Source organism: Paenibacillus sp. FSL H8-0282 (genome assembly GCF_037963825.1).
GTDB classification, from domain to species: domain Bacteria; phylum Bacillota; class Bacilli; order Paenibacillales; family Paenibacillaceae; genus Paenibacillus_AQ; species Paenibacillus_AQ odorifer.
Genome location: NZ_CP150146.1, coordinates 4,498,369 through 4,959,741, shown reverse-complemented (window position 1 = coordinate 4,959,741; position 461,373 = coordinate 4,498,369). Strand labels below are relative to the sequence as shown.

The 461,373-nt window shown below is 44.4% G+C and carries 410 protein-coding genes, 1 tRNA gene, 1 pseudogene, 4 riboswitches and 2 other annotated features (2 of these 418 cut by a window edge); of the genes and pseudogenes, 341 read left to right on the top strand and 71 right to left on the bottom strand.

Translation table 11 applies throughout. From position 1 onward, the window contains the following. Window positions 1-114: the end of a carbohydrate ABC transporter permease gene (locus NST94_RS21555; protein WP_312150139.1), read on the top strand. The gene continues 741 nt to the left of window position 1, outside the view; only the last 114 of its 855 coding nucleotides appear in the window; the start codon falls outside the window, past its left edge; the stop codon is at window positions 112-114. Window positions 115-140: 26 nt separating this feature from the next. After that, window positions 141-2,300, top strand: a complete 2,160-nt coding sequence (gnpA, locus tag NST94_RS21550; protein ID WP_339281249.1) for a 1,3-beta-galactosyl-N-acetylhexosamine phosphorylase — start codon at window positions 141-143, stop codon at window positions 2,298-2,300. A 452-nt stretch (window positions 2,301-2,752) separates the two neighbouring features. On the opposite strand, the gene NST94_RS21545 is transcribed toward gnpA, so the two are convergent. After that, complete coding sequence (locus tag NST94_RS21545) at window positions 2,753-3,658, bottom strand: AraC family transcriptional regulator (RefSeq protein ID WP_339281248.1); 906 nt, start codon at window positions 3,656-3,658, stop codon at window positions 2,753-2,755. Window positions 3,659-3,840: 182 nt separating this feature from the next. Here NST94_RS21545 and NST94_RS21540 point away from each other — a divergent pair, with 182 nt between their 5' ends. Genes NST94_RS21540 through NST94_RS21530 form a run of 3 tightly spaced genes read left to right on the top strand, consistent with a single transcriptional unit; the run spans window position 3,841 to window position 6,768 of the window. Next, window positions 3,841-4,689, top strand: a complete 849-nt coding sequence (locus NST94_RS21540) for a sugar phosphate isomerase/epimerase family protein (protein ID WP_339281247.1) — start codon at window positions 3,841-3,843, stop codon at window positions 4,687-4,689. A gap of 20 nt (window positions 4,690-4,709) precedes the next feature. Next, window positions 4,710-5,723: a Gfo/Idh/MocA family oxidoreductase gene (locus tag NST94_RS21535; RefSeq protein ID WP_339281246.1), complete on the top strand. Its 1,014-nt coding sequence runs from the start codon at window positions 4,710-4,712 to the stop codon at window positions 5,721-5,723. A 31-nt stretch (window positions 5,724-5,754) separates the two neighbouring features. After that, complete coding sequence (locus NST94_RS21530; RefSeq protein ID WP_076308954.1) at window positions 5,755-6,768, top strand: Gfo/Idh/MocA family oxidoreductase; 1,014 nt, start codon at window positions 5,755-5,757, stop codon at window positions 6,766-6,768. Between the two features lie 77 nt (window positions 6,769-6,845). Here NST94_RS21530 and NST94_RS21525 read toward each other — a convergent pair whose 3' ends face one another. Then, a complete protein-coding gene (locus tag NST94_RS21525) occupies window positions 6,846-7,055 on the bottom strand; it encodes a hypothetical protein (protein WP_036683023.1) in 210 nt (69 codons plus the stop codon). Window positions 7,056-7,260: 205 nt separating this feature from the next. On the opposite strand from NST94_RS21525, the gene NST94_RS21520 reads away from it, so the two are divergent. The 4 genes from NST94_RS21520 (at window position 7,261) to NST94_RS21505 (ending at window position 10,011) form a co-directional block, all read left to right on the top strand. Beyond that, the gene (locus NST94_RS21520; RefSeq protein ID WP_076130239.1) at window positions 7,261-7,575 is read left to right on the top strand and encodes a hypothetical protein; all 315 of its coding nucleotides are present in this window, start codon (window positions 7,261-7,263) and stop codon (window positions 7,573-7,575) included. Between the two features lie 117 nt (window positions 7,576-7,692). Then, window positions 7,693-8,226: a hypothetical protein gene (locus tag NST94_RS21515; protein WP_339281245.1), complete on the top strand. Its 534-nt coding sequence runs from the start codon at window positions 7,693-7,695 to the stop codon at window positions 8,224-8,226. 97 nt (window positions 8,227-8,323) lie between these two features. Further along, the gene (locus NST94_RS21510) at window positions 8,324-9,442 is read left to right on the top strand and encodes a hypothetical protein (protein WP_339281244.1); all 1,119 of its coding nucleotides are present in this window, start codon (window positions 8,324-8,326) and stop codon (window positions 9,440-9,442) included. After that, window positions 9,439-10,011: a type 1 glutamine amidotransferase family protein gene (locus NST94_RS21505; protein ID WP_339281243.1), complete on the top strand. Its 573-nt coding sequence runs from the start codon at window positions 9,439-9,441 to the stop codon at window positions 10,009-10,011. Before NST94_RS21510 ends, NST94_RS21505 begins: the two co-directional genes overlap by 4 nt. A gap of 66 nt (window positions 10,012-10,077) precedes the next feature. On the opposite strand, the gene NST94_RS21500 is transcribed toward NST94_RS21505, so the two are convergent. After that, complete coding sequence (locus NST94_RS21500; RefSeq protein WP_076130242.1) at window positions 10,078-10,671, bottom strand: hypothetical protein; 594 nt, start codon at window positions 10,669-10,671, stop codon at window positions 10,078-10,080. A gap of 208 nt (window positions 10,672-10,879) precedes the next feature. On the opposite strand from NST94_RS21500, the gene NST94_RS21495 reads away from it, so the two are divergent. Genes NST94_RS21495 through NST94_RS21485 form a run of 3 tightly spaced genes read left to right on the top strand, consistent with a single transcriptional unit; the run spans window position 10,880 to window position 12,684 of the window. After that, the gene (locus NST94_RS21495) at window positions 10,880-11,536 is read left to right on the top strand and encodes a ribonuclease H family protein (protein ID WP_076184205.1); all 657 of its coding nucleotides are present in this window, start codon (window positions 10,880-10,882) and stop codon (window positions 11,534-11,536) included. Between the two features lie 44 nt (window positions 11,537-11,580). Beyond that, the gene (gene ung, locus NST94_RS21490; protein ID WP_339187992.1) at window positions 11,581-12,249 is read left to right on the top strand and encodes a uracil-DNA glycosylase; all 669 of its coding nucleotides are present in this window, start codon (window positions 11,581-11,583) and stop codon (window positions 12,247-12,249) included. A gap of 30 nt (window positions 12,250-12,279) precedes the next feature. Further along, entirely contained in the window at window positions 12,280-12,684 is a 405-nt protein-coding gene (locus NST94_RS21485) for a hypothetical protein (protein WP_036683006.1), read from the top strand. A 110-nt stretch (window positions 12,685-12,794) separates the two neighbouring features. On the opposite strand, the gene NST94_RS21480 is transcribed toward NST94_RS21485, so the two are convergent. Both NST94_RS21480 and NST94_RS21475 read right to left on the bottom strand, forming a co-directional pair. Further along, the gene (locus NST94_RS21480; RefSeq protein ID WP_339281242.1) at window positions 12,795-13,904 is read right to left on the bottom strand and encodes an AI-2E family transporter; all 1,110 of its coding nucleotides are present in this window, start codon (window positions 13,902-13,904) and stop codon (window positions 12,795-12,797) included. A 190-nt stretch (window positions 13,905-14,094) separates the two neighbouring features. Then, the gene (locus NST94_RS21475; protein ID WP_076130246.1) at window positions 14,095-14,367 is read right to left on the bottom strand and encodes a hypothetical protein; all 273 of its coding nucleotides are present in this window, start codon (window positions 14,365-14,367) and stop codon (window positions 14,095-14,097) included. Window positions 14,368-14,618: 251 nt separating this feature from the next. On the opposite strand from NST94_RS21475, the gene NST94_RS21470 reads away from it, so the two are divergent. The 5 genes from NST94_RS21470 to NST94_RS21450 all read left to right on the top strand — a co-directional run bounded on the left by NST94_RS21470 (window position 14,619) and on the right by NST94_RS21450 (window position 20,041). Continuing rightward, window positions 14,619-15,383: a DeoR/GlpR family DNA-binding transcription regulator gene (locus NST94_RS21470; protein WP_305953507.1), complete on the top strand. Its 765-nt coding sequence runs from the start codon at window positions 14,619-14,621 to the stop codon at window positions 15,381-15,383. 117 nt (window positions 15,384-15,500) lie between these two features. Next, on the top strand, window positions 15,501-16,412 hold the full coding sequence (pfkB, locus tag NST94_RS21465) for a 1-phosphofructokinase (protein ID WP_339281241.1): 912 nt from the start codon (window positions 15,501-15,503) through the stop codon (window positions 16,410-16,412). Window positions 16,413-16,450: 38 nt separating this feature from the next. Beyond that, window positions 16,451-18,379, top strand: coding sequence for a fructose-specific PTS transporter subunit EIIC (locus NST94_RS21460; RefSeq protein WP_076279190.1), 1,929 nt, complete (start codon window positions 16,451-16,453; stop codon window positions 18,377-18,379). Window positions 18,380-18,553: 174 nt separating this feature from the next. Further along, complete coding sequence (locus tag NST94_RS21455; protein WP_076134543.1) at window positions 18,554-19,054, top strand: Crp/Fnr family transcriptional regulator; 501 nt, start codon at window positions 18,554-18,556, stop codon at window positions 19,052-19,054. Between the two features lie 315 nt (window positions 19,055-19,369). Further along, window positions 19,370-20,041 carry a YitT family protein gene (locus tag NST94_RS21450; protein ID WP_076130250.1) on the top strand — a complete coding sequence of 224 codons (672 nt, stop codon included), beginning with the start codon at window positions 19,370-19,372 and terminating at the stop codon, window positions 20,039-20,041. 255 nt (window positions 20,042-20,296) lie between these two features. Here the strand turns inward: NST94_RS21450 and NST94_RS21445 are convergent, their stop codons facing one another. After that, complete coding sequence (locus NST94_RS21445; RefSeq protein WP_076302702.1) at window positions 20,297-21,193, bottom strand: rhodanese-related sulfurtransferase; 897 nt, start codon at window positions 21,191-21,193, stop codon at window positions 20,297-20,299. A gap of 300 nt (window positions 21,194-21,493) precedes the next feature. On the opposite strand from NST94_RS21445, the gene NST94_RS21440 reads away from it, so the two are divergent. Beyond that, on the top strand, window positions 21,494-22,288 hold the full coding sequence (locus tag NST94_RS21440; protein WP_038572584.1) for a TIGR00266 family protein: 795 nt from the start codon (window positions 21,494-21,496) through the stop codon (window positions 22,286-22,288). 418 nt (window positions 22,289-22,706) lie between these two features. Next, window positions 22,707-22,853, top strand: coding sequence for a hypothetical protein (locus NST94_RS21435; protein WP_179089437.1), 147 nt, complete (start codon window positions 22,707-22,709; stop codon window positions 22,851-22,853). Between the two features lie 103 nt (window positions 22,854-22,956). On the opposite strand, the gene NST94_RS21430 is transcribed toward NST94_RS21435, so the two are convergent. Further along, window positions 22,957-23,904 (bottom strand): hypothetical protein, encoded by a 948-nt coding sequence (locus NST94_RS21430; protein ID WP_339281240.1) that lies wholly within the window; start codon window positions 23,902-23,904, stop codon window positions 22,957-22,959. A 241-nt stretch (window positions 23,905-24,145) separates the two neighbouring features. Between NST94_RS21430 and NST94_RS21425 the strand changes: the two genes are divergently transcribed. The 8 genes from NST94_RS21425 (at window position 24,146) to metE (ending at window position 33,562) form a co-directional block, all read left to right on the top strand. Continuing rightward, the gene (locus NST94_RS21425; RefSeq protein ID WP_280753406.1) at window positions 24,146-24,598 is read left to right on the top strand and encodes a hypothetical protein; all 453 of its coding nucleotides are present in this window, start codon (window positions 24,146-24,148) and stop codon (window positions 24,596-24,598) included. A 162-nt stretch (window positions 24,599-24,760) separates the two neighbouring features. Continuing rightward, window positions 24,761-25,462 carry a response regulator transcription factor gene (locus tag NST94_RS21420; protein ID WP_038572574.1) on the top strand — a complete coding sequence of 234 codons (702 nt, stop codon included), beginning with the start codon at window positions 24,761-24,763 and terminating at the stop codon, window positions 25,460-25,462. After that, complete coding sequence (locus NST94_RS21415; protein WP_280753405.1) at window positions 25,459-26,466, top strand: sensor histidine kinase; 1,008 nt, start codon at window positions 25,459-25,461, stop codon at window positions 26,464-26,466. Before NST94_RS21420 ends, NST94_RS21415 begins: the two co-directional genes overlap by 4 nt. Window positions 26,467-26,551: 85 nt before the next feature. After that, window positions 26,552-27,322: an ABC transporter ATP-binding protein gene (locus tag NST94_RS21410; RefSeq protein WP_280753404.1), complete on the top strand. Its 771-nt coding sequence runs from the start codon at window positions 26,552-26,554 to the stop codon at window positions 27,320-27,322. Next, a complete protein-coding gene (locus NST94_RS21405) occupies window positions 27,297-29,246 on the top strand; it encodes an FtsX-like permease family protein (protein ID WP_339281239.1) in 1,950 nt (649 codons plus the stop codon). The genes NST94_RS21410 and NST94_RS21405 overlap by 26 nt, the downstream gene beginning before the upstream one ends. A gap of 17 nt (window positions 29,247-29,263) precedes the next feature. After that, the gene (locus NST94_RS21400) at window positions 29,264-29,887 is read left to right on the top strand and encodes a DedA family protein (RefSeq protein ID WP_036682974.1); all 624 of its coding nucleotides are present in this window, start codon (window positions 29,264-29,266) and stop codon (window positions 29,885-29,887) included. Between the two features lie 50 nt (window positions 29,888-29,937). Next, window positions 29,938-30,798, top strand: a complete 861-nt coding sequence (locus NST94_RS21395; RefSeq protein WP_339281238.1) for an undecaprenyl-diphosphate phosphatase — start codon at window positions 29,938-29,940, stop codon at window positions 30,796-30,798. A gap of 99 nt (window positions 30,799-30,897) precedes the next feature. Further along, window positions 30,898-31,104: riboswitch (cobalamin riboswitch) on the top strand. A 154-nt stretch (window positions 31,105-31,258) separates the two neighbouring features. Further along, entirely contained in the window at window positions 31,259-33,562 is a 2,304-nt protein-coding gene (gene metE / locus NST94_RS21390) for a 5-methyltetrahydropteroyltriglutamate--homocysteine S-methyltransferase (RefSeq protein ID WP_339281237.1), read from the top strand. A 146-nt stretch (window positions 33,563-33,708) separates the two neighbouring features. Here the strand turns inward: metE and NST94_RS21385 are convergent, their stop codons facing one another. After that, window positions 33,709-33,861, bottom strand: coding sequence for a DUF1540 domain-containing protein (locus tag NST94_RS21385; RefSeq protein ID WP_076098619.1), 153 nt, complete (start codon window positions 33,859-33,861; stop codon window positions 33,709-33,711). 428 nt (window positions 33,862-34,289) lie between these two features. On the opposite strand from NST94_RS21385, the gene NST94_RS21380 reads away from it, so the two are divergent. Further along, window positions 34,290-35,405, top strand: a complete 1,116-nt coding sequence (locus NST94_RS21380; RefSeq protein WP_179086311.1) for a DUF4349 domain-containing protein — start codon at window positions 34,290-34,292, stop codon at window positions 35,403-35,405. Window positions 35,406-35,496: 91 nt separating this feature from the next. Here the strand turns inward: NST94_RS21380 and msrA are convergent, their stop codons facing one another. Together msrA and NST94_RS21370 are read right to left on the bottom strand one after the other, a co-directional pair. Next, on the bottom strand, window positions 35,497-36,483 hold the full coding sequence (gene msrA / locus NST94_RS21375; protein ID WP_339281236.1) for a peptide-methionine (S)-S-oxide reductase MsrA: 987 nt from the start codon (window positions 36,481-36,483) through the stop codon (window positions 35,497-35,499). A 102-nt stretch (window positions 36,484-36,585) separates the two neighbouring features. Next, entirely contained in the window at window positions 36,586-37,203 is a 618-nt protein-coding gene (locus tag NST94_RS21370; protein ID WP_339281235.1) for a VTT domain-containing protein, read from the bottom strand. A gap of 163 nt (window positions 37,204-37,366) precedes the next feature. Between NST94_RS21370 and NST94_RS21365 the strand changes: the two genes are divergently transcribed. From NST94_RS21365 to NST94_RS21325, 9 genes are all read left to right on the top strand, one after another. Then, window positions 37,367-38,302: a Gfo/Idh/MocA family oxidoreductase gene (locus NST94_RS21365; protein ID WP_076130694.1), complete on the top strand. Its 936-nt coding sequence runs from the start codon at window positions 37,367-37,369 to the stop codon at window positions 38,300-38,302. 23 nt (window positions 38,303-38,325) lie between these two features. After that, entirely contained in the window at window positions 38,326-38,649 is a 324-nt protein-coding gene (locus tag NST94_RS21360) for a hypothetical protein (protein WP_076184188.1), read from the top strand. A gap of 124 nt (window positions 38,650-38,773) precedes the next feature. Next, window positions 38,774-39,091 carry a helix-turn-helix domain-containing protein gene (locus NST94_RS21355; RefSeq protein WP_036682958.1) on the top strand — a complete coding sequence of 106 codons (318 nt, stop codon included), beginning with the start codon at window positions 38,774-38,776 and terminating at the stop codon, window positions 39,089-39,091. A gap of 211 nt (window positions 39,092-39,302) precedes the next feature. Then, on the top strand, window positions 39,303-40,028 hold the full coding sequence (locus NST94_RS21350) for a hypothetical protein (protein WP_339281234.1): 726 nt from the start codon (window positions 39,303-39,305) through the stop codon (window positions 40,026-40,028). A gap of 297 nt (window positions 40,029-40,325) precedes the next feature. Beyond that, window positions 40,326-41,021 (top strand): iron-sulfur cluster repair di-iron protein, encoded by a 696-nt coding sequence (gene ric, locus NST94_RS21345; protein WP_339174572.1) that lies wholly within the window; start codon window positions 40,326-40,328, stop codon window positions 41,019-41,021. Between the two features lie 150 nt (window positions 41,022-41,171). Continuing rightward, entirely contained in the window at window positions 41,172-41,882 is a 711-nt protein-coding gene (locus tag NST94_RS21340) for a hypothetical protein (protein ID WP_339281233.1), read from the top strand. 231 nt (window positions 41,883-42,113) lie between these two features. Continuing rightward, window positions 42,114-44,537, top strand: coding sequence for a nitrite reductase large subunit NirB (gene nirB, locus NST94_RS21335; RefSeq protein WP_339281232.1), 2,424 nt, complete (start codon window positions 42,114-42,116; stop codon window positions 44,535-44,537). 32 nt (window positions 44,538-44,569) lie between these two features. Continuing rightward, complete coding sequence (gene nirD, locus NST94_RS21330) at window positions 44,570-44,890, top strand: nitrite reductase small subunit NirD (RefSeq protein WP_076193069.1); 321 nt, start codon at window positions 44,570-44,572, stop codon at window positions 44,888-44,890. A gap of 52 nt (window positions 44,891-44,942) precedes the next feature. After that, on the top strand, window positions 44,943-45,734 hold the full coding sequence (locus tag NST94_RS21325; protein ID WP_339281231.1) for a formate/nitrite transporter family protein: 792 nt from the start codon (window positions 44,943-44,945) through the stop codon (window positions 45,732-45,734). Window positions 45,735-45,913: 179 nt separating this feature from the next. On the opposite strand, the gene NST94_RS21320 is transcribed toward NST94_RS21325, so the two are convergent. Next, a complete protein-coding gene (locus NST94_RS21320) occupies window positions 45,914-46,639 on the bottom strand; it encodes a Crp/Fnr family transcriptional regulator (RefSeq protein ID WP_036682945.1) in 726 nt (241 codons plus the stop codon). A gap of 422 nt (window positions 46,640-47,061) precedes the next feature. On the opposite strand from NST94_RS21320, the gene NST94_RS21315 reads away from it, so the two are divergent. From NST94_RS21315 to NST94_RS21225, 19 genes are all read left to right on the top strand, one after another. Then, window positions 47,062-49,368, top strand: a complete 2,307-nt coding sequence (locus tag NST94_RS21315; protein ID WP_248548406.1) for a glycosyl hydrolase family 65 protein — start codon at window positions 47,062-47,064, stop codon at window positions 49,366-49,368. After that, on the top strand, window positions 49,365-51,647 hold the full coding sequence (locus NST94_RS21310; protein WP_339281230.1) for a glycosyl hydrolase family 65 protein: 2,283 nt from the start codon (window positions 49,365-49,367) through the stop codon (window positions 51,645-51,647). Before NST94_RS21315 ends, NST94_RS21310 begins: the two co-directional genes overlap by 4 nt. Before the next feature lie 32 nt (window positions 51,648-51,679). Next, on the top strand, window positions 51,680-52,318 hold the full coding sequence (gene pgmB, locus NST94_RS21305; protein ID WP_076193075.1) for a beta-phosphoglucomutase: 639 nt from the start codon (window positions 51,680-51,682) through the stop codon (window positions 52,316-52,318). 1,509 nt (window positions 52,319-53,827) lie between these two features. Beyond that, complete coding sequence (locus tag NST94_RS21300) at window positions 53,828-55,621, top strand: histidine kinase (protein ID WP_076193077.1); 1,794 nt, start codon at window positions 53,828-53,830, stop codon at window positions 55,619-55,621. Window positions 55,622-55,640: 19 nt separating this feature from the next. Beyond that, window positions 55,641-56,969 (top strand): response regulator, encoded by a 1,329-nt coding sequence (locus NST94_RS21295; protein WP_076134518.1) that lies wholly within the window; start codon window positions 55,641-55,643, stop codon window positions 56,967-56,969. A 117-nt stretch (window positions 56,970-57,086) separates the two neighbouring features. Then, on the top strand, window positions 57,087-58,007 hold the full coding sequence (locus NST94_RS21290; protein ID WP_076129625.1) for a sugar ABC transporter permease: 921 nt from the start codon (window positions 57,087-57,089) through the stop codon (window positions 58,005-58,007). A 1-nt stretch (window position 58,008) separates the two neighbouring features. Further along, window positions 58,009-58,881, top strand: coding sequence for a carbohydrate ABC transporter permease (locus NST94_RS21285; protein ID WP_036682930.1), 873 nt, complete (start codon window positions 58,009-58,011; stop codon window positions 58,879-58,881). Window positions 58,882-59,013: 132 nt separating this feature from the next. Then, entirely contained in the window at window positions 59,014-60,480 is a 1,467-nt protein-coding gene (locus NST94_RS21280) for an extracellular solute-binding protein (RefSeq protein ID WP_076129626.1), read from the top strand. A 408-nt stretch (window positions 60,481-60,888) separates the two neighbouring features. Then, window positions 60,889-63,510, top strand: a complete 2,622-nt coding sequence (gene adhE / locus NST94_RS21275; protein ID WP_038572553.1) for a bifunctional acetaldehyde-CoA/alcohol dehydrogenase — start codon at window positions 60,889-60,891, stop codon at window positions 63,508-63,510. 252 nt (window positions 63,511-63,762) lie between these two features. Then, window positions 63,763-66,024 carry a formate C-acetyltransferase gene (pflB, locus tag NST94_RS21270; RefSeq protein ID WP_076218917.1) on the top strand — a complete coding sequence of 754 codons (2,262 nt, stop codon included), beginning with the start codon at window positions 63,763-63,765 and terminating at the stop codon, window positions 66,022-66,024. 217 nt (window positions 66,025-66,241) lie between these two features. Beyond that, entirely contained in the window at window positions 66,242-66,979 is a 738-nt protein-coding gene (gene pflA / locus NST94_RS21265; protein WP_036682920.1) for a pyruvate formate-lyase-activating protein, read from the top strand. A gap of 436 nt (window positions 66,980-67,415) precedes the next feature. Next, on the top strand, window positions 67,416-68,822 hold the full coding sequence (locus NST94_RS21260; RefSeq protein WP_076129628.1) for an extracellular solute-binding protein: 1,407 nt from the start codon (window positions 67,416-67,418) through the stop codon (window positions 68,820-68,822). A 128-nt stretch (window positions 68,823-68,950) separates the two neighbouring features. After that, window positions 68,951-69,835 carry a sugar ABC transporter permease gene (locus tag NST94_RS21255; protein ID WP_036682917.1) on the top strand — a complete coding sequence of 295 codons (885 nt, stop codon included), beginning with the start codon at window positions 68,951-68,953 and terminating at the stop codon, window positions 69,833-69,835. Continuing rightward, window positions 69,835-70,665 (top strand): carbohydrate ABC transporter permease, encoded by an 831-nt coding sequence (locus NST94_RS21250; RefSeq protein WP_036682912.1) that lies wholly within the window; start codon window positions 69,835-69,837, stop codon window positions 70,663-70,665. The genes NST94_RS21255 and NST94_RS21250 overlap by 1 nt, the downstream gene beginning before the upstream one ends. A 28-nt stretch (window positions 70,666-70,693) precedes the next feature. After that, on the top strand, window positions 70,694-72,547 hold the full coding sequence (locus tag NST94_RS21245; RefSeq protein ID WP_076129629.1) for a sensor histidine kinase: 1,854 nt from the start codon (window positions 70,694-70,696) through the stop codon (window positions 72,545-72,547). Continuing rightward, the gene (locus tag NST94_RS21240; RefSeq protein ID WP_036682908.1) at window positions 72,525-73,316 is read left to right on the top strand and encodes a response regulator; all 792 of its coding nucleotides are present in this window, start codon (window positions 72,525-72,527) and stop codon (window positions 73,314-73,316) included. Before NST94_RS21245 ends, NST94_RS21240 begins: the two co-directional genes overlap by 23 nt. Before the next feature lie 801 nt (window positions 73,317-74,117). After that, on the top strand, window positions 74,118-75,095 hold the full coding sequence (locus NST94_RS21235; protein WP_235219484.1) for an ABC transporter permease subunit: 978 nt from the start codon (window positions 74,118-74,120) through the stop codon (window positions 75,093-75,095). 15 nt (window positions 75,096-75,110) lie between these two features. Then, window positions 75,111-76,073, top strand: a complete 963-nt coding sequence (locus tag NST94_RS21230) for a carbohydrate ABC transporter permease (RefSeq protein ID WP_235219483.1) — start codon at window positions 75,111-75,113, stop codon at window positions 76,071-76,073. A 94-nt stretch (window positions 76,074-76,167) separates the two neighbouring features. Next, complete coding sequence (locus tag NST94_RS21225) at window positions 76,168-77,766, top strand: ABC transporter substrate-binding protein (protein ID WP_076184178.1); 1,599 nt, start codon at window positions 76,168-76,170, stop codon at window positions 77,764-77,766. 73 nt (window positions 77,767-77,839) lie between these two features. Here NST94_RS21225 and NST94_RS21220 read toward each other — a convergent pair whose 3' ends face one another. From NST94_RS21220 to NST94_RS21210, 3 genes are read right to left on the bottom strand one after another with little or no spacing between them, the layout of a single operon-like run. Beyond that, window positions 77,840-79,123 carry an extracellular solute-binding protein gene (locus NST94_RS21220; protein ID WP_076193082.1) on the bottom strand — a complete coding sequence of 428 codons (1,284 nt, stop codon included), beginning with the start codon at window positions 79,121-79,123 and terminating at the stop codon, window positions 77,840-77,842. Window positions 79,124-79,141: 18 nt separating this feature from the next. Then, a complete protein-coding gene (locus NST94_RS21215) occupies window positions 79,142-80,386 on the bottom strand; it encodes a response regulator (protein WP_076193084.1) in 1,245 nt (414 codons plus the stop codon). Between the two features lie 12 nt (window positions 80,387-80,398). Then, window positions 80,399-82,168 (bottom strand): sensor histidine kinase, encoded by a 1,770-nt coding sequence (locus NST94_RS21210; protein WP_036682901.1) that lies wholly within the window; start codon window positions 82,166-82,168, stop codon window positions 80,399-80,401. Window positions 82,169-82,514: 346 nt separating this feature from the next. On the opposite strand from NST94_RS21210, the gene NST94_RS21205 reads away from it, so the two are divergent. From NST94_RS21205 to NST94_RS21170, 8 genes are all read left to right on the top strand, one after another. After that, complete coding sequence (locus NST94_RS21205) at window positions 82,515-84,749, top strand: copper amine oxidase N-terminal domain-containing protein (RefSeq protein ID WP_248548414.1); 2,235 nt, start codon at window positions 82,515-82,517, stop codon at window positions 84,747-84,749. A 219-nt stretch (window positions 84,750-84,968) separates the two neighbouring features. Next, window positions 84,969-85,430: a transcriptional repressor gene (locus tag NST94_RS21200; RefSeq protein WP_036682896.1), complete on the top strand. Its 462-nt coding sequence runs from the start codon at window positions 84,969-84,971 to the stop codon at window positions 85,428-85,430. Window positions 85,431-85,432: 2 nt separating this feature from the next. Next, complete coding sequence (gene yidD, locus NST94_RS21195; RefSeq protein WP_076129634.1) at window positions 85,433-85,696, top strand: membrane protein insertion efficiency factor YidD; 264 nt, start codon at window positions 85,433-85,435, stop codon at window positions 85,694-85,696. 40 nt (window positions 85,697-85,736) lie between these two features. Further along, window positions 85,737-85,997: a binding site (T-box leader), on the top strand. A 47-nt stretch (window positions 85,998-86,044) separates the two neighbouring features. Next, window positions 86,045-88,057: a methionine--tRNA ligase gene (gene metG / locus NST94_RS21190; protein ID WP_280753402.1), complete on the top strand. Its 2,013-nt coding sequence runs from the start codon at window positions 86,045-86,047 to the stop codon at window positions 88,055-88,057. Between the two features lie 203 nt (window positions 88,058-88,260). Then, complete coding sequence (locus NST94_RS21185; protein ID WP_076277679.1) at window positions 88,261-89,259, top strand: zinc ABC transporter substrate-binding protein; 999 nt, start codon at window positions 88,261-88,263, stop codon at window positions 89,257-89,259. Between the two features lie 34 nt (window positions 89,260-89,293). Beyond that, window positions 89,294-90,043: a metal ABC transporter ATP-binding protein gene (locus tag NST94_RS21180; RefSeq protein WP_036682888.1), complete on the top strand. Its 750-nt coding sequence runs from the start codon at window positions 89,294-89,296 to the stop codon at window positions 90,041-90,043. Between the two features lie 371 nt (window positions 90,044-90,414). Continuing rightward, window positions 90,415-91,218 carry a metal ABC transporter permease gene (locus NST94_RS21175; RefSeq protein ID WP_036682884.1) on the top strand — a complete coding sequence of 268 codons (804 nt, stop codon included), beginning with the start codon at window positions 90,415-90,417 and terminating at the stop codon, window positions 91,216-91,218. A gap of 136 nt (window positions 91,219-91,354) precedes the next feature. Further along, the gene (locus tag NST94_RS21170; protein WP_339281229.1) at window positions 91,355-92,068 is read left to right on the top strand and encodes a cytochrome c biogenesis protein CcdA; all 714 of its coding nucleotides are present in this window, start codon (window positions 91,355-91,357) and stop codon (window positions 92,066-92,068) included. Here NST94_RS21170 and splB read toward each other — a convergent pair. Then, the gene (gene splB, locus NST94_RS21165; RefSeq protein ID WP_339281228.1) at window positions 92,065-93,141 is read right to left on the bottom strand and encodes a spore photoproduct lyase; all 1,077 of its coding nucleotides are present in this window, start codon (window positions 93,139-93,141) and stop codon (window positions 92,065-92,067) included. The two genes, NST94_RS21170 and splB, sit on opposite strands and share 4 nt — an antisense overlap. Window positions 93,142-93,334: 193 nt before the next feature. Here splB and mntR point away from each other — a divergent pair, with 193 nt between their 5' ends. From mntR to NST94_RS21150, 3 genes are all read left to right on the top strand, one after another. Next, the gene (gene mntR, locus NST94_RS21160; RefSeq protein ID WP_036682880.1) at window positions 93,335-93,760 is read left to right on the top strand and encodes a transcriptional regulator MntR; all 426 of its coding nucleotides are present in this window, start codon (window positions 93,335-93,337) and stop codon (window positions 93,758-93,760) included. Window positions 93,761-94,024: 264 nt separating this feature from the next. Then, a complete protein-coding gene (locus tag NST94_RS21155; protein ID WP_076193095.1) occupies window positions 94,025-95,707 on the top strand; it encodes a family 10 glycosylhydrolase in 1,683 nt (560 codons plus the stop codon). A gap of 88 nt (window positions 95,708-95,795) precedes the next feature. Then, on the top strand, window positions 95,796-96,725 hold the full coding sequence (locus NST94_RS21150; protein WP_076193098.1) for a patatin-like phospholipase family protein: 930 nt from the start codon (window positions 95,796-95,798) through the stop codon (window positions 96,723-96,725). Between the two features lie 87 nt (window positions 96,726-96,812). Here NST94_RS21150 and NST94_RS21145 read toward each other — a convergent pair whose 3' ends face one another. Both NST94_RS21145 and NST94_RS21140 read right to left on the bottom strand, forming a co-directional pair. Next, a complete protein-coding gene (locus NST94_RS21145) occupies window positions 96,813-97,151 on the bottom strand; it encodes a hypothetical protein (protein WP_076193100.1) in 339 nt (112 codons plus the stop codon). A gap of 7 nt (window positions 97,152-97,158) precedes the next feature. Further along, window positions 97,159-98,157, bottom strand: coding sequence for a DUF1385 domain-containing protein (locus NST94_RS21140; RefSeq protein ID WP_036682868.1), 999 nt, complete (start codon window positions 98,155-98,157; stop codon window positions 97,159-97,161). Between the two features lie 156 nt (window positions 98,158-98,313). Between NST94_RS21140 and NST94_RS21135 the strand changes: the two genes are divergently transcribed. The 5 genes from NST94_RS21135 (at window position 98,314) to NST94_RS21115 (ending at window position 102,696) form a co-directional block, all read left to right on the top strand. Next, window positions 98,314-98,805, top strand: a complete 492-nt coding sequence (locus NST94_RS21135) for a YqhR family membrane protein (RefSeq protein WP_036682865.1) — start codon at window positions 98,314-98,316, stop codon at window positions 98,803-98,805. A gap of 74 nt (window positions 98,806-98,879) precedes the next feature. Beyond that, window positions 98,880-99,950 carry a Xaa-Pro peptidase family protein gene (locus tag NST94_RS21130; RefSeq protein WP_036682862.1) on the top strand — a complete coding sequence of 357 codons (1,071 nt, stop codon included), beginning with the start codon at window positions 98,880-98,882 and terminating at the stop codon, window positions 99,948-99,950. A gap of 46 nt (window positions 99,951-99,996) precedes the next feature. After that, complete coding sequence (gene efp, locus NST94_RS21125) at window positions 99,997-100,554, top strand: elongation factor P (RefSeq protein WP_038572538.1); 558 nt, start codon at window positions 99,997-99,999, stop codon at window positions 100,552-100,554. A 146-nt stretch (window positions 100,555-100,700) separates the two neighbouring features. Next, entirely contained in the window at window positions 100,701-101,249 is a 549-nt protein-coding gene (locus tag NST94_RS21120) for a dihydrofolate reductase family protein (protein ID WP_076193103.1), read from the top strand. 193 nt (window positions 101,250-101,442) lie between these two features. Then, window positions 101,443-102,696 (top strand): aspartate kinase, encoded by a 1,254-nt coding sequence (locus NST94_RS21115; RefSeq protein ID WP_036682855.1) that lies wholly within the window; start codon window positions 101,443-101,445, stop codon window positions 102,694-102,696. A gap of 134 nt (window positions 102,697-102,830) precedes the next feature. On the opposite strand, the gene NST94_RS21110 is transcribed toward NST94_RS21115, so the two are convergent. Continuing rightward, window positions 102,831-103,697: a YitT family protein gene (locus NST94_RS21110; protein WP_081382367.1), complete on the bottom strand. Its 867-nt coding sequence runs from the start codon at window positions 103,695-103,697 to the stop codon at window positions 102,831-102,833. A gap of 323 nt (window positions 103,698-104,020) precedes the next feature. Between NST94_RS21110 and NST94_RS21105 the strand changes: the two genes are divergently transcribed. The 27 genes from NST94_RS21105 to NST94_RS20975 all read left to right on the top strand — a co-directional run bounded on the left by NST94_RS21105 (window position 104,021) and on the right by NST94_RS20975 (window position 127,122). Continuing rightward, a complete protein-coding gene (locus tag NST94_RS21105) occupies window positions 104,021-104,263 on the top strand; it encodes a YqhV family protein (RefSeq protein ID WP_036683194.1) in 243 nt (80 codons plus the stop codon). An 82-nt stretch (window positions 104,264-104,345) separates the two neighbouring features. Beyond that, window positions 104,346-105,347 (top strand): stage III sporulation protein AA, encoded by a 1,002-nt coding sequence (spoIIIAA, locus tag NST94_RS21100; RefSeq protein WP_076129644.1) that lies wholly within the window; start codon window positions 104,346-104,348, stop codon window positions 105,345-105,347. Further along, the gene (gene spoIIIAB, locus NST94_RS21095) at window positions 105,340-105,858 is read left to right on the top strand and encodes a stage III sporulation protein SpoIIIAB (protein WP_076104383.1); all 519 of its coding nucleotides are present in this window, start codon (window positions 105,340-105,342) and stop codon (window positions 105,856-105,858) included. Before spoIIIAA ends, spoIIIAB begins: the two co-directional genes overlap by 8 nt. A 13-nt stretch (window positions 105,859-105,871) precedes the next feature. Next, window positions 105,872-106,075, top strand: coding sequence for a stage III sporulation protein AC (gene spoIIIAC / locus NST94_RS21090; protein ID WP_036682849.1), 204 nt, complete (start codon window positions 105,872-105,874; stop codon window positions 106,073-106,075). Between the two features lie 7 nt (window positions 106,076-106,082). Then, a complete protein-coding gene (gene spoIIIAD, locus NST94_RS21085) occupies window positions 106,083-106,472 on the top strand; it encodes a stage III sporulation protein AD (RefSeq protein WP_036682847.1) in 390 nt (129 codons plus the stop codon). Window positions 106,473-106,516: 44 nt separating this feature from the next. Continuing rightward, window positions 106,517-107,749 carry a stage III sporulation protein AE gene (gene spoIIIAE, locus NST94_RS21080; RefSeq protein ID WP_076218779.1) on the top strand — a complete coding sequence of 411 codons (1,233 nt, stop codon included), beginning with the start codon at window positions 106,517-106,519 and terminating at the stop codon, window positions 107,747-107,749. Between the two features lie 27 nt (window positions 107,750-107,776). Next, complete coding sequence (gene spoIIIAF, locus NST94_RS21075; protein WP_248548418.1) at window positions 107,777-108,553, top strand: stage III sporulation protein AF; 777 nt, start codon at window positions 107,777-107,779, stop codon at window positions 108,551-108,553. 43 nt (window positions 108,554-108,596) lie between these two features. Continuing rightward, on the top strand, window positions 108,597-109,241 hold the full coding sequence (spoIIIAG, locus tag NST94_RS21070; protein ID WP_076134498.1) for a stage III sporulation protein AG: 645 nt from the start codon (window positions 108,597-108,599) through the stop codon (window positions 109,239-109,241). A gap of 67 nt (window positions 109,242-109,308) precedes the next feature. Beyond that, the gene (locus NST94_RS21065) at window positions 109,309-110,226 is read left to right on the top strand and encodes a SpoIIIAH-like family protein (protein WP_339244300.1); all 918 of its coding nucleotides are present in this window, start codon (window positions 109,309-109,311) and stop codon (window positions 110,224-110,226) included. 147 nt (window positions 110,227-110,373) lie between these two features. Further along, the gene (gene accB / locus NST94_RS21060) at window positions 110,374-110,883 is read left to right on the top strand and encodes an acetyl-CoA carboxylase biotin carboxyl carrier protein (protein ID WP_076098642.1); all 510 of its coding nucleotides are present in this window, start codon (window positions 110,374-110,376) and stop codon (window positions 110,881-110,883) included. A 54-nt stretch (window positions 110,884-110,937) separates the two neighbouring features. Further along, on the top strand, window positions 110,938-112,281 hold the full coding sequence (gene accC / locus NST94_RS21055) for an acetyl-CoA carboxylase biotin carboxylase subunit (RefSeq protein WP_076129648.1): 1,344 nt from the start codon (window positions 110,938-110,940) through the stop codon (window positions 112,279-112,281). 115 nt (window positions 112,282-112,396) lie between these two features. Next, on the top strand, window positions 112,397-112,813 hold the full coding sequence (locus NST94_RS21050) for an Asp23/Gls24 family envelope stress response protein (RefSeq protein WP_076129649.1): 417 nt from the start codon (window positions 112,397-112,399) through the stop codon (window positions 112,811-112,813). Between the two features lie 74 nt (window positions 112,814-112,887). Continuing rightward, complete coding sequence (gene amaP, locus NST94_RS21045) at window positions 112,888-113,427, top strand: alkaline shock response membrane anchor protein AmaP (RefSeq protein WP_036682827.1); 540 nt, start codon at window positions 112,888-112,890, stop codon at window positions 113,425-113,427. Window positions 113,428-113,442: 15 nt separating this feature from the next. Further along, window positions 113,443-113,676 (top strand): DUF2273 domain-containing protein, encoded by a 234-nt coding sequence (locus tag NST94_RS21040; RefSeq protein ID WP_036682825.1) that lies wholly within the window; start codon window positions 113,443-113,445, stop codon window positions 113,674-113,676. A gap of 257 nt (window positions 113,677-113,933) precedes the next feature. Then, complete coding sequence (gene nusB, locus NST94_RS21035) at window positions 113,934-114,386, top strand: transcription antitermination factor NusB (protein ID WP_036682824.1); 453 nt, start codon at window positions 113,934-113,936, stop codon at window positions 114,384-114,386. Between the two features lie 42 nt (window positions 114,387-114,428). Further along, window positions 114,429-115,286, top strand: coding sequence for a bifunctional methylenetetrahydrofolate dehydrogenase/methenyltetrahydrofolate cyclohydrolase FolD (gene folD / locus NST94_RS21030; RefSeq protein ID WP_036682821.1), 858 nt, complete (start codon window positions 114,429-114,431; stop codon window positions 115,284-115,286). Between the two features lie 11 nt (window positions 115,287-115,297). Beyond that, complete coding sequence (gene xseA / locus NST94_RS21025) at window positions 115,298-116,677, top strand: exodeoxyribonuclease VII large subunit (protein WP_339281227.1); 1,380 nt, start codon at window positions 115,298-115,300, stop codon at window positions 116,675-116,677. Beyond that, window positions 116,655-116,912: an exodeoxyribonuclease VII small subunit gene (gene xseB / locus NST94_RS21020; RefSeq protein ID WP_036682818.1), complete on the top strand. Its 258-nt coding sequence runs from the start codon at window positions 116,655-116,657 to the stop codon at window positions 116,910-116,912. The genes xseA and xseB overlap by 23 nt, the downstream gene beginning before the upstream one ends. Next, a complete protein-coding gene (locus tag NST94_RS21015) occupies window positions 116,899-117,846 on the top strand; it encodes a polyprenyl synthetase family protein (RefSeq protein ID WP_076303986.1) in 948 nt (315 codons plus the stop codon). The genes xseB and NST94_RS21015 overlap by 14 nt, the downstream gene beginning before the upstream one ends. A gap of 99 nt (window positions 117,847-117,945) precedes the next feature. Then, window positions 117,946-119,850: a 1-deoxy-D-xylulose-5-phosphate synthase gene (gene dxs / locus NST94_RS21010; RefSeq protein WP_036682816.1), complete on the top strand. Its 1,905-nt coding sequence runs from the start codon at window positions 117,946-117,948 to the stop codon at window positions 119,848-119,850. A gap of 45 nt (window positions 119,851-119,895) precedes the next feature. Further along, window positions 119,896-120,798 (top strand): TlyA family RNA methyltransferase, encoded by a 903-nt coding sequence (locus NST94_RS21005; RefSeq protein ID WP_076129653.1) that lies wholly within the window; start codon window positions 119,896-119,898, stop codon window positions 120,796-120,798. Window positions 120,799-121,127: 329 nt separating this feature from the next. Continuing rightward, window positions 121,128-121,601: a hypothetical protein gene (locus NST94_RS21000; protein ID WP_232061423.1), complete on the top strand. Its 474-nt coding sequence runs from the start codon at window positions 121,128-121,130 to the stop codon at window positions 121,599-121,601. Between the two features lie 31 nt (window positions 121,602-121,632). Then, window positions 121,633-122,082 (top strand): transcriptional regulator ArgR, encoded by a 450-nt coding sequence (argR, locus tag NST94_RS20995; RefSeq protein WP_036682813.1) that lies wholly within the window; start codon window positions 121,633-121,635, stop codon window positions 122,080-122,082. A 46-nt stretch (window positions 122,083-122,128) separates the two neighbouring features. Beyond that, the gene (recN, locus tag NST94_RS20990; protein WP_076129654.1) at window positions 122,129-123,856 is read left to right on the top strand and encodes a DNA repair protein RecN; all 1,728 of its coding nucleotides are present in this window, start codon (window positions 122,129-122,131) and stop codon (window positions 123,854-123,856) included. A gap of 138 nt (window positions 123,857-123,994) precedes the next feature. Continuing rightward, a complete protein-coding gene (spoIVB, locus tag NST94_RS20985) occupies window positions 123,995-125,107 on the top strand; it encodes a SpoIVB peptidase (RefSeq protein ID WP_339281226.1) in 1,113 nt (370 codons plus the stop codon). Between the two features lie 197 nt (window positions 125,108-125,304). Further along, window positions 125,305-126,120: a sporulation transcription factor Spo0A gene (gene spo0A, locus NST94_RS20980; RefSeq protein ID WP_036682806.1), complete on the top strand. Its 816-nt coding sequence runs from the start codon at window positions 125,305-125,307 to the stop codon at window positions 126,118-126,120. Window positions 126,121-126,402: 282 nt separating this feature from the next. Continuing rightward, window positions 126,403-127,122 (top strand): hypothetical protein, encoded by a 720-nt coding sequence (locus NST94_RS20975; protein WP_076281391.1) that lies wholly within the window; start codon window positions 126,403-126,405, stop codon window positions 127,120-127,122. A gap of 228 nt (window positions 127,123-127,350) precedes the next feature. On the opposite strand, the gene NST94_RS20970 is transcribed toward NST94_RS20975, so the two are convergent. Continuing rightward, window positions 127,351-129,093: an ATP-binding cassette domain-containing protein gene (locus NST94_RS20970; RefSeq protein ID WP_076129468.1), complete on the bottom strand. Its 1,743-nt coding sequence runs from the start codon at window positions 129,091-129,093 to the stop codon at window positions 127,351-127,353. A 380-nt stretch (window positions 129,094-129,473) separates the two neighbouring features. On the opposite strand from NST94_RS20970, the gene NST94_RS20965 reads away from it, so the two are divergent. The 8 genes from NST94_RS20965 to NST94_RS20930 all read left to right on the top strand — a co-directional run bounded on the left by NST94_RS20965 (window position 129,474) and on the right by NST94_RS20930 (window position 136,696). Further along, complete coding sequence (locus NST94_RS20965) at window positions 129,474-129,722, top strand: hypothetical protein (RefSeq protein WP_143765051.1); 249 nt, start codon at window positions 129,474-129,476, stop codon at window positions 129,720-129,722. Between the two features lie 322 nt (window positions 129,723-130,044). Beyond that, complete coding sequence (locus NST94_RS20960; RefSeq protein WP_339281225.1) at window positions 130,045-130,821, top strand: RNA ligase family protein; 777 nt, start codon at window positions 130,045-130,047, stop codon at window positions 130,819-130,821. A 407-nt stretch (window positions 130,822-131,228) separates the two neighbouring features. After that, window positions 131,229-132,005: an ABC transporter ATP-binding protein gene (locus tag NST94_RS20955; RefSeq protein WP_339281224.1), complete on the top strand. Its 777-nt coding sequence runs from the start codon at window positions 131,229-131,231 to the stop codon at window positions 132,003-132,005. A gap of 43 nt (window positions 132,006-132,048) precedes the next feature. Then, window positions 132,049-133,059: an aliphatic sulfonate ABC transporter substrate-binding protein gene (locus NST94_RS20950; protein ID WP_076129472.1), complete on the top strand. Its 1,011-nt coding sequence runs from the start codon at window positions 132,049-132,051 to the stop codon at window positions 133,057-133,059. Between the two features lie 37 nt (window positions 133,060-133,096). Then, window positions 133,097-133,948 carry an ABC transporter permease gene (locus tag NST94_RS20945; protein WP_076129473.1) on the top strand — a complete coding sequence of 284 codons (852 nt, stop codon included), beginning with the start codon at window positions 133,097-133,099 and terminating at the stop codon, window positions 133,946-133,948. Then, window positions 133,945-134,757, top strand: coding sequence for an ABC transporter permease (locus NST94_RS20940; RefSeq protein WP_076129474.1), 813 nt, complete (start codon window positions 133,945-133,947; stop codon window positions 134,755-134,757). Before NST94_RS20945 ends, NST94_RS20940 begins: the two co-directional genes overlap by 4 nt. Before the next feature lie 31 nt (window positions 134,758-134,788). Beyond that, a complete protein-coding gene (locus NST94_RS20935) occupies window positions 134,789-136,147 on the top strand; it encodes an LLM class flavin-dependent oxidoreductase (protein ID WP_076302722.1) in 1,359 nt (452 codons plus the stop codon). 258 nt (window positions 136,148-136,405) lie between these two features. Next, window positions 136,406-136,696 (top strand): MazG nucleotide pyrophosphohydrolase domain-containing protein, encoded by a 291-nt coding sequence (locus NST94_RS20930; protein ID WP_036676004.1) that lies wholly within the window; start codon window positions 136,406-136,408, stop codon window positions 136,694-136,696. Window positions 136,697-136,773: 77 nt separating this feature from the next. Here the strand turns inward: NST94_RS20930 and NST94_RS20925 are convergent, their stop codons facing one another. Continuing rightward, a complete protein-coding gene (locus tag NST94_RS20925; protein ID WP_076129478.1) occupies window positions 136,774-137,523 on the bottom strand; it encodes an SDR family oxidoreductase in 750 nt (249 codons plus the stop codon). Window positions 137,524-137,687: 164 nt separating this feature from the next. Between NST94_RS20925 and NST94_RS20920 the strand changes: the two genes are divergently transcribed. The 4 genes from NST94_RS20920 (at window position 137,688) to NST94_RS20905 (ending at window position 147,133) form a co-directional block, all read left to right on the top strand. Continuing rightward, a complete protein-coding gene (locus NST94_RS20920) occupies window positions 137,688-138,605 on the top strand; it encodes a LysR family transcriptional regulator (RefSeq protein ID WP_076134485.1) in 918 nt (305 codons plus the stop codon). A 117-nt stretch (window positions 138,606-138,722) separates the two neighbouring features. Further along, window positions 138,723-145,172: a phosphodiester glycosidase family protein gene (locus NST94_RS20915; RefSeq protein WP_339281223.1), complete on the top strand. Its 6,450-nt coding sequence runs from the start codon at window positions 138,723-138,725 to the stop codon at window positions 145,170-145,172. Between the two features lie 870 nt (window positions 145,173-146,042). Then, complete coding sequence (locus NST94_RS20910; protein ID WP_036676012.1) at window positions 146,043-146,702, top strand: helix-turn-helix transcriptional regulator; 660 nt, start codon at window positions 146,043-146,045, stop codon at window positions 146,700-146,702. Window positions 146,703-146,824: 122 nt separating this feature from the next. Next, entirely contained in the window at window positions 146,825-147,133 is a 309-nt protein-coding gene (locus tag NST94_RS20905; RefSeq protein ID WP_036676014.1) for a hypothetical protein, read from the top strand. A gap of 575 nt (window positions 147,134-147,708) precedes the next feature. Here the strand turns inward: NST94_RS20905 and NST94_RS20900 are convergent. The 3 genes from NST94_RS20900 to NST94_RS20890 all read right to left on the bottom strand — a co-directional run bounded on the left by NST94_RS20900 (window position 147,709) and on the right by NST94_RS20890 (window position 149,145). Continuing rightward, complete coding sequence (locus NST94_RS20900) at window positions 147,709-148,044, bottom strand: LytTR family DNA-binding domain-containing protein (protein WP_036676016.1); 336 nt, start codon at window positions 148,042-148,044, stop codon at window positions 147,709-147,711. Between the two features lie 21 nt (window positions 148,045-148,065). Then, window positions 148,066-148,185 (bottom strand): cyclic lactone autoinducer peptide, encoded by a 120-nt coding sequence (locus NST94_RS20895; RefSeq protein ID WP_139330034.1) that lies wholly within the window; start codon window positions 148,183-148,185, stop codon window positions 148,066-148,068. 504 nt (window positions 148,186-148,689) lie between these two features. Then, window positions 148,690-149,145, bottom strand: a complete 456-nt coding sequence (locus NST94_RS20890) for a hypothetical protein (RefSeq protein WP_143765049.1) — start codon at window positions 149,143-149,145, stop codon at window positions 148,690-148,692. A gap of 347 nt (window positions 149,146-149,492) precedes the next feature. On the opposite strand from NST94_RS20890, the gene NST94_RS20885 reads away from it, so the two are divergent. Then, entirely contained in the window at window positions 149,493-150,011 is a 519-nt protein-coding gene (locus tag NST94_RS20885) for a DinB family protein (RefSeq protein WP_076302724.1), read from the top strand. A 64-nt stretch (window positions 150,012-150,075) separates the two neighbouring features. Here the strand turns inward: NST94_RS20885 and NST94_RS20880 are convergent, their stop codons facing one another. Further along, window positions 150,076-150,645: a thymidine kinase gene (locus NST94_RS20880; RefSeq protein ID WP_036676019.1), complete on the bottom strand. Its 570-nt coding sequence runs from the start codon at window positions 150,643-150,645 to the stop codon at window positions 150,076-150,078. 136 nt (window positions 150,646-150,781) lie between these two features. On the opposite strand from NST94_RS20880, the gene NST94_RS20875 reads away from it, so the two are divergent. Genes NST94_RS20875 through NST94_RS20865 form a run of 3 tightly spaced genes read left to right on the top strand, consistent with a single transcriptional unit; the run spans window position 150,782 to window position 154,603 of the window. After that, entirely contained in the window at window positions 150,782-151,012 is a 231-nt protein-coding gene (locus NST94_RS20875) for a hypothetical protein (RefSeq protein ID WP_036676022.1), read from the top strand. A 17-nt stretch (window positions 151,013-151,029) separates the two neighbouring features. Next, window positions 151,030-152,763 (top strand): ABC transporter ATP-binding protein, encoded by a 1,734-nt coding sequence (locus NST94_RS20870; protein ID WP_076184143.1) that lies wholly within the window; start codon window positions 151,030-151,032, stop codon window positions 152,761-152,763. Further along, entirely contained in the window at window positions 152,744-154,603 is a 1,860-nt protein-coding gene (locus NST94_RS20865; protein ID WP_076184140.1) for an ABC transporter ATP-binding protein, read from the top strand. Before NST94_RS20870 ends, NST94_RS20865 begins: the two co-directional genes overlap by 20 nt. Before the next feature lie 242 nt (window positions 154,604-154,845). Here the strand turns inward: NST94_RS20865 and NST94_RS20860 are convergent, their stop codons facing one another. After that, the gene (locus tag NST94_RS20860) at window positions 154,846-155,151 is read right to left on the bottom strand and encodes a DUF2627 domain-containing protein (RefSeq protein ID WP_076184138.1); all 306 of its coding nucleotides are present in this window, start codon (window positions 155,149-155,151) and stop codon (window positions 154,846-154,848) included. Between the two features lie 167 nt (window positions 155,152-155,318). Here NST94_RS20860 and lpdA point away from each other — a divergent pair, with 167 nt between their 5' ends. The 5 genes from lpdA (at window position 155,319) to lipB (ending at window position 161,194) form a co-directional block, all read left to right on the top strand. Beyond that, a complete protein-coding gene (gene lpdA / locus NST94_RS20855; RefSeq protein WP_076184136.1) occupies window positions 155,319-156,740 on the top strand; it encodes a dihydrolipoyl dehydrogenase in 1,422 nt (473 codons plus the stop codon). A gap of 141 nt (window positions 156,741-156,881) precedes the next feature. Continuing rightward, window positions 156,882-157,913, top strand: a complete 1,032-nt coding sequence (locus NST94_RS20850) for a thiamine pyrophosphate-dependent dehydrogenase E1 component subunit alpha (RefSeq protein WP_076184133.1) — start codon at window positions 156,882-156,884, stop codon at window positions 157,911-157,913. 3 nt (window positions 157,914-157,916) lie between these two features. Beyond that, window positions 157,917-158,903 carry an alpha-ketoacid dehydrogenase subunit beta gene (locus tag NST94_RS20845; RefSeq protein WP_036676034.1) on the top strand — a complete coding sequence of 329 codons (987 nt, stop codon included), beginning with the start codon at window positions 157,917-157,919 and terminating at the stop codon, window positions 158,901-158,903. A gap of 145 nt (window positions 158,904-159,048) precedes the next feature. Beyond that, the gene (locus tag NST94_RS20840) at window positions 159,049-160,419 is read left to right on the top strand and encodes a dihydrolipoamide acetyltransferase family protein (protein ID WP_076184130.1); all 1,371 of its coding nucleotides are present in this window, start codon (window positions 159,049-159,051) and stop codon (window positions 160,417-160,419) included. Window positions 160,420-160,474: 55 nt separating this feature from the next. Then, window positions 160,475-161,194, top strand: coding sequence for a lipoyl(octanoyl) transferase LipB (gene lipB, locus NST94_RS20835; RefSeq protein WP_339281222.1), 720 nt, complete (start codon window positions 160,475-160,477; stop codon window positions 161,192-161,194). A 70-nt stretch (window positions 161,195-161,264) separates the two neighbouring features. On the opposite strand, the gene prli42 is transcribed toward lipB, so the two are convergent. Continuing rightward, window positions 161,265-161,366 (bottom strand): stressosome-associated protein Prli42, encoded by a 102-nt coding sequence (gene prli42, locus NST94_RS20830; protein WP_094872112.1) that lies wholly within the window; start codon window positions 161,364-161,366, stop codon window positions 161,265-161,267. A gap of 94 nt (window positions 161,367-161,460) precedes the next feature. On the opposite strand from prli42, the gene NST94_RS20825 reads away from it, so the two are divergent. Further along, window positions 161,461-162,588, top strand: coding sequence for a tripeptidase T (locus tag NST94_RS20825; protein ID WP_339281221.1), 1,128 nt, complete (start codon window positions 161,461-161,463; stop codon window positions 162,586-162,588). 1,381 nt (window positions 162,589-163,969) lie between these two features. Here NST94_RS20825 and NST94_RS20820 read toward each other — a convergent pair. Further along, window positions 163,970-164,143 carry a hypothetical protein gene (locus NST94_RS20820; protein ID WP_162636775.1) on the bottom strand — a complete coding sequence of 58 codons (174 nt, stop codon included), beginning with the start codon at window positions 164,141-164,143 and terminating at the stop codon, window positions 163,970-163,972. A gap of 77 nt (window positions 164,144-164,220) precedes the next feature. On the opposite strand from NST94_RS20820, the gene NST94_RS20815 reads away from it, so the two are divergent. From NST94_RS20815 to NST94_RS20775, 9 genes are all read left to right on the top strand, one after another. Next, entirely contained in the window at window positions 164,221-164,793 is a 573-nt protein-coding gene (locus NST94_RS20815) for an NUDIX hydrolase (RefSeq protein WP_339281220.1), read from the top strand. After that, window positions 164,784-165,983: an endonuclease Q family protein gene (locus NST94_RS20810; protein WP_339281219.1), complete on the top strand. Its 1,200-nt coding sequence runs from the start codon at window positions 164,784-164,786 to the stop codon at window positions 165,981-165,983. Before NST94_RS20815 ends, NST94_RS20810 begins: the two co-directional genes overlap by 10 nt. 82 nt (window positions 165,984-166,065) lie before the next feature. Beyond that, window positions 166,066-166,716: a stage II sporulation protein M gene (gene spoIIM / locus NST94_RS20805; protein ID WP_036676050.1), complete on the top strand. Its 651-nt coding sequence runs from the start codon at window positions 166,066-166,068 to the stop codon at window positions 166,714-166,716. A gap of 90 nt (window positions 166,717-166,806) precedes the next feature. Beyond that, window positions 166,807-167,271: a Fur family transcriptional regulator gene (locus NST94_RS20800; RefSeq protein ID WP_036676051.1), complete on the top strand. Its 465-nt coding sequence runs from the start codon at window positions 166,807-166,809 to the stop codon at window positions 167,269-167,271. Between the two features lie 163 nt (window positions 167,272-167,434). After that, entirely contained in the window at window positions 167,435-167,668 is a 234-nt protein-coding gene (locus NST94_RS20795) for a DUF4227 family protein (protein ID WP_036676052.1), read from the top strand. A gap of 159 nt (window positions 167,669-167,827) precedes the next feature. Continuing rightward, window positions 167,828-168,721 carry a site-specific tyrosine recombinase XerD gene (gene xerD, locus NST94_RS20790; protein ID WP_076184121.1) on the top strand — a complete coding sequence of 298 codons (894 nt, stop codon included), beginning with the start codon at window positions 167,828-167,830 and terminating at the stop codon, window positions 168,719-168,721. Window positions 168,722-168,963: 242 nt separating this feature from the next. Continuing rightward, window positions 168,964-170,142: a phosphopentomutase gene (gene deoB, locus NST94_RS20785; protein ID WP_076129494.1), complete on the top strand. Its 1,179-nt coding sequence runs from the start codon at window positions 168,964-168,966 to the stop codon at window positions 170,140-170,142. 49 nt (window positions 170,143-170,191) lie between these two features. After that, a complete protein-coding gene (locus tag NST94_RS20780; protein ID WP_036676055.1) occupies window positions 170,192-171,010 on the top strand; it encodes a purine-nucleoside phosphorylase in 819 nt (272 codons plus the stop codon). A 161-nt stretch (window positions 171,011-171,171) separates the two neighbouring features. Then, a complete protein-coding gene (locus NST94_RS20775; protein ID WP_036676056.1) occupies window positions 171,172-172,503 on the top strand; it encodes a pyrimidine-nucleoside phosphorylase in 1,332 nt (443 codons plus the stop codon). Window positions 172,504-172,613: 110 nt separating this feature from the next. Here the strand turns inward: NST94_RS20775 and NST94_RS20770 are convergent, their stop codons facing one another. Continuing rightward, window positions 172,614-173,627, bottom strand: coding sequence for a serine hydrolase (locus NST94_RS20770; RefSeq protein ID WP_339281218.1), 1,014 nt, complete (start codon window positions 173,625-173,627; stop codon window positions 172,614-172,616). Window positions 173,628-174,001: 374 nt separating this feature from the next. On the opposite strand from NST94_RS20770, the gene NST94_RS20765 reads away from it, so the two are divergent. The 13 genes from NST94_RS20765 (at window position 174,002) to NST94_RS20705 (ending at window position 189,486) form a co-directional block, all read left to right on the top strand. Next, complete coding sequence (locus tag NST94_RS20765) at window positions 174,002-175,138, top strand: D-alanyl-D-alanine carboxypeptidase family protein (protein WP_235219379.1); 1,137 nt, start codon at window positions 174,002-174,004, stop codon at window positions 175,136-175,138. A gap of 175 nt (window positions 175,139-175,313) precedes the next feature. Continuing rightward, complete coding sequence (gene spoIIAA, locus NST94_RS20760; protein WP_036676057.1) at window positions 175,314-175,667, top strand: anti-sigma F factor antagonist; 354 nt, start codon at window positions 175,314-175,316, stop codon at window positions 175,665-175,667. Further along, on the top strand, window positions 175,664-176,119 hold the full coding sequence (gene spoIIAB, locus NST94_RS20755) for an anti-sigma F factor (protein ID WP_036676058.1): 456 nt from the start codon (window positions 175,664-175,666) through the stop codon (window positions 176,117-176,119). Before spoIIAA ends, spoIIAB begins: the two co-directional genes overlap by 4 nt. An 11-nt stretch (window positions 176,120-176,130) precedes the next feature. Next, window positions 176,131-176,886 carry an RNA polymerase sporulation sigma factor SigF gene (gene sigF, locus NST94_RS20750; RefSeq protein ID WP_036676059.1) on the top strand — a complete coding sequence of 252 codons (756 nt, stop codon included), beginning with the start codon at window positions 176,131-176,133 and terminating at the stop codon, window positions 176,884-176,886. Window positions 176,887-176,982: 96 nt separating this feature from the next. Continuing rightward, on the top strand, window positions 176,983-179,913 hold the full coding sequence (locus tag NST94_RS20745; protein ID WP_339281217.1) for a PAS domain S-box protein: 2,931 nt from the start codon (window positions 176,983-176,985) through the stop codon (window positions 179,911-179,913). Between the two features lie 37 nt (window positions 179,914-179,950). Continuing rightward, the gene (locus tag NST94_RS20740) at window positions 179,951-180,613 is read left to right on the top strand and encodes a response regulator transcription factor (RefSeq protein WP_076219667.1); all 663 of its coding nucleotides are present in this window, start codon (window positions 179,951-179,953) and stop codon (window positions 180,611-180,613) included. A 208-nt stretch (window positions 180,614-180,821) separates the two neighbouring features. Next, window positions 180,822-182,420: a methyl-accepting chemotaxis protein gene (locus NST94_RS20735; protein WP_076278373.1), complete on the top strand. Its 1,599-nt coding sequence runs from the start codon at window positions 180,822-180,824 to the stop codon at window positions 182,418-182,420. A gap of 41 nt (window positions 182,421-182,461) precedes the next feature. Further along, window positions 182,462-183,565, top strand: coding sequence for a chemotaxis-specific protein-glutamate methyltransferase CheB (gene cheB / locus NST94_RS20730; RefSeq protein WP_076184108.1), 1,104 nt, complete (start codon window positions 182,462-182,464; stop codon window positions 183,563-183,565). A 165-nt stretch (window positions 183,566-183,730) separates the two neighbouring features. Beyond that, window positions 183,731-184,735 (top strand): helix-turn-helix domain-containing protein, encoded by a 1,005-nt coding sequence (locus NST94_RS20725; protein ID WP_076129500.1) that lies wholly within the window; start codon window positions 183,731-183,733, stop codon window positions 184,733-184,735. 199 nt (window positions 184,736-184,934) lie between these two features. Further along, a complete protein-coding gene (locus tag NST94_RS20720; RefSeq protein WP_076184105.1) occupies window positions 184,935-186,350 on the top strand; it encodes an MFS transporter in 1,416 nt (471 codons plus the stop codon). A 134-nt stretch (window positions 186,351-186,484) separates the two neighbouring features. Next, entirely contained in the window at window positions 186,485-187,252 is a 768-nt protein-coding gene (locus NST94_RS20715) for an ABC transporter ATP-binding protein (RefSeq protein WP_076192290.1), read from the top strand. A 4-nt stretch (window positions 187,253-187,256) separates the two neighbouring features. Next, a complete protein-coding gene (locus tag NST94_RS20710) occupies window positions 187,257-189,218 on the top strand; it encodes an ABC transporter permease (RefSeq protein WP_339281216.1) in 1,962 nt (653 codons plus the stop codon). 46 nt (window positions 189,219-189,264) lie between these two features. Continuing rightward, entirely contained in the window at window positions 189,265-189,486 is a 222-nt protein-coding gene (locus NST94_RS20705) for a hypothetical protein (protein ID WP_042190339.1), read from the top strand. Between the two features lie 88 nt (window positions 189,487-189,574). On the opposite strand, the gene NST94_RS20700 is transcribed toward NST94_RS20705, so the two are convergent. Beyond that, on the bottom strand, window positions 189,575-190,582 hold the full coding sequence (locus NST94_RS20700) for an ABC transporter substrate-binding protein (protein ID WP_339281215.1): 1,008 nt from the start codon (window positions 190,580-190,582) through the stop codon (window positions 189,575-189,577). 213 nt (window positions 190,583-190,795) lie between these two features. Here NST94_RS20700 and NST94_RS20695 point away from each other — a divergent pair, with 213 nt between their 5' ends. The 9 genes from NST94_RS20695 (at window position 190,796) to NST94_RS20655 (ending at window position 202,671) form a co-directional block, all read left to right on the top strand. Next, window positions 190,796-191,854 (top strand): iron ABC transporter permease, encoded by a 1,059-nt coding sequence (locus NST94_RS20695; protein ID WP_076129506.1) that lies wholly within the window; start codon window positions 190,796-190,798, stop codon window positions 191,852-191,854. Further along, entirely contained in the window at window positions 191,854-192,891 is a 1,038-nt protein-coding gene (locus NST94_RS20690) for an iron ABC transporter permease (protein ID WP_076129507.1), read from the top strand. Before NST94_RS20695 ends, NST94_RS20690 begins: the two co-directional genes overlap by 1 nt. Before the next feature lie 42 nt (window positions 192,892-192,933). Beyond that, entirely contained in the window at window positions 192,934-194,649 is a 1,716-nt protein-coding gene (locus tag NST94_RS20685; RefSeq protein WP_076104415.1) for an ABC transporter ATP-binding protein, read from the top strand. Between the two features lie 42 nt (window positions 194,650-194,691). Further along, a complete protein-coding gene (locus tag NST94_RS20680) occupies window positions 194,692-195,732 on the top strand; it encodes an NAD(P)/FAD-dependent oxidoreductase (RefSeq protein ID WP_076129508.1) in 1,041 nt (346 codons plus the stop codon). 144 nt (window positions 195,733-195,876) lie between these two features. Beyond that, complete coding sequence (locus NST94_RS20675; protein WP_339281214.1) at window positions 195,877-197,502, top strand: helix-turn-helix domain-containing protein; 1,626 nt, start codon at window positions 195,877-195,879, stop codon at window positions 197,500-197,502. A gap of 132 nt (window positions 197,503-197,634) precedes the next feature. Then, window positions 197,635-198,663, top strand: coding sequence for an iron-hydroxamate ABC transporter substrate-binding protein (locus NST94_RS20670; RefSeq protein ID WP_248548462.1), 1,029 nt, complete (start codon window positions 197,635-197,637; stop codon window positions 198,661-198,663). Window positions 198,664-198,819: 156 nt separating this feature from the next. Then, a complete protein-coding gene (locus NST94_RS20665) occupies window positions 198,820-200,334 on the top strand; it encodes a spore germination protein (RefSeq protein ID WP_339281213.1) in 1,515 nt (504 codons plus the stop codon). Then, window positions 200,331-201,536: a Ger(x)C family spore germination protein gene (locus tag NST94_RS20660; protein WP_076184080.1), complete on the top strand. Its 1,206-nt coding sequence runs from the start codon at window positions 200,331-200,333 to the stop codon at window positions 201,534-201,536. The genes NST94_RS20665 and NST94_RS20660 overlap by 4 nt, the downstream gene beginning before the upstream one ends. Window positions 201,537-201,573: 37 nt before the next feature. Then, entirely contained in the window at window positions 201,574-202,671 is a 1,098-nt protein-coding gene (locus NST94_RS20655) for a GerAB/ArcD/ProY family transporter (RefSeq protein ID WP_076281415.1), read from the top strand. A gap of 6 nt (window positions 202,672-202,677) precedes the next feature. Here the strand turns inward: NST94_RS20655 and NST94_RS20650 are convergent, their stop codons facing one another. The 3 genes from NST94_RS20650 to NST94_RS20640 all read right to left on the bottom strand — a co-directional run bounded on the left by NST94_RS20650 (window position 202,678) and on the right by NST94_RS20640 (window position 205,757). Continuing rightward, window positions 202,678-202,908 carry a hypothetical protein gene (locus NST94_RS20650; RefSeq protein ID WP_076127617.1) on the bottom strand — a complete coding sequence of 77 codons (231 nt, stop codon included), beginning with the start codon at window positions 202,906-202,908 and terminating at the stop codon, window positions 202,678-202,680. Between the two features lie 142 nt (window positions 202,909-203,050). Beyond that, complete coding sequence (locus NST94_RS20645; protein ID WP_339281212.1) at window positions 203,051-204,010, bottom strand: ABC transporter substrate-binding protein; 960 nt, start codon at window positions 204,008-204,010, stop codon at window positions 203,051-203,053. 160 nt (window positions 204,011-204,170) lie between these two features. Then, window positions 204,171-205,757, bottom strand: coding sequence for an AraC family transcriptional regulator (locus NST94_RS20640; RefSeq protein ID WP_339281211.1), 1,587 nt, complete (start codon window positions 205,755-205,757; stop codon window positions 204,171-204,173). A 149-nt stretch (window positions 205,758-205,906) separates the two neighbouring features. Between NST94_RS20640 and NST94_RS20635 the strand changes: the two genes are divergently transcribed. The 4 genes from NST94_RS20635 to NST94_RS20620 all read left to right on the top strand — a co-directional run bounded on the left by NST94_RS20635 (window position 205,907) and on the right by NST94_RS20620 (window position 209,584). Next, window positions 205,907-206,266 carry a (2Fe-2S) ferredoxin domain-containing protein gene (locus NST94_RS20635; RefSeq protein ID WP_076184074.1) on the top strand — a complete coding sequence of 120 codons (360 nt, stop codon included), beginning with the start codon at window positions 205,907-205,909 and terminating at the stop codon, window positions 206,264-206,266. Window positions 206,267-206,509: 243 nt separating this feature from the next. Beyond that, window positions 206,510-207,664 (top strand): AI-2E family transporter, encoded by a 1,155-nt coding sequence (locus tag NST94_RS20630; protein ID WP_076127413.1) that lies wholly within the window; start codon window positions 206,510-206,512, stop codon window positions 207,662-207,664. 19 nt (window positions 207,665-207,683) lie between these two features. Then, a complete protein-coding gene (locus NST94_RS20625; protein WP_339281210.1) occupies window positions 207,684-209,156 on the top strand; it encodes a carboxylesterase/lipase family protein in 1,473 nt (490 codons plus the stop codon). 23 nt (window positions 209,157-209,179) lie between these two features. Next, the gene (locus tag NST94_RS20620) at window positions 209,180-209,584 is read left to right on the top strand and encodes a VOC family protein (RefSeq protein WP_076184069.1); all 405 of its coding nucleotides are present in this window, start codon (window positions 209,180-209,182) and stop codon (window positions 209,582-209,584) included. Between the two features lie 48 nt (window positions 209,585-209,632). On the opposite strand, the gene NST94_RS20615 is transcribed toward NST94_RS20620, so the two are convergent. Further along, entirely contained in the window at window positions 209,633-211,135 is a 1,503-nt protein-coding gene (locus NST94_RS20615; protein ID WP_339281209.1) for an N-acetylmuramoyl-L-alanine amidase family protein, read from the bottom strand. 207 nt (window positions 211,136-211,342) lie between these two features. Further along, window positions 211,343-212,515 carry a substrate-binding domain-containing protein gene (locus NST94_RS20610; RefSeq protein WP_076192262.1) on the bottom strand — a complete coding sequence of 391 codons (1,173 nt, stop codon included), beginning with the start codon at window positions 212,513-212,515 and terminating at the stop codon, window positions 211,343-211,345. A gap of 209 nt (window positions 212,516-212,724) precedes the next feature. Next, a riboswitch (FMN riboswitch) is annotated at window positions 212,725-212,873 on the top strand. Between the two features lie 126 nt (window positions 212,874-212,999). Between NST94_RS20610 and NST94_RS20605 the strand changes: the two genes are divergently transcribed. The 13 genes from NST94_RS20605 to NST94_RS20545 all read left to right on the top strand — a co-directional run bounded on the left by NST94_RS20605 (window position 213,000) and on the right by NST94_RS20545 (window position 231,722). After that, window positions 213,000-213,956 (top strand): DMT family transporter, encoded by a 957-nt coding sequence (locus tag NST94_RS20605; protein ID WP_076104422.1) that lies wholly within the window; start codon window positions 213,000-213,002, stop codon window positions 213,954-213,956. 244 nt (window positions 213,957-214,200) lie between these two features. After that, the gene (locus NST94_RS20600) at window positions 214,201-217,578 is read left to right on the top strand and encodes a glycosyl hydrolase 53 family protein (RefSeq protein WP_339281208.1); all 3,378 of its coding nucleotides are present in this window, start codon (window positions 214,201-214,203) and stop codon (window positions 217,576-217,578) included. 139 nt (window positions 217,579-217,717) lie between these two features. Further along, complete coding sequence (locus NST94_RS20595; RefSeq protein WP_339281207.1) at window positions 217,718-219,463, top strand: histidine kinase; 1,746 nt, start codon at window positions 217,718-217,720, stop codon at window positions 219,461-219,463. An 18-nt stretch (window positions 219,464-219,481) separates the two neighbouring features. Beyond that, a complete protein-coding gene (locus tag NST94_RS20590) occupies window positions 219,482-221,122 on the top strand; it encodes a response regulator (protein ID WP_076127424.1) in 1,641 nt (546 codons plus the stop codon). A 107-nt stretch (window positions 221,123-221,229) separates the two neighbouring features. Further along, window positions 221,230-222,948, top strand: coding sequence for an extracellular solute-binding protein (locus tag NST94_RS20585; protein ID WP_076127426.1), 1,719 nt, complete (start codon window positions 221,230-221,232; stop codon window positions 222,946-222,948). A gap of 234 nt (window positions 222,949-223,182) precedes the next feature. Next, a complete protein-coding gene (locus tag NST94_RS20580) occupies window positions 223,183-224,073 on the top strand; it encodes an ABC transporter permease subunit (protein ID WP_036676126.1) in 891 nt (296 codons plus the stop codon). Between the two features lie 27 nt (window positions 224,074-224,100). After that, window positions 224,101-224,979, top strand: a complete 879-nt coding sequence (locus tag NST94_RS20575) for a carbohydrate ABC transporter permease (RefSeq protein WP_036676128.1) — start codon at window positions 224,101-224,103, stop codon at window positions 224,977-224,979. Between the two features lie 2 nt (window positions 224,980-224,981). Continuing rightward, window positions 224,982-226,028 carry an arabinogalactan endo-1,4-beta-galactosidase gene (locus NST94_RS20570; RefSeq protein WP_305954155.1) on the top strand — a complete coding sequence of 349 codons (1,047 nt, stop codon included), beginning with the start codon at window positions 224,982-224,984 and terminating at the stop codon, window positions 226,026-226,028. A 225-nt stretch (window positions 226,029-226,253) separates the two neighbouring features. Further along, on the top strand, window positions 226,254-226,910 hold the full coding sequence (locus NST94_RS20565) for a stage V sporulation protein AA (protein ID WP_036676129.1): 657 nt from the start codon (window positions 226,254-226,256) through the stop codon (window positions 226,908-226,910). Window positions 226,911-226,912: 2 nt separating this feature from the next. Beyond that, the gene (locus NST94_RS20560; RefSeq protein WP_036676132.1) at window positions 226,913-227,338 is read left to right on the top strand and encodes a stage V sporulation protein AB; all 426 of its coding nucleotides are present in this window, start codon (window positions 226,913-226,915) and stop codon (window positions 227,336-227,338) included. Between the two features lie 645 nt (window positions 227,339-227,983). Then, entirely contained in the window at window positions 227,984-229,684 is a 1,701-nt protein-coding gene (locus NST94_RS20555) for a spore germination protein (protein WP_076302799.1), read from the top strand. A gap of 126 nt (window positions 229,685-229,810) precedes the next feature. Continuing rightward, the gene (lysA, locus tag NST94_RS20550; RefSeq protein ID WP_076127432.1) at window positions 229,811-231,145 is read left to right on the top strand and encodes a diaminopimelate decarboxylase; all 1,335 of its coding nucleotides are present in this window, start codon (window positions 229,811-229,813) and stop codon (window positions 231,143-231,145) included. 145 nt (window positions 231,146-231,290) lie between these two features. After that, complete coding sequence (locus tag NST94_RS20545) at window positions 231,291-231,722, top strand: peptidylprolyl isomerase (RefSeq protein ID WP_036676135.1); 432 nt, start codon at window positions 231,291-231,293, stop codon at window positions 231,720-231,722. A 54-nt stretch (window positions 231,723-231,776) separates the two neighbouring features. On the opposite strand, the gene NST94_RS20540 is transcribed toward NST94_RS20545, so the two are convergent. Beyond that, the gene (locus tag NST94_RS20540) at window positions 231,777-232,532 is read right to left on the bottom strand and encodes a TIGR02206 family membrane protein (protein ID WP_076127434.1); all 756 of its coding nucleotides are present in this window, start codon (window positions 232,530-232,532) and stop codon (window positions 231,777-231,779) included. A gap of 243 nt (window positions 232,533-232,775) precedes the next feature. Between NST94_RS20540 and NST94_RS20535 the strand changes: the two genes are divergently transcribed. Beyond that, a complete protein-coding gene (locus NST94_RS20535; protein ID WP_076302775.1) occupies window positions 232,776-236,243 on the top strand; it encodes a collagen binding domain-containing protein in 3,468 nt (1,155 codons plus the stop codon). Between the two features lie 86 nt (window positions 236,244-236,329). On the opposite strand, the gene NST94_RS20530 is transcribed toward NST94_RS20535, so the two are convergent. The 4 genes from NST94_RS20530 to NST94_RS20515 form a co-directional block, all read right to left on the bottom strand. Further along, window positions 236,330-237,838 (bottom strand): stalk domain-containing protein, encoded by a 1,509-nt coding sequence (locus NST94_RS20530; protein ID WP_081383405.1) that lies wholly within the window; start codon window positions 237,836-237,838, stop codon window positions 236,330-236,332. Window positions 237,839-237,852: 14 nt separating this feature from the next. After that, window positions 237,853-239,232 carry an MBOAT family O-acyltransferase gene (locus NST94_RS20525; protein ID WP_076302773.1) on the bottom strand — a complete coding sequence of 460 codons (1,380 nt, stop codon included), beginning with the start codon at window positions 239,230-239,232 and terminating at the stop codon, window positions 237,853-237,855. A 127-nt stretch (window positions 239,233-239,359) separates the two neighbouring features. Next, on the bottom strand, window positions 239,360-240,463 hold the full coding sequence (locus tag NST94_RS20520) for a HAMP domain-containing sensor histidine kinase (protein WP_076302772.1): 1,104 nt from the start codon (window positions 240,461-240,463) through the stop codon (window positions 239,360-239,362). Then, a complete protein-coding gene (locus tag NST94_RS20515; protein WP_076302771.1) occupies window positions 240,460-241,170 on the bottom strand; it encodes a response regulator transcription factor in 711 nt (236 codons plus the stop codon). Before NST94_RS20515 ends, NST94_RS20520 begins: the two co-directional genes overlap by 4 nt. Before the next feature lie 417 nt (window positions 241,171-241,587). On the opposite strand from NST94_RS20515, the gene mscL reads away from it, so the two are divergent. The 21 genes from mscL to NST94_RS20410 all read left to right on the top strand — a co-directional run bounded on the left by mscL (window position 241,588) and on the right by NST94_RS20410 (window position 260,707). Continuing rightward, the gene (gene mscL / locus NST94_RS20510) at window positions 241,588-241,983 is read left to right on the top strand and encodes a large-conductance mechanosensitive channel protein MscL (protein ID WP_076127447.1); all 396 of its coding nucleotides are present in this window, start codon (window positions 241,588-241,590) and stop codon (window positions 241,981-241,983) included. A gap of 188 nt (window positions 241,984-242,171) precedes the next feature. Next, a riboswitch (FMN riboswitch) is annotated at window positions 242,172-242,345 on the top strand. 219 nt (window positions 242,346-242,564) lie between these two features. Further along, complete coding sequence (ribD, locus tag NST94_RS20505; protein WP_076127449.1) at window positions 242,565-243,665, top strand: bifunctional diaminohydroxyphosphoribosylaminopyrimidine deaminase/5-amino-6-(5-phosphoribosylamino)uracil reductase RibD; 1,101 nt, start codon at window positions 242,565-242,567, stop codon at window positions 243,663-243,665. 55 nt (window positions 243,666-243,720) lie between these two features. Beyond that, the gene (ribE, locus tag NST94_RS20500; protein WP_076127451.1) at window positions 243,721-244,389 is read left to right on the top strand and encodes a riboflavin synthase; all 669 of its coding nucleotides are present in this window, start codon (window positions 243,721-243,723) and stop codon (window positions 244,387-244,389) included. Window positions 244,390-244,451: 62 nt separating this feature from the next. Then, the gene (locus NST94_RS20495) at window positions 244,452-245,705 is read left to right on the top strand and encodes a bifunctional 3,4-dihydroxy-2-butanone-4-phosphate synthase/GTP cyclohydrolase II (RefSeq protein ID WP_076127453.1); all 1,254 of its coding nucleotides are present in this window, start codon (window positions 244,452-244,454) and stop codon (window positions 245,703-245,705) included. A gap of 36 nt (window positions 245,706-245,741) precedes the next feature. After that, window positions 245,742-246,209, top strand: coding sequence for a 6,7-dimethyl-8-ribityllumazine synthase (gene ribE, locus NST94_RS20490; RefSeq protein WP_036676377.1), 468 nt, complete (start codon window positions 245,742-245,744; stop codon window positions 246,207-246,209). A 136-nt stretch (window positions 246,210-246,345) separates the two neighbouring features. After that, entirely contained in the window at window positions 246,346-247,137 is a 792-nt protein-coding gene (locus NST94_RS20485; RefSeq protein ID WP_036676147.1) for a segregation/condensation protein A, read from the top strand. Next, window positions 247,106-247,708, top strand: coding sequence for an SMC-Scp complex subunit ScpB (gene scpB, locus NST94_RS20480; protein ID WP_036676149.1), 603 nt, complete (start codon window positions 247,106-247,108; stop codon window positions 247,706-247,708). Before NST94_RS20485 ends, scpB begins: the two co-directional genes overlap by 32 nt. 181 nt (window positions 247,709-247,889) lie before the next feature. Beyond that, window positions 247,890-248,597, top strand: coding sequence for a DUF2953 domain-containing protein (locus tag NST94_RS20475; RefSeq protein WP_076127459.1), 708 nt, complete (start codon window positions 247,890-247,892; stop codon window positions 248,595-248,597). A gap of 89 nt (window positions 248,598-248,686) precedes the next feature. Then, window positions 248,687-249,175, top strand: a complete 489-nt coding sequence (gene ytfJ / locus NST94_RS20470) for a GerW family sporulation protein (RefSeq protein ID WP_076127461.1) — start codon at window positions 248,687-248,689, stop codon at window positions 249,173-249,175. 247 nt (window positions 249,176-249,422) lie between these two features. Then, window positions 249,423-250,622: a D-alanyl-D-alanine carboxypeptidase family protein gene (locus NST94_RS20465; RefSeq protein WP_179088156.1), complete on the top strand. Its 1,200-nt coding sequence runs from the start codon at window positions 249,423-249,425 to the stop codon at window positions 250,620-250,622. 36 nt (window positions 250,623-250,658) lie between these two features. After that, a complete protein-coding gene (locus NST94_RS20460) occupies window positions 250,659-251,324 on the top strand; it encodes a nucleoside recognition domain-containing protein (RefSeq protein WP_076127464.1) in 666 nt (221 codons plus the stop codon). Window positions 251,325-251,331: 7 nt separating this feature from the next. Further along, entirely contained in the window at window positions 251,332-251,865 is a 534-nt protein-coding gene (locus NST94_RS20455) for a spore maturation protein (protein WP_036676158.1), read from the top strand. A gap of 60 nt (window positions 251,866-251,925) precedes the next feature. After that, the gene (locus tag NST94_RS20450; RefSeq protein WP_076127466.1) at window positions 251,926-252,270 is read left to right on the top strand and encodes an N-acetylmuramoyl-L-alanine amidase; all 345 of its coding nucleotides are present in this window, start codon (window positions 251,926-251,928) and stop codon (window positions 252,268-252,270) included. A gap of 20 nt (window positions 252,271-252,290) precedes the next feature. After that, the gene (locus NST94_RS20445) at window positions 252,291-253,049 is read left to right on the top strand and encodes a pseudouridine synthase (protein ID WP_036676166.1); all 759 of its coding nucleotides are present in this window, start codon (window positions 252,291-252,293) and stop codon (window positions 253,047-253,049) included. A gap of 120 nt (window positions 253,050-253,169) precedes the next feature. Next, window positions 253,170-253,691: a redoxin domain-containing protein gene (locus tag NST94_RS20440; protein ID WP_038572444.1), complete on the top strand. Its 522-nt coding sequence runs from the start codon at window positions 253,170-253,172 to the stop codon at window positions 253,689-253,691. Then, window positions 253,691-255,376 carry a cytochrome c biogenesis protein ResB gene (locus tag NST94_RS20435; protein ID WP_076302769.1) on the top strand — a complete coding sequence of 562 codons (1,686 nt, stop codon included), beginning with the start codon at window positions 253,691-253,693 and terminating at the stop codon, window positions 255,374-255,376. The genes NST94_RS20440 and NST94_RS20435 overlap by 1 nt, the downstream gene beginning before the upstream one ends. Next, complete coding sequence (ccsA, locus tag NST94_RS20430; protein WP_036676173.1) at window positions 255,373-256,635, top strand: cytochrome c biogenesis protein CcsA; 1,263 nt, start codon at window positions 255,373-255,375, stop codon at window positions 256,633-256,635. The genes NST94_RS20435 and ccsA overlap by 4 nt, the downstream gene beginning before the upstream one ends. 76 nt (window positions 256,636-256,711) lie before the next feature. Next, window positions 256,712-257,428, top strand: coding sequence for a response regulator transcription factor (locus NST94_RS20425; RefSeq protein ID WP_036676174.1), 717 nt, complete (start codon window positions 256,712-256,714; stop codon window positions 257,426-257,428). Then, window positions 257,429-258,865: an ATP-binding protein gene (locus NST94_RS20420; protein ID WP_076302768.1), complete on the top strand. Its 1,437-nt coding sequence runs from the start codon at window positions 257,429-257,431 to the stop codon at window positions 258,863-258,865. Window positions 258,866-258,983: 118 nt separating this feature from the next. Then, complete coding sequence (glpK, locus tag NST94_RS20415; protein ID WP_076213562.1) at window positions 258,984-260,477, top strand: glycerol kinase GlpK; 1,494 nt, start codon at window positions 258,984-258,986, stop codon at window positions 260,475-260,477. 14 nt (window positions 260,478-260,491) lie between these two features. Further along, window positions 260,492-260,707, top strand: a complete 216-nt coding sequence (locus NST94_RS20410; protein WP_076184031.1) for a DNA-binding protein — start codon at window positions 260,492-260,494, stop codon at window positions 260,705-260,707. 76 nt (window positions 260,708-260,783) lie between these two features. Here the strand turns inward: NST94_RS20410 and NST94_RS20405 are convergent, their stop codons facing one another. The 6 genes from NST94_RS20405 to NST94_RS20380 all read right to left on the bottom strand — a co-directional run bounded on the left by NST94_RS20405 (window position 260,784) and on the right by NST94_RS20380 (window position 267,161). Next, a complete protein-coding gene (locus NST94_RS20405; protein WP_076302767.1) occupies window positions 260,784-261,776 on the bottom strand; it encodes a ketoacyl-ACP synthase III in 993 nt (330 codons plus the stop codon). A gap of 54 nt (window positions 261,777-261,830) precedes the next feature. Next, the gene (locus tag NST94_RS20400) at window positions 261,831-262,181 is read right to left on the bottom strand and encodes a hypothetical protein (protein ID WP_076127478.1); all 351 of its coding nucleotides are present in this window, start codon (window positions 262,179-262,181) and stop codon (window positions 261,831-261,833) included. A 205-nt stretch (window positions 262,182-262,386) separates the two neighbouring features. Continuing rightward, on the bottom strand, window positions 262,387-262,755 hold the full coding sequence (locus tag NST94_RS20395) for a carboxymuconolactone decarboxylase family protein (RefSeq protein WP_036676184.1): 369 nt from the start codon (window positions 262,753-262,755) through the stop codon (window positions 262,387-262,389). A gap of 10 nt (window positions 262,756-262,765) precedes the next feature. Next, window positions 262,766-264,406, bottom strand: a complete 1,641-nt coding sequence (locus NST94_RS20390) for a thiamine pyrophosphate-binding protein (RefSeq protein WP_143765018.1) — start codon at window positions 264,404-264,406, stop codon at window positions 262,766-262,768. Window positions 264,407-264,561: 155 nt separating this feature from the next. Continuing rightward, window positions 264,562-264,658: riboswitch (cyclic di-GMP riboswitch) on the bottom strand. A 174-nt stretch (window positions 264,659-264,832) separates the two neighbouring features. Further along, on the bottom strand, window positions 264,833-266,083 hold the full coding sequence (locus tag NST94_RS20385) for a HAMP domain-containing methyl-accepting chemotaxis protein (RefSeq protein ID WP_036676188.1): 1,251 nt from the start codon (window positions 266,081-266,083) through the stop codon (window positions 264,833-264,835). Between the two features lie 121 nt (window positions 266,084-266,204). Continuing rightward, the gene (locus NST94_RS20380; protein WP_076127480.1) at window positions 266,205-267,161 is read right to left on the bottom strand and encodes a YafY family protein; all 957 of its coding nucleotides are present in this window, start codon (window positions 267,159-267,161) and stop codon (window positions 266,205-266,207) included. A 156-nt stretch (window positions 267,162-267,317) separates the two neighbouring features. Here NST94_RS20380 and NST94_RS20375 point away from each other — a divergent pair, with 156 nt between their 5' ends. Then, window positions 267,318-268,151 carry an SDR family NAD(P)-dependent oxidoreductase gene (locus tag NST94_RS20375; RefSeq protein WP_076302765.1) on the top strand — a complete coding sequence of 278 codons (834 nt, stop codon included), beginning with the start codon at window positions 267,318-267,320 and terminating at the stop codon, window positions 268,149-268,151. A gap of 374 nt (window positions 268,152-268,525) precedes the next feature. Here the strand turns inward: NST94_RS20375 and serA are convergent, their stop codons facing one another. Together serA and NST94_RS20365 are read right to left on the bottom strand one after the other, a co-directional pair. Further along, the gene (serA, locus tag NST94_RS20370) at window positions 268,526-270,118 is read right to left on the bottom strand and encodes a phosphoglycerate dehydrogenase (protein WP_036676193.1); all 1,593 of its coding nucleotides are present in this window, start codon (window positions 270,116-270,118) and stop codon (window positions 268,526-268,528) included. A gap of 243 nt (window positions 270,119-270,361) precedes the next feature. Then, window positions 270,362-270,592: a binding site (T-box leader), on the bottom strand. Window positions 270,593-270,702: 110 nt separating this feature from the next. Further along, window positions 270,703-271,608 (bottom strand): hypothetical protein, encoded by a 906-nt coding sequence (locus NST94_RS20365; protein ID WP_076127483.1) that lies wholly within the window; start codon window positions 271,606-271,608, stop codon window positions 270,703-270,705. Window positions 271,609-271,723: 115 nt separating this feature from the next. Here NST94_RS20365 and NST94_RS20360 point away from each other — a divergent pair, with 115 nt between their 5' ends. From NST94_RS20360 to NST94_RS20350, 3 genes are read left to right on the top strand one after another with little or no spacing between them, the layout of a single operon-like run. After that, a complete protein-coding gene (locus NST94_RS20360) occupies window positions 271,724-272,317 on the top strand; it encodes a CPBP family intramembrane glutamic endopeptidase (RefSeq protein WP_036676197.1) in 594 nt (197 codons plus the stop codon). Then, window positions 272,314-272,718, top strand: coding sequence for a hypothetical protein (locus NST94_RS20355; protein ID WP_038572439.1), 405 nt, complete (start codon window positions 272,314-272,316; stop codon window positions 272,716-272,718). The genes NST94_RS20360 and NST94_RS20355 overlap by 4 nt, the downstream gene beginning before the upstream one ends. Then, on the top strand, window positions 272,712-273,554 hold the full coding sequence (locus NST94_RS20350) for a metallophosphoesterase (RefSeq protein WP_280753025.1): 843 nt from the start codon (window positions 272,712-272,714) through the stop codon (window positions 273,552-273,554). Before NST94_RS20355 ends, NST94_RS20350 begins: the two co-directional genes overlap by 7 nt. A gap of 149 nt (window positions 273,555-273,703) precedes the next feature. On the opposite strand, the gene NST94_RS20345 is transcribed toward NST94_RS20350, so the two are convergent. Continuing rightward, the gene (locus tag NST94_RS20345) at window positions 273,704-274,600 is read right to left on the bottom strand and encodes a polysaccharide deacetylase family protein (RefSeq protein ID WP_076184237.1); all 897 of its coding nucleotides are present in this window, start codon (window positions 274,598-274,600) and stop codon (window positions 273,704-273,706) included. Between the two features lie 94 nt (window positions 274,601-274,694). On the opposite strand from NST94_RS20345, the gene NST94_RS20340 reads away from it, so the two are divergent. The 39 genes from NST94_RS20340 (at window position 274,695) to NST94_RS20150 (ending at window position 309,263) form a co-directional block, all read left to right on the top strand. Then, window positions 274,695-275,066 carry a hypothetical protein gene (locus NST94_RS20340; RefSeq protein ID WP_280753027.1) on the top strand — a complete coding sequence of 124 codons (372 nt, stop codon included), beginning with the start codon at window positions 274,695-274,697 and terminating at the stop codon, window positions 275,064-275,066. A gap of 234 nt (window positions 275,067-275,300) precedes the next feature. After that, window positions 275,301-275,915 (top strand): genetic competence negative regulator, encoded by a 615-nt coding sequence (locus tag NST94_RS20335; protein WP_036676203.1) that lies wholly within the window; start codon window positions 275,301-275,303, stop codon window positions 275,913-275,915. Between the two features lie 152 nt (window positions 275,916-276,067). After that, window positions 276,068-276,763 (top strand): glutamic-type intramembrane protease PrsW, encoded by a 696-nt coding sequence (gene prsW, locus NST94_RS20330; RefSeq protein WP_076134692.1) that lies wholly within the window; start codon window positions 276,068-276,070, stop codon window positions 276,761-276,763. A gap of 322 nt (window positions 276,764-277,085) precedes the next feature. Then, entirely contained in the window at window positions 277,086-278,444 is a 1,359-nt protein-coding gene (ypeB, locus tag NST94_RS20325; RefSeq protein WP_076127490.1) for a germination protein YpeB, read from the top strand. A 133-nt stretch (window positions 278,445-278,577) separates the two neighbouring features. Beyond that, window positions 278,578-279,231 (top strand): flagellar brake domain-containing protein, encoded by a 654-nt coding sequence (locus NST94_RS20320; RefSeq protein ID WP_036676209.1) that lies wholly within the window; start codon window positions 278,578-278,580, stop codon window positions 279,229-279,231. A gap of 207 nt (window positions 279,232-279,438) precedes the next feature. After that, a complete protein-coding gene (gene cmk, locus NST94_RS20315) occupies window positions 279,439-280,149 on the top strand; it encodes a (d)CMP kinase (protein ID WP_254848699.1) in 711 nt (236 codons plus the stop codon). Beyond that, window positions 280,146-280,733, top strand: a complete 588-nt coding sequence (locus NST94_RS20310; RefSeq protein ID WP_036676211.1) for a lysophospholipid acyltransferase family protein — start codon at window positions 280,146-280,148, stop codon at window positions 280,731-280,733. The genes cmk and NST94_RS20310 overlap by 4 nt, the downstream gene beginning before the upstream one ends. A 174-nt stretch (window positions 280,734-280,907) precedes the next feature. Continuing rightward, window positions 280,908-282,230 (top strand): 30S ribosomal protein S1, encoded by a 1,323-nt coding sequence (gene rpsA, locus NST94_RS20305; RefSeq protein ID WP_280753028.1) that lies wholly within the window; start codon window positions 280,908-280,910, stop codon window positions 282,228-282,230. Window positions 282,231-282,406: 176 nt separating this feature from the next. Continuing rightward, window positions 282,407-283,732: a ribosome biogenesis GTPase Der gene (gene der, locus NST94_RS20300; RefSeq protein WP_036676212.1), complete on the top strand. Its 1,326-nt coding sequence runs from the start codon at window positions 282,407-282,409 to the stop codon at window positions 283,730-283,732. 12 nt (window positions 283,733-283,744) lie between these two features. Beyond that, window positions 283,745-284,362, top strand: a complete 618-nt coding sequence (plsY, locus tag NST94_RS20295; protein ID WP_036676213.1) for a glycerol-3-phosphate 1-O-acyltransferase PlsY — start codon at window positions 283,745-283,747, stop codon at window positions 284,360-284,362. Then, window positions 284,355-285,395 (top strand): NAD(P)H-dependent glycerol-3-phosphate dehydrogenase, encoded by a 1,041-nt coding sequence (locus NST94_RS20290; protein ID WP_076127494.1) that lies wholly within the window; start codon window positions 284,355-284,357, stop codon window positions 285,393-285,395. The genes plsY and NST94_RS20290 overlap by 8 nt, the downstream gene beginning before the upstream one ends. A gap of 66 nt (window positions 285,396-285,461) precedes the next feature. Further along, a complete protein-coding gene (locus tag NST94_RS20285; RefSeq protein ID WP_038572437.1) occupies window positions 285,462-285,737 on the top strand; it encodes a stage VI sporulation protein F in 276 nt (91 codons plus the stop codon). A gap of 199 nt (window positions 285,738-285,936) precedes the next feature. Next, window positions 285,937-286,116: a DUF2768 family protein gene (locus NST94_RS20280; protein WP_036676218.1), complete on the top strand. Its 180-nt coding sequence runs from the start codon at window positions 285,937-285,939 to the stop codon at window positions 286,114-286,116. A 34-nt stretch (window positions 286,117-286,150) separates the two neighbouring features. Then, window positions 286,151-286,519 (top strand): 2Fe-2S iron-sulfur cluster-binding protein, encoded by a 369-nt coding sequence (locus NST94_RS20275; protein ID WP_036676220.1) that lies wholly within the window; start codon window positions 286,151-286,153, stop codon window positions 286,517-286,519. 30 nt (window positions 286,520-286,549) lie between these two features. Next, window positions 286,550-287,296, top strand: coding sequence for a hypothetical protein (locus NST94_RS20270; RefSeq protein ID WP_280753029.1), 747 nt, complete (start codon window positions 286,550-286,552; stop codon window positions 287,294-287,296). Between the two features lie 437 nt (window positions 287,297-287,733). Continuing rightward, the gene (gene spoIVA, locus NST94_RS20265; RefSeq protein WP_036676222.1) at window positions 287,734-289,212 is read left to right on the top strand and encodes a stage IV sporulation protein A; all 1,479 of its coding nucleotides are present in this window, start codon (window positions 287,734-287,736) and stop codon (window positions 289,210-289,212) included. A gap of 377 nt (window positions 289,213-289,589) precedes the next feature. After that, window positions 289,590-289,862, top strand: a complete 273-nt coding sequence (locus NST94_RS20260; protein WP_036676223.1) for an HU family DNA-binding protein — start codon at window positions 289,590-289,592, stop codon at window positions 289,860-289,862. Window positions 289,863-289,978: 116 nt separating this feature from the next. After that, the gene (gene mtrB, locus NST94_RS20255; RefSeq protein ID WP_051490908.1) at window positions 289,979-290,227 is read left to right on the top strand and encodes a trp RNA-binding attenuation protein MtrB; all 249 of its coding nucleotides are present in this window, start codon (window positions 289,979-289,981) and stop codon (window positions 290,225-290,227) included. 94 nt (window positions 290,228-290,321) lie between these two features. Beyond that, window positions 290,322-290,864 carry a hypothetical protein gene (locus NST94_RS20250; RefSeq protein WP_280753030.1) on the top strand — a complete coding sequence of 181 codons (543 nt, stop codon included), beginning with the start codon at window positions 290,322-290,324 and terminating at the stop codon, window positions 290,862-290,864. Window positions 290,865-290,955: 91 nt separating this feature from the next. Beyond that, the gene (locus NST94_RS20245; protein WP_232061419.1) at window positions 290,956-291,849 is read left to right on the top strand and encodes a heptaprenyl diphosphate synthase component 1; all 894 of its coding nucleotides are present in this window, start codon (window positions 290,956-290,958) and stop codon (window positions 291,847-291,849) included. Between the two features lie 3 nt (window positions 291,850-291,852). Further along, the gene (locus NST94_RS20240) at window positions 291,853-292,605 is read left to right on the top strand and encodes a demethylmenaquinone methyltransferase (RefSeq protein WP_139329851.1); all 753 of its coding nucleotides are present in this window, start codon (window positions 291,853-291,855) and stop codon (window positions 292,603-292,605) included. Next, entirely contained in the window at window positions 292,598-293,470 is an 873-nt protein-coding gene (locus NST94_RS20235; protein WP_076127498.1) for a UbiA-like polyprenyltransferase, read from the top strand. Before NST94_RS20240 ends, NST94_RS20235 begins: the two co-directional genes overlap by 8 nt. After that, window positions 293,470-294,072, top strand: a complete 603-nt coding sequence (locus NST94_RS20230; protein WP_036676229.1) for a flavin prenyltransferase UbiX — start codon at window positions 293,470-293,472, stop codon at window positions 294,070-294,072. Before NST94_RS20235 ends, NST94_RS20230 begins: the two co-directional genes overlap by 1 nt. A 4-nt stretch (window positions 294,073-294,076) precedes the next feature. Further along, complete coding sequence (locus NST94_RS20225; protein ID WP_076127500.1) at window positions 294,077-294,937, top strand: menaquinone biosynthesis protein; 861 nt, start codon at window positions 294,077-294,079, stop codon at window positions 294,935-294,937. Then, window positions 294,934-295,902, top strand: a complete 969-nt coding sequence (locus NST94_RS20220; protein WP_076127501.1) for a polyprenyl synthetase family protein — start codon at window positions 294,934-294,936, stop codon at window positions 295,900-295,902. The genes NST94_RS20225 and NST94_RS20220 overlap by 4 nt, the downstream gene beginning before the upstream one ends. Window positions 295,903-296,001: 99 nt before the next feature. Continuing rightward, a complete protein-coding gene (gene ndk, locus NST94_RS20215; protein ID WP_076127503.1) occupies window positions 296,002-296,445 on the top strand; it encodes a nucleoside-diphosphate kinase in 444 nt (147 codons plus the stop codon). 27 nt (window positions 296,446-296,472) lie between these two features. After that, complete coding sequence (locus tag NST94_RS20210; RefSeq protein ID WP_036676236.1) at window positions 296,473-297,276, top strand: protein-glutamate O-methyltransferase CheR; 804 nt, start codon at window positions 296,473-296,475, stop codon at window positions 297,274-297,276. 105 nt (window positions 297,277-297,381) lie between these two features. Further along, on the top strand, window positions 297,382-297,543 hold the full coding sequence (locus tag NST94_RS20205; RefSeq protein WP_179088774.1) for a hypothetical protein: 162 nt from the start codon (window positions 297,382-297,384) through the stop codon (window positions 297,541-297,543). Window positions 297,544-297,735: 192 nt separating this feature from the next. Then, on the top strand, window positions 297,736-298,905 hold the full coding sequence (gene aroC / locus NST94_RS20200) for a chorismate synthase (RefSeq protein WP_076302762.1): 1,170 nt from the start codon (window positions 297,736-297,738) through the stop codon (window positions 298,903-298,905). Between the two features lie 2 nt (window positions 298,906-298,907). Beyond that, complete coding sequence (aroB, locus tag NST94_RS20195; protein WP_076302761.1) at window positions 298,908-300,011, top strand: 3-dehydroquinate synthase; 1,104 nt, start codon at window positions 298,908-298,910, stop codon at window positions 300,009-300,011. Then, on the top strand, window positions 300,005-300,379 hold the full coding sequence (gene aroH, locus NST94_RS20190) for a chorismate mutase (RefSeq protein ID WP_076127508.1): 375 nt from the start codon (window positions 300,005-300,007) through the stop codon (window positions 300,377-300,379). The genes aroB and aroH overlap by 7 nt, the downstream gene beginning before the upstream one ends. 431 nt (window positions 300,380-300,810) lie before the next feature. Continuing rightward, window positions 300,811-302,376 (top strand): anthranilate synthase component I, encoded by a 1,566-nt coding sequence (gene trpE, locus NST94_RS20185; protein ID WP_076302760.1) that lies wholly within the window; start codon window positions 300,811-300,813, stop codon window positions 302,374-302,376. Window positions 302,377-302,416: 40 nt separating this feature from the next. Then, window positions 302,417-303,457 (top strand): anthranilate phosphoribosyltransferase, encoded by a 1,041-nt coding sequence (gene trpD / locus NST94_RS20180; protein WP_175617300.1) that lies wholly within the window; start codon window positions 302,417-302,419, stop codon window positions 303,455-303,457. Next, window positions 303,447-304,277, top strand: coding sequence for an indole-3-glycerol phosphate synthase TrpC (trpC, locus tag NST94_RS20175; RefSeq protein WP_076302759.1), 831 nt, complete (start codon window positions 303,447-303,449; stop codon window positions 304,275-304,277). The genes trpD and trpC overlap by 11 nt, the downstream gene beginning before the upstream one ends. Next, window positions 304,270-304,947, top strand: coding sequence for a phosphoribosylanthranilate isomerase (locus tag NST94_RS20170; protein ID WP_076302758.1), 678 nt, complete (start codon window positions 304,270-304,272; stop codon window positions 304,945-304,947). The genes trpC and NST94_RS20170 overlap by 8 nt, the downstream gene beginning before the upstream one ends. Beyond that, window positions 304,944-306,143: a tryptophan synthase subunit beta gene (trpB, locus tag NST94_RS20165; protein WP_076127515.1), complete on the top strand. Its 1,200-nt coding sequence runs from the start codon at window positions 304,944-304,946 to the stop codon at window positions 306,141-306,143. Before NST94_RS20170 ends, trpB begins: the two co-directional genes overlap by 4 nt. Then, the gene (gene trpA, locus NST94_RS20160; protein WP_076127517.1) at window positions 306,140-306,964 is read left to right on the top strand and encodes a tryptophan synthase subunit alpha; all 825 of its coding nucleotides are present in this window, start codon (window positions 306,140-306,142) and stop codon (window positions 306,962-306,964) included. The genes trpB and trpA overlap by 4 nt, the downstream gene beginning before the upstream one ends. 60 nt (window positions 306,965-307,024) lie before the next feature. After that, window positions 307,025-308,122 (top strand): histidinol-phosphate transaminase, encoded by a 1,098-nt coding sequence (gene hisC / locus NST94_RS20155; RefSeq protein ID WP_339281206.1) that lies wholly within the window; start codon window positions 307,025-307,027, stop codon window positions 308,120-308,122. A gap of 46 nt (window positions 308,123-308,168) precedes the next feature. Beyond that, window positions 308,169-309,263: a prephenate dehydrogenase gene (locus NST94_RS20150; protein WP_076302757.1), complete on the top strand. Its 1,095-nt coding sequence runs from the start codon at window positions 308,169-308,171 to the stop codon at window positions 309,261-309,263. 476 nt (window positions 309,264-309,739) lie between these two features. Here the strand turns inward: NST94_RS20150 and NST94_RS20145 are convergent, their stop codons facing one another. Beyond that, complete coding sequence (locus NST94_RS20145; RefSeq protein ID WP_339281205.1) at window positions 309,740-311,044, bottom strand: MFS transporter; 1,305 nt, start codon at window positions 311,042-311,044, stop codon at window positions 309,740-309,742. Window positions 311,045-311,261: 217 nt separating this feature from the next. Beyond that, entirely contained in the window at window positions 311,262-311,828 is a 567-nt protein-coding gene (locus NST94_RS20140) for an XRE family transcriptional regulator (protein ID WP_038572428.1), read from the bottom strand. Window positions 311,829-312,750: 922 nt separating this feature from the next. Here NST94_RS20140 and NST94_RS20135 point away from each other — a divergent pair. The 11 genes from NST94_RS20135 (at window position 312,751) to NST94_RS20085 (ending at window position 321,074) form a co-directional block, all read left to right on the top strand. Continuing rightward, window positions 312,751-313,338 carry a sigma-70 family RNA polymerase sigma factor gene (locus NST94_RS20135; protein ID WP_036676255.1) on the top strand — a complete coding sequence of 196 codons (588 nt, stop codon included), beginning with the start codon at window positions 312,751-312,753 and terminating at the stop codon, window positions 313,336-313,338. Between the two features lie 152 nt (window positions 313,339-313,490). Then, window positions 313,491-313,937, top strand: a complete 447-nt coding sequence (locus tag NST94_RS20130) for a hypothetical protein (RefSeq protein ID WP_051490909.1) — start codon at window positions 313,491-313,493, stop codon at window positions 313,935-313,937. 178 nt (window positions 313,938-314,115) lie between these two features. Next, on the top strand, window positions 314,116-314,703 hold the full coding sequence (locus NST94_RS20125; RefSeq protein WP_076302756.1) for a histidine phosphatase family protein: 588 nt from the start codon (window positions 314,116-314,118) through the stop codon (window positions 314,701-314,703). Between the two features lie 89 nt (window positions 314,704-314,792). After that, window positions 314,793-315,878, top strand: a complete 1,086-nt coding sequence (locus NST94_RS20120; RefSeq protein WP_076302755.1) for a hypothetical protein — start codon at window positions 314,793-314,795, stop codon at window positions 315,876-315,878. A 245-nt stretch (window positions 315,879-316,123) separates the two neighbouring features. Further along, on the top strand, window positions 316,124-316,303 hold the full coding sequence (locus NST94_RS20115; protein ID WP_036676261.1) for an IDEAL domain-containing protein: 180 nt from the start codon (window positions 316,124-316,126) through the stop codon (window positions 316,301-316,303). 184 nt (window positions 316,304-316,487) lie between these two features. Beyond that, window positions 316,488-316,907 (top strand): DUF2487 family protein, encoded by a 420-nt coding sequence (locus NST94_RS20110; RefSeq protein ID WP_076127523.1) that lies wholly within the window; start codon window positions 316,488-316,490, stop codon window positions 316,905-316,907. 239 nt (window positions 316,908-317,146) lie between these two features. After that, window positions 317,147-317,701, top strand: a complete 555-nt coding sequence (locus NST94_RS20105) for a ubiquinol-cytochrome c reductase iron-sulfur subunit (protein ID WP_076127525.1) — start codon at window positions 317,147-317,149, stop codon at window positions 317,699-317,701. A gap of 5 nt (window positions 317,702-317,706) precedes the next feature. After that, on the top strand, window positions 317,707-318,378 hold the full coding sequence (locus NST94_RS20100; protein ID WP_036676266.1) for a cytochrome b6: 672 nt from the start codon (window positions 317,707-317,709) through the stop codon (window positions 318,376-318,378). A 26-nt stretch (window positions 318,379-318,404) separates the two neighbouring features. Then, a complete protein-coding gene (locus NST94_RS20095; RefSeq protein ID WP_076134674.1) occupies window positions 318,405-319,277 on the top strand; it encodes a menaquinol-cytochrome c reductase cytochrome b/c subunit in 873 nt (290 codons plus the stop codon). A 91-nt stretch (window positions 319,278-319,368) separates the two neighbouring features. Continuing rightward, complete coding sequence (locus NST94_RS20090) at window positions 319,369-320,016, top strand: DUF1405 domain-containing protein (protein ID WP_051490910.1); 648 nt, start codon at window positions 319,369-319,371, stop codon at window positions 320,014-320,016. Between the two features lie 155 nt (window positions 320,017-320,171). Then, window positions 320,172-321,074 (top strand): sporulation protein YpjB, encoded by a 903-nt coding sequence (locus tag NST94_RS20085; protein ID WP_076302754.1) that lies wholly within the window; start codon window positions 320,172-320,174, stop codon window positions 321,072-321,074. A 60-nt stretch (window positions 321,075-321,134) separates the two neighbouring features. Here the strand turns inward: NST94_RS20085 and NST94_RS20080 are convergent, their stop codons facing one another. Continuing rightward, a complete protein-coding gene (locus NST94_RS20080; protein ID WP_076127532.1) occupies window positions 321,135-322,004 on the bottom strand; it encodes a YitT family protein in 870 nt (289 codons plus the stop codon). 167 nt (window positions 322,005-322,171) lie between these two features. Here NST94_RS20080 and NST94_RS20075 point away from each other — a divergent pair, with 167 nt between their 5' ends. The 26 genes from NST94_RS20075 to NST94_RS19950 all read left to right on the top strand — a co-directional run bounded on the left by NST94_RS20075 (window position 322,172) and on the right by NST94_RS19950 (window position 347,354). Further along, on the top strand, window positions 322,172-322,501 hold the full coding sequence (locus tag NST94_RS20075) for a nucleotide pyrophosphohydrolase (RefSeq protein WP_036676271.1): 330 nt from the start codon (window positions 322,172-322,174) through the stop codon (window positions 322,499-322,501). Between the two features lie 59 nt (window positions 322,502-322,560). Next, the gene (locus tag NST94_RS20070) at window positions 322,561-323,082 is read left to right on the top strand and encodes a tetratricopeptide repeat protein (protein ID WP_036676272.1); all 522 of its coding nucleotides are present in this window, start codon (window positions 322,561-322,563) and stop codon (window positions 323,080-323,082) included. A gap of 34 nt (window positions 323,083-323,116) precedes the next feature. Beyond that, complete coding sequence (gene dapB / locus NST94_RS20065) at window positions 323,117-323,920, top strand: 4-hydroxy-tetrahydrodipicolinate reductase (RefSeq protein WP_036676273.1); 804 nt, start codon at window positions 323,117-323,119, stop codon at window positions 323,918-323,920. Window positions 323,921-323,935: 15 nt separating this feature from the next. Further along, complete coding sequence (gene mgsA / locus NST94_RS20060; RefSeq protein WP_036676275.1) at window positions 323,936-324,358, top strand: methylglyoxal synthase; 423 nt, start codon at window positions 323,936-323,938, stop codon at window positions 324,356-324,358. Continuing rightward, window positions 324,355-325,047 carry a bacillithiol biosynthesis deacetylase BshB1 gene (gene bshB1 / locus NST94_RS20055; protein WP_038572419.1) on the top strand — a complete coding sequence of 231 codons (693 nt, stop codon included), beginning with the start codon at window positions 324,355-324,357 and terminating at the stop codon, window positions 325,045-325,047. The genes mgsA and bshB1 overlap by 4 nt, the downstream gene beginning before the upstream one ends. A 236-nt stretch (window positions 325,048-325,283) precedes the next feature. Beyond that, a complete protein-coding gene (gene bshA, locus NST94_RS20050) occupies window positions 325,284-326,444 on the top strand; it encodes an N-acetyl-alpha-D-glucosaminyl L-malate synthase BshA (protein WP_339281204.1) in 1,161 nt (386 codons plus the stop codon). Between the two features lie 10 nt (window positions 326,445-326,454). Further along, window positions 326,455-327,816 (top strand): CCA tRNA nucleotidyltransferase, encoded by a 1,362-nt coding sequence (locus NST94_RS20045; RefSeq protein WP_339281203.1) that lies wholly within the window; start codon window positions 326,455-326,457, stop codon window positions 327,814-327,816. Then, a complete protein-coding gene (locus tag NST94_RS20040) occupies window positions 327,806-328,606 on the top strand; it encodes a biotin--[acetyl-CoA-carboxylase] ligase (RefSeq protein ID WP_076302752.1) in 801 nt (266 codons plus the stop codon). Before NST94_RS20045 ends, NST94_RS20040 begins: the two co-directional genes overlap by 11 nt. Before the next feature lie 335 nt (window positions 328,607-328,941). Next, window positions 328,942-329,808, top strand: a complete 867-nt coding sequence (gene panB, locus NST94_RS20035) for a 3-methyl-2-oxobutanoate hydroxymethyltransferase (RefSeq protein ID WP_076302751.1) — start codon at window positions 328,942-328,944, stop codon at window positions 329,806-329,808. Then, on the top strand, window positions 329,809-330,699 hold the full coding sequence (gene panC, locus NST94_RS20030) for a pantoate--beta-alanine ligase (RefSeq protein WP_339281202.1): 891 nt from the start codon (window positions 329,809-329,811) through the stop codon (window positions 330,697-330,699). It begins immediately after the preceding gene. Further along, the gene (gene panD / locus NST94_RS20025) at window positions 330,692-331,075 is read left to right on the top strand and encodes an aspartate 1-decarboxylase (protein ID WP_036676288.1); all 384 of its coding nucleotides are present in this window, start codon (window positions 330,692-330,694) and stop codon (window positions 331,073-331,075) included. The genes panC and panD overlap by 8 nt, the downstream gene beginning before the upstream one ends. A 111-nt stretch (window positions 331,076-331,186) precedes the next feature. After that, window positions 331,187-331,828 (top strand): hypothetical protein, encoded by a 642-nt coding sequence (locus NST94_RS20020; protein WP_076183993.1) that lies wholly within the window; start codon window positions 331,187-331,189, stop codon window positions 331,826-331,828. A gap of 126 nt (window positions 331,829-331,954) precedes the next feature. After that, window positions 331,955-334,816 (top strand): ATP-dependent DNA helicase DinG, encoded by a 2,862-nt coding sequence (dinG, locus tag NST94_RS20015; protein WP_339281201.1) that lies wholly within the window; start codon window positions 331,955-331,957, stop codon window positions 334,814-334,816. A 130-nt stretch (window positions 334,817-334,946) separates the two neighbouring features. Next, window positions 334,947-335,600 carry a redox-sensing transcriptional repressor Rex gene (locus NST94_RS20010; RefSeq protein WP_036676294.1) on the top strand — a complete coding sequence of 218 codons (654 nt, stop codon included), beginning with the start codon at window positions 334,947-334,949 and terminating at the stop codon, window positions 335,598-335,600. After that, entirely contained in the window at window positions 335,587-336,888 is a 1,302-nt protein-coding gene (locus NST94_RS20005; protein ID WP_248548500.1) for an amidohydrolase, read from the top strand. Before NST94_RS20010 ends, NST94_RS20005 begins: the two co-directional genes overlap by 14 nt. 172 nt (window positions 336,889-337,060) lie before the next feature. After that, window positions 337,061-337,579: a DUF5590 domain-containing protein gene (locus tag NST94_RS20000; protein WP_339281200.1), complete on the top strand. Its 519-nt coding sequence runs from the start codon at window positions 337,061-337,063 to the stop codon at window positions 337,577-337,579. Window positions 337,580-337,990: 411 nt separating this feature from the next. Then, on the top strand, window positions 337,991-338,533 hold the full coding sequence (locus NST94_RS19995) for a hypothetical protein (RefSeq protein ID WP_076127549.1): 543 nt from the start codon (window positions 337,991-337,993) through the stop codon (window positions 338,531-338,533). Continuing rightward, on the top strand, window positions 338,526-340,028 hold the full coding sequence (locus NST94_RS19990; RefSeq protein ID WP_339281199.1) for an AAA family ATPase: 1,503 nt from the start codon (window positions 338,526-338,528) through the stop codon (window positions 340,026-340,028). The genes NST94_RS19995 and NST94_RS19990 overlap by 8 nt, the downstream gene beginning before the upstream one ends. Window positions 340,029-340,161: 133 nt before the next feature. Then, window positions 340,162-341,034, top strand: a complete 873-nt coding sequence (locus tag NST94_RS19985; RefSeq protein WP_036676304.1) for a 3-hydroxyacyl-CoA dehydrogenase NAD-binding domain-containing protein — start codon at window positions 340,162-340,164, stop codon at window positions 341,032-341,034. Beyond that, window positions 341,031-342,239 carry an acetate kinase gene (locus NST94_RS19980; RefSeq protein ID WP_036676305.1) on the top strand — a complete coding sequence of 403 codons (1,209 nt, stop codon included), beginning with the start codon at window positions 341,031-341,033 and terminating at the stop codon, window positions 342,237-342,239. The genes NST94_RS19985 and NST94_RS19980 overlap by 4 nt, the downstream gene beginning before the upstream one ends. Before the next feature lie 21 nt (window positions 342,240-342,260). Beyond that, window positions 342,261-343,559, top strand: a complete 1,299-nt coding sequence (gene asnS / locus NST94_RS19975) for an asparagine--tRNA ligase (protein ID WP_036676308.1) — start codon at window positions 342,261-342,263, stop codon at window positions 343,557-343,559. 31 nt (window positions 343,560-343,590) lie between these two features. Then, a complete protein-coding gene (locus NST94_RS19970) occupies window positions 343,591-344,343 on the top strand; it encodes a DnaD domain-containing protein (RefSeq protein ID WP_038572407.1) in 753 nt (250 codons plus the stop codon). 70 nt (window positions 344,344-344,413) lie between these two features. Next, on the top strand, window positions 344,414-345,022 hold the full coding sequence (locus NST94_RS19965) for a sigma-70 family RNA polymerase sigma factor (RefSeq protein WP_172628900.1): 609 nt from the start codon (window positions 344,414-344,416) through the stop codon (window positions 345,020-345,022). Beyond that, window positions 345,013-345,510: a hypothetical protein gene (locus NST94_RS19960; RefSeq protein ID WP_339281198.1), complete on the top strand. Its 498-nt coding sequence runs from the start codon at window positions 345,013-345,015 to the stop codon at window positions 345,508-345,510. Before NST94_RS19965 ends, NST94_RS19960 begins: the two co-directional genes overlap by 10 nt. A gap of 15 nt (window positions 345,511-345,525) precedes the next feature. Continuing rightward, window positions 345,526-346,632, top strand: a complete 1,107-nt coding sequence (locus tag NST94_RS19955) for a hypothetical protein (protein ID WP_339281197.1) — start codon at window positions 345,526-345,528, stop codon at window positions 346,630-346,632. Beyond that, window positions 346,629-347,354, top strand: a complete 726-nt coding sequence (locus NST94_RS19950; protein WP_081387077.1) for a hypothetical protein — start codon at window positions 346,629-346,631, stop codon at window positions 347,352-347,354. The genes NST94_RS19955 and NST94_RS19950 overlap by 4 nt, the downstream gene beginning before the upstream one ends. A gap of 50 nt (window positions 347,355-347,404) precedes the next feature. Here the strand turns inward: NST94_RS19950 and proC are convergent, their stop codons facing one another. The 3 genes from proC to proB are packed head-to-tail and all read right to left on the bottom strand — an operon-like array spanning window position 347,405 to window position 350,711. Then, on the bottom strand, window positions 347,405-348,274 hold the full coding sequence (gene proC / locus NST94_RS19945) for a pyrroline-5-carboxylate reductase (protein ID WP_076192179.1): 870 nt from the start codon (window positions 348,272-348,274) through the stop codon (window positions 347,405-347,407). A gap of 49 nt (window positions 348,275-348,323) precedes the next feature. Further along, entirely contained in the window at window positions 348,324-349,571 is a 1,248-nt protein-coding gene (locus tag NST94_RS19940; RefSeq protein WP_076302742.1) for a glutamate-5-semialdehyde dehydrogenase, read from the bottom strand. A gap of 36 nt (window positions 349,572-349,607) precedes the next feature. After that, a complete protein-coding gene (gene proB / locus NST94_RS19935; protein ID WP_076101454.1) occupies window positions 349,608-350,711 on the bottom strand; it encodes a glutamate 5-kinase in 1,104 nt (367 codons plus the stop codon). 432 nt (window positions 350,712-351,143) lie between these two features. Here proB and NST94_RS19930 point away from each other — a divergent pair, with 432 nt between their 5' ends. After that, window positions 351,144-351,341 carry a hypothetical protein gene (locus NST94_RS19930; RefSeq protein WP_076183972.1) on the top strand — a complete coding sequence of 66 codons (198 nt, stop codon included), beginning with the start codon at window positions 351,144-351,146 and terminating at the stop codon, window positions 351,339-351,341. A gap of 89 nt (window positions 351,342-351,430) precedes the next feature. Here the strand turns inward: NST94_RS19930 and NST94_RS19925 are convergent, their stop codons facing one another. After that, the gene (locus NST94_RS19925) at window positions 351,431-352,342 is read right to left on the bottom strand and encodes a LysR family transcriptional regulator (protein WP_076127566.1); all 912 of its coding nucleotides are present in this window, start codon (window positions 352,340-352,342) and stop codon (window positions 351,431-351,433) included. Window positions 352,343-353,063: 721 nt separating this feature from the next. Between NST94_RS19925 and leuC the strand changes: the two genes are divergently transcribed. The 17 genes from leuC to mglC all read left to right on the top strand — a co-directional run bounded on the left by leuC (window position 353,064) and on the right by mglC (window position 377,926). Continuing rightward, window positions 353,064-354,488: a 3-isopropylmalate dehydratase large subunit gene (leuC, locus tag NST94_RS19920; RefSeq protein ID WP_036676324.1), complete on the top strand. Its 1,425-nt coding sequence runs from the start codon at window positions 353,064-353,066 to the stop codon at window positions 354,486-354,488. Window positions 354,489-354,517: 29 nt separating this feature from the next. Then, on the top strand, window positions 354,518-355,120 hold the full coding sequence (leuD, locus tag NST94_RS19915) for a 3-isopropylmalate dehydratase small subunit (RefSeq protein ID WP_076127570.1): 603 nt from the start codon (window positions 354,518-354,520) through the stop codon (window positions 355,118-355,120). A gap of 186 nt (window positions 355,121-355,306) precedes the next feature. Next, window positions 355,307-356,899, top strand: coding sequence for an N-acetylmuramoyl-L-alanine amidase family protein (locus NST94_RS19910; protein ID WP_081383401.1), 1,593 nt, complete (start codon window positions 355,307-355,309; stop codon window positions 356,897-356,899). Window positions 356,900-357,048: 149 nt separating this feature from the next. Further along, window positions 357,049-358,488: an N-acetylmuramoyl-L-alanine amidase gene (locus NST94_RS19905; protein WP_076302739.1), complete on the top strand. Its 1,440-nt coding sequence runs from the start codon at window positions 357,049-357,051 to the stop codon at window positions 358,486-358,488. 116 nt (window positions 358,489-358,604) lie between these two features. Next, window positions 358,605-359,264, top strand: coding sequence for a GerMN domain-containing protein (locus tag NST94_RS19900; RefSeq protein ID WP_076281440.1), 660 nt, complete (start codon window positions 358,605-358,607; stop codon window positions 359,262-359,264). A gap of 87 nt (window positions 359,265-359,351) precedes the next feature. Further along, window positions 359,352-362,084 (top strand): S-layer homology domain-containing protein, encoded by a 2,733-nt coding sequence (locus NST94_RS19895; protein ID WP_081383400.1) that lies wholly within the window; start codon window positions 359,352-359,354, stop codon window positions 362,082-362,084. Window positions 362,085-362,397: 313 nt separating this feature from the next. Then, complete coding sequence (nth, locus tag NST94_RS19890) at window positions 362,398-363,078, top strand: endonuclease III (protein WP_036676333.1); 681 nt, start codon at window positions 362,398-362,400, stop codon at window positions 363,076-363,078. A gap of 32 nt (window positions 363,079-363,110) precedes the next feature. Next, window positions 363,111-363,377, top strand: coding sequence for a hypothetical protein (locus NST94_RS19885; protein WP_036676334.1), 267 nt, complete (start codon window positions 363,111-363,113; stop codon window positions 363,375-363,377). 343 nt (window positions 363,378-363,720) lie between these two features. Then, window positions 363,721-367,407 (top strand): dynamin family protein, encoded by a 3,687-nt coding sequence (locus NST94_RS19880; protein ID WP_256721070.1) that lies wholly within the window; start codon window positions 363,721-363,723, stop codon window positions 367,405-367,407. Window positions 367,408-367,556: 149 nt separating this feature from the next. Further along, entirely contained in the window at window positions 367,557-368,747 is a 1,191-nt protein-coding gene (purT, locus tag NST94_RS19875; RefSeq protein ID WP_076302737.1) for a formate-dependent phosphoribosylglycinamide formyltransferase, read from the top strand. Then, window positions 368,737-369,201: a GNAT family N-acetyltransferase gene (locus NST94_RS19870; protein WP_232061416.1), complete on the top strand. Its 465-nt coding sequence runs from the start codon at window positions 368,737-368,739 to the stop codon at window positions 369,199-369,201. The genes purT and NST94_RS19870 overlap by 11 nt, the downstream gene beginning before the upstream one ends. Window positions 369,202-369,394: 193 nt before the next feature. Continuing rightward, window positions 369,395-371,047 carry a response regulator gene (locus tag NST94_RS19865; protein WP_076127582.1) on the top strand — a complete coding sequence of 551 codons (1,653 nt, stop codon included), beginning with the start codon at window positions 369,395-369,397 and terminating at the stop codon, window positions 371,045-371,047. 2 nt (window positions 371,048-371,049) lie between these two features. Continuing rightward, window positions 371,050-372,879, top strand: a complete 1,830-nt coding sequence (locus tag NST94_RS19860) for a sensor histidine kinase (protein WP_081383399.1) — start codon at window positions 371,050-371,052, stop codon at window positions 372,877-372,879. Further along, entirely contained in the window at window positions 372,876-373,898 is a 1,023-nt protein-coding gene (locus NST94_RS19855) for a substrate-binding domain-containing protein (RefSeq protein ID WP_036685687.1), read from the top strand. The genes NST94_RS19860 and NST94_RS19855 overlap by 4 nt, the downstream gene beginning before the upstream one ends. 198 nt (window positions 373,899-374,096) lie before the next feature. Then, complete coding sequence (locus NST94_RS19850) at window positions 374,097-375,167, top strand: galactose ABC transporter substrate-binding protein (protein WP_094903385.1); 1,071 nt, start codon at window positions 374,097-374,099, stop codon at window positions 375,165-375,167. 146 nt (window positions 375,168-375,313) lie between these two features. Continuing rightward, window positions 375,314-376,825, top strand: coding sequence for a sugar ABC transporter ATP-binding protein (locus NST94_RS19845; protein WP_076302735.1), 1,512 nt, complete (start codon window positions 375,314-375,316; stop codon window positions 376,823-376,825). A 93-nt stretch (window positions 376,826-376,918) separates the two neighbouring features. After that, the gene (gene mglC, locus NST94_RS19840; protein WP_076127586.1) at window positions 376,919-377,926 is read left to right on the top strand and encodes a galactose/methyl galactoside ABC transporter permease MglC; all 1,008 of its coding nucleotides are present in this window, start codon (window positions 376,919-376,921) and stop codon (window positions 377,924-377,926) included. A 445-nt stretch (window positions 377,927-378,371) separates the two neighbouring features. Here the strand turns inward: mglC and NST94_RS19835 are convergent, their stop codons facing one another. Continuing rightward, window positions 378,372-378,524 (bottom strand): hypothetical protein, encoded by a 153-nt coding sequence (locus NST94_RS19835; protein WP_175617299.1) that lies wholly within the window; start codon window positions 378,522-378,524, stop codon window positions 378,372-378,374. Window positions 378,525-379,297: 773 nt separating this feature from the next. Between NST94_RS19835 and NST94_RS19830 the strand changes: the two genes are divergently transcribed. Beyond that, window positions 379,298-381,262 (top strand): WG repeat-containing protein, encoded by a 1,965-nt coding sequence (locus NST94_RS19830; protein ID WP_339281196.1) that lies wholly within the window; start codon window positions 379,298-379,300, stop codon window positions 381,260-381,262. Window positions 381,263-381,575: 313 nt separating this feature from the next. After that, window positions 381,576-382,316, top strand: a complete 741-nt coding sequence (locus tag NST94_RS19825; protein WP_339281195.1) for a CAP domain-containing protein — start codon at window positions 381,576-381,578, stop codon at window positions 382,314-382,316. Between the two features lie 133 nt (window positions 382,317-382,449). Here the strand turns inward: NST94_RS19825 and NST94_RS19820 are convergent. Continuing rightward, window positions 382,450-382,522: transfer RNA gene (locus tag NST94_RS19820), tRNA-Lys, on the bottom strand. Between the two features lie 239 nt (window positions 382,523-382,761). Here NST94_RS19820 and NST94_RS19815 point away from each other — a divergent pair. The 7 genes from NST94_RS19815 to NST94_RS19785 all read left to right on the top strand — a co-directional run bounded on the left by NST94_RS19815 (window position 382,762) and on the right by NST94_RS19785 (window position 391,603). After that, on the top strand, window positions 382,762-383,601 hold the full coding sequence (locus NST94_RS19815) for a GDSL-type esterase/lipase family protein (RefSeq protein ID WP_076127595.1): 840 nt from the start codon (window positions 382,762-382,764) through the stop codon (window positions 383,599-383,601). Between the two features lie 102 nt (window positions 383,602-383,703). After that, the gene (locus NST94_RS19810) at window positions 383,704-384,684 is read left to right on the top strand and encodes an ABC transporter ATP-binding protein (RefSeq protein WP_036685707.1); all 981 of its coding nucleotides are present in this window, start codon (window positions 383,704-383,706) and stop codon (window positions 384,682-384,684) included. Beyond that, window positions 384,677-385,666 (top strand): ABC transporter permease, encoded by a 990-nt coding sequence (locus NST94_RS19805; protein ID WP_280753148.1) that lies wholly within the window; start codon window positions 384,677-384,679, stop codon window positions 385,664-385,666. Before NST94_RS19810 ends, NST94_RS19805 begins: the two co-directional genes overlap by 8 nt. A gap of 169 nt (window positions 385,667-385,835) precedes the next feature. Then, the gene (gene parE / locus NST94_RS19800) at window positions 385,836-387,818 is read left to right on the top strand and encodes a DNA topoisomerase IV subunit B (RefSeq protein ID WP_076127597.1); all 1,983 of its coding nucleotides are present in this window, start codon (window positions 385,836-385,838) and stop codon (window positions 387,816-387,818) included. 177 nt (window positions 387,819-387,995) lie between these two features. Continuing rightward, window positions 387,996-390,437, top strand: coding sequence for a DNA gyrase subunit A (gene gyrA / locus NST94_RS19795; RefSeq protein ID WP_076127599.1), 2,442 nt, complete (start codon window positions 387,996-387,998; stop codon window positions 390,435-390,437). A gap of 192 nt (window positions 390,438-390,629) precedes the next feature. After that, the gene (locus tag NST94_RS19790) at window positions 390,630-391,061 is read left to right on the top strand and encodes a MarR family transcriptional regulator (RefSeq protein WP_076127601.1); all 432 of its coding nucleotides are present in this window, start codon (window positions 390,630-390,632) and stop codon (window positions 391,059-391,061) included. Continuing rightward, the gene (locus NST94_RS19785) at window positions 391,058-391,603 is read left to right on the top strand and encodes a hypothetical protein (protein WP_339281194.1); all 546 of its coding nucleotides are present in this window, start codon (window positions 391,058-391,060) and stop codon (window positions 391,601-391,603) included. Before NST94_RS19790 ends, NST94_RS19785 begins: the two co-directional genes overlap by 4 nt. Window positions 391,604-392,387: 784 nt before the next feature. Here NST94_RS19785 and NST94_RS19780 read toward each other — a convergent pair. Continuing rightward, window positions 392,388-393,134 carry an RluA family pseudouridine synthase gene (locus NST94_RS19780; protein WP_076219226.1) on the bottom strand — a complete coding sequence of 249 codons (747 nt, stop codon included), beginning with the start codon at window positions 393,132-393,134 and terminating at the stop codon, window positions 392,388-392,390. A 3-nt stretch (window positions 393,135-393,137) separates the two neighbouring features. After that, window positions 393,138-394,001, bottom strand: coding sequence for a class I SAM-dependent methyltransferase (locus NST94_RS19775; protein ID WP_036685718.1), 864 nt, complete (start codon window positions 393,999-394,001; stop codon window positions 393,138-393,140). Window positions 394,002-394,232: 231 nt separating this feature from the next. Between NST94_RS19775 and NST94_RS19770 the strand changes: the two genes are divergently transcribed. The 4 genes from NST94_RS19770 to NST94_RS19755 all read left to right on the top strand — a co-directional run bounded on the left by NST94_RS19770 (window position 394,233) and on the right by NST94_RS19755 (window position 396,907). Continuing rightward, the gene (locus NST94_RS19770) at window positions 394,233-395,063 is read left to right on the top strand and encodes a helix-turn-helix domain-containing protein (protein ID WP_280753035.1); all 831 of its coding nucleotides are present in this window, start codon (window positions 394,233-394,235) and stop codon (window positions 395,061-395,063) included. An 85-nt stretch (window positions 395,064-395,148) separates the two neighbouring features. Next, on the top strand, window positions 395,149-395,514 hold the full coding sequence (locus NST94_RS19765; RefSeq protein ID WP_076127607.1) for a VOC family protein: 366 nt from the start codon (window positions 395,149-395,151) through the stop codon (window positions 395,512-395,514). A gap of 171 nt (window positions 395,515-395,685) precedes the next feature. Further along, entirely contained in the window at window positions 395,686-396,138 is a 453-nt protein-coding gene (locus NST94_RS19760; RefSeq protein ID WP_076134641.1) for a flavodoxin, read from the top strand. Window position 396,139: 1 nt separating this feature from the next. Beyond that, window positions 396,140-396,907, top strand: a complete 768-nt coding sequence (locus NST94_RS19755) for a hypothetical protein (RefSeq protein WP_280753036.1) — start codon at window positions 396,140-396,142, stop codon at window positions 396,905-396,907. A gap of 94 nt (window positions 396,908-397,001) precedes the next feature. On the opposite strand, the gene NST94_RS19750 is transcribed toward NST94_RS19755, so the two are convergent. Together NST94_RS19750 and NST94_RS19745 are read right to left on the bottom strand one after the other, a co-directional pair. Further along, on the bottom strand, window positions 397,002-397,847 hold the full coding sequence (locus NST94_RS19750; protein ID WP_076127613.1) for a GNAT family N-acetyltransferase: 846 nt from the start codon (window positions 397,845-397,847) through the stop codon (window positions 397,002-397,004). A gap of 81 nt (window positions 397,848-397,928) precedes the next feature. Continuing rightward, window positions 397,929-398,222 carry a GNAT family N-acetyltransferase gene (locus NST94_RS19745; protein ID WP_076308376.1) on the bottom strand — a complete coding sequence of 98 codons (294 nt, stop codon included), beginning with the start codon at window positions 398,220-398,222 and terminating at the stop codon, window positions 397,929-397,931. A 1,732-nt stretch (window positions 398,223-399,954) separates the two neighbouring features. Here NST94_RS19745 and NST94_RS19740 point away from each other — a divergent pair. From NST94_RS19740 to NST94_RS19655, 18 genes are all read left to right on the top strand, one after another. Beyond that, on the top strand, window positions 399,955-400,857 hold the full coding sequence (locus NST94_RS19740; RefSeq protein WP_280753037.1) for a winged helix-turn-helix domain-containing protein: 903 nt from the start codon (window positions 399,955-399,957) through the stop codon (window positions 400,855-400,857). Window positions 400,858-401,091: 234 nt separating this feature from the next. Then, the gene (locus NST94_RS19735) at window positions 401,092-402,840 is read left to right on the top strand and encodes an ABC transporter substrate-binding protein (protein ID WP_036685737.1); all 1,749 of its coding nucleotides are present in this window, start codon (window positions 401,092-401,094) and stop codon (window positions 402,838-402,840) included. A gap of 64 nt (window positions 402,841-402,904) precedes the next feature. Beyond that, entirely contained in the window at window positions 402,905-403,858 is a 954-nt protein-coding gene (locus NST94_RS19730; RefSeq protein ID WP_036685739.1) for an ABC transporter permease, read from the top strand. Between the two features lie 16 nt (window positions 403,859-403,874). Then, window positions 403,875-404,798: an oligopeptide ABC transporter permease gene (gene opp4C / locus NST94_RS19725; RefSeq protein ID WP_036685740.1), complete on the top strand. Its 924-nt coding sequence runs from the start codon at window positions 403,875-403,877 to the stop codon at window positions 404,796-404,798. 11 nt (window positions 404,799-404,809) lie between these two features. Next, window positions 404,810-405,793 carry an ABC transporter ATP-binding protein gene (locus NST94_RS19720; protein WP_076130798.1) on the top strand — a complete coding sequence of 328 codons (984 nt, stop codon included), beginning with the start codon at window positions 404,810-404,812 and terminating at the stop codon, window positions 405,791-405,793. Continuing rightward, window positions 405,786-406,751: an oligopeptide/dipeptide ABC transporter ATP-binding protein gene (locus NST94_RS19715; protein WP_036685744.1), complete on the top strand. Its 966-nt coding sequence runs from the start codon at window positions 405,786-405,788 to the stop codon at window positions 406,749-406,751. The genes NST94_RS19720 and NST94_RS19715 overlap by 8 nt, the downstream gene beginning before the upstream one ends. Before the next feature lie 210 nt (window positions 406,752-406,961). Further along, window positions 406,962-407,570, top strand: coding sequence for a 50S ribosomal protein L25 (locus tag NST94_RS19710; protein ID WP_076130800.1), 609 nt, complete (start codon window positions 406,962-406,964; stop codon window positions 407,568-407,570). Between the two features lie 324 nt (window positions 407,571-407,894). Beyond that, window positions 407,895-409,742 carry a fibronectin type III domain-containing protein gene (locus NST94_RS19705; protein WP_339281193.1) on the top strand — a complete coding sequence of 616 codons (1,848 nt, stop codon included), beginning with the start codon at window positions 407,895-407,897 and terminating at the stop codon, window positions 409,740-409,742. Between the two features lie 271 nt (window positions 409,743-410,013). Then, a complete protein-coding gene (locus tag NST94_RS19700) occupies window positions 410,014-410,658 on the top strand; it encodes a YhbD family protein (protein WP_339281192.1) in 645 nt (214 codons plus the stop codon). Window positions 410,659-410,670: 12 nt separating this feature from the next. Then, complete coding sequence (locus NST94_RS19695) at window positions 410,671-411,357, top strand: hypothetical protein (RefSeq protein ID WP_076305540.1); 687 nt, start codon at window positions 410,671-410,673, stop codon at window positions 411,355-411,357. Continuing rightward, complete coding sequence (locus tag NST94_RS19690) at window positions 411,350-412,021, top strand: hypothetical protein (RefSeq protein ID WP_076187581.1); 672 nt, start codon at window positions 411,350-411,352, stop codon at window positions 412,019-412,021. Before NST94_RS19695 ends, NST94_RS19690 begins: the two co-directional genes overlap by 8 nt. 40 nt (window positions 412,022-412,061) lie before the next feature. Then, the gene (locus NST94_RS19685) at window positions 412,062-413,609 is read left to right on the top strand and encodes an MDR family MFS transporter (protein WP_076301775.1); all 1,548 of its coding nucleotides are present in this window, start codon (window positions 412,062-412,064) and stop codon (window positions 413,607-413,609) included. Window positions 413,610-415,312: 1,703 nt separating this feature from the next. Beyond that, window positions 415,313-416,272, top strand: coding sequence for an ABC transporter permease subunit (locus NST94_RS19680; RefSeq protein ID WP_076130774.1), 960 nt, complete (start codon window positions 415,313-415,315; stop codon window positions 416,270-416,272). Window positions 416,273-416,289: 17 nt separating this feature from the next. After that, window positions 416,290-417,186 carry a carbohydrate ABC transporter permease gene (locus tag NST94_RS19675; protein WP_036685756.1) on the top strand — a complete coding sequence of 299 codons (897 nt, stop codon included), beginning with the start codon at window positions 416,290-416,292 and terminating at the stop codon, window positions 417,184-417,186. 91 nt (window positions 417,187-417,277) lie between these two features. After that, window positions 417,278-419,113 (top strand): ABC transporter substrate-binding protein, encoded by a 1,836-nt coding sequence (locus NST94_RS19670; protein ID WP_076190503.1) that lies wholly within the window; start codon window positions 417,278-417,280, stop codon window positions 419,111-419,113. 134 nt (window positions 419,114-419,247) lie between these two features. Continuing rightward, window positions 419,248-420,993 (top strand): histidine kinase, encoded by a 1,746-nt coding sequence (locus tag NST94_RS19665; protein WP_076215698.1) that lies wholly within the window; start codon window positions 419,248-419,250, stop codon window positions 420,991-420,993. Continuing rightward, entirely contained in the window at window positions 420,986-422,392 is a 1,407-nt protein-coding gene (locus tag NST94_RS19660; protein ID WP_339281191.1) for a response regulator, read from the top strand. Before NST94_RS19665 ends, NST94_RS19660 begins: the two co-directional genes overlap by 8 nt. Continuing rightward, window positions 422,389-424,056, top strand: coding sequence for an extracellular solute-binding protein (locus tag NST94_RS19655; RefSeq protein WP_339187776.1), 1,668 nt, complete (start codon window positions 422,389-422,391; stop codon window positions 424,054-424,056). The genes NST94_RS19660 and NST94_RS19655 overlap by 4 nt, the downstream gene beginning before the upstream one ends. A 53-nt stretch (window positions 424,057-424,109) precedes the next feature. Here the strand turns inward: NST94_RS19655 and NST94_RS19650 are convergent, their stop codons facing one another. Beyond that, the gene (locus NST94_RS19650) at window positions 424,110-424,529 is read right to left on the bottom strand and encodes a MarR family winged helix-turn-helix transcriptional regulator (RefSeq protein WP_076130769.1); all 420 of its coding nucleotides are present in this window, start codon (window positions 424,527-424,529) and stop codon (window positions 424,110-424,112) included. A 164-nt stretch (window positions 424,530-424,693) separates the two neighbouring features. Between NST94_RS19650 and NST94_RS19645 the strand changes: the two genes are divergently transcribed. After that, window positions 424,694-426,154 carry an MFS transporter gene (locus NST94_RS19645; RefSeq protein ID WP_076190510.1) on the top strand — a complete coding sequence of 487 codons (1,461 nt, stop codon included), beginning with the start codon at window positions 424,694-424,696 and terminating at the stop codon, window positions 426,152-426,154. Between the two features lie 33 nt (window positions 426,155-426,187). Here NST94_RS19645 and NST94_RS19640 read toward each other — a convergent pair whose 3' ends face one another. Both NST94_RS19640 and NST94_RS19635 read right to left on the bottom strand, forming a co-directional pair. Next, window positions 426,188-427,255 carry a glycoside hydrolase family 99-like domain-containing protein gene (locus tag NST94_RS19640; protein WP_076301772.1) on the bottom strand — a complete coding sequence of 356 codons (1,068 nt, stop codon included), beginning with the start codon at window positions 427,253-427,255 and terminating at the stop codon, window positions 426,188-426,190. Between the two features lie 13 nt (window positions 427,256-427,268). After that, the gene (locus tag NST94_RS19635; protein ID WP_076305547.1) at window positions 427,269-428,306 is read right to left on the bottom strand and encodes a glycosyltransferase; all 1,038 of its coding nucleotides are present in this window, start codon (window positions 428,304-428,306) and stop codon (window positions 427,269-427,271) included. 207 nt (window positions 428,307-428,513) lie between these two features. On the opposite strand from NST94_RS19635, the gene NST94_RS19630 reads away from it, so the two are divergent. Continuing rightward, window positions 428,514-428,924 (top strand): hypothetical protein, encoded by a 411-nt coding sequence (locus NST94_RS19630; protein ID WP_248548519.1) that lies wholly within the window; start codon window positions 428,514-428,516, stop codon window positions 428,922-428,924. Window positions 428,925-429,014: 90 nt separating this feature from the next. Here the strand turns inward: NST94_RS19630 and NST94_RS19625 are convergent, their stop codons facing one another. Both NST94_RS19625 and NST94_RS19620 read right to left on the bottom strand, forming a co-directional pair. Further along, entirely contained in the window at window positions 429,015-430,370 is a 1,356-nt protein-coding gene (locus tag NST94_RS19625; RefSeq protein ID WP_248548616.1) for a PFL family protein, read from the bottom strand. A 17-nt stretch (window positions 430,371-430,387) separates the two neighbouring features. Next, on the bottom strand, window positions 430,388-430,657 hold the full coding sequence (locus tag NST94_RS19620) for an ACT domain-containing protein (RefSeq protein ID WP_036685776.1): 270 nt from the start codon (window positions 430,655-430,657) through the stop codon (window positions 430,388-430,390). A 217-nt stretch (window positions 430,658-430,874) separates the two neighbouring features. On the opposite strand from NST94_RS19620, the gene NST94_RS19615 reads away from it, so the two are divergent. The 5 genes from NST94_RS19615 to cysI all read left to right on the top strand — a co-directional run bounded on the left by NST94_RS19615 (window position 430,875) and on the right by cysI (window position 440,048). Beyond that, a complete protein-coding gene (locus tag NST94_RS19615) occupies window positions 430,875-432,506 on the top strand; it encodes a diguanylate cyclase (protein ID WP_076130764.1) in 1,632 nt (543 codons plus the stop codon). Between the two features lie 61 nt (window positions 432,507-432,567). Further along, window positions 432,568-432,948 (top strand): response regulator, encoded by a 381-nt coding sequence (locus tag NST94_RS19610; RefSeq protein ID WP_248548520.1) that lies wholly within the window; start codon window positions 432,568-432,570, stop codon window positions 432,946-432,948. Beyond that, window positions 432,926-436,186: an ATP-binding protein gene (locus tag NST94_RS19605; RefSeq protein WP_339281190.1), complete on the top strand. Its 3,261-nt coding sequence runs from the start codon at window positions 432,926-432,928 to the stop codon at window positions 436,184-436,186. The genes NST94_RS19610 and NST94_RS19605 overlap by 23 nt, the downstream gene beginning before the upstream one ends. Before the next feature lie 234 nt (window positions 436,187-436,420). Beyond that, the gene (locus tag NST94_RS19600) at window positions 436,421-438,277 is read left to right on the top strand and encodes an assimilatory sulfite reductase (NADPH) flavoprotein subunit (RefSeq protein WP_076301802.1); all 1,857 of its coding nucleotides are present in this window, start codon (window positions 436,421-436,423) and stop codon (window positions 438,275-438,277) included. Between the two features lie 46 nt (window positions 438,278-438,323). Then, a complete protein-coding gene (cysI, locus tag NST94_RS19595; RefSeq protein WP_076130761.1) occupies window positions 438,324-440,048 on the top strand; it encodes an assimilatory sulfite reductase (NADPH) hemoprotein subunit in 1,725 nt (574 codons plus the stop codon). Window positions 440,049-441,413: 1,365 nt separating this feature from the next. Here the strand turns inward: cysI and NST94_RS19590 are convergent. Beyond that, window positions 441,414-443,111 (bottom strand): cellulase family glycosylhydrolase, encoded by a 1,698-nt coding sequence (locus NST94_RS19590; protein ID WP_339281189.1) that lies wholly within the window; start codon window positions 443,109-443,111, stop codon window positions 441,414-441,416. A gap of 398 nt (window positions 443,112-443,509) precedes the next feature. Here NST94_RS19590 and map point away from each other — a divergent pair, with 398 nt between their 5' ends. Next, entirely contained in the window at window positions 443,510-444,256 is a 747-nt protein-coding gene (gene map, locus NST94_RS19585) for a type I methionyl aminopeptidase (RefSeq protein WP_036685786.1), read from the top strand. Between the two features lie 54 nt (window positions 444,257-444,310). Here the strand turns inward: map and NST94_RS19580 are convergent, their stop codons facing one another. Continuing rightward, window positions 444,311-444,715, bottom strand: a complete 405-nt coding sequence (locus NST94_RS19580) for a CBS domain-containing protein (RefSeq protein ID WP_038572361.1) — start codon at window positions 444,713-444,715, stop codon at window positions 444,311-444,313. 178 nt (window positions 444,716-444,893) lie between these two features. Here NST94_RS19580 and NST94_RS19575 point away from each other — a divergent pair, with 178 nt between their 5' ends. From NST94_RS19575 to NST94_RS19550, 6 genes are all read left to right on the top strand, one after another. Continuing rightward, on the top strand, window positions 444,894-447,002 hold the full coding sequence (locus NST94_RS19575) for a methyl-accepting chemotaxis protein (RefSeq protein ID WP_076129908.1): 2,109 nt from the start codon (window positions 444,894-444,896) through the stop codon (window positions 447,000-447,002). Between the two features lie 683 nt (window positions 447,003-447,685). After that, on the top strand, window positions 447,686-447,886 hold the full coding sequence (locus NST94_RS19570; RefSeq protein WP_036685790.1) for a cold-shock protein: 201 nt from the start codon (window positions 447,686-447,688) through the stop codon (window positions 447,884-447,886). Between the two features lie 64 nt (window positions 447,887-447,950). Then, window positions 447,951-448,178 carry a hypothetical protein gene (locus NST94_RS19565; RefSeq protein WP_038572358.1) on the top strand — a complete coding sequence of 76 codons (228 nt, stop codon included), beginning with the start codon at window positions 447,951-447,953 and terminating at the stop codon, window positions 448,176-448,178. Window positions 448,179-448,385: 207 nt separating this feature from the next. Further along, a complete protein-coding gene (locus NST94_RS19560) occupies window positions 448,386-449,195 on the top strand; it encodes a GNAT family N-acetyltransferase (RefSeq protein ID WP_076301766.1) in 810 nt (269 codons plus the stop codon). 8 nt (window positions 449,196-449,203) lie between these two features. Then, entirely contained in the window at window positions 449,204-450,307 is a 1,104-nt protein-coding gene (locus tag NST94_RS19555; protein ID WP_081383220.1) for an LCP family protein, read from the top strand. A gap of 70 nt (window positions 450,308-450,377) precedes the next feature. Next, a complete protein-coding gene (locus NST94_RS19550) occupies window positions 450,378-450,827 on the top strand; it encodes a DinB family protein (protein ID WP_076301801.1) in 450 nt (149 codons plus the stop codon). Here NST94_RS19550 and NST94_RS19545 read toward each other — a convergent pair. Beyond that, complete coding sequence (locus tag NST94_RS19545; protein WP_076100132.1) at window positions 450,824-451,033, bottom strand: hypothetical protein; 210 nt, start codon at window positions 451,031-451,033, stop codon at window positions 450,824-450,826. The genes NST94_RS19550 and NST94_RS19545 overlap by 4 nt on opposite strands. Before the next feature lie 279 nt (window positions 451,034-451,312). Between NST94_RS19545 and NST94_RS19540 the strand changes: the two genes are divergently transcribed. Continuing rightward, window positions 451,313-451,672, top strand: a complete 360-nt coding sequence (locus NST94_RS19540) for a hypothetical protein (protein WP_076129905.1) — start codon at window positions 451,313-451,315, stop codon at window positions 451,670-451,672. A 46-nt stretch (window positions 451,673-451,718) separates the two neighbouring features. On the opposite strand, the gene NST94_RS19535 is transcribed toward NST94_RS19540, so the two are convergent. Next, window positions 451,719-452,984 (bottom strand): serine hydrolase domain-containing protein, encoded by a 1,266-nt coding sequence (locus NST94_RS19535; RefSeq protein WP_076301765.1) that lies wholly within the window; start codon window positions 452,982-452,984, stop codon window positions 451,719-451,721. Window positions 452,985-453,050: 66 nt separating this feature from the next. Here NST94_RS19535 and NST94_RS19530 point away from each other — a divergent pair, with 66 nt between their 5' ends. The 4 genes from NST94_RS19530 (at window position 453,051) to NST94_RS19515 (ending at window position 458,288) form a co-directional block, all read left to right on the top strand. After that, complete coding sequence (locus NST94_RS19530; protein WP_076301764.1) at window positions 453,051-453,734, top strand: response regulator transcription factor; 684 nt, start codon at window positions 453,051-453,053, stop codon at window positions 453,732-453,734. Between the two features lie 2 nt (window positions 453,735-453,736). After that, entirely contained in the window at window positions 453,737-455,011 is a 1,275-nt protein-coding gene (locus NST94_RS19525; protein ID WP_076301763.1) for a HAMP domain-containing sensor histidine kinase, read from the top strand. A gap of 158 nt (window positions 455,012-455,169) precedes the next feature. Further along, window positions 455,170-455,943, top strand: a complete 774-nt coding sequence (locus NST94_RS19520; RefSeq protein ID WP_076183127.1) for an ABC transporter ATP-binding protein — start codon at window positions 455,170-455,172, stop codon at window positions 455,941-455,943. 2 nt (window positions 455,944-455,945) lie between these two features. Next, complete coding sequence (locus NST94_RS19515; protein WP_076301762.1) at window positions 455,946-458,288, top strand: ABC transporter permease; 2,343 nt, start codon at window positions 455,946-455,948, stop codon at window positions 458,286-458,288. Window positions 458,289-458,352: 64 nt separating this feature from the next. Here NST94_RS19515 and NST94_RS19510 read toward each other — a convergent pair whose 3' ends face one another. Then, window positions 458,353-458,781 (bottom strand): VOC family protein, encoded by a 429-nt coding sequence (locus NST94_RS19510; protein ID WP_076183122.1) that lies wholly within the window; start codon window positions 458,779-458,781, stop codon window positions 458,353-458,355. A 453-nt stretch (window positions 458,782-459,234) separates the two neighbouring features. Between NST94_RS19510 and NST94_RS19505 the strand changes: the two are divergent. After that, window positions 459,235-460,839 (top strand): annotated as a pseudogene (locus NST94_RS19505) (glycoside hydrolase family 6 protein); the annotation flags it as partial. Further along, window positions 460,831-461,373, top strand: the 5' portion of a protein-coding gene (locus tag NST94_RS19500; protein ID WP_256720982.1) for a cellulose binding domain-containing protein. The gene runs 510 nt beyond the window's last position; the window shows 543 of its 1,053 coding nt (coding positions 1-543); it begins with the start codon at window positions 460,831-460,833; the stop codon falls past the right edge of the window. The pseudogene NST94_RS19505 and the gene NST94_RS19500, both read left to right, overlap by 9 nt.

Genomic DNA, 461,373 nt, shown 5'->3' with positions numbered 1-461,373 from the left:
TGGAGTGCACTTTTTGCCGCGCTGATCCTAGTGTTGATTCCAACGATTCTTTTATATGTGATAGGACAAAAGCAATTGCTCCAAGGAATAAGCGCAGGCGGAATTAAGGGCTGAACAACAAAGATATGGAGGGAAGTTACGTGGACAAAGGAAGATTTACACTGCCTGGTGAAACAGGGATGGAAGAGGTCATAGCCGATCTCGTCGAAAGATGGGGTGTAGATGCCGTACGTGACAGTGATGGCACGAATCTATCGCAGGACATTCTCGATATGGGTCTGCAAATTTATTCAACGCTTTGTCTTGTCCGTGAGGACAACGAGTGGGCGAAGCAGCATCCGCAATATAGACAGCAGATTTATCTGATGTCTGCTCCAGTAATAGTAACTTCAAAGGTGAAGGCCATCGATATTATGGCTGATTATTTTGCCGAGCAATTTATTCCTAACACAGATGTGGATATAAAAAAATATTGGCAGGTTGTAAACCGGACTACAGGAGAAGTATTACCTTCTGAATGTTGGAGTTACGCAGAGGGAATTGTCACACTTGAACAGGCGGTACAATTTCACAAGTATACGGTCAGTTTCTTGGCCTACCAGAAATGGGAGCCGGTCTCCATGTACAATCACATCACGAATGATTGGGATGAGGAGCATCGTTTACCGTTGGATGTTCGTTACCCCGAGGCTCAAGGGCATGTTTTGAAGGTGCTGGAGGATTGGCTAAAGAAACATCCCAAGACTGATATCGTACGTTTTACGACCTTCTTTTATAATTTTGATTTGATATTTAACAAGGAAGGTAAGGAGAAACAGGTGAATTGGTTTGGCTATCTGAGTTGTGTGAGTCCACTTGCGTTAGAGCAATTCGAGCAAGCTTATGGGTACCGATTGACTGCGGAAGATTTTGTGGATCAGGGGCGATATAACACACCATTTAAGAACCCGACCCAAAGATATCTGGACTGGATGGACTTCAATCAGAAATTCATCGCAGGTTATGCGAAACAATGTGTAGATATGGTGCATGATTTCGGGAAGAAAGCGATTATGTTCTTCGGGGATCACTGGGCTGGCACAGAGCCTTATGGCAAATATTTTCCGGAGATCGGGCTCGATGCAGTGGTAGGGGCAGCAGGAGATGGCGTTACAACGCGTATGATTGCGGATATACCTATTAAGGATACCGAGGCACGTTTCTATCCTTACTTCTTTCCAGATATCTTTTTTGAAGGGGGAGACCCTGTCGGAGAGTCCATGCCGATCTGGATCAAATGCCGGCGTGCGCTCATGCGTAAACCAGTTGGCAGGATGGGGTATGGCGGATATTTAAGTCTAGCGCATCAATTCCCGGATTTTATAGATCATGTGACAGAGATTGCGAAGCAGTTCAAAGGGATTCATGCCAATGCAGAAGGGACACAGCCTTTTAAAGCTCCTTTTAAAGTGGCGGTTCTGAATACTTGGGGCTCCCTTCGAAGCTGGCAGACACATCAAGTGGCTCATTCATTATGGAATCAAAGATGTTATTCCTACATAGGAGCATTAGAGTCATTGGCGGGCTTGCCGTTCGACATTGAGTTTATAAGCTTTGATGACATCAGGTTAAGTGGGATTGATCCTAGTATCGGTGTGATTATTAACGCGGGTGATGTACACACCTCTTGGAGCGGTGGAGATCAATGGAGCGATCCGCAAGTTGTGGCAACACTTCGTGAGTGGGTGGAGCAAGGGGGCGGTTTTATTGGGATTGGTGATCCATCAGCTTATGAACATCAAGGGGTTCTTTTTCAACTAGCGGATATTCTAGGTGTTCAGAAGGAAATTGGATTTACAGCAAGCATCAATAAGCCCAAGGTAACGCCTGTGCAGGGTCATTTCATAACGGAAGATCTGGAAGGTGAGATTAATTATGGTGAAGGGATGACCATGATTTATCAAGCGGAGGCCGGAGCAGAAATATTGGACGTGCATCAAGGCAGCTGCAATCTTGCCGTGAACTCATTTGGTCAGGGGCGGGGCGTTTATATCGCGGGGCTTCCCTATAGTATTCAGAATACCAGACTACTCAGCCGAGCGATCTTTTGGGCCGCACATCAAGAGGAGCAATTGTATTCATGGTTCTCAGTGAATCCGAATGTTGAATGTCACGCGTATCCTGAGACGGGTCGATATTGTGCCGTAAATAACACTTCCGAGATCCAAAAGACGACGATCCTGATGGATAACGCCGTGATCCAAGAAATAGAGTTGGGTGGGATGGAAAGTGTGTGGTTTCAATTTGAGATCATACATTAAGAGTCAGCCGTAACTACGGCGAATAATTAGACTTCCGGCTGCTGTTATCTCCAACTTTCCTGAATTGTACTGCTTCGATAGAGTGATTGGGGAATTTCTCCCTGAAATTCCGGGATATTTGGTCATCAGACTAATAATCAGGGAAAACCTCCCCAAAGTTTAGCTGATTCGTTAGTAATTATAGTTATTCCTCTTATTATTAGGGAGGAATTCCCTGATTTCGTTCATTTAGAGCGAATATTGGCTGTTTTCAGGGAGTTTTTCCCTAATTAGTTTTAGAGCCGTCCCCGCATACTGCATTAACGCAGAAAACACGAACGTTCGCCGCCTCCTTCTTCGATTTTTCAGGGAAGGGGGCATTTGCCTTTTTGAATCATAAGGAAGAATCCATCACCCTCAATGTTTTTGGGAGTTTTTCTTACTTGGACTGAGATATCTTGAGTTTTCCGTATCTAGAGTATCCGGGACATTTTGCGATAAGCCCGCGGAGAAATTCCCTCATTCGCAGTAAATACCCTGCTGAAATAATGGATATCAGGATAACCAACCTTATCCCCGACCTGTTCAATCGGCCAATCCGTTTCGCGCAGCAGCTTGCGTGCTTCTCGATGCCGGATGGAACGGAGATATTCACCAGGAGGCATGCCAGCCACCTCACGAAATAACTTGGAGAAATGGTCTTCATGCATATTCATGGCACCAGCCATGGATTTATTGCTCCAGCGGTCTGCTAGCTTTGAATCCATCTCATCGATTAAAGCTCTGATCCGCCCGGTATGAACGGAAGATTTGGCTGTATTCCGGGAGCTTTGTGTTCGGAGCAGCGAGGTTAGAACGCCGAGCAGTAACCCCCGACAGACCCATTCATAACCGGCAGGCCGCATCGTAAATTCATGCACGAGCTGTTCCATCGCATGGATACATTCGGGTGGCGGGGTATAAATGGGCTCCTGTGACAATGGCATAAAAGGAGCGGTCACAGCTTCCAAGGCAAACTTCTCGTCCATAACCTCCTCCTCATTGACCAGCATGTCTTCATCGCTTGTAATAATCGATTCCCCAAAAAAATCAAAATGGATCCCAATGAGTTTGGTTTCCGAATCTGAGACAATCGCATTTTGATGATGTACCCCGGAAGAAAGAAATATCAGTTGTCCTGAATTCAGGATATATTCCTCCGTATCCATCTTTGTTGATAATTTCCCCTGGCGAACGTATAGCAGCTCGAAATCATACAATCTTCTTCTTGGAAAGAGGCAAGGTGAGAGGGTTTGGAATTGTGCGTAGTGAATGCCAGGTGACCACTCCCGGGAGGGGACCTGTTTTCTCAGGGGATAACGGGGTTCTTTTTCAGCCACGAATAAACCTCCCATACAGTATAAAATGAATTTTTAAATAGACCGGAATCGTGCAACAAATCTCTTGTTCACCTAAATAAATTCAACTTACAATCTATTATAATATAAATAAATCAAGGATATAAGCGCACTTAGGGAAAAATCTTAAAAAACGGAAAATAACAAATTTGAGGAGGATTCAGATGAAAAAGGGAATAAACATTTGGTCGTTTCGCGAAGGTACTGAGATCGAAGAATGTGCACGTCTGGCTAAAGCGGCAGGTTTCGACGGAATTGAGTTATCTTTGAATGAATCGGGTGAACTTGGCCTGCAAACCACTGAGAAAGAAGCTGTTAAGATCAAAAATTCCATTCAGGAGATGGGGTTAGAAATTGCAGGACTGGCGACAGGACTATATTGGTCATATGCCATGACAAGTGAATCCGCGGCGAACCGGACGAAGGCTATCGATGTATGTAAAAAACAATTGGAGCTGGCAGCAACACTTGGCGTAGATACGATTCTTGTCATTCCTGGTGCGGTTGGTGTGGATTTTATTGAGGGCTGTGAAATAGTCGATTATGAAAAAGCTTATGATCGAGCCTTGAAGGCGATCAGTGATCTGGCTCAGGATGCAAAAATGGCGGGTGTTTCTATTGGGATTGAAAATGTGTGGAATAAATTCCTGCTGTCTCCGCTCGAATTACGTTCTTTTATAGATGCTGTAGGCTCCAATTATGTAGGTTCCTATCTGGATGTAGGGAATATCGTTCATTCTGGTTATCCAGAGCAGTGGATACGGATTCTAGGCCATAGAATCAAGAAGGTGCATTTCAAAGATTACCGCCGGGCAGCCGGAGGACTTCATGGATTTGTTGATCTACTTGCTGGGGATGTGGATTATCCTGCTGTTATGGAAGCACTGCAAGAGATCGGCTACAGCAATTATGTTACTGGAGAAATGATACCGCCATATACGCATTATTCGGAGCAAATCATTTTTAATACTTCTGCAGCGATGGATGCTATTTTAGGACGCACTAGTTACTAAGTTTAAGAGAGGTGAAGGCTGTGCTCAGAGTGGGGCTGGTGGGTTTTGGATTTATGGGCCGAATGAACTTTGATCAGTATGTTCAATTGCAGGAAGACGGCCATCCGATTTCTCTGGTTGCCATTTGTGACCCGCAGATTAAAGTCCTTAAATATACTAAATCCGCGGGGAATATGAACACGGCCCACGAGGTATATGATTTATCCCCTTACAGCCTTTATGAGAATTTGGAGCATATGCTCGAAAAAGAAGAACTAGATGCTATTAGCCTTGCAGTACCTACGTACTTGCATGCTGAAATGGCTTGTTCGCTGCTGGAACGAGGGTATCATGTGTTCTGTGAAAAGCCGATGGCGAGACATTCCGCAGAAGCTTGGAAGATGGTAGCGGCGGCGCAAAGCAGTGAAAAAAAATTACTGATTGGTCATTGTCTTCGCTTCTGGCCGGGATATGAATATTTGAAGGGGATTATAGCTAGCGGTGAGTTCGGTGAAGTGACAGAGGCTTATTTTTACCGGGGTTCCGGTGCTCCTAAAGGGTGGTTGGTCAATGATGAGCTAAGTGGCGGCTGTATGCTGGATATGCATGTACACGATACGGACATCATCCATCACTTGTTTGGGAAACCGGATAAAGTATCAACGCTTGGGCGGAAGGTTTTACCGGGAAGTGGCTATGATATCGTCTCCACTCATTATTTTTATCAGGATGGAAAAGTGGTCAATGCCCAAGCGGACTGGACACTGGAAGGCGACTTTGGTTTTTACATGGGCTATCGGATTAATTTTGAACGGGGAAATGTAGTCTTTGATGGCGCGGAAGTTAAGGTAAATCCTAATCGTCAACCGGGGTTCATTGCGAAGCTTTCTTCGCATACCGGATATTACAGAGAGTTGGTATATTTCTTGAAAATCATCCAGAACGATGAGCCAGTGACCCTATGTATGCCCGAAAGTGCTGCCCAGTCCATAGAAATCATTGAGGCTGAAATCCAATCGGCTGATCAGGAAGGGGCCTGGATACGGATACGTTAAGTACCATACTTTTAGTAAAGGAGACTTCACGATGTTGAAAATAGGCTTGATCGGCTTTGGATTTATGGGCCGGATGCATTTTGATAATTATGTGCGCTTAACGAAAGAGGGGCAGCCCATTGCCCTTAAAGCCATCTGTGATTTGCGAATTGAGGAATTAAAGGATGGAAAAGCAGCCGGGAATATGAGCACTGCCCAGGAAGTCTATGATTTGTCAGCTTACAATCTATACGATGATCTGGAGAAAATGATAGCCAGTGAGGAACTGGATATGATCGACATTGCGGTTCCTACTTATCTGCATGCGGAAATGACTTGTTCGCTGCTGGAGCGTGGATATCATGTTTTTTGTGAGAAACCGATGGCCAGAACTTCCGTACAAGCGCTGGAAATGGTGGAAACGGCAGCCCGCTGTGGGAAAAAACTGATGATCGGACATTGTCTCCGTTTTTGGCCGGGGTATGAATATTTAAAAGAAGTGATAGAGAGCGGGCAGTTCGGTCAGGTCACGGAAGGGTATTTTTACAGGGGATCTGGTGCTCCTAAGGATTGGTTTCTTGATGAGACACTAAGCGGTGGAGGCATTATGGATATGCATATTCACGATACGGATATGATTAACTATCTGTTCGGCAGACCGGATAAAGTATCATCCTTAGGACGTAATGTCCTTCCGGGTAGCGGATATGATATCGCATCGACTCACTATTTTTATAAGGATGCAAAAGTAATTAATGCTCAGGTGGATTGGACGCTGGAAGGTGATTTTGGTTTTTACATGGGGTACCGGGTTAATTTTGAACGTGGAAATATAGTGTTTGATGGCAGCGAGGTCAAGGTCAATCCGAATGACGGGACAGGCTATTTAGCGGAACTTTCACCGGATGTTGGCTACTATAGAGAGCTTGTATATTTTCTGGATGTTATTATCCAGGATAAGCCTATCATTATTTGTACGCCAGAGAGTACAGCGGAGTCTTTAAGAATCGTGGAAGCAGAAATGAAGTCAGCGGATGCTGAAGGCGAATGGATTGTGCTAGATTAGTTGTGTGTAGAGTGAATAAGGACGTGAGCTGGAAGAGGATCATTCACAATGACCTTTTTCCAGTTCACGTCCTTTTGTCATCGCTGAAATTTGGTGTTGTCTCTTGCATAATGGGATACTGATCCGTCATATCTTCTCAGCCGTACTTGTTCGTCAGAGAACAGTTCAACAATTCCTGAAGCAACCTCTGAATACATTCCATCAGGATCAAGCTGTAGCGCAGAAATATAGGTTTGGGATAAGGCAGCTATAAAAAAATCAATATTTTTCACTAATGTTTGTGGCATGTTATTCCCTCCGGTGACATCTTGTACATGATGATATATTAAACCATAGGAGTTATTTTACCATGATTTATCGTTGAGTTTTAGGAAGAATTCTTTGGTAAAAGTCGAAAATATGAGAAATTTGGTTGAAATTGTATTTAAGATCGTCTTTAATGAAACGAAGAGGGTAATTTTACCACTCTAAATAAATTAAGGGGATTACATAATGAAAGACTATGAAGTGCTGGAAATTAACAAAAAGAGTTTTTTTAAAACAACTATCTATTTTATGATCATTCCTACATTGCTATTGTTTATAGTAGGTCTAGGGATGGTGGTGGTCGGGCTTATCATTAAAGAGACGTTTATTGTTGTTATGGGTATCCCTTATTTGATTATGCCGGTTATTTTGATACTCATTTATGGATTGGTGGGTATGCTGGTAGCGCTGGTATATAACAAGCTGGCGAAGAGATTCGGAGGACTAGAACTGAAAATAGTGGAGAAAACCCCTCCGGTTGAAGCAAACTATTTACCATAACCCGAAGTTATTAAAGGGCAGGTATTGCGATGATTTCGCTACCTGTCCTTTTTTATTTTAATTTGAAAAGAAACCGGGGAATGGATATGATTTGGATAATGAAAGGATGATTGCCAGATGACAGAACCGACACAAAGAGCCAAGGAACTGTACATTCAGTTTTTGGGTCATTTTTTAAATATGCATAAAGCAGGAGTACTTAAGGAGTACAAAAGTTTTGAAATTCCAAGAGAAGTGGAGCTGGAATGGCTGCAGGAATGGGCTATGGAGCACGTCAAGCAGTTGTCGATACGGGACTGGGATGCGATTACGATACTGGAATCCATCTCGCGGAATTATCAGGATAGCTGGATTGTGGAAAAAGTGGTTTCTTTTGCTTCGCGGAATATTATGAGCGCTGATAGTTTGGTTAGACTGATTTATGCGGAAAAAATGCTTGAAATCATTCGTTCTCATAACCAGGTGATCACAAAAGAACTGTTATTTCAAGGCTGTAAGGTTGCTGTACAAATTCTCGAGGATGTAATCTCACAGCCGCTGGTCATTGATCCTGGACACGAACTTAAAGAACATAACCTTAAAGATAAACGCGCGTTAAACAGTCGAGCCCAACAAGGGATTGAAGAGGTAAAGGTACTTATTAATTCTTAGCTGCCAAAGTTGACATACTGTTGTCAAATTGGCTGTGCTACGATTTCCTGACAGAATCAAGTCTGCTGATCTAAAGAAGAAAATGAGGGATTATCGAATGGCTGAACCTTTAAAAGCAATGTACAATGAACAATTTCTGCGTGAGTTCGGCGAAAAGATTTGTGGCGTACATAATGTCTTCGAGACTGAGGCATTTGTAAGCTCAGCCATGACTGAACCGTGGGAAACGCTTGAGCTGAAGGCTAGAATGCGGCGGATCACCGAGACGTTGGGCAGCCACTTAAAGCTTCCTTATGAGGAAGCGCTGGCTATCCTATTCGCCATTGCTGAAGATTGTGTAGGATTTCCTTATTTGATTTTTCCGGATTTCGTTGAGGTATATGGCCAAGGAGACGAACATTGGGAGTTGTCTATGCAGGCGCTGGAAAGTTTCACAGCGAAATCATCGGCTGAATTTGCAGTTAGGCCGTTTCTCTTACGGGAACCAGAGCGGATGATGGCTCAAATGCAGATATGGGCGAAGCACCCTGATGAGCATGTACGTAGGCTGGCTAGTGAGGGCTGTCGGCCTCGTCTGCCTTGGGGACAGGCGCTCCCCATGTTCAAGCTTGACCCAGCGCCGGTATTACCTGTACTTGAGCAGCTTAAGGCGGATACATCCCTGTATGTGCGTAAAAGTGTCGCTAATCATTTGAATGATATTGCAAAGGATCATCCGGAAGTGGTGCTCGGTACCGCTCGGCGCTGGAAGGGAACACATCCCGATACAGACTGGATTGTGCGGCACGGCTGCCGTTCTTTGATTCGTAAAGCTGAGCCAGAGATTATGGCTTTATTCGGATACGCAGAGCAGACAGACGAAGCTGCTCCACTTATAACGAGTGCCTTCATTCTATTGGAACCTTCAATCCTGACCATTGGCGAAAGCTCTGAATTACAGTATAAGCTTCAAGTTCGTGAGGGAGCTCCGGCACGGATTCGGATTGAATACGGAATCTATTTCGTGAAAGCGGCAGGTCGAACCTCCCGTAAATCTTTTTTGTTATCGGATAAGACCGTACCTGGAGGTACAATTCTGTCAGGTAAACGGACACATCGTTGGGCTGATTTAACAACTCGGCGTCATTATCCAGGAGAGCACCGGATTGTGCTGCTGGTAAATGGGCGAGAAGTGGCGGAAGTGGCGTTAGAACTTAAAGGGAGTGCTAATATATGAAAAAAGAAGTTTTGATGTTTCTATCCAATGGCTACGCTGATTGGGAAAGCGGATATATTAGTGCCGAACTAAATAAGCAGGAAAGTGAATATAAAGTAAGAACAGTTGCTCTAACTAGCGACAATGTCAAATCTATGGGTGGATTTACTGTTGTACCTGACTATACTTTAGACAGTTTACCTGCTCAGTATGAAATGTTAATTTTAATCGGTGGCACAGGCTGGAATGATAATTCAGCTATTACTCCAATGATTGAAAAATGTCTGCAGGAGAGTGTACCTATAGCCGCTATATGTGATGCTACAACTTTTTTGGCTGAACATGGCTATTTAGACAACATACCGCATACCGGAAATTCATTGGATTATTTAAAACAAAATGCTCCTAATTATAAAGGAGAAGCAAATTATATAGAAAAACAGGCAGTTTCGAGTGAATATATTATTACAGCTAATGGCACAGCTTCTTTAGAATTTGCAAGGGAAGTTATGAAGAAGTTAGAGGGTTTCCCAATCGAAACCGTCGAGGGATGGTACAACTTTTTCAAAGATGGTTTTTATCAAGAATAAGGGTGTATATAAAAAAAGGTGGTCTCAAGTCTTAACGACTTGAGATCACCTTTTTGGGGTTGAAGTTTATTTTTTCACTTCTGTAACACCAGTTACTTTTCCTTGATCGGATGAATTAAAGGTGGATTTATATTGATCGTTTGCGAAGTAAACATTACCTTCAACGGTTGCGTTCACTAGGGTAAATCCATCCGCTTCTACGTATACATCTCCAATAAAAGTGCCGCCTTGGATGCGGGCATTTTTACTCTTGATGGTCAATTTTGGAGCAGTCAGTTTAAAGGAGTTGGTGATGTTGTGATCCGCATCTTGTGTGTATAGAGCAATTTTTCTGGCGGGTTCCTCTTTATTCATGAATTCTCCATCCACCACGAGATCTTCGGTGAAGGTTAAGTCTTTAAGTGTAGCAGCAATCCAGGTTCCTTCTGGACTGATGGCGCGTTTGAAGGCTTCTTCATTATCTACTACGGAAGCTGAGGTTACAGCATCTGTGGTGTTATTTTGATTATTAGCGGTGCCTGTATTATTAGTGGTTCCCGCATTATTCGTGTTCTCAGGAGTGCTTGTTGCAGTAGCATTATTGGCATTGTTTGTTGCATTTCCACATCCGACCATTAACACAAAAGCAAATACCGCAGCAACACTTGCTATCTTTCTCATCTGTATAACCTCCCTAAGTAATTGTACTGATATCCTTCGAGCTTACTATAGAGTGATTAGTTAGTAATTTACCAATCAATCTACAAATGGTAATATAGGCCTGGACATCTCTGGCGTATAGTATGACCTGAAAAATGTGATTTATCCGATGAATTCACGAGCAATATGGATTACAATAAGTACAGGCAGTAGAAAAGGAGCATTATCCATGGCCAAACAGAAATATTATGTAGTCTGGGAAGGTAAACAACCGGGAGTCTATAGCACTTGGGCAGAATGCCAGGCACAGACAGATCATTATACCGGTGCAAAATATAAATCCTATGAATCCAAAGCAGCAGCTGATGCGGCATATAAAGCGGGCTGGAAGGGGAATTGGGGAACAGGGGCAGCTGGTGCAGCAAAGTCTAAGGGGACTAGTTCTTTTAAACGCAGTGCTACAGTAGAGACCTCTGAGGAGATTGATTACAACAGTATTTCAGTAGATGTGGGGACTCGTGGTAATCCGGGGCCTGTTGAATATAAGGGTGTAGATACACAAACGGGAGATATCATTTTCTCCTGTGGTCCGATCAAAAAGGGCACTAATAATTTAGGCGAATTTTTAGCGATTGTTCATGCCTTGGCGTTGTTAAAGAAAGAGGGAAGCGATAAAACGGTCTACAGTGATTCAGTAAATGCAATGAAGTGGGTGAAGCAGAAGAAGGTGGCAACAACCTTGCCGCGCGATTCTTCAACAGAGGAAATTTGGGTGCTTATTGATCGGGCAGAGCGTTGGTTGCAAACCAATACATATGACAATAAGGTGCTCAAGTGGCAGACCAAAGAGTGGGGCGAGATCAAAGCGGATTATGGTCGGAAATAAAAAAGCTATATCGCTATGGTTTCGGTTAAAGGAGGAGTTTGGGGATGTTTGGCAACGATTGGGATGAGGTATTGCAGGATGAAATGCAAAAGCCCTATTTTCTAAAATTAATGGACGCACTAACACAAGAATATAAGGAACATACCGTTTATCCGCCAAAAGAATTATTGTTCACAGCATTGAAATTAACGCCTTATAAGGAGACCCGTGTAGTTATTTTAGGTCAAGATCCTTATCATGGTCCCGGACAAGCGCACGGACTAAGCTTCTCTGTCAATCCGGGGGTACGTATCCCTCCGTCACTGCGCAATATTTATGCAGAGCTGAAGGAGGACGTCGGTGTGCCTGTTCCGAACCACGGCTCTTTGCTGCACTTAGCAGAGCAGGGAGTGTTGTTGCTGAACACCGTGCTGACGGTACGTGAAGGTGAGGCTGGTTCGCATAAAGGTCTGGGCTGGGAGACATTCACAGACACTATTATGCAAAAGCTAAATGAAAGATCTACGCCTATGGTGTTTATATTATGGGGAAGTCATGCGCAGAAAAAAGGCGCCTTCATCGATAAAAGCCGGCATAAGGTGCTGCAATCGCCTCATCCAAGCCCACTTTCATCGCATCGTGGATTTTTTGGCAGTCGTCCGTTCTCAAAGGCCAACCAATTTTTAGAGTCGCAGGGGTTGGCAGGAATAGATTGGTTTATTCCGGACTTATAATTTATGGAGTGATGCGAAGGGGAGGTAGCTATGAAGCATTGGGTAGGTAAACCCGTTATAATGTACTGCGGGGAGAAACCTTATACCATTATGAAGGGAATCCTCCGCAAATGGGACCTTTCCGCATCGGTGGCGGTGATTGGCCATCAGGAAATTGCTGTGCCGTTTCGGGATATTGTTGTTATTAAGGCTCTGGCTCCAAAAGAAAGAGCGCTGCCTCCAGTTCTCCATTCCGTAGGTTATGTGATGAGGGATCGGCAGCAATTTGACAATGCAGTGTATTTTAAATCGGCGGTTAGCGTCTGGAAAGAAGATCAGCTTATTGCCTTTAATACGATTATTACCTCACATACGAAAGGTTCAGTTACTCTTCAGAACGGCCAAAACCTGATGAAGGGCAATCACATCTTTGTAGTTCGTTCTTTACGAGGATGATTTCAGGCACCTGTAAAGAATAAAAAAGGGTACGACTCCGAGTGATTGGAGACGTACCCTTTTTTATTTTATAGATAAGCTCCGCCCGTTCACGAAGTAGATTACAACCGTTATAGCTCCTCTTTTTTGATAGGCTCAGTTTCATCTATCCGGTCTGCAATAATAATCTCATACACGCGCAGGAAAACAATTTTTATAATCATATAAACAGGGAGCGCAATAAGAACTCCGATAATACCGTAGAAGTCTCCACCTATAAGGACAAGGATGACCGTAGTCAGTGGATGAACATCCAATGATTTTCCGTAAATAATCGGTGAGAGTACATTATCCTGGATCTGCTGGGCAATGAAGATTACAACCAGGGACCATATGGCCATCGTTGGTGATTCAATGAAACCCACTATAATTACCGGAATCGCTGCTAAGAATGATCCCACATATGGAATGAAGTTAAGGGGCACTGAAATTACGGCGAGCAACAGGGAGTAAGGCAGTCCGATGATAAGGAACCCTATATATAACATAATACCGAGTACGACATTTAGCACCACACGTGTGACGATGAAGCTGCTTAAGGCGCTGTCGATATCTCCAAACATCTCTTGCCCTTCCTTACGATATTTTCTCGGAATTAAGCCTTGAAGCTTAGGCGATAGCTTATAGTCATCTTTTAGCATGTAGTACAGAATGATGGGCAAAGTTGCGATTAACACTACAATGCTGGAAACAACGCCAATCAAATTGGACATGGAATTGGTAACCCAGGTAATAGTATCGCTAAGAAATTCTGATAAACGGGCCGCGACGTCAGAGTCCCCTTTGAAAAAACGTGACAGTGTCGGATTCTCCCTCAATGCATTGAACTGATCCTGCAAACCTTGCACGAGGTAAGGAGTGTTATCAATAAAGTTCTGAATTTGTTCTTGCAGTGTCGGCCAGACTAGAATCCAGAAGAGAACGAACAAGCCGGCAATCAGAAAATAAATGAGCAGGATGGAGAACGCCCGGTATAATTTTCTTTTCTCAAGGATTCTTACTAACGGACGCAGCAGGTAGTACATGAACCCTGATAACATCATAGGAACAAGTAATAATTTGAAAATGGCACCCAGTGGGGCGAAGAGAAACATTACTTTGGAGCCTAAGTACAAAATCAGTAAAAAGGCGATAATAGCAAGGCTTGTCCGAAAATACTTCTGTTGTGGCAATAAAAACATCCCCCAAAATTCAAATTTATGTCTATGTAGTTTAATAACCCTAATTTACAAGTATTGATTCAAAAGCGGGCAATTCCTTTTAGGTAGTTCTTGGCATACCCATATAGAGGTTCTAGTTACAAAGGTTACGCCAAGTAAAAAGTTCGCAATTTAACAAGGAGATATAACTATTTATCTGCTTTTTCACAGATTATCTTGACTTTCGTCTATGAGATTTTCTAGTGGATAAAGTAAAGATTTCAGGAACTACATCTTCGCCTCCGGTTTCTTTGGTAACTTGTCTTGCTTTAACAAGAGATAAAAAGGAAAAAATCTCACCTAACGCTACAAGTCCAGCTGCGATGATCTCATAATCCTCAGCGCTAAGTTCTGCGGATTCCACTGGGTTATTGTTATTGGTGGTCCCATTCTTATTAGCATTGCTGTTGCCTTTATTTCTCCCGCTGTTTCTTCCATTGGCCATTTCTGATCACCCGCTTTTCCCGGTATGTATTATTAATATGTTATAAATGCCGCATATGAGATAGGCAATTCGGATGTAATTTTGCACTGTCTCTTTTTAGCACTTTACACAGGATGAAAACGCTGTTAAAATCATAAACGAGCACAAACGATCAATAACGGTCACATGTAATCAATTAACGGTCAAGAAAATTCATAGATGAGCGCAAGGAATTGCACAGGTCGCGCTGTCACATAAAGGAGCGAGCCACGATGATGTTTGAGGAAGAGAGAAAACAAAAAATCGTGCTTTTTGTGGAAAAAAACTCAAGAGCTTCTGTACAGGAGCTAAGTCAGGAAATGGGCGTATCTGAGTCTACTGTGCGCCGTGATCTGAAGGAGCTGGAAGAAGCCAAGCTATTAAAGCGTACTCATGGCGGAGCGGTTTCCCTGCAGAGTGTTAATTTTGAGGCAGCTTATCCTGATAAGGAAGACCATTTGTTGGATGAGAAGCAAAGGATTGCCCGTAAGGCCGTGGAGATGATTCAGGAGGGTGACGCAATACTGCTTGATGCAGGAACAACAACACTGCAGATTGCCAGAGAGCTGAAGAACTTTTCGAATATCAAAGTCATTACGAACTCGATTATGGCGCTGAATGAACTGCGGGATTGCCGCAATATCGAAGTCTCAATTACAGGCGGTATGCTTCGCCCGGATACGATGGCTTTTGTTGGACCGATGACAGAGCGTTCCTTAGATATGGTGAGAGTGGATAAAACTTTTCTTGCCACTAATGGACTGGATTTGCGGGAAGGCATCACAACTCCGAACATGTTAGAGGCAGCTACAAAACGCAAAATGATCGCAGTCGCCAAGCAAGTTATTCTACTGGCAGATCACAGTAAACTGGGGCAGGTATCCTTTAGCAAGGTTGCAGATGTGACGGAAATGGATCATTGCATTATAGATTCAGGAGCGTCTGACAAATTCATCCGTGAGATCACGCAATTGGGTGTGGATTTCACGCTGGTATAAATTTTATATAGGATAAGCAATTATGAATTACCGTGTGATCGTTTGGAGAAATTACAGATGCCGTACTTGTGATCGGTAATCTATAGCTTAGAAAACCAACATAATTGAGGGATAATCATGATCTATACTGTAACGCTTAATCCTTCCATTGATTATATCGTGGAAGTGGAAGATTTGAGACTGGGTGACTTGAACCGGATGAAACGTGATTTGAAGCTTCCGGGAGGGAAGGGAATTAACGTATCCCGAGTGCTTAATCAGCTTGGGGTTCAGAATAAGGCTATGGGATTCCTTGGAGGCTTCACCGGCCGATATATTGAGGATTGGTTACACGAAGAGTCAATTTCAAGCGATTTCGTGTTTGTTTCTGATGATACGCGGATTAATATCAAGCTCAAGCATGGAGAGGAAACGGAGATTAACGGTGTTGGACCTGTCATTCATGATCCTGAAGCCAATGCACTATTGCAAAAGTTGGCTGCCCTGAACGCGGAGGATGTAGTGATTTTGTCGGGAAGCGTTTCCCCATCACTGGGTGCAGATTTCTATGACAAGCTTATATCTGTGTGCAAACAGAGCGGAGCGGAATTCGTCATTGACACTACTGGTGCTGCACTTCAAAAAGCACTGGCGTATCAGCCATTGCTGGTTAAACCGAACCATCATGAGCTCGCAGAGCTGTTCGGCGTAACCATAGATACGAGGGAAGAGATTATTACTTATGGACGCAAGCTGCTGGATGCAGGAGCGAAAAATGTACTGGTTTCCATGGCGGGTGAAGGGGCTTTGTTCATTACGGAGCAAGGGGTATACCACGCCAACGCACCATCAGGTAAAGTGAAAAATTCTGTAGGTGCAGGAGATTCCATGATCGCTGGTTTTGTAGGGACACTGTCTTTGACAGGAGACTTGTTGGAGGCGTTCCGTGCAGGCGTTGCCTCGGGCAGTGCAACCGCATTCTCTGATGACTTAGCGGACAGAGAATTCATTGAACAGCTGAGACCGCTGATCCAAATCTCAGAAGTGTAAGCCGACAGCATTCAAAGTACTTAAGGGAGTTGAGCATGATGAGAATAACGGATTTAATGATAAAAGAAACGATGATCATGGATCTAAAAGCTACAACTAAGGAAGCTGCAATTGATGAATTGATTGCGAGTCTTGCTGCAAGTGGCCGAATTAATGATCCGATCCTTTTTAAAGAGATGATTCTGAAGCGCGAAGAGCAGTCCAGCACTGGGATTGGCGGCGGCATTGCAATGCCGCACGCTAAGACTAAAGCGGTAAATGAAGCGACGGTTGTATTTGCTAAGAGCGCAAAGGGAGTGGAGTTTGAATCCCTTGATGATGAGCCAGCACGTATCTTCTTTATGATTGCCGCTCCAGAAGGAGCAGGCAATATGCATCTTCGTACACTGGCCTCATTGTCCAGACTACTGATCGATAGCGAGTTCATTGAACAGCTTATGAATACTCAGACTCCTGACGAGGTATCAGCTTTGTTTGATGCCAAGCAGGCGGAAGGTGAAGCTAAGGAGAAAGAGAACGAAGCTGCTGAAACTGCCGCGAAGTCAGAGCCTGAACGTGTAATCGTGGGCAACCCGGATTCCCAAGCTTTTGTCGTAGCTGTAACTGCTTGTCCTACAGGCATTGCACACACTTTTATGGCTGAAGATGCCCTTAAGAAAAAAGCTCTGGAAATGGGAGTTAATATCCGTGTAGAGACGAATGGTTCAGAAGGGGCCAAAAACGTACTTACCCCTGATGAGATTCGGCGTGCAAGCGGTGTAATTGTTGCAGCTGATAAAAAGGTGGAAATGGCCCGTTTTGACGGTAAACCTGTACTGCAAAGACCTGTAAGTGATGGCATCCGTAAGTCGGAAGAGCTTATTCGTAAAGCTATGAATGGGGAAGCGCCGATTTATCACAATGAAGGTCGCGGTGGCAATGACGAAGGGTCTAAAGAGAAATCTGGCAGTATCGGCAGTAAAATATATAAGGACTTAATGAATGGGATCTCCCACATGCTCCCGTTTGTAGTCGGTGGCGGTATTCTGCTAGCAATCTCCTTCCTGATTGAACAAGTAGGTGGAGCAGATCATCCGCTGTTCCAGTTACTGCAGACAATTGGTGGTGGAGATGGTGCCTTCCATTTCCTAATTCCAGTCCTTGCTGGATTTATAGCGCTTAGCATTGGTGATCGTCCGGCTCTGATGCCAGGTATGGTTGGGGGTTACATGGCCTTGAATTCCAACGCTGGGTTCCTCGGCGGGCTGGCTGCTGGTTTCTTGGCGGGTTATGTAATTATCGGACTACGTAAAGTATTTGCAGGTCTGCCTAAAACACTTGACGGACTGAAGCCGATCCTGTTATATCCGGTATTCGGGCTTCTAATTACCGGTGGATTGATGTATTACCTGTTCGATCCGGTCTTTAGCTGGATCAATGTAGGGCTGATTGATTGGCTTAATGATCTTGGAACTGTTAATGCTGTTATTTTGGGTCTGGTTCTCGGTGGCATGATGGCCATAGATATGGGTGGACCTTTCAATAAAGCTGCTTATACTTTTGCCATCGGTGTATTCACTACCAGTGGCAATACCAACGGCTTCATGATGGCTGCTGTAATGGCGGGGGGGATGGTGCCTCCACTTGCAATAGCACTGGCTTCTACTTTCTTTAAGAATAAATTCACAGAAGAAGAACGTAAATCAGGCTTAACGAACTATGTGCTGGGCTTATCGTTCATTACGGAAGGGGCCATTCCATTCGCCGCAGCCGATCCGCTTCGTGTCCTAACCTCTTGTATTCTTGGTTCGGCCGTTGCTGGAGGTCTTACACAGCTTTGGAATATCAACGTGCCGGCTCCGCATGGCGGGATCTTTGTAGCTGCCCTTTCAAGCCACGCGCTGTTGTTCCTCTTAGCTGTTCTGATCGGTTCGGTCATCTCCGGATTGATGCTCGGATTATGGAAGAAACCGCTTGAAGCAAAGTAACTTTATAAATAAATTGAACTGCTGGGTACCAGAATTTTTATTCTGGCACCCAGCAGTTTTTGTATGGACATTAATCACCCACCTCCTCGCCATAGGTAGATTTATCTCCATAAATGAGGTTTAATTTTATATAATTGAAAATATATATAATCAGAAGGAAAAGGAGCGAGCGAGATGATATTACATAAGGGGGAAGTCTTGTTCCGCCAAGGAGACAGCTGTGATTTTTTATTTAAGGTAAAAAGCGGGCTGTTCAAGGTCACAAGACTTCATGAGAATGGGAACATGGTGTTATTCAACATCCTGTATCCCGGTGAGATGGTTCCCCATCATTCACTCATTTCGCCAAAGGAGGCGCATGGAACGGCAGTTGCGATGATGAAGAGCGAGGTGGAGGCAGTTCCATCAGCAGAATGGTATCAACAACTGCGGGATGATTCTGGTCAAGCGATGGAAATCGCCAGACTGCTTCAGGAGAAGGTACGGTTTATGCAGACACGGCTGGATCATCTTACTGTAGGTACACCTGCAGAACGTATGGAATTGCTAACCCGCTGGTTTAATGACTACTCTCATGGCGCAGCGCTAACAGAGTTATTGACCCAGGAAGAAATAGGACAATTGATCGGTGTAAGACGTGAAACAATCAACCGTTTGCTGCGGAGTACAGAGTGATTCCTGCTTTTTTCTGGCAAACTGTTTAGAGTAGGGTGGCTCCGTGGTATAATGTAAACAGAACTTATCAAATTAGAGAAAGGATCAGGATACCATGTGTCCCCGAAGGACGATTCCCCAAAGGACGATTTGGAAACGTTATGATCTGTCTTATACTTAGCTTCCCTGTAGAAGGTGCGTAAACCGTTGTTACTTGACGAACCGCCTCTGCGAGGGGAAGGAGTATATATATGCGAAGGAGCAATACCTCCGGTTTTACCCGTCGTAGAGGTTGGTGGGACGTCTAGCCGCCATATACGATAAGGGGAGACCTGTATGAGGAACCACAATTACGGAGTGAATGTACTGCTCCGATTGACAGTCATTTTGTTTGGAACATTTTTGCTTGCATTTACTTATTATCACATCAATTTTCAGAATCATTTGTCAGAGGGCGGATTCGTAGGATTATCGCTGCTTGGCAAATACGTATTAGGAATTTCACCTTCGATTTCAACTCTGCTTCTAGACGTTCCAGTACTCTTGATAGCATGGATGTTCAAAGGGAAAGCGTTCGTGTGCAACACCTTTGTTTCTGTAGGAGCTTTTACAATCTTCTATGGTCTCATGGAACGTTATTCCGGTTTGGTCATCAACTTGCAGGACAATTTGGCATTAGCAGCTCTTTTGTCCGGCGTACTGACAGGTTTAGGAGCGGGAATTATCCTGCGGAGTGGCGGGGCTAGCGGTGGAGACGATATTTTGTCGCTGCTGGTTAGTGAATGGAAGGGAATCAAAGTAGGTACGGTATTCATCATGATGGATGTAATCGTTCTGGCACTATCACTCTTTTATATGCCTGTTAAAGAAACGATGTATACAGTGATGGCAGTAGTCGTAGCCGGCTATGTGATCACCTTTACAACCTCTTTAGGCAAACCAAAGCTAGTGAAGGCGCCAAAGATTCAATCTACACTACGTAAACCGCATGATGGTACGGTAATGTGAAGAAGGCTGGTATAAACAGCTTATTCGGGGATATACTACATTTAAGGTCAGCCAGAGTTTCTGGTTGACTTTTTTTTGCTGGATATATCGTAATTTAAAGGGTGCAGTCCTTAGGGGAGTTGCTCGGACGTTTCGCTCATAACAAAAGGTGACGTACAGTGAGAATCCTGTACGCCACCCTTTAGTTAACTTAAGACTCACTAGTGCTCGTCTTTGAATCGTGTAGAAACATTTGCGGCCAGCTTGTCCTTTTATTTAGCCCACGGCATTCGTGATTGCTTCGCATTCGTCCGAGCAATGACCACTGTGCTGTGTTTCACAGTCCTCACAGCAAATATGCTGAAGATGACAAGCATCGTTAGCACAATTGATAAATTGGTCAGCTGGCTGACCGCAGTGATGGCAACGTCCGACAACGATATCCTCGTCGGTATGATTAATCTGTACGGAAATCCGCTCATCGAAGACATAACATTTTCCATCAAACAGTTGGCCCTGTACCTCAGGGTCTTTACCGTAAGTCACAATGCCGCCATCCAGCTGGTACACCTGTCCAAAACCTTCCTTCATCATAAACCCGCTTAATTTCTCGCAGCGGATCCCGCCTGTACAGTAGGTCAGGATTGGTTTATCCTTAAGGTCGCTCATATTCTCGCGAATCCAGTCCGGGAATTCTTTGAAGCTGTCTACTTCGGGGCGGATGGAGCCGCGGAAATGACCAAGATCGAATTCGTAACCGGTACGACCATCCAGAATCACCACATCGTCGCGCTGCATCATTTCATAGAAATCTTTAGGCGCCAGATGCTTTCCGGTAATCACGTTAGGGTCCAGTTCATCCTCGACCCGGAACGTCACGAGTTCTTTTTTATAACGAACGAAGATCTTTTTGAAGGCATGACCCTCAGCCTCATCGATCTTGAAGACGATATCGCTAAACAGAGGGTTTGCGCGCAAATCCTTCATATATTGCTCGGTTTGGGCAACCGTACCTGATAGTGTTCCGTTAATGCCTTCATCTGAGATGAGAATTCGTCCCTTTACATCAAGCTCTTTGCAGTAAGCCAAATGCTCCTGGGCGAATTGTTCTGCATCCGGCACTTTTACAAATTTATAGTATAGCAGAATTGCATATTCCGATTGTGGATTCATTCATTTCACCTTTATCATTAGAATTAGACTACTAAATAAACATTTAAGTATAAAAAGTATTGTAACATATTATCAAGTATTGACAAGAGATGTGGTACAGTAACCTGAAGAAAGCTGGAATAAATAACTTTTTTCAGGGATACCGGATTAAGGTCAGCCAGAACCTCTGGTTGATTTTTTTGCTGAATATATGCGGTTTTCATGGATAGTTAGGATTTGCGAAACCGTGAATCGCAACGCACGTATATATTTTCATTCATAAGTCACATGTTGACTTTAATTATAAGGAGGAACTGCGGGATGAGTGCTCATGAGATTGATTATGCCATTATGGGTGAGGAAATACAGTGTGTAGAGGTGCAGCTTGACCCAGGAGAGAGTGTAATTGCCGAAGCCGGGAGCTTCATGATGATGGATCAGGAAATAACAATGGAGACGATATTTGGCGACGGCAGCGGAGGCTCGCGAGGAAGTGGCTTGATGGGGAAGCTGATGGGCGCGGGCAAACGTCTGTTGACAGGTGAAAGCTTGTTTATGACTGTCTTTACACACAGTGGTTCTTATGGACGTAAAAGTGTCACCTTTGCTGCTCCGTACCCAGGCAAAATCATCCCGCTCGACCTGCAGCAATACGGTGGAAAAATCATCTGTCAAAAGGATTCGTTCCTTTGTGCGGCAAAAGGCGTTTCAATCGGTATTGAATTTCAGCGTAAGCTGGGTACCGGCTTTTTTGGTGGTGAAGGTTTTATTATGCAAAAGCTGGAGGGTGACGGACTTTCATTTGTACACTCTGGTGGTTATGTTATGGAACGCACACTTCAACCGGGAGAGACGCTTAAGCTGGACACTGGCTGTCTAGTCGCTATGACGTCTTCGGTGGATTATAATATTGAGTTTGTAAAAGGGGTCAAAACCGCGCTGTTCGGCGGCGAAGGCCTGTTCTTCGCAACGTTGCGCGGACCCGGCAAGGTGTGGGTACAGTCGCTGCCATTCAGCCGAATGGCCGATCGCATCCTGTCCGCTGCTGGCAACAGCGGTCGGAAAGAAGAAGGAAGCGTACTTGGCGGACTCGGCAATCTGCTGGATGGTAGATAAGTCTGCGTGAGCGCATTGCACAGCGTGGAAGTAGAGGATATATAGAATGTGGAGTGAGCGTGTGAAGTGCTAAGTAGGTGAGGCAGAGAGCGTGCGTAATGTGGAGTGAGCGTGGAATTGCTGAGCATATGAGGCAAAGAGCGTGCGAGATGTGGAGTGAGCATGGAAATGCTGAGCATATGAGGCAAAGAGCATACGAAATGTGGAGTGAGCGTGGAAATGCTGAGCATATGAAGCAAAGAGCGTGCGAAATGTGGAACATACGAGGTATACAACATTACAAGAGGACGCGTCGTTTCAGCGGTGGCGCTATAGGGTGTGGTGAAACAAGGGCAGAAATGCCCTTGTTTTACTGTAAAGGTTTAGTATCGCGCGAAAGAAGGGCAAAAATGCCTTTGATTTACTCGAATGAGCTAGTGTGGCGCGAAAGAAGGGCAAAAGTGCCTTTGATTTGCACGTATTAGCTAGTGTGGTGCGAAAGAAGAGCAAAAGTGCCTTTGATTTGCACGGATTGGCTAGTGTGGCGCGAAAGAAGGGCAGAAGTGCCTTTGATTTTCTCGAATGAGCTAGTGTGGCGCGAAAGAAGGGCAATAATGCCTTTGATTTACTCAAATGAGCTAGCGTGGTGCGAAAGAAGAGCAAAAGTGCCTTTGATTTACTCGACACTGTCAAATGTACGGTATAAATCCCTTAGAATAGAGCCGATGGAGCACATATAGCCAAATGTACGGTATAAATCCCTTAGAATAGAGCCGATGGAGCACATATAGCCAAATGTACGGTATAAATCCCGCAGATAGAGCCGATGGAGCACATATAGCCAAATGTACGGTATAAATCCCGTAGAATAGAGCCGATGGAGCACATATAGCCAAATGTACGGTATAAATCCCGTAGAATGGAGCCGATCGAGCGTATACGGTCAGATGTACGGTATAAATCCCGTAGAATGGAGCCGATGGAGCATATATAGCCAAATGTACGGTATAAATCCCGTAGAATAGAGCCGATCGAGCGTATACGGTCAGATGTACGGTATAAATCCCGCAGAATGAAGCTGATGGAGCACCTACGGTCAGATGTACGGTATAAATCCCGTAGAATAGAGCCGATCGAGCGTATACGGTCAAATGTACGGTATAAATCCCGCAGATAGAGCCGATGGGGCACATATAGCCAAATGTACGGTATAAATCCCGTAGAATGGAGCCGATAGAGCGTATACGGTCAGATGTACGGTATAAATCCCGTAGAATGGAGCCGATCGAGCGTATACGGTCAGATGTACGGTATAAATCCCGTAGAATAGAGCCGATCGAGCGTATACGGTCAGATGTACGGTATAAATCCCGTAGAATGGAGCCGATGGAGCGTATACGGTCAGATGTACGGTATAAATCCCGTAGAATGGAGCCGATGGAGCATATATAGCCAAATGTACGGTATAAATCCCGTAGAATGAAGCCGATGGAGCGTATATGGCTAAATGAACGGTATAAATCCCGCAGATGAGCTACTCCAACAAGCAATAAGTTACTTATGTTCGATAGGATATCACCGTTCGGCGTCTGCAATATCAACTTTAAATTGTCCTCCACTACTGTTACTGCTACCACCACCACTACACTACACTATCACCACTCCTGTATCTTTAAACCAATTTATAGTTTGTTAGAGCCGTAATGAGCTATGCTCATTTACGGTTTTTTATGTTTTTTAAGTAATGGTTGGCCGAAGTAGATGACCACTCAGGTACAATTGGGATAGTTTAATTGATAACTATATAATACCAGCTCATGAGTAGCAGGTTCAGGTATGATGTGTTCAACACTATATCGTACTTTGGAGGAATGTATATTGGTAATGGACGTGGAATTTGGCAAGGAAATTGAGAGTGCTATTTGTTGGGCTAAGGAGCGGCTGGGGTCGCAGGAGTATCCGCTGCGTTGTCTTGCTTTTGTTGAAGATGCCTATGAAAGAAGCAATGGGATCGAAATGTGGGGAGGCAACGATGCACGCGAATCCGCAGAGCTGTACGATGCGCACAAGAATACCGGGGCTCCGCCAGCTGGCGCGTTTGTTTTTTATGCTTGCTCAGGGTTGGTGGACGGTGAGTTTAAGGATTGGGGGCATGTAGCTTTGGCCCTTGGGAATGGCGAGGCCATTCATGCCTGGGATATAGTTAGGATAGATCACTACATGGAAATTTGCCATCTGCAAGCTGCTCCGGGCTGGAGCCAACCAGAACTTATCGGCTGGGCACCTGTAGAGAGAGTTCTTGCCGGGATTCAGAAGAAACAATGGGACTAGTTGATATCCTTAAACCTAACTTATCCAAGAACCTAGAAGGTGCCGTAAACAGGTGCTTCATGGGTTCTTTTTTCTTCCTTCCGATTTGACTAACCCTATGCACGGTGTATATATTATTTGGCAGACCCCCTTATATTGTTAAGGCTGGACCGGAGGCATGATATGTTCAAAATATTTATTATAGAAGATGACCGTGGACTTGTGGCTTTGCTGCAGGATTATTTACATAAGTTTGGATATGAAACGCAGGCGGTGAGTGATTTTGAGCGGGTCCGCACTCAGTTTGAGGCGTTCACGCCACATCTGGTACTCCTTGATGTTAATTTGCCAAAATACGATGGTTATTACTGGTGCCGCCAGATTCGCGGAATTTCAACCTGCCCTATTCTTTTTATATCTGCCCGCGATGGCAAAATGGACCAAGTAATGGCGCTGGAAAATGGAGCCGACGATTATATCACTAAGCCTTTTGATTACGAAATCGCGATGGCCAAAATCAAAAGTCAGCTGCGGCGCGCCTACGGCACCTATGCCGGTGGGAATAATGAACGCACACTAAACGTTGCCGGAATGACGCTGGATGTAGAGCGGCTAATCCTTACCCGAGGCGAAGCTAAAGTGGACTTAAGCCACACGGAAGCCAAGATACTAGATGAGCTAATGCAAAAATCAGGCGTCATCGTTACCCGGGACAGGCTGCTCGAAAAAATCTGGGATGATCAAGCCTTCGTGGATGAAAATACCTTAAATGTATATGTTACACGTGTACGCAAAAAACTTGCCGCTCTCGCTATCACAGATGGACTACAAACCGTGCGCGGTCAAGGCTATCGTTTGATTCCGAATTGGGGGGATGAGGAATGAAGTTGTTATTACGGGAACAGTTCCCCCTGATCGTGGTCTATCTAGCCCAGCTAGTCCTGATCACATTAGTGTATCGGCTGGATGGAGGCAGCGGTCTGAATGTAAGTTTATATGCCGCGCTGCTCAGCACTTGTCTACTGATTGGCTACCTCGCTTACCGTTACGTCACCAATCGCACGTTCTATGAACGTTTGGAGACTACGCCCTCCTCTCTCAATGAGGCAGGTGGCCCTACACAGGATTCTCCGCTAGCCGTAAGCTTGCGAGGTTTACTGGGGTCGCAATTCCGCCTCTACAAAAATGATTTGCACAGCTACCGCCACAAATTAGAAGAGCATATTCACTTTATTAATCAATGGGTACATGGCATGAAGACGCCGTTGTCTGTCATTCATCTGATCATTCAGGATAAGGATGGTCCGCCTTTTACGGCAATTGGTGATGAACTGGATCGTCTGAAAAAAGGACTGGATACCGTGCTTTATACGGCCCGTCTGGATACTTTTGAGCACGATTTCTATGTGGAACGGCTGAATTTGGAGACCATCGTACGTGGTGTGACCTCTGAGCAGAAGCGGCTTTTTATTCGAAAAAGAGTATTTCCAGCTATACAAATAGATGAGCAGATTACCGTAACCACGGATGAAAAATGGCTCACTTTTGTCCTTACGCAGCTGATTACGAACGCTGTTCGTTATACGACTGAAGAGGGCAAACATGTTTTTTTCCAAGGGATGGTCACGGAAGATAAGCAGACTGTGCTTGAGATCCGGGATGAAGGAGTAGGCATACCAGCAGGAGATCTGCCGCGCGTGTTCGATGCATATTTTACCGGGGTGAATGGACGAACCTTCCAGGAATCTACGGGGATGGGATTATATCTCGTGAAGCAGATCTGCGGCAAGCTTGGACATGAGGTGAGTATCCGTTCCGAAGAAGGAAGCGGGACCACCGTGCGGATTGTATTTAGGGAGCAGGATATAACAAACCTTACAAATGTGTAAGGGCATTGTAAGTTTCAGAAATAGCAGCCCATGTGTACACTTTGTATAATGAAGGCAATCCAGTCGAAAGAAGGAGAGGTAACACTTGCCCATTCTAGATGTTCATAATTTATCAAAAATATATGAGGGTAAAGTGTCCACTCAGGCGCTGAATCATATCCGCTTTTCTGTAGAAAAGGGGGAGTTTGTTGGCATAATGGGTCCATCCGGGAGCGGGAAAACAACGCTGCTCAACACGCTTGCCACCATCGACCAACCGACCTCCGGTCAGATTCTGATCAACGGCCGAGATCCTAATCTGCTTAGCAGAAAAGAAAAGGCGCTTTTTCGCCGTCATGAGCTAGGCTTCGTCTTTCAGCATTTTAATCTGCTGGATACGCTCACTGTAGAGGAAAACATCGTATTACCTTTGACGCTTGCAGGTGCTCGTGTCCCAGAGATGGAGAGCAGGCTGAAAGAGGTCACTACCTTGCTTGGCATCGAACATTTGTTGAAGAAGCGCACGTATGAGGTCTCAGGCGGACAAATGCAGCGGGCGGCTATCGCCCGGGCGATGATTCATCGTCCAGCGTTAATTTTGGCGGATGAGCCCACAGGCAATCTGGATTCCAAAGCCTCAGGGGAAGTCATGAATATGTTGACAGAGGTGAATAAGGGAGAAGGAGCTACGGTGCTGATGGTTACGCATGACGCAGTGGCTGCGAGCTTTTGCAACCGGGTCATCTTTATTAAAGACGGACGTTTCTATAGTGAAATGTACAAGGGCAGTAATAGAGGCGCTTTCTTCCAAAGTATTATTGATATGCTGTCTCTGCTTGGGGGAACCAGCCATGACCTTTCGGCAATTCGCTTATAGGAATGTAACACGTAATAAACGCAAATATGCCGCTTATTTTGTCGTCAGTGCTTTTTCGGTGATGATCTTTTTCGTGTGCGCTTTGTTTATTTACCATCCGGATATTTCAAAGAGCTTAATTTATAGTACGGCGGCTCATACGATGATGGTGGCAGAGGCAATTATTTATGTCTTTTGTTCTTTGTTCGTACTCGTATCCGTTGGATCCTTCCTGCAGTCGCGCAAGATGGAGTTCGGAATTTTATTGATGCATGGAATGACGAAGAGACAGCTGAACACCATGGTTTTTCTGGAAAATATGATGATCGGCACCTCTGCCATCCTGACAGGTACCCTTCTCGGGTTACTTCTGGGCAAATTATTTTTGATGATCGGATCTACTTTTTTGGGAATTCCCCTGTTAACCTTTCATCTCCCATGGCAGGCACTTGTGCTTACGATCTGCAGCTTCGTGTTATTGTTTTTTCTGATATCGCTTTGCACCTTTGTTTTTATCGGCAATGAGTCACTGATGCGTCTGTTTCAGGGAGAGCGTAAGGCAGAAGAAGAACCCAAAGTATCCTTTGTATTATCTATTATTTCTGCTGTACTGCTGATCAGTGGTTATTATATGGCGGCTACTGCAAAAGCTGCTTCCGTAGAGAAAGTCATGTTTCCGGTCGTTGCGATTACGGTTATCGGGACGTATCTCTTTTATACCCAGCTAAGTATTTGTTTGGTTAAGCTGCTTAAGGACATTCGGCGCTTGTATTGGCATCGTACGAATATCATCACTTTATCCGGTTTGTCCTACCGCTGGAAAGAGAATGGCCGGATGTTTTTTATGGTGACGATTGTATCCGCAGTCTCCTTCACTTCCGTAGGGGTATTTGCATCGATACATACACTTTCCAGAGAGCTGAAATTGGATTATCCCGCAGCAGTGGGTTATGTAGCCAAAGGAAATCAGACGGGTGTACCCTTTGATCAGCATCTGAACGAAATTAAGGAAGAGCTCAAGACGCACGGACTCCCTTATGAAGCGCTTAGTATCCCGATTAAATATGCTGAGGTCGAAGCTCAGACTGGACCCGATCGCACTTTACGCCTTCCCTTGATTGCTTTCAGTGATTATAATCTCGCCCTGCAACGTGCAGGTTTCACAACGGCTGAGCGTGCTCTGGTGGGCAACGAAGGTCTGGTGATGATTGGTTCGCAGCGGGATCGCAGTTTAACAGAAGGCAGAGTAAAAGCGGTCTATTCCTTGCAGCAAGGACTTGCCATTAAAGAAATAGGTTATACCGAGCAAGTCCCCATTGCCGAATATTTATTGCCGGAGCTGGATGGTAGAGATGGCGGGGATTTTAGTGGTGTCGTGATCAGTGATGAGCTCTACAGCGCTATTGATCCCGTGCAGACGGATCTTTATACAGGTTTTTATGTAGAGGATTTTCCGCAGACGGTAGGTATCGCTGCTGATCTTGCCCATAAAGGCAAACAGTCCTATGAAAGTGATTCTCCGTATGCGATTGTGATCAGCGGCACGCTGTTTGAGCTTCAGAAAACATTGTATAACACAATGCTTTTTGCTTCCTTGCTGGTGGGTACTGTCTTTTTTATTGCGGCAGGCAGCTTTCTTTACTTCCGGTTATATACCGATCTTGATCATGATCGCAATCAATATTCCACTTTGTCCAAGATGGGGCTTACGGATAAAGAACTCAATCGAATAGTTACGATTCAGCTGTCTTTGTTGTTTTTTGTGCCGGTCGGAATAGCTATTTTACACAGTGTGTTTGCCTTTATTGCGCTTCAACGGTTGTTCTACTTATCTATCGCAACGGAGACAGGCGCGGTGTTACTCGGATATTTGGCTGCTCAAGGACTATACTTCTTTTTTATTCGCAGCCGCTATTTACGCAACCTGAAGAAGAACTTGATATGAGAAATGGGGGTAACAAGATGCAAGCATGGATTACAGATTTTATGGAGCAGTTTGGTTACTTCGGTATTTTTCTGATGCTGGCCTTTGAAAATATATTTCCACCAATTCCTTCAGAAGTGATCCTGCCCTTTGGAGGATTTATGACCACTACGACGAGCTTAACGATCCCTGGTGTAATCATTGCTGCCACGGCTGGATCACTACTGGGTGCAGTAATTCTCTATTATATTGGCCGATTATTGGATGTGAGCCGGTTAGAGAAGCTGGTTGAACGCTGGGGGGGCCTAATTCGCGTCACTAAAAAAGATATCCACAAGGCTGACGCCTGGTTTGATAAATATGGCTATTGGACTGTATTGTTTTGTCGGATGGTTCCGCTGGTCCGCAGTCTGATTTCGATTCCGGCGGGAATGTCGGGCATGAAATTTGGAGTATTTATGATCTTCACAACGATTGGCACATTGGGATGGAATTTGCTGCTTGTGCTTATTGGCGCGGCATTGGGCGAATCCTGGGAAGACATTGCCATGTACATGGATGTGTACTCCAATGTAGTCTATGTACTAATTGCTGGCGGATTAGTTATCCTTGGGTTTCTGTACTTCCGCAAACGCAGCCGGAGAATGAACACTGAGGGCTAAGCGGGTAGAGGACTGATAATAGAAATGACTATTAAAAAGGAGGGAAACACATGGAGCTATTAACGATTATTAAAGCCATTATTTTGGGGCTTGTTGAAGGTTTAACCGAATTTGCTCCAGTATCCTCCACGGGTCATATGATTATTGTTGATGATATGTGGCTGAAATCACAGGAGTTATTTGGACAATATACGGCAAATACCTTCAAAGTAGTTATTCAACTGGGTTCAATATTAGCGGTTGTTGTGATTTTTAGAAATCGGTTCATTGATTTGTTAGGCTTAAAGCGTTTCAGCCGTAAGCAGTTGGATCCTGTAACAGAGGAGCTACCGCAGTTGGAGCAGAGCGGGCACCTCAAGCTGACTCAGGTTCTGGTAGGGTTAGTGCCTGCAGGTGTGTTAGGTGTTCTGTTTAATGATTATATTGATGAGCATTTATTCTCTACCTCAACGGTGTTAATTGGTCTAGTGATAGGGGCTGTATTAATGATTATTGCCGATCTGTTTGGGCCGAAGAAGGTCAGAACTGAGAGTGTAGATCAGATTACATACAAACAGGCACTTGGTGTAGGTCTTGTACAGTGTTTTTCGTTATGGCCTGGATTTTCACGCTCGGGCTCGACGATTTCTGGTGGCGTACTCCTCGGGATGAGCCATCGTGCCGCTGCTGATTTTACGTTTATTATGGCAGTACCCATCATGGCAGGTGCCAGTCTGTTGTCACTGATGAAAAACTGGCAATATTTCACCATGGATGCATTGCCGTTTTTTATCGCAGGCTTTATTAGTGCCTTCCTATTTGCGCTGTTATCGATGCGATTCTTCTTAAAACTGATCAATCGTATCAAGCTCTTACCGTTTGCTATATACCGTATAATTCTTGCTGCTGTAGTATATTTCGTATTTTTCTAAGTCCGTTATAAGGAATCGATATAACAGAAGCCCCAGTAATCTATTGCAGATTGCTGGGGCTTTCACGTATGATGACATCAGATTAAGACACTCAAATGATGAATGATATCGGAGACAGGTGCTGACCGGAAAATAGTAATTCGGTAGGCTTAATAGGGAAATTCGGTTCGAAGCCGATGCGGTCCCGCCACTGTAACGGAAGAATCTCGAGCAACAGAGGTCACTGGCAATTTACTTCTGCTGGGAAGACTGCTCAAGATGTTGACGCCGCTAGCCAGGAGACCTGCCTGTTTCAACAGCACTGCTTCACCTACGGAAGATAGGGAGGTGTTAGACGTTAACCATGGGTATATCATGGGCGTCTTTCCCTTTGACTTTTTTAGGGAAGGGCGCTCTTTTTTATAGGAAAGCAAGTAGCTTTGGAGTTTGAAATAAGAGATGGAAGAGGGAGTGTATCGAGATGACGAATAAAGTAAAAGTAAGTAATCTTGGATATCCGAGAATCGGAAAGAACCGCGAGTGGAAAAAGACACTGGAAGCCTACTGGCAGGGGAAAATAAATGAAGAGCAATTCCGCTCCGAAATGGCAGCAATTCAGCTGCAGCATTTGAAGACCCAGCAAGAGGCAGGAATTGAGCTTATTCCGGTGAATGATTTTACTTTTTATGACCATGTGTTGGATACGGCTGTTATGTTTGGAATTGTACCTCCACGGTACACGTATGATGGCGGCGACATCGGGCTTGATCTTTATTTTGCAATGGCCCGTGGTAATACTGAGGCTACTGCCTGTGAGATGACCAAATGGTTCAATACGAACTATCACTATATCGTTCCAGAGATCGGCACACAAACACCACGCCTGACTGAAAATAAACCTCTAGCGGCTTATCGTTTTGCTAAATTGCAGGCAGGGATTGAAGGTAAACCGGTACTTTTAGGTCTGTATACCTTCCTTAAGCTGTCCAAAGGTTACGCAGCGGCAGATATCGCCAAGATTGCTGCACGTTTTGTTCCAGTCTATGTTCAACTGCTACAGGAACTGAAGCAAGAAGGGGTAAGCTGGGTACAAATCGATGAGCCAGCGATTGTTACAGGCATAAGTAAAGAAGAATTAACACTGCTTAACTCGATATACACAGAAATTGCCGGCTCCGTGCCGGGCTTGAATATTATTTTACAGACGTATTTTGAAGCTGCTGAACCGTTGGAGGCACTGCTAGAGTTGCCTGTTCAAGGCTTGGGTCTTGACTTTGTGCACGATGGTGGAGCGAATCTGGCTTCTATCGAACGTCTTGGTTGGCCGAAGGACAAATGGCTGGGTGCCGGAATTATTGATGGACGGAACATCTGGCGTTCCGATTTAGACGCTAAGCTGCAACTGGTAGAAAAGCTCAGTGTTCATGTGCCGCTTGATCGTCTTATTCTTCAGCCTTCTTGCAGTCTGCTGCATGTCCCAGTCACCGTTCAAGGTGAGGTGAAGCTGAAGGCGACAGTTAAGAATGCGTTAGCTTTTGCCGATGAGAAGCTTGCAGAGCTTAGTCTGCTCGGAGCAGCCCTCGCAGATAAAGGAGAAGCTTCTAAAGCAGCGCTGGCCGCTAGTCGTGAAGCTATTGCAGCATTCCGCGCACTACCTGAGCGTGGCCGTAAGGATGTGGCGGAGCAAGTGCTTGCACTTGCAGCTTTGCCGGACCAACGCAGTTTGCCTTTTGCTGAACGCTTAAAGGTGCAGCAAGAGAAATGGCAGCTTCCACTTCTGCCAACCACTACAATTGGTAGCTTCCCGCAGACAGTAGAAGTGCGTCAGGCGAGATTGAAATGGCGTAAAGGGGTCTGGAATCAGGAGCGTTATGATGGATTTGTTCGTGAGCAGATCGCGGATGCAATTACCTTCCAAGAAAAGCTAGGTCTGGATGTTCTGGTCCACGGTGAGTTCGAGCGTACAGATATGGTGGAGTTTTTCGGAGAAAAGCTGGACGGATACTTGTTTACTAGTAATGGCTGGGTTCAATCCTACGGCTCCCGTTGCGTTAAGCCACCGGTGATCTACGCGGATGTTGCATTTATACAGCCTATGACTGTTAAAGAAAGTGTCTATGCACAATCGTTGACGAAGCTTCCGGTTAAAGGAATGTTGACGGGTCCTGTAACTATCCTCAATTGGTCATTTGTACGTGATGATCTCAGCCGGGAAGAGGTAGCCAATCAAATTGCTCTTGCCCTTCGCCATGAAGTAAAAGCGCTAGAAGATGCAGGCATCGAAATGATTCAAGTGGATGAGCCGGCTATACGTGAAGGACTTCCGCTTAAGGCAGAAGACCGTGAGCATTACCTGAACTGGGCAGTGAAGTCGTTCCGCGTTGCTACGAACCATGTGAAGGCTACGACACAAATTCATACGCATATGTGCTATAGCGAATTCAATGACATGATCGATTCCATATCGGCTATGGATGCTGATGTAATCTCCATTGAGACTTCACGTAGCCATGGGGAGCTGATTATCAGCTTTGAGGAGCAGGCCTATGATAAAGGAATCGGTCTTGGAGTGTATGACATCCATAGCCCGCGGGTTCCGGCTGTAGAAGAAATGACGGCGAATATCGATCGTGCGCTGCGGGTGCTGGACCCTGAACAGTTCTGGATTAATCCGGATTGCGGTCTGAAAACACGTGGCTGGCAGGAGACAGAGGATGCACTACGTAACATGGTAAGCGCTGCTGCTATTGCGAGGGAAAAGTCAGGGGTTATTGCATCAAAATAGATATAAATAAATTAGAGCCAGGATAATTTACCCTGGCTTTTTAGTTCACTTATTTTTTTATAATCAGCTACTTGATAATAATTCTCAATCTTGTTAGAATGAAAAAGAAAAAGAAGGAACCGTGGAGGGTCCCTTCAGGCATTTACTTATTTACTTTCGAAAGTTTTGCAATCTGTTTCTTCTGCGCGTTTTGGTTCTTGGGAGCTGTGGAAAGCTACGAAGATCGATTCAGCGCTGCATTTGTTCTCTTCTGCCCAGTGGGTGCAGGAGTTAACTTCACAAACTACGTCTTTTGCCATGAGGGTTCACCTCCCCTTATAGTAATTGATAGTATCATTCAATGAACGGCTCTGTTTAGCAAGGTGGAGCTTGTCTCAACAAAGCCGTGTCACGCCCTCATTCATTATGAATAGAGGGTATTTGGCTTTTTTTACTAGGTTAGACGTGGTAATTGTACCAAATAATGAGTTTGTAAGCAAATGAGTTCTTTAACTTTCGGGTCACCTTCCCACATCAAAAATATGTCCAATAAGAGCCGCAGAAATGCGGCTTTTTGTGTATTCAACATGAAAGACCAAAAGAAATTTACCGAAATTCCATATTCCAGTGCAACCTTCCAAGTTTTGGGGCGTTATAGAAATGAGAGACGGAAGAGATCTGTACAGAACATGACATTCCGTAACGTTACAATGCTAGGGATAACCACTACACTTTTGGAGGAATGAGAATGCGCAAATGGGGTCTGCATTACTTATGTTTATTAATTCTTGCGGTGGTATTGGCAGGTTGTGGCTCGGGTGATAACAATTCGGCGGCAGACAAATTAGCTGGTGACGGCGGAAATACGAGTAATTCTGCTGCAGCAACCACTGAGCAATCTTCGAAAGCTACATTAGCGGATAAGAGCACCTCAGCAGAAGCTGAGACAGCAGCGGGAGGCAACGAAGCCCCAGTTGAAAAAGGTTTGACATCAGAGAACACGGATCAAGGGAACGCGGGATTCACGGGCAGTGATGTCGTGGAAGGGTTGAACAAGAAGCTAATCTATCATGCCAATCTGACTATGGAAGTAGAAGATTACGGTAAAGCTCAGACTGAAATCCGCAACATGGTAACGATGGCTAAAGGATATATTATAGAGTTTAACGAAAACATGTCGCAATATGAGCAAGGAGGGACGTTTATCCTTAAGGTGCCTGCCTCCGGGTTCTCTCCTTTTCTGAATAATTTGGAAAAAGTAAAACACGAATCGCTACAGCGCAGTATTCAAGGTCAGGATGTCTCGGAGGAGTATGTTGATCTGGAGTCGCGTCTAAAGGCAAAGCAGTTAATGGAAGCTCAATACACAGAGTTTATGAAAAAAGCAACGAAATCAAGTGATCTGGTCGCCTTTGCAAACGAGCTTGGTTCGATTCAAGAAACGATTGAGCAGATCAAAGGCAGAATGCGATATATAGATCAGAACGTATCTTTTTCAACGGTAGAGCTTAGAGTGTACCAGACGGATGAGAGCTTAGCCGTGAAGGAAAAGGCAGAGCAAGGTCCATTGCTGGAACGGGCATCGGATGCTTTAAAAGGAAGCCTGAACGCACTATCTGTTATGTTTCAGTGGATTTTTGTAATTCTTGCAGGCGCATTGCCGATTCTAATCGGTGCGGGCATTATTTTAGTCATCGTTTGGTTTGCCCGCAAAAATATCCGTGCACGACGGGAGCAGCAGACCCAGCGGATACGGCAGGAAAATCGGGAACTGAACAAGGAGATATTCCCTGCACCAGCAGAGCCAACGGTGACAACCTCAATAAAGGATAAGAAAGCTAACGAGGACGAGAATAAAGAATAAGCTCCTATGAATTAAAAAGCCTCCAATTCATGGTATACCGTGAATTGGAGGCTTTTCTATAAGACAGCACAGTATTTCGCCTTATCGAAGATTAGGCAGGCTGGAAGAGTACACGATACTCGCCATAGCCCTCTTTCTCCAGATCCTCTTTGGGTATAAACCGCAATGCCGCTGAATTAATGCAGTAGCGCAGGCCGTTTTCCCCTGGACCATCGTCGAAGACATGACCTAGATGGGAATCTGCTACTTTGCTGCGCACTTCTGTGCGAACCATCAAATGGCTGAGATCCGTCTTTTCCTTCACGGCGTAATCGCGAATCGGACGTGTAAAGCTGGGCCAGCCACAACCGGAATCGTATTTATCCTGCGAACTGAATAATGCTTCACCAGATACGATATCTACATAAATGCCTTCTCCGTGGTGATCCCAAAAATCATTTCGGAAAGGTGACTCTGTAGCGCTATTCTGAGTGACTTCATATTGAAGTGGCGTCAGACGTTCTTTCAAGCTTAGTTTGTCTTCTTTATGTGTCCAGTGGGTTTCGATAAAATCCTCTCGTCCGGAACCCTTACGGTAACGTTTGTAGTGGCCCGGGTTCTTACGATGGTAGCCCTGATGATATTCTTCGGCAGGATAGAAGGTTGCTGCCGGGAGGATCGGGGTAACAATCGGGCTAGCGAATCGGCCGCTTTCTTGCAAAGCTGCCTTGGAAGCCTCTGCTTGTTGCTTCTGCTCTTCAGAATGGGTGAAGATAGCCGTTCCGTAAGAGGTGCCGCGATCATGGAATTGTCCACCCGCATCGGTTGGGTCAATTTGCTGCCAGAATAACTCAAGCAGCTTGTTATAAGGGAAAATTTCTGGATTGAACGTAATTTGTACGGCTTCAACATGTCCTGTAGTTTCGGAGCATACCTCTTCATAGGTAGGATTCACTGTATGCCCGCCAGTATAGCCGGAGACGACACTAATAATGCCTGGCAATTCCTCGAACGGCGAGACCATGCACCAGAAGCATCCACCTGCAAAGGTTGCTTTTTCCGCCTTGGAATTTATATGGTTAGTCTGATGTTCACTCATTAATATCCCTCCATTCATGTAATGCAATTAAATAGATCACAATCTAATTATAAAGCAAATAACCACAGCCTGCCAGCTTACGCCAAATAAGCTCTCTGTTACCTAGTATTTTTTTACTTCCTGTGAACTGTAACGAAAGCTTAGTCCGGCTATAATAAGCACAATGGCATAAACAATGATGGCTATAATCGCATTACCTGGGTTCTGGAACAGTTGATCCCCAAGGAAGGCATACAAGGCGATGCCTGGGATTTTTCCAATAGCTGAGGCAGCAAGATAACTCCAGAAGGGCAGTCCGGCTGCTCCGGCATAGATGTTAACTGCTGTCTGCGGGATAATCGGCAAGAGACGTGCTAAGACAATAGAAGCAAAGGGCCGCCGTTCTATGCCTTTTGTGAATTTTTCGAGTAGGGGAATAGAAGTCAGATAAGCTCTCGCTTGATCTTGAAATAAGAACTTCACTACGCCGAAAAGGAATGCGGCAGCAAGGGTTGTAGCTACCCAGCAAATTAAAGCACCTGCCAAACTTCCGTATGCATAACCAAAAAATCCGATGACCGCTTTGTACGGTACAACTGGAAAGAGAGCCAGTAAAGTTGCGATCCCTATAGAGCCGAAAAGATTATGATCCTCTTTCATCCAGCTAAGGATGTCATATCTGTAGATAAACGCAAGGATTGTGCCCGAAACATAAAGAATAATCGAGAACCATTTTCTCATAGCTAATATACCCTTTCTTCCACTCATTCATCTCATCATACGGGATAAAAAGTAAATATTGAAGTGAAGATCATTGTCGGCGAACGCCAAGCAGGTATAATAGCATTTATAGAGAACAAAGAGAGAGATAAATTCTTGAATTATAAAGAGGGGAGTTAAATCAGTGATCGTTTCTGCACGCAAAAGAGTCGCCATCATCGGGATTGGCAATATCGCCCGCAAAGTATATTTGCCACTGCTCTCTCAGCATGGACAAGTTGAGGTAGTGGGGGTTCTCAGTCACTCATCCACAACAGTAGAGCAAGCTGTTAATGCCTACCGTTTTCCTAAAGGAACGACAAATTTGGACGAGCTGTTGTCTTGGGACCTGGATGCAGTATTTGTGCATAGCCCAACGACGACCCATTATGATATAGTAACAAAATGTCTCGAACATGGGATTTCGGTGTATGTAGATAAGCCGCTGTCCTATGATCTGGAAGAATCCAGAAGGATGGCAGAGCTGGCAGAAAATAAAGGGCTGCTGCTAGGCGTGGGCTTTAATCGGCGGTTTGCCCCAATGTATGTCACTGCCAAGAGTTGGCTCGAGGAAGCCGGAGGCATTAGCCATTGCCATGCGATTAAACATCGCACAAAGCTGCAGTTAGGCAGCAGCCGTGAGACTGTGCATGACGACTTGATTCATATGCTTGATCTGCTGTTATGGTTATGTGGAGATCAGTATGAGCTGCTTCGCAGTAATCTTCAATCCAATGGAGAGGGGCGACTTGTGCAGGCATCTGGAATGCTGGGTTGGGAGCAAGGCTCAGTGGGGATGTATAGCATGCTTCGTGAGGCGGGTGTTGATTTGGAGAAGCTGGAGCTGCACGGTAATGGACGTTCGGTGGAAGTGGCAGATCTGGACCAAGCCATCCTATATGAAAAAAATGCTTTGCCACGGACCCAGGGCTTTGGAAGCTGGGATACGGTGCTGGATAGAAGAGGTTTTGGTGGAGTGGTAGATCATTTCCTGAACAATATAAATACACCAGAGTTATGCAGTATTGCTGCTTCAGCAGTTCTGCCTAGTCATAGATTGGCAGCTCAGCTTGCTGAATGAGGTCTCTAAGAAAGGAGTAAAATATGGAAGACAACCGTAAATTAGTGGAGGAACAAATCATCGAAAGCTATAAGCGTGAGGAAGAGATGATGATCCTTGTATTCGCCCAGTGGTGCGTGAATCAAGGACTCGACCCGCACAGTTTATATTTACAGGCTTATCCACAGCAAGAAGGGAATGAAGCCTTGCGAAAAGCGCTTGCCCTAACGGTTTCTGCGGAGGAAGCAGGGGATATTTCTGATGACACAGTTCTGGGCGTACTCTCCTTATTCGGAAATGATGACTTGGCGCAAATCGTGACAGAAGCGATCTCTAAAAGGGAATCTAAAGCACATACAGGGGATTGACAACGAGGATATAATGATAATGTCAGATGAACTTTTTTTAGTAAACGATGTTCATCAGGGATGAAATGTGTTAATATTATATATACTAACTAATAGTAAGTTTCGCTAGTGAGAGGTGAGAACAATGGAAGAACATCAAATTTCGATGTGTCCCAGATTTGAGACAGCCTTCTCTTTCTTAGGCAAACGTTGGAATGGACTTATTATTCAGACATTGATGAGTGGACCGAAGCGGTTTAAAGATATTTCCGGCCTCATTCCTTCAATGAGCGATAAGATGCTGTCCGAGCGGATGAAGGATTTGGAAGGTGAGGGTATTCTGGTTAGACATGTATACCCGGAAACACCTGTGCGTATTGAATATGAACTAACAGACAAAGGCCGTGCGCTGGAGCCTGTTATGCAGCAGATTCAGTCTTGGGCTGAGAGCTGGGTAGAGTAGAAATCAAAGTCGTGTTGTGGCCCTTTTTCCTGAAGAACGGAGGAGGGCTTTTCAATTTTTAAATAAAAACCTTGCACAGATCGAAAAAATCTGTAATATAATAGAAAAAACGTTGTATGTTCCTTGCATGGAAACGCTTGCAATATTGGTTTTTGCTCAAATCTACTCAGCTGGAGTACAGGCATAGCAAAACTATTAGGAGGCGAGGGAGATGAAGACCACCCTGTTTTCCCGGGAAATAACGTATGGAAAAAAGGATGTTGCTGAGCTGGAGAACGCTTCGATCAAAGTACAGCTCATCTATGACAAGACGTTGTTCATGCTGCATAGCCATCTTCCAGATTCCTTATGGGATGCGTGGATTGGCGTGCCTTACAGCATTATCTCTTCACTCTACAAAGGCAACAATGATAGCGGGACTATTTTTCAAAAATGGATTCAAAGTCCTTCTGGCTGGAAATGTATCGGCTGCGAACGGCATTGTCTGGAGTCGACGGAACCTCTTCAAGAAGTGAATGTGGCGAGTAATCAACGACAATATAAGTTCCATAATGGCATTCGCCAAAGCATGGTGCTACAAGCCCTAATTTGGTCCATGTACGAGAATACCGTATTATTCAAACCCTTTTTAGGGGATGAGCCCTTTTTTGATGAAGATGATTTGCATACGATATCCTCTTATTTCGTGCCAACTTACCTTAATGATCTACGTCTTCTGGAGCAGTCTAAGCCTTGTAAAGAGTACAAAGATCAAAATGTAAATATATATCAGGAATGGATATCCGCCCCTGACCTTGTCCTCAAATGGAACGGAGGCCTAACAGAAGGCAGATGGATGACTGGTGTTTATATGGATCACTCCCGCTTTGCTGGTTTAGGACCTTATTTGAAGGACGCAAAGGGTAAGCGAACGTATATGCAGGCTTATGTTCAATAGAAGATACAGATTTGGTGTGACCAATTAGATAAATGTAAGACAAATAACATTATTGATGCCCGTGTGGTAAACAAAGGACAGGTCAATTGTGGGGATTTATCTCCATAATTGACCTTTTTCGTTCAACAAAGAGATACAATTTTCGTGAGTACAATCACAAGTCAAAACTCCTTTCAGGGTTAAGGTGAACAGGTAGAAAAGATTTTTTCAGAACCTGATCACATATCCCGAGGAGGAACTATTATGGAAACTAAACAACCTAATGATAGAATTTCGGATTTACAGCATAAGCAATCGGTGCAACCTGGATTTACTCCAGATGCCCTGGTAAAAGATATTGTGCTACAATTCCCAAAAGCTGCGGATTATTTCAAGTCCAAACGGATTGATTTCTGCTGTGGAGGCGCCAAACCTCTTGCTGAAGCAGCTGTAGAGCGTGGACTAGATCAAGAGATGATCATTAGTGATCTCAACAAGCTGTTCGAGGAATATCCGGTACCTCAAGAAGAACTCGCATGGAACACAGCACCTTCTGCAGAGTTAATCGAGCATATCGTGAGTAAACATCACCATTACCTGCGTGAAGAGCTGCCCCTGATTAGCCAAAATGTAACTAAGGTATACCGGGTTCATGGCGGAGATTCCCCTCATTTAGAAGAGTTATATAGTTTGTTTAATGCACTCAAGGAAGATCTGCTTCAGCATACAGCTAAAGAAGAGGAAGACGAGTTTCCAAAATTATTAGCGTATGATGCCAATCCAAGTGAAGAAGGGCTGACCATACTTCGTGAGGCATTAGTTAACCTTGAGAGTGAACATGACACAGCAGGCGATATATTGAGACAAATACGCAAAATAACAGCTGATTTCACCCCACCGGCTCATGCTTGTACAACCTATCGTTTGACTTATGCCCGGCTAGAGGAGCTGGAGAGCATGACTTTTGAACATGTTCATCTGGAGAATAATATATTGTTCCCTAGATTCCAGTAGAAAAAATGAGTTTTCATAGAGTCCCTTAGGGGACTTTTTTTATATTTGAGAACAAAGCTTATTTACGTTATTCTTAAATAGACAGTATGCATAACTTACTACAAGCCTGAGACGCTGTGTGGTCATTAGGCGGGACAAGGCGGTGTCACTATGCCCACGAAATATATGTGGAGGTTGTTACTAGGATTAGTCATCGTATTCATAATAGGTGGGTGTTCCACTCTTGCTGACATTAATAATGAAGGGAATAATGGCTTAGCAGGATCAGACGGGCCTACGCTTTCGCTTATCGTTGCGGGAAATGACTTGCTTACCAACCCTTTGGACAAGCAGCTTAGCGAGAGCTACAGAAAAGGGATAACGATCTTTGACCTACTGAAAGGTAGTGGGAAGGCCACCTTTTCTGAGGATAACACAAGCATTCTAACGGTAAATAATATTTCACTCGGTCCAGGAATGAATTGGGAGCTGCAAATGGATGGGGAGACCATTGGACCTGAGGATTGGAATCGAACAGTCGGGCATGAATCAAAATTAGTAATTACGGCGATGTCTAAGGAACAAGAGGAACCCCTTCAAATTGTGTTGTTGACCGTGAATGGTGGAAGTGAGCAAGTGAATTTGAATCATTCATATGTTATGGGATTTACTGAAGATTTAACAGTGAGAGGTTTGTTGAAGAACAGCAGTGTGGTGCAGTTGACCGAAGACAACAAAAAGGTGTTATCCATTGGTGATTATACTCCTCTTAGCAATGAAGTTTGGAAGATGAAGGTGAATGGGAAGCAGCTGCTTGAGAATGGAATGGACATGAAGCTTAGAGTGCAGGATGAATTGGAGATTTTATTGGCTATACGTTAAAAAAAAGTACATAAATGCCAGATCAACGGTTGCTCAGAACCCGTGATCTGGCTTTTTTTATTGGGAGTTATAACCTAATAAAGTTGCCTTACTTTTATGTGAAAACATTCACATTTAATGTGACTGTAATCACAATCTCTCTTAAATTTTGAAATGTATAATTCCATTATGTAGAAGAGAAGTTGAAGCAAAGTTCAACAAGAACGGATAAGAATGAGGAGGCACCTAACCATGGCAGCGAAGAGAGAAAAATTAGTATTAATAGGCAACGGTATGGCAGGCATAGGTACGCTAGAGCAGATATTGAAGCTAGGTGGAGCTTATGACATTACGGTCTTTGGAAGCGAACCTCATCCCAATTATAATCGGATCATGTTGTCCTATGTTCTCGAAGGTAGCAAAACCATCAACGATATCATCCTAAACGACTGGAATTGGTATGAAGATAACAACATTACCTTGCATACAGCAACAACAGTTACACGAATTGACGAGCATTCTAAGCAAGTAATTGCGGATAACGGTATGGCTGTTTCTTACGATAAAGTGATTATTGCAACGGGTTCGAATTCATTTATTTTACCTGTACCTGGTTGTGATAAGGAAGGCGTAGTGGGTTTCCGGGATATTGCAGATTGTGATGCGATGCTGGCTGCGGCTAAACAATACAACAAAGCAGCGGTAATCGGCGGGGGCTTACTTGGTTTGGAAGCGGCAAAGGGTCTTGTGAACCTTGGCATGGACGTTACTGTAGTGCATCTGATGGAAGATCTAATGGAGCGCCAGCTGGATCGTAATGCCTCTTCTATGTTGCAAGCTGAGCTAGAGCGTCAAGGCGTGAAATTTGCCATGGGCAAACAAACAGTAGAATTGACCGGGGAACAGAGAGTAAGTGGATTACAATTTAGTGATGGCACTTCACTTGCGGCTGATTTTGTAGTTATGGCTGTAGGCATCAAACCGAATATAACTGTGGCAAAAGAAAGCGGAATTGCCGTTAATCGTGGGATTGTAGTGGACGATTATTTGCAGACCTCTATGCAAAATGTATATTCCATTGGCGAATGTGCCGAACATCGCGGAGTTTGTTACGGATTAGTAGCGCCGCTCTTTGAGCAGGGGATGGTTCTAGCTAAACATCTCTGCGGAAGCGATACAAACCCATATGAAGGTTCTGTTGTCTCCACCAAATTAAAAATTTCCGGAGTGGATGTATTTTCTGCAGGTGAGTTTATGGATTCTCCTGAACATACTGTAATCTCAAGCAAAGATGAATGGAAGCGAACCTATAAGAAAATTCTGCTCAAAGACAATGTCATTGTTGGTGCAGTCCTGTTCGGGGATGTGACAGAGTCGGCTAACCTGCAAAAGTTAGTAAAACAAGGCGCTGTAATGACCGATGAAATTTATACAGAGGTTATGGGTACGGGCTGCTGCGGAAGTGGAGCCAAAAAGAGCACATCCGTAGAAGCGATGGCGGACGAAGAAATCGTTTGTGGCTGTAACGGGGTTACGAAAAAAGCGATTGTGGATGCGGTCATAGAAAATGGTTTTACTACTGTGGACGAAATAAAAGCATGTACAGGAGCGACGCGCTCTTGCGGAGGTTGTAAACCGGTTGTAGAACAAATTTTACAATTTGTCCTGGGTGATAGTTTTGAGCAGTCTGCCAAGCAAGGAATTTGTAGCTGCACAACGCTTAGCCGGGATGAGATTGTTGCTGAGATTACAGCTAAAGGTCTTAGTACTACTAAAGAGGTTATGCATGTACTGGGTTGGAAACAAGAGGAAGGCTGCTCTAAATGCCGTCCGGCGATTAACTATTATCTGGGGATGATAAATCCGGATACACATCAAGACGAGAAGGAATCACGCTTTGTTAATGAACGTATGGGAGCCAATATTCAGAAAGACGGAACCTATACCGTTATTCCACGCATGTACGGCGGGGTAACGACACCGGAGGATTTGAAGAAAATCGCTGATGTCTCCCTTAAATATGATGTAAAAGTTGTGAAGGTGACGGGTGGGCAACGCCTGGATCTAATCGGGGTGAAAAAAGAGGATCTGCCGAAAGTATGGGAAGAGCTCGATATGCCATCAGGTTATGGTTATGCCAAGTCGCTACGTACCGTTAAGACTTGTGTGGGTTCACAGTTCTGCCGTTTCGGCACACAGGATTCGCTGGGAATGGGCGCGCTCATAGAACGTAAGTATGAACGTCTTGATTTTCCTGCCAAGTTTAAAATAGCTGTCAACGGCTGCCCGCGTAACTGTGCGGAATCCTGTACGAAGGATATTGGCATCGTCGGTAATGATGGCGGTTGGGAAGTGTTTATCGGTGGTAACGGTGGGATCAAGCCACGAATCGCTGACTCCTTCTGCAAAATAAAGACCGATGAAGAGTTGATCGAAGTGTGCTCCTCTGTGATGCAATATTACCGTGAGACCGGCAATTATTTGGAGAGAACCTCCGAGTGGGTTGAGCGTATGGGACTTGAGCAGATTCAAATGGTCATTTTGAATAATGAAGATAACCGCAAGGAGCTGGCCGCACGGATTGACTTTGCTCTGACTCAGGTTACGGATCCTTGGAAAAAAATGCTCAATGACAGCAGCACTCGTACTGCGCTTTTTGAAGAAACAAGAGTCTAACGGATATAACACACACAGAAGGGGAGAGACCAATGAATAAGACCACACAAACGTATGCAATAGGATCAGTACAGGATTTCCTGCTGCAAATTGGCCGCGTAGTGATTGCTGGAAATATTGAACTGGCTGTGTTCCGTGCCTCTGACGGAGCCATCTATGCAGTAGAGAATCGCAGTCCTCATCCTAAGGGGGGCCCGCTTGCTGAAGGGATCGTGTCAGGTCACTATCTGTACGATCCACTCTACGATTGGAAAATCGATCTGCGCACGGGTGAGGTGCAGGCACCAGACCAAGGTAGTGTGGTGACTTATCCAGTCACACTGGACGGAGAGAAAGTTACAGTGAGCGTGTAGACACCGAAGAGTGTAGTAATAGATTTAATAGAAAACGGTGGGGTGGAGTATTATGTTTACGCAAAGTGTGGAGAGCATCGTAGAGACGGCAGTCAGTAAGCGGGACAAAATGAATGAAAGCTTGCCAAGATATTTTCTAGCAGCCCTATTGGCAGGTGCTTATGTAGGCATTGGAATTATCCTTATTTTCTCCCTAGGAGCACCACTGGCAGCTGCCAAATCTCCTTTCCAACCGCTTATTATGGGCACATCCTTCGGCATCGCCCTGACGCTTGTAGTATTTGCAGGCTCAGAGCTGTTTACCGGGAATAATATGTTTTTTACTGTAAGTACACTGGCAGGCAGAACCAGTATCTGGGATACCGTTAAGAACTGGATTCTTGTATTCATCGGGAATGTGGTAGGTGCAGTGATTTTAGCACTTTTAATTCGTGGGACTGGGTTGTTCAGTGCTGCGCCGCCGGAGCATTTGATTTTTACAGCCGCTGCTAAAAAAATGAGTCTCCCGTTCTCCGAGCTGTTTTTTCGTGGAATCCTGTGTAACTGGCTGGTCTGTTTATCGCTATGGATGTCCTCACGCGCTAAAAGTGAATCTGCTAAGCTAATTTTAATCTGGTGGTGTCTGTTTGCCTTTATCGCAAGTGGATATGAGCATAGTGTGGCTAATATGACTCTGCTTAGTGTTGCTGTGTTGCTTCCAAATCATCCGGAAACCATTACGATAGCTGGATGGCTGCATAATATGATCCCTGTAACTTTGGGGAATATCATTGGTGGAGGCGTATTCGTCGGTATGGCCTATTGGGTGATCTCACCAGTGCGTGGTGCTCGCAACAACCGTTAAGATCCATTTTTAATTAACTATATTAGAGCTGAACCGATCTTGGGTTTAGCTCTTTTTTTGTTGAATATAAAAAAAAGACACCTGCATTAGGCGCCTTGGACCACTCTATTTTATATTATGCAGAATAATTGGGTCATGTATGTTTCATTGAGGTGAATAGAGGGTATATTATAACGGAATTAGATCCGGCAGATTTCGTTCGGACACAATTCGCAGTGGCAAATTTCTTGCAGCATGCCAAGGTCCTTGATGACAATCATACCGTTCTCATACTCAACAGCATCTTTTTTACGCAGGTCGCTCAGCATCCGGTTAACACTTTCACGAGTGGCACCGATCATGTTGGACAAATCTGTATGCGTAATTTTTTTGTTGATAAGGATATTCTCACCGTCGCTGCTCTTCTCACCGTAGGTGTTGCCAAGACGAATGAGAGTGGAGCAGAGTGCACCTGGTTTGCCGTACATCATTAGATCACGGAATTTAGTTTGGGTGAGACGGTGATGAATACCCATCCATTTCATAAAGTCGATAGCAAAGTCACAATGTTGGCAGATGAGAATTTCTAGATCCTTTTGTTCGATGACGCCAACTTCACTTTCTTCAATCACTTCGGCTGTAAAGCTATGCTTAGTGCTGAAGAATGGATCTGCTTGACCTACCATATCACCAGCTTGATACATATAAAGAATGAGTTCTTTACCTTCATCAGTAGATTTAGTTAATTTCACACGTCCACGTTTGATATAAAACAATTTATCCGAGTAGTCGCCTTCCCAGAATAGATGTGAACCCTCTGGAACTATGCGCTCTTTCATTGTAACTAGAAGTCTGTTGAAATTCTGTTCGGAGAAACAGTTTGTATTTCCGTGGGCTTCGATAACATTGTAATGTTCTTTTAGCATAATCGACATCCCCTTTATTCCCTCAGTTTTTCAGTAAATTTTAAATTAATTATACCTTGAAAATCCCTCGAATTGGTTATAAAAAATCGTTTAAAAGTGTCGAATTTTCAACATTGTGATAAATTTCACTTCTAAAGTGTTCGATGTAATATTCTTTTTAACTAAAAAAGAGTAAGTGATCTCACGTTTATGATATATGAACAGCGGCTATCCATTATTCTCAAATACTGGGTTAATCGCTGTTTTTTTGCGTCCCCGTTAGATTGTAACATATAACACAGTTGAAATTCATGTTCAAGAAATTAGTTTTATCTCAACTCCGTATAAATGCACACATCTTCATTACGGTCGGACATTGGCTCTACTGCTATGCAGCGATATCCTGAAATTGGAGCAAAAATCAGGAGAAGGAGAAATCATATATGGCAAAAGTAGCAGACAAATATCTTAAGGTTGATCCGTGGGCAATTATTGAAGAGGGCTTTGATCCAGAGCGAAATCGGACTTCGGAATCTATTTTTTCATTGGGTAATGAATATATGGGTGTACGGGGATATGCAGAGGAAGGGTATTCAGGTGACACCCTGCAAGGAAGTTATTTTAATGGATTAAATGAACAATTGGATATTGGCAATCACTACAAAGGGATTATTCGCTCGCTGAGATATATGGTGAATGCAGTGGACTGGCTGTATACACGTCTATCTGTAGATGGTGAACAGCTTGATTTAGCAAAAAGTAACGTAACGGATTATGTGCGTAGGTTGGATCTTCGTAAGGGTACGTATCGGAGAGAGCTAGTCTGGCATCTAAACGATGGCAAGTCGCTAAAAGTAGTCTTTACACGTCTGGTCAGTATGACTATGTCTCATTTGGGGTTGCAGCGGGTGGAATTTGAACCCCTTAATTTCTCGGGGAGCGTGGACATTTGTGCAGGTCTTGATTTCGGCATTATTCATGAAGAACGCGGCGAATGTATGTGGAACAATCTCCGCAGCGGAGTAAGTGGAGCGTCCTCTGCTATTATGGCGAGTACAGTGAATACTGGGAATAAGCTGTTCTCAAGCTTTACCTTACAATCCTCGCAGCCGTTACAGCTCACTGCTACTGAGAGTGATAAGTTTATTGGACAAAATTTCACCCTCAACCTTACGAAAGGAGAAGTCTCCTATTTTACCAAACTGGTTATGAACTATTCGGATAGTGATTCTGCCCATACAGCTGAAGAGCTGTGGAGCAAAGGTCTGTCTCTTGCTGAAACCGCAAGCCAATTGACGGATACTCAAATAATCGCTGATCAGACAGCTTATTGGAAGGGCATCTGGGAGACAAGTGATATCCGAATTGAGGGCGATCCTGAGAATCAACAGGGTATTCGTTTCTGTATCTTTCAGCTTTATCAGACCTATCATGGCGACCATCCCGGTTTTAATATTGGCGCCAAAGGGCTGACGGGGGAAGTATATCGTGGGTTGGCTTTTTGGGATACAGAATCCTATTGCTTACCGTTCTATATGTTCAATAATCCAAAAGCTGCCCGGAGCTTATTGGAATTCAGATATAAAACATTGCCACAGGCTATGCAGCGCGCTAAAGAAGTGGATTGTGAGGGAGCCTGCTATCCTATTGCTACTATAGATGGAACAGAAAGCTGTGATCTCTGGCAGCACTCTAATCTTCAGCTTCATGTAGGGACTGCTGTTTCTTATGGCATTTGGCATTATGTCAAAAATACCGGTGATAAAAGCTTCCTGCTTAGTAAAGGGGCTGAGATGCTGATTCAGATCAGCAGATTCTATGCTACACGTGGTCAATGGGGGCAACGCAGCGGGGAATATGGTTATTTTGGCGTAATGGGTCCTGATGAGTTCCAATTGATGGTCAATAACAACTGTTACATTAATCTGATGGCTCAACAATCTTTTGAATACACCCTAGAGACTCTTCGGGAGATGAAAGAACAAGCTCCTGCTGCTTTTGCAGCTGTGGTAGAGAAAACAGAACTTCATGACGAGGAACTCACCGATTGGGAAAATAAGGCGCAGCATATGCGGATTCCGGTTGACGAAGTGACAGGAGTTTATGAAGAGCATGATGGGTTCTTCGATATGCCACATATTGATATTCATTCGATTCCGGTAACAGAATTCCCATTATATTCGAACTGGTCATATGATCGTTTGTATCGCTATGACATGATTAAGCAGCCGGATGTACTTATGTTTATGTTCTTGTACAGCGGACAATTCTCTAAAGAAGCGAAGCTGGCGAACTATGAATACTACGAGCCTAGATGTATTCATGAGTCTTCGCTGTCACCTTCGATCCACTCCATTTTGGCAAGTGAAATTGGCAAACCCGAGGAAGCATATTCGTTTTTTGAATTTGCTACTCGACTGGATTTAGACAACTATAACCGCAATACCCGTGAAGGGCTGCATACTACCTCAATTGCTGCTGCTTGGATGAATATTGTTTACGGCTTTGGCGGAATGCGTTCGGATGGAGCGCGTCTGTCCTTTCAGCCAACCCTGCCAGAACGCTGGGATGAATATAGCTTCCAAGTGTTGTATGAAGGAGTGCTTCTGAGAATTGTGGTCGACAAAAATTCAGTAACAATCACTGCGGTTAATGGTGGAAGTACCGAAATTATAGTGTACGGACAGTCGATTACAGTGGATGCTTCCGGGAAGACGCTTCCGCTAGGCGAAGGGATGCTGGCAGGATGAATTGGACCGTAAAGGATAGTTGTTTTGATAAACAGCTGGTGACGACAAACGGTAACAAATATATGCTAGGCAATGGCTACATGGGATATCGTGGCACACTGGAGGAATTCAGCAAAACCGAGCTAGTAGCTGTCACCCTCGCAGGTCTATATGACAGAGCAGGAGACAAATGGAGAGAACCCGTTAATGCCCCTAATGGATTGTTGACCAAAATTTTCTGTAATGATCAGCTCTTAAGTGTGCTTGACCGTGAACCGGTCGCTCATACTCAGGAGCTAAATATCCGAAATGCCATTCATCATCGGAGCACTGAATTTGCTGTATCTGACGGCGGGACGTTGACGTTTACCGCAGATCGTTTCGTAAGCCTGGATAATCTTCACTTGCTCGTTAGTAAATACTCTATTCGCAGCACACATGACTGCCGTGTAGCCATTGAGACGGGAATTGACGTAGATGTGTGGGATATCAATGGGCCTCATCTCTACGGACAAACGGTGCAATTGAAGGACGAGGTACTGATCTCTTCATCTGTTAGCGGAGAATTGAAGATCCCGGTGGTTGTGGTGGAGAGGGCGGTATTCAGTTTTGGTGAGGAGCTACTGGAAGATGGTGCTGCTGTTCGCCGGATTTCTTTTGATGCCCGTGCGGGTGAGACGTATGAATGGTTTAAGTATGTAGCAGTCTATACTGGACTTGATGCTGATCAGCCGGAGACGGAAGCTGTTAAATCTGTCCATGCTGCTGAGGCGCTGGGTTACGAGGCGTTATTTAAGTCTCACCGTCTGATATGGGATGAGAGATGGTCACACAGTGATGTAATCATCGAAGGTGATGAAGCTGCCCAATTTGCCTTGAGATATAGTATCTATCAGCTGTTAATCATTGCGCCTACAGTTTCGGAGAAGGTGTCTATTCCAGCCCGGGGATTATCGGGTCAGGTATATAAGGGAGCTGTATTTTGGGATACGGAAATGTTTATGTTGCCGTTTTTCCTGCACAGTGATCCTAAGGTAGCGCGGAACTTGATGATGTACCGGATTCATACATTGGATGGTGCTCGCCGTAAGGCAGCGGAATATGGATTTTTGGGCGCATTTTATGCTTGGGAAAGTCAGGATACGGGAGACGATGCCTGTACTTTGTTTAATGTGAATGATGTATTTACAGGCCGGCCGATGCGCACCTATTTCCGCGATAAGCAGGTCCATATCAGTGGTGACGTTGTGCATGGGATCTGGAAATATGTTCAATTCACAGGGGATGAAAGTCTGCTAACTAGTGGAGGAGCAGAGGTGATCTGGGAATGCGCTCGCTTTTTCTACTCTTACGCTTACTATAATTCGGTTAAACAGCGGTTTGAGATTCTGGATGTTACAGGTCCGGATGAATATCATGAGCGTGTGAACAATAATGCTTTTACGAATGCACTGGTTAAAGAGACGCTTGAGATTGCCTTGCGTACGGCAGCCTTGCTGCAAGAGAAGTATCCTGAGGACTACAGTCAATTGTCCGCTCAGTTTAGCTCAGGGCCATTCCTGAAGGAGTTCAAAACGATGCTGGATAGCTTTTATGTTCCACAGCCTGATCCTGCCAGTCTTGTTATTGAACAATTCGACCGGTACCTCACCTTGGAGGATGTAGAACTAACAGAACTGAAATCACGTGTGCTTAATAAAAATGAGTATTTTGGCGGCGGCAATGGCTTAGCTACCACCACAACCATACTTAAACAAGCAGACGTTGTGTTGATGCTGAATTTGTTCAAGCACTCCTTTAGCAAGGAAGTGAAACAAGCGAACTGGGAATTTTACGAACCGCGTACGGAACACGGATCAAGCTTAAGCCCTTGTATTTACGCTTTGGTAGCTGCTGATATTGGTTCACCGGATTGGGGCTATCCGTATTTTATGCGTACGGCTACCGTCGATCTCACCGGCGAATCTAAGCAATATGTAGGGGATCTCTACATCGGAGGGACTCATCCGGCTGCGAATGGTGGTGCTTGGATGGCTGCGGTTCTTGGCTTCGCTGGGTTGGACTACGATGGAGGGGTTGTGCACATCAATCCATCTCTGCCGCAACATTGGCAGTCCGTTCAGCTTCCGGTTACCCTGCGCGGCGATACCATCCAACTGCGGATCAGAAAGGATGAAGTCACTGTGATCACAGCTGCTGATTACAGTGGAGACTTAGTATTCTCGGTGCGAGGCGGAGAAGGCAAGTCTTGCTCCGCAGGTGAGACCCTTCGACTGGCCTTTGACGAAACGGGATTATAAATATTAATACACAACGGAGAGGAAGCAAATCAATGTTGGAAAATATGAAAGGCGCCATCTTTGATCTGGATGGCGTGATCGTAGATACAGCCAAATATCATTATTTGGCGTGGGCGAGTCTTGCAGATGAGCTTGGCTTTAAATTCACGGAGGAGGATAACGAACGACTTAAAGGTGTGAGCCGGATGAGATCACTTGATATCCTGCTGGAAGTGGGTGGCCTGGAATTTAAGGAAGCAGAGAAGCTGGCAATGGCGGAGAAGAAAAACCGCCTGTACGTAGAATACATTTCTCGACTCGAGGAATCGGAGCTGCTGCCTGGAGTGAAAGAATACCTAACAGGATTGAGATCACGTGGGATTGGGATTGCGTTAGGTTCAGCCAGTAAGAACGCTGAGTTTATTTTGAATAAGCTGAACATTACAGACTTATTTGATGCAGTTATTGACGGCAACAAAGTGTCACTAGCCAAACCGGACCCAGAGGTGTTCCTGATCGCGGCTCAGGAGATAGGCTTGCAGCCGGATGAATGTGTTGTGTTTGAAGATGCTGAGGCAGGCGTTCAAGCAGGTAAAGCTGCTGGGATGGAGGTTGTTGGTATCGGCAAACCTGAGGTGCTGAAGGAAGCTGATCTGGTCGTAAAAGGATTGTATGAGCTGCTGACAGACTAAGGCTCTAAATGAACATGGGACCGACTCCAAAGTAGCGGATGACTTTGGGGGCGGTCTTTTTTTGTGCAAAGTCTCTGTATTTAGCTAGCTCAGACTTTCTATCGGACCCCATAGTCGCTATTAGCCATAAATCGGCTCATTTGCGAGCCTATCGGACCCCATAGTCGCTATTGGCTCGAAAAGTCCTCGTATCGCGCATGTTTGGAACGAATAACGCTTCTGGAGTCCGAACCTCTCTGTAAAAGCAGGAATTCGTTCAAATAGCTGCATCTGAGTCCGATAGCTTATCGTGAAAAGAGTGTGTGTGGGAATGCAAAACGCCGAATAAGTAGTAAGTCGCACATTGAGTAATCCAAACGCACAACAAGCAGCAAGTCGCACAGTAAATAATTCAGAAGGCTACTCAAAAAGCTCAACAGTTTATCGGACCTCATAGTCGCTATAAGTAATAATACGGCTCATTTGTGAACCTATCGGACTCCATAGCCGCTATTGGCTCGAAAAGCCCGCGTATCGCGCATGTTTGGAACGAATAACGCCTCTGGAGTCCGAACCTCCCCGTAAAAGCAGGAATTTGTTCAAATAGCTGCATCTGAGTCCGATAACTCATCGTGAAGAGGGTGTGTGTGAATGTAAAATGCCGAATAAGTAGTAAGTCGCACATTGAGTAATCCAAACGCACAACAAGCAGCAAGTCGCACAGTAAATAATTCAGAAGGTTAGTCAAAAAGCTCAACAGTTTATCGGACCGCATAGTCGCTATAAGTAATAATCCGGCTCATTTGCGAACCTATCGGACTCCATAGCCGCTATTGGCTCGAAAAGCCCTCGTATCGCGCATGTTTGGAACGAATAACGCCTCTGGAGTCCGCACCTCCCCGTAAAAGCAGGAATTTGTTCAAATAGCTGCATCTGAGTCCGATAACTCATCGTGAAGAGGGTATGTGGGAATGTAAAACGCCGAATAAGTAGTAAGTCGCACATTAAGCAATCCAACGCCCTACAACGCCACCATCGCACATTAAGCAATCCAACGCCCTACAACGCCACCATCGCACATCAAGCAATCCAGACGCCCAACAGACAAAGTAAATTCATGTATTGAAGTACTTGAGTATTCAAGTGTTCAAGAACATACATCGCACTTCTTCCATTTAGAGTTCATTCCTCCTAGCCCCACGCAGTGTCCTTTACGTCGCCCACCCCTTTTTCTGTTTGCGTTTTTTTAGAGAGGGAGGAAGATCATGGAGAGGAAATTTGGAACTGGAGGAGCGGAAGCGTCCGCCTTTGTCTCCGGATTTTATCCGCCAGTAGCGGTATAAATCAAAAAATCTGGAGACAACAGCGGCCGGAAGTCCAAAGTTTCCTCGTAATGACCCCATGACTCCCTCTATCACAAATCCGCCCAACAGAAAAAACTACATACAAATGAACATAAAAAACTTTAAAATAAACATATGTAAGCGTTTATCACTTTGATATAGTTATTGAACCCGGAGGTGTATCTCGATGTTGTCTAGGCTGATTAGGCCGATTTTGAAGCTAAACGTCAAACAACAGCTTATCCTGCTGTTTCTGATTATGATCTCGCCCATTCTGTTTTTGAACATTTACGGGAATATGAAGGCTGAGCAAATTCTGAAGCGCCATGTGACGAATGCTTATGTAGAGCTGAACAAGCAAAACTTCACCATCATTAACCGAGATATCGATACCGTAAATAAAATTACTACCACTGTAATTCAAAACCCTCTGATTCAGCAGATTAATATGACGGGTTCGGATACCATCCTGGAGCGGGTTAAACGATATGAGACGATAGAGAAGCTGTTGGTCAGTTACTCGCAGGGAGCTGAGCGTGGGGACGGCATCTATTATTCCCTTTATATATACGATCCCGAGGATTATTATTTTTTTGCACCCAATTTCCCGCAGGTTAAGAAGGCGGGGGTATATTTCTTTTCTAAAGCGGAAGAGCCCTATTGGTTCGAGGAGGTTGTCCAGAAAAAGGGTCGCGGATCTCTAAAATTTACAGGGAAGCTAAGTGCACAAGCAGAAAACTTGAAGACTCTTACCTATATGAGAGCTGTCAATAACATCTCCAGAAAAGCTGAGACCATTGGGGTTTTAGTCATTACCAAAATGGACGCAAAAATCGGAGAATCCCTTAAATCCATATCGTTGCCTGATGGTGATATTTACTTAACAGATCTGGATAATCGTGTACTCGCTTCTACTACGAATAATACTGGTGAGATCATTACGCTGCCGGAGACGGTCGTTGCTGAGGATTTGGAAGGAACCGTGGATGTTATTACCTCGGATTTTATTTATGTGGTCAATAATAACCATGCCTTAGGACAGAAGCTAGTCTACAAAATCGCCGTAAAAGCGCTGCTGCAGCAACAAAACGAAATGAAAAGTGTGATTCAATACATAACTGTGGCCTATGCTGTTTTTGGATTAATCATGATTACTTATTTCTGGCGTTCATTAATGACGCCTTTGCAAAAGTTAGCTTTTTTCGTCCGGAAGTTTGAGCCAGGCAATCGTGTCCCTGAGACGCCAAAAAGAGGGAGTAACGATGAGGTCAGTGTGCTGATTGGATCTACCTATGACATGGCCCGCAGGCTAAATGGACTAATTACTTATAAATACCAGATGGAGCTAAAACAGAAGGAATCACAGCTTCAACTGCTCTATCAGCAGATCAATCCGCATTTGCTCTACAACACTTTGGAGAGTATTTACTGGAAAAGCTCGCTGGAAGGTAACGTTGAATCCGCCGAGATGATCAAGGAATTATCCAAGCTTATGAAGATTAGCCTCAGTCGGGGAAGGGAGCTGATTAGCCTTGAAGAAGAGCTGGAGCATGCAACGGCCTACATCAAGCTGCAGCAGCACCGGTATGATTATATATTTCGTGTAGTAATGGAGATTCATCCAGATACGAAAAGAAATCTAATTCCTAAAATTACCCTGCAGCCGTTAATTGAGAATGCTATTATTCATGGTGTCAAAAATATGGGCGAGGATGGGGAAATCATCATTAGTGCAGTTTGTGTGGACGATACCGTCGAGATCACTATTGAAGATAACGGCTATAAGACTGTTGATTATCAGGCCATCGAAGCTGTGCTGAATGACGACAGTCCAAATCCGGCCAGCGGTTACGGGATTCGCAACATTAACCAGCGTATTCATTTACACTTCGGCTCTGATTATGGCATCAGCTATACCCCTCGTAAAGAGGGCGGTACATTGGTGACGGTTAAGCTTCCGAAATCAGAGAATCAGGACTAAGGAAGGGGAGCATACAGATATGTTCAATATATTAGTTGTGGATGACGAACCCTTGATTTGTAAAGGGCTGAGCAATTTATTAGCTTCTTCGGGGTTAAACATAGACCATATTTATACAGCAAACAGTGGTTTTGAAGCGCTGGACTGCATTCGGATGGAGGAAATAGACCTGCTCGTTACTGATATTCAGATGGGCGCAATGAGCGGGATTGATCTAATGCAGCATGCAAAATTGGCCAAACCCTGGGTACAGACCATCGTGATTTCTGCACACGAGACGTTTCAATATGCGCAAATGGCGGTTAGGCTTGGAGCGAAGGATTATTTGATCAAACCTTTGAATAGTGAGCAATTTCTGGATTCGGTGCGAAATGTGCTGCTTAAGATGGGGAAACCATCACCAGAATTGGATATTTTCATGTCAGGAATTAACGAAAGCTTTCGGCTGGAAGAGCCGCTTCCGGAATACAGCAAGTTATTGAATGAGCTGCTCATTGAGCCTGAAGGTGTACTGTGTGATGCAGAACGCTTGCAAAAGCTAGATAACCTGAAGCTGCAAGGGCCGTATTTTTCCGTCTTAAAAATTAAGGTGCCTCTGGCTGGAATGAATCAGGAGAAGCACTACACCCTGCGGGACAGACGGCTTCTTTGTTATGCCGCGCTGAATATCGCCAAAGAGCTGATGGATCAGGAGTGGAACTCGACAGCCTTTTACGCAGAGGATGAAGAGATTACGATCATTATTCAGTGGGATGAAAAAAGCTATGAAGATTCGTCTGCCAGCCAAATTAATAGGCTAGATATCCTTGGCCGTAGTCTTCATTTTAATATTCAAAAATATCTGCACTTAAATGCAGTTATCGGCATCAGCCAGATTCTCAAGGGTCTTTCTTTTATGGCTGTATTGAACCGTCAAGCCTCCAAAGCCATTCTCTGGAATAATGAACACAATGACCATTATGTGTTTTACTACGGGGATTTTAATTGGAACAGCTACACAACCGATCCTTCAGTAGAAGAGCTTCATACACGCAGCAATCTGATTGTAGAGAAAGCGAGAGAGTATATTGACGAGAACTATGCGCAAAAAGGATTAACCATCCATGAAGTGGCTAAGAAAAACCATGTCAGCCCCAATTATTTGAGCTATCTGTTTAAGAAAAATACAGGTTACAACCTGTGGGAATATGTAATTAAGCTGCGGATGGAAGAAAGCCGGGAGATGATTTTGAACACAGATCTTCGCAGATACGAAATCGCCGAGCGTGTAGGTTATGAATCACCGGAGCATTTTAGTAAAATTTTCAAAAAATATTATGGGATTAGCCCCAGTGAATTGAAGAAGTAAAAACACATACTACTTCGGTAGATTTAGACATGTTCAGTACAACCCTCATTTTCTACAATTTAAGGTAGGAAGCATTTTGCGAAAAATGCTGAAAGAAAAATGGAATGAGGGAGCCTGATGAATCAAACCGCAGTTGTATCCGAAAATCCGCCGGCGCTGAAGGGTACACCTTACAAGCAAAACCGCTGGAAGAAAAACTTTTGGGGATATATGTTCCTCGTACCTGCTGTGATTATTTTTGTAATGTTCTTGTGGGTGCCAATTTTTAAAGGCTTGTTGTACAGCTTCTACCATGTTGATTTTGTAAAAGGGAATAGCTTTGTTGGTTTTGAGAACTATGCTAGAGCCCTTAGTGATCCGGATGTTTTGACCGCGTTAAAAAATACAGGGTATTACATGCTTCTATGTCTTATTATCGGGTTCTGGGTTCCGATTGCTTTTGCTATTATGATCTCGGAGCTGAGAAGGTTCGGGGGCTTTGTACGGGTAGCGGCTTACCTACCTTTTGTAATGCCTGGTGTGGTGCTATATGGACTCTGGAGATGGCTTTATGATCCTGTGGGCCCAATCAATGCAGTATTAAGCTCGCTTGGTGTGGACCAGGTTGCCTTCCTGACAGATACAAGGTGGTCGATGATTTCCCTTGTTTTTATGGAGACGTGGCAGCAGTTTGGATCAGGGATGTTAATATACTTGGCTGCTGTACTCAGCATTCCGCGGGATTGGTATGAAGCAGCTGAGATTGATGGGGCGGGTGTGTGGGCACGTATAAAGTACATCACATTGCCTTCGCTACGTAATTTGATCATTTTGATGTTTATATTACAGATTATCGGGACTTCACAAGGGTATCAGTCACAAATGGCGCTGCTTGATGGTGGACCGAATAATACTACGCTTACCTATGCGCTGCTGATCGTAAAATATGCTTTTACGCGACTCGATTATGGAACAGCGACTGCGCTTGGCATGCTAATGTTCATAGTCCTAGGTGGTTTGGGCATTTTACAGTTCAAGCTTAACAAGGAGGACAACTAAGATGAAGAGCGCAGATAGAGGGATTCTCTCAGAACATGATTTGAAAAAAACAAGCAATAAGATCGTTTATGGCTTGATGTGCGTGGTTATTTTGATTATGGTGTTTAGCATGCTGTATCCGATCTGTATGACGTTATTTAACGGACTGAAATCGAATCAAGAGGTGAACTCATTCCCACCGCATTTTTTCCCGCAGGAATGGCACTTCAGCAACCTTAAAGAAGCGATGAACTACATTGATCTGCTGATGTTCCTTAAGAACACTATTTATATTTTTGTGGGGAATATGGTCGTGACACTAGTCGTATTGGGAATGTCTGCTTTCAGCATTTCTCGTATGAATGTTCCTTACAGAAAGGCAATTTATTTCTTTTTCCTGATGACATTGTTTATTCCGGCGACCAGCTACATGATTCCCAACTTTGTCAATCTAAAAGAGCTCGGATTACTGAATCAGTACGCTGCCTTTTGGCTGCCGGCTGGTGCGAATACATTCTATTTTCTACTTCTAAAGAACTTTTTTGATGGGATACATCCTGAAATTTTTGAAGCCGCGCGGATCGACGGTTCCTCTGAGCCGAGAAGCTTTTTCTCCATTGCAGTGCCATTGTCGGTTCCGATATTTGCTACGCTGGCGATCTTTATCTTTTCTACTGCATGGAATGACTGGTTCTGGCCATCTCTGGTTATGCACAGTGAAGAGAAATATACGCTCGCGACAGCAATCTATAAATACGTTATTAATGTAAAGGCACTTAATACGAATATTAAATTCGCTATCCTATTTATCGTATCGTTGCCGCCGATCCTTGTCTTCCTGATCTTCCAAAAGTTCATTATGCGTGGCGTTGCATTATCAGCAGTTAAGGGATAAGCGCGGATCGACGAATTTAGTCACGGATCGTAAACATGCACATGAAAGGAATATAAATGCACCTCGTTTGTAAACGATTTCTCTTTTATGATCGATATGTAAGATAACTATGAATTGAAAAGGGGAGTTTCAATGCGTAAGTACTCTAGCGTGCTACTAAGCCTCCTTGTGGCCGGATCATTGTTAACCGCATGCGGCGGTAACAACAATAACGGAAACACAACAGGAAACAAGGAAGGGGAAGCGACTACTGCGCCAACGAATGCTGCAACAGATAATGCTGGCAGTGCTACAGCAGCGCCAACTGATGATATCACACAAAGAAAAGTGACCATCAAAATTCACTATCCAACCCCTGACCTAACCGAAGTTAGAGCACAGGAAGATGACAAGATCAAACGTTTCCAAGAGGAGTATCCGAATGTTGAAATCGTCAAAGACGATTGGCAGTACAATGTAAGTGAAATCGGCATCAAAATGGCAGCGAATGAAGCTCCAACCTTCTTTAACACTTACGCTACAGAAGCAAAATTCCTAGTTGAAAAAGGCTGGGTAGCTGACATTACGGATCTGTGGAATAAATACGAATTTAAGGATCAAATTAACCCGGTTCTCCAAAACCAATTTATCATTGACGGAAAAGTATTCGGCGTAACTCAAAAGGGTTATGTAACAACCACAATGATCAACAAAAAAATGCTGGATGAAAAAGGCGTTGCTGTTCCATCTATGGATTGGACTTGGGATGATATGCTGAATACCGCGAAAGGCGTAGCTGATACCAAAAAAGGGATTTCCGGTATTGCTCCAATGGGTAAAGGGAATGAAGCAGGCTGGAACTGGACCAACTTCCTGTTCGAAGCTGGCGGTGAAATTCAGAAGATTGAAGGCGGTAAGGTTGTAGCTACTTTTAATTCTGAGGCTGGGATTAAAGCGCTGGATTTCTACAAGAAACTTAGATGGGAAGCAAACGCGATTCCTCAGGACTGGGCACTGGGCTGGGGCGATGCTGTAGGCGCATTCCAACAAAGTCGTACAGCAATGGTAATGGCTGGTTCTGACGGTGTTATTGAGCAAGCGTTGAATCAAGGCGGTCTGAAACCAGAAGATGTACTTACGTATCCAATGCCTGCGATGGAAAAAGGCGGAAAACACACTGGGGTACTTGGTGGTGACTACCTTGTAATCAATCCAAATGCAACACCAGACGAGCAAGAAATGGCATTCCGTTATATTACATTTGATTACTTCTCCGATAAAGGTCTAGAAGCACTGGATGCAGTTCTGCAACAACGTACAACGGATGGCAAATACTTTATTCCGCCGCTCTTAGATTACTATTCTGCAGATTCTGACTTCGGCAAGAAAACAAAAGCTGTGTATGATAAATATACAAATGTATATCAATACAGCCCTGATATTTTAGGCTTGCTGGACGGTAAACCGGAAGCGCAATACAATACACAGGACTACTACGCAACCATGTCCAATGTAATACAAGAGCTGTTCTCCAAAAAAGGAACAGATTCCAAGACACAGCTTGAAGCTGCTGCCAAAACAGTGCAAGAGAAATTCTTCGATACAATTAAAGTAGAATAGGCAAGGAAGAACAGAACCGGCTCCTTTAGGAGTCGGTTTTTTTATGTTTATATTATTGATATTTTTATAAATCAACACGACAGATGGCTTCCGACTATTTTTTAGAGGGTCATGAGAAAAATAGAGTGTCAACAAAATTAGATTTGCATTTTTAAAATATTTTTGCGAGCGGAAAGGTAGAAAATGGGTAGCGGTTCTTGTCTTTTTAAACATAAAATTTAGATTTAAGGAATAACACAGCATAAATAATGGTAAAAAACCTATAATATGATCGAATGAAAGCGCTTTGAAAACAAATCAAAAAAACTTTATACTTTGTGAAAGATTTCACTATACAAGGTGGAAATGATGTGATAAGATAAATGTGTAGAGAAAAACAACCTAAAAATTGACAGGAGGACGAGGGAGATGGCAGTTAAGAACGAAGTCGCCGCCCAAGTTAAACAAACTACCGCTGAAGAGTATATTCAGACTTTGGTGGATAAAGCGAAAAAAGCACATGAGGCATTCATGGCGCTGGATCAAGAGCAAGTTGACACAATCGTTCATGCAATGGCGTTGGCTGGACTCGACAAACATATGTACCTCGCTAAATTGGCTGTAGAAGAAACTGGCCGCGGGGTTTACGAAGACAAAATTACTAAAAACATCTTCTCGACAGAATATATCTGGCACGGAATTAAATACGATAAAACAGTAGGCGTTATTGAAGACAATGCTTATGAGAGCTTCCAAAAAATTGCTGAGCCCGTCGGAATTGTAATGGGTATCACACCGGTAACCAACCCTACATCCACCACGATGTTTAAAGCGTTGATTTCGATTAAGACACGGAACCCTATTATATTCGGTTTCCACCCATCTGCGCAAGAGTGTAGTGCAGCAGCTGCTAGAATTCTTCATGATGCGGCTGTAAAAGCTGGCGCACCTGAGAATTGTATCCAATGGATTGAAATGCCAACGATGGACAAAACAAACGCTTTGATGAACAACCCTGACGTTGCACTTATTCTTGCAACAGGCGGTTCTGCAATGGTAAAAGCAGCTTATAGCTGTGGTAAACCAGCTCTTGGCGTAGGTCCTGGTAACGTACCTGCATTCATCGAAAAGAGCGCGGATATCGATCAAGCCGTAACGGACATCATTCTTTCCAAAACATTTGATAATGGTATGATCTGTGCTTCCGAGCAAGCTGTTATTATCGAAGAACCAATCTTCGATCAAGTGAAAAAGAAAATGATCGCTAATGGCTGCTACTTTGTTAACAAAGAAGAAGCTGCCAAACTGACTAGCGGCGCTATGAACGTTGATAAATGTGCAGTTAACCCAGCAATCGTTGGACAATCCGCAGTGAAAATTGCTGAAATGTGCGGCATTCAAGTTCCTGCCGGCACTAAGATTCTGGTAGCAGAACTTGAAGGTGTAGGCACTAAATATCCATTGTCCGCTGAAAAATTGAGTCCTGTGCTTGCTTGCTACAAAGTTAAAAACGCAGATCAAGGTATTGAACGCGCAGCACAAGTTGTTGAATTTGGTGGTATGGGCCATAGTTCGGCTATCCACTCCAACAACGAAGAAGTAATCATGAAGTTCTCCAACCGTCTGCAAACAGGACGTATTCTTGTTAACTCGCCTTCCACTCATGGTGCGATCGGCGATATCTATAACACTAACATCCCTTCGTTGACGCTGGGCTGCGGATCTTATGGTCGTAACTCCGTGTCGCAAAACGTTACAGCAATCAATTTGATCAACGTGAAAAGGGTGAATCGTCGTACCGTGAATATGCAATGGTTTAAAGTACCTGACAAGATCTATTTCGAAAAAGGCGCTACTCAGTACCTGACCAAAATGCCTGATATCACACGTGTCGCAATTATCACTGACCCAATGATGGTTAAGCTTGGATATGTTGAGAGAGTTGAACATTACCTGCGTCAACGCCAAACTCCTGTAGCGATCGAAGTGTTCTCGGAAGTTGAACCAGATCCATCGACAACTACAGTTGAAAAAGGTACAGCAATGATGAACAGATTCCAACCGGACTGCATCATCGCACTTGGCGGTGGTTCCCCAATGGATGCTGCAAAAGGAATGTGGTTATTCTATGAACATCCAGACGCTGACTTTAACGGTCTGAAACAAAAATTCATGGATATCCGTAAACGGGTTTACAAATTCCCTAAACTTGGAAACAAAGCTAAGTTTGTAGCGATTCCAACTACTTCGGGTACGGGTTCGGAAGTAACATCTTTCGCAGTTATTACCGATAAAACAACTGAACAACACACTAAATATCCTTTGGCTGACTACGAGCTAACTCCAGACGTAGCTATCATTGATCCAGAGTTCGTATATAGCTTGCCAAAAACTGCTGTAGCTGATACAGGTATGGACGTATTGACACATGCCATCGAAGCTTATGTATCTGTTATGGCGAGTGACTACACGGATGGTCTGGCAATTAAAGCAATCCAATTGGTATTCCAATACCTTGAAAAATCGGCTCTTGAAGGCGACAGAGTTGCCCGTGAAAAAATGCATAACGCATCAACACTTGCTGGTATGGCCTTTGCTAATGCTTTCCTGGGTATTAACCACAGCTTGGCGCATAAATGGGGCGGTCAATATCACACTGCTCACGGTCGTACTAATGCGATCCTTATGCCACACGTTATTCGTTACAATGCTAAGAAACCTACGAAGTTCGCTTCGTTCCCTAAATATTCACACTTCGTAGCTGACGAGCGTTATGCAGAAATCGCCCGTATTCTGGGATTGCCAGCTCGCACAACTGAAGAAGGTGTAACTAGCCTGATCAATGCTATTCGCGACATGAACAAAAAACTGGGTATCGAAGAATCCTTCCAACAATTGGGCTTTGATCCTAAGGATTTTGAATCCCGTGTAGATTACTTGGCTGACCGTGCATTTGAAGATCAATGTACAACTGCCAATCCTAAGCTGCCACTGGTATCTGAACTTGCAGATGTATACCGTAATGCTTTCTACGGAAGATTTGATAATTAATATTTGGTTAAGTAGATAATAGGATGGTTGTGGATTAGATATAAGTGACAAATATCACCCGAAAGGTGATATTTGTCACAGTCTATTTATAGAAAATAAACTAAAATGTTTATATAAACAACGGTCCCATACATGGAACAATGATTGTGAATTTTCGAACAACCATATCTTTCTTGGGATCACGAGACACGGGATCAACCTTCAAGCCCGCGATCTCTACAAATATTATAAATATAGATGGAGGGATTTAGCATGTCGGTGATTGAAAAAGATGTACAAGAAGTGAAATCCGGTTGGAGAAGTTTTACAAAAGGTAAATGGTCCAGAAAAGTTGACGTTAACAACTTTATCGCAAGTAACATTAAGCCTTATGAAGGAAACGAAGAATTCCTCGTAGGACCTACTAGTAACACAACTGAACTGTGGAAGATTATTTCCCAATTGAGCAAGGAAGAAAGAGAAAGAGGCGGCGTATGGGATGTTTCCCTAGATACTGTCTCCACAATCACTTCACATGCTCCAGGCTACATTGACAAGGACAAGGAACAAATTGTAGGCGTACAGACTGATGCTCCTTTCAAACGTTCCATCCAGCCATTCGGCGGGATCAAGATGATGGTTGATGCTACGAAGGCTTATGGCTTCGAGCTTCCACAAAACATCGTTGACATGTTTACGAACATTCGCAAAACGCATAACCAAGGCGTATTTGATGCATATACACCAGACATGAGAGCTGTGCGTAAATCCGGCGTAATTACAGGTCTTCCTGATGCTTACGGCCGCGGACGCATCATCGGCGACTACCGCCGCATTGCTCTGTACGGTATTGATTTCCTCATTAAAGACAAAAAACAACAACAAACTGAGCTTGAAGTTGATTCCATGACTGAAGATATCATTCGTTTGCGTGAAGAGCTGTCCGAGCAAATTCGTGCACTTGGCGAATTGAAAGAAATGGCAGCCGCTCATGGTATGGATATTTCCAGACCAGCGACCAACTTCAAAGAAGCTACTCAATGGGTATACTTCGGATATCTGGCAGCAGTTAAAGAACAAAATGGTGCGGCGATGTCCTTGGGCCGTGTGTCCTCTTTCCTGGACATCTATGCAGAACGCGATATTGCTGAAGGTACTTTGACTGAAGAACAAGTACAAGAAATCGTCGATCATTTCGTAATGAAACTGCGTATCGTGAAATTCTTGCGTACACCTGACTATAATGATCTGTTCTCCGGCGACCCAACATGGGTAACTGAATCCATCGGTGGTATGGCTGAAGACGGAACAACTCGTGTTACTAAGAACAGCTTCCGTTTCTTGAACACCCTGTACAACTTGGGTCCAGCTCCGGAACCAAACTTAACTGTACTGTGGTCCGAAAAATTGCCTGAAGCCTTCAAAAAATATTGTGCTAAGGTTTCCATCGAAACTAGTGCAATTCAGTATGAAAATGACGATGTAATGCGTCCATACTGGGGTGAAGATTATGCGATTGCTTGCTGCGTATCTCCAATGCGTATCGGTAAACAAATGCAGTTCTTCGGTGCTCGTGCCAACCTGGCAAAAGCATTACTGTATGCTATCAATGGTGGTGTAGATGAAAAATCCGGAGCACAAGTTGGACCGGAATTCCCAGCGATCACTTCTGAATATCTGGATTATGACGAAGTAATGAAACGTTTCAAACCGATGATGGAGTGGTTGGCTAAGACTTATGTTAACACTTTGAACATCATTCACTATATGCATGACAAATATTCTTACGAACGTATCGAAATGGCGCTGCATGACCGTGACATTCTGCGTACGATGGCTTGTGGTATTGCTGGGCTGTCCGTTGCAGCTGACTCACTAAGCGCAATTAAATACGCCAAAGTAAAACCTATTCGTAACGAACAAGGTATTGCGATCGACTTCGAAACCGAAGGCGAATTCCCTTGCTACGGTAACAATGACGATGCTGTAGACAGCATCGCAGTAGAATTGGTTGAAACCTTCATGACTATGATCCGTAAAAACAAAACATATCGTGATTCTGTACCGACTCAATCGGTACTGACCATTACTTCGAATGTAGTGTACGGTAAGAAGACAGGTACTACACCTGACGGACGTAAGAAAGGTGAACCTTTCGCACCAGGTGCTAACCCAATGCACGGACGTGACAAGAAAGGCGCCTTGGCTTCCCTGAACTCTGTAGCTAAACTGCCTTACTCCGATGCACAAGATGGTATCTCTAATACGTTCTCCATCGTACCTAAGGCACTTGGTAAAGACGAGGATTCCCGTAAGTCTAACCTGGTACACATGATGGATGGATACTTCCATAACAACGCTCAGCATTTGAATGTTAACGTATTTAACCGTGAACAGCTGATGGACGCTATGGAGCACCCAGAGAACTATCCACAATTGACTATCCGTGTATCCGGTTATGCAGTTAACTTCATCAAGCTGACTCGTGAACAACAAATGGATGTAATCAACCGTACATTCCACGGTTCGATGTAATTTGTTCCTGTCATGAAGATCTTTGAATTAGTACTACTATTGAAATAATTGCAAGGAAGATACCGCCCTTGTCTCAAGGGCGGTAATATCTTGTTTGAGAATTGTTAAAATTTTAAATTTTATTGCCGCGATATAGGGATATGACAGTCTCAAGGACAGGGATCTTCATCGTTGAAAAAGGGACTGTTAGTCTGTCGTGGCGAAAGGATGACATCCTATGATTAAAGGTCGCATACACTCTTTGGAAACCTTTGGAACCGTTGATGGACCTGGTATTCGATTTGTCTTATTTATGCAAGGCTGCTTGCTGAAATGTCAGTATTGCCATAACCCTGATACTTGGGCTTTAGATGAAGGTAAAGAAATGACTCTAGAAGAAGTACTTTCGGAGATCGAGCCATATATAAACTACTATCGTTCATCCGGTGGCGGGTTAACTGTATCCGGTGGAGAACCAACCTTGCAAGCGCAATTTGTAAAGCAGTTATTTACGGAAGTGAAGAAGCGTTGGAATTTGCACACCACATTAGACAGTAATGGTTACAACGAAGGTGACAAGATTAATGACTTATTGGATGTAACAGATTTGGTTATGCTTGATCTGAAGCATATTGATGAAGAAGCGCATATCAAATTAACCGGTAAATCCAATGATCGAACTTTGAAGCTTGCACGCTGGCTCTCAGACCATAATCGTAAGATGTGGATCCGACATGTATATGTTCCTGGTATTCATGATCGTGAAGAGGATCTCATTAACTTAGGTCGTTATATTGGAACCTTAAATGGCGTCGAGAAATTCGAAATCTTACCTTATCATCAGATGGGTATCTATAAATGGGAAATGCTCGGCAAAGCTTATGAACTGGATGGAGTACCTTCTCCAACAGAAGAAGAAGTGCAACGGGCATACCGCTTGGTCGAAGAAGGTCGTAAGCAAACGGCGTTGGTATAATAGATATTTATTTTTAAGAGAGACCGTACCCTCAGTGGTTGATCACTGAAGGTGCGGTTTTTTGTTATGAGGAAGTAAAAAGGGAGGGGTTAAAGCTCCTCTGAGGGGGAATTTTATATTATTCCTAATAAAGACATGCTATAGTTACACGTGGTTTATGGGGTAGATAATAAATAAATATGTCAGGTAATATGACTAATTTAATATTTTAATTAAATGTTTTTAAAGAAAAACAAACTTTTGTGATGAGAAAAACAAATGAATAAAGCGATTTAACATTTTAATGTTATAAAATATAACTTATCATGTAGTTGATTCCGCTTACATTAGAGATTTTTATCCCTATAGTGGATGAATCTTAACCTTACGATAATGAAATCTGTTTTCTATAATAAGAAGTGTAAAGCACATCAATATATAGGGAGGGTCACAAGAAATGAAAAAAAGTATGACTTTGCTATTGTCCCTGATTTTCGTATCATCAGCTTTACTGACTGGTTGCGGAGGCAACAACAATGCGTCTTCTAACAAAGGAGATGGAAACGCTACCGCGACTAACTCAGCCGCTACAAATGCTCCAGCAACAGAAGAACCGGTAAATAACGAGCCATTTGAAATGACGATTCGTCACACTCAAATCGGTGCAGACAAGCAGAAACGTCTGGCTATTCTCGAAGAAGTAGTTAACAAAGTACAAGAGGATGTACCGGGTCTGACCTTTAAACTCGATGGGGTAGATTCAGATGTAAACCGTAAAGAAAAATTGCGTGGTGAAATGGCTGCGGGTAATCCACCGGAAATCTTCGATCTGTTCGGTAGCCCTGACTCCAAGATCTATGCTAAAGAAGGTAAATTACTTGACCTGACTCCAATTCTTGAGGAACTTGGAATTAAGGATAAATTCTCAAATCTAGATCCTTTCACTTATGAAGGAAAAATCTATGGATTGCCTATCGGTGGTTCTGGTGAAGGTTTCTTCTATAACAAAGAATACTATACAAGCAAGGGCTGGAAGGCTCCAACAACATTTGCTGAATTGGAACAACAATTGGCTGATATCAAGGCTGATGGAAAAGTACCTTTGGCTGGTGCATCCAAAGCTGGTTGGGTACCACTTATGTTAGCTAACCACCTGTGGTCACGTTATGCAGGTCCGGATGTAACTGCTAAATTTGCAACAGGCGAAGCTAAATGGTCTGATCCAAATGTAGTAAAAGGATTTGCGAAATACAAAGAATGGGTTGATAAAGGCTACTTCAAAAAAGGCGAACTTGGCTTTGAATATGCTGAATACACAACACAATTCACTAGTGGTGAAGCGATCCTGCTGTATGATGGTACTTGGAAATCTTCCGTATTTAAAACGGGCCAATCTGGCGAAGGTTTGATCGGTAAAGTTGGATTCTTCAACATCCCAGCAGTTGAAGGCGGAGCGGGTGACCAAACTGCATTGATGCGCGATGTGAACAATGGTTATGGTTTCTCTGCATCTGCTGAGAAAGATCCACGTCAATTGGCTGCTGTGAAATCTTTTATTAAAAACTTATTTAATGAAGAAATGCAATTGCGCGGACTTGTTGAAGATGGTGTATTGCCAGCAATGAAGATTGACCAAAACGTATTGAATGAGAATATTACTGATGATCTGATGAGCGAAATCGTAGGTGTACTTAACAACTCACAATCTTCGTTCCCAGCATTTGACTCACTTGTTCAAGCTGATGTAACTACAGAAATCAGTAACATTCAAATTCAAAAACTGATTGGCGATCAGACGACTCCTGAGAAAATGGGCGAAGCTTTGCAAAAGGTACAAGAAGAAGCAAACGCAGCAGTTGAATAAATAGCTGCAAACTGAATGTACCCTGGTGCTAAATCCAGGGTACATTTTTAAAATCAAAGAAAATATGTGTTTGCACTTGATCTGAAGCATTCACTATTCGCCAGATGTCAAAGCAACCGGAGGTAGTCATGAATAAAGCATTAAGAAATCCAGTGGTATTTTTCCTTTTCGTTCTTCCAGCATTGATATTGTTCACGATGTTTTTCATTTACCCCATTTTTAGTTCTATTTATTACAGCTTTACTAGTTGGAACGGTGTATCGGAGACGGTTAAATCAGCCGGATTAAGTAATTATGAGAAAGCACTAGGAGATGAACGATTCTGGATATCCGTTAAAAACAACGGTTGGTTTATTCTTTTCTCCGTATGTATACAGGTACCGTTGATCGTATTCTTCTCGTTATTGATTTCTAATGTGAAGAAGTTAAAGGGCTTATATAAGACAGCAGTCTTTATGCCTTCCATTATGTCTACAGCGGTTATCGGTATTCTCTGGGGGTTTATCTATGAGCCCAACATTGGACTTTTTAATAAGCTCCTTAGTCTAGTAGGAATTAATCCTATTTACTGGCTGTCAGATGAAAGATTTGCAATGCTTTCTATTTTGTTGACGAATGCTTGGCAGTGGACTGGATTTTATATCGTTATGGTCCTAGCGGCGATTCTAGCTATTCCTGGTGAATTGGATGAAGCTGCAGCCATTGACGGCGCAACTGGATTTCAACGCGCTACTCGTATCACGCTTCCACTAATCGTACCAATCATCTCGGTTGTAATTATGCTATCGATTGCTGGAGCAATGAAGGCTGCGGATATCGTCATTGTTATGACTAAAGGTGGACCGGCAGGTTCAACCGATGTAATGGCAACATACATGATTAAATATGCGATCACGAACTTTAAGTATGGATACGGAAATGCCATCGCTGTCCTGATCTTTGCGTTTACACTGGTGGTTACAGTCCTTTATCAGCTGCTGATTGCACGTCGTACAGAAAGGATTGAATACTGATGCCACGCGCCCTGAAAAAGAGTCTGCCACATATTGCCCTTTTATTCTATTTGTTAGTGATCCTATTTCCTTTCCTATTCGTATTATTCTCATCTGTGAAAAAGGATAATAATGAGATTGCGCTTAATCCTTTTGGCATCCCAAAGGAATTCGTCTTCAATAACTACGTGGAGGCTTGGGTAAATGCCAAGATTAGTACTTACTTTTTCAACAGTTTGTACATTTCGATCCTTGCCTCTGTAGTGTCCATTCTGCTTGCGTCTATGTTTGCTTTTGCGGTTACGCGGATGCGTCAGGGGAAATGGAATACTATTTTGTTCTCACTGGTTTTAGTAGGAATGCTCATCCCGAATAATGCTTTAATGCTGCCGATTTATACGATTGTACGTAAGTTAGGAATACTGAACACCCACTGGGCGTTGATCATTCCTTATATCGCCAATGCGATTCCATTTACCATCATTATTTTAGCAGCATTTATGCGAAATTTACCTAGAGAAATAGAAGAAGCTGCGGTCATGGATGGCTTGAAGGCACCGGGTATCTTTGCTAGAATTATTGTACCTCTAACGGTTCCGGCTATGGTTACTGTATTCATTGTTAATTTCCTGGGAAATTGGAACGAGTTCTTGCTAGCTAACTACTTCCTGTCGAATGACGAGCTGCGAACGCTTCCAGTAGGTATGGTCCAATTCCGTGATCAATACCAGATGAACTATGCACAAATGTCAGCCGGTATCGTCTTCAGCGTACTGCCGGTAATTATCATTTATGCAATTCTTCAGGAGAAGATTATTGAAGGTGTAACAGCGGGCGGCGTAAAAGGATAACTTTATTCTCAGTCAGGAGCACTAGCCGATGAATTTGCGCTATAAATTATTTACGGCATTTTTGGGCCTGATTATCATTCCTTTATTTATTCTAGGCATGCTTATGTTTTTTGTGACTTATAATTCTATTGAAAAAAAGTACAGCCAGCAGTCGGAATACTCACTTAAAGCGATTAGTTACAGTATTTCTAATGTATTAAAAGATATGGATAACGTTACAGACAACGGAATTGCTACCTCGGTGTTTCATATGGCCCTTAGTGCAGATGATCCTAACAACCAGGATTTGACTGATGCTGAGCAACTGAATCTGAATGCGAGCCAGCGCAATTTCCGTAGTCTGTTGTTTAATCATCCATCGATCAGTTATGCATTTTTGTACAATTTTAACGGTAGAGGTAACTCTGAAATCGTGTCGCTTTTTAACAAGGAAAATTTCCGAACGCTACCCTATGATACATTCAAAAAAAGTGATCTGTACCAGGAAGTTATGGACTTAAATGGTGTGCCGAAATGGCTGGCTCCTCACGAGTATCCCGAGCTTACGGGTACTGAACCTGTGTTTACACAAATTCGGCTAGTGAAGGAATTGAGCTTCTTTCAGAACATAGGTATCCTAGTTGTGCAGATCAAGAATTGGGAGTTCGAATCCATATTTCGCAATTTAAAAATTGGGGATAGCAATCAGGATGTTTCCTTTATGCTTGTAAATGATGATGGAATGATTCTTTTTGACCCAGATCAAAAGCTGGATGGACAGGACTTCCAGTCTTTCGCGGATAAAGAGATTACCTTTAAAAAAGGGTTTCAGAGTTTCAAAACAGAGTACAACGGGGAGAAAAGCATTCTTTCCATGTATCATTTGAAGGACTATCCATGGAGTCTGGTATCTGTGACTTCTTGGGATACGTTGTCTCATGAAGTTACAGTATTTGCTCGCTGGTTCGTCGCTGTGATTTTCCTTTGCTTATTGGCAGCTGTGATCTTCAATTTATTTTTTATGAACCGGATTACCGGCGGCATCGCTGTCATTGTTCGTTTTATGCGCCGGGTTGAAGACGGAGATCTGACCACTAGGGTAGAAGTTAAAGGGAATGATGAGCTAACGCTGCTTGCTAAGGGTTTTAATGATCTTATGGATAAAATCAATGGATTGTTTAACAGAATTCATGTGGAGCAGCGTCGCAAGAATCAAGCTGAGATGCGTGTTCTGCAGGCACAGATTAAACCACATTTTTTATTCAATACATTAGAATCAATCAATGTTCTCGCTATACAGAATGAAGGCAAAAAAGTTAGTGAGATGGTCTACAGGCTGGCCAGTATTTTGCGAATCAGCATTCAGGATCGGGAAGAGATTACACTGGATGAAGAAGTTAAACATTTACGCAATTATTTGGATATACAAAAATTCCGCTTTGAAGATTTGTTCGAATACGAGATCGATATTCCGAATGAATTGATGAGTTGCGGTATCCTTAAACTCACGTTACAACCGCTTGTAGAGAACAGCATTCAACATGGATTTGAGGGCATTGATTACAAAGGTCATGTTTCTGTGAAAGTTTGGGAGAAGCAGGGGGATTTGATTTTACGTATTGAAGATAATGGTATTGGTATTACACCTTCTCAGTTGGCTATTTTTCAATATATTGTGAATGATCCTGTGGAGCAAGAAGTTAAGGCTGAACGGGATAACCGGATGAATCTTGAACGCAGAGGTCTTGGTATTCGCAGTGTAGCAGATCGCATCCGCATTGAATACGGTGACAGGTACGGAATATTTATCTGTTCTAGTCCAGGTCATGGTACTATTATCCAATGTGTCATACCTAAATACGAGCAGGGGGAAGATCATTATGCTAAAAGTATTATTGGTTGATGACGAAGCCCCAATTCTGAATAATCTGAACAGGGTGTTGCCTTGGCAGGAGATGGGGATGGAGGTTGTCGGTATGGCGCGAAGCGGAATGGATGCTTTGCGTATTGCCGAGGAGAAACAGCCTGATCTTGTGTTATGTGACATCCGTATGCCAGTGATGGACGGGTTAACTTTTATCGGTAAGTTGCGGGAGATGGGATTGGATAGCGAGGTGCTGCTTCTTACCGGATATCAGGAGTTTGATTATGCACGGGAAGCGATTCGGCTAGGTGTTAAAGAGTATATTTGTAAGCCGATACATTATGAAGAGCTTGGCAATAAGGTACGGGAGATTGGGGCTAAGATCCGTAGTAAGCAGTTTAAGAATAAACTGTATAATAGCATTCCAATTTTTCAGGAAATCCCTGAAGGTGAAGATGATTCTGGCAAAAAAACACCGGATCAGCTGATGAACCAAGCAGCTAAGTACATCACAGAACATCTCCATTCTGATATTGGGATTGAGGAAGTGGCGAATAAGATCGGGATTAGTGGCAGTTATTTCTGTCTCTTATTTAAGAATCGTTTTGCTATGACCTTCGTGGAATACGTGACCCTACAACGAATTGAAGCTGCTAAGTTTATGCTAACTAACAGCGATAAGAGTATTACGATGATTGGCTCGGGAGTTGGCTATCAGGAGCGGCGTTATTTTACCAAGGTATTTCAGAAGCAGACAGGAATGTCGCCTAAGGAGTATCGCGACCGATGCCGGACCGAAGTGCAGTGAGGTTAGCTGCTGAGTGGTGAGGTTAGCGTCGCTCCAAGGAATGTTTGTTGCTGAGTGGTGAGGTTAGCGTCGCTCCAAGGAATGTTTGGACTTCCGGTCGCTGTTATCCTCAGATTTCTTGATTAGAAACCGCTATTAGCGGTTGAAATCCGAGGATAAAGGCGAACGCTACGCTCCTACAGTTCCAAACTTCCTCTCCGTTCCTTCTCCCTCACCCCTCTTCGTAGTATAGGGGCCGTCCCACACCTACGGATGTGGGCCTCTCTGGGAACACAAGGACCGATCGCCTAGTTAATTTAAGGCAGGAATTATCGACCAGCCCTTGGCTGTGATAAAGTACGAAGATTATCAACCAGCCTTAGCTGTGATAAAGTACGAAGATTATCAACCAGCCTTAGCTGTGATGAAGAGAAAAAGATTATCGACCAGCCCTTGGCTGTGATGAAGAGAAAAAGATTATCGCCCAGCCCTTGGCTGTGATGAAGAGAAAAGATTATCGCCCAGCCTTTGGCTGTGATAAAGAGCAAAGATTATCAACCAGCCTTTGGCTGTGATAAATGCGATTAAGGTACATAAGCTATGATTAATTAAATTTTTTGCCTCTATTATAGGCTGAAGAGATGGTTTTCCTCGATTTTCGAGGATAATCGTCTCTTTTTTTATAGAAATATAATATGTTCCCTATACTCCCATAAATTATCATATGTTTTAATTAGAGTGTAAGGAGGATACACAAAACGTTAGGCAAGCAAGAGTAATTGGGGCTTAAGAATGGGATGATGGAGAATGGGGGAACCAAAAATGAGTGTGACGAATCCTTCCGTCAGCTTGTCAGAAGTAAAGAAACCAGGCAGGGGAAGAACGCCGAATTTTCTTAGAGTAATGAAGAAATATTGGGTGTTCTATTTGATGATGTTACCTGCGATAGTGATTCTAATCATCAATAACTACATACCGATGTTAGGAACGGTAATTGCATTTAAGGATATCAATTACCAAAAAGGGATTCTAGGTAGTGATTGGGTCGGGTTAGCGAACTTCAAATATTTAATCTCGACGGAGACGGCCTGGATCATTACGAGGAATACGTTATTGTATAATACAGCGTTTATTATACTAACGCTATTTTTTTCGCTGGCTTTCGCAATTATGTTTAACGAAATGCGCAGCAGATGGCTATCGAAATTCCATCAAAGCGCTATGTTTCTCCCTTATTTTCTCTCTTGGGTCGTCGTAAGTTACTTAGTATACGGCTTTCTGAGTGCAGAGCATGGGTTCATGAACAAGACATTACTCCCGTTCTTTGGGGTAGATCCTATCGAATGGTATTCACAGTCCAAATATTGGCCTGGGATTCTAGTAATCGTGAAGATATGGAAAGAGATTGGGTATACAACGGTTATTTATATGGCCGCTATTATTGGAATAGATAATGAATATTATGAGGCTGCACTTATTGATGGAGCTTCTAAATGGAAGCAGATTCGAAAAATCACACTGCCGCTAATCAGCCCAGTTATTATAGTAATGACGCTGCTGCAGATAGGTAGGATTTTTAACGCAGACTTCGGATTATTCTTTCAGGTTACGAGAAATGCAGGAGCGTTATACTCGACGACGCAGGTTATCGACACATATGTATATCAAACCTTCCTCGCAATCGGTGATATAGGAATGTCTTCAGCCGCGGGTCTCGTTCAATCTGTTGTAGGATTTCTATTGATTTTCTTAGCGAATCTAGCAGTGCGGCGAATCAGTAAAGATGATGCTTTATTCTAAAGGGAGGTGGGAGTGTTGAGCCAGACAGAAACAGCAATAGGGTCGTCACGGCGTACAGGGAAGCGCACAAAACGGCAAAGACAACCCAATGAAATATCTAATATATCTAATTTGCTAATTAATATATTCTTTTGGATATACACAGCGATTTGTGTGGTGCCGCTGATCCTCGTAGTTATTGTATCGTTTTCGGACGAGAATTCCGTTATCCAGAACGGCTACAGCTTTTTTCCTAACAAGTGGGATATTTCTTCTTATGAATTTCTGTTAAAAGATTATTGGCAAATTATCGATGCAGCTTCCGTTTCGTTATTTGTGACTGTGGTGGGCACGATTCTGAGTCTTATCATTATGGCTATGTACGCTTACCCTATCTCACGTGGAGATTTTCCACATCGTAATTTCTTCTCATTTTTTATGTTTTTTACAATGTTGTTTAATGGTGGCCTTGTGCCTTGGTATCTGGTCTACACGCGAATGATGCATATGAAGGATACGTTATGGATTCTAATTATGCCGCTGCTGGTTTCTGCTTTCTTTGTTATCATCTTACGGACCTTTTTTGCCAATACCATACCGCCAGCTTTAATCGAATCTGCTAAGATCGATGGGGCACCAGAATTCCGGATCTTCGTTCAAATTATTTTGCCTTTGTCTATGCCAGTGTTAGCTACAGTAGGTTTGTTTCAGACCCTGGCCTATTGGAATGATTGGTACCTTAGTTTGATCTTTATCTCACCCGAAGGTCATGTCAATTTACAATACCTAATGTATAAGACGATGCTGAATGTTCAATTCCTGACAGCAAGTCCTCAGGCGATGGCTGCCTTGGCTGCACAGGGTGTAGAAATCAATATTCCAACAGAAACGGTAAGAATGGCGATGGCTGTTATTGGTATTGGACCTATCGTGTTTGTATATTCCTTCTTCCAGAAGTATTTTATTAAAGGGCTTACCGTGGGTGCTGTCAAAGGTTAAGGACGATTGTAATGGCTTAATTCGGCCGCTTTATGCTAAGGTGTGAACGGCCGATTCAGCATATATAAATATTTTGAGGGAGGTTATGGTGTATATGAAAGCTGTTAGAAAAAGCGCACTAATGACACTATTGCTAACGATGGTACTGAGTCTTAGTTTAGCAGGCTGCGGTGGGAATAACGGGAATAATGAAGCAGCTTCACCTGCTCCAAGCGAAAATGCAACCGCTACCAATGCTGCTGCTACGGATGAGCCAGCCGCGGATCCTACTGCCGAACCGGCAAAAGAATTGGAGCCTTATACCGTCAAGTTAATTTATGTCGGTGCCGTGCAAAAGGATGAAAAAGCTGTAGAAGATGAAATCAATAAGTTATTGGAACCTAAAATCAACGCCAAATTGGATATCGCACCGATCGATTGGGGTCCATGGGACAATGATGTCAATCTGAAAATTGCGAGTCAGGAAAAATTCGATATCATCTTTACAGCTCAATGGAAGAACTACGTAACGAATGCAGCTAAAGGCGCTTATCTCCCGATTAATGACGATAGCGGCAAATATGGTAATCTCCTAAATGAATACGGCCAAGGAATTCTAAAAAATCTGGATCCACAATTCTTAAAAGGTTCAGCGATCAATGGTGTGAATTATGCTGTTCCTACAAACAAGGAGCTGGCTGCACAAGGTGGGGTTGTCTATCGCTCCGATATTGCGGATGAACTGGGCATCGATATGTCAAATGTGAAATCCATCCAAGATCTGGATGCAGTTCTCAAAGTAGTGAAGGAGAAAAGACCTGACCTGACTCCATTGTATTTCAAACAAGGTGAGACCTTTAACTCACAGTACATGGCACAATACGATACACTTGGTGATGCTGCCATTCCTGGTGTTCTGCTTAAAGATTCCTCAGATACTAAGATTCAATCGATGATTGAGATGGATCGTTATAAAGAAATCATTAAACTTACTCGTGAGTATATGAAAAAAGGTTACATTAACAAAGACGCAGCTGTTGCTACAAATTCGACTCAGGATGCAATGAAGGCTGGCAATGTCTTTATGACAGTGCAATCGCTTAAACCAGGTAAAGATAGTGAGCTGGCGAATGCTACCGGCTTGATTGGCAAGCTGAAACAAATTGCATTCAATGATCCAACGATTTCTACAAGTGATGCTGCTGGATCTATGCTTGCGATCTCCGCTTCCTCTGGTGATCCGGCCCGGGCCATGATGGTGCTAGATATTCTGCACACAGATAAAGATATCAACAATCTGCTTGTTTTCGGTATAAAAGGTGTGCACTATGAAGTCGTAAGTGGTGATACGATCAAAGCTACAGATAAAACAGCTGATTATAATACGGCTGCAGCTTGGATGCTTGGAAGTCAATTCCTGAACCCCGTGTGGGAAAGTGAAGCTCCAGACAAATGGGAACAATTCAAAGCCTTTAACTCTAAAGGTAAAGCCTCTGTAGCGCTTGGTTTCAACTTCGATGCCTCCTCAATGAAGACTGAAATGGCTGCTTGTAAAGCTGTAATGGATGAATACGACATCAGCTTGGATACGGGTTCTGTTGATCCTGATACCGTACTGACTAAGTATGCTGATAAGCTGAAAAAGGCAGGGCTCGATAAGATTATTGCAGAGAAACAAAAACAGCTGGATGCTTTCCTGGCTGCGCAAAAATAAAGCGAAAATGAATTCAAAAAAGGCTCTCCCCGGCAGGCTGATTTAGCCGGGGAGAGCCTTTTTATGATAGTACTTAGCGGAAGGAGCTGTCTATTCGCTTTGCGGCTTGAACAGCAAGGGTCCAAGCCAGTTCAGGAGTTAGCTCGCCTTTTTCAGCTTTGGTCAAGTATTCGAGCATGCTTGTCTCCACGTCAGCGTGATGAGGGCCGTAGTAGGTCGGAATTACTGCTTTTGCTGCTGACGAAAGGGTCAGACCAAGCTCTGAATTAGGAAAATAGGGATCGTGCAGATCGTGGATCTCTGGGTCATCATAGATTTCGGGGGTGGAAGGGAAAGCCCCTTGTACCTTGAAAGAAACCAATTGCTGCGTTGGTTCGGTTAGCCATTTAATAAGAGCAAAGGATTCATCAGGATGATTACCTGTCTTTGGTAAGGTCAGAACGGAGCCTCCGCGATTAGCGCTGTTTTCTGGGATTTGTGTTACATTCCATAAACCGCTGGCAGTTGGAGCACTGCTCTTGATATGACCAATCATCCAAGCCGGACAGAGCATGACTGCAAAATCTCCGTTGAGCAGGCCTGCACCCCAGCGTTGGGTATCCACTGCAATACTGGCGGACAGATTTAGCTTAAGGGCTTGAATTGAGAAGTCCCAGGCTCGTTTGACCGCTGGATTATTGTCGAGGATCAATTCTTGTGTTGTGGGACTGTAATATTGAAGCTTGGACTGACGTAGAAGGGTGAGATAGAGGTTCTCCAAGTCATTTACAAAAGCTTTTCCTGTTCTCTCCTGTACTTTGGTGCCCGCTTCAAGGAATTGATCCCAAGTTTGGATTTCTTTAGCCACTTCTTCTGGTTTAGTAGGGAGGCCTGATAATGCGAATATATCCGTTCGATATAACATGGCATAGGGACCAATTTCCGTTGGTAATCCAAAAATAAAATCATTACCCAGCACCTCCTGCCACTTCCAATTCAGAAATTGGTCCTTCAGATTGTCAGCATCAAAAGTGTTTAGATTATAAAAATAATCAGGAAACTGTTTGAAGCGATCCAAATAGCTAATATCAATGGCAGCCACATCCGGCGAACTGTATCCAGCTGCGAATGAGGTCTGTAGCTTGGCTGGAAGCTGCGTGGAGGTGGAGGTCTGAATATGAATCTCTAGCTCGGGATGCTGGGATTGATACTGGTCAATGAGCGACTCAAGACCTGATCCAGCAGTGAGCCAGATGTTCAGCTGTATCGGGTCTTGTAAAGCGGTATCTTCCTTGGAAGGGGAGAGCTGACAACCACTTGTATTAAGTAACAAGCCAAATGTTAATAGGACAGTAATCAACTTACCATTTACATTCAAGAGAAACACACCTCTGCTTTATTTGTTGTGCTTCTGAAATTCCTGAGGAGTCATCCCCATGTATTTCTTAAAAATGAGGCTGAAATACGCAGGATCCTTAAAGCCTACTAATTCGCTAACCTCATATACCTTGAGAGTAACATTCTCTAATAATTCAGTAGCTTTTTGAATACGAAGTTTGGTAAGAAAGCTAGAGAATGGTTCCCCTACATCATCTTTAAACAATCGGCCGAGATAGGTAGGATTCATATACAGTTCGTCTGCGATCATCTTGAGGGAGAGATTTTCTTGGAGCCGGGAATTCATAACCTCAATCATCATAGAGATTACCCTGCGCGTTGCCTTTACTTGTAGTTGTTCAGTGAGCTGTGGAGAAGCCGAATGCATGGAGAGGTCTCTGAAAAAGATAACGGATGGCGTACTCTCTTTTTTGACCTGCTGACAAGCTTCCAGACTCTCATGATAGGCGGTTGCGAGTGCCCCCAATTGATAGTGAGGGTTAGAGACCCCTGCACAGAATGGCGATTTCAGAATGCCCGATAGCTTATGCAGCAGCTCTTGTGTCAATACCTCATCAACGCGGTTAGGCTGCTCAAGAGGATAGAATAATAGCATGATGGCTTCCTGCTCCTCTTGAATGCCAACAACGTTGGCATACAGCGCAAAACATTCTTCTAATATATTTATAACCGCTGCATACATGGCTTGTTCCGACCAGTTCTGTGGCATGCCCACTCCAAGATGGTTTACGGTTACGACTACAAAGGAATGAAAAGGAGGAATAAGTTGTTCTTCAAAATAGGGTAACGGGATGCCGTAAAGAAGATCAGATAAGCGTTTCTCCCGAAGGTTTTTTTCTCTTAGCTGCGTTAATTGCCTCTGCTGTTTCTTCAATTGAAGACGTTCATATACGCCTGTTGCGACTTCAAGAATATGTTCTACTGAATTTGGTTTAACCAAATATTCCTTTACACCATAACGGATGGCTTGACTGGCATAGGTGAAGTCCTGATAACCTGTGAGCAGCACGGTTTCAGTGTCTGGATAACATTCATGGATATGCTTTGCGAGTTCCAGCCCATCCATGCCGGGCATTCGGATATCGGATATCACCAGATCAACCATATGCTCTTTTAACAATTGCACAGCCTCCAAACCGTTCTCTGCCGAGCCAATAATGCTAAAGTTGTGATTCGCACTTCCCAGCATTTCTGACAGAGAACGGCGAACAAAACTTTCGTCGTCCACGATTAACACATTCATCGTTGTGCCCCCTTAACTTTGATCATACTGTAATGGAACAGTGACCTTCACAAATAAGCCACCAAGCTCGCTTGTTGATAGCTGTAGACCAAATTCCTGTCCGTAGATTAGCTCTATGCGATGATTTAGATTGGATAGTCCAATTCCGGTATGAAGCAGCTTCTCCGGATTAACCTCACCGCCGACTAATGCGTCTGCCATACTTTCCTCGCTCATGCCGTCCCCGTTGTCTTCTACAGTTAACACCAGAGATGTTCCTTCACTATAGGCGCGTATGCGAATTAGCCATACTTCCCGAAGTGTGGGTTCAAGTCCATGAGTAATGGCATTTTCGACAAGTGGCTGAAGGGTTAATTTCATTAGCTGGCCATTCATAACCTCAGGATTTACAAAAAGATCAATCTGCAATTTGTCCTCGTAGCGTAGCTTCTGGAGAAAAATGAACCGTTCTAATTGCTTTAAATCCTCCTCAACAGTAACGAATTCGGATCCGCGGTCAATACTATAGCGGAGCAGGTCACTTAGAGCGAGTACCATTTGGGACTCTTCCTGCATGCGTTTGTTGGCGAGCGACCAATAGATTGTATTCAAAGTGTTATAAAGAAAATGCGGGCGGAATTGCGCTTTGAGTGCTACGATCTGAGCTTGCTTTTCACTGATTTGTTTGCTGGATAGGTCAGCGATAGTATGATCCAGGTTTTGGAGCATCGAATTATAGCTTGAATAAAGGATAGCCATTTCTTTGTTCATGGTTGTTTTTACAAAAGGTAAAGTAGTTCCCCGTTCGACATTGCTCAGCTTGGTTGCCAGATTACGAAGGGGCTTGGATAGGGTCCAAGAGAAAAAGAAAGTGAATAGTAGGGCAGCACCCATCCCCAGCAGGCCAATTAAAATTATATTCCGGCGGATCGTATTTAAATCTTTAACAGCGTCTTTAGAATCAATGTAAGCAAAAACGCTCCACTCGCTATAGTCGGAATAGGCATAGGATACGAACAGATTGCGTGAGTTTATTTTTTGTGGAATGATTCTGGCTTTATGATTGCTGAATTGTTTTAGAAGCCCGTCGTTCATATAGAGTCCAATTTCTTTTGGATCTGTGGAATAGACAATGGTATTAAATGAATCAACGACTTGGATTTTCTCATTTTTGCCGAGGTGAAATTGGCTGACAGCGTTATGGATAACCTCGACAGGGAGGACAAGAAACAGGGTTCCTAACCGGTTTAGATCATTCCAATCATTAATTTGTCTGGCTCCCATCACCACAGGGATATTACCGTTCTGCCATACATCTACACCGAACCAGACCATTCGGCCTTTATTCTGTGCTATAGCCGGAAACCAATAAGCATCGCGGATTTCCTTTTCGCTGTCCCATATGACCTTTAAGGAACTGCTGTTGGTATACACCTGATCATCGGACAGCCCGAGCAGCTTGAACTGGATGTCAGAGTTTATGGAACGTGTCTGTTGATCTATGTAACGAGTAATTTCCATGGCGTCTGTACGAGGTGAACGTGACAACGCTAAGTCTCCCAAGGTTTCTTGAATCAAGGGACTGAACATGATCGTAGAAGAAAGCTTATCGTTATCCTGAAGAATTGCGTCCATTTTACCTTGAAGTTGCTTGACGGATTCCAGGATATATTGGTTGGAGCGGTTTAGAACAGCTTGAGAGGAAGAGCGGTAGGACAAAAAAATGGTGAATCCTACGATGGTGAAGATGATTAGAGAGAAGCCCATGATTAATTGAACGAGGATGGAGATTTTTTTGGACATGTTATCCCTCGCATGTAAAAGATATTCTTCCATACATTGTAACAAAAGCAAATGAAAGCGAATATAGTCAGACGAAAAATAAACATATTTATAGAAAAAATCTCATTTTTTTCAGGGGAAACAGCGTGGTTGTCCAACAATATTTAATACAGCGTTAATCTTTCTTTACTTAATAATGAAACTTTTTATGGTGGCATGCGTCTAATACTATGTTTGTTATGACGATCGTGGCAAAAGCTTTTTGCCGCCCTACCGTGGGTGGCAGCATTTTGCGGGGAATATAAGAGGAGTATGAAAAAGACAGAGACCTACTTATATTTACAAATAGGAGCAGAGGAGTTATATCATGGATTTGAAAAAGTTAACGTTAGTTGCTGTTTTGGCCGTATCTCAGGCCGCCGCGGCAGTGCCGGCTTTTGCTGAAGCTGTCAATAATACCCCAAGTAATACTACTGTAGTTGGGACAGTTGTTTCAGCTGCGCCGGAGGTAATGCCAGAATCTACTGATCCATTGCCGCCGTTGCCGACGGAGACGCCAGGAGGAGTAGTGTCACCGACACCAACACCAACTCCAATTCCTGCAGAGACAGTTGATCCTACGGCTACTGTTGAACCTACAGCAACAATTGCACCTACTGCAACACCGCTTCCGACTGCAACTCCTGGAGTTACTACAGAACCTACAACAACAGATGGTGCTCGTGCTGTGGCTAACAGTCAGCTTATTCTTATGATGAACAGCAACAAAATGTATCAGAACGGCCAGGAATATTTAGCTAATCAGCCTATGGCAGTGAAAAACGGCGTATCCTACGTTTCGATCCGGGCTATGGTAGAACGTGTAGGCGTGAAATACGTTTATGATTATAAAACGAAAGAAACCATTGTTACCAAGGGAAGCGACGTTATGCGCTTTAAGACCGACAGCAAGGTCTATACAGTTAATGGTGAGAAGAAGACGATGAAAGGTCCAGCTTACCAATACAAGGGGACTTTCATGGTTCCATTGACATCCATAACTGGAGCACTGGGCATTCCATATACCGTTGATAATGTGCAAAAACGAGTAATCCTTACATTAAACAACAAACCTAAAGCTTCCTTCACAGTGCCAACTGAAATTTACGCCGGTGAACCAGTGACCTTCGTAACCTCCAGCTCGTCACCAAATGGTGTAGCTATTGTGGATGAAAGCTGGGGAGGTAACAAGCAGGATATCTATGATCAACCAGGATATTATGTAGTAACCTATTCCGTAATGGATGCGAATCAACAGTGGAGTGATCCTTACACCATGACCATCACAGTGCTTAAACCTAATACACCTCCAGTTGCTAATTTCACTACAGACAAGGATTCATACAAGATGGGTGAAATGATTACTTATACCGATCTAAGTAGCGATCCTGATGGTGATGAAATTACCGTAACTTGGACGAACAAGGCCGAGGCTTTCTTTACTCCGGGTCCAGCGACAATTGCTGTCCAAGTAAAAGATTCACATGGCGCGATCAGCACGTTTGAGAAAACCGTTAATATTTCGGATGAAATCTTGTACAGTAAAGAAGATTTCAACAGATTATTTGCATCTCCGGGCAGTGTGTTTAGCATCGATGGATCGATGGTCCCTACTTGGCAGCAAGTAGCTTATAATCTTTCTTCCGAGCCTTATAAACTAATTCGCAGCAACAGCCCAGAAACGGTGTATACAGAAGGTGTTACTTACCGTGAGACTTCTTTGGGTAAAACCCGCTTCTTGATTCACCACAAGAATAACCTGAATATTAAAGCTAAAGTGTATGTGATTGCTACGAATAACAATTTGTACCCAACGACGCTTACAACCGAATATGTGGGCTTTGCAGGCCCAAGCACATATCCTGAAGGTACTGGTAAAATGTCTGTAGAACGTTATTGGAAATCTATGCTTACAAATGAGCATTATAAAACGATTGTTCTGCAACCAGGGGAAAGTGTCTCAATTCTGACCGATCTAAACCAAATTGCTATGAAACCAAGTGAAATTGTTTCACTTCAAGCGGACTTATTTAGTGATTATCCAATCGATTATAATGTCATGTTGATTGATGCGAATAAAGATCCACTGACTACACTTCCAACACTTCCAGTTCTGGATCGAGACGGAGTGCATAATCGGGGAACTTACGAAGATTCTACTCGTATTATCACGGTTACCGATGAGGTAGGAAAAACTCCTGCAAAACTTCTGCTAGGCGATAATTCCAGTGATAAGAACCTGGCTGGCGTAGACCCCATGGCAGGTACGGAAGCATCCAATGCCGGTAATTTCGGGGTATTATACAAGATCAGATTCGAAAATGTTGCACCAAACTCATTGATTACGTTTAATCCACGTGGCGGTAACTATATGGGGCCGGTTATGGTTAATAACCAAATCGTGCATATGCCAAGCGTGGGAAGTCTCTCGAACGCTGACATGAACAGTGTGGTTTATCGTAGTGGTGAGTATGGAGGTTCTGTGGAGATTTTGTTCACAGCAGCTTCAGGCAGTAACTTGCCGGTCAATTTCCTCATCACTCCACTTCCAGCAAAGAAATAACAAATAGGAATATCCCTATAAGCTCTATTGGGGAATTATCTACAATAAAGGCCCGGCTGAATATTCCGTAAAGGAATACGCAGCCGGGCTTTTGTTTAAATATAATAATTCAGAGGTTGCGTAGGGGCGCTTCATGGTGCTTCATTGACGGGGCATTTATTTTGGGGCATTATTAAGAGAGTGAAATATAAATGAACTGATCTTATGGGAGATGAGCGTATGCTGTCGACAGAACAAATATTAGAAGTCATGTCGGGGCAAGGACTGCGAATCACCGACCAACGCAAAACGCTTGCCCAGTTATTCGGCGAGAATAAGGGATATTTGTCAGCGAAGGATGTATATGAGCATATGGGCCGTAAGTATAGCGGACTTAGCTTTGATACGGTGTACCGCAATCTTCGTGTAATGGAAGAGCTTGGTGTGCTTGAACAGATTGTCTTTGAAGACGGAGTGAAGTTCAAGGGAAGCTGCAATCATCAGGATCATCACCATCATATGATCTGCCTTCAATGCCAAAAGACCTACCCGATTAATTTCTGCCCGATGAATTTAACGGATACACCCGATCAATTCCGGGTAGTCAAGCATAAATTTGAGGTGTTCGGTTATTGCAAAGAATGTGAAGAGAACCGGGAAGAAGAATTAGTTGCAGCATCAGATAAACAAAAGGGACTTTAGAAATGGTGACCCTACGCAGAACGATTCAGGCGCCTATTCGGGTGTATCGCAGGTACATTTCCCCTATTAAACCTGCAACCTGCCGCTTCTATCCAACCTGCTCTGCCTATGCCCTGGAAGCCATTGAAGTCCATGGTCCACTGAAAGGCTCATGGCTTGCAGCTAAGCGGATTGCCAGATGTCATCCCTTTCATCCTGGAGGACTTGATCCTGTGCCGCCTCTTCTAGATGAATCTGCTGAGAAGGATTCTGCCCCTGCAACTTGACATGGGGCCTTACCATTGGGTATATTCACAAGTAATAGTATGAATTCCGAAGAACGGATAAGTAAATCGTTACGTCCATTACAGAGAGCCGGAATGTGCTGAAATCCGGTATGGAGCGTTAGATTGAATATGGTCCGGGAGGAACTGTGTTCGAGCGGGAACTGCAATTGTGGTTCACGTAAGATAACAGCGTGATCCAGCGTTAATGGACAGTTCCCAGGAGGGAACTGGCGAAGCCTGTGCTCTGTGAAGAGACAGGAAATTTGGGTGGTATCGCGTGAGTTATACTCTCGCCCCATTATGGGGGCGGGAGTTTTTTGTTTTTTAATAAGAAAGGATGATTACTGAATGAGTGAGAAAAAAACGTTTTACCTAACGACACCAATTTATTATCCGAGTGACAAGCTACATATCGGACATGCTTATTCAACCGTGGCAGGAGACGCAATGGCCCGTTACAAACGTCTGCGCGGCTACGAAGTGCGTTATCTAACCGGTACAGACGAACATGGACAAAAGATTGAGCGGAAGGCAGAGGAAGCAGGAAAGACCCCTCAGCAGTTCGTAGACGACATTGTTGTTGGTATTAAGGAGCTATGGCGCAAGCTGGACATTTCGAACGATGACTTCATTCGTACTACGGAAGAGCGTCATAAAAAAGTGGTACAGGATATTTTTGATCGGTTGCTGCAGCAAGGAGATATCTATAAAGGTGAATATGAGGGCTGGTATAGTATCCCAGATGAAACCTTTTACACAGAAACGCAATTAGTTGATATTGTGCGTGATGATAACGGCGTGATTACTGGTGCAAAAAGCCCAGATAGCGGTCACCCGGTTGAGCTGGTGAAGGAAGCAAGTTATTTCTTCCGGATGAGTAAATATGCGGATCGTTTGCTGCAATTTTACGAGGAGAATCCAGAGTTTATTTTGCCGGAATCCCGTAAGAACGAAATGATTAACAATTTCATCAAACCCGGACTGGAAGACCTTGCAGTTTCCCGTACAACCTTTGATTGGGGCGTAAAAGTTAAGGGCGACGAGAAGCATGTCGTGTACGTGTGGATTGATGCGTTGACTAACTATATTACAGCTCTGGGGTACGGTTCCGAGGATCGCAGCTTGTATGACAAGTTCTGGCCTGCGGATGTACACATCGTTGGTAAAGAAATCGTTCGTTTCCATACGATTTACTGGCCGATCATTCTGATGGCGCTTGGTGAACCCCTTCCGAAAAAGGTGTTTGCCCATGGCTGGTTGCTCATGAAAGATGGAAAAATGTCGAAATCTAAAGGTAACGTAGTTGATCCTGTGACACTGATTGATCGTTATGGCTTGGATGCATTGCGTTATTACCTGCTGCGCGAAGTACCGTTTGGTTCGGATGGCACGTTCACACCGGAAAGCTTTGTAGACCGGGTTAACTATGATCTTGCCAACGACCTTGGTAACCTGTTGAACCGTACAGGGGCTATGGTTGAAAAGTATTTTGCAGGCGAGATTCCGGCATATGAAGGAAATGTAACAGCATTTGATGGTGAGCTTCAAGCTGCGGCTGAGAATACTTATGCCAAAGTAGAAGAAGCTATGGAAAAAATGGAGTTCTCCGTGGCGTTGACAGCTATCGGAATATTCATTAGCCGCACCAACAAATATATCGATGAGACACAACCTTGGGTGCTTGCCAAAGATGAAAATAGAACCGCCGAGCTGGCTTCTGTGATGAGACATCTGGTGGAAGGTCTGCGTACCGCTTCAATCCTGCTGCAGCCGTTCTTGACACAAACACCAGCGAAGATCTGGGAACAGCTGGGTATTGAGCCTGGTGAGTTAACGACTTGGGATAGCGGTAAGACCTTTGGCCTGATTCCGGCAGGAACAAAGCTGGTGAAAGGCAATCCAATCTTTCCACGTCTAGATGTGGAGCAAGAGGTAGCTTATATTGCCGAGGCTATGGGCGCTGGTAAAGCTGCGGCTGAAGTGGCGGAAGCGGCTGCTCCTGCTGCTGCGGACTCCGAGCCAGTGGAAGAGCATAAAGAGGAAATCGGCATTGACGATTTCGCTAAAGCAGAGCTGCGGGTAGCTCAGGTTATTGCTGCAGAGCCAGTGAAAAAAGCTGACAAGCTGCTGAAGCTGCAACTGGATCTGGGTTATGAACAACGTCAAGTGGTTTCTGGTATCGCGAAATTCTATACACCGGAAGAGCTGGTGGGACGTAAAGTGATCTGTATCGTAAACCTTAAGCCGGTGAAGCTGCGTGGGGAGTTGTCCCAAGGGATGATTTTGGCGGCTTCTAAAGGTGACCAGCTAACGATCGCTACCGTGCCGGACAGCATGCCAAACGGAGCAGTAGTGAAATAAGACAATCCTGTTGTGGAAATTTTTTAATGAGGTTGCTTGAACAAGGGAATGCTCCTTCAGCCGGGTTGGTTGTGGGAGCATTCCTTTTTTATAAAGGACGATACTGTCTTTCTTCTGAGTGAGGTTTCTTTGTTGACTTATCGTAACGATTACTATTATACTACTAATAGTAAAATTTACGATTTGAGGGGTAGATCAATATAATGGCGGCAATGAAATCGCGTATAAGTTTGCTCGTCCTTGCACTGGTACTTGTATTTACACTAAGTGCATGCGGACCTAAGAGCAGTGGAAGTATAGTTGAAGGGAAAGTAAATGTAGTTACAACCTTTTATCCTATTTACGAGTTTGCTAAGGAGATTGGCGGGGAAGATATCAATGCTATTAACCTGCTTCCAGTGGGTGTGGAGCCACATGATTGGACACCGCGCAGTCAAGACATTATCAACACTTCTAAGGCACAGCTATTTCTATATAACGGTGCAGGCTTAGAAGGCTGGGTTCCTAACTTTTTAAAAGGCCTTGATAGCAGCAGTAAAGTTAAGGCGGTTGAAGTAAGTCAAGGTATTGATTATATCATGACCGATGAAGATGACGGGCATGATCATGGGGCAAGTGAGGAAGAGTCTCATCAAAATGAGGACACGGATCATAACAGTAATGCCTCAGGAGACAGCCTGCATACAGACCCGCATACTTGGGTAAGTCCAAAATCAGCCATTGTCATGGCTCAGAATATTAAAGAAAGCCTTCAGTCCGTGGATCCTGAGCATAAAGAAGGTTATGAAGAGCGTTACAATAAGCTTGCGGAACGTTTGCAGGCGTTAGACAGTAAATTCAAAGAGGAGCTTGCTAAGCTGCCCAACCATAAGATCGTAGTATCGCATCAGGCTTTTTCTTACCTTGCCCGTGATTATGGATTGGATCAGCATGCGATTATGGGACTTTCGCCAGACGCCGAGCCGCGCGGACAGGATTTAGTGAAGCTTGCGAAAATGGTAAAAGATGAAGGTATTAAGTATATCTTTTTTGAAGAGCTTGTCTCCGATAAACTGGCTAAGACTCTGGCAGCCGAAGCGGGCGTTTCCACTATGGTGCTTAATCCGGTAGAGGGACTTACTGCGGAGCAAGAGAAGAACGGCGATAATTACTTCACTCTGATGGAGAAAAATTTGCAAAATCTGATTATGGCCTTACAATAATAAGGAAAGTATAAGGGAAAGGCGGTACTTAAGCATGCAATCGGTATCCTTGGACTGCCATCAGCATATCATCGATATACAGGATCTTTCTTTTTCATATGGGGAACAGAAGGTGATATCGAATCTTAACTATAGTGTAAGAGAACGAGATTTCCTTGGTATCATTGGTTCTAATGGTGCTGGTAAAACAACATTGATGAAAATGATCGTAGGCTTGCTTCCAGCGAGCTCTGGTGAAATTAAATTATTCGGAACGCCTGTCCGCAAGTTTAAAGACTGGGAACGGATCGGGTATGTTCCGCAAAAGAATGCCTTCAACCCATTGTTTCCAGCAACGGTGCGTGAAGTAGTTCTGTCAGGTCTATATAATAACAAGAATCTGATCCGCAGAGTATCTAAGGCTCAGCATCGTCAATGTGAGGATGCACTTGAAGTCATGCGGATACAAGATATCGCGGAGAAAAGAGTAGGCCAGCTGTCAGGCGGTCAGCAGCAGCGTGTTTTTCTGGCTCGGGCGCTGATTAACCATCCTGACCTGCTGATTTTGGACGAACCTACTGTGGGTATTGATGCCGAATCGCAAGCGGGATTCTTTGAATTAATTACCCATATGCATGCTCATCATCATATGACCTTCCTGATGGTGTCGCATGATATCGACATGATCAAAAATTATTTAGGTCATGAGCCCGTGCAGACAAATGGTAAAATCAACTTTTACTCCCGCCACTCACATGATCTCCAGAATTGCACAGAAGAGAATCTGCAGCACACGCTCTCTTAAGTCATAATTAAACTCTGAGCAGAGGTTTGCCTCTGTTCTCAGTGCATACATAACTTGCGTGTGGAAGTTAGTCAGTAGACAGGGTTTTTACTAGGAGTATTTCGACCTTGTTCCTATTTCTTGTTTTCTCTTATCCTAAGCACCACCAAAGTACAAGCGTGTCCCTCTAGGGACGAAAGCGATCTTTCCCCAACCTAACTATGTTCAGTAACACTAACTCCTACGCTAGTTGCACTTAACGGGTGTCCAGAGGGCAGAGCCCTTGGGGCCCTCCCTTGGAAGGGAGGGTTTGGGAGGGATCGAAAAAGGTTTGAAAAAGGTTTTTAATGTTCGAATGGTTCGAAAAGGTTCCGAAAGAAGGAGAGTTTAAGTTGGAAATACTATTTAGCGATTTTTTTCAGCGGGCGCTTGCGGGCGGACTGCTGATTGGTATAACAGCGCCGCTTATAGGCGTTTTTCTTGTGCTTAGACGATTATCCATGATCGGAGATACGCTGGCTCATGTTACTATAGCGGGGGTGGCACTCGGTTTTCTAACAGGATTTTATCCGCTGGGCGCAGGCCTTATCTTTGCAGTGGTAGCGTCCTTCGCGATTGAAAAGCTTCGCAAGGCTTATAAGAGTTATGCGGAGCTGTCGATTGCCATTATAATGTCAGGCGGAGTGGCGTTGGCTTCACTCTTTTTCACCTTAGGAAAAGGGTATAATGCGGACGTAATGAGTTATTTGTTCGGCAGCATTTATACGCTCGATAATACCGATTTGATCGTTGTAGGCATAGTGACTATAGCTGTTGTAGTGGTAGTTTCGATGTTCTTTAAAGAGTTCTTTTTGCTTAGCTTTGAAGAGGATGCAGCAAGTGTAAGTGGGCTTCCGGTGAAACTGCTTAACATGCTGATCACCATTCTGACAGCACTTGTGATTAGCACAGCCATCAAGATCGTAGGCTCGCTGTTGGTATCTGCTTTGTTGACTATTCCGGTCGCAATCAGCTTATTGCTATCCCGTAGCTTTAAATCCTCGGTCATCCTGGCGGTTATTATTTCGGAGATTGCCGTTGTAGGCGGACTAGTGGTAGCTGGAGTCTGGAATTTGGCTCCCGGTGCAACTATTGTGCTTTTGCTCATATCATTATTGGTATTAACCTTGATCGGTAAAAAGGGATTGCCAGCATAAACAGCGAATTAAGTAATCGGTATCACATTAGGCAAGCATAAACGCCTTCGGTGTCCTTGTAAGGACGATAAGCGAAAAAAAGGAGCCATAAGCAGCTCCATGAAGTGACTCGAATGCCGGAAGGAGAGCCGCTATTTTGTCTAATATCAATGCAGGAATTGCTTTAGCCGCAGGGGTGGCATCGTTTATATCGCCATGCTGTTTACCGCTGTACCCCTCTTATTTATCGTACATTACTGGGTTATCCGTTCAACAATTAAAATCAGGCAGCAACTCTAAAGAGGTTCGTATACGCACCCTGACTCATACATTGGCATTTATATTAGGTTTTTCTGCAGTTTTTTACACACTTGGTTTTGGGGCTGGATTATTCGGGCAATTCTTTAATGGCCAGCGTGATCTGATCCGGCAATTGTCGGCGATTCTAATTATTGTAATGGGTTTGTTTTTGCTTGGGATTTTTCAGCCGCAGTTTTTACTTCGTGAACGTAAGCTTGATTTAAAATGGAAACCGGCGGGTTATGTGGGCTCCTTTATTTTCGGAATTGGTTTTTCTACGGGTTGGTCACCCTGTATCGGGCCGATTTTGACGGCAATTATTGCTCTTTCGGCAAGCGACCCAGGCACTTGGTTTACATTGATTACCGCGTATAGCATCGGATTTGCTTTGCCATTTTTTCTTTTAGCCTTTTTCCTAGGCGGAGTGAAGCGTATCCTCAAGTACTCGAATCTGCTGATGAAGATTGGCGGCGTCCTTATGGTATTTATGGGTATTTTGCTGTTCACGGATCAAATGTTTCGGATCACAGTGTGGCTACAAGGAATAACGCCGGATTGGCTGATTTTTTAGGTGAAGTAATCAATACCTGCTTCCGGAAAATGCTCGAAAATCCGCTCTGTGATAAATTCTCGCAGGGCGGTTTGCTGTTCATCCGGATAGACATATTTGTTCTGTCCCCAGCGGCCCCATTTCTTTTTGCGTTTCTCCATGTCCATTTCTAGTTTAGATTTCGGGTAACGTTTCTCAATTACAGTCTTGGCTGTTTTGGTGAATCGGTGCTGAATCATTTCAAAGGTTAGACCTTTTCCGATTTCCGGCGGAAGGGTCTTGGCTAATTTGGCCAGCAGCTCCGCATAGCCTTCCTGCCAGCCGTCATACCAAATAATTGGGGCAATGATGAAGCCCAGTGGATAGCCGGCGCGGGCAACCTTTCCAGCCGCTTCAATTCGCTCTTCAAACCGCGAGGTAGCAGGCTCGAAATTTTTGATCACATAGTCAGCATTCACGCTAAAACGAATTCTGGTATGTCCGTTATGCTGCAAATCGAGTAGGGGTTCAACATGTTGGTATTTGGTCACAAAGCGCAGGCGGCCAAGGGGCTCCGCTGCCATGAATGTGATGAGTTCTGACAGAGACCCGGTAATATGCTCCAGTCCTAACGGATCTGAGGTACAGGCTGCTTCAAAAGTCGTGATTTCAGGGCTGCGCTCCTCGATATATTTTTTTGCGGCGTCAATGATGTCTTCGGTGTTTACATATACACGAATGTAAGGCTTTGCCCCTAAAGTAGTCTGCAAATAACAATAATGGCAGTGGCCCATACAGCCAGTTGCGATCGGAATTGCATAATCTGCGGAGGGTTTGGATTGGTCAAACTTTAAGGTTTTGCGCAGGCCGACTACAAGTGTTCTTTTGGCAATTTTATATTGCTCGACCTCTGTGTCACCCGGGAAATTCATTATACGGTTATGCGATGTAGTCATGCGATAGGGAATATTGTTAGCCTTCACCCATTCCATGATTCGTTCACCTTTCGGGTAATTTAAAGCATCCGGCTCGAAGAAAACAAGCTCGGGGACAAAAAGGGCTGTAGCTTTTATGGTTCTCTTTACGGGAGGGGTCTCAGGTGTCACTATAGTCATGAATTCACGCTCCTTCTGAAAGATGAGTACGTTTATTATGCCTAACTGAGTCTCATTAGAAGCATGGCAATCATGGGTAACTCCTCAGCATGTTCTCTTGAAGGACTTGCCAAGGGGCGTTAGAAACATGTATCATTGTTAGAGCAAGGTTTGGCTCGGCGCCAGGTTCATTATAGAAAAGAGGTAAATTTTAATGCCAACACCCAGCATGGAGGATTATTTGGAGCGCATATATAAGCTCATTGATGAGAAAGGTTATGCGCGGGTCTCGGATATTGCCGAGGGACTGGAAGTACACCCCTCCTCTGTGACCAAGATGATCCAAAAACTGGATAAGGACGAATATCTCATCTATGAGAAATATCGTGGGCTTGTCCTAACCAACAAAGGGAAAAAAGTAGGGAAACGTCTTGTTGATCGTCATCAACTATTGGAAGAATTCCTCGGTTTGATCGGAGTACAGCAGGAATTTATCTATAATGATGTTGAAGGGATCGAGCACCACCTGAGTTGGGATTCGATTACACGTATCGAAACGTTGGTGGAATATTTCCGCCGCGATGAAGAACGTCTGCAGACTTTATATGCTATTCACAATGAACTGGCAAGCGATTCTTGAAATGTTTTTTCCCGAAACGGATATCGTCCTTAAAGTTATGCCCAGCAAGGCTTTGGTGAGCATAAACTACTAGATGGTATAGCCGTTTCTATTTTGTTTAGTGCAACCTTTCCCAGTTTTTAGCGTCAAAACGGATAAGTCCTTTTTCTGGCTGAGACTGATACCACTCTTTTGAAGGGTGGAATCGGTACATCAACTTGGAGGATTGATCCGTTTTTTCTTTTTTTTATAGGATACATATTATTTTAGATTTGGGGAGGAATTATGAATTATCGTAAATGGATGTTGGGATTGCTAGTATTAGTATTGTTTCTGCCTTTATGGTCTCCTGGGGCACGTGCGGCAGCTGTGCAGATTACCATTGAACTGGATGGCGAGGCGCTGGCAAGCGATGTGCCGCCGTATATCACAGCTTCGAATGTAACGATGGTGCCAATTAGCGTCATTAGTAAAGGGTTGAATGCTGGAGTAGTTTGGAATCAAAGCAGTAAGACAGTAACAATCACGCAAGGAGATACAGAGATCAAGCTGACCAGTGGCCAGAAAAGTGCATTAGTTAATAATGCTTCTGTAGCCCTCGACACCTCAGTACAGATTAAGCAGGGACGGGTTATGGTGCCGCTTCGTTTTGTAAGTGAGCAATTGGGGTTACAGGTTATCTGGGATCAGGCTACCAAACATATTTCTTTGTACTCTAATACAGAGCCGCCGCAGGCTGCTGATCCGGAAACACCAGCAGTACCTACAGCGACTCCAGTCGTTACGCCGACCCCAACCCCTACAGCGACTCCAAAACCGACCTCGCCAACAGTTCCAAGTATTCCTGGTGCGTCGGCTAACAAGGAGATGAAGGGAGCCTGGATCTCTACAGTATTTAATCTGGACTGGCCTTCAGTAGCTTCTGCAGGTAACGAAGCGAAACAAAAACAAGAATTTGATAATCTGCTGGACAAGCTAAAAGCTGTTGGTTTTAATGCTGTTTTTGTACAGGTTAGAACCTCAGCAGACAGCCTGTACCCTTCTGTTCTAGTTCCTTGGTCTAAGGTGCTGACCGGCACACAAGGAAAAAATCCGGGTTATGACCCGTTGAGCTATATGGTCAGCGCTGCACATTCACGCGGTATGCAGTTCCATGCATGGTTCAACCCATTCCGCGCGACAACGGATGCTTCTACATCCGCATTAGCAAGTAATCATGTGGCTAAGTCAAATCCGGAATGGATTGTAGACGCAGGAGGTAAAAAATACATCAATCCAGGGATCCCAGCAGCCCGCCAGCACATTATCGATACAGTGTTGGAGGTCGTCAAAGGCTATGATGTAGATGGTGTCCATTTGGATGATTATTTCTATCCTTCAGGTGTATCTTTTGCCGATGATACTGCTTATAAGACTTATAACACGAAGAACCTGTCTTCTAAGGCGGATTGGCGCCGCGATAATATTAATGAATTCGTCCGTCAATTGGGAGAACAGATTCATAAGGTGAAACCGAAGGTTTCTTATGGAATTAGTCCGTTTGGTGTATGGCGTAATATCAAAAAAGACAGCACAGGTTCGGATACCACAGCTGGAGTTACCGCTTATGACGATATGTACGCCGATGTTCGGACATGGATCAAGCAAGGCTGGATTGACTATGTCGCACCGCAAATTTATTGGAGTCTGTCCTTTAGTACTGCCCGTTACGATAAGCTAGTAGATTGGTGGGTTAAAGAGGTAGAGAATACGAATGTTAAGCTCTATATTGGACAAGCTGCTTATAAGGTTGGAGCAAGTGACCAGAAAGCAGAATGGCAAAGTGGCGACCAAATCATCAACCAGCTTAAGTATAATGAGAAATATAAAGAGGTTGCAGGCAGTATTATGTTCAGAGCAAATGACATTGTTGTCCGCAATCCGTTTGGATTATCAAATTTGCTGACCTTTTATTTTCAGTCCAAATAAGATAACTGTTCTAGATAAGGAGTCATGAATGCTCCCCCGTGCTCATAGATAAGCAATAGAATCTATGGGAAACGGGGGGTTTTTGTGTATGGAGATTAACGCTGTGTTTGAAGGAGGGGGAGTAAAAGGGATTTCTCTCGCTGGAGCAGTTGAAGCCACGGAAAGGGCGGGGCGAACCTTTAAAAAGGTCGCTGGCACCTCCTCAGGCGCAATTGTAGCGACTTTACTGGCTGCGGGTTATGAAGGTGAGGAAATGAGTCGGATGATCCAAGGAACTTCTTTTTCATCGTTTATGAAGCGAGCTCCCATCTATAATACGGCTTGGGTAGGTCCTGCACTGCGAGTGTTATTGAAGAAGGGATTGTATTCGGGTGAAGCCTTGGAATCGTGGATGAGATCGCTTTTGCTAAAAAAGGGAATTATCACTTTTCGTGATCTGCCTCCAGGCAAACTATCTATAATTGCTTCCGACATTACCAATGGCCGGATATTGGTCTTACCAGATGGGTTAGAACAGTATGGAATCTCTCCTGAACATTTTGAGGTGGCTAAGGCTGTGCGCATGAGCTGCAGTATTCCTTATTTTTTTGATCCAGTGATGCTCAGGTTAAATGGACAATCTGCTAGAGGGAAGTCTTTTATTGAGCAATTTGTATACGTTGTGGATGGAGGGTTATTAAGCAATTTTCCTTTATGGCTATTTGACGGGATGAATGAGAATAGTAAAGTGCCGGGGAGAAGAATCCCTACGGTAGGGTATCAAACAGTAGGTAAAACCGACCCGCAGCCCCACAGGATTAGGGGGCCGTTCAGTATGCTGCAAGCTATGGTAAGCACCATGCTGTCTGCTCATGATGAGAAATATATTGAAGATGATAAATATGTCCGCACGGTAACCATCCCAACGCTTGGTATAGGCACGACCCAATTTAATATTACGAAGATGCAAAGCGACGAATTGTATGCCGCCGGACTGAAGGCAGGGGAAGACTTCTTTAAGGAGTGGCGCCCCAGATAAAAAGCAAGCTTTATAATATCAGAAAAAAAGCATCCCACACGTTATTTTGAAACGTGGAGATGCTTTTTGGTGTTTGTTTTTATTTAGTTAATGGTACTTCGGAAGCTGATCATCGTTTTTCCCTTTATTTCCTTCGATGACTTGGAAGGGATAACTTTTACGTTTGCCCGGTGCTGCTTGTGTCTTGCGAATCCCAGCAACCTTGGTCATGGTTTTCTGCGAAGGTTTGACTTTGATTCTAGATCCATTACTGCTGCGAGCGTATTTCCCTGGTCCCATTTTGTAAGCATAATAGATAATCACTAACAGTACTAAGGGGAGAATCAGCTTCGACAGCGTATAGAAAGGCTCAGTCAAGACTCCAATCACAAAACCGAATATTGCAAGAATTACTGAAATCCAAAAAATTAAAGCATGCCTGATCATAGGACACTCATCCTTTCGCAGGATCCAATATGCCGCCTGACACACTTGCCTCCGTATATCCTCTGGCTTCAATCTCTGCATCAAGCTCACGCATACGATTGAAAGAGGCGATGGATACTTCTACCTGATCATCCTTTGGTTCTTTGGTAGTGAGCAGCTGCAGCCATAGTCCAGGGTATCCCAAGTATTTGAGACCTGGAATTTCTCTTACTGCGTTGGTACCCTTCAGAACCTCAAACGAAACACCGATTACGACAGGCAGCAGAATAATCCGTTGGATCACACGTTCCCAAAGATTATCCCAGGGTACTACGGAGTAAATAATAACGCCGAGGATAATCGTCAGCATCATAAAACTGCTTCCGCAGCGGTAATGCAGACGGCTGTATTTCTGAACGTTCTGGACAGTCAGCTCTTCACCTGCTTCAAAGGCGCTGATGACTTTGTGTTCCGCACCGTGATACTGGAATAGCCGCTTGATCACAGGTGTTTGCGAAATCGCCCATAAATAGACCAGCAAGAGAACCATTTTAATGCCGCCTTCTATGAGGTTGTGCAGTACATAGTTATCAAATGCATTCTTGAATAAAAAATCTTCGACAAATACTGGTACAAGCGTAAAAATGAGCTTTCCGAATAAGAAGGAGAGAATACCCATTACAGCAACGCCAAAAATCATTCCGAGGCTCCAGCCTTCGTCCTTTTTCTTCGGCTTAGCTTTCTCTTTCGCCAGTTCTTCGGGTTCCAATTCATCTTCGGCATAGGATTCAGCCGAATAGTTCAAGTGCTTAGAGCCTTTGGCGCTGGCATCTATAATACTGACAAGGCCGCGAAGCAGCGGAATCTTGCGCAGTTTAGTGACCCAGCTCTTATCGCTTCTTGGCACCTCCAAAAATGTAATCTCCTGATTCTTTCGTCGCACGGCTGTTACATTAATATGCTTGCCGCCGAACATGACGCCTTCAATGACGGCTTGGCCGCCATAGCTGGGAGTTTCCTGGGACAACCAATTCACCTTCCCGTAATTAATATGATTTATATAATACATTGTAACTAATTTTTGAAGACATTACTAGTTGGATCGCCTTTTGCTGCACATACTACCTTATATGGACAAGGAGAGACAAATCGTTATTAAAAATACGGAAAGAGAGGCAATTCTATGAGCAAATCACATCAACAACAATCAGATCATACTAATATTTGGTTTTTTGCGCTCGAATTAGGTTTTTTCGCAGGTTTGATTTGGGGAGGGCTGCACTGGTTAATCTACTGGTTCAGCTTTACCAAGGTTAGTCCCGGTTATTTAGCAGAGCCGTTTTTTAAACATACTTTTCTGACAACAATGTATGGACATCTCGTGGGTTATTTGTTTTTCATCTTATTTTCAGTGATAGCCTCACTGCTATATGTGCTTATTCTGCGCAAGCTGAAGGGACCTTGGCCAGGATTGGTTTATGGTGTTTTGTGGTGGGTAGTTATATTTATTCCCGGCTCGCAAATGTTTCTTATGCAGCCGCCTTTTAAGCTGCCGTGGAACACTGTGATTAGTGAGTTCTGCCTTTTTTTACTTTGGGGGATGTTCATTGGATACACAGCGGCGATTGAGTATACCGACGAACGAAAGCGTGAGCAAGCGACTGCACTTGCCTAACGGCTCGAAAAAACTTCTCAAGGGGATATCCCTATGTTAAAATACAATGTGGCTATTTCGAGAGGAGAATGAAAATGGGTAACGAGCGCGTCTCCAAGCTGCGTAAGGTTTTGCAGGATAAAGGATTGGAAGCAATGTTGATAACCAGCGGTTATAACCGCCGCTATTTAAGTGGATTTACCGGATCGTCCGGTTATGTATTGGTGACAAGCGATGATTGTTATCTGCTAACTGACTTCAGGTACATGACACAGGCTGCGGATCAAGCGGTAGGAGTTAAGGTTGTAGAGCATGGTCCTAAATTTATTGATACAGTACGCGAGTTGCTGCCAACAGGCAGTGAGGTACGTGTTGGTTTCGAACAGGATGATGTCTCATTCAGCGCTTATACCTCATATGCGGAAGCCCTTAAGCCGGCAGTGTTAGTTCCAGTTTCCAAAGCCGTGGAAGACCTCCGTATGTTCAAGGATGCTGAAGAGCTTGCTGTTATGCAACGTGCAGCTGATCTGGCTGATGCTACATTCAATCATATTCTGAATGTGATCAAACCAGGCATGACTGAAAGAGACGTCGATTTGGAAATGGAATTCTATATGCGTACCCACGGGGCAACTGCGTCATCGTTTGATACGATTGTTGCTTCAGGTGAACGTTCGTCCATGCCGCATGGCGTAGCAAGCAGCCGTGTAATTCAAGGTAATGAATTTATTACGCTTGATTTCGGTGCATTACTCGATGGATACTGCTCAGATGTGACTCGTACCATTGCACTCGGAGCTCCAGATCCGAAGCTGAAAGAAATCTATGATATTGTGCTGGAAGCTCAGCTACATACGTTGGCACATATCAAACCGGGTATGACTGGACGGGAATGTGATGCACTGGCACGTGATATCATCGCTAGCTACGGATATGGTGATCAATTTGGACATAGCACGGGTCATGGACTTGGAATGGAAGTTCATGAATGGCCGCGTTTGTCCAAGCTGAGTGACGATATCATGCAGCCGGGAATGGTCGTTACTGTAGAACCAGGTATCTATTTGCCGGGGATTGGCGGAGTACGTATTGAAGACGATATTGTGATCACCGAGAGCGGAATATCGCTGCTGACCCATTCGTCCAAAGAATATACAGTACTGTAAGTAAGAAAAGTAGTAGTTTAATTATCGAATTCAGGAGGGATTTTTAGTGATTTCAGTAAACGATTTTAAGACAGGCTTGACCGTAGAGGTGGACGGTGATATTTTTACCGTTCTTGATTTCCAGCACGTTAAACCAGGTAAAGGTGCAGCGTTCGTTCGCTCTAAGCTGAAAAACCTGCGCAATGGTAACACTGTTGAGCGTACTTTCCGTGCTGGTGAAACTATTGGCCGTGCTATTATTGAGAACCGTGGCGTGCAATATTTGTATGCAAGCGGATCGGAGCATGCTTTCATGGACAACGAAACTTATGACCAATTCGAATTGTCCAGCAAGCAGCTTGAATGGGAATTGAACTTCCTTAAAGAGAACATGACTGTAAACATCATCAGTTACCAAGGTGAAATCCTTGGGATTAACCTGCCTACCAGCGTAGAGCTGAAGGTTGTTGAAACTGAGCCAGGTGTGAAGGGTAATACTGCTCAAGGCGCTACTAAATCGGCCAAGCTTGAAACAGGTCATTCTGTACAAGTTCCTCTGTTCATCAATGAAGGAGATGTGCTGCTTATTGATACTCGCGAAGGTAAATATATCTCCCGCGCGTAGGAAGCATCATACTTGCCGAACTTATAACCAATCAGCCTCCCCCGTTATTACGGTGGGGGGTTTTTGGTATATAAACGAGGATGCATGAGGAACAGTATGGGTGAGAATGTTATACTTACGAATTAAAGGATCAGAAGGAGGCGCATATGAGAAAATTAATTATATCTGAGTTCATATCCCTTGATGGTGTTATGGAAAATCCACAATGGACCTTCTCATTCGGAAGTGAAGAACAGGAGCATTTCAAGTTTGCTGAACTGAAAGCTGCTGACGCTCTAATGTTAGGACGGACAACCTACGAAGGTTTTGCAGAGGCTTGGCCAAATATGGTTGAGCAGACAGGTGAGTACGGTGAAATGATGAATGGATACGCTAAGTACGTAGTCTCCACAACTCTCGAAGAAACAACATGGAGCAATTCAAGCTTGATCAAGGGCGATCTTGCTCAGGAGGTGTCCAAGCTGAAGGAGCAGCCGGGGAGAGATATTCTCGTTTTTGGCAGTCGTACGCTTGCGCAGAGCCTGATGCAGCTTGGCCTTGTCGATGAATATCAGCTTCTGGTCTTCCCGATTCTGCTGGGTAGCGGTCAGCGCCTGTTCGATAACGTTGGTGAAGAGAAGACGTTGGAGCTAGTGGACTCCAAAAGATTCAGTTCTGGAGTGATGGCCCTGACTTATCGACCAGCTTCTCAATAAAAAACTGGAAGACGAGTGAAATGAGGTCAGCTAGTGTCTTGAAGCTGACCTTATCTTTTTGTTAGCTTCTGGAAAATCAATAATTTTTTAATGAAATCATTAACGCATTACGCTATTTTCGTATTATACTGGTTTAAAGCGGGAAACCGATTAGAAGCAACTACATAGACCGATATGGGGAGTGAGTGGGACTTTGTCACTTTATGTTATGAAATTCGGAGGCAGCTCCGTCGGCGACACAGAACGCATGCAACGTGTTGCCAAGCGCATCGCAGACAAGCAGGATGAGGGACATCGCTGCGTTGTAGTTGTATCTGCTATGGGGGATACAACAGATGATTTGATCGATACGGCGAAGCAATTAAACGGGCAGCCGCCTGCACGTGAAATGGATATGCTGATGACAACAGGAGAGCAGATTTCCGTTGCTCTTTTGTCCATAGCTCTTCATGGGATCGGGCGGAATGCAGTATCTTATACAGGATGGCAGGCCGGGTTCCGTACAGACGAAACCCACGGTAGAGCTCGTATCAATGATATTGATCCACACCGTGTAGTAGCGTCTTTGGAACGCGAACAGATCGTTATCGTTGCCGGTTTCCAAGGGATGACTTTGGATGGTGAGATCACTACCCTGGGCCGCGGAGGATCGGACACGACAGCTGTAGCCCTTGCGGCTGCTATTCAAGCAGATGTATGTGAGATTTATACCGACGTTGATGGTATCTATTCTACAGATCCACGCATTGTGAAAACAGCCCGCAAGCTGAACGAAATCTCATACGATGAGATGCTAGAGCTTGCCAATCTGGGAGCGGCGGTACTACATCCGCGTGCAGTGGAGTATGCTAAGCGTCATCAAGTTAAGCTGGTCGTTAGATCGAGCTTTAATCATAATGAAGGTACTGTTGTGAAGGAGGAAGCAAGCATGGAGCAAGGAGTCGTAGTTAGTGGGATTGCTTATGATAAGAATGTAGCACGTGTCAGTATTCTAGGAGTACCTGATGTACCGGGTGTACTCGCTCAAGTCTTCGGCAAGCTGGCTGAAGAAGGCGTAAACGTAGATATCATTGTACAAAGTGGTGTGCAGAATGAGCAGGCTGACTTCTCATTTACAGTTTCACTTGATGAACTGGACCGTGCGAAGGAAGTAATTAAAGAAATCCATAAAACTTTACCTTACCGTGAAGTAACGTCCGAGGATAACCTCGTTAAGGTTTCTATTGTTGGCGCGGGTATGGTTAGCCATCCTGGTGTTGCGGCTCAAATGTTTGATGTGCTCTCCCAAGAGGGCGTAAGCATTAAGATGGTCAGCACGTCTGAGATTAAGGTTTCTTGTGTAATCGAATCCGGCAATTTGCCATCGATCATTCAGGCGCTTCACACCGCTTATAATCTGGATACAACTGAGCAGGCCTTTGTTGGTGGTCCTAAGGATCGTCGTTAAGAGCCGTTCAATCAATAAAAAGGGAGATCCTACAGCTATTTAGCTACGGGGTCTCCTTTTTGGGCATCAGCAATAAATGAAAAGGAACGCTGCAGGTTTGAATGCAGCGTTCCTTTTTACATCTATATGGGTATTTATCCTAAACGTCTAAACCGGCCTAGAATTTCAACAGTCTCAAGTACATTGACGAAAGAGCTTGGATCCGTCTCAAGGATAGTCTTACGCAGCTCTGACAGCTCATAGCGGGTCGTTACGGTCATCAGCATTGTATTGCCCTCGTGACTGTAACCGCCCTCTGCGTTGACTACTGTGATGCCATGAGGCAGCTCTCTAAGACGATTCAGCATTTTATCCCGTTCCTTGGTAACAATGAAGCAGGTTAGCTTAACATGACGAATATGAATCATATCAACCACTCTGCTTTTCACAAAAATACAGAGCATAGCGTATAAGGCTGAGTCCCAGCTTTTAAAGAAGCCTAAACTCAGAATAACGATCCCATCCATTACGAAGAGTACATTCCCAATAGGAATATCCCGCTTACGTGTAATAATCGAGCCTAATATATCAAATCCTCCAGATGAACCCCCGGCACGGAGAGAAAATCCAACCCCGCCAGCAATAATTACGCCGCCAAAAATACTAGCCAAAATCGGGTCTTTGGTCACTTTCACCGCAGGAATAATTGTCATGAACCAGGTGGTAGCTAAAACGGAAAGCATGCTTAGTAAGATGTACTTTTTCCCCACTGCAATAAATCCCCAGATCAGAACAGGAAGGTTTATCGCAAAATAAATGATTGAGATGTACTTCGGATTAGTTACATACCCGATGACTGAAGCCACCCCTGCTACCCCGCCGCTTAACAGTTGATGAGGAATTAGAAATAATCTCATCCCTGCGGCGACTAAAAAAGCTGAAAAAATAATGATTGCCGCTTCTCTTACTGGTCTGACTACGGACCGCATGCTGAGCGGTAGCCCGTAATTTCGTACGTGCATGACACAAATCCCCTCTTTTTCTTATGTCTTTTTAGTTTGCCTTTTTTTGAAAATATAAACTCACTATATTTCCAATTAAAAAGGATACCACAGATGAAGGCGTTCGTAAAAATTATTTTATCGTACTGATTATATTTATTTATGAACCCACTCACTATGAATTCTTTCACAGTCTGATCTGCAAATCTGTCATTTCTCATTGTCTAAAGTGAAAAAGCCACGCATATCCATGAATAATAGAAAGCTAAACAAGCCTCAGATCTCTTTTGGTATGAATGAATTAGTAAAAGGAGTGGAGTAGATTGGACAAGTATGTAAGCTGGATGGCGACTCTGCGGTTGTTCTCGGGCAGTGCAGAGATTATAGCTGCGCTGATAATGCTCAGATTAAATCAGGTCGATAAGGCGCTGGCTGTCAATTCTGGACTGGCTTTGGTAGGCCCGACCATATTGATATTGACGACAGCTATTGGTCTGACTGGGATGGCACAGCAGCTGTCATGGAGCAAATTAGGCTGGGTGGGCTGCGGTGTAGCCTTTCTCTTAATCGGGATTTTGAAAAAATGATAGATGATAGGCATATTGGGCGCGTACAAGCATAAATATGGAATAAAGCAATTAAGTAGAGGACAGCTTGGGGGTACTTTGTATGGCAGATGATTGGCTGCAATTGTTTCCTGAAAAAGTAAGAGCGCTGTTAAAGTGCCTTCCCCTTCCGCTGCTAGGAATGGTGGAGGAGATTCGTGTCCGTGAAGGTCGTCCGCTGGAAATTAACTACTCTGGTAAATATCACTTTCTAAGAGTGAATGGCAGTTTGACGCAGAGGCCTGAAGAAGCTTACAAGCCGGATCGGGAAGACACTCATCGACTGCTAGACCTGATCAGCAACCATTCGCTATATACGATGGAAGAAGAGCTGAGAAAAGGATTTATTACGATTCCCGGCGGTCATCGGATAGGACTTGCTGGCCGGACAGTACTGAGTGGCGGAGGTGTAGAGCATCTTCGTGATATCACTGGCTTTAATGTCCGTATTGCTCGAGAAGTACCTGGAATCGCAGATGGAGTGCTGCCTTATTTACTGGACAAGGGGCGGCAGCGAATGATGCACACCTTGATTCTCTCCCCTCCACAACATGGCAAGACTACCCTGCTCCGCGATCTTGCAAGACAAATCTCCTTAGGGGAATTGGGCAAGCGCGAAGGGATTAGACCGGGGCTGAAGGTGGGAATTGTTGACGAACGGTCTGAAATTGCTGGCAGCCGGCGTGGTGTTCCCGCTTTTGACGTGGGTCCGCGGACTGATGTTCTTGATGGCTGTCCCAAGGCAGAAGGCATGATGATGATGATCCGGTCGCTATCGCCAGATGTATTAATCGCGGATGAGATTGGGCGTCCTGAAGATGCCGAAGCAGTTACCGAGGCCCTGCATGCCGGAATATCTGTCATTGCTTCCGCTCACGGAAAAGATGTAACAGAGTTGGCTCGTAGGCCGGGTCTTGGAGGACTGCTGGAACAAAAGATGTTCGAGAGATATGTCATACTCCATCGTTCAGAAGCAGGCCTCACGTTTCGTATTCTGGATGGCCAGAAAAGAGGAATGCTGCTTATCTCTCCCGGGGATCGACTAGGTGGTGATTTGCATGCTTAAGCTGTTCGGTGCTGTGCTCATTGTGGTGGCTGGTACGCTTGCAGGTCTCCAGTTTGCTCGTCAATATGCAGACAGGCCCAGACATATCAGAGGTTTAATAGCAGCACTACAGCGGTTGGAAACAGAGATCATGTACGGCTTCACCCCACTGCCGGAAGCCATGCGGCGGATTGGGAATCAGTCGAAGGACCCGCTGAAATCGTTGTTTGTCAAAACAGCGGAGGAGATGAGCCCTCCCTATGACAGAAGCGCCCAGGATGCCATCCAGCGGGCGATGGAAGCATATTGGAAGTCTACCGCTATGAAGGGGACAGAAAGAGAGATTCTTCGCCAGCTCAGCTGTACTCTCGGCACAAGCGATAGGTCGAATCAGAGCACTCATATCGCGTTAGCATTGCAGCAATTGAAGCAGGAGGAGTCGGTGGCCAGAGAGGATCAAGGCAAATATGAAAAGTTAAGTAAAAGCCTGGGTCTGCTGCTTGGAGTACTGATCGTCATTTTGATCTTTTAGCGAGGTGCCAGGAATGAATATTGAAGTCAATGCGATTTTTCAAATTGCCGGCATTGGCATAATTATCGCCATGATACACACGGTGCTCAAACAGATGGGAAAAGAGGATTTCGCACATTGGGTCACCGTGATCGGGTTCGTAGTCGTGCTGTTCATGGTGATTCGTATGCTGGACGGGTTGCTGCAGGAAATAAAAACGATCTTTCTTTTTCAATAGGCGTGCCATGGAGATTATTCAAGTTGTTGGGATTGGGCTGATATCGACCATATTGATTCTCGTACTGAAGGAACAAAAACCGATGTTCGCCTTCCTTCTTGCTACTACAACAGGAATTCTAATTTTTATGTTTCTCATCGGCAAGATCGGAATGATCCTCTCTACACTGGAGCGGGTGGCTGAGTCATCGGGGATGGAAATGATTTATTTGAAGACTGTTTTCAAAATCATCGGCATTTCCTATATCGCGGAGTTCGGTGCACAGATTGTACGAGATGCCGGTCAGGAATCGATTGCTTCCAAAATAGAACTCGCCGGCAAAGTGCTAATTATGGTACTAGCCGTACCCATCATCAGCATCATTATCGAAACCGTCATGAAACTACTGCCTGCTTAAAGCAATCGTGAAGAGAGCTGAGCAACGGATCGGGAGGAGAAATTATGCAAGAGCACAGTGTTTTCCGTCCTCCAAAACTAAAAATAATACTGCTGCTGCTTCCATTCTTTTTCATTCTATGGTTTGCAGGTACAGCTCAGAGTGTGCAAGCTTCCTCAACACCAGAATCCGGCAGTTCCTCCCCGGTAGACCAGTGGGTCAAGAGCCAGGTGAATAATTTACCCAAAGATAAAGTCGAGTCGTACTGGGATCAGCTGATGAAGGATTATGGTGGTTTTTTCCCGGACGGGGCCACACCCACGCTAATGGACATGCTGCTTCCGGGAGATAAGGGGCTCAGCTTAAAGGGTGTGTTATCTGGGCTTCTAGGCTTTATGTGGCATGAGGTACTGTACAACGGAAAGCTGCTCGTGACGATTGTGATGATCAGTGTGCTCAGCATGATTCTGGAGACGCTGCAAACCGCTTTTGAGCGAAAAACGGTCAGTAAGGTCGCTTATACGCTCTGTTATATGGTGGTGCTGGTAATTGCCGTGAACAGCTTCAATATCGCTATTGGTTATGCAAAGGATGCTATCGATCGGATGATCGATTTCATGATGGCGATGATTCCACTGCTGTTCGCGCTGCTGGCTTCGATGGGGAATATCGTTACGGTCTCCGTCACCCATCCGTTAATTGTTTTTATGATTCATACGGTTGGCACCATGATCCACACCCTTGTTTTTCCGCTTCTGTTCTTCTCGGCTGTGCTGCATCTGGTCAGCGCATTGTCGGAGAAATATAAACTAACCCAGCTGGCTAATCTGCTGCGAAACATCGGTGCTGGATTGTTAGGTGTACTGCTAACTGTGTTCCTAGGTGTAATTTCCGTTCGAGGGATAACAAGCTCAGTAACGGATGGGGTCACCATTCGGGCCGCTAAATATATTACAGGGAATTTTGTTCCGGTCATCGGCAAAATGTTCGCGGATGCCACAGACACAGTAATCTCAGCTTCACTGCTGGTGAAGAATGCGATCGGGTTATCGGGTGTCATTATCATATTGTTCCTGTGTGCTTTTCCGGCAATCAAAATCCTGGTGCTTGCCCTTATCTACAATATAGCCGCCGCTGTGATGCAGCCGCTGGGAGAGACGCCGATTGTGGTCTGTCTCCAGACGATTGGAAAAAGCATGGTATACGTGTTCGCTGCTTTGGCTGCTGTTTCCTTAATGTTTTTTATGGCGGTTACGATCATGCTGACTGCGGGCAATTTGACCGTAATGATGAGGTGAAGCAACCAAACTTTTAGGAGGGAAACCATGAGCTGGTTAGGCGGTTGGCTGCGGGAGATCATCCTGGTTGTGCTGTTGGCGTCATTTGTTGAATTGCTGCTCCCAAGCAAATCCATGGAGCGTTATGCAAGATTGGTGCTAAGTCTCCTAATCCTGCTCACGATGCTCAGCCCTATCGTCTCTCTCCTGAAAGGTGATGCAATCTCCGAACTGAGTGTCGCTATGGGACAGCAAGAGAAAGAGGGCGGTTTGTTCACTGGCGGAGGGAAGGGAGACCCATCCTTGGAACAGATTCTGGCAGATGGGCAAAAGCTTGCACAAGGCCGTCAGGAACAGAGTCTGCAGCTCGCTGCCGAAGAGGTGGCGGGTCAGATGAAAGAGCAGATTATCAGTGAGACCGGCAAACGCGGGGTTAATGTCACCGTAACGCTGGGCATGGGGAAGTCTGGCGGCACTGGTAACGAAGACGTTCCTGTCATTTCCAATGTAAGGGTCTCTATGCCTCAGACAACGGCTAACTCCCCGGGTACTTCCGGAGCTTCCAGCACTGCGACTACAGCACCCATTACAATCTCTCCTGTAGCACCTGTAGAAGTTAAAATTGGCGCTAATCCGGCAGATAACGTAGAGAGTGAAGCAACATCATCAGCTGAACCTAATAAAGCAGTGAACGGAACTGCAGCTGAAGACAGCGCGTCCGCGAGTGAAATGGAGTCCATTGTAAAGCTGCTGGAACTGAAGTGGGATTTGGATCCCAAAGTCATTCAGGTGGATGGCAGCTTGGCTAGTGACGTCAAATCATGAGCTTGATATTTCTAAGAAACTATAATTTTTAGGAGGGATGGGAGTGGGCAATTGGCTGAAAAAGCTTGAGCAGTGGGCTGGGGGTGGGGCCGGCAGTCCGAAGAGAAGCCATACCTTTCGCTGGCTGATCATTCTGGGTCTGCTGGGCGCAGCGATCATGCTATTCAATTCCTTCGTCAATGTGAAGAGGATTGATAACGAGAATACAGGGCGCGAGCCGCCGGTGAATCAGTCCTCTCAAACGGCGCTGGTGCAGAGTGATCCAACCACAACGACCAATTCGTTCGACAGCATCGAACTAGCGATGGAGAACCGGATGAAGGAAATTTTGGAGAAAATCGTTGGCGTCGGTACAGTTGACATCATGGTTACAGTGGAGTCTACAGAAGAAATTGTCGTGGTGCGTAATATGAATGACTCCCAACAGCTTAGTGAAGAGACGGATGCCAGTGGGGGGAAACGTCATACGACACAATATACGAGGGATGGCGAAATCGTAACCTACTCGCAATCAGGGGACGAGACACCCATCGTGACGAAGCGGATCAAACCTCAGGTACGCGGCGTACTGGTAGTTGCCAAAGGGGCAGAGAACAAGGTTGTTCGTGGACTTGTCGAGCAGGCTATAGAAAAAGGCTTGAACGTCCCAATCCAGCGCATTTCAGTAGTACCACGCAAACAAGAGTAGCAGGAGAAAGTCAATAAGTGAGTGCTTCCGAAGCAGCCACTAGATTAAATTTTAGGAGGAATTAGGAATGAACGGCAAAAGACAAACGATATGGTTGGTTTCTATGCTCAGCTTGATGGTGGTCCTCTCTGCATATTATTTATTCACTGAAGACTCAGGTGCTTCGATTCCAAAAGACACGGCTGGCACAATGCAGGTTGATTCCCTGAAAGACACAGCAGGTGCAGCGTTGCCAACGGTTGGCGACAAAGGTGTTGTTGTGAACGAAGTTGTTAGTCAAGGCGATGTTGTTGCCGATGAAGGCGTTGTAGATAGCACTACTGGCGCCGCTACTACGGACGACAGCGCTACTGCCGCCAAAACGGATGACAGTGCTGCTACCGCTAAAACGGATGATAACACTACTACTGCTAAAACGGACGAAAGTACAACTACAGCTGCTAAGGACGATAGCAGTAAAGCTGCCGCAAATAGCAGTGACTCAGAGAAGGCAACAACCGACACTGCTGCTAAAGATGCCGCGAAAACAGATACATCTGCTAAAGATACAGCCGCAAATACAACAACCAAGACTCCAGCTAAAAATGACAAAGAAATTCTCGATGAAGTAGCTTCTCAAAGTGTATCGGCGAGCAGCATGTTCACTAACTACCTTTATGAACGTGAGCAAAAGAATCTTAAGAACCAACAAGACTTGCTTGCTTTGATTAATGACATGGATAAAACACCTGCTGATAACGCAGTCGCTCAAGAACAACTTCTTAATCTTGAAGAAAAAGAATCCAAAATTACCGGTATTGAAGAACAGCTTCAACAAAAATATGGAGAAGCGATTGTAAAGGAAGAAGCTGGAGACAGCTACAAAGTAGTCGTTCTCAGCGACAAACTGGATGTAAAGCAAGCGGTTAGCATCGTGGATCTCGTAATGAAGGAACTGAGTGTATCTCAAGATAAAATTAGTGTACAATACGTTTCTGAGCAATAATAAGCTGTAAAATTAAAAGAAAAATGACGAAAGAGCTCGGGTTGCCCCGGGCTCTTTCCATTTTTACCGATTGTGATATAATACATAAAGTTATCTTGTCCGCTTAAGAAGTGGCTTCGAGAGAAAGCTGAAGGAGTGAACTGATATATGTTCAAGTTGAGCGAAATTAAGGAATTGATTAAATTGCTGGACCAGACCTCCTCTGTACATGAGTTGGAGATCGAAAGCGAAGGAATGAAGCTTGCAATTCGCAAACCGGATCGCCCTGAAGCTGATGGAACAGCAGTACAGGCGACTCCTTATGCTGCCTATCCCTTTACGCCTGCCCCGCAGCCGCAGAGCGTACCGCAAGTATCCTATCCGGTAGTAGGTGAAGTTCCTCCAGCGCAGCAGCCACAAGCAGCTGCAGAAGGCAAACTACATAAAATTGTGTCTCCAATGGTGGGGACCTTTTATAGTGCCGCTTCTCCGGAAACGCCTTCGTTTGTTAATGTTGGAGACCGTGTAAGTGAAAAATCAACGGTTTGCATTATTGAGGCGATGAAACTGATGAATGAGCTGGAAGCGGAGATCAAAGGTGAAATCGTGTCTGTGCTTGCTGAGAACGGTCAGCTTGTAGAATACGGTCAACCACTATTCTTGGTTAAACCGGAATAAATACCGCAGACTACTTAAGGAGCGGAAGCTTCGCAAAACTTTGGGAGGAAACGCATGAACATTCAAAAAGTGTTGATTGCCAACCGCGGCGAAATCGCGGTCCGCATTATTAGGGCCTGCCGTGAACTGGGCATTTCCACCGTCGCGGTCTATTCGGAACCCGACCGGGATTCACTGCATGTCCGGTTGGCTGATGAAGCTTACTGCATCGGTCCGATGCCGGCCAAGGACAGCTATCTGAACTTTACAAATATTATGAGTGTAGCCACCTTAACGGAATGTGATGCCATCCATCCTGGCTATGGATTTTTAGCTGAAAATGCGGATTTTGCAGAGATTTGTGAATCTTGCAATATTATCTTCATAGGACCTTCTCCAGATGCCATAAACCGTATGGGTGACAAGGCTGTGGCGAAGGAAACCATGAAACTGGCTGGAGTTCCGATTATCCCGGGCTCAGATGGTCTTGTAGGCGATGTAGAGGAAGCTGTCATGCTGGGCCGCGATATTGGGTACCCAATCATCGTTAAGGCTACTGCAGGTGGCGGAGGTAAGGGAATACGGATTGCTGAGGACGAGGAATCTTTAGTGAAGCAGATTACTGCTGCACAACAGGAAGCACAAAAGGCGTTTGGTAACGCTGGTGTATATCTGGAGAAATTCCTAACAGGCATGAAGCATGTGGAGATTCAGATTATTGCAGATAAACATGGCAATGTAGTGCATTTAGGTGAACGGGACTGCTCCGTGCAGCGTCGTCGCCAAAAGCTGATTGAAGAGGCACCTTGTTCAGTGCTCACACCGGAAATTCGGGAAGCAATGGGTAATGCAGCAGTTCGAGCAGCACTTGCCGTGAATTATTCGGGAGCCGGAACACTTGAATTCCTGCTTGGACCGGACGGACAGTTTTACTTCATGGAGATGAATACTCGGATTCAGGTTGAACATCCAGTAACAGAAATGGTTACAGGTGTGGATTTGATTAAGGAAATGATCTCTGTAGCAGAAGGCAATCCGCTGTCATTCACTCAGGAAGATATCGTGATTAATGGCTGGTCCATTGAATGCCGTATAAATGCTGAAGATCCTGAGCGTAATTTCATGCCTTCACCAGGAAAAATCGGCTTTTATTTGCCACCAGGAGGCCTTGGCGTTCGTGTAGATAGTGCGGCGTACCCAGGATATACGATTTCCCCTTTCTATGATTCTATGATTGCAAAACTGATTGTCTGGGCTCCTACACGTCAGGAAGCGGTTGCGAAGATGAAGCGCGCCTTGGCTGAATTCGCCGTGGAAGGCATTCATACCACCATCCCTTTCCATCAGAAACTGTTGGAGCATCCTGTATTTTTGGATGGTAACTTTGACATTAAGTTTCTTGAAGAGTATGAAATTTAGGACGACTTCGGTTTGTTTGTCATAAAGTTCGTCAAATGATATAGTATGTTTAATAAGAGACGTGCTTTACGCTTGAAATCATGAACAATCTTTCTTGAAAGGTGTGAAGTCTAAAATGAGTACATTGCCGACAGAATACGAACGGACGGAAATCGGTGAAATCCAGATTGCTCCTGAAGTAATCGAGGTTATTGCAGGTCTGGCGACCGTTGAGGTTAAAGGTGTAGCAGGTATGAGCGGCGGATTCGCCGGTGGTATTGTTGAACTTCTTGGACGTAAGAATCTGTCCAAAGGAGTTAAAGTAGAGGTTGGACAACGTGAAGCTGCGGTGGATGTTTCTGTAATTATTGAATATGGCAATCGCCTTCCTGAAGTGGCTGCTGAAATTCAACGTAATGTTAAGCGCTCCATCGAGACTATGACTGGTCTGACTGTTGTGGAAGTGAATGTGCATATTCATGATGTGCAATTCAAGAACAACAACACTGTAGACAAGAACGAAGAAACTGAAACGATTCTTCGTGTGAAATAGCAGTCATCGTTCTTCCATAAACCCCCGACAGCAAAGTCGAGGGTTTACTCTAATTTAAGGAGGTTATGAGACTCGTGGCAAAAATTTTGGACAGACTTTTGCTGTTTGTCTACAGCTTAAGTATCGGAATACTATCTGTTATTGCCATCCTCCTCTTAAGCGGTGCGATTCCTAGAACTTTGGAGATTGAGAATGGACCAGCAGCTTATATTACAGCAATAATAGTAGCAGTTGTCTTGTTCCTTCTGAGCATCCGATTTTTCTACATCTCTCTGCGCCGTGATCGCGCTTCATTGCCTTCGGTCGATCAGCGTACAGAGTATGGGGATATCCAGATTTCAATGGAAACTATTGAGAATCTGAGTCTTAAGGCTGCCGGTAAAGTGAAGGGAATCAGAGATCTCAAGTCACGTATTCGTGTCTCGCAGGCTGGCCTTGAAATTACAATTCGTGCAGTAGTGGACGGTGAGCATTCATTACCGTTGCTTACGACAGAAGTACAACGTCAGGTGCATGATTTTGTGCAGGAGACAACCGGCATTCCGGTTGCTGATGTGTCTGTATATATTGCTAACCTCACGCAGTCTCCAAGCTTCAAAAGTCGAGTGGAATAGAGGTGAGTTTCCCTTATGTCTTGGAAAGAAGTATGGGAAAGTCACGGGGGTAGAATCGCCGGAGTGACTTTCGGCATTGGTCTGGGTTTGATTTATTTAATTTGCGGTTTTTGGGATATGCTGTTCTTTGCACTGGTAGTGTTCATCGGATATACGCTCGGCAAAAGAAAGGATACCGCGCAAGCGCCCCTGTTTCAATGGCAGGAGTTGGTTTCGCGATTATCCGGACGCTGGCGTCCCTTTAAGTGAACCGCGATAGTCTTTTTCCCGGAGCAGGAAACCGTAAGTTTGTGTTGTCCGTTGCCCCCGGAAGAAAGGCTTTGCGGTTTTTTTGCGACAAGGGATAGGTATATTTGCGAGCTTCCTCTGAAGGTATCTTCGCTTTGTGCAATAATCCTCACAGGAATAGGGAAAGAATGAATAAGTGTGAAGCGATATTTGGGTCGTAGACGTTGATGCAGTACAAGTGAATATTTTAATGCGATATAAGATTTTAGGAGGAACACATGAAAAGACGTATAGCTAGAGAGATTATTGTCCAAAGCCTGTATCAGATGGAAATGAACGATGTGGAAAGCGCGGAAGCCGTAGAAATGCTGCTCGAGGAAGCTTCAGAAGAGAATGAAACCGAACGTGTAATCACGGACGAGATTCAGCTTAAACACTATGTGGTAGAACATGTGAATGGGGTATGGGAACACAAGGTAGCGATCGACGATATACTTGAACATTACCTGAAGGGCTGGCAAATGAGCCGTCTGTCACGTGTGGATCGTCAGATTCTACGTTTAGCAGCGTATGAAATGGTGTTCGCCAATGATGTGCCTGCGAAGGTTGCGGTGAATGAAGCGATCGATTTGGCCAAGCATTTTGGAACGGATGATTCCGGGAAGTTTGTTAACGGAGTACTCGGCAAGATGATCCAAGAGATAGATACTATTAAAGCTGACCATTCTTAATTTATAAACCATAGTAAAGTATATAAAAGGGGAGAGACTAACATGACAGCAGCAATCATCAGTGGTAAACAAGTATCCGAGGAAATTCGTATTAGCATTGCCCAAGAGGTTGCTGAACTGGCGAAACGCGGCGTAAAGCCCGGTTTGGCTGTTATTCTAGTAGGTGAAGACCCGGGATCTCAGGTTTATGTTCGCAATAAGGAGAAATCTTGTATCAGCTTAGGATTCCATTCGGAAGTGCATAAATTGGATGAATCCACTTCTCAAGAAGAACTTCTGGCACTGGTAGCAGAGCTAAACGGACGCGATGATATCGACGGAATTCTGGTTCAACTCCCATTGCCTAAGCATATCGAGGAGAAGGCTGTTATTGATGCAATCTCCGTGGAAAAGGATGTAGACGGCTTTCACCCTGTCAATGTAGGCAACCTGGTCATCGGTGCCGACAGTCTTCTTCCATGTACTCCTGCAGGAGTAATCGAACTGATCAAACGTACAGGAACAGGTATGGCAGGTAAACATGCCGTTGTAATTGGTCGTAGCAATATTGTAGGAAAGCCAGTTTCCCTCTTGTTGCAACGCGAAAATGCTACCGTAACTATGTGCCATTCCCGTACAGCTAATATGCAAGAGATTAGCCGTCAAGCGGATATTTTGGTTGTAGCGATCGGACGAGCTAATTTCATTGATGCTTCCTATGTGAAGCCGGGTGCTGTTGTCATCGATGTGGGCATGAACCGTCTGGATAACGGTAAACTCGCAGGTGACGTTGATTATGAAAGTGCAAAAGAAGTTGCCGGATACATCACGCCTGTTCCAGGCGGGGTTGGTCCGATGACTATTACAATGCTGATGAGCAACACGCTGATTGCGGCTAAACGCCGTCACGGCCTGGAATAGGGGTAAGATTCATGGCGGCAGAGCGGCAGGTTTATTCGATCAAAGAACTCAACCGTTATATCCGCATGAAGCTAGACTCGGATAATTTACTTTCGGATGTGTGGATTCGCGGAGAGATATCCAACTTTACACATCATGGCAGCGGGCATATGTATTTTACACTTAAGGACGAGAGCAGCCGCATTAAAGCGATTATGTTTGCTTCTCATAACCAGCGGCTGCCTTTTATTCCGAAGGAAGGCGCTCGGGTAATTGCCAGAGGTAATGTGACCGTCTATGAACGGGATGGGCAATATCAGTTCTACGCCACACATATGCAGCCTGATGGGATTGGCAGTTTATATCTGGCCTATGAGCAGCTGAAGAGCAACCTTGAAAAAGAAGGCCTTTTTGCAGAAGCTCGCAAGCGTTCGTTGCCGCGGTTCCCGAAGTGTATTGGTGTGATTACTTCCCCAACAGGAGCAGCTGTACGAGATATTGTAATTACGCTTCAGCGGCGGTTTCCGCAGGTAGCTATTGTAATCTATCCCGTACTGGTGCAAGGCAAAGGCGCTGCGCCTTCGATAGTGAAGGCGATTGGTGCGCTGAACGCCATGGGTGAAGCCGACGTGCTTATCGTCGGCCGCGGCGGCGGTTCGCTGGAGGAGCTGTGGGCGTTCAACGAGGAGGAAGTCGCGCGAGCGATATCGGCATCAAGGATTCCGGTCATCTCGGCCGTCGGCCACGAGACCGATTTCACGATTGCCGATTTCGCCGCCGACCTCCGCGCGGCTACGCCCACAGCGGCCGCTGAGCTGGCCGTGCCTCATGCCGGCGAGCTAGCTGCGCAGCTTCGCCAGCTGCAGCAGCGGCTGCGCCAGGCGCTGCAACAACGCGCCCAGCGTGGACGCGAGCGCCACTCGGTGCTGCAGCGCTCGCTGGCGCTGGCAGGCCCGCGCCGCACGCTGATTCAGCACACGCAGCGGCTGGACATGCTGCGTGTGCGGCTCCAGCGCTCGGCGGATGCACGGCTCAGCCGTTCCCGCGAGCGCAAGGCGGTGCTGCATCACAGTCTGCAGCGGTTCCATCCGCGCGATAGTGTTGCCGCAGCACGTCAGCTTACAGACAGTCTGCGCCGTGAGTTAATGGGCGCTATGCAGGCTCGTTTGCAGGAGAAGCGATCTCGCTATGTGGCGGAGATCCGCCATTTGGATGCGCTTAGCCCGCTTAAAGTAATGTCACGAGGCTACAGCTTAGTGTATGACGAGGCGGAAGAACATTTAATCAAATCGCTGACTGAAGTACAGCTTGGCGATCTTGTGGTGATAAAGATGAATGACGGACAGCTGAACTGCCAAGTATGGGGGATGAAGGAGGATGGCAAAGACGATGACGAAGGAAGCGGAACTTGATTTTGAAGGCGCTATGGACCGACTGGAGGAAATCGTTCGTGAGCTTGAACACGGCGACGTTCCTCTGGAGAAGGCCATCGATTTATTTCAGCAGGGCATGAAGCTGTCGCAGCTTTGCGGCAGCAAGCTGGAACAAGTAGAGCGTAAGATCGAAATGATTACCCAAGAGGACGGAGAACTGCGCAAAAAGCCGTTTGGTGCACGTCTGGAAGGGGACGCCGATGAATCGCTTTGAGAATGATCTGGAGGGAAGCTCTGCAAGTGAAAGCATGCGGCAGCCGCTGGAGGATTACATCGCGTCGATAAGTGATTTGCTCTCACATGAGCTTGAGACTATTCTTCCCGCAGCTTGGACGGTTCCAGAAAATTTACAGCAAGCGATGAAGTATTCGCTAATGGCAGGAGGCAAACGCCTCCGGCCGCTGCTTGTGATCGCTGCTTGTGAATCACTGGGAGGCAGCCGAGAAGCGGCCTTGCCTGTTGCTGCTGCGATTGAGATGGTACATACCTACTCGTTGATTCATGATGATCTGCCTGCCATGGATAATGATGATTATCGGCGCGGCAAGCTGACGAATCATAAAGTCTTTGGTGAAGCATCGGCTATTCTTGCGGGTGATGCGCTTTTGACCCATGCTTTTTACAGTGTGGTACAAGCCTCGCGTAAATTTGGCATTCCTGCTGAAAATGTTTTATCCATAGTAGAGGATCTGGCGGAAATGGCAGGTCCACGCGGCATGGTCGGCGGTCAGATTGCAGATATGGAAGGCGAGCAAGGACTAACAGATCTAGCGCAGCTGAAATATATTCATCTGCATAAAACCGGAGATTTAATTATTTTTTCGCTGTTAGCCGGCGGACGTATTGCAGGGGCAACAGAGAAGCAGCTTGAAGCTCTGCGTGATTTTGGCACTAGCATCGGACTCGCTTTTCAAATTCAGGATGATATTCTTGATTTGGTTGGTGATGAAGGCAAGCTTGGTAAAAAAACAGGCAGCGATATCAAGCAGCAGAAGGTAACCTACCCTTATTTTATTGGGTTGGAGGAATCTCGTGCTGAGGTGAAGAAGCTTACAGAAGCAGCCCGAAATGCTGTGCTGAATGGCGGTTTTTACGACAACCAGCGCCTGCTGGAAATTGCAGATTATTTAATGGCACGTGATCACTAAGTATGAACTTTCGAAGCGGCTGTATTTCGACAGCCGTTTCGTTTGTGTTATAATGGTTTTTATATATTTTACAACATCTAGGAAAGCGGGGAACTATTCGTGCTGCTTCCACAAATAAATGATCCACAACAACTGAAATCACTGTCAGTCGAAGAATTAACTACTCTTGCAGAGGAGATTCGACGATTTCTGATTGAGAAGCTTACAGCAACCGGCGGGCACCTCGGTTCTAATCTGGGGGTGGTGGAGCTCACGCTGGCCTTACATTATTGCTACAACAGTCCTCGTGACAAAATGATCTACGACGTTGGCCACCAAGCCTATGTCCACAAAATACTGACCGGCCGTCAAGATCGCTTTGATACCCTGCGCAAATATCAGGGATTGTGCGGCTTTGTTAAGCGCTCTGAAAGCGAACATGATGTTTGGGAGGCTGGACATAGCAGCACCTCTTTGTCGGCAGCGATGGGGATGGCTATGGCTCGTGATCTAAAAGGCGAAGACAACAAGGTGATTGCCGTGATTGGTGACGGTGCGCTTACCGGCGGGATGGCTTTTGAAGCGCTTAACCACATTGGCCATGAGAAGCGTAAGCTGATGGTTATTTTGAACGATAATGAAATGTCGATTGCTCCGAATGTAGGGGCGATGCACAATTATTTAAGCAAAATTCGTTCGGACCGTCATTATTTGCGTGCCAAAGACGAGGTTGAAGGGCTGCTTAAGAAGATTCCTGCCATCGGTGGACGATTAGCGAAAACCGCTGAACAGTTAAAAAACAGTCTTAAATATATGATGGTTCCTGGAGTATTGTTTGAAGAGCTTGGCTTTACGTATCTTGGGCCAGTGGATGGACATGATCTGGAGAAAATGATCGACACCTTCCATCAAGCAGATAACGTGGCGGGTCCTGTGCTTGTGCATGTGCTGACGACCAAAGGCAAGGGCTACAAACCGGCGGAGACTGATTTTTATAAATCGCATGCCATTTCCCCTTACAAAATTGAGTCAGGTCAGGCACTTAAAGCTGTAGGTCCTCCAATGTACACCGAAGTATTTGGCAGTACGCTGATTGAGCTGGGACGTGAAGATTCGCGTCTGATTGCAGTTACCCCTGCGATGCCAGGCGGTTCAGGGTTGTTTCCTTTTGCGAAGGAATTCCCGGATCGCATGATTGACGTCGGGATTGCAGAGCAGCATGCGGCAACCTTGTGTGCAGCTTTGGCTATGGAAGGGATGAAGCCGGTATACGCCGTGTATTCTACCTTCATGCAGCGTGCCTATGATCAGATCGTCCATGATATTTGCCGCCATAACGCCAATGTTATGTTCGCCATTGACCGTGCTGGATTTGTGGGTGCGGATGGTGAGACTCATCAGGGTGTGTACGATGTTGCTTTTATGCGCCATATCCCTAATATGGTTATGATGATGCCAAAAGACGAAAATGAGCTGCGTCATATGATGAAGACGGCACTTGAATATAATGACGGTCCAATTGCTTACCGCTATCCTCGTATTAACGGAACAGGTGTGGCAATGGACGCTGAACTGCATACCCTTCCTATAGGATCATGGGAACGACTGCGTACAGGAGAAGGATATGCTGTAGTGGCATGTGGTCCTATGGTTCAAGTGGCAGAAGAAGCCGCTGATTTGCTGAAGCGGGAAGGGATTCAGGTGGGTGTTGTGAATGCGCGTTTCCTGAAGCCGCTTGATAACTCCATGCTTCTTGATTTGGCTCATGCTGGAACCAATATGGTTGTTATTGAAGAGGCTTGCCAAGCGGGAAGTCTCGGCAGTGCGGTATTGGAATTCTACGCGGAGCATGAAATTTATGACGCTCGTGTACATCTGATGGGTGTGCCCGACATCTTCGTGGAGCATGGCTCCATTAAAGAACAACGTCAGCAAACAGGTCTTACCGTAGAAGCGTTATGTGCACGTATCAAGTCCATGATGGCTCTAAGTGCTTATAATTACAAAACGACTTCGTCTTCCTAAGTGGAAGCCGGAAATTAGTAACCCTTGAACGATCGGGAGATGACCATGGAACACCGTAAAGAACGGATTGATGTACTGCTTGTGGAGCAAGGTTTTTATGAAAGCCGGGAGAAAGCTAAAGCTGCTATTATGGCAGGGTTGGTGCTCGCGGATGAGGAACGTATTGAAAAAGCTGGCATGAAGGTCTCGCGGGAGTCTACCCTTAAGGTTAAAGGCTCTGTGCATCCGTATGTCAGTCGTGGAGGCCTAAAGCTGGAGAAGGCTCTTCGCCAATTTAATATTGATCTTACCGGTCGGAACATGCTGGACATTGGTGCTTCCACTGGCGGCTTCACAGATTGTGCGCTTCAGAATGGTGTTAGCCATGTGTACGCCATTGATGTTGGCTATAACCAGCTGGATTGGTCACTGCGGAATGATGAGCGAGTGAGCGTTATGGAGCGTACGAACTTCCGGTATATGACACCTACAGATTTGCAGGGTCCTGTTCCGGACTTTGCCAGTATTGATGTATCTTTTATATCCTTAAAAATAATTCTCCCACCCCTCAAAGCCTTGCTGCAACGTCCAGCAGATATCGCTGCACTCATCAAGCCGCAATTTGAGGCTGGACGTGAGAAGGTTGGAAAATCAGGTGTGATTCGTGATTCCGCTGTCCATAAAGAGGTTTTGATTAATGTACTGACTATGGCTGCAGAGTTAGGATTCGGTCTCCATGGATTGACTTTTTCGCCAATTACAGGCGGGGAAGGCAATATTGAGTTTCTTGCTCATTGGAGACTGACGCCAGAAGTGGCGGAAGGCGAAGAATCATCCGTACAGCCGGCAGCTGCTGTTGCAGCAGTCATTCCAGTGGAGGACTTTCCATCCCTTGCTGATGAAGTGATTAAGCAGGCTACGGGTACATTTAATGTGAGTTCTACTCATGGAAACTCCGCGCGCCGTTAGAGCTTTATGAACACCCCGTCAACCTCAAATGGTCAGCGGGGTGTTTTTTTGAGCGGGAAGTCTGAAGAGTTCAACCTTGAAAATTCCTCTTCATCTGTTAAGATTGAGGGAGCAGATTTGCTCAAAGGGATTGAATTTATTAAAATAAAGACCCGGTATAAAATCCGGGTCTTTATATTTTGAATCTTTTTTAGATTTACTGTGCTTGTTGTAATTGTAAATTGCTGAATTAGCGAATAATATCAATTATGCGGAAAGCTCGTAAAAAGACAGCTTAGAAGCAGGATTTACCAGGGCTTCACGCGAATAAATCACCGAGGTGATTGATAGTGGCGGGTAGCTCTGACAAGGTCGTTATGGCGTTTATTGGGGTAGCATTATCGATTTTTATAATATATCGGATATATGTATGGCTGCAGAGTTCTCCGCGTTCTTTTATGAAGGATCAGATTCCGTTCAATAAAGTGATTATTCCACATCCCTCTATTGATATACTTGAGGATGAAGGATATGAGGTCGTTGGAGGGAAATTAAAAATCCCCTTGTCTTTCAACGTAAATGGGGCGCAGATGTATAGCCGGTTATTTATAGATTATGTGGCGACAAAAGAGGAAGGCTCGTTATATTTAGTTATCCTTTCCAGACCACGCAAGCCTTTGGATTTCACTGGCAGTGGCTTACGTGATACCTTGCTTCCCTACCTGCTGATCTATCCGGAATGCAGCGGCGTTCTATATGTTAATGTAGCAACAGCATCGATCCATGTCATTAAGCTTGGCAAAGACGACGGAGAATCAAACTGAGTCCATATTTTTTATATACCAGGAGGCAACAATGAAGGGACAACGACATATTAAGATTCGTGAAATTATTACACAAAAGGATATCGAGACACAGGACGAGCTTGTGGAAGCCTTGCGGGAATCAGGTTTTCAAGTTACTCAAGCCACAGTATCTCGAGATATAAAAGAGCTGTTGCTCATCAAGGTACCCATGGATGATGGAAGATATAAATATTCACTTCCAACGGATCAACGGTACAATCCCATTCAGAAGCTTAAGCGCGTTCTTGTGGATAATTTTGTGCAGATCGATTCCTCGGCTAATCTTGTGGTGATGAAATGTTTACCAGGTACGGCTAACTCTGTCGCTGCTTTAATTGATAATATTGACTGGCCGCAAATTATGGGAACCCTTTCTGGTGATGATACAATCCTTATCATTTGCCGTTTACCTGAGGACAGCAAGACCGTAATTTCACAAATCATGGGTTATATTTCTTAATTATAATTAATCAGATGCCTGTCATCTTCTCGGAGGTGCTCTATTAGTGTTAGAAACCTTGTCTATACGCAATCTTGCCGTCGTTGAGGCGGTAGATGTGCATTTTTATCCTGGCTTCCACGTGCTTACGGGGGAGACCGGGGCAGGTAAATCCATTATTATTGATGCGCTTGGATTGATTGTTGGAGGCCGCGGTTCTGCGGATTCCATTCGTTATGGTTGTGAAAAAGCGGAGATGGAGGCGCTCTTCAGTCTTCCCAGCGGTCATCCCGTTTGGGAGACTTTGGAGCGTCTTGGCATTGAGGCCCAGCGCGAGGAGCATCTTATTATACGACGCGAGCTTACCTCTCAAGGTAAAAGTACATCACGTGTAAATGGGCAGATGGTCAATCTTACCATGCTTCGCGAGATCGGCGAGCAGCTGGTTAATATACACGGCCAGCATGAGCACCAGAACTTGCTGAAGGCGGAACGGCATCTGGGACTGCTGGATACATACGGAGAACCGATTATTGGTCCGCTAAAGGCAGTTTTTCAGGAAAGGTATTCTGCCTTCGCGAAGGTGGAGAAAGAGCTGCGAGAGCTGCAGGAATCCAGCCAGAAGGCATACCAAATGCTTGACTTATATCGTTTTCAGCTTGAAGAAATTTCATCCGCCGGATTAAAACCGGGAGAAGATGAATTACTTACCGAAGAACGGGTCAAACTATCCCACAGTGAGAAAATGATGGATTCCGTATCGGGTGCATATGAGCTGCTTTACGACAGACAAGGCTTGGAATCGATCGGTAATGTTATTTCCAGACTTGAGGATGCAGTTCGTTACGATGAGAAGGGTCTGCGAACAGTGCTCGAACAGCTGCAGTCCTCATATTACCAGCTAGAGGATGCTGCTTTTCAGCTTCGTGATTACCGGGAAAATATCGAGTTCAATCCGATGCGACTTGAAGAAATAGAGAATCGTTTGGATTTGATCACTGGACTCCGACGTAAATATGGAGAAAGTGTAGAACAGATTTTGGCTTATTATGAACAAATTCACCGGGAAACTGATTTGCTTGAGAATAAAGATGAATATCTGGAGAAACTGACGGCGAAGCGCGATTCGTTGCTGTCTGTATTAATGGAAGCAGCTACGGAATTAAGTGAAGCACGAAAGCTTTGTGCTGCTGATCTGGCCACCCAAGTGGAGGGTGAGCTCAAAGACCTTCAAATGGAAAGAACCTCGTTGCAGGTCAAATTGGACAGGCTGGAGGACCCGCGTGGAGTCGAATACAATGGTCGGCGTATTCGCCTCACAAGACAAGGGATAGACAGCGCAGAATTTATGATATCCCCTAACCCGGGCGAACCCCTGAGACCTCTTGGCAAAATTGCCTCTGGGGGTGAGCTGTCGCGTATTATGCTGGCAATGAAAAGTATTTTTGCGCGCCATGATGCAATTCCAGTTCTAATTTTTGACGAAGTGGATACTGGTGTCAGCGGCAGAGCTGCTCAGTCCATCGCAGATAAGCTGTTTAAGCTGTCCTCTACCTGTCAGGTGTTCTCCATTACTCACTTGCCGCAGGTGGCTTGTATGGCTGACCATCAGTACTTAATCCGCAAAAAGGTTGAGGATGGAAGAACCATGACTGAAGTGGAATCCCTAACGAACGATGGACGTGTAATGGAGCTGGCCAGGATGCTGGGTGGCGTAGAAATTACCGAAAAAACATTGCACCACTCGCAGGAAATGCTTAATCTGGCCGAGGCAAGTAAGGCTGCAACAAGCTAAGCGGAGCAATGATTGACAGTAATAAAAGCCTGGGGGCAAGGTTATCTTATAGGTACGCAATTGGCGACCACCTTTTTCGTCAAGCGAAAGAAGCAAAAGGGAGCGTGACAGCCATTGAAGCCTAACCTCAGGAAGTTAATGCCAGGCCTTTTATTTGCCTTCTTTCTTAGTTTATCGGGCATAACGGGAACAAACCTAAGTTCTGCTGCACCACTGCAAGGTGAACCAGCCAAGGTGACTGCACAAGGAATTCATTCCGAGCTTAAGGTGATCCCGGGAGGTCAAACGATCGGTGTGAAAGTGAAATCAGCAGGTGTTTTGGTTGTTGGTCATCATCTGATTGAAGTATCCGAGAAAACTAAGCTTTCCCCAGGAGAGGTCAGCGGTTTAGCGCCGGGTGATCTGATGATCTCCATGAATGGTGAGAAATTGGACGAGTTGTCCAAGGTGGCCAAGCTGGTGGATCGTGCTGGTAAAGCGAATAACCCCTTGACCATTGTCTTCAAACGCGGAGGTAAAGAGCATACAGCTAAGTTAAAGCCCGCGTATGACATTCATGACAAAGTGTGGCGGTTAGGCCTGTACATTCGTGATTCAGCAGCGGGTGTTGGCACATTAACTTTTTATGCTCCAGAGCAAGGTGTATATGGAGCTTTGGGACATGTGATTACAGACATGAATACCGGTACTCCAATTGTTGTAGGCAGTGGTCATATCGTTCAGTCCAGTGTCACCTCCATATCCAAAAGCCAGGATGGCGATCCGGGCGAGAAACGAGCGCATTTTTTGAAAGAAAGCCAAGTGCTTGGAAATGTGGAGAGCAATACTGACTTCGGCATCTTCGGTAAAATGAGCTCCAATCCCGAGCACAGTCTTTACAAAGAACCTATCCCCGTGGCGATGAGCGATCAAGTCAAGGAAGGTCCTGCTGAGATCCTAACTGTAGTTGACGGACAGCAGGTGGAGCGGTTTAAGGTTGAGATCATTCATGTAGCACATCAGCAAACGCCAGCCACTAAAGGAATGGTGCTGCGGATCACCGATCCACGTCTTATCGATAAGACAGGCGGTATCGTTCAAGGCATGAGCGGAAGTCCTATCGTACAGGATGGCCGTCTCATCGGAGCCGTAACTCATGTATTTGTAAATGATCCTAAGTCCGGTTATGGATGCTTCATCGAATGGATGCTTCAAGATTCAGGTGTGACCAAACAGGAGAATAGGTATTCATTAAATCTTAAGGCGGTTTAGCCTTAAGATTTTTTGTCGAACGATTACGAAGAACCTCGAACATTGAGATAAAATATTTAATTATAATCCAACGCAGAAAAAAAATAAAGAAAAATAATTTTCGACAGAAGGGAATTCGATCTCCATGTCGAAAACGTAAGAGACAAGAAAAAAATGTTATTTTCGAATAGCAGATATAATTAAGGAGGAAGCAGCCAGTGCAGAATATTGAAGTGTTGTTGGCCGATGATAACAGGGAATTTACGAATTTGCTTTCCGAGTACATTTCTGAGCAAGAAGATATGACCGTAACGGGTATCGCCTACAATGGTGAAGAAGTGCTTCAAATGCTTAGCGAAGCGCGTAAAATTCCCGATGTTCTTATTCTTGATATCATTATGCCGCATTTAGACGGCCTAGGTGTATTGGAACGTCTACGTGATATGGATCTGAATCCTCAACCGAAGATCATCATGCTGACTGCTTTTGGTCAGGAGAACATCACTCAAAGAGCTGTACAGCTTGGTGCATCCTATTATATTTTGAAACCGTTCGATATGGAGGTCCTGGCAAATCGTGTACGTCAGCTTGTCGGCTCTCAAGGCAGCATGAGCTCCTCCTCCAACATGTACAATTATTCGTCGACGTCCAGATCGAATGTAGTGCCGCTCTCTAAGGGCAAGAACCTCGACGCTAACATTACCTCGATCATCCATGAAATCGGTGTCCCAGCGCATATCAAGGGCTATCAGTACCTGCGTGAAGCGATCACCATGGTATATAACAATATCGAGATCCTTGGTGCGATTACGAAGACGCTCTACCCAGCAATCGCTGAGAAGTTCAAAACCACGCCTTCACGCGTAGAACGCGCGATCCGCCATGCGATTGAAGTCGCTTGGACACGTGGCAACATCGACTCCATCAGCCATTTATTCGGCTACACGATTAATATCTCCAAATCTAAGCCTACTAACTCGGAATTTATTGCCATGGTAGCCGACAAGCTGCGGATTGAGCATAAGGTTAGTTGAAAGGGTTAGGGGCAGTGCGGGGTAAGGGATTGTGGGTTGCTGGAAGCGACTTTCAGTCAGTATATAAAAATCGATAAACTTGTTTTGAAGCCGATAAACTTTTTTAAATCTCGCCCGATAAACCTAAATGGTTTATTGGGTTTTGTTTTTATTTAAAGATTAGCCATCTTATAAATGGTGAAACTCAAGCAGACATGGAACAATCGGGCGAGCTGGTTAAATAAACCAATCTTCTATCAGATATAGGGAACTACATTTGTGAGTTAAGTCGGAGGAATCTTCATGAATTATTACGAATCAGGTGTTGAAAGAATTAAGAATATTGATGCGAATTTATACATTGGAATTTCAAAAAAAAGATACGAAGAAGTAAGATCTAGAGGTGAATATGAAGCAGATGCTAATTTGATTGCAGAGTATTACCGTAGAGTCGGCGTGTTTTTGCAGTTTATCTCTAAGGAAGCAGCAAGTATATACATAGGTATGGATATGTTATTAGGTTTTAAGATGGAGGAAAATGAGTGGGACATTTTCTTAGAAACGTGTCCGAATTTTAATAAAATTGATATTATGCTTATGAAATTAATAAGTATACATTATTTACGCTGGTGCTCTTTGCTTGATGCGCGCGACAATATCGCATTACAGTTTCCAGATATATATGAACCGATGATCAAATTATTTGAGAGAGGTGGGGGACGGATTAATACCCATCACCACGAACTGGTTGGTGGATTTGGAGCTTTTTCACGCTCTATTTATGCAAATAGAGGAGATATGACCCCTTTTGATATAAGCGATGTTGCTCTAGAAAATATAATTAAGGAAGTAGAACTAGCAGAAGGTTACTTAGCGGACTATAAGAACGGAAATTTATCAGAAAATAATTGTATCCGCTGTGGTAACAAATTATTGATCCTACCAAACTTATCGGATTATGGTTATCAATGGTATAAAATTAAATGCGAGACTAAAGACTGTTTTGATAAAAATTTCTCATGATGCTTCATTATAGTTATATCAATCGGAGAGATGAAGAGAAGTTTGGCAAAAAATGTGTTGAAAAAGATTTTTTTGATAAGTGACCACTGTCCGCGGCATGAGCTATCAATAAAATCAATGCAGTAAAAAGACACTGAGATCTATTCATCAGTGTCTTTAATGTGGATACTTTTCCACCAACATTTTATTTCATCGTTCTTGTAATCATTTCATTCAGAAGGTTGGAATTTAAAGTAACTTAATCAGCTCTTCTAGCTCGTCAACCATACCTTTCGCAAGTTCAAAATTATTGTCTTTTAAAGCTAATTCTATTTTCATTTCAACTGCTTTTTTATTTTGTTCATTTTCTAAATAATCTTTATCAAAATGACTTGCATAAATCATCTTTCTGAATTTTCGCATACTCATTTTTCTAATCGTCTTCTCGTCAATGATTAGTACATAATCCATACCATTTACTACAGAATAGAAATCATGAGAAATCATGAGAATTGCACCTTTATAATCTTCAATGGCTTTCTCCAGTGCGATTTGTGTATAGGTGTCTAAATGGCTTGTCGGTTCATCAAGAAGCAATAAGTTTGCTTTGCTAGCAGAAACTTTCGCCAATTGCAGTATATTTTTTTCGCCACCAGATAAAGATTCTATCTTTTGAGTAAGAATTTCTCCTTCAAAGCCATAGTTTGAAAGATGTGCTCTAATCTCGTCATAAGTTGCAAACCCAGCATCGATGAAGTCTTCTAGTATGGTATTAGAATCCTTTAGCACTTCGTCTTGAAGCTGAGAAAGATAAGCCACTTTAATATCAGCATTTATTTCAATTGAATCATGATTATTTTTAAAGATATCTCGGAGTAAAGTCGTTTTCCCGGTACCGTTTGGACCGATAAGGGCTACTTTATCTGTAGGTTTCATCTCAAAGTTAACATTTTCTAAAATCAACTCATCAAAGGAAACACTATAATTATTCACATTTAAAACAGTGATGTCTTCTTCAAATTCATTGTCCACACCAAAACTGATTTTTGGTTGCTTAATATCAACGAATGGCGCTTTAATTTTTCGCGCTTCCAATCTTTCTTGAAACTTAACCCTAGCTTTTAACGCTCTCCCTCTAGATGCTTCTGAATTATAGGTTGCGATCGCTCTAAGATTATCAATAATGTTATCGTATCTCTCTATTTCTTCTTGTTCAGCGACTGCGATTTCTTGTAACTCAATTTTCGTCTGAAGTAATGAGAAGTTATACTCAATATATCGCCCATCGAACTCTTGGATCTCCATGTTTTCAAGGTGTATAATTTTGTTAAAACAATGATTCAATAGATAACGGTTATGCGTAACAACTAGCAATATTCCTTTGTGAGCATTAATCAGATTTTTAAGTGCATTTAGGTTTTCAAAATCTAAAAATACATCGGGCTCATCCATAATCATTAAGTCTGGGCTAGTCAGCATTTCCTTCATCACTTGAATAAGCTTGAATTCCCCACCACTTAGGTCGGATACCCTAACATCTTTTAGCTTCAAGAGGTTGGCTAAATTTAGTTTCTTATTAATATTGCTTTCAAAATCATTTCCATCCATTAAATCAAAGGCATCTAGAGCTAATTGATACTTTTCGAGTAATGAATCAATATCTGATGATGTTTCCATTTCAGTGAGAATCGCTGTTATTTCATTTTGTATCTTAATAAATTCTTCTCCTATATATTCAAAAACGGTTGTTTCTTTAGATTTGTCTAGTTGCGAAAACTGACTTACATATCCAATTTTGCAGGTGGGGTCCATCTCTAGCTTGCCTTCGAACAAATATTTTTCTGGATCCATCAGTATATCGATCAGTGTACTTTTACCACTGCCGCTTGTTCCTATAAAAGCGCAATGTTGTGCTTCTTCAAGCGTAAATGAAATGTTTTTATATAGTTCTTTTTGCGGGAATGCGAAGGATAAGTTATCAACTTTTATCATAGTGTTACCTTTCTTAACTAAAAATAGTGACTATTATAAGATGTATTGAAGAGTACAGATTTTGAGTTTACCGTTGATAGAGTAACATTGTTTACAAGCAACTTCAATCATTTCGCATTAAAGGTATCAAAATCATCTGATAATACAATCTTACAGACTGATAAATCATGGTCATAAAACCTATAAATACCTAATGGCTACAACTCGGAATTGATTGCCTTGGTAGAAGATAAGCTGCGGAAAATATTCCATTTAATGTTATAGTGGAGTTAGTAGGGTAAATCCTTTGTTATTTTAGATACGTACATGCTTGAATTTATTAAGGCTTGCCCTATATTTATATTTATCGTAGTGCTTCTGACTATACTAAATCTACGGCTATGATACGAGATGAGATAGCTATTGGTGGTTTAGAGAAAGGTTCAATTGGCCTTGTAATTAATAATACGCAAGTTTTAAAAGATGCTAAAACATTTTCAGTGGTGATTGACAGTAAGACTCGTGAGTATGAATATACAGGTGGAAAATATCTAATTATAAAAGATAGTAGGATTTGGAATCCGACTGCTCAATTAAAAATTATTTTCTCAAATGATAAAAACGAAACAATATTTGAATCAGATTATTAAAGAAGATTTATTGGTGTTTACTACTATTTACATATTCTTATTTTGCTGATTTTCTATTACATGAGTATCACTTGAAAATACATATAAGAACCTTCTTTGCGTATAACCTTCATGCGTAATCAACAAAGTAATTACGTAGATTATGATGATACTTATCTTCAAAGTTAAATTGGTAAACAAATAAGGAGAACTCTTTATGACAATCCCATCAGGAATAACACGTGAACACGTAATCAGTGGTAAAATATTCCTTGGCTATCTTTGTTTATGTTTATAAGAACAAGAGTCATATAAAGTGAATTTGAAAGTGGGAGAATAGTTTATGGATTTAAAGAAAATTAATTCTTTAACAAAGTACCCAAGCATTCTTACATATCATCAATTAGGTGAACGAGGTCGGTTAAATGATGTTTTAACGGAGTCAAGAGGCTTCGCAGAATTAGACGATGTTTTTGTTTGCGAAAAAGTAGATGGTGAAAATTCAAGGATCATTTTATTAAAAAATGATAATAACGAAGTTGATTATCTAATTGGTTCCAGAGAAGAATTGTTATATGCAAAAGGAGATAGAATCGGTAATCCTTATGGGAACATTGCGGAATTTCTTAAGCCGTTAGCAGAAAAAGTAATTGCAGATATCCTTCTTGAGGGTGACTGGGCATTAACCGTAATTTATCAGGAATCTTATGGAGGGAAAACTAAAGCATCCAAGAACTATTCTGACAGAAAAACTCAAGGGTATCGTGTATTTGATGTGTTCTCCTTGAATAAGGATGAATTATATAGACTTCTTGAGTTATCGCAGGAGAAAATTGCGATGTGGCGTGATCACGGAAATCAACCATTTTATGATGAAATTGAGAAGAAGAGATTTATTGAAAGTATTGATTTGCAGTCTGCACCACTTCTTGAAACCATAAAGGGTTCCGAGTTTCCAACTTCTCTTGAGAGTACATATTCTTATTTAAAAAGATTCGAAAACACGCAAGTAGGCATCGACGCATCAGGCAAATCAGAAGGAATCATTGTTAGAACAACGGATCGTAAACAAATTAGAAAAATACGGTTTGAAGATTATGAAAGAACGTTTAGAAAGTAATAGCTGGAATTATTATCAATGCTGATATTTTCAGAATTTAGCATAAGGTTCCTTAAGAGATGGCGGTTGTGAACAGCCCTCAAAATACTGCTTATTCATTGGTCCAAAACCAATAAATATGCGGTATTTTTTTGTGCAGTTTTGAACTCCAATTAGATAAATCCCTATCGACTATAACTAATACCATGTCCTTGCCATTCGCAAAACCTCCCCACTTCACAAAACATACACCCATTTGGCAAATAATGTTTGACATGTGAGGAATGTCACTGATAAGATGATGTAAATTAAACCTAGTTGAATAATCGGATAAGGTTCTTCAGAGGATTTCATTATTTTTTTACTCTGAATACCTATTAAATACATAAGTATAGTTTAGTTTAAATTTATCGGAAAGGGTGAATGGAGTGTCGGAGGAAACACTGGTTATCGAACATTTGAATAAAGTATTCGCCGCGCCTGCAGGTGATGTTATCGCATTAAGCAATATTCAGCTGAAGGTGAAAAAAGGCGAGTTGATTACGATTATAGGTCCCAGCGGCTGCGGAAAAAGTACCTTGCTAAAAATTGTGGCAGGATTGGATACGAGCTATAGCGGCACGGTTCTACTGAATGGCAAACAGATCGACGGTCCGAGTATTGAGAAGGGATTTATTTTTCAAGAACCAAGACTTTTTCCGTGGTTGACGGTGGAGCATAATATTGCAGCAAATTTATCGTTTAAAAATCCAGAGGTTCGCAAAAAAGTAGATGAATTGATTGAACTTGTACGATTAAAGGGTTTTGAGAAATCCTATCCACGTGAGCTGTCAGGCGGGATGGCCCAACGAGTATCTATTGCTAGGGCGTTGCTCCGTAATCCGGATGTATTATTGCTCGATGAACCTTTTGGCGCACTAGACGCTTTTACTAGATCACATCTGCAAGAGGTACTTCTTGATATTTGGCAGAGCAATAAGACGACTATGTTATTTGTGACTCATGATCTGGATGAAGCTGTATTCCTGGGTGAGCGGGTAGTCATTATGAATCCCCGACCTGGGCATATTCGCAATATTCTTCCCATCGATTTACCGTTTCCGCGAAAAAGATCCAGTACTTCATTCCAAGAATTACGTCGACTGGTTCTGAGTGAGTTTGAGAAAGTAGAAGAACCGGCAATCGATGTTGGAGCTGGTATCTAGATAAAGAGAGTCCATTTTTTTATAAAAAGGGGAGAAATGATCCATGAAATTATTTCGTAATTCACTACTTCTTATGTTTGTTTTGACTGTATTTGCAACAGGCTGCGCTTCGAATGAAAAGAGTGCGGGAAAGAACGACGCCAACAAATATGAAGGTGTGACCATTAAGATTGGCGTGCAGGGCAGCGGGGGGATGTTTGGTAAAGCCCGTGAGGAAAAATGGTATGAGCAAGAATTTGATAAGCTGGGCGTAAAAGTAGAATGGACGGAATTTCAAAGTGGACCCCCAATGACAGAGGCGATCGCTTCTAATAAGTTGGACATAGCGACTCTTGGTAACATGCCGGTGATCGCAGCCCAAGCTGCGGGTATTCCTATTAAGATTATCTCACAAGTATTAGAAGGTACGAATAACGTTGCTCTTCTTGTACCTGGTAGTAGTACTGCTCAGAAACTGGAGGATCTGAAAGGCAAGAAGATAGCTGTTACAAAAGGCAGCAATGCTTACAACTTCCTTTATCGCGGTATTGAGGAATCAGGTCTTAAAGAAGCAGATTTTGAGATTATCCAGCTACAGCCTGATGAAGCACAACCTGCATTTGAAACCGGTGGCGTTGATGCATGGGCTACATGGGATCCGTATATTACTCTTAACGCATTGACCGGTAAAGGGAAGGTTTTGACGGATGGTGAGCAATTGGGTGTCTTATCTCCTTCTTTTGTGATCTCCCGTTCAGCGTTCGCAGAGAAATATCCAGAACTAGTTACGCTTTATTTAAAAGTAACCAACAAAGCTATAGCTTGGGAGACAGATAATCGCGCTGAAGCGACTGAAAGATATGCAGCTGAGCGGAACATTCCGGCAGCGGTAATCGAAGGTACGTTTGAACGTTCCCAGATGATCAACATTCCAATTAGCGATGCTGTTGTTGAAGAATTGCAGAAGACAGCCGATTTTCAATTTAATATTAAGAACATCCGTAAAGAGATTGAAGTTTCTAAAATAACAGACAATCAATATATTGAAGCAGCACTGAAGGAACCTTTGAAGTAACGGATGAAACCACAGATGTAGAAAAGAGGTTGTTTACATGCAATTCAGTGCTGAAAAAGCTGTGATCTCGCCACTAATTCATAAGAAGAATCCAGTAAAGAAGCGCGGACTTTCCATCCAAACGACGAATGTATTGCTTGGACTTATCTTACCAATTGCTTTACTCCTGATTTGGGAGATAGCCGGAGCGATGGGAAAGTTAAATCCTATATTGCTGCCAAGGCCAAGTGAAATATGGCGGGAACTGGTTAGCTTGACCGCGTCCGGTGAGCTGGCGAAACATTTAGGCATATCTGCTTGGCGGGCACTGCTTGGTTTCTTAATAGGGGGAGGGCTTGGCTTAGCGGCGGGTTTGTGGGTAGGCTTCTCATACAAAACAGAACGTTTGCTGGATCCGTCGCTGCAAATGCTGCGCACGCTGCCCCATTTAGCAATCGCTCCACTTTTTATTTTGTGGTTCGGATTCGGTGAAACCTCAAAAATATTGTTGATTGCCAAAGGTTCATTTTTCCCATTATACGTGAACACATTTCTAGGAATCCGTTCGGTGGACAACAAGTTGTTTGATGTTGGGAGAGTACTGCAATTCAGTAAATGGCAGATGGTGAGTAAGTTAATTATTCCAGCCTCACTGCCCAACATCTTTTTAGGTATCCGTTTGTCTGTGGGCATAGCTTGGCTTGGACTTGTCGTAGCGGAGATGATGGGCTCTAGCTCAGGTGTTGGCTATCTAATCAATGACGCGCGATCGTTTTCTTTGACCACAGTGGTATTTGTTGGGATCATCGTGTTTGCTGTAGTAGGTAAACTGTCAGATTCATTAGTGAAGCTGTTGGAATCGAGATTGCTAAGATGGCAGGACAGTTATAGGGGAGATAAAGGATCATGAGCAATCACCTATCCAGTAATAAAATAGAGCGTCACGACGATGGTTTAAGCTGGATTCCAAAAAAACTGCATGGTTGGATTGTACCTCTAGCTCTAGTGGTGATTTGGGAAGTGGCAGCTGCGCTCCATCTAGTCTCTGCGACGACATTGCCTGCTCCATCTACCATTATTGCGCAGTTCTTTTCTTTAATAGCTAGCGGTGAGCTGTTTCGACATCTGGGGATTAGCGCCTATCGGGCAGGGCTTGGCTTTTTATTGGGATCTGCTACTGGACTGCTGCTTGGCTTATCTACAGGACTTGGGAAGTTGGTAGAGCGTACACTGGATCCATCTTTACAGATGCTTCGGACGATTCCATTACTTGCCCTTATTCCGTTATTCATTTTGTGGTTTGGTGTAGGTGAATTTTCTAAAATACTAATGATTTCATTAGGTGCTTTTTTTCCAGTTTATCTGAACACTTTCCTAGGAATTCGTAATGTTGATATCAAGCTTGTTGAAGTATCCCGTATTTTCCAATATACAAGATGGCAGTTGCTTAGCAAAATGATTATTCCGGCTGCAATGCCTAATATTCTACTTGGTATTCGCTTATCACTTGGTGCATCGTGGCTTGTACTCGTCGTAGCGGAGATGATGGGAACAAGTGCGGGGATAGGCTATATGATTCAGGATGCCAGAGCTTATTCGCAAACAGATATAGTATTCGTTGGAATTTCAATCTTTGCAGTGATAGGAAAACTTTCGGATTCCGCAATTCGATTGCTGGAGAGAAGATGGCTGCATTGGCGTGATACATTCAAAGGTTAACGAACTCTAGAATTCGAAAGGCAGGGTCATTATGGGAACCAGAAAAGATCAGCTACATTTAGGTGCATTTATTTATTATTCAGGACATCATCATTATGGCTGGCGTCATCCGGAATCGGGAGCGGATAAGATCTTCAATTATAAATTTTATCGCGAATTGGCAAAAACCGCCGAGCGTGGGAAGTTCGATATGATGTTTTTGGCGGATTTGTTGTATGTGATGGGTGCGGATCAAGCAGCTTCGGGTATGCTGGACCCATTGACGCTGTTGTCAGCCCTTTCGACAGAAACAGAAAAACTCGGATTAACGGCTACCGTATCGACCACGTATAACGAACCTTATAATGTGGCTCGCAAATTTGCTTCTTTAGATCATATTAGTGAAGGCCGAGCGGGTTGGAATATTGTCACCTCCCAGCTTGATGTGGAAGCTTATAACTATGGGAAGCCGGAGCATCCAGAGCACGGACTTCGGTATAAAATGGCACGTGAATTTGTTGAGGTGGCAACGCTTCTCTGGGACAGCTGGGAGGATGACTCTTTAATCGTCAACCGCGAAGAGGGACAATTTGCTGACGCGAAGAAGATCAAAGAAGTGGAATACAAAGGGGAGTGGTATTCTACAAAAGGAACCCTCAATGTTCCTCGCTCACCTCAAGGGTATCCTGTACTTATTCAAGCCGGATCTTCTGGTCCAGGACAAGATTTTGCAGCTAGTTTTGGAGAGGTGATCTTTACGGCACAGCAGTCGCTTGAAGCGGCTAAGGCCTTCTATGAAAGCGTCAATTCCAAATTAGCAGATTATGGCCGTGAACGTGGTAGCTTAAAAATTATGCCGGGCTTATCTCCGATCATTGGAGCGACCGAAGAGGAAGCCCAAAGTAAATATAAAGAACTGCAGGAGTTGATTCCTCCTGCCGCTGTTGTTGGTATGTTGTCTGGCATGTTGAGGTTTGACCTGTCCGAATACCCAGTAGATGGACAGCTGCCTGAGATTCCTGATCCAGTAGAAGCATCAAATGGAATGAAAAGCCGGGTTCAGCTGATTATGGATATGGCTCGTAAGGACAAATTATCGATATTAGAATTAGGCCGCCGTTTGCTTGGTGCACGAGGACATATGCAGTTTGTTGGAACCTATGAACAATTGGCAGATTTAATGCAATTGTGGTTCGAAGAGTACGGCTGCGATGGATTTAATATTATGCCACCAGTACTGCCGGGCAACTTGGATGAATTCGTGGATCATGTTGTGCCCATCTTGCAAGCACGCGGCTTGTTCCGCACTGAGTATACGGGGAGTACCCTTCGTGAACATCTAGGATTGGAGCGTCCGGATATCCATCATTTCCAGAATCGTAGAGTGGCTGAAGTAGGGGCTGGTAAATAAGGTGATCATCGGAGTGGATCTATTCAGATTGTACCGAGTTGGCTATTGAGGTATCACTATAGTGAGCAAAATGCAAAGAAGCGATTCTTCGATAAATGAGGAATCGCTTCTTTTTTATGGCATTGTGAGAGCGTTCTTGTCTAATAAACAGCAAAGTCTTGGAGAGTTTGTATTCTTAGATCAAAAGGATGATAATTGGTAAATACGCAGGAATAATTACTTTACATAACTTTATACCAAAAAGCGAGGCGTAAGGAAATGAATGCAGCAGAGTTTCAACAGTATGTTAAGGAGTTCAGTGAAATCAAAGGGTTTGATACCAGCACCATTGAGCAGAGAATGCTGTACTTAATGACTGAGGTTGGGGAGTTGTCCAAAGAGGTTTTGTCGGTATCTTTTCATCCAGATGCGGAGCGGAAAGAAAACTTGGGATATGAGATGTACGATGTGGTGTGGAATATTTTTGATCTGGCCAATAAACTTGGTATTGATCTGGAGCAGGCGTTTAAACGTAAGCTGGAGATTAATGAACAGAGGACTTGGGAGTAGGGTGTATCTATTGAATACTTTAAAAAAATCCAAGGACCTCCCTCGAGGGAAGCCTTGGATTTTTTTCACCCTATACTTTATTTAAATGAAGCATAACCTTCATCAGCCATTACAACACTACCGTTAATTGCACTAGCTTCTGGTAAGGAGAGCAAGTATACAGTGTCTGCAACTTGTTCAGGTAATGTTAGTTTGTTACCCATTACTTTGCTCTTCATTTGGTCAACCATTCCTTGATCTTTATATCCTTGGATAATTGGCGTATCTACAGCGCCTGGAGCAACGGCAAGCACGCGGATGCCATGAACCGAAAGTTCAAGTGCTGCGGATTTAGTCATCATAATGACCGCACCTTTGGAAGCGTGATATGCGAATGTACCTGGGGAAGCTAGGAATCCAAATACAGAAGCTGTATTGATGATCACACCTTTGATGCCGAGCTCACGCATTTTTTTACCAGCAGCGATAATCCCATGGGCTACACCATGCTGATTGACATTAATGACACTGTGATAATCCTTAAGGTCTTGGTCTAGTACAGGAGTGACGCGGCCGATCCCGGCATTGTTGAACATAACGTCAATTCTTCCATAAGTATCTACAGTTTTTTGAACCAGCGCTTCGACATCTTCATATTTGGAAACATCTGTTTTGACGAAAATTGCTTCGCCACCCTCTTTAATAATTTGTGCTACCGTTTCTTCACCTAATTGTTGATTGAAATCGGCAACGACAACTTGATCACCTTTACTTGCAAATTTAATGGCGGTTTGTTTCCCGATTCCACTGGCTCCACCTGTTATTACGGCTACTCTTTTGTCTGTCATTTGAGTTTCCTCCTCAAGAAATATAGTTATACTAGAAATGAAAGTTGATATAGTAAAATTGGTTACTTACTAACTTATTTACATTGTAACACTTGTCTAAATTAATTAAAATTTAAGTAAATTTAATAGTTATTAAGTAAAGATTAACTTAAGGGGTGATTCAAATGAATTTGGAGCAATGCGAGAATATTGTAGAAGTCGCAAAGATTGGTTCTTTAACCAAAGCAGCTCAGAATCGTCATATCACTCTATCCGCAATGAGTCAGTCCATTACCATGCTGGAGGCTGAGCTGGGAGTTACTTTGTTCATCCGTTCGCGCGGGCAAAAGGCGGTTCCCACAGCAGAAGGAAATGCCATTATTAGCAAAGCAAATGAAGTCCTGATGAAAGTAAATGAATTAAAAGAAGAAGCACAGATTTACAGCGATACGTTAAGTGGTCATTTGAAAATTGCTACGATACCTGGACCCATGCATCTGATGGTGAAGGTAATCTCTAGTTTTAAGGCAGATTTTCCAAATGTGAAAATAGAGATTTTTGAAAAAGGACCCAAAGAAATTCTGGATAATGTACTTCAGGATGAAATGGACATTGGACTTATGGTCTCACCGGAGGGAATGCCTGACACATATAAGGGGGTTAAGTTTGAACGGTTAATGGAAGGAAAAATTGTAGTTGGTGTACATCCACACTCACCGCTAGCCCTGAATTCAATCCTTACACCGGATCAGTTAGTGGGGCAGACGTTGGTTTTATACGATGATCCTTACATTAAGGACTATGTAGAGCGATATTTATCTGGCTATGGGCCGATCAATTTGCTTTTTGTAAGTAACAACACACGGGCGATTGAGAATGCAGTTGCAGAAGGACTGGCCATCACAATTGGTCTGGATTATTCGTTTCTAAAAATATCAGAGATGACTTCTGCCTTCATGAAAACCATCGAGTTACGATCACCAGATACCCGTGCGAAATATTCAGGAGCTATTGTCTCTGCTTCAAAACAGACCTCCCAGACCGCCCGGAGATTTATCAACAGGCTAAAGCATGAATTTGATGAAATGATTAGACGAAGTTAACAGTATGCCTTGGTAAATTTTATCTAACCTTTACGCTTCCTAGTTAATATTAACCCTATGATGTTGTCCAAGCTCAGATCGATATTAGGACAGCCAAGTGGGGAGGATGTCAACACAGTGAGAAGGTATCTAAGGCAAATTAATGTTGTTGTTATCTTTGTTTTGTTGATTTCGTTGTTACAACCGGGGGCAATTGTTCGCGCTTCCATCTCTGATTTACCAGAAACAGACTACGGAACCGTTATTGATGTTCGCCAAACAGAGCTTGCACCTGGGGCGATGTATACCTGGATGGATCTCCAGAATGATCGTGGTTTACAAAAGATACATGCAGTGGAGTTCAACCCGCAACAAGGAAATTTGGAGCTGCGGGCAGGTACGAAGGATGGAAAGGTATACGGTATGAAAGGCGTTACAGAAATGGCCACGTATGCGGATTCACCTGAAAACCGAGTGATCGCAGGAATCAATGGTGATTTCTATGAAATCTCCGGTTTTGCTACGGGTGTTCCTAATGGGTTATTTATGGATGAGGGTGTAATCCTGAACAGCTCGATTTCAGCTTTTACTTTCGGTTTAAAAGAAGATGGCAGCTCGATTTATGGGGTGCCGAAGCTGACCAAAAACGTGACGATAAATGGAAAAACAACCAATCTGACTAGCATCAACCGTTATCGAAATACGAATGAGCTGGTTCTTTATACGGAAGATTATAATACAACTACAAAGTCAACCAATGAGGGTGACGAGGTTGTTCTAGATATTGTCGAGGGAGAAGTGAAAAGCGGCCAGACCTTGAAGCTGAAGGTATCTGAAATCCGCAACAATCAAGGCAATACGCCGCTTTCCCAAGGAAAAGTGGTTTTATCTGCCCAGGGTACGTCCCGTGCTGTTCTGCAAGGGTTATCGGTTGGCGATAACGTTACTGCAACCTTTGCGCTTAGCGGAGAATGGAATGATGTGAAGGTAGCCATTGGCGGCGAAGGGCCGCTGGTAAAAGACGGAGTAGTTCAACAAGGCGTAGGGCCTTTAGGAATTCATCCGCGGACAGCCATTGGGACAAAAGCGGACGGAAGTCTCGTTCTATTCGAAGTGGATGGAAGATCGCCAGGTTTTAGTGAGGGCGTAGATACCGATGAGCTTGGCAACATTCTGAAGGGTATGGGCGTAGTGAACGCCATGAATCTGGATGGTGGCGGTTCTTCTACTTTTGTGGCCAGAATGCCGGGTACATCTGGTGTCCGAATGATGAATCAGGGCTCAGATGGTTACGAGCGTAAAACCGGTAACGGTTTATTGCTTGTCAATACAGCCCCTGAGCAACCTTCGGCTTCTAAGCTGGTTGTGCAGCCGAATACGGAACGTATTTTGCAAGGCTCCAGCTTTATATTCAAAGCGGCAGGAGTGGACGAGAACGGCCATCTGGCGCCTTATTCGGGTACGCTGAATTGGCAGGTGGACGCTAACCTTGGTACTGTCGATGCGAACGGAGTCTTCACCGGAGGAATCACTGCCGGCACAGGAAATGTAATTGTAGAGGCTGGGGCAGTCAAAGGCAGTGCTGAAATTGAGGTTGTAGATAAGCTTACAGAGCTTAGGTTTCCTGATGAGATCAAAACTTATTCTTCAGGTGCTGCTGCACAATTAACTGTGAAGGCGCTACGTAATGGACAAGTGATTCAAGCTGACAACCCTAGCTTCGAATGGCGGGTTGAGGGCGAGATCGGAACCGTGGACGAGAAGGGTCTGTTTCAGGCGACGAGTGAGAACGGGAAAAACGGAAAGATTTATGCTAAATACAGGGACGTTGAGACCTCTTTTGAAGTAAATGTGGGGTTACCGCCTGTAATGCTGGAGGATTTTGAGAATGGCATTGATAAATATATAGCCTCTAGTGCAGCAGCTAACAGCGTGGCGATTCAGGAAGTGTCGGATCTGGATTTTGTCCGCAACGGGGACAAAGCCTTGAAGCTGGAATATGATTTTGTTAATAAAACAGGCACATCCGGTGCTTATTTAGCCGCAAGCTCAACCGCCAATCGGATTCAGATTCCGGGGTATCCTGAAAAGATCAGTATGTGGATCTACGGAGATGGCAAAAAGCACTGGCTGCGGGGACAGATTCGGGAGGGCAATAATGCGGCAGTGCCTGTGGATTTTACTGATCAGGTAAATGGTGTGAACTGGACGGGGTGGAAATACGTCGAAGTATCCGTTCCTAAGGGGAAAACCACCCCGTTAACGATGGATATGCCTGTCCGCTATATGGAGACAAGCAATCTTAATAAGAGTGCGGGAGCTATTTACGTTGATGATATTCGTGCCATTTATGGCCCGCTAGAGGAGGACAGAATACCTCCTATTCTTAAAGATGCATATCCTGGCGTGAACGAAATTGTCAAAACAGCTACACCGACCCTTTCCGTCAATGGTGAGGATGATGGTTATGATCCAGTAGTGCATCCGGGAACGACCTTAATCGATCCTGACAAAACACGAGTATATGTGGACGATCAATTAGTGGAGCATGGCTTTTATCCTCCAAAAGGTCAGATCACTTATAAACCAAAGGTTCCACTTACAGAAGGCCGTCATAAAGTAAAAGTTGCCATCCGCGATTTGAGCGGTAACCAGACGATAAAAGAATGGTATTTTACAGTAAATTTGGGCTCTCCGTTCTATTTATACAAAACACCAGAAGTAGTATATGCCGGCAACACCTACACTTTGGACGTAACGGCAGAGAAAGCGAGCAAGCTGAAGGAAGGAAATCTTACGTTTGCTTTTAATCCGGCTGCAGTTAAAGATTTGCAGGTAATTCGGGGGAATAAGTTATCAGAAACACAAGTGGAGTCCATCATTGATCCGGCATTGGGCACTGTGCGTCTTAACTTAACGAATATCAATTCCTCCAATCTGGGAGATACGGATCTCATCGGGCAAATTCAATATACAGTTCGAAATGATTTTGTGGGTCCCTACACTCAGGAGCAGTTGGCTGGAGATATTAGCAAAGCTTTTGTAATTGAAAATACATCCGGATCGGTAACTTCTACAGAGGGTACTGGAGTTCCTATTTCTTTTATTGGAGCAGCTGTTGAATCTGTTGTGAAGACACAGTTGATGCTCACTTGGAACCATTATGATCTTGCGAAGGGCTTTGATGCATCTTTTGCGGTAAAAGATCTGAATGGAAGTGTCGTTGAAGGAGCAAAGCTGCTGTCCGATGGAGTGGAGGTACAAGGTGTTGCTTCAGGGGCAAGTGGAACACTAACTACTGACTTTGTCACTTCAGCAGAAGGAACTTTTAAATTGCAGGCGGTAAAAGGAAATACCTATAGTCCTGTAATGACGTTCAAGGTTGCTCCATATGACGCTACTGCAGCTCCGCGTAATGTTAATGTTACGATGGGCCAAGATGCAGCAACTTCTCGCCAGTTCACTTGGCAGACAGAACCGTTGACCATGGATACTGTAGTAGAACTTGTGAAAAAAGCGGAGTTTACAAGCTTTCAAGCTGCGAATGTAATAAAAATTACCGGCAGCAGTTCAATTTACAACACCAACAATGACGGAACGATGCGAGTTCATAAAGCGGAGGCCACTGCGCTTACCCCCGGAACGGAATATGTATATCGTGTGGGTGATGGCGAGTCAAATGTAAGTGAGCAAGGAGCTTTTGTTACAAGTGGTGGTGAGGACACTTCTACAAAATTCCTGTTTATCGGAGATTCCCAAGCAGATTCTAAGGCTGGTTTTGGTCTTTGGGGAGATACGATTGAAGCGGCTTACGCGTATATGCCGGATGCGGAAATGCTGGTTCATGCTGGAGATATGGTGGATAAGGGCTTTGAACAAGAGCAGTGGAACTGGTGGTTTGATGCAGCTCAAAAGCAGCTGATGAATACCACACTTGTTCCGATTATCGGGAACCATGAAGTGATGGGAACCAATGGAGATGGGGATTATCTGGCGCAATTCAATAACCCGCAAAACGGTGCGGCGAGCGTAAAAGGTACGAATTATTCTTTTGATATTAAGGATACGCACTTTGTGGTTATGAATACAGAGCATTCAGGTAGTCCGTTTACTGAACAGGCCGAGTGGTTGGATCAGGATCTTTCCGCTACAGATAAAAAGTGGAAGGTGATTTTTTTCCATCAAGGACCGTACGGCAGCATCTATTCGAATGAGCAGGTACAAGCGAAGTGGGTTCCGGTCTTTGATAAGCACAACGTAGATTTGGTCATGAACGGTCATGATCATATCTATTTGCGAACTTTTCCGATGAAGGAGGGTAAACAGGTTGCAGAAGGCGAAGGCACTCGGTATGTTATCGGCGGTTCCTCGGGTCCTAAGTTCTATGCGCTGACACCACGTTTTTGGCAGGAAAAAATATATGACGAAGATGAGCAAATCTATACGGCTGTTGAGATTGAGAAGAACGAGATTACGGTTACCGCAAGAACAGTAGACGGGGTTGAGATTGACCGTTTAGTAATCGGCAAATTGGTTCCGGAATCCATTACGCTGGATCAAACTGCTGTAGAGCTTGAGCCTGGGGCTAGCCTGCAATTGCAAGCTAAGGTGGGGCCGGATGAGGCTAATCATCTGACAAAGCTTTGGACCATCGTTCCTGATACGGCAGACTCAGTTGTTACTGTAAATGAATATGGCTTGGTTACAGCATTGAAGCCAGGGACAGCTAAGATAAGAGTCACAGTGGCAGGTTACCCGAATATTTTTGCCGAAAGTACGATAACTGTAGATGCGCTGCAAGCAATTAAGCTTCAGGGAAAGAGACAGCTTAAACCGGAAGAAGTCGACCAATCTGTAACAGAAGCTGTCTACGCATCTGGGAAACGTACCGCAATATTAGATGGACTTCATTATTCCAGCTTGAATGAACATATTGCTACGATCAATGATCAGGGTTTAGTTCAGGCTCATCAGGAAGGCTCCACTGTGATTTCAGTAACCTATAGGGAGTTCGCCTCGGAGTATAACCTTGTAGTAACAAATGATGAAGCACCTATTCTTACAGAAATAACGATGGATGGGCCGGATTCGCTGGAACAAGGAAGTATTGGCTCCGTTGTTGTTCAGGCGGTATACAGTGACGGCAGCAAGAAAGAATTGTTCGAGGGAGTAATCTTTGATACATCTGATCATTCCATTGCAATGATTAGTGAGGCTGGAGAACTTCATGCTCTGAGTGCTGGTACAACAAAAGTCAGCGCTGTTTATAACGGTTTGAGCACTGAATATATTCTGATAGTGACTGAGGGCTCGCCGGGTACGACACCAAGCCCAGAGCCGACACCAACGCCGACACCGACACCAACACCACGTCCAGAGCCAACATCAACGCCGGGTGCTTGGGTGCCGGGACCTGCGGTGACACCAACGCCAACCGCTACACCAACTCCGTCGGCATCAGCACAAACGGGCGTAGTCACCATAACGGCTTCTCAACTGTCAGAGAGCAAGAATGCTCAAGGTGAAGTTGTGGTTTCTGTTAATGGGGCGGTTACGGAATTACTTTTGCCAGGCAATGCAGCAGAGCTGCTTGGACACGCACCGCTTAGAGTGGTTATGCAGGATTTATCCGTTACGATTCCTGCTACAGTACTGGCAGAACTAAGTAAGCTAATCTCAGCTGAGGCTCTTGCCAAGAGTACGATTTCGCTACGGCTGAAACCTGTAGCTGATAATACAGCAGTGGGCCTGTTGACTCGTGCAAGTACACTTGCGGGTGCACAATTGCGGGCGAAAAGTGATCTGCGGGAATGGTCGCTTAGCATATTCACACAAAATGATCAGTCCTTCTCGTTAAGACAGTTTGCAGAGCCGATTATGATTTCTTATAAGGTCGGTGCAGATGTAGATCGAAGCTTATTAGGAATTTATTTTATCGAAGACGTGGGTAAATTAGAATATATGAGCAGTACATGGACGAATGGTTATCTATCTGCTGCCGTCAGTCATTTTAGTAAATACATTGTTTTAGAAGTTGATAAAACATTCAAAGATTTGAAGTCCGATCACTGGGCTTACCTTGCTGTGAAGCAGCTTGCGGCAAAACAACTTGTACAAGGTGTTGCTGCGGACCAATTTGATCCGAACCGTGCGGTTACACGGGCGGAGTTCACAGCGATGTTAGTTCGTGCGCTTGGCTTGAAAGGTCGAGCGGAACCTGCTTTCGCTGATGTACCTGCAGATAAATGGTATGCAGAAGCAGTAGGGTTAGCCAAACAAGCTGGAGTGATTAACGGCCAGACTGCTTCACAGTTTGAACCGGAGGCGAAGATCTCCCGCCAGGAGATGGCTGCAATGCTGGCTCGTGCATATGCTTACGCGAAGAGTAATGTATCTGTAGCTAGCCGTAACATTTCGGCATTCAACGATATTGGTTATGCTCCACAGTGGGCTCAAGAGGCAATCAGCGAAGTGTACAGACTTGGTTTGATGCAAGGACGGGCTGAGGGACAATTTGCACCGAACCAAAACGGAACACGTGCTGAAAGTGCACAGACGATCCTCAACCTGCTGAGTGTTATGGAGTAATGATTGTGGCCAGTCTCAGGTTGATGGGGACTGGCTGTTTTTTTTGATAATTCGATTAGTTGGATATGTGCAGGGTACGCACGCATGTACACAGAGGGGGAAAGCGAATTAAAAGTAAAAACAGGTAGTGAGACACAAAGGATTGGAGAAGGGAAAATGGAGAACGGAAAGTTAAGGCACGCTTGCTGAGGCAGGCTAAGACACGCTCGCTGAGGAACGCTAAAGCTAAAGTACGCCAACAGCGATTCACACTTGGTAAGTTCTGCTCGGACGAGCTACTTTTATCAAGAAAGTTTGTTTTAACAGATAGCCTCGATGGTTTGGGATCGTAACGGACTGTATTGCCGCTATTTTAACTTTTTGGTCCATTTTTCCAAATTTTCGGACTCCATAGCTCTTATTGTCATACTTTTGCCCGGAATCGTAATATATTTTAATGAATAGCTGCATCTGAGTCCGATAGATGAGCAGAATGGCTGAAATCAGCTTAATAAGGTCTCCTCGGTCCGATGAGGTAGAATTGAGTGAGCTAGGTAAGCAAGGTGAGCTAGTTGAGTTAGGTGAGTCAGGTGAGCTAGTTGAGCCAAGTGTGCCAAGTGAGCCAGGTGAGTAAAGTGAGCAGAAAGCGGAAGGTAAGACCAAGAAGATGGATGGGGCTTAAGCAGAAAGTAAAACTGAGGCGAGTAACGAGCATATTCCAAATCCTTACAGACGAGCGCTGAGTCTTTTTCCGGTATTTTGTAAAGATAGGGTTATATTGGGCGTGGAATACTGGGAATTACTCTTCAGAGGCAAGTAAAAACAAGGAATAATTGTTATTAGCCAACACAAATTGTTATGTTGTGTTATGATAGTAGGGAGGTGACTCCCATGAATGATTTTGAGAACTATCCCGATGAGCTGGGTAATTTCATTCGGCACATCAGAAAGACGAGAGGGTTAACCTTAAGAGGACTGGAAGAAAAGAGCGGTATAAGTTACTCACAGCTTAGCAAAATCGAACGTGGAGAGAGCATTCCGCTTAAAGACAATCTGGACAAGATCATTGAAGCGCTTGGAACGGATCTGAAGAATCGGATGTACCATTTGGCAGATTATATGCCAGATATTGAATATATCAAGACCTTGAAGCAAGGATATGAGCTGCCACAGCTCAAACAGTCTCAAGATTACATCTACGAGACAGCCTTTAACAAGCTTAAGGAATTCAGAGCGAAGGAAGGGAAAGAAACATCGTACGTTTCCTTTGATTCGAATGAAGTTATAGTTTACGAAACGGAATATGGGGCAGGAATGGTAATAGAGAAGATTGAGAAATACAATCTGACCGATGTCCTGAACGATAAGTTTGAGGGTAACCTCGACTCCTTAAGAAAGAGCCCCCGTAAAGGGCGTCAAGCCTTTCTATTTGGCGAGTGGCTACGGGAGTGCGTTTATGAACTGAAGGAAGAGGAACAGGATCAGGTCATACAAGCACTTAAAGAATTTACTCAGTTTAAAGTACAACAAATAAAGGGTGCTTATAAATAATGTATGCCTTGTGCTAATGATCTCAAAAATGAATGAATGTTGCCCTTTCTTGCAGCCATCTATTCATCTTGATCCATAAACTAACAACTAAAAATGGTTTGACAGAAAAGGGGATATTAATAATGAAAATTAACATGAAGTTTACCAGCAAGGGCAAAGTCGCTATAGAGAATTTTAATAACGAGGAATTGCTGGAGATCTTCGCACGTTACATCAAGACATTATCCAAAAAGTATGACATCGAAGTTGATGTTCCTCTTGAAGCGAATCAAAACATTGTTGGTGATGGTGCGGTAATCGCAACTGCAAAAAATGTGAAATGTGATGTTGAAACTTTCTTTAAAGAATTGGGCAGAGATATTAAAGTTCCCTTGAAGAAAAGACTAGGCGGCAAATTGGAAAATGTTTTCAAAACAGAAATTACAGAATAGAGCATTATTTTTATCTCAGATTAACCATCATATGTGCATATAAAAAAGGTAGGGCCGCGGAGGCTCTACCTTTTTTATGTTAATGTAGTTGACTTAAGGCGACCTAAGGAGCTTATTGTTGGTTGAAGCTGAAGAAAAATGTGTACCATGCGTCAGTGTGAATTTAATGGGGAAGGGGATGTTATATATTTTCAGAATCTATGAGATTTCTACTTCTCATGATCTCTTTAATAATTTCAATGAAATCCGGTAACGCATGGGCATCAATCGCTAGCTCATAGATTCTTAGTAAATCCTCGTCAGATATAGATTCCAGAGATGAGGGCCGTGGAGAGGGATGAAAATAGTAATTCATTATGATCCTCCATCATTAATTGTTTTTATTATAGGTTTATCTATATGGTATCATTTGGAATAGGATCCGTCTCCTGTCATTCATCCTACGAATTTATCTTTACATTTGAGGATTATTATGGCATAATGTGCGATTTTGAGGAAATTGCTAAAAAGTTTCAGTTTTTAATAAAATAATCCCGGCATGCGTGAACATGCCGGGATTATTAAAAAACTGAATTTTATTCTGACGGTTTTTTCTTTTGTGAAGCAAGATACTTCTTAAGGCGAGGTTCATTGGATTCCGAAACAGTAGTGAACTGCGTACCTTGATTAAAGCATACAATCTTCCGCCCGGGATCATAGCCTTCTATGTTGTTGATATTGACGACATTGCTGCGGTCAAGGCGTTCGAATCCCTTACCCTCATACGCTACGGAAAGATCGGAAAGCGTGGTGGGGAGAATAAATTCGCCTTCTTTCGTATGGACGAATATTGTATTCTTATAATTCGAGAAATACAATATATCTTCCTCTAGAATATCACTAGAGGAACCGTCTTTCTGTAAGACACGCATCGTTTCCCCATCCTTGTTTAATTACTTGCGCAGTTCTTTTGGAATCTCAGGGCTGTGAGCAAATGGTTTCAGAATTGTTGCAAAAACAGTAGCAGAAGTACCTAAAATGTTAGAAGCATAACGAGCTAAGTTTTTTTTCATCTGATTGTCCTCCTTTGTAATGGGATTATGACTGTAAAGGATTGAACTAAAAATGCCAATCCAATGACAGGCGAATGGAGCCGAAAATTTAAAAAAACCAGAATTATGGAAAGTAGCTTTAAACCCAAATACCATTCTTTGGGGATTTGGGCATTAGCATCAGGATTCGGAGCACATAAGATCATTACAAGTAAAGAAAAAAGATTAATCCAAATCAAATGGTTATGTATTAGATAAGTTATATGAGGGATCAGTGAACAGATAAAGATAGATACAATATTGCAGGCTCTTGCGGATTTTAAATGCACACCACCAGATGACATTCTTAGGAGCATGAAGCTGAATAAGGCTAAGAATGTTTCCTTTAGCTGTCCAGTGAGCCCGCCAATGCATAAAGAAGTCATAATAATGAATAAAGTATTCAGAATAATGCTAAGGGCATAATGCATGATTTCAATTGAATGCGATTGCTCTGGATTACTTTTCTTAATGACCTCAACAATTTTAAGTGCTAAATGACTCATAGTTATTTCTGTCCTTTTTGTATGAGAAATATAGATATCCCCATAGTATTACCCCATAGAAAATTGGGATCAAGAAAAAGAAATTAGATTCAATAAAGTAGGTGAATAAAGTAACGACAATTACTGTAGGAAGATTAAGAGCGAATAATATTTTTTCACTAGTTGTTGGTTTGACTTTTACATCGGGTTTATCAGGTACAAAGTCAAATCCAATACGTTTATAGCCCACATACATACCAATGAGAATCGCGGCTAATGCTGATAAAATCTGCATTGTCATTATGTTTTTTGTAATCGGGTCCGAAGTATTTAGAGGCATGGACATTACAGAGTTTAATAGATACACAATACTGGCTTGAATCACCGAGTAAGCTTGATAGGCCATCCCGGTTAATATTGAAGCGTAGAAGGGATGAATCCGGAATAACATCCACATAAAACAAAACATTAGTGCAAATTGTGAGAAAATATCTAATGGAAAAATCCCATAGTTGATCCTAATTGTATAAGAACAAAAGCCCATAATAAAACTAGCAAACACCATCTCTTTATGATATAGATCAATTTTGAAGATTTTGAAAGCCAGAAAAAACATTGCATAAGTCTCTAGTATTGAAAATATCATAAAAAGAATAAAATCTAGCATGCCGACACTCCCGATGACTTCTAGTTTAACTAACCCTATTATTGCAAGTATCGTATAAAATGAGCTAAAATACAACAACTACAGTATAATTTTCCTCCTATTTTTTCAAAAAAATTCAAAATGAGAGGGGTTTAGACATGGATCGACGTCCAGAAAGCAGTGAGTATCTCAAAGAATTATCAAAATATGTCGATTTAGTGCCAGCTGAAGGAGACATCATTACTATTTTTAGAGAGCAGACGGATGAGATTTGCACTTTTATTTCGAATCTTACGGAAGAACAAGGGGACTATCGTTACGCTCCGGAGAAATGGAGTATCAAGGAAATGGTCGGACATCTGGCTGATACCGGAAGAATCATGTCCTACCGTTTATTGTGCATCGCCAGAGGGGATACGACTCCACTGCCGGGTTTTGAAGAGAAAGACTATGTACTTACCGCCAATTTCGAAGCGCACACTTTAAAAGCATTGCTGGCCCACTACAAGCTTGTTCGAGAATCGACATTACTCTTAATGGAAACTCTGCCGGAGGAAGCATGGATCCGGAAGGGAATAGTTAACGAGGCTACTCTTTCTGCGAGAGCTCAGGCCTGCATTATGATTGGACATGACCATCATCATTTGAATATTCTTAAAGAAAGATATTTAGGGTAATATCTTCTTAATCAAAAAAGCATTCCAATAGCCTTTATGGCTTTGGGATGCTTTTTATACACGGCTATAGCGGTGGATTCTTGTGACATTTGCGGCATACCGGATAGTAAGCTTCATTGCCACCAATCTGGATTTGCTTGCCGCTATATACGGGCTTGCCGTTTTCTACTCGTAGAGCCATAGTAGCTTTGCGCTCGCAGAACCAGCAGATCGTCTTCATTTCCTCAATTTTATCAGCGTAGATCAGCATATATTTGCTGCCTTCAAATAACTGATTCTGAAAATCATTTTTAAGTCCGAAGGCCATTACCGGAATGCCCAGCTCATCAACGATACGCACTAGCTGGAGAATACATTCCTTGCTTAGAAATTGACATTCATCAATAAGTACACAGTGTGGTTTAGGTTGGTTACTGCTGACGATATTATAAATATCTGTGTTCTCATCGATGGGGATTGCTTGTTTCCGAAGCCCAATACGAGAAGAAATAAAACCAACCTCGTCCCGGTCGTCTATGGATGGAGTGAAAATGAGCACCGATTTCCCCTGCTCTTCATAATTATGTGCAACCTTGAGTATCTCAATAGATTTACCACTGTTCATTGCTCCGTATTTGAAAAACAATTGTGCCACTTCCATCTATCCTTTCGTAAAAAACATTGATTATATCTTAAAAATGCGACCATATTAGAGTATCATATTCGGATCAGATGTATCCAGTGAAAACATTGCGATTGATTGGATGTGGTATGATAAGAGGTAATAAGAGATGGGAAAGGAAGTAATAAGTGTGACTGAAAGATTAGACGAATATAAGGAACGGTTAGCTCTTTTGCAGCAGAATGGAGATTTATCCAGTGACACTGAAAGCTTGCTGGAAGAAATGATGGCGGATTTGGTGGAATTGAATCGGAGTAATAAAGCACTGCGTCGAGCAATACTGAAAACTGGACAGGCTTCCACGATGTCAACTCGGTTAAGGGATGCACTGTACGAATAGAAAAAGAGGGTATGCGAATGGCTTTGATTTTCTCTTTTCTCAAAAAATATAAGGTAGCTGCAATAGCTGCCCTTGTAATGATGCTCATTGAATTGACGGTAGAATTATCACAGCCTTTGATCATTTCCAAAATCATTGACTTGGGGATCCGAGAAAAAGATACCTCTGTAGTATGGCTGTGGGGCAGTGTATTGATCGGCAGCGCGGTAGTTGCGTTTACAGCCGGGGTACTCAGTTCTTTTTTTGCTGCCCATGCAAGTCAGAGCTTTGCGTTCGATCTTAGGGACAAATTGTACGAAAAGGTACAGTCTTTTACGTATGAAGTATTTAATCGTTTTGCTACTTCGTCACTGATTACCCGTCTGACTGGCGATGTATCACAGCTGCAGGATACTATTTTTATGAGCTTGCGCTTTATGACACGGGTGCCACTTGTTGTGGTAGGCAGTGTGATTATGGCGTTAGTTGTTCATGTGAAGCTGGGATTACTGCTGACGGTGGCGTTACCTTTGTTGATTTTTTTCCTCTATTGGATTATGAGAAAAGCTTCCTTGTTATTTCGTACGGTCCAGCAGCGTTTAGACGGAGTTAATGGCGTGATTCAGGAGAACCTTACGGGTATTCGCTTGATCCGCGTATTTGTGCGTATGGGGTATGAGATTGAACGTTTCACGGTATTTAGCGGGAATTTGATGAGATCAACAGTGTCTGCCTTGCGTTTGACTGAGACGACGATGCCTTTTGTTATGCTTATTGTGAATGCGGCGATTTTGGCGATTTTATGGTTTGGACGGATAGCCATTTCCAGCGGGGATGCTACTTTGGGTCAGACTGTTGCTGTTATTAATTACTCCTTGCGAACAATTGGAGCGTTATCAGCTATCTCTGGTCTTGTTGTAACGTTTTCCCGCGCTCGTGCCTCCTCTCAGCGTGTTTCAGAAGTTATGGAAGCGGGAGCTGGAGTTCGTGAAGGCGGGACTTTGCAAGGTGAGCCGATTCAGGGCCACGTTAAATTTGAAGGCGTTTGCTTTAAGTATCCTAATAGTGATATCTCTGTCCTGGAGGACATTCATTTTGAAGTAGCTGCTGGTGAGCGAGTAGCGATTATGGGGGCGACCGGATCAGGAAAATCCTCACTCGTGAGTTTGATTCCGCGCTTGTATGAAGAGACAGACGGCACCATTTGGATTGACGGTGAAAAAAGTGCTGATATCGATATTTCCAGACTGCGGAAATCGATAGGTTATGTGCCTCAGGAATTGCAGCTTTTCAGCGGATCAATTCGCGATAATATTGCATGGGGCAATGAACACGCCACACTGGAACAAATCCAACAAGCAGCGGGAGCTGCACAAATTCACGAGACGGTAAAAGGGTTGCCAGATGGTTATGACACGATGCTTGGTCAACGAGGGGTTAATCTCTCCGGCGGACAAAAGCAGCGGTTAACGATTGCCCGTGCACTTGTTAGAAAACCGGCTATGTTGATCCTTGATGACAGCACCAGTGCCCTTGATGCGGTTACGGAAGGGCTTTTGCTGGAGGCGCTAAAGGATATCTCCTGTACAACCTTTTTGATTACTCAGAAAATCAGTTCAACGGCATCAGCCGATTTGATCCTGTTGCTGGATGAGGGACGATTAATTGGCAAAGGCTCGCATAAGGAGCTTATGGCAAGCTCCGAGCTGTACCGCAAGATTTATGAATCACAGGTAGAGGAGGCGAAGCAGCATGTTCAAAGCATTAATTGAACCTTTTCGTCATCCTAAACCGAATTTTGAACTTGGCGTGGGACGAAGTCTAGGGACAGCATCTGGCGGCAAACCCAAAGCAAAGGCGAAGGATTGGTCAGGGACGCTGATCCGGATCTGGAGTTATCTAGCTGAGCGTAAAGCCAAGCTTATTCTTGTACTGATCATGGTTGTCTTCAGCTCAGCGCTAGCGCTGCTGGGGCCATACATGATTGGCAGAGCGGTGGATAATTATCTGGAAGGTACCGGCGGGCGATCATGGGTTGTTTTTCTGACAAGCCTTGCTTGTGTGTACATTTTTTATTCTCTGACTTCTTGGCTGCAAAACATATGGATGATCGAAATTGCTCAAGAAACTGTATTACGGATGCGTACGGAGCTATTCTCCCATTTACACCGTCTGCCTATTTCCTTTTTTAATCGGAGACAGCAGGGGGAAATTATGAGCCGTCTTACCAATGATATCGAGAACGTCAGCTCTACGTTGAATAGCTCGGCTATTCAGATATTTTCAAGTGTCTTAACCTTGCTAGGAACCGTAGGGGTTATGCTGTGGCTTAGTCCCTTGTTGACGCTGCTCACATTCCTCGTAGTGCCTTTGATGTTGTTAGGCATGCGCTGGATTACACGCCGTACAGGCCCACTATTTAAAGAACGTCAGCGCAATGTAGGGGAGCTTAACGGTTATATTGAGGAGACCTTATCCGGACAACGGATTATCAAGGCTTTTTCACAAGAGGAACGCGTCATCTCTGGTTTTCATGAACGCAACAAGCGAATTATGCTGTCAGGCTACTGGGCGCAGTCCATTTCTGGTTTCATCCCCAAGCTTATGAATGGTCTTAATAATCTCAGCTTCGCCATAGTTGCAGGAATTGGTGGTCTGCTTGCGATCCGTGGGTCGATTACAGTGGGTGTGATCATCGTATTCGTGGAATATACCCGCCAGTTTACTCGTCCGCTTAATGATTTAGCGAATCAGTGGAATACCTTGCTCTCAGCGGTGGCAGGGGCCGAGCGGGTGTTTGAAGTGCTGGACGAAGAGACCGAGGCTAAAGATGAAGGTGCAGCCAAATCACTTGAAACTGTACAGGGTGCGGTGAAGTTTGAAAATGTAGCCTTTTCTTATGATGGAGGTTCTAACACGCTGCAGGATATCAGCTTTGTAGCGAAGCCTGGCGAGATGATCGCTTTAGTTGGACCTACCGGTGCTGGCAAAACAACGCTAATTGGGCTGTTATCCCGTTTCTATGATCCTAATCAGGGGAAAATCACGCTGGATGGCTTAGATATCACTTCGATTCGGCGGGAAAGCTTGAGAAGTCATATGGCCTTTGTATTGCAGGATTCCTTTTTGTTCAAAGGGAGTATCCGCGATAACATCCGATACGGGAGGCTGGATGCGTCCGATGAAGAGGTTGAAGAGGCGGCTAAGCTGGCCAATGCCCATTCTTTTATTATGCGAATGCCCGAAGGTTATGAACGGATGCTCTCGGCGGATGGCAGCGGTATAAGCCAAGGGCAGAAGCAGCTGCTCTCCATTGCGAGAGCGATTCTTGCTAACCCCTCTATGCTTGTGCTTGATGAAGCAACCAGCAGTATTGATACAGTGACCGAGATCAAGATTCAGGAAGGGCTGCAGGCGCTGATGAAAGGGCGAACGAGCTTCGTCATTGCTCATAGACTTGGCACGATACGTGCAGCTGATCGAATTCTTGTGCTTCAGGGCGGCAGATTATTGCAGCAAGGCTCTCATGAAGAGCTGCTGAAGCAAGGCGGACTGTACAGTGAGTTGGTACAGGGGCGGCGGAAAGAGGCGCTTGATAAGGCGGGTATTTAAGAAAAAGGCGAGAATTTTCAGGGAGCGCAGATTGCGTCCATGAAGTTCTCGCCTTTATGTTATTTATGATAGATAACGAGCACCAGATCGGGTGAGCTGGGAGGGTTTGAATGTGGGGAAATCTATTGTACAAATTACAATCAGCAGGGTAATAAGGCTTGATTGTGTGCGGTTCGTGATTCATATGATCAGGTGAATAAATGATGAGATGAAAAAGCTGATCCTAAGTTTAGCATAGCCTCTTAAGAGATCGTTTCCTGCGTTCCGGCTTGTTTCACCTTTTGCTTCTCCTTGAACCTTGGACCTACGTAATTCTTCTTACGGTCCCTAGCCAGAATCCAGCCACCAAGGAAAGTCATGCCAGCTGCGAAGAGCAGCAATCCACCACCGAAATGCAGCCAAGCAAAGTGGGGCACAACAGAATCATCACCATGCATGGATATGTAATCAAAAATATCATCCTTCATCATGAGGAAGCCCTTCATTGCTATTAAGCCCGGAAACACAAGAATAAGGATGGCAATGAAGCGTGAAATTAACAGTTTCATAAGTGTCTCCTACCCCTCTTAGCCCTTTAGATTCACCCATATGATAACGCTTTAGCAAGAAAAAGTCCATTTGCATATGACGTTTATAAGTTTTGTAATAGAGCAAAAAGAGAGTACAATATACTAAGTAAAATGAACTTACGTGTAATGACTGGAGGATACATATCATGACAATTTCATGTGACGTGGCCATACTTGGCGGAGGTACTGGAGGGTATGTGGCGGCTATTCGCGCTGCACAGCTTGGAAAGTCCGTTGTCGTCATCGAAATGGACAAACTGGGAGGAACCTGTCTGCATCGGGGCTGCATTCCTAGTAAATCGCTGCTCCGTAGTGCAGAGGTATATGCTGAAATCAATGAGAGCGAGAGCTATGGCATTGAGACAAGCGGTGTACAGCTGGTATTCCCAAAGGTACAGAAACGCAAAGAAGCTGTAGTTGAGCAACTTCATCAAGGCGTACAATATTTGATGCGCAAAAATAAAATACAAGTTGTCAAAGGTAAAGGGCGCGTAACGGGTCCTTCTATTTTTTCTCCGCGCAGCGGTGCTGTAGCTGTGGAACTGGAAGATGGGGAGATGGAAACAGTAGTTTCCAGCCATCTTATTATCGCTACGGGCTCACGCCCCCGAGTATTGCCTGGTCTCGAACCAGACGGGAAAGTGATTCTTAGCAGTGATGAAGCTCTCACACTCGAAGAGCTCCCATCCTCTATCATTATTGTGGGCGGCGGTGTAATTGGGGTCGAATGGGCTTCAATGCTGGCTGATTTTGGAGTGCAGGTAACTGTGGTTGAAGCTGCAGGTCAGTTATTGCCTCAAGAGGATGAAGAGATAGCTAAGGAACTGCAACGGTTGTTGAAAAAGCGTGGGGTTAAGGTACTGACTGAAACTACAGTGGATGCTGCAACCTGCCAGGTAACGGAGGATGGAATTTCGATCGAAGCCCGTAAGGGAGAGCAAAGTCAAAGCCTAATGGCAGAAAAATTGCTTGTATCCGTAGGCAGAGTGGCCAACATCGAGAATATTGGTCTGGAAAACACAGACATTCGCTTTGACAAAGGGATTATTGCTGTAAACGCTAGTATGCAAACGGCAGAGCCGCATATTTATGCCATTGGCGACTGCATCGGTGGGCTTCAATTGGCTCATGCAGCCAGTCATGAAGGGATAATGGCGGTTAACCATCTATCTGGTGAGAAGCTACATCCTTATCATACACATTTAGTACCACGTTGTGTCTATACTCGGCCTGAGGTAGCAAGTGTGGGCTACACCGAGAAGGAAGCTAAAGAGCTTGGACATGATGTAGTGATTGGCAAGTTCCCATTCTCGGCCATTGGTAAGGCAATTGTATATGGCCAGAAGGATGGATTTGTCAAAGTTGTAGCGGATCGTAGCAGTGGAGATATTCTTGGTGTGCAGATGATTGGTCCTCATGTGACGGATCTAATTGGAGAAGCGGCCTTGGCACAGCTACTGGATGCAACACCTTGGGAGATTGGTGAAGCTATACATGCTCACCCTACCCTTTCGGAGATTATCGGAGAAGCAATGTTAGCTGTGGATGGAAGATCTATTGGATTTTAGTTTTTCTTAGCTTTTCTTTTTGGGTAGAAAGGGATTATAATATACTCAAGTCAAGTCTTAGTACCAGGTTTTAAGATCAGGGCACAATTGGTCTTAATTCCTGTAAGACTTCAGGCTTTATGAATAAGGAGGTATCTCTTTATGGAACCCCAAGGTACTGTAGAAACGATTAACAGACATAAGCAGCTTGGACTTAGTGACGGCCAGGTCATCGATATGTACAGATATATGTCGCTCGCTCGTAAATACGATGAGCGCAGTCTGCTGCTTCAGCGCGCTGGCAAGATCAACTTTCATGTCTCCGGTATAGGCCAGGAGGCGGGTCAGGTGGCGGCGGCGTTCGCGCTGGACCGGCAAAATGATTATTTTTTACCTTATTACCGCGATTATGCTTTCGTGCTCTCAGTGGGTATGACTACACGCGAACTTATGTTGTCCGTATTCGCTAAGGCAGAAGATCCAAACAGTGGTGGGCGGCAAATGCCGGGTCACTTTGGCAGCAAACGTCTGCGTATTGTGACAGGGTCAAGCCCTGTAACCACTCAGGTCCCTCATGCGGTTGGCTTTGCTCTGGCGGCCAAAATGCAGAAGAAGAAATTCGTCTCCTTTGTAACCTTCGGTGAAGGTTCCAGCAATCAGGGGGATTTTCATGAAGCTTGTAACTTTGCCGGAGTGAATAAGCTGCCGGTTATTATCATGTGCCAGAACAATCAGTACGCAATCTCTGTTCCTGTTCATAAACAGTTAGGCGGCAAGGTTAGCGACCGTGCACTGGGTTATGGATTTCCTGGTGTGCGTGTAGACGGAAACGATCCGCTTGAGGTTTATCGTGTCGTTAAGGAAGCGCGGGAAAGAGCCCTCGCGGGTGAAGGTCCTACGCTGATTGAAGCGATGATGTACCGTTTGTCTCCACACTCCACCTCAGATAATGATCTGGCTTACCGGACCAAAGAAGAGGTTGATGAGAACTGGAAGAAGGACGGCGTAGCAGGATTCCGTAATTACTTGATCGGTCTGGGATTGTGGAGTGACGAGCAAGAACAAGATCTTGCTGCTGAATGCAATCTTGAGCTTAAAGCGGCTATCGAGTATGCCGATAATGCTCCGTTCCCGAAACCGGAAGACACACTGCTGCATGTATACAGTGATTCCGACCTCAAAGGAGGGGCATAAACCATGGCTATAATGGAATATATCGATGCCATCAGGCTCGCGATGAAGGAAGAAATGGAGCGCGATGATTCCGTGTTCGTGCTTGGTGAGGACGTTGGTCTCAAAGGCGGCGTATTTACCACAACTAAAGGTCTACAGGAACAGTTTGGCGAAGAGCGGGTTATGGATACACCCCTCGCTGAATCAGCGATTGCTGGTGTAGCCATCGGAGCAGCTATGTACGGAATGAAACCAATAGCTGAAATGCAATACTCCGACTTTATGCTTCCGGCGACGAATCAAATTATCAGTGAAGCGGCTAAAATCCGCTATCGTTCAAATAACGATTGGAGTTGCCCGGTTGTCATTCGTGCTCCTATTGGCGGCGGGGTGTTCGGCGGTTTGTATCATTCACAGTGTCCAGAATCGATTTTCTTTGGTACACCTGGATTGAAGATTGTAGCGCCTTACTCCGCTTATGATGCTAAAGGATTGCTGAAGGCAGCTGTACGTGATCCTGATCCGGTGCTTTTCTTTGAGAACAAAAAGTGTTACAAGCTGATCAAGGAAGAAGTACCGGAAGGGGATTACACTGTTCCAATTGGCGAAGCTAATCTGCTGCGTGAGGGAACGGATATTACGGTGATTGGCTACAGTCTCCCGCTGCATTTTGCTATGCAGGCTGCGGAAGAATTGGAACGCGAGGAAGGAATTACAGCACATATTCTTGATCTGCGTACCTTGCAACCGCTGGATCGTGATGCGATTATTGCTGCTGCCCGTCAGACCGGTAAGGTATTGATTGTGCATGAAGATAATAAAACAGGCGGAATTGGCGGCGAAGTGGCGGCCATTATCGCTGAGCATTGTCTGTTCGAGCTGGATGCACCAATCTTCCGTCTTTGTGGTCCCGATGTTCCGGCGATGCCAATCAGCCCGCCAATGGAGAAGTTTTTCATGCTAAGTAAAGAAAAAGTGAAGGCGGAAATGCTCCGGCTGGCACAATATTAATTTGTTGAGTAGATGCGAAGCTTCCTAAAACTCAGGTGATGCTGACGAAGCTTCGTAAAACTTTAAGAATATGCTTACGAAGCAAGTTTTACTATGTAGTCTTTCTAAGAGTCAATGCTTCGTAAAACTTTTAAGGAGTGAAAAGATGTCTGACAACCAAAAGTTGACTGACGTGATCATGCCGCAGCTGGCGGAATCGCTAGTATCGGCGACGATCGGCAAATGGCTGAAGAAACCGGGCGATCCGGTAGAGCAATACGAACCAATATGTGAGCTTATTACAGATAAAGTAAATGCGGAATTACCTTCAACGATAGATGGAGTTATGGGTGAACTATTGGCGGAAGAAGGCCAGGTTGTCAATGTCGGCGAAGTCATTTGTCGTATAGCCGTGCCTGTGACTGCATCTGCTGCTGCAAACGTGACTAACACTAACACAGTTGCAGCTAATTCCTCTAATAATGCTGCAGGACAAAGTGCGACTTCAACTGCTGGCGATATGATGCGTGCACGCTATTCTCCTGCGGTACAGACTTTGGCTGCTGAACATAACATCGATCTGACTTTAGTTGCTGGTACTGGTATGGGTGGTCGGATTACCCGTAAGGATGTGCTGACTTTCCTCGAAAGCGGCGGAGCTAGATCTGCAGCTTCGATTTCTGCTAGCCAGCCTGCCCCAATGGCGTCACAACCGCCTGCTCCACAGTTCGTTCAAGCCCAAGAGAAGAAGGCAGAAGAGCCACTTCGCCATTCGGGTCTACACTTGAGCGAATCTCCTCGTATTCCAACAATTGAAGTTGAGGGTGGCAGAGGCAGCAGTTCTGAATACCTGATTGATGTAACGCCAATCCGGAATACAATTGCTACAAGAATGCGTCAAAGTGTCTCTGAGATTCCGCATGCTTGGACAATGATTGAGGTAGACGTGACTAATCTGGTCGCACTGCGCAATAAACATAAGGATGAGTTCAAGCGTAAAGAAGGTATCAATCTAACCTATCTGGCTTTCATGATGAAGGCTGTTGTGAGTGCGATTAAGGATTACCCGATTATGAACTCTGTCTGGGCTGTAGACAAAATTATTGTCAAACGTGATATCAATATCTCGTTAGCGGTAGGTACAGAAGATTCGGTTATCACTCCTGTGATTAAGAAGGCTGATCAGAAAAATGTCGCTGGGTTGGCTCGTGAGATTGATGAATTGGCACAAAAAACACGCGAAGGCAAACTGAGCCTGGAAGATTTGCAGGGAGGGACTTTCACTGTAAATAATACAGGCTCGTTTGGCTCCATTCTTTCTTATCCAATCATTAACTATCCACAGGCAGCGATTTTAACATTTGAATCGATTGTAAAAAGACCTGTGGTCATTAACGATATGATAGGTGTGCGATCAATGGCTAATATTTGTCTGTCGCTCGATCATCGGATTCTGGACGGAGTCATTTGTGGTCGTTTCTTGCAACGCGTCAAGGATAACATTGAAGGATATACCCCGGATACGAAACTTTACTAAAATAATAACGAGCCAAACTGTGCAGGCATGAGACTGAAAAAGGGGACCTGACGGTATGAATAATTCGGATATTCGTAAGCTGCAGATTTCATATGACCCTATTATGGAGTATGGGACGGCCTGGGAGCTGCAAAAAGAAAGTGTGCATGCCATTGATTCTGGCGAGCAGCCGGAGAGACTTATTCTTTTGCAGCATCCGCCTACCTATACTATTGGTTCACAAAATCATCCTGAACATCTTCTCTTGGATCAAAAGCATCTCGAAGAAAAAGGAATCGCGCTGTTTGAAATCGATCGCGGAGGAGATATTACATATCACGGACCCGGTCAGCTTGTAGGTTATCCGATCCTTAAGCTCGGAGAAGATGGCAAAGTGGATTTGCATGGGTACTTGCGCAGTCTGGAGGCTGTTATTATTGATTATTTGGCATCCTACGGTATTGCCGGAGATCGTAAACCGGAGTACACCGGAGTATGGGTTGGCGATGAGAAGATCTGTGCTATAGGTGTGAAGTTTAATAAGAGTAAATTTAGAAGAGGTTTTATTACCAGTCATGGTTTTGCTTTTAACATTTCTGAGGGGATTGCGGCGCGCGGGTTTCAAGGGATTATTCCATGCGGGATCACCGATTTTGGGATAACTTCTCTAGAGGAATGTGCAGGTCGTCGATTTGAGCTTCAAGAGGTGGCTAGAGAGCTGGTTCCATATTTCTTGAAACATTTTCCATATGAAGAGCTGATGGATACTTTCTGTGATATGGCAAAGGTTGATTAGGAACAAACGTGCAGGCCAAATAGCGGCAAGGAGTTCCTAGCCGCTATTATTAATGCTTCCTGAGCAATGTTTAACCTGCAAGGAACGGCTCGATAACCATAAAGAGCGTAGAGGCAATCATGGCAAACAACATGACGTAGATGAAGATCTTGAACCATTTATTACGTTGCATGGGTAACTCCTTTAGATTTAGTTTAAGTTATTAACATGAAGATGGTAATGTCGTACAACCATTGTACCGTATTCACGAAAGAGAGGGAAGTCCAGTGATTTCACAAGACCGATTGATTCAGGAGTTTATGGAACTTGTCCAAGTTGATAGTGAAACAAGATATGAACGGCAGATTGCCGATGTCCTTAAGAGTAAGTTTAACGAACTGGGTTTAGAAGTGCTCGAAGACGATTCCCAGGAAAGAACCGGACATGGAGCAGGTAATCTATTCATTACCTGGCCAGCTGAGAATGGAGGAGCTGCTCCAAAGCTTCTGTTCACTTGCCATATGGATACGGTTGTTCCCGGACAAAATATCAAGCCTACACTTGGTTCAGATGGATGGATTACAAGTGATGGCACTACGATTCTTGGAGCTGATGATAAAGCAGGACTTGCGGCATTGTTCGAAGCCATTCGAGTGATCCAAGAGCAAAAGCTTCCGCATGGTCAGATTCAATTCGTGATTACAGCGGGTGAAGAATCTGGATTGCTGGGCGCACGTTCGATGAATCCAAGCAACTTGGATGCAGACTTCGGCTTTGCGCTTGATTCCAATGGTGAAGTTGGAGCGATTGCGGTGGCAGCACCGACACAGGCTAAAATCACGATGCAAATCTTTGGGAAATCGGCTCATGCTGGCGTGAACCCAGAGGACGGCATCAGCGCAATTCAAGTCGCTAGCAAAGCGATTGCAGCCATGAAGCTGGGTCGTATTGATAACGAAACCACAGCGAATATTGGAAAGTTCGCTGGCGGCGGCCCAACGAATGTAGTGTGCGATCACGTCCAGCTGGATGCAGAAGCACGCAGTATTGTGCAGGAGAAGGTTGGCGATCAAATCGCTTCGATGCGCGAAGCACTCGAGACAACTGTGCGGGAATACGGCGCAGAATGCGAATTCCGCAGTGAAATCATCTACCCTGCTTTTAGCTTTAATGAACATGATCCGGTAGTGCAGCTTGCACAGCGGGCCATTACTTCTATGGGGCTTACTCCACGTCTGTTCCACTCTGGCGGAGGTAGTGACGCTAACGTGTTCAACGGTCTAGATGTTCCGACTGTTAACCTTGCAGTGGGTTATGAACATATCCATACTACCAAGGAACGGATTAAAGCCGAAGATATCGTTAAAGTGGCTGAACTCGTTGTGAATATTGTAAAAGAGAGCGTAAAGGGCTAACCACCTTATAAAACAGCAGAGCAGCGATTCTACCGTAACGGAGGATTGCTGCTCTGTATTTTTTTATGGGGAGTTTAGTGCAGCTATATTTAGGGTAATCCCAAAAAAGTCATGCGACCTCTAATGCCGCTTTTGGCGAGTCTCGAAGTAGAAATTTCCGGAATGCCCGGATGCCACCCCTCTCTTGAGGCTAAAGGACCCAGATGACGTTATAAGCCAAATTATCAACATTTGAGCAGAGTTTCGGACACCAGCGCAGCTATTCCATAAGAAGAGGAGCATATAGTGTGTTTTTTGTGCTGATAGCTGCAATGGGGTCCGATAGCAAAGCAAAAGTGCGGAAAAGGTGGGTTTAAGTGCAACTGTGTCCGATAGCGCCAAGTCCCCCCTCTTTTGAGGCGAAAGGACCCAGATGACGCTAAAAGCAAAATTATCGCCAATTGAGCAGAGTTTCGGACACGAGCGCAGCTATTCCTTAATAAGAGGAGCATATAGTGTGTTTTTCGTGCCGATAGCGTCACTGGGGTCCGATAGCATCGTAAAAGTGGGGAAAAGGTGTGTTTAAGTGCAACTGTGTCCGATAGCGCGAGTCACTTCCGATGTCAGAGAGCGATAATGCTAAGTCCGCCCCTCTCTTGAGGCTAAAGGACCCAGATGACGCTATAAGCAAAATTATCGCCATTTGAGGAGAGTTTCGGACACCAGCGCAGCTATTCCATAAGAAGAGGAGCATATAGTGTGTTTTTTGTACCGATAGCGTCACTGGGGTCCGATAGCATAGCAAAAGTGCGGGAAAGGTGTGTTTAAGGTCAACTGAGTCCGAAAGCGCGAGTCACTTCCGATGTCAGAGAGCGATAATGCTAAGTCCGCCCCCTCTCTTGAGGCTAAAGGACCCAGATGACGCTATAAGCAAAATTATCGCCATTTGAGCAGAGTTTCGGACACCCGTGCAGCTATTCCTTATAAAGAAGAGCATATAGTGTGTTTTTCGTGCCGATAGCGTCACTGGGGTCCGATAGCATAGCAAAAGTGCGGAAAAGGTGTGTTTAAGGTCAACTGAGTCCGATAGCGTACAAAGGTAGGCGCAATAGCAACCTAATCAAACAACTTGTGCTAGATATCAGCATCGTGAGCGATCAACAAGTTGTGTCTGACGCCAGCATGGTGCGCGATCAACAAGTTGTGTCACATGCCAGCATCGTAAGCCCATTAGTTGCTTAATCAATCAACCTGTGTCCAATACCAGCGGCCTAAGGGCAATTCCCCCTAATCGGGGCGACGCAAAAAGACTGGGGTGCCCCAGCAGCCATTTCATGGCTTTTGAGACACCCCCTATAGTTGTGTGAACATGTATGGCTAAGTCCCAAAGGAGAGGATGAATTCATCCTGCCTTGGACGGAAGGATTGCGGATTGATCGTGCAGGGAAAGAATGTATGCCAAGGGCATATCGCGCCCATACTGCTGGATCCATCCAGCCAAGATGGCCTTTATTTCCTCCGGCTTACCTACCATCATAACTGCGGATGAGCTTGTACGGCTGAAGATTTCATTCATCTGAAATTCCTTCTTTCCCTTTAAGTTTGCTATAATACACCGTATGCACAATAGAGAAAAAGGAGACCAGAAACTTTATGGGAGAACAACATTTGCACAGCAAACCCGAGCTTGATGAAGTGACATTGTCTACACAGCCTGTTTTTGATGGGAAGATTATATCTTTGCAGGTGGACACAGTGAGACTGCCTGATGGAAATACTGCGACACGTGAAGTTGTGAAGCATCCCGGCGCTGTAGCGGTGCTTGCTTTAAATAACAATAAAATGCTTGTTGTAGAGCAATACCGTCAGCCCATGCAACGCACTGAGGTGGAAATTCCTGCTGGGAAGCTGGATAAAGGTGAAGATCCATTAGTTGCGGCTGGTCGTGAACTTCAGGAAGAGACTGGATTTCACAGTGGAGATCTGAAATTGCTTAAATCCTTCTATACTTCTCCCGGCTTCGCCGATGAGATTATTCATTTGTATGTGACTACTAACGCTCAACCAGGGGACATGTCACTGGACGAGGATGAATTTCTAGAGGTTTCGGAGCTTACCCTGGAGGAAGCGTATCAATATATGGCTGACGGGCGCATCGAGGATGCAAAAACGATGATGGCAGTGTACGCTTGGCATCTATACACGCTGACAGGCCAATGGAATTAACAACTGAACTGAAGAGTTTCTATTGCGATTTGCATGTTCATATTGGGCGAACGTCGGAAGGTCAGGCTGTCAAAATTAGCGGCAGCCGCGAGCTTACCTTTGCGGGCATTGCCAAAGAAGCTGCAGAGCGCAAGGGACTAGAAATGATCGGTATTATAGATAGTCATTCACCTGGCGTACTGCGGGATATTCAGCGCTCTTTGGAATCTGGAGAGATGACATTAGCTGAAGGTGGAGGCATTGCTTACCGAGGGACTACGATCATTCTGGGAACAGAGATTGAAATCCGCGAGCCAGGGCGAAAAGAGTGCCATGTGCTCGCTTACATGCCGGACGTGGAACGCATGACCGACTTTAGTACGTGGATGAGCCGCTATATGCGGAACGTGAATCTAAGTTCCCAACGCCTGTATGCTCCGGCTAGGGAGCTTCAGGATGAGATTTACGGCCGGGGAGGCATTCTTATCCCTGCACATATTTTCACGCCTCACAAGGGCTTGTACGGCTGTGCTGCCGAGCGTATGGCGGACATCTTTGATCTGGACCGCATAGCTGCGGTTGAACTTGGGCTGAGTGCAGATTCCGAAATGGCTGGATATCTCTCTGAGCTGGATAATTTCACGTTTCTAACCAACTCAGATGCGCATTCACTGGGTAAGTTAGGGCGTGAGTATAATGTGATGGAGCTGGCACGGCCTTCGTTCGCTGAATTGCGGCTTGCACTGGAACGTAAAGATGGGCGGAAGGTAAGTGCTAATTTCGGACTTAATCCGCGGCTTGGCAAATACCACCGGAGCTATTGCGGGGGCTGTGGCAGTATTATTGATGAGGCTTATGTCAACTCGGACCGTTGCCAATATTGCGGCAGTCTTAAGCTGGTTAGAGGTGTCTTCGACCGGATCCTAGATATTACAGACCGCAAGACCCCGTTAGTGCCTGCTGACCGTCCACCCTATCATTATCAGGTTCCGCTTGAATTTATCCCGGGGTTAGGGAAGGCGAAGATGAACGCGTTACTGCAAGCGTTTGGAACTGAGATGAACATTTTACATGGTTGTGGTGAAGCGGAAATTGCCAGCGTTGTAGGTGCGGATCTGGCGTCGATGATCGTCCAGGCCCGCTCTGGAATTTTGGAGCTATCAGCAGGCGGTGGCGGGACGTACGGTAAAGTGGTTCAGCCCAGAAAGTAGAGGCATTACCTGAAGGACAAGTCATATCGCGGGACGTTTTCTCATATGGTGTAACATGTAACCGGAAAGGGGAACGTCCCATATGCGTAATTTACGGCTGATGATGAAGGAACAGACGCCTCTGTATATTTTTGTCGGCGTATTATTTCTGGTAGGTGTTGTATTTGGAGCTCTTATCGTTAGTGCGCTTACGATGGATCAGCAGCAGGAGCTGGGGGATTATCTGGGGAATTTCTTTGTTACGGTTGATCAGCAAGGTCTGCCAGCCGCACCTGATTCGTACTGGAGTATAGCGGCCTTGAATCTGAAATGGATCGGACTGATCTGGATTCTTGGGTTGTCGGTCATTGGGCTGCCGGGAATTTTGATTCTTGATTTTTTAAAAGGGGTACTGATTGGTTTTACGGTTGGCTGTCTGGTCAGTCAATATTCTTGGCATGGGATGTTGTTCGCGTTAGTCTCTGTGGCTCCACATAATCTGGTGCTGATCCCTGTGCTGCTGGTTAGCAGTGCAGCTGCGATAGCTTTTTCCTTGCAGATGATCCGCAGCCGGGTGATGGGACAGCGCCGGACGCCAGTGACTCGTCCTTTTACCATGTACACTATATTGTCATTTGTGATGGCGCTTTTGATCCTGGGTATTTCATGTTTTGAGACCTGGGTTACACCAACCATGATGCGTTGGGTCACGCCTTCACTTGTACAAGCGGTGACGACCTTGACTGTGCAGTAAAAGCGTTTGACTTCTGAAAGCGACACCCCCTATAATGGAAGAAGTGGTTTGAAGACCGGTGCGGTAATTATCCAAGGGGGAGGGAGACAGGTGGAAGCACGGATAGACAAGATTAAGCAACAGTTACAATCCCAAGGATACAAGCTTACACCCCAACGGGAAGCGACCTTAAGAGTGCTGCTGGAGAATGAGGAAGATCATCTTAGCGCGGAAGACGTATTTATGCTCGTGAAGGAGAAAGCTCCCGAGATCGGTCTTGCGACTGTGTATCGTACCCTCGAACTTCTCAGTGAGCTTCATGTCGTAGAAAAGATCAATTTCGGCGACGGTGTAGCCCGGTATGATTTGCGAACAGATACTGCGAAGCATCATCATCATCACTTAATTTGTGTGCAATGCGGCAGTATGGATGAGATTCGCGAGGATTGGCTCGGTCCGCTGGAAGAACGACTGGAGAAAGAGTTTAATTTCACAGTGCTTGATCATAGACTTGATTTCCATGGGATTTGCTACCGCTGTACTGATAAGAACAATACAGACGGAAATCCATCCTAAAGTTATCTTATATTAAGAATTAACTTCACAAGTCCTCCCCGGTTCCTATACCGGAGGGGGCTTTTTAAATGATTAGTCTATTAGAGCCATACATATCAGCCTTTTTTGGAGCATAAAATGAAGGACGAGCAGAATTCATTTATATGTAATAGGAGGCGTCCTTATGATTGTTTCTGTGCCCAAAACAGTGCGTAAGCTGTATTTTATGATCATGTTTGTGGCTCTGAGCTATTTACTCTACTATGCTATGAGCTGGCTAGGGGAATGGCTCAGTCCGATAGAGAACTATGGAATTCCTGAAGGCACCGCTGTTCGGGCATTTGATCACGCCGAGGTTGGTGATGATGGTCTGGATGCACGGCAGCGCTTGCGTTTCTATTACTGGTTCGGAGAATGAAAGCTACGCAGGAAGCAGGAACAAGCGAGAAGAATGTCGAAGAAAGCTAGGGTGGATTTATGCAGAGTAAGAGTTGTGTACACATCTGCTAAAGCCTCATGCTGAATGTGCTGCAGGAAGACACTAAGAGTAGCTGCGCCAGGACAGGAGCGTGAAATAATGAAGTCACACTTGCAGCCTTTTTTACATTATTTGTCCGGAGATAAAGGCTTGTCGCCGAATACACTGGAATCTTACGGTAGGGATGTATCGCAGTTTCTAGAGTTTGCTGAAGAGCGGGGGGTTGAGCAGCCTGAAGAAATCCGAAGATCTCATGTGATGTTATATCTTGGCTCCTTACGCGGAGCGGGAAGAGCCACTGCAACGCTCAACAGAAACGCGGTGTCCCTGCGGGCCTTTTTTCATTATTTGCTGAAGGAACGTTTAATTGAGCAGGATCCAACACTGGACATGGAAACCATGAAGCCCGATAAGAAGCCACCTATGGTGCTTGCGGTTTCGGAGGTTGAGCGGCTGCTAGCTGCTCCAGATGTGAGTACAGCACAAGGGATGCGCGATAAGGCTATGCTGGAATTGCTCTACGCAACGGGGATAAAGGTTTCTGAATTAATTTCTCTTAACGTAGACGATGTGCATACAGACATGAAGTTTGCGCGTTGTACAGGGACTTCGGGCAAGGAACGAGTGGTTCCCATTGGAACCATTGCTGCAGAGAGTGTAGCAGCTTACACTTCTCTTATGCGGGACAAGCTGCTTCGTGATCATCAGGAGGAGCCGGCCATGTTCCTGAATAGCCTAGGTGGGCGTTTAACCCGCCAGGGGTTCTGGAAAATCATAAAAAAATACGCTCGGGAAGCAAACATTGAGCAGGATATTACACCGCATACGCTTAGGCATTCCTTTGCCGCCCATTTACTGGAAGGTGGAGCGGATTTGCGTTCCGTACAACAAATGCTGGGTCATGCTGATATTTCGACGACTCAGATTTATAACGGTATCGCGCGTAAGAATATGAAGGAAGTATATGAGAGCCATCATCCCAGAGCTCGCTGATCATGCTTCAAAGATGCTTTTTGTGAGTAAGATAGTTATGATGGAATCATACTTATAGGATAGACTGGGGAATGGGTAATTTTCCACAGGTTATCCTTTGGCAGAAACGGATACCTGACAGGCGATACATTGTATCGCTAGCTACGGAAGCGTCTGACTTCCGGGAGAAGGTACAGCCGTTTCTTCTTGTTGGTGCAAACGAATGAACGAACGATCTATATTAAAAAAGGAGTGAAGACAATATGTCCTCATTTAAACGAATTGGTTTTATTGTTTTGGATAGTGTAGGTATCGGAGAAGCTCCAGATGCTGCGAATTTTGGTGATGCAGGGTCGCATACGCTTGGCCATATTTTGAACCGTGTTCCCGGATTAAAACTGCCTAACCTTCAGCAGTTAGGATTAGCTAATATTGCTCCGCTGCCGCCGCTTGAACCTGTAGCTTCACCAACTGGATATTATGGCAAGATGCAGGAAGTATCTGTAGGTAAGGATACGATGACCGGGCACTGGGAGCTGATGGGGCTGAAAATTGAGGTTCCATTCAATACGTATCCGGATGGATTTCCGGCAGAATTGATTGAGAAATTCGAAGCAGCAACTGGCCGGAAAGTGATCGGTAATAAACCGGCTTCCGGTACGGAAATTTTAGTTGAATATGGCGAAGAGCAGATGAAGACCGGAGCTTGGATTGTGTACACCTCTGCGGACAGTGTATTCCAGCTTGCGGCACATGAAGATATCATTCCACTGGAAGAGCTATACAGCGCGTGTAAAATCGCCCGTGAGCTAACTATGGCTCCTGAATTCTCCGTAGGGCGCGTTATTGCTCGTCCATATGTTGGCGAACCAGGAAAGTTCGTACGGACCTCGAATCGCCATGATTATGCCGTGAAACCACCGGAACCAACGGTAATGAATTCGCTGGCTGATATCGGAAAAGATGTTATCGCGGTAGGAAAGATCAACGATATTTTCACAGGTGAAGGGGTTACAGCTTCTTACCCTACGAAGAGCAATGAACATGGTATCGAAGTTACCATTGAGCAGCTTCGCCAACCGTTCAACGGGTTGCTGTTCACGAATCTGGTGGATTTTGACTCTTTATATGGACACCGTCGCGATCCGGAAGGATACGGTCATGCACTGGAAGTATTCGATCAGGCGTTGCCTGAAATTCTATCCACGCTTGGTGAAGATGACCTGTTGATTATTTCAGCAGATCATGGGAATGATCCAATCCATAGTGGAACAGATCATACTCGTGAATATGTGCCGCTGCTTATTTACAGCCCACGCCTTAAGCATCCAGATAGCTTGGGTATTCGTGAGACCTTCTCGGATGTTGCTGCAACCATTGCTGATAATTTCGGTGCGAAGGCGCCGCAGTATGGGACAAGCTTTTTAGCGAAACTGCAATAAAAGAATGTGGGTTGCGCCACAACATTCATTAAGGAGGATCATCCATAGCATGTTAACTCAAAAAGAAATTCAAGAAGCAGCCATTTATATAAAAGACAAATGTCCGGTGGCTCCGGAAATTGGATTGATCCTTGGTTCAGGACTCGGTGTGCTGGCAGACCTGATCACCGATGGAATCAGCATTCCATATGATGAGATTCCTCACTTCCCTGTGTCCACTGTAGAAGGGCATGAGGGAGAACTGCTGATCGGTATGATTGAAGGACGCCGTGTCGTGATGATGAAGGGCCGCTTTCATATGTATGAGGGTTATGGACCGGAAGTTACGGCATTCCCTGTTCGGGTTATGAAAGAACTTGGTATAGCCAGCCTATTAGTAACTAATGCTGCTGGTGGAGTGAACACAGATTTCACGCCGGGCGATCTTATGCTCCTTACGGATCATCTGAATATGACGGGACGGAACCCGTTAATAGGACCTAATGATCCTGCACTGGGCGTGCGCTTCCCGGATATGTCAACCGCTTATAGCCGCCGCCTGATCAAGGTAGCGAAGGAAACGGCAGCGCAGCAGAATTTCGAATTCAAAGAAGGCGTATATGCAGGTCTGCTGGGACCTTGCTACGAAACACCTGCTGAAATCGTAATGCTTCGTCATCTGGGGGCTGACGCTGTTGGCATGTCTACTGTGTCGGAAACCATTGTTGCCCGGCATGCAGGTATCGAGGTATTGGGTATCTCCTGTATTACTAACATGGCTGCGGGAATCCTGGATCAACCTCTCAACCATGAAGAGGTTATGGAAACTGCAGATCGTGTGCGTGAGCGTTTCCTGAAGCTGGTGTTGGGCTTTATTCCGAAAATGTAATTTCGGATACTGCATTTTGAATTTTTGGGAGGTCCAATCTATGACACAAGTGAATGAGCTTGAGCCATTGACGTTTGAACAGATAATGAAGGTAACTAATTTGACTAGACCAAAATTTATCGGACTTGCTCGCGTAATTGTCCGTGAAGTGCAGGTGTAATATGAGAGCTGTAGATATTATTCAGAAAAAAAGAGATGGTGGAGAGCTGAGTCGTGAGGAAATTTCCTTTTTAATTCAGGGCTACAGTAAAGGTGAAGTGCCTGATTATCAGCTCTCTGCATGGGCAATGGCTGTTTATTTTCAAGGCATGAACGCGCGGGAGACCGGCGATTTAACGATGGAAATGGCGATGTCCGGCGATCAAGTAGATCTTAGCCCAATTGCAGGCATTAAGGTTGATAAACACTCCACAGGCGGAGTGGGCGATAAAACAACTGTAGTACTGGCACCCTTGGTAGCTTCTGCTGGAGTACCGGTAGCGAAGATGTCCGGCCGCGGACTTGGGCACACTGGAGGCACGCTCGATAAGCTGGAGTCCATCAGTGGTTTCTCTATCGAGATGGCTCGTGAGCGTTTCTTTGACCAAGTAGGGGAGATCGGGGCTGCCGTGATCGGCCAGTCGGGTAACATTACACCCGCAGACAAAAAGCTGTACGCCCTTCGGGATGTAACTGCAACAGTTGAATCCATCCCCCTTATTGCAAGCTCTGTGATGAGCAAAAAGATTGCAGCAGGTGCGGATGCGATCGTGTTGGATGTCAAAACAGGCAGCGGTGCTTTTATGAAGACGCTGGATGATTCTATAGCACTCGCTCAGGCGATGGTTGACATTGGAACGCATCTGGGTCGCAATACCGTTGCGATTATCAGTGATATGGACCAGCCGCTTGGTTACGGGATCGGAAATGCGTTGGAAATTAAGGAAGGAATCGAGACCTTGAAGGGTCACGGTCCGAAGGATCTGCAGGAGGTCTGTCTTATTCTGGGCAGCCAGATGCTTGTTCTTGGCGGCAAAGCCAAGGATGAAGCGGAGGCACGTTCGATTCTTATGACGCATATTGAAGATGGCAGTGCGCTAGAGAAGTTCAAACAAATCGTGAAGGCACAAGGTGGAGATGTATCGCAAATTGATTCTCCGGAGAAGCTCCCTACGGCTAAGCGATTCATTGAAGTGAAAGCAAAAACCAAAGGGTTCATAGAAGGGATTCAGGCCGAGGAAATTGGCGTTGCGGCTATGCTGCTTGGAGCTGGACGTGAAACTAAGGAATCCGTAATCGATCTGGCTGTGGGGATTCAACTTTCTAAAAAGGTTGGAGATGCTGTAGAGATCGGCGAGACGCTTGCAGTCTTGCATATCAATGATGCCAGTGAGAAGAAAGTAGAGGAAGCTGAAGGTAAGGTGTTAGAAGCCTACCGTATCACTTCTGAACCTGTTCCTGCCCAACCTTTGGTATTTGCACTTGTTACTAAAGATGGGGTAACACGGTACTAGCCTAGGCAATATAAATATTGTCATGGCTATGGCCTTAAACAGACAACAAAGCAGCGATCCTCCCATAACGGGAAGGTCGCTGCTTTGCGTTTTGCTCAATGGTGCAATATTTATAACTGATTATTAATCTTATTGAATATCTGCGAAGCCCCGCTGCTTGTATTACATAATACGACTACAGTCTCGCCACTAGCTGGATAGATAGCCGACCGGAAGGAAACACCGGGATCATAGCCCATAATGTGAAATTTGAACACTTTTTCTTCGCGGAGGGTAATCCATACACCATAACCATAATAGCCTTCGCCATCCACATGTACATGGGGAGTAAGCAATAATGAAGTGAGTACTGGACTCAATAATGTATGGTTCATTAACCCGCTCCAGAATAGCTGCATGTCGGGGGCAGTGACGAAAGCACCACCGTCAGCGCCTCCTTTTACCGGGATTGAGTAGATGTTGGTTCTCCAGTTTCCGTTCTCTTCCTCTATGTATCCTAGTGCACAGTTGGCAGGTAAGGCATCTAACGTAAAGTAACCGGATTGCTCCATTCCGCAAGGCTTAAAGATGTGATGCTCTACATACTCGGAAAAAGTCATTCCACTCAATTCCTCCACCAGAAGGCCTAGCACGATATAGCCGGCATTGTTGTAGTGGAAACGTTCGCCAGGAGTCCACATCATGGGAAGGGTCCGGAACATCGGCACAAAATCCTCAAGCTGTCGCAAGGTGTACATAGGCCGTGCCTTCCACAGGTCCTCGAAATCATCCATAATTGTTTCATCAAAATAATCCGGAATACCAGAGCTATGCGTTAGCAGCTGATGAATGGTGATGTCGGGACTAAAGAGAGGAAAATCTACTTTTTTAAGATAATCTATTAGTCTACTTTCAAAAGAAATCAATCCCTGATCGACCAGCTGGCAGACAGCGATCGCGGTAAATATTTTACCCCCGGAAGCAATGCCGAACCGAGTATGAATATTGTTTTCGCGCTTATCCGACTTATTGGCATAACCGTAACAACTGCTGATGACTTCTTTATCAGGTTGTTGTACCAGCACTACACCAGAGAAATTGTTCTGTTTAGCTTCTGCTTCAATACAATCTGCAAGGTGGTTCATCTGTATATTCACTCCTCTATAAGCAGTTAAGTTCTTAAATACCATTCGTTAAAATATTACATTTTCCTTTAAAGTGGGGTTAAATGAGTACGGAAAAATTGGAAGTACTTAAAAATTGAATTAACTTTTGATCTCCCCTATAATAAAAATGCTCTGCAACTGCTGCTGGGCTTTTTTTTATTGACAACATCATTACTTCTTGCGATAAATTATTATAGTTATTTACTTGGAAATGGAATAATTTCCACCCTTTCTGACGAAACTGGAACACAGTACCTGTGATATGAAGGTTAACGTTCAGGAGGGGAACCATTGTGAGAAAAATGCGTTTTGCTGTGCTTGTGCTCTGTATCGTTGTGTCGGTTCTAGGACCGATGTCAGGTGCTTATGCTGAGGAAAAAAGCAAGGATTCTGGCAGTAATGCTGCCGCTGTAGATCTTGCGCCTGGTGCGCGTTCAGCGATTTTGATGGATGCAGGCACCGGCACTATTATTTATGAAAAGAACAGCCATGATAAGCTGCCTCCCGCAAGTATTACGAAGATTATGACGATGCTGCTTACGGTGGAAGCACTGGATGAAGGAAGACTGCAACTGACGGATAAGGTGCGCACGAGTGAATATGCCGCATCGATGGGCGGATCGCAAATTTTCCTGGAGCCTGGTGAAGAAATGTCGGTGGATGAGATGCTCAAAGGCATCGCTATGGCCTCCGGTAATGATGCATCTGTGGCGATGGCAGAGAAAATAGCGGGTTCGGAGAGCGCTTTTGTCGATCTGATGAATAAAAGAGCGGAAGAGCTGGGTCTGAAAGATACCCACTTTGCCAATTGCAACGGTCTTCCAGCTGCTAATCACTATTCCTCAGCCTACGATATTGCGGTAATTAGCCGGGAGCTTTTAAAGCATGATAGAATTATCAAATATACCGGTTCCTATCAGGATTATCTGCGTAAGGATTCCACCAAACCATTCTGGTTGGTAAACACGAACAAGCTTGTACGTTTCTATACAGGCGCTGATGGACTGAAAACAGGATATACCGCTGAAGCAAAATTCTGCTTATCCGCTACGGCTGCAAGAGACGGTCTGCGTGCTGTTGCTGTTGTGCTGGGTGAGCCGAACACGAAGACACGTAACAGTGAAGTGTCGGGCATGTTTGACTATCTCTTTTCGCAATATAAGATCCACACTATTCACAAAGAAGGGGACGCTATCGGTACCCTTAAGATTGAGAAGGGTGTGAAGTCCGAGCTGCCGATTACGGCGAAAGAGACGTATAGTGTTCTTTTGAAAAAAGGTGTGACGCAAGAAGGCATTCGTCACGAACTAGTACTTCCAGAAAGCGTGAAGGCACCAGTGGCTGAAGGCCAGTCCATAGGCAAGCTGGTTGTCTACCAAGGAACCCAAGTGATTAAAGAGTATGAACTTAAAGCAGGGGAAGCTGTGGCAAAAGCAGGCTGGTGGAAGCTCTTTAAACGTACAACAGGCTCGATGTTCGGCATGGATTAAAAAGAGCTTTTTTGTAGATTGCGCCCATGTGCTTTGTAGATTCATAGGGGTTTTCTTCTAGTTTTGTCGTGAGGCAGGATTCCTGATTTGCCACGTAGAAACCTTGTCCTTGAAGAGAATGGGTACTGTCTCTTAAGGCCAAGTTTTCAAAGCAACGAAGAGGAGAGTGGCAAGCATGAATTCTAATGTGGAAATGGAGCATCACAGGGGTGTGCTGATTGTCCGTTTATCTGGGGAACTCGATCATCATGCCGCCGATTTTGTAAGAATGGATATGGATGAAGCGATTATGCGGGGTCAGGTATCGCATTTGATCCTTAGTCTTAAGCATCTGCAGTTTATGGACAGTTCGGGTCTCGGCGTAATTCTGGGAAGGTATAAACTGATCCATAGTAAAGGCGGCAAAATGGTGGTGTGTGATGCAACGGCACCTGTGAAGCGACTTCTGGAAATGTCAGGCCTGTTCAAGATCATGCCCCTATATGACGACGAGAGCACTGCACTCTCGGATTTGGAGGTTGCGTTATGACAAATGGTAAGGCTGGTAACTTCATGAACGTGCAGTTCGCTGCACTCTCGGAGAACGAATCATTCGCGCGTGTAGTTGTAGCGGCGTTCGTTTCTAGGCTTGATCCTACAATGGACGAGCTGAATGATCTGAAGACAGTCGTGTCGGAGGCGGTCACCAATTGTATTATTCATGGGTATGATAGTGATCCGGAAGGTATTGTGACTATTTCAGCTTCGCTGGACAACGAAACGGTACATTTAACCATTGAGGATCAGGGACGGGGCATTGAGGATTTGGAGCTGGCACAACAGCCGCTATATACCTCAAAGCCAGAGCTGGAGCGGTCGGGCATGGGCTTTACCATTATGGAGAATTTCATGGATGAATTTGAAGTCACTAGTGAACCGGGACACGGCACTTCGATCTCAATGAAGAAAACCATCGTTTCGAAAAAAGCTTTATACAATTAGGGGTTGGAGCCATGGATGCAGAGTCAAAAAAAGCTCCGCCGACCTATTTGGACGATGCGGAGGTCAAACGTCTTATCGCGCTCAGTCAGGCCGGAGATAATCTTGCCCGAGACACACTAGTTAGCTGCAATATCCGGTTGGTCTGGTCGGTAGTGCAGCGGTTTATGAACCGCGGGTATGAACCTGACGATTTGTTCCAGATCGGTTGCATCGGGCTCTTGAAGTCCGTTGATAAGTTCGACCTCAGCTATGAGGTCAAATTCTCCACTTATGCCGTGCCGATGATCATTGGCGAGATTCAGCGTTTCCTTCGCGACGATGGAACCTTGAAAGTTAGCCGTTCTCTTAAGGAGATGGCTAATAAGGTCCGCAAGATGAAGGATGAAATGTCTAAGACGCTGGACCGTCTGCCTACCATCGGTGAAGTTGCTGAGGCACTGGGGGTTACCCCTGAAGAAGTGGTATTTGCTCAGGAAGCTAACAAGCCACCGACCTCGATTCATGAGACTGTGTTCGAGAATGATGGCGATCCGATCACACTGATTGATCAAATCGCTGACGAATCACAGGAACGCTGGTTTGATAAGCTGGCACTGAATGAGGCTATCGGAGGTCTCAGCGAGCGTGAACGGCTGATTGTTTATCTTCGATATTACCGTGACCAAACGCAGTCAGAGGTTGCCAGTCGCCTTGGGATTTCTCAAGTCCAGGTATCCCGGCTGGAGAAGAAAATATTGCAGAATATCCGCGAGCAGATTGCTCAGTAGATAATGGCTAAAATGTAAAGACGCTTGCGAAATAGCGAATAGGAAGAAAAAGCCGCCCCGAAAAGGGGGGGCTTTTTATGTGGAGGGAATCTCAATATGCATTCACTTGGCGACAAGGATATGACCTCATGGTCTATTGACATGGAAGCGAATTTGCTGACAATGTCGAATGTTTTGGAGAAATGGGTGGACTGTTCAGATCATGCTTTAACGCATAACCCCAATTTTTTACGTGAATATGTGTACGGTGAGGATCTTGAACGGTTTGATGCGTATATAGATAAATTATACTCTGGTCACCTATGTAATCTTGAGTATCGTATGCAGTTACCTGCAAAAGCGCTGAAGTGGGTTCAAAGTATAGGCACGCCCGTTTTTAATCAAGAGCATAAGGTTTGTCGAATAGATGGCGTCATCATAGATATCACGGAACAAAAAAAAGCTCAAGCCCAGTTAGAGAGTAGCTTTTCTCTGTATCAGCAGATGGTTGCTACGATCGATGTGGCGATTTGGTCTTACGATTACGTATCACGGAAAATGTTATTCATATCGGATGCCATTTTCAATATCACGGGATATTCACCAGAACAGGCGAAGGAAGATGACTTTTGGCTAAGAATTGCTCCTAAAGAAGAGCGGCCTTTAATTCAAGAGATTATAACTACAGTGGGGCAAGGAATAAGCAATCTCAGTGAATATCGGATCATCCATGCCAGCGGTGAACTCCGATGGGTCCAAGTCAGGATCATTCCCAGTATGGATGAGACAGGGGCAGTGGTACGGCTCAATGGGATCTTAATCGATCATACGGAAAAAAAGCAGATGCAAGAGGTTCTATTAAAAAGCGAGCAGCGCTACAAATCCCTGTTTGACCATAATCCAGATATCGTGTGTGAATTGGATCTGCAGGGCAGCATTGTGGCTATCAATCCAGCGGCAGAGCAAATTACTGGAGAAGCTTTTAATAGATTCGGAGAGAACTTATCCATTGTGAATTTATTTGGCGCAGAGAATTCGCATATGATGTCTGATTATTTTGATAAAACGGTTGGCGGAGTTCTGCAGCATTATACGGTTACTTCTGTCCGCGAGAATGGATTAGTTAACCATTGGTCGATGAAAAACATCCCTGTACATGAAAACAATCAAATTGTGGGTACCTTTGTTATCGCAAGAGATACCACTGCATCTGTGGAGGTAGAAAAGCGGCTGGCTCAGCGGGAAGCGGAGTACAGGCTTATTACAGAGAATATGGAGGATATGATTGGGGTTCTGGATCAGCAAGGGAACTTCATTATTGCTTCGTCCTCTTGTGAGAAAATTATTGGTCTTCCTGTAGGTTCAATAAAGAACACAACTATTTTGGAGTATATTCATCCTGATGAACAAGAAGTGTTGCGGGAACAGATCTTGGATATTTTTCGGACAAAAGTATGTAAGATGTTTTACAATCGGTTTATTCACATCAAAGGTCACATTATAGACCTGGAATGCTTGGGTACACCTGTTCTTGGTGAGGATGGAGAAGTAGTTAGTATTGTGATCGTAGCGAGAGACATTACAAAAAGGGTCCAGATGGAGAGTGAACTTAGAGAAAGCGAGGAACTCAATCGGCTGCTTATTGATATGTCACCTGAAGCGGTAGTACTCCATAGTGAATATAAATTCCTTTATGTGAATTTTTCCTGTTTAGGATTGTTTGGAGTTTGCAGTGAGGATCAATTGATTGGCACCTCTATTTTTAATTGGGCCCACCCAGACTATATAACGCTGGCTAGAGATCGGATGCGTGAAATCTATTATGGACCCAATCGGATATTAGCTCCTATTGAACAAAAGGTCGTGCGGTCAGATGGATCTATTATCGATGTAGAAGTAACAGCTAGCTCAATTCTATATAAGGGTAAGGTTGCATGTATCTCTATCTTTAGGGATATCAGTGATCGGAAAAAAATTGAGGTGGAAAGACAGCTTACAGAGCAGATCATTCGGAACAGCGAGGAAAGGTATTTCAACTTACAGATGAGTCTTGATCAATTCTCGCAAGATTTGTTTGGTGCGATGAAGATCAGTCACATGGAACAACGATTACTGAAAGAAGTTAGAGAGGTCTTGCGGGTTACCAATATTTGTATGGTTGAAGTTGAAGATAACCATGATAAAATATGCGAGATTATTGAGACCGAGCGGGGCTATTCACTGAAGATCGGAGAGTTCCGAAGAAAAAGCTATATTCTATCCATTAATGAGAAGTCTATTTTATTAGAAATAAGTTCTGTTCGAGTGTGGCTGAAGACGATTACCCGTTATGTTAGTGTGTTATTTGATAATTTTTTGCTCATAGAAGATCTAACTAAGGACCTTGAGTTAGCGGCTTCCGAGCAAGCTCCGACATGGTTGCTGCGCTTTATGTTTAATTTATCCGAGAATGAACGCAAACGGCTGGCTCAAGATTTACATGATTCAGCACTTCAAGAACAGATCATCTGGTATCGTAAGCTTGATAATTTTTTAAGTGATAAATCCGTTACGGGGGAACTAAAGGAACAGCTAGAACAGATCACAGAAGGTTTACTCGATGTTATCTATGAACTGCGGATGATCTGCAATGAGCTTAGGCCACCAGCATTAATCAATGAGGGGCTTGCTTCCTCACTTGAGACGTTGTTTGAATTTGCTCAGCTGCGGAACGACTATCAGATTTATTTTGAGTCAACAGCTTTCAAGCATAAGTTAAAAGACGAGATTCTAATAGGTCTGTACCGTATTGTGCAGGAACTTTTGGCTAACGCAGCTAAACATTCTTGTGCCACAGAAGTACGTATCTCCTTAGCTAGCGAAGGGCAACAGGTGCTTTTGGATTATGAAGATAACGGAATTGGAATGAGCCTTTTAGGAGAGGATTCTCTTAAGAGCATGGGGATTTATGGGATGAAAGAAAGGGTTCGCAGTATGGATGGGACCATACGATTTCTTTCGCCAGAGAATAAGGGATTAGCTGTCTTTATATCCATACCTGCAGATTAATCATGGGGCATAATAAGGGGATAGGGGTGTATTAGGCATGATTCGAATTTTGTTAGTGGACGACCATCCCTCTGTCATGGAAGGGACTAAGATGATACTGGAACAAGAGGGAGATATGGAGGTTACCCTAGCCAATTCAGCCCATGAGGCGCTTAACATGGTGGGTAGCCATACGTTTGACGTGATGCTGTTTGATCTTCATATCGCTGATGGGAATGGGATTGATTTGGCGAAGGAAGTCTTAAAAATAAACGCAGACGCGATTATCTTAATCTATACCGGATACGAAATTACAAACAAATTCAACTTGATGATCGAATCGGGTTTGTTTGGATTTATTTCAAAAACGACAAATAGAGAGCAGCTTGTTGCAGCAGTGCGTTGTGCTTTAAGGGGAGATGTCATATTGCCTCATACCCTAGTTAAACAGTTAAGAAAAGTATCACCCAAAGGAATGGAGATTAATATTGACCAAGCAAACCCGAAGATAAGCAAAAAAGAGCATGAAATGCTGACAGAGATTGCAAAAGGAAAAAGCAACAAGGAAATAGCAGAGATTGTACTTATGAGTCAACGATCGCTGGAATACAGTTTAACGAGTCTGTTCCAGAAGCTAAATGTGAAATCAAGAATTGAAGCGGCAATAAAAGCTAAACGACTGGGCATATTGAAGGAGTCCGATTTCAACAATTCACTATGAAAATTCGTAACAAACAAATAGATCAAAATCCCGTTCACGGTTCTGTGAGGCGGGATTTTTTGGTCTGCGCTTTTTTTGCGGGATAACGCAATATTTTTGCGTGGTCGCGCTATTTTTTTTCGGTTACCTTAATCTGCTTACCGTATATGATGAAATAGTTCCTAAGAATTACTAAAAAATGACTAACGCCAATGAGGGGCTGAGGAAAATGAAGTGGTTTTATAATTTAAGAACAGCAGTGAAGTTAATCTCCGCATTTCTGTTAGTATCCGCAATATTGTGCTTTGTAGGATTCTATGGAATTACGAATTTGAGTAAGATGGACCGCTCTATCGTGGACATGTACGAAAATCGCTTAACACCTATAGCTTATCTGGGAGAAGCGAATGAACTATTTTTAACAAATAGAATCAATATCCGTGATATAAACACGATGGCTAAAACAGCGGCAGAAAAGAAAGAATACGAAGATAAAATACATAAAAACGTTCAAAGTATTGAAGAGATCATGGGTAAATATAGCAAGACTGCGTTGAGAGCTGAAGAATTAGCCATAATGAAGGATTATCCTGAGATCTGGCAACGTTATATCACAAGTCTTGATGATACTATTGAAATTGATAAAACAAATATTAGTAATGAGAAATATACAAATTTTTTGCTTGTAAGTGATTTGCAAACAGCTACAACAGAGCTGACTGACTTTCTGCAAAATTTAATAGACATCAATATGAAGCAGGCTCAAGGTTCGATTGTTAATGCCAATGACCTTTATCAGTCCTCACGTTTGATTACTTTTAGCGTTACTATTGTTGCGCTGCTCATCAGTATTGGTCTGGGTCTTTTAATATCGCAGATCATAGCACGGCCTCTAAATCAAGTAATGCGCCTGCTAGGTAAAGTGGCCAATGGTGATTTAAGCGAAACGTCGAACCTGGAATCTAAGGACGAGATTGGAATGCTAGCTTATTCTGTTAATGAAATGGTTCTGAACCTAAGACGCACTGTTAGCGGCATTTCCTCTTCTGCGGAAAGTGTCTCAGCTGCTGCACAGCAAATCTCAGCAAGTACAGAGGAAGTAGCCAGTGGAAGTATGAGTCAAGCTAGTGCAGCACAAACGATGAATGAGTTGTTCCGAGAATTATCTGCGGCGATTAATTCAGTAGCCCAGAGTGCTGAACAGGCCTCTGAGCTTTCAGATCAAACGATGCGTATCGCTCAAGATGGAGGGATCGTGGTTAAGAACTCCGTAGAAGGAATGGCAGTACTGGATACACAAATGTCTAGACTTGCGGAAGACTCCGATAAGATTGGTGAGATTATCGCGGTGATTGAAGATATTGCCCAACAGACAAATCTGCTTGCCCTAAACGCAGCGATTGAAGCGGCCCGCGCAGGTGAACAAGGTCGAGGTTTTGCCGTTGTTGCGAATGAAGTAAGAAAGTTAGCTGAGCGGAGCAGTGGGGCTACGAAACAAATCACGGGCATTATCAAAGAAATGCAGAAGAATACGCAGCACAGTGTAAATGCCGTATTAGAAGGAGTAGCTTTTTCACAAAAAAATGGAGAAGCCTTTGAACATATCCTTACGATGGTGAACGATACCGCTCATAAAGTAACAGAAATTGCGGCTGCCAGTGAAGAACAGGCTGCACAATCGTCTGAGGTGATGTTCTCAATTGAGAGCATATCCGCCGCAACTGAAGAAATGGCGGCAAGCAGCAGTGAAACGGCAACGACGGCCAATGCTTTGGCTCAGCTAGCAGAAGAGTTAAATAGTCTGGTATCTATTTTTAAAGTTAAATAAACAGTGTCAGGGGTATTATCATTGATAGGAGAGGAGAAGTAGTGCAAAAAATAAAGGTGCTCGTTGTAGCTGCTTCAGTAACCATGCGTAAACAGATCTCGAACCTAATTTCGGAGGATTCAACCCTCGAGGTCATTGGAGTAGCTCGAAATGCATCCGAAGCGATCAGCATGGTTCAAAGACTCAGGCCCGATGTCGTGGCTATAGATATAGAAATGCCGGAATTGAACGGTTTGGTAGCACTCACAAGCATAATGTCTCAGCGGCCAACACCTATACTTATCCTGAGCTCCGCTACAAAGGATGGAATAACAGCAACCATTACTGCTTTACAAAATGGTGCAGTGGATTTCATATCCAAGCCGGCTCAATCTTATGGACCTGGTCTATACAGCATAAAAGATGAGTTATTATTCAAAATTAAGAAAGCCGCTGAAATTCCTTTAAGAACTCTTATTCTTAACAATATAAACATCTCCAAAGTGAAAGCTCGACAAGAGAAGCAAAACAACGTTAAGAGTGGATGTACAGAAGTTATTGAGCAGATCGTGGGAATTGGGTGCGGAGTAGGGGGGCCGAAAGCATTAGAAATCTTAATTTCCTCGCTCCCGGCGAGCTTCCCGTATCCCCTGCTGGTTGTTCAACATATGCCGCCCAAGTACACAAAAGCATTGGCGGAACGACTGAATCGGTTCTCAAGTGTACGGGTGGTGGAAGCCAAGGACAAGCAATCGGTGCTCGGGGGAACCGTCTATATCGCTCCAGGTAATTCTCATATGACCATCATTCAGGAGGGGCAGGATCTCAGAATAAAACTTATGAAAAAGCCTGCAGTGAATGGGCACTGTCCTTCGGTCGATATCTTGTTTGATTCTATATCTGCATTAACTGGTCTACAGCAGCATTTAATCCTAATGACCGGAATGGGAAATGACGGCGCTAAAGGGATGCTGGCTGCTAAACACGCTGGCGCCCAATCAACGCTAGTAGAATCGCAAGAAACTTCTATTGAAAGTGAAATGCCTGAAGCAGCCGCGAAGCTGGGTTGTGTGGATTACGAGCTGCCCTCGCATTTGTTAGCCTCGAAGATTATGGAGGTTACGGGGGAGCTAAGATACCGGAGGGACGCATTTCCATTGGTTTGAACGGTCTTATTTTACTTCTAAAAAAGCGTTGGCAGAATAAAATCCGCCAATGCTTTTTTGTATTTCAGGTTGACACTTTCAAGTGATAACAATTATCATTTACGGAGCTAGAGTAGAGATCATGTAACTCATCGTATACAACGAGCGAAGAAGGAGAGGTTTGCGATGACTTTAAATATATTGAATATGGAAATTCATGATCTTTTTGATCAATTTACAGAACGGATAGAGGGGCATGTTGAACATAACCAATGGGAACAACGGCTTACTATTCCTTCACATATTGGCAAGGGAAGCGTCACCCGTACACGGATTCGTCCAGGTATGGAGATTATGTATACGGACATAACTTACGAACAGGATATGAAGCTCCACATTCAAGAAGCTTGTCCGTTGTTTGAACTAAGCTATAATCTAAGCGGAGAAATCTATTGCGAATGGAACGGCAAGGAAAGTTACACGGATAAACAAATGGGCAATGTCCTTTTTCTAGAGGATGTTCAGGTGTATGAAGAGAAAAAAGCAGGTGTCCCCAATCAATTGCTGGAAATACGGTTTGCTCCTAGTGAACTGCTGAATTACGCCGGAGATTTATCGGAGACACAGCAAATGGAAACCTGGCTTAGACATCATCGTGGAAATATTGATCGTTATCCAGATACTGCGGCAATCCGAAAATGTGTCTCCGAAATGATCCACTGTACCTATCATGGAACATTGAGACGTTTATATATGGAGAGCAAAGCCCTTGAATTTATTGCTTTGTTTGGTGAGTCTGATGGTTACGGTTCTATTAGCGATAGTATGACGCTGCGGCATGATGATATTACTAATCTGAAGCGGGTACATGAATTGGTGCAAATCCATTTCGAACAACCGTTATCTATACGTGAGTTGGCTAAGCGGGTAGGTATCAACGAATTCAAGCTGAAAAAAGGCTTCCGCGAATTATTTGGCATGACGATCTTCGAGCTTGTACGTATAAAAAGGATGGAGAAAGCGCTCTGGTATATGGAGGTTGAAGGTTTGAATATAGGGAAAACAGCTGTTTCGGTCGGATATAGCAATGTCAGCAATTTCACGACGACCTTCCGTAAGCATTATGGCTGCAATCCAAGCGAATACTTAAAACGTATCGAACAACAGAGTTTGGAACGAAACAGGCTGTAGGAAGATTTGTAAATGCAGACAGCTTAAAGCTTCAAGTGTTAGAACATAGGGTTCGGAATCGAACGTTATCTTCTGCATGCTTGAGGTTTTTTTGTGTTTGCTCCCTTATCAAGGAGTGAACCTCCCTTAACAGGTAGAGAAAAAGACCACTCTAAATGATAATAATTTCATAGATTGCAGATAAAAAGGTGGTCATACAATGGGACAACAACAAGTAGATTCACGCAGGTGGTATGCGCTGGGGGTTATTTTACTGCCAACATTACTTATTTCATTAAATACTTATATGATTCAAGTTGCGCTTCCATCTATGCAATATAGCTTGAACGCAAGCTTTTCGGAAGCACAGCTTATCGTTACCGGATTTTCGCTAGGATTAGCTGTGGCGTTGATTATTAGCGGAAAGCTTGGGGATATATACGGCAGAAAACGGATGTTGATGATCGGGGTGAGCGGGTTTACGGTCATGGCAGTGTTAGGCGGACTGACCTCAGATCCGGCACTTCTGATTGTTATTCGGATTGTGCAGGGATTGGCTGCGGCGCTTATTCAACCTCAGGTTCTATCTACGCTGCAAGTCAGCTTTCTGCCAAAGGAAAAAGGGCTTGTTTTCGGCATTTACGGCGCAATGATTGGCATTGGATTTGCATTCGGATTCATCCTCGGAGGTACTATTGTGAATTGGAATCCGTTCGATCTCGGTTGGCGGACAGTATTTTTTTTCAATGTGCCATTTGGACTTCTCGTCCTGCTGTTAATGCCGATTGTACCTGAAACACGGGCTGAGCAGGCGCACAGTATTGATTGGACTGGAAGCTTCCTTCTGCTGATCGGTTTGTTCCTGTTGATCTATCCGTTGTCAGAGGGACAAAAACAAGGGTGGCCGTTGTGGATTTTTGGCTGTCTAATGTTAGCTCTTTTCGTGTTGTTTACTTTTATCTGGGTTGAAAATCGAAAGGGAAAGCAGGGGACGTTACCGTTAGTCGATCTGTCTATTTTCAGAGATCGAACATTTAGCGCTGGTCTGGCAACCGTTCTTGTCCTTTATCTAAGTATGTTCTCTTTCTTTTTTATTTTGAGCTATTATATGCAATTTGGTTTGCACTATAGTGTTCAAGATACGAGTATGGTTTTCTTGCCTATAGGGATAGGCTTTTTTATGACTTCCCTAATCTCTTCTCGAATGGTCAAAAGATGGGGGATGAGTGTACTTAAGATAGGAGCGCTGATGATGGGGAGCTGTAGTCTGCTGCTTATGTTAGAGCTAAATGTGGACGTTACGCAGCTGCTAGACCCTCGTAATATCCTACTATTATTGATATATGGTTTCGGTCTTGGAATGGCTACTACGCCCCTAGTTAACGTCACGCTTAGTTCAGTACCCACAAAGATCACGGGCACGGGTTCAGGCTTGATCACTACCTTTATGTATTTTGCGAATTCGTTAGGAGTGGCGTTAATCGGTATTTTATTCTCCGCTTCGCTAAAGCATTCTCTTTTGGAAGCAGATCTAGCGGATTATGTAAGGGCGTTTTCCTTCTCATTAGCAGCAATCGGAGGACTTGCTTTTACTGGTTTTCTTTGCCTTTGTTTTTTGCGGGAGCGGAAATTGTAGAGGAGGTATCCTGCTTTTTTTGCGCTGTGAGCAATCTAACAAACGAACGCCCTTCTTAGCTTTATAGTAATACCGAGTGATTGAATTCCATTTAATGTAACTCACTCCAAACCTATCAATGAGAAGGTGCCAGGATGTCCATACTGCAAGTAGAGAATCTCTCGAAAGAATATAAAGGCAAAGGCAAAACGAATCGGTTTCGAGCGCTGAACGGGATTAGTCTTAGTGTGGATAGCGGCGAGTTTGTGGCGATTATGGGACCCTCGGGGAGCGGGAAAACAACACTTTTAAATATACTAAGCGGAATCGACACGGAGTATAGTGGGGTTGTAAGAATTGCAGATACTAGTATAAGTGAGATGTCCAAGAACGAGCTTGCGATTTTTCGCCGGCAGCGTATGGGATTCGTTTTTCAGGATTACAATCTGCTGGATAGTCTGACCCTACGGGAAAATATCATGGTGCCCATAGTGCTGGATGATCAAGAGGTAGAAGATATCAATGCCAAGACAGATGAGACGTTATCGCTATTCGATCTGGATGAGGTGAAGGACAAATATCCTTATATGGTTTCAGGGGGGCAACAGCAGCGGGCGGCGATCAGCAGGGCGATTATAAATCATCCAGATGTGATTTTTGCGGACGAGCCGACGGGGAATTTGGATTCCAAATCCTCGAGTACGGTGATGAAGACCTTCGCCAAGCTCAACACTCTAAAAGGAGCAACGATAGTGATGGTCACGCATGATCCTTTTGCGGCCAGCTATTGTAATCGGGTGCTTTTTATCAAAGATGGGAAGGCTCTACTAGAGATTGCTAGAGAGAATAAAGAGCGCAGAGCATTTTTGGATCTGATTCTGGAGAACCTGGCCTTTATTGGAGGGGGAGAAGATGACCTTTAGGAGAATGGCATTTCAGATATTTAAGGCGAATCTTAGAAGATATTTGTTATTTTTCCTATGCAGCAGCTTTACGGTCATGATCTTTTTTACATTTTATTCGCTGTACAGTAATCCTGATTTTAATGACCCTTATCAAGTGAATGGGATGGTGTCAGGTAATTTATATGCTCCTTTTTTGGTGATAAGGGTGTTTGCTGTTCTGTTTATTGTATATGCTCAAATGGCCTTTTTAAAATTCAGAAAAAGCGACTTTGGGCTATTAATGGTACTTGGAATGACAAGCCACAATATCCGCAAAATCATTTTGTTCGAGAATAGCATGATCGCTTTAGCCTCGATTCTCACTGGTTTAGGTGCAGGGACAGTTTTCTCGGGTATTTTTTTCTTGATTGTTTCGCTGTTTGTAAATATTGGGGACAGTGCTTTTATACTGACGCCGGATAGTTATCTGTATACCATTAAATTCTTCGCGGTGATTTACATAGTTGTGATTGCAGTCAATTTGCTACTAACTTTGCGATACAGTATTTTACGTCTTTTAAAAGAGTCCAGAACCGCAGAACGCAACCTGATTCATGGGAAAATCACCGGGGTCATCGGAGTTTTGCTCTTGGGAATCTCCGTTTATAATATGCTCACTCATTACAACCCTTCCGATGCTCGCATGATGTTAATAAATCTGGGAATTAGTATGTTAGGCGTTTATTTGCTGCTGTCAGGACTTGGGGACTGGTTGAAACTTTTTATATCGCGATCAAGCAGAGCATATCACAAGCACCTGCTGTTTAGTTCCAATTTGATCTATACCCTTGGTCGCTCCAAAATAGTGCTTTCTCTTATCACCTTCCTCGTCTTCATCACGATTTCTCTAAGCGGAATTATTTTTTATTTGACCTGGAATGCTGAGGATATTCCGGTTGCAAACAATCCATATGATATTGCCTATTCAGAAGTATTCGGAAAAAATAGCATCTCACCAAAAATACTAAGCGAGATCACGGGTCATGGCGCCACGCCGCTGCTTTCACACCAAAAGCTGGAGTATATCGACTTGTTTAATTTCAAAATATTTCTGGACCAGAATATAAACGCATTAATCGGCACTGATTATCATGTGGAGAAAGATCACTTTCTAAATCTGGCCATAGTTGCACAAGGAGAAGAGTGGAAGAATCAAAGACCGGAAATGCCCACCTTTGATCTGATGCTTGCTTCCGGGAAGCATACGCTGTATTCACAAGGTATCCTATTTGACATGGTATTTAACCCTGTGCCGAATCTAATGAATGGTCTTCATATCATTGTAACAGAAGAGGATTATATGGCGCTGAAAGCGGAAAATAAAAAAGCGATCGGTAATCTTCAGCTCCTGAATTTTAAGGATTGGAAAAAAACTGCGGATATAGATGCTAAGTTAAATGCCGCTTTAGCCAAATATAACAAAGACAATACAGAGTCCTGGTATGGCAATGAACGGCAAGAGGCCCTCGTATTCTCTACGAAGTCTAGAATAAGTGACTATCTACAGTTACAGGAGTCTGGCCGATTTGGAATCTTCGTAATTTCATTTGTTGGTTTAATATTTTTCGGCGCCTCCGGGATAGTGCTGCATTTCAGTATTCAGACCGATTTAGAGCGTGAGAGGATCAAATTCAGGAAGCTGAACAAGATTGGAATTACTTCTAAGGACGTGGCCCGCATTATAGGCGGCCCTTTAAAAGTGCTGTTTTTTCTCCCGTATGCATTAGGTATTGCGTTGTCTTCTTTTTATGTTGTTAGTTCTTCCAGGGTTGAAATGTCTACAGCTCTGGAGCCGATGTGGTTTTGTTTGTTAGTAGGCGGAGCGTATCTTTTATTTCAAGTCCTCTTTTATCGTATATACACCAAAATATACACTCACAATATGCTGGCACATATTCAGCTACTCGATATTCCCTTAATAGACCAAAAAGAGATTTCAATTTAATCCCAAATATGATAATATTGGTGCACAAAACGTGGGGGGATTCCATTTGAAAAAGATTTTTTCCAGAATTGCAGTCGCATTAATGATCTTGACCCTTGTTGCGATAGTCACTTGCTTTTATATTGGTGAATTCACCTATGCGTATGGATTAATTTTGGTGCTGTTTTTCGTATTTGCGGGGATGGGGCAGCTCTATAAGCTTAAAAATGATGAGTATATGTACAAAAAACTAAATAACACCGATGAGTATAATGAATATACTAGATGATATAAATTTAACAGAAACTTCTTATGTATAGCCAAACACCCCACTTTAGACAGTGCCTAAAGAGGGGTGTTTTTGTATGTGCCTATGTTTATTTCTTACCGTTGCGTTTAAGAATCATATCTACGAACAGATCAATCTGTGCGGTAATCGCAATCGGATCATAGCGGTAGTAGGTATCAAAATCATTGTAAAATAGATGATCGTTCTTCGCAGCATCAAGTCCGTTCCAAACTGGAGATTCCTTCAGTTCTTTCAGCTTATCCCCTTTTTTGTCAGGATCATAAGTGGTGAGGAACATGTAGTCAGCAGCATATTCGGGCAATAGCTCCATGGACAGCTGCAACGTTTGGTTGTCGTTGCTGTTCTTAGTAGGCATTTTTAGCTTAAGTGCGTTATAAAGGGCTTGTCCACCCCGGCCAGCATTATTTCCGAAGGTCCATAGCTCCCCTTTATCAGTCAGCTCATAGATTCCAAAAGTATCATTTTCATTTACGACACCTTTAAGCTTCTCGCGGCCTTCAGCAGCCTTTTTCTCAAAGTCAGCAATAAATTGTTCAGCTTTGTCAGGCACACCTACAATGTCACCGAACAGTTTAACAGTTTCATAGATATTTGTAGCGGTTCCGTATGGAATATGAATGGTTGGAGCAATTTTGGATAAAGCATCGTAGTTATCATCGTACATAACGACGATCAGGTCAGGTGTAAGTTCCAGAGCTTTCTCGGCGTTAACCGGAGCACCGACATCTTGTGTGTTTGTGAGCAGGTCTTTCAAGAAGGGATTATCAAAGGTACTAGGTTCGACACCTACAACATTTGCTCCTACGGAGAGCAACTCCCCACCATAATAATCTGTAATAATCCGCTGTGGTTTTACAGGTATCTGTACAGTACCTTTAGTGGTTTCATAGCTACGCATTTCAGCAGCTGAAGCCTCAGGAGCAGCCGTTGGCTCAGTGCTTGGTGCTGTAGTTGCTTCTGTTGTTGCTGTTGATTTATTAGATGAAGCATTGTTCGTTCCCCCGCAAGCTGTCACAAATACAGACAATAACATTATGAGTGCCAGGATGGGGAAGAGGGTCTTTCTTTTTAGCATGATAAACCTCCCTATATATATGTACCAATAAATAATAATGAGAATCATTATCATTATTATTTTCAATTTGAACTTTATCAAATCCTAGATTTCCTGTCAATGCAATAAAATAAATGCCTCCTATTAAATCTATCTATTGCCAAACCTAGGAAGGCTCATTTACAATAGCATAGTGATAATGAGAATCAATTTCATAGAAATAGGGTGGCATTCATGAATCAACAGATATCTTCCAAGATTAGACCTAATAAAGGGTCAGCCATACAAGAGTTCCGTTCACGTCCTTGGGCTGCCACGTTAATCTTGGTTGGCGGTCTGGTACTATTAGCACTAGGTATCGCTGTTTCAGTCTCCTTCGGAGCGGCTGATATTAAGCTTTCTGTGGTGTGGGCAGCCGTGTTTCACTTTAATCCGGAGATCATGGATCATCAGATTATTAGAGAATTACGATTACCCCGTGTACTTGGCGGGGCCATGATAGGGGCAAGCTTTGCAGTTGCGGGTGCCATTATGCAGGGGATGACCCGAAATCCACTCGCAGATTCAGGTTTGATGGGCATTAACTCAGGCGCAGGATTTGCGCTGGCGCTTTGTTTTGCATTTTTCCCGAATTTATCGTTTATGTATTTGATCCTATATTCCTTCGTTGGTGCCGGAGTAGGGGCTGGGGTTGTGTATGGGGTCGGATCATTGGCCAAGGGAGGGCTGACTCCTGCTCGTCTGGTGCTGGCGGGTGCTGCTTTTAGTGCACTGCTGTCAGCGCTGAGTGAAGGGGTAGCTTTATATTTTCATATTGGGCAAGATTTGGCTTTCTGGTATGCGGGAGGCGTGGCTGGGACGAAATGGATTCAGCTTAAAGTCATGTTCCCTTGGATAGGAGCGGCGTTAATTGGGGCTATGGTATTATCCCGGTCGATCACAATGCTCAGCCTAGGTGACGATGTTGCTAAAGGGCTTGGCCAGCGCACAGGGCTTGTTAAGCTGGCAGGGACTTTAATTGTATTGATTCTGGCTGGATCATCAGTTGCCGTAGTAGGAGCCGTTGGGTTCATTGGACTAATTATTCCCCATTTGACCCGTTTTTTTGTAGGTGTGGATTACAGATGGATCATTCCATGTTCAGCTATTCTAGGCAGTCTGCTTGCAGTATTTGCAGATTTAACAGCGCGGATGATTAATCCCCCTAATGAAACGCCGCTGGGAGCCATTATTGCACTGATCGGTGTACCTTTCTTCCTTTATCTTGCACGTAAAGAAAGGAGGGAACTGTAATGATAGAGAAAACTTCATTCGATTCCTTCCAAGCCGCCAAAAATAAACGTGGCTTAGTTATAATGATTATTTTAGCTGTACTGATTGTTATTGCTTTTATTATTAGTATGAATACAGGATACATACGTTTGACACCTATGGAGCTGCTTAATACGTTATTCGGTAAAGGGACGGATAAGCAAGAGTTAATATTGTTTCAATTTCGGTTACCGCGTATTGTGATCTCCGTTCTGATAGGCGCAGGTTTGGCTGTATCCGGAGCTGTGATGCAGGGCGTCTTTCGTAATGCTTTGGCCGACCCCGGCATCTTAGGGATTAACGCTGGCGCAGGAATTATGGTTATGCTGTTAATTTCTTTTTACCCAACGGCAACCGCGGCTCCGGTGTATCTGCTGCCTATGGTAGCGTTTGTTGGTGCGGCAATTACTGCTGCCTTGATTTATGTCTTAGCTTATAAACGGCATGAAGGAATAAAACCCATGCGCCTGTTGCTGACTGGTGTAGCGGTTGCAGCTGGAATGAGTGCAGCGATGATCGTGCTGACTCTTCGGCTGGATCCGGAGAAGTATCAGTTTGTGGCTACTTGGCTTGCCGGGAGTATTTGGGGCACAAGCTGGAAGTTTGTACTTTCTTTACTACCATGGATCGTAATTCTCGTGCCGTATGTCATCTATAAAGCAAGGGTAATGAACGTCCTTAATTTGGGTGAACAGACAGCCGTAGGACTTGGGGCTGCTGTAACCAAAGAACAATTCCGGCTTCTTGCGGCTGCGGTTGGTCTAGCTGCGGCAAGTGTTGCTGTGAGTGGCGGGATTGGCTTTGTCGGACTTGTCGGCCCCCATTTGGCGAGACGGCTAGTTGGACCCAAACATCAGCTCATGCTGCCAACCTCAGCGCTGCTCGGCTCACTGCTAGTCATTATAGCGGATACCATTGGACGCTGGATCTTACAGCCATCTGAGATCCCCACTGGAATCGTTGTTGCTGTAATTGGAGCGCCATACTTTTTGTATTTGCTAGCCCGTACTAAATCTTGATGAAAGAAGATGGTCACTCACCGGAAGGAGCGAATTTTTACAATGTTGCGTCGTTTTTTTGCTTACTATAGACCCTATAAGGGATTGTTTATTCTTGACTTCTCCTGTGCTATTGCTGCTGCACTGCTGGAACTAGTCTTCCCGCTGGCCGTTAACCGGGTAGTGGATGATATGCTGCCAAGTGGGAATTGGAAATGGATTCTCTATTCTTGCCTCGGTTTGCTGGGGATCTATATCGTCAGCGCCTTTATGCATTTTGTCGTCACTTATTGGGGGCATAAGCTGGGGATTAATATCGAGTCGGATATGAGAAAAAAGCTGTTTGATCGTGTACAGAAGCTCTCTTTCAACTTCTTCGATAATAATAAAACAGGCCATTTGGTCTCACGGATGACAAATGATCTGATGGACATCGGTGAGATTGCCCACCATGGTCCTGAAGATTTATTCATAGCAGTGATGACGCTGCTGGGTGTATTCGGTATCATGCTTAGCATTAATTGGCAATTAGCTATTCTGACCTTTGTAATTGTCCCGCTGATGATTTATTTATCCATGTACTTCAGTCGCAAAATGTCAAAAGCGTTCCACATCATGTTCGCGGACATTGCTGACTATAACGCACGCGTAGAGAACAATGTAAGCGGGATCCGTGTTGTGCAAGCTTTTGCTAATGAGAATCATGAAATTTCCCGCTTTGCAGTTAATAACGAACGCTTCCGTATTACGAAGCTAATGACCTACCGAATTATGGCTTGGAATTCATCCTTTAGCTTTGTGCTCATGAAGCTGGTCTCGTTATTCGTTCTTGTGTGCGGAACCTATTTTGTAATCCAGAAGCAGATGACCTACGGTGAATTTATTGCCTTTGTGATGTTGTCTAATGTCTTCTTAGGACCTTTGCAACAGATTAATTCGGTCATTGAGACCTATCCTAAAGGGATCGCTGGTTTCAAACGTTATCTTGAACTGCTGGAGACGGAGCCGGATGTTGATGACGCAAAAGACGCTAAGCCAGTGTCTCATCTGTCAGGGAATATAACCTTCCAGGATGTAGCTTTTGCTTATAGTGATAAAGAAAAGGTGTTAACCAATGTGAACTTATCGATTTCAGCAGGAGAGACCGTTGCGCTTGTGGGTCCATCCGGTGCTGGTAAGACAACACTTTGCAGCTTGCTGCCACGCTTTTACGATGTAAGCGAAGGCAACATCTCTATTGATGGAATAGATATTCGCTCCATGACGTTGGAATCACTTCGTTCCCATATCGGGATTGTACAACAAGATGTATTCCTGTTTGACGGAACTATCCGTGAGAACATTGCTTACGGCAGATTGGGAGCTTCCGATGAAGAAATCTGGGAGGCTGCAGGGCGCGCTCAGCTGGAAGAACTGATTAAATCTCAGCCCGCCGGGCTGGATACAATGATCGGAGAGAGAGGCGTCAAGCTTTCTGGCGGTCAGAAGCAGAGGCTGTCCATCGCCCGGATGTTCTTGAAGAATCCGACGATTCTCATTCTGGACGAAGCTACATCTGCACTGGATACTGAAACGGAGTCCGCTATACAAGAGGCGCTCGCAGAGTTGTCTGAGGGACGCACAACACTTGTTATTGCTCATCGCCTTGCAACGATCAGAAATGCGGACCGGATTGTTGTCGTTGCGGAAGGTGGCATCGCAGAACAAGGTAAGCATGAGGAACTGCTGCAGACTGCCGGAATTTACAGCCGATTGCATGAAGCGCAGTTTGGAGCTTAAGTAGCTGAAGGGATCACTAGAATATAATTTTGGAGGGACACAATGAATAAACAACTGGAATTATACGATGTAACCATTATTGGTGGCGGACCTGCTGGGATGTATACAGCTTTTTATAGCGGAATGAGAGACTTGAAGACAAAGTTAATTGAAGCGAAGGATGAGCTCGGAGGAAGAATGCTTATTTATCCCGAAAAAATGATCTGGGATGTAGGAGGCGTAACCCCAACTCTTTGTCATCAACTAATCGGTCAGCTCAAGGAGCAGGCTCAAACCTTCGATCCGACTATTGTGCTGGGTCAGCAAATTATGAATCAAGAGAGACAAGAGGATGGAACGTACATCCTGACCTCTTCTACTGGGGAACAACATTGGACCCGCACAGTCATTTTGGCCATTGGTTACGGAATTCTGCAGATGGCAAAGCTTGAAATTGAAGGTGCAGATCGTTATGAGGTGACAAATCTTCATTATACCGTTCAAGAGCTGGAGCCGTTCCGCGGTAAAAGAGTGCTAATCTCCGGTGGAGGCAACTCCGCAGTAGATTGGGCGAATGAATTGGAGCCTATCGCTGCAAGTGTGACGATTGCACATCGTCGTGAACAGTTTGGCGGGCATGAGAAAAACATTGTACGGATGAAGGAATCCTCAGTCAATGTCCGTGCGCCATATGCAGTAAGCCAATTACACAGCAGTAATGGTGAAACGATAGATCAGGTTACGATCAGTCATATAGAGACAGGTGAAACAGAGCAGTTTGAAGTGGATGCTGTCATTGTGAATCATGGTCTGAAAAGCGATTTTGGTCCGTTAAAAGAATGGGGTCTTGATATGGGCGAGTGGTGTGCGAATGTAACCGATAAGCTGGAGACCAATCTTCCGGGTATATTTGCAGCAGGTGACTTTGTGGATTATGCAAGCAAGGTTCGTTTGATCGCAGGTACTTTCACTGATGCGGCTCTGGCGCTTAATAGCGCTAAGCTGTACATAGACCCAACCGCGGCCAAAGTCGCTTACGTATCTTCTCACAATGAACGGTTCAAAGAGAAGAATAAAGCGCTTGGAGTCGTTGACGACCACTAAGGATAGAGGCTTCTCAAACCATAAAATCTGAAGTTTTATATAAGGCGTATAGGGGATCTTATCCATTTCGAGCGGAGAGAAACCTTATACGCTTGCTTTATATTTTATGGGTTATTAAGTCTAGCAGTCTGGAAGGGAGCAGGAATGAAGCTATCAAATAATAACCCGGTTCATAGAATTTATCTGTTAAAAGAGGCAGGAAAACGCCAATGCGGCGGCGGTCACATCAGTAAACCCCAAATTGCCCAGTCCCCACTCTTCCTGACACCAATAGAAGCTATCATTCAAATAACCATAGAAGGAGAGACAGTATCTCTTAAAAATGGTGAAATTCTTTTTCTAAGCGCAGGTGCGACATATCAAATTAATGCTCCATTAGAGACTGTTATCTCTGTTCTAGCAATTTCCTATGAGGTATATGGGCTAAGCAATAGCACGGAGCAAGAATTGGTCTATGGACTTTGCCGTGAAATTTTTCCGGTCAATGGGATTTTACCTATACGTACGACGAATAAAATAACCCGCTTATTCAGCGAATTGGAAGACGTTGCTGCCAATAATTTAGAAGCACAGGCAGATAGAATTCAATCCTTGCTGTATCAGCTACATCAACTGGTCGTAGAGGCTGACGCTGAAGCAGACATTACGGATAGTTCATATTTCAGAATGCTCTCTTATATCCACCAGAATTTCCAAAGGGAGATTACGCGGGAGATGATGTCTCGAATAATGGGCTTCAATCCTCGTTATTTCTCAGTATGGTTCCGCAAGCAGACGGGTTGGAGCTTCACCGAATATGTAGCTCATTTAAGAGTAAATAAAGCGAAAAAACACTTGATGTCCAGCAAAGCAACAATACAGGAAATTTCGCAAAAAGTAGGCTATACAGATGGACTATATCTGAGCCGCAAATTCAAGCAAGTCACCGGGATGACCCCAACAGAGTTCCGTTTGCGTCCCAAACCGAAGCGGATAGTAGCGTTACAATTTTTAGGGGATTTACTTGCGCTGGGTGTGAAGCCTGTCGCAGTTGAAGAAGATGTGATGAATTACTCCTTGCTTTTGCTGCCGGAACTGGCGGGTGTACGATCATTTGAGCTGCAGGGATGTCCGGAGGAAGCGGAATGGCCTGGGCTGGAAGCCGATTTAGTTATTGCACCAACCTATCTGAGCCCCCGTCAGCTTAAATGCATGGAGAAGTTGGGGCCACTAGTTACGGTAGAGTGTGATAAAATGGACCGCCTGAAACAGATTCGTTTGTTCGGCAGACTGCTGGGTGAAGAGGAGCGGGCAGAGGCATGGATAAGGCACTATCATTTGAAAATAGATTTGTCCAAGCAGCGCTTGTCCTCACTAATTGAATCTGGTGAAACGGTAGCGGTGTATGAGATTAGGCAAGATAACAGTATTTATATCTGGAATCATACAGCCCGAGGGGTGTACAATCTGTATCCAATGCTGGGGTTAACTCCACCGGACAAGGTAAGGTCAGATGTTCTGGAGCGGAATGATCATTTATGCATCTCACTGTCGGAATTGCCAATATATGCGGCTGACCATATGTTTGTGGTCGTATCAGGACAAGAGGACTGGATGTCGAGGACGCGTAAACGGATTAGTAAAAGTGCGGTTTGGCGCAATCTTCCAGCATTCAGGAATGGACGCATATATTACCTGAAGCTTGAGGAATTTTGGGGCAGCGAAGGGCTTGCGCTCGAACGCCAATTGGAGATACAGACAGATTTGTTAACCGGCCATAATTTAAGCTGACAATCGTCCATAACAAAATTGATGTATTAGCGTGTATATATGTTTTCCCGCGGAGACGGTATATTAAATAAAGATCTAAATGATATTGATTATCAATATCATGATTATATAAAGTCTCAAGGGGGATTTACATTGTACAAAATAATATCGTTAGGAAAAACAAGCATGATAGCCGTTATGCTTACGCTGGTGCTGCTGTTGAGCGCATGTGGACAAGCAGCTAATCAAGGGAATGCTCCAGCTAGCACGTCGGCTGAAGTGGCTAAAAGCACTAATAATGATTCTGTAGTTGCCAGCTCGGAGCCGGCTGCTGATGCAGAATACTGGACATACGAAAGCGATAAAGGCCCGGTGCAGATCCCGCGCAATCCACAAAGAGTTGTGATCCCGGTACAAGACTTTATTGGTGATCTTCTGACGCTTGGCGTGACGCCCATTGCCGTTGCCGGGAATGACATCCTGAACCATCCATATTTCAAAGAGGCGCTGACAGGTGTAGAAGTTGTAGGCGATGACATGACGGTGTCCCTGGAGAAAATAACGAGTCTCGAACCGGACTTGATTATCACTTATCAGGAAGATACCTATGAGCAAATCTCCAAGATTGCTCCAACGGTCTTTATTCCTTGGGGCAAATACGACTATAAGGAACGATTGATCGAAATCGGGAAAATCTTGAACAAGGAGCAGCAGGCTGTAAAGTGGGTGGAGGATTTCAATCAGAAGCTGGAAGCGAAGAAAGCGGAATTGTCTGATCTGATCGCAGCTGACAAAAAGGTGGCGATCTTTGAAATTGCCGGTAAAGAGCTGTATTTATATGGTTCGTCATATGGGCGTGGTGGAGAGATTATATATAACGGATTGGGGCTGCATGCACCTGATCTTGTCCAAGAGGCAGCCTTTAAAGAAGGCTGGGCTTCCCTCTCACTCGAAGCGTTGCCCGAGTACTTAGGAGAAGCTGATTATATCTTCCAAGGCTTCAGCCGTGGTGTGGAGCAGGATAAGCTGGACATTCTGGACAGTGTCTTCTGGCAAAGCCTACCTGCTGTTAAGGCGGGTCATGTATTCACCTACGATCTTAAAACGTATTATCTCTCCGATGCTTATGCGCTGGACAAGCAACTGGATGAGATAGTTACGTTGCTGAAGTCTCTTCAATAAGTTAATTTCAAAAGAGTATAAGGGGATGTTCGCGGAGCTATAGTAGCTCAAGGACATCCCTTTTGCGTGTTCATATTCCAAGTTAAGCGAGGTTATAGATTCCATTTGTTGCATAAAAAAGCGGTGTAGAACAAATAGTATGAGCAGGAGGTGTTAATGATGGATCCCTTTAACTCTACTATTTTGGACGATAATCTTAAAGAGCTTCAAGAAAGGCTTGGCCATAGCCCTGATATTGTTATTCGTAGAATTAAATCCATAACCACACAGGTTGAGGTAGCTGCCGTATATATTGAGGGATTAATAGAAAAATTGAGGGTCAACGAGTTTGTGGAGCATGCGATGTCGTTTGATAAACTAAGTGAAGAACACCCGGTGGTAAAATCCGCTGAAGATATCTTTTTGTATATGAAAGAAGTGGCGAGAGGAATCGGAGAAGAACAGACGCTTGAAGATTGGGATGTGCTTTTTGAGGCTTTATTCTCTGGAGATACCATTCTTTGGGTCAACGGGATAAGGGAAGCTATCAGAGGGAATACAAGCGGCGGTGAGGTTAGAACGGTATCGGACGCTACAACTCAAGTAGCCATTCGTGGCTCCAAGGAAGGTTTCACAGAATCTATTGGGACGAATATCTCTCTGGTGCGCAGGAAAATAAAAAGCCCTAATCTCTGGGTAGAGTCGATGAAGATAGGTGACGTCACGCAAACGAATGTATCTATTATGTATATTCATGGAATCGTCAATGATAATACCTTACAGGAGCTCAGAACTAAGCTGCAAAGCATTGATATAGACGGGATTCTGGAATCTGGATACATTGAGCAATTTTTAGAAGACACTCCCTTTTCCCCATTCCCAACATTATATAATACGGAACGTCCTGACAGTGTTGCAGGAAATCTTTTAGAAGGACGAGTTGCTATTTTTGTGGACGGGACCCCGTTTGTGCTGATTGCACCTACAACCTTTTTTATGTTTTTACATGCCATAGAAGATTATTACCAGCGTTATGATATTACGACTTTGATCCGATTATTGAGATTTATTTGCCTTGTTATTTCGTTATTTGGCCCAGCACTCTTTATTGCGATTCTAAATTTTCATCAAGAAATGATCCCAACAGCCCTACTTATTAATTTTGCTTCGCAAAGGGAGGGGGTTCCATTTCCGGCTTTTATTGAGGCTATGCTGATGGAATTTACTTTTGAGATTATACGTGAAGCAGGAATTCGTATGCCATCCCCTATAGGTCAAACTGTATCGATCATTGGGGGCTTAGTGTTAGGACAGGCAGCCGTACAAGCCGGTATTGTCTCTCCTGCAATGGTTATTGTAGTTTCACTTACAGGAATATCCAGCTTTGCTACTCCTGCTTTTAATATGGCTCTTTCCATACGCATCTTGCGTTTCATCATTATGTTTATCGCAGCCTTTATGGGGCTTTATGGAATAACGATCTTTACTTTTATTTTGGTTGCTCATATGTGCAGCTTGAAATCGTTGGGTTTTCCATATATGTCTCCGTTTGGTCCTTTTATCGCTGAGAATCAGAAGGACGCGATCTTGCGTGTGCCCTTGAAATATATGAAAACTCGGCCGCGTCTTATTAGCCAAAAAAATAATACTCGACTTAAGGTGAATGATGGAAAGCCGGGGAGTGGCAAATGAAGGTCGGATGGATGATGCGTTCATTTATTTGTATATGCTGCTTAATGTTGCTGACAAGCTGCTGGAACAGTCGGGAGTTAAACAATTTAGGCATTGTGACCGGTATAGGTGTGGATAAAGTGCCGAATAAAGAGGAATATCATGTTACTTTTCAGATTGTGAATCCATCCTCAACAGCCACAAGTGCAGGAGCTAGCACCGGACAACCCACGGTCACTATTTATTCTTCTACGGACCGTACGATCTTTGGTGCTTTTCGCAAGACTTCAAAAAAGGCGGCAAGACAGATGTTTTTTGCACACACGCAGCTATTAGTTTTAGGCGAATCTACAGTGAAGAGCGGTATTGATGGGATTTTTGACATCTTTGAAAGGTCCCATGAGCTGCGGCTCAACACGAATGTTATTGTAGCCAGAGATACGGAAGCATCCTCTATTCTGAAACTATTGCTTCCCGTAGAAAGCCTGCCTGCAATTGGGATTATTAAAAAGAGTAAAAATACCGCTAGAATATATGGAGAAAGCCGGGATATCAATGTTTTTGAGCTAATTAATGGTATCAGTGGGGAAGGGTCAGTGGTGATATCCGGAGCCAGAATTCTTGGAGACGCTGAAGAAGGAACTAAAAAATCCGGGATGGAGCAAACTCAAGTAAAAGCACTTGTCACAATGAGCGGGCTAAGCGTATTGAAAAAAGGGGTTCTTCAGGGATGGCTGGATGGACCTCTTGCCCGGGGGGCACTGTGGGTACAGAACGAGATTAATGAAACCAGTATTAATGTAGATTCAGATGAGGCTAAAGATTCGATAGCTGTGAACATTAATTATTCAAAAACAAAAATTAAGATTGAACTCCGCAATAAAGTACCCGTCATTCATGTGAATGTTGTGGAAGAGGGGACACTTAATGAGACTCAGAGTTATATTGAGCTAAGTGATAGAGAGGTAATCGTTCAATTGGAACAACAAGTGGCTCTTAAAACTAAACAGGAAATAACCCAAGCCTTACAGGCTGCTCAAACTATGAAATGCGATATTTTCAATTTTGGGAATGAACTGAAGCGCACAAATCCAAAAGCATGGGAGACTGTTAAGGACGATTGGGAGTCAGTGTTCGCGGAAGCGGAAGTCGACGTTTCTGTGGAGGCATATATTCGCAGTGTAGGAATGAGATTAGAGCCGCAATTGTTAAAGGAAAAATGACAGGGTTTAGTTGAGAAAGGTGGGAGAAGGCCACTTTATGAAAAAAGAAACCATCAGCGCGAGTCAATTATTTGCTTTGATTTTTTTGTTTGAATTGGGAACGGCCCTTGTGGTACCGATTGGACTTGAAAGTGGCCATGCTGTCTGGATTGCTATTCTGTTAGCTTTGCCCGGTGGACTTCTTTTGTATTTGATTTATGTTTATTTATACCGGCAATATCCGGGCATGATTATTAGCGGGTATACAAGAAAGATACTGGGCAATGTTATAGGCTGGCCGTTAAGCTTAACATACATTCCAATCCTTCTCTTCAATGGCTCCCGAAATCTGCATGAATCAGGTGAGTTGTTAATAGCTGCTTCTTACGACAGAACACCCGTGTTCATCATTTATGCAATGATGGTTGTTGCGGTAATTTACATCTTAAACAAGGGGATTGAGGTGTTTGCGCGGACAGCTGAGATTTATATGCTGATTATAATATTGTTGGGCTTGACCAGTTGCTTTTTGGTTATTGCCGCCGGACTTGTAAAACTAGATAACTTGTTTCCGTTACAGGCCTCGGATTGGAAGAATGCATTAAAATCAGCCTATCTGAATATATGGCTATTTCCGTTCGGGGAGATGGTATGTTTCACTACGATTTTACCTCATATCAAAAAAACCAAGGTAGCAAAAAGAACCGGAATCATCGCAATGACTTTATGCGGATTATTACTCAGTTTTACCCATGCCATCGAAATATCCGTTCTAGGAACAGAAATCTACAGTAGAGCCAATTTTCCGATGTTCACTACGATAACGTTAGTAAACCTGGCCAATTTCATTCAACGTTTGGACGCGCTTGTGCTCTTAACCTTAATCATTGGAGTATTTTTTAAAATGTCAGTATATTGCTACGCTGCAATGGTAGTCACCGCGGATCTATTCAAGGTACAAGACAGCAGGAAGCTCGCCGTTCCCGTTGGTATTGTTGTTTTGTTCGGGGCTTTTATTAGTTCAGCGAATTATCCGATACATATGGACGAAGGAAGGATATTTCTGAAATATATTTTGCCATATTTCTGTGCCGCTGTACCTATTCTCTTGTGTATCGTTCATTACATCCGCAGAAAATTAGGGAGTATAGGTTAGTTTATTTTATTTAATGGATTTATTGCTTCTATTTCGGATAGAGGATGTAATTGTATTAACAAAAGGTAAGGAGATAAAAACGAGCATAGTTATTGATTCCTGTATGCTTGTAGCTGCAAAGGAGTCATAGATCGTCCGCATTGAAGCGGTGAGGGTTTCTCCTGATAAAAGGTCGATGATTACTGCCATCAGCAACCCCATAAAAGCAAGCATGAAATATAGTGATAGTAATTTCATAATGATCAACTCCATTTGCTAGATTAACCTTAGGCTAAATGTATTATTACCTCTTGAGTGTTTTTGTAGTCAAAAGACATAACAAATCCCCTACTGCTCCAATGTTGTTGGAAGCAGTAGGGGATTCTAATTTAAGCGCATTTTATTGTGTAAGCCAAGCAGCCAGCTCTTCGGTCTGGGATAACACGGCAATTGGATCATAGTACCAGGACCGTTCTTCTTTCCATACATAGAGATGGCCATTTTTGACAGCGGGTAGGCTACTCCAGATTGGATCAGCTTTGTAATCAGCTTCTGTACGGTTATTGGAAGTTAAGATAATATAATCTCCTGCGTATTTAGCGAGTGCCTCTGTAGAGATTTCCGCCCATTGCTTCTCCATAATTTCTGCGGCCACAGCTGTAGGGGGCTTGCGACCCAGCGCCTGATAGACAGGCTGTCCGCCTCGGCCAAAGTTATCGCCATAGGCCCAAATGGATTTTCCGCCGTCTTCCATGATGGAAAACGTTGCATCTGCAGGGAGTGCTTTGTCTACTTTGGCTTTAGCTTCAGCTATCCGTTTGTCGTAATCTGCAAGCCAGCTTTTGGCTTCCTCTTCTTTACCAAGGAGTTCTCCGAAATAGGTTAATTCGGCATGAGCATCTTTCAGATCACCATATGGCACAACGATGGTTGGAGCAATTTTGCTTAGTGCTTCATAGCTTTCAGCTTGTCCAGAAATAATCAAATCAGGATTAAGTGCGATGATTTTTTCAGGTGACATTTTGCCGTAAGTTCCAGTGTCTGCAACTCCAGTAAGTGCCTCCTTAAAATACATATTCTCCAGTGTTAATCCGGGAGCACCAACAGGGATGGTATCTAGCGCAATCAGACTGCCCAGATATTCCTCAGCGACAATCCTTTTAGGTTGAACAGGGATTTCAATATCACCATTTATAGTAGTGACCTTTTTAAGAGCAGCTGTTTCCGTAGTTTCTGTTGGTTGATTAGTTTCGGTAGGTGCTGTAGTAGCCGATGATGTGTTGCTGGTGTTACTGCCTGTATTCCCCACAGAATTATTGGAATTCCCGCAAGCTGATATGACTAGAATTAATGTCAGCATGAGGGGAAAAAGAAGCCAATGGGATTGTTTGGTGCTATTTTTTCCTGGATTATGCAATTTGTTGTTCCTCCTATGTATATTGATTATCATTCTCAATAAGAACTTTACAAGCTTCACCGGGTATTTACTATGGACGGATATGATCTCAGCTTATGCAAATTTATGATGTCATTACCCGTAGCAATTCTTGAAGCTGTGCCTGTGAGGACAGTGGGTCAAATCCGTAGAACATATCACCTTGGTTCAGAATATATACCCGTCCGTTACGTACTGCATCTAATTGCTTCCAGGCTTTAGAATGTAGTAGGCGAGTAAAACGTTGTCTTCCCTCAGATGATGAAGGGATGCTGGTGATAATAATATGGTCAGCAGGGAACGATACGATATCCTCAATGGATGCCTCTAAGTACCCGGAATCTGTGATCCCTTTTTCAATAATTACGGAGGGGGGCTTGAAGCCAAGATCACCGTATAGAATTTGGCAACCTCTGCCGAAGCTGCTACTGAAACAGTAGGCGGATCGGGAGCTAACCTCCCACACGATAGCCGTACCTCTCTCCATTCCTATTGCATGGTTTAATAACCCGTTGGCGGTAAGACAAAGTCTGTCATAATGACTTAACCATTGTTCAGCACGCTGTCGTCGATTCACAACCTCGGCAATCAGAGCAAATTGCTCTCGCCAACTCATTTGCATAAAGGGCAGCTCAATAACCGGAGCAACAGGAGTCAGAATCTTATTGTCGGGTAGACTGTAGCCGATAATGACGTCTGGTTTTACCGCAGCTACTGAGTCATAGAGTAATGAAAATTTACCTTCGCTCATTTGAAGCTGCTTGGAAGCGGGAACTTGTTCCAAGCTATGCTGCCATTCGGAATAAACCCCGAGTTGAGGCATGATTTCCAGTACTCGCAGGCTAGCGGTGTGATTATAGTTCAGGGCAACGACCCGTTTATTCTTATTCTGGTAGGCTGTAGGTGAAACGCCAACAAGCTGCTTGAATTTTCGGCTCAAATAAGTTCCCTCTTCGTAACCAACCTCATGTGCCAAAGTAGTCAGATTGGGGGAACTGGTGAGAATTCGTTGCTGGGCTTTTCGGATTCTTAATAGTGTAATATAAGCACTGAAGGATAGACCTATTGATTTGCGAAAGGCTCGCGAAAAGTGCTCAGGGCTCACTTCAGCTAAAGCAGCCATTTGATCCCGTGTGATATCTTCATTGTAATGAGCTTCTATATACTCCGTCACTTGCTCCATCCAACTGCTTGATCTTTCTTTACGGGATGTCAGTTCACTATGAAGCTCCACTAGGAACTGGGTGAATAGCTGCTGGACCCTAAACGGCTTTTGCTTATCAGCGTCTATCCAAGCACTGTAAAGCTCACCTGCCAAGGCTGTCAAACGTGTAGAGGCATGGTGGACAGGGGAGTTGTCATTTATAAAAATGTCCTCATCTTTACTCTGGGGTATACAGGAATACTCCATCCATATCCCCTTTAACTGTAATTCAGGTTCCATCTTCAATAAAGAAGAACTACTAAGGGCTATTAAGCTTCCGGCCATGACCTTGTGTAGCTTACCGTCTATTTCAAGAAAACCTTTCCCATCCCAGATCATCATAAGGCTGGAATTAGTAGAAGAAATGTTTGAGGCTGTGTAGTTGGTTATTCCCGATAAGCTGATGACCCGAAGGGGCATATAAAAAGGATGGGATGAATAAGGCATCCCGTCGGATTGGATCTGCATGTAGTAATCCCCTTCTTTTCATTGATAATCATTCTCATTTATAGTATAACAGTCTTTCTTACTATTGACTATAATGATGCTTATGATAGTGTTTAAAATAATCCACGAACGGAATAGGGTTAGCTGATAAGAAGGGGTTGAAGTCATCCATGACGACCTGGAATTTACAAGGAACTGTAAGTCACTTATTAATATGTAACGGTAGCAGCTGCAAGAAACACAAAGGTGAAGAGGTAGCTGAAGCGATAGAAGATGAGATTGAGAAGCAAGGCGCACAAAGTCTTATACATACGACTGTGACCCGTTGTAATGGAAGATGTTCAGATGCTTGTGTGGTGATCGCTTATCCCGAAGGTGTGTGGTACAAAGAGATTACACCTAAGCTGGCGAAATCATTAGTGCGGAAACATTTGCAGGGGGAGAAGCTTGAAGATCACGTGTTATACACCTATGATGGACAATTGATTGCTTCAAATGAAAAGGACGCTAAAGGGAAAAAGAAAAAATAGCAAGGCTTGGGAGTACCTTTTAGTTGCGGTTCTAACCCTGTACAGAGGAATATCTCGTGCAGGGTTATTTATTTATAAACAGGGGAGGATTATGATTGAATCGGATCATGACCAGACTCGTAATAGGACTGTGTGCTTAATTAAGGGAATCAAATTTGACTTGCAGGGCTAACGTTGACTATGCTATTAAAAAGTGAATGAAATAACACAGAATATATGATGGTTTATAGGGGAGAGGGTACGATGGAGAGGCTGCAGGTGTGGCCAGAGAAGTTCAAAAAATTTTTTCTGAATAATAAATTTGTAGTAGTGCTGCTCATTATGCTGCTGGTTGGAATTAATATTCTGGTATTCTCCAAAATACCGTTTATTTTTAAGCCGATATCAGTATTGCTGCACACCGTGGCCGCACCATTATTACTGGCAGGTATAGCTTATTATTTGCTGAATCCGTTGGTAGATCGGATGGAGAAAAGATCCAGAATAAAACGTGTATATGCAATAATCATCCTATATTTGTTGATTGCTGGTATCATCACGCTGGTTTTGTTTATGGTCATTCCAATTATACGGACTCAGCTATCAGGATTGATCGACAATTTTCCAAGGTATAGTGAATTAATTCAAGAACGGTTTATGGATCTGACCGGAACGGAGTTCTTTGGGCAAGTTCAAGATAGTATCGGAACGAACCTTAGTGAGATAACATCTAAGATAACAGCGTGGGGCAGTTCTTTTCTGAATAATGCCTTGACGGGTGTTGGCAGCTTTGTAGGAGCCCTTACAGAGATTGTCTTGGCGGTTGTAACGACGCCATTTATTTTGTTCTACTTGCTTCGCGATGGAAAAAAATTGCCGGATTATATTCTGAAGTTTGTACCTACTTCTCTGCAGCCGCAGACTCGTATGGTCATGTCGGAGATGAACAGTCAGGTATCCTCTTACATACGCGGGCAAATTATAGTCAGCTGCTGTATTGGTCTGCTGCTCTATATTGGCTATTTAATCATTGGTTTGGAGTACTCTCTCGTTCTGGCTATTGCTGCTGCTTGTACAGCAGTTGTTCCTTATCTGGGCCCGGCAATCGCGATTACACCTGCCCTAATTGTGGCGATGGTCACTTCTCCATTTATGCTGCTGAAGATGATTATCGTGTGGACAGCTGTTCAGCTGATTGAAGGAAAATTCATCTCACCACAGATCATGGGCAAGACGTTGAAGATTCATCCGATAACCATTATTTTTGTGATTATATTCGCAGGTAAAATGTTTGGAATTCTGGGGATTATCCTTGCAGTTCCGGGTTATGCGGTACTTAAGGTGGTATTTACACATCTTTTTGAATGGTTCCGGTTTCGATCGGGCTTATATAAACAGATTGAAGAGAATAAGGAATAATGTGGAAGGGTGAAATGTAATGGGAGCACCAATAGCAGTAACCTCTTATGGTAAGCTTCAGGGAATACAGGAGGGGGAAGTGAACATTTGGCGCGGGATCCCTTTTGCAGCTCCACCTGTTGGAGAACTTCGGTTTCGTGCACCACAGCCACCAGAAGCCTGGGATGGGATTAGAGATGCTTCTGAATTTGGTCCAGTTAGTCATCAGCCAGCGGATACGAGAGGTACTCGGTTCGGTGGCAAGACGCCGCTTCATTCCGAGGATTGTCTGTATTTAAATATTTGGGCGCCAGCAGTTCATGATGAGCCCCTGCCTGTTATGTTCTGGATTCACGGGGGGACGTTTGTGACCGGGGCTGGAAGTCAGCCGCAGTTTGACGGCACAAGCTTCGCTGAGCGCGGCAAAGTAATTTTAGTGACCATTAACTATCGGCTGGGTCCATTTGGATTCATGAATTTGTCTCCATTTGGCCATGGGCTTGCTTCTAATCAAGGATTATTGGATCAAATTGCCGCGCTGGAATGGGTAAAACTGAATATTGCTGCTTTTGGCGGGGACCCGCAGCGGGTAACTGTATTCGGAGAGTCAGCAGGGAGTATGAGTATCGCAGCCCTTTTGGCTATGCCAGCAGCGAAGGGGTTGTTCGCTGGCGCGATTATGCAAAGTGGGGCTGCTCAGACGCTGCCTAACGAGCAAGGAAAGTACATTGCAGCTGCACTGCTAGCTGAATTAGGGATTGCCCCAGATGGAGATGCCAGTCTTCTGCAAACATTTTCTTCTGAACAAATTATCGATGCAGCCGCAAGAATGACTAAAAAGTTAACGGGTGGCTCAATTGGCATGTTATTTCAGCCTGTCATTGATGGGGATACACTTCCTGTAGAACCTGCACAGGCTGTGGCAGAAGGATCGGCACATGGTATTCCGCTATTGATCGGAACCAATCGTGATGAGGGCAACTTGTTCTTCAGAGAAGAATCACCTGAGGCAGACTTTGACGAATCACTCAAGGCGCTGGAGCAGATGATGGGTACTGGGAGTCTGAAAGAGATTGCTAACCATTATTCTTCCACCTGGGAAGGACAAGCCGAAATTCTAACGGATCTTTACTTCTGGGCAACCTCGGTGTCTCTGGCGGAAAACCAATTGAATTATGCACCTGTCTGGATGTACCGTTTTGACGGCACGATCCCAGGTCATCCTTTGTTAAATAAAGCTGTGCATAGTGCAGAAATCGTTTATGCCTTTAATAATCTATCTCATCTAACCCATCTTAGGGCAGAAATTAATCCAACGATGCAGAAGTTGGCTGAAGTTATGCATGACGCTTGGATTGCTTTCGCTCATCAAGGAAATCCGGCTACAGCTGCGAGGTTATGGCCGAAATATAATCTGGAGGAACGGGCTACCTTGATCTTTGATGAAGATACGCATGTAGCTTATGATCCTGAATCAGAGAAACGCAAAAGAATTGTCACTATGCTGGCTTAAGAAGATAGAGAGGCTGAATTAAGATGCAGGTAGAAGGCTTTAACCATGTGACCGTAAATGTCAGTAATTTAGCAAATTCCCTGAATTTCTACACAGGAATTCTGGGCCTTCAACTAGTTCATAGAGGTAAAACTGATGCTTATCTGGAATGGGGAAGTGCCTGGATATGTCTTCTTGAAAAGCCTGATTATATGGCGATTGCAAATAATGTGGTTGGGGTAGATCACATCGCTTTTAGTATTGCAGAGGAACATTTTGAGGAAGCCGTCCAAGGATTGCAAACCCAGAATGTGCCCATAATTAGAGGGCCAATCAAACGGGGAATAGGCTGGACGGTCAATTTTCTAGATCCAGATGGTATACAGCTAGAGCTGCATACCTCGAATCTGCGGGAACGAATGAGTGTTTGGAACACCGCTACCGAATAAAAAATGGGTGTCCTATCAGCCTAAACGGCTAATGGGACACCCATTTTTTTAACGACCTAAATATTCTTTGATTCCTAAAACTACTGCTTCGGCTATTTTATTCTGGATGTCCGGGGTAAAGAGTAATGCTTCATCCTTGGTATTGCTTAAGTAACCACATTCTAATAATATTGCAGGCATTTTAGTTTCTCTTGTTACATGATAGTTAGCTTGACGAACCCCTCGGTCCTGCAGTCCTGTAGCAACTGCGAGGTATTTGTGAACGGTTTGAGCGAATAATAAGCTATCATTGCGTGTGTAATAGGTCTCTGTGCCACTAGGGTTACTTTTACTGCCCGCCGGAATACTATTGGCATGAACAGAGATAAATAGATCGGCTTTTACATTGTTGGCGAGGTTAGATCTGTCCTGTAGAGTTGGGTATGTATCGCCACTGCGCGTGAGTATAACCTCGATATTTGGTTCTTTCTTTAGTAATTCTGCAATTTTCAGTGCTGTCGGTAAGGTGAAATCTTTCTCTTTAAGCTTGTTAACACTTGAACTCCCTGGATCTTTCCCACCATGTCCTGCATCGATGACGATTATCTTCTTGTCTGTGTTGCCGGTAGAAGGTGGAGGAGTTATAACTGGTACTTCTGGTAAGGTGGTTTCAGGAAGCGTAACGCTAGTCCCATTAAGATCCACAATAATAAGTCCATCATTAGCATTTATCAGACTGTAGCTATTAGCGCTGTTTAGATCAATTACGATCCGAATGGTAGATGGGGAACTGCTGAACAATGAATAGCGAACGGCAGAGACATTAGGATAGTCAGTAACCGTTAACTGTCCGCTTTGGTTCTTTCCTACGGACAGATTCTGATGGAAGTCGGTTCCAAAGCCAGTATTCGGTAAATCCACGACAATTCGGTCTTTGTCTGTCATAGTGAACACGGTAGGTTTTATACTGCCGTTCACTGCAATAACCAGCTGGTTATCGATGAAGCTAAGATTGGTGACTGTAGCTACTGATCTATTCCCTTCAGTTGCTGTATTCCCGTTTGATCCGTTGTCTGAAGGTGCTGTTGGAGTGGGTTGTGGAACCGTAATTTCCGGATCGCTTCCCCCAATCTCAGGTACTGGAGAGGTTAAATATACGGTTTTGGTTACATTGTCCCAACCGACAGTAGTTCCTGTCTGTTCCCCAACAAATCTTAAAGGAACAAGGGTTGTGCTGCCACTGAGAAACGGAGGATTGTCCAGTTTGACTTGTTTCCCTGAAGCTTCTGCCATCGTATTATCCACGATCAGCTTTAAAGTAGTTCCCTTTTGCTCAATGATCGCCGTCTTGGTCACATTATCCCATTTCACGGTATAACCAAGCTGTTCCGCAACAACACGAAGAGGAACCATTACACTGCCATTTACAATTTGTACCTGTGCTTCTTTTGAAATCTTAAGATCGTTGCCGTCTAGGTTGATGTGTGTTTCCGCAGAGCCGGCATAACCAGTTCCTGGATGAACCAGCACCAACAAAAGCAGCAGTAACGCCAAAAAACCAAACTTTTTCATCTGCAATCCCTACCATCCCCGTTTATTGGTCTCTAGCAATTCTTACTTTTTCTTCCTTTGATGCCGTTTAAGGCTCGTATAAAGTATAAACGACAATAGTTTCCAAAAGTTGCGCTCTACAACAGATAAAAAGGAAAATTTTCGGTATAAAAATAGAAAAAGAGCCTTCCCAAACATTTGGGATAGCTCTCATTTGCTAGAGAGATTTTATTTTAACGATGTATAACCTGTTTTCTCTACCAATTTCTGACCTTGAGCAGATTGAATCCAATCCAGAAAGGGCTGAATATTAGGGTTGTCGCTTCCCGCGGTCACTGCATAAAATTCTGTTGCCAAAGGGTACTGTCCACTACGAATACTTTCCTTGTCTGGTTGAATACCATCGATGGCCAGCAGGGCTATTTCCCCGTTTCGATTCATTTCTGAGGCGTAAAATAAGAAGCTGTAGCCCAGTGCATTTTTATAGTTGCGATAGCTGGAGGTTTGTTGAATGATACCGCTCATAATATCCGCTACGTCTTCTTGAGGCGGCTTCATGAGTGGAGTGTCCTTCATAAACTTTTGCAACATCGTTTGGCTTCCGCTATCTTCAGGTCGTTGAAAAGCACGGATTCGGTTATTAGCTCCGCCTACATCTTTCCAATTTGTGACCTTGCCTGCGTAAATATCTTTAAGTTGAGCGGTGGAAAGTCCGGTTACGTCGTTTCGTTTGTTTACAAAAAATACGAAGGCCTCGCGGCCGATCGGCGTAAGCTTCAGTTCGACACCTTTTCTTTTAGCTTCTTTTTGTTGTGCAATTGACGGAGCCGCTACAAATATAATATCGGTTTCTCCTTCAATTAATCTCTTGTAAGCTTCAGGCGTGCTGCTGCAAATTACTTGACTTGCTTGAAAATCATACGGATTATAATAACCCTCAGGATAAGTAGATTGAACGAAAGCTGAATACAGTGGATAAAGTGCGGTTGCGCCGTCCAATCTTGGAAGATCGCTATCGATATGATAGGAAGAAGGCTCGTCCAGATTCACTGCTTTGGTCTTCTCAGCAAAGGGTTCATACTGTAGCAGATTAACCTCCCGATCATCGACAGTGGCAATTCTGTTGACGTACGCTTGCTTGATCTCATATCCTGCGGTCGCGAGCAGACTAAGTCCGAGGATAGATAACAATACAATATTGCTTGTTCTTCGGGACAACACATTAAATATGATGAGTACAACATAGATGGCTAATACGATCGCTAAGATCGCCACAAGTGGGGTATAAAACAGCAGTCCTCCGTAAAGCGCAGTAATTATAGCACCTATGAATCCTAAAAAAGCTATTCCTCCAACGGCAAAAATGGAGAACAATAATTTCGTCCAGAATGCTTCTTTCATAACAACCTCCTCGACATGATTACTAAACTATGGAAAAATCAACATAATTTCATTATACAGAAGTTTTTTGGATGAAGCAGTAGAACAATTACGAACAAACATGTAATAAAATGCTGCGAAACATGAAAGTAATGTGTACATTTTCATAAAGTACTGGACGAATGGCTTGAAGAGGTTTATTCTGAGATTGTGAAAAAAACAACGGAATACAAGATTCTCGGGGTAGGGTGAAATTCCCGACCGGCGGTAATGTTCAAAGCGAACTGAGCCCGCGACTCACTTGTTCTGCTTGCAGAGAAGTGACTGATCTGGTGTAAATCCAGAGCCGACGGTAAAGTCCGGATGGGAGAGGATCATAAGATAAAGACGCTAGGAGTCTATCCTTGTACGTCTTTATTGATAATGCCCCCGAGTTTACCTATTTGGTAATTCGGGGGTTTTTGGTCTCTTATCGAGGGTTTGTATCGACAAGGAGAAGGAAATTATGAGTAATGTTACAGCTTCATCATCAACTAAGGTTGGCAGTACATCAGCGCTACGCAGTGGATTTTGGCTCGTTGTGATTGGTGCAGCATTATGGGGCGTTGATCCGCTCTTTCGTATCATCCTGTTAAAATCCTTAACCTCATCGCAAATTGTTCTTCTGGAGCATGTGGTGCTTTTCTTGGCTGCTTCACCTGTTCTTTGGCGTCACCGGGCGGAGCTTAAAGGAATTGGATTTCGCCAGATTGGTGCTTTATTGATTGTTTCATGGGGAGGCTCTGCCGGGGCGACGATCCTATTTACGATGGCACTTTCCAGTGGGGATTTGAATGCAGTGCTGTTACTGCAAAAGCTTCAGCCAATATTCGCTATCGGTCTCGCTGCTTTAATTCTTAAAGAACGTTTGCCAAAAAATTTCGGACCACTCATTGTGTTGGCGCTGGTAGGAACCTATCTGCTGACCTTTGGCTGGAGTATCCCTTTCGGACATGTGAATAACTTTATTGGGGTTAGCAGTCTGATGGCCTTGGGAGCAGCTGCACTGTGGGGGGGATCGACAGTCATGGGACGTTATCTGCTCGGTTCTATGAAATATGAGACAGTGACTTCGCTGCGGTTTATCCTTGCGCTTCCTTTACTTTTCGTTATCACTACGCTAGAAGGTGCCCCGTGGCAGATTCATGGCGGGTTTGGTGCATCGGCAGCTATTGCGGTTAATTTATTGCTGCAAGCTTTGCTGCCAGGACTTCTTAGTATGTTGTTGTATTACAAAGGACTTAGCACGACCAAAGCTTCCTTCGCCACATTGGCTGAACTCAGCTTTCCTATGACGGGAGTAATCATCAACTGGATTGTGTTCCAACAGCTGGTCACTATCCCGCAGATTCTCGGATTTGCCTTGATCTGGGTCGCTTTATTCTTTTTATCTAATCAACAGTCCAAACCACAAACGCTCTGAGCAGATTGAAGTGGAATGGTTCTACCTATATAAAGATGATTCGAAGCCGTATGGCTTTCGGATCATCTTTTTTTGTATGTGATTTTACTCCTTGCTTAGATCAAATCGACTGCAAAAACTGCTGAAATGTTTCTAACGTAACATATAGCAGAGTTAATAAAGCGTTTACAATTAGGGAGCGCACAAAATGACTGTGCTGCTGAGTACATAATCCATGATTAAATTATTTAGGAGGAAGCAGACATTGAAGAAATCATTTGTATTATTTATGATTCTGACCTTTCTTATTTCCCCTTTTACGTTTGGGCAGTCTGCTCAAGCGGCAGGAGATGAGAATATTGCCCTAGGAAAGCCTGCTATATCCGATAGTGAGCTTGCAGGGTATGAAGCGGGTAACGCAGTAGATTCCGATGAATGGAACACACATTGGACGGCGAATGACGGGAGCTTTCCTCATTGGCTGGAAGTAGATTTGCAAGGTGCATATGACTTGTCAGGCGCAACCGTCATCTGGAATGCATGGAGTTACATTAATCAATATACGATTGAAGTATCACGTGATCATAAGGTATGGACAACAGTTGTGGACAAAAGTAAGAGCAGCAGTGTAGAGCAAACTCAGTACAATGCTTTTAAGCTGCGGAATGTTTCATATGTAAGGGTCAACCTGACCGGCATCAACGGCGGAAAATGGGCAGCCATTAATGATCTGAAGGTCTGGGGTGTTCCCGCAGACAGCGCGCCGCATGAGCCGGCACAGGGTGAAATACAAACTGTACTGCCAGTACGGTTGGACACGGAAATTGGGCAAGCCCCTGAGCTTCCAAGTGTTGTAACTGTGGTATATAGCAATTCTGACACGGAGGATGCTCAGGTTGCTTGGGATGTGATCCCGCCAGCAGAGTATTCCCGTCCCGGAACCTTTACAGTAAGCGGTTCTATCTCAGGTACTGTGCAGAAGGCAGTGGCGAAGGTAACAGTAGTAGGTGACAGCAGCACGCCTATTGTTGGATTTGAGAGTATAAATGTCAGCACAATTACGGATGTGCCTGCTTTATTGCCATCAGCGGTAACGGCTATATACGAAGATGGGTCAAGCAAACAGCTGCCTGTAACCTGGGATGACCTTACTGAAGCGGAGTACGCGGTTGAAGGAACTTACAGCGTAATGGGGAAAGTTGCAGGGACAGACCTACAACCCACAGCTGATATTCAGGTTACTCCGCTTGTGCTGCAATCCGGGTTCATAAAAGGTGCGGACATTTCCACACTGGAAGCGATTGAGGATGCCGGTGGAAAGTATTACGACAATGGAGTAGAAAAGGATTTGCTGGATATTCTTAAAAGCCGGGGTGTAAATTACATTCGGCTGCGTTTATGGAATGATCCTCAGGAAGCTGGCGGCTATAATGACCGTGAGCATGTTGTGGAAATGGCGCAGCGTGTCAAAGCCAAAGGGTTTAAGCTGTTGCTTGATTTCCACTACTCTGATTTCTGGGCTGATCCCGGAAAGCAAAACAAGCCAGGAGCATGGGCGGATTACTCCTATGATGAATTGAAGCAAGCGGTATATGACTATACCAAAGATGTTATGGATGAGCTAAAGGAAAAGGGAGCTTCACCCGATATGGTTCAAATCGGAAATGAGATTAATGGGGGCTTGTTATGGCCAGATGGCAAATCCTATGATCAAGAGAATGCTTTTGAGAAGGTTGTTCCGCTTCTGGAGAGCGGAGTGAAGGGAGTTAGAGACAGCGAGGGTGCAGGTCAGGATATCAAAATTATGATCCATCTTGCTGAAGGTGGCAAAAATGATATGTTTCGTTGGTTCTTTGACGAATTAACGCAGCGGAATCTTGATTATGATGTGATCGGCGCGTCCTTTTATCCGTATTGGAGCGGAACGATGGATAGCCTGCAGTTTAACTTGGACGATATCTCTAAACGATATGGTAAAGAAGTGATTGTGACGGAAACCGCGTATCCTTACACGCTGGAGGACGGCGACAATTTTGAGAATAACATCGCCCGCCAAGATCAGCTAGACGGCAGTGGCTTCCCAGCTACGGTTGCAGGTCAAATGGCTGAGGTCAAAACAGTAATGAATGTATTGTCCAAAGTACCCGATGGTAAAGGAACAGGCTTGTTCTATTGGGAACCAGCTTGGATTCCAGTGCAAGGTGTAGGCTGGAAGGTAGGCGAAGGAAATGCTTGGGAGAATCAGGCAATGTTCGATTTTGCAGGGAATGCACTCTCTTCATTAAATGTCTTCAAAACCCCGGTGGCCGGTGAGGGGGGCGAAGAGGAACCCGGAACGGGAGGGAATCCCGGCACAGGTGGTGAACCCGGAACGGGAGGGAATCCTGGCACTGGCGAGGAACCCGGAACAGGGGTTAATCCTGATCCTATCATCACCGTCAGAGATTCAAGCGTTGTAAATTCAGCAAATAAAGCAGTGGTCGAACATACAGCGGCAGGACAACTTCAGGTGAAGGCACAAGCAGGAATTTCCGGCATAGCTGAGATCACGCTAAGTATAGAGGATATCAATAAGGCGCTGTCGACGCTTCCGGCGGATGGAAAACTGGTTATTTCTGTTCTGCCATCGACGGGAGAGCTTAAGGGAGCAGTCGTTCATCTACCGTTGAGTTCTATACTAGAGCAGGGCAAACATCCTCAAATAGTAATTGTATATGGTGCGGCATCTGTTACGGTTTCTACGGAAGCTAGTGCAGGAATTATAAAGACGGGGGCTAAGGAACTAACGCTCTCACTGGTTCAGGTAGCTACGCCAACCTTGCCTTCACCATTGGCAACTGGAGCAAAAGACTACCCGGCCTATAACATCCATGTGTCAGTAGACGGGACTTCTATCGATGTTTTCAAAAAAGGAGCAATATCGGTAGCCTTCCACTACAAGCTGAAGCTCGGGGAGCAGAGCCAGCGGATTGCTGTTTATTCGACACTTGCTGATGGAAAACTCGAAGTTATCAAAGCTGTGCGGTACAACCCAACCGCGGAACAGATTATGTTTAATCCAAGTCATTTCAGCATTTATGCTGCGGGGTACGCAGAGGTGGGGTACACAGATTTAAAAGCAGCAGATTGGGCCACGTTAGCGATTGAATCCTTGACGGCTAAAGGGATCGTGCAAGGAATAGGAAACGGGATCTTTAATCCGCAAGGGGAGGTTACACGCGCTGAATTTGTCAGCATGCTGCTGTCCGCGCTGGAGTTAAATGCAGAAAGAGGAACAGGCAGTTTTAAAGATGTGAACCTTGATGCGTGGTATAGCTCTGCTGTGAATACTGCTGGGAAATTGGGTGTTGTACAAGGACATACGGATGGCGCTTTTGGCCCGAATGATAAATTGTCCCGTGAAGAAATGGCAGCTATTTCATACCGTGCGCTTAAGTTGGCGGAGAAAGTGAACGGTCAGACGGATGTGAACTTTATTTCTTTTAAAGATAAAGACCTGATCTCGTTGTATGCCAGTGAAGGGATAACAGCGCTTGCGCAGGCTGGGATTATCAATGGATTCGAAGATGGAAATTTCCGCCCGCAAGCCCATACAACACGCGCTGAAGCGGCGTACATCATACTCAATCTTTTGCAGCAATAATAGGCAGACAGGCAATAACTGTGCTCGAAAAGGCAGTTAGGGCCTGTCTTTACCACATTTTTTAGATATTTATCTTTTCGCAAGTAGGGATTGTTTGTACAATAGGGGCTATGACATTTGAGCCGGAGAGTGAAGGAACGTGTATAGATATAATTTATTTACCAAAATCGTGAGTATCATGGTCATTATGCTGATCCCGATAACCATCCTTTACTTCTATTCCAATAAAACGACCACGGATGTGCTGCGTACGGAGTTAAATACTTCGAATAATAATCAGCTTAGTTTTTTTCAGAATCAGGTAGAAAGTAATATGGAGTTATTGTCCTCGTGGCCGATTCTGCTGATCCATGATCCTGATATCCTCAGCCTTAAGGATACTTATCTGGAAAAAGGGCGTTTGAATCTGGATACGATAAACCTGATCAAACGGATTCAGACCAAAATCAGCATTCAAGAAAGCTCCTCCAATTGGAAGAGTAAGCTATATTTATACTCCCCGTCCATTCATCGTATGGTGTCTGAAAATGATGCGAAGTTATACGAAGATGAGGATCTGAAGCGGGAAGTGAAGTCGGGCTGGCATGTGGAGAAAATCGAAGGGCAGGAGGGTGACCGCTTCGTATTCTCATGGTTTTCTTTTACACCTTTTATGTCAGAATTCGCTCCGGAAAAAGTCAAAACGGTTATGAAGGTAGAGTTCGACAGCCGGAACATAGAAGATATGCTGGATAAATTCAAAAGTGATGGCAGAAGAGATCCTTTTTATTATAAGCAGGGAACAGGACTTATTTTTAACCGCAGTGCCGACAAGGTGTTAGCTAAAGAATTGGTAGACAGGCTGGAAGAGACCCAGCTGAAGCCTAGTGAGAATCGCACGGTCAAAATAGAAGGTGAATCCTACAGTGTAAATATCGTCTATTCGGACAAAATGGGCTGGTATTTGATCGACTATATGCCGCTGACTGAAATCCTACATCCAATCCTGACCTCTAATCGTTTATTTTATTTTGCGATCAGTGCTTTGTTGTTAATGAGCTGTCTCGTAGCCTATCTGTTATATGTTCAAGTGCAGGTGCCTATAAGGTTATTGGTTGGAGGCTTTCAACGGTTGAAGCAAGGGGATTATTCTGCGCGAGTGGAGATTAAAGGGAAGAATGAATTCAGCTTCCTGTCCGGCCGGTTTAACAGTATGGTAGAACAGATTCAGATGCTGATCGAGAATGTGCTGATGGAGAAAATCCATGTTCGCGAAGCCCGCTTAAAGCAGCTTCAATCACAGATTAATCCACATTTTTTCTATAATTGCTTCTCCTTTATTACAAGTATGGCGAAGCTCGATAATATGGGGGCAGTCGTTGGGATGTCGCATAATTTGTCCCGATATTACAGATACACCACTCGTCAGGAACGTGATTTGGTTGCGCTGTCTGAAGAGGTGGAATTTGTGAATCATTATCTGGAGATCCAGAAGATGAGGATGAGCAGACTTCGTTATGAGATCAATATCCCACCGCAAATGCGCAAAAGAGAGCTTCCGCCGCTCGTACTGCAGCCTTTGGTGGAGAATGCGGTTATACATGGAATTGAGCCCGTCGCCAAAGAGGGACTGGTGCGGATTACGGGTTCCTGTGCAGGCAGAGAAATGACGCTTACGGTTGAGGATGATGGTCAGGGCATGACGCCAGAGGGAATTATAGAACTGGAAAATAAACTAAGCAGGGTGATGGATGAAGAAATGGGCTGCGGTTTATGGAATGTGCATCAGAGAATGCGGCTGCGTTTTGGGGAGACGTCTGGCTTGCGCATCTCGCCTTCTCCGCTTGGAGGATTACAGGTGACACTGCAGTGGTTACTGCCCTACACAGACAATGAAATGGAATGACATCTAGGAGGGGAAAGAATGATAGAGCTGTTGTTAGTTGATGATGAGCCCTATGTTACGGAAAGTTTAGCTCGTACTATTCCATGGGCTGAAATCGGGGTAAAGCAGGTGCATCAAGCGGCATCGGGTGCTGAAGCTCTGCAAATTATGGAACAGCAGGCTATAGATATTATGGTTACGGATATTTCAATGCCAGGAATGACTGGCCTGCAATTAATTGAAGCCGTGAGCGAGAAATGGCCAAATATTCGGTCCATTTTATTGACAGGTTATTCCGATTTTCAATATGCGAAAAAAGCTATTCAACTGCAGGCATTTGATTATATTTTGAAGCCGGTAAGTGATGATGAGTTTATCAAAAGCGTATCCAGTGCGATTGAATCTTTGAAAGACGAATGGGAAGCTCATGATAGATATCATTTGCTGCTGTATAATCGCAAAGCCGATTACAGTGTTTTGCGGGCTAATCTGATGCACGAATTGCTTCTCGGCAGGGTGCTGTCTGAGCGGACACTAGCCATTAAGCTGAAGGAATATGAAATCTCCTTCCAGCCGGATGCTGAAGCGGCGATGCTGCTGATTCAGCTGGGTAAACATTATGCCGCAATGGATCACCATTCGGTCTCTCTCATGGAATATGCGATCGGCAACATTGCCGAGGAGCTTTTTAAGGAACAGTTCCATGTCTGGTTCTGCAAAGCGCCGCATGATTGCTTGATTCTGCTTGTTGAATTAAAGCCAGCTGTACAGCAGGAATTGGAGCAAATGGCTAACTATGAAGCTGCAAGGCAGCAAATCCTAAAAGCGGTGATCGCGAATTTCCGAATTAGTGTAAGCAATTACCTCAAGGGTGAGATTTCACTGATTGTAACGGAGTGGTTCACCTTTCCAGAGGGGATGACGGCTGCCTATCGAAGCGGCCTTAGCTCGATGTATTTGGCAGCACATGATGAATCCAGCTCCGTGCTGTTTTTGGATGACCGCCAGCATCAGGAGACGATCAGCATCAAATCGCTCGAATGTCTTTATCGTCCACCTACACTCATTCATCTGCTGGAATCCAAACAATGGGATACAGCAAGGCAAAAAATTGCTGACGTGTTCCGGGATATGGAGAATGCACGGTTTTCCAGTGAACATCTGTACGAGGTCTTTCTATCGATAACGAATGCATTTATGTATATAGCGCATAAGAGTGGTCAGTTCATCTCCAAGATCGACCAATACGCTTTAGATCCGTTGTTGACGCAGAGTATTATTGTTTCTTTTGATAAGCTTAAAGATTGGGCGTTTGATATGCTCGATAAGCTTCAGAAGGAGCTATCCGAAAGCGATCAGAATACGAAAAGTTATATTATCAAGCAGGTGCATGAGCTGGTAGGAAACCATTCGGGGCATGAGCTGTCCGTCAAAACCATTGCCGATCATGTATATTTGCATCCAGTCTACTTGTCCAAGATTTATAAAGCTGAGACTGGGGAAGGACTTGGGGACTATATTATTCGGATGCGGATGGAACGGGCATTATATCTGCTTAAAAATACGAATAAAAAAATCTATGAAATCACCTCTGAGCTTGGATATCAGAATCCGCAATATTTCAGTAAGATGTTCAAAAAACACTACAATATGACACCAAATGAATTCCGGGACGGATAGAGGTTGAAAAAGGTGCAGAAACCTTGTTTAAATGACGTATTCGGGCTCAGCGTCGTTCCCTATAATTAAAATGTAACCAACACTTATGGAATCCAAGGGGGAACAAAATGAGCGCGATGAAGAGAAAAAGATGGCTGCCGCTCCTGTGCATGAGCATGCTTTTGGCGGGTAGCCTTGCGGGCTGTTCAGGCAATAACGCTGCTAATAGTAAAGACACTGCTGGAGATAAAGCAGCTGGTGAAGCGACTGCAAATACAGCTTCCAATTCTGAAAACGCCTACAAGGATAAATACGATCCTGAGGTGACATTTACAACCGCATGGGGCGTGGACCCTGAGCTTAAATTCAAAAACGGTGAAAGCATTGAGAATAACGTGGCTACAAAATGGGCTAAAGAAAAATTCGGCATCAACATTAAGTCCCTTTGGTCCATCACAGATACGAACGGCGCATTTGGTACGAAGCTGCGTTTATCCATGTCTTCAGGTCAGGACATGCCTGATGTCGTAACCATCGGTACAGCCGACAACACGATTGCACAGGATTTGATCGATTCCGGCATGTATGCAGATGTAGGAACTTTGTTTGATAAATATGCTTCAGATACTTGGAAAGAAGCGATGGCACAGGATCCTAACGTTTGGAACCAATACAGCCGTGATGGCAAAAGAATGGGCCTGCCTGTTCTCGATTATGCATATAACCATGATTACATTCTGTGGATCCGCCAAGATTGGCTGGATAAGCTGAATATGCAAGCCCCTAAGACGATCGATGAGCTGGAAAAAGTGATGGATGCGTTCAAGAATCAGAACCCTGATGGTTTGGCACCAGACAAGGTAACTCCACTTAGTATCGGCTTCAAAACAACAATGAACACTTGGATGGGCGATCCATCTTGGATCTTTGGTGCTTACGGAACCTTGCCACAGCAATGGAATCTAGATGCTGATGGTAAACTAGAATACGGCTCAGTAAATGCTGGCATGAAGCAAGGGCTTGAAAAACTGAAGGAATGGTTGGCGAAAGGTTATATTCCTCAGGAAGCAGCTCTTTGGGATGAGAACAAAACTGCCGAACCAGCAGTTGCAGGTACAGCAGGGATTCTCCCGGGTCCTTACTGGATGAGCGGCTGGCCGCTTCAGGATACCGTGAAGAACTCTCCAGATGCAGTATGGGCTCCAATTGAAATTCCAGCGGGTCCAGATGGAAAGGTTATGCGTCATGGCACACAATTCACTAACGGTGTAACTTTGATCAGCACGAAAATGAAAAATCCAGAAGCCTTCTTTACTTATCAAAACTATCTGTTCGATAACTTTGCTAATCCAACGCCAGGCAGTGAACTGGATAACGGTCTTTTTGCAGGATATGACTATGAGCTGGACGCGAACGGCAAGATGATCGAAAATGATAAAATTGCTGGCGGTTATGTGAATAGTGTTCGTTATATGCTGGTTCGTGACGGTGCCCGGATCCCGGATGCCCAAATGAAAGCACTCCTTAACCTGGCAGATGGCGCAGAGCCAACAACCCGTCTGGAGAAGGACGTAGCTGTGAATTATGGTAAAGATACCCCTGCGGCTGCCAAAGTTCTGCTGGCGCAAGAGGATAAATCCTTTAAGAATATGTTCACAGGTCCTACGACCGAAACTATGAAATCGAAGATGGACTATCTGAACAAAATTGAGAACCAAACGTTTAATGAAATTATCTATGGCAACAAACCGCTGGATGCATTTGATTCCTTTGTAGCAACCTGGAAATCAGGTGGTGGCGATCAAATCACTAAAGAAGTTAACGAATGGTATGACAGCGTAAAATAAGGTTTGGATTTAGTTTGACTAGGTAAAAAGGAGTAAACGGGACCGTCTCTTCAGCCGTAGCATTAGGCTTTAGGGAGGGTCCCTGTTTGCGTTTGAAGTCCTCTTTTTTCAATGTGATAAAGAGATTGCTTTTGTACCATATATATTGGTTTTGCCCGCTATTTGAGGAATTCGGGCGTTGCTATAATTTGAGTATGGTTACAGAAGAACTTGACACGATATGGGGGACCAAGGATGAGAACACTAAAAAAAACATGGCCTTTTCACTTGATGTTATTGCCAGCGATGATATTCCTGATCATCTTCAGCTTTATTCCAATGGGCGGAATTGTGATGGCATTTCAGGATTATAAGCCATGGCTGAAAATTTCAGGCTCGGCATGGGTTGGATTGGACAATTTCCGTTATCTATTTGAACGTAATGACAGTATGCAGGTCATTTGGAATACATTGATTATTGCTGTTCTAAAAATGATTTTCAATCTGGCTGTACCGTTTGTATTCGCCATTTTGTTAAATGAGATTCGCAAGGTATACATACAGCGTACTATTCAGACACTGGTATACTTGCCTCACTTTTTATCTTGGGTTATTCTCGGCGGGATCTTGCTGGATTTGCTTGCTACAGATGGTTTTGTCAATCAGATCTTAGGCAGCATGGGCTTCAAACCAATCTTTTTCTTAGGGGATAACAACTGGTTCCGGTTCACAGTTATTCTCACAGATGTGTGGAAGGAATTTGGTTATAATACGATCGTTTTCTTAGCTGCTCTAGCAGGAATCAATCCATCATTATATGAAGCTGCTGAAATAGACGGCGCTAACCGCTGGAAGCAGACACGTTTTATCACAATGCCATCTCTATTGCCAATGGTTGTGGTGGTAGGTACCTTGGCTCTCGGAAATGTATTGAACGCAGGGTTTGACCAGATTTTTAACCTCTACAATCCACTGGTCTATCAGAAAGGCGATATTATTGATACCTTCGTGTACCGCACGGCTATTCTGAATGGTGAGATGGGCTTTGGTACGGCAATCGGACTGTTTAAGTCGGCCATTAGTATGATCCTAATTCTCGTCTCGTACAGTTTGGCTAAGAAGTGGGCAGGATATCGCATTTTCTAATCTACCAAAGGAAGAGGGAGACAACTTATGTATTACAAAACAAGAGGTTATCGTATATTCAACGTGTTTAATACTTGCTTTTTAATCCTGCTCGCGCTGATGTGTATTGTACCTTTGATTCACGTGCTGGCTGTATCCTTTAGCGCGAAGTCGGCAGCGGATGCCAATTTGGTAGGGTTATGGCCAAAGCAATTCTCTCTGGAAGCTTATAAAAAGACAATAAACAATCCGATCTTTCTACACTCCATCTGGGTATCTGTTCAAAGAACCATACTCGGGACTGGACTTACACTTTTAATTACTTTTTTGGCAGCCTATCCGTTATCCAAAGAAAACTCAGCCTTCAAGGGCCGTAATGTCTACTCTTGGTTGTTCGTTTTCAGTATGGTGTTCAACGGCGGCTTGATTCCATTTTACATTGTGATTCAAAAGATTGGTTTGATGGATTCCTTCTGGGTACTTGTTCTGCCAGGTGCGGTAAATACGTTCTTGGTGATTCTGATGCTGAACTTCTTCCGTGGTATTCCAAAAGATCTGGAGGAGGCCTCGCTAATAGACGGAGCCGGACATTTCCGTACGTTGTTCAGTATTTACTTGCCGATTTCTCTGCCGTCGATCGCTACGATTGCCTTGTTCAGCATGGTATTCCATTGGAACTCCTGGTTCGATGGACTATTGTATTTGAATAATTCCAAGCAATTTCCACTGGCGACATTCCTGCAGACGGTTATCATTCAACGGGATATGAGCTCCATGAGCATCAATCCAAAGGAAATGGAGCTGATCTCGCAGACGACGGTGAGAGCCGCGCAAATATTTATCGGAGCCGCTCCAATTTTGATCGTATATCCTTTCCTGCAAAAATATTTTGTTAAAGGGATGACACTTGGTTCTGTAAAGGAGTAGCAATGATGACAACCACATTTATCAATGGAATGGATATCTCGTTTCTGGATGAAATTGAGCAGGGTGGAGGAGCGTATTACAGCGGTGCTGTAGAGTCCGTTGAGAACGCTGAGGATTTGCTCTACATTCTGAAGGACAATGGCGTGAATGCCATCCGGCTGCGGATTTGGAATGATCCTCCGGGCGGCTTCTGCAATCTAGAACGTACGCTGATTATGGCTAAGCGAATTAAAGAAGCAGGACTTAACTTTCTGCTGGATTTTCATTATTCGGATAAATGGGCAGATCCTGCTAATCAATCGAAGCCAAAAGCTTGGGAGAACCTTGATTTTACGGGTTTAACATCAGCCGTGTATGAGTATACTCGTGAGGTTCTTGAGCTTTTGCAATCTCAAGGCACAATGCCCGACATGGTGCAGATCGGTAATGAGATTACTCCAGGCATGTTATGGAATGAAGGCAAGGTGGATGGTGAGTGGGATACTACGGAGCAGTGGGAACAGTTCATTACACTGGTTCAAGCAGGAATAGCGGGCGCAAAAGCTGTTGCTTCTGATTTGTCCATCATGATCCATATTGACCGTGGTGCTGATCATCCAGCCAGCCGTAACTTTTATGATCGGTTTTTCGAGCATGGCGTAAATTTTGATGTGATCGGATTATCTTTTTATTCTTGGTGGCACGGCACGCTGGATGACTTGCGATCTAACCTGAATGAATTGGCGGTGCGGTACAATAAGGATATTATTGTTGTTGAAACAGCTTATCCTTGGACGCTGAATGCACCTGAAGGTTTCCCCTTAATAGTAAGTGAGGAAAAGCAGCTGCATGAAGGTTATCCGGCTACAGTAGAGGGACAGACTAAGTATATGAAAGATTTTATTAGTGTAATTGAGAATATACCTAACGGTAAAGGTATCGGGTTTTATTATTGGGAGCCAGCCTGGGTTCCTTCGCAAAAGGAATGGTCCGTGGGACATGAGAATGGTTGGTCCAATCTGACCCTGTTTGATTTTGCGGGAGGGAAATTGGATTCGCTCGAATTCTGACGTATTTAGGATTGAAACAAGAAGACAGCTTAAGGTTAATTACCTTGAGCTGTCTTCTTTTTAATTTCCAGAAGAAGGGTTAGCCTTTCCTGATACCTATAAACAAGCAACATTTCAGTATTTCAAGAAATTGATTCAGAGCAGCAAGAGTAAAAATAAGGCTTTACTCCCATACTACCGTTATCTTGGACCTGAGCTTCACCATAACCTTTAGGAGGAATGCGGATGAAACAACATTCTGCTCCCACCATCTATATACAGCTTAAAAATCGGGTGATGGTTCCCAAGGGTAAAGGTGTCACGTTGGGTGATATTGCTTTTTTGATAGCGGAGCCTGAACTGAAAGAGTCGTTGGAGACAATTCTCTTAATGAAGCCGGAGCAAAGTGACGGCAATCTGATTTTGATTGATCTGTTGATGGTTATCCCCCGGATATATGAACTTATACCGAATGCGGACATTGAACCGATCGGTGAAGGGAGGACGATTGTGCAGATTGAGAGTCAGGTGGAGAGACGGAAACCTTCGGTGGCGATGTTTGTTTTAGTGTGGCTGCTGCTTTTCTTTGGGTCTGCTCTGACAATTATGAACTTTCATGCTGATGTAAATATGCTGGAGGTACAAATTCGAATTGTGGAGATGCTAACGGGTCATCGGGATGAGCATCCCTATATATTTCAGATTGCTTATTCTCTGGGCATCGGGTTTGGGATGGTCATTTTTTTCAACCATTTATTTAAAAAGAAGTGGAATGAGGAGCCTACTCCGCTGGAAGTGGAAATGTATCTGTATCAGAAGAACATCGACCAATATGTCATCAATGAGGAATACAGCAAGATGAGGCGCCGCAGTGAAAACCAATCAGAGAATACGGAGGACTGAAGATGACGGCACCCATAGCACTGGGACTAAATTTGCTGCTGGGCATTGCGGGTGGTATTGCTGTAGGCGGTGGAGTGATCGCTCTATTTGTTGTGCTGGATATGGTGCCACGTCTGGCGCAATTAACCTCTTCTTACGATAAAGTTCATTGGTATGAAGGCGCGATGGTAGGTGGATCTTTAGTAGGTACTGTTAGTGATTTTTGGAATTGGAAAATTACCTCAGGTCCTCTAGTTGAACTTGGTGTAGGACTATTTGATGGAATTTTTGTCGGGATGCTCGCTGCAGCATTGACCGAGGTATTAAATGTGCTGCCGATACTCGCTAAACGCTTAAATATGACACATTATCTATTCGGTCTGTTAATGGCGATGGTGAGTGGGAAGGTCGCGGGTTCTTTGTTCGACTGGTTTGTATACCGACAGTAAACAGGGGGTTAGGAAATGAGCAAGTTTATTCACAGCGGTGATTCTGCACCGGAAGATGACCATCTGGAAGATAATGCTGCAGCTGCTGCAGCAATGAAGACAACTGCAGAGGATCTAGTTGCAGATCACACAGATCCTGAGGGCACTTCAGCTATCGGTGGAAGTGAAGATTCAGCGGGAAATTCTACAACATCTGAAACTAGCCAGGAGCAGCAGGATACAGAGGCATCAGCCGAATTAGGCACTGAGCAGCAGGATGCAGAAGTGACTGCGGAGCAGGGAACAGAACAGCAGGATGCTGAAGTGACTGCGGAGCAGGGAACAGAGCAGCAGGATGCAGAAGCGACTGCGGAGCAGGGAACAGAGCAGCAGCATGCAGAAGCGACTGCGGAGCAGGGAACAGAGCAGCAGGATGCAGAAGCGACTGCGGAGCAGGGAACTGAGCAACAGGATGGGGAAGTGACTGCGGAGCAGGGAACTGAGCAGCAGGATGCAGATGCCACTGCGGAGCAGGGAACAGAGCAGCAGGATGCAGAAGCCACTGCGGAGCAGGGAACAGAGCAGCAAGATGCAGAAGCATCGGATGAGCTCGGCAATCAGGAGCCAAATGAGCCGAGTAAAGGTTTTTTTGCCAGGTTATTTGGTATGGATTCAGAGGATTCAGAATCAGATGATGAGGCACAGGATCAGAATGCTCAGGCAGCAGGCGGAACAGGTAACGATGCTGGTACTGGGGAGGAGTCTCAAGCTCAACCGAAGCCTTCAAAGAAGCAGGCGCAGCAGCAGTCTCAGAACAAAAGTAAAGATAAGCTACAAAACAAACGCGATAGTGAGCATTCTAACTCATTAAAGGAATCCGTTATTTATTGGCAAGGCAATGATCATATCCCAGGTTCTCTACAAGAAACAAAAAACACGCTGACCGAAGTGATGGGGCTGGGAACAAGTTTTGATGTGACGTTTAGAGAAATGTCCTTTGGGGGACATAAGACAGCTTTACTCTGCTTAAGCGGATTCACCAACGAAGATGTGACGGATGAAATTCTGAAACGACTAACCTACCTTTCTTCAGAAAATTTGTCCGCAGGTGTATTAGGTAGCTTTATGAACGAATACATCCCTCATATTCAAGTTGAAGAGGGTAGTGTATTAAGCGAATGTTTCGATAAAGTATTAAAAGGAATGAGCGCACTATTTATTGAGGGTGAGAACAAAGTTATCCTAATGGATACTCGATCTTACCCCATGCGAAGTCCTGATGAACCCTCGATTGATCGGGTGGTGCGTGGTGCGCGCGATGGTTTTACAGAAACCCTGCTTAGTAATATTTCACTTGTAAGAAGACGGATACGTGATCCGGGGCTGAAGCTTGAAATGTTTCAAGTGGGACGGCGGACACGGACAGATGTCTGCGTGGCTTACATCGATGATATCGTTGATAAAACACAAGTTACGTCTGTCATCGATAAAATCAACAGCATCGATATCGATGGTATTCCACTGGCGGATAAGCAATTGGAGGAAGCGATTATCGGCGGAGGGTGGAACCCTTATCCTATGGTGCGTTATTCTGAACGCCCTGACGTTGTAGCCTCCAATTTATTAGAGGGACGGGTCATATTATTCGTGGATACCTCGCCCATTGTAATTGTTCTTCCGACTACCTTTTTTGATCTTTGCCAGCATGCGGAGGAGAATCGCCAGACTCCTTTTATGGGGACATATCTGCGGTGGGTCCGTTTCATCGGCATCTTCGCTTCCATGTTCCTGCTCCCGTTATGGATGCTGCTTGTTATCCATCCTGAGTTAAAGCCTGCTATGCTGGATTTTATCGGGCCGCAAAAGACAGCCAGAATTCCTATTCTCGCTCAGTTTCTGATTGTAGAGCTTGGGGTTGATTTACTGCGGATGGCCGCCGTGCATACTCCAACACCTTTAGGCTCAGCGATGGGTCTGATTGCAGCCATATTGATTGGTGATATAGCGGTGCAGAGCGGTCTGTTTGTAAACGAAGTAGTACTGTATATGGCGGTAGCCTCAATCGGTATGTTCGCGACTCCGAGTTATGAGCTGGGTCTGGCGAACCGTATAGTCAGGCTTGTGTTATTAATTTCCGTAGCGGCGTTCCAGGTACCAGGCTTTATGATTGGCACGACGTTACTGACTATCTTCTTAACCACTCATCGGTCCTATAACTCCTCATATATGTGGCCGTTTATACCCTTTAATGCAAAGGCAATGAGTGAAATTCTATTGCGTAAACCGGTCTTAAGTTCGAAGGAAAGGCCGTCTTTTAACAAAACCAGAGACAATACCAGAATGCCGCCATCTCAAGAGAATGAGTAACAATCGTAGGAAAATACAAAACTACTGCAAATTAGTCCATTCAATGGAGTTCCCACTGTCTGTTATACTGAATACACTAAGACAGGGTGGAACCTTGATATTCCACAGAAATTGGAGGACTAAAGAATGTTTCTACACGGTACTAGCCGCATTAACGATGCTGGGCATCTGGAGATCGGCGGATGTGATGTAACTGAATTGAAAGCGGAATATGGAACCCCGCTATATATATTGGACGAGCAATTGGTTAGACAACGTTGCCGGGAATATATGGATGCTTTTAAAGCCTCCGGCCTTGGTTTCCAAGTAGCTTACGCAAGCAAAGCGTTTTCAGTAATGGCAATGGTTCGTTTGGCTGATGAAGAAGGTTTGTCACTGGATGTTGTATCTGACGGCGAACTATATACAGCTTTGCAAGCTGGCTTCCCGGCAGAACGTATTCATTTTCATGGCAACAATAAGACATCTGAAGAGATCGAAATGGCGATTGATGCCAAAATCGGCTGCTTTGTAGTCGATAATTTGGTAGAGCTTAACCTTTTGCAGTCCATTGCTGCACGTAAAGAAGTTAATGTAAACATCTTATTGCGGGTGACACCAGGTGTAGAAGCGCATACTCATGAATATACCGCAACGGGCCAGACAGATTCCAAATTCGGCTTTGATATCGGTAATGGATCGGCCTATGAAGCAGTGAAAGCAGCAGTCAGCAAAAAGAATATCACGCTGCTTGGTGTGCATTCCCATATTGGTTCTCAGATTTTTGAAACCGATGGTTTCCAGCTAGCTGTTGAGCGTGTGGCAACTTTTGCCCGCAGTGTTAAAGAAGGCTTGGAAGTGGACTTCCGTGTAGTCAATCTTGGCGGAGGTTTCGGGATTCGTTATGTCGAGGGAGATACCCCATTACATGTTTCTGAATATGTTGCAGCGATTACGGATGCAGTGAAGACTCATTTTGTTGGAATTTATAGTGCTTTGCCGGAAATTTGGGTGGAGCCGGGCCGTAGTATTGTTGGAGATGCAGGTACTACATTGTACACTGTAGGATCCAACAAGGACATTCCTGGCGTGCGTAAGTACGTTGCTGTTGATGGTGGAATGACCGACAATCCACGCCCTGCTTTGTATCAGTCTAAATACGAGGCATTGCTTGCTAACCGTGCTAACGAAGACGCAACTGAGACTGTCTCCATCGCTGGTAAATGCTGCGAGAGCGGAGATATGTTGATCTGGGATGTAGAGCTGCCGAAGGCTGAAAGCGGCGATTTGTTGGCTGTAGCCTGCACAGGTGCGTATAATTACTCCATGGCCAGCAACTATAACCGTCTTCGCCGTCCGGCTTTAGTATTCGTACAGAACGGACAAAGCGATCTTGTAGTGCGTCGTGAAAGCTATACGGATCTTATTGCCAACGATATTGTACCAGAGCGTATCGCCAAACAGACAGTTGTTGCTAAGTAATAGCCTGCTGCTGTAAGGTGGGTAAAGTTGAGCAGCATATAGAGCAAGCAGGAAAGTCTCCTGCTTGCTTTGCTTTGTGCGTGGTTTCATAGTAATATAATTGAGGTATTCTAAATTTGTTAATTTTGAAAGGGGTCATTTACATATGGCAAAGCAAGCGAAAATCACTCTAGAAAATGGCGGCGTAGTGCTGCTGGACTTGTTCGATCAAGATGCACCTAACACTGTAGCCAACTTTGAAAAGCTGGCAAAAGAAGGTTTCTACAACGGATTGACATTCCACCGTGTTATCCCTGGTTTCGTTGCTCAAGGCGGATGTCCTAACGGAACTGGCTCTGGCGGCCCAGGTTACACAATCAACTGCGAAATTAACCCAAACAAACATGAACGCGGAACACTTGCAATGGCACATGCAGGTAAGAACACAGGCGGAAGCCAGTTCTACATCTGCTACGCTCCACAACCACACTTGGATGGAGTACACACTGTGTTTGGTAAAGTAGTAGAAGGCATGGATCTTGTTGATGCTTTCAAAGGACGCGACAAAATGACTTCGGTAGAAATCATCGAAGCTTAAGATTTAATAGTTAAAAGCCAGTCTCCGAATATCGGGGCTGGCTTTTTTGTGTTGTTAAAGAATCCGCCTAACCTGTCTACGCCGTGAATTGCGCCGCTCTGGCAGCCAGAAGAATATCAAATACATTGCTAGAAACACAGTGAAGGCAAACAGCTCTTCAACAAGCAGGTAATAAGGATAAGGTCCAAAATAATCCAATACGGAATAGGTACTAGGTTTCTGGGATAGGAACATGTAGTTTGAGCCTAGGAAGTAATTAGCAGTCCAGATGCACGCAGCCACAATATTGAGGCCGAGCATGGTGATGAGTAAAGATCTCCAAGTCGGCTTGTAGCCCTCAATCCAGGTCATGTAAAGAGACGCGAGAATAATAGAACCATGAGCTATAAAAAACAGGAGAAAGCGGAAATGAGGGAACGGATAAACTAGGTTAGGGGTGAGCAACGCAATAAATGCTCCGCCGATCCCGGCAAAGTAGAGAAAGGAATAAAGGGTTCGACTGCGTGAAATTAACATGATAATAGACAGCAGTAGAGTGATTCCACAGAGCTCGAACGGTAATGAGGAGCTGGAGCGCCAGATGTTCTGAGAGATGTACCACATTTGCAGCCCGGCTTCTGAGACTACAAGTAGAATGATTAGCAGCAAACGCACGCTTTGCCGAAGTCTTGAATCTGTACGAATTTCAAACCGTAAGCCATAGAGCAGTAGACAACTTAACGTAATGATAGACAGCGCAACCCAATGCGAAGAGGAGAACATGATGAAATCCTCCGCGTGCTGGCGATCAAAAAAAGATGAAAGCTGCATAGACGAACCTCCTTTGAACGTGAAAACATCCATCAAAAATAAAGTTTGAGAATTTTAATATTCTTGATTCTAGATATCCATAAAATGGGTATATATGTATATGTTCTGTCAACTCCACCACATAAGGAAGACTTTTCATTATATTAACATAAGATGGGGCGTAGGGCGCGGAATTACATATGAAGCTTTTGAACATGCAGGGGTGGAAAACAATTAGAACAAGAAAATGGAGGCAACAGGAACATGTTTAAGAAAAAAATAAGTGTAATGGTCATTATTTTGATGCTTGTGGCCCAATATGCCTATGGCATCGGATTTGCTCCGCAAGTAAAAGCGGCTGCGATTGATGACGAAAGAAATATCATCACCAGTGTTTCAATGGCTGTTTACGGGCCAGATGGAATCACGGTCACGAACAGCGTATACGAACGAGATGCTAATGTTACCTTGGATTATAATTGGTCTCTTCCTAAAAATCATAATTACAAGCAAGGTGACACTTTTACTTTTCAGCTTCCAGAACAGTTCCAGTTATTTAATGATTTTAACGGACCGTTGGTCTCTGAGGATGGAGATGTAGGGAGTTTTGAAGTCAGGCAAATTTCACATGAAGTGATAATGACTTTTAATGACTACATAGAAACGCATGATGACGTGCAGGGAACGCTGCGGTTAAATACTAAATTCGATAAACAGCAAATCTCGGGCAGTACTATACAGAATATTTTATTTCCCGTGAGCGTCGGTATTCAGACAGTGACAGTAAATTTTAAACCCAGTGTTGGATCGACTATAGAGAAGAGAGGTATTGCCGAAGGTTTCAATGCGAACCAAATATTATGGACTGTTGATGTCAATAAGTCTTTGGAAGCCGTGGGGAATGCCATTGTGACGGACCCCATCCCTTCAGGCTTATCATTAAATACTCCAGTCACAGTGAGCGTGTATCAACTGAGCATTCAATTGGATGGTTCAGTAACGGAAGGAGCATTGCTCGACACAAGCAAATACTCTGCAGAGCTCTCCGGAGGGTCATTGATTGTCCGTTTTACGGAACCTGTGATTAAAGAGGCTTACCGTATTGTATATTCCACAGGGATTACTAATGACCATCAGCTAAGCTTCACCAATACTGCAACTTTTTCAGGAGATGGGCAAGAGCCCGCCAGCTCGACTGCCACAGTGAATGTAGAACGTGGAGGAAGCTTGAAAAAGTATTCTACGAGCTATGATGGGGGCAAACAGATCATTTCCTGGGCAATTGAATATAACTACAATGAAAAGAATATCCCGCAAGGAAACGCTGTGTTAACAGATTTGTTCGATGATTCTCAAGAGCTGGTAACCGATTCGCTAAAAGTATATGCTGTGCAGCTGGATTCTTCCGGTGGTGCAACGTTAGGCAAGGTTTTGACAAAGGATGTTGACTACACGGTTGTTTCCACGTCAGACGTTCATAAGTCTGGATTTGTATTGCAATTTGCACACGATGTTACTTCACCATATCGAATCGAATATAAGACAAAAGCGATAAAACGCGTGTTTGAGGATGCCACCATAACTAATACAGTATCTGATAGTACGTATAGTGATCAGGCTACCCGATTAATCCGGTCTTCCATTCTTTATAAGACTTTATCAACCGTAGATTATCAGAATAAAACATTGGGTTGGAAGGTCACATTGAATAGTGATAATTACCCGATGAGCCATGTTACAGTTACCGAATCCTTCCCATTTGGCGGCCTAAAGTTTATTCCAGAATCACTGGTGATTAGAAATCTGAATGGGAATGTTTTAAATCCAAATAACTATGATCTAGTGTACAACTCACCTGTCGAGCCTAATAAAGGCTTCAAGGTAGTGTTTAATTCACCGATATCTGGTCTTTATACGATTAGCTATTCTACAGAATTTAACAAGGACTGGATTTGGGCTAAAACTGAAAATTTCAATAACAAAGTTCGGTTAGACTGGATGGACACTACTGAAGCCTTACGCACGATAGAAGCAGAAGGGTTATTCATTCCTAGACCTGAGGCGAAAAACAATGGATTTAAAGGGGGAGCCTACGATGCTTCAACTAAAAAAATTACTTGGTCGATAGGCGCCAATTATAACGGCAAAACCCTCGAAGCTCCGGCGCTTGTTGATATTTTAAAATCAGGCCAGACCTTGGTTCCTGGTTCACTAAAAGTTTACACTATGAATATTGCAAAGAATGGTGACCCTACCAAGGGTACAGAAGTGAATCCTAATAAATATAGCTATAGCGTAAATAGCGATAATGAATTAAACGTTATTTTTACAGATAAGATTAACTCCGCTTTCTACATTGAATTTAATACAAGTCTTGAAGGGCAAATAATAGGCACTACTGTTGATAATAAAGCTAATCTCTATGATGGAGCAAAAGTGGTTTCCAAAGATTTGACCGCCTCCGTAAAAATTCCTTTTGGAGAGGATTATGTGCTGAAGGACGGTACACAAAACGGGGATAAAATTGACTGGAGCCTGCAAATTAACCGGGGGCAGTCCACAATAAAGGATGCATTAATCAAAGATACTCCTAGTGCTAATCAAATTTTGCTGCAGAATTCATTCCATCTGTATCCTACGGCTGTAGCTGTGAACGGAGATATCACGAAAAGCGGTCCTGAACTGATTCAGGGTATTGATTATAGCGTTGTTATCACAACGGATGCCGATGGAAAACAATCCTTTGAGTTAAGCTTTGCCTATGAAATCAGCAGGGCTTACATTCTCGAATATCAATCCCTGATTGTGGCTAACACTGGAGACAAAGTAATAAATACTGTACATTTCAGTGGTTTTAACGGCAGCGAAATAAGTAAAGAAACCTCTAAAGAAATTATTGTCGGGGTCTCCAGCGGTTCTGGCACAGGCAGCGGGGGAAGAGGCACTCTCAATATTAAGAAGCTAGATGCTGAAGATAACATAAAGGCGCTTGGTGATGCGACTTTTGCATTGTATCGACTAAATGGCACGGAACGTGTACTGATTAACAGTCTAACTACAGATGCAGAGGGTACAGCTACATTTAATAAAATATGGCTGGGTAGCTATGTATTGGTGGAGACAGCAGCTCCAAATGGTTACGTGCTCGATACATCCGAGCATCCAGTGGAGATTCGTTCCTCGTTAGCGATTCAACTGGTGATTACGAATCAAAAAGCAGTGGAGCCCACGCCTACGGTAACGCCAGAACCAACCGGTGCTCCAACAACAACACCAGAACCAACCGTAACACCTGCACCATCAACAACGCCAGCACCGACGGTTTCTCCATCACCAGAAGCGACTGCTGCACCTACACCCATCCCTACAAGCAGCACATCTGGAGGTTCGGTGGTACCCACGTCTACAAGCTCGCCCGTACCCGAAGTAATTATTAATGATCCAGCTGTTCCTGCTGGTCCTGGAAATGCGGCCGATCTAGGATCCGCGACATCAACCGATGAGGGAACTCCTGAGCAAGAGATTACCGAAGAAGAAATTCCATTAGGAGAAGTTGATATCGACGATGAAGAAGTACCAAAAGGTACGGTGAACAATAGCACTTCGGGTGCTCCTCAGCTGCCGAAGACAGGTGAGAACAGTCCTTTGCCTCTGTATCTGTCGGGAATAGGGTTGATAACCATAGGATTTGTTATGAACCGAGTATTTAGACGTAGAGGTAAGACAGAGTGATCGGAGATTAGTGTGATTTAAGATTTTTATGCAAAAGCACCCAGCATGATAAACGCCGGGTGCTTTTATGCTTTTTTTTGAAAATTTTATGGCTGATTCTTAAGTGTACCGGCGTTATCTGAGGTGCTTAGGTTATACCGCAGCCATTCGCCTTCCTTTTCACTTGAGAGATTCCAGCCGAGCTGTTCCGCAACAAAGGCTAGCGGGACTAAAACTTTTCCTCCTGCCAGTAGCGGCGCAGCATCAATGGTGAGAGCTTTCCCGTTCACGAGTGCTTTGACACTGCCCACAGTCATAGTAACGGTGTTCTCGGCGGAAGTAAGCGATACAGTTTTAGTGGCCGCATCCCACGTTATGGATGCACCCAGGGCTGTCCCGATATCTTTGGCGGGCAGCCATAATTCTTTATTTCCTTGCACTAAACGGATGTTAAGTGCTAGTGGTAATCCATTTACTTGTACACTGCTGCGATAAACTTTTCCGTTATTATTCATAACGGCGCTTTCCGCCTGTGATTCCAGCGAGCTATTAAGCGCCTTTATGTTGCTGGAAGTTACCCGATATTTGGAATTGTCCTGTCCGATAGCTTCTGCTATCCACGTGTTAACCTCACCATTATGATGACTTAAATCCTTATAGAGGTCTAGATTGAATGTCCAATCCGCTTCGGCTTGGAAATCGTATAGCTTCACATTTGGAAACTGTTCAAATTGCTCGAATATCCATTGCCGCATGACAAGCTGATTGTTAAAGCGAACGGGATTACTGGCGAACCAAGCGACCTGACGCATAACGCTGTAGGGTGGGTAGTAGAAATAAAACTGGACATCGGGATATTCCTCCAGCAGAGGACGGATATACGTATTAAAATAGCCCTTTATTTGCTCAATGCTTTCCTCGTTAGTACCGTAATCCAGCTCCTTGTCACAAGCCATTAGGTAAGATTCTGCAACGTATTGCTTGCCAAACACTACTTTGTTATTCCAGTTGTATAAATATTCCAAATCTTGTTTAGCTTCACCACTCAGGTTATTTTTGATGCTGCTTATTAATTGTTTAAATACAGATGAATTGAACCAGTATTTGTAGTCGGTCCATAGTTTGCCGTCATACAGATAGTCAGGGAAATCTTCCTCATCTTCGGCTGTGGCGAGTTTCAAAGAGAAATAATCCAAACCCCAGAGCACTTGTTTTACTTTGCCTGTCTCCAAGGCAAGTTTGGCAATTTTATAATGCTCATCGACTGTGGATCCTTCCATAGATAACTTTAAGGTTGTCCCACCTAAGCTGGCATCTACTTGAGAGGGAAGAAAGTTCTCTGTCATAGACGTGCCGATGATAATGTTGTCGTAGTCGTAATTTTTAGCTAAACCCGGATTCTGATAACGTTCTTCTTCTGACAAGAGTGGGGTATACCACGATGGACGGTGATAGAATTGTAATGGGTCGATAAAAGCAGTAATCAGCGCCGTTAGAAGCGCTAACAAGCTGAAACAAAGCAGGAAATAACCTATGAAACGTTTCGATTTAGTATGAATCCCGGGGGATTTACGTGGGTTGTTATTATTTTGAAGCCGTGATGCAAGCATCATCATTCCTCCTTACAGTTCTAGAAGTTAAAGTATAAAAAGGTTGTAATTCGGTTGAAGAATAACAGCGAGAACATAATGATAAATGCCATCACAAATGCTGTTTTCCAGCTATACTGAAAATTACGTTTGTTCAACAGATGAAGGGGATTCCAGAGAATGATCGTCATTAAGATGAGAATCAGGATGATTGCCCATTTAAGCGATCCAATAGATTGCAAAGATACCCCGTTAAGCCCACTCATCCCTTTCAACAAACGAAATGCCTGCGATATATGTTCTGCACGGAAAAATACCCAAGTGATGTTCACAAATATGAAAGTCAGCAACCATGATAACCATTTGGGAAGGGAGAAACCCCAGCGTCCCCAACATTTCTCTACAGCTTGTCCTACTCCATGCAAGAGCCCCCACAGGATGAATAGCCAACCTGCACCGTGCCAGAAACCACCGAGCAGAAAAGTAATAATGACATTTCGGATCGAAATCCAGAAGCTTTTCCGGTTGCCGCCAAGTGGAATGTAGATATAATCTCTAAGAAAATGGCTGAGCGTAATATGCCAGCGTCTCCAGAAATCGCGGATGCTTACGGCTCGGTAGGGTTCATTGAAATTTTGCGGCAGATGGATGTTGAACAGCAGTGCTATTCCAATCGCCATATCGGTATAGCCGCTGAAATCATAGTAGATTTGTAAGGTATAGGAAAGGATAGCCACCCATGAATCTACAAAATATGTTGCAGCTGCAAAACCGTTATCAGCATAACCAGCTAGGGTATCCGCTAGGATGACTTTTTTTCCTAATCCGATGCTGAAGAAGAGGGTCCCCTTCCGTATGTTGTTCCAATTCCAAACCTTATTTCGCAGTTTATCGAATTGGGGCATCATATCCTTGTGATGAAGGATGGGACCGGAGATCAGATGCGGGAAAAAAGTCACAAATAGCGTGTAATTCAAAAGATTGTACTCACGCGCTTGGTTCCGGTAAACATCAACGAGGTAGGCGATTTGTGTAAAGGTAAAGAAACTTATGCCTAAAGGCAATATAAGATGGTGCAGAGAAAGGTTGCTTGCGGTTACCTCATTCCAATTTTCTATAAAAAAATCCGTGTATTTGTAATAGCTGAGTAATAGAATATTTGTGCTTAAGCTAAAGATTAGCAGCGGCCGGCGAAGCTTAGCTGTTGTGGAATGAATGAAATGGCCCATAACATAGTTAAATAAGATGGATAACAAGATTAGAGGGACATATTTTATGTTCCAATACCCGTAAAAAACTAAAGAGGCGAGGGTAAGCCATACCTTAGCACAGAGTGTGAGACGAAGACGATTCAGAATAAAATATCCGGCCAGCACGATAGGCAGAAAACCAAACATAAAGGGATACGAATTAAATAGCATAACAACAATCCTCACTTATAGCAGATTTGGTATGAAATCACTATAAGCCAGAGATCTTAAGGCTTTATGTTATGAATTCTTATCATTTTCTTAATGGTTGAGATTGTACAAAAAATCCCCGCAAGCATCATTCGCTCACAGGGAAAGAGGTTTCAAATTCAGTTTGTTTGCGTGTGCTTTTGGCTGTAATGGTTCCGCCGTGAAGCTCTGCAATACTCTTGGCTATGGCGAGCCCTAAGCCACTTCCGCCTGTCTCTCGGGAGCGGGATTTATCGACACGATAAAAGCGTTTAAATAAGTGGGGGAGGTCGGATGCAGGGATAGGAGTACCGTAATTCGTACATAGAGCAACTATTCTATCGTCTTTTCTAACAACAGAAATGTCTAGAATTTTTCCTTCCTTTCCGTATCTTACGGCATTGGTAAATAGGTTCTCATACAATCGCACCAGCTCGTCCGCATCTCCGTTGATAATCAGAGGAGCTGTATCCGTATGAATGCGGTAGGTCATATCTGCTTGTTCCAGTACGGGTGCAAATTCTTCAATCAGCTGTTCGAGCAGCTTGCCGAGATCTACAGGCTCAATATTTAGCGGTAATCCGCTGCTGCTGACGCGAGTGTATTCAAATAAATCGTCGATTAGCTTTTTAAGAGTCAAAGATTTCTCATAGGCAATATTCACATAATAACGCAGCTCAACCTCGTTTTTATAACGATCCTTCTCCACATATTCAAGGAATCCGAGAACAGAGGTTAGTGGGGTTCGGAGGTCATGGGACACACCTGTGATTAGGTCGTTTTTGGCTTTTGCAGCGGCTCGTTCTTCCTCTATAGCAGATTTTAGCTTGCCAGCCATAGTGTTCATATTTTCAGCGAGCTTTCCGAGTTCATCCGTACCTGTTACCGGCACCGTGAAAGATAAATTGCCTTCCGCAATGGCCTGAACTCCGCTCGTAATGTTATGAAGATTCTTAGTTGTATTTCTGGACAGTTTTAGGATGAAAAAAATAAATAAAGGAATCCCTATAAGAATCACAACTGGCGTTGATCCAATGGTATTGATCACCCAGAGAATGAGTCTGACTCCCCAAAAGGAGCGTGAAGGATTTAACCACAGCAATAGTGAAGTGCCGTAATAGCCGCCCATTAAGATTAAAGCGGTGAGTGCTAGGCTCGTTAAGCTGAAGCCAACTATTTTCCAGGATAGGGTATCGAATCGTTTAAAGTTCAACTAGAAGGACCTCCTTTTTCCAGTTTGTAGCCAACGCCCCATACCGTTTTTAAGTATTGTGGTTTACGCGGATTTTCTTCTATTTTTTCTCTGATTTTACGAATATGCACCATAAGTGTATTGTTGCTTTCCAGGAATTGTTCTTTCCATACTTTGGCGTAGATCTGCTCCATGCTTAGGACTTGTCCCTTATTACGGGCGAGCAGCTCTAGAATCGCAAATTCTCGCGGGGTAAGCTTAACTGGGTGATCATCCACACTTACTTCATGCGTAACCGAATTAATAACCAGGCCATCAATGATGATTTCATCCTGTTTGGCGTTTAGATCTGCCATGTAATTTCGAGTTCTGCGCAGCTGGGATTTAACACGGGCAACTAACTCCAGCGGACTAAAAGGTTTCGTAACATAATCATCTGCACCTACGCTTAGTCCGGTGATTTTATCAAGTTCCTGCCCTTTAGCAGATAACATGATGATCGGAAATTTTTGCGTTTCACGAATTTTAATACAAGCCTCAATGCCGTCCATATTAGGCATCATGATATCAAGAACCATGAGGTCTATAGTCTCTCTATTGATAATTTCGAGTGCTTCCAGCCCGTCTCTGGCAGTTAACAGCCGGTAACCCTCGTTCTCCAGATAGATCTGCATTAGTTTAATAATCTCGGCTTCGTCGTCCACCAATAGCAGCGTTGCGTTGTGCATTTCTCAGCGTCCTTTCTTGCTTGTAAAGCGCAATTCTTGCTATAAGAAGTATACAACATTTTCTTGTTTGGAAGCCTCATTTGAAGACCAGTGAAGGCAAAGGTACTGTATAGCAGCTAATAAATTAGTGGAATAAAAGACCAAATCCCCCACAGCATTATGCCAGTTTGGTTTTTCCTTTTAGTTTGCTCTGATCGCTGTACCTCAATCCATGTGTTGATCTGTAGATAATACATTCTCAGCCATGGCTCTATCATGTAAGAAATAATTCTTAAACTTTATTTAACAGGAAACTTCTTAACAGCGGTGGCAGATAAAAGTAAAGGGAAACTTAATAGTTTCTTAACAAGTCTTAAGAAATAGGAAGCTACTATGCTATAATAATTTCAAATTATATATGTGGGGGTTATTTGGTATATGTGGAAAGAATTTAAAGCTTTTGCCTTAAAAGGAAATGTTCTTGATTTAGCGGTTGCGGTCATTATTGGAGCTGCATTCGGAAAGATTGTAACTTCATTAGTAAATGACATTATTATGCCAATTGCAGGTTTGCTTACGGGTGGTATAGATTTAAAGGACCGGGTGCTTGAAGTCACTACGGACCTGAAAATACCTTACGGACTATTTTTACAATCGGTTGTTGATTTCTTTATTATTTCCTTCTCTATCTTTCTGGTGATTAAGCTCGCCAATAAATTTCAGCGCAAAGAAGCCGTTAAAGTTGAAGTGGTAGAGACTCCAGCACCTGCAGAGGATATCGTGCTGCTTACGGAAATTCGTGATCTTTTGAAACAACAAGAACGTGGTTTGTAATCCTGAAATATAACCAAGAAGCGCCAGGAGTCCTTGTCCTGGCGCTTCTTGGTTTCCTTTTATAAACTCAGTACAATCTATAATCTAGTTACAAATTTTAAGTAAATATAATAAACGCACTTGCATTTCGCTGGTGTAAGTGATAATTTTGTTAGTAAGGAAAACTTGAATCTCAATTAAATAAAGGATCAATCCTTCAGGGCAGGGTGTAATTCCCTACCGGCGGTGATGCTGTTGTAGAAATAACTTATTCAGTTTATCTACAGTGCTCAGTCCGCTACCCGGCTCGCGTTGTTGACGCGAACGGTGGACCTGGTGAAATTCCGGGACCGACAGTATAGTCTGGATGGAAGAAGGAGAGGTTAACCGCTTGTCTGCAATGGACTGGCGGACCGCAGTGTTTTCATATAATCATGTGCGATATTTCACAATGCCCGTCGATTGACGGCTATTTAAGCACACTTTTATTTGGACTGCCGATGAACTCTCGCATAACCCATCTTGAACTCCTCCTGGAGAATGAGATGGGTTTTTCTGTTTTTTTTAGCTTAAGAATTGACAGCAGTGGATAGGAGGAAGAGATGGACAACATGAATGATGAGTTTTATATGTCGCTAGCACTGGACATGGCCGAACGTGCCCAAGGACAGACGGGAATTAACCCTGTTGTTGGCTGCGTTGTGGTGAAGAATGGAGCAATGATTGGACTCGGAACTCATTTACAGCGAGGTACGGGGCATGCCGAGGTGCACGCCTTGAATATGGCAGCTGGGCAGGCACAGGGTAGTACGGCATATGTCACACTAGAACCGTGCAGCCATTATGGAAAAACTCCACCTTGCAGCCAAAGGCTGATCGATGAAGGGGTAGCTAGGGTTGTAGTTGCTTGTGAAGACCCCAACCCCCAGGTGGCAGGAAGAGGAATCCAAATGCTGCGTGACCAAGGGATTGAGGTCGAAGTAGGTTTGTTGCGTGATCGCGCGCTTCGATTGAATGAGCGTTTTATCAAATATATTTTGACAAAACAACCTTTTGTTACGCTGAAGAGTGCAAGTACACTTGATGGCAATCTAGCTACCAAATCTGGTGACAGTAAATGGATTTCGAATGGGGAAGCGCGGGAGATCGTACATACGCTGCGGCATCGGCATCAGGGCATCATGGTCGGTGTGAATACAGTGATTGCTGATAATCCCTCTCTGACAACAAGAACAGAAGTGCCTGGCATTAACCCGACGCGGATCATCATTGATTCCGGGCTACGTATTCCTCTGGATTCGGCAGTTGTATGTGATGGTCAAGCGCCTACACTTATTGTAACAACCGATGCTGCAGATCCTGCTAAAAAGGCTGCACTGCTGGAAGCAGGCGTTCAAATCGTTGTGTGCGGAGCAGGTCCAAGAGTGGATTTGAAGGCGGCCATGATATCCCTTGGCGAAATGGAGATAGGCTCTATTTTACTGGAAGGCGGGGGGACGCTGAATGGTGCGATGCTGGAGAGCGGGCTAGTGGATCGTGTGATTCTCTTCTTCGCTCCAAAAATTGTTGGCGGTGGCACAGAAGCGAAAGGGACTTTCGTATTTCCGGGTGTAGAGCTGATGAAGGATGCGATCTCACTTGAAGGATTGGAAGTAAAAGTGCTAGGAGATAATGTATGTATCAGCGGTACTCCGGTACGCTAACAAAAGCTATGCAAGAAGTGAATTTGAGGAAGTAATGCTTTTTAGGAGGGATATCATGTTCACCGGATTAATTGAAGAGGTTGGTGTTTTGCGCAGTGTCTCCGCCGGTGGGGAAATGATGGTGCTGAATATTGCCGCTTCGGTCATCATGGATGATCTAAAAATCGGTGACAGTGTGTCCGTCAATGGGGTTTGTCTCACGGCGACAACTTTGGGCGATCATTCCTTTACAGTGGATGTAATGCCGCAGACCTACCGGAATAGCAATCTGAAGGAGCTGAAGCCCGGCAGCCGGATGAATCTGGAACGAGCGATGGCAGCCGGCGGGCGTTTTGGAGGGCATATTGTCCAAGGACATGTTGATGGCACTGCCATTATTAAAAGTGTAAAACGTGATCAGAATGCTGTTGTATTCGAGATTGCACCGGATCGTAAATCACTATTTAAATATATTATCCCCAAGGGATCGATCACGATCGACGGCATTAGTTTAACTGTAGTGAAGACTACAGCAACATCGCTTGCAGTGTCCATTATTCCGCATACGTTAGGGGAAACAGTTCTGACGCACAAACGGGCCGGGGATAGTGTGAATATCGAGTGTGACGTACTTGGCAAATATGTAGATCATTTATTGCATTATGGCTCAGCCGCCCAAGATGAGGAAGGCGAGAGCCGCTCCGGGATTAGTCATGATTTTTTGGCGGCGAACGGGTTTGTTTAAATAAAGAGTTTGCTTACGAAGAAGGGAATAATCTTTCGTAAAGCTTTTAGGAGGATAGGATCATGAGCGAGCAATCGAAAAAGGAAAGTGTCTTGGATCCGATTGAAGAAGCAATATATGACTTAATGCGCGGTAAAGTCATCATTGTAGTGGATGATGAAGATCGTGAGAATGAAGGGGATTTTATAGCCCTTGCTGAACGTGCGACACCAGAGGTCATCAATTTTATGATTACTGAGGGACGTGGATTGGTTTGTATGCCTATTACCCAGGAGCGTGCGGCAGAACTTGAACTGCAAGCTATGGTAACCCACAATACCGATAATCACGGTACGGCTTTTACCGTATCTGTTGACCATAAAGATACAACCACTGGGATCTCTGCGGGGGAAAGATCTTTGACCGTTAAAGCCATGATTGATCCAAAAGCGAAACCTGCTGATTTCCGCAGACCGGGGCATATGTTCCCGCTGATTGCGAAAAAAGGTGGCGTTCTGCGCCGCTCCGGACATACGGAGGCTGCTGTTGATCTAGCGCGGATGTGTGGCGCTTATCCAGCCAGTGTCATTTGCGAGATTATCAAGGAAGATGGCTCAATGGCCCGCTTACCTGATCTAATCGAAATTGCCCGCAAGCATGATCTTAAGCTGATCAGTATCAAGGATCTTATTCATTATCGCAACGAAAAAGAACAACTCGTCACACGCGAAGTGTCTGTACGACTTCCTACCGATTTTGGAGATTTCCAGACCATTGCTTATACAAATGAAGTGGATGATAAAGAGCATGTAGCTTTGGTAAAAGGCGATATTTCCGGCGATGAGCCAGTGCTTGTACGTGTACATTCCGAATGCCTGACTGGTGATGTATTCCACTCCCATCGCTGTGATTGCGGCCCGCAATTTGAAGCTGCACTGCGGCAGATCGAAACTGCCGGTAGGGGCGTGTTACTCTATATGCGCCAAGAAGGCAGAGGCATTGGCCTTATCAATAAGCTTCGGGCTTACAAGCTGCAAGAGGAAGGTCTTGACACTGTAGATGCGAATCTAAAGCTTGGTTTTCCAGCAGATCTGCGTGACTATGGAATTGGAGCACAGATTCTGAAGGATCTGGGTGTGCGCCAAATCCGTCTGCTCACGAACAACCCGCGTAAGATCAAAGGGCTGGAGGGTTATGGGTTGGAAGTCGTTGAGCGCGTGCCGATACAAATGCCGGAGAACAAGGACAACACCAATTATCTCCACACGAAGCAAGCGAAGCTTGGACATATGCTGTCTTTTGACGATATTGAACAAAATGAGGATTCGAAAGCTTAACCATACATTATAAAAAACGAAGGGTAGATGATGGATATGCCGAAATATTTAGAAGGTCACTTAGTTTCTGAGGGGTTAAAATACGGAGTTGTTGTAGGACGTTTTAATGAATTTATTACCAGCAAGCTTTTGTCAGGTGCACTTGATGCCTTTAAACGCCATGGTGTTGGTGATGATGAAGTGGATGTTGCTTGGGTTCCAGGGGTATTTGAAATTCCGTTGATCGCGCAAAAAATGGCTGAAAGCGGCAAATACGACGCTGTAATCACCTTAGGAACGGTTATCCGTGGTTCCACTACACACTATGATTATGTATGTAATGAAGTTGCCAAAGGAGTAGCCGCTATCAATCTTAAGACCGGCGTGCCGACCATTTTTGGCGTAGTCACTACTGAAAATATTGAACAGGCCATCGAGCGTTCAGGAACCAAAGCAGGCAATAAAGGCTGGGATGCTGCGACTGCTGCGATTGAAATGGCGAATCTTAACAAACTGTTTAAGTAAGTCAGCTATTGACGAATCAGTCGAATTCGTGCTTATTTATAGTATAAGAAGAAAGCATGGATTATAAGAGCCCTTTCTACTTGTGTAGCGTCCAGACGGGCGCTGCACTTTACTTTTTTTGGCGGGAGGATGCTTCGTGACTGTATTGTACAAGCTGGAGACGTTTGAAGGTCCGCTGGATCTGCTCTTGCATTTAATTGATAAGGCGGAAATCGACATCCAGGACATTCCGGTCGCCGAGATCACCGAACAGTATATGGAATACCTGCGTAGCATGCAGGAGCTTGAATTGGATATTACGAGTGAATTTCTCGTGATGGCCGCTACCCTTTTATCTATAAAGAGCAAGCTATTGCTGCCCAAACCACCGGTCATTGAGATCGATGATTTTGAATATTACGAAGAGGATGAATTTGATCCACGAGCTGAACTTGTTCAGCGACTGATTGAGTATCGTAAGTTCAAGAGTATTGCTGTACATTTAATGGATATGGAGAGCGAGCGGAGCTTGATTTTTACGAAGGAGCCTGAGGATTTGGGTCCATTCGTGCCAGAAGAGATTGATCAAACGCTAAAAGGACTACATACCTCAGACTTAATAGCCGCTTTTCGTAAAGCGCTAAGTAAGGCTGCCAGAAGGTCTTCTTACCAGCGGATCACCCGGGATGAAATATCGGTAAAAGATCGTATACGTGATGTATCAGATGCGCTGCAGCGCAGAGGAACAGGCGGTAAGCTGCATTTCTCGGCACTGCTTCACGATGAAATGGCACGGCACGAAATCGTAGTTACTTTTCTTGCGATTCTGGAACTGATGAAAATGAAGGCGATTTTTTGCTACCAAGAGAAATTGTTTGATGACATCGTAATGGAGTGGAGAGGAGGAGAACACTTCAATGGATTACAAAACGCTGAAATCGATTATTGAAGGCCTGCTGTTTCTATCAGGGGATGAGGGAATCTCCGTACGCCAAGTGGCTGAAATTACGGAACAGCGCCCAGAGCTTGCGGCCGGAGCCTTAGAGGAACTAAAAGAAGATTATGTAGCACAGGAGCGGGGCTTACAGGTAGTGCAAATTGCCGGGAATTATCGGCTGGCTACATTGCCTGATCATGCCCACTATTTTGAGCGTCTGGCCTATTCACCATCCAGATCAACCTTGTCTCAGGCTGCCTTAGAGACTCTCGCAATCGTGGCTTATCGCCAACCGATTACGCGGGTGGAGATTGAAGAGATCCGAGGTGTGAAGTCGGAACGCGCAATTCATACGCTGAATAACAAGGATTTGATTCATGAGGTTGGTCGTGCGGAAGCGGTAGGCCGGCCAATTTTGTACGGGACGACTAAATCCTTCTTGGAGAGCTTTGGTCTTGCCAGTCTAAAGGATCTGCCGGAACCGACAAATTTTGAGTCCACGGATAATTTGGAAGAAGAGACACAGCTATTGTTCAATAAGCTGGATACTCAAATGACTTTTGAGGATGTCGAGCTGCCTTAGTTCGTACGAGAACGCTAATAATTGTATTGAAGGGACTGCCCTTAAACCATTTATGTGGTTTGGGACAGTCCCTATTTTTATTTAAACTCATATTTTTTATGCAAACCCCGAATTTTTTCCAGCTTAAATTGCCATACTAAACCAAAGGTTCCCATTATTAAGGTTTCTTGGAGGTAAATACGTGACGTTATGGCTTGCAATTCCCCTTGTTTTGCTTGTACTGGCACTGATCCTGGTCCTGTCTTCATCTATCGATTTCCGCATACGGTGTTATAAACATGGAAAAAATGACCTGCTCGAATTAGATGTTACCTCTCTTTTTGGTTTGATAAAGCTTCACTATGAACTTCCCCAATTGGTCTTTAAGGGATTGGAGCAGGGTGTGTGGGGAAAGTTTAAAGAGACAGGGACTGCGACGACAGGTGTAGATACCGTAAAAGAAGAGATATTTGATAAAGAAAGAGTAATGCACTGGCGCGCCAATGTTAACCAAGCTGTGAAATCTACACGCGGCTTGAAGGAATGGTTAAAAGAGACTGTAGCTCATGTCAAAATATCAAAGCTCGATTGGTCCACCGATTTCTCTCTTGGTGATGCAGCAGACACTGCGACCGCATCGGGAGCGGTTTGGGGCCTGAAATGGAGTATTGTTGGTTTTATTTCGCAGTGGGTGAAATTGCAGCAGCATCCTCGAATTTTTGTTAAGCCTGTTTTTGAAGATGAGCTTTGTTTTGCAATGGAGTTTGTCTGTAAGGGGAAAATGTCAGTCGGCTATACTTTGTATGCCTTAATGCGACTATCTCGGCGTGTCTTGCGTGAAAAAGGCGGGATCGGCCATTGGAGAAATCTGCTGAAACAGATGCGTCAGGAGCCACACGGGAAAGTTTAAAATGAAAGTTACATACAAATGGGCGGATGTGGGGATGATATACGCTGTAGAAGAAAGAGAAATCGTACTCAATTAAAGGAGGAAACAATATGAGCGACCATCCTATTCAAGGCCTAATGCAAACAGCGATGGAAAATATCAAGGGTATGGTAGATGTGAATACCATTGTCGGTGATCCAGTACAAACCCCTGACGGCAGCATTATCCTGCCTATCAGTAAAGTTGCCTTTGGATTTGCTGCTGGTGGTAGTGATTATCGAGTAGAAGATTCTATAAGTGGTTCAAGCTCCCAAGGTGGAGTCAAAATGCTTCCATTTGGTGGAGGTAGCGGGGGAGGCGTCTCCATTCGACCGATCGCTTTTTTAGTGGTAGGTAAGGATGGAGTGAATATTGTCCCTCTGGACAATCAAACTCACCTATTCGAAAAAATCATCGATGCAACACCAGGGCTCATCGACAAAATTCAAACGATGTTCCAAACCGGTAATGCTGCAGCTCAAACGCCGCCAACACCTGCCACACCGGCAGCAGCACCTGTTAAAACCGATCCAAGTACATCTCAATCTTCAACTCATTAGGTACACATAATTCTACAAATAGCCTCGGGGATATCGCCATACACAGGCGGTGTCCCTTTTTTGACGTGTCAGAAAGTATATTTTGATCCCCAAATTACCTGAGAATGTATCGAAGCAAAGCCTCACGTTGTGGGGATATTTTGTGTGGAACATCCCAAGGAGTGGACATACCCTAAGGCTGGTCCGCATACACTTGTACAACATAAACACTTTTACTTAAGATCCGATAAGAAGCCGGAGGATGAACATGAAGACAATAACCCGTAAATGGCCATTCGCCTTAATATTGTGCCTTTCGCTGCTGCTTCTGGCGCCGCTATCTTCAATTCAGGCCGAGAACAGCTCTATCTCTACACATGCAAGAGCAGCGGCACTGATTGATGTGGAATCTGGGCGTATTTTGTACAGCAGCCGTGGGGATGAGCCTATGCTTATTGCCAGCTTGACCAAAATTATGACCGCCCTCGTCGCCATTGAGAATGGTGATTTAGCCTCTAAAGTCAAAGTAGGAAAAAATGCCTATGCGAAAGAAGGCTCTTCTATTTACTTGCAGCAGGGAGAAGAGATGACGCTGGAAAATATGCTGTATGGCCTGATGCTGCGCTCAGGGAATGATGCAGCAACGGCGATCGCTGAGCATATCGGTGGTTCTGAGGAAGGTTTTGTATACCTTATGAACGCTAAGGCTGAGGAGCTAGGGCTAACCCATACTCATTTTGCTAATCCCCATGGTCTTGACGCTGAAGGGCATTATTCTAGTGCTAACGACTTGGCTGTTCTGACCGCTTATGCTCTTCATAATCCTGTATTTAAAGAAATTGTGAAGACGCAGGAGAAAACTGCAGACAATCCAAATGAGAAATGGGATTACAAATGGAGAAACAAAAATAAGATGCTGTATTTATACGAGGGAGCGGACGGTGTAAAGACAGGTTATACCAAAAAAGCACTGCGCTGCCTTGTCAGCTCTGCCACCAGAAACGGCCAGCAGCTTGTCGCAGTTACTATAAATGACGGCGATGACTGGAATGATCATGCTTCCCTGCTAAACTTCGGGTTTAATCACTATCCGCTCAAAACACTGATCGAACGTGGTGATGCCGTGTCGGGCTATAACTTTGTAACCTCCAAAACCTTTGCTTATCCACTTGGACAAGGTGAACAAAATAGAGTGATCACGAAACTTGTTTTAAATCAGAAGGAAAGTGCTTCAGCCGAAGCTACACGAGCGAATTTTGGATTGCAAGGAGCGCTTGTGCTGGAGCTGGGCGGAAAAGAAATAGGTCGCGTGCCGGTGTATACTCCTGAGAACCTGCCTCCTGAGCAATCTGCTTATATGAAAAAGTACAGTCCCACACTAGCACAGGCTTACCCGGCAAATAATTGGTTCCAGGCGCTGGGCAGTGCACTGAAGGCTCTATTTGAAATGGGAGCGAGTTCGAAATAAGAAAATGGGCTGATGAATGAAGAAGGAGGCGTATCCATGATTAACGGGATTTGGCTAGGAATGATCATCATCGGTTTTCTGTTCGCCGCCGTTAACGGCAGAATGGATGAGTTTACAGCCGCCGTATTCGACGGAGCCAAGAGTGGGGTAACGGTAAGTTTTGGCTTAATCAGTGTGCTTGTGTTCTGGCTTGGGATTATGAAGATAGCAGAAGATGCAGGTTTGCTTAAAAAGATTGCCAAGGTGCTTGGCCCTGTCGTAGCTTTTTTATTCCCTGATGTGCCGAAAGGGCATCCTGCCATAGGATATATTCTCTCCAATATGAGTGCTAATCTGCTCGGACTAGGCAATGCCGCAACGCCAATGGGCATCAAGGCGATGCAGGAGCTGCAAAAGCTCAACCCTGATAAAGAGACCGCGACACCAGCCATGTGTACTCTTCTAGCGCTTAACACAGCAAGCATTACGCTTATCCCGGCCACACTGATTGCCATCCGGTTAAACTATGGTTCAGCCGATCCCGCAGGCATAGTAGGTACAACACTTGCAGCAACGGCCGTGGCTACACTTGCAGCGATTGCGGCAGACCGGTTTTTCCGAAGGTTGACTTTATTGCGCAAACCGCCGAAGCCCCCTTCAGCAAAGTCCGGGGTTCCTCCTTTGGCGAAGACAACACTCCCTAATTCCTCATTGAAAGGGTGAACGTGATTTGTACCAGTTTATCAGTCTCATATCGGCATGGGCGATTCCGGTCATGATCACGTTCATCCCGCTCTATGCTTTTACGCGCAAAGTGCCAGTCTACGAATCCTTTGTTGAAGGTGCGAAAGATGGGTTTGGCACGGCCATTGCGATTATTCCCCATCTTGTGGGGATGCTGGTTGCGATCAGCGTTTTTCGCGCTTCCGGTGCGCTGGATTTTTTTATGGGCTTCATATCCCCAGCCCTGCGGGGGCTTGGTGTTCCGGCAGAAGTATTGCCGCTTGGTCTTCTGCGGCCGCTTACGGGGACTGGGTCGCTTGCTTACACTACGGATCTAATCCGTGTGCATGGCCCGGATTCTTTAATTGGTATGATTGCTTCCACCATACAGGGGAGCACAGATACTACGCTTTATGTTTTGACCGTTTACTTTGGAGCTGTAGGCGTACGGAATGGCCGTTATGCGCTTAAGGTTGGCCTGTTCTCCGATGTTGTCGGCTTTGTCGCCGCGATCGCTGTGTGTTTGCTATTATTTGGATAGTCACCCCATTGCCCCCCTGAACATATGCTATTGCAGCAATGTGGAGGGGGGCATTCCGCAATGAACTATAAAGGCTTTATTCTGCATCATTCTAGCTGCACATCCATTAACGGTAAAGGTTTTGACTTCTGGGTAGGAGTGGATGGCGCAATTTATGCAGCACCGCTACTGACAGATCCGGAGTATATTCATATTTGTTTGGAAGGTGATTTTGGTAAGAAAGTGGGCGATCCTCCAATATCCGGAAGGCAGGAGCAGCTTTTTGCAACGGCTAAACTCGTTTTAGAATTAGTAGAACGCTACCAAATCTCCCCTTTAATCATCGAACCCCACAATAATTCCTGCCCAGGAGCATTTTTTCCTTGGAATGAACTTGTGATTTATCCCTCTGATGGTTATCATTGATCTGAGGTGACTAGTCGAATATGGAAAGATTACAGAAAATTTTGGCGCAGGCCGGTGTGGCGTCCAGACGCAAGTGTGAAGAAATGATTTTGGCCGGTAAAGTGGAAGTCAACGGGGAACTCGTAACTACGCTTGGCACGAAGGTGGACCCCGCAACAGATATTATTAAAGTTTCCGGTAGACTGATCCGGGGCGAGAACAAAATCTATATTATGTTCAACAAACCTAAGGGAGTAATCACAAGCGCTTCCGATCCAAAAGGTCGTAAGGTTGTAACTGACTACCTAAAAGGAATTACTGAACGGGTTTACCCTGTAGGCCGGCTCGATTACGATACGGAAGGTTTGCTGCTGCTGACGAATGATGGGGACTTTGCTAACTTGCTGACTCATCCGAAGCATCATGTACCTAAGACGTATCATGCTACGGTCAAGGGTATACCGCATGGCACTGCATTGGACAAGCTGAAAGCTGGCATCAAGCTGGAAGATGGCATGACAGCGCCTGCGGAAGTAGAGTACAAGGATATTGATGAGGCAAATAAGGAAGCGGTTATCAGCATCACGATTCACGAGGGACGTAACCGTCAGGTACGACGCATGTTTGATGCGATTTCACACCCCGTACTCCGTCTGAAACGGATTTCATTCGGGGATATTATGCTGCAAAATCTCAAACGTGGCTCTTACCGTCATTTGACCAAGGATGAAATTAACCATCTGCAGCAAATTGCCAAAGCAGGATTGCTTAAAGAAAGAACTCCACGTAAAGAGTCATAAAGACACAGAATATTCACAATTAAACCCCCTAAAGCTGTGACGAAATTCGCTATAATGTTCATAGGATGTTCACACCTTACAACATAAGTATGAGTTGCGTCACAGAAGGGGGCTTTACGTGTGGGTAAAGCAAGAAAACCAATTCAAATCGTGATTCTGTTTCTAATTGTTATAGTGGGCGGTTATGCCATCGGTTCCTCTGTATTTGGGGGAAGCGGCAAACCAGAGGAAGGGAGCAAAGCACCTTCCTTTGATTTGCTTGGGCTTGACGGTCTGGCTCATACCCTAGACGAATATAAGGGCAAGACTATTGTGCTTAATTTCTGGGGCTCTTGGTGTGCACCTTGTGTCAAAGAAATGCCGGCTCTCCAAGCGCAATGGGAGAAATGGAAGGACAAAGACGTAGTGGTCTTAGGCATTAATGTGGGCGAAGACCGGATGACTGTCGAGAATTTTGTGAAGCAGGTAAACATCGATTTTCCGATTTTGATGGACACTGGACGTGATGCTGTACGAAGTTATGGTATTTCTCCGCTGCCAACTACCTTATTCATTAATTCCAAGGGTAAAATTGACAACATTCATATCGGCCAGCTTGATTTGAATTCACTTGATGATCAAATTGGGAAGCTGGTGGATTGATGAGTGAACGCGAGGCATTTATAACCAATACCAAATGTGAATGTGGTCACCAGAACCCTGTAGGTACTGTTTTATGCGAAGCATGCGGGAAGCCGTTGGGGAAGGAATCAGACTGGGGCGAGAATTTGGAAATGCGTTACGATGGCGTAGCTCGCCGATCTCAGCGCGTTAACCCGGGGATTATTGATCGGGTGTGGAATTTTTTCTCTTCCGTCAAAATAGCGATCTATCTGATCGTGTTGACACTTATAGGCTCTATGCTGGGGACGATTTTCCCGCAGGAGAGTACTTTTCTTAATATTGATGCCTCAGTTTATTACAAGCAAGAGTACGGAACAGCCGGATATATTTATCACAAACTTGGACTTTCACATACATATGAATCCTGGTGGTTTGTAACTCTACTCGTAATGATCGGCGCTTCACTTGTGATCTGTAGCTTGGATCGAGTACTTCCGCTCTATAAGGCCTTAACCAGACAGAAGATTCGGAAACATCGTCAGTTCTTAACTCGGCAAAAAGCTGTGTTAGTGACTGAAGTACAAGAGGAACCAGAAGCTTGGGTAGCCCGGGTAATTCAGCCTATGCGTAAAAAGGGCTATCGCGTGAAGACGGATGGAGGGGCTCTGCTGGCAGAGAAACATCGCTTCAGCCGCTGGGGACCATATGTAATACATATTGGCTTAATTATTTTTTTACTTGCTGTATTAGCAAGAGGATTGCCGGGACTGAACATGGATCAGCATCTTGCTTTCCCGCAAGGGGAGATCACACAGATTCCGGACACCACCTATTATTTGAAAAATGAGAAATTTACCGTGGAGTTTTATACGGAGGAAGAGATGCCTGAGGAATTTCGCGGCAAAAAAATACTTCCAAAGCTATTCCAGACCCAAGCTGTGCTTTATGAATGCACCGCGGATTGTGGAGACCCTTTGAAGGAACCGCAGCTATCCGAGGTGACGAAACATGATATCCAAGTAAATTCACCTTTGGATTATAAAGGATTGAAAGCGTATCAGTTTGATTATGATCTGACCCCTGTGCTGCGTTCGGTACAGCCTGAGCTTAAGAATTCCACCACTGGCGAGGCGTACGGCAAATTTAAGCTGGACATGAAGAACCCTCAGCGGGCAATTCAGGCGGGTCCTTATACTTTAACTTTGAAAGAAAAGTATATGGATTTTGGTCTAAATGAGGAGGGTCAGCCGATTTCCAAATCACCTTATCCGAATGCACCTGCTTTTTTGTTCCTGATACAAGGTCCGGATCTCCCGGCGGAAGGGCAGCAGTATTTCTATTTTCCTAAACAGGTGGATAAGGCGCAGTTTCAACAGGCTGCCATTAACGATAAGCTTGGCGGGAGCAATAGATTTCTTGAGCTTGAAGTGGACAACATGAGCGACGTTGATTTTTCGGAATCGACTACTTACTTGAATATACGTATTGATCGTGCAATGCCGTTTGTATGGCTAGGTGCAGCAATCGTGATGCTGGGTTTAGTGCTTGGCTTCTACTGGCAGCATAGACGTATCTGGCTTACCGTTGCTAACGGGGAGCTTATCCTCGGAGGACATACGAACAAGAACTGGTTCGGGTTCCGCCGTGAGATCGTTTCTATTTTAGAAAAAGTAGATCTGGTAGTCGATGAAAAATCATTAGATAATGGAGGAGGCCTTTCATGAGCTTGCTCGACATCAGCAGCGCTGTCTTTATTGCCGCATTTTTATTATACAGCGGTTCGTTTATGTTATTCACTATCGCCATCATGGGTCGCAAGTGGTCAGGCCGCAAGCCGGAGGAACATACCGCACGTTGGGGCAAAATTGCTTTTATTTTCTCTTCAATAGGTCTTATCTTTCATCTTATTTATTTCTTTACACGCTGGGCGGGCTCAGGGCATATTCCGGTCAGCAACATGTATGAGTTCATGACTTTTTTATCGATGATGGTGATGGTTGCCTTTACTGTGATGTACGCTATTTATCGTAAGGTAATCTTGGGTCTTTTTGCAGTTCCAATCAGTATTATTGTGATGGCTTATGCCGCAGTATTTCCACAGGAAGTACAGCCGCTGATTCCATCTCTTCAATCGAACTACTTAAAGATTCACGTAACACTGGCTGCACTAGGTGAATCCTTCTTCGCAGTAGGGTTTGCGGCGGGACTGATGTATCTGCTGCGAACAGTCAATTTTTCCAGTAAAGAGAAGGCGGATCGCAAGCAACAGAGGCTGGTCGAATTTACTCTCTTTTCAATCATTGTTATAATTGGGTTTCTGGGTTCTGTTTTTGCATTCCGCGGAGCAGGCTATGAAACTGTTTTTGTCCGTCCGAACGTTACGATTGACAGCCCCGGGCAGGAAAATAGTACAATAGAGAAAGTGAGTTATCGAATGCCGCCGATTGTGGCACCTCACAATAGCGAAATTGAGAGCTTCCAGTCGTTTCTTGGCATAAAAGAACCACTCTTTGAGGCACCATCTTGGATGAATGGTGTAAATGCTGGACGGAAGTTTAATACTGTAATTTGGTCACTCCTTTCCGGATTAATCCTCTACGGAGTTCTTCGCTTGATCGTACGTAAACCGCTGGGCACTGCTTTACACCCAGTGATGGACGGAATTGATGAGGGCGATCTAGATGAGATTACGTATAGGGCGATAGCCATTGGCTTTCCTATTTTCACATTAGGGGCTTTGATCTTTGCAATGATATGGGCGCAAATCGCTTGGGGAAGATTCTGGGGATGGGACCCTAAGGAAGTCTGGGCGCTTGTCACTTGGCTCTTCTATAGCGCTTATCTTCATTTACGTTTGGCTCGTGGATGGCAAGGAAGAAAATCTGCCTGGCTGGCTGTGCTTGGCTTCCTGGTCGTAATGTTTACTCTGGTTGGCGTTAATTTAGTCATCGCCGGACTTCATTCTTACGCGGGGACGGACTGAGCATAGTTTACCTGTTAACGTTGCACAATGGTTTAAAGGTTACGTTCTACTGTATTGATGAAGGGGTTGTAGTGAAATGGCAGATCATTTAAACAGAATTCTGGTAGTGGATGATGAGGAACGCATTCGCCGCCTGCTAAAGATGTATCTTGAAAAAGAAGGTTATGAAATCGATGAAGCGGAAGACGGAGAAATCGCTCTTCGTAAAGCAACAGCAAATGACTACGGTCTAATTTTGCTGGATGTTATGCTGCCTGGCATCGATGGGATGGAAGTGCTGACAAGACTCAGAGGAGTGAAGTCAACACCGGTCTTAATGCTTACAGCTAAAGGCGAAGAGATCAACCGTGTCCAAGGCTTTGAGATGGGCGCAGACGATTATGTTGTGAAGCCCTTCAGTCCACGTGAAGTCATTTACCGGGTGAAGGCTATTATGCGCCGTTCTTCGGCGACTGCTTTCTTGTCCAAGGAGAGCAATTCCAGCAATAACATTGTATTTACTCATCTTATTATTGAGCATGATGCTCACCGTGTGACTGCTGGTGGTGAAGAAGTAAGTTTGACACCTAAAGAATATGAACTTCTGCATTATTTGGCTATTTCGCCTGATAAAGTATTTTCTCGTGAAGAACTGCTTAAGGATGTCTGGAATTATGAATTTTTCGGAGATTTGCGTACTGTAGATACTCACGTAAAACGTCTTCGTGAAAAACTGAATAAAGTATCACCGGAATCTGCAGCGATGATTACGACCGTATGGGGCGTAGGCTACAAACTAGAGGTACCTAAATAAGTGAACTTCTGGAGAAGTCTTGTCGGCAAACTGTGGGTTACGATCATCTGCCTGGTCGCTGTCGTGCTTATTACCTTGGGGTTATTTTTGCTTCCCTACATAGACAGTAACTTTGCCAATTCCGGAGATATCAAACGTTTATTTATGTATACTTGTATGATCGGATTTTCTTTGACGACATTTTTTGCATTGTTTTTGTTTACCAAAATTACTCAGCCGATGCAGCGTGTCATTGAAGCTGCGAATAACATTCGACGGGGTGAATACGGAACAAGGCTTACGCTTGTCACAAGTGATGAAATTGGCCAGTTGGCTACTTCCTTTAACCATATGGCTGAGGAGCTTGAAGAGAACATTCGCAGTCTGCATCATGAGAAGGGGCATCTGTCTAGCGTACTGCGCAGTATGAGCGATGCTGTGATCACCTTTGACATTGAAGGGCAGATTATTTTGACCAATCCGCACGGCCAAGCTCTGCTAGAGAGCTGGAGCGATTTGCAGTGGGGACATGCGAGTGATGCTGAGCTCCATCCCGAAACGGCTGAGAGCAGTGTTCCTCCTCCCCTGCGTCCTTTATTTTTAAGCACCTTGAAGCAAGGTGGCGATGACCGCTCCAATGTACATGTACGGCAGGGCGTCTGGTCTGTTCATATGGCACCGTTATATTCTGAAGGCAGTATCCGGGGAGTAGTTGCTGTACTGCGGGATGTGACGGAAGAGGTGCGTCTGGAAAAGATGCGCAGAGACTTCGTAGCTAATGTCTCCCATGAAATCCGCACACCATTGTCGATGATGCAAGGGTACAGTGAGGCTTTATTGGACGGGATGGCTTCATCCCCTGAAGAAAGCAGTGAGCTGATCCAGGTCATTCATGACGAATCACTGCGTATGGGGCGTCTGGTTAAGGATTTGCTTGATCTTGCCCGAATGGAAGCCGGACATACGGATATGATGAAAGCTCAGGTGGACATGAACGAACTGCTGGAACGAGTCTACCGTAAATTTTCTGTACGTGCGAAAGAGCGCGATATCCATCTTCACTTACAACAAGAGAGTGATATTGCTGTTCTGAAGGCGGCGGATGAGGATAAACTGGAACAAGTCTTAACCAATTTACTCGATAATGCTTTTCGCCACACACAGGGTGGCAAAAAAATCACGGTTCATACAGGAACTTGTGTATTAGAAGGCCGTCGTTATCTTGAGATTAAAATTCAGGATGAAGGGGTTGGAATTCCACCAGAGGATCTGCCGTATATATTTGACCGCTTCTACAAAGCTGATAAGGCGCGTGTACGGGGAGAATCAGGTGGAACGGGACTTGGACTTGCGATTGTTAAAAATATTGTAGAGTCGCATCACGGGACCATCTCAGCTTCAAGCAAACTAGGCGAAAGTACAACCTTTACGCTAAGACTTCCTGTCGAAAAACAGTAATTCCAAACACAATGTGTGATAGCGCCTCTGACAGCAGAGGTGCTTTTTGTTGAAACAAACACATTAATCTTGTTCATCGTGGAACATATCTTGTAGGTTTTGCTTGGGAGGGCATAGAATGATTTTATCTTTAGACCAAGGTACTACCAGCTCACGAGCCATATTGTTCGATACGGAGGCTAAATGGGTCTCACAAGGTCAATATGAAGTTAAACAATCCTTCCCCCATCCAGGCTGGGTAGAGCATGACCCTGAGCAAATCTGGGCGTCACAGCTCGCAGCGGCAAGAGATGCGATTGCGCGGGGTGGCATAGCAGTTGAGGAGATCTCTGCCATCGGAATAACCAATCAGAGAGAAACAGCTTTAATCTGGGATAAAATAACGGGCAAACCGATATACCCTGCGATTGTGTGGCAGGACAGGCGTACTGCAGAGCAATGTGAAGAACTTAAAAGTAAAGGGCTGGAGCAAGTTATAGCGAGCAAGACGGGCCTTGTTGTAGATGCTTATTTCTCAGCTACGAAAATCTCCTGGATACTGGATCATGTGGATGGCGCCCGAGAACGGGCGAATCGTGGGGAACTTCTAGCAGGGACGATCGACAGCTGGTTAATTTGGAGACTTACTTGCGGAGCCGTACATGTCACTGATGTTACCAATGCCTCACGTACGATGCTGTTCAATCTTCATGAACGGTGCTGGGATGAAGAGCTAATGGAAGAGCTTCGTATTCCGCGTGCCATTCTGCCAGAAGTAAGAATGTCTGGCGGCGAATTTGGAGTAGCAGACAAACAGTGGTTCGGGGCGGACATTCCAATTCGCTCTGTACTTGGAGATCAACAGGCCGCATTGTTTGGACATACTTGTCTAGAACCCGGCAGTGCCAAAAACACCTATGGTACAGGCTGCTTTATTCTAATGAACACAGGCACAGAAGCTGTAGCCTCCAGCCATGGCTTGTTGACCACTGTAGCTTGGGGTATGGGAGATGAACTCTATTATGCCCTAGAGGGCAGTGTGTTCGTGGCCGGAGCGGCCGTTCAGTGGCTGCAGGAGGGGCTTGGTCTTATAGAGGAGCCAGCAGGCTCAGAAGATAAAGCACGGGAAGTAGAGGACAGTGAAGGGGTTATCGTTGTGCCTGCGTTTACCGGACTGGGGGCACCCTATTGGGATATGTATGCCCGTGGAGCCATATTTGGCCTTACTAGAGGCACTACCTCAGGACATCTGGTACGAGCTACATTGGAGTCCTTAGCCTTTCAATCTAGAGATGTAATAGGAGCTATGGAAAAAGACGCAGGCATGCCATTGACCGGCCTTCGTGTGGATGGCGGAGCTGTGCGTAACGATTTGCTGATGCAATTCCAGTCTGATATCCTGGGCAGTGAGGTTACTAGAACAACATATGCGGAGACAACAGCTTTGGGTGCGGCGCTTCTGGCCGGGTTAACGTCCGGAGTCTGGACACGTGCCCAGCTAGAGAGCTTCAACAAGGCTGAGAGGGTCTTCTCGCCTGAGATGGGTATAACTGAGCGGGAAGGTCGTTACAACGCCTGGAAGGACGCTGTAGCGCGTACCATGGGTTGGGAGAAGCATGAAGGATATCAGTGATAAAGGGGCTGTATATGTCTATGGTTAACGGAACCGAATCTGATCTGCCGGGCGGACTATCTAAGCCGGCGCTTCGAGCCCTGCATGGGGCTGGATATGTTCAGCTTCAACAATTCAGCAAGCTTACGGAGGCAGAGCTTCTGCAGCTACATGGATTGGGGCCAAAGGCGATCGTTCTACTGCGGAGTGCTCTCGCGGAAAAGGGGCTCACCTTTGCAAGTAAGTCCTGATGTTGCGTTCATATTTATATTAAAAAACGGCAAGCTTAGGTGAATCCCTAGCTTGCCGCTTTTTGTTATACAGCTCCTAATATTCAATAACAAATGCTACATTTTGCCAACCGGCGCCCACTGTCCAGAACAGGACTTTATCACCACGTTCGATCTTTCCAGTAGTTACAGCTTTATGTAGAGCAATAAATGGGCTGCTGGTAGAGGTATATCCGAATTCATCCCCTATGTATACCGCTACATTGCGATCAATGCCGACTTTCTTACACATCTCTAAGATATTAGGCAATGAAAACTGTGAGAAGCAGGCTGCTTTAATGGCTTCAGGCGCGATATTGTTGTTAGACAGTAGAGTACGAATAGACTCAGAAGCAGCATCTATGCAAATGGAATCATCAAAAGGAATAAACTTCACATTAAACTCTCCAGCCGCTACACCTTCTTTACCCAGTTTAGCCAGGCCTGCGCACGGGAATTTGGAATTATCGCAAACACAAGGATCCGTTTGGTAGATAGAGTCAATGAAACCGACCACATCCTCAGCTTGTTCAAGAATGACTGCCGCCGCTGCATCACCGAAGTTAGCGTAATAGACTGGATCATTCTTATCGGCATGAGGGGTTACATAATCGGAGCCGATGACCAACGCTCGTTTAATCCTAGGATTCGCTTGCATCTGACGGCTAACCTGTTCCACAGAAGCCGTCATACCCGCACAATTAGCATTACTGTCAATGCAGATCGTATGGGATGCGCCTTTGATCAAACGGTGAATCATTAATGAGTTGGTAGGAAAGATATACTCAGGAGTTTGACTTGCATAGGCAATAAGGTCGATATCGGCACCTGTGAGACTACTTTTCTCCAGAACATTCCTGGCAGCCTCAAAAGCCATCGTAAGGGAATTCTCATCCGCATCCTTAATACTATACCGTGTAATACGACCTAATGCGGATAATAGACCTCGAATATCAATGCCTTTTTCGTCAAAATGCTTAATGAAAAAGTCGTTACCAACTATATTGCTGGGATGATAGATATCAATGCCTTTAATACGAATTCCGGTCATAATACGCCTCCAGGAAAGCAGTAAAATGTGGCCTACATATTAAGATTAAAAGATCTAGACTGTAACCGCAGAAATGATCTCGATGTTATCGAGTCCAGCTTTACGGCCAAGACGGGAAAGCTGCATTTTGAGGATCGGGTTATTTTCAAGCGTTAGATTTACTTTTACAAATCCATCATTCTTAAACATTACAAAGCAGCTTTCTAAAAGAGGTACAACATCTGGTGCAGTTACATTTAGCTTTCTGCAGTCGATTTTTAGTTCATAGTCAGCTGGAGTAATTGGATTGATAGTTTGTTGATAAGCTTGAATAGATTTTAGACCATCTTCTTCAGAAAATGTTCCATCCAACTCAATGTTAATAACCTTGTTTGTAGTGTCTGTCTTCAAAACGAAACTTCCCATGCCTAAATCTCTCCCATAGATTGAATTTGTCCAAAACAGTTCGACTGCAATATCCAGCCATGTATATCCATTTAGCTGTTTTATAAAAGTCAAAATTCGACACTATACAGCAAGTAATGGGATATTCCGACTCTATTATAGGCATATTTTTCAAGTGTATGCAATAATAAAGTCGAATTTTGTATATTGTTGTCGAACTGTTGGGTTATTGGATTTCTTCTATGGTTGCAAGCAGGATATTAAAAGCTGTGATGATTCTAGGTGCCCCTATAACGGGTACTAAGTGTAATAGAATACCTTTAAGCTGTTCTACGGTGACTCCAACACGAAGGGCCATGACATAATGAACGCCCAACTGTTCGAATTGACCCATTGAAATTAAAGATGAAATGACTGCGATTTCCTTCCAGTCAGGGGCTATAGTATTACGTTGAAAAATATCGCCATAGGCATTCCCCATAATAAATTCAGCCAAGTCAGGGAAGTGGTCTTTAATTGGAGCTAGTGCTTTTGCGCCATAGTCTCCTGATAGATTCGTGAAGTGGTTGAGACCACTGTTGATATTTTCCTTCATGGTTAGCCTCCTAGTTTAGGTTCAAAGTACGGTGTGCAGTCGGAGGGACTTCATCACGGTCTGTTAGTAGTTCAATAACGGCAACATGGTTTAGAGCTACCGCATCTTTAATTGCAGCTGTGAATTCATCCGCAGTCTCACATTTGTAGCCTTTAGCACCTAGAGATTCAGCGAATTTCACGGCGTCCATTGGTACTTCATATAGAGTTCCATCGATACGACCTGTGGTTTTCTCCATACCCTTAAGAGCCATATCTAGTTGCTTATTATTGACCACGATAAAGATAACAGGGATATCTTTGCAGACAGCGGTGTTAATCTCAGCGCCGAGCATCATGAAACAACCATCACCTGTAATGCAGAGGACAGTTTCTTCAGGAGCTGCAACTTTTGCACCAATAGCCATGCCGATCGAATTACCCATGCAAGCAAAATACGCATCAAAAACAAAGCTGCCCGGTTTCTTAACCTTGTACCATTTTGCAGCGTGGAATCCATGACTTCCATCATCAACGAAAATTGAATTATTATAAGGGATCAAATCACTTAAAGTGCTCATTACGGAAGCAAGGGAAAGATTCTTGAGGGTTGGAAGCTCTTCTGAATAATCCGCATCGGCCAAAGCCTCACGTTTGGTGATTGTGCTTGGGTCAATATGATTTAGGCAGTGCACCAAATTATCGCGCAGGTCCCCAGTGACCGGTATCGTTTTGGACAATAGTATTTTTCCGACAAAGGTTGGATCAATATCAAATTGAATTAAAGTTGCTGGATGATTCTCCCGTTTAAGATTACAGATGGTCATATCACTTAAACGTGATCCAAGCACTATAAATAAATCGCTTTTATTCAATAAATCGTCCCCGTGGGTCGAACCGCCAACGCCAATAGGACCATGATAGAGTGGGTGATCCCAGACTATAGCCCCTTTTCCACCAGGAGATGTTACTACAGGAATATTAAAAGTTTCTGCGAGTTGAGCAAGCTCTTTATGTGCTCCGGAGCGGTTAATTCCTTTACCCGCAATAATCAAAGGATTCTTAGCAGCTTGAATAGCTTCGATGACTCTATCGATATTAGCTTGACTAATTAGAGACTCTCTTTCTGGGATTACTATATTGCATTCTTCCAATACTTCAGTTTGTACATCAAAAGGAATACAAAGATGAACAGGACCCCGTTTGGTCAGGGCCACAGAAATCGCATGATTAAAAATAGTACCAAAGTGATCCCCACGTTCAACCAATTTACTGAACAAGGTGGCAGGTCTGAACATATCAGCTAAATCAGCCAGAAAAGAGGTGGAGTCCTGACATTGAGGAATTCCAAGCTCTGTAATGGATTGGTGGCCGGTAATAAATAGGACAGGTAGGTTGTTAGCTTTCGCATGTGCTGCTGCTGTAAGCAGGTTAGTTCCCCCAGGACCCGAAGTACCAAATGCTACGCCTAGGTTACCCGTTTTCAGCGCATACCCTGCTGCTTCGAATCCGGAGCTTGCTTCATGTCTGCCGGGAATAAATTCAATACCGTAATCCACCATCTTTAGAACAATTGGACAAATGGATTTGCCAATGATCCCAAAAGAATGGGTGACTCCAAGGTTACGTAGTGCTTCCGCCATGTAATCTGCGACTGTCTTCAAAAGAAACACCTCACAAGTTTTTTGATATATATTAGTTATTAATCTACCGAATAGATACGATAGATCAATATACTCAAAAAGTAAAAACCTGTGCTCTATAGTAAGCACAGGTTGGTGGCATAAGGCACCGCTAAGACTGAACAATAGTTCAGCCGTCCTGGTTCCTCTGCAACCTGGCAATCATGGCCTCAAAAGAAAAAATGAGGCTGTAGATCCATGGTTTTGCGTCATCCTCTTTCGAGGATTTTGCCAATATTAATTTATAGTTGATAAGAATAATTTTCCTTTACAATATATTCCTCATTAATTTTTGTCAACATAATCCGCTAAAAAAACTCGAAATTTGACGAAAGTCTTGTCCAAGAGATGAAGTTTTACCTCGCGAAAAAAACTGCCACCTAAGACTCAGCTTAGGTGGCAGTTGATAGTTTTGAACTAGAATTTAAAGATATGAATGGTTTTTTGCAGATTAAATACGGCCTGGGTCATTTTTTCCGTTTCTTCTGCAACAGACTGCAGGGCATTAATCTGTTCATTCATAGCCGCCGATACCTCTTCCGTGCCAGCAGCAGTTTCTTCGGTGATTGCTGAGATATTCTCAATTGCACTGGAAATTTTCAAGGCACTTTCTAGCATAAGATCGCTCTCCGCAGAGAATGAAGAGATTTGCTCGGTAATGTACTGCACGCTTTGTACAATTTGTGCGAAAATATGGGCAGATTGAGTGATCATTTCATTCTGAACCTGCACAACCTCTTCATTGATGGCGATATTATCGATGGCTTGTTTAATATCTGACTCAATGCTGCGGACCAAGCCGAATACTTCTTTTGTGGATGCCGTAGATTCCTCAGCAAGCTTGCGAACCTCTTGAGCTACAACGGCAAAACCCCGACCATGCTCTCCGGCACGAGCAGCTTCGATGGAGGCATTCAGTGACAGCAGGTTGGTCTGCTCAGCGATCTCTGTGATGGTCTTGGTGATCATCGTAATCCCGCGGGCATTTTGTGAGAGAGCTTCAATAGTATCAGCCACTTTTTGTGTAGCCTCTATGTTTTTACGCATGCCTTCAGCCTGTGTATCTACGGATTGGCGCCCTTGCTCAACAAGTTCTAAGGTATGTATTGAACGTCTGTTCATTTCTTTGGTGGAGTTCGTATAATTGGATACTTTAGTTTCAATGTCTTTAATGGATTCTGTCATATCAGCGATATCCGTAGATATTTCATTTGCACCAAGAGCGAGCTCAGTAGAAGAAGAGGCTACTTGTGCCATGACAATTTTCAGGTTCTGGTTCTTATCTTCGATTCCGCGGCTTGCATCCATAACTTGACGGGTGATCTGCGATGCATCGGTCAAAATCTTCTTGAGCTTATCAATCATTGTGTTAAAGGAGCGGCTTACGTCACCCATTGAACCATTTTCGTCCGCTCTGCTAGTGAAATCACCCTTCGAAATACTGTGAGATACATTAGCAATATCATCAAAAGATGATGTAAGCGTTCTCTCCACGAAGCGAGCAACAGGTAAAGTCAGACCTGCAAGAACAACTACTAGTATAATTCCTACGAGAAATTGACCTAGAATCATTAACGTAACTAAGACAGGAATAGCAAACAGTGCGGCAACGAGGTAACATCCGGCAACAATTCTTTGTTTTAACGGAAGTTTGTGCATCCAGCTCATTGGTAAAATGTCCCCCTTATTAAATTTTATGTAATGGTGTTATTATAGGGGATTTATAGGTCATTGGTCTATAGAGAAGTGTCATAAATCTTCTTTAAGTAGTAGATATTTAGAATTCATGTCAAAATTCCTCATATATTGTGGAAATTGTTTTAATAGCAGACTTTACCATCCCTACTAGTTCGATAGGAGCTAAAACAATAACTGAAGGAGAGAAAGAGAGTACGATACGACAGGCAGATTCTATAGCATTAAACTCGGCCTCCACGTTCATCCACCCAGTATTAGCAGAGGGTTCTACTAAAGTTATAGTTACATATCTTTCACGTTGTAATTCTTTAAGAATAGACTCATTCACCTTTAAGTTCACTACATATTTTGGCAGTGCTGCTTTAAAAGCTAAAGTCGATTGTTCCCAGTAGCTTTTTAAATCAAAAGCCTCAGGTCTGACAAATGATTCATAAGTTGCGTCAGCTTGTATTAATCTCGACACGCGAAAAGTCCGCATTTCACCCTCGGTTCGTGCCACTACATACCAAACTCCACGTTTTGCGACTAACCCGAGAGGTTCAATGAAACGCTCCTTCATCTCGTCATTCCGTGGGTAAGTGATCTTCACTTTACGGTCTTCCCAAACAGCTTCCTGCAGGACAGATAGGAACGGATATGTCTCGTCGGAAGGGTGCCAGCTGGCACCATCTATATGAATGCGCTGGCTCAGGTAACTGGCTGGATTATTCGGCCTTGATGGGGAAGCAGCCTCCAGCTTAAGCACGGCGGAAGAGAAGTCGTTTTGTATACCCAGATCTTTTAAGATTGAGGAGTCTGCGGACAGCAGCAGAGTTGCAATCTCTGAGGGCTTCATACCCGTTAAGGAGGTTCGGTATCCTTCTGTGAGCATCCAACCCCCTTCACGTCCCCGTTCGGCAAGAATAGGTATTCCTGCTGTACATAAGGCTTCCATATCTCTAAACACAGTTCGTTCAGACACTTCTAAGGTCTGGGCTAGCTCACGGGACGTCATCTTTCCACGATTTTGCAGCAAAAGTAAGATGGATAACAAACGATCGGCTCTCATTAAGGGACACTCCTCCTCCTAATAAATGTTGGCTAGTTCTTAATTAATTATTACATTATATATGTCAGTTGATGTCATATTAAAGAATTATACTATATAAGGTAAGGATTAAATACAGAACATTAGAGAAAAACAAGTGTAGAAAGGATTGAGAACATGACTTTAAAAGGAAAAGTAGCATTGGTCACCGGAGGCAGCAGAGGTGCTGGTAGAGGAATTGCATTGGAGCTGGCAAGGAAAGGTGCATTCGTTTATATTACGGGCAGAACGACAGAGGCTTTTGGGACAGAGCATAGCAAGCGGAGCATTGATAACGTACTTAGGGAAATAAAAGCGGAGGGAGGGTCCGGCAGCGCCATACGATGTGATCATACCAAAGATCAGGAGACAGAGGCGGTCATTCGCCAGATTGCTTCAGAGCAAGGAAAGCTTGATATTTTAGTCAATAATGTATGGGGCGGCAACGATTTACCTATTGAGCAGAAGTCTTTCTGGGAGCTTCCTACAGCGCATTGGGACAATATGTTTAATGCGGGTGTGAGGGCACAGTTGATAACAAATTATTATGCAATACCATTAATGCGTGAGGCAAAAGCTGGCGGTCTAATCATCCATACAACCTTTTGGGATCGTTACAAATATCTAGGAAATTTCTATTATGATCTTTCTAAACATACACTTGTGCGTATGGCCTACGGGTTATCGAATGAGCTTAAAGAGGACAACATTGCAGTTATTCCGCTTACTCCGGGCTGGATGAGGACAGAGGCGGTGTTGGAGAGCATGAACACGGATGAGGAGCATTGGCATGAGGTTGAAGAATTGCAGATGACTGAATCCACAACCTATATCGGTAGAGCAGCCGCTGCTCTAGCAGCCGATCCTAAGGTTATGTCTATAACCGGACAACCGCAGCAGGTTGCTAAGCTGGCTGAAAAGTATGGATTTACAGACATCGATGGTCGGACTGTTCCCGCATTCTTAGTCTAAACAGCAAACTTGATCTGTTTGATCCCATATGTGCGTATGAAGCAGTATAGGACACAGCTGATCTATAATGCAGCATTTTCGTATGTTTAGAACGCTATCGGTCCCCAGAGACGCTATTGATAGGCAAAGCACCTGATTTAGCTCTCTTCTTGAGGAATAGTGGCACTAGAGTCCGAAACCCTGCTTCAAAGGCGAAATTATTGCATATAAGGTCATCTGGGTCCGTAACCTCAAGGGCGTACGTAAGCCTCCACGAGGGTACTCGATTCGATATTGTAAATGAAGCCGAAATAGGTCGACGATCAACAACAAAAGCAGCGAAACTCCTATAGGGGGAGAATCGCTGCTCTGTTGTTTGATTTCTATCGTATTGCTTACAGAAGAATGATTTCTTCGGCAGTGTTGATTTCTGGTAGACCAGCAAGCTTCACAAGCACATGAGTAGGTACAGCTTTATCAACGGTCAGCAGCATGATTGCTTCGCCACCAACGATTTTACGTCCCACTTGCATGGAAGCGATATTAACATCATTTTCGCCCAGCAATGTGCCCACAAGTCCGATAATCCCTGGTTTGTCGTTATGGGATACTACAATTTGATGTCCTTCAGGAGCGATATCAACCGGGAACTTGTTCACTTGAACAATTCTTTCTCCATAACCTTGCAGCAATGTTCCGGCTACGAGACGTTCTTGGTCGTGATCTGTTTTAAGGGTCACGGTAATCAGATTAGTGAAGCCTTTAGTTTTGGAAGCTTTAGTTATTACTACATTAACGTCGCGTGTTTTTGCCAAGTGCATGGAGTTAACGATGTTAACATCCTCAGCGAAGTGGCGGGAGAGCACGCCTTTCACAATATAGCGGGTAAGTGGTTGGGTATCGACATCTGACAGATCACCCGCATACTCAACATGGATTTCACGAATAGCACTATCTGTAATCTGGGTAACAAAGCTGCCCAGCTTCTCACCAAGTGTGAAGTAAGGCTGGAGTTTGTTCATTACGCTTGGAGCAACTGGAGGAATATTTACAGCATTGATGAACGGTTCATTACGCAGAATATGCAGTACTTGTTCCGATACATCGATCGCTACATTCTCCTGAGCTTCAATTGTAGAAGCGCCCAAGTGAGGAGTCACGATAATTTTTGGATGCGACAAGAATGGGTGATCTGCTTGTGGCGGTTCTTTTTCGAATACGTCAAATGCAGCGCCAGCAACAATACCGCTATCAATAGCTTCTACTAACGCCATTTCATCAATTACACCACCACGGGCACAGTTGATGATGCGCATTCCCTTTTTCATCACTTCAAATTGCGGGCGGGAAATCATATGGCGTGTTTCCGGAGTAAGTGGAGTGTGCACAGTAATGAAGTCTGCTCCGCGGACTACATCGTCAACGGAAGCTAATTTTACTTCCAGTTTCTCCGCACGCTCAGCAGTTAAGAAAGGATCAAAAGCAAGGATTTCCATGCCGAAAGCTTTGGCACGTTTTGCCACTTCGCTACCGATTCTGCCCATTCCCAGTACACCTAAAGTTTTGCCGCGAAGTTCTACACCCACGAAGGTTTTTCTATCCCAGGTTCCACCAATTGTTTTTGCATAAGCTTGTGGAATGTGACGGGCCAAAGCCATCATCATTGCAAAAGCATGCTCACAAGTTGTAATGGTATTTCCATCAGGAGCGTTGATAACAACAACCCCACGTTGAGTAGCAGCTTCCAGCTTGATATTATCTACACCCACACCTGCACGACCAATGACCTTTAAGTTTTTTCCAGCTTCGATAATTTTTTCAGTTACTGTAGTTTGACTGCGGACGAGTAGACCATCATATTCACCGATGATTGCAACGAGCTCATCTTCACTGAGACCTGTTTTTTTGTCTACAACTACATCTGTTGCGTCCATCAATTGCTGAATGCCCAAATCACTGATTGGATCCGATACTAATACTTTAAACATGGTTTCTTATCCCCCTTAAAGTTGAAAAGCTTTATATGTCGAGGACGCCCTGATGGGCAGTCCACAATACCAGAAGGTTCACGAACTAGTAGAGAAAAACATGTAATAATAGTAGATCAACGCGGTGTCGCACAAAAGAAACAGCGTGCAAGAGTACCGCGAAATCGGTAACTTTGGGCATAAGGTAGTATTTATGGGGGATTAGGGAATTAAAAAAACTCCCAACCCCATACTACTGCCGTAGTAAGGGACGAGAGTTATCTTCGTGGTACCACCCTAATTCACTGCAACTTGGAAGAAGCAGCCTCATTGGCCTGCATAGGCCACACTGTTAACGGAGTTGATCCGATTGTACCTACTTTAAGGTTCGATACAATATCTCAGGAGCGCTAAAGATAGCTGTTCGTCACCGGTTTGCACCAACCACCGGCTCTCTGAAGACTTCCAGGATCTTTGTTCCATCATCGGTTTTGAATGATTAATTTTTTCATAATGTAACACGGTATGCAAGTTGTGTCAATAGGCTTTGCAAGCAGCGTTTCTTGAAGTGAACTTCATTTTTCGTTATGATTCAATAACTGGTTCTATTCAAAAAAGAACGGAAGCTGTGGAAGTGTCTCCCTGTTATAATACTGTTCCCGCCATTTTACAAAATCCTGTTCCTGCACAGCACCTGTAGAAATCAACAAGGTTACTGAGGACTGGATATCCGAAAGATTTAATGAGCTTGCAGTGCCTGAGTAAATCATATCGTCTATTTTAGCAGTGATGTCCTGAGGATCATAACCTGCAAAAATTCCGCGATTCAGCATCATGTCAGCGATAGAAGCATTCTTCAAAAGCAGGGGCATTTTTTTCCACTGGATGAAAGACATCGTTTTTAGTTCGCCAGGTGCAGAAGGTATTTTCTGGTTTGTCTTAGAGCCCCATTTTAGCATAGAATCATAGAAGTTCTTTTGTGCTAACAGACCGTACTTCACGGCGCCGGTTGTAAATTCATCATTTTTCAATAACTTGGCTGTCTCTGCACCAGAGGCACTAGTAGAGACTTTGCCGGAGGCCTTAGAAAATAAAGTTAAGCTTTTGAGTACATTGACCTGTGACTGATGTAATAGAGGAGAGTTAGTGAAAATTGAATCTTGATTAACTCTTTCATATTGCTGGTCTGCTAGAATACTTAGATTCTTCATTACTGCCGCATTCATACGAGCATCTGTGCTGCGCGCTAACTTATCTACTTGAATGTTCCAATTCCGCTTGAATTCCCGATAGGGCAAAAATACGTTATGATAGAAAGTAACAAGATCCTGCTGTTGATACGAGCCCGTGAATTCTACTAATCCATTCATGCTTGATTGATTGTCATATTTGGCTTCAGTTTTGTCTGCGCCAACCTTGACGCCAGTAAAAAATGCGGCGAAGGCGCAAACTAAGAAAAACAAAAAAACTAGCGTGTATAACATTTGATTGCGGGACTTACGTTTGCTCATAATAAATGCTCCTTTTTCTGGGGGGATTATCCTATGTATTATGTATTGATAGCAACACTATGGACGGTTTCTCTCTCGGAGCGGCCCGAAAAAAATAAAGAACAGGCAGGTCACGATGAAAAAATTCAAATTTGGCGAGATTAAGGTTAAAAAGGTAGAACCAGGCCAGTTGACAGACCGTCTTCTGCTGCTCAATCTCTATATCACTCAGGGGCTCACATTAATTATCGGTTTGATATGGATATTATTTCAGAAAAGAAATCCTTTTCAGCTATTAATTATTCCAGAAAAAGTACATTTTGTGGCATGGGGCCTTGGTCTTGCTGCTGCAATGCTAATTGTTGACTATTTATTGACACATATTGTCCCTGAGGAAAGCATGGATGATGGTGGAATAAACGACCTTTTATTTCGAAATCGCCCTGTGTGGCATATTATCGTCATAGCAGCAATTGTATCGGTATGTGAGGAGCTCTTATTCCGCGGAGCCATCCAATATTCCATTGGCCCTTATTGGACGAGTATAGTATTTGCTCTTATTCATGTCCGTTATTTACGTCACTTTGTACCTACCGGCTGGGTATTCTTAAGCAGTTATGGTCTTGGATATATTTACATTCAATCGGGCAGCCTCTGGGCCCCTATACTATGTCACTTCTTCATCGACCTGATCTCAGGTCTGGTGATCCGCTATAGGAGGGAATCATGAGTGAGGAATTAAGCCGGGTAAAGTCTCGACAAAAACAACACAAAAGTGAAAGCAAACATCCTGGCAAAAGTAAAAAAGAGAAGCGGACTTCGGAGGCTGTAAAAAAGGCTACTCCTGAAAAGAAGTCTACTCCTATAAAGAAAAATGCTACCGCTCGGGTTTCTACAGCAACTTTATCAAGAAAAGCTCGCCGCCCAGCAGGTTCTGCAAAGCGCTCTTCCACCGGAAGTAAAGAGAAGGACGAAGAATCTGTTCCTTCTCGTTCAGATACTTATTCTTCAGAAAAAGTTCGTCTAAGCAAGATGTTTGTGAATTCTTTGATTTTTATCTTTGTTATTTTGCTAATCGGGCTGCTTTGGTGGGGAATTGAAGGAGCGCCTCCGCTGAGTACATTATGGTGAGCACATGGGTATGGGGAATGGCTCTGGTCATTCTATTGATAGCTGCGGCCGTTGTCATAATCATGGTGATTAATGCTTTTAGAAACAGAATTATTACCGAGGAAATAATGCTAGATTCGTTACCTGAAGAGTTCGATGGATTTCGTATTTTGTTTATAACAGATATCCATCGCCGCCGCCTTCCTTCCGCGCTTCTGACACCATTAAAGGGTGGGGTAGATGTTGTCTTTCTGGGAGGAGATCTAACGGAAAAAGATAGCCCTTTAAATCGTCTTGTCGATAATATGACTCTAGTTACTTCTATTGCATCTACCTATGTAGTGCATGGAAATCATGATTACCGGGCTAATATTTCAAGGGTAGATGAGATTATTCAGGACAGTGGTGCAAAACTGTTAATGGATGAAAATGTGGCTTTTGAACGTGAGGGAGCTAAACTTTGGTTAACCGGAATTGATTTTCCGAAAAATGGGGGCAAAACTCCATACGGTCCTTTTCCGCCATTAACCACAACCCCTTCTGCTGAAGGTACCTGTCGTATTATTCTTGTACATGATCCGCTTTGGTTATCCAAGCGCCAGAGTGTGCCAGCGGACCTGATTCTCGCAGGTCATACGCATGGGGGGCAGGTGATCCTTCCATTTGTGGGTCAAAGACATGTAGAGCATTTCTATCATAAATATGACGCTGGAAAGTTTAGTTGGCCAAGAGGGGACGGTTCCGCAAAAAATGCCCTGCTGCTGATCAGCAGAGGGTTTGGAACAGCACATCTGCCACTTCGCTGGGGCAGTCCTGCTGAAATGCATGTGCTGACACTGCGTAAATCAACCCAATAGGGCTTACTCTTTCCAGTAAGAAAAACTGGTAGCGTAAAAAGGGGGTTCCAAAGCCATGCAAATGGCTTTTGGAACCCCCTTCTATTTTTGTTTGATTCGAAAACAATTGCGCTGACGAAGCAACTATCGGACATGTAAAGATGAGAAGATCAACGCATTTTTAGCTCAATGCTGCGCGGATCAACAAAGCTGTAGCCTTTACCCTCAAGTGTAGTGAGCAAGGTATCCAGTCCCTCAACGGTCCATGGTAGCTCATGCATCAGGATATTACTGCCGGAATGCAGCTGATCGGTAACATTACTGATCAATTTTTCTGTCTTACCCGTTTCCTTTTCTTTCATTTCCCAGTCAAGTGAGCCTACAGACCAGGTCATGTATAACATTCCATTCTCAGCCGCGACCTTCTTGCCAACATCCCCGCCGGCACCATGTGGCGGACGGAAAAAGTGAGGAGCTTCTCCCAATGTTTCTTTGACAATATCTTGAACGTCTTCGATTTGCTTTTTAACCTCAGTATAGGACTTGTCTTTCAATACAATATGATCCCAGCTGTGGTTGCCGATAATTCCACCGCGGTTATGTATTAACTCCAGAAGCTCAGGATGCTCCTTAACACGATAACCATTTACGAAAAAGATGGCTTTAGCTTGATGTTTGTCCAGAACATCCATCAAAGGGTTAATCATTGCCGCATCTTTAGGACCGTCGTCAAAAGTGAGCAGAACCACTTTTTTATTTGTAGCTTCCTCATTAGGGACGATGTCGTAATTTTTGTTCATATGGTACAGCAGTGGAATTTCAGCGGATGCTTCACCCTTACTGGCTGTACTATTTCCTGTAGTACCTCCATCTGCTGTTGCTTCAGGGGTAGGACTGGCTGTTGCTTCAGGTGCTGGCGCCGTAGTTTCTGCGCTTTGTGTAGCTGCCGCCGTGGGCGGATTGTTTGTGGTGTTTGTTTCCTTGGCTGTATTTCCATTTGCACCGCTGTTGCCACAGGCTGTAAGCAGCAAGGTAGCCAATAGGAGCACTGATGTCATTTTACCCACTTTTTTCAACTCGCTTTCTTGTTATTAGGTTGTATGAGCCGGAATCTTTCCGCGAACACTAAACATGATTTTACCATACAAGGAGGCTGGAAATATGAATACTTCGTCATTTTTATGCGGGGTGCTGATGGGCGCCGCAGCCAGTATGATTATGTCCAAAAAGCGGAATTCTTTAATGTCTTCGCTAGGGCAATCGGGTGGTTCCATGAGTGGGGCTGCAGATAAAGCAAAAGAAAAAATAATCGGTATGGCCACGACTGGTTTTGGTAACACTGCTGTTTCAAGCAGTAATGCTCAAAGTAACGGTTCAAGCAGCGCAACCTCTGATGATAAGACTGAATCACCAGTGAAGTCGAAGGAATCCAATCTTAAATTGTTAAAGGAATTCATTCGCAGCAATCCTGAAGTAAAGAGCGAAGTAGAGCAGATTCTTAAAGAAACGCATACAACCATACCGGGATTGTAACCGTAAAGGACTCCATCAGAATCATTTTGGGGATGAAATATTCCGCAGAATGATTCTTTTTTATTATTCAGGGCCTTGAAAATGGTTTATTCAATAGAGAGGATTTTATATATTTATTTACGTGCATTTATCTCGGCAAAATGATAACATACTTACATAGTAACCATTTTTGGCTCATTACTCGGGACTCATCATACATTATAATAAATGAGCTTGCAAAAGGAGGATCCTGTCATGAGAATAGAGCGATTAAGTCAAGATAAGATACGGATTTTCCTCACTTTTGACGACCTGAGCGAGCGGGGCATCCAGAAGGAAGACATGTGGCAGGAAGTTCCTAAGGTTCATGACCTGTTTACGGAGATGATGGATCAAGCATATAGTGAACTAGGTTTTGATGCCACGGGTCCGCTTGCCGTAGAAGTTTTCGCATTGCCCGCGCAAGGCATGGTCGTTATAGTGACCCGAGGAAAATATGATCACCATCAGTACGGTGCGTCCGGGGAAGAAGAATTGCCAGAAGAGATTTATGAAATGGAAGTTACTCTTGAACAAAGCGACTCCATTGTATATGCATTCCGCGATTTCGAGGTTCTGGTTGAAGCGGCTCATGTGCTCATCGGTAATATTACTTCCCAGGGGAAACTGTATTCTTATAACAATAAATGGTATCTGTATTTCGATCCAAAGGAATTTGAAGAAACGGCGTTGTCAGGTCTTGTTGGCGTACTTGCTGAGTTTGGAGATTCCTCACCGGTCACAGAAGCTGTTCTCGATGAATACGGGAAAACAGTGATGCCGGAGAATGCGGTCCAGTTATTGTGCACTCATTTTAAGCGTCAGGAGTAATTAGGCAAGACTAGGGGCTGATGACCATTGTTTAGGCCGATCAGCCCTAGTCTTGTTGTTGGTGATATGTCGGTCATTCTTGTATCAAAGTTATCATCTACCTTGCTGTGTAACGGCAGTAATAGGGTTTAGGGGTGTAGGGAGGTTATTCGGTGCTCGTGTTATCGGTCATTACGTCGGCAGTAGCGCCGGGACTTGCTCTGTTGACCTTTTTTTATCTGAAAGACAAGTATGATCAAGAACCGCTTCATGTAGTCATTAAAGTATTCTTGCTCGGCCTTCTGATTGTGTTTCCAGTAATGATCATTCAGAGAGGGCTGATGCTGGGACTAAATGGTGGTCCCTACGTGGAGTCGTTTCTCATATCCGCTGGCGTGGAAGAATGTCTAAAGTGGTTTGTGCTGTACCATATGATTTACAATCATACCGAATTTGACGAGCCATATGATGGGATACTATACGCTGTGGCGATTTCGCTCGGCTTCGCAACAATAGAAAATGTAATGTACGCTTGGTATAGCAACGCTTCTATCGGATCAATGTTTCTAAGAGCACTTCTTCCGGTTTCTGGACACGCTATGTTTGGTGTGATCATGGGCTACCATATGGGAAGGGCGAAGTTCTCAAAAGGAGTTCATACCCGCAGAATTCTGGTGTTTTCTCTCCTGTTGCCATGGATGTGGCATGGGATATATGACTTTATTTTGAGTACGACAGCCAACTATTGGATATGGTTTATTGTGCCTCTGATGGCTATCCTATGGTATGGAGGTATGGGAAAGGTTGCTAGGGCCAACAGCCGTTCTCCTTTCCGCTTTCTGAAACGTGAAGAAGAGGTTAACCTATAATCGAGATGGACACACTTATATTCGAAGGGCAGTTCCTAGTAAGGAATTCCAGAGAGGAGAGAGGTGTCTTTTTTTGCGTATAAAAGTACGTATCGTTTGCAAACAGTGTGGTGAGACCTACATATTAAGAGGGATTAAAGAGCATGGTGTCATTCAAACCGGCTTTAAACAATGCCTTTGCAGTAATAGCAGTGGCTTTGAGATTGAAGAGAGAGCATGAACGGACGTTATAGTCACATTGTGTAGCAACTTCAGTGCATAAGACTCCTAGTTTATTGTCAAACTAACGCCAATAAGCTATCGAAAGGAGTCTTGTAGCCCTATGTACAAAAGATTAAGTGCTGTAATGTTCCCGCTGACCGCGCTGCTGCTGATTGGTGCGCTTGTGTGGGGTTATCAGGAGAATCAGGAGAAGAATTCAATACTAATTAAGGCGGAGAACCAATATCAACGCGCCTTTCATGATTTGTCCTATCATGTGGACCGTCTTCATGGTGAGCTTGGAAATACGCTTGCGGTTAACTCTGCTTCTAATGGGATGCACCGCAAAGGACTTGTGAATGTGTGGCGGATGACTAGTGAGGCCCAAAATGAGATTAACCAGCTGCCGTTGACCTTGCTGCCATTTAGCAAAACAGAGGAGTTTCTGTCCAAAATCTCCAACTTTTCTTATAAAGCCGGGATTCGTGACTTCACTAAAAAACCTCTGACAGATGGAGAGCTGAGCAATCTAAAAGCATTGTACAAGAACTCAGGAGAAATCTCTAAGGATTTGCAAGAGGTACAAAATAAAGTCATTGGCAATCGGCTGCGCTGGATGGATGTTGAAACGGCGTTGGCGACAGAAAATAAAGCGGAGGACAACACGATTATTGACGGCTTCAAAACAGTGGATAAACGTGTAGGGGCATACCCTGAGCTAGACTGGGGACCTTCAGTAGCAAGCATCTACGATAAACGTTCCGTCAAAATGCTCGGAGGTACCCCCGTGACTGCCGAAGACATCAAACGTAAGGCGTTGAAGTTCGCGGATGCGGGCTCCAATGCTAAAGTGGATGTTAAAGAAAATGGGAAGAACACTGAATGGCCATCCTATACAGCAACTGTTAGCGCTTCGAATAAGAAGCACACCATTAGTATGGATTTCACCAAAAATGGCGGGTTGCTGATCTCTTATTATGACAACCGTGAGGTTGGCCCTGCCAAAGTTTCTATTAAAGAAGCCGTTACCAAAGCAGAGCAGTTTCTTGAGAAAAAAGGATATCCCCATATGACTGCAGTCAGCGCTGATCGTTACGATAATATCGGGAATTTGACCTTTGTAACCAAACAGAATGATGTATTGATTTATCCTGAAAAGATGACCATTCGTATGGGGCTGGATACAGGTGATACCATCGGTTTTGAGGCCAGCGAATACGTCAATGAGCACAAGGACAACCGGAAGCTTCCAAAACCAAAGCTTACCCTTGCAGAGGCGAGAAAATTTCTGAATTCTGATTTCAAGGAACAATACAATCGCTTGTCCTGGATTAAAAATGATGATTCCGTCGAGGTCTTGACTTACGAGTTCGGTGGAGGGGTCAATGGCTCAAAGTATCGTATTTACATTAACGCCGAGGATGGCATTGAAGAGTCTGTGGAAGAAATCAGACCTTCTTCGGGGTCTGAGGCAAAATAAAGGGAGGGCGCATCCAGCAGTTGGGTGCGTCCCTTTTTTTTGCAATATCTATAAAATATATCTGACTGGCTGATATTCCCATGCTATAATCAGGGGTAGTGATAATTACTAAACTGATGTGGCGGTGACATCTTTGTATCCTAAAATTAACGAATATCTATACATACAGGTTGCTTCCAGTGACGCTGCTGAAGCAGAAGTTGAATATAGATCAAGAATTGCAGAGACGGAAGAAGACGCATTCCTGATTGAAATTCCTATGCAGGAGAGCAATGGTCGTCTAAAAAGGCTCTTTATGGGGGACGAGCTTTCGGTTTATTTTTTAACTGAGGGTGGCATCAAAAATTACTTTAATACTTATGTACTGGGCTTTAAAGAAGATGTAATTCGTATGGTCCGGATTCAAAAGCCGGAGACAGATTCGATTTTTAAGATCCAGAGAAGAAGCTTTTTCCGAGTGAATGCAGATCTAGAGCTTGCTGTGAAGGATAGCCTTGGCAAACGGTTCCTGGTTCGTACAGATGATATTGGTGGTGGAGGAATCTCCTTTTTGGTGGATAACCAGGTTAAGCTGGAGGTTGGTAATAAATTGTCCTGCTGGGTACTGGTACCTTATCGAAACGGAAGCACGGAGCATGTCAATTTTGAAGGTGAAGTAGTGCGCATTAAAAAGCTAGAGAATGGACGCCTTTTAGCGATGTTGAAATTTGTCGCTATTTCAGATTTGGAACGCCAGAAAATTATCCGTTATTGCTTCGAACGTCAGTTTGATTTCCGCAACAGATAAGCGTTTTTTACAGCTCTATTAAGCTGTCTGATTTTGCACTGAAGTATAAACTGTGGTATAATTTTATAAGTCGCAGGCAATGCCTGCTTTTTTCTTGATAATATCATCAAGCATAACAATTTATGTGTGCTCCTTGATATTGCAGGAATAGTTTTCGTAACGCTAGATGCTTTTTTTATGAAAGAGTGTTTGAGGAGGAATGCCCCGTTGGATAGGCAGGGTACACATACTTATGACAGAATAAACGTCGCCATCGACGGACCTGCCGGGGCAGGCAAGAGCACTGTAGCCCGATTGGTAGCCCAGAAGTTGTCTTATATCTATGTCGATACTGGTGCAATGTACCGGGCAATCACCTGGTATATGATCCAAGAAGGCATTGAACCGGAAGATCAGCATCGAGTGAACGAGAAGGTTCGCGACATGGTGATTGAACTTATTCCGGAACGAGACATTCAGAAGGTGCTGATTAATGGGGAAGACGTGACCCCACATATTCGGAGCCTTCAGGTTAGCGGCCTTGTGTCGCAGTATGCGAAAATCGAGGATGTAAGATCCAGACTGAGTCAATTGCAGCGTCAGATGGCGCTTCGCAAAGGCGTGGTAATGGATGGCCGCGATATCGGTACAACCGTGCTGCCGGATGCCGAGGTAAAGATTTTTATGACGGCAAGTGTGGAAGAACGAGCTCTCCGTCGTTATAAGGAACTGAGAGACGCGGAATCGGTGACGCTTCAGCAGCTTGAACACGATATTGCAAAGCGGGACCGTCTGGATGAAGGACGGGAGATTTCACCGCTGCGCCGTGCAGAAGATGCTATTCTTCTGGATACGACCTTAATGAATATCGATCAAGTTGTGGAGGCCATTGTATCCCACTGTAGATCTCATGTTGACGGGGAGAGAAATCATTTATGATTTATGCAATTTGTGTTGGATTGCTTCGCTTGATTTACGCAATCCTTTTCCCACTTAAGATTGTGGGGAAAGAAAATGTGCCAAAGGAGGGCGGGGTACTGCTCTGCGCTAACCACATTAGTCTGCTTGATCCAATGACTATTGGAATTAAGCTGGACCGTCAGGTAAAGTATATGGCTAAGGCTGAACTGTTTGAGGTTCCGGTGCTTGGCTGGCTCATTAATAAATTGGGTGCTTTTCCGGTGAAACGTGGCGGCGTAAGCAAAGAATCCATAAAAACGGCCCTTAACACACTTCGTAATGGTAATGTCATGGGTATCTTCCCGGAGGGTACGCGTAACTCTGATGCCGGAGTGGCCAAGAAGGGTGCTGCTAGCTTTGCACTTCGAAGTGGCGCAGCAGTTATTCCAGCGGCTATTATCGGCCAGTATAAACCCTTTCGACGCATGGTCGTTGTCTACGGTGCTCCTGTAGACCTTAGTCAATTTGCCGGTGCGGGGAGCGAATCTCTCGAGGCTGTTACCGATGTCATTATGGATCGCATCCGTGAGATGAAAGAGACAGGTAAACCAAGTGCTAGTTAAGGGATGAGCAGAACAACAAATTTTGCCCAATGTTTTGATTAAATAACGGCATAGCCGCTATTTTTTGGAACATACTATCATCAAGTGTAAGTGAAATATTATGCATTGCTTGTTTTGAACTCTGCTATACGCAGGTTTAAATAAATGGGGTTTTGAATCGAGGAGGCTAATCACATGTCTGAAGAAATTAAAAATCAGGAAGCTGCGGAAAAGAATGAATCCGTAGAAGCGGTGGATTCCGCTGTGACAGAAAATAACGGAGCTGTAGAAGAAGTTGCTGCCGTTAACGAAGAAGAAGTGACTAACCAAGCTGACTTGGAAATCATTTCTCTGAAAAAAGGCGATACCGTGAAAGGAACAATCGTCAAAATCGAAGATAACCAAGCTTATGTAAGCATTGGATATAAATACGACGGTGTGATTCCAATTCGCGAATTGTCCGCAGTACAACTGGACAACGCTGCTGCAGCAGTAGAAGTTGGACAGGAAGTAGAATGTAAAGTTGTCAGCATCAACGACAACAAGGAAAGCCTTGTTCTTTCCAAACGTGCTGTTGATAGTGAAAAATCATGGGAAGATCTTGAGAAATACTTCGCTTCCCAAGAAGCTTTCGAAGTTACTGTGGCTGACGTTGTTAAAGGCGGCCTCGTAGCTGATGTTGGAGCTCGCGGATTTATCCCAGCTTCCATGGTAGAGCGTCACTTCGTTGAAGATTTCAGCGATTACAAAGGCCGTACCTTGCGCGTTAAAGTGAAAGAACTTGACCGTGAGAACAGCAAAGTAATCTTGTCTGCTAAAGAAGTTCTTGAAGAAGAATTCGAAGCTAACAAGCTGAAAATTATGGCTGAACTATCTGAAGGCCAAATCATCGAAGGTACAGTACAACGTCTGACTCAATTCGGCGCATTTGTTGATGTGGGCGGAGTTGACGGTCTTGTACACGTATCTGAAATCGCTTGGAGTCACGTAGAGAAACCTTCTGATGTAGTATCTGAAGGTGATAAAGTACGTGTTAAAGTATTGAAGGTTGATCCTGAAAAAGGAAAAATCAGCCTGAGCATCAAAGCTGCTGCTCCAGGTCCTTGGGACTCTGCTGCTGGCGAAATCAACATCGGTGATGTTGTAACAGGCGTTGTAAAACGTCTTGTGAACTTCGGAGCATTCGTAGAATTGCTTCCGGGTGTGGAAGGTCTTGTGCATATCTCACAAATCTCCCACAAACACATCGCTACTCCACACGAAGTATTGAAAGAAGGACAAGAAGTTCAAGTGAAAGTTCTGGACTTCAATCCATCCGAGAAACGTGTTAGCCTGAGCATCAAAGAAACTGAAGAAGCTCCAGCTCCATCTGCTAGACCTGAACGCAACAATAGCAGAGACAGAGCTCCTAAAGAAGTTCTGAACAACCCTAACGTTTCCCTTAGCAACGAAGGCCTTAGCTTTACGCTTGCTGAACGTTTTGGTGACAAGCTGGACAAATTTAAGGGTAATAACTAATCCCTAAACGAGCTTTTGAATATACGGGTAAAGTAATCGGCGAGCCCTCGATACGGGGGTTCGCCGATTGTCTTTTTTTCGGAACTGGTCGGATTATTGAGAGTTAACATGATTGTTAGCCAATTTAAATGTTTTTTGCTATGATGAGTAACGTAAGGATGACAGGAGGAATGAATATGGCAAGACCCGTTGTGGCAATTGTTGGGAGGCCTAACGTCGGAAAATCGACGATATTTAATCGGCTGATTGGCGATAGATTAGCCATTGTAGAAGATAAGCCGGGGATTACACGTGACCGGATTTATGGTATTTCAGATTGGAACGGTAAGTCGTTCAGTGTGATTGATACCGGAGGTATTGAAATTGATGGAGAAGATACAATTCTGAAATCAATCCGTGTTCAAGCGGAGCTGGCGATTGAAGAAGCGGATGTTATTGTATTTATGTGTGAGGCGAAGAGTGGTGTGACGAATTCAGATGAAGAGGTAGCTCAGATTCTGTTCCGTTCAGGTAAACCGGTCGTTCTTGCCATCAACAAAGTGGATAATATGAAGCGTGCGGATGATATTTATGAGTTCTATAGCCTTGGTTTTGGCGATCCAATCGGAATTTCTGGTAGTCACGGAACCGGACTCGGCGATTTGCTAGATGCTGTAGTTGAACGCCTACCTGAGAAAATAGATGATGAATACGATGAGGATGTCATTCGTGTAGCTTTGATTGGCCGTCCGAATGTAGGTAAATCCTCTCTGGTTAACGCGATTTTGGGCGAAGAACGTGTTATCGTCAGCGATATTGCAGGGACTACAAGAGATGCTATCGATACTCCTTTTGAACGTGATGGGCAACGTTATGTGCTTATCGATACGGCAGGTATGCGTAAAAAAGGCAAGGTATACGAGAACATTGAAAAATACAGTGTTATGCGAGCTATGCGTGCGATTGAACGGGCTGATGTGGTCCTCGTTGTAATTAACGGCGAAGAGGGCATCATCGATCAGGACAAGCATATTGCTGGTTATGCACATGAAGCTGGTAAAGCATCTATTTTTGTTGTCAACAAATGGGATGCCATTGTGAAAGACGATAAGACTATGCAGAACTTCGAGACTAAGATTCGTGACCATTTCTTGTTTATGAGTTACGCACCGGTTGTCTTTTTGTCGGCTTTAACCAAACAGCGTTTGCAAAAACTGCTGCCTGTTGTACAGCATGTATCTCAACAGCACGCACTGCGCATTACTACACATTTGGTGAACGACGTTGTATCTGATGCAATCGCGATTAACCCTCCACCAACTGACAAAGGCCGTCGCTTGCGTATTAACTATGTAACGCAGGTTGCGGTTAAGCCGCCTACGATTGTGGTGTTCGTGAATGATCCGTCGCTGATGCACTTCTCCTATGAACGTTATCTGGAGAATAAAATTCGCGCAGCATTTAATTTCGAAGGAACACCAATCCGTCTCTTTACACGGCGCAAATCCGAAAACGAAGGTTAGGGGAGAAGAAGTGTGGCGCTTGAACTTCTGGTTATCGTTGTAAGCTATTTGCTTGGTTCTGTCAGCTTTAGTGTACTGCTTGCAAAGTTGCTAAAGGGAATTGATATCCGTCAATACGGAAGCGGAAATGCGGGGGCTACCAATACACTGCGTGTATTGGGTAAAGGTCCTGCAATACTAGTGCTGTTGCTGGATGTGCTGAAAGGGGTGGCCGCTGTATGGTTAGGAACCTGGGTCGGCGGTTGGGGAACCTGGGTTCCGGCTCTTTGTGGAATCGCGGCCATCATCGGACATAATTGGCCGCTCTATTTTCGTTTTCGTGGGGGGAAAGGCATTGCTACTACGATCGGTGTTATGGCTACGCTTTGTTTATGGCCAGCGCTGCTCGCCGGTATCATCGCCATCCTGTCTATCTTTATCACACGTTACGTGTCCCTTGGCTCATTAATTTTTGTAGCACTGACACCAGTGGCTTTATTGTTGACAGGATTTACACAACCTGTGCTCTGGACCAGTATTATTATTGCGGTCTTCGCCTTCTGGCGGCACCGGACGAATATTGTAAAGATTGTAGAAGGCCGTGAGAACAAGATAGGCTCAAAAGTTAAAGGAGGGAATCGTGTTGTCTGATAAAGTTACCGTACTTGTAGCGGGGAGCTGGGGAACTGCGCTGGCTAGTGTGCTGGCTGCAAACCACTCGGAAGTTTATCTGTGGACACGCAACTCTGATCAAGCTGCCGAGATCAATGGCTCTCATACGAATAATAAGTATCTGCCTGGCATCGCACTGCCAGCTAACATTATTGCAACTACGGATATGGAAACGGCAGTGTCCGGTTCTAAGGCGGTTGTAATTGTAGCTCCGTCTTCAGGAATGCGGCAGGTTGCTCGCAGTCTGAAGCCATTCTGGAAGGATGACATGTTATGTGTTCATGCTACGAAGGGCTTTGAGTCGGAAAGCAATAAGCGGATGTCCATCGTAATTGCAGAGGAACTAGGCTGTGACGAAGGGCAGATCGTCGTCCTCTCCGGTCCAAGTCATGCAGAGGAAGTTGTACGCCGGTGTCCTACAACCGTTGTAGTTGCTTCACCTGATGACAAACGTAGCGCCGAAGCGCAGGAATTGTTCATCAACAACGATTTCCGTGTATATACGAATCGTGATCAGGTAGGGGTAGAGCTTGCCGGAGCTCTTAAGAATATTATTGCCCTTGGTGCAGGTCTATCCGATGGCCTTGGATATGGGGACAATGCTAAAGCAGCCCTTTTGACCCGTGGACTCGCCGAGATATCTCGGGTGGGAGTTGAGCTTGGAGCCAATCCTTTGACCTTTGCCGGCCTTGCCGGAATTGGCGACCTTGTTGTGACGGCTACTAGTCAGCACAGCCGTAACTGGCGCGCTGGGTCCATGCTTGGTCAAGGCAAGCCGCTGGCCGAGGTGCTGGAATCCATGGGGATGGTAGTCGAAGGTATTCGTACTACCGAAGCAGCTTATGCAATTTCGCTCAAGCTGGGTGTGCAGATGCCGATTACGGATCAGATTTATCATGTGCTCTTTCAAGGAAGAAGCCCACGCAGTGCGGTTGAAGCCTTGATGGGGCGTGATCGTAAGCCTGAGCTTGAGTCGATCTCCCAGGAAACTTGGGAGCAGTGGCATTCCTGATCCTGTTCACCTTTTTCCACAAATTCTCATATGTTGTAATGGGGATTGACGGAGGAGGGATGAAAAGTGAGCAGAGATTTTTCCAAGGATGCATTGAACGCCATTAACAAAAAGGCGGGCAAGAACATTACGGAAAGTGCCGTCAAAAAGCTAGCCAGTACGGTAAAGCCAGGAACTACGCAGAATGAAGCCCAGCTCCGCCAGTTAATTAAGCAGGTGTCATCAATGGCGAAAGTGCCGGTCAGTGAAGCTACTGTGCAGGAGATTATCAATGCCGTTAAAAAAGGCGGCGCAGGTTCCAGCACAATGGAGTCTTTAATGAAAATGATGCTTAAAAAATAGCTTTATGTTGGGTGAGCAAAAGAAAACGGATCAATGAATGATTCCGTCGTCTTTTGCTTTTTTTTTTATATTCCTGATAATTTTCACGAAGCGTAATCTATTTAAAATAATACATAAAAAATGATGTTTTTTTACAGAAAAGGATAAGGTCATGATATAATAGTCCCTAATAAATTACAGGCGAATGGGGGCTTTGACCATGGATCCGATGACAAAAATGTGGTTATCCCTGATTGCGATGCTGATTATGGGATTATCAGTATTTCTTATAACTTTTGCTCGGAGCAAAACCAAGGGATTGCTTAAGGCTGTACTGTCTATACTTGCTTTTGTCATCATGTTAGTGGGCCTATTGGGCGGAGTTGTTTCAATTATGTAAGCAGTTACATAGTGTTGAGGAAGGAAGTAACATCATGAAATCACAAAAAGGAGTTACCGTTGTATTTCAACCAGAAGGTCGTAAAGCTGTTGTGAACCGTGGCATTTCGTTATTAGAGGCTGCTCGTAAAGCAGGAGTGCCAATAACAACTAGATGCGGAGGCAAAGCAGGCTGTCTGATGTGCAAGGTTACAGTCGCGAAGGAAGAGGCTGCTGCAGTAAGGCCTCCCGGTGATATTGAGCGGCGTAAGCTTGGATCGGCCTTAGAAGAAGGAACGCGTCTGGCCTGTCAGGCTGCCGTATGGAGCGACGTAACCGTTCAGGTGCCGGAAGATCCACTGAAGGCTGCGGTGCGCCGTAAGCTTGAAGCAGCGCGGCGTGGGGAAGAAGATGAGCTGTGGTAGCGTAAGAATGTCACCGTGGGAGGGACTCGGTTGGAGTTTAAAGGATATAAAATGAAACTGAAGGCAGGGGCCAAGCTTTTGCTAGGGATGGTATCGCTCGCGCTTACGCTTTCGGGCTGTCTATACCCAGGTGAAGAGAAGCGGGCTAGTGTTAATTATCGGGAAAGTGTTAAACGGATACAAGCAGCCGTTGATGATTATCAACAGGAGGAAGGGGTACTGCCCATTCTTAATGCGGATGAAACTACTCCAAGGTATGAGAAGTTTCGTATTGACCTGGGGAAGTTGAATAATAAGGGATATTTGGATGATATACCGGCTACCGCTTTTGAGCAGGGTGGAAGTGCTTATTTTCTTATTTTGAATGAGGAAATTGATCCTGTGGTGAAGGTGATGGACCTTGTTACGGTTCAAAAGGTGAATGACGTGCAACGACAGGTTAACCGCTATAAATCAGCTCATGGCGGCAACCTGCCTGTGCTTGATGAGCTATACCCCGGATTGTATACCATTGATCATAAGCAGGCGGGTACAAGCTCTATAACCTTAACTAGCGTCTATTCCGGTCAAGTTCTTGACTTTATCATGGATAAGGATGGAACTGTCTACGTAGATTATGTTTTTGATATCATGGCTGCCGTCGATAAGAAGGGTGGAGAGCACGACAAGAATCAGGACTTGCGACTGGATCTGGAGGAAGCTTCATATTACGTTCCCGTAAAGTCTTTGCCGTATCTATGGATTAATAATCAGCCGATCCCACAGCCTCCAAGTTAGAGTTATAGTTTAAAAGCGTCTAAGCTTCGGTTTTATCCGGGGCATTAGGCGTTTTTTGTTTATAACCTTTTAATCTCAGCATCCACTAAAAATAGTTCTATCAACGAATCCTACCTCATAAGATGGATGAGTAAGCTTCCGGGCGTCAGACGCCTTGCGGCGCGCAGACTTAACTTTTTTTGAAATTACATTGGGAAATGCGCGAATACGGGTCATAAATTCGTTCCGGATACATATGATGATACTAGTCCAAATGCATGTCCGAGCATTCGGAGTTTAGCGCGGGGCAAGTACGTCCCGGTCGAAAGCAGCTAGGCTTCGGGCGGGCATACGATAAGTCCGGTTGATGTCCTGCAAGGGTCAGATTACCGGCGGAACGCGAAGTCGATGCTCTTCAGGCATTTTTTCTTCGGAGTAATATGAGGAGGGGATCTCTTTTGGAAAAAGTGGATATTTTCAAGGACATTGCCGAGCGTACCGGCGGAGACATTTATCTTGGCGTCGTCGGCGCGGTTCGCACGGGGAAATCGACATTTATCAAGCGCTTCATGGAAACAATTGTCCTGCCAAACATCACGAATGAGGCTGATCGAGTAAGAGCTGTGGATGAGCTTCCGCAAAGCGCAGCAGGCAAAACGATTATGACGACAGAACCGAAGTTTGTGCCAAACAACGCAGTCCAAATCAAGGTTGCGGAAGGGCTTGAGGTTAATGTTCGTCTGGTAGACTGTGTAGGTTACGCTGTAGAGGGTGCAAAAGGTTACGAGGATGAAAATGGACCACGTATGATCTCTACACCTTGGTTTGAAGAGCCTATTCCTTTTCAGGAAGCGGCAGAAATCGGGACACGTAAGGTTATTCAGGAGCATTCAACGCTAGGTGTAGTGGTAACAACAGATGGTACGATTGCAGAAATTCCGCGGAACTCGTACGTGGACTCTGAAGAGCGCGTCATTGCAGAGCTGAAGGAAGTGGGTAAGCCGTTTGTGCTTGTCATTAACTCCACCCGGCCACGCAGTGAGGAAGCGCAGCAGCTCCGTAACGAGCTAGCCATCAAATACGATATCCCAGTTATGACGCTAAGCGCCGCAAACATGAGCGAAGATGACGTAACTGGTGTGCTGCGGGAAGTGCTTTATGAATTCCCAGTGCATGAAGTAAATGTAAATCTGCCAAGCTGGGTTATGGTGCTTGGAGAAAACCACTGGCTACGTAGTAGTTATGAGAACTCCGTTCGCGATACGGTAAAAGACATTCGCCGCCTGAGGGATGTTGACCGCCTCGTATCTCAGTTCACCGAATATGACTTTATTGATAAAGCTGGCCTAAGTGGTATGAACATGGGTCAGGGTGTAGCAGAGATCGACCTGTATGCTCCAGAAGAGCTGTACGATCAAGTTCTGATGGAAGTGGTTGGGGTTGAGATCCGCGGTAAGGATCATTTGCTCCAGCTTATGCAGGAGTTCTCACATGCGAAACGAGAATACGACCGATTCTCAGAAGCTTTGGAAATGGTCAAGACTACTGGCTATGGTATCGCGGCTCCATCTTTAGCCGAAATGGCACTCGACGAGCCAGAACTGATTCGTCAGGGCTCTCGCTTCGGGGTTCGCTTAAAGGCTACGGCACCATCCATTCATATGATTCGGGTGGATGTGGAGTCTGAATTCTCGCCAATCATCGGAACGGAAAAGCAAAGCGAAGAGCTGGTTCGTTATCTGATGCAGGACTTTGAGAATGATCCTATTAAGATTTGGGAATCCGATATTTTTGGCCGCTCCCTGCACTCCATTGTAAGAGAAGGAATTCAAGGCAAGATAGCTATGATGCCGGATAATGCGCGCTACAAACTGCAAGAAACGCTTGGTCGCATTATAAATGAGGGTTCCGGCGGACTTATTGCAATTATTCTCTAAGCTGAATATAAATAAATTCAAAGAGTGGGAGAAATCCTGCTCTTTTTATTTGTATCTATCCTAAAACTTGATTCCTAGTTCCTATAATAACGGTGAATCTGACTCAATTATTCTGATGAAATAAAGACCTTAAATGCTCCTATAGGTCTAACAAATTAGATTGAATTTAGATAAATATGCAAGGATAGATGATAATTTCTGCTCCTTTTTTGAGTAACAGCTTGAATTTATGGATGGGCTGTATTACTATAAGTTTGTTGCGCTTCAAGGTCTAAGGGCGCCAAAGTTATGTTTTAAACGGGATTATCACGTATATTTTACGTTGAAACGGAAACAGTGTATGATACCGGAGAATTTACTCAGGGAGGTGAGAAAACATGAATAAATCAGATTTGATCAATGTAGTTACAGAAGCAACTGAACTTCCCAAGAAGGATGCTACTAAAGCTGTAGATGCGGTTTTCGAAGCAATTACAGAAGCACTGCAAAGCGGTGATAAAGTACAACTGGTTGGATTCGGAAACTTTGAAGTGCGTGAGCGTTCTGCACGTAAAGGCCGTAACCCGCAAACTGGTGAAGAAATCGAAATTCCTGCAAGCAAGGTACCGGCATTCAAACCCGGTAAGGCGCTGAAAGACGGAATCAAATAAAGATTTCTACATACCTATCCCATAGTCTTTTTAAGAACAACTATGCCGCCCTCCAAGGCGGCATTTGTTTTTTGAAATACTATGAACTGTATAATAGGTTTAGAGGAGGATGAGTGATGATGGATAAAAATACGGGTACTACTCCGCTTCCAACGGGCAGCGACTATATTGTGGTTAAGGCTAAAGATAATGGCGTTCAGGTCATTGGGTTAACCAGAGGTACAGATACACGTTTTCATCATACAGAGAAGCTGGATAAGGGTGAGGTATTGATTGCCCAGTTTACTGATCATACCTCAGCGATGAAGATCCGCGGTAAGGCTGAAATATGGACAAAGCACGGACAATTGGAAAGTGAAAGCTGAAAAGCAGGCATAGCCTGCTTTTTTTCAAAATATAGTAAAGAGAAATGATCGTATTCCGCTAAGAGTGGGAATTATGGATAAGGGGGGCGTGTTCATGAACAAGGCCTGGTGGGTTGGAGCCGTATTACTCTTGACTGCAACCTCTGCTGTAATATTGCCCAAAGTGGCAGATATGGATTCAACCTTACAGCAGAGAAATGGTGCAGTGGAGACTTTTACTGGCGGCCATAACACGGTGCTAGACAACGATAATCTTGTTGATGTTCTTGGCGCACTTCCATTGACCTTATCCATTGATAGCGTAGGCTGGGAGGATCACGTTCTGTCTCTGGATTTAAAAGTGAGCGGAAATGATCATGAACCCCAGGAGCTTTATCGAAATATGGCACAGACTATTTCTTTTGCTTTTCAAGAAACCTTGAATGTGGATCAGCTTCTGCTGCGCATCGTGGTCATGGATAAATGGCTGGATAGCCGCCGGCTGCTGCTAGCAGGGGATATCAGACGCGCGGAGTGGTCCGTTGAACTCCAGAATGAACTTCAGTCTGCGGGTAATCTCCCCATATCCGAGCGTCTCAAGACAGGCTTCCGTATTAGTGAGACTGAGCTCTGGAAGAAGCAGTTCATTTATCCTTGAGAAGAATAAAAGAAACTCAGTTGTATCACAGTGCGTGACAAAAAAACATGTGATATAATAGACAAGATTGTGAACAAAGGAATTAATATAAATGTCAATGGCTTCGGAGGCTGAAATGAAACCGTACTGCATACCGCAACTGGCAAAACCCTACACCGACTACGACATGATTCAGAAGCATACGGATTTGCCGCCGTTTTCTGATGGCCGGGGTCATTTGTTATATATTTTTCTAAACCATGGATCTTCTGTAAAAGGAAGTACTGGTGAGTTGTATACGCTCGTAACCGCACTTATTCAACTTGGACTAGATACACATGAGGTAATTGACCGCTCGAATGATAGACGCGGTGGAGATCCTATGCGTTCCCGTCAATTAAAGGTATTGGCTGGTGATTATTTTAGTAGCTGGTTTTACCATCTGCTTGCAAAGAGTGATCAGATTGAGATGGTTGGAATCTTGAGTAAGGCGATTGCTGATTTCAATGTCTTGAAAGCGAACCTCTATGTGAAGATGAGAGGAATCCGTCTTTCGGCTGAACAATACTTGCGGCACATGGTACAGCTCAATATGCGGCTGTTCCTTTCTTTTACGCCCATGATCGAGAATTCCTTAGTGGAATTGTGGGAGAAGTTATTGACAGAGTTCAGTCAGTGCGAAACTGTTGCCATAGAGCTTCAGCGTTGTGATAACCTTGAGAATGCAAGCAATGGTTATTGCTACTGGAAGATGCTGGAGTCAGCGACAGAGGAAGAACGCAAACAGCTTCAAGACCAGAACCTTGATCAGAAGGACTGGAAGATGCTGAAGATGAAATATAAATGTGATTCTCTGCTGACGGACAAGCTCCATCAGTCGATTCAGTCGATTCAGGGACTATTACAAAGCGTTAAAGACGAAAGCCTGCTTAGAGAGCTTGAGATAGCGCTGGATCGTATTCTCCTGCAGATGAAAGTCTCAGGACAAGCAGCCGTGGAGGGTTAGTGGATGACTATGGACAAAACTACAACTGCTGTGGGTGATAACAGCAAGCCGAAGGAACAGTTTGTGCACTCGGTGTTTGAGAGTATTGCAGGTAAATATGATTTGATGAATGACATCTTAAGCTTTCGCCGCCATAAGGCTTGGCGTAAGTTCACGATGAAGAAGATGGGTATGAAGCGCGGGGATTCAGCTGTAGACTTATGCTGCGGCACTTGCGATTGGAGCATTGCCTTGGCCGAAGCCTCACAGACAGGGAATGTGATAGGGCTCGACTTCAGTGCAGGCATGCTTGAAGTGGGGCGCCGTAAGGTGGAGGAGCGCAAGCTTCAGGACCGGATCTCTCTCGTACAGGGCAACGCTATGGAGTTGCCTTTTGAAGACAACGCATTTGATTATGCAACGATTGGTTTTGGACTCCGCAACGTACCGGATCTTGTTCAAGTGCTGAACGAGATGAAACGGGTGGTGAAGCCCGGAGGAATGGTGGTCTGCCTGGAGCTTTCCAAGCCGATGAAACAACCGTTTAAAGGTATCTATTTCTTTTATTTTCAGCGTGTACTCCCATTGCTGGGCAAGTTATTCGCTAAAAGGTATGAGCAATACAAATGGTTGCCAGAATCGCTGGCGCTGTTCCCTGACCGGGAGCAATTAGCTGCTATTTTCCGTGAAACCGGACTGCAAAAAGTGGAATCCTTCCCCTTGACCGGAGGCATCGCGGCATTACATATTGGGCTCAAGGAGAACGGGAATGTTTAAGAAAATCGGTATCTTTTTACAAATGATCAAGTTTGAACATACGGTATTTGCTTTACCTTTTGCTTTTATGGGCGCTTTACTTGGTTCCGTTGTCATGTTTGGCACACTACCTACCTGGAGCCAGATTGGTTGGATCGTAGTGGCTATGTTTGGGGCACGGAGCGCTGCTATGGGTCTGAATCGACTGATTGACCGGATAAGTGATGCTAAGAATCCACGCACAGCGGGAAGAGCTATTCCTGCAGGATTATTGAAGATCGGTGAAGTCGTCATTTTTATCGGCATTTCGTTTTTCTTACTCTTTTGGGCAGCCTTTAAGCTGAATCCTTTGTCGGCCAAGCTCTTGCCAATCGCAGTTTTCCTTCTTGTCATTTATTCATTTACTAAGCGCTTTACATGGGCCTGCCATCTTATCCTCGGTCTGACCATTGCGCTTGCACCTTTAGGCGGTTGGGTAGCTGTAACTGGTAGTGTGAATTGGACTTCAATGGTATTTTATTTCACTATTGTGTTTTGGACTGCAGGTTTTGATGTAATTTATTCTTGTCAGGATGTTGAGTTTGATCTAAAAGAGGGCTTGAAGTCCATTCCGGTTCGGTTCGGGGTTCAAGGTGCACTCTTTATTGCCCGCGTATTTCACATTCTCACGGCGATTGGTTTCGTATCGTTGCTGTTTATGACGGATTTAAGCTGGTGGTATGTAGCAGGCATGATCATCGCATATATCATTCTCTTTTATGAGCACTACATTGTATCTCCGAGTGACCTGAGCCGTCTGCAGACTGCTTTTTTCACTATGAACGGCGTATTGAGCATCGTGGTGTTCTCTTTCACTTTGATTGACTTGGTGGTGCAGTTCTACTAATGACGCTTACTAAACCGAAAAACATCGTGGTTGGAATTACAGGAGCAAGCGGTGCGATATATGGTGTTCGTCTAACTGAAACCTTGCTGTCACTAGGCTACTCCGTGCATTTGGTAGTTAGCAATGCGGGCTGGCGCGTATTTAAAGAAGAACTTGGCTATATCGCATCAGACCGGGAGGGCTTTTTGAACGAAAGGTTCAAAGGCTATCCCGGTTCTCTGCTTTATCATCCTGTTGCGGATATCGGCGCATCCATTGCAAGTGGTTCGTTTCGTGTGGAAGGGATGATTATTATGCCTTGCTCTATGGGAACATTATCCGCGGTAGCGAATGGGACCTCTGATAATCTGATGACACGTGCTGCTGACGTTATGCTCAAGGAAGGCCGCCCACTGGTGCTTGTACCTCGTGAGACTCCACTGCATGCTATTCATCTAGAGAATATGTTGAAGCTGTCCCGTCTGGGAGTTCGGATGATTCCCGCAATGCCGGCTTTTTATTTTGGGCCGCAAAGTATGGATGATCTGATTAATTTCATGGTGGGCAAAGTGCTTGACAGCTTTAATATTGAACACAATTTATTTCGAAGATGGGGGGATTGAAAGGATGGACAATAACAGCCACACCATCATTGGCAAAATCAGCTATACCAACTCATGGCCGGTATTTCACAATTTTCATCCCTCTGCACTGAAATATCCTGCAGAGATGGTGAGTGAGGTACCTGCCATTCTTAATCAGGGGATGAGCCGTGGAACTATTCATGTAGGTGCTTTATCCTCTTTTGCTTATGCTGAGGCCAGTGACAAATTATTACTTCTACCTGATTTATCGGTTAGCGCGGACGGTCCTGTGAGATCAATATTCCTTTTTTCCAGGGTGCCATTTGCTCAGATTGGCAGCGGTAAGATCGCTGTTACGAATACTTCTGCAACCTCAGTAAATTTGCTGAAAATTTTAATGGAAAAAGCTTTTGGCAATAAACCGGAGTATATTAGCGCTAATCCTGATTTGGATGACATGATGCATGAAGCGGATGCCTGTTTATTAATTGGTGATAATGCTATTAAGGCCTCATGGCAGGATCAAGGTTATATCGTTACTGATCTAGCTGAGGTTTGGAAGGAATGGACGGGCTTAGGGATGACCTTTGCGGTCTGGGCAGTGAATCGAAAGGCTGCGGAGGACAAACCGGAAGCTATTTCTGAGATTGCAGAGGCTTTTGCCGAGAGTAAAATGCGGGGATTGAGAGATTTAGATCCTATTGTACAAGCAGCTTGTTCTAACATTGGAGGAACAAAGTCTTATTGGGAAGGGTACTTCCGCAATTTATGTTATGATTTTGGAGAAAGGCAGCAGCAAGGTTTGAACCTCTATTTCCGCTATGCCTATGAGATGGGCCTGCTGCCGCAGGAAGTGAAGATGGAGATTTGGAGCCATAAACTGTTGACACGGGTGAAAGAATGAAACGACTGCAAATATTCGGATTACTGAACAGAGATATGGATCAGATTGAAAAAGAGCTGTACCGCAGTGTACAGGGGGATGACGATCTGCTTACAGAAACCTCCCTGCATTTATTAAAGGCAGGCGGCAAAAGATTACGTCCCGTATTTGTCCTAATGGGCGGGAAATTCGGTAAGTATGATCTGGAAAAACTGAAACGGGTGGCGATACCGTTAGAGTTGATCCATAGCGCTTCACTGGTCCATGATGATGTGATCGACGATGCAGAATTGCGCCGTGGTGAACTCACCGTGAAAGCAAAATGGGGCGATAAAATTGCCATGTACACTGGTGACTACATATATGCAAAAGCGCTGGTTATGACTACGGAGCTGAAGAATCCACGAATTCATCAAATTCTGTCTAAGGCGATGATCGAAATGTCGATCGGAGAGATGGAGCAGATTCGTGACTTTTTCAACAGTGAGCAAAGTGTACGTCATTATCTACGGCGTATCCGCCGCAAAACAGCCCTGCTGATTGCAGTTAGCTGCCAACTCGGCGCTCTTGCTGCTGAGGCAGATCCAGAAGTAGCTCGTCTGCTTTATAATTATGGATATAACGTGGGTATGGCGTTCCAGATTCGTGATGATTTACTGGATCTCTCAGGCACAGAGAAACAGATCGGTAAACCTCCGGGCAGTGATATGCGGCAAGGAAACATTACACTTCCAGTGATTTATAGTCTTGAGGATGAGCGACTGCGCGAGTCATTGCTTGAGGAACTGAAGTCTATACGTGAGGGACATAGCACGGTAGGACATGCGATTGATCTCATTCTTTCCGGAGACGGAATCGCCCGTTCTGAGGAGCTCGCTTCACGTTATATCGACAAGGCGCTGGCGGCGCTGGAACAATTGCCTAACAATAAGACTAAGCGCAATCTGCGCGATATTGCGTATTTTATAACAGGTAGAAGTTATTGATCTTCTGGTGAGATTGAAATTAAACGTTTCCAGAAAGCAATGTTTCTGTTAAGATAGCGTCAAAACAACCCTTCAAATGGGAAAATGGAGAGTGCTTCTATGGAAAAGACGTATCTGATGGTCAAGCCTGATGGAGTTCAACGTGGATTAATAGGGCGTATTGTTGCCCGCTTTGAGGATAAGGGGTTTAAATTGGTCGCTGCTAAACTGATTACAGTTAGTGAGGATCAAGCGAAAAGACATTATGCTGAGCATGCAGGCAAAGACTTTTTTTCAGAGCTGGTCTCTTTCATCACTTCAGGTCCAGTGTTTGCAATGGTATGGGAAGGCGATGATGTCGTAACTTTATCCCGGACACTCATAGGCAAAACAAAAGTTGGAGAAGCTCTGCCAGGCACGATTCGTGGCGACTTTGCCAGCCATACACCACTTAATTTAATTCATGGATCAGACTCGCCTGAAAGTGCAGAACGGGAAATTGCTAATTTCTTTGCTCCAGATGAACTGAATCAGTATAACAAAGACATCGCAGTCTGGATGTAAGGTCCAGGTGGGAGGCAGGGGATTAACATGTCTGATCGTAATGTTGCAGCATTAACAACAGATCCAGATTATAGCGGATTTATTCACAACGTTAAACAAAGCACCGGAATTGATCTGGCTCAATATAAAGAAGCACAGATGAAGCGGCGTTTGACGACTCTTCGGATGAAGAATGGGTATCATACCTTCAGTGATTTTTTTGCGGCGATGATGAAAAATAAGGACTTATTTTATGAATTTTTAGATCGAATGACGATCAATGTCTCTGAGTTCTGGCGGAATCCGAATCGCTGGGAAGTTTTGCGGGATATTATCCTCCCTGACCTCCAGCAGTCGGGCCGCAAATTAAAGCTGTGGAGCGCGGCATGTTCCACAGGCGAAGAGCCTTACACGCTGGCTATGATTTTGTCGGACAAGAATATATTGGCGCAGACAGGTATTCTTGCCACTGACATTGATGATGGCGCTTTATCCAAAGCAAAGCAGGGTCTTTATTTGGAACGTTCTTTAAAGGATGTGCCGAAAGACGTGGCAGCACGTTATTTTACGCCGGAAGGCCCTGTCTTCAAGGTCAGCGATTCACTTAAGAAAAACATAGATTTCCGCAAACAAAATTTGCTCTTGGACAAGTTCGACGAAGGTTTCGATCTTATTATTTGTCGCAATGTTATGATCTATTTTACTGAAGAAGCGAAGAACAAGCTCTATCATAAGTTTTCAGCTAGCTTACGTCCGGGTGGTTATTTGTTTGTGGGCAGCACAGAGCAAATCTTTACACCGGCTCAATATGGCTTTGAATCGACGGAAACTTTTTTCTATCGTAAAAAATAAATACTTTTTGCTCCTTCGCCATTAACTTCAAAGGTATACTTTCGCAAAAGTTCAGTGATACTGGATAGTAGAATCTGTACGCTAAGTGAAAGGAAAGTTAAACCGATGGACAAAAGCAAGGTCATTGCCGCGTACAAACGAGGCTTTATCACCGTTCGTGAGTGCGGGCAAATTCTCGGTGTGGAAGAAATGCAATTGGAGCGCCTTCTGCAGCTGGAAGAGCGTAAGTCTACATTCCCTTCACCAAGCCAGCGGCTCGGCAGCTAACAAGCTGAGGACCGAGCCGAGGAGCGCCATTCATACTCTTAAGGGTATGGATGGCGCTTTTTATTTCGGTATACATACAGTGTTTCTAGGGAGATCCCTTTCTTGTCAAAGCGGATTCCCTATACTATAATGAGCAAAGATCATAGGATTTTAGCGGTTTACAGTTTAAAAGTATAAAAGGGGGAAGACATCATGAGTTTACGCTATTTAACAGCGGGGGAAACGCACGGCCCCCAGCTAACGGCTATTATTGAGGGATTGCCAAGTAATTTAACTTTGGATTTTGAAGAGCTTAACTTTCAATTGCATCGTCGACAAAAGGGATACGGACGTGGACGCCGCATGCAGATTGAAAAAGATACGGCACAAATTGTAGGTGGAGTACGTCACGGCTATACTACGGGTGCTCCGGTAGCCTTGGTAGTAGAGAACAAGGATTGGACTCACTGGAAGAACATTATGAATATTGAACCTATTCCAGGCAGTGATGAAGAAAAACGCCGGGTAAATCGGCCGCGTCCTGGACATGCAGATTTGAATGGTGGATTGAAGTACAATCATACGGATCTTCGCAACGTTCTGGAGCGCTCCAGTGCCCGCGAAACCGCAGCCAGAGTCGCATGTGGCGCTGTAGCCAGACAGCTGCTGGCAGCTTTTGGTGTGAAAGTAGCAGGTCAAGTCATTCGCATTGGTGAAATTGAGGCACCTGTAAATGATCTGCCTATCGATGAACTGATTGAACGGACAGAACAGTCTTCTGTCAGAGTTGTCGACAAAGAAACAGAACAGAAAATGGAGGCTTACATAGATCAGATCAAGGAAGAGGGAGACTCCATCGGTGGAATCGTTGAATGTATCGTCGAAGGACTGCCCATTGGACTTGGCAGCTATGTACAGTCAGACCGGAAGCTGGACGGGGCGATCGCTGGGGCAGTGATGTCGATTAATGCCTTCAAAGGCGTTGAAATCGGCATTGGATTTGAAGCAGGAAAATTGCGTGGATCGCAAGTCCATGATGAAATTATGTATGAAGCTTCTAAAGGATACTATCGCGCAAGCAATCGTTTAGGCGGTTTTGAAGGCGGGATGACGAATGGCATGCCGGTAGTGGTTCGTGGTGTTATGAAGCCTATTCCTACCTTGTATAAGCCACTTCAAAGTGTAGATATCGATACGAAAGAACCTTTTACAGCTCAAGTAGAACGTTCGGATGCATGTGCGGTTCCAGCGGCATGTGTGGTTTTGGAAAGCGTAGTGGCATGGGAAGTTGCCAAAGCATTTCTTGATAAATTCGGCGGGGATTCTCTCGAAGAAATTAAAGCGAACTATGAAAACTATCTTGCACAATTGGAGAGTTATTAATCATGCGTACAATCAATGTAGATTTGGGAGATCGTTCTTATCCAATCCACATCGGTAGTGGTCTGCTGCAGAACATTGGCCAGTACTGTGCTGAGGCTGGACTGTCCACTCGTAGCCCGCTACTGGTTGTGAGTGATAGTGAAGTAGCTCCACGGTATTTACCGGCGCTTGAAGAAGCTCTACGTCAGCAAGGTTATACCGTAGTAAGCCATATTATGCCGGCAGGGGAAGCATCCAAATCATTAACCGTGTATGAAGAGGTTATGACGACCGCGATTCAAGCGGGACTGGATCGCAACTCAGCGGTGTTGGCTTTAGGTGGCGGAGTTGTTGGTGATTTAGCTGGTTTTGTAGCAGCTACCTACATGCGCGGAATAGGATTTCTACAAATTCCAACGACGATTCTGGCCCATGACAGCAGCGTAGGCGGCAAAGTGGCTGTCAATCATCCACTAGCCAAAAATATGGTTGGTGCGTTCTATCAACCTTCGCTGGTGCTTTACGATTTGGATACCCTTCGCACGCTTCCGCCACGCCAAGTCTCTTCTGGCTTAGCTGAAGTAGTGAAGCATGGTCTGATTATGGACAAAGAATTTGCATATTGGTGCCGTGAACATGCTGATGAGCTGCTTGCTCTGAATGCTGAAGCCCTCGGTTATGCCCTTGAGCGCGGTTGTGCGATCAAAGCTCATGTCGTGGCGAACGATGAACGTGAGCATGGACTTCGGGCGATCCTGAATTTAGGCCATACGATCGGCCATGCTATTGAAGCGGTTGGCGGATATGGTGTGTTTTTGCACGGTGAAGCGATTGCGATTGGTATGGCGGGTTCGGCGCTGCTGGCTGTAAAGCTTGGACGTGACCGATCCATTTATGAGGATACAGTATCTATGTTATCTGCCCTTTCACTGCCTATACAGCTTCCTTCTGAATATGATGAAGAGGAGCTAATGGAAGCGATGATGCATGATAAGAAATTCAAAGAAGGCAGAATGACTTTTATTGTGCCTGATGCCATAGGAGCCGTTAGTATTGTAAACGATGTACAGGAATCGCTTGTGCGAGAGGTTCTCGCAGAGCTTAAAAAGGAGGGGAAACCGTGGTAAATCGAGGGATTCGCGGAGCAACTACCGTGATTAATAACGAAGAAACAGAGATTTTGCGTGAAACCGTTGTGCTGCTGCGGGAGATCGTTGAACGCAATAATGTTATAGCTGAGGATATTAGCAATGTATGGATTACGATGACCAATGATCTGGATGCTACTTTTCCGGCAAGAGCCATACGTGAGATTGAGGGCTGGGAAATGGTGCCGCTTATGTGTTCTACGGAGATCCCGGTCAAAGGCAGCCTGCCGATGTGTATCCGGTTAATGGTGCAGTTTAATACGGATAAATCACAGCGTGAGATCCGCCATGTGTATCTGAATGAAGCTCAGAAGCTTCGTCCGGATTTGTCGCAGAGTAAGTCTTAAATTTGAGTTGTGGGTTGTCAATGACCCTTGTCATCATGTATAGTGTAATTAGCCGAGTATAGAAGAGTTTAGTTGAGTTGAGATGAGTATAGTTGAGCAGAGTGCAAGAAATTTTTGCGAATATAAGAAAGTATAAGCTTTGTTCTATACATTCTTATATTTCACGCATATACGCTTACCGTCCTTATAAGGACGCTGAAGACGTTATGCCTGATTAGCAGTTTTTGTGTACGCAGAGTCTTTATTTTGATATGTACTGGAGTGTTATTTCACATCCGTGATGTATCTTATTTAGAGATAAGTCTGTAGGCACAACATAACGATGCTGATCATTGCTCAAAAACATATACTTACTTACACAAACCCTCTACTTTGGTAGAGGGTTTTTCTGTGTTTCGGAAAGATTTATATAACTAAGGGGGCATCTAAAAATGACGAATCCGAGTGTTCAAGAGGTGGTAATGCTGTCGCAGGATTATAATCTGATTCCTGTTGTGAAGCGGCTGCTGGCTGATATGGAAACACCTATCCGGTTATTCCAACGTTTTGCTGAACGTGACCGCGCGTTCTTACTAGAAAGTGTAGAGGGTGGCAAACAATGGGCCCGGTATTCGTTCATCGGCAGCGATCCCTTTTTAATGATATCGGGAAAAAAGGGTGCGATTAACGTAGAGATCGACGGTAAGAAAAAACAGCTGCATGGAAAGCCGATTGAGGAGCTTAAGGCGCTGCTTCGTTCATACCGTAGCCCTAAGCTGGATGAGATGCCGCCTTTTACTGGAGGAGCTATCGGATTTTTTGGATATGATCTGCTGCAATATTATGAGAAGCTGCCTGAGCATCCAGTAGATGATCTCCAAATGGATGATATCCGGTTTATGTTCTGTGATCGCATCATTGTTTTTGATCATGTGAAACAACAAATTCTCCTAGTTGGCAACCTGCATGTTAAAGACGGTGATACGGACTCAGATATCAAATCCAATTACGAAAGCTTAAGTCGTAAGCTTGAGGATATGGCCGAAGAGCTGCAGAAGGAAGGGCCTAAGGAAAATGTGAACCGCCGCAGTATTCCGCAGGATATTGAGCTGGGTGAGATTCATTCCAACCTGACTAAAGAACAATATATCAACAACGTAGAACAAGCGAAGGAATACATTCGGGCTGGCGATATTTTTCAAGTGGTGTTGTCGCAGCGCCTGCATATTGAAACGGAAGTTTCTCCACTGCATGTATACCGGATGCTCAGGACGCTTAACCCATCTCCATATATGTATTATTTGAAAATGGATGAAGAGATTATTGTTGGAACCTCACCGGAAGCGCTCGTAAAGGTAGATGGAAATCGTGTGGAGACACGGCCGATTGCCGGAACAAGACCAAGAGGTGAAAGTGAAGCTTCGGATCGTGCTTACGCCGCGGAGCTGCTGGAGGATGAAAAAGAACGTGCAGAGCATTTGATGCTAGTTGATCTAGGTCGTAATGATTTAGGAAGAGTGTCCAAATTCGGTTCTGTAAAATGTGATTCCTTTATGGAAATTGAAAGATACTCTCATGTCATGCATATGGTTTCGAATGTGTCAGGCACGCTTAGCGAGGATAAAGATTTCTTTGATGCCTTTCTCTCCTGTCTGCCAGCCGGTACTGTCTCAGGAGCACCTAAGCTACGGGCAATGGAGATTATTGCTGAATTGGAGCGAGAAGCCCGTGGTGCTTATGCGGGGGCGATTGGATATTTGGGATTCTCGGGAAATATGGATTCATGTATCACCATCCGTACAATCATCTTCCGTAAGGGCAGAGCATATGTGCAGGCTGGAGCGGGTATCGTTTGGGACTCGGTTCCGGAGAAAGAGTATGAAGAGACGGTGAATAAAGCGAAGGGCATGCTAAAAGCTATTCGTATGGCAGAGGCTATGTTCCCACCCGAGATAAAAGAGAAACAAGTCATCAATCAAGATTACATGTACGCATATACCCCTGAACAGGTGGTTTGATTAATAAAAAAGATTACATTAAGGCTGGAGGATGAACATTATGGATGCAACAAAATTGATACAATCAGGAATCGCTGGACTAATCGAAGGCAAAAGTCTGACACGTGTAGAAGCACGGGATATAATGGGTGCAATCATGCTGGGAGAGGCTTCACAGGCGCAAATCGGATCACTGCTGACCGCTTTACGGATTAAGGGAGAGACCGTGGAGGAGATTACGGGGTTTGCGGAAGCCATGAGAGGTTTCGGCACACCTGTCCTTACTGAAAAAGCGCGTCTGCTAGATACATGTGGTACGGGCGGTTCCGGCATCCATAAGTTTAATATTTCTACCGCCTCAGCGATTATTTCATCAGCGGCTTCGGTACGAGTTGCCAAACATGGCAACCGCTCAGCTTCCGGTAGAGCAGGAAGTGCAGATGTACTTGAAGCTTTGGGCGTCAACATTCATCTGAATGCGGATCAGGCTCGGGAATGCTTGGATCGAATCGGCATTTGTTTTTTATTCGCGCAAATCTATCATCCTTCGATGCGGCATGCGGCGGCACCGCGTAAAGAGCTTGGAGTGCGGACGATTTTTAATATGCTTGGTCCGCTTACGAATCCCGCTGGTGCTGACCGTCAGCTGCTGGGGATTTATGATCGGAATAAGACAGAGACGGTGGCTAATGTACTGAAGGAGCTGGGGTCCAAGCGTGCGATGGTTGTTAGCAGCTTGGATGGTCTGGATGAAATCAGCATCTCGGCCCCTACATTAGTGTCTGAGCTAAAAGAGGGCATCGTAACCACGTATGAGGTAACGCCAGAGGCATTAGGTCTTAACAGACATCCACTGGAAGCTGTGCTGGGTGGAGATGCAGCTGAAAATGCGGCGATTATTACCTCGGTCCTTCAAGGGCAGATGAATCCTTATCGCGATATCGTTCTTGCTAACGCCGGAGCCTGTATATATGTTGCTGGTCTGGCAGATACCATGGCCGGAGGCGTAGAGAGAGCAAAAGATGTAGTGGATTCAGGCAAGGCACTATCCAAGCTTAATCAGCTTGTAGCTATGACGGAGGAACTTAATTATGTATCTTGATAAAATTGTCGCGACTAAGATTAAAGAGATTGAACTGCTCAGTAAAAACTTTTCGCTGGCACAAGCAGAGCGTGATATTGCGCTTCTTCCGGCAACAAGAGGCTTTCGTAAGGCTCTGACCCAAGGGAAGAACAGAGATATGGGCTTGATCGCTGAGGTGAAGAAGGCTTCTCCTTCCAAAGGGTTGATCCGTGAAGATTTTGATCCTGTTTCCATTGCAAAAGGGTATGAAGCTGGAGGTGCAGATTGCTTATCTGTTCTGACGGACACAGAATATTTCCAGGGCAGCGCAGCTTATCTGCAGCAAGTGAAGGAAGCTGTAAATCTGCCGCTGCTTCGCAAAGATTTTATTATCGATGAGAAGCAGATCTACGAAGCACGTCTTCTCGGAGCGGATGCGGTGTTGTTGATCGTCGCTATTTTGACACCGGCACAACTGTCTCATTTTATAGATATAGCTTCAGAGCTTGGATTGGATATCTTGACTGAGGTGCATGACCGAAATGAACTGGCGGTTGTACTGAGCACAGAAAAGATAACCCAACCAAACGTTCTTCTTGGAATTAATAACCGTAATCTACGTACCTTTGAGACCTCTTTGGAGACAACAGCCGAGCTGGCAGCTCTTGTGCCGCAAGGTGTTCCAGTGATCAGCGAAAGCGGAATTTCCGGGTCAACAGACATCGACTACCTAAGAACTACTGGTGCTCACGGAGTGCTCGTTGGGGAGTATCTAATGCGTCAAGCTAACGTAGAGGATGCGGTTAACGGTTTGCTCGGGGAGCTTCCTAACGGAAAGGACCGTGTCCGGCATGGCTGAGACATTAGTAAAAATCTGTGGACTTCAGGACGTTGAAGTGCTAAAATCTATGTTACACTTACCACTAGATTATATCGGATTTGTTTTTGCACCTAGCCGCCGGAAGGTGTCCATAGAGCGTGCTGCCGAACTGATTGCAGAGCTTCCAAATTGGAAGACTGGTCAAATCCCTAAGGCTGCCGGGGTTTTCGTTAATCCGAAGCTGGATGAGTTGAACGAATTGCTGTCTGTGGTGCATTTAGATGTAATTCAGCTCCATGGACAGGAGAGTCCAGCTTTTTGCCAGCAGGTTCGCCGAGCTTATCCACAGGTTCAGGTATGGAAGGCACTGTCCGTTGCTGATCAAGAGCGGGAAAAAGTTGAAAATGAATATACCTTGGAAGATTACGCAGCTGCAGTAGATGCGGTTTTATTAGATACTTATGATCCATTGCAGAGCGGCGGCTCTGGCCGAACCTTCGCATGGAACAAATTACCTGCTTACCAAGAAATTGCAGTACAACATGACTTGCCCTTGTTTGTGGCTGGAGGGCTTCATTCAGATAATGTTGGTGAATTGCTTGATACCTATGCCCCGTATGGGGTAGACGTGTCGAGTGGAGTAGAGACTGACGGCATTAAGGATATTCAAAAAATGACAGCTTTTGTGGAAAGGGTGAAGCAATCATGATACAAGTACCGGACCAGCATGGACGTTTCGGTTCATTCGGAGGCCGCTTCGTGCCCGAGACTTTGATGAATGCATTGATTGAGTTGGAGGAGGCTTACCGTAAGTTTTCGGCAGATCCAGCTTTTCAGGAAGAAATAGATTATCTATTAAAGCAGTATTCCGGACGGGAGACCCCGCTGTATTATGCGGAGCGTCTGAGCAAACATCTGGGAGAAGCTAAAATATATCTGAAGCGTGAAGATTTGAATCATACAGGTGCCCATAAGATTAACAATGCGATTGGTCAAGGGATTCTGGCCAAAATGATGGGAAAAACGAAGGTAATCGCTGAGACGGGTGCGGGTCAACATGGTGTAGCCACAGCTACAGTTGCAGCTTTGCTAGGAATGGAATGTAAGGTGTTTATGGGGGAAGAGGATACACGTCGCCAGGCCCTTAACGTATTCCGGATGAAGCTGCTTGGTGCAGAAGTGATTCCCGTTACTTCCGGATCTCGTACTTTAAAAGATGCCGGCAACGAAGCGCTTCGCTACTGGGTTAGCAATGTAGATGATACCTTCTATATATTGGGTTCAGCTGTAGGACCACATCCTTATCCGATGATGGTTCGTAACTTTCAGCGGGTTATTGGGGATGAAACACGGCGCCAGATTCTGGAGGCTGAAGGAAGGCTGCCGGATGTGCTCGTAGCTGCTGTAGGCGGTGGCAGTAATGCCATCGGTATGTTCTATCCATTTGTTGAGGATGAAAATGTCGGTATGATTGGTGTAGAGGCGGCTGGTAAAGGCATTGATACCCCTTTTCATGCGGCAACAATGAGTAAAGGAACTCATGGCGTATTCCAGGGATCGATGAGTTATCTCCTGCAGGATGAGCATGGACAAGTAACAGAAGCACATTCCATCTCCGCAGGCCTGGATTATCCTGGTGTGGGTCCTGAACACTCCTATCTAAAAGATATCGAACGCGCAAAATATGTCCCGATTACAGATGCAGAGGCGCTAGATGCACTGAAGCTGCTATGCGTAACGGAAGGCATTATTCCAGCGTTAGAATCGGCGCATGCGATAGCACATGTTGTAAAAATGGGTCCAACCCTTACTAAGGATGATATTGTTGTCATCTGCCTGTCAGGCCGGGGAGACAAAGACGTAGAATCCATTATGGCGTATACAGAAGGGAAGGGAACTGAATGACAACCCAAACTACAAACCGGATGGATTTGGTATTCCGGAAGCTTAAAGCTGAGAACCGGACCGCATTGATTCCTTTTCTGACTGTTGGAGATCCAGATTTGGAGACTACTCTTGCCATCATCACTGAACTGGAGACAGCAGGGGCAGATATTCTGGAGCTAGGAGTACCATACTCTGATCCGCTTGCAGACGGCCCTGTAATTCAGCGAGCATCTGCCCGGGCACTGCGGGGTGAAGTTCACCTGCGCACTTGCATGGAGACCGCGTTAAAGGCTCGTGAAGCCGGCAGCAGTTTGCCATTTATCTTGTTTTCTTATTACAATCCTATCCTGCAAATGGGTCTAGATACGTTTTTTGCTGATCTGAACAAGCATGAAATTAGCGGACTTATTATCCCGGATCTTCCCGTTGAGGAATCAGCGGAGATGCGGCGCCGTAGTGATGAAGTTGGAGTCAACCTCATTCCTTTAGTTGCACCAACCTCAAGCGAACGTATTGCAAAGATTGTATCCGGTGCGAGCGGTTTTATCTATTGTGTATCTTCATTAGGGGTGACTGGAGAAAGATCCTCTTTCCATGCGGATGTAGAAGCCTTTATTGATTCCGTTCGTCAAGCTACGGATCTGCCAGTGGCTGTAGGATTTGGGATCTCTACTGGCGAACAGGTTGCCCGGTTTGCTCAGATTTGCGATGGTGTTGTAGTAGGAAGTGCCATTGTCCGCAAAATAGAAGAGGTAATTCCGTTGCTTGATCATCCTGCTACGCGGAATGAGGGACTGTTGCAAATTCGAGAATTTGTGGCACAATTAAAAAGACCATAACAGTGTCATTCTGACCTGTGTATAGTGGAGTAATCAACTATGGAGAGCGAGGACTATTGTATGAATCCAAAACCGAATATAGTTAATCTCCCTGTCTACAAACCAGGGAAACCTATAGACGAAGTCAAGAAGGAGTTTGGCTTAAGTGAGGTTATTAAGCTTGCATCCAATGAGAACCCGTATGGAGCTTCACCGAGTGCAAAAGAAGCAATTCTAGCAGAACTTGAGAATCTTTATCTTTATCCGGACGGCTCAGCCGTTGAATTGACTTCAGCACTTTCCAGCCGTCTTGGCGTGAATAACGACAATATTATTTTTGGCTGTGGCTCAGATGAGATTATTGCACTTATTGCTCGTGCCTTTTTCTTACCGGGTGATGAGACAATCATGGCGGACCAAACCTTCTCTGTGTATAAGAGTAACGCAGACATCGAAAGTGCGGTATCTATTGAGGTGCCACTTGTAAAAGGTACACATGAACTGGATGGGATGCTGGCCCGTATAACGGACCGCACTAAGGTTATCTGGATCTGTAATCCGAATAACCCAACAGGTACGATTGTTCCAGAGGAAGCTTTGGTTTCTTTCCTGGATGCTGTGCCTTCCAATGTAATGGTTGTCCTTGATGAGGCATACTGTGAGTATGTAACAGATCTTTCATACTCCAATGGTATCCAGTTACTGACTCGTTACAAGAATCTGGTTGTGCTTCGCACATTCTCCAAAATTTATGGCTTAGCTGCATTGCGTATTGGATACGGTGTTGCGAGTCCTGAGATCATTTCGTTGATCAACAAGGTACGTGAGCCTTTTAATACTTCACGACTTGCTCAAGCTGCAGCTATTGCTGCTTTGAATGATCAAGATTACGTACAGGAATGCCGTCGTCTTAACAGCGCGGGTATTGTCCAATTGCAAGGTGAATTCAAACGTCTGGGTCTAGAATCCTTCCCGGCACACGGGAACTTCATCATGGTAGATGTTCGTAAGCCTGCTACAGAGGTCTTTGATGCTTTGATGCGTAAAGGAATCATCGTAAGAGCGGGTCATCAGGTTTATCCGACTTATATTCGGGTTACTGTGGGCTCGGCTGAGCAGAATACAGCTTTTATCACCGCGCTGGAACAAACTCTTATAGAGAGTGGAGTACGCGCCTAGTAATAACAGCAAGTAAAGACTAAAGAAGGCAGGTAGTTCAAAGAACATGACGACAAAAATAGCAATATTCGGTGTCGGTCTGATCGGAGGCTCACTGGCCCTTTGCTTTAAAGGCAAGGAGGGCCTGACCGTCGTTGGCCATGCCCACCGTCCTGAATCCGCGAGTAAGTATATTAGCAGAGGTGTGGTCGATAGTGCCACATTGTCTGTGGAGGAAGCGGCAATCGATGCCGATTTCATTTTTTTATGTGTGCCGGTGGGTATGCTAGAGGATTATTTGCAGCAGTTAAGCAAATTGCCGCTCAAGCCCGGCTGCATCATTACAGATGTTGGAAGTACGAAAGCTAGTATTGCCGCATGCGCGGTCTCTTTGGATATTCCTGGAGTACATTTTATCGGTGGTCACCCTATGGCAGGATCAGAGCGTTCAGGTGTTGAGGCAGCTTCATCGCTGTTGTTTGAGAATGCCTATTACGTATTAACGCCTCCACCGGGAGTGCCAGACGAGGCTTATCATGCGTTGGAGTCCTTACTCCACCTTACTAGAGCGCAGATTGTACGCCTTAATCCAGAACGTCATGATGAGATTGTAGGCGCCATTAGTCATTTACCACATATTATTGCCGTTGCGCTGGTAAATCAGATTAAAGCTTATGATGATACTGACTCCTTGTTTAGTACGTTAGCTGCAGGGGGCTTTCGGGATATTACACGGATTGCGTCCAGTGATCCAATTATTTGGCGTGATATCTTGTTAAACAATCGTTCAGTGATGCTTCGTTTATTGAAGGATTGGAACGAGGAAGTTTCTTCTTTTGTTCGTTTGCTGGAAAGTGAAGATGGTGTAGGGATTGAAGAGGCATTTCATGAAGCCAATGGCTTCCGTAGTCAATTGCCTGAACGGCGTAAAGGTATGATAGCACCTTTATTTGACCTACATATTGATGTACCGGATCATCCGGGGATTATCGGTCGTATTGCTACAGAGCTGGGGGATCAAGGAATTAACCTTAGCAACGTACAAATTATCGAAAGCCGTGAAGATGTTCCGGGGATTATGCGTCTCTCTTTCCGTCAGGAGAACGATATGGAGCGGGCGAAGATCCTGTTGCAGCATCATGATTATACGGTATACGTGTAGTATTAAGGTTAGTTCGGGTTCATTTTTAAATCATAAAAAACAGTGAAATAGCGATTCTCATGTGAATAGAGAATCGCTATTTTTTTGTTTTTTGGGTTATTGGTTGCTTATTTCAACATGCCGTCAGTATCGTCATCGGCATCGGTACCACCATAAGTACCAGTATAAGTACCAGTATAAGTACCAGTATAAGTACCACCTAGTACTTACGGACCCTAATGACGTTATTTGCTCGTTTTTTGCCTTTGAAGCAGTCTTTCGGACTCCACAGACGCTATTTCACATAAAGAGGCTTATATTGGGTGTTTTTCGTGTCAATAGCTGCTATGCGGTCCGTTAGCATCCCAAATGCGGATTAATGCTGCATTTAAGGTCAACTGTGTCCGATAGCGTCTTAGTACAAGCTAAATGTTTTTTGATCAACGAAGCAAAGAAAGGAGTGCCGCAAAATGCTTCCGGATTAATACCCGAAGACTCTAATTTAGGTTTGGTTTGTTGCAACTGTTCCCCAACTCGCTTTCTTCATTTCGATCAGTATTTCTTCCAAGAAATTCTCTGGTACTTGAGTTTGTTTCTTCGTAACTAGCTTTTCTACCTACAAAACGATTTCTTGCTGCTCCTAGACCGACAATAAAGAGTAAGACCGAAGCTCCAAGCAGTATGAAAAGTGGCACGTTCCAACTATTTGTCGTGTCATGCAAATATCCTATAAGGGCAGGACCAATTGCGGCAAGCAGATATCCGATCGATTGCGCCATACCAGACAGTTCCGCTGCTTGATGCGCATTTTTAGTACGTAAACCGAAAAACATCATGGACAAGCTAAAGGCACAGCCTCCACCAATTCCGAGTATGATGATCCACAACAGAATGATGTTGGAGCTTCCGTAAAGCAGTCCGAGCGTTCCCGTCAAAAGCAAAATGGTTGTAATGAACACTAACGAACGTTGATTTGACATTCGCCCTGCAATAACGGGGACAATAAAGGTAAATGGAAGCAGTGCTAACTGCATTATTGAGAGGTACCATCCTGATTGGCTTGAGTCAATGCCTTGCTGTTTTAAAATTTCAGGCAACCATGCGATCAGCACATAGAAAATCATAGACTGCATCCCCATAAACAAGGTTACTTGCCAGGCAAGAGGGGAACGCCAAACATTCACATCATTGCCGGTCATCTGTTGACTCGTCGAGGCTGTTTGCTTCGTACGCTTCCTTAATTGAGGCAACCAGCAGAGGATCGATACAAAGCTTAGGATCCCCCAAATTCCCAATGCACCCTGCCATTTTAAACCTGCGTTTGCAGCTAGCGGTACACTGATTCCCGAGGCGATCGCTCCAGATAAACTCATTGAAATTGCAAATACACCAGTCATGGCACCGATTTTATTAGGGAAATCACGTTTGATTAAACTTGGCATTAATACATTACAAACGGCAATTGCAAATCCAAGAATTGCAGTTCCAATATACAGATTTGCAGCCCCAGATAAAGAACGTATTACAATTCCAACAGTCAAAAAGATCAGGGCAAACAAAATTAAAAGTTCAACTCCATACCTACGTCCTAGTTTTGGTACTAGAGGCGATAATAAAGCAAAGGTAAGTAAAGGTACCGTTGTGATCAAGCCTGCTAAAGTATTGGAAATATGAACGTCATCCCTTATGAGACCCACTAAAGGACCGACCGAGGTTAAGGGAGCACGTAAATTTGCGGCAATAATAATAATGCCGAGTAGTAGCAGCCCTAAAGATGATGGTACGAATTTTTTATTCGGCATTCTTCATTTTCCCTCCCAGAATTAATGCGTACTAATATCCGCGCGGACAATGAAAGTATAGTATAATATATTAAATTTAACAATAAGTATTTTAAAGTTTACTTTATTGAGATGGTTCTATAAATTGAAATGCTTATATTAGATAAAAAAATACAACTCAGAGTTTCCATTTAGAATGGAATACTGAGTTGCATGTAATAGGTGAAATTTTCGACTTTTAGAAACCATATTTTAAGGAGATATGGAGCACTGTTTCGCTATTCGTATGATTGGTATAAGAGTGAGGGCGATCTGCACGAAAACTGATCGTATCATATTGATTCAATGTGTACATTTCTCCATCGACTCGTATTTCAATGGAACCAGTCATTACTGTCGCAATTTCAGTTGTATTCACATGATGACCTTCAGGGTGATACGAACTATTTGGCTGTAAGTAAGCCCGACACATTTCAATATCGTTGCTTACATTTTTAAAGACGGGTTCTATGATCCAATTCTTTTGATCATTAGAAAACCGAAGACCTTCGCCTGCTCGATACAAACTAACAGGGTCTTCAGATTTGAACAAAGCTAATAGGGGCAAAGATATGCCTTTTGAAATTTTCCATATTATCGCCAAAGTTGGGTTTGTCTCGCCACGTTCGATATTCCCCAGAGTAAGTTTACTTACGCCCGTTAATTCCGCTAAGTCGTCTAAGCTCATGTTTTTTTCTTTTCTGTACTTTTTCAAGGCACCGCCGATTTGTAGTACCAGTTGTTTTGATTCATCGATTTCATCCATTTCAAATTCACCTCAACAAATAACTTTATAGCTAGTATATTGTTTATCCTGACTCTTTTCCATACGATTAGGATTAGAGGGTGGATTACACACGCAGCTATGCAAATGACGTCTATGTAACGAACCTGCCCGTAGGCTTATCACCTTCCCCGGTTTAATCCTTTATTTTTGCAAAAGGAAGGATACCAATGGGGTGAGCGCAGAGGAGGCTATATTTGTAGTGATCATCCAATGAATGACGTACAAGAGAGCCGTAACGCAGGGCTGCAAGACATTTGGAAATGTAATGAGCATATCCCTCTTCAAGTGGACGTAGACGGGGTAATAGATAATTGTGGGGATTTGTGGAAGCTAATTCGCTCGCTATAGTAAAATAATCTAATATAGATCATCTAAAAAAAGGTAGAGCGCTTTCAGGACAAAAAAAAGACCGCTTACAAAGTAAGCGGCTACAGTTCACAATAAATTGGAACCGTTAAGTATTGGATAGGAGTGGAGAGAAACCATACTGTACTTTTATTATATGTATACGTTTACATTTTGTCAACAGTTTTTAAAAATTGATAAATGTGTTATTTTTAAAGCCGGATTCTAAGTCAGAAATCCAATGTCGGGTCTTGCTGGCGAGTCGACCTATCTAAAGTCTATTAATGTCATCCTATGAGAATATGTGGTACAATAGAGCAGGTATGTTTCTAGATTCGTTTCTATATTTATGTAAAATTAGAAGTATGCCTTATTTCTTTTTGTCTTCTTCATATACATCATGCCTTAATTATCGGGTAGTTGAATATACATAGGTGTATTTCATAAAAAAACTAAAAATTTGCAGTAACACCGCAACTTTTAAAGCCCAAACCGGTATAATAAGTACGGACCGGATGGGAAAAGACGTGCAAGGGCGAGGAGGGCCAATCTCACCATGACGGATTCCCAGTTGATCCAGCAAATCAAACAAGGAAACACGGAATTATATTCAGAATTAATGCGTCGTTATCAACGTAAAATACTAGCATTTGTATATCATATGCTTAGAAATTCACATATGGAGCTTATCGCAGAGGACCTTTGTTCGGAGACCTTCTACAAGGCATTTCGTAGCTTGCATTCCTTTCGAGAGGTAGATGCTTCATTCTCAACATGGCTGTACACTATCGCCCGCAACACTGTTCTAAGTGAGCTTCGCAAGAACCGTGCCGGTAATGTATCTCTGGAAGAGAGTGGATATACACCAGTAGCACCGTTTGAAGTTGCACCCGAGCAGGCTGCATTGCGCAATGAACGGATGAATTTGGTCCGTGAGGCGATAAATAATCTTCCCGAAAAACAACGCTCTGCACTTATCCTACGTGAATATGATCAAATGGACTATCAAGAAATCGCAGAAATTTTAGATCAGAGTGTAAGCTCAGTGAAATCATTATTGTTTCGTGCCAGGAGTAGTGTGAAGCTTCAACTCGAATCCTATTTCAATGAGCCTGAAGTTGAAGAGCAGGTTGAGAGGGTGTAAGGCGAATGAATTGCAGGGAAGCGCAAGAATGTATTCCGCTCTTGTGGGACGCTCCCCCCACACATCCTAGGCGGATTTTACTTGAAAGACATATTGAAACTTGTCCTTACTGCGCTGCAGAATGGGCTCTATGGCAAGAGAGCAGCCTGCTTATGCAAGATTTGAGGGAAGAGATCAGTGAAGAGCGTGCTGAAGCCATAAATGTTAAGGTCATGGAGCGGATTTATTTAGAGAGTCCATGGTTGATGCCCGGTGACGGGAAATCTGCTGGGACCTCTGCTATTGTTCGCCATCGGCTTAGCTTATGGATCGCATGCTTTCTGGCAATATTTCTGTCCAGCGTTCTTTATTTTACGATGTTCAGAACTCCAGGTGATGCAGTTGTTGCTCAGAGTGGAATTGTGGAGACAGGTGTCGCTGGATCCTCGATGGAATGGCAATCAACGTATCCAATTTTGGGCTCTGAAGGTGGGATCATTGAACCCCTTGTAGTAAGTATGGGACCCACTCATCCTCAATACTGGATGATGTTATCAATGTTAGGTGTAGGCTTTGCAGTATTTTCATTAACTAGGCTGAATCGTTATCGCCGATCATAGAGGGTTATTAGACGTATGTCTTTGCTTCCGTTGTTTATAATATTCAGAACATTGAATGAGTCCCTTTACTTAATGTAATGAGGGGCTTTTTGCATTGTAAAACTCATAAAAAGAAGACTTTTTATTTCATCCATGTTACATTAAGAGACAAATACTTTGCTGAAAAGGGGGAGGCAACATGCTAATCGGCTTGATACGCCATGGATTGACGGACTGGAACGCGATAGGGAAAATACAGGGACAAAGTGATATTCCACTTAATGATGAAGGACGGATGCAAGCTGCAATGCTTGCTGACCGCTTATTACAGGAACCGTACAGCTGGGACTGCTGCGTTACTAGTAATCTTTCCCGCGCTGCTGAGACCGGTAAGATTATTGCTGACAAGTTAGGGATTCCGCTATTAGAACCTGATCAGCGTATCCGGGAACGTGCTTATGGGCAGGTAGAGGGGCTTACTGCCGCAGAACGTGAAGAGAAGTGGGGTAAGGAATGGAGCCAGCTCTCCCTCGGTCAAGAAACCGACGAACAGCTTCAGGCGCGGGCTCTTGCTTTTATGGAAGATATTTCTGCATTGCATCCCAATCGGAATATACTCGTCATATCCCATGGAGGATTTCTTGCTCAGCTGTATACTGCTCTTTACAAGGATAAGTATTCTGAACGAATTGGCAATCTATCCTTGACGATTCTGGAGAATAAAGAGCGGGAATGGAACCCTATTTTATATAATTGTACTCGCCATATCCTGCAAAATCAGCATTAACCCGGGCTTCGGGTTATTTTTTTTGCAATAAAGGGAATAAAATAGGCAGTATTCCCCATAATGGTAGTAAAACGGTGAGGCGATAAAACATGAATCTGGCGGATATGCTTACTTATGCAGATATTGGACAGCTGACCGCCATAGCGGGCCGCTACCGGTGTGAATGCAAACAGAATTCCAAACACGACTTGATCCAAAGTATTTTGATTATGCTTGGAAGCAGAAGTTTTATGGAGTCTCATATCCGGGAATGCGCTCCGGAGGATTTAAGGTTTTTAAATACATTGCTTTTTGATGAACGCACCTACTTTAGTCTTGAGGATTTGTTGGCTGTGGCAAGGCAAGCGTCTTTTAATGCACCTGAAGGAAAAACTGGAGGTTTCCGGGAGATGGTCTCTCGCTTCAAGAGTGGAGGCTGGCTCTTTAGTGGTTCCTCACAGCAGACCAGATATTTGTACCAGGTACCCAAAGATTTAAAAGAGCGTTTTCGGGAGACGATGAGTGCGCATATCAAAGAGAAAATCGCAACTAGCCCTGAACCTGTGATGTATCGCAGTGAAGGAGAATTAATGATCAGTGATCTGGTAATGCTGCTGAGATATATTAAGGACAATGAGCCAGAACTGAATCAGGAAGGGGCAATGTATAGGCGTTATCAGCAAGGTGTGATGAACGCGCTTCATATTCCGGAGGAGCTTCTTAGCAAAGGCGGTTGGAGGTTTGGTTATGGGAGAGCTTGTGAGCATTATCCTCCAAGATTTGCGCTTTTGTATGACTATATTCGTCACCGCCGCTGGATCTCTGAGGAAGGCTTCCGGCTAAGGCTTACTGCGACCGGTGAGGCTGTGTTAAACGATGGAAAATGTGATTCGTTGATGCAGATATTCTCTTTTTGGTTAAGACTATATAAAGGGGCTGTGCCAAATCTACCTTCACTTGTGTATTGGATAAGCATCAGCGCCGGTAATTGGGTGACAGTACCTTCTTTAGTGGATGGTGTGGGGTGGCTAATTAAACCGTTTTATTATGACAGTGCTGCTTCTATTCTAGAGCAACGTATAATACGGATGATGGTGCACCTAGGGATGCTTAAATTGGGCGAGACTTCTGGTGGACTCGCTGTGATGATGACGCCATGGGGGATAGAGACAGCCGTGCCTAAGTATCTTCGGTAGAGGTGCGTGTGCGAAATGCTTATGGGGATTACATACGCAGATGTAGGAATCCGTTATTGTTGCTGATGGGTACAATAGAGGAAGTATTGAGCGGAATGGGCAAATATGTAGAACGAAGACAGGATTGATGAATATGCTTTAGTAGGTGCCGATTCTCTTGAAACCGAAAACATAATCATCTTGATGGATATCAAAATATCAAATAACAAGAAAAAAGGATCTCTTAAACAGCGGAGGTGTATCGAATGGACAAAATGAAGGCTACGTATGAAGTGATGCTAGGACTTGCGGCAGAAATGGTGTGGGATGAAGCGCTGCGAAAGCGTCGCTCCGACATCTTGCACCGTGAGATTGACACGGCGCTGGCTACCGGAGATGAGATGGCTTTCCGAAATCTTACTGAGGAACTTAAAAGTTTGGCATAAAGAAATGCGCTTAGCGCATTTCTTTTTTTGCTTATAATCTACTCAATTTGCTTAATCGAACGAAAATATAAAATCTAAATCTGGACGTTCCTCCTCCTCCTTCAATATAATGGGTTCTATAACTTCAGGAAGCTTTGCGAAAGAACGGAAAAATTAACAATTATACATAGGGAGATGAATGGGAATGAAATTCAGCGATTTTGAGGTGGACACTTGGGAAGAAAATCAAAAATTCTATGATACATGTCTCATACCTTTTACAGGATTAAGTGGACTTGAGAGTCCTCCTGAGACCGTTCAGGCACTCGAAAGATTACGTAATTTCATGGATATGGTGGAAATACCGTTCAAGGGGCGGATCGTGACTTACCCAGCCATTCAGTACGCTGGAGAGGGCTATGTGAATTTAATTAATGAGATTTGCCAAAAAGTCAAATCCAGTGGTTTCCAGCATGTAGTGGTGTTGACAGCGGATGTACCTCTCCAAGAAAGCCAAATCTATGAAAGCGATTTAGTTCTCTCTCTGCCTATCATTGAGGCTTCTCAAGAAGGGAGGAATAACAGTGAAATTAGTATGAAAATTCAAGACATGTGGCGGGGATGAACTCCTTATAAATGTGACAGAAAATCAACAATTATAGGTTGAAACCGCTTTTTAGCCTGTCACAAATTAGACAATATTCTTGACGGGTTTTGGAGCCTAAGCTATTATTAGGTTGAATCCAAATGGTATGTGATGTATTTCATTGAAAAGATTTGAAAACGGATTATTTATATTGAGACATCTCTGATCGGACACCACAGATACTTTCTTATATCTTGAGAAGGGGGTTATATAACAGTATGAGCAGCCATAATGAACAACAGGAGACATGGCCTGAACAACCACCCAGCCGTAAAGAGATGTCGCGCAGGCAATTTTTGACCTACACGCTTGGTGGCGCCACTGCTTTTATGGGGGCGGGTACAATTCTCCCCATGGTCCGTTTTGTCGTGGATCCGATATTACATAAGAAGGGTGCTGGAGATTTTATCAAGGTTGCTGAGATAAGCAAAATCACCGAAGAGCCCCAGGAATTTACTTTTGAATTGAAACAGAAGGACGGATGGTACGACAGTACAGCGACACTCACTGCGTGGATCCGGAAAGACGCGAAGGGTGATATTTATGCGCTTTCACCGATTTGTAAACATTTGGGATGTACGGTCGGGTGGAACAACGATAAAGCTCATCCGGACGAATATCACTGCCCTTGCCATGGTGCACGTTATACAAAGCTTGGCAAAAATCTCGAAGTTGCTCCTAAGCCGCTTGACCAGTATAAAACGAAATTCGATAACGGGTGGGTGCTTTTGGGAGACATTGTGCCAAATACAGTAGCTCGTGAGGAGGCGTAGTTCTGATGTTTAAAAATGTCTATAACTGGATTGACGAACGTCTGGATGTTACGCCGATTTGGAGAGACGTGGCCGATCACGAGGTTCCTGAGCATGTTAATCCGGCCCATCATTTCTCTGCGTTCGTGTATTGCTTTGGCGGACTGACCTTTTTTATTACAGTCATACAGATTTTATCAGGTATGTTCTTAACGATGTATTATGTTCCGGACATTATTAATGCTTATGCTAGTGTTGAGTATTTGCAGACAAGTGTTGCATTTGGACAGATTGTCCGCGGGATGCATCACTGGGGCGCAAGTCTAGTAATTGTTATGATGTTCCTTCATACAATGCGCGTCTTCTTTACAGGCTCTTACAAAGCGCCGCGCGAGATGAACTGGGTAGTTGGAATGCTGATTTTCTTCGTAATGTTGGGACTTGGTTTAACAGGTTACTTGTTGCCTTGGGATAATAAAGCTTATTTCGCAACAAAGGTAACTCTTGAAATAGCCAATTCTGTTCCAGTGATGGGGCCGGTGCTGAAGGAACTGATGCAAGGTGGAACGATTGTTGGTGCCGAAACCTTAACTCGTTTTTTCGCATTACATGTATTCTTCCTCCCAGCGGTGCTTCTTAGTCTGCTCGTAGGACACTTTATTATGATCCGCAGACAAGGGATTTCCGGACCGTTGTAAGTTAATCTGAGAGAGGAGGAATACGGATGGCGCATGGAAACAATTCTAAGGAAAAGGTTGTATATGTCGGTGATTCCAGAGTTCGCAGAGGGAACGGATTTATCACACCTCCGGACTACACGGCTTACCCCGGCAAATCGGAAGCCTTTATCCCTAACTTTCTACTGAAGGAATGGATGGTCGGAGTCGTTGTACTTGTAGGAATATTAGTCCTTACTATTTCAGAGCCAGCTCCGCTAGGGTTTCCAGCAAATGCTAGTGCTACGGTTATCCCGATTCCTGACTGGTATTTCTTGTTCCTCTATCAGTATTTGAAGCTCCCATATGCTTCGGGCGATTATATCGTTCTGGGTACACTAGGAGTTACTGGTGTAGCTTTTGGTTCACTTCTGTTGGCTCCTTTTCTGGATACGGGTAGAGAGCGTCGCTTTTACCGTAGGCCGATTGCTTCATCTTTAATGTTCTTGTCACTTGCAGCAATTGTTTATTTGACCAATACAGCCTGGACTGAATACAAACATGAAATGGCTGAAACGGGTCAGATTCCTGAAGATGTTCAAAGGGAAGAAAAGGCGGCGGAGAACAGGGCAAAGGGTCTTCCGACCTCCAGTGCCGTTAAGCCAAAAGAAGTAGCGATTGTGGACAAGGATGATCCTGCTATGGGGCTCTTCAAGCAAGCCACTTGTATCTCCTGTCACGCAGCGGATTTGAAAGGGGCGGGCGGACCTTCACTTCGTGGAGTTGGAGACACTCATGACAAAGAAGCAATCCTTACTATTATAAAAGAGGGTCAAGGGCAGATGCCGAAAATGTACGATACCGCCTTGGGAGCAGGTCTATCAGAAGCGGATATTGATACATTGGCCGGCTGGCTTGCCAAACAAAAAAGCGAACAGTAAAATAATGATAACGCAACCTGATCGTGCATGCGGTCAGGTTTTTGTATGTCTAAATGCAAAGTGCCATTACTTGGGGAGGTTAATAATCTGTATGCCAGTTCATTGGTTTAACAAACTGTTTAAGAACCGGGGAATTATTTGGTTGTTATTTATCGTAAATTTCCTGGGTACAATTTATGGTTACATATGGTATGGCAATCAACTGGAGTTCACTGCGGCTAATTATCCACACTGGCTGCTTCCATTTGTTCCGGATAGTCCAACCGCAAGTTTGTTTTTTACCTTGGCTCTGTTGCTGATGCTCTTCCCTCCAAAAAGCTACACAGGAAACAATGTAAGGGAACTTATTGAGGCTTTGGCGGTCGTTACGTCAGTGAAGTACGGGATATGGGCAGTGAGTATTATTTTTGCCGGGGGTTATCACGGTGATGTTTTGGTTTGGAAAGATTGGATGCTGGTAATCTCCCATACGGGGATGGCAGTTGAAGCATTGATTTATGCAAGGTTTTTTTCTTTCCGCAAAATGATTCCATTAGCCCTGCTTTGGACACTCGCCAACGATATGCTGGATTATTCTTACGGAATCTATCCGTGGTTACCTTCTGTTTTGAACGATTATGTTATACAGGTACAGTACTTTACAATGGCGCTTACGCTGCTTAGTGTTGCAGCTGCTTGGTTGTTTAGTAGAAGACAAAGACCGGTAGAGTCAATCTATCAGTTCAAGAATAGACGTTAGTAAGCAGTTCTATCCCTTGTCCCCCTGCCATACATTTAGAATTATAAGAAGTATAAGTTTTATACTATGCTTTATCCTTATAATTTTACGAGAAACGAATATCGTCTTTAAAAGACGACAACGTCGTTTCTTCTTAAGTAGGAGGGGGATGTCTCATGCGCCGCGGAAGATATTATGTAGTGGTTGTTCTAGTATTCTGCTGGCTGCTGTCCAGTATGGATGTTGTAAAGGCTTCAGCAGCGCTAGGGGATGCTGGTGAAGGGTCTGGCAAAGCTTCGAAGCAAAGCGCCGACGTTAGTTCGGGCAACGGTTTGGCAGTAATGAGCGGAAAGACTGGAGCGCAGCAGCTGGAACAAGCTGCTGAGGCATTGTATGGGAATGTTTTGGAAGGAGATGTAATGAAGGTCCGACAGGAGACCGAAGCGATCTCCAAGATCTTTGTGTCCTCATCCTTTGAAGGAATGACCTCTGTGGAGGGTATTAATGCATTGTCAGGGGTCATTATGGACCTGAAGGCTACCGTGGCAGGCGCGAAAATAAATCCACAGCAATGGGAAGCGGCAGCCGCCAAGCTACGTCTAGCTGCCAACAGTCTTAATCATCCGCGCCAGCCTATTTGGCTTCAGTACTACAAGCTGATTCGTGAGGATCTAAATGCGATGGAGCAAAGTGCGGTTGCGAATGATTTGGCGGGCTGGAAAACAGCTCTGGAAAGACTGCAGGGCAGGTATGATAACATCCGGCCGGCAGTGATTGTCTCCCGCCAGCCTGAAGTTGTGAATGCTTTTGATTCCTGGCTCTCATATGCGGCCGGCATTCCTTCGTCCTCACAAAAGGTTGAACGTGCCCGCCTGCTTGAAATTGTATCTTATGGTCAGGATGCGGTAAGAGTAATGTTCGGAAAAGAGAAGGATGAACCTGCTTTGTCCTTGCCGCTGGCATCGCAAGAATTTGGGATTTGGGGAGGGTTAGCCGCAAGCTTCATTATAGCTGCGTTAGCCTATGTAGCCTATCGCAAGTATCGTGGTCAGAATCAGAATTGGAAGCCGATTCCGTAGGATGAAATTATAAACAGCAAAAAGGAGTGTGGGCTTGAAATGGCCTACACTCCTTTTTATTTAGGTTTCTCGAAAGCCTTCTCCATGTACGTCGTGTACATCACTAATAATTACGAAGGCGCGTGGATCAACGGATTTGACCAGCAGACTTAGCCGGCGGATTTCTTGCCTTGAGACTACACAGTACACCATATATTTGGCTTGCTTGGAATAAGCACCAATGGCAGGGATGAGGGTTACACCACGGTCCATTTCGGCTGTAATCAGATCGGCAATTTGTGGTGCTTCATCACTGATAATTGTAAATGCCTTGGCAGCATAGGCGCCTTCTTGGATAAAATCTATAACTCGTGATGAGATAAAAACTGCGACGAGTGTGTAAAGTATTTTTTCTTTAGGAATGTAGAGGATGGAAGAGCCAATAATAATAATGTCGATGGCCAAAATAATCTGCCCCATGCTCCAACCAAAATTCCGTCCCAGAATTCTTGCGACAATATCTACACCACCTGTTGTACCCCCAAAACGGAATACAAGCCCAAGCCCCGTTCCAAGCGTTACTCCTGCATACAGTGCCGCAAGAATAAAGTCGTGTTCGGTACTGAAGGGGATAATCCATCCCGCAGTAATCATTCGTTCGAAAACCCACAGGAAAAAGGTCAATGCCCCAATCCCTACACCTGTATACACAATTTGCCGCCCGCCTAGAACTTTCCAGCCTAGCAGAAACAAAGGAAGATTGATCAGCAGTGTGGATAAAAAGATGGGAATACTAAAGGCATAATTAAGGAGAAGTGTGATCCCGGTTACGCCGCCTTCCATCAACTGATTAGGAATGATGAAATACAGTAGCCCGAAGGCATATACTGCGGCTCCGAGCAAGATGGGAGCGACTGTCTTGCTGATTGTAATTACCTTTTTTGAATTCATGAAATCCCTCGTTAGGCCTTTTGTAGGCAGTTTTTCTTTTCCTATAATAAGTATACCTTTTCTTGCGTGTGTTAAAATATTCAAAAAAGATTGTCTTCAAAACGTCTTTACGATAACATAGGGGCAAACAGAAGGCAAGATATACAGAGGGGGAGAAGTTACATTTTATGGACAAAAGTCTTGGTGACATACAGCGTGAAGTAGACGCTTATATATCGCAGTTTAAGGAAGGGTACTTCAGTCCACTCTCTATGCTGGCCCGCATGTCCGAGGAAGTCGGAGAACTGGCTAGAGAGGTCAATCATGAGTTCGGCGAGAAGCCTAAGAAGTCTGATGAAGCTGAGAATTCCATTGAACTTGAACTGGGAGATATTCTGTTTATTACCGTTTGTTTTGCAAATTCTCTCGGGATAGACCTGACGGAAGCGCATAATAAGGTAATGCATAAATTTAATACCCGTGATGCGGGACGTTGGACGCCGAAAGACACCGATTAGGCCTCTATAACATATGCTGTACCAAACGAACGGGATTTAGCCGTGAGGATGGTGTGTATATGGATCATAAGGATTATGTAAGAGAGGCCTACCGCTCGATATTGCGCAGTGACTTTGCCGAAGCTATTGTTTGCTTCGAGTCTGCAATTGCAGCAAGCCCTGCTGATGCCGAGGTTAGATATCGTTGTTCCATAACGTATGCCCGCAGTGGTATGCTAGATAAAGCTTTAGTTCATGCTCAGGCTGCTGTAAAGCTGGACACCAGCAAACCTGAGTATAGTCTGCATCTGCAGCATTTGCAGGCTATGATGCATGTACAAGAAGCCAAACGGTTGATAGAAGATGAAGATAACAAAACTCGCAACCCTTATCATCCGATTACACTGCTCAAAGAGGCTATTACCCTTGATCCATTATATGGGGATGCTTATGTATGGCTTGCTATCGCGCATAGCCGAGTGAATGAACATTTACAAGCTATGACTGCCTTAAAAGAAGTGATTTCGTTACATCCGGATGATTCTGGCTTGCGGGAATTGATGAGAGACCTTCAGAAATCCATACAATCGTATATGCAATAACTATATAACTAGTGAGAGCGAGGATGGAAAAAATATGAATAACAAGATCAGGGTCGTTGTATCCGGCGCAGGCGGAAGAATGGGTAAAGAGGTTGTTAAACTTGTATTGCAGGACGAAGAGCTGGAGTTAGCAGCAGCAGTAGATCGTTCTTCGGGCGATATTGATGCAGGGCGTCTGGTAGGTCTGGAAGACTCAGGCGTTATTGTAACTTCTGATCTTGAGGCCGCCCTCGCGGGAAGCAACGGAGATGTCCTTGTCGATTTCACTACACCGCAGTCAGCGTATACGAATACAGCGCTAGCTATTAAGTACGGAGTGCGTCCGGTTATCGGTACAACCGGATTCACACCGGAGCAGATGGTGGAACTGGACAAGCAGTGTCAAGAACAGGGGATTGGCGGACTTATTGCTCCGAATTTCTCCATTGGAGCTATTCTATTGATGAAATTTGCGGCACAAGCTTCAAAGTACTTCCCGCATCTGGAAATTATAGAGTATCATGGTGACCAGAAACTGGATGCTCCATCCGGAACTGCGGTCAAAACCGCAGAGATGATTTCGGAAGTTCGTGAGGAACTTCGTCAAGGTAATCCTAAAGAGGAAGAAACCATTGAAGGTGCCCGTGGTGGTTACTATAACGGATTCCGGATACATAGTGTCCGTCTTCCTGGCGTGTTTGCTCAAGAAGAAGTGATTTTTGGTGGATTCGGACAATCCTTGAAGATTCGCCATGATTCTTATGAGCGTGCAGGATATATGCCAGGCGTTAAGATGGGTATTGAAAAGGTAATGGGATATACAGGCTTGATCTATGGATTCGAGCACTTTATAGAATAGACAGGAGAGAACACCATGTTAAAGATCGCATTTATTGCCCACGATCGTAAAAAAGATGAAATCGTAAATTTTGTATTAGCTTATGAACATGTATTTGAAGGTCATGAACTATTTTCTACAGGGACTACTGGCCAACGGATTATGGATGTAACTAACTTAAAAATTCATCGTTACATGTCTGGTCCATTAGGTGGAGATCAGCAAATCGGTGCAATGGTAGCACAGGATGAACTGGATCTTATTATTTTCATGCGGGATCCATTAATGGCGCAGCCACATGAACCTGATATTTCAGCTCTGCTTCGTTTGTGTGACGTATACGGGATACCGGTAGCTACGAATATTGCCACAGCGGAGGTTCTTGTGAAGGCGATTGATCGTGGTGATTTTGCTTGGCGTGCACTGGTTCACAAATACAAACCAGGTGTTGATGAATGAAGCTGGACATTCTTGTATTTGGTGCGCATGCAGATGATGCGGAGATTGGTATGGCAGGAACAATTGCGAAACATACCGCTGCGGGACTTAAGGTGGGACTTTGCGATTTAACAGCCGCGGAAATGTCATCGAACGGTACAGTAGAACTTCGCAAGCAAGAAGCGCAGCAAGCTGCAGACCTTCTCGGAGCATCCGTGCGGACAAACCTGGGTCTGCCAGATAGAGGGCTTTTTATTACAGCAGAGCATGTGGCGGCTGTGACTGCTGAAATTCGCCGCTTTTCTCCTACGATAGTTTTTGCTCCTTATTGGGAGGATCGTCATCCCGATCATATCGCCTGTAGCAAGCTGGTGGAAGAGGCTGTGTTTAATGCCAAGCTACGTAAATATATGCCGGACAAGCCGGCAATTCCTGCTCCACAGCTGTACTTCTATTTTATCAATGATTTAGGACGTACCGATCTTATTGTTGATGTTACTGAACAATATGGCTTGAAGGAGCAGGCATTGTCCTGCTATCGCTCGCAGTTCACCAAACCTCCGGGTGAGGATGCTGTATCCACACCGTTAACGGAAGGCTACATTGAACGAGTCCGTTCGAGAGATATGCTGCTTGGCCAGCGCAGGCTGATTCCTTATGCAGAAGGGTTTGCAACCAAGGTACCTCATACGGTGGAATTGTTTACTTAAGGAACGGATATAACGAAGTTTGTATGATAATATAATAAGCTGATTATGATTGATCCAGGAGCGCTTGGAATGAATACGCCATTGCGCTCCTGAGAGCTTTTTTTGAACAGCTTAGAGAAATGAAGTCCTGTGTGATTTTGAAAGAAACGGTGTTCGCTTCGCTTTTTTGAAAGCGGCCGACAAACAATAGATGATTCATTACACGAATCAATACTGGAGAAGAAGGAGACAGGAAGATGGATCATATGCTAAAAATAGGAATTACCTGTTATCCGTCTCTTGGCGGTTCAGGCGTAGTTGCGACTGAATTAGGTAAACTCTTGGCCGAGAAGGGTCATGAAGTTCATTTTATTACACATAGTATCCCGTTCCGGTTGGGAACGTTTCAGAAAAATATTTTTTACCATGAGGTAGAAGTAAACGATTATTATGTATTCCGCTATCCCCCGTACGATCTAGCGCTTGCTACGAAGATGGCTCAGGTTGCCAAAATGCAAAATCTGGACCTTCTCCATGTTCACTATGCAGTGCCACACGCAGTGTGTGCTTTCCTTGCAAAGCAAATGCTTGGGAACGATATGAAGGTTGTAACTACGTTGCATGGTACGGATATAACGGTGCTTGGTCAGGATGAATCGCTTAAAGATTTGATTCGTCTGGGGATTAATGAAAGTGATGCCGTTACGGCGGTCTCTCAGGATCTTATTAGAGAAACACGGGACGTACTCGATATTACCCGCGACATTGATCTCACTTATAACTTCGTGGATCATCGGGTCTATTATCCGCGTGATGTAACGGATCTGCGGGGAGATTTCGCAGCGCCTGATGAAAAGATTCTGATGCATATCAGTAATTTCCGTCCTGTAAAAAGAGTCAGCGATGTTGTTGACGTTTTTGCCAAAGTGAATCGTGAACTGCCTTCACGCCTGCTGCTTGTAGGTGAAGGTCCGGATCTTCCCAAAATTCAAGCCAAAATTAGCGAAATGGGTCTGGAAGATAAAGTTCGTTTTCTGGGAAGGCAGGATGAAATCGCTCAGGTGATCTCTTTAGCTGATCTGCTTCTGCTACCTTCCGAGAAGGAAAGCTTTGGTCTGGTTGCTCTGGAAGCAATGGCTTGCGGCGTACCGACGATTGGCTCGCAAACCGGAGGCATCCCTGAGCTTATAGAGCATGGAAAGACTGGATTCCTTGCACCGATTGGCGATACAACGGCTATGGCTAAATATGCAGTTAAGCTCCTGTCGGATGAACGTATGGTGCAACAGTTCAGAGAAGCTTGTTTACAAACAGCCTGCAAAGATTTCTGTAAGGATTCGATAACGAAACAATATGAAGATATTTATTACCGGGTGCTGGGGCGCAAGGTACTTGGACTGGACCCAGTTCGGGGGTAAGGAGTCATATATGGAATGGACAATGGCACCTTCTGCGATGGCAATTGCAGCGGAGATTGTAATTTCCGAGTTAACCCAAAATGGTCACGAGGCTTATTGGGTTGGAGGATGTATTCGCGATGAGCTATTGGGTAGGCCAGTGCATGATATGGATATTACAACCTCAGCACTGCCAGAGGAAGTGATAGCTATCTTTGCGCGCAGTGTGCCAACAGGATTAGCTCATGGTACGGTCACCGTGATACAGGATGGTTGTGGGTTTGAAGTGACGACATACCGGACAGAGAGTGGTTATGTAGACCATCGTCGTCCAGAGCATGTTTTTTTCGTCAACGATGTGAAGGAGGATCTTCGTCGTCGTGATTTCACGATCAACGCGATTTGCTGTGGATTAAATGGGGAACTTATTGATCCTTTTGAGGGTGAGAAGGATCTACAGCTGCAGGTGATTCGCTGTGTAGGCGATGCGGAGGAGCGGTTTGACGAAGATGCACTTCGTATGCTTCGCTGCATTCGTTTTGCATCGGTGCTGGATTTCTCCATCGCGAAGAACACGTGGAGGGGCCTGATGCGCCAGCGGGATAAGCTGGCGCATATTGCTGTGGAGCGTGTCCGCGCGGAGCTGGACCGTATCGTCGAGGGGCCGCATCCTCTGCGCGGCCTCGGCATGCTAGCGCGCTGCGAGCTGCTGGCGCGCGGCAAAGCCCCGTTCCCCTGGACCGGAACCGATATGGCGGCTGCCGCCGCCTCAACGGCCGGGATCGGGGAACTGGAGAGCGCCCGCCTGCGGTGGGCGCTTCTCCTCCATGCCCTGAAGCAATCGGCCCAAGAGGCCGATGTGCTGCTGCGGGCATGGACGTTCTCGGGGACGACGCGGAGCGGCGTCGTCCAGGTGCTTCGGGTCCGCGAAGCTTGGACCGCTGCAATAGAGGCCATGCCGCCGGGTACGGGCGGCATGGAAGGTCTGCGGCGGCAATGGATCGCCGCCGTGCTGGCCTTCGGCGTGGAAGCTGCCGAAGCGTGGCTCTCGCTGCTGGCGATCCTGCCAGCCGCCGCACCTGCGCTTCCCGCTGTGGTTTCAACAGCGGCTTCTTCTGTCTTTTCCGTCGTGGAATCGTCAGAGGCCTCAACCTCACCTGCCACTGTAAATGTACAAGCGGCAAGAGAATGGATCGCTCAAATGCCGCTAACCAGCCTTTCAGAGCTTGAGATTACAGGCAATGAGCTGGTGGAGGCTTTGGATAAACGTCCGGGACCATGGCTAGGCAAAATGTTAAATGGACTCCTGCAAGCGGTCGCTTCAGGTGATTTACCTAACGATAAACAATTATTGCTGCTTGAAGCAAAAAGGATGGATGGACATGAGCGATGATAAAGCGCTGTCGCTAACTGAGCTGAAGCGAGAGACCTCCGCTTCGAATTGGGTAGGTGACATTCAGTTGCTGGAATCTGTGGTGTCCACTCAAGAAGAAGCTAAGTTTTTAGCGGAAAACGGCGCGCCGGAAGGGACAACAGTCATCGCGGAGGAACAGACGGGTGCCCGCGGCCGAATGGGAAGAAAGTGGTTTTCTCCCCGTGGCAAGGGCATTTGGATGAGTATTGTGTTACGGCCCCAATTACCCTTGTCGGTGACTCCGCAGCTGACATTGCTGGCTGGGGTTGCCGTCTGTAAGGCAATTCGACGGGTAACAGGTGTAGATGCCGGCATTAAATGGCCGAATGATCTGCTCGCAGGCGGTCGTAAGATTTGTGGGATTTTACTCGAATCTTCTCTAAGAGAAGGGGAGCTTCATTATTGCATTGCTGGAATTGGCATTTCCGCGAACATGACAGAGGAAGATTATCCTGATCATCTGCAGGAGGTCGCGACTTCACTTCGGATTGAGCGGGGTGGTGCTCCAGTTGACCGTTCTGAGCTGGTAAAAGCGGTTTTGGACGAGCTGGAGATGCATTACAATTTGTACATGAAGCAAGGTTTTAAACCCATCAAAGAGCTCTGGGAGTCCATGTCAGTGACTTTGGGTCGCCAGATCGCACTCAATAGCTCTCAGGGGCGTTCTGAAGGTGTGGTAGTAGGTTTGGATGAAATGGGGGGTCTGCTGCTTAAAAACAGCTTGGGAGAGATCTCTAACGTATGCTCAGGTGAGATTGAACTTTTATAATATTTTTTATATGACAAGGGTATCATCCCTTGTCATATTTTTTTCGTGTAATTCCGAGCTTTTTTTGTTATACTATGGGTCGGAGGCGGTATCGTTTATCGAACTGTACTCTTGAACTGAAGAACTTTTTTATATTTTTATTATTGGAAATACCTTCATAACTGCGTTTGACGGTTACGTTGGATTCTGCTCTGAGCCGTAAGGACCGAGACAGAAGGGACGATCGCAAGTGACTCTTTTTTGCCCTTCGGACCTTTTTAGCAAATGATTGCTAAAAGGTTTTTTTGTTGCGATTTTTACGGGCAGGTTACTTAAAAAGGAGGACGAAAAGAGAAATGGCAAACAAACAAGCGCTAAATATTGTGAAAATGAAAAAAATGAAAGCAGAAGGTGTGCCACTGAGCATGCTGACCGCTTATGATTATCCGTCTGCAGTTCTTGCAGAAGAAGCAGGTATCGACCTTATTTTGGTTGGTGACTCTCTTGGGAATGTAGTCCTTGGATACGATACAACTTTACCGGTAACGATTGAAGATATGGTGTATCATACCCGCTCGGTAACTCGAGGAGCACAAAGCACCTTTATCGTGGCGGATATGCCATTTATGACTTATCACGGAAGTGTAGATGAAACTCTGCGGGGTGTGCGCAGATTAATGCAGGAAGGGCGGGCTCATGCCGTCAAAATGGAAGGCGGACTCGAGATTTGTGATACTGTAGCTACGGTTGTAGCTGCGGGAGTCCCTGTACTGGGACATATCGGGCTTACTCCGCAATCTGTGAATATGATTGGTGGCTACCGGATTCAAGGCAAAGATGCCAAAGATGCGCAACGCCTGATGGATGAAGCTAAGGCGCTTGAGGCCGCAGGTGCTTTTGCAATCGTTCTGGAGCTGGTAACGGAAGAAGTAGCCCAAGCGATCTCTGAAGCGCTTAGCATCCCAACCATTGGTATCGGTGCAGGCCGTTACTGTGATGGACAGGTATTGGTTTTCCATGATTTGCTGCGGTATGCCTCACCTTACCGTGAGAAACGTTTTGTCAAAACCTATGCGGAAGTGGGTAATGTAATCCGTGAGGGCATCAGCCAATATGTGAAGGAAGTGAAGGAACGTTCCTTCCCAGATGAAGACCACGTTTTTAATGCAGATGAAACGGTTTTGGAATCTTTATATGGCGCTGCAAGAAAGGAAGGGAAATAAATGAGAGTCGTCAGAAGCATTGAGCAGCTGCGCGAAGCTTTGGAGTATATGAGACAAGGTGGCCACACCCCGATTGGGTTCGTTCCTACAATGGGATATTTGCATGACGGACATGCCAGTCTGCTTCGCCGGGCTGGAGAAATGAGCAACACAGTGGTAATGAGCATTTTTGTGAATCCTTTGCAATTCGGGCCAAACGAGGATTATGATTCCTATCCGCGTGACGAGCGTCGTGATTTGGAACTCGCTGAACGTGAGGGAGTAGATATTGTATTTATCCCCAGTGTGGAAGAAATGTATCCGCAGCCTACTCGGACTACGGTCTCGGTCTCGGGGCTTACTACCCGGCTTTGTGGGGCTTCCCGCCCTGGGCATTTTGATGGTGTAACCACAGTGGTTAATAAATTCTTCAATATCGTACAGCCGGATTATGCTTTCTTTGGGCTGAAGGATGCTCAACAAGTTGCTGTGCTTCGCCGAATGGTGTACGATCTTAATATGAATGTCGAAATTATTCCTTGTCCGATCGTTCGTGAAGGGGATGGACTTGCACTTAGCTCACGTAACGTATTCTTGACTCCAGAGGAGCGTAGTCAGGCATTGGTGTTATCTCGTTCCTTACGTGAAGCACGTCAGTCCATTGAAGAAGGAAAAGTAACAACCGTTGCTGAAGTGCGGGAATTGTTGACATCGGTTATTTCCAGCTCTCCTTTAGCGGTGATTGATTACGCGGAGATCTTAACATTCCCGGATCTTGAAGGATTAGAGGATGAAGCTCTTTTATCAGAAGTGGATGGGGAAATTATTATAGCGCTCGCCGTAAAGTTTGGCAGAACACGCTTGATTGATAATAATGTATTTATTCCAAAGGAGGTTGCTGCACTTGTTTAGACATATGATGAAATCCAAAATTCACCGCGCAACAGTAACGGAAGCGAATTTGAACTATGTGGGCAGTATTACCATTGATGAGAGCTTGATGGAAGCCGCGGACATTCTTGAGAATGAAAAAGTTCAAATTGTGGATAACAACAATGGTTCACGACTGGAAACCTATGTAATCCCTGGACCGCGTGGAAGCGGAGTGATCTGTCTTAATGGTGCCGCAGCTCGTCTTGTTCAGCCGGGCGATACAGTAATTATCATTTCCTATGCGATGTTGTCCTCGGAAGAACTGGAGTCACATAAGCCAACGGTGGTATTCGTGGATGAGAATAACAAACCAGTGAAGCTGGCTGATCATGAATTGCATGCTACAATCGCTTAATGTATGGACTTACGCCATGTAATGAATGGCAGGGATGAAAGACCCCGATCTCGCAGAAAATGAAGTCAGGCAAGCTGAACTGATTTCATCTTCAGTAAGGGGGGATCGCCCATGTTTCAACATTTGTTTGCTGAAATGAACAAGGTGCTTCAGGAGATCGTAACAGATTACCCTACAGCGGAGGGTGCCCGCCGGAACGAGCTTTTATGCAATTATAATATGCTGCATAGACTGAGCGATAAAGTGATGGATGAATGGCTCGCTTTTGCTGAGAAGCTTAGTTCCTTTCGCGAAAGTGCTGATTTTACAGCAGAGGTCGAAGAGGAAGTGCCGGAACAGGAAGCACCAGAGCTGTGTATGGATTGCTTTGTAAGAGGTCAGGGGTATTATAAGCTGCTGATGTATGGAAAGTGTATTGATCAGTTTAAAGAAGTTATTGCGCAATACCCGGATAGCTTGGCTGCTCGATTATATTTAGCCATCTCTTATCTGCAGGAAGGTGACGGTGAGGCCGCTTGGAGTCATCTGAACCATATGCTGGGCTTGATACGGGAAACCAAGCTGAAAGCCATGGTTTATAATGCTTTAGGGTGCATACGAGCCTCACAGGAACGTTTCAATGAAGCGCAGGAATTGTTTGATCTTGCTTTGCAGCATGACCCTGCGCTTCCGGAACCAAACGTTAACTTAGAGGTATGCCGCCGTCGTGGAGGGAAGCTGCACTTTGGAAATCAGCTGGTTTCCCTTTTGTAAAAGAATAACGGTTTTGGAAATTTCCATTCAAGCGATGCATCCCCTGAACCAGTGGTGTGCATCGCCTTTTTTCGCAACTTCTGTTATGCTGATTAAGAGTCTCAATTGAAAGGGAATAGAATTATAATGAAATTTGCCGTGCTTGATTTTGAAACAACAGGAACCCAATCCGTGGGTGAAATTATCCAGGTTGGCCTTGCAATTATAGAAGAAGACCGGTCCATCTCCCGGGTATATGGTTCCTATGTCAAGCCCGGAACGCCGATTCCTCCTTTTATAACAGGTCTGACGGGGATTACCGATGATGATGTGAAGGATGCGCCTGAGCTGGATGAGATGATGATGGAGCTTGTTCCGCTCTTGGATGATGTTGTGCTCGTAGGGCATAATGTCGCTTTTGACTTCCATTTTTTACAAAATGCTTTAGATCGTTGTGGTTATTTGCCATTTCAAGGGCGGATTTTGGATACGATTGATTTTCTGAAAATTTGCTTTCCTTCGCTCACATCTTATCAACTTGGCTCTGTCAGTGCTCATTTTGGAGTGACACATGATCGTCCGCATCAGGCAGATAGTGATGCACTTGCGACTGCTTTAGTGCTGCTGAAATGTCTGGAGGAGCTCTACGAGCTGCCGCTGCTTACGATCCAGAGACTCTGTGAGCTGTTTACCGAAGAGGATAGTGATCTGGGCTGGTACTTTGATGGTCTGCTGCGAGAGCGGGAAGCGGAAACGCTACAGCCCGAAGGTGATCTGACTTTCTATCGTCAATTAGCGCTTGCAGTAGGAGATTGGACGGAGTTAGCGCCACCTAGAGATGAGCATGCTGAGAATCCGCTAGCGAATTTATCTTTTACTGATTATATGGACGAAGTAACCAAACGACTTAAAGACACATTACCGCAGTATGAAAGCCGGGAAGCTCAGGATATTATGATCAATGAGGTGATGACGGCACTTGCCGAAGACAAACACCTACTGATCGAAGCGGGCACAGGAACCGGTAAATCGCTCGGTTATTTGTTGCCTGCCATTTATCAAAGCGTTCGCACCAATGAAAAAGTCATGGTCAGCACTCATACCATTAATCTGCAGGACCAATTGCGCGAGCGGGATATCCCTTTGTTAACGCAGGTAGTTCCTTTTCCGTTTAAAGCTGCTATTTTTAAGGGAAGAGGGCATTATTTGTGTCTGCGTAAGTTTGAGCATAAAATTAATAAGAAGGACTTTATAAGCCCAAGGGAAGATGCGCTTACTGCAGCTCAGATGATTGTATGGCTCACTCAAAGTGAATCAGGGGATGATGAAGAGCTGAATTTAAGCGGCCGGGGCGGTGACTTCTGGGAGACGGTGGCAAGCGATACCGATTCCTGTCTGGGCCGTTCTTGTCCTTGGTTCCGCAAATGTTATTATCATAGGGCCAAGCATGAAGCTGGGATTGCTGACGTGGTTATTACGAACCACTCCAAGCTATTCGCAGATGTTAAGGCTGGGCACCAGCTGCTTCCGGCTTACGAGCATCTTGTCATTGATGAAGCACATCATTTAGAAGATGTGGCTGGTAAACATCTTGGCATGCATATGAAGCATTTCACTGTGGCACACACGTTATCGCGACTGTATAAAGATAGCCGAAACGGACAGCTTCCTGCTCTGCGTCAGATATTACAGTCGTCAGGCAGTGAAGAGGCTTCAGAATGGAGCGGAGTCATCGATCGGATCTACCCGGATCTGCTTACCGTCAAAGAAACCTGGGATGCACTCAGCGACAAGCTGTTCAGCCTATTGCCGGAACGCAGTGATGCAGGGGCAGGAGAAGCGGGACAACTGGTTATGCGGTTGCTTCCCGCCCGTAAGCCGAAGGATTGGGATGAATTGGTTGCGCTAGAGAACACTATGAATCTGACGTTAAGCGACATCATCCGTAAGGGTGATAAAATGCTTAACGAGATGCGTGACCAGGAAAGCCAATCCTCAGCAGACAGCCTTGTTACTGATATTAGCGGTTTATTTAAAGATTTGGCTTCCATACGTGAGCAAGTAAGATTCTTTATGGGGCTGAATGACGATAATGTAGTATATTGGCTGGAGGCAAATGGAAATTACCGCAGCAAATCCCTACAGCTGTATGCCGTCCCTGTGGATGTTAGCAGCCAGCTTAAAGAGTTGTTCTTCGATAAGAAAAAAAGCATCGTGCTTACCTCGGCGACGCTATCTGTAGATAAATCTTTTCAATTTATGATTGATAATCTCGGACTTAACGAAGCTGTAGAAGAGGGACGTCTAATGACCTCACTCCTTCCATCTCCCTTTAAGTATCGCGAGCAGGCACTGCTAGTTATACCGCGTGATTTTCCTAGTGTGAAGGGGAGTGTGGGCGATGCTCGATTTGTCGATACACTCGTACAGTCATTATCGGAAGCTGCTAAAACAACACGTGGGCGGATGCTGGTTCTGTTTACTTCTTATAAAATGCTGCGTCAGGTATATGATCCGCTTAAAGAGGCTTTGGCCTCACAAGAGATTACGGTGCTTGGTCAAGGCGTGGAAGGTGGCAGCCGGAGCAAGCTGATCCGCCGCTTTCAGGACAGTGCAGCATCCGTATTGCTGGGGACGAGCAGCTTCTGGGAAGGTGTAGATATTCCAGGTGAAGCACTGACTTGCCTGGCCATCGTGAGACTTCCGTTTCAACCACCGAATCACCCGTTGGCGGAAGCGAAGTCTGAGTTATTGCAGGCCCAGAAGAAGAATCCGTTCATGAAATTATCTGTTCCTCAAGCGGTTATTCGTTTTAAGCAGGGATTCGGAAGACTGGTTCGCACGGCGCAGGATCGCGGAATAGTTATTGTTTATGATACGAGGGTTATTGAATCTCATTACGGGAAGTATTTCCTTTATTCATTGCCTGGTCCCAAAATGGAGCATATGCTTACTGATCAAATGGTCCCTCGCATAGCGGAATGGCTAGAGGATGGCGGCGCTTCTTAAAACGCTCGTCTTCAGTTTAGCTCCTCCTTATCCTTAAGGGCGGTGTGTTACAGTACCGTCCTTAATAAGGAGAGGTAGACGTTTGAATATGGATTTTCACAAGAACATTACTATTTTTAGGAGGGAAAATATGAAATCGGATAAAATATCAGAAGCCGTTGTTCGCAGACTGCCTGTGTACTTGCGTTTTTTGAATGATCTCCAGAATCGCGAAATATTAACAGTTTCCTCTCAGGAACTTGGGCAAAAGCTTGATCTTAATCCCGCACAGATTCGTAAGGATTTAGCATATTTTGGTGACTTCGGCAGAAAAGGTATCGGCTATGATGTAACGTATCTTATTGAGAAAATCCGTCATATCCTGAAGCTGGATCAACAGCTTAATGTAGCTTTAGTTGGAGCAGGTAATCTCGGACATGCCTTGTCTAATTACAATGCATATCTCAAAGATACTATGAAAATCACGGCTATATTTGATTCGTACGCTCCTAAGGTTGGACGTAAGATCAACTCCCTTACTGTGCAACCGATGGATGAACTAGGCAGCACAATTCGTGAGCAAGGTATTCGCATTGCCATTATTACCGTACCTGATTCAGAAGCTCAAAATGTAGCAGATATCCTCATTTCTTCTGGGATTGAAGCGATTTTGAACTTTGCCCCTGTGATTCTGAAGACACCACCGAATATCCGGGTGCATGCAGCTGATTTTACAACTGATCTGCAAAGTCTTGCTTATTACTTGCGGGATGGAAAGGAAGAAAGTGAACATGAACAACAATAAAACGATAATTAAGGGCGGGTATTTTCTGACTCCGGAAACGGATGAGCCGGTTCTGAGTGGATATATGACTATTGAAGATGATTTAATCACTTACATAGGAAAAGAAGAGCCTCAGATGGAAGCTGGAGTGCAAGTGGTTGATGGCAGCCGTCTGCTGTTCATGCCTGGACTTGTAAACACACATGGTCATGCGGCGATGTCTTTGCTGCGTGGATATGGAGATGATTTAGCGCTACAAGTGTGGCTTCAGGAGAAAATGTGGCCGATGGAGGAAAAGTTCACCGGTGATGATGTATACTGGGGAACCTCCTTATCTGTATTGGAAATGCTGAAGGGTGGAACTACGACCTTCCTCGATATGTATGATCATATGGACCGAGTAGCCGAGGTAGCTGAGTTATCAGGTATCCGTTCCGTATTGATGCGTGGTGTGATCGGGTTATGTCCAGAGGATGTACAGAATCACAAGCTTGCGGAAGCGATTTCTTTTGCCCGTAACTGGCATGGAAAGGCTGACGGTAGAATTACTACTATGATCTCGCCACACGCCCCTTATACTTGCCCTCCGGACTTCCTGGTTAAGTTCGTGCAGGCAGCGCATGATCTGGATTTACCGATGCATACGCATATGTCCGAAACGAAACGTGAAGTGGAACAAAATGTGGCGGATTACGGGTTACGTCCTGTAGCTCACTTAGAGAAGCTTGGAATGTTCACACGTCCCTCGATAGTTGCACATGGTGTTCATTTAAATGATGAAGAGATTGAGATCTTGGCTCGCCATAATGTGGGTGTATCTCATAATCCGGGCAGTAATTTGAAGCTGGCTAGCGGAGTGGCTCGGGTTACTGATCTTCTAAAAGCTGGTGTGAAGGTGTCTCTTGGCACGGATGGCGCGGCAAGTAACAATAACTTGGATATGTTTGAAGAGATGCGGCTTGCAGCTCTCATTCATAAGGGTGTCAGCGGTGATCCAACGGCTGTCCCTGCTCCAGAAGCTCTGCGTATGGCTACAGAATATGGCGCGCAGTCCATCTTTTTAAATAATGTAGGCAGACTTGCTGTAGGGATGAAAGCTGATTTCATTGCTATTGATATCGATCAGCCGCATTTGCTGCCACACACAGATCTGTTGTCTCATGCAGTTTACTCTGCTAGCGCTAAGGATGTTGAGCATGTGTGGGTGAATGGTAAACAGGTCATCAAGCATGGACAATGCTTAACCCTGGATGAGGAAGCTATCCGGCGTAAAGCGCAAGAAGCCTTCGAAGGTTTATTGAAGCGTTAAGTCTGGAGAATAACGAATAAATAATAGGCTGTGACTTTTTGCTTTTAGCAAAAGTTGCGGCCTTTTGTGCATTTTTAAGACTGGGAAAGCTAGAAAATTATGAAATTTTGGATAAACACGCGGGTGTGTTATATAATCAAAAAAGATATATTACTAGAAAGGGAGCTGTACCTTGAAGAAAAGGAAAAAATGGATCCTCCTGGGGTCAGTTCTGATTCTGCTCCTGGGGTTTGGACTTATCCAGTTCTATGCCTATATTATGAAAGATCAATGGAACGAGCGTGATATCGCTAAGGATGTTGCCAAAACCAGAGCGGGTCTAACAGAGGTAACCAAAGCACAAAAATCGGTTTGGGATGAAAATGCAGTGTACTGGGTATTAACTGGGAAAAATGAAGCCGGGACTGCTCTTATGGTCTGGGTCCGCTTTACGGTAGATGGAAAATTTGCTGAAGGCGACGACGCAGTGTTTGCTGAGGAACTAAGTAAAGGAACCTCGGAAGCCAAAATACGCGGCATTATCAAAGCTGATCTTCCGGACATAACGATTGAACGCTTGCTGCCGGGAGTATATAACGGAGAGTATGCTTGGCAGCTTTTTTATAAACAGAGCGGTCGGTATTATTATCAATTTTATCGCTTTTCGGATGGGTCCCGAATGGGCGAAGGTTACAGTTTACCTAAAAGTTAAGCTGAACATAAGGAAATTAAGGGTGGCATAGTAAACAAGCGAACTTTATTATAAGTTCGCTTGTTTACATTTATTTGATGTACAAAAGTGATATACTAAGTGATATACTGAATGGGTGGTTATCACCGAATATTCTCTTATATTCACATACGAAAATAGGCCGATTGATTAAAAATCAAGGCCGATTTTGTCGAAAGTGAGGAATTTATTTGGTATTGATGGAAATATTTAAAAAATTAAATTTTAAATATATTCACATTTATTTTGAAATTAGTATATACACCTGTGATATACTACTACTTGTAATTAGAACAGCAATAAGAGACTTCAGTCTCTCTGATGAGCTCTCAAGTAGCTATAAATTATTATAATGAGCTTTATATTTTGTCATCTTTGAGAGGAGGACGTTTCTTGAAATTACGTCTTGTACCTGTGCTGATAACGTCTCTACTGTCGGCTACTCTATTGTTTGGTGGCTTCTTTTTGTATCGTCAGTTTGCAATGCAGGAACCACTTCAGAAGATTGTATCTCAATATGAGGGCGTCAATAATTCTCATATCAGTATTAACCGCAATGAGGTCACTTTGAAACTTGATCTCCAGCCAGGCACGAAATTACGTGAACTGGTTCAGTACGTCTCCCAAGAAGGAAAATCGATGATTGATGGACGTACACTAAAACTTGATGTAGAACAGAACTCCAGTGAACTGCTGGATGAATACTGGGATAAAGCGATGTTCTCTGTAGCCGAAGCCATGGAGAGCCGTAAATATACACTTATACCCACAGAACTTGATGGACTCAAAGCGCAATATCCGCAATATAAAAATGTGATAGCCTCAACAGAAATTGATGACAATAATGTCTATGTAAGCTTGAGTAATGGAAAAGAAAGCAAATTTATTATTTTGCCGCGTAAACCTGCGACATTGGGGGTATGGAATAATGCCTAAATACCTTAAAGAAATTCTAATCGGATTTATTCCTGTCTTGTTTATTTTTATGGCTTTTCTAGGCATTAATATATTCCCGATTGTAATTGCTGCTGGGATGCTCACGGCGTTACTTATCATTGCTCATTTAAGAGGCGGACTTGCGGTAAATGCAGGTGCCGGGAAGAAACGCAAGAAGGATGGACCTTCAAAGCTCACTTTTGAAGAAATTGGCGGGCAAGACAATGCAAAGCAGGAGCTTCGTGAAGCGTTGGATTTTTTGATCCGGCATGAGGAAATCAGCAAATTCGGGATTCGGCCTTTGAAAGGGATTCTGCTTACAGGCCCTCCAGGAACAGGTAAGACCCTTATGGCTAGAGCAGCAGCACATTATACGAACTCTGTATTTGTGGCAGCATCAGGCAGTGAGTTTGTAGAAATGTACGTAGGTGTCGGTGCCGGCCGTATCCGCGATTTGTTTAAGGATGCCCGTACCCGCGCCCTTAAGGAAAACAAGCAAAGCGCTATTATTTTCATAGATGAAATTGACGTAATTGGCGGAAAGCGTGAAGGCGGACAGCAGCGAGAATATGATCAGACCTTGAATCAGCTGTTGACCGAGATGGACGGGATCTATAACAACGAAACGCCGCGCATTCTGCTGGTAGCAGCCACTAACCGTAAAGAAATGCTTGATTCAGCATTGCTGCGTCCTGGCCGGTTTGACCGTCATATTCAAGTGGACATGCCTGATAAAAAAGGCCGTAAATCGATTCTCGAATTGCATGCCAAAAATAAGCCGCTTCATGCAAATGTGAACCTCGACAAAATTTCCGAAGAAGCCTATGGTTTTTCCGGTGCTCAGCTCGAAAGTGTTATGAATGAGGCAGCAATTTATATGATGCGTGAGGAATTGACAGAGGTTGAGCAGCGGCATCTGTCGATGGCGATTGACAAGGTTATGATGGGGGAAAAAACGGACAGAGAAACTAACCACGAAGAGAAAAAGCGGGTGGCAATCCATGAATTGGGACATGCCATTATGGCTGAGCTGCTGCGTCCGGGAAGTGTTAGTCAGGTTACGCTGACTCCGCGGGGGCAAGCCCTTGGTTATGTACGTCACAATCCTCAGCAAGAGCAGTATCTGTACACCAAGGATTATTTAGAAGATCAGATTATGATCGCACTTGGTGGAGCGGCTGCAGAAGAAATGTATTATGGCGGACGAAGCACAGGTTCGCGTGGCGATTTTGATCAGGCCCTGAATATTGTCGAAACAATGATGAAATCCGGATTGACTTCGTTGGGTATTGCCAAGCTGGAAATGGTTACCACTGAAGAACTTATGAAGGAAAACAGTAAAATATTGGATGAGTTGATAATACGTACTCACGACCACCTTGAAAAGCAACGAAATGTATTTGATTACTCCCTTGACATTTTAATGAAGGAAGAAGTGCTCTCTGGAGAGCAATTTCGATGTCAATTTCGTGACAGCGTGCGTTTACCAGCATAAATATTTATGCTGGTTATTTTTTTTTACTTTTCAGGCATGCTAAGATATCATTATATGTCGGGCTTTATAAATTTTTGCGACAGACAAGGTACAATACAAAAGTATAGATACCTGAAAGGATGGAGACTTTTTTATGAATTTCAAGAAAATTGGTGTCATCGGCGGTGGCACAATGGGACAAGGGATTGCCGAAATGCTGGCAGCCAAGGGCCTGGATGTATTGCTGGTGGAGAAAACCCCTGAGAAACTGGACTACTCCTACGAAATGATCGAGACAAGTCTAGATAAGCAACTGGAGAAATGGGCGATCACTCAAGCTGAGAAGAAGCTGATTCTTAGCCGCATTCAAAAAGTGACACATTTCGCAGAGCTGAGCTCTTGTGACATGGTTATCGAAACAATCGTTGAGGATTTAGAAGAAAAGAAAAAAATATTGAATCAACTGGATCAAGTATGTCCAAACCACATTATTCTTGCCAGCAATACGTCAACACTTAGCTTGACTGAACTTGCAAGTTCTACAATGTATCCGGAACGTGTGATCGGAATGCATTTCATATACCCTGTAGCTAAAGTGGATCTTGTTGAAATTGTACGCGGTCTGAAAACTTCAGATGCTACTTTTGAAGATACAAAATCCTTTGTTGATGAAATTGTTGAGAAAAAAGGTGTAATGATTTATGAATCCCCAGGATTTGTAACATCACGCCTCATTTGCTTGTTTATCAACGAAGCTATGCATGTACTGCAAGAGGGCGTTGCCTCCGCACAGGATATTGACGATGCTATGCGTATTGGTTATCAATTCCAATATGGACCGCTTGAAATGGCTGACAGATTTGGTCTGGATTCGGTTCTTGCTGCACTCGAAAATATGTTCCGTGAATATGGTGAGCTGAAATATCGTCCTTCCACGATCCTTAAGAAGATGGTGCGTGCAGGACAATTGGGTATGAAATCAGGCGAAGGCTTCTTCCAGTACGACAAGGATGGTGACCGTATATGAATATTCTAGTAATTAACTCCGGTAGTTCTTCTTTAAAATATCAATTGTACAATATGGCTGATGAATCCGTTTTGGCTAAAGGTTTGGTGGAACGTATCGGGATGGATTCCTCCATTCTGAACCATAAACCTACTGGTAAAGCTGAAGTAACTGAAGTAAGTGAAATTTTGGAGCATAACACAGCGATTCGTAAAGTTCTAGCTTGCCTAACGGATAAAGAGCATGGCGTTATTGAATCCATTAAAGAAATCAATGCTGTGGGTCACCGTGTAGTACATGGTGGTGAATTCTTCAAAGCTTCCGCACTTGTGGACGCTGATGCCAAGACTAAAATTCGTCAATTGTTTGACCTTGCACCCCTGCATAACCCAGCAGCAATGATGGGGATTACGGCTTCTGAAGTAAATATGCCGGGTGTACCGCAGGTTGTTGTATTCGATACTGCATTCCATCAAACAATGCCTGAAAAAGCTTATATGTACGCGATTCCTAGAGTACTGTACAATAAATATAAAGTTCGTCGTTATGGCGCACACGGTACATCACACGACTTCGTAAGCAAAGCTGCTGCGGAGTACTTGGAGCGTCCGTTGGAAGATCTGAAGATCATTACTTGTCATATCGGTAACGGAGGTAGTGTAACTGCAGTTCAAGATGGAGTGTCTGTGGATACTTCCATGGGTATGACTCCTCTGGAAGGTTTGATGATGGGGACTCGCAGTGGTGATCTTGATCCAGCAATTGTACCTTACGTGATGAACAAGGAAGAATTGTCCGTAGGCGAAGTTAACTCCATGTTGAACAAACATAGTGGACTCCTAGCAATTTCGGGCGTAAGCAGTGATATGCGTGATATTATTGAGGGTATGGAAAAAGGTGAGCCTAATTCCACGCTAGCTTTTGAAATGTATGAGTACCGCTTGCGCAAGTATATCGGTTCTTATGCGGCTGCTATGAACGGTGTAGATGCTATCGTATTCACTGCTGGTGTTGGTGAAAATGCTTCATTGCTACGTGAGAAACTGCTAAATAACCTTACGTTCCTGGGTATTGAGTTGGATGTTGAAGCTAATAAAGTTCGCTCCGGCGACCCGCGTCGTATCTCTACGGTAGATTCCAAAGTGCAGGTGCTTGTAGTTCCGACTAACGAAGAACTTGTCATCGCACGTGATACAAACCGTATTGTGCAAGGAATTAACGGCTAAATTAGAGGAGAGATTGAAGGCATGGCTAACAAGAGTGTAATCAAGAACGTGAATGAACATGTTGGAGAAAGTGTTGTTATCGGTTGTTGGGTAAACAACAAGCGCTCCAGTGGTAAAATTCAGTTCCTGCAGCTTCGCGATGGTACAGGTTATATTCAGGGAGTTGTAGTGAAATCAGAAGTGCCTGAAGAGGTATGGGATGCAGCTAAGAGCCTCACACAGGAAAGCTCATTGTATGTGACCGGTATTATTCGTGAGGAGCCTCGCAGTCAATCCGGTTTTGAAATGACTGTTACCGGAATTGAAGTTCTGCACCTTACAGAGAATTATCCAATTACTCCGAAAGAGCATGGCGTTGATTTCTTGATGGATCACCGTCACCTCTGGCTCCGTGCCTCGAAGCAGCGGGCTGTTCTGGTTATTCGTGCGGAGATTATCCGGGCAATCCAACAGTTCTTCAACGAGAGCGGATTTACAAAGGTGGATCCTCCGATTCTGACGCCAACGTCAGCAGAGGGAACTACTAACTTGTTCCACACGAAATACTTCGATGAGGATGCTTACCTGACCCAAAGCGGACAGTTATACATGGAAGCTGCAGCTATGGCGCTGGGCCGTGTATATTCCTTTGGACCAACCTTCCGTGCGGAGAAATCTAAGACTCGTCGCCACTTGATCGAGTTCTGGATGATCGAGCCTGAAATGGCCTTCACAGATCATGAAGAAAGCTTGAAGGTTCAGGAAGAGTTTATTAGCTTCGTAGTACAATCCGTATTGAAGAATTGCCGTGCGGAGTTGGAAGCGGTAGGCCGCGATATTTCCAAGCTGGAGAATATCAAAGCACCATTCCCACGCATTACTTATGACGATGCGATCAAGTTCTTGAATGATAAAGGCTTTGAAGATATTGCTTGGGGTGATGATTTTGGTGCACCTCATGAAACAGCAATCGCTGAAGCATACGATAAACCTGTATTTATTACTCATTATCCTGCTTCATTCAAAGCGTTCTACATGAAGCCGGATCCAAATCGTCCTGAAGTCGTACTGTGTGCTGATATGATCGCTCCTGAAGGTTATGGAGAGATTATTGGGGGTTCACAGCGGATCGATGATCCTGCGCTGCTTGAAGAGCGTTATAAAGAGCACAATCTTTCGATGGATTCTTATAAATGGTACATGGATCTGCGTACTTACGGATCTGTACCTCACTCCGGTTTTGGACTTGGGCTTGAGCGTACTGTAGCTTGGATCTGTGGTCTTGACCATGTACGTGAGACTATTCCATTCCCACGTACACTGTACCGCCTCTACCCATAAGTTCTTAGGATTTGAACAAAGGGGGAAGCACATGGACGGCAAGACATGGAGTACCTGGAGCGAAGGCGTCTCCTTCGGTCTGGAGAACGGAATGGCCGTCATACCTTACGCTTTACTGAAGTATTACCGGAAGCTGAATTTAAGCGGAAGTGAAGCGATGCTGCTGATTCATCTGCTCTCCTTCAGGCAAGTGGAAGGGATTGAGTTCCCTTCTCTGGAGGAGCTTCAGGTCGTAACTGGTCGTAGCATTTCCGTTCTCGCCGGAGAATTGCAGAAGCTCATGAAGGAAGGTTTTATTAGCATCGATGGAGACAACGATGAGCTAAGAGATATCCATTATGAACGCTACAATTTCTCAGGGCTATATGGAAAGCTAGGTGCTTATCTTGCGACAGCTGTACAAGAAAATGAGCAAGATAAGGACAAGGGAGCATATGGAACATCAGCTCCCCGGGCTGCTGCGTCAGGTGGAGGATTCGGAACTCCCCCCACATCTCCTTCTTCACTTGGAGATAAAGAGGAGAGCCGGAATCTATTCAGTATTTTCGAGAAGGAATTCGGGCGCCCGCTGTCTCCAATGGAATGTGAGACGATTTCTAGCTGGGTGGATCAAGACCGATACCCTGAGGAGCTGATTCTGTTAGCACTCAAGGAATCCGTATTTGCGGGGAAGGTTCATTTTCGTTATATCGACCGGATATTGCTGGAATGGGCCCGTAACCGGGTCAAGAACGCTCAGGATGTTAAGACGTATACACAAAAATTCCGCAATGGTGGAAGATAGATCGTTTAGGAGAGAACCGTATTGCTTTAGCTATTGCTAGAGTCTGTACGGTTCTTTTTTATTTTTTTAGATAAGTGCAGGGGTAGGCGAAGATCTCAGCGTCTATTGCTGTGGGAAGGAGGGGAGAGTCATTGAGGAAGAGCTATTAATCAAGCGGATTTGCCAAGGAGACGAAGATGCGTTTCGCCAGTTTGTAAATACATACAGTCAGCATATATACAAAATCACCTATTCTGTATTACGTGAAGTCAAAGGGGCTGAAGACGCTGCTCAGGAAGCTTTTCTTCAGATGTATAAATCTCTCCCTGACTACCGTTATCAAGGCTTAAAATCATGGATTACGCGGATCGCCTTAAATAAGGCTATTGATGCCAAACGTAAACGTGATCGGCTACGAGAGTTACCTGTTGACTATGAGCTTGTGCTGAGCCAGACACCTTCTAATGAGGAGGATGTACTAGCTACTGTTGTCCGTCGTGACCGGATGAATCGTCTGTCGGGTGAGATCAACAATTTACCGGAGGGTCATCGGGAAATTATGGTGGCTTATTATCTGGAAAATAAAAAATATGAGCAAATTGCTGCTGAAAATGAAATTACTCTGAAGACGGTGGAGTCCAGACTATATAGGGCGAGACAATGGATGCGAAAACATTGGAAGGAGGACGAATGGCTATGATGAAGAGTGGAGAAAACTTAATTCGCCGCGAGCAGGCAAAAGCTTATCTTGAAGGGCAAGAAGATAGTATAGAACGAGAAGAATGGGAACTAATGCTGCTCAAGGATGAAGACACATTTGTTTCATACATGGAGATGCTGGATGAGTTAAAGGAGGATCTGCCTTCATTGGAGAATTCGTCTGCTTTTACAGAGAAAGTTATGGGAGATTGGGTTGCAACGGTGAGATCTTCAGTAGTCATAGAAGAAGTAGCGGGGCAAGAAGAAGGATCACGGCGTTATCGCTGGTATGATAAAACAATCTTTCATTATGCCGTTGCTGCTTCGTTAACGCTGTTGATTATGTCTTCCGGGATGTTTGATAAGTTACTCACGGGTGAAATGGAGCTTATTGTCCCTAAGAAAGATAATTCGCCATCTTATAGCGAACAATTCATGCAAGCCACCAGCGGATGGTTGAGCCGGATTATGGACGGAAGACAGAAATGAGAGGAGAAATGAACAATGCAACAGCAGCGTAACAAAATTAAGGGTCTTTTTCTTAATATGATTCCTGGAGCAGGTCATTATTATATGGGAAGACGCCCACAAGGGATTGTTTATTTTTTGCTAAGCTTTGGTGTGTTATTTATGTCATTCTTAATCGCTATGGCTGAAGGGGATGAGGGAATTCTGGCATTAGGGGTGATCGGATTCTTACTTCTATGGATCCTTTCGATGATTCATCTGGTGATTAAATTACTGCAAATGCCTACTCCAATTGTAACGCCTGATGGATCAATGCTGGATTTTAGTTCTAATATGCCCGTAAAGACGGAGGATAATGAACGTGTGCATGTGATCTTATTGTCTTTCATTCCTGGATTGGGTCATTTTCATATGGGGCTGATGCAGCGTGGACTATCCTTTCTGATTTCTTTTTTCGGATTCATGACCGTTATGCTGTTCTTGGCCGGAATTACTTCGAGTGATGCATTTTTGCTGCTGTTTGGAGTATTGCCAGTAATTTGGCTGTATTGCATGTTTGATGCAGTTCAGTTGATCCATCGTAAACAAGCAGGAGAAATGCTTGTTGACCGCACATTATTCGAAGAGATGGAGGCTGGACGTGAGGAAGGACGACGCAGCAAAGTATTAGCGACATTACTATCCGCATTTCCTGGCGCTGGACAGATGTATCTGGGACTGCAAAAAAGAGGGCTCCAGCTCATGCTTCTTTTCTTAGGAAGTATCTATGTCATGGATCTATTGCGGTTAACATTGCTCTTTTTCCTTATCCCGGTCATTTGGTTCTATAGCTTATTCGATGGCTTACAGTTAGTTAGCCGATATGGACGTGAACCTTTGCAGGATAAGCCGGTTATCGAAGGTTTCTTAAATCATCAAGGCTGGCTCGGAGCAGTCCTGATGTGTCTCGGATTATACTTTATTGTTGTGAATGTCGCAGTTCCTGCCATCGATATCAGATTTCCAGAATGGCGGCTGGAATATCGCGTAAATGAATATTTTAAGACCATTGTCGTCTCCGTGTTATTGATTGGTGGCGGGGTGAAGCTGATGACTGGAAGTAAGAATAATAAGAGTAGAAAAGGGGCGGGGGGTCAATCTTGAATAATCCAATAGAAGTAGAGCCGGGAGTCATGGTAACTAGCGAGTTTCCAGTGAACGTAGGGAAGTCTAGAAGTTGGCGTGTAGGTACGTTGTCGATGGGACTGAGCCTTTTATTTCTCGGGGCATTAATAATGGTCTCGCAGTGGAAAGGAGCGGATGTGTTCGAGACAACACTTGCTTGGTGGCCGCTCATTTTTATCTTACTTGGTTTAGAAATTGTAATTTACACCTTATGGTTCCGTGGTAAAGGGAAAATGTACTATGATGTGCTAAGTGTTCTGTTCGTCGGATTTCTGGCAGTGTGCTGTTTAGTATTCGCAGGAGTCAGTTCTTTAGGATTAACACAAGAACTTCGACATGTGATCTCATCTACGGAGGAGAATTATTCCTTGCCGGAATGGAAGGGGAATGTTCCACAGGGTGTAGGCACACTTATAATCCAGGCTGCCGAACCTTATGGAATTATGGTTGATCGAACGGCTGGGAACGAGTTGAATGTATTTGGGAGTTATTCCACGGCAGAAGGGCAACTCAAGCAAGAGCAAGAGAAGCGGCTGTTGCAAACTAAGCAAGTCGGAGACACATTTTACGTTATCTTAGGAGACATACCTAGACATCTAGTATTCGATAACTCCAGGAATGCGTTGAACGTGACCGTTGCGGCTCCTGTAAATCTAAAGGTAATCGTAAGAGATAATTATGGAAATGTTGTAACAAGGTAAAAAAAGATCGCTTCCCACCCGATGAGGGGATGGGCTGCGATCTTTTTTGGTTAAGAACGAAGCTCTTTCTCTAGGGCTGCACCCATTTCACGTGAGCGTTCGGCACATCGGTTAACTGCTGCAATCACGGTTTCAAAGAATTCCCCTCGTTCAAGCACTTCTATAGCTGCTTGTGTTGATCCGTTAGGGGAAGTAACCTTCTTACGAAGTGCTGCGGGTTCTTCTCCCGTCTGTTGTACCATTCGGGCAGCTCCCAGCACAGTTTGAACAGTTAATTCGGTGCTTTGATCAAGTGGCAGCCCACCACGGATACCAGCGGCGATCATGGCTTCCATCATGTAATAGATATACGCAGGCCCGCTGCCTGAAATTCCGGTCAAGGTTTCCATACGTTCCTCATCAATGACTGTTGTAAGCCCGACAGCCTCAAAGATATTAAGAGCAAGGCGACGGCCTCTTTCGTCTACTTCTTTGGAGAAGGCTAGACCAGTGGCACCCAGACCGATGGAACTGGAGGTGTTAGGCATTGTGCGAACAATAGGCTGTGCTTTGCCAAGTAGACCTTGCATGGTTCGAATAGATAGACCTGCAATGACAGAAACTACGATCTGATCCGGAGAAAGAAGCGGGCCTAGTCCGCGTAAGGATTCGGCAGCATCTTTAGGTTTCATTGCCAGTACTATTACTGGTGCGTTCCGTAAGTATTCTACTTTTTGTTCGGGATCATTTGTGCCTATTACACCATAACGGCTTTTTAATTCTGCCAGACGTTCACTGCTGCTGCGATTGAGCATGATGACATTATCGGACTTCACGATATTGCGGCTAATCATCCCGCGAACGATGGCTTCTGCCATGGAGCCTGCGCCATAAAAAACAATATTATGATTCATGAGTGGAACTGAAGGTTGCTGACACATGGCTAAAATCCTCCTAAAAGTTGTGTGATAGAATACTTAAACGTGTATACTAACCCCGAATTTGTCCCGTTCCGTAGATCTTATATTTGGTTGAAGTTAGTGCAGGCAGACCCATCGGGCCACGAGCGTGGAGTTTCTGGGTACTAATACCAATCTCTGCACCGAATCCAAATTCAAAGCCATCCGTGAAGCGGGTTGAGGCATTGTGATAAACAGCGGCAGCATCCACTTCTTGTAAAAAGCGTGTGGCGTTCTCCTGATCTTCTGTTACGATACATTCCGAATGTTTCGTGCCATACTGGGCGATATGCTGCATAGCTTCTTCCAAATCACTGACGATTCTAATATTAAGGATATAATCATTGTATTCTGTAGCGTAGTCTTCTACGGTTGCAGGTAATACCCATGGGACAAGAGAGATGGTTTGTTGACAGCCACGAAGTTCTACATGAACCTCACGGAATGCTTCGGCTAAGGATAACAGATATTTGCTCGCGTAATCCTGATGAACGAGTAGTGTTTCCATAGAGTTACATACCGAAGGGCGCTGAGCTTTGGCATTTAAACTAATGTCCTGTGCCATTTCTGGCAAGGCAGTTGCGTCGAGATAAGTATGGCAGATGCCTGCTCCAGTTTCAATTACGGGAACGGTTGCGTTAAGGACTACATTTTGAATAAGAGAGCTGCCTCCGCGCGGGATAATCACATCTAAAAGTCCGTTCAGCTTTAGCATTTCATCTACTGAAGAACGATTTGGGTCTTCAATCAGCTGAAGCGCGTTAGGCGGCATTGAGGTTTCAGCAAGAGCATTGTGCAGAACCTCGATAATTTTACGATTGGAGGACAGGGCAGAGGAGCCCCCGCGCAGCACAACAGCGTTGCCGGTTTTGAGACATAGACCCGCAGCATCAACAGTAACATTGGGACGTGCTTCGTAGATGATGCCGATCACACCAATCGGAACACGCAGCTTCTGGATGTTGAGGCCGTTAGGACGTTCAATGCTTTCTAGCGTGTCACCGATAGGGTCCGGTAATACAGCGATTTGTTGCAAGCCTTCGGCAATGCTGTTAATCCGGTCAACATCTAATGCCAGCCGGTCGAGCATGGATTCCGGAGTTCCATTAAGTCTTCCTCGTTCCAAATCCTCCGCATTGGCGGTGATAATGGCGGGAGCTTCGCGGCGAAGTGCATCGGCCATGCCCAGCAGTGCTTCATTCTTCTGGCCAGTTGTTAAGCTTGCTAGAACTCCTGTTGTCTCCTTGGCTAATTTACTCTTATTAATAACTTCACTCATGACGTTTCCTCCCTATATTTGAATTGAAAAAAATGCTTATCTCAGTGTAATCCATTCGTCACGGTGAATGACCTCAAGCCGGTGTACTTCTCCCAGCTTCGGTACAATTTCACGGCTTGGCAGACCTTGAATGCTGCGCAGCTGAGCATCATCGTAATTTACAATCCCACGTCCAAGCAATTTGGAGTCGGGTCCAAGGACTTCTACAACATCTCCTGCGTGAAAACTACCTTCTGTCTGTTTGACGCCTACAGGCAACAGGCTGTGTCCGCCATGTAGCAAAGCTTCTACAGCCCCTTCGTCCACGTATAGGGAGCCGAGAGGGGTAGACATAAAGCCTAGCCATTGTTTTTTGACGGGAAGAGAGGATAGCTTTGTTGCAAAATAAGTGCCCCTGCCTTCTCCCGTTGCAGCAAGCTGTAAATCACCAGGTTCGGTGGCTCTTCCGACAAAGACAGGAACACCACCCCGAGTAGCAATTTTGGCCGCATCGATTTTGGATCGCATACCGCCTGTTCCAACACTAGAGCCAGCTCCACCAGCAATAGCATATATCTCTGGTGTAATGTCATCTACGAACTGATAACGGACAGCATCCGGATGCTTGCGGGGATCTCCACTGTATAAACCATCCATGTCGGTTAAAACAAGCAGTCTAGAGGCTTTTAACAGGTTAGCTACGAGCGCAGAGAGGGTATCATTATCGCCAAATTTCAGTTCATCTACGGAGACAGTGTCATTCTCGTTAAATACGGGCACCGCTCCTTGGCGAAGTAGCTCTTCTACAGTCATCATAGCGTTATTCATGGCTCTGCGGCTGCAGAAATCGGTGCGAGTCAGCAATATTTGCGCGGTAGTAATTCCATGCTGGGCAAAAGCTTCCTGATAAGCCTGCATCAGCAGTACCTGACCCACAGCCGCAGCGGCCTGCTTCTCATGCAGCAGCTTCGGACGTGCTGGATAACCGATACTGCGGAAGCCGGCGGCTACCGCACCAGAGGTTACTAACAACACCTCACAGCCGTTTTTCTTCAACTCGGCAATCTCTGAGGCAAAAAAGGAGACTGCTTCACGATTCAAACCGCCCTCGGGTCCGGTCAGCGAGCTGCTGCCTATTTTGACCACGATTCGCGTCGTCATTTCTGTCCACATCCTCTTCGTTTATTAAGTCCTGAAAACAACAAAAAGCCCCCATCCTTAGACTTAGCAAAGGACGAAAGCTTATAAACTTCCGCGGTACCACCTTCATTGATGAGGGATCATCCGACTTCATTCTCATAACGGGAGGATCCGTCCTGTTAGACACAGGCCGCTCGGGGGTAGGATTCGGAACGAAAACCGCGGTAAATTCTTTCAGCCTGTCGGAATCTACTCTCTAGGCGCGGTTAGACTCATTCTTACTGGTCCCGTCTGCACGTTTCACTTATTTTCAATAGAATACCATGGAGCTGGTTGCATTGCAAAGGGAAAACGTAGGATATATTTCTTCATGCAGAAAGCTCTATATATTATGTTTAACGTCAAAGAGAAGGGGTAAAGAACTTATAATCTGTTACCAGGAGGTGGATTAAATTGACTAAAGACAACAATGCCGAGCAGGGACAGAATCAAGATTCAAACGAAGTAGCAGAGCTTAAGAATAGTGTGACTCGTGAATTTGTGGAAGAGCACACCGGGGCTCCAGTTGATAAGGGATTGGCTGATTCAAGTAAAGCACGTGTGTCGGATGATCAGAACCGCCTGATTACACAACGTAATTTGCGTAAATAATCTAGTACTGTTAAAAGAGGTTTACCTGAAAAAGTGCCCCGGCAACCACGCACGCGAATGGTTACTGGGGCACTTTATTTGTATATATTCTATTCTTCCGTTAATTCAGACACGGTTGATTTGAATGTTTCTACAAAAGCCTTTGCGGCCTTGGATAAATATCGTCCGCGTCGATATGCTACAACTAGCGTACGACTAGGCACTGGATCAGCGAGCGGTAAGTAGACTGGAACAAATTCACTTCGCGGTGCACGAGCGATAAAACGAGGAACAAGAGTCACACCCATACCTGTTGCCACTAGGGATTGAACGGTTTCCATATTATTGCTCTCGAAAACGATTCGTGGTTCGAATCCGGCTTTCCGGCACAGCTCCACAGTCATTTTGCGGAAGCCCTGACCTTCCTTAAGTACGATGAAAGGTTCGTCCTTAAGCTCTTCAAGTGAGGTCCGTGTTCCATCTATGATTCGTTTAGCGAGCGGATGTTCAGGAGGGACGGCAAGATCAATTCTTTCCTCTCCAAGCTCTTCATAAGCTAAAGCTGGAATTTCGAGGGGTAAGGAGAGCAGGCTTAAATCGGTCTGACCACTTGCCGTGAGCTTCTCTAGGTTCATCGACGAGTCTTCTAGCAGCGTAATTTCTACCTCAGGATAATTTTGTTTGAAAACTGGAAGCACATGCGGCAGAAGATGTGCACCTGTAATCGGCATACTGCCCACAACTACACGTCCAGTGCGCAGTTCTGATATGTCGGACATCTCTTGTCGCAGCAGCTCCACTGCGTCAATGATAATCTGGGCTTGTTCAACGAATTTAGAACCTGCGTAGGTCAGCTCAACTGAGCTGGTATTACGCTGAAAAAGCATTACGCCGAGCTCTTTTTCCAGTTTGGAAAGCTGCTGGCTGAGCGAGGGCTGGGCAATATGCAGCTTGTCCGCTGCACGTGAGAAGTTTTTTTCGGCTGCGATTTGCAGCACATACTGCAGTTGTCTCAGTTCCATATATGGACTCCTTAGGGAAATGATTTACTTATAAGTATATCCTATTGGATTATAGTTTTGTATAGGCAACCCGAAGGAGCATTCACTTCTTCACTCCCCAGAATTTGCCGGGCCTGTTTTCAAGAATTATCCCTACTACACTGACCGAAGTATCCGATATCCTCTCACAGTATATTTATTGCGCCGGATCTTGAGGGTATCTATGAGATAACTGCATTCTGTGCAGTTATTTCGTATGCAAAAGGGATGATTGTGGTTTTAAGTGTATTCTATACAACTAAAAACCAGAGTTCCCAGCTATAGGGCGACAATTCAAGAAAATAGCTGCACACAATACACTTATATTCATTAACGAATGATTCACAGGAATATAGCTGTACAAAATACAACTAAACGCTGCTACACCTCAAGCTTTCGCAACGCTCTTACACCTCCCGCTTGCGCAACGCTGCTGCACATCCCGCTTGCGCAACGCTCTTACACCTCCCGCTTGCGCAACGCTGCTGCACATCCCGCTTGCGCAACGCTGCTGCACATCCCGCTTGCGCAACGCTCCTACATATTGTGCCTCAACATACCCTAACTCAGCTTATAGGTTCAGACTATCACTTTTATAGATATCATATCTTGGAATTATAAAGACAGGGGTGTTATATTTAGATCATTCAAGAGAGACTCCACGCTCTCTTCCAATGAACGATTCTATTAATGAGGTGAAATTATGAGCAACAAGACAATGTTTGAGAAGATTTGGGAGAATCACGTTATTCATCAAGAGGAAGGCAAACCTAGCATTATTTATATTGATCTGCATTTGGTTCATGAAGTTACTTCTCCACAGGCTTTTGAAGGGCTTCGCCTCAGCAACCGGAAGGTTCGCCGTCCTGAGCTGACCTTCGCAACGATGGATCATAACGTACCAACTAAAGATCGTTTTAACATTAAAGATCCAATCTCCAAGCAACAAATTGATACCCTTTCTAAGAACTGTGCTGATTTTGGTGTAAGACTGTTCGATCTGAATGATATTGATCAAGGCGTTGTACACGTAATGGGTCCTGAAATCGGCTTGACACATCCTGGCAAAACTATCGTTTGCGGCGACAGCCATACCTCCACGCATGGTGCATTCGGCGCGCTGGCATTCGGTATCGGAACTAGTGAAGTTGAACATGTAATGGCTACCCAATGTTTGCAGCAATCCAAAGCTAAGACTATGGAAGTACGCTTTACAGGCAAACGTAACCCTGGTGTAACAGCAAAAGATATGATCCTGGGTGTTATTGCTAAGTATGGTACTGATTTTGCCACAGGTTATGTAATTGAGTACACAGGCGAAGCTATTCGTGAATTGTCGATGGAAGAACGTATGACTGTCTGCAATATGTCGATCGAAGGCGGAGCAAGAGCTGGATTGATTGCCCCTGATGAAACTACTTTTAATTATCTGCGTGGACGTCAATACGTACCGCAAGGCGAGGCTTATGATGCTGCTGTAGAAGCATGGAAGAGTCTTGTAAGTGACGAGGGCGCCCAGTACGATACGGTTGTTGAATTTGATGTGGAAACATTGATTCCACAAGTGACCTGGGGGACTAGCCCGGGCATGGGAACTGACATCAACTCCAGCGTACCGAATCCGGCGGACTTTACCACTGAAAATGAACGTAAAGCTGCTGAAAAAGCGCTTGAATATATGGATTTGACTCCTGGAACACCTATTTCTGAAATTCCGATTGATTATGTATTTATCGGTTCCTGCACTAACGGACGGATCGAAGATTTGAGAGCTGCAGCAGTGGTAGCTAAAGGTCATAAGGTGTCTGAAAAGGTTACTGCCATTGTTGTTCCAGGCTCGGGCCGTGTTAAGATGCAGGCTGAGAAAGAAGGACTTGATAAAGTCTTTACTGAAGCTGGCTTTGAATGGCGTGAAGCGGGATGCAGCATGTGCTTGGCCATGAACCCGGATGTTCTGCAGCCTGGACAACGCTGTGCATCTACCTCGAACCGTAACTTTGAAGGACGCCAAGGACGCGGAGGACGTACACATCTGGTATCTCCAGCTATGGCAGCCGCAGCTGCGATCAAAGGCCGGTTCACTGATGTACGTGATTGGAATTATAAGACGGAAGCCGTCAGCTCATAGAACTAGAGAGAACACGGGAGGATAAAACTATGGATGCTTTTAAAAAATTAACAGGAATTGTTGCACCAGTTGACCGGGTAAATGTAGATACGGATGCGATTATTCCAAAACAGTTCTTGAAACGGATTGAACGGACGGGATTTGGACAGTTTTTGTTCTATGAATGGCGTTTTGATGAAGAAGGTAACGATAATCCAGCCTTCGAAATGAATAAACCACGTTATCAAGGGGCTTCTGTTCTGATCTCACGCGCTAACTTTGGTTGTGGGTCCTCTCGGGAGCATGCACCATGGGCGATTATGGATTACGGTTTCAGAGTTGTAATTGCACCTTCTTATGCGGATATCTTCTACAATAACTGCTTTAAGAACGGCATTTTGCCGATCAAGCTTTCGGAAGAGCAAGTGGATGAATTGTTCAAACGGACAGCTGAGCATGAGGACTACAAGCTGACAGTTGATCTTGAGAACAACGCTTTACAAGATGAATTCGGACTGAGCATCAGCTTTGATCTGGATGAGCACCGTCGTCAATTCCTGCTGCAAGGTTTGGATGATATCGGTTTGACCCTTCAACATGCGGATGAAATTGCTGCTTATGAAGAGCGTCATGCTGCAAAGCTATTCTCTTAAAAAGAGGATATAACTGGTCTGATTCTTAAACTTTACAAAAAATACGCAAAACTTCTATTTCCGGGTGTCGGAAATAGAAGTTTTTTTGCTATAATCGATATATTCATTGGTCATTAAGGAAACATTTGGTGATTTCTGTCGTCTAAATACTTATCTAGGATCTATTACTTGCAGAAGGAGCGGAAAATGAGAATGAGAAGAGCTGGGCTTCGTGTATTGCTGCTTTTGTTACTGCCTTTATTATTTTTAACATCCACCGGACAAGAAGCTGCCGCAGCTGGTAGCAGCACAGGCAGAATTATTATGGACAATCAGGAACTTGCTTTGCCAAAAGGAATTAAACTCGAAAATGTAAATGGAAGCGTTATGATTCCGGTCAGAGTGGTAGTAGAGAATCTTGGATTCGAGGTGTTATGGGAGCAGCAGACCCGGAAAGTAACCGTTCACCAGGATGGTAAAAGCATTGAGCTGGCGGTAGGACGGAAAACAGCTGATGCAGATGGGGTGACATTTGATTTAAATGCAGCTCCTAAACAGAGTGGCGGCACAGTACTTGTTCCAATTCGTTTCGTAAGCGAGCAGTTCGGCTTAAAGGTGGGCTGGGATAATGTTGATAAAACCGTCTATTTGACAGGTGGACAAGTTAGCAATCCTGCAATGACACCTGAGGGGAATACTACCAATCCAACAGCAACTAATACACCTGCTGCAACTCCAAGTGCTACGCCGGGAAGTGACAACGGGACAACTGCTGGCAGTGTAGTAACTTCACCCAACCCGACACCAGTTCCACAAACAACCACGGCACCGGGAAGCACAGCAGGAATTCCAACAGGCCCTCTAGTAAACGGGGCAGTATTCACTGAGAACCGGCTTATTATCGCTGTGTCGGGGGCTACTAAGCCAAACGTTACAAAAATGAGCAACCCTGATCGAATCGTCGTAGATTTTCCGGGTGCTGCGTTCGATCCGAATTTCATTGGAAGTCTTACGGGTGTTGCCACCACTGGCGGTCCACAAGGTAAGCTGGACGTTACCGGCTATCCTCTTGTTTCTGAGATCCGGTATGCACTGTTCAGTGTGAGTCCGTCTACTGTCAGATTCGTAATTCAAACGGTTGGAAATCAACCGTACCAGCTTAGTACGGATGAAAGCACCGGGCTGGTTACGATTGATTTGAATGTAACTAACAGCGGAGGCACCACCACAGGGGCTAATGGAACGTTAGGTAAGCCAATTGTAGTTCTAGATGCGGGTCATGGCGGAACTCAATCAGGAGCTGTCAGTCTCACAGGAAAGCTGGAAAAAGACTTCAATCTGGCCGTCATCCGCAAAGTACAAACGCTGTTAACGCAGGAAGCATTAGTTGACGTGGTGTTTACTCGAACTGACGATGCTACATTGGGGCTTCAGGATCGCGTGAAAATTGCGGAGGCTGCTAAAGCGAATCTCTTTATTTCAGTGCACGCGAATTCGCTAGATGTTGGATATCCAAATAGAGATAAAATAAATGGCAGTGAAACCTATTATTCTCGCAGTGATAGTCTGCCGCTTGCTCAGATTATGCATAAGCATTTATTAGCCGCTACTGGTTTTAAAGACAACGGGATTCGTACGAAAAGCCTTCATGTTACACGGGAAACCACAATGCCAGCAGTCTTGCTAGAGGTGGGATATCTTACAAATTCAGGGAATGAATCGGCGATGTATAGTGAGCAGCTTCAAGAGAAATTAGCGAGAGAAATTGTTGCCGGAATTAAGGAATATCTGGGGCTTTAAGACGTGAGGTTGGTGAGATTTCTCAATTTTTATGGAATATATTCGCAACCTTTATAGATTACCAGCGTCTAATAGAGGTCTGAGGTTGACGGAGACAGGGCACCACGATCGCCATTCACAGGCGAATACTAGATTCTTAGAGGTGAAGAATGAAGAAATTCAGTTTGATGTTGTTTTTGTTGCTCTTTGTGTTGGTTTTGCCTGAGCATGGACATGCTGCTGCCGCGAATAGCAAGATTTATCTGGACGGCAAAGAGATTACTGCAGGGCAAAAAGTACCGGTTGAAAATGTGAATGATACTATCATGGTACCGTTGAGATTGATCTCCGAGAGTCTTGGTTATACCGTGGGCTGGGATCAAAAAAGCAAAACGGTGACGATTGAACAGCAAGGTAAGGTCATCAAACTTATTGTTAATCAAAAGACAGCATCGGTTGATGACAAAACAGTACAGCTTACCACTGCGCCTGTCCTGCGGAGTGATACGACACTTGTACCTATACGGTTCATAAGTGAGCAGTTTGGTCTCACCGTCACTTGGGATAATGCAAAGAAGATCGTTTACCTTATTACCCCAGGATCCTCAAATGAAAACGGAAGTTCAGATGGAAACTCTGGAAATGGTGGATCTGAGGTTGTTCCGCCGGTAGATCCTACTAAGAATTTAACCATGATAAATGGTTTGAGCTTTAGTGAGAATCGTTTGAGCATTGCGATGGAAGGGAATTCCGAGCCAAAAGTAAGTGTAATGACAGGGCCGGATCGGTTAGTTATTGATTTTCCAAATGCCACTTTTTCAGATCTGTTTGGTACGGGACAAGTTCTTGATCCTGATCTGAATGGTAAACTGGAAGTGAAGGATTATCCTGATGTATCAGGTGTCCGGTATTCGCTTTATAGCTCCAATCCTTATACTGTACGTTTTGTAATTGATTTGAATTATCCTAAGAATTATAACATCAGCGTATCTGGAACGGATTCTAAGTTGGTTATCATTGACCTGAATGCAGAAAGTACGGATGATACTTCAACACAGCCAGGTAATGATGGCAAGAAGCTCGTAGTACTGGATGCAGGGCACGGAGCTAAAGATTCTGGTGCAGTAGGAGTAACAGGAAAATACGAAAAGAATTTTAATTTAGCTATAGTACTTAAGACAGCAGCATTGCTGAAAAAAGAAAGTAATATCGATGTCGTACTGACACGCAGTGACGATACATTCTTGGAGCTCAAGGATAGAGCGGCTATGGCTAATAATTTAAAAGCAGATCTATTCATTTCTGTACATGCCAACAGTTCCGCATCTTCTGCGGCAAGCGGGACAGAAACGTATTATCAGCGGGAAGCCAGTAAGGCCTTAGCGAAAGTAATGCATAAGTATCTTGTTGAGGCTACAGGGCTTAGTGATCGCGGTGTACGATACGGGAATTTCCATGTCATTCGTGAAACGAAAATGCCTGCTGTTCTACTTGAAGTAGGATACCTTAGCAATAAGAAGGATGAGACATTGCTCTTTACGGAAGCATTACAAAACAAAGTTGCTGCTTCAATAGTGAGTGGAATCAAGGAATATTTGGGTATAAAATAACAGACCAGTGGCAGACGAGCGCCGCAAAGTCAGCTTTCTGCTTTTATCTATAAAAAGGCAAGAAGTGGTTTTGCGGTACCTGTCTGCCCGTATTCATCTAGAGGAGGCGTTTATTAATGTTTAAACAAAAATGGACTATGGTTGGGGTTGCTGCGCTGCTTCTACTAGTGATTGCTGGCTGTGGAGATAAGCCTACTGCAGCTCCTGCTAATGGAGTGGAGCAAGATACTACAAACGTTGTAAGTGGTGCGGGAGAAAGTACCCCAGCTCCGTCTGATGATCAGGAAACCGAAGTGGCTAGCACTCCGCAACCGACAGCAGATAATACTAATGCAGAAACTCAGCCGTCTTCGAAGCCGGTAGAAAATGAGACACAAAAGCAAAGCCAGAGTATTGAAGTTTATTACACTGATTCGCAAATTATGGATTTAGTGCCTGCTAAGACTACGATTAACTACTCTGACGATGTTGAGAAATATACAGAGACGTTCAAAGCACTGCAAAGTAGTGAAAATACAGATCTTGTACCTTTATGGGGAAAAATTGAACTGAAATCATTAAAATTTGTAGAGGGTCAAATCGTAATGGATATTCACAAACCAGATGAAGCTCAGCTTGGTGCGGGTGGAGAATCCTTTGCCATTACTTCACTTGCCAAAACTTATTTTCAATTTGCGGAAGTAAAGAGTATCGAAGTTTTAGTGGATGGTGAAAAGGTAGAAAGTCTAATGGGCCATGTGGATCTATTGCATCCTATGACTAGAGATAATTCTTAATTGGTTATGCAACAAAGGAATTAGGCTTCTAGCTGACGAATTTTTAAACATACTATTTATTTGAGTCATAGAGAGGGGAATAATCTATTGTCCGCGCAAAAAAGGTCAAAACGTCCATTGAAGGCTTATTCTAATAAAGCAGTGTCGGCTGTTATGGCTGGCGTTATGGTTTTTGGTGGTGCAAGTGCAGTGTTTGCAGACACAGCTGCCACTACACCGACATCAACCACTACTCAATCTGTAGGGATTTTTAGTGATGTGAAGACAGGCTTCTGGGCTGAAAAACATATTTACAAACTCGCTTCACAAGGAATTGTGGTTGGGAATAATGGATTGTTCCGTCCAGGTGATTCTGTAACTCAGCAGGAAGCAGTGCTTATGGCCCTGCGGTTTATGAAGCTGCAGGATAAAGTGGATGCTTCTTCTGCGGTAGCATTGCCTACCGATTTTAAGGTTACGAATTATTACAAGGATTATGTTGTGTTAGCTTTTCAACAAGGATTACTCGATAAAGCAACCGAAATGGCTCCAGATAATCTGAAGACTTCTTGGGGAGAGCGTAAAGCATCCCGGGAATGGATTGCGGAGCTATTAATCCGCTCCCTTGGAAAAAGCGCAGATGCAGCAGGGGCCGCTAGTGAGCCAACTGGCTTTGCGGATGATACCAAAGTGTCTGCCAACAAACGTGGTTACATCAACGTTGCCGTTAATTTAGGCCTAGCCAATGGACTTGACGGCAATCGTTTTGATCCGCAAGGCGCTGTAACACGTGCGCAATTGGCGACTTTTTTCAGTCGCGCTGAAGCTCACAATACGGTTGAATATGACAACACAGTATCAGGAACGATCAGTCAATTAGCTGATGGGAAACTATCCGTTTATAACAACGGAAAGACTTCTACATATACCCTGGGAGCAAGCACTGCTTATTACACAAGTGCTTCTGAAAGCAGAATCAATCTAAGTGATGTCCAACCCTACACTAAGGTTACTGTGATTGGCGCGACATATAACGCGGCTTATGTTGAAGTGACTGACCCTACACAACAAGTAGAGACTCTGTCAGGAAACTTTGCCATGGTAGCTCCAGGTAATAAGCTTTGGTTAAAGTCACCAACAGGATTCACTGAATACTACTACGATGAGACTACTTCCTTTGTGGATGTAAATGGAGCTGGAATTGAACCTGCTTCGCTGGTAACAGACAGTGTAGTTTCACTGCAACGTGAAACGTACAGTGGTTCGCATAAAGTAGTAAAGGTTCAAGTAACTTCAGGGGTTGTTAACAAAACAACAACAGGCACTATTCAAAGTGTAGATCTTACTGGTAAAAGCATTACTTTCAAAAATACTGCGGGTACTGTAGAAACTTTTAAATGGGAAGATGGGACTTCATTATTCAGCTCCCAAGCATCAGTGTTAAAACCTGCAGATTTGAAGACAGGTAATGCGGTGAAATATACGATTCAAGATAATGTGATCCGCACTGTAGAAGTGACGGAAGGTGTTGAACGGACAGTTGAGGGGGTACTTACCGAGCTGACTAGTTCCACAGTTGTTTACAAAAAAGCGGACGGAAATCGTGAGGTTAAACTGCTTGGCACTAAACCGACGATTGTTATTCCGAACATGAGTGGAGCAGTAGCTGATGATCTTATTGCTGATGCAGTAGGTGGGGACAAGATTCAGGTTACCTTAAACAGCAGCGATCAAGTCACCAAAATTGAAGTGTTAAGCCGTCAAATTGAACAGTATAGTGGAGCAGCGGTTATAGACTATAATTCTAAAACACAGCTGTTGACGGTTATGGATACTAACAATAAGGCACATGTGGTTCAGTTGGATGAAAAAACAAAGCTGTCCTATGAAGGCGTACTTCCTAACTTAACTAGCATTGGGGCAAGACTGACCGAGAATCGCAAGGTGAATATAAAGGCAATCGGACAACGTGCGTTATCGTTGGAAGTTGTTACGAAGTATGAAGGAACCGTCACTTCAATCAATGTTGCCTCAAGAACTATAGTTATGAAGCTAAATGACGGACAGAGTCTGACACTGCCAACTCCACAGTTTATTGATATCTTTGGTAAAACGAATCCAACCGTAACAGATGTTCCTGTTGGCAGTTATGTGACAGCCTCGTTAACTGCAAATCAGGACCTAGTCGCTGTCCTGAAAGTAAAGTCAGTTCTTCAGGTTGAAGCTGCAACGGTTAATTCTGGAACCAACCGTTTGAGCATTAAATGGAATGGGGGAACCAGCGAGATCAATACTTATGCTATCCCGATGACCAATGAAGCTGGTGAAAGCATTAAGCTAACAGCTTTAAAAGCGGGTGATTATCTTAACGTGACCTTCGATGGGAGCACACCACTGGCTATTCAAGTAATTAAGCTTACAACAGGTCAGGTAAGTTCTGTAGATAGCGCTGGGAATAGCTTGGTTGTAAAAGATTTTGCTGGAGCAACACAGACTTTAGCGGTGAGCGGAGGAGTCAAAATCATTCGTGATGGCTCCACAACGACTGCTCTTAGCAACTTGACCACAGGTGACCGAGTAGAGATTCGTAAGGATACGGATGGATCTACAATCGTTCGTGTAATGTCTCAACTTAGTAGAACATTCTCACGCTATGAAAGTGCAACTAACTTATTGTCGACTAAGAGAGCTAATCTAAATGATAAATATCAATTCTTTGCTCCTGCTAATGTTTATATTCATCAGGGAGATTCGACTTTATCCGTGCAATCTTTGAAAGAAAATGATAATATTATAATGTATTTCAATAATGATATTTTGGTTGAAATTGTGAAACAATAGTTGCAATGGTGGATTTCTGAGTGAATCACCGTCTTGACACAGGGGGCTTTACCTGCGTCAAGACGTTTTTTTTGAAATATAAGAAAGTATAAGTATTGCTCCTATACTGTATGTCTTATATTTCTCGCTTAAACGCTTACTGTTCTTATTAGGACAATCAAGGCGTTAATACTTGAAATATAATGCCAGTATCGTATGTGTTGAAATGTATGAATCCATACGTTATAATACATACTTTGCTTATATTTCTAACATTTGAGGTGAGACGCTCGATAGAATTTTCTGAGCGTTTTTGCTCCGTGGAGGGGACACTATGAAAGCTGCAGACGTCCGCCACATTTTGGATACGATTGGAGATTTGTTTCCGGATGCACATTGCGAGCTGAATCACAGTAACGCTTTTGAATTGACAATAGCGGTGCTGCTGTCAGCCCAATGTACGGATGCAACGGTGAACAAAGTGACCGAGGACCTGTTCCAAAAGTACAAAGCCCCCATCGATTATATTTCTGTGCCGCTGGAGGAATTGGAGGGGGATATCCGGCGCATCGGCTTATATCGTAACAAAGCTAAGCATATCCAAAGCCTGTGCTCTATACTCATAGAACAGTATGGCGGAGAAGTGCCTGAGGCACATGACTTGCTTGTAACGTTGCCAGGAGTAGGTCGTAAAACCGCTAACGTAGTAGTATCCAACGCATTTGGAGTTCCTGCCATTGCTGTGGACACTCATGTGGAGCGGGTTGCTAAACGACTTGCATTGGCAGGCTGGAAAGATTCTGTGCTGGAAGTGGAGAAAAAGCTGATGAAGGCTGTGCCACGTGATGAATGGACGCTCACGCATCACCGGCTAATCTTTTTCGGACGATATCACTGTAAGGCTCAGAATCCAAAATGTCAGGTTTGTCCGCTCCTTGATGTATGTCGAGAGGGCAAAAAACGTATGAAAACGGCTGTCGTCAGGAAAGCTAAAGATCATACGCCAAAAAGTTAAAAGTTAGAGTTGAAGAAGAGGATGGGATAGAGATGAAATGCATTTCTGTATACACAGATAATTTTGAGGTATTCTCGGATATTTTTGACCGCGTAGTGGAAAGCCCGCTGGAAGAAAATGAAGAGCAAGAAGTAGAGGGCATTACGATCAGTCATTCCGGTGACGTGCCTGAGCACTATCTGGAGCGTATGTCTGTAAAACCAGAGGTTGTCGTAATGAGAGACAAATCTCGTGGATTGACTATTCTGCAGCACGGAAAAGTATTCGAAATTCTGTTGCCTGTTTTGGAAACTGCATAATTGAGAAGTGACCTGAAATGGAGTCGGCCCTTGGGGCTGGCTCCTTTTTTTATTGAATATCTTTATATTTCTACGAGAAACGACTGTTGGCTTTACAGGACGACAACGTCGCTTCTTTTTTTTATCATTTCGTAGGAGATGATAGGTTATTTTGTAAGTAGTGTGTATTTAATTTGTGTCAAACTGGTGATAAACTGTAATTATTATTTATAAAAAATGTTCCGCGCTAAAGTTCAGAAATTGCACCTATATAAGTTTTGCATAAAAAAGAGCTTAAATCAGTATTCATGAATGGATTAAGATCAGTGCATGATTAGAAGGTAACTGTGGAGGTGGAATGTCTGTGGGAGCGGAACAGGTTAGAATTCAGAGAGAAACATTAAGTGAAACAGCATCGCAGCTTTCCCGGCTGAAAGATTTAATGCGCCACTGGGGCGATGAGAGTGCTGAACGAATATATGAAGATTTACAAAATAAAGAGGGTGGGAATGAACTGACCCTTGCTTTTTGTGGGCATTTCTCGGCAGGGAAATCCAGCATGATTAATCTTTTATGCGGCAGCTCAGTGTTGCCTTCCGGACCTGTGCCGACTAGTGCCAATATTGTTTCTATTCGCAGCGGGGCTCCACGAGTGCTTATCTATCCAAGGGTTGAGGGAAGTGAAAATGAATCTACCCCTGTAGAGACAACACCAGAAAGATTACAGGAATATTGTCGAAATGGCGGAGAATATTCCGCGATTGAAGTCTGGAATGAGATTCCTCTTCTAGGGAAGCATGGTGTTCTATTGGATACGCCTGGCGTTGATTCGACGGATGATGGCCACCAGGCGGCCACTCGTTCCGCGCTGCATTTAGCTGATGTCGTCTTTTATGTTATGGATTATAACCATGTTCAGTCAGAGAATAATTTGGCTTTTGCCAAAAATCTCAGTGACTGGGGCAAACCGCTCTATCTTATTGTTAATCAGATAGACAAGCACAGAGAACAAGAAATTTCCATTGAAGAATATAAACGCCAGCTTGAAAATGCTTTTGAGCAGTGGGGGATTCATTGTGCGGGGATTCTGTTTACCTCACTCAAAATGAAAGAGCATCCACTGAATCATTGGGATAATCTGCTGAACCTTATAACAGAGCTGTTGGAGCACAGGGAACAATTGCTTCAATATAGCTTGTCACGTTCCATTCATCATACAGCAGATTCTTCGCTAACCGCGTTCCGTGAAGATCAGCAGGAGGAACGGGAAACTTTTTTAGCTGAGCTAGAGGGTGCAGAGGTTACAGTTGTGATGGATGAGCTGAAATCGTTGGATGAAGAGAAGGCACTGCTTGAGGAGCTGCCTCAGCAATCACGAGCTAGCCTGCGAAGTGATCTTGATGCCTTACTCAATAATGCTAACTTAATGCCTGCGGATGTTAGAGAGGCGGCAGGGAGCTATGTGGAGAGTGTCAGCCCAGGCTTCCGCTTAGGTTTGTTCTCTACAGCCGGACGACGGGAGAAGGAGCAAGGCAAACGACTGGATGCCTGGCAAGGATTACTGGTCCGAGAGGTTTCCGCTCAGCTGGAATGGCATCTGATTCAGCTGGTACGTCAATGGGCGGAGAATCTCGGACTGTGGGCAGAGGAGGCAGAGACGACTCTGAAGCAAGGGTTCCCGGCGGTGAGCCAGGAATGGCTGGCGGCTGCAGTTAAGCCGGGAACGGGGAATAGCGGCGAGGCGCTGCTCAATTTCTGCCGCACACTTGCGGCAGATCTGAAGAGCCAATTCCGCCGCGCTGCGCTGTTAGTTGGCGATGAGCTGCTGGCGAAGCTGCCATCGCTTATCGAGGAGCAGCGCGCGGAACTCCAGCGCCGCGAACAGGCCCTTACGCGGCAGGCGAGCGCTGCCCGCGCGCTAGCCGCCCTGGACCGCGCGGCTGACGCCCGCGCGCACGAGCTAGCGGCGCTGCTGCCGCCGCGCCGGACCCTCACCCCCGGCATCCTGCCGGAGGTGAGGGTCACCCCGCGTGCGGCTGCGCAGAGCGCCGCACCGCGGGCGACCCAGCCGCGCGAACGCGCCGCGGCTGGAAGTGCCGCCGCCGCAAGCTGGGCGGCGGGAACGGCTTCGCCGGCGGGCGGACGCCGCCGGCTCTCGGCAGCCGCTGACGCGCTGGCGGCTGCGGCAGAGCTGCTGCGCCGCGAGCCAGCGATGGCATCGGCGGCGCGCAGTCTGGCCGCACGGGCGGAGGATCTCGCCGGCGGCCGCTTTACCCTTGCGCTGTTCGGTGCGTTCAGCGCAGGCAAATCTTCCTTCGCCAACGCTTTGCTCGGCGAAGAAGTGCTGCCCGTGTCGCCACACCCTGCCACGGCCGCAGTTAACCGCATATTGGCGCCGGAAGGAGACTTCCGCCATGCCAGCGCGGTTGTAACGATGAAGAGCATGGCGGATTTCTGGGATGACATCTGCCATTCCTTCAGCGTGCTGCAGCTTGGAGAGCCGCAACAGGATACGTGGACAGCAGTACTTGCGAGCCTGCCAACACGGGGAATTCACCCCTCTGCGCTGCCGCATGCAGGATTTCTAAGAGCCGCAGCATCCGGTTGGGCTGAAGCTGAGCCGCTATTAGGAACGGTGCGGACTGTTGATTTGGATGAATATCGAAACCTAGTTGCGGAAGAGACCCGGGCTTGCTTCGTGCAAGGGATTGACCTATATTATGCCTGTCCTTTGACGGAGAGCGGGATTGTGCTCGTAGATACACCAGGAGCAGATTCACTGCATGCACGCCACACTGGCGTAACCTTTAGTTACATGAAAAATGCGGATGCGATCTGTTTTGTGACCTATTATAACCACGCCTTTTCGAAGGCGGATCGCGGCCTCTTGGCCCAGCTGGGCCGCATTAAAGATAGCTTTTCTCTCGATAAAATGTTCTTTATTATTAATGCCTCCGATCTCGCTTCAAGCGAAGAAGAACTAGATGAGGTTAAAGCACATGTCGTTCAAAATCTGCGTGCCGGAGGTTTGCGGTCTCCGAGAATCTATGCTTTGTCCAGCTTGCTTGCTCTAGAAGCTAAAATTCAACATAATCACGATCTTTATGAAACCTCCCGCTTCAATGAATTTGAGCAAGCATTATCCAGCTTTGCTGGTGATGAGCTTCCACAGCTTTCACTTAACGCAGCTGCTGAGAGCATCGCATCGGTTCGGCGCCGGGCTGAGGAATGGCAGAATCTGGCTTCCAAGGCGGCGAACGAGCGTGAAGCCGGGTTAAAAGAACTGCAGGAAAGGCGGCAGTTCGCCATGAAGCGGTTATCTCTTTTGGAGACTGAGGAACGTCCTAGCAGAGATCTTATTCATGAAAGTGAAGAACTGATCTATCATGTGTGCCAGCGGATTAGCTTCTCCTTCAACAGAAATTTTCAGGAATCTTTTCATCCCTCCTTACTGCGTGAGGATGCAGGGAATTTAAAAGCCATTTTCTCTGCCTGTGGTGCCGAACTAATGCGTACTACTCAGCGCGAGCTTGAGCAAGAGCTATGGGCAACAACGCTGCGGCTAGAGAGCACGGGACGCAGGCTTGTACATGAAGCTGCTGAAGCGGCAGCTACAGAGCTACTCTTTTCCACGGAGGAATTTCATCTTATGGAGAATGAGGAGCAGGCTTGGCCATCTCCTAAGGATCTGGAATGCCAGCTTCAGCCTGTGCAGTGGTCCGCTTTATGGGGCCATTTCAAATCCCCGCGTTATTTCTTTGAGGGAACTGGGCGGGAGTTGGTCAAAGGTGCGGCAGAGCCGCTTTTGAAAGAAGCGGTTAATCTTGCAGCGGCAGAGCAGAAGGAAAAATTAATCGCTCATTACGTCGAGAATATCAGCAGAGAATTAAAATCTGCTGCCGAAAGCCTGCAAGAAGGGCTTGCGGAGCAAGAGAAAGCGATGTTAGATCTCCTTAAAGGGGGTGAGACTGCAGATCATTGGGGCCAAATAAGCCACCAATTATCACGTCTAGAACAAACTTTCGTTGATAAAGTCGACAAAGTTCTGTGAAGTTTGTAGGAAAATGTCGAAGAACACTTGCAATCTGGCGTATGATGGATGAAAATAAAGAAGCCTGAAAATATACAATGAAACTGTTACGTTTTCTGAAATTCATAAAAACGAGACAGTCAATTTGCCGAAAGAGGTTGGAATCGACAATGTGGGGAGCTCCTTTTTCAGCTCAAAGCCGCAAGCTGTTGCTGCTGGGCAGCGGGGAACTGGGTAAGGAAGTCATAATTGAAGCTCAACGCCTTGGCGTAGAGACCGTAGCTGTAGACCGTTATACCGATGCACCGGCGATGGGTGTAGCTCATCGTTCACATGTAATTGATATGCTGGATGCAGAGGCGCTGAAAGCGCTGATTCGCTCTGAGAAACCGGATGTCATTGTTCCGGAGATTGAGGCAATTGCCACTCATGCTCTTCAAGAGCTTGAAGAAGAAGGCTTTTTCGTTGTTCCGACGGCGCGGGCGGCTCGGCTGACCATGGACAGAGAAGGGATTCGTCGTCTTGCGGCTGAAGACCTTGGACTGCCAACTGCTGATTACCGTTTTGCGGATAGTCTGGAAGAGCTGCAACAAGCTATAGCCGAGCTAGGCACTCCTTGTGTCATTAAGCCGATTATGAGTTCTTCTGGCAAGGGTCAGAGCGTATGCAAAAGCCCTGAAGATGCAGAAAACTGCTGGAACACTGCTTTGGTTGGAGCGAGAGCTAAAGGAACACGAGTTATCGTGGAGGCTTTTGTTACTTTTGAGAGCGAGATTACTCTTTTGACGGTGCGTTCTGTGTCTGGTACGGTATTTTGTCCACCTATTGGACATATTCAGAAGGATGGAGATTACGTGGAATCCTGGCAGCCTCACTTTATGAAGCCAGAGCTGCTTGAAGAAGCGCAATCTATTGCAAATGCAGTAACGGATCAGCTCGGAGGTTTCGGTATTTTTGGAGTGGAACTTTTTTTGACAGATCGAGGCGTATTGTTCAGTGAAGTGTCACCTAGACCCCATGATACGGGGATGGTCACGATGGCGACGCAGGATTTATCTCAATTTGCAGTGCATGTCAGAGCTATTCTTGGTTTTCCTGTCCAGTCAGTACAATTGCTGACACCTGGTGCCTCAGCTACGCTGAAGGCTGATGGAGAAGGACGAGCCTTTGCTGTGACCGGAATTGGTGAAGCTTTGGAACTGCCTAGGACTCAGGTTCGCGTATTTGGTAAACCGGAAGTTCGTCCTGGTCGGCGGATGGCAGTAGCGTTAAGTGCGGCGGAAGATGTGGAAATCGCGCGGACGATAGCCAAGCAGGCGGCGTCTATGCTAAAAGTGGAGGTATATGAGGATGAACAGTAGTACCATGGCACCTGTACTGGAAATTCGCAAATGCGGCTTGAATGATCTGGAGAGAGTTACAGCGCTTCTGCGGGAATTCGGCTATCCAACAACGCTAAGCGTGATGAAAGAGAGACTGGAAAGCATGGAGAACAGCAATCTCCAATGCACACTTGTAGCAGAGCTGAACAATGAAGTTGTGGGTATGATCGGCCTTAGACAGGTAAGCTCGTATTACAAACAGACAGATTGTATCACTGAGATTACTGCACTTATCGTATCAGAAGAACTCAGAGGAAACGGACTCGGTAAAAGACTTGTGGCCGCAGCAGAAGAATGGGCACGTGAGCAAGGTTGCTGTCAGCTTTTCCTTAGAAGTGGCAACCGCGTAGAACGCGCACCGGCACATGCTTTTTATCGTCATATCGGTTTCGAAAAGACAGCAGGCTATCGCTTTAACAAAGCGTTGCTATAATACTTATAGGTTACCGATCATCCCCATCCCAGCTACGGCGGGATGGTTTTTTTTGCTCTGGAACTCTTTTTTTATATGTATTTAATATATTAATACCTAAAACTATTTAAATAACTTAACCATAGATGGATTGGTTTGAATCATATACAATAAAATTTATGACATCTAAAACGTTTCCAAAGAGGGATGAGACATGTATAAGCTAGTTCTTGCTGAAGATGAAGAAGACGTTAGGGAAGGCGTTATCGGGCAGATTGACTGGGAGCGTTACGGATTTGAGATTGTCGAGCAGGCGGAGAATGGACGGGAAGCTGCGGATGCCATAGACCGTTTGCTGCCGGATGTGGTAGTTACCGATATCCAAATGCCTTTTATGAATGGACTTCAGCTGGCTGAATGGATTCGTAGTCATCATCCTAACACTAAGATTATCATTTTGACTGGGTATGATGAATTTGAATATGCTCAGAAGGCGATAAAATTGCAAATTGATGAGTATATTTTGAAACCGTTCTCTTCACAGGAATTAATTGAAGTATTGCTTAAGGTTAGAGCCACTATCGAGGCTGAAATTGCAGAAAAAGAAAATGTATTTGTACTCAGTGAGCATTACCGGAAAAGTCTGCCTGTGTTAAGGGAGCAATTTTTATCGTCCCTTATTTCGCGTAGATTGCGTACGGATGAAATTGCTGAGAAAAGCACTGAATATGGCATAAAATTAACGGGACGGTGGTTTCAGGCTTCGGTAATTAGTGTGGATTATATTCGTCCTGAGCGGGAATCTGCTGGGGGTGCAACAGGCGGGCAAATTTCTTTACGAGACACTGGTGAAAAGAATTTACAGCTATTCGCTGTGCTGAATATTGCTGAAGAAATATGCTCGAAGCATGGTTTTGGAAGGGTGTTTATTCATCGTGATGAGGTCGTATTGCTCACAATCCATGAAGAAGGGGAAGAAACTGATATCACTGGAAAGACTTTTGAGCTTCTTGAAGAAATCCGCCAGAACGTACAGCGTTTTCTGAAGCTGACGGTAACGGCAGGCTCCGGAACGGTCTGTTCATCGCCTGCTTTGTTATTTAATTCTTTTGGGGATGCCTTGCAGGCATTAGATTATCGGCTTATTCTCGGCAATAACCGGGTGATCTGGATTGAGGACGTTGAGTCACGTTCCAGCACACTGCTAACCTATGATGAACTAACCCAGCAATCCTTAATCCGGACGATTAAACTAGGTACGGTGCAAGAACTCAAAGAGGTTGTTGAGGAGTTATTTGCCGGTCTTGACGCAGAGCAGGTGTCTACACAGGATTATCAGATTTTTTTGCTGGAGATTTTTACATCTATCCTGCGAGTGGCTAAAGAATCCGGCAGTGAAGCTGCAAAGTATATTGGTTCTGGCATTTCGTCGCTAACTGCCATCAATAAATTTAATAGTATGGCCGAAGCCAAGCAATGGATTATTGCAGTCTGTAGCGGTTTAATGGATACGATTGCATTAGAACGTCAATCTTCCTATAAGCTGCTTATTGATGAAGCTAAAGAATATATACGCAGCCACTATGTTGAATCTGATATTTCCATCGGCAAGGTTTGTCAGCATTTACATATAAGTACCGGCTATTTTAGCAGTATTTTTAAGAAGGAAATGAAAATGACGTTCGTTAGTTATCTTTTGCAAATTAGGTTAGAGGCAGCCAAGGAACTTTTGCGGTCCACGGAGCTGAGGGCTTTTGAAATCGCAGAAAAAATAGGTTTTGCCGATCCTAACTATTTCAGCTTTTGTTTCCGCAAAAAATATGGCCAATCTCCTAAAGAGTATAAAAACAGCTCCAGAGGAGGGTAAAGATGCTGAAGGATAAACCTTATTCCTTTCCTCTAAGACCGCAGCATCCCAAAGGCGGAAAACGTCGGTTGTCCTCCAAGCTCCGAAGCATTCAAGTTACGATTACACTCACTTTTACATCTGTTGCCGTGCTGGTAGCTGTCGTTGTCAGCCTTATGCTGTACAACAAGTTTGCCAAGACCGCAGAAGAGAATGCCAATATGAATATGCAGCAGATCATTGAGCAAGTGAATTACAATCTGGGTCTTTATGTTAAGGGAATGCGCAATATTTTTGAGACAGCGGAGGAGCAGATTACGAATAGCCCTTCCGTGGATTCCGCTTTATTGACGGAAAGAATGGCTATGCTAATGGGGAGCAGAGAGGATCTGGTCTCGGCGGCTGTTTTTACACCACAGGGGAAATATGTCGTGGGAACACCCGGTCAGAAGCTGCGCAGCAACACACAGCTGGAGACTCAGAGCTGGTTTACGACGGCGCAAAGAACATCAGAGCTCTCCTATTCCGCACCTCATATTCAGAATTTGTTCAAAGGTCAATATATCTGGGTCGTGTCTATCAGCAAATTAATTCAATATAAGGAGAACGGAGTCTTAAAAACCGGGATCCTGCTGATGGATTTTAACTTTCGAACCATTGATGAGCTGAGCAAGCAGGTTAAGCTTGGCAAAAGAGGATACGCTTACATCCTCGATCAGCTAGGAAATATTGTGTACCATCCCCAGCAGCAGCTGATTTACGCTGGCTTAAAATATGAGAATGTGGAGCCAGTACTGGAATATGCTTTTCGTAGTTATTTGGATGAGTCTACGGGTGAAAAACGTTTTATCACCGTAAGAACACTGGAACAGACAGGCTGGAAGATCGTGGGCGTGGCTTATTACGATGAGATTGTAACCACCAAACGCGATCTAAACACTTTTTTATCCTGGTTTTTAGCGGTAGTCATTTTATGCGTAATTATTGTATCCGTCTTTTTATCTGCACGTATTGCCCGCCCTATCCGCAAGCTGGAACGGACGCTTCAGCAGGTGGGCGAAGGGGATCTCAACACCCGAATAGATGTCAGTGGGGCGTATGAGGTGGAACAGCTGTCCAAACGGTTTAACCTTATGCTGCAACGTATCCGCCAACTGATGGATCAGATTATTTATGAACAGGAAACCAAACGTAAAGGTGAGCTTGAAGTACTGCAATCCCAGATCAATCCGCACTTTCTGTACAATACCTTGAATTCTGTGATCCGGCTCGCTGAACGCGGCAAGACTGAGGAGGTAGTCACGATGATTCAGTCCTTATCGAAGTTTTTCCGGATTAGCCTTAGTAAAGGGAATAATATGATTACCGTGCAGGAAGAGCTTGATCATGTTCGTCATTACCTTGTGATTCAGAGCTTTCGGTTCAAAAATAAGTTCCGCTACGAGATCGAGGCTCAGGATGAAGTGCTGCAGTGTCAGACTATTAAGCTAATTTTACAACCTATTGTGGAGAATGCCCTGTATCACGGGATTGAAATGATGCCTGATGAAGGTTTTATTTCGATCCAAGCGGAGCTGAAGGATGATCTTGTCATCATCCGCATTCGTGATAATGGACTGGGAATGTCCGAGGAGACTATGAAGGTTCTTTTGACTGGCGGCAGTAAGAGTATGCATGGCTCCGGGGTAGGCGTTAGAAATGTAAACGAGCGTATTGAGCTGTATTATGGGCGTGATTATGGTCTTTCTTTTGAAAGTGAAATTGAAGAAGGCACTACGGTTACTCTTATCTTCCCGGCACTCGCAGCAGGCGAGGGCAATCCTGGACATGAGGAGGATGAGACATCGGTATGAGAATCGTTCGTTTTTGGCTAACCCTGCTGGTATGTGTGGTGTTATGGACAACTATCACCTCTTGTTTTAATTCGGCACCTAATTATATCAACACGAACAAAACCCGCAATATTCATCTTATTGTAAAAATGAACAAAGGTGACTATTGGAATACAGTTAGATTGGGTGCAGAAGCCGCGGCACAGGAATTTAATGTGAAACTAACGTTCAAAGCTCCGAATGCTGAGAGTGATATTGCGGAACAGGTCAGAATGGTTGAGGACTCCATTAAAGAAAAAGCGGACGTTATTATTTTAGCTGCCAGTAGCTATATGGGACTTGCACAAGTGGTTGATCGGGCGGCATATTCCAAGATTCCCGTATTGTCTGTGGATGCAGAAGTCGGTTCGGCCAGAGTAAGAGCCTATGTGGGTTCAAACGGTTATGAAGCGGGACAAAAGTCTGCAGAAAGACTCATTCAGCTGCTAAATGGATACGGGGAGGTCGGCATCATTAACTTCACAAATTCATCTTTGGGGGCGGAGCAGGAGTCTTCAAACGGCATTGAATATGGTGCTAGGGACGCGGAGGAGCGGGAAAAGGGATTTTTAAATTACGCTGCCCGATATCCGAACATACAGGTAGTAGAGATTTCTTATACCACTTCGAGTATTAGTGATGCTGAAGAGCTGACACGGTTAATGCTGCTGAAACATCCAAATCTTCGCGGGATCGCCAGCTTGAATGAGACAGCTTCACAGGGGGCGGCAAAAGCTATCCAGAGCCGAGGGCTGCATAATATTAAAATGGTTGCGTTCGACAGCTCCCCGTCAATGATGGAGTTGCTGCAGGAGGGTACGGTTCAAGCGACCGTAATCCAAAATCCTTTTAGTAACGGGTATTTAGCCGTAAAACATGCCGTTGAGGTAATCGAAGGAATGGATGTTCCTGAACGTGTCGATACGGGCACTAAACTCATTGATTTGGACAATATGCTGTGGCCTGAGAATCAGAAATTGTTATTTCCCTTCGTCAGATAGTGGACGGTTTATTTTTGAAAAGACGAATGCCATCCTTAAAATGGGAGGTATTCGTTTTTTGGGTTCAGTAGAATTTTTATAAAAGTGAGTAGGATTTTATATTCGAAACCGTTTTCACCTAAGGCATAATATGGATGTGCCCGAGAGAATTCAGGGTTAAACCAAAAAAAAGAAGTATAAACAGGAGGTCAATGAATAATGAAAAAAATCACTTCCGTTCTTTTAGCAAGCGCAATACTGGGTGCCGCCCTGGCAGGCTGTGGCAATAGCAACAATAATGCAGACAGTGGTAAAGCTACCAACGCTCCAAAAACTGAAAATGCGGGCTCTTCCACTGAAACGCCAAAAGTAGGGGTAGCCATTTACAAATTTGACGATACCTTCATGACAGGTGTTCGTAACGCAATCGACACTGCTGCCAAAGGCATTGCTACTGTAGATATCGTAGATAGCCAAAATTCTCAACCCACACAAAATGACAAAGTTGACTTGTTCATCACCAAAAAATATAAAGGCATGCTGATCAATCCGGTTGACCGTACTGCGGCTGGCGTTATTATCGAAAAAGCAAAAGCGGCAAATATTCCGGTGGTTTTCCTGAACCGCGAGCCGCTGCCAGAAGATATGAAGAAATGGGATAAGGTTTATTATGTAGGCGCTAAAGCGGAAGAATCCGGAACTATGTCCGGTCAACTGATCGTGGACTACTGGAAGGCACATCCTGAAGCGGATAAAAACGGCGACGGTGTCCTTCAATACGTAATGCTAAAAGGCGAACCGGGGCACCAAGACGCTGAGCTTCGTACTACTTACTCCATCCAAGCAATTGAAGATGCCGGCATCAAGGTAGAAAAGCTGGCTGAAGATACTGCGATGTGGGACCGCGTAAAAGGGCAAGAAAAAATGGCAGCGTTCCTTGGCTCCCATGGCGACAAAATTGAAGCTGTGCTTGCGAACAACGACGATATGGCTCTCGGTGCAATCGAAGCACTGAAAGCTTCAGGTTACTTCACGGGTGATAAATTCATGCCTGTAGTAGGTGTAGATGCTACTGCTCCTGCGATTCAAGCGCTACAAGATGGAACGATGCTTGGTACCGTGCTGAATGATGCGAACAACCAAGGTAAAGCTGCGATCACAGTTGCTGCTCTGCTTGCTAAAGGAGAAACACCTACAAAAGATAACGTAGGCTTTGATATCACAGACAACCAATACGTGTGGATTTCCTATAAAAAGATCACCAAAGACAATATCGATGACGCCAAATAATAACGCTCTAATCTAGATGGAATTCATGATCATATGGCAGCAACGGGGAGCGGATATTCGCTCCTCGGATTTCTTTCAGGCAGGGAACAGGATGAAACCGCTGTGCCTCTCATGAAAAAAGAAAAAAGCGTAGGGGGCGTAACAACATGGAAAAAGCTGAGTTTTTGCTAGAAATGAATGACATTACTAAAGAATTCCCCGGCGTCAAAGCGCTGGATGCAGTTAGTTTAAAGGTCAGACCAGGTTCGGTGCATGCCCTTATGGGCGAGAATGGTGCGGGTAAGTCCACTTTAATGAAATGTCTCTTTGGTATTTATTCACCGGATGCCGGTGAGATTTTTTTGGAGGGTGAGAAGACCTCTATCGGAAGCTCAAATGACGCTTTGAAAAATGGGATCTCCATGATTCACCAAGAGCTGCATCCCGTGCCGTTCCGAAGTGTGATGGAGAATATCTGGTTAGGACGTTTCCCAACCAAAGGGATTGGACCTTTCCAGTTTATTGACCATAAGAAAATGTACACTGACACGGAGAATTTGTTTAAAGATCTGGATATCGATCTGAATCCCGAGACATTAGTGGGTAAGCTGTCTGTATCCAAAATCCAATCCATTGAAATTGCGAAGGCTGTCTCTTTTCACTCCCGCGTTATTGTAATGGATGAACCTACTTCCTCCCTGACCAGTGTGGAGGTGGAGCATTTATTTCGAATCATACGGGACCTTAGGAGTAGAGGCGTAGCTATTATTTATATATCTCACAAAATGGAAGAGATTCTCGAAATTTCTGACGAGGTTACCATTATGCGGGATGGTAAAAAAATCGGAACCTGGCCAGCGGTGGAATTGACTACAGATCTTATTATTTCCAAAATGGTCGGCCGTGACTTGACCAATCGATTCCCAGAACGCTTTAACGTGCCTGGCGAAGTATATATGAAGGTGGAAGGATTAACCTCCCCTGAAGAAAGATCGTTTAAAGATGTTTCTTTTGAATTAAGACGAGGTGAGGTTTTAGGGATTGGTGGTCTGGTAGGCGCTCAGAGAACAGAGGTTATTGAGGCATTATTCGGCCTGAGGGCTATCAAATCGGGGACGATTTCTATCGATGGTAAGCGCATTCATATCCAATCTCCCAAGGATGCTAAGAAACACGGAATGGCTTTGCTTACGGAGGAACGGCGTGTCACTGGTATTTTTCCAGTCTTGTCTGTTCATGAAAATGGCGCAATCGCTAATCTGCATCGATACCAGAAACTACTACTTCTACTAGATGGAAAAAAGAAAAAAGAAGAAGTCGATAAAATGATTGAAAAATTACGGACCAAAACTCCAACAACCAAAACGCTGATCATGAATCTTTCTGGTGGTAATCAGCAAAAAGTGCTGCTCGCCAGATGGCTTCTAACCGAGCCCGAAATCCTGCTTCTGGACGAGCCGACTCGCGGTATCGACGTAGGGGCTAAATTCGAGATTTATTCGATTATTGCCGACTTGGCGCAGCAAGGGAAAAGCATCATTATGATCTCCTCAGAAATGCCGGAGCTGCTCGGAATGTCTGACCGTGTGATGGTCATGTCGGAGGGTAGGCTTACCGGAATACTAGAAGGCGAGCAAGCTACGGAAACCGAAGTTATGCGGCTCGCTGCACAGCATTAGGATAGGATTTCAATGATAGTTTTGCTGGGCGAAACTAGATTTGGTTTACGAAGAGAAGTACTCTTCGCGTAACTTTAAGGAGGAACACTACTAATGAACGCTAAAAGAGCCCAATCTTTTATTACTCAAAATGCTATTTATATTGTCTTGGTAATTCTAATTATGGGTATTGCCTTATATGAGCCGGCCTTTATCTCTGTAAATACTTTACGGGACATTCTAATTCAGTCGTCAACACGGATTATCATCGCGCTTGGTGTTGCCTTCATCCTTATCACAGCTGGGACGGACTTGTCTGCTGGACGTGTGGTTGGTTTTACAGCGGTAATCTCTGCTTCGATGCTGCAAATTCCGGATTATTCCCGGCGCTTTTTTCCTGATCTGCCGCAGGTGCAAGTGTGGCTTCCGATCCTTATAGCTATTATCGCTGGCCTTCTCTGCGGACTCGTCAATGGTATTGTCGTCTCCAAGCTGAACGTCCCGCCGTTTATCGCAACACTGGGTACGATGGTTATCGTCTACGGCTTGAATTCCTTGTACTTTGACATGGACCCCAACCAATCACAGCCGATTGGCGGTCTGCGTCCAGATTTCACTACAATCGGTTCCGGGTTTATCGGCAAGGGGCAATATTCAATCCCGTATATCGTGCTGATAGCCTTGGGTGTCGCCGCCATCGTATGGGTGGTGTTCAATAAAACTAAGCTGGGCAAGAACATGTACGCTATCGGCGGTAACATGCAGGCAGCTAAAGTATCTGGCATCGATGTTTCCAAGAACTTGATCTACATCTATGCGATTGCTGGAGCCCTTTATGGTTTGGCGGGTGTGCTGGAGGCTGCCAGAACAGGTGGCGCAACCAATAACTATGGTAACATGTATGAGCTCGATGCGATTGCTGCTTGCGTCGTGGGCGGGGTGTCCACAACCGGTGGTATCGGAACAGTGCCAGGTGTTCTGGTCGGTGTTATTATCTTTACCTTAATCAACTACGGCCTGACCTTTATCGGCATCAGCCCTTACTATCAGTTGATTATCAAAGGTCTGATCATCATCGCCGCGGTCGCATTTGATATGCGGAAATATTCTTCGAAGAAGTAGTTGTGTGGGGGATGTGTGGTGATTATAGCGTTTGCTATTTATGGCAAACGCTTTTTGGTTTGTCCATTTCGCTTGCGGATATAAGCAACTCGTAAGAATCAGTTCATAAGTACCAATTCATAAGTACCAATTCATAAGTACTGAACGTCGCCCCCTTGCTCCTCGCATAGGAAAACTACGCACGAGCACGAAAACTACCCACTAAAATGCCACCACGACCAAATAGTGTCACCACCACTAACACACAGATCATCAATGGCTACTACCAACATGAAACAAATACACCACTAAAACTACCCGCCAAAATGCCACCACGACTAAACAGCGCCAGCAACACTAACATCAACATTACTTACCACCACCAACTTCAATCAACATTGCCACCCCTGCTCCATCAAATCTAATATTGCACCAATAGGACTTACTCCACCCGATAGTTACACCATCACCGCCACGGAACATCTACAGCATCATTACCATCACCAATTAATATCATCAATACAAACACGGCTATTAAGCTCCACTCAACATCATCAGGATCAACACCGCTATCACCGCCACAAATCAATATCAGCAGCAATAACACTACCATCGCCATCAGGAGCACCACGAAAACACATCATATTCATCATAGCTCACCAACAATATCAACAAACTAATATTAGTAACAGAACAGAAGCACCATGAGTGAAAGAACGGTATAAATCCCGTAGAATTGGCTGAAACGAGCTATGTGTGGCGAATGAACGGTATAAATCCCGTAGAACTAGCCGACCTGAGCTATGTGAGGTGAAAGAACGGTATAAATCCCGTAGAATTGGCTGTAACGAGCTACGTGGGGCGAAAGAACGGTATAAATCCCGTAGAATTGGCTGAAACGAGCTACGTGGGGCGAAAGAACGGTATAAATCCCGTAGAATTGGCTGAAACGAGCTATGTGTGGCGAAAGAACAGTATAAATCCCGTAGAACTAGCGACCTGAGCTATGTGAGGAGAAAGAACGGTATAAATCCCGCAGAATTAGCTGAAATGAGCTAACGTGAAAGAATGAGAGGCAAAAATGCCTTAGAATACGCCGAACCGAGCGACGGAGGAGGAAAGAGAGGCATTAATGCCCTAAAGTACGCCGAAACGAGCTACAGTGGAGGAAAGAGAGGCATTAATGCTCTAAAGTACGCCAAAACGAGCTACAGTGGAGGAAAGAGAGGCAAAAATGCCCTAGAATTCGCCGAAACGAGCAACTATGGAGGAAACACGGTATTTTTATCCTAGAATGCTCCTCTCCCCCTAACCCCAAAGATCAAAAAGCACATAAACCAACGTTCTCCCATATTCTATAGGCAAATGCCTTTATTAAAGGGGAGCGACTGGATGTTAAGGATTAGGTTGAATGAGCTGGGGAAAGGGAATGACAATGGTCTGATACAGGCGGATGTATGGAAATGGGATGGCATTGGCTGGAACGAATATATTACTCAGCAGGATGAGGATTTCATACGCACGGAAGAGGAGTTATTCGTCACGATTCCGGCAGAAGCGGGATTATATCGTGTAGATTACTCTAATAAGCCTTTTGAGGTGCCATACTTATTGCCGGAGTGGGTGGGGGACGATCTGCGGACCACGGGTCTGCATCCGGCGCCGTTTAATCTCAAAGAGGGCACACTTTGGGGATATATTAATGACGAGGGCCGTGTTCAGATTGAACCCCGGTACGAATATGCTGAGGATTTTCAGAAGAACGGTCTTGCCGTAGTTCAGCGAAAAAATAGCAGCGGGCTCATTGACAGCACTGGAAGAGAACGAGTGAAGCCGATCTATTCATTTATTGCGCCTTTTTCGGAAGAGCGCGCCGTAGTGTCGGATGCCAAGGGGTACACTTTTATTGATGAAAAAGGCAAAGAAGTGACGTCCGCCCGGTATGATTATTTGAACTCATTACATGAGGGGCGTGCACTATTTTCAAAACAAAATACGACCGGCGGCCAATCGCAATATGGATATGTGGACGCGCAAGGCAAAGAGGTGCTGCCCGCGATTTATGTAGATGCCAATGATTTTATGAACGGCGTGGCTTTGGTTAAAATCAAAGAAGGAGAGTATGCGCTCATCGATCCGGATGGGAACATTCTGCATACGTATAACCATCCTTTCGTTGGAAGTCCGGGAGAAGGTTTACTAGCCTATCAAGCGACTGAAAACGGTAAATATGGCTATTTAAATACGGATGGTTCTGTAGCCATTCAACCGCAATTCACCTCTGCTTTACCTTTTTCAGAGGGACGTGCGGTGGTGAATACCGCTGAGAATTATGGCAACGCCTACGGGCTGATTGATAAACAAGGGAAAATGATCATCCCGGCAAAATATTATGAAGTATTGCAGCTAGGTGAAGGCAGAGTAGCCATAGGAACGCCTGTATTCCCCAGCCAGCCTTATCGCGGATCACGTTACGTAATTGCAGATGCGGAAACGGGAGCGGTCCTGAGCAATCACACCCTGCTTGGCGTGAACAATTATCAGGAAGGCTTGGCGTCTGTATTTGATGCTAAAGATACCTATTTTATCGATAGAAGTGGAAAAAAGGCAGCCCAGCCTCCAGTTATTCCAGGTGCAGGAACACTCACCCTTAGCGGACGTTTGATAAGAGCAGGTGTAGATCAACGCACATCTTATTATGATCGGCAGGGAAAGCAGGTTTGGCGCCAAAATGGAGTCATTCCGCTGAGACCTCCCTATTCCGTAGTGGAGAAGAAATACAAACCGAACAGGGATTATCTGGTGTATTATCCGGTCGTTGAGGGGATTGCAAGTGCGGAAGTTTCGCGAGAGGTTAACGATAAGTTGCGCAAGCTATCCCTTGCTGAAGACGTTGGGAGTGGAGGGGTTTCCCAGGACTTTAGTTATAATGGTGATTTTTCAGTCTCTTTCTTCCGTAAAAACCTGTTGGTGCTGGAGCTGACCGGTTATCGTTTTCCTTTTGGAGCAGCACATGGAATGCCTACCAAAATCTATCCGCATATTAATTTGCGCAGCGGCAGGTTCTATAAGCTGGGGGATTTGTTCAAGCCGGGCAGCAGATATGTGGAGAAGCTCAGTAAAATTGTGGGCAAACAGATCGAGAACGATCCACAATATTCATATGTTTTTCCGGATACGTATAAAGGAATTACCTCGGATCAGCCCTTCTTTGTAGATAATGAAGCGTTGTATCTATATTTCGCACCTTATGAGATCGCTCCGTATTCTGCAGGTTTTCCAACCTTCCGGATTCCTTATGCGGAAATCATGGGATTGATCTCTACGGAGGGCGAGTTCTGGCAATCGTTTCATTAATCGTCAGGTATCCATAGGTTTGCTGAAGTTGCCGTCCTTTCGGGGAGGGCGACTTTTTTCGCTTTTTTTCGCTTTTTTTTCGCGAATAACAGATAAAATGGTATTTTTAGGCAGGGAAACAGCGAAAGAAAGCGAATGTATCTAGGAATCGGAAATCTTACAGTCAAGACTATTATATGTAAAAAATTAGAAGCGCACATTTGAGAGATTTATGCTACAATGACTGAGGAACAAATTACAACTTTGTAACATTTGTAGATGGTCACTCTAGGCAGAAGCATATATTACACGCAAGAAAAAAGGAGATGGCAGATTGAAGAACAAGACATTAAAAGCAATCATCGGTGGTAGCGTGGCAGCTGTTATGGCACTTAGTATTTCTCTTCCATTGGAAGCAAATGCGGCATCGAATGAATCGACAGTAACAATAAAAGGCACAAGTTATGAGCAAATATTACAATATTTTAAACAAGCTAATCTTGAGGGATTCCCTTTTTCGAATAGCACAATCGTGGTAACTAAGCCGCAAACTGGAACAGTACCAAACAAAGACAACACGACCACAACTACAACTACAACTACAACTACAACTACAACTACAAAACCGGTTACAAAGCCAGCAGACACAACTACTGTAACTAAGCCAACAGATAATACAACTACAACAGGTGCTGTGAGCAATAAAGGAACCTATGTTCAGCAAATCGTAACGCTGGTAAACAAAGAACGTGCAGCAGCTGGTTTGTCACCTGTAGCTGGATTGGACAGCCTGCACAAAGTTGCCGCTACAAAAGCTACAGATATGCGTTCGAATAACTATTTCTCACATACTTCACCTACGTATGGTTCACCTTTTGATATGATGAAATCCTTTGGCATCACTTATAAAGCCGCAGGTGAGAACATCGCAATGGGACAAAAAACACCAGAAGAAGTAATGAAGGCATGGATGAATAGCCCAGGTCACCGCGCTAATATTTTGAATGCTAACTTCAATTATATCGGTGTAGGTTATGATAATAATTACTGGGTTCAAGAGTTTATTGGTAAATAATACGAGTAGATGCTTCAGGAAGAAATCGTTCTCCGATGTAAGTCGGGGAGCGGTTTTTTTTGTGTGGTGAAGATTAAAAATGCAACAAAAAAAGAAGCAAGGAATTTGTCCTTACTTCTTCTGTCTAGCTCTATGGGTTATGCAGGGGTCGAACCTGCGACCTGCCGATTAAGAGTCGGCTGCTCTACCAGCTAAGCTAATAACCCGTAATGTCTAAAGAGTCAACGGTGAATATTATATAATGGCATTAATTAAAAAGCCAGTATTTTTTTATTTTCAAAAAAGTCCACACTCGTTCCTCGGCAAAAACACTGTAGCAGCGGGATTTTTTTCTTTGCTAGACATTTGCAAAACTTGTATGGAAGAATTATGTTTATGTAACATAGTTAAGATCTTTGTAAATTGTGGAACAATACATAATAGAACGGCATACGGAGGGATAGCTTTGAAGGATTCGAAATGGACATGGCGCAGCGTCAGCTTGATTTCCATAGTAACAACTATAGTTTTGATGGTTGGTTTAGTTTATGCGGTTAAAGATATTATCTATCCGGTCGGAGAGGTTACCGAGAGCAGCTTGCCTCAGCAAACAGCCGCACCGGTGACGGAGACTGTCAAGCTCCTCAAAATTGTTGCGCTCGGGGATTCGCTTACCAAGGGGACCGGTGATAACACCGGAGAAGGGTTTGTTAAGCGTACGGTTACTGGTTTATCCGCAAAAGGTGTCACAGTAGACTTTTTAGGCAATATGGGGATTAACGGGTTGACTACTGCGGGGCTGTTAAGCAAACTGAACGAAGATGGTGTGGAGTATGCCTTGCGCATGTCGAATGTTGTTCTGCTATCCGTCGGAGGAAATGATCTGTTTAAGGATTCGGATATTCTTGAGAATAATGGGGCGCAACAGGGCAACACAACTTCATCAACCTCTGGGCAGGAGCTGACTCCAGAGTCTTTATTAGCCGCTCTGCCAGAAGCAGCAGCTAGACTGGAGAAGATTCTCGATAAAATCTCACAGATCAATCCGAATGCGCAAGTTTACTATATGGGGCTGTATAATCCCTTTGGCGATATTCCAGAATTACTGGCACCAGGCAATCAAGCGGTAACGAAGTGGAATAATACGGCAATGGATATTATTAATGAGCATAGCAACATGACCTTGGTTCCTACGTTTGACTTGTTTAACAGACATTTGGACAAGTATCTATCCACCGATCATTTTCATCCTAATGGTGATGGCTATCAGCGAATCGGAGAACGGTTCATACAGGCTGTGCAGTAGTATATAGGTGAGTGTTAAATTTTGCAGTAAGATCATGTAGGTAAATGCCCTTTGAGCAAGTACAAACCGAGAAAATGACAGTCACAAGGAGCTAAATTAAATATGACAAAAGCGAATAGTGAAGACTCCGGCACAGTCGTCTTGTCTGTGGACGGGGTACGTAAAAAAATAGGACGAAAATGGATTATAGATGATGTCACTTTCGATGTGAGAAAAGGGGAGATTTTCGGCTTTCTCGGGCCTAATGGGGCTGGGAAGACGACCACGATCCGCATGCTTGTGGATTTGATTCGACCTACTGAGGGCAAGATTACAGTATGTGGGTACAATGTGAACCGAAATCCGGAAAAAGCATTGCAATATGTAGGCTCTATCGTTGAGAATCCTGAGGTATATACCTATTTGACCGGGTGGGAGAATTTGCAGCATTTTGCCCGGATGCAGCCTGGCGTAGACAATGAACGTATTAGCGAAGTGGTAGATATTGTTCGATTAGATCAGCGGATACATGATAAGGTAAGTACATACTCGCTTGGGATGAGACAACGATTAGGCATTGCGCAGGCGCTGTTGGGACGTCCACGGCTGCTTATTTTGGACGAGCCGACGAATGGACTTGACCCTAAAGGCATTAAAGAGCTGCGAGAATTCATTCGCAAGCTGGCGGATGAAGGGCTGGCGGTGTTCGTATCGAGCCATCTGCTTAGTGAAATTCAGCTTCTTTGCGACCGTGTAGCGATTATTAGTAAAGGGCGTGTATTGGCAGTAGGTGCGGTAGATGAGCTGATCGCTCGTAATTCGCCGTATGTACTTTGGGAGCTGGAGCCTTTTGCTGAGGCCCGGGAAATGCTGGCTGATCGTTCAGATATTCAAATTCAGAAACTGGAAGACGTCACATTAGATGACTCAATTATTGCCGGGATGGGCCCCAATTCTTTAATAACGATCATGGATCAGGATCTGATCCCCGAGATTGTGGCCGTAATGGTTACTGCTGAAATTGAGGTGAGAGCTGTGCATAAAATTAATCCGACACTGGAACAGCTATTCTTGAAACTAACGGAGGGTGAGAATGTTGAGTAACTTGCTTCCGCTAATCCGTAATGAGTGCTTGAAGATTATAAAAAAGAAACGGTTTTATGTTATACTGCTGATTCTGATTGTACTGGTGCCTATGTTCACCTATGCACAGATGCGTTCAGCCGAACGGAGTCGGGAGAAATTTAAATCCGATTGGCGGCTTGAGATCCAGCAGCAGATTATCGATAATCAAAATTCACTGGGCAGTGACCGGATTCCAGAGGAATGGAAGACTTATCGGCGAATATTTGTACAACAGCTTCAGTATTATCTTCACCATGACGTTAATCCGAATGAACCTAGCGGGGTTACCTTTACCCGAGAATTTATGGATAATTCGGTTACATTATTTATTCCATTGCTCATTATGGCGGTGGCCTCAGATTTGGTCTCGGCCGAAAGGACAACTGGAACTATCAAAATGCTGTTGACTAGGCCGGTCAAGCGTTGGAAGGTGCTTTTTAGCAAAATGACAGCACTGCTAATGTTTGTCTCGCTTATCGTACTTTCCACATTTGCAATCAGTTACTTTATCTCTGGTCTCGCCTTTGGTTTTAAAGGTTTTAATATTCCTGTTTTTACAGGCTTTAAAATCAGTGGTGATTCGCTAGATATGTCTACTGTACATGCAGTGCCCCAGTGGAAATATATGCTTATGCAAGGTGGTTTGATTTGGTTCGTCAGCGTAGTGGTTGCACTGCTCGCGTTCATGATCTCGGTGCTTGTTCGCAGTACTGCGGCGAGTATAGTAGTTATGATGGCAGCGCTGATTGCAGGTAGTATACTGACCAATATGGCCTCTGCCTGGACAACAGCAAAATATTTATTTATGGTAAATCTTGGACTGACCAGCTATTTGTCTGGTACTCCCGCCCCCATTGAAGGGATGTCCTTGTCATTTTCCATGGCTGTGCTGGCTGTATGGGGGGCCGCTTCGGTGATCATTTCATTCGCCGTCTTTACGAAAAGGGATATTTTGAATTAGAATGAACAAAGTGACCAAAACGTTTGTTTGCATTTCTTAGAAATATAGGAGAGTATAATTTCACGTTATATTCTATCCTTAGGTTTTTGGCAGTAACGGATACCGTTCTTAACATAAAGGACGGCCAAGCCGTTTCTTCTTAGTATAGAGAAAAGAAGGAGGAGCATGAATGCTCGAACAGATCGATATGTTTGCTGAAGTTTCTAATAACGGCGAGAATGGCCGTACTGGATACGATGCTGACGACATTCAAGTGCTCGAAGGTCTGGTTGCAGTACGCAAACGACCTGGCATGTATATCGGCAGTACGAGTTCTTCAGGACTACATCATTTAGTATGGGAAATCGTAGATAATGCCGTAGATGAGCATTTAGCCAAGTATTGTACAAAGATTGACATACTGCTTCGCAAGGATGGCTCGGTAACCGTTAGCGATAATGGACGGGGGATCCCAACTGGAATGCATAAGACAGGGGTACCTACCCCGCAAGTTGTATTTACAATTTTGCATGCGGGCGGTAAGTTCGGTGGATCGGGTTATAAAAAATCAGGCGGTTTGCATGGCGTAGGGGCTTCTGTCACAAACGCTTTGTCTGAATGGCTCGAAGTAGAGATTTATCGTGAGGGCAAAATCCATCGGCAGCGGTTTGAGTACTGGGTGGACAAGAAGGGCAAGGAGCATGTTGGCGAACCTGTAACTGGTCTTGAAGTTCTGGGTAACACCAATAAAACGGGTTCGAAAATTACTTTCAAGCCAGATATTCGTGTCTTCCCAAATGGAATTGCTCTGAATTATGACACGCTGGCAGAGCGGGTTCAGGAGATTGCTTTTCTGAATTCCGGTTTGCGTATTACACTGCAAGATGAGCGGAGCAACCGTCAGGATGAGTTCTTTTATGAAGGTGGAGCCAGTCAATTTGTGCAGTTCCTCAACGAAGGTAAGGATGTTCTCCATGATGTTATCCATTTCAGTGCAGAAAAGGATGATATCGAGGTAGAAGTAGCTCTGCAATACAACGGAGGCTACACAGAAACCTTGGCTTCCTTCGTAAACTCCATTCCAACTCGCAGCGGGGGCACACATGAGACCGGCTTTAAAACTGCGTACACTCGTGTATTAAATGAATATGCCCGCCGCACGCAATTGCTTAAAGAAAAAGATAAAAACCTGGAAGGTAATGATCTGCGGGAAGGCATGATGGCTGTTATCAGTGTAAAAATGTCCGAGGTTGAATTTGTTGGACAGACGAAGGATCAGCTTGGCAGTGCTTCCGCCCGTAGTGCAGTAGATTATATCGTTTCTGAAAATATGGCGCGTTTCTTGGAAGAAAATCCACAAGTTGCGCAGAGCCTTCTGAAGAAATCGATTCAAGCGTCGAAAGCGCGGGAAGCGGCACGTAAAGCCCGCGATGAGATCCGCACAGGCAAGAAACGCAGCGAAAGCTCGAATCTTGGCGGTAAGCTGTCTCCTGCACAATCAAAGGACGTTACACGTACGGAGCTGTTTATCGTGGAAGGTGATTCCGCCGGTGGTTCAGCTAAGCAAGGCCGTGACTCTAAGATTCAAGCGATATTGCCGCTAAAAGGTAAACCGATGAATCCGGAGAAAGCTAAGCTGCTGGACATCCTGAAGAACGACGAGTATAAAGCAATTATTTCTACAATAGGTGCTGGAATTGGTCCGGATTTCACCGTCGAAGACAGCAATTATTCTAAAATTATCATTATGACCGATGCCGATACCGATGGAGCGCATATTCAGGTGCTGCTGCTGACATTTTTCTATCGTTATATGAAGCCTTTATTAGATGCAGGTAAGGTCTTTATCGCTCAGCCTCCACTTTATAAGTTGACCCGCAAAACGGGTAAGCTGGAGACCGTAAGGTATGCATGGAGTGATGAAGAGCTGCAAAATTACTTAAAGGAATTCGGCAAAAACTTCGAGCTTCAGCGTTATAAAGGATTGGGCGAGATGAACCCCGATCAGCTGTGGGAAACAACGATGAATCCAGAGTCGCGTACGCTGCTTCAGGTACAGATTGAGGATGCTGCTAAGGCGGAGCGCCGTGTTTCAACACTTATGGGTGACAAAGTCGATCCACGTAAACGCTGGATTGTTGAAAATGTCGATTTCACCGAAATTGTAGAGTAATGTCAGTGCTGCAAGTGACGATAATCCCGATTTTCTAAGAGCTTGGTGTTTATGGGACCTAGGGGAATTTTGGAACTGTAGGAGAGATAGTGCCCGGAATTCCAAAAATCTCTGAAGTACCTGAGAATCACCACACTATTTTAAAACGGGCAGTTTGAGGAACAGAAGGTGAGCAAAGTGAGTAGTTTATCAGAACAATTTTTGCCGGCATTTCTGGAAGAGGTCGTCGGTGACCGCTTTGGTCGGTATTCCAAATATATTATTCAGGACCGGGCAATCCCCGATGTCCGTGATGGACTTAAACCCGTGCAGCGCCGGATTCTTTATGCGATGTACGACTCCGGCAACACCCCTGACAAGCCATACCGCAAGTCAGCCAAAACTGTCGGAGATGTAATGGGTAATTACCATCCACATGGTGACTCCTCTATTTACGATGGTATGGTACGTATGGCACAGCCTTGGAAGATGGGGCATGTGCTAGTTGACGGTCACGGCAACTGGGGCTCTATGGACGATGACCCAGCAGCGGCAATGCGTTATACAGAAGCACGGCTGTCTCCCATTGCAATGGAGATGATGCGTGATATCGAGAAGCGGACGGTCTTGTTTAAAGATAACTTTGACAATACCGCCAAAGAGCCTGTTGTGGTTCCTTCCCGGTATCCGAATCTGCTCGTAAATGGCACGAGTGGGATTTCTGCTGGTTTTGCCACTGAAATTCCGCCACATAATCTGCGTGAAGTAATTGACGCTTGTATCGCAGTGATGCAGAAACCAAATATTGAGCTGGAAGAAATTATGACCTTCATGAAAGGTCCGGATTTCCCTACAGGCGGCACAATCATGGGCGGAGACGGCATCATGGATGCTTACCGCACAGGTAAAGGCCGTATTTACCTGCGCTCCAAAACAGAGATTGAGAATATGCGGGGCGGCAAGCAGCAAATCGTGATCACGGAAGTTCCATTCCAGATTGTAAAATCACGGTTGGTTACTTCCATGGAGAATATTCGGCTGGAGAAAAAGATCGATGGCATTGCCGAGGTTCGTGATGAGAGCGGCCGTGAGGGACTGCGGATTGTAGTCGAACTCAAAAAAGAGGCTGATGCTCAAGGCGTGTTGGCGTATCTGCTCAAAAAAACCGATCTTCAAATCACCTATAACTTCAATATGGTTGCTATTGTTAACAAAGCACCTCAGCAGCTTGGTCTAAAAGCCATCCTGGAAGCTTATATCGCACATCAGCGTGAAGTTGTGACTCATCGCACCCAGTTCGATCTGGAACGCGCTGAAGACCGTGCTCATGTCTTAGAGGGCTTAGTTAAAGCACTAAACATTCTGGATGAGGTTATCGCTGCGATCAAAGCGTCGAAAAATCGTCAGGATGCTCAGAACAATCTCGTATGGATGTTCGGCTTCAGTGAACGCCAAGCCGATTCGATTCTTACTTTGCAATTGTATCGTCTGACCAATCTGGAGATCACTTCACTCCAGAAAGAGTTAGATGAAATGATGGCAAAGATTACACATCTGCGCGGCATTTTGGATAGCGACAAAAAGCTAGTTGCTGTAATTCGTAAGGAACTGCTGGAGATTCGCGACAAATACGGCATTGATCGCCGTTCTCTGATCCAAGGCGAAGTCGAGGAGCTCAAGGTTAGCCTTGAAGCGCTGGTCAATGCGGAGGATGTGCTCGTTGCTCTTTCAGCAGATGGTTATATTAAGCGGACTAGTATGCTTTCCTTCACCCGTTCTGGTGGGGAGCGTCATACCTCAGGCGTCAAAGAAGGCGATCATATCGTCAGGCTGCTGGATGTAAATACCCGTGACAGTCTGCTGGTATTTACCCGCAAGGGGCAATACTTCTTGCTTCCTGTGCACCAGATTCCGGAGTTTAAATGGAAAGAGCCTGGTACAGCGATTGTGAATGTTATTGGATTGTCTAAAGGAGATGGAATCGTTAGTGTGATTCCGGTGAATAATCTAGATGATCCGCAGCAGAGCCTTGTGTTTGTCACCCGTCGGGGTCAGGTGAAGCGTACAGAGCTCAAGGAATACTCTACAAGCCGTTCTGGAGCTGTAGCGGCCTGTAAGGTAGCCGAGGGTGATGAGATCATTACAGTGGCTTCTAGTACGAATGACAAGGACATTGTGCTGGTCACCCGTGAGGGAATGAGTATCCGATTCCATGAGAATGAGGTTAACCCTATGGGTCGCGTTGCATCCGGTGTAAGAGGAATTCAGCTGCGCGAGGGCGACGAGGTGATTTCCTGCTTCTGGGTCAGCGAAGATGAAGGCGAAATCCTTGCTATTTCTGATATTGGTTATGCGAAACGTTCATTACTTGTGGATTATCCATCACAAAGCCGTGGTGGCAAAGGAATGCCAACCTTCGAATTCAAGGAAGGCAAACGAATACGTCCAAATGGCAGCAGGTTAGCAGGGGCTTTCTATTGCAAGGAGCCATTAGAACTGAATGCCGTTACCCGTGAGAATGCCCACCATACGTTCTCCTCTGAATCAGCGCCGCTGGGCGAGCGTCGTTCTACAGGCAAACAGATTGTAGCTGTGGAGAAAAAGGATGAGATCATAAATCTTTTCCCATCAGTTCATTAAAACTAGCGATTAACAAGTGATTTTATAACGGCGTTTAGTCCGCTCTTTTGGAGGGTTGACTAAGCGTCGTTTTTTATTTTTTTATGCTGAAGGTCCGGCAGATTTATTTTTTCTTCGTTTGCAGGAAATGGAAGTTGTTTCGCGAAAATGTAGATATACCGGATAGAACCGCGAGGAAAGGAAGGAATAAGTGTGCATGCTTCTGAATTCAGTAAAATTTGGCATAAGATTTTAAAAGATTATAAATTACATATGGACAGTAATCTTGCTCCAACGCTGACGGATGCCCAACTTACTGTACTTGAACTGCTTCAGGAACGCGACGCCATGAAGCCTTCTGATCTGGCTCCACATTTGGCGACCAGTCCTGCAGCGGTTACGATGTTACTTGATCGGATGGAGAAGCATGAGCTTATTGTGCGGGAAAGAGATGCTTCGGACCGGCGGATTGTATGGGTAAGCATAACGGAGACTGGAATGGAAGAAACTGCACGGGGTCTAAAGATTCGCAGTGATTTTTTTGCGGAAGCGCTTGATCCGATCTCCTCTCATAACCAACAGTTACTGCTCTACTTAATGGGCAAAATGGTTGTTACAACTACACCGGAGGGTTCTACACCTTGAAGCAAATAGCTTGGCTGTATCACTACTATGATGAATCTACAGGTCCATTTCAAAATCTGTCTGATCTGCCATCCCAAGAAGCGGAACAGGTTCTGAATGATCTACGTCAGCGTAATAAAGGTTTTGCGAGTAAGCGTTCAGCAGATTATCTAGATATTCGCCGGGGTCTTGAAGCAAAGGCCAGGGAATTATTTATAATAAAAGGTGGTAAGCCTTCTAGAGCCTGTCCGCATTATATGACGCTGGGAGAATGTCCGGGGTTATTAGACTGGTATCCTAGAGGTAAAAGCCTGCAAATTACTATTGAGCAGTTTGATCCTGCTTCGATCAGTTTCACTTACGGGGATTTGTTTCCTACTATGAGATATAAAGATGGCAAACCTTATCGCAATCAAGTTTATACATGGGACGAGATTATAGATGTAATCGATAAATTCGGTATGCCACAGGAATGGAATGCCAATGGTGACAAGGGACCTGAACGATATATTGAGGTTCAAATTTGGGATGATAAGCCTTTAATAAATATGATAGGGTATTAGATTTGGATCTACACCCCATTTAGAATATATGTATAAAGAGCCGATGGAAGCAATGCGGAAAATGTTGAAGAAGATAGAGGCGTTTAGAAGAATTGGATGAATGTAGAAATATATAGAAATATATAGATATATATAGAAGTATATAGAAACATTTAGAAGCGTTTGAAAGTATATATAGGTATTTAGTGGCATCTAGAAGTAAGAGAAACATGTAGAGGTATCTAAATGTATTTAGTTGTATTTTGTACAGCTATTATTTGTAAATTACTCGAGCATTGAGATATAACTGTATTTTATACAACTATTTTCTTGATTTACTTCTCTTTTTACAGTTTCCCTGATTTTTAGTTGTAAAGAGTACACTTAAAATCCGACCTACTGTTTTTTTATTCGGAATAAGTGTATAGAGTGCAGTTATCTTACTTTCATTTCAGATTCCAACTAGGATCCACTACTGTACCACTACTGTACCACTGCTGATCCATCGCTAAACAGAGCGGTGGACCGTTAGCTAAGTTCAGGCTGGAAGGTGGAAAGGATGTTTAATCTCTCAAAATGATGTTTAATCTCGAAGGGATGTTTAATCTCAAAGGGATATTCAATGCCCGGCTGGAAAAATCGGACTAAGCATATCCTGCGGAGCTAGGAAGAACACTCCAGCGTGGCCCCTCTTCCCATAGTCTGTCAAGTAGCAGACGCAGAACCAAAAACAAGGCAGTGATTCTCCACTAACCGGAGAATCACTGCCTCGTTTTTATCGTTTCAATGCTTAGAAAGGGCTGCTTCAGGACAGCCCTTCTTGTAGTGTTTCACGCGGCCACAGATCCCAAGGATGGGTTTGTGGGGGCAGAGAGATGAGTTCCACTTCTTCTTTAGTAACAGGGTGAGGGAATCCTACAAGTGCTGACCATAACGCAATTTGTTGCCCCGGTCTGTTCACTGAAGCCCCGTACTTCTGATCACCGTATAATGGACAGCCGATCGAACTCAGCTGCACCCGAATTTGGTGGGAACGCCCTGTAAGTAAATCAATCTTAAGCAGGCTGTATCCTTCTGCACTGTCAAGCACTGTGTAATCCAGAATTGCTTCCTTGCCGCCGGGAGTTCCTTTTCGAACCACGGTGACGGTGTTACTCTTTGCGTCTTTAAGCAGCGTATCTGTAAGACGGCCACGAGTGGCTGGCGGTTTACCATGCACGACTGTTAAATACACCTTATGAAAGCCGTGAGTACGGACACTCTCGGATAGTCTTGAAGCCGCTTTGGAAGTCTTGGCAAAAATCATTGCGCCCCCAACCGGTCGATCCAAACGGTGGACCAGACCGATATAGACGTTGCCGGGTTTGTTGAAACGTTCCTTCACATCTTCTTTCAGCAGGTTCAGCAGGTCAGGATCGCCTGTTGCATCCTCCTGAACAGGAATATTCACGGGTTTTACAATCCCCAGAAGATGGTTGTCTTCGTACAACACTTCAAAGCGTTGCGATCCGCCGCTTACAGCCTCATTGTTGCCGGAACTATGCTGTGTCATGGCTTACGCCTCCCAGCGACCCAGGATACCACATGGCAGGTTCATGCCGGAGGAGGTGATCGGAAGACCAATTTCGCCGGAGGTAAGTTTTCCGCCATAACGTTTGCCCATGGTCATGGACAACATGTTGCGCAGTACAGTTGGAGAAATTCCAGTGGTGTAGGAATTAATGAGCATGAACAATGGGTTGTCGCTCATAATCTCCATACAGCTCTCAAGGAAAGGGTACAAGCTTGATTCAAGCTTCCACATTTCTCCACCAGGTCCTCTTCCGTAAGAAGGAGGGTCCATAATAATCGCGTCATATTTACTGCCGCGGCGTTGTTCACGTTGTACGAACTTGAATACATCATCCGTGATAAAGCGGACTGGACGTTCTCCAAGACCAGACAGCTGAACGTTTTCTTTCGCCCACTGCACCATACCTTTGGCTGCATCCACGTGAACGACAGACGCACCGGCACTCGCCGCTGCCACAGTAGCTCCACCTGTGTAAGCAAAAAGATTCAGCACTGAGATTGGACGGTTAGCCGCTGCAATCTTGTCCATCATCCAGCTCCAGTTGGCTGCTTGTTCCGGGAATAGTCCTGTATGCTTGAAGTTTGTAGGACGTAAGTGGAATTTTAATTTACCGTAGCTAATCTTCCAATCGTCCGGAATGGTTTTTTTCATTTCCCATTGTCCGCCACCAGCGGAGGAACGGTGATAATGTCCGTGCACATCACGCCATTTAGCGGTCTCATTATTTAGAGGCCAAATAATCTGTGGATCAGGACGACGCAAGATAATATCGCCCCAGCGTTCGAGCTTCTCTCCACCGCCTGTATCAATTACTTCATAGTCTTTCCAATCGCTCGCTATATACATGATTTAATCCATCCTTCAAAAAAATTCATTTAGCCTTTATTGTACAACATTTCACCTGATTGCTACAAACAAATTACGCCTCAGCCAGCTTCACCAATTATTTTGTCCAATGCTAATGAAGTGTATAATATTCCCATGCTTATGCGGCTATTCAACTGGTGCTTCATGACTTGATTGTGTATGATCAGATAGTAGAGTTCTTACCCTATTTACGATCGGAGAACTAAAGCTATGTTTAATCTCTCACCGCTGTATTTCCCTATAACTGCAAAACCCAACCACACTAGTGAGTTTCTGCCCAGCCATGCCTTGCAGCCGTTTATTCGCTGTTTTTGGGGTTCTGTAGATGTGGAGTCTATACAACAACCTGAGACGGAGACAATAATTCCGGACACCTGTATGGATATTATTTGGGATTTGGATAGAGAATCAGGTAATACAAACACTTTTTTCTCCGGCATCAATGACACTCCATTTGAAGTCTCTTCAGACAGAAAGCCAGGGGGGAGTTCAACCTTTGGTATCCGATTTCATTTCTGGGGGGTTCATTTTTTTGCAGATGATCATCTGCGGAATGTCTTGAATGCACATGTCGATGTAGAACAATATTTTGGCACTTTTAAAAAAGAGCTTGGTCATCTATTGGAGAAAGTAAACTCGATGGACGAAAGGATTGCAGCCGCTGAAGCCTATCTGCTTCGTCGTCTTGAGCGTAGAGGGCGGACTAACGATCGGATGATGAACGCAGTCTATACTATGGTTAAACAAAAAGGGATTGTGACCGCAGAGGATTTGGAGACCAGTTCTAATTTAAGCAGACGACAACTTGAACGGCTTTTTCAAGAATATATAGGTGTATCGCCCAAAAAAACAGCAGATCTCGTGCGGTTTCAGAATGTATGGCGGGAGATGTGTCATTTACCTGGGCAGACGAAGAATATGCAGGATCTTATTTTCGCGTATGGTTACAGTCACCAGTCCCATTTTATCAATAATTTCAAAAAATATGCAGGAAGAACCCCACTTGAAGCCTTGGTCTATGCAGACCGAAGAATGTCGTAATTTTGCAATACAAAGCGTGTCAACCTTGTTAGACTAAACCCAAGTAAGAAATGAGACATATTATGAGAATGAGAGGGGACAAGTTATGATTTCGTCTTTTGAAGGGACTAACATTTACACTAAAGATACTGCGGTGTCAGCTAAATTTTATACGGAGGTACTAGGAATTCCTATGCCTTTCGAAGGTTACGGTAATTTCGACGGGGCAAAGCTTGGCTTTGGCAAGAAACAGCCGGGAATTATTATTTGGGATGCTGCAAAGTGGGAAAATCTTACGACAGGTTTTGTTAATTTAGTATTCGGCTGTGATAATCTGGATGAGACATACGAGCAGTTGAAAGCTAAGGGACTGGATTGTCAGCCACCTGTTACGATGGAATATGGCGGTAAAGAAATGAATTTTCGTGATCCTGATGGGAATCACATAACCTTGCTGGAAGGTGCTTATTAAGCTTCTTTTTAAGAAAAATGAGACGGAGCGCAAACCTCAACCGTGTGTAATAACGGGGAGTTTGCGTTTTTTTAACTTTATTTATTGACAATGATAATCATTATCAAATAGAATGAGGTGAAGCGTATATGATTTAAATTTAAGGTGTTAGTAGGGGAGGAACAGGAGTTTATGGCTAAAGTGCTTGTGGCATATGCTAGTTTAACTGGCAACACTGAGGAAATGGCTGAATTGATTGTAGAAGGAATACGCCAAGCAGGCGGTGAGGCTGTTTTGAAGTCAGTCACTGAATGTAATGCGATTGAGATAAAATCATATGAAGGCGTTCTGCTAGGGGCATACACTTGGGGAGACGGAGAGTTGCCGGATGAAGCTCTTGATTTCTATGAGGAGATGGATGAACTTGATTTGACTGCTATGAAGTCAGCAGTTTTTGGTAGTGGAGATACAGGCTACGCCATTTATTGTGGGGCAGTGGATGTTATCGAGGAGAAGCTAAAGGAGCGTGGAGCAGTCATTTTGCAAGATAGCCTAAAGATTGAGTATGGCCCGAATGCTGCCGAAAAAGAAGCCTGCCGTCAATTCGGACGTCAATTCATCGAAGCCTGTATGGCGGTAACCTAAGATGGGTGGGCCAGTGGGAAGTTGGTTTAACAAACCAAGGGATGTACATACCCCTCCGTATAAACGGCTGCACGATTATCGCATGGAGCATATTATGCTGGGCGGGACTGAGAATTTAGCTAGCGGAGCTCCAGCGACGGGGCTCCCACGCTGGCGCCAGCAGGTTCAATATGCTGTGGGGCATACACTTAATGACTTCTATAGTCTGCTGCCGGAAGTGCGAAGAGAGACACCTATACAATTTCTGTTAGAGCGCCGGTGGCCTCCTAGGGGAGATGCTTTTCCCTCCCTTTTGCAATATTGGGATATCAAAACGAGTGTAGCTGATGAGCTCATGCGTATCGTTTCAAGCAATCATCTACAGGAGATTCCAGTGATGTTATATGAACAGTGGCATGTCCCAGTTCCAGCGCTGAATTTGGAGTTATCGATGATTACGCAGCTGGCTTGGAACTCTTCAAAAAGTGGCCGAAGCGTGAACATTCAGAAATTTATGGTTAATGGCAATGAGGATATCATCACTGGATTTATGCATATGGCCAATGTTTTTTGCCATCATGCTTATGGTGAGCCAGCGGAGACCGTGGAAGTTTTCTCGCTGCTGGATGGACGTAAATACTGCTTTGATGGAGAGGCAATCTCGATTATGGAGTCACTGGATTATGTGCGTCTGTTATCCGTATTTCTTGAGCGGGAAGTGTTAGCTGACGGTTCCTTAAGCTGCAGCGATCGTAGAAATGAGAGAGGCGAAGCGAATTATTTACTATAATAAATAGACCTCCTTATCTGCAGGTTAGAACACCAGCAAGTAAGGAGGTCTTATTGTGACTGCTTTATTAAAATCTCAAGAGTAGGTCTGGGGATTAGCCGATATATCGGTAATAATCCTGTTTATTCTGAATGACAAAGCCGCAGCTCTCATACAGCTTAAGTGCATTGGGATTATCCAGTGCGACCTCCAGATTTACACCATTATAATTTTTGCGCTCTCGTTCGATGGTCTGAAGAAGGGCGCTGCGGCCAATGCCAAGCCCACGTAGCTTTTTGTCGACTGTAAATCCATAGATCCAGGATTCATTATCTTCAGTCCACACTCGCATCTTCCCAACAGGCCTGCCGTCCATCTCGATCATAATATTCTCTTGCATACCTTCCTGTTTGTGCAACTCATACTGCTCTGCAGCATCTTCTGTCTTCATATCAAAACCTCCACAATCCAGTTCGACTAGAATGTGTGCCTCTTCTTCACGAGCTGGCCGTAAGACGACAGTCCCTGTTGCTGAGCTGACATCAGATGACACCATGGAATTGCCATCCCATTTCATTTGATATTCAGCGTGATTGAACTGCAGAGGCAAGGTTTGCAGGAAAGCAGTTCCGGATGAAGAAGCGGCGGGTGCATTTAGAAGAAGAGTAGAGACTTTATTGCGCTTGATTATGGTTTGTGCTCGGTTCCACAGAGAGGTGAAGATTCCGCGTCGACGGTAGCCTGGCCGAACCATGCCACAGACCTCCATATCGCTTCCAAAACCATAGAGTCCCAAGAAACCGACCAGTAATTCGTCCTCATAAGTCACGAGCCATTCCGTATCACCTGCGCTTGATGGCTGGCGGAGCATATCCCAATTCAGTTTTAATGAAATTCCTTCATATTGCTCACAGCGTTGTTGTAATTCCTCAATATTCTTAAAAGTGTCGGCAGTCGTCAAACCCGTTTCCCCCTAAAGTGTATTTGAACTATTATAAGTTCGCATAGTTACTAAAAAAGCTTCGCGGAAACGGGAGCAGGTTTAAGCTCTCCCGCCAGTATTCCCGCTCAGCACGTCTTTGTACTCCGGGTGCTTCTCGAATTGATGCGCAGCATAGGAGCATACGGGTACAATTTTTAAATTCTCATTCCGAGCCTTGTCCACAACAGCACGTACAAGCTCTTGTCCAGTACCTTGACCGCGCAGTTCTTCGGAGACACGAGTGTGGTCAATGACCAATTCCCCGGTTCCTTTATCCAAACTGTATGTGATTTCGGCAAGGTCCTTACCGTCATTAGCAACAAAAAAACGTCCGTTTTCATTTTGAATTTGCATCTTATGGCTTCACTCCTAATTAGTTATTGCCTATATTTTACTACCATGAATTGCAAAAAGCGAGGAGCGAACCAGATTGATTGTTCTTCGGGCTGATTGTTGTTTTCCTTGTTACCCGAGGATCGCTGCACTGCATTTTTGTTCATGTGGGCAACATGGCTATAGCAGAATATGAGCAAGTGAAAGTTAACTAACCTCGAGTATTTGTTTTGGTAAGTTGAAAACTGGGAACGCTGGGAATGCTGGGAATGCTGGGAACGCTGGGAACACTGGGAATGCTGGGAACGCTGGGAACGCTGGGAACGCTGGGAACGCTGGGAACGCTGGGATGCTGGGAATGCTGGGAACGCTAGGAACGCTGGAATCCCGGAACCCCGGAACCTCAGAACGCTGGAACCATGGAACCCCCGAACCCTTGGAACCTCGGAACCTCAGAACCTCAGAACGCTGGATCCATGGAACCCCGAACCCTTAACTCTCGCTTGTCCTAATCTCTGCGGAATCTAACGGACCCAATTGACGCTATTTGCACATTTTTAGTCATTTGTGCAAAGTTTCGGACCCCAGTGCAGCTATTCCTTTGGAATAGGCGCGAAATAGGCATTTTTAATGCCCATAGCGCCTATGGAGTCCGATAACATGCTGAAAATGGGATAATACTGCGAATACGGTCAACTGTGTCCGATAGCGTAGGATCCTAATCCGCCGCAGAAGCTTACGGACCAGAGTCCTAATCCCCCGCTGATGCTTACGGTCCAGAATCCTAATTCCCCACTGATGCTTAGGGACCCAGCAGACGCTATTTGCACATATTTAGCCTTTTGAGTAAAGTTTCGGACCCCAGTGCAGCTATTCCTTTGGAATAGGCACGAAATAGGCCTATTTTATGCCCATAGCGCCTATGGAGTCCGATAGCATGCTGAAAAGAGGATAATACTGCAAATAAGGTCAACTGTGTCCGATGGAAGAGTATCCTAATCTCCCGCAGGAGCTTACGGACCCAATAGACGTTATTTGCACAAGGTCAACTGACCGATGGAACAAAATCCTAAACCTCCGTAGAACCTCTCGGACCCAGCAGACGCTATTCGCACATATTTAGCCTTTTGAGTAAAGTTTCGGACCCCAGTGCAGCTATTCCTTTGGAATAGGCACGAAATAGGCATTTATAGTGTCAATAGCGCCTATGGAGTCCGATAGCACACAAAAAAGGGGATAATACTGCGAATAAGGTCCACTGTGTCCGATAGTGCAGAGTTTTGATCTCCCGCTGGAGATTACGGACCCAGCAGACGCTATTAGCACAAGGTCCACTGTGTCCGATAGAGCAGAGTCTTGATCTCCCGTTGGAGATTACGGACCCAGCAGACGCTATTAGCACAAGGTCAACTGTGTCCGATAGAGCTGAGTCTTGATCTCCCGCAGGAGATTACGGACCCAGCAGACGCTATTAGCATAAGGTCAACTGAGTCCGATAGCGCAGAGTCCTGATCTCGCGCTGAAGCCTACGGCAGACGCCATTAGCACAAGCTCAGTTGTGTCCGATAGCGTCCACGCTAACGGAAATGACAGCTAAACCAGCGTGCAATGCAGAGAATTCGGTGCTGAAATAGCAGCTAATGAATTTTTATGCACTCCCGTTTATAGAGTAGCTTGCGTATTCTCAGGATAATACAATAAGATTAAGAGAATATCTCACTACTGAAAAGAACCGCTAGCAGGAGGAATCATTGTGGAATACAAGGTTGAGGTTGAATTTGGATCGATTTATGAATTGTTGAACAGCTTACATACTTATCTCTGCAAAAAATCCTATAAGAAGATTGATTTAGGGGTAGCGTGGGCTAATGAAATTGAAAGCACGCTCAGTGAAGAGCTGTTATCCCGTTTGAAAGAAACCGAACTAAACAATGAGTGGAAAATGTTGAATCTGCTCATTTACTGTTGTCCATTTAAAGATGATGTAGACAGTGTGTTGAACTGGATTGAAGGGTTATCGGTTGGCGAGCTATATGAGACCTTATCAAAATATGTAAAGGTATTTCCAAGCCATATGGAGGATTACCGTAACCGCGTAGTATTTTTACTCTCCGAGTGGAACCGCCAGTACTTTAGCCAATGCAATCCTGCGATTTTGAGCAAACTGCAGCAGCATGCGGATTCCAAGAACATGGAGCTTAATGGACTGGACACTGCGGATTTCGTGAACAAGACGACCAACGGATTTTACTTCATGCCTACGGATGGGCTTAAGAAGCTCGTACTGATTCCACAGTATCATTTTCAGCCTGCTAATATTATCTATTGCTACGGTGAATTAACGATCTGCCATTATGCGGCGTGGATATCGATGGAGAATGAGGAACTCTCCCCTTTTATGTACAGAGCGATCCGTAGTCTGAGTGAAAAAAGCCGGCTAAAAATCCTCCAAGCCCTTAGTGGTGGCCGTAAGACGTTTACCGAAATTGTTAAGCATGCGGGGATCTCGAAGGGGATTGTGCATGATCATATTTTTAATCTTCGTTGTGCAGGTTTACTTCATGCCTATATTGAAGGGGAGAATGTCACCGGATACAGTCTGCGTCTTGAAGGCATTCATCGGATGAATGAGCAGCTATTCGAGTATTTGAAATAATGATTTTTAAAAAATATAACCGCCTGAAAGCCAGGACTTCTCTTATGCAGAGAGGGTTTTGGCTTTTTTTATTTATTTTAATTATCGCCTAATTCTGTTTATGGAGAATTTTTTTGAAGTTCTCTCTTTACAGAACTAGAAAACCTTTTTATAATGAACATCAGATGTTATTCATACTTAACGGGTAGGAATTATAGTTATTATTCTATTCAGAGAGAAAAGGGAGATAGGTACATGAGAAAAAATGCGATTGTAATCACTTCATTACTGCTTACGGGGTCACTGTTACTTTCTGCTTGCGCTAACAACAGTAATAACGAATCCTCATCCGCAAACAATGCGGCTGCAGGCTCCAATTCAACCAATGTGGAAGCAACCACTGCACCAGAGATTGTTCCTGCGGGTGCTCTAAGCGAACCTTTTACTGCCACGGATTTATCCAAACTTCCAGCGGTGGCCCAAAAACGTACAGATACCATTATCGTCGGACTTACGGACCCAAGCGGAGCGTTCACTCCTTATTTTCAACAAAGTGGTTATGATGGCAATGTCTCTTCACTGCTATACGCTTCTCTCGTAACTGTTGATGACAAAGGCGTTCCAACGCCGGAACTTGCGGAGAGCTGGGATGTTTCGGATGATCAGCTTACATACACTTTCCACTTGAGAAAAGATTTGAAATTCAGCGACGGTTCACCGTTAACAGCGGATGATGTGGCATTTACATGGACGATCCAATACGACAAATCGTATGATGGTAGCTCCCAGCTTCCATCGCTAAATGTTAAAGGCGGCAAAGCCTATAAGGAAGGTACATCCCCTACAGTTGAGGGCATTAAAGTAATTGATCCACAGACGATCTCAGCAACCCTTGAGCAACCAAACGCAACGGCGCTGGTACAGCTCGGCTCGAATGTACTGTCGAAAGCTTACTATGGCAAGGACTATAAAATTGGAAATCTTGAATACATTAAAAAGCTGCATGAGAAGCCACTTGGCGATGGACCTTACAAGCTGGAGAAATTTATTCCAGGTCAAGAAGTGCGTTTTGTAGCGAATGAGAATTATTTCAAAGGTAAACCAAAGACGGAGCATTTCATCTACAAAACTACGGAAGGCGACGTATGGCAGTTCGTAGAAACTGGTGAAGTGGACTACGCTTCCTTTAGTGCGACAGACGAGAATATCGAGAAGCTGAAAGCACTCGGTTTTGTGAATATTATTCCTTACACTCCAAGTACCTATGGTTACTTGCAAGTTAACCTGAAGCATGAGCAGCTCAAGGATAAGCTTGTACGTCAAGCTATTGTGTACGGTTTGGATCGTCAGAGTATTTATGTGGATGCAGCGCAAGGTGCAGGTTCTATTGCCAACATCCCGGCATCCCCTATCTCTTGGTCTTACACGGAGGAAGGCATTAATCCTTACAAATATGATCCGGAAAAAGCAAAACAATTACTCGATGAAGCTGGCTGGACGGTAGGCGCGGGGGGGATCCGTGAAAAAGATGGCAAACCGCTGTCCATCCATTACCTCGGTTCGAAGAGTAAAAACACAGATATTTTCATCGCTGTAGCTAAAGAGAATTTTGAAGCGCTGGGTATCGAATTCCAGCCTGAGGTTTTCGCAGACTTTAACTCACTGGTATCGAAAGTAGAAGGTGGGGACTACGATCTCGTATCCTTCTCCACAAGCATGTTGACTGATCCGTCTGACGGGTTCATGCAATTCTTCGATGGAGAAATCACGGATTATGACAATCCGAAATTCCTGGAGCTGTACAACAAAGCCTTGGCCACTACTGATATTGAGGCACGCAAAGCGGTATATAAAGAGCTGTATCAGCTTTTCAATGATGAACTGCCTATTATTTTCACAAGTTATAAAAAGACAGTATACGCCTATAACGGACGTATTGAGAATCTATCGGTCAGCCCGTTCATCGGTCTTGCTGGCAGTCTGCCAACTTGGAGCCTGAAATAAATAAACCAGTGTCCCCTGCCCTGACTGGATTCAAAGGCAGGGGACGAATCATAAGGAGTCTGTCATGAGCGCTTATTTATCGAAAAGACTGTTGTACATGGTCATCATCTTATTTGCGGCATCATTATTGATCTTCTGTCTGTATGCTTCAACTCCCGGTGACTTCATAACTGGAAATATTAAATTGACCGCTGAACGCAAAGCTGAGTTGCGTGAAATCTACGGCTTAAACAAGCCTGTGCTTGAACGGTATGGGATCTGGATGAAGAATGCGCTGCATGGTGATTTCGGGTATTCCTTAGCCCAACAAAAGCCTGTGCTGCAGCTTTTTAATGATTATATTTGGAATTCCTTTCTGCTGGCTGCCGTATCTACGTTTCTGACGTGGGTGATTGCGGTCATTATTGGCGTCATCTCTGCCTATAAGCAGTATTCATGGTTCGATACACTCGTGATGATCGCTATATTCGCAGCCATGTCGCTGCCGTCATTTTTTATAGGCTTATTCCTGATCAAAATCCTGGCCGTCGATCTCAAGTGGCTGCCTCCAGGTGGAATAATCACCACGGGTAGTAATGCTACGGGTTTGGCTTACTTTAAGGAGATCGTAATGCATATGACCCTTCCGGTTGTGGTTATGACCCTTCTTGGATTAGGTTCGCTCACCCGTTATTTTCGCAGTAATATGATCGATGTCTTAAAACAGGATTATATCCGTACGGCACGCGCCAAAGGCCTGAAAGAACGCAAGGTGCTCTTTACACACGCCTTACGTAATGCCTTGCTGCCCGCAATTACACTGGTTGGTTTTGAGCTGCCGGCACTATTTGGCGGATCACTTATTATTGAGAAAATATTCAATTGGCCTGGGATTGGCCAACTGTATATGCAGTCCTTCGGACTAAGGGATTATCCTTTACTGATGGGCTTTACGATGTTTATTGCCATACTTACCGTCATAGGAACGTTGCTTTCGGATGTTTTGTACCGGATTGCCGATCCTAGAGTTCGGCTATAGAGAGGAGGAAGCTGACGTGGCAGTTCAAAGTAATGTAGCTGGGATCGCGAAGCCGCAGACCACCAAAGGAAAATCCTCTTTATTCCGGCAATCTATGCGGAGGTTGCTGAAGAACAAGCTGGCGGTATCCGGATTTGTGGTGGTGATCTTTATGTTTGCGCTTTGTTTTATTGGTCCGCTGTTCTCACCCTATACGGATAACAAAATTAATATGGCTATGATGAACAAGGCACCCAATATGAAGCATTGGCTGGGCACTGATGCATTGGGCAGAGATATTCTGACCCGGGTAATGCAGGCGGGGCGCATTTCACTGACCGTGGGACTAGCGTCAATGGTTCTTTCGGTGTTTATCGGTGCCCTTTTGGGGGCTATTGCTGGGTATTACCGCGGTATTGCCGATCAAATCATTATGCGGATTGCGGATCTTTTATTGACGGTCCCGAGTCTGCCACTGCTCTTTATTTTTGGTGCGTTATTATCGGAGTGGAAGATTCCAACGGATTATCGGATGTATATCGTTATGCTGATGCTTAGTATTGTGAGCTGGCCGGGTATGGCACGTATGGTACGGGGTCAAATGCTTAGTCTTCGAGAACGTGAGTTTATGCAGGCGGCGGTAGTATTAGGCCTCCGTGACCGGCGTAAATTATTTAATCATTTGCTGCCGAATATCGTTCCGTTGCTGATCGTTATGGCTACCCTTAACATCGGTGGTGCTATATTGAGTGAATCGGTTCTCAGCTTTTTTGGACTAGGTGTTATGCCGCCAACTCCAACCTGGGGCAATATGATTGATGCTGCGAATAATATGATCGACTTTCAGGATCGGCCGTGGCTGTGGATTCCACCAGGGTTATCGATTTTTGCGACAGTGATCGCGATCAATATCTTTGGAGACGGACTCCGGGACGTGCTTGATCCTAAACAGAAGAGGTAGGTGACCCTCAGATGAGTGATTTAATGAATATAGACGGTCTAAGTACATACTTCTTCACGGAAGAAGGAAAAGTGAAAGCCGTTGATGATGTAAGCTTCCGTGTTCGCGAAGGAGAGACGGTATGTATCGTTGGAGAATCGGGCTGCGGCAAAAGCGTGACCGCGATGTCCATCATGGGGCTTGTTGAGGAACCCGGGGGCAAGGTAGCCCAAGGGAAAATTGATTTTCAGGGTGAAGATTTGTTGAAAATGGACAAAAACACACTGCGGACCATCCGCGGGAATGAGATCGCGATGATCTTTCAGGAGCCCATGTCCTCCCTTAATCCTGTAATCAAGATCGGTGAGCAAATCATGGAGCCGCTGATTGTACATTTGAAGATGAACAAGAAACAGGCGCGCATCCGGGCGATTGAACTGATTAAGCAGGTAGGCATATCACGACCAGAGCAAATTGCTGATAGTTACCCGCATGAATTAAGTGGAGGTATGCTGCAGCGGATTATGATTGCTATTGCCATTGCCTGCAGTCCAAAGCTATTGATTGCTGATGAACCGACTACGGCGCTGGATGTAACGATTCAAGCGCAAATTCTGGATATGCTGCGTGAAATTAAAGATAGCTCGGGCATGTCCATTCTACTAATCACCCATGATCTTGGCGTAGTGGCAGAGATGGCCGATTATGTGATTGTTATGTATTCCGGAAAGATTGTGGAGGAGGGTGAAGTTGTTGAATTGTTCAACAATCCCAAACATCCCTATACAAAAGGGCTGCTCAAATCGAAGCCGGTAATCAATCAGCGACAGGATGAGCTGTATTCCATACCAGGTCAAGTGCCAAATCCGCTTGAGCTGGTGCCCTCTTGTTATTTTCATGACCGCTGTGAGCATTGCATGCCTGTATGTGTCAGCCAGCAGCCCCAGCTTAAAGAGGTGGCCAGCAGACAAAAGGTAGCTTGCTGGTTGTATGAGGAGGCGGTTGTTCATGCCTGAAGCACTGCTTGAGGTCAATCATTTAAAGAAATATTTTCCTGTTACTAAGGGGCTGCTTAACCGAACCGTTGGGCATGTAAAGGCTGTTGACGATATTAGCATCACACTTCAACCTGGGGAAACGTTTGGGCTTGTAGGGGAATCTGGGAGCGGCAAAAGTACAGTCGGACGGACGATTTTACGGCTAACGGATAAAACGGCAGGTGAGATCAAGTTCAAAGGGATAGACATTCACTCCCTGTCGCCCGCTGAATTGCGCAATATTAGACCCCAAATGCAGTTGATCTTCCAAGATCCTTATAGCTCACTTAACCCACGGGTTCGTATAGGTGATGCCATTGGTGAAGCTTTACTGGATCATGGTCTATGCTCAAGGTCCGAGGTGCGAGATCTGGTGCTTGAAGCGCTAGCGGCTTGCGGGTTATCTTCTTATCATATTGATCGCTTTCCGCATGAATTCTCCGGGGGGCAGCGGCAGCGGATCGGGATCGCCCGTGCACTTGTTTTGAATCCTGAGCTGATCATTGCAGACGAACCAGTTTCAGCACTGGATGTTTCCATCCAAGCACAGATTATTAATTTATTCAGTAAGCTCCAGCAGAGTCGAGGGTTAACGTATTTGTTTATCTCCCATGACTTGAGTGTTGTGGAGCATTTGTGTTCAAGAATCGGTGTCATGTACCTGGGCTCTATGATGGAGACGGCTTCAAGAGATGAACTGTTTAAGAATCCGCTCCACCCGTATACCAAAGCGCTGCTGTCGGCTGTTCCGATTCCTATTCCAAAGCTGAAAAGGGAAAGAATTGTACTTAAGGGAGATATTCCGAGTCCGGTAAACCCGCCTTCTGGCTGTAAATTCCATACCCGTTGTCCCTTTGCGCAAGAGGTTTGCAGATCTGAAATCCCGGTATTTCGTGATGTTGGCAGTAACCATTTTGTAGCTTGTCATTTAGTTTAATAGTTGTCACAAATATAGCAATGATTTACTCCTAAGACATGAATAATTAATGTTGAATTGTATAATAATACAATTTGACCTTATTTTTGCCTGGGCTCAAAAGTCGTGAGAGGTTTCAAAGCCAGGTCAATGGGGTAATTAGAGAGTGGTTAGGTTAGGCGTACATATCTAATCGGTCTAGTATAAAATCCCTACTTAGGAGGAATCATCGTGAATACAACAGTACGTTTGACAGAAAGATCCGGCTCGACTTCTTCACAGCGCAGAAAAGGCTTTGTACCGGTAGTCGTGTACGGTGCAGGTTCAGATAGCCAGTCCTTTACAGCGGATGCTAAGACAATTTCAGGTATTTTAGCCAGCAACCCACGGGCTGTTCTTACTTTGGAATTGCCAGACTCGGGCAAAAAGAACGTGGTTATTCAAGAAATCCAACGTCAGCCAATTTCCAAACAACTGCTGCACATTGATTTTCAGCAGATTGATATGAAGGCCAAATTGGATACAAAAGTAGCGTTCCACTTTACAGGTGAACCAGTAGGTGTGAAGAGCGGCGGCGTGCAACAAATTGAATTGCATGAGCTGGATATTCGCACACTTCCAGATAAAATAGCTGCATCCTTTGAAGTGGATATCAGTGGACTAGATATTGGTGATCAATTGCTGGTATCTGATTTGCCGAAGCATGAAGGCTGGGAAGTATTGACGCCTGAGGACACATTGATTGTCCGTATTTCACCTCCAGCAGCGCAAGAGCCAACAGAAGAAGATACTGCTGAACCCGCTGTAGCTGAAACTGCTGGCGAAGATAAAGCAGAATAGTATAGAGATAAATAGTAAAGAGCAGATAGAATCCTTATAAAGGAGCTGTCTGCTCTTTTTGTTTTGTCTTCATAAATATGAATTCATAAAAATGATGCTGGTCTTTCGTATGATTTCTCAAATGGCAATTTTGGTTGTTTCGCCTCATTTAGTTAAAAATTTACATAAAATCGTTGACGAACGGGTTTCTAAGCCTGAAAATGAGGACAATTACCATGGTAAAATATTCAAAAGTCCCTGTTGTTGCTGTTTGAAAACGCTTTAGTTTTTATGCTTCAAAGAACTCTTATTGCCTAGTTCATCATGATTAAGAGGAGGAAAGTTATGAAGATGAGGAAGCTGTTTTCGATCTTAATTACAAGTTTGCTGGTGCTTGGGGTAGCTCTACCCTTTGGTGGAAAAGCGAATGCAGATGCTGCAAGTGACGCTTCAAATCGTGCTTTAATCTGGCTGAAGGCCCAGCAGGATGCAACAGCGGGGTATGCTTTTGAGGGACTGGTAGATAGCTTTGAAGATTTCTGGGGACCAAACAACCCCAAACAGATTGTATACACATATGATCAAGCGGTTGCAGCTATCGCCTTTATTGTAAAGGGTGAACGGACGCGGGCAGAGCAGGTTTTGAACAAAATGCGGGACATTCAAGATCCATCAGGCTTCTGGCTGAATTCTTATTGGTATAACAACGGCTTCGGAGAAGAAATCCGTAAACATGTGGGACCCGTTGTATGGATGGCAATGGCTGCTATGGCTTATGAGAAGCAATATAATGATTCACGGTATCGTCCAATGGCGCTCAAGGCACTAGATTGGAGTTTACAGTATAAAAAGGCTAATGGCAGTATCGCAGGGGGATGGAGTGGTTGGAGTAATTCCGATGAGCCTTGGAGCTCAACCGAGCACAATATCGATATTTACCGGGTATTGCAGTATTATGCTTCGGTGGATTCCTCAAAGGCAGCCACTTATAACAGTGCGGCTTCTGGAGTCAAAACCTTCCTGGATAATTATGTGTGGGATGACACAGTCAAACGTTTCAAGGGGGGCTGGAAAAACGATACAAATCTGATCGACCCCAAAATACCTTTAGACGTGAATCCTTGGGGAGTATTAGCTTTAGGCGTATCCGGAACACATAACTACGGCGCAAGCTTAACCTATGTGGAAAATGCCTCCGGCACCCCGGGAACACTTGCGAATCCGCGTTACAAGCAGACGCTTACTTACAATGATGCTGGGAATACGCTCACCGGATATGATTTTGACTGGACAGATGAAGTATTGCCAGCGTATGACGATAACGGAAATCAAATTGGCAATACGGGTGCTGACGTATGGTTTGAAGGAAGCGCATTCATGTCGCTCGCTTATTATCTGCAAGGCAATGCCTCGAAGGCAGACGCTATTAATACAGAGATTATTAAAAAACAAGGCACAAGCGGTGCTTCGCTTGGGGGTATTCCCTACTCGCTGAAAGGGTCCAGCAATAGTTATTGGGTGATGGCGCAGCAAAACTGTGTTTCCAGCACAGGTTGGTTAATAATGTCCCTGCACCGGTTTAATCCATTCACAGGTCAATATTTGACGGGTGGTGGTAATACTGGGGATACAACCGCGCCAACCGCTCCCGCTAATCTAGCGGTAACCAGTAAGACGGATACAGGAGTTAGCTTAAGCTGGTCCGCTTCTACCGATAATGTTGGCGTTACAGGTTATATTGTTTATCGCGGAACACAGCAGGTGTCCACTGTGGGGGGAACTACAGCTACTGTTAGTGGACTTACTCCAAGCACAGCCTATACGTTTACAGTAAAAGCTACAGATGCAGCAGGTAATTTATCCTCCGCTAGTAATACCGCAACAGTTACTACTAATCCCACTGGAGGCAGCGGAGGCGGTGATCATGTGACGGCTGACTTTACAGCAGGGGTAACGAGACTTTCTGCTACAGAGGCGAGTATCTATATCACACCTGTAACCAGTGCCCTTTATGTAGATGTGCATTACAAGATTAACGGGGGTTCCCAGCTTAATTACAGGATGACTAATAATTCAGGAACATGGAAGCAGACGGTGAGTGGATTAAGCGCTGGCAGCAGTATTGAGTACTGGTTCACTTATGAGAAATCCGGTCCGCAATATGATTCAGCACATTATACTTTTGTTCAGTAAGATTAGCAGATCGTAAAAATCATTCTAAGAGAAGGCTGTTCCATGCTGCCATTTATAGCGGCGGGGGCAGTCTTTTTTTGGGTGGAAAAATAGTGAATGACCGTTAAATCCTTCTCAAGACGGAGGTCTGCTCTTAAGGTATGCTTTAAAATCTTTGGGGGAGACGTTAGGACACGATGGTTGCTAGCGTAGGTAGGTATGAGGTGAGTTTAATTTATTGGTTTTACAACGTAACAGTGTTATGTTACGATGGCTTCAAGGAGTGATAAGCATGGAAGAGGATTTGATCTCAAAGAAGCAGCTATTGGATTTAACCGGTATATCTTATGGGCAATTGTACCGCTGGAAGCGGAAGCAGTTGATTCCAGAGGAATGGTTTATCCGTAAATCTACGTTTACTGGACAGGAGACTTTTTTTTCAAAAGACATGATTTTGTCCCGTATCGATAATATTGTGAATATGAAAGATGGACTTTCTTTGGATGAAATGGCTGATAAGCTATCAGATAAGGCTTCTTTTGACAGAGTAAGTGTATCTGCTGCGGAAATTATAGAACGTAACATTGTTTCGTCGATGACGCTGGCGAAATTTGGAGAGAGGCTCGGTGTCAAGAATGGATATAGCTTCGATCAACTCACTTATTTATTGGCTGTAGATCGCCTGCTTAGTGCAGGGGAGATGAGTATGGAGGAAGCAGAGCTGCTGTTTCGAACCTTAATGGATAAAGCCTCCAATCTTGAGAGTGGCAGCTGGGAGTTATTTTTTATCCGCAAAATGGGGGTGTCATCCTTTATTCTGGCTCAGGCACCAGCGGAGTTATGGTTCGATGAAGGGGTAAAGCTGGTCAGTAAAATACTAAGTGCAGATGTAATAGAACAATTGAAAGGTAAGCTTGCTTTTAAGCTTGTTGAATAGGGGGTTAGTGTAATGGACAAACGAGAGCTGCCGGATCTGATTATAAACGGAGTCAGCGGGGGGGCAGGAGGTACTTATAACAGCGTGCGAATCGATGGTGTAGGCAAAGTAACGGGACCCATCGTGACACGAATTTTTAAAGGAAACGGGCATATGAATTTGAAGAATGATCTCTCGGCGGAAGAAGCGGAATGCAATGGAACGATGAAAGTGCTGGGCCATTTGCGTTTTAACTCCCTAAAAGTGGACGGAATGATTACTGTCGGAGAGAGCATTCGGGGAGAAAGCTGCACTCTTCATGGAATGCTGAATATCAAGGGTGATTGTGAGCTTGAGGATTTTACGGGGGAAGGAAGCTTTAGTGTCGGAGGTTTACTTAGTGCAGGACATGTAGACTTCAAACTGCAAGGGCAGGGAAAGGCACATGAAATTGGTGTGGAGAGTCTAGTGATCCGGCAAACGAATAGTGGAGTCTGGAGCAAAATGTTAAGTGGAATCATCCCTAAATTAAGATCGGAGCTGCGGGCTCGGACTATTGAAGGAGATTTTATTGATTTGGAATATACAACGGCTGATGTTATCAGGGGCAATATTGTGATTGTAGGTCCAGGCTGTACTGTCGAACGGATAGAGTATCGTGATCAGATCACAGTACATCCTGAAGCAAAGGTTGGAAAGGTGGAGAAGATCGGTGACTGAAGAAACAATTCGGAGTAATTTGAAAATAATGGGCACAACGACCTCAGCGGGAGGCTTTTTTCGGGATATTAAGGTTACTGGGGAAGGTCATTTTGCAGGGGATGTAGATTGTGAGAAGCTGAGCCTGACTGGAAATGCCAGGGTAGATGGAAACCTGCTAATGACCAAAATGAAAATAACCGGTGAGATGACACTTATGGGTAATCTTGAAGGCGATGCCTTGCGGGGTCAGGGGGAAATTAAAGCAGCCTCCGTAAAAATCGACGATATTCATCTTAACGGTAATTTGGAGGTTAATGGTGATTGTGAAGGTGAGCATCTGCGTATTTCGGGCGCTCTCAATGTGGCAGGACTGCTAAGTGCGGAGCAACTGGAGATCAATTTATATGGTCTAAGTAGAGCGAAAGAGGTTGGAGGCAGTGCTTTAACGATCAAAAAAAGCAAGACCGGAAAATTCCTGCATTTGATGAAGCAGAATCCTAAAGTGCTTTTTGAGGCTGGGCTCATTGAAGGCGATACGATAGAGCTGAATAATACAAAAGCAAATATTGTCAGAGGAGATCGGGTAATCATCGGTGTGGACTGTGAGATTGATACTGTGGAATACCGTAGTGCTTTGGAGATTCACAAGAATGCAATAGTGAGGCATCAAGTGAAGCTGTAACACATAGTTATAGATCTTTTGACAATGGGGAGTGGAATAAATGAGTGCTGCCAAAGCGCCCAATCTGGGCATTGTAATCGCAGGTCTGCTGTTAGGAATACTGATGGCCTCCATGGACAGCACCATCGTTGCTACAGCAATGGGCAATATTGTTGGGGAACTAGGCGGTATGGACAAATTTGTCTGGGTAACATCAGCTTATCTCGTAGCTGAGATGGCGGGGATGCCTATCTTTGGCAAGCTGTCTGATATGTATGGGCGTAAAAAGTTTTTTGTTTTTGGGATTATTGTATTTATGGCGGGTTCAGCGCTTTGCGGGACGGCAGATACGATTACTCAGCTGGCTGCTTATCGGGCGATTCAGGGAATTGGAGGCGGCGCGCTAGTGCCGATTGCTTTTGCCATAATGTTCGACGCCGTACCGCTGGAGACACGGGGCAAGCTGGGCGGTGCATTTGGTGCGGTATTTGGATTATCAAGTATTTTTGGTCCATTGTTAGGCGCGTATATCACCGATCATATTGCTTGGCAGTGGATATTTTATATTAACTTACCGCTTGGACTGTTGGCTTTTGTGATGGTCGTTTTCTTTTATAAAGAGTCACATGAGCATTCCAAACAACCTATTGATTGGCTGGGTGCGGGCACACTGCTGGGCTCTGTCATCTGCTTAATGTTTGCGTTGGAGCTGGGTGGAAAAGAATACGCTTGGGGCTCATCGATGATCCTCGGCTTATTTGCAGCTTTTGCTATATTGGCGGCAGTGTTCCTTTTTGTAGAGACGAGAGCGAAAGAGCCGATCATTTCCTTTGCGTTATTCAAAAAAAGACTGTACGCCGTCAGCATTCTGTGCGCGCTATTTAGTGGTGCTGCATTTATCGTGGCTTCCGTATATATCCCGATCTTTATCCAAGGTGTATTAGGGGGTTCGGCTACCAATTCAGGACTTGTCCTGCTGCCGATGATGGTCGGCTCAGTAATTACCGCCACAACGGGAGGATTCCTGATGGCAAAAACCAGTTACCGCAATCTGCTGATTCCTACGTTTGTACTTTTGGTGATCGGCACAGGGCTGGTAGCAACGCTTACTCCGGAAGCTTCACGTCTCTTGGTTACCTTGTATATGATTTTAATCGGATTAGGCATTGGCGCTTCCTTCTCTGTGTTAAGCACAGCAGCTATTCATGGTCTGACTGCGCAGCAACGCGGCTCTGCCAGCGCAACACTGAATTTCATTCGTTCGCTTGGCATGACCATCGGAATAACCACATTTGGCATTATTCAAAGCCATTATTTCTCGGGCAGTCTAACTAAGTTGCTCACAGCAAATGGAGGAGGAGCTGCTTCTGCGGGGGCTGCTGGGGTTATGGATTTTAAAGATCCGCATTCCCTGCTGTCGCCTGAGACTAGAGCACTCATTCCACCGGAAATTTTGAGTAAAATTACAGAGGGACTTTCCTCTTCCATTGCGAACACCTTCGCTTGGGCGGTTATTCCTGCTGCGTTAGCTTTGCTGGCCTCCTTTTTTATGGGGCGCCAGAAAATGGATGCCTCCGCGGAGGGGAAAGATCAGGCGCCCGGGCATTAGGCAATGGCGGAAGGCGCGGGCATTCGAATGACGAGCGGAATGTAGTGCGCATTATGCGGAATGCATTGAATTGGTTGTAAACAAACTAGGGTTGTAAAGTGATGGAGCAGCTTCTCATTTGAGAGGCTGCTTTTTTATATGTGGTTGGGAGTACAAATGAGCATGAACCCTCGAAGTAAAGGAGCTGAGTTCGAAGGTTGAGTAAATGCGATGAATTCTGGAAATAAGAGCATCTGAGTCCGATAGCATGAGCAAATGTGATGGATCCAAGAATGAGTCAGATAGCAGGTGGGAATGCGATGAATTCAAGAATGAGTCAGACTGCATGAGGGAGTGCGCTGAATTCTCGATAGAAGTGCGCCTGAGAATGATGCGTGGAGTGTTGCGGACCGTATAGTCGCTATTGCTGATTTTTTAGCTACTTTGCCGTAGTTTCGGACTGTATAGCTCTTATCGGCATGCATATGCTCGTATTTGGGCTATATTTGTGTGGATAGCTGCACCTGAGTCCGATAGCACGAGAAAATGTGTTGAAACCCGGAAATAAGTGCATCTGGGTCCGATAGGATGAGCAAATGTGATGGATCCAAGAATGAGTCCGACAGCATGAGGGAATACGATGAATTCTCCATAGAAGTATGCCTGATTTAGCTGCATGAAGTGTGTTGCGGACCGTATAGTCGCTATATCTGATTTTTGAGCTACTTTGCCGTAGTTTCGGACTGTATAGCTCTTATCGGCATGCATATGCTCGTATTTGGACTATATTTGAGTGAATAGCTGCACCTGAGTCCGACAGCACGAGAAAATGTGTTGAAATCCGGAAATAAGTGCACCTGGGTCCGATAGTACGAACAAAGGTGATGGATCCAAGAATGAGTCCGACAGCGTGAGGGAAAGCGATGAATTTCCGAGAGAAGTGCACCTGAGTCCGACAGCATGAGCAAATGTGATGGATTCTAGATAGAAGTGCGCCCAAGAATGATGGATGGAGTGTAGCGGACCGTATAGTCGCTATATCTGATTTTTTAGCTACTTTGCCGTAGTTTCGGACTGTATAGCTCTTATCGGCATGAATTTGCTCATATTTGGACTATATTTGTGTGAATAGGTGCATCTGAGTCCGATAGTACGAGGAAATGCGCTGAATTCCGGAAATAAGTGCATCTGGGTCCGATGCCAAAACTATGAAGTGTGAAAGACCATAACAAATGAAGAGGACAAAGCGCACCATAGTTGATGTAGCGGACGAAGAGGACAAAGCGCACCATAGTTGATGTAACAGACGAAGAGGACAAAGCGCACCATAGTTGATATAACGGACGAAGAGGACAAAGCGCACTATAGTTGATGTAGCAGACGAAGAGGACAAAGCGCACCACAGTTGATGTGGCAGACGAAGAGGACAAAGCGCACCATAGTTGATGTAGCAGACATAGCGACCCTTAACAAAGCATATCCATCAGCGGCAGGATGACGGGAATTCCCTGTCATCCTGCCGCTTTTTATAAGCCAAAAGGCATGTAGGCTCTCCATCACTAGACCTACAGCGATTAGGTAGAAAATGGTCGAAATAGATGCGAATTTGGTTCACAAGCATCAGACGGTTCTCCAGTGAGGCCGTTCTGTGATCTATCTCGTCATACGTAAAGGTTCTGATACTATGAAAACGTAATCAAAATCTGGGTATAGGAGATTCCGACATGGGGGTACCTTCTGGTGAATTACTTCCCAGCGTCGATCCGGTTCATCGATCCCGCTGGAAGATGAAGAACAAACATAAATTGTTCTTCATGGCTTTTCCGTTTCTTGTTGTCACCTTTATTTTCTATTATCTGCCGATCAGCGGATGGATTTATGCATTTTATGATTTCATTCCCGGAATACCGTTGTCTGACACGCCATATGTCGGGTTGAAATGGTTCAAGACGATTGTATCCAATCCAACACAGACCGCAGAGGTTGTGCGCGTGCTGAAGAACACTCTTGCCATGAGTTCACTTGGACTAATCACCTCGATATTTCCAGTGATCTTTGCGATTTTCCTGACCGAAATTAAGTCAGGCTGGTATCGCAAGATGGTGCAGACGCTAACCACGATTCCGAACTTTATCAGCTGGATTCTGGTATATGCATTGGCCTTCTCGTTGTTTTCCGTTGATAACGGGGTCATCACACACATTTTAGTGCAGCTTGGAATCGTTGATGAGGGTTATAACTTTTTAGCCTCCAGCTCGAATATTTGGGTCACGATGATCATTTGGTATTGGTGGAAATCGTTAGGCTGGGGTGCCATTCTCTATCTTGCTGCAATCGCAGGCATTGATCAGGAGTTGTATGAAGCCGTAGAGGTGGATGGTGCAAGCCGGTTCCGTAAAATCTGGCATATTACCATTCCGGGTCTTATCCCAACCTTCTTTGTCCTACTGCTGCTCTCCATAGGTAACCTGGTCAATAACGGGATGGAGCAGTACTTTGCCTTTCAAAATGCGATGAATAAAGATTCCATAGAAGTGCTGGATCTTTATGTATACAATATTGCGTTCGCTAACAACTTTCCGTTTGCCACAGCTGTCAGTATGCTGAAGTCGGTCGTTAGTGTAATTCTACTGTTCGCGGCAAACACATTATCCAAGATGGTGCGTGACGAATCTATCATTTAAGGCAGGGGTGATCCCATTTGAGAAAGAAAAAACTAACTTCTGGAGAATTAATCTTTCAAATTATTATCTACACACTCTTTGGATTGTTCACCCTGTCATGCATTTATCCATTCTACTATTTGTTCATTAATACGATCAGTTCGAATGATCTTAGCGCAGCAGGGTATATCAAATTTTATCCAAGGCAGATCCATTTTGATAACTATAGTAAGGTTCTAAGAATCAGTGGTTTAGGCCATGCGGCGACAGTCTCTATTTATAGAACAGTTGTTGGTACTTTGCTCACCGTTGGATCTTCGGCATTTCTTGGGTACTTGTTCACCAAAAAGGAAATGTGGGGCCGGAGTATTTGGTACCGCAGTGTTGTAGTTACGATGTATTTCAGCGCAGGGTTGATCCCATGGTATATCACCATGCATAACTTGCATCTGACTAATAATTACCTGGCTTATATTTTGCCAACCATTATTACTCCTTTTAATATCATTTTGGTCAAAACCTTCGTCGAGGCAATTCCGCCCTCACTTGAGGAGTCGGCGTCAATGGATGGAGCAGGTTACTTCCGGGTGTTCTGGAGTATCATTGTTCCTCTTACAACACCTATCTTGGCTACGATTACGATTTTCTCAGCGGTGAATCAGTGGAATGCCTTTATTGATACGGCGTTTCTGATGACAGATACGAAATACTTTACGCTCCAGTTCTTATTATGGCGTTATTTGAACGAATCCAGTTCGCTCGCAGCCTTAATTCGTAATTCGCCAGATATGGCCGCTAGTGCAGCGAATATGCAGACTCCAACCTCTGTGCGGATGACTGTAACGATGATCGTTGTATTGCCGATTTTGATCGTGTATCCGTTCTTCCAACGCTTTTTCGTCAAAGGAATTATGATCGGTGCGGTTAAAGGCTGATGGGTGGCCGCTCTGGACTAGAACTGGGTTTTCCTCTGTTATAAGCAGAGTTGAACTATAAGTGAAGAGATGAAAGGGAGGGTATAAAGCAATGAGATTAAGAAGAGCATCGCTTGTCATGCTATCCGTAATTCTGGTCTTCGTTCTTGCAGCATGTGGCGGGGGGAATAATGCGGCTAACTCGGGCAAAAACACGAGCACAGAGAAACCTACGTCGGCTGCCACGAATGCCCCGGCGGAAGAGACAGCAGCACCGGATGACGGAGCGCTTGATCATTCCAAGCCGCTGAAGCTGACTGTATTCTCAACAACCGCTAACTATGCCGGTCCACAGACCGGATGGTTTGCAAAAATCATCAAGGATAAGTTCAACATCGAAATGGACATTGTAGCTTCAAACCTGACTGGTGGAGATACCAAAATCTCTGCAATGATGGCTTCCGGAGATCTTGGAGATATCATCATTTTCGGTGACGACAAGAACCACTATCCAAACGCCATCAAAGGAAAGCTGCTCTTGGACTGGACACAGGACGGTCTTTTGGACAAATACGGAAAAGACATTTCCAGCACTTTTCCAAAAGCTATTGAGAAAGCAAAGGTAGCTTTTGGCGGTGGATCATCAGTCTTTGGTATGGGGAACAGCGTAGCTTCTAACCCTTCCGGACCCTCCGAAGGAAAAGATATGACTTGGGGTCCAGACCTGCGCTTTGATCTTTACCAACAAATTGGAGCGCCAGAAATTACAAAGATTGAAGATTATCTGCCTGTGCTGAAAAAAATGCAAGAGCTCGAGCCTAAGAATGAACAAGGCAAAAAAACCTATGCTTTCTCGATGTGGTCTGATTGGGATGGCAACTATAAAATGACATTGGCTAAACAGTTCGCTAACATGATGGGCTATGACGAAATTCCTGATACTGCTGTGTATGTTAAGGCAGATGAAGAAAAGTATTATGACTTCTTATCCGAAGATAGCTGGTACATGAAATCACTCAAACTGTATTTTGAAGCTAACCAAATGGGTCTGGTTGATCCGGACTCTATGACGCAAAAATTTGACGATGTTGTAGCGAAATACAAAGATGGTCGTCTATTGTTCTCTTGGTTCCCATGGCTTGGAGCTGCTAACTACAATACACCAGAAAGAACAGCCGAAGGTAAAGGTTTTGCGCTGGTTCCGTTCAAAGATGAATTGATGTATTCCACAGGCTTCAATGTTTACGGTGGTAACGGTATTATTGCAATCGGCGCAAAAGCTAAGGAACCTGCTAGAATTATGGAATTCATTAACTGGATGTACACACCGGAAGGTGCAATGATTTCTGCAGGAAGTGGTACAGCAGTACCTAACGGACCTCAAGGTCTGACTTGGGATATTGATGCAAACGGCAAACCTGCAGTGACTGATTTTGGTTGGAAAGCTTATACTGATCAACAGAATACTCAAGTTCCTGCTGAATACGGCGGGGGTGACTACTACTATGGCTCCAATCAAATGAACTTCTCGTTTGTGGTTCCGGCGATGGTGAATCCAGAGAATAGTGAGCCATTCGATCATAATTTGTGGACAACAACCCTAGAACGTAACCCTTCCAAGCTTGATAGTGACTGGAGAGCGAAAATGGGCGTTCTGACTCCTAAGGAGTATTTTGAGAAAAACAATCTATTGGCTGTAGCACCACAAGGCTTCACTGGCAAAGAACCATTAACCATGGATAAAACAGTGGAACAAAAGAATAAACAAATCGGTACGGTTATTCAACAGATTTCCTGGAAAATGGTCTTTGCTAAAGATCAAGCGGAATACGATAAATTGAATAAAGAAATGCATGATAAGGTAAATGGTCTTGGGTATTCCGAAGTTATGGATTTCTCGATTAAAAAGGCTGAGGAATTGTTCGAGGCTCGTAAAAGCGTTAAATAAACACGGCTAGTAACTATAAAATAAGGCGGGGCGGCGTGGAGGCTGTTCTGCCTTATTCTATTCAATTAAGGATAAATGTGGTATTCTCACATTAATATAAAACGCTTTCAGATAGAAAGAAGAGGATAATCCAGATGGTAAGAGTACCCCTGCGGAGTCATACTCCAGCTGTCAAATCCTTACGCAATACCTTATTTATCTATCTAGTAATCGGAACATTACTTCCGCTTCTCTTAGTAGGATTCGTAACCTACACCTCTATTTACTCCATCCTTTCAGGTAAAATTGGCAACGGGATCAGCGCTAGTCTGAGACAGGAAGCCTCAAGCCTGGAGAATGCCATCGACAATATGGATTTTGCCTCCAAACAGTTTGCTCTGGACGGTCAGATTGTGCAGGAGATGTCCTCATTTATTCAGGAAAAACAAATTTTTCGCAAATCGCAAATGATGAATTCCATCAACCAGAAGATCAATCTAGTCAATTTTACGAACCCTTATATTGGACTTACAGCCTACATTATGCCGGACAGCGATGATCCCGTTCTGTTCACCAACATGAGCGCACGCAGAAATTTTGATATCAGTACATTGCCGTCTTTTATGCGATATAACGGGGCTGACTATTATGGACCACATCCCACTATGTACGCTGTTGGTGATAATCTCGTATTCTCGGAGCAGCGGATTGTCCGTGTGCCGGGCCAGCATAAGCTTTATATTTATTTGGAGACGAATTATAGTTTGTTTCGCAAAATCTTCAATCAGGAGTCCTACGGGATGAAAGTAAATCATCTGCTGGTCAATCAGCAAGGTAATAGTACAAAAGTGATCGACGGCAAACTTCCGCTAAGTATTATTAAAGCTGCGGGAAGCAACTCCAATCTCACCCATGAAACGCTAAGCGGATATCATCTGTTTCGTTACGCGAGTCCTCAGGGCTGGAAACTTATTGCTGTTGTGAAAAAATCAGAATTCAACAGTGAAATTTATTCTTGGTTTTATAAAATGATCTTACTTGCCTTCTCCACCCTTCTTTTTGCCGGATTTCTGGCTTGGATCATCTGGAGGAAAATTTATGGTCCGTTGCGTAAGGTCAACCTTGAAATCAACCGAATGGCGGAAAATGTTACCGCTCCGGTAGCCTATACGAATGTGGAAGAATTTGATTTCGTGCTTACCAACTTTCAGCAGATGAAAAAACAGGTGAATGAGCTGATTGTTGCGGTTGCCCATAATGAGAAACAGAAAAGCCAATTTGAGATTGAGAAGTTGCTCAGCCAGATCAATCCTCATTTTTTGCATAATACCTTAAATACGGTACAGTGGATGGCCCGGTTAAACGGCCAGAAGGAGATCGACAAGCTGGTCACTCTTCTTGTAAAGGTGCTGCATTATAATCTGGGCAAGCAAAGCATCATTGTTACCATTGGCGAGGAAATTGAAGCGATTCGAAATTATATGGAGCTGCAGCGTATTCGTTATGATTATGAATTTGAATTTAACGTTGAAGCTGATGAGGATGTATTGTCTGTGGCTGTCCCGAGATTTTTGCTTCAGCCTCTGGTGGAGAACTCGATTTATCATGGATTAAGCGATAATGGCAAGGTAGATGTTGAGATAACGAAACATGGTGAAGGAGAGGTTCAGCTATGTGTGAGAGACAATGGCGCTGGGATGGATGCAGATACATTAGATCAGCTGTTGTCTGATGATGGAGCGAAAAAAAGGGGACTTGGAATTGGTTTTTCATATGTGAACCGGATGCTTAGAACCTATTATGGAGAACAAATGAAGCTAGAGATGTTCAGTAATCCAGGAGAAGGTACGGTTGTATCCATTGTGATTCCGAGGAAAGGTAAGGAGGACTTCGATGATTAAGGCTGTAGTTGTCGATGACGAGAGACTCGTGCGAAAAGGCTTCATATCCCTGATCGACTGGTCATCCTTAGGGATTGTTATAGTTGGGGAGGCAGGTGATGGTAAATCTGCTTTGGAGCTGCTTCAACAGCAGGAAGTAGATTTATTATTTGTGGATTTGACCATGCCAGGCATTTCAGGCTTCGAGCTCATTAAAATGGTTAGACAACGGTTCGCAGGCATTCGCTGTGTTGTCCTTACTTGTCATCATGAATTTGACTATGTTCAGGAGGCTATGCGTTTAGGAGCCGTTGACTATATTGTAAAAACACTGCTTGAGATGGAAAATGCGGATGAAACCATCAGACGTCTTGTCGATCGTATTAAATGGGAGGACAATACACGGGATGCGCTGGTTCGTGGGGAAAGTAAACGTATGGCTGCTGATAAGGCTCTGCTGTATTTGCCCCTATATCATCAGTGCAATGAAGAAGAATTATTTCAGCTGTCCAGCGTGAAAAATAATCCGCTCATTACTTTTCATGAGATGTGGATGTCGCCCTTATTACATCGTTTCTCAATAGATGAGAGCAAACGTGAGCTTAAGATCCAGCTATCCGGACGATGGCAGACCGCGCTGATCAGTGGATTGAGAGATCAACCCTTGCAGGAACTGGAGGAACAGCTCACTGCGAAATTACACCGTATTCTATTTTATCATCCTGAACCTGAGGATTTGACCTCATTGAAATATGAAGACATAAAGAAGGAACCAGCGGCTCCCTACTCAAAACAAGAGTCGGATAATCTGCTGGAGCAAGCACAGAATTTGAAGTGGACAATTGATGGAAATGAGTGGGAGAAATTTGTAGCAAACATACTTCAGCAGAAACCCCGTTCTGATCAGTTTCTGGCGTTTGCACACTCTCTAATACAAAGCTGGAGCTCTTTACTATTAAAGCCTGAAGATGCTGCTCAACTGGAAAGGGACATCTCCCATAATCTGAACTGGTGCTATTGGAAGAACTGGCTGCGGCGATTTTCTGATCATGTGGGACGAAGAATGCTGGAGCTTGGATTAACTAAAGAGGTTATGTCTTGTCTTATTCGCGCAGTTCGTTATATGCAGAGCCATGCAGGTGACAAAATCAATCAGAGCGACGTAGCAGCCGTCATTAATATGAGCCGTGGTTATTTCAGCCAATGTTTCGCTCGTTTTGCCGGAGAGACATTTGGTGAATGTTTACGGGGAATGCGGCTGGAGCTTGCCAAATCACTGCTGCTGGAGACTACTCTTCCCGTCTGTGAGATTGCTTCGCGGTCCGGTTTTGAGGATGATCGTTATTTCAGCAGATTATTCAGAGAACGTATTGGTAAATTACCAAGTGAATTCCGTGCGGAGGGGAAAAACCAAATATGAAATTTTGGAAATCTATCCTCCTAGTGTGTCTGGTCATTGGAATGACATCATGTCGTGACAATATTGGTATTGTAGATTCGGTTGCAAGCCCTCAGGCAGGGGATGAAGCTACTTCTATCGCTTATAGCAAATATGAGGATCCGATTGTGATCCGAGTAGGGTTTAAGGTTCCCGACTCGCGGCTTAATACAGGTGACAGCAACGATAACAATCCAATCACCCGTTATTTAGAGAGCATTACGAATATCAAAGTGGTTCACTCCTGGGAAGCGAAGGGTGAGGATGCTTTTACGCAAAAGGTACAGCTTGCCATTGATAGCAACGATTTGCCTGATGCCATGGTTGTGGATCGTGATCAACTGAAGAAATTAATTGATAATGATATGATTGAAGATTTGACAGAGACTTATAAAATATATGGATCTGAACTTATCAAGGATATGTACAATTCTACAAAGGGGGAGGCATTAGAGGACGCTTCCCGCGATGGTAAACTATATGGATTACCGAATGTAGCTATTGATGCTGACTCTCCCGTGCTGCTCTGGGTACGTCAGGATTGGCTGGAGAAGCTGGAGCTGCGGCCTCCTCAAACTTTTGAAGACATCGAGAAAATTGCCAAAGCTTTTATTGAAAAAGACCCTGATGGAAATGGAAAAAGAGACACCGTCGGTCTAAGCGGCTACAAAAATATTGTATATGGAACTAAACCATTAGTTAATGGTCTGGATGCTGTGTTTAGTGCATTTCACGCTTTCCCCACGAATTGGATTAAGGATAACAACGGCAATATCGTGTATGGCTCCATTACACCAGAGACCAAACAAGCGCTTGCTAAACTTGCTGATTGGTATAAACGGGGGTTGCTGGATCCGGACTTTGCACTATATAAGGAAACTCAGGAGCCTATTATTACAGGTAAATCCGGGATGTTTTTTGGTCCTTGGTGGATGCCTTATTATCCTTTATCAGAGGCAGTGGCTTTGGATACGAAGGCAGAATGGAGAGCATATGCAGCTCCAGTTGACGATTCCGGTAAGTTTGTCGCTCATTTAGCGCCGGTAACAGATCGATATCTTGTTGTGCGTAAAGGGTTTGAACATCCTGAGGCTGTAATCAAGCAATTAAACGTGTTTACAAGACTCGAAAGAAGACAGGATCCTAATCAAGAGGAGGTAAAAAAGCTGGGTGATTTCTCTGCGCAGACAGGCATTCAGCTGCGTGCTTATTATCCGTTCGATCTTCTGATAGATTATAGGGATGCGATTGAGAAACATTATGCTGATATCCAGCAGGCTTTGCACGGAAAGATAGACCCGGATACATTAAATTCTGATACCCGGCTCATTTATGATCAATGGGTAGCGGAAACAGAGCAGCCCAAAAAAGATCTTGAAGGCTGGAAAGCAGCGAATGCGTATAAATATGGAGTAGCTGTGTTAACCTCAACTGCTATAGAGGGAGTGCGTGGGGTCTTTTATGGGAACACCCGGCTTATGAAGACTAAATGGCCGGAACTGCAGAATCTGGAGAATGAGACGTTCTTAAATATCATTGTGGGTGATTCACCGCTTAGTGATTTTGATGCGTTTGTAGCTAAATGGAAGAGTATGGGCGGAGAAGAGATTACGGAAGAAGTTACTGAGCTCGTAAAGCAAAAGTAAACGTGGGATGTCTCAACAGCCTAATGGCTGTGGGACATCCTTTTTCTTATGTTCTATTCTTCGTTTTTGCTGATTTTTTGCAGCAGGAAATGTAGTTGCTCTACTTCTTCATCGGTTAAATGGCCAACAAGGCTTTTATTAAATTCATCTAAGATGGACTGTAAAACTGGGAAGAAATCAATGGCTTTTGGGGTAGGATATAGAAGGTGAGAGCGTCGATCATTAGGATCGTCTTTGCGCTCGATATATCCCGAATTCTCTAATTGCTTCACAGAACGTGCTGTAGTTGCTTTATCGAACTTCAATTCGGCAGTTAACTGATCCTGAGTAATGCCTGGCCGAGAAAGAATCAATTTAAGAAAGCTATGCTGTCCACCACTACCGATTCCATAGGGGACAAATTGCTTAACCAGTTTCTTTTGATTTTGACGGTGAAGATGGGAAATTAGCTTCCCGATAGGCTCTCTTGCCAATATAGACACCTCTTTGGGTTATATGTTCGCTCATTTGTTGCCTTGAAATAAAGTGTACAATAAAGTCGTTGCGCACGCAACTAAATTGTTGTACACTGGGTATGGTGAGTTTGGTTGCGTGCGCAACTAAACAGTGATTATTAATATTTAATGAGGTGTTAGTTATGAGTTCTGTAAGTGCAACCTATCAGGAGGATAAAGAAATTCAGAAGAAACGCTGGATGATCTTAATTGTTCTGAATATTTTTACGTTCATGTCCACCCTTGATGGTAGTATTGTCAATATTGCTCTGCCTGAGCTATCCAAACAACTGAAGCTGCCCATGGCGCAAATCGAATGGGTAACAACAGGATATTTAATGGCGATCTGTGCGGCGATCCTTTTCTTCGGCAAGCTTGGAGATATCGTAGGAAAGATTCGAATTTTTAAGATTGGCACGATTGTATTTGTTATTGGATCTATGCTGTGTGGGCTTAGTGTAAGCTTACCAGCCTTAATTGCTTCACGCGTTGTTCAAGCCTTAGGTGCTTCGATGACCATGGCGAACAGTCAGGGAATTGTTACGGATATCTTTCCTGCCACGGAGCGTGGCAAAGCCCTTGGTTTCATTGGTACATTCGTGTCTCTGGGAAGTATAGCTGGCCCAAGTTTAGGCGGGATTATGGTTTCCACCTTAGGCTGGGAGTATATCTTTTGGGTAAACGTCCCTATTGGCCTGATCGCTATATTTTTTGGCTGGAAGGTATTGCCTAAGGATTTAACGAGAGTGAAATCTTCGATTGATGTGCCGGGCAGTTTACTGTTCGCTGTCTTTATTATTACTTTGTTCGCAGGATTATTACTAGGTCAACAGCTTGGATATGGTAACAGCTTAATTGTTACATCAATAATTGTTGCTGTAGTCAGCTTCGTTGCTTTCATATGGATGGAGCTTCGCAGAAAAGAACCGCTGTTGCAGCTGTCATTATTTAAGAATCCGTTGTTTTCTTTAAGTATCTTATGTGGTTTTCTCGTATTTACAGCGAATTTCTGCTTCAATATTATCGCGCCGTTTTATGCACAGAACATGCTTAATTTATCGCCATTCTATGCAGGCTTTTTGTTAATGCTGCTGCCGATATGTATGGTAGTCGTGGCTCCAATGAGTGGAGCGCTATCGGATAAAATAGGCTCGGAATTTTTGACTTTTGCAGGGCTGGTGGTCATGGTTATTGCGCAGTTCGGATTAGCACAGCTTCATGTAGGAAGCTCTGTTGTGCTGGTAGGTGTGTGGATCGCTATGCTGGGGATAGGAAGTGGTCTATTTCAATCGCCGAACAATTCGCTTGTCATGTCTAAGGTACCAAGAACACAGCTTGGTTCTGCGGGTAGTGTCAATTCGTTAGTTCGTAATGTTGGTATGGTTGTCGGCATAACAATTGCTACTACAATACTTTTTCAAGTGATGAGCAGTAAAGCCGGCTATAGGGTGACAGGGCTAGTTCCTGGTCGGCCAGAGTTATTTATCGAGGGCATGCATGTAGTGTTTGTAACCTCGGCATCGATATGTCTAGTGGCTGCTTTATTAACTGGCTGGAGATTGGTGAGTGCAAGAAGTGCCAAAGTGCAGTCATCTGAAAGATAACATAAAATGAAAAAGATCCTTCTGGCGCTACGGCTAAGAAGGATCTTCTTTGTGATGAAACTGTAAGGCTTCCTTAACGGCTTGCAAGTATTGATATTGATAACGTACATCCGGTTCTAGGTAGGCCCCTTCAGCCCATTCATTCCAGGCGTTGATAAAAATATATTCACTTTTGAACATTTTTTTGGCGCGCTCAATTTGTCGTGAAAGGTATTGGCCGAATTTTTGAGGATTAGCGCCTAAGGTGCTTTGTCCGGCAGGGCCTTTACGTGGTGTGTTATCCCAGTTGACAAAGGCTCCCGGATATATGATTTCTCCGTCTCTATGGGGTGTCCGCTCCAACATGGATTCCCATAACTCATCATAATCAATTACGATATGCCTCTGATCCTCCACCTGCTTTGAGCTCCATAAATGCTTAACCCCGCCATGTGCGAATGTGTAATGCGGCTCAAATTCCAGACTGGCATCGAATCCTTGCTCTTTCTTTAGGGGGAAACCGCCCAGTGTCCGGACCAGATGAAGTCCTTTAAGTCCGTTCTGCAGAGCCAATTCGCGCCAATATTGAAGCATTTCTTCACAGTGCGGGATACTAGCAGATCGATAAATGATAAAGACAGGCTTATCCTCCACCCGGATATAACGATCATCTTTGAAGGCTTCCAGCAAAGCAAAAAAGTGCATTCGCCAATCCCGTTCTTCTCCGTATTCCTGTGGCATCAGGACATCCTCTTCGGTACCATCCCAGCTACGTGTCCAGGGTTCGTTAGCCCAAGAAAGGCAAAAGGGGAAGTCAGGCTCTTTGCTCGCAAGAATCTGCTGAACCGGTTGTTCCAGTAGCCGCCTGCCATTAAACCAATAGTGATAATAACAAAAACCGTAAATGCCATGAGCCCTTGCCGTCTCTGCCTGCCATTGTTTCACTTTAGGATCCGTTAAATCATAGTAGTTATTATTTAATGGCTTCTTGGGCTGATCATGTTCAGGATAAAGGGCTGCAGCCTTCCTGACATTTGTCCATTCTGTAAAACCCTCACCCCACCAGGAATCGTTCTCTGAGATCTGATGAAACTGAGGCAATACAAAAGCAATGCATTTCAAGTCAGGTCACCCCCTATGGTTCCTTGAATATTTTTCTCAGCAGTAACTTTCCTTGCTGGATATAAGAATGGTTATATTTAAGTTCCTTTAGGGCACGAGAGGCAGAAATTCTTCTTTCTTCACTATGTGAAAAATAGTGCTTAAAGCTATCGGAGAGCTCTTTGAAGTTCTGGAAACGAACGAGATCTTCTTCTGCAATTCGGTAATTATGAAGATGGGGATGATCCTCCACTAACTGAAATACGCCGCAAGCGGTGACCTCCATAATCTGCTGCACAGAACCAGTGCAATTGATGACGATTTTTGCTCCATTATAATAGCTGGACATTTCTTTACTATGGGTGATATCAATGAAATTTCTGGGGGGTTCCCAACCACGCCCGGCGATCATTACCTTAAGGCCTTGAAGTAGGTCTGAATACGCCAACGTGTAAAGCACACTATCGATTTGGAAATCGCCAAGAATGAGTACGTCACTCTGATAACAGTCCTCCACACGTCTTGGATAATAGAGATCCGTATCCGCAGCATATGGGAGAAAGCTGGAATGTTTGCCCCATAAACCCTGATAATAGATCAGATTAGCTATGTTCTGTGTGAAAATGTAATCGAACAACAATGCCAGATTACGTTCTGTTGGAGTAAGACAAGCGGCATCTGCCATCCATACCGCTTTGGGAACGTTGGAAGCTTTCAGAGCAGGGAGGTTCTCCTCCGGAAATAGGGTCTCCGATCCTAGAGCTAATATTAGATCAGGTTGAAAATGAGCTAAATATTCCTCCAGATTATGCTGGAATTTAATAGCAAGTACTTCTTTGACCAAATGCCTTAGTTGATCCTTAAAAAGTCGTACATTAGGCATTTTATCACTTGCCACTGTAGGAACCAGCAGCAATATTCTTAATTGCTTGAGTTCCCGTTGCAAAGGCTCTGCTCTATAAGAGTTCATCTCTAGGATGAGGTTATGGTGTTGCGATGGATTAACTTGGCTGATGGTGACTTCGTGACTTGAAGGCCTTTCAGGAGTGAGCCTATTAGCTGTCTTCTTCATAATTCCTCCTGTATTCTGTGGAGCCAGTCGTCCGCTCTAGCACCGAGTCTTGCTAATCATTATATGTGTAGGGGGTTATTTTGACTTTAGGTATAAGACCATTAATCAGAGTCTCGAAGATAAAAAGCGGATTTAGTGAAAGCTGTATATCTATCTATGACAGGGCTGGCTTGTTTAACATAAGATATACTATAAAACCTGAAAGGGATGATCGCCTTGCCAACCTTCGATAGCGTTCTAGTTACAGGAAGTCAGACCATTCAAAATGATCTGCACGTTAATGGAAATGAGACTATCGATTCGAATCTGCATTTGAATGGTAGTCAGACTATAATGGGAAGCCTAAATGTGAACGGCAGTGAATCCATACTCGGTCATCTGGGGGTAACCGGTGAAATTAGCGGGGCAGGCACCATCAGAGCTGCAACCCGGTTGATCGCTACGAACCAAGCAACATTGCCACCAGGCGCTCCTACCAGCCTGCAACAGGTTCGATACTTTTCTGTAGGTGCTGTAGGTCAGACTGGTCTCGTGCTGAAGGGCACAGATGGAAATGATTATGTATTATTTATCGATTTGACTGGCGGAACACCTAATATCGGCATCCAACGGGCTTAATCAAGGTAAACTAACATGCTCAGCATCCGATTAATAAAAAAACAGCAAGTCTCCTATGTACAAATAGGGACTTGCTGTTTGAGGTTTCTGTTAATTCTTAAAGCTATGAATTGGAGCAGGGATTCGTCCGCCACGATTAACGAAGTTCGCGCAATTGAAGCCATTCACTGCCATAACTGGTGCATATCCGAGCAGGCCGCCAAATTCGACCATTTCACCAACGTCCTTGCCGATTACTGGAATCACGCGAACCGCAGTGGTTTTGTTATTCACCATACCGATTGCAGCTTCATCCGCGATGATGCCGGAAATGGTCTCCTTGGTAGTGCTTCCTGGGATAGCGATCATATCCAGTCCTACGGAACACACACAGGTCATAGCTTCCAGCTTCTCTAGTGTAAGGGCACCCCGCTGAACCGCTTGAATCATGCCATGATCTTCACTGACCGGAATAAAGGCTCCACTAAGTCCACCTACATAGGAGGAGGCCATTACGCCACCTTTTTTAACATTGTCATTTAGGATCGCCAGAGCAGCGGTCGTTCCCGGAGCGCCAGCTTCCTCCAGACCCATGACTTGAAAGATTTCGGCAATGGAATCTCCGATTTCTGGAGTAGGAGCTAAGGATAGATCGATAATCCCAAAAGGAACATTCATCCGTTTGGAAGCCTCTTGAGCAACTAGCTGACCGACACGTGTGACTTTGAAGGCTGTCCGTTTAATGGTTTCACATAAGGTTTCAAAATCCTGCCCTCTAACCTCTTCGAGCGCACGTTTGATTACCCCAGGACCGCTGACGCCAACGTTGATGACACATTCCCGTTCACCAACCCCGTGAAATGCTCCGGCCATAAAAGGGTTGTCCTCAACTGCATTACAGAAAACTACCAGCTTGGCGCAGCCGATGGAATCCCGATCCTTGGTGCGTTCCGCAGTTTGGATAATGATGTCGCCCATTAATTTCACAGCATCCATGTTGATTCCACTTCTGGAGGAACCGACATTGACCGAGGAGCAGACTCTTTCAGTGACTGCCAATGCTTCAGGAATACTGTCAATCAAAATACGATCGCCTTTGGTGCAGCCTTTTTGTACAAGTGCAGAGAAGCCGCCGATAAAGTTAACGCCTACCTCTTTTGCAGCCTTGTCCAGGATTTCAGCAACAGGTACATAGGTATCTGTCTTCACCGCACCAGCGGCAATAGCGATGGGTGTGACAGAAATCCGTTTGTTAACGATAGGAACCCCAAATTGTCTTTCCAGATCTTCACCCGTCTTTACGAGCTTTTCAGCGGATCTGGTGATTTTGTCATATACATTTTGATTAAAGGTGCGCATATCCGTGTGGGCACAATCCATGAGGCTGATCCCCATCGTTATGGTACGCACATCCAGATTCATTTCACGAATCATCTTATTCGTTTCTTGTACTTCCACTAGTGATATCATGGTCAGCCATCCTCCTAGATTCGGTGCATAATATTAAAAATATCCTCATGCTGAAGCTTGATTTCCACGCCAATCGATTCGCCAAGCAAATGTAATTCCTCTACAATATTCTCAAAAGCTTTAGTTGAGCTAGAAATGTCTACAATCATCATCATGTTAAAATAATCTTGAACAATCGTCTGCGAAATATCCAGAATGTTCAAATTGTGTTCGGCTAGATATGTACATACTTTAGCGATAATCCCTACTTTATCTTTTCCTAATACAGTAATAATCCCCTTCATGAATACAGCCTCCCTTTGTATTTGTTGATTTCACCGTGTATACGGAATGAACCATTCCAACTATTATTGCAAATGATGAAACAAGCTTCAACCAAAGGTTTTTTGTCAGTTTGATTAAATATTTATTTTGGCAGCTGAAATTATAGAAAATTCATTTGACAGCCTATAAAAAATGTGATGAACTGAGAGTTTGATATGCTAGTCTGAAGGAGTAAATATGACTACACAAAAATATAAAGATATGGTTGAGCAAAGAACGAAGATGACCCTCCAGGAATGGACGGAACAGGCGGAAGTGAAGGAAAAGGACATTTATCGTTTTTTGCATAATTTAAAAGGCACTGCTGGTACTGTCGGATTACCGGATGTCGAACAATTTGCCGAGGATACGCTGCCCTATTTCATGGAAAGCAGTCTTAAGAGTTGGTCAGTCGAGGAATGGGGGGATTATTTATATCCACTGATTCCATTGTTTAATGTCCATTCATTGGCAGCTTCAAGCTCTGTTAAAGCATTGGATAAAAAGGGACCTGCTGAGACGCTCACACAGAATGATATTCTTCTTATCGACGATGATGTAGAGCTAGTTGCTTATCTGAAAGAGTCGTTGGAGAGGCAGAATTACTATGTAAGCATTGCCTTATCTGCTGAACGGGGACTCAAAATCTTTTATGAAACGAAACCAGATCTCATTCTGCTGGATATTCTTTTACCGGATAAAAGCGGGATTGAGGTGTTGAACCAAATTATCGGCAAGGCTAAAAAAGAACGAATTCCCATTATCATTATAAGCGGGGAGTACTCCAAAGCGACGCAAATGCAGGCGTATTCGCTGGGGGTGATGGATTTTTTACCGAAGCCTGTAGATATTGATTTATTTCTGGTATTGATCAAAAATCGCTTTCAGCTCAAGAGAGAATGGCAGGAGTCCATCATCGTGGATGATTTGACCGGCGCATTCAATCGCAAACACTTTAATCAAGTCATGAAGCAGCTGATTGGTGATTTTAAGCGGACCAACCGCGTATTTTCGTTAGCGCTGATTGATTTGGATTATTTTAAAAACGTTAATGATACATATGGTCACCTAATCGGAGACGAAGTTCTGCAGGGCTTTTCCGAGCTTGTGAAGAATTCCATCCGTCTGGAGGATACCTTTTGCCGTTATGGGGGAGAAGAGTTTGCAGTGTTCTTACCTCACACGGATGCGGAATCTGCAATGTTGGTTATACAGCGTATTCAAGAGCGGTTTGCGGCGACTGACTTTTTTGCGAAAAATGAAATCTTTCATGTGACTATCTCTAGCGGGATTTCTGAGGTAACAGATGCCGAGAATATAGCCGATAAATTGATTGAGGAAGCAGATCAGGCTCTTTATGCTAGTAAGCATGCTGGAAGGAATCAGACAACGCTTTATTCGGACCATTTATCCACTACTAAAAAGCATTCGGTTCTGAATGTGATTGTTGTGGATGACGATACGCTAATTCGGAGAATTGTGACCAGTCAGTTCGCCATTTGGGAGCCGGAGAATATTGCTGAGGTGAAGGTTAGCAGCTATGCGAATGGGCTTGATTTCCTGCAATCGGATTGGTATGCCGTGGATGAGAAGTATATTATTTTGCTGGATGGTGTGATGCCTGATCTGGATGGGGTAGAAGTTCTGGAAAGAATCCGCAAAACGTATCCGGAAGTAAATATATTAGTGATCATGTTGACGGGAAGAAACAATCAGGCGGATATTGTACATGCCCTGCAGATGGGTGCCGATGATTATGTAGTCAAACCGGTCCATATGCCTGAGTTATTGTCGAGGATAGAGCGGTTGGCTCATAGATTTTTGTTCTAATTGGGTTCTGAATATGTTGTGAGCACCAGGAGAGATCTAAAGCGGAGGGAACTAGGCAGCTATGCAAAAGGTAATGGTAGTGGATGATGAAGAAGTATTACGAATGTTAATCGTAGACACCTTAGAAGATTTGGAAGACGTGGAGATCCACACTGCCGAGAATGGATTAGAGGCGCTTTCAAAATTGTCACAGAATCATTATGATTTGGTGATATTGGATTATATGATGCCTGAAATGACAGGGATTGAAGTCCTAGGCCAACTGGATGATGAGAAAAAGAAGGCTACAGCTATTTTAATGTTAACAGCCAAAGCCCAAGATGTAGACCGTCTTCGAGCGGTAGATGCAGGCGCACGTTATTTTATGCCAAAACCTTTTAGTCCTATGGAACTCTTGCAGATTGTGGAGGGGATCCTAAGTGACAAAGGGAAGCAGCTCTAATCACAGTATTAAAAATAGATATTTTCGTATCATTGCCTTGGTTTTTTCGTTAATCATTATTATGGGATCTGTATTTTTATTTTTCATAAATAATGAGCAGAACAAATTAAGTAGAGACCGTGAAGTTCTGCAAAATAAGGCGGACACGATTAACGAATTGGCGACTGCGTTAAATGAGGTTTTTTTCCGAGCGAGGGGATTCAGCGCACTTAAGAGTGACAATGAATTAGATCTCCTAAACTTAGGACTTGTTAACTTTGATAAGATTCTGGATACCTATTCTAATCTCAATTTATCTCCGGAAGAAGCCTTGTTTAGAGATGGTTTGAAAGCATTTTATGTTCAGTACAAAACTAAAGTTTTACCTGAAGCGATTCGGTTTGTCGAGGCAGACGATTATGTGTCTTTGAGAGCTCTATCCGCAGATGGCAACACGAAATCAGTAAATGATTTTTTAACGTATACAAAAGAGTACAAGCAACGATCCGATGCCGCATTAAATACTATGGCTATGGATTACATCAAACGTGCCAATGAGTTTACCTTTATCGCATTCTTTTTCAGCACGATTATTCTGCTAATCTTCACCTTTATGATTTGGCGGATTCTGAAGAACCTAATAGATCCTATTCTGAAGCTGGAAGGGGCAACCCATTCCCTGGCTGCAGGAGAAGAAATTCTTCTGGGCAAGCTTAAGAATCAAGATGAAATTGGCCGACTTTATGATGCTTTTCTAAATATGGCTAGAAGTATTCAAGATAAAGAAGAAGAATTGATGATGCAGAATGAAGAGCTGCATGCGCAGCAGGATGAACTTCAGGATCAGCAATATAGGCTGCAGCGCTCGCTTAGTGAAATTGAGAGTATGATGAAAGCCTTGGATCAATCGTCTGCGGTGGGGATCCTTACTGCTAAAGGTGTCTTTACCTACGCGAATGATAATTTAAGTGGATATACCCGCTATAAGAAGTCTGAGATTATCGGTTACACCTATAAGTTATTTGAACTTTATAATCTCTCTGATGAGGGTTATCAGAAAATCTTTAACAAATTAAATACAGGCGGAGTGTGGAACAATGAGCTGCAGATTCTAGCCAAAGACGGATTGCCCATCTGGCTGCATCTGACGATTGTGCCGTACCTGAATGAAGAGGGTGTGATTTATCAATACATCCTTATTGCGAACGATATCACCTCAATGAAAAGCGTGCAGCAGGAGCTAGCCGAAACGTTAAAAAACACAGAACAGACCAAGATGATGCTTGAACTTAATAATCAGCTGAATCATGATATTACTTATACTTTGGATAAACATGAATTTGCCGATAAGTTTATTGAGTTTATGCATCGCCTGTATGCCTTTGATTCGAGTTTCTTCCTGCTTGTGAAAGATAATATTGCGGCTGTGAAAGGCATTCCACAGGAGAATGTGGAGCGTTATCTTGATCATGAGAATAATGAGATGTTATATCGCTTGCAAGCGGAAAAAACGTACCTAATCAAGCGCCTGGCCACACAATCAGAGCAAGGGATTTCTGCGAGTGAGGTCTATGTTTACGACTTCTACACTACTGTTGTGAACGCAGAGGATGAGATTCTTGCAGTGTTCTGTGGCAGCCGGATTGGTCATTCCTTCAGCAAAGAAGAGATTAATGAGGTTCAGGGGATGATGAACCGCGTTGCGCTGGCGATTGAACGTTTATTCATGTATGAAGAGATTGAACATGGACGAAAGCTGAATCGGGACATCGTAAATAATGTGAACGAGGGCATACAATTTGTGAATACAGAAGGTATGCTCTTGCAGATGAATAAAGCGTTGAGCAACATTTTTAATTATGAGTGGACAGAAGGAACTTTGATTCCCCGTCAGAAATGGATGGATTATTTCATTGAGCACTCGAATGAGAATCATGAACTTCGGATGTTTTTTGAAAAAGCGATTGCTGAGGATGCTCTGGAATCCAGCAGCATGCAATACTCCATTGGAACTGAATCGAAGAAGCATATTGATGTGTATGCGATCCCTGTATTCCGTCGCGAGCTGCGTATTGGTACATTGTTTGTCTACAGAGATATCACTAGAGAATATGAGCTGGACCTTATGAAATCTGATCTTGTCAGTACGGTAAGTCATGAGCTAAGAACACCGCTATCGAGTGTACTTGGTTTCACAGAACTGTTATTGTCTAAGACCATGAAGCCTGAGAAGCAGCTTAAATATCTGGAGACGATTCATAAAGAAGCTAAACGACTGACGGAGCTCATTAATGATTTTCTTGATTTGCAGAGAATGGAGTCAGGTAAGCAGCAATATATCACGGAGCATTTGAATCTCAGTGAAATTGTATTAGGTGTAATTGATCAATATAAACTGAGCAGTACCCATCATGTGCTCCTAGTGGATGAGGCTTTAAATGCGGATGTTGATGTGGACAAGGATAAGATTGTCCAAGTTCTGACGAATCTGTTAAGTAATGCGATTAAATTCTCACCTGATAACAATGAAGTTAAAGTACTGCTGCATAACGAGTCGGATAGAATTATTGTACGTATCCAGGATAATGGTCTTGGCATTCCTAAGGATCAAATAGGACAGCTATTCCAAAAATTCAGAAGAGTGGATAATAGCGCCTCTAAAAGAATTGGAGGAACAGGACTCGGACTTGCTATCTGTAAGGAGATCATTGAGAAACAAAAGGGAAATATCGGTATAGATTCCGTTGAAGGAGAGGGCACTACCGTCTGGTTTAGCCTCCCTATCCTCCATGCGGAAGCGAGCCGGCAACAGGATGAGCTTAATAAATGGAGCACCGAAAAAGAGCTCAAGCCTAATGTAATGATCGTTGAAGATGATTACAGTCTTTCGTTGCTTTTATCAGAAGAGCTTAAAGGGAAGGGCTTCCGTGTTACCCATCATTACCATCCACAGCAAGCTTTTGATCAGGCCTTGAAAACACCATTTGTGGCGATTGTGGTAGATTTGATGTTGGGTGAAGAGCTGGATGGCTGGGATTTGATCCGAATGCTTAAAGAAGATCCAAGAACTGAAAATATACCTATCGTTATTTCTTCTGCTCTGGATCAATCGGATAAGAACCAATTAAACGATGTAATTCAAAAATATTTAACTAAACCTTATCCGCCCGGCGAGCTGTCGAATACGCTTGAGGAGATAGTGAAGATTAAGACGGGGATCGGCGAGGTGTTATTTCCCGAAAGTAAGCAAAAATTATAGCTTTTATTTATCACAATATTTTATAAATAGTATCACTTTTTATAATGAAACCGATCAAAACAGGTTAAATCATACTGTTTTGATCGGTTTTTACGTACTTTATAGATACTTTTTCAATAAATTACAATTATTAGGGTAAATCGACATCATTGATCGTTTACAATTATTGTGATAGCCTGATTTCATGAGGTACGGATCATCAGAAGATTTCATGTTTAGGAGAGGTGGATATTGTTGCAACTACAGGTAACGAACAGTCCTTTTAACGAGAGCCAAGTCGAGCTACTCAATCGTCTTCTACCATCCTTAACGGAGACACAGCAAATATGGCTTAGCGGTTATTTGTCAGCCATGGGCCTTACTACTGCACTATCGGCAGGTGCCGAGGTTCAATTAGTACAATCAAATACGATAGGAAATGTGGAAGGTAGTGCCGTTAGTCAACCAGCAGCTTCACGTGAAGTGACCGTGTTGTTTGGGTCCCAGACAGGGAACTGCCAACGGCTGGCTGGGAGCTTGTCCCGCAAGCTGGAGGAGCAAGGATTTCAGGTCACACTCACTGCGATGAACAGCTTTAAGCCCAATGCGCTTAAGAAGGTTGAGAACCTCCTATTGCTGGTCAGTACACACGGTGAAGGCGAGCCGCCAGATAATGCACGGATGTTCCATGAATTTCTCTATAGCAAAAGAGCTCCTCAATTAGAGAATCTGAAGTTCTCAGTGCTGGCACTGGGGGATACCTCCTATGAATTCTTTTGTCAGACCGGCAAGGACTTCGATCAGCGGCTTGAGGAACTTGGCGGCAAGCGGTTAAGTCCGCGTGTGGATTGTGATCTTGATTATGATGATTCGGTTACCGAGTGGTTTGAAGGCGTGATTGGTGCCTTAAATGCACATTTAAATGCTCCGGCCATTGCGGCAAAAGCGGTTCAAGCTGCGGAAGACGCAGATTCTCAGGAGCCTTTGTATACCCGCAACCATCCTTTTAAAGCGGAAGTATTGGAGAATCTAAATCTGAACGGACGTGGTTCCGACCGTGAGACCCGCCATTTGGAGCTATCCCTAGAAGGTTCTAACATACAATTTGAGCCAGGGGATGCGCTGGGTGTCTATCCGGAGAATCATCCTGAATTGGTAGACGCTATTATTCATACTATGGGCTGGAATCCTAATGATATTGTTCCATTTAATAAAAAAGGGGAAGACGGCACCTTACGTGAGGCCCTTCTTCACCACTATGAAATCACTGTATTGACCAAACCGTTACTTGAACAAGCGGCGAAGTTATCTTCTTCTAACCAATTAAGTGATCTATTGTCGCCAGAACGTGCGCAACAGCTTAAGGAATATATTCAAGGCCGCGATCTGCTCGATTTGGTTCAGGACTTCTCTCCATGGGAGGGTTCGGCCAGTAGCTTTGTGACTATTTTGCGCAAGCTTCCGGCACGACTCTATTCAATTGCCAGCAGCTATAAAGCTAATCCAGATGAGGTTCATTTAACGGTTAGAGCTGTACGTTATGAGGCACATGGCCGTGAGCGTTATGGGGTCTGCTCGGTACATTGTGCTGAAAGAGTCCAGCCGGGAGATACGTTGCCCATCTACATTCAACATAATCCGAACTTTAAGCTTCCGACGAATCCTGATGCACCGATCATTATGATTGGACCGGGCACAGGTGTTGCACCCTTCCGCTCTTTCCTGGAGGAACGTGGCGAGCTTGGGGCGGAAGGTAAATCATGGCTGTTCTACGGAGATCGGCATTTTGTGACGGACTTCCTCTATCAGACGGACTGGCAGAGAATGCTTAAAGACGGCTTGTTAACTAAGCTGGATGTTGCTTTCTCCCGTGATACCGAAGAGAAAGTATATGTTCAGCATCGCATTTTGGAAAAGAGCCGCGAGGTCTACGAATGGCTGCAAGCGGGAGCTCATATTTACATTTGCGGAGACGAGAAGCATATGGCACATGATGTTCATTCTGCTCTGATTACTGTCATCCAGCATGAGGGTGGTTTGAGTCCTGAAGAAGCGGCAGCTTATTTGGATAATATGCAGCAGGCGCAGCGCTACCAACGTGATGTTTACTAATGGATAGAGGAAAGTTATCGAATGACTTCGGGGGGAGATAACAACAATGGCAAACAATGAAAAGGTTAAGCCGATCGGCGGGCCTCCAAGCGATGTTGAGCACATTAAGCAAGAGAGTAACTATCTGCGGGGCGCGCTTGTTGAGACATTAAGCAATCCGATTACCGGAGGCTTGCCGGAAGATGATAATCGGCTGCTGAAATTTCACGGAAGCTATATGCAGGACGATCGGGATTTACGCAACGAGCGTGAACGGCAAAAGCTGGAGCCTGCATTCCAGTTCATGCTTCGTGTAGTTGCCCCAGGCGGGGTAGCGACACCAGAGCAGTGGCTAGTGATGGATGATCTGGCACAAAAATACGGCAATGGAACCTTACGTCTGACTACCAGACAGGCGTTTCAAATGCATGGGGTACTCAAATGGAATCTTAAGAAAACCATCCGCAGCATTAATGATACGCTGATGACGACGCTGGCAGCTTGCGGCGATGTTAACCGTAACGTAATGAGTAATCCGAATCCTTACCAGTCAGAGGTGCATGCAGAGGTCTACGAATGGGCGCGCAAAGTAAGTGATCACTTATCACCACGTACGCCTGCTTACCATGAAATCTGGTTGGACGGTGAGAAGGTAGTAGATAGCTTAGGCGAACGTGCGGAAGTAGAACCGATCTATGGTCCGGTATATTTACCGCGTAAATTCAAGATTGGTCTAGCGGTGCCTCCTTCTAATGATGTGGATGTATTCTCGCAAGATCTGGGTTTTATCGCTATTCTGGAAAATGAGAAGCTAGTCGGCTTCAACGTTTCTGTAGGCGGCGGTATGGGGATGACTCATGGCGATACCAGTACTTATCCTCAGTTGGGACGTATAATTGGTTTTTGCCGTCCGGAACAGTTGATTGATGTGGCAGAAAAGACCGTAACAATCCAGCGGGATTATGGCAATCGCTCTGTCCGCAAAAATGCACGGTTCAAATATACAATTGACCGCCATGGTCTGGAATGGTTCGTAGACGAACTGCATGAAAGACTCGGATGGCAGCTTGAAGCAGCACGTGATTATCATTTTGATCACAACGGAGACCGTTACGGCTGGGTGAAGGGTACCAACGGAAAATGGAATCTGACACTTTATATCCAAAGCGGACGGATTCATGACCAAGAAGGATACACCTTGATGACTGGCTTGCGGGAGATTGCTAAGATTCATACTGGAGATTTCCGGCTAACGCCGAATCAGAATCTAACGATTGCCAACGTCACTACTGCCAAAAAACGCAAAGTAGCTGAGCTGGCTAAACAGCATGGACTAACAGATGGAGCACATCTTTCTGCATTGCGGCGCAGCTCCATGTCCTGTGTAGCACTGCCAACCTGCGGACTTGCGATGGCTGAAGCGGAACGCTATCTGCCTTCGCTGATAGATAAGCTGGAGCTTGTTATAGATAAAGCTGGTTTGCGTGACGAGGAAATTGTGATCCGAATGACCGGCTGCCCTAATGGCTGTGCTAGACCGGCGCTGGGTGAAATCTCGTTTATCGGCAAGGCTCCTGGCAGATACAATATGTATTTAGGAGCAGGCTTTACGGGTGATCGCCTCAATAAAATGTATAAAGAAAACATAGATGAGAAGGAGATCCTAGAGACGCTTGAACCTATTCTTCACCGATATGCCAAAGAACGTCAACAAGGCGAGCATTTTGGAGATTTCGTGATCCGTGCAGATTATGTTAAAGCCGTTACCTCTGGACTTAATTTCCATGACTAAATGAAAGTAGATTTAAAAATGTCCCGGGGCCAGTTGATGGCTGCCGGGATTTTTGTGGTTTGGTCGTAGTTAGATGCGCGGGGTGTCGTGTCGTACACATAATGCTCCAGAGGTAAAGAACGGTAGGTGAGCGCAGACGAGCGCAGACGAATAGAAGATGAGTAGTAGATGAGGGGCAGATGAGTAGTAGATGAGGGGCAGATGAGTAGTAGATGAGTAGTAGATGAGCAGTAGATGAGCGATAGTAGAGCAGTAGATGAGCGCAGACGAGCGGCAGTAGACTAACAAGGTGACGGACTCAGGAGCCCTTATTTCCTGAAATCTTGCCAATTTGACGAGTGTTCGGACACCAGCGCCGTTATGGGGATGAAAAGAGACAGGAACAGGCCTTTTTCAGAGGAATAGCGTCTCTCCAGTCCGAAAGTTGCTCAAAACGGCTTAAATCGCACAAATAGCGTCATCTGAGTCCGAAAATCACGACAAAGCGCTCCATAGGTAAAGAACGGTAGTTGAACAGTAGATGAGCATAGACGAGCGGCAGTAGATTAACAAGGTGACGGACTCAGGAGCCCTTATTTCCTGAAATCTTGCCAATTTGACGAGTATTCGGACACCAGCGCCGTTATGGGGATGAAAAGAGACAGGAACAGGCCTTTTTCAGAGGAATAGCGCCTCTCCAGTCCGAAAGTTGCTCAAAACGGCTTAAATCGCACAAATAGCGTCATCTGAGTCCGAAAATCACAACAAAGCGCTCAAAAGGTAAAGAACGTCAGATGAGCGCAGACGAGCGGTAGTAGACTAACATTAGAGTAGTGAAAGGGTCATATTAGATAGTGGGACAGAGTGAAATTAGCTCAGTAGGAGCAATTGTATAGTAATACGCAGAACAGCAGGAGCAATAGTGAAGTAACGCAGAACGGCCAAACAAAAGAGCAGTAACCGACTAGCGCACAATAAACGAGCGACAGTAGACTAATATCAGAGTAGTGAAAGGATTGAATTAGATAGTGGACAGAGTGAAATTAGCTCAGTAGGAGCAATTGTATAGTAATACGCAGAACAGCAGGAGCAATAGTGAAGTAACGCAGAACAGCCAAACAAAAGAGCAGTAACCGACTAGCGGAACAATAGACGAGCGACAGTAGACTAACATCAAAGTAGTAACAGTCCAGCGGTAGACTAACATCAGAGTAGTAACATTCCGGGAGCAGGCTAACAGCAGTAGATCACCGTTGACTGACAAATCTAGCAACAGCCTTCATTTGATCTACAATAATCTAGTAAGATCCCAACATCTGCGCTACAACAGATTCAATTTAAAAACCAGCAAGTCTCCAATTCCGGGAGGCTCGCTGGTTTATGTGTTTAAGGAGCGATACCGGAGATCAGTACATCGTTTTGATACAGGGTTACTTTGTTCCAAGTGCTGAAGGAAACTTTGGTTGGATCGAACGAATAGTCATTTGCTTCATTGAAGTTAGACCAGTCGCTTTTGTGCACGCGTAATTGGATTTCTCCTGACTGCCCACCGGCAGGTATGGAGCCCGCGCTAGCATTGAAAGTAAGCTCAACGTAAGAGTCGGCGTTCGTCCCACTTGTGGACCCGAGGGCAACCGATATATTAGAAGCACCGACCTGCGCCCAATCGATTACTCCATTGAGAGAGGCGCTTCCATCTTTAGTAAAGTAATAACGAATTTTCAGTCCATTTAAATTGACTGCCGTTGTTCCGTTGTTATAGATGTTGAAGTAGGGCTTGATTGAGTTATCAGTAGCATTGGTATCTGCTGCACGGTAGTAAAGTGCCAGATTACTGGATGGCGAGCCGGTAGGAGTGGCTGTAGGTGTTACTGTAGCTGTTGGCGTAGGTGTAGGTGTTGGCGTAGGTGTAGGTGTAGGTGTTACTGTAGGTGTAGGTGTAGGTGTAGGTGTAGGTGTAGGTGTAGGTGTAGCTGTTGGTGTTGGTGTTGGTGTTGGTGTTGGTGTAGCTGTTGGTGTTGGTGTTGGTGTTGGTGTTGGTGTAGTGCCACCATCCGGCACAGGTTGGTAACCAGGTGTTGTGTAAATTTTATTAAGCACGGAGGTTGCTAAGGTTCCGTTTGCTCCATTAACGACTGTATTTCCCCAGTTGCTGAGTGTTCCTGCTGGACCGCTGGCTAGATCCAGATATTCAACGCCTCCGCCATTACCATACCAGGACCAGGCGAGCCAGCCCACCTTTTTTTCCTTAGTGTAGCTCATAATGGTGGCTTCATCGACATCTCCACCCGTGTGCTTGTCACCGAATTCGCCGATAATCACAGGGGCTCCAATAGCCAAGGCACTATCGATATTACTCTTAACTGTAGCAGCATTACCTCCAGCATATTCGTACATATGAATTGAGAAAATAGTGTTTTTTAAGGTATCTGAATTAAATACAGCCTGACCACTAGTGAAGATAGATTGTGGGTATTGACCCCATCCCGCTGCATCTACAACTAAAGTGTTCTTAATGCCCGCATTTCTTAACGCAGGAATTGCCGCTTGGTATCCACTAGCCCATGTTGCAGTGTTCCAAGAACCGTACCATTCATTAGCAATATTCACAATGACACGATCTTCTTTACCGATCAAAGCATCCTTGATGCTGATCCAATAGTTTACTGCAGCGTTAAGATCAGAGGTGTTGTCTGAGCCCGTAGCATCATGCACTTCCAGCATGGCAATCATTTTATACTGATCACAAAGCTTTAGAATATTTTGGACATCAGCTAAAGTATCGAGAGACCACTTGCTGCCATTAGAAAGTAAAATTCTGACGGTATTGGAGCCAGTCGCTGCGATGGCCGGTATTGCAGTAGCCAGATCGTTTTTGTACCAAGTGTGTGCATGATTCACCCCACGCATTACAAAAGGACTGCCAGTAGCATCGTATAAAGTGGTACCGCTTACATAAAAACCTTTAACAGAAGTGTTCGCAGCCGCTGCCTGCTGTTGAGGTAAAGAAATAGAAAGAGTAAGGATACTAATTAATACTAACAAACTGATTTTCCGGAACGAAAAATGCTTTCTGAATTTCATCAACATTTCCTCCTTAATCAAATAGGGTTGCTTCTTTGATTATGCGTATCCTCCAGGTGGTTGCAGTAAATGCACTCAATTACAGGCATGTATCACCTCCTCAGTTATTTTGAATATAACATATAAAGGAATTTTTAGGAATAATAAATAATTAAATGATAACAATAACTTTATTTTTTATTAGAAAGATAAGAGATATTGCTGATAAGGCACTCGTCTTTCATCTAACATTCTCATAAAAAATGATGTTATTTTTAGATTCAGGAAGGAAATATAATTTTTTTTGCCTAATGATTTGGATTTCTCGCGATTTTCTTTCATAATATAAAGGGTAAACTAAATACAAAAGAAGAACCGTTGCCCGAGAGCGATGTGTTCTGTACAGAAGAGGCGATATTATGATTATCATGAAAACGATGGAAGAGATCGAAAAAATGCGTGCGGCGGGAAAAATTCTCGCTGAATGTCATCGTCAAATTGCGCAAATTTTGCAGCCTGGTATTACGACCTGGGAAATTGATGAATTTGCAGAAAAATTTATATTGTCTCAAGGAGCTACTCCTGAGCAAAAAGGATATAATGGGTACCCGTACGCAACCTGTGCATCTGTAAATGATGTAATATGCCACGGATTCCCGAAAAAAGAGCCGCTAAAAGACGGGGATATCGTAACCATTGATATGGTTGTTAACTTAAACGGCTGGTTGGCAGATTCGGCCTGGTCTTACGGGATTGGCAATATTAGTGAACAGGCGACCAAACTTCTAGACACTACTAAGGAATCTTTATTCCGTGGAATCGAGCAGGCGGTTGCAGGCAACCGTATTGGCGATGTTGCGCATGCCATCCAAGTTTATGCAGAGTCTAACGGGTTTTCTGTAGTGCGTGATTTTATTGGCCACGGGATCGGTTCAGAAATGCATGAAGCTCCGGAAGTACCTCACTATGGTCCAGCAGGGAGAGGGCCTCGTCTTAAAGAGGGGATGGTATTTACCATTGAGCCCATGCTGAACACAGGCAGTTACAGAACAAAAATTGATGCGGATGGTTGGACTGCGCGTACCATTGACGGCGGATTGTCAGCACAATATGAGCATACTTTAGCGATTACCCCACAAGGAACGATTATCCTGACTGAACTGTAATTTTGATGAAAAATAAAATGACCAGTCTCCGTAATGGAGATTGGTCATTTTTTATTAATCTGTAATGTTGCGAGTGTAATATTCAATGATATCTTTTCTCCTAATAATTCCAACAAATACACCCTCATTATCAATCACAGGAACGAAATTCTGATCCGCAGCAAGCGTCAGCATATCCTCCATTTCTGCATTAATGAGAACACTTTCGTTATGAACATGCTTTTGGATGTCGCTTACTGGAACTTCCCCTATATTGTCAAAGGTTAAATCTGCTGTGTTTTTCAGCTTCCACAATAGATCACCCTCCGAAAGTGTTCCTACATATTTTCCTTCATTATCAATAATAGGGATAGCCGTGTAATGGTGCTGTTCTAATTGTTCTAAGGCTTCCAGCATGGATAGTGAGTTAGTGATATAGGCGACTTGATCTTTTGGCAACAAAAAAGAGGATATTTCCATCGGCATGAACTCCTTTGTAATATGTTATTTTTTGATTAGGCTACTTTTATTTAAACATACTTTTGGAATGGATAGAATTTTAAATTTTCACCCCTTGAATTATAGGTAATAAGTCCTATTGAATAGAGGTCGTATTTTGTCGATTAAAGATATATTATCCTAGAGTGGAGTTGTTCAGATGGCATTGTATCGAAGGCTTTCATTAACGTTTAAATTTGTTATGGTGGTAAGTTTAGTAATTATTGTGATCTTTTTCTTTAGTTTAGTCGCAAACCTGGCTAATCTGCGTAGTGTGAGCATATCCAACGGTGAACTTCAGGCAGAGGTCGCAGGAAAAAGTTATGCGGAGACCATTCAGAATAGAATGATAGACATTCAGTCGACGGGTGAAGCGCTCGCTGAAGTACTCCTTGAATCAAGAGAACGTCAAACCTTGGACCGTGAAGATGTTGTTTCTACAATGAAAACTATGCTTGAGCACAGACCAGAAATTTTTGGGATGAGCATATTATGGGAACCCAATGCTTTTGATCAGAACGATCAGGCTAATATAAATAAGATGCCATATGATGATGGTACGGGGCGTTTTATTCCTTATGTCTTTAGAAATCAAGGTGCAATAAAGGTTGAACCCTTAAAGAATTATGATGTAGAAGGTGCGGGTGATTATTACCTTTTACCAAAAAAAGAGAAAAAACCGGTATATATTGAACCCTACTCCTATGAGACGACTGGTGGAGCTATAGAGATGATTTCGGTCATGCTGCCAATTTTGGATAAAACGGGTGCATTTCTGGGGACTGTAGGGTTCGATGTTTCGTTAACCCAATTGCAGGAAGAAGCCGTTAACTATAAACCTCTGGGAGGTTATGTTTCTTTAATCACTGGTAATGGCAAATATGCAGCCAACCCAAATGATCCTCAAAGTGTACTCAAAGAATTCGGTGATACAGAAGATAAAACAGTACTGTGGAAGCGTGTGAAGAATGGGGAGGCCAAACTGGGATACACGATAAATTCCAAGGGAGAAGACGTGCTGCGGACTTTTGTTCCGATACCAATGCCTGGAAGTGACCAGGTCTGGTACACACAGACAGCGATCTCTAAGGATGTTATCATGGCTGATTATGAACAAGCTAAAACAGAATTTTTTATCATTATGATTATTGGGATTTTGATTTTAGCTGTTATTGTTGGTCTTCAACTATGGTTGATGGTAGTTAAACCGCTTCGCTTGTTATCTGAGAAATTGCAGCTGATGTCTCAGGGGGATTTGACTCAAACCCTGCAGGTTCGAAATGATGATGAATTCGGGAAAATGGCTACACATTTTAATCATATGACCCATAAGCTTCGAGAAATGTTTGGACTTGTCGCTGATCTATCAATGTCCGTGGGAGCTACCTCTGAAGAGCTGACAGCTAACGCTGAGCAGACTGGGAAAGCTGCTGAACAAATTGCTGTGGCAATTGGACGAGTAGCCGAAGGAGCGCAGCTGCAGAATGATTATGCGGGTGATTCTTCAATGGCGATGAGCGAGCTGAATGTTGGTGTGCAACGGATCGCTGACTCTTCGTCATCGGTGTCTGCGTCTGCAGATGAAGTTACCGATCAGACGAAAAAGGGCAGTGCCCAGCTGCAAATGGCAGTGAATCAAATGTCGGAGTTAAAGCTGTCTGTAGATGAGACGAGTCTGGCGATTGAACGTTTAGGCGAACGATCTGCTCAGATCAGCGGGATTATCGGCTTGATTTCGAACATAAGTAAACAGACCAATCTGTTGGCACTAAATGCGGCTATTGAGGCGTCCAGAGTAGGTGAACATGGTCGAGGTTTTGCGGTGGTGGCCTCAGAAATTCGCATGCTGGCAGATCAGACTAAAAAAGCTGCCGAACAAGTTACTGCTTTGGTTGAAGATGTGGTGCAAGATACTAATCAAGCTTCACAAGCGATGGCTGTCGGCAATGAAAAAGTAATTCTTGGTGTGCAGAGTGTATCTGATAGTGATCTTTTATTTACGTCGATTCTGACAGAGATGACACAGGTAACCGATCAGATCCAAGAGGTCTCAGCAGCTGCACAGCAGATGACCGCGGGAACGGAGCAAATTTCAGTTACCGTTAAACAATTAGCCGATCTTGCTTCGGAAGCTTCCTCTGACTCCCAAAGTGTAGCAGCAGCCTCTGAGGAGCAGCTTGCTTCTATGGAAGAGATCTCAGCCTCGTCGGAGTCACTAAGCTCAATGGTGCAAGACCTGTTGGATAAATTATCTTACTTTAAAATTTAGATTCCCTTTTCAAATTTAAAGAAGGGCTGTCACCTAAAACTATGAAAATGACTACTGTGTCGAAAGCAGATGCTTAGTCACTTGAAAATACGCTTAGTAACCTGCTAACGGACACAGTGGTCCTTAAAAGTACGATTATCCGATATTTGGTATGTTATCGGACTCCAGTGCAGCTATTGGACCGAAAAATGCTTATTATGAGCCTCTTTCCAAGGAATAGCGTCACTGGAGTCCGAAATCTTGCGGTAAAGGATAAAAACATGTAAATAACGTCTACCGAGTTCGAAAGCCCCGTAGGATAATGAATGTGTAGTCGTAGCAGGCCGCGAATGACCAAAAAACGCCGAACAGCGATTCTTCGATAACAGAAGAATCGCTGTTTTGTTGATTTTAGGATTTTGAAAGTGAGGAGGTCAGTCTCCGCTCGTAGAATCAATTATGGCACAGCTCCTTCTTACCTCCCATTTTCTTCATAATGCAGTAGAGTATCTATTTGGTGTTAGCTGTGTTATAATCAATCTATCGAAAGTATTTACCTGGCGAATTCACATAGCGTAGAGGGTTATTCTTTAGACGTTAATAACCTTGTACCATATGTGAATTTTTATTTTTTTAGAGATTTTGCAAGAGATTTTTTGAGGATAAGAATAACATGTAAATAAAAATAAGGTGGTAATTATATTATGCAAACAGGAACAGTGAAATGGTTTAACGCAGACAAAGGTTTTGGTTTTATCGAGGTTGAAGGTGGAGAAGATGTATTCGTACATTTCAGCGCTATTACTGGTGACGGATTCAAGTCCCTGGATGAAGGACAACGTGTAGAATTTAACGTAGTTCAAGGTAATCGTGGTCAACAAGCTGAGAATGTTGTAAAACTGTAAGTAGTAAAATGAATCCCCAAACGTATCGTTTGGGGATTTTTTTATAGAAAGGTGGCGGATGTAAATGCAGGTGTTTGAAGACTGGAATTTAAAAGTTAAGAAAACCTTTAACGCTACAAGTAACAAAGAAGTATTGACGGTGTCTGAAGCGGGAAGCTTGCTCGGGCTGTCTAAAGATCAAATGAAAAGTTATGTAGATCAGCATAAGTTGACTAAAGTTCCGATCATGAGAAGTGTCGTCAGATATCTTTTACTGAAGAGTGAGATCGATATGATTGTGAAAAAAACCTAAGATCATCATTAATAAATAGGGTAGACCAATCCTTGAAAGGATATGGTCTTTTTTTGTCTCACAAATTTCTTATAAATAGAAACTTATCGACCCTAAGATCGTCTATAATAATGGGATATTTTAGGTAACAGTGTCATCCGGCAAAAAATATCCTCACATACTGGTGGTTATCTATCAAAACATTACGTGAGATCTAAGGAGAAAATTATGAAACGACTAGAGCGTAAAGATTATTACAAAGCTATTGAGCCTTTAGGAAAAGTGAAAATAAATACGATGTTTGCTGAGTCAGTGGTTAAACAAGTCATACCTGGCAGCGTATATGTTGACGATATCGTTAACCCGCGTGCTTTTTACATTGCACACCCTTGTGGAATGTCTTTATTAATTGGAGAGTCGGATAATGAAGAGTTCAAGCGCGATCTTTTTGATTACATAACCAATAAAAATATGATTCGGCATCATCAAGAGTTGCTGCAGGCTGATCCAGCGGGAAGCTGGCCGAAAGTTATCGCTCATTGGAGTGAACAGGAAATGCTCCATAGAAATACAAGGGTCAACTTCAGCTTTAACCGCGAGAAATATCTGGAACAGAAAGCTTCTTATCTTAACCAAGACCTTGAAGTGGTGCGAATGAACAAAGAACGGTTTTTGGCGGCAACAGGAGATGTCAATCCTAAGGCGTTTTGGAGGAATGAAGAGCAATTTCTTGCTGAGGGGCTGGGTTTCAATATTCTTGACGCTGGGGAAATTGCCTCTACGGCATTTTCGGGTTTTGTTAATGAGCATCAACTGGAAATTGGCATAGAAACCTCAGAAGCACATCGGGGGAAGGGCTATGCCTACGCTGTCTGTTCAGCCTTAATAGAATACTGTCTAGAACATCAGCTTGAGCCGGTGTGGGCGTGTCGTCTGGATAACGAAGGTTCTTTCAACTTAGCGCATAGATTAGGCTTTGAGACAACCTACATGATTCCCTATTACCGGCTGGTAGAATCCGTCATCAGGAAGGGTTAAGGATCCGAATGAAAAATAAACAGATTACTCATTCAGCTTCTTCATTTTCTTTAAGTAGAATTGAGAAAAAAAAGGTGAAGAAGAAAACTAAGACCAGCAAGAAAAAAAAGATCTGGCTATTTACGCTTGCTATCGTACTTATTGCTGGGCTAGGATCTTATGTTTTTCGTAAAGAACTGCTGATTTTCGGATTTAATAATGTTGTGGCTCCGACTATTGAACACACGCTTGATGGATCATACGTTCCTTTAGAAAATAATGAAAACGCTGAAGCTCCTGGATTACAACCAACGGCGGATAACAAGGATCGTCCATTTTCTATCCTCCTATTGGGTACTGATCAGCGGGGAAAAGAGAACGGGCTTTCTGATTCGATTATATATACTGTGATTCGGCCAGTTGATCATAAAGTATTGTTCGTGTCGATCCCTCGTGATTCCTATGCAGAAATTATCGGAGCGGAAAAGGTTAAAGGAGCTAGGAAAGAAACCAAGATTAATGCAGCTCATTCCTATGGTGGTCCTCAGATGAGTGTAGACACCGTTAAAAATTTATTAAACGCGCCTATCGAATATTACGCTACTATTAATTTCAACGGCCTTGTGGGCGTTACAGATGCTCTAGGGGGTGTTGAACTTCCGATTACCAAGGTGATTGAGAACAAGAGCCCGGATCATGAGAAATTAAGAATTGAACCGAACAAACCGATTTATTCTGGCGCTGAAGCATTAATGTATGTAAGATACCGGGAGGATTCTGATTTTAAACGAACGGAGCGGCAGCGGATCTTTTTGAAATCTGCGCTTGAACGGATGAAGAGAGTAGATAATATCCTTAATATACAGAAAATCATCGAAATAGCAGGCAGTAATTTCCAAACCAATATGAAGTCAGACTTTATTCTTGATTTGGCGAAAAGAGTAATTCTTGAAGGGGGTACTCCTGAGATCACAAGCCATATGTTGCAGGGTGAAGGCAGACGGAAGGATCAATGGTATTACATGCTTGACGAAAATGATGTGAAGCGTACCCATGAGTTAATTGAGATTTGGTTGAATCCTGACTCTACCGATACGGATCTGGCCGCAGCTTCTGCGGATGACGCAGCATAGATGTTGTGACTGAATTATTATATTTTTCATATGGAGGTTGATCTCTCTGGCTGCAAAAACAAATGAGCAAATGTTACTCGAATTTAAGTCCCTCATCCCGTTCGTAGAATCTTTAGGTGAAGTATCAGACAAACATTGGAATCAGCCTATTGCAGCTGGTAAATGGACTGTAAAGGATATCATCTGTCATCTCATGTTATGGGATAAATATTTTTATGAAGGTGCGATTAAGAATATAATTCTCCGGGAACCGATCACAACCAAGCATTTGGATTTTAACGAGTTTAATGCTAACGCTGTAGAATATGCTAAATTATTATCTGAACAAACATTAATTGAACAATTTGTACGTTATAGAACTAAAATCATAGATGTAGCTGCAGGGTTAACGGAAGAGGAATTCAATCAGGAATATAAGGATGGAGATCGCAAAAAATTCAGCGTTCGCAAGTACTTGAGAAGTTTTATCCCGCATGATAAGCATCATAAAAAACAGATTGAGCAGTTCTTAAAACCTTAAAATTTGGCGCGATTTTGAACTAACTTCATAGATTGGCGTATGAGGATAGGACCAAACATGCTTCCGGCAGAGGCGGCAATTAAGGAATGGAAGGGGAATTTTATAGCAAAATAAAAGACCCATCCAGCAACAATATCAATAAGGATGAACTTCTTGATCTCGGATAATGGAATGGTCACGAAGACAATGGATTGTTTGTTTCTCACAGCAATGACCTCCTAATTTTAAGAAAACATCTTATAAATCCACTGTTCATTCTATTTTGGAACTAAGATGTCCCATTCCGTCTAAATCTACAATCGCATCGTAAAAAAAGGAAGTATGCCTTGCGGATCTTTTTCGCAAAGTGTACTTCCTTTTTTGTATGTGAGGATATTATCTGACTAATATTTGGCAGGGTATGGAAAGTCACAGAAGATATATTCAATCACTAGTACAATGTAAGCGTTGTCTTTTGTGAAAATATATCCTAAAGGAGCTAAGCTATGAGAGTGAAGAGACTATCTTTTAACCAGCTTGTGTTTATCTGTTTAGGTTTTCAATACTTGTTAATGCGTTTGTTCTCTGCCGGCGAGGCGATCGTTATCACATCGATAGAGCTAGTAATATATATTGTTTATACTGTCGCCACCCTTGCCGGATTGTTTCTCCGGAGCAGACGAATTGATAGTGAAGCTGTATCCGGGTTGTCGTCGTTATTTTTCAGCGTGTTATGGACGGTGTCTTTATTCTCACAATTTCGGAAAGAAAGTTATCCAAATGCTTTAACAATCATTAATTCGCTGGGGGTGTCTGCAGCGGTAATCGTGATGCTCACACAATTTATTATTTTGGCTAAGGCTTAGGCTTTAGCTGAAAAAAAGGCGGGTGCCCCAGCAGCCATTTCATGGCTTATGCGGCACTCGTTTGTTTTTTTTTCATCCCCAGAAATGAAAGCTCACCCTGTTCATTCCGTTTAAATTCAAATTCACTGTCATGCTTGGTATGATGGAATCTTTTTTCAGAGATAGGATAGAACGGTGTAACCTCATCATCATTCCAGACAAAATAATAGTCCTGGCCCCTACGCTCCACGCTCGCTTTGCAGCCAAATCCCTCATAGGTCCCCATATATTCAGCATACATGCTATCATCAAGTGGGAAGGCTTGCGGGAATATCGGTATTTGGGCAGGCTCACCGAATACTAATCCAGATAGAGATTCCGTTAACTTGGTAATGGGGACACAATCATAATTGGTCAACATGATGACGGTTGTCTGCTCTTCTGGATATCTGTGCATTTCACTTCGGAAGCCGCGATAAGCGCCACCGTGATACATTCTTTTGCGATCATAACGTTCGTCCAAGAACCAACCAAATCGATATTTGAGATTACTTGAATGAAAAGCCATCTCCAGGGTATCGTGAGACACTAATTGATCGGAGTATAACGCTTGATCCCACAGGAAAAGATCAGCAGCCGTCGAATACATGGCACCCGCTGACAGGATAGAGCTCATATGTATGTATTCACCCTGAGTATACTCTCCCCATGAGGAATGATAAGGTGAGGCTAATTTTGAAATGATTTGCTGATTGTTATAAACTCCTGTATTTACCATGCCAAGAGGCTGTAATATAAAAGTAGTGATATAATCTTCAAATGTCATGCCAGTAATCTTTTCAATGATCATCCCCAATAAATAATAGCCTGAATTATTATAGGAAAACGATGTGCCAGGCATAAATGCAGGCGGTTGACTCACAAATAGCTGTAACATCTCCAGTGGAGTCAGCTTAAGCTTATTTAATTTTTGATTATATTCGGGTAGAGAAGTGTAGTTGGCTATACCCGAGGTATGCCCCAGCAGATGAAGGATGGTCATCCCCTCGAATGCATGCTGTTCAGGAAGATATTTTAGGATCGGATCTTCCAGTCGCAGACGTTTTTGTTCTTTTAGCATCAGAATCGCCATGCCAGTGAATGACTTGGTTAGTGACCAGATCCGGAATTTGGTATCTATAGCGTTCGGGACCTGATGTTCAAGATTCGCATATCCATATGCTTTTTGTAGCTTGATTTCTCCATGCTGAGCTATCAAGACTGTGCCGCTCAATGGCCAGCTTTGTTCGTATTTATCTAAAAATTGCTCCAGACGCTGGGATTGTTTATCCACAGGTAACCCCTCCTTAAAGGCATATTCTAACATAATACTAAATTCTGTTGAAGCGGAGAGAAATCCATGAGATATGATTGTTTAATTATTGATGATGAAACTGAACTTGCGGAGACCACTTGCGAATATTTTAATTTGTTCGATGTTCAAACCGCGTTTGTTACAAGCGCTGATGCCTGCCGGAGCTTTTTGCGTGAGCATCAGGTCTCAATGTTACTGCTAGATATTAATTTAGGCGGTGAATCCGGCTTCCAGTTATGCAAAGAGCTGCGTCAGACGATGGGGATTCCTATCTTGTTTATTAGTGCCCGCTCCAGTGAAGATGATGTATTGATTGCTCTTGATATCGGAGGAGATGACTATATTCATAAGCCGTATACCCTGCGAGTGCTGCTCGCAAAAGTGAAGGCGGTGCTTAAACGCCACAATAACGAAGTTAGAGCTGAGGCAGCTATCCTCCAAGCCGGCCCTATCCAGATAGACCCCGAACTTAGGAGGGCAAGCCTTAATGGCGTAGCTCTCAAGCTGAAAACGATGGAATATAAATTGCTCAGCTATTTGATTCAGCAGAAAAATAGGGTAATCCCCAAAGAGGAGTTATTTACAGAGGTATGGGGAGATGTTTTTGCGGGGGATGGCACCCTAAATGTACATATCCGTCATCTACGTGAGAAGATTGAGCAGAATCCTAATGATCCTCAGTACATCCGTACAGTATGGGGCATCGGTTATGCTTTTGAGGACAAATAGTTATGACAAAAAAACTGCTGTTGGCCCTTCTGTTTACTATATTTGCCGCAAGTTTAGCGCTCACCTTCCTAATTCTTAATTTGCAGGTGGAGACAGGAACAGATAGAGTGGCGATCAATACCATTGTGAAGCTCACGGAACAGAACTGGGACAAGCTTGATCCGAAGCTGTACAAGGAAAGTCCTTATGAATTTGCCATTATCGATACCGCGGGAGTACTTAAATATCAGACGGGAAATGCGATTTCCGTTACTGTTAACGAAGCCATCAATAATCGGGATACTCTAGTGGACGTTTTTGATCAGGATAAGATGGTGGGGAAGGTGATTATTAATAATGATTACCGTGCGATCTTTATACATATGAAAAAACAATTTATACAAGTTTCTATTGTGATGCTGCTTCTGCTTACGGTTCTAGGCGTTCTCTATATTTGGTTCCTGAATCGATCGGTTCTCCGTCCGTTCCGCAAAATGCAGCAATTCGCGAAGCATATCGCGAGAGGTGATCTGGAAGTGCCGCTGGAGATGGATCGTAATCATCTGTTTGGTGCTTTTACCGAAAGCTTTGATATGATGCGGGAAGAGCTTGCAGCGGCTAGACACAGCGAATATTTGGCGAATAAAAGTAAAAAGGAACTGGTTGCTAGTCTCAGTCATGACATTAAAACACCCGTTGCTTCGTTAAAGGCGATCACGGAACTGATGTTATTAAGCGCAAGGGATGAGAAGACCGGCAGACAGCTTAACACTTTGTACTCCAAAGCAGATCAGATTGATCGTCTGGTGACTGATATGTTCCATTCGACCTTGGAGGAACTAAATGAACTTAAAGTCAGCTTAACGGAAGAGCAAAGCCACCTGCTGATCCAAATTATAAATAATGTAAATTTCTATGAACGGATTTCAGCAGCATCTGTGCCTGACTGTCTCATTACGGTGGACCCCTTGCGGTTGCAGCAGGTGATCGATAATGTTGTGAATAATTCCTACAAATATGCCTACACAGACACACCCATAGATATTAAGTTCGAGATCACGGATCATTATCTGGAGGTAGATATTCTGGACTATGGTCCCGGGGTTCCTGAAGAGGAGCTGCCTTTAGTATTCAATAAATTTTTTCGGGGCAGTCTGGCCGTGAGCCAGAATGGTGCAGGTCTAGGCCTGTACATTTCCCGTTATATGATGCAAAAAATGCAAGGCGACATTCTGTGCTCCAATCGGGAGGACGGATTTACAGTCAAACTGCTAATTCCCTTAGTAGGACAGAATTAAGAATTAGCTAAGGATTGCACAAAGACATGTTAAGAACATTTAACGTACGATAAGGTTGCAATTACGAATGAGCTTGTGATTGCAGCCATTATATTTCGCGTAGAGCTATGATTTTTTTAGCGCAATTAATGAGCATGAATGTAAATGGAGTGTTCAACATGAGCGAAGTGAATAATAAAGTGCTGATGCAGACTAATAAGCTTGGAAAAACCTTCTCCCATGGAGGAACTCAGCAGCATGTTTTGAAAAATCTGGATCTGACCTTATATCATGGTGATTTTACGATTATCATGGGCAGCTCTGGTTCTGGTAAATCAACACTGCTGTATGCCATTTCGGGTATGGATAAGCCAACACTTGGAGAGGTTCTATTTGAAGGTCAGGATATCACAGCCATGAGTAATGATCAGCTTGCGATATTCCGGCGGAAGAATTGTGGGTTCGTGTTTCAGCAGATTCATCTGCTGGATACGATGAGTGTCCTCGACAATGTATTATCAAGTGCTTTTCTTGTACAAAAGGATAGAGCAGGTGCTGTAAAAAAAGCCAAAAAGCTACTCTCTGATGTAGGTCTGGATGACTCTGTCTGGGGCAAGTTTCCGGCGCAAATCTCAGGTGGCGAAGCTCAGCGGGCGGGGATTATCCGGGCATTGATCAACAGTCCAAAAGCGGTTTTCGCCGATGAGCCGACGGGTGCGTTAAATAGTTCAGCAGGAATAGGTGTACTGCGCGTCCTTACTGAGGTGAATAGACAAGGGCAAAGTATAATTATGGTTACTCATGATCTTAAAACCGCGTTGCGTGGAAATCGGATATTGTATTTGCGGGATGGAGTCATCGTGGGAGATTTGCGTCTTACCCCTTATAGCGAAGATAACGGACCTGAACGGCAGCAGCAATTACAGTCCTTTCTAACCGAATTGGGGTGGTAGGGATGAGCAGCCTAATAGGAAAATTAGCTTGGTCCAATATTCGTAAAAGAAAAAGTGCTACGGTTACGCTCTTCATTCTTATCATGATAGCTGTGCTGCTGCTGAACATTGGTCTTACGGTCATTTTGAAGCTCAATTCCTTCCAGCAAGAAAAAATGACTGAATTAAGGACTCCAGAAATAAGTGCATATTTTCCAAAAGATGATTATCTAGAAGAGTATGAGGAGCTTGTGGATAGTTATTCATATACAGAATCCTGGGAGAATGAAGCAGCAATTCTGTTAGCAGATGCTAAAATGAAGTACGGACAAACGGACACTACGGTAGCTTTTATAATTCTTAACATGGATACACCGCGGACCAAGGGACTGTTCAAGACAACGACTCCACCAGGATCTAAGGATGCGAATATGATCTATCTGCCTTATTTGTTCCATGTTGGATCGGGGTATAACCTTGGGGATACTTTTACTTTTGTATACGATAATAACTCATTTTCTTATACCATAGGTGGCTTTATTGAGGAGCCGTTGCTAGGGACGTTAACTAATGGAGCTTTAAAAGTATTTTTGAATGATGAAGGTTATAAACAGTTGGAGGAACGTCTTGGAACTGAAGCTCAGTACAGCTTTCTATCAGCAGATTTAACCGATCCTTCAAAGGATGTAAAGCTGGAGCAAATGCTTAGTGAGCGGATTTTTGCCTCAGGAAGTACGGATCAATTTCAAGTCATGCGGGCAGAGGTTGGGCTCGAAGGGAACCGTGTTTTTGTTAATCTTTTAGCAGCCATTTTAATCGTATTTGCACTGATTATGGTTCTAATCTCGCTTATTGTCATCAGGTTTCAAATATTGGGGCATATTGAAGACAATTTAACGAACATCGGTATTTTAAAAGCTAACGGTTATACTTCATGGCAGATTAAAAATGCGCTTCTGCTACAGTTCACCTCAGTTTCCATCATTGCAGCTATACCGGGAGGCGGGTTATCTGGGCTGGTTATGCCGTTGGTAGGGAATATGATTTCGTCTTCAATCGGACTTCTGTGGCCAATATCCTTTGAAGGGGTCAGTGCAGTACTGAGTTTGGTTATTGTCTCTGGACTAGTGCTACTTGTTACCTATCTGTCGAGCCGGCGAATTCGGAACATTACTCCGATTACAGCTCTGCAGAGCGGAATCCTCACTCACAATTTTAAGCGGAACCCAATTCCACTCGAAACATCCCGGATGAATCTGCAATTCAGCTTAAGCCTTAAAGCTTTAGTAAGGCAGGCAAAACAGAATATGATGATCGTATTGATCGTTGCCGGATTAACCTTTTCTAGTATTTTTTGCTCTATATTGAATTTCAACTTTAAGGGAGATACCTCCGCCGTTATAGAACTGGTAGGTATAGAACGCAGCGACTTTTTGTTATTGCCGAAAAACGGTGACCTACAGCAGGGGAAGTTTACAGAATTAGAAGCCATGCCAGGGGTTGAAAAGTTGACTGTATTGGATAGCATGGTCGCTTCGATTAAAAACACCAGCTTTATGCTCCGGGTATCTGACGATTATAGCAAGCTGGAGACACAAACCATATACAAAGGGCGAGAGCCAATTTATGATAATGAAATTGTGATTTCCGGTGTTATTGCAAAGTTGGAAAATTCAGAAATAGGGGACGAGGTCCCGATCACTTTTAATGGTGTGACGGAGAATTATTTGGTTACTGGCTTAAGCCAGCAGATTAGCCAACTTGGAATGGTGGCGAGTATGACCGGTGATGGAATGAGAAGACTTCAACCGGAGTACACCCCTCTGTCCATCAATGTGTATCTGAAAGAGGGGGGAGATGCGCAAGCTTTTGTGAAGGATCTGGAAGCACGCTTCCCTAAGCAATGGAACATTACTAACATTCGAGAAACGGTTGATAGTACGCTCAGTACATTCACTGCCGCAGTATCTTCTATGACAGCAGTCATCACTGTGGTGACGATTATAGTAGTCAGTCTGATTTTGTATTTAGTGATTAAGACTTTGATTCTGAAGCGGAAACGTGAGTTCGGCATTCTTAAAGGAATGGGTTATACCACTTTTAATCTGATGACGCAGATTACCTTTAGTCTGTTTCCGGTGATTGTGGTGGGAGTAGCTTTGGGGAGCATAGGGGGGTATTTTTTCTCAGACTCAGCGTTTGTACTATTGCTCTCGAGTTTAGGGATTTATAATGTCCAACTGGCGGTTAGTTTGCCTCAAGTATTGCTATTGTGTGCAGCCATTCTAGTAGTAGCTTATGCGGTGTCTATGCTTGTTGCCCGGCGAATTCGGAAGGTTAGTGTGTACGATTTGATTATGGACTAATTTAAGCGAAAAACAAAAAAACAACGAGCAGGAGGTTAGTTACTCCATGCCCGTTGTTTTTTTATTACATATTTATTCGTCCGTCATCATAATTGAATTGCCAGTCGATGCCGAATTTATCTTTTAGACTACCATAACAAGAGCTCCAGAAGGTTTCTTGCAGTTCCATAACTACTTTACCGCCCTCTTGAAGCTTATCGAAATATTTCTTTATGTTATCTAAATCCTTACTAACTACGGAAAGACTAATATTGTTTCCTTCGATAAAAGGCATGCCTGGAAAAACATCAGAAAACATTACATTACTGCCTTCGATATTCAAGCGGGTGTGCATAACCAAATCTTTAGCTTCCTCAGGAAGAGTGAAATTGGGATCGGGTGGTGTTTCACCAAAGGTCATGATTTGTGGACGTTCAGTGCCAAACACCTCTGCGTAAAACTCTGCTGCGTCACGACAATTCCCATTGAAATTAAGATAAACATCGATGGACATTTTTTTCACTCCTTAAAGGTTTGTTAGCGTTACTTCGAAAATACTTAAAATTCAAAATACCTTGTCACTTCCACATTGTATCATTTACCAGTTTATAAACAAATATTCTTATAGTCTCATTATTAAACTTTTATTTCATCTACTATCTTCTAATTAAAAATAGGATATGGTAGTATTCAAGAAAAGGGATAATTTTCTATAAATTAAATAAAATTATATTTATGTTAAATAGTTAGGGAATTTAGGCTCTTGTTAGATCTTTAAAACGGAGAGGAGGTGATGATGAGTGCGGGTAAGGCATAGAGGAGGTGACCATTCTTTAAAGGAGTGAATACTGCAATTGTAGCATCGCGTGGCTATTAATAAATTATTTGCGAATTTATTTAATTGTCGAAAGGAGAATAATAAATGACAAAAGCACTAAGGAAGCAAATGTTGTTATTGCTTACGATCATGGCTTTAGTTATCACCGGATATGCTCCTTCTACCACGTATGCCAGTGAGGCGCATGTTGACAATCCGTTTGTAGGAGCTACAGCATATGTTAATCCTGATTATGCCGCACTGATTGATACCTCTATTGCTCAGGTTACCGATAGTACTTTAGTTTCCAAGATGGAGACCATTAAAAAATATCCGACAGCCGTATGGCTGGATCGAATTGCTGCAATTTATGGCGGGACAGAAAACGGAGGCAGAAAAAGTCTTGAGGAAACATTAGATTCCGTACTCGCGCAAAAGCAACCAAACACGCCGATTACAGCCACATTCGTAATTTATGATATGCCTGGGCGGGATTGCCACGCTTTGGCCTCCAATGGCGAGCTGCCACTGACAGCAGCGGGTTTGACAACCTACAAATCAGATTATGTTGACGTAATCGCCAGTATTTTTGCAAAGCCCAAATATAGTGACATTCGGATAGTGACTATCGTAGAGCCGGACTCGCTTCCGAATCTAGTTACTAATCTCAGCACACCACAGTGTGCTCAAGCTAACTCCACGAATATTTACCGTGATGCTACACGTTACACTTTAAATGCTCTCCATGCCATTCCAAATGTGTATACTTACATGGATATTGGTCACTCTGGCTGGCTCGGATGGGATACTAACCGTGGCCCCGCTATCGACCTCTTTACTTCGGTTGTGTCAGGCACTACAGCTGGACTTGCTAGTGTCGATGGATTCATTACGAATACAGCCAATACCACTCCACTAGTAGAACCTAATCTTCCAGATCCGAATCTTACGATAGGCAGCCAGCAGCTTCGTTCTGCAAGTTATTATGAATGGAATCCGTATTTTGATGAAGCTGATTTCACAGCAGCTTTGTATTCAGGTTTTGTAGCAAAAGGTTGGCCTTCCACGATCGGCTTCCTTATTGATACTTCCCGTAACGGGTGGGGAGGAGCAAATCGTCCGACTAGTGCAAGCGGAACAACCGTTAACGCTTATGCGGATTCCGGTCGGATTGATAAACGTCTCCATCGCGGCAATTGGTGTAATGCCAGCGGCGCCGGAATTGGAGAAGTTCCACAAGCAGCACCCGCAGGTTATGCAGCCTCACATTTGGATGCATTCGTCTGGGTGAAACCTCCGGGAGAATCTGACGGCTCCAGCAGTGCCATTCCAAATAATGAGGGCAAGGGCTTTGACAGAATGTGTGATCCGACTTATACCAGCTCAAGCGGCACACTGACCGGTGCATTACCTAATGCGCCTGTATCAGGCCACTGGTTCCATGATCAATTTGTTCAGCTGGTACAGAATGCTTACCCTGTAATTCCTCTGAGTAACGGAGGGGGTACTGTAGTTCCTGCGGCACCCACTAATTTGGTAGCGACAGCGGGAGATGCAAAAGTAAGCCTGAGCTGGACGGCATCCAGCAGTGCGATTAGTTACACCGTAAAACGAGCGACCACAAGCGGAGGGCCGTACACCACTGTAGCAACCGGGCTAACGGCAACGAGCTACACCAACACAGGCTTAACGAACGGAACAACCTATTACTATGTTGTAAGCGCAACCAATAGTGTAGGAGAAAGTGTGAATTCGGGACAAGCGAATGCGACCCCAGCGGCGGTGGCGACAGTTCCAGTAGCACCAACTAACTTGGTAGCGACTGCAGGAGATGCAAAAGTAAACCTGAGCTGGAGCGCATCCAGTGGTGCGACTAGCTACACTGTGAAAAGTGGGACCACAAGCGGAGGGCCGTACACCACTGTAGCAGCAGGGCTAACGACCACGAGCTACACTAACACCGCCCTAACGAACGGAACAACCTATTACTATGTTGTAAGCGCAACCAATAGTGTAGGAGAGAGTGCGGATTCTACACAAGCGAGTGCGGCTCCAGCAGCAGTGGCGACTGTTCCCGCGGCGCCAACCAATTTGGTAGCAACAGCAGGAGATGCAAAAGTAAACCTGAGCTGGAGCGCATCCAGTGGTGCGACTAGTTACACTGTGAAAAGTGCGACCACAAGCGGAGAGCCGTACACCACTGTAGCAACAGGGTTAACGGCAACTGGCTACATCAACACGGGCTTAACGAACGGAACAGCCTATTACTATGTTGTAAGCGCAACCAAC

Excerpts from the sequence above, each read along its gene's own strand:
- NST94_RS21540 (WP_339281247.1), top strand. The coding sequence starts at position 3,841 with ATGAAAAAGGGAATAAACATTTGGTCGTTTCGCGAAGGTACTGAGATC.
- NST94_RS21530 (WP_076308954.1), top strand. The coding sequence starts at position 5,755 with ATGTTGAAAATAGGCTTGATCGGCTTTGGATTTATGGGCCGGATGCAT.
- NST94_RS21525 (WP_036683023.1), bottom strand. The coding sequence starts at position 7,055 with ATGCCACAAACATTAGTGAAAAATATTGATTTTTTTATAGCTGCCTTA.
- NST94_RS21520 (WP_076130239.1), top strand. The coding sequence starts at position 7,261 with ATGAAAGACTATGAAGTGCTGGAAATTAACAAAAAGAGTTTTTTTAAA.
- NST94_RS21515 (WP_339281245.1), top strand. The coding sequence starts at position 7,693 with ATGACAGAACCGACACAAAGAGCCAAGGAACTGTACATTCAGTTTTTG.
- NST94_RS21510 (WP_339281244.1), top strand. The coding sequence starts at position 8,324 with ATGGCTGAACCTTTAAAAGCAATGTACAATGAACAATTTCTGCGTGAG.
- NST94_RS21505 (WP_339281243.1), top strand. The coding sequence starts at position 9,439 with ATGAAAAAAGAAGTTTTGATGTTTCTATCCAATGGCTACGCTGATTGG.
- NST94_RS21500 (WP_076130242.1), bottom strand. The coding sequence starts at position 10,671 with ATGAGAAAGATAGCAAGTGTTGCTGCGGTATTTGCTTTTGTGTTAATG.
- NST94_RS21495 (WP_076184205.1), top strand. The coding sequence starts at position 10,880 with ATGGCCAAACAGAAATATTATGTAGTCTGGGAAGGTAAACAACCGGGA.
- ung (WP_339187992.1), top strand. The coding sequence starts at position 11,581 with ATGTTTGGCAACGATTGGGATGAGGTATTGCAGGATGAAATGCAAAAG.
- NST94_RS21485 (WP_036683006.1), top strand. The coding sequence starts at position 12,280 with ATGAAGCATTGGGTAGGTAAACCCGTTATAATGTACTGCGGGGAGAAA.
- NST94_RS21480 (WP_339281242.1), bottom strand. The coding sequence starts at position 13,904 with ATGTTTTTATTGCCACAACAGAAGTATTTTCGGACAAGCCTTGCTATT.
- NST94_RS21475 (WP_076130246.1), bottom strand. The coding sequence starts at position 14,367 with ATGGCCAATGGAAGAAACAGCGGGAGAAATAAAGGCAACAGCAATGCT.
- NST94_RS21470 (WP_305953507.1), top strand. The coding sequence starts at position 14,619 with ATGATGTTTGAGGAAGAGAGAAAACAAAAAATCGTGCTTTTTGTGGAA.
- pfkB (WP_339281241.1), top strand. The coding sequence starts at position 15,501 with ATGATCTATACTGTAACGCTTAATCCTTCCATTGATTATATCGTGGAA.
- NST94_RS21460 (WP_076279190.1), top strand. The coding sequence starts at position 16,451 with ATGAGAATAACGGATTTAATGATAAAAGAAACGATGATCATGGATCTA.
- NST94_RS21455 (WP_076134543.1), top strand. The coding sequence starts at position 18,554 with ATGATATTACATAAGGGGGAAGTCTTGTTCCGCCAAGGAGACAGCTGT.
- NST94_RS21450 (WP_076130250.1), top strand. The coding sequence starts at position 19,370 with ATGAGGAACCACAATTACGGAGTGAATGTACTGCTCCGATTGACAGTC.
- NST94_RS21445 (WP_076302702.1), bottom strand. The coding sequence starts at position 21,193 with ATGAATCCACAATCGGAATATGCAATTCTGCTATACTATAAATTTGTA.
- NST94_RS21440 (WP_038572584.1), top strand. The coding sequence starts at position 21,494 with ATGAGTGCTCATGAGATTGATTATGCCATTATGGGTGAGGAAATACAG.
- NST94_RS21420 (WP_038572574.1), top strand. The coding sequence starts at position 24,761 with ATGTTCAAAATATTTATTATAGAAGATGACCGTGGACTTGTGGCTTTG.
- NST94_RS21415 (WP_280753405.1), top strand. The coding sequence starts at position 25,459 with ATGAAGTTGTTATTACGGGAACAGTTCCCCCTGATCGTGGTCTATCTA.
- NST94_RS21405 (WP_339281239.1), top strand. The coding sequence starts at position 27,297 with ATGACCTTTCGGCAATTCGCTTATAGGAATGTAACACGTAATAAACGC.
- NST94_RS21400 (WP_036682974.1), top strand. The coding sequence starts at position 29,264 with ATGCAAGCATGGATTACAGATTTTATGGAGCAGTTTGGTTACTTCGGT.
- NST94_RS21395 (WP_339281238.1), top strand. The coding sequence starts at position 29,938 with ATGGAGCTATTAACGATTATTAAAGCCATTATTTTGGGGCTTGTTGAA.
- metE (WP_339281237.1), top strand. The coding sequence starts at position 31,259 with ATGACGAATAAAGTAAAAGTAAGTAATCTTGGATATCCGAGAATCGGA.
- NST94_RS21385 (WP_076098619.1), bottom strand. The coding sequence starts at position 33,861 with ATGGCAAAAGACGTAGTTTGTGAAGTTAACTCCTGCACCCACTGGGCA.
- NST94_RS21380 (WP_179086311.1), top strand. The coding sequence starts at position 34,290 with ATGCGCAAATGGGGTCTGCATTACTTATGTTTATTAATTCTTGCGGTG.
- msrA (WP_339281236.1), bottom strand. The coding sequence starts at position 36,483 with ATGAGTGAACATCAGACTAACCATATAAATTCCAAGGCGGAAAAAGCA.
- NST94_RS21370 (WP_339281235.1), bottom strand. The coding sequence starts at position 37,203 with ATGAGAAAATGGTTCTCGATTATTCTTTATGTTTCGGGCACAATCCTT.
- NST94_RS21360 (WP_076184188.1), top strand. The coding sequence starts at position 38,326 with ATGGAAGACAACCGTAAATTAGTGGAGGAACAAATCATCGAAAGCTAT.
- NST94_RS21355 (WP_036682958.1), top strand. The coding sequence starts at position 38,774 with ATGGAAGAACATCAAATTTCGATGTGTCCCAGATTTGAGACAGCCTTC.
- NST94_RS21350 (WP_339281234.1), top strand. The coding sequence starts at position 39,303 with ATGAAGACCACCCTGTTTTCCCGGGAAATAACGTATGGAAAAAAGGAT.
- NST94_RS21340 (WP_339281233.1), top strand. The coding sequence starts at position 41,172 with ATGCCCACGAAATATATGTGGAGGTTGTTACTAGGATTAGTCATCGTA.
- nirB (WP_339281232.1), top strand. The coding sequence starts at position 42,114 with ATGGCAGCGAAGAGAGAAAAATTAGTATTAATAGGCAACGGTATGGCA.
- nirD (WP_076193069.1), top strand. The coding sequence starts at position 44,570 with ATGAATAAGACCACACAAACGTATGCAATAGGATCAGTACAGGATTTC.
- NST94_RS21325 (WP_339281231.1), top strand. The coding sequence starts at position 44,943 with ATGTTTACGCAAAGTGTGGAGAGCATCGTAGAGACGGCAGTCAGTAAG.
- NST94_RS21320 (WP_036682945.1), bottom strand. The coding sequence starts at position 46,639 with ATGCTAAAAGAACATTACAATGTTATCGAAGCCCACGGAAATACAAAC.
- NST94_RS21315 (WP_248548406.1), top strand. The coding sequence starts at position 47,062 with ATGGCAAAAGTAGCAGACAAATATCTTAAGGTTGATCCGTGGGCAATT.
- NST94_RS21310 (WP_339281230.1), top strand. The coding sequence starts at position 49,365 with ATGAATTGGACCGTAAAGGATAGTTGTTTTGATAAACAGCTGGTGACG.
- pgmB (WP_076193075.1), top strand. The coding sequence starts at position 51,680 with ATGTTGGAAAATATGAAAGGCGCCATCTTTGATCTGGATGGCGTGATC.
- NST94_RS21300 (WP_076193077.1), top strand. The coding sequence starts at position 53,828 with ATGTTGTCTAGGCTGATTAGGCCGATTTTGAAGCTAAACGTCAAACAA.
- NST94_RS21295 (WP_076134518.1), top strand. The coding sequence starts at position 55,641 with ATGTTCAATATATTAGTTGTGGATGACGAACCCTTGATTTGTAAAGGG.
- NST94_RS21290 (WP_076129625.1), top strand. The coding sequence starts at position 57,087 with ATGAATCAAACCGCAGTTGTATCCGAAAATCCGCCGGCGCTGAAGGGT.
- NST94_RS21285 (WP_036682930.1), top strand. The coding sequence starts at position 58,009 with ATGAAGAGCGCAGATAGAGGGATTCTCTCAGAACATGATTTGAAAAAA.
- NST94_RS21280 (WP_076129626.1), top strand. The coding sequence starts at position 59,014 with ATGCGTAAGTACTCTAGCGTGCTACTAAGCCTCCTTGTGGCCGGATCA.
- adhE (WP_038572553.1), top strand. The coding sequence starts at position 60,889 with ATGGCAGTTAAGAACGAAGTCGCCGCCCAAGTTAAACAAACTACCGCT.
- pflB (WP_076218917.1), top strand. The coding sequence starts at position 63,763 with ATGTCGGTGATTGAAAAAGATGTACAAGAAGTGAAATCCGGTTGGAGA.
- pflA (WP_036682920.1), top strand. The coding sequence starts at position 66,242 with ATGATTAAAGGTCGCATACACTCTTTGGAAACCTTTGGAACCGTTGAT.
- NST94_RS21260 (WP_076129628.1), top strand. The coding sequence starts at position 67,416 with ATGAAAAAAAGTATGACTTTGCTATTGTCCCTGATTTTCGTATCATCA.
- NST94_RS21255 (WP_036682917.1), top strand. The coding sequence starts at position 68,951 with ATGAATAAAGCATTAAGAAATCCAGTGGTATTTTTCCTTTTCGTTCTT.
- NST94_RS21250 (WP_036682912.1), top strand. The coding sequence starts at position 69,835 with ATGCCACGCGCCCTGAAAAAGAGTCTGCCACATATTGCCCTTTTATTC.
- NST94_RS21245 (WP_076129629.1), top strand. The coding sequence starts at position 70,694 with ATGAATTTGCGCTATAAATTATTTACGGCATTTTTGGGCCTGATTATC.
- NST94_RS21240 (WP_036682908.1), top strand. The coding sequence starts at position 72,525 with ATGCTAAAAGTATTATTGGTTGATGACGAAGCCCCAATTCTGAATAAT.
- NST94_RS21235 (WP_235219484.1), top strand. The coding sequence starts at position 74,118 with ATGAGTGTGACGAATCCTTCCGTCAGCTTGTCAGAAGTAAAGAAACCA.
- NST94_RS21225 (WP_076184178.1), top strand. The coding sequence starts at position 76,168 with ATGAAAGCTGTTAGAAAAAGCGCACTAATGACACTATTGCTAACGATG.
- NST94_RS21215 (WP_076193084.1), bottom strand. The coding sequence starts at position 80,386 with ATGAATGTGTTAATCGTGGACGACGAAAGTTTTGTTCGCCGTTCTCTG.
- NST94_RS21210 (WP_036682901.1), bottom strand. The coding sequence starts at position 82,168 with ATGTCCAAAAAAATCTCCATCCTCGTTCAATTAATCATGGGCTTCTCT.
- NST94_RS21205 (WP_248548414.1), top strand. The coding sequence starts at position 82,515 with ATGGATTTGAAAAAGTTAACGTTAGTTGCTGTTTTGGCCGTATCTCAG.
- NST94_RS21200 (WP_036682896.1), top strand. The coding sequence starts at position 84,969 with ATGCTGTCGACAGAACAAATATTAGAAGTCATGTCGGGGCAAGGACTG.
- yidD (WP_076129634.1), top strand. The coding sequence starts at position 85,433 with ATGGTGACCCTACGCAGAACGATTCAGGCGCCTATTCGGGTGTATCGC.
- metG (WP_280753402.1), top strand. The coding sequence starts at position 86,045 with ATGAGTGAGAAAAAAACGTTTTACCTAACGACACCAATTTATTATCCG.
- NST94_RS21185 (WP_076277679.1), top strand. The coding sequence starts at position 88,261 with ATGGCGGCAATGAAATCGCGTATAAGTTTGCTCGTCCTTGCACTGGTA.
- NST94_RS21180 (WP_036682888.1), top strand. The coding sequence starts at position 89,294 with ATGCAATCGGTATCCTTGGACTGCCATCAGCATATCATCGATATACAG.
- splB (WP_339281228.1), bottom strand. The coding sequence starts at position 93,141 with ATGACTATAGTGACACCTGAGACCCCTCCCGTAAAGAGAACCATAAAA.
- mntR (WP_036682880.1), top strand. The coding sequence starts at position 93,335 with ATGCCAACACCCAGCATGGAGGATTATTTGGAGCGCATATATAAGCTC.
- NST94_RS21155 (WP_076193095.1), top strand. The coding sequence starts at position 94,025 with ATGAATTATCGTAAATGGATGTTGGGATTGCTAGTATTAGTATTGTTT.
- NST94_RS21150 (WP_076193098.1), top strand. The coding sequence starts at position 95,796 with ATGGAGATTAACGCTGTGTTTGAAGGAGGGGGAGTAAAAGGGATTTCT.
- NST94_RS21145 (WP_076193100.1), bottom strand. The coding sequence starts at position 97,151 with ATGATCAGGCATGCTTTAATTTTTTGGATTTCAGTAATTCTTGCAATA.
- NST94_RS21135 (WP_036682865.1), top strand. The coding sequence starts at position 98,314 with ATGAGCAAATCACATCAACAACAATCAGATCATACTAATATTTGGTTT.
- NST94_RS21130 (WP_036682862.1), top strand. The coding sequence starts at position 98,880 with ATGGGTAACGAGCGCGTCTCCAAGCTGCGTAAGGTTTTGCAGGATAAA.
- NST94_RS21120 (WP_076193103.1), top strand. The coding sequence starts at position 100,701 with ATGAGAAAATTAATTATATCTGAGTTCATATCCCTTGATGGTGTTATG.
- NST94_RS21110 (WP_081382367.1), bottom strand. The coding sequence starts at position 103,697 with ATGCACGTACGAAATTACGGGCTACCGCTCAGCATGCGGTCCGTAGTC.
- NST94_RS21105 (WP_036683194.1), top strand. The coding sequence starts at position 104,021 with ATGGCGACTCTGCGGTTGTTCTCGGGCAGTGCAGAGATTATAGCTGCG.
- spoIIIAA (WP_076129644.1), top strand. The coding sequence starts at position 104,346 with ATGGCAGATGATTGGCTGCAATTGTTTCCTGAAAAAGTAAGAGCGCTG.
- spoIIIAB (WP_076104383.1), top strand. The coding sequence starts at position 105,340 with ATGCTTAAGCTGTTCGGTGCTGTGCTCATTGTGGTGGCTGGTACGCTT.
- spoIIIAC (WP_036682849.1), top strand. The coding sequence starts at position 105,872 with ATGAATATTGAAGTCAATGCGATTTTTCAAATTGCCGGCATTGGCATA.
- spoIIIAD (WP_036682847.1), top strand. The coding sequence starts at position 106,083 with ATGGAGATTATTCAAGTTGTTGGGATTGGGCTGATATCGACCATATTG.
- spoIIIAE (WP_076218779.1), top strand. The coding sequence starts at position 106,517 with ATGCAAGAGCACAGTGTTTTCCGTCCTCCAAAACTAAAAATAATACTG.
- spoIIIAF (WP_248548418.1), top strand. The coding sequence starts at position 107,777 with ATGAGCTGGTTAGGCGGTTGGCTGCGGGAGATCATCCTGGTTGTGCTG.
- NST94_RS21065 (WP_339244300.1), top strand. The coding sequence starts at position 109,309 with ATGAACGGCAAAAGACAAACGATATGGTTGGTTTCTATGCTCAGCTTG.
- accB (WP_076098642.1), top strand. The coding sequence starts at position 110,374 with ATGTTCAAGTTGAGCGAAATTAAGGAATTGATTAAATTGCTGGACCAG.
- accC (WP_076129648.1), top strand. The coding sequence starts at position 110,938 with ATGAACATTCAAAAAGTGTTGATTGCCAACCGCGGCGAAATCGCGGTC.
- NST94_RS21050 (WP_076129649.1), top strand. The coding sequence starts at position 112,397 with ATGAGTACATTGCCGACAGAATACGAACGGACGGAAATCGGTGAAATC.
- NST94_RS21040 (WP_036682825.1), top strand. The coding sequence starts at position 113,443 with ATGTCTTGGAAAGAAGTATGGGAAAGTCACGGGGGTAGAATCGCCGGA.
- nusB (WP_036682824.1), top strand. The coding sequence starts at position 113,934 with ATGAAAAGACGTATAGCTAGAGAGATTATTGTCCAAAGCCTGTATCAG.
- folD (WP_036682821.1), top strand. The coding sequence starts at position 114,429 with ATGACAGCAGCAATCATCAGTGGTAAACAAGTATCCGAGGAAATTCGT.
- xseA (WP_339281227.1), top strand. The coding sequence starts at position 115,298 with ATGGCGGCAGAGCGGCAGGTTTATTCGATCAAAGAACTCAACCGTTAT.
- xseB (WP_036682818.1), top strand. The coding sequence starts at position 116,655 with ATGACGAAGGAAGCGGAACTTGATTTTGAAGGCGCTATGGACCGACTG.
- NST94_RS21015 (WP_076303986.1), top strand. The coding sequence starts at position 116,899 with ATGAATCGCTTTGAGAATGATCTGGAGGGAAGCTCTGCAAGTGAAAGC.
- NST94_RS21005 (WP_076129653.1), top strand. The coding sequence starts at position 119,896 with ATGGAACACCGTAAAGAACGGATTGATGTACTGCTTGTGGAGCAAGGT.
- argR (WP_036682813.1), top strand. The coding sequence starts at position 121,633 with ATGAAGGGACAACGACATATTAAGATTCGTGAAATTATTACACAAAAG.
- spoIVB (WP_339281226.1), top strand. The coding sequence starts at position 123,995 with ATGCCAGGCCTTTTATTTGCCTTCTTTCTTAGTTTATCGGGCATAACG.
- NST94_RS20975 (WP_076281391.1), top strand. The coding sequence starts at position 126,403 with ATGAATTATTACGAATCAGGTGTTGAAAGAATTAAGAATATTGATGCG.
- NST94_RS20970 (WP_076129468.1), bottom strand. The coding sequence starts at position 129,093 with ATGATAAAAGTTGATAACTTATCCTTCGCATTCCCGCAAAAAGAACTA.
- NST94_RS20965 (WP_143765051.1), top strand. The coding sequence starts at position 129,474 with ATGATACGAGATGAGATAGCTATTGGTGGTTTAGAGAAAGGTTCAATT.
- NST94_RS20960 (WP_339281225.1), top strand. The coding sequence starts at position 130,045 with ATGGATTTAAAGAAAATTAATTCTTTAACAAAGTACCCAAGCATTCTT.
- NST94_RS20950 (WP_076129472.1), top strand. The coding sequence starts at position 132,049 with ATGAAATTATTTCGTAATTCACTACTTCTTATGTTTGTTTTGACTGTA.
- NST94_RS20945 (WP_076129473.1), top strand. The coding sequence starts at position 133,097 with ATGCAATTCAGTGCTGAAAAAGCTGTGATCTCGCCACTAATTCATAAG.
- NST94_RS20940 (WP_076129474.1), top strand. The coding sequence starts at position 133,945 with ATGAGCAATCACCTATCCAGTAATAAAATAGAGCGTCACGACGATGGT.
- NST94_RS20935 (WP_076302722.1), top strand. The coding sequence starts at position 134,789 with ATGGGAACCAGAAAAGATCAGCTACATTTAGGTGCATTTATTTATTAT.
- NST94_RS20930 (WP_036676004.1), top strand. The coding sequence starts at position 136,406 with ATGAATGCAGCAGAGTTTCAACAGTATGTTAAGGAGTTCAGTGAAATC.
- NST94_RS20925 (WP_076129478.1), bottom strand. The coding sequence starts at position 137,523 with ATGACAGACAAAAGAGTAGCCGTAATAACAGGTGGAGCCAGTGGAATC.
- NST94_RS20920 (WP_076134485.1), top strand. The coding sequence starts at position 137,688 with ATGAATTTGGAGCAATGCGAGAATATTGTAGAAGTCGCAAAGATTGGT.
- NST94_RS20910 (WP_036676012.1), top strand. The coding sequence starts at position 146,043 with ATGAATGATTTTGAGAACTATCCCGATGAGCTGGGTAATTTCATTCGG.
- NST94_RS20905 (WP_036676014.1), top strand. The coding sequence starts at position 146,825 with ATGAAAATTAACATGAAGTTTACCAGCAAGGGCAAAGTCGCTATAGAG.
- NST94_RS20900 (WP_036676016.1), bottom strand. The coding sequence starts at position 148,044 with ATGCGTGTCTTACAGAAAGACGGTTCCTCTAGTGATATTCTAGAGGAA.
- NST94_RS20895 (WP_139330034.1), bottom strand. The coding sequence starts at position 148,185 with ATGAAAAAAAACTTAGCTCGTTATGCTTCTAACATTTTAGGTACTTCT.
- NST94_RS20890 (WP_143765049.1), bottom strand. The coding sequence starts at position 149,145 with ATGTGGATGTTATTCCGGATTCATCCCTTCTACGCTTCAATATTAACC.
- NST94_RS20885 (WP_076302724.1), top strand. The coding sequence starts at position 149,493 with ATGGATCGACGTCCAGAAAGCAGTGAGTATCTCAAAGAATTATCAAAA.
- NST94_RS20875 (WP_036676022.1), top strand. The coding sequence starts at position 150,782 with ATGGGAAAGGAAGTAATAAGTGTGACTGAAAGATTAGACGAATATAAG.
- NST94_RS20870 (WP_076184143.1), top strand. The coding sequence starts at position 151,030 with ATGGCTTTGATTTTCTCTTTTCTCAAAAAATATAAGGTAGCTGCAATA.
- NST94_RS20865 (WP_076184140.1), top strand. The coding sequence starts at position 152,744 with ATGTTCAAAGCATTAATTGAACCTTTTCGTCATCCTAAACCGAATTTT.
- NST94_RS20860 (WP_076184138.1), bottom strand. The coding sequence starts at position 155,151 with ATGAAACTGTTAATTTCACGCTTCATTGCCATCCTTATTCTTGTGTTT.
- lpdA (WP_076184136.1), top strand. The coding sequence starts at position 155,319 with ATGACAATTTCATGTGACGTGGCCATACTTGGCGGAGGTACTGGAGGG.
- NST94_RS20850 (WP_076184133.1), top strand. The coding sequence starts at position 156,882 with ATGGAACCCCAAGGTACTGTAGAAACGATTAACAGACATAAGCAGCTT.
- NST94_RS20845 (WP_036676034.1), top strand. The coding sequence starts at position 157,917 with ATGGCTATAATGGAATATATCGATGCCATCAGGCTCGCGATGAAGGAA.
- NST94_RS20840 (WP_076184130.1), top strand. The coding sequence starts at position 159,049 with ATGTCTGACAACCAAAAGTTGACTGACGTGATCATGCCGCAGCTGGCG.
- lipB (WP_339281222.1), top strand. The coding sequence starts at position 160,475 with ATGAATAATTCGGATATTCGTAAGCTGCAGATTTCATATGACCCTATT.
- prli42 (WP_094872112.1), bottom strand. The coding sequence starts at position 161,366 with ATGCAACGTAATAAATGGTTCAAGATCTTCATCTACGTCATGTTGTTT.
- NST94_RS20820 (WP_162636775.1), bottom strand. The coding sequence starts at position 164,143 with ATGAATGAAATCTTCAGCCGTACAAGCTCATCCGCAGTTATGATGGTA.
- NST94_RS20815 (WP_339281220.1), top strand. The coding sequence starts at position 164,221 with ATGGGAGAACAACATTTGCACAGCAAACCCGAGCTTGATGAAGTGACA.
- NST94_RS20810 (WP_339281219.1), top strand. The coding sequence starts at position 164,784 with ATGGAATTAACAACTGAACTGAAGAGTTTCTATTGCGATTTGCATGTT.
- spoIIM (WP_036676050.1), top strand. The coding sequence starts at position 166,066 with ATGCGTAATTTACGGCTGATGATGAAGGAACAGACGCCTCTGTATATT.
- NST94_RS20795 (WP_036676052.1), top strand. The coding sequence starts at position 167,435 with ATGATTGTTTCTGTGCCCAAAACAGTGCGTAAGCTGTATTTTATGATC.
- xerD (WP_076184121.1), top strand. The coding sequence starts at position 167,828 with ATGAAGTCACACTTGCAGCCTTTTTTACATTATTTGTCCGGAGATAAA.
- deoB (WP_076129494.1), top strand. The coding sequence starts at position 168,964 with ATGTCCTCATTTAAACGAATTGGTTTTATTGTTTTGGATAGTGTAGGT.
- NST94_RS20780 (WP_036676055.1), top strand. The coding sequence starts at position 170,192 with ATGTTAACTCAAAAAGAAATTCAAGAAGCAGCCATTTATATAAAAGAC.
- NST94_RS20775 (WP_036676056.1), top strand. The coding sequence starts at position 171,172 with ATGAGAGCTGTAGATATTATTCAGAAAAAAAGAGATGGTGGAGAGCTG.
- NST94_RS20770 (WP_339281218.1), bottom strand. The coding sequence starts at position 173,627 with ATGAACCACCTTGCAGATTGTATTGAAGCAGAAGCTAAACAGAACAAT.
- NST94_RS20765 (WP_235219379.1), top strand. The coding sequence starts at position 174,002 with ATGTCAGGTGCTTATGCTGAGGAAAAAAGCAAGGATTCTGGCAGTAAT.
- spoIIAA (WP_036676057.1), top strand. The coding sequence starts at position 175,314 with ATGAATTCTAATGTGGAAATGGAGCATCACAGGGGTGTGCTGATTGTC.
- spoIIAB (WP_036676058.1), top strand. The coding sequence starts at position 175,664 with ATGACAAATGGTAAGGCTGGTAACTTCATGAACGTGCAGTTCGCTGCA.
- sigF (WP_036676059.1), top strand. The coding sequence starts at position 176,131 with ATGGATGCAGAGTCAAAAAAAGCTCCGCCGACCTATTTGGACGATGCG.
- NST94_RS20745 (WP_339281217.1), top strand. The coding sequence starts at position 176,983 with ATGCATTCACTTGGCGACAAGGATATGACCTCATGGTCTATTGACATG.
- NST94_RS20740 (WP_076219667.1), top strand. The coding sequence starts at position 179,951 with ATGATTCGAATTTTGTTAGTGGACGACCATCCCTCTGTCATGGAAGGG.
- NST94_RS20735 (WP_076278373.1), top strand. The coding sequence starts at position 180,822 with ATGAAGTGGTTTTATAATTTAAGAACAGCAGTGAAGTTAATCTCCGCA.
- NST94_RS20725 (WP_076129500.1), top strand. The coding sequence starts at position 183,731 with ATGACTTTAAATATATTGAATATGGAAATTCATGATCTTTTTGATCAA.
- NST94_RS20720 (WP_076184105.1), top strand. The coding sequence starts at position 184,935 with ATGGGACAACAACAAGTAGATTCACGCAGGTGGTATGCGCTGGGGGTT.
- NST94_RS20715 (WP_076192290.1), top strand. The coding sequence starts at position 186,485 with ATGTCCATACTGCAAGTAGAGAATCTCTCGAAAGAATATAAAGGCAAA.
- NST94_RS20710 (WP_339281216.1), top strand. The coding sequence starts at position 187,257 with ATGGCATTTCAGATATTTAAGGCGAATCTTAGAAGATATTTGTTATTT.
- NST94_RS20700 (WP_339281215.1), bottom strand. The coding sequence starts at position 190,582 with ATGCTAAAAAGAAAGACCCTCTTCCCCATCCTGGCACTCATAATGTTA.
- NST94_RS20695 (WP_076129506.1), top strand. The coding sequence starts at position 190,796 with ATGAATCAACAGATATCTTCCAAGATTAGACCTAATAAAGGGTCAGCC.
- NST94_RS20690 (WP_076129507.1), top strand. The coding sequence starts at position 191,854 with ATGATAGAGAAAACTTCATTCGATTCCTTCCAAGCCGCCAAAAATAAA.
- NST94_RS20685 (WP_076104415.1), top strand. The coding sequence starts at position 192,934 with ATGTTGCGTCGTTTTTTTGCTTACTATAGACCCTATAAGGGATTGTTT.
- NST94_RS20680 (WP_076129508.1), top strand. The coding sequence starts at position 194,692 with ATGAATAAACAACTGGAATTATACGATGTAACCATTATTGGTGGCGGA.
- NST94_RS20675 (WP_339281214.1), top strand. The coding sequence starts at position 195,877 with ATGAAGCTATCAAATAATAACCCGGTTCATAGAATTTATCTGTTAAAA.
- NST94_RS20665 (WP_339281213.1), top strand. The coding sequence starts at position 198,820 with ATGATGGATCCCTTTAACTCTACTATTTTGGACGATAATCTTAAAGAG.
- NST94_RS20660 (WP_076184080.1), top strand. The coding sequence starts at position 200,331 with ATGAAGGTCGGATGGATGATGCGTTCATTTATTTGTATATGCTGCTTA.
- NST94_RS20655 (WP_076281415.1), top strand. The coding sequence starts at position 201,574 with ATGAAAAAAGAAACCATCAGCGCGAGTCAATTATTTGCTTTGATTTTT.
- NST94_RS20650 (WP_076127617.1), bottom strand. The coding sequence starts at position 202,908 with ATGAAATTACTATCACTATATTTCATGCTTGCTTTTATGGGGTTGCTG.
- NST94_RS20645 (WP_339281212.1), bottom strand. The coding sequence starts at position 204,010 with ATGCTGACATTAATTCTAGTCATATCAGCTTGCGGGAATTCCAATAAT.
- NST94_RS20640 (WP_339281211.1), bottom strand. The coding sequence starts at position 205,757 with ATGCAGATCCAATCCGACGGGATGCCTTATTCATCCCATCCTTTTTAT.
- NST94_RS20635 (WP_076184074.1), top strand. The coding sequence starts at position 205,907 with ATGACGACCTGGAATTTACAAGGAACTGTAAGTCACTTATTAATATGT.
- NST94_RS20630 (WP_076127413.1), top strand. The coding sequence starts at position 206,510 with ATGGAGAGGCTGCAGGTGTGGCCAGAGAAGTTCAAAAAATTTTTTCTG.
- NST94_RS20625 (WP_339281210.1), top strand. The coding sequence starts at position 207,684 with ATGGGAGCACCAATAGCAGTAACCTCTTATGGTAAGCTTCAGGGAATA.
- NST94_RS20620 (WP_076184069.1), top strand. The coding sequence starts at position 209,180 with ATGCAGGTAGAAGGCTTTAACCATGTGACCGTAAATGTCAGTAATTTA.
- NST94_RS20615 (WP_339281209.1), bottom strand. The coding sequence starts at position 211,135 with ATGAAAAAGTTTGGTTTTTTGGCGTTACTGCTGCTTTTGTTGGTGCTG.
- NST94_RS20610 (WP_076192262.1), bottom strand. The coding sequence starts at position 212,515 with ATGAAAGAAGCATTCTGGACGAAATTATTGTTCTCCATTTTTGCCGTT.
- NST94_RS20605 (WP_076104422.1), top strand. The coding sequence starts at position 213,000 with ATGAGTAATGTTACAGCTTCATCATCAACTAAGGTTGGCAGTACATCA.
- NST94_RS20590 (WP_076127424.1), top strand. The coding sequence starts at position 219,482 with ATGATAGAGCTGTTGTTAGTTGATGATGAGCCCTATGTTACGGAAAGT.
- NST94_RS20585 (WP_076127426.1), top strand. The coding sequence starts at position 221,230 with ATGAGCGCGATGAAGAGAAAAAGATGGCTGCCGCTCCTGTGCATGAGC.
- NST94_RS20580 (WP_036676126.1), top strand. The coding sequence starts at position 223,183 with ATGAGAACACTAAAAAAAACATGGCCTTTTCACTTGATGTTATTGCCA.
- NST94_RS20575 (WP_036676128.1), top strand. The coding sequence starts at position 224,101 with ATGTATTACAAAACAAGAGGTTATCGTATATTCAACGTGTTTAATACT.
- NST94_RS20570 (WP_305954155.1), top strand. The coding sequence starts at position 224,982 with ATGATGACAACCACATTTATCAATGGAATGGATATCTCGTTTCTGGAT.
- NST94_RS20565 (WP_036676129.1), top strand. The coding sequence starts at position 226,254 with ATGAAACAACATTCTGCTCCCACCATCTATATACAGCTTAAAAATCGG.
- NST94_RS20560 (WP_036676132.1), top strand. The coding sequence starts at position 226,913 with ATGACGGCACCCATAGCACTGGGACTAAATTTGCTGCTGGGCATTGCG.
- NST94_RS20555 (WP_076302799.1), top strand. The coding sequence starts at position 227,984 with ATGGATTCAGAGGATTCAGAATCAGATGATGAGGCACAGGATCAGAAT.
- lysA (WP_076127432.1), top strand. The coding sequence starts at position 229,811 with ATGTTTCTACACGGTACTAGCCGCATTAACGATGCTGGGCATCTGGAG.
- NST94_RS20545 (WP_036676135.1), top strand. The coding sequence starts at position 231,291 with ATGGCAAAGCAAGCGAAAATCACTCTAGAAAATGGCGGCGTAGTGCTG.
- NST94_RS20540 (WP_076127434.1), bottom strand. The coding sequence starts at position 232,532 with ATGCAGCTTTCATCTTTTTTTGATCGCCAGCACGCGGAGGATTTCATC.
- NST94_RS20535 (WP_076302775.1), top strand. The coding sequence starts at position 232,776 with ATGTTTAAGAAAAAAATAAGTGTAATGGTCATTATTTTGATGCTTGTG.
- NST94_RS20530 (WP_081383405.1), bottom strand. The coding sequence starts at position 237,838 with ATGATGATGCTTGCATCACGGCTTCAAAATAATAACAACCCACGTAAA.
- NST94_RS20525 (WP_076302773.1), bottom strand. The coding sequence starts at position 239,232 with ATGCTATTTAATTCGTATCCCTTTATGTTTGGTTTTCTGCCTATCGTG.
- NST94_RS20515 (WP_076302771.1), bottom strand. The coding sequence starts at position 241,170 with ATGCACAACGCAACGCTGCTATTGGTGGACGACGAAGCCGAGATTATT.
- mscL (WP_076127447.1), top strand. The coding sequence starts at position 241,588 with ATGTGGAAAGAATTTAAAGCTTTTGCCTTAAAAGGAAATGTTCTTGAT.
- ribD (WP_076127449.1), top strand. The coding sequence starts at position 242,565 with ATGGACAACATGAATGATGAGTTTTATATGTCGCTAGCACTGGACATG.
- ribE (WP_076127451.1), top strand. The coding sequence starts at position 243,721 with ATGTTCACCGGATTAATTGAAGAGGTTGGTGTTTTGCGCAGTGTCTCC.
- NST94_RS20495 (WP_076127453.1), top strand. The coding sequence starts at position 244,452 with ATGAGCGAGCAATCGAAAAAGGAAAGTGTCTTGGATCCGATTGAAGAA.
- ribE (WP_036676377.1), top strand. The coding sequence starts at position 245,742 with ATGCCGAAATATTTAGAAGGTCACTTAGTTTCTGAGGGGTTAAAATAC.
- scpB (WP_036676149.1), top strand. The coding sequence starts at position 247,106 with ATGGATTACAAAACGCTGAAATCGATTATTGAAGGCCTGCTGTTTCTA.
- ytfJ (WP_076127461.1), top strand. The coding sequence starts at position 248,687 with ATGAGCGACCATCCTATTCAAGGCCTAATGCAAACAGCGATGGAAAAT.
- NST94_RS20465 (WP_179088156.1), top strand. The coding sequence starts at position 249,423 with ATGAAGACAATAACCCGTAAATGGCCATTCGCCTTAATATTGTGCCTT.
- NST94_RS20460 (WP_076127464.1), top strand. The coding sequence starts at position 250,659 with ATGATTAACGGGATTTGGCTAGGAATGATCATCATCGGTTTTCTGTTC.
- NST94_RS20450 (WP_076127466.1), top strand. The coding sequence starts at position 251,926 with ATGAACTATAAAGGCTTTATTCTGCATCATTCTAGCTGCACATCCATT.
- NST94_RS20445 (WP_036676166.1), top strand. The coding sequence starts at position 252,291 with ATGGAAAGATTACAGAAAATTTTGGCGCAGGCCGGTGTGGCGTCCAGA.
- NST94_RS20435 (WP_076302769.1), top strand. The coding sequence starts at position 253,691 with ATGAGTGAACGCGAGGCATTTATAACCAATACCAAATGTGAATGTGGT.
- ccsA (WP_036676173.1), top strand. The coding sequence starts at position 255,373 with ATGAGCTTGCTCGACATCAGCAGCGCTGTCTTTATTGCCGCATTTTTA.
- NST94_RS20425 (WP_036676174.1), top strand. The coding sequence starts at position 256,712 with ATGGCAGATCATTTAAACAGAATTCTGGTAGTGGATGATGAGGAACGC.
- glpK (WP_076213562.1), top strand. The coding sequence starts at position 258,984 with ATGATTTTATCTTTAGACCAAGGTACTACCAGCTCACGAGCCATATTG.
- NST94_RS20410 (WP_076184031.1), top strand. The coding sequence starts at position 260,492 with ATGTCTATGGTTAACGGAACCGAATCTGATCTGCCGGGCGGACTATCT.
- NST94_RS20405 (WP_076302767.1), bottom strand. The coding sequence starts at position 261,776 with ATGACCGGAATTCGTATTAAAGGCATTGATATCTATCATCCCAGCAAT.
- NST94_RS20400 (WP_076127478.1), bottom strand. The coding sequence starts at position 262,181 with ATGGGAAGTTTCGTTTTGAAGACAGACACTACAAACAAGGTTATTAAC.
- NST94_RS20395 (WP_036676184.1), bottom strand. The coding sequence starts at position 262,755 with ATGAAGGAAAATATCAACAGTGGTCTCAACCACTTCACGAATCTATCA.
- NST94_RS20385 (WP_036676188.1), bottom strand. The coding sequence starts at position 266,083 with ATGAGCTGGATGCACAAACTTCCGTTAAAACAAAGAATTGTTGCCGGA.
- NST94_RS20380 (WP_076127480.1), bottom strand. The coding sequence starts at position 267,161 with ATGAGAGCCGATCGTTTGTTATCCATCTTACTTTTGCTGCAAAATCGT.
- NST94_RS20375 (WP_076302765.1), top strand. The coding sequence starts at position 267,318 with ATGACTTTAAAAGGAAAAGTAGCATTGGTCACCGGAGGCAGCAGAGGT.
- serA (WP_036676193.1), bottom strand. The coding sequence starts at position 270,118 with ATGTTTAAAGTATTAGTATCGGATCCAATCAGTGATTTGGGCATTCAG.
- NST94_RS20365 (WP_076127483.1), bottom strand. The coding sequence starts at position 271,608 with ATGAGCAAACGTAAGTCCCGCAATCAAATGTTATACACGCTAGTTTTT.
- NST94_RS20360 (WP_036676197.1), top strand. The coding sequence starts at position 271,724 with ATGAAAAAATTCAAATTTGGCGAGATTAAGGTTAAAAAGGTAGAACCA.
- NST94_RS20355 (WP_038572439.1), top strand. The coding sequence starts at position 272,314 with ATGAGTGAGGAATTAAGCCGGGTAAAGTCTCGACAAAAACAACACAAA.
- NST94_RS20350 (WP_280753025.1), top strand. The coding sequence starts at position 272,712 with ATGGTGAGCACATGGGTATGGGGAATGGCTCTGGTCATTCTATTGATA.
- NST94_RS20340 (WP_280753027.1), top strand. The coding sequence starts at position 274,695 with ATGAATACTTCGTCATTTTTATGCGGGGTGCTGATGGGCGCCGCAGCC.
- NST94_RS20335 (WP_036676203.1), top strand. The coding sequence starts at position 275,301 with ATGAGAATAGAGCGATTAAGTCAAGATAAGATACGGATTTTCCTCACT.
- ypeB (WP_076127490.1), top strand. The coding sequence starts at position 277,086 with ATGTACAAAAGATTAAGTGCTGTAATGTTCCCGCTGACCGCGCTGCTG.
- NST94_RS20310 (WP_036676211.1), top strand. The coding sequence starts at position 280,146 with ATGATTTATGCAATTTGTGTTGGATTGCTTCGCTTGATTTACGCAATC.
- rpsA (WP_280753028.1), top strand. The coding sequence starts at position 280,908 with ATGTCTGAAGAAATTAAAAATCAGGAAGCTGCGGAAAAGAATGAATCC.
- der (WP_036676212.1), top strand. The coding sequence starts at position 282,407 with ATGGCAAGACCCGTTGTGGCAATTGTTGGGAGGCCTAACGTCGGAAAA.
- NST94_RS20280 (WP_036676218.1), top strand. The coding sequence starts at position 285,937 with ATGGATCCGATGACAAAAATGTGGTTATCCCTGATTGCGATGCTGATT.
- NST94_RS20275 (WP_036676220.1), top strand. The coding sequence starts at position 286,151 with ATGAAATCACAAAAAGGAGTTACCGTTGTATTTCAACCAGAAGGTCGT.
- NST94_RS20260 (WP_036676223.1), top strand. The coding sequence starts at position 289,590 with ATGAATAAATCAGATTTGATCAATGTAGTTACAGAAGCAACTGAACTT.
- mtrB (WP_051490908.1), top strand. The coding sequence starts at position 289,979 with ATGATGGATAAAAATACGGGTACTACTCCGCTTCCAACGGGCAGCGAC.
- NST94_RS20250 (WP_280753030.1), top strand. The coding sequence starts at position 290,322 with ATGAACAAGGCCTGGTGGGTTGGAGCCGTATTACTCTTGACTGCAACC.
- NST94_RS20245 (WP_232061419.1), top strand. The coding sequence starts at position 290,956 with ATGTCAATGGCTTCGGAGGCTGAAATGAAACCGTACTGCATACCGCAA.
- NST94_RS20240 (WP_139329851.1), top strand. The coding sequence starts at position 291,853 with ATGACTATGGACAAAACTACAACTGCTGTGGGTGATAACAGCAAGCCG.
- NST94_RS20235 (WP_076127498.1), top strand. The coding sequence starts at position 292,598 with ATGTTTAAGAAAATCGGTATCTTTTTACAAATGATCAAGTTTGAACAT.
- NST94_RS20230 (WP_036676229.1), top strand. The coding sequence starts at position 293,470 with ATGACGCTTACTAAACCGAAAAACATCGTGGTTGGAATTACAGGAGCA.
- NST94_RS20225 (WP_076127500.1), top strand. The coding sequence starts at position 294,077 with ATGGACAATAACAGCCACACCATCATTGGCAAAATCAGCTATACCAAC.
- NST94_RS20220 (WP_076127501.1), top strand. The coding sequence starts at position 294,934 with ATGAAACGACTGCAAATATTCGGATTACTGAACAGAGATATGGATCAG.
- ndk (WP_076127503.1), top strand. The coding sequence starts at position 296,002 with ATGGAAAAGACGTATCTGATGGTCAAGCCTGATGGAGTTCAACGTGGA.
- NST94_RS20210 (WP_036676236.1), top strand. The coding sequence starts at position 296,473 with ATGTCTGATCGTAATGTTGCAGCATTAACAACAGATCCAGATTATAGC.
- NST94_RS20205 (WP_179088774.1), top strand. The coding sequence starts at position 297,382 with ATGGACAAAAGCAAGGTCATTGCCGCGTACAAACGAGGCTTTATCACC.
- aroC (WP_076302762.1), top strand. The coding sequence starts at position 297,736 with ATGAGTTTACGCTATTTAACAGCGGGGGAAACGCACGGCCCCCAGCTA.
- aroB (WP_076302761.1), top strand. The coding sequence starts at position 298,908 with ATGCGTACAATCAATGTAGATTTGGGAGATCGTTCTTATCCAATCCAC.
- trpE (WP_076302760.1), top strand. The coding sequence starts at position 300,811 with ATGACGAATCCGAGTGTTCAAGAGGTGGTAATGCTGTCGCAGGATTAT.
- trpD (WP_175617300.1), top strand. The coding sequence starts at position 302,417 with ATGGATGCAACAAAATTGATACAATCAGGAATCGCTGGACTAATCGAA.
- trpC (WP_076302759.1), top strand. The coding sequence starts at position 303,447 with ATGTATCTTGATAAAATTGTCGCGACTAAGATTAAAGAGATTGAACTG.
- NST94_RS20170 (WP_076302758.1), top strand. The coding sequence starts at position 304,270 with ATGGCTGAGACATTAGTAAAAATCTGTGGACTTCAGGACGTTGAAGTG.
- trpB (WP_076127515.1), top strand. The coding sequence starts at position 304,944 with ATGATACAAGTACCGGACCAGCATGGACGTTTCGGTTCATTCGGAGGC.
- trpA (WP_076127517.1), top strand. The coding sequence starts at position 306,140 with ATGACAACCCAAACTACAAACCGGATGGATTTGGTATTCCGGAAGCTT.
- hisC (WP_339281206.1), top strand. The coding sequence starts at position 307,025 with ATGAATCCAAAACCGAATATAGTTAATCTCCCTGTCTACAAACCAGGG.
- NST94_RS20150 (WP_076302757.1), top strand. The coding sequence starts at position 308,169 with ATGACGACAAAAATAGCAATATTCGGTGTCGGTCTGATCGGAGGCTCA.
- NST94_RS20145 (WP_339281205.1), bottom strand. The coding sequence starts at position 311,044 with ATGCCGAATAAAAAATTCGTACCATCATCTTTAGGGCTGCTACTACTC.
- NST94_RS20140 (WP_038572428.1), bottom strand. The coding sequence starts at position 311,828 with ATGGATGAAATCGATGAATCAAAACAACTGGTACTACAAATCGGCGGT.
- NST94_RS20135 (WP_036676255.1), top strand. The coding sequence starts at position 312,751 with ATGACGGATTCCCAGTTGATCCAGCAAATCAAACAAGGAAACACGGAA.
- NST94_RS20130 (WP_051490909.1), top strand. The coding sequence starts at position 313,491 with ATGCAAGATTTGAGGGAAGAGATCAGTGAAGAGCGTGCTGAAGCCATA.
- NST94_RS20125 (WP_076302756.1), top strand. The coding sequence starts at position 314,116 with ATGCTAATCGGCTTGATACGCCATGGATTGACGGACTGGAACGCGATA.
- NST94_RS20120 (WP_076302755.1), top strand. The coding sequence starts at position 314,793 with ATGAATCTGGCGGATATGCTTACTTATGCAGATATTGGACAGCTGACC.
- NST94_RS20115 (WP_036676261.1), top strand. The coding sequence starts at position 316,124 with ATGGACAAAATGAAGGCTACGTATGAAGTGATGCTAGGACTTGCGGCA.
- NST94_RS20110 (WP_076127523.1), top strand. The coding sequence starts at position 316,488 with ATGAAATTCAGCGATTTTGAGGTGGACACTTGGGAAGAAAATCAAAAA.
- NST94_RS20105 (WP_076127525.1), top strand. The coding sequence starts at position 317,147 with ATGAGCAGCCATAATGAACAACAGGAGACATGGCCTGAACAACCACCC.
- NST94_RS20100 (WP_036676266.1), top strand. The coding sequence starts at position 317,707 with ATGTTTAAAAATGTCTATAACTGGATTGACGAACGTCTGGATGTTACG.
- NST94_RS20095 (WP_076134674.1), top strand. The coding sequence starts at position 318,405 with ATGGCGCATGGAAACAATTCTAAGGAAAAGGTTGTATATGTCGGTGAT.
- NST94_RS20090 (WP_051490910.1), top strand. The coding sequence starts at position 319,369 with ATGCCAGTTCATTGGTTTAACAAACTGTTTAAGAACCGGGGAATTATT.
- NST94_RS20085 (WP_076302754.1), top strand. The coding sequence starts at position 320,172 with ATGCGCCGCGGAAGATATTATGTAGTGGTTGTTCTAGTATTCTGCTGG.
- NST94_RS20080 (WP_076127532.1), bottom strand. The coding sequence starts at position 322,004 with ATGAATTCAAAAAAGGTAATTACAATCAGCAAGACAGTCGCTCCCATC.
- NST94_RS20075 (WP_036676271.1), top strand. The coding sequence starts at position 322,172 with ATGGACAAAAGTCTTGGTGACATACAGCGTGAAGTAGACGCTTATATA.
- NST94_RS20070 (WP_036676272.1), top strand. The coding sequence starts at position 322,561 with ATGGATCATAAGGATTATGTAAGAGAGGCCTACCGCTCGATATTGCGC.
- dapB (WP_036676273.1), top strand. The coding sequence starts at position 323,117 with ATGAATAACAAGATCAGGGTCGTTGTATCCGGCGCAGGCGGAAGAATG.
- mgsA (WP_036676275.1), top strand. The coding sequence starts at position 323,936 with ATGTTAAAGATCGCATTTATTGCCCACGATCGTAAAAAAGATGAAATC.
- bshB1 (WP_038572419.1), top strand. The coding sequence starts at position 324,355 with ATGAAGCTGGACATTCTTGTATTTGGTGCGCATGCAGATGATGCGGAG.
- bshA (WP_339281204.1), top strand. The coding sequence starts at position 325,284 with ATGGATCATATGCTAAAAATAGGAATTACCTGTTATCCGTCTCTTGGC.
- NST94_RS20045 (WP_339281203.1), top strand. The coding sequence starts at position 326,455 with ATGGAATGGACAATGGCACCTTCTGCGATGGCAATTGCAGCGGAGATT.
- NST94_RS20040 (WP_076302752.1), top strand. The coding sequence starts at position 327,806 with ATGAGCGATGATAAAGCGCTGTCGCTAACTGAGCTGAAGCGAGAGACC.
- panB (WP_076302751.1), top strand. The coding sequence starts at position 328,942 with ATGGCAAACAAACAAGCGCTAAATATTGTGAAAATGAAAAAAATGAAA.
- panC (WP_339281202.1), top strand. The coding sequence starts at position 329,809 with ATGAGAGTCGTCAGAAGCATTGAGCAGCTGCGCGAAGCTTTGGAGTAT.
- NST94_RS20020 (WP_076183993.1), top strand. The coding sequence starts at position 331,187 with ATGTTTCAACATTTGTTTGCTGAAATGAACAAGGTGCTTCAGGAGATC.
- dinG (WP_339281201.1), top strand. The coding sequence starts at position 331,955 with ATGAAATTTGCCGTGCTTGATTTTGAAACAACAGGAACCCAATCCGTG.
- NST94_RS20010 (WP_036676294.1), top strand. The coding sequence starts at position 334,947 with ATGAAATCGGATAAAATATCAGAAGCCGTTGTTCGCAGACTGCCTGTG.
- NST94_RS20005 (WP_248548500.1), top strand. The coding sequence starts at position 335,587 with ATGAACAACAATAAAACGATAATTAAGGGCGGGTATTTTCTGACTCCG.
- NST94_RS19990 (WP_339281199.1), top strand. The coding sequence starts at position 338,526 with ATGCCTAAATACCTTAAAGAAATTCTAATCGGATTTATTCCTGTCTTG.
- NST94_RS19985 (WP_036676304.1), top strand. The coding sequence starts at position 340,162 with ATGAATTTCAAGAAAATTGGTGTCATCGGCGGTGGCACAATGGGACAA.
- NST94_RS19980 (WP_036676305.1), top strand. The coding sequence starts at position 341,031 with ATGAATATTCTAGTAATTAACTCCGGTAGTTCTTCTTTAAAATATCAA.
- asnS (WP_036676308.1), top strand. The coding sequence starts at position 342,261 with ATGGCTAACAAGAGTGTAATCAAGAACGTGAATGAACATGTTGGAGAA.
- NST94_RS19970 (WP_038572407.1), top strand. The coding sequence starts at position 343,591 with ATGGACGGCAAGACATGGAGTACCTGGAGCGAAGGCGTCTCCTTCGGT.
- NST94_RS19960 (WP_339281198.1), top strand. The coding sequence starts at position 345,013 with ATGGCTATGATGAAGAGTGGAGAAAACTTAATTCGCCGCGAGCAGGCA.
- NST94_RS19955 (WP_339281197.1), top strand. The coding sequence starts at position 345,526 with ATGCAACAGCAGCGTAACAAAATTAAGGGTCTTTTTCTTAATATGATT.
- proC (WP_076192179.1), bottom strand. The coding sequence starts at position 348,274 with ATGTGTCAGCAACCTTCAGTTCCACTCATGAATCATAATATTGTTTTT.
- NST94_RS19940 (WP_076302742.1), bottom strand. The coding sequence starts at position 349,571 with ATGAGTGAAGTTATTAATAAGAGTAAATTAGCCAAGGAGACAACAGGA.
- proB (WP_076101454.1), bottom strand. The coding sequence starts at position 350,711 with ATGACGACGCGAATCGTGGTCAAAATAGGCAGCAGCTCGCTGACCGGA.
- NST94_RS19925 (WP_076127566.1), bottom strand. The coding sequence starts at position 352,342 with ATGGAACTGAGACAACTGCAGTATGTGCTGCAAATCGCAGCCGAAAAA.
- leuC (WP_036676324.1), top strand. The coding sequence starts at position 353,064 with ATGAGCAACAAGACAATGTTTGAGAAGATTTGGGAGAATCACGTTATT.
- leuD (WP_076127570.1), top strand. The coding sequence starts at position 354,518 with ATGGATGCTTTTAAAAAATTAACAGGAATTGTTGCACCAGTTGACCGG.
- NST94_RS19910 (WP_081383401.1), top strand. The coding sequence starts at position 355,307 with ATGAGAATGAGAAGAGCTGGGCTTCGTGTATTGCTGCTTTTGTTACTG.
- NST94_RS19905 (WP_076302739.1), top strand. The coding sequence starts at position 357,049 with ATGAAGAAATTCAGTTTGATGTTGTTTTTGTTGCTCTTTGTGTTGGTT.
- NST94_RS19900 (WP_076281440.1), top strand. The coding sequence starts at position 358,605 with ATGTTTAAACAAAAATGGACTATGGTTGGGGTTGCTGCGCTGCTTCTA.
- nth (WP_036676333.1), top strand. The coding sequence starts at position 362,398 with ATGAAAGCTGCAGACGTCCGCCACATTTTGGATACGATTGGAGATTTG.
- NST94_RS19885 (WP_036676334.1), top strand. The coding sequence starts at position 363,111 with ATGAAATGCATTTCTGTATACACAGATAATTTTGAGGTATTCTCGGAT.
- purT (WP_076302737.1), top strand. The coding sequence starts at position 367,557 with ATGTGGGGAGCTCCTTTTTCAGCTCAAAGCCGCAAGCTGTTGCTGCTG.
- NST94_RS19870 (WP_232061416.1), top strand. The coding sequence starts at position 368,737 with ATGAACAGTAGTACCATGGCACCTGTACTGGAAATTCGCAAATGCGGC.
- NST94_RS19865 (WP_076127582.1), top strand. The coding sequence starts at position 369,395 with ATGTATAAGCTAGTTCTTGCTGAAGATGAAGAAGACGTTAGGGAAGGC.
- NST94_RS19860 (WP_081383399.1), top strand. The coding sequence starts at position 371,050 with ATGCTGAAGGATAAACCTTATTCCTTTCCTCTAAGACCGCAGCATCCC.
- NST94_RS19855 (WP_036685687.1), top strand. The coding sequence starts at position 372,876 with ATGAGAATCGTTCGTTTTTGGCTAACCCTGCTGGTATGTGTGGTGTTA.
- NST94_RS19850 (WP_094903385.1), top strand. The coding sequence starts at position 374,097 with ATGAAAAAAATCACTTCCGTTCTTTTAGCAAGCGCAATACTGGGTGCC.
- NST94_RS19845 (WP_076302735.1), top strand. The coding sequence starts at position 375,314 with ATGGAAAAAGCTGAGTTTTTGCTAGAAATGAATGACATTACTAAAGAA.
- mglC (WP_076127586.1), top strand. The coding sequence starts at position 376,919 with ATGAACGCTAAAAGAGCCCAATCTTTTATTACTCAAAATGCTATTTAT.
- NST94_RS19835 (WP_175617299.1), bottom strand. The coding sequence starts at position 378,524 with ATGGCGATGGTAGTGTTATTGCTGCTGATATTGATTTGTGGCGGTGAT.
- NST94_RS19830 (WP_339281196.1), top strand. The coding sequence starts at position 379,298 with ATGTTAAGGATTAGGTTGAATGAGCTGGGGAAAGGGAATGACAATGGT.
- NST94_RS19810 (WP_036685707.1), top strand. The coding sequence starts at position 383,704 with ATGACAAAAGCGAATAGTGAAGACTCCGGCACAGTCGTCTTGTCTGTG.
- parE (WP_076127597.1), top strand. The coding sequence starts at position 385,836 with ATGCTCGAACAGATCGATATGTTTGCTGAAGTTTCTAATAACGGCGAG.
- NST94_RS19780 (WP_076219226.1), bottom strand. The coding sequence starts at position 393,134 with ATGACACAGCATAGTTCCGGCAACAATGAGGCTGTAAGCGGCGGATCG.
- NST94_RS19775 (WP_036685718.1), bottom strand. The coding sequence starts at position 394,001 with ATGTATATAGCGAGCGATTGGAAAGACTATGAAGTAATTGATACAGGC.
- NST94_RS19770 (WP_280753035.1), top strand. The coding sequence starts at position 394,233 with ATGTTTAATCTCTCACCGCTGTATTTCCCTATAACTGCAAAACCCAAC.
- NST94_RS19765 (WP_076127607.1), top strand. The coding sequence starts at position 395,149 with ATGATTTCGTCTTTTGAAGGGACTAACATTTACACTAAAGATACTGCG.
- NST94_RS19760 (WP_076134641.1), top strand. The coding sequence starts at position 395,686 with ATGGCTAAAGTGCTTGTGGCATATGCTAGTTTAACTGGCAACACTGAG.
- NST94_RS19755 (WP_280753036.1), top strand. The coding sequence starts at position 396,140 with ATGGGTGGGCCAGTGGGAAGTTGGTTTAACAAACCAAGGGATGTACAT.
- NST94_RS19745 (WP_076308376.1), bottom strand. The coding sequence starts at position 398,222 with ATGCAAATTCAAAATGAAAACGGACGTTTTTTTGTTGCTAATGACGGT.
- NST94_RS19735 (WP_036685737.1), top strand. The coding sequence starts at position 401,092 with ATGAGAAAAAATGCGATTGTAATCACTTCATTACTGCTTACGGGGTCA.
- NST94_RS19730 (WP_036685739.1), top strand. The coding sequence starts at position 402,905 with ATGAGCGCTTATTTATCGAAAAGACTGTTGTACATGGTCATCATCTTA.
- NST94_RS19720 (WP_076130798.1), top strand. The coding sequence starts at position 404,810 with ATGAGTGATTTAATGAATATAGACGGTCTAAGTACATACTTCTTCACG.
- NST94_RS19715 (WP_036685744.1), top strand. The coding sequence starts at position 405,786 with ATGCCTGAAGCACTGCTTGAGGTCAATCATTTAAAGAAATATTTTCCT.
- NST94_RS19705 (WP_339281193.1), top strand. The coding sequence starts at position 407,895 with ATGAAGATGAGGAAGCTGTTTTCGATCTTAATTACAAGTTTGCTGGTG.
- NST94_RS19700 (WP_339281192.1), top strand. The coding sequence starts at position 410,014 with ATGGAAGAGGATTTGATCTCAAAGAAGCAGCTATTGGATTTAACCGGT.
- NST94_RS19695 (WP_076305540.1), top strand. The coding sequence starts at position 410,671 with ATGGACAAACGAGAGCTGCCGGATCTGATTATAAACGGAGTCAGCGGG.
- NST94_RS19685 (WP_076301775.1), top strand. The coding sequence starts at position 412,062 with ATGAGTGCTGCCAAAGCGCCCAATCTGGGCATTGTAATCGCAGGTCTG.
- NST94_RS19680 (WP_076130774.1), top strand. The coding sequence starts at position 415,313 with ATGGGGGTACCTTCTGGTGAATTACTTCCCAGCGTCGATCCGGTTCAT.
- NST94_RS19670 (WP_076190503.1), top strand. The coding sequence starts at position 417,278 with ATGAGATTAAGAAGAGCATCGCTTGTCATGCTATCCGTAATTCTGGTC.
- NST94_RS19665 (WP_076215698.1), top strand. The coding sequence starts at position 419,248 with ATGGTAAGAGTACCCCTGCGGAGTCATACTCCAGCTGTCAAATCCTTA.
- NST94_RS19660 (WP_339281191.1), top strand. The coding sequence starts at position 420,986 with ATGATTAAGGCTGTAGTTGTCGATGACGAGAGACTCGTGCGAAAAGGC.
- NST94_RS19655 (WP_339187776.1), top strand. The coding sequence starts at position 422,389 with ATGAAATTTTGGAAATCTATCCTCCTAGTGTGTCTGGTCATTGGAATG.
- NST94_RS19645 (WP_076190510.1), top strand. The coding sequence starts at position 424,694 with ATGAGTTCTGTAAGTGCAACCTATCAGGAGGATAAAGAAATTCAGAAG.
- NST94_RS19635 (WP_076305547.1), bottom strand. The coding sequence starts at position 428,306 with ATGAAGAAGACAGCTAATAGGCTCACTCCTGAAAGGCCTTCAAGTCAC.
- NST94_RS19630 (WP_248548519.1), top strand. The coding sequence starts at position 428,514 with ATGATCGCCTTGCCAACCTTCGATAGCGTTCTAGTTACAGGAAGTCAG.
- NST94_RS19620 (WP_036685776.1), bottom strand. The coding sequence starts at position 430,657 with ATGAAGGGGATTATTACTGTATTAGGAAAAGATAAAGTAGGGATTATC.
- NST94_RS19615 (WP_076130764.1), top strand. The coding sequence starts at position 430,875 with ATGACTACACAAAAATATAAAGATATGGTTGAGCAAAGAACGAAGATG.
- NST94_RS19610 (WP_248548520.1), top strand. The coding sequence starts at position 432,568 with ATGCAAAAGGTAATGGTAGTGGATGATGAAGAAGTATTACGAATGTTA.
- cysI (WP_076130761.1), top strand. The coding sequence starts at position 438,324 with ATGGCAAACAATGAAAAGGTTAAGCCGATCGGCGGGCCTCCAAGCGAT.
- NST94_RS19590 (WP_339281189.1), bottom strand. The coding sequence starts at position 443,111 with ATGAAATTCAGAAAGCATTTTTCGTTCCGGAAAATCAGTTTGTTAGTA.
- map (WP_036685786.1), top strand. The coding sequence starts at position 443,510 with ATGATTATCATGAAAACGATGGAAGAGATCGAAAAAATGCGTGCGGCG.
- NST94_RS19580 (WP_038572361.1), bottom strand. The coding sequence starts at position 444,715 with ATGGAAATATCCTCTTTTTTGTTGCCAAAAGATCAAGTCGCCTATATC.
- NST94_RS19575 (WP_076129908.1), top strand. The coding sequence starts at position 444,894 with ATGGCATTGTATCGAAGGCTTTCATTAACGTTTAAATTTGTTATGGTG.
- NST94_RS19570 (WP_036685790.1), top strand. The coding sequence starts at position 447,686 with ATGCAAACAGGAACAGTGAAATGGTTTAACGCAGACAAAGGTTTTGGT.
- NST94_RS19565 (WP_038572358.1), top strand. The coding sequence starts at position 447,951 with ATGCAGGTGTTTGAAGACTGGAATTTAAAAGTTAAGAAAACCTTTAAC.
- NST94_RS19560 (WP_076301766.1), top strand. The coding sequence starts at position 448,386 with ATGAAACGACTAGAGCGTAAAGATTATTACAAAGCTATTGAGCCTTTA.
- NST94_RS19555 (WP_081383220.1), top strand. The coding sequence starts at position 449,204 with ATGAAAAATAAACAGATTACTCATTCAGCTTCTTCATTTTCTTTAAGT.
- NST94_RS19550 (WP_076301801.1), top strand. The coding sequence starts at position 450,378 with ATGTTACTCGAATTTAAGTCCCTCATCCCGTTCGTAGAATCTTTAGGT.
- NST94_RS19540 (WP_076129905.1), top strand. The coding sequence starts at position 451,313 with ATGAGAGTGAAGAGACTATCTTTTAACCAGCTTGTGTTTATCTGTTTA.
- NST94_RS19530 (WP_076301764.1), top strand. The coding sequence starts at position 453,051 with ATGAGATATGATTGTTTAATTATTGATGATGAAACTGAACTTGCGGAG.
- NST94_RS19525 (WP_076301763.1), top strand. The coding sequence starts at position 453,737 with ATGACAAAAAAACTGCTGTTGGCCCTTCTGTTTACTATATTTGCCGCA.
- NST94_RS19520 (WP_076183127.1), top strand. The coding sequence starts at position 455,170 with ATGAGCGAAGTGAATAATAAAGTGCTGATGCAGACTAATAAGCTTGGA.
- NST94_RS19515 (WP_076301762.1), top strand. The coding sequence starts at position 455,946 with ATGAGCAGCCTAATAGGAAAATTAGCTTGGTCCAATATTCGTAAAAGA.
- NST94_RS19510 (WP_076183122.1), bottom strand. The coding sequence starts at position 458,781 with ATGTCCATCGATGTTTATCTTAATTTCAATGGGAATTGTCGTGACGCA.